This window comes from Citrobacter sp. RHBSTW-00986 (assembly GCF_013783065.1).
In the GTDB taxonomy this organism is placed as follows: Bacteria; Pseudomonadota; Gammaproteobacteria; order Enterobacterales; family Enterobacteriaceae; genus Citrobacter; species Citrobacter braakii.
The window spans coordinates 57,672-519,044 of record NZ_CP056200.1 but is presented as its reverse complement, the minus strand read 5'-3'; the positions used below and the strand labels follow the sequence as shown (position 1 = coordinate 519,044).

Annotated in this window: 448 protein-coding genes, 5 tRNA genes, 4 rRNA genes, 7 pseudogenes and 1 riboswitch (2 of these 465 running past the window's edge); of the genes and pseudogenes, 198 read left to right on the top strand and 266 right to left on the bottom strand. The window is 52.2% G+C overall.

Annotated elements, in window-relative coordinates; all coding sequences use genetic code 11:
• The 11 genes from HV345_RS02560 to npr all read left to right on the top strand — a co-directional run.
• Positions 1-901 carry the 3' portion of a calcium/sodium antiporter gene (locus HV345_RS02560; RefSeq protein WP_016154684.1) on the top strand. The gene continues 77 nt to the left of window position 1, outside the view, so 901 of the gene's 978 nt are visible here — the last part of the coding sequence; its start codon lies off the left edge, out of view; it ends in the stop codon at positions 899-901.
• A 13-nt stretch (positions 902-914) separates the two neighbouring features.
• A complete protein-coding gene (gene kdsD / locus HV345_RS02555; RefSeq protein WP_016154685.1) occupies positions 915-1,901 on the top strand; it encodes an arabinose-5-phosphate isomerase KdsD in 987 nt (328 codons plus the stop codon).
• 20 nt (positions 1,902-1,921) lie between these two features.
• Positions 1,922-2,488, top strand: a complete 567-nt coding sequence (kdsC, locus tag HV345_RS02550; protein ID WP_181626882.1) for a 3-deoxy-manno-octulosonate-8-phosphatase KdsC — start codon at positions 1,922-1,924, stop codon at positions 2,486-2,488.
• Positions 2,485-3,060: an LPS export ABC transporter periplasmic protein LptC gene (lptC, locus tag HV345_RS02545; RefSeq protein WP_016154687.1), complete on the top strand. Its 576-nt coding sequence runs from the start codon at positions 2,485-2,487 to the stop codon at positions 3,058-3,060. Before kdsC ends, lptC begins: the two co-directional genes overlap by 4 nt.
• Complete coding sequence (lptA, locus tag HV345_RS02540) at positions 3,029-3,577, top strand: lipopolysaccharide ABC transporter substrate-binding protein LptA (protein ID WP_016154688.1); 549 nt, start codon at positions 3,029-3,031, stop codon at positions 3,575-3,577. The genes lptC and lptA overlap by 32 nt, the downstream gene beginning before the upstream one ends.
• 6 nt (positions 3,578-3,583) lie before the next feature.
• Positions 3,584-4,309: an LPS export ABC transporter ATP-binding protein gene (lptB, locus tag HV345_RS02535; RefSeq protein ID WP_003025073.1), complete on the top strand. Its 726-nt coding sequence runs from the start codon at positions 3,584-3,586 to the stop codon at positions 4,307-4,309.
• Between the two features lie 46 nt (positions 4,310-4,355).
• A complete protein-coding gene (gene rpoN, locus HV345_RS02530; RefSeq protein ID WP_016154689.1) occupies positions 4,356-5,789 on the top strand; it encodes an RNA polymerase factor sigma-54 in 1,434 nt (477 codons plus the stop codon).
• Between the two features lie 22 nt (positions 5,790-5,811).
• On the top strand, positions 5,812-6,099 hold the full coding sequence (gene hpf / locus HV345_RS02525) for a ribosome hibernation promoting factor (RefSeq protein WP_003025078.1): 288 nt from the start codon (positions 5,812-5,814) through the stop codon (positions 6,097-6,099).
• Between the two features lie 83 nt (positions 6,100-6,182).
• The gene (ptsN, locus tag HV345_RS02520) at positions 6,183-6,674 is read left to right on the top strand and encodes a PTS IIA-like nitrogen regulatory protein PtsN (RefSeq protein WP_016154690.1); all 492 of its coding nucleotides are present in this window, start codon (positions 6,183-6,185) and stop codon (positions 6,672-6,674) included.
• Positions 6,675-6,719: 45 nt separating this feature from the next.
• Entirely contained in the window at positions 6,720-7,574 is an 855-nt protein-coding gene (gene rapZ / locus HV345_RS02515; RefSeq protein ID WP_003025085.1) for an RNase adapter RapZ, read from the top strand.
• On the top strand, positions 7,571-7,843 hold the full coding sequence (gene npr, locus HV345_RS02510) for a PTS phosphocarrier protein NPr (RefSeq protein WP_003828770.1): 273 nt from the start codon (positions 7,571-7,573) through the stop codon (positions 7,841-7,843). Before rapZ ends, npr begins: the two co-directional genes overlap by 4 nt.
• Before the next feature lie 86 nt (positions 7,844-7,929).
• On the opposite strand, the gene mtgA is transcribed toward npr, so the two are convergent.
• The 4 genes from mtgA to HV345_RS02490 form a co-directional block, all read right to left on the bottom strand.
• Positions 7,930-8,649: a monofunctional biosynthetic peptidoglycan transglycosylase gene (mtgA, locus tag HV345_RS02505; RefSeq protein ID WP_016157575.1), complete on the bottom strand. Its 720-nt coding sequence runs from the start codon at positions 8,647-8,649 to the stop codon at positions 7,930-7,932.
• Positions 8,646-9,299, bottom strand: coding sequence for an isoprenoid biosynthesis glyoxalase ElbB (gene elbB, locus HV345_RS02500; protein WP_016154692.1), 654 nt, complete (start codon positions 9,297-9,299; stop codon positions 8,646-8,648). Before elbB ends, mtgA begins: the two co-directional genes overlap by 4 nt.
• Positions 9,300-9,528: 229 nt before the next feature.
• Positions 9,529-11,865, bottom strand: a complete 2,337-nt coding sequence (arcB, locus tag HV345_RS02495) for an aerobic respiration two-component sensor histidine kinase ArcB (protein ID WP_016154693.1) — start codon at positions 11,863-11,865, stop codon at positions 9,529-9,531.
• Between the two features lie 167 nt (positions 11,866-12,032).
• Positions 12,033-12,962 carry a TIGR01212 family radical SAM protein gene (locus tag HV345_RS02490; RefSeq protein WP_049040958.1) on the bottom strand — a complete coding sequence of 310 codons (930 nt, stop codon included), beginning with the start codon at positions 12,960-12,962 and terminating at the stop codon, positions 12,033-12,035.
• A 684-nt stretch (positions 12,963-13,646) separates the two neighbouring features.
• Here HV345_RS02490 and gltB point away from each other — a divergent pair.
• The 4 genes from gltB (at position 13,647) to HV345_RS02470 (ending at position 22,244) form a co-directional block, all read left to right on the top strand.
• Positions 13,647-18,107, top strand: a complete 4,461-nt coding sequence (gene gltB / locus HV345_RS02485) for a glutamate synthase large subunit (RefSeq protein WP_049040924.1) — start codon at positions 13,647-13,649, stop codon at positions 18,105-18,107.
• Between the two features lie 12 nt (positions 18,108-18,119).
• The gene (locus HV345_RS02480) at positions 18,120-19,538 is read left to right on the top strand and encodes a glutamate synthase small subunit (protein ID WP_016154696.1); all 1,419 of its coding nucleotides are present in this window, start codon (positions 18,120-18,122) and stop codon (positions 19,536-19,538) included.
• Between the two features lie 185 nt (positions 19,539-19,723).
• Entirely contained in the window at positions 19,724-20,974 is a 1,251-nt protein-coding gene (gene codB / locus HV345_RS02475) for a cytosine permease (protein ID WP_016154697.1), read from the top strand.
• The gene (locus HV345_RS02470) at positions 20,964-22,244 is read left to right on the top strand and encodes a cytosine deaminase (RefSeq protein ID WP_016157577.1); all 1,281 of its coding nucleotides are present in this window, start codon (positions 20,964-20,966) and stop codon (positions 22,242-22,244) included. The genes codB and HV345_RS02470 overlap by 11 nt, the downstream gene beginning before the upstream one ends.
• Before the next feature lie 60 nt (positions 22,245-22,304).
• Here the strand turns inward: HV345_RS02470 and nanQ are convergent, their stop codons facing one another.
• From nanQ to nanR, 6 genes are all read right to left on the bottom strand, one after another.
• Positions 22,305-22,772 (bottom strand): N-acetylneuraminate anomerase, encoded by a 468-nt coding sequence (gene nanQ / locus HV345_RS02465; RefSeq protein WP_016154699.1) that lies wholly within the window; start codon positions 22,770-22,772, stop codon positions 22,305-22,307.
• A 2-nt stretch (positions 22,773-22,774) separates the two neighbouring features.
• Positions 22,775-23,644, bottom strand: a complete 870-nt coding sequence (gene nanK / locus HV345_RS02460) for an N-acetylmannosamine kinase (RefSeq protein WP_181636213.1) — start codon at positions 23,642-23,644, stop codon at positions 22,775-22,777.
• Positions 23,641-24,330, bottom strand: a complete 690-nt coding sequence (locus tag HV345_RS02455) for an N-acetylmannosamine-6-phosphate 2-epimerase (RefSeq protein WP_019077794.1) — start codon at positions 24,328-24,330, stop codon at positions 23,641-23,643. The genes nanK and HV345_RS02455 overlap by 4 nt, the downstream gene beginning before the upstream one ends.
• 47 nt (positions 24,331-24,377) lie before the next feature.
• Positions 24,378-25,868: a sialic acid transporter NanT gene (gene nanT / locus HV345_RS02450; RefSeq protein ID WP_181636212.1), complete on the bottom strand. Its 1,491-nt coding sequence runs from the start codon at positions 25,866-25,868 to the stop codon at positions 24,378-24,380.
• Positions 25,869-25,984: 116 nt separating this feature from the next.
• Positions 25,985-26,878 (bottom strand): N-acetylneuraminate lyase, encoded by an 894-nt coding sequence (gene nanA, locus HV345_RS02445; protein ID WP_016157581.1) that lies wholly within the window; start codon positions 26,876-26,878, stop codon positions 25,985-25,987.
• A 134-nt stretch (positions 26,879-27,012) separates the two neighbouring features.
• A complete protein-coding gene (nanR, locus tag HV345_RS02440; RefSeq protein WP_016154704.1) occupies positions 27,013-27,804 on the bottom strand; it encodes a transcriptional regulator NanR in 792 nt (263 codons plus the stop codon).
• Between the two features lie 359 nt (positions 27,805-28,163).
• Between nanR and dcuC the strand changes: the two genes are divergently transcribed.
• Positions 28,164-29,531: an anaerobic C4-dicarboxylate transporter DcuC gene (dcuC, locus tag HV345_RS02435; protein ID WP_181636211.1), complete on the top strand. Its 1,368-nt coding sequence runs from the start codon at positions 28,164-28,166 to the stop codon at positions 29,529-29,531.
• Between the two features lie 43 nt (positions 29,532-29,574).
• On the opposite strand, the gene sspB is transcribed toward dcuC, so the two are convergent.
• The 5 genes from sspB to zapE all read right to left on the bottom strand — a co-directional run bounded on the left by sspB (position 29,575) and on the right by zapE (position 33,221).
• Entirely contained in the window at positions 29,575-30,078 is a 504-nt protein-coding gene (sspB, locus tag HV345_RS02430; RefSeq protein ID WP_047358534.1) for a ClpXP protease specificity-enhancing factor, read from the bottom strand.
• A gap of 5 nt (positions 30,079-30,083) precedes the next feature.
• Positions 30,084-30,722 carry a stringent starvation protein SspA gene (gene sspA / locus HV345_RS02425; protein ID WP_003025132.1) on the bottom strand — a complete coding sequence of 213 codons (639 nt, stop codon included), beginning with the start codon at positions 30,720-30,722 and terminating at the stop codon, positions 30,084-30,086.
• Positions 30,723-31,038: 316 nt separating this feature from the next.
• Positions 31,039-31,431, bottom strand: a complete 393-nt coding sequence (gene rpsI / locus HV345_RS02420) for a 30S ribosomal protein S9 (protein ID WP_003025138.1) — start codon at positions 31,429-31,431, stop codon at positions 31,039-31,041.
• A gap of 15 nt (positions 31,432-31,446) precedes the next feature.
• Positions 31,447-31,875, bottom strand: coding sequence for a 50S ribosomal protein L13 (gene rplM, locus HV345_RS02415; RefSeq protein WP_003025141.1), 429 nt, complete (start codon positions 31,873-31,875; stop codon positions 31,447-31,449).
• 218 nt (positions 31,876-32,093) lie between these two features.
• The gene (gene zapE, locus HV345_RS02410) at positions 32,094-33,221 is read right to left on the bottom strand and encodes a cell division protein ZapE (RefSeq protein ID WP_181636210.1); all 1,128 of its coding nucleotides are present in this window, start codon (positions 33,219-33,221) and stop codon (positions 32,094-32,096) included.
• A 192-nt stretch (positions 33,222-33,413) separates the two neighbouring features.
• Here zapE and zapG point away from each other — a divergent pair, with 192 nt between their 5' ends.
• From zapG to degS, 3 genes are all read left to right on the top strand, one after another.
• Positions 33,414-33,812 carry a Z-ring associated protein ZapG gene (gene zapG / locus HV345_RS02405; protein ID WP_003025147.1) on the top strand — a complete coding sequence of 133 codons (399 nt, stop codon included), beginning with the start codon at positions 33,414-33,416 and terminating at the stop codon, positions 33,810-33,812.
• Between the two features lie 168 nt (positions 33,813-33,980).
• On the top strand, positions 33,981-35,348 hold the full coding sequence (degQ, locus tag HV345_RS02400; protein ID WP_047413942.1) for a serine endoprotease DegQ: 1,368 nt from the start codon (positions 33,981-33,983) through the stop codon (positions 35,346-35,348).
• Positions 35,349-35,437: 89 nt separating this feature from the next.
• Positions 35,438-36,505, top strand: a complete 1,068-nt coding sequence (degS, locus tag HV345_RS02395; RefSeq protein WP_003025154.1) for an outer membrane-stress sensor serine endopeptidase DegS — start codon at positions 35,438-35,440, stop codon at positions 36,503-36,505.
• A gap of 120 nt (positions 36,506-36,625) precedes the next feature.
• Here the strand turns inward: degS and mdh are convergent, their stop codons facing one another.
• Positions 36,626-37,561 (bottom strand): malate dehydrogenase, encoded by a 936-nt coding sequence (gene mdh / locus HV345_RS02390; RefSeq protein WP_008785953.1) that lies wholly within the window; start codon positions 37,559-37,561, stop codon positions 36,626-36,628.
• A 436-nt stretch (positions 37,562-37,997) separates the two neighbouring features.
• Here mdh and argR point away from each other — a divergent pair, with 436 nt between their 5' ends.
• A complete protein-coding gene (argR, locus tag HV345_RS02385) occupies positions 37,998-38,468 on the top strand; it encodes a transcriptional regulator ArgR (RefSeq protein ID WP_003025162.1) in 471 nt (156 codons plus the stop codon).
• Between the two features lie 376 nt (positions 38,469-38,844).
• Positions 38,845-39,111 (top strand): peroxide/acid stress response protein YhcN, encoded by a 267-nt coding sequence (gene yhcN / locus HV345_RS02380; protein ID WP_003025165.1) that lies wholly within the window; start codon positions 38,845-38,847, stop codon positions 39,109-39,111.
• A gap of 56 nt (positions 39,112-39,167) precedes the next feature.
• Here yhcN and HV345_RS02375 read toward each other — a convergent pair whose 3' ends face one another.
• From HV345_RS02375 to aaeX, 4 genes are all read right to left on the bottom strand, one after another.
• Complete coding sequence (locus HV345_RS02375) at positions 39,168-39,446, bottom strand: barnase inhibitor (RefSeq protein WP_016154709.1); 279 nt, start codon at positions 39,444-39,446, stop codon at positions 39,168-39,170.
• Between the two features lie 119 nt (positions 39,447-39,565).
• Positions 39,566-41,533: a p-hydroxybenzoic acid efflux pump subunit AaeB gene (gene aaeB / locus HV345_RS02370; RefSeq protein WP_047499757.1), complete on the bottom strand. Its 1,968-nt coding sequence runs from the start codon at positions 41,531-41,533 to the stop codon at positions 39,566-39,568.
• Between the two features lie 5 nt (positions 41,534-41,538).
• Positions 41,539-42,471 (bottom strand): p-hydroxybenzoic acid efflux pump subunit AaeA, encoded by a 933-nt coding sequence (aaeA, locus tag HV345_RS02365; protein ID WP_016154711.1) that lies wholly within the window; start codon positions 42,469-42,471, stop codon positions 41,539-41,541.
• Between the two features lie 7 nt (positions 42,472-42,478).
• Positions 42,479-42,682 carry a p-hydroxybenzoic acid efflux pump operon protein AaeX gene (gene aaeX / locus HV345_RS02360; RefSeq protein ID WP_003025177.1) on the bottom strand — a complete coding sequence of 68 codons (204 nt, stop codon included), beginning with the start codon at positions 42,680-42,682 and terminating at the stop codon, positions 42,479-42,481.
• Between the two features lie 184 nt (positions 42,683-42,866).
• Here aaeX and aaeR point away from each other — a divergent pair, with 184 nt between their 5' ends.
• Positions 42,867-43,796, top strand: coding sequence for an HTH-type transcriptional activator AaeR (aaeR, locus tag HV345_RS02355; protein ID WP_016157586.1), 930 nt, complete (start codon positions 42,867-42,869; stop codon positions 43,794-43,796).
• 94 nt (positions 43,797-43,890) lie between these two features.
• Here aaeR and tldD read toward each other — a convergent pair whose 3' ends face one another.
• The 8 genes from tldD to csrD form a co-directional block, all read right to left on the bottom strand.
• Positions 43,891-45,336, bottom strand: coding sequence for a metalloprotease TldD (gene tldD, locus HV345_RS02350; RefSeq protein WP_016154713.1), 1,446 nt, complete (start codon positions 45,334-45,336; stop codon positions 43,891-43,893).
• A gap of 147 nt (positions 45,337-45,483) precedes the next feature.
• On the bottom strand, positions 45,484-49,284 hold the full coding sequence (yhdP, locus tag HV345_RS02345) for an AsmA2 domain-containing protein YhdP (RefSeq protein WP_181636209.1): 3,801 nt from the start codon (positions 49,282-49,284) through the stop codon (positions 45,484-45,486).
• Between the two features lie 114 nt (positions 49,285-49,398).
• Positions 49,399-50,868, bottom strand: coding sequence for a ribonuclease G (gene rng, locus HV345_RS02340; RefSeq protein ID WP_003828822.1), 1,470 nt, complete (start codon positions 50,866-50,868; stop codon positions 49,399-49,401).
• Complete coding sequence (locus HV345_RS02335; protein ID WP_016157589.1) at positions 50,858-51,451, bottom strand: nucleoside triphosphate pyrophosphatase; 594 nt, start codon at positions 51,449-51,451, stop codon at positions 50,858-50,860. The genes rng and HV345_RS02335 overlap by 11 nt, the downstream gene beginning before the upstream one ends.
• 7 nt (positions 51,452-51,458) lie before the next feature.
• Positions 51,459-51,947, bottom strand: a complete 489-nt coding sequence (mreD, locus tag HV345_RS02330) for a rod shape-determining protein MreD (RefSeq protein WP_047499764.1) — start codon at positions 51,945-51,947, stop codon at positions 51,459-51,461.
• Positions 51,948-52,970, bottom strand: coding sequence for a rod shape-determining protein MreC (mreC, locus tag HV345_RS02325; protein ID WP_047499766.1), 1,023 nt, complete (start codon positions 52,968-52,970; stop codon positions 51,948-51,950). It abuts the gene before it with no gap.
• A 64-nt stretch (positions 52,971-53,034) separates the two neighbouring features.
• Positions 53,035-54,078 (bottom strand): rod shape-determining protein MreB, encoded by a 1,044-nt coding sequence (gene mreB, locus HV345_RS02320; RefSeq protein ID WP_000913396.1) that lies wholly within the window; start codon positions 54,076-54,078, stop codon positions 53,035-53,037.
• A gap of 306 nt (positions 54,079-54,384) precedes the next feature.
• Positions 54,385-56,325: an RNase E specificity factor CsrD gene (gene csrD, locus HV345_RS02315; RefSeq protein WP_016154717.1), complete on the bottom strand. Its 1,941-nt coding sequence runs from the start codon at positions 56,323-56,325 to the stop codon at positions 54,385-54,387.
• 225 nt (positions 56,326-56,550) lie between these two features.
• On the opposite strand from csrD, the gene HV345_RS02310 reads away from it, so the two are divergent.
• The 10 genes from HV345_RS02310 (at position 56,551) to fis (ending at position 65,805) form a co-directional block, all read left to right on the top strand.
• Positions 56,551-57,525, top strand: a complete 975-nt coding sequence (locus HV345_RS02310; RefSeq protein WP_047413938.1) for an MDR family oxidoreductase — start codon at positions 56,551-56,553, stop codon at positions 57,523-57,525.
• A 119-nt stretch (positions 57,526-57,644) separates the two neighbouring features.
• Positions 57,645-58,649 (top strand): protein-methionine-sulfoxide reductase catalytic subunit MsrP, encoded by a 1,005-nt coding sequence (gene msrP, locus HV345_RS02305; protein WP_016157591.1) that lies wholly within the window; start codon positions 57,645-57,647, stop codon positions 58,647-58,649.
• On the top strand, positions 58,650-59,249 hold the full coding sequence (msrQ, locus tag HV345_RS02300) for a protein-methionine-sulfoxide reductase heme-binding subunit MsrQ (RefSeq protein WP_016157592.1): 600 nt from the start codon (positions 58,650-58,652) through the stop codon (positions 59,247-59,249).
• Between the two features lie 392 nt (positions 59,250-59,641).
• A complete protein-coding gene (accB, locus tag HV345_RS02295) occupies positions 59,642-60,112 on the top strand; it encodes an acetyl-CoA carboxylase biotin carboxyl carrier protein (protein ID WP_003025210.1) in 471 nt (156 codons plus the stop codon).
• A gap of 10 nt (positions 60,113-60,122) precedes the next feature.
• Positions 60,123-61,472: an acetyl-CoA carboxylase biotin carboxylase subunit gene (accC, locus tag HV345_RS02290; RefSeq protein ID WP_003828838.1), complete on the top strand. Its 1,350-nt coding sequence runs from the start codon at positions 60,123-60,125 to the stop codon at positions 61,470-61,472.
• 107 nt (positions 61,473-61,579) lie between these two features.
• The gene (locus tag HV345_RS02285; protein ID WP_016154721.1) at positions 61,580-61,822 is read left to right on the top strand and encodes a YhdT family protein; all 243 of its coding nucleotides are present in this window, start codon (positions 61,580-61,582) and stop codon (positions 61,820-61,822) included.
• On the top strand, positions 61,812-63,263 hold the full coding sequence (gene panF, locus HV345_RS02280; RefSeq protein WP_016157593.1) for a sodium/pantothenate symporter: 1,452 nt from the start codon (positions 61,812-61,814) through the stop codon (positions 63,261-63,263). The genes HV345_RS02285 and panF overlap by 11 nt, the downstream gene beginning before the upstream one ends.
• A 12-nt stretch (positions 63,264-63,275) precedes the next feature.
• A complete protein-coding gene (prmA, locus tag HV345_RS02275; RefSeq protein WP_016154723.1) occupies positions 63,276-64,157 on the top strand; it encodes a 50S ribosomal protein L11 methyltransferase in 882 nt (293 codons plus the stop codon).
• Positions 64,158-64,517: 360 nt separating this feature from the next.
• The gene (dusB, locus tag HV345_RS02270) at positions 64,518-65,483 is read left to right on the top strand and encodes a tRNA dihydrouridine synthase DusB (protein ID WP_003025224.1); all 966 of its coding nucleotides are present in this window, start codon (positions 64,518-64,520) and stop codon (positions 65,481-65,483) included.
• A 25-nt stretch (positions 65,484-65,508) separates the two neighbouring features.
• Complete coding sequence (gene fis, locus HV345_RS02265) at positions 65,509-65,805, top strand: DNA-binding transcriptional regulator Fis (protein ID WP_000462905.1); 297 nt, start codon at positions 65,509-65,511, stop codon at positions 65,803-65,805.
• Between the two features lie 157 nt (positions 65,806-65,962).
• Here the strand turns inward: fis and HV345_RS02260 are convergent, their stop codons facing one another.
• The 10 genes from HV345_RS02260 to HV345_RS02215 all read right to left on the bottom strand — a co-directional run bounded on the left by HV345_RS02260 (position 65,963) and on the right by HV345_RS02215 (position 72,782).
• Positions 65,963-66,271: a DUF3892 domain-containing protein gene (locus tag HV345_RS02260; RefSeq protein WP_001547818.1), complete on the bottom strand. Its 309-nt coding sequence runs from the start codon at positions 66,269-66,271 to the stop codon at positions 65,963-65,965.
• Positions 66,272-66,421: 150 nt separating this feature from the next.
• Complete coding sequence (locus HV345_RS02255) at positions 66,422-68,083, bottom strand: terminase large subunit (RefSeq protein ID WP_181636208.1); 1,662 nt, start codon at positions 68,081-68,083, stop codon at positions 66,422-66,424.
• Positions 68,067-68,423: a phage terminase small subunit P27 family gene (locus tag HV345_RS02250; protein WP_000113647.1), complete on the bottom strand. Its 357-nt coding sequence runs from the start codon at positions 68,421-68,423 to the stop codon at positions 68,067-68,069. The genes HV345_RS02255 and HV345_RS02250 overlap by 17 nt, the downstream gene beginning before the upstream one ends.
• Positions 68,381-68,572, bottom strand: coding sequence for a terminase (locus tag HV345_RS02245; RefSeq protein ID WP_119940474.1), 192 nt, complete (start codon positions 68,570-68,572; stop codon positions 68,381-68,383). The genes HV345_RS02250 and HV345_RS02245 overlap by 43 nt, the downstream gene beginning before the upstream one ends.
• A gap of 126 nt (positions 68,573-68,698) precedes the next feature.
• Entirely contained in the window at positions 68,699-69,142 is a 444-nt protein-coding gene (locus HV345_RS02240) for an HNH endonuclease signature motif containing protein (protein WP_071687083.1), read from the bottom strand.
• Positions 69,142-69,435, bottom strand: a complete 294-nt coding sequence (locus HV345_RS02235; protein ID WP_071687082.1) for a head-tail connector protein — start codon at positions 69,433-69,435, stop codon at positions 69,142-69,144. The genes HV345_RS02240 and HV345_RS02235 overlap by 1 nt, the downstream gene beginning before the upstream one ends.
• Positions 69,432-69,770: a phage head closure protein gene (locus HV345_RS02230; protein ID WP_071687081.1), complete on the bottom strand. Its 339-nt coding sequence runs from the start codon at positions 69,768-69,770 to the stop codon at positions 69,432-69,434. Before HV345_RS02230 ends, HV345_RS02235 begins: the two co-directional genes overlap by 4 nt.
• Positions 69,767-71,002, bottom strand: coding sequence for a phage portal protein (locus HV345_RS02225; RefSeq protein WP_142372518.1), 1,236 nt, complete (start codon positions 71,000-71,002; stop codon positions 69,767-69,769). Before HV345_RS02225 ends, HV345_RS02230 begins: the two co-directional genes overlap by 4 nt.
• A gap of 1 nt (position 71,003) precedes the next feature.
• Positions 71,004-71,564, bottom strand: a complete 561-nt coding sequence (locus HV345_RS02220; protein WP_102016086.1) for an HK97 family phage prohead protease — start codon at positions 71,562-71,564, stop codon at positions 71,004-71,006.
• Positions 71,565-71,615: 51 nt separating this feature from the next.
• Positions 71,616-72,782 (bottom strand): phage major capsid protein, encoded by a 1,167-nt coding sequence (locus HV345_RS02215; RefSeq protein WP_102016085.1) that lies wholly within the window; start codon positions 72,780-72,782, stop codon positions 71,616-71,618.
• Positions 72,783-73,044: 262 nt separating this feature from the next.
• Between HV345_RS02215 and HV345_RS02210 the strand changes: the two genes are divergently transcribed.
• Positions 73,045-73,557 (top strand): hypothetical protein, encoded by a 513-nt coding sequence (locus tag HV345_RS02210; protein ID WP_001547828.1) that lies wholly within the window; start codon positions 73,045-73,047, stop codon positions 73,555-73,557.
• A 47-nt stretch (positions 73,558-73,604) separates the two neighbouring features.
• On the opposite strand, the gene HV345_RS02205 is transcribed toward HV345_RS02210, so the two are convergent.
• From HV345_RS02205 to HV345_RS02175, 7 genes are all read right to left on the bottom strand, one after another.
• Positions 73,605-73,940 carry a hypothetical protein gene (locus tag HV345_RS02205; protein WP_023293261.1) on the bottom strand — a complete coding sequence of 112 codons (336 nt, stop codon included), beginning with the start codon at positions 73,938-73,940 and terminating at the stop codon, positions 73,605-73,607.
• 341 nt (positions 73,941-74,281) lie between these two features.
• Positions 74,282-76,417 (bottom strand): DUF927 domain-containing protein, encoded by a 2,136-nt coding sequence (locus tag HV345_RS02200; RefSeq protein WP_046275058.1) that lies wholly within the window; start codon positions 76,415-76,417, stop codon positions 74,282-74,284.
• Positions 76,417-76,782 carry a hypothetical protein gene (locus tag HV345_RS02195; protein WP_001549749.1) on the bottom strand — a complete coding sequence of 122 codons (366 nt, stop codon included), beginning with the start codon at positions 76,780-76,782 and terminating at the stop codon, positions 76,417-76,419. Before HV345_RS02195 ends, HV345_RS02200 begins: the two co-directional genes overlap by 1 nt.
• Positions 76,779-77,147 (bottom strand): hypothetical protein, encoded by a 369-nt coding sequence (locus HV345_RS02190; RefSeq protein ID WP_063159739.1) that lies wholly within the window; start codon positions 77,145-77,147, stop codon positions 76,779-76,781. The genes HV345_RS02195 and HV345_RS02190 overlap by 4 nt, the downstream gene beginning before the upstream one ends.
• Complete coding sequence (locus tag HV345_RS02185) at positions 77,144-77,458, bottom strand: hypothetical protein (RefSeq protein ID WP_181636207.1); 315 nt, start codon at positions 77,456-77,458, stop codon at positions 77,144-77,146. The genes HV345_RS02190 and HV345_RS02185 overlap by 4 nt, the downstream gene beginning before the upstream one ends.
• Positions 77,451-77,633, bottom strand: coding sequence for a hypothetical protein (locus HV345_RS02180; RefSeq protein ID WP_181636206.1), 183 nt, complete (start codon positions 77,631-77,633; stop codon positions 77,451-77,453). Before HV345_RS02180 ends, HV345_RS02185 begins: the two co-directional genes overlap by 8 nt.
• Entirely contained in the window at positions 77,626-77,838 is a 213-nt protein-coding gene (locus tag HV345_RS02175) for a host cell division inhibitor Icd-like protein (RefSeq protein WP_063159742.1), read from the bottom strand. The genes HV345_RS02180 and HV345_RS02175 overlap by 8 nt, the downstream gene beginning before the upstream one ends.
• Positions 77,839-78,028: 190 nt before the next feature.
• Here HV345_RS02175 and HV345_RS26305 point away from each other — a divergent pair, with 190 nt between their 5' ends.
• Positions 78,029-78,214 carry a YlcI/YnfO family protein gene (locus HV345_RS26305; RefSeq protein WP_001547837.1) on the top strand — a complete coding sequence of 62 codons (186 nt, stop codon included), beginning with the start codon at positions 78,029-78,031 and terminating at the stop codon, positions 78,212-78,214.
• A gap of 123 nt (positions 78,215-78,337) precedes the next feature.
• On the opposite strand, the gene HV345_RS02170 is transcribed toward HV345_RS26305, so the two are convergent.
• The 5 genes from HV345_RS02170 to HV345_RS02155 form a co-directional block, all read right to left on the bottom strand.
• The gene (locus HV345_RS02170) at positions 78,338-79,117 is read right to left on the bottom strand and encodes a phage antirepressor KilAC domain-containing protein (protein ID WP_071284456.1); all 780 of its coding nucleotides are present in this window, start codon (positions 79,115-79,117) and stop codon (positions 78,338-78,340) included.
• Between the two features lie 8 nt (positions 79,118-79,125).
• Complete coding sequence (locus HV345_RS02165; protein WP_023293266.1) at positions 79,126-79,410, bottom strand: AlpA family transcriptional regulator; 285 nt, start codon at positions 79,408-79,410, stop codon at positions 79,126-79,128.
• A gap of 181 nt (positions 79,411-79,591) precedes the next feature.
• Positions 79,592-80,533, bottom strand: coding sequence for a hypothetical protein (locus tag HV345_RS02160; protein WP_181636205.1), 942 nt, complete (start codon positions 80,531-80,533; stop codon positions 79,592-79,594).
• Positions 80,534-80,668: 135 nt separating this feature from the next.
• Positions 80,669-80,854, bottom strand: a complete 186-nt coding sequence (locus tag HV345_RS26645; RefSeq protein ID WP_313890120.1) for a hypothetical protein — start codon at positions 80,852-80,854, stop codon at positions 80,669-80,671.
• Positions 80,836-81,816 carry an IS5-like element ISKpn26 family transposase gene (locus tag HV345_RS02155; RefSeq protein ID WP_000019441.1) on the bottom strand — a complete coding sequence of 327 codons (981 nt, stop codon included), beginning with the start codon at positions 81,814-81,816 and terminating at the stop codon, positions 80,836-80,838. The genes HV345_RS26645 and HV345_RS02155 overlap by 19 nt, the downstream gene beginning before the upstream one ends.
• A 403-nt stretch (positions 81,817-82,219) precedes the next feature.
• Between HV345_RS02155 and HV345_RS02150 the strand changes: the two genes are divergently transcribed.
• The 7 genes from HV345_RS02150 to HV345_RS02120 all read left to right on the top strand — a co-directional run bounded on the left by HV345_RS02150 (position 82,220) and on the right by HV345_RS02120 (position 91,618).
• Entirely contained in the window at positions 82,220-83,383 is a 1,164-nt protein-coding gene (locus tag HV345_RS02150; protein WP_181547231.1) for an efflux RND transporter periplasmic adaptor subunit, read from the top strand.
• Between the two features lie 11 nt (positions 83,384-83,394).
• Positions 83,395-86,508 carry an efflux RND transporter permease subunit gene (locus tag HV345_RS02145; protein WP_094169265.1) on the top strand — a complete coding sequence of 1,038 codons (3,114 nt, stop codon included), beginning with the start codon at positions 83,395-83,397 and terminating at the stop codon, positions 86,506-86,508.
• Positions 86,509-86,780: 272 nt separating this feature from the next.
• Positions 86,781-87,002: a lipoprotein gene (locus tag HV345_RS02140; RefSeq protein ID WP_003025292.1), complete on the top strand. Its 222-nt coding sequence runs from the start codon at positions 86,781-86,783 to the stop codon at positions 87,000-87,002.
• Positions 87,003-87,462: 460 nt separating this feature from the next.
• Entirely contained in the window at positions 87,463-88,488 is a 1,026-nt protein-coding gene (locus tag HV345_RS02135) for an amino acid ABC transporter substrate-binding protein (RefSeq protein ID WP_003025295.1), read from the top strand.
• 69 nt (positions 88,489-88,557) lie between these two features.
• A complete protein-coding gene (locus tag HV345_RS02130) occupies positions 88,558-89,739 on the top strand; it encodes an amino acid ABC transporter permease (protein ID WP_103767054.1) in 1,182 nt (393 codons plus the stop codon).
• Between the two features lie 9 nt (positions 89,740-89,748).
• On the top strand, positions 89,749-90,852 hold the full coding sequence (locus tag HV345_RS02125) for an amino acid ABC transporter permease (protein ID WP_141875726.1): 1,104 nt from the start codon (positions 89,749-89,751) through the stop codon (positions 90,850-90,852).
• Positions 90,853-90,859: 7 nt separating this feature from the next.
• Entirely contained in the window at positions 90,860-91,618 is a 759-nt protein-coding gene (locus HV345_RS02120) for an amino acid ABC transporter ATP-binding protein (RefSeq protein WP_181546485.1), read from the top strand.
• A gap of 84 nt (positions 91,619-91,702) precedes the next feature.
• Here the strand turns inward: HV345_RS02120 and rrf (HV345_RS02115) are convergent.
• The 7 genes from rrf (HV345_RS02115) to HV345_RS02085 form a co-directional block, all read right to left on the bottom strand.
• Positions 91,703-91,818: ribosomal RNA gene (gene rrf, locus HV345_RS02115) — 5S ribosomal RNA — on the bottom strand.
• A 38-nt stretch (positions 91,819-91,856) separates the two neighbouring features.
• A tRNA-Thr gene (locus HV345_RS02110) sits at positions 91,857-91,932 on the bottom strand.
• 14 nt (positions 91,933-91,946) lie between these two features.
• Positions 91,947-92,062 (bottom strand): 5S ribosomal RNA (gene rrf, locus HV345_RS02105).
• A gap of 94 nt (positions 92,063-92,156) precedes the next feature.
• Positions 92,157-95,063: ribosomal RNA gene (locus HV345_RS02100) — 23S ribosomal RNA — on the bottom strand.
• A gap of 208 nt (positions 95,064-95,271) precedes the next feature.
• Positions 95,272-95,347, bottom strand: a tRNA-Ala gene (locus tag HV345_RS02095).
• A gap of 108 nt (positions 95,348-95,455) precedes the next feature.
• Positions 95,456-95,532, bottom strand: a tRNA-Ile gene (locus tag HV345_RS02090).
• A gap of 71 nt (positions 95,533-95,603) precedes the next feature.
• A 16S ribosomal RNA gene (locus HV345_RS02085) occupies positions 95,604-97,145 on the bottom strand.
• Together the 16S, 23S and 5S rRNA genes with 3 tRNA genes alongside form the textbook arrangement of a ribosomal RNA operon.
• A 469-nt stretch (positions 97,146-97,614) precedes the next feature.
• Between HV345_RS02085 and HV345_RS02080 the strand changes: the two genes are divergently transcribed.
• Positions 97,615-98,169: a gamma carbonic anhydrase family protein gene (locus tag HV345_RS02080; protein WP_019078186.1), complete on the top strand. Its 555-nt coding sequence runs from the start codon at positions 97,615-97,617 to the stop codon at positions 98,167-98,169.
• Here the strand turns inward: HV345_RS02080 and HV345_RS02075 are convergent.
• The 6 genes from HV345_RS02075 to dprA are packed head-to-tail and all read right to left on the bottom strand — an operon-like array spanning position 98,145 to position 101,937.
• On the bottom strand, positions 98,145-98,402 hold the full coding sequence (locus tag HV345_RS02075; RefSeq protein WP_181598809.1) for a DUF1488 domain-containing protein: 258 nt from the start codon (positions 98,400-98,402) through the stop codon (positions 98,145-98,147). The genes HV345_RS02080 and HV345_RS02075 overlap by 25 nt on opposite strands.
• Entirely contained in the window at positions 98,399-99,220 is an 822-nt protein-coding gene (gene aroE / locus HV345_RS02070; RefSeq protein ID WP_053388934.1) for a shikimate dehydrogenase, read from the bottom strand. Before aroE ends, HV345_RS02075 begins: the two co-directional genes overlap by 4 nt.
• Position 99,221: 1 nt before the next feature.
• Positions 99,222-99,794 (bottom strand): L-threonylcarbamoyladenylate synthase type 1 TsaC, encoded by a 573-nt coding sequence (tsaC, locus tag HV345_RS02065; RefSeq protein WP_019078184.1) that lies wholly within the window; start codon positions 99,792-99,794, stop codon positions 99,222-99,224.
• Between the two features lie 4 nt (positions 99,795-99,798).
• Positions 99,799-100,341 carry a type I DNA topoisomerase gene (locus tag HV345_RS02060; protein ID WP_181598807.1) on the bottom strand — a complete coding sequence of 181 codons (543 nt, stop codon included), beginning with the start codon at positions 100,339-100,341 and terminating at the stop codon, positions 99,799-99,801.
• 26 nt (positions 100,342-100,367) lie between these two features.
• The gene (gene smg / locus HV345_RS02055; protein ID WP_003031162.1) at positions 100,368-100,841 is read right to left on the bottom strand and encodes a DUF494 family protein Smg; all 474 of its coding nucleotides are present in this window, start codon (positions 100,839-100,841) and stop codon (positions 100,368-100,370) included.
• Positions 100,813-101,937, bottom strand: coding sequence for a DNA-protecting protein DprA (gene dprA / locus HV345_RS02050; RefSeq protein WP_047358918.1), 1,125 nt, complete (start codon positions 101,935-101,937; stop codon positions 100,813-100,815). Before dprA ends, smg begins: the two co-directional genes overlap by 29 nt.
• A 129-nt stretch (positions 101,938-102,066) precedes the next feature.
• Between dprA and def the strand changes: the two genes are divergently transcribed.
• The 5 genes from def to mscL all read left to right on the top strand — a co-directional run bounded on the left by def (position 102,067) and on the right by mscL (position 106,832).
• Positions 102,067-102,576 carry a peptide deformylase gene (gene def, locus HV345_RS02045; RefSeq protein WP_003031159.1) on the top strand — a complete coding sequence of 170 codons (510 nt, stop codon included), beginning with the start codon at positions 102,067-102,069 and terminating at the stop codon, positions 102,574-102,576.
• 14 nt (positions 102,577-102,590) lie between these two features.
• Positions 102,591-103,538, top strand: coding sequence for a methionyl-tRNA formyltransferase (gene fmt / locus HV345_RS02040; protein WP_016154740.1), 948 nt, complete (start codon positions 102,591-102,593; stop codon positions 103,536-103,538).
• A 51-nt stretch (positions 103,539-103,589) separates the two neighbouring features.
• On the top strand, positions 103,590-104,879 hold the full coding sequence (gene rsmB / locus HV345_RS02035; protein WP_181636204.1) for a 16S rRNA (cytosine(967)-C(5))-methyltransferase RsmB: 1,290 nt from the start codon (positions 103,590-103,592) through the stop codon (positions 104,877-104,879).
• A gap of 21 nt (positions 104,880-104,900) precedes the next feature.
• Positions 104,901-106,277 (top strand): Trk system potassium transporter TrkA, encoded by a 1,377-nt coding sequence (gene trkA / locus HV345_RS02030; protein ID WP_003031153.1) that lies wholly within the window; start codon positions 104,901-104,903, stop codon positions 106,275-106,277.
• Positions 106,278-106,418: 141 nt separating this feature from the next.
• Positions 106,419-106,832: a large-conductance mechanosensitive channel protein MscL gene (mscL, locus tag HV345_RS02025; protein WP_016154742.1), complete on the top strand. Its 414-nt coding sequence runs from the start codon at positions 106,419-106,421 to the stop codon at positions 106,830-106,832.
• Here mscL and arfA read toward each other — a convergent pair.
• The 33 genes from arfA to HV345_RS01860 all read right to left on the bottom strand — a co-directional run bounded on the left by arfA (position 106,829) and on the right by HV345_RS01860 (position 123,768).
• Positions 106,829-107,047, bottom strand: coding sequence for an alternative ribosome-rescue factor ArfA (arfA, locus tag HV345_RS02020; RefSeq protein WP_016157605.1), 219 nt, complete (start codon positions 107,045-107,047; stop codon positions 106,829-106,831). The genes mscL and arfA overlap by 4 nt on opposite strands.
• Positions 107,048-107,103: 56 nt before the next feature.
• A complete protein-coding gene (zntR, locus tag HV345_RS02015; protein WP_181636203.1) occupies positions 107,104-107,529 on the bottom strand; it encodes a Zn(2+)-responsive transcriptional regulator in 426 nt (141 codons plus the stop codon).
• A 10-nt stretch (positions 107,530-107,539) separates the two neighbouring features.
• The gene (locus HV345_RS02010) at positions 107,540-107,908 is read right to left on the bottom strand and encodes a DUF1992 domain-containing protein (protein ID WP_019078178.1); all 369 of its coding nucleotides are present in this window, start codon (positions 107,906-107,908) and stop codon (positions 107,540-107,542) included.
• A gap of 106 nt (positions 107,909-108,014) precedes the next feature.
• The gene (gene rplQ, locus HV345_RS02005) at positions 108,015-108,398 is read right to left on the bottom strand and encodes a 50S ribosomal protein L17 (RefSeq protein WP_001216370.1); all 384 of its coding nucleotides are present in this window, start codon (positions 108,396-108,398) and stop codon (positions 108,015-108,017) included.
• A gap of 40 nt (positions 108,399-108,438) precedes the next feature.
• Positions 108,439-109,428 carry a DNA-directed RNA polymerase subunit alpha gene (gene rpoA / locus HV345_RS02000; RefSeq protein WP_003031139.1) on the bottom strand — a complete coding sequence of 330 codons (990 nt, stop codon included), beginning with the start codon at positions 109,426-109,428 and terminating at the stop codon, positions 108,439-108,441.
• A gap of 25 nt (positions 109,429-109,453) precedes the next feature.
• Positions 109,454-110,074 carry a 30S ribosomal protein S4 gene (gene rpsD / locus HV345_RS01995; RefSeq protein ID WP_003031138.1) on the bottom strand — a complete coding sequence of 207 codons (621 nt, stop codon included), beginning with the start codon at positions 110,072-110,074 and terminating at the stop codon, positions 109,454-109,456.
• Positions 110,075-110,107: 33 nt separating this feature from the next.
• The gene (rpsK, locus tag HV345_RS01990; protein ID WP_003031137.1) at positions 110,108-110,497 is read right to left on the bottom strand and encodes a 30S ribosomal protein S11; all 390 of its coding nucleotides are present in this window, start codon (positions 110,495-110,497) and stop codon (positions 110,108-110,110) included.
• A gap of 16 nt (positions 110,498-110,513) precedes the next feature.
• The gene (gene rpsM, locus HV345_RS01985; RefSeq protein ID WP_003031135.1) at positions 110,514-110,870 is read right to left on the bottom strand and encodes a 30S ribosomal protein S13; all 357 of its coding nucleotides are present in this window, start codon (positions 110,868-110,870) and stop codon (positions 110,514-110,516) included.
• A gap of 146 nt (positions 110,871-111,016) precedes the next feature.
• Positions 111,017-111,133 carry a 50S ribosomal protein L36 gene (gene rpmJ / locus HV345_RS01980; protein WP_000868187.1) on the bottom strand — a complete coding sequence of 39 codons (117 nt, stop codon included), beginning with the start codon at positions 111,131-111,133 and terminating at the stop codon, positions 111,017-111,019.
• A 30-nt stretch (positions 111,134-111,163) separates the two neighbouring features.
• Positions 111,164-112,495 carry a preprotein translocase subunit SecY gene (gene secY / locus HV345_RS01975; RefSeq protein WP_001118864.1) on the bottom strand — a complete coding sequence of 444 codons (1,332 nt, stop codon included), beginning with the start codon at positions 112,493-112,495 and terminating at the stop codon, positions 111,164-111,166.
• A 7-nt stretch (positions 112,496-112,502) separates the two neighbouring features.
• On the bottom strand, positions 112,503-112,937 hold the full coding sequence (gene rplO / locus HV345_RS01970) for a 50S ribosomal protein L15 (protein ID WP_003031132.1): 435 nt from the start codon (positions 112,935-112,937) through the stop codon (positions 112,503-112,505).
• 3 nt (positions 112,938-112,940) lie between these two features.
• Positions 112,941-113,120, bottom strand: a complete 180-nt coding sequence (gene rpmD / locus HV345_RS01965; RefSeq protein ID WP_001140434.1) for a 50S ribosomal protein L30 — start codon at positions 113,118-113,120, stop codon at positions 112,941-112,943.
• Between the two features lie 3 nt (positions 113,121-113,123).
• A complete protein-coding gene (rpsE, locus tag HV345_RS01960; protein WP_003031131.1) occupies positions 113,124-113,627 on the bottom strand; it encodes a 30S ribosomal protein S5 in 504 nt (167 codons plus the stop codon).
• A 14-nt stretch (positions 113,628-113,641) separates the two neighbouring features.
• Positions 113,642-113,995: a 50S ribosomal protein L18 gene (rplR, locus tag HV345_RS01955; protein ID WP_000358960.1), complete on the bottom strand. Its 354-nt coding sequence runs from the start codon at positions 113,993-113,995 to the stop codon at positions 113,642-113,644.
• Between the two features lie 9 nt (positions 113,996-114,004).
• On the bottom strand, positions 114,005-114,538 hold the full coding sequence (gene rplF / locus HV345_RS01950; RefSeq protein WP_003031129.1) for a 50S ribosomal protein L6: 534 nt from the start codon (positions 114,536-114,538) through the stop codon (positions 114,005-114,007).
• A gap of 12 nt (positions 114,539-114,550) precedes the next feature.
• The gene (gene rpsH, locus HV345_RS01945) at positions 114,551-114,943 is read right to left on the bottom strand and encodes a 30S ribosomal protein S8 (protein ID WP_003031127.1); all 393 of its coding nucleotides are present in this window, start codon (positions 114,941-114,943) and stop codon (positions 114,551-114,553) included.
• A 30-nt stretch (positions 114,944-114,973) separates the two neighbouring features.
• Positions 114,974-115,279, bottom strand: coding sequence for a 30S ribosomal protein S14 (gene rpsN, locus HV345_RS01940; protein ID WP_003031125.1), 306 nt, complete (start codon positions 115,277-115,279; stop codon positions 114,974-114,976).
• Between the two features lie 14 nt (positions 115,280-115,293).
• Positions 115,294-115,833, bottom strand: a complete 540-nt coding sequence (rplE, locus tag HV345_RS01935) for a 50S ribosomal protein L5 (RefSeq protein ID WP_003031123.1) — start codon at positions 115,831-115,833, stop codon at positions 115,294-115,296.
• 14 nt (positions 115,834-115,847) lie between these two features.
• Positions 115,848-116,162, bottom strand: a complete 315-nt coding sequence (rplX, locus tag HV345_RS01930; protein WP_003031122.1) for a 50S ribosomal protein L24 — start codon at positions 116,160-116,162, stop codon at positions 115,848-115,850.
• A 10-nt stretch (positions 116,163-116,172) separates the two neighbouring features.
• Entirely contained in the window at positions 116,173-116,544 is a 372-nt protein-coding gene (gene rplN / locus HV345_RS01925) for a 50S ribosomal protein L14 (protein WP_000613954.1), read from the bottom strand.
• A 163-nt stretch (positions 116,545-116,707) separates the two neighbouring features.
• A complete protein-coding gene (gene rpsQ / locus HV345_RS01920; RefSeq protein WP_003031120.1) occupies positions 116,708-116,962 on the bottom strand; it encodes a 30S ribosomal protein S17 in 255 nt (84 codons plus the stop codon).
• A complete protein-coding gene (gene rpmC / locus HV345_RS01915) occupies positions 116,962-117,153 on the bottom strand; it encodes a 50S ribosomal protein L29 (protein WP_000644742.1) in 192 nt (63 codons plus the stop codon). The genes rpsQ and rpmC overlap by 1 nt, the downstream gene beginning before the upstream one ends.
• Positions 117,153-117,563, bottom strand: coding sequence for a 50S ribosomal protein L16 (gene rplP / locus HV345_RS01910; RefSeq protein WP_000941212.1), 411 nt, complete (start codon positions 117,561-117,563; stop codon positions 117,153-117,155). Before rplP ends, rpmC begins: the two co-directional genes overlap by 1 nt.
• A 12-nt stretch (positions 117,564-117,575) precedes the next feature.
• Positions 117,576-118,277, bottom strand: a complete 702-nt coding sequence (gene rpsC / locus HV345_RS01905) for a 30S ribosomal protein S3 (protein ID WP_000529945.1) — start codon at positions 118,275-118,277, stop codon at positions 117,576-117,578.
• A 17-nt stretch (positions 118,278-118,294) separates the two neighbouring features.
• Complete coding sequence (gene rplV / locus HV345_RS01900; RefSeq protein ID WP_000448832.1) at positions 118,295-118,627, bottom strand: 50S ribosomal protein L22; 333 nt, start codon at positions 118,625-118,627, stop codon at positions 118,295-118,297.
• A 14-nt stretch (positions 118,628-118,641) separates the two neighbouring features.
• A complete protein-coding gene (gene rpsS, locus HV345_RS01895) occupies positions 118,642-118,920 on the bottom strand; it encodes a 30S ribosomal protein S19 (RefSeq protein WP_001138115.1) in 279 nt (92 codons plus the stop codon).
• 16 nt (positions 118,921-118,936) lie between these two features.
• Positions 118,937-119,758, bottom strand: coding sequence for a 50S ribosomal protein L2 (rplB, locus tag HV345_RS01890; RefSeq protein ID WP_016154746.1), 822 nt, complete (start codon positions 119,756-119,758; stop codon positions 118,937-118,939).
• 17 nt (positions 119,759-119,775) lie between these two features.
• Positions 119,776-120,078 (bottom strand): 50S ribosomal protein L23, encoded by a 303-nt coding sequence (gene rplW, locus HV345_RS01885; protein WP_000617546.1) that lies wholly within the window; start codon positions 120,076-120,078, stop codon positions 119,776-119,778.
• The gene (gene rplD / locus HV345_RS01880) at positions 120,075-120,680 is read right to left on the bottom strand and encodes a 50S ribosomal protein L4 (RefSeq protein WP_003031119.1); all 606 of its coding nucleotides are present in this window, start codon (positions 120,678-120,680) and stop codon (positions 120,075-120,077) included. The genes rplW and rplD overlap by 4 nt, the downstream gene beginning before the upstream one ends.
• Positions 120,681-120,690: 10 nt before the next feature.
• Positions 120,691-121,320 carry a 50S ribosomal protein L3 gene (gene rplC, locus HV345_RS01875; RefSeq protein WP_003031117.1) on the bottom strand — a complete coding sequence of 210 codons (630 nt, stop codon included), beginning with the start codon at positions 121,318-121,320 and terminating at the stop codon, positions 120,691-120,693.
• Positions 121,321-121,352: 32 nt separating this feature from the next.
• A complete protein-coding gene (rpsJ, locus tag HV345_RS01870; RefSeq protein ID WP_001181005.1) occupies positions 121,353-121,664 on the bottom strand; it encodes a 30S ribosomal protein S10 in 312 nt (103 codons plus the stop codon).
• 206 nt (positions 121,665-121,870) lie between these two features.
• Entirely contained in the window at positions 121,871-122,254 is a 384-nt protein-coding gene (locus HV345_RS01865; RefSeq protein WP_181636202.1) for a hypothetical protein, read from the bottom strand.
• Complete coding sequence (locus HV345_RS01860; RefSeq protein WP_181636201.1) at positions 122,254-123,768, bottom strand: peptidoglycan-binding protein; 1,515 nt, start codon at positions 123,766-123,768, stop codon at positions 122,254-122,256. The genes HV345_RS01865 and HV345_RS01860 overlap by 1 nt, the downstream gene beginning before the upstream one ends.
• A gap of 166 nt (positions 123,769-123,934) precedes the next feature.
• Between HV345_RS01860 and gspC the strand changes: the two genes are divergently transcribed.
• The 12 genes from gspC to HV345_RS01800 are packed head-to-tail and all read left to right on the top strand — an operon-like array spanning position 123,935 to position 134,702.
• On the top strand, positions 123,935-124,732 hold the full coding sequence (gene gspC / locus HV345_RS01855; RefSeq protein WP_181636200.1) for a type II secretion system protein GspC: 798 nt from the start codon (positions 123,935-123,937) through the stop codon (positions 124,730-124,732).
• A 17-nt stretch (positions 124,733-124,749) separates the two neighbouring features.
• Positions 124,750-126,735, top strand: coding sequence for a type II secretion system secretin GspD (gspD, locus tag HV345_RS01850; protein ID WP_181636199.1), 1,986 nt, complete (start codon positions 124,750-124,752; stop codon positions 126,733-126,735).
• Between the two features lie 6 nt (positions 126,736-126,741).
• The gene (gspE, locus tag HV345_RS01845; protein ID WP_181636198.1) at positions 126,742-128,232 is read left to right on the top strand and encodes a type II secretion system ATPase GspE; all 1,491 of its coding nucleotides are present in this window, start codon (positions 126,742-126,744) and stop codon (positions 128,230-128,232) included.
• A complete protein-coding gene (gene gspF, locus HV345_RS01840; protein WP_181636197.1) occupies positions 128,229-129,440 on the top strand; it encodes a type II secretion system inner membrane protein GspF in 1,212 nt (403 codons plus the stop codon). The genes gspE and gspF overlap by 4 nt, the downstream gene beginning before the upstream one ends.
• 54 nt (positions 129,441-129,494) lie before the next feature.
• Positions 129,495-129,887 (top strand): type II secretion system major pseudopilin GspG, encoded by a 393-nt coding sequence (gspG, locus tag HV345_RS01835; protein ID WP_233628877.1) that lies wholly within the window; start codon positions 129,495-129,497, stop codon positions 129,885-129,887.
• A 5-nt stretch (positions 129,888-129,892) separates the two neighbouring features.
• Complete coding sequence (gspH, locus tag HV345_RS01830; protein ID WP_131405404.1) at positions 129,893-130,384, top strand: type II secretion system minor pseudopilin GspH; 492 nt, start codon at positions 129,893-129,895, stop codon at positions 130,382-130,384.
• Positions 130,381-130,767, top strand: coding sequence for a type II secretion system minor pseudopilin GspI (gspI, locus tag HV345_RS01825; protein ID WP_075849206.1), 387 nt, complete (start codon positions 130,381-130,383; stop codon positions 130,765-130,767). The genes gspH and gspI overlap by 4 nt, the downstream gene beginning before the upstream one ends.
• Complete coding sequence (locus HV345_RS01820; protein ID WP_131405405.1) at positions 130,751-131,323, top strand: type II secretion system protein GspJ; 573 nt, start codon at positions 130,751-130,753, stop codon at positions 131,321-131,323. The genes gspI and HV345_RS01820 overlap by 17 nt, the downstream gene beginning before the upstream one ends.
• On the top strand, positions 131,320-132,306 hold the full coding sequence (gene gspK, locus HV345_RS01815; protein ID WP_131405406.1) for a type II secretion system minor pseudopilin GspK: 987 nt from the start codon (positions 131,320-131,322) through the stop codon (positions 132,304-132,306). Before HV345_RS01820 ends, gspK begins: the two co-directional genes overlap by 4 nt.
• A 10-nt stretch (positions 132,307-132,316) precedes the next feature.
• Positions 132,317-133,462 carry a type II secretion system protein GspL gene (gene gspL, locus HV345_RS01810; protein WP_181636195.1) on the top strand — a complete coding sequence of 382 codons (1,146 nt, stop codon included), beginning with the start codon at positions 132,317-132,319 and terminating at the stop codon, positions 133,460-133,462.
• Positions 133,459-133,926, top strand: a complete 468-nt coding sequence (gene gspM / locus HV345_RS01805) for a type II secretion system protein GspM (RefSeq protein ID WP_053388944.1) — start codon at positions 133,459-133,461, stop codon at positions 133,924-133,926. Before gspL ends, gspM begins: the two co-directional genes overlap by 4 nt.
• Positions 133,923-134,702, top strand: a complete 780-nt coding sequence (locus HV345_RS01800) for an A24 family peptidase (RefSeq protein WP_181636194.1) — start codon at positions 133,923-133,925, stop codon at positions 134,700-134,702. Before gspM ends, HV345_RS01800 begins: the two co-directional genes overlap by 4 nt.
• Positions 134,703-134,739: 37 nt before the next feature.
• On the opposite strand, the gene bfr is transcribed toward HV345_RS01800, so the two are convergent.
• The 11 genes from bfr to fkpA form a co-directional block, all read right to left on the bottom strand.
• Entirely contained in the window at positions 134,740-135,213 is a 474-nt protein-coding gene (gene bfr / locus HV345_RS01795; RefSeq protein ID WP_016154761.1) for a bacterioferritin, read from the bottom strand.
• Positions 135,214-135,284: 71 nt separating this feature from the next.
• Complete coding sequence (bfd, locus tag HV345_RS01790; RefSeq protein WP_003031111.1) at positions 135,285-135,479, bottom strand: bacterioferritin-associated ferredoxin; 195 nt, start codon at positions 135,477-135,479, stop codon at positions 135,285-135,287.
• Positions 135,480-135,664: 185 nt separating this feature from the next.
• The gene (tuf, locus tag HV345_RS01785) at positions 135,665-136,849 is read right to left on the bottom strand and encodes an elongation factor Tu (protein ID WP_016157942.1); all 1,185 of its coding nucleotides are present in this window, start codon (positions 136,847-136,849) and stop codon (positions 135,665-135,667) included.
• 69 nt (positions 136,850-136,918) lie between these two features.
• Positions 136,919-139,033 (bottom strand): elongation factor G, encoded by a 2,115-nt coding sequence (gene fusA / locus HV345_RS01780; protein ID WP_016154762.1) that lies wholly within the window; start codon positions 139,031-139,033, stop codon positions 136,919-136,921.
• A 96-nt stretch (positions 139,034-139,129) separates the two neighbouring features.
• Complete coding sequence (rpsG, locus tag HV345_RS01775) at positions 139,130-139,600, bottom strand: 30S ribosomal protein S7 (protein ID WP_016154763.1); 471 nt, start codon at positions 139,598-139,600, stop codon at positions 139,130-139,132.
• 95 nt (positions 139,601-139,695) lie between these two features.
• Positions 139,696-140,070: a 30S ribosomal protein S12 gene (gene rpsL, locus HV345_RS01770; protein WP_003023654.1), complete on the bottom strand. Its 375-nt coding sequence runs from the start codon at positions 140,068-140,070 to the stop codon at positions 139,696-139,698.
• 125 nt (positions 140,071-140,195) lie between these two features.
• The gene (tusB, locus tag HV345_RS01765) at positions 140,196-140,483 is read right to left on the bottom strand and encodes a sulfurtransferase complex subunit TusB (RefSeq protein WP_016154764.1); all 288 of its coding nucleotides are present in this window, start codon (positions 140,481-140,483) and stop codon (positions 140,196-140,198) included.
• Between the two features lie 7 nt (positions 140,484-140,490).
• The gene (gene tusC, locus HV345_RS01760; RefSeq protein ID WP_016154765.1) at positions 140,491-140,850 is read right to left on the bottom strand and encodes a sulfurtransferase complex subunit TusC; all 360 of its coding nucleotides are present in this window, start codon (positions 140,848-140,850) and stop codon (positions 140,491-140,493) included.
• Positions 140,850-141,236 (bottom strand): sulfurtransferase complex subunit TusD, encoded by a 387-nt coding sequence (gene tusD, locus HV345_RS01755; protein ID WP_047501481.1) that lies wholly within the window; start codon positions 141,234-141,236, stop codon positions 140,850-140,852. Before tusD ends, tusC begins: the two co-directional genes overlap by 1 nt.
• Positions 141,236-141,958: a transcriptional regulator gene (locus HV345_RS01750; RefSeq protein ID WP_003023643.1), complete on the bottom strand. Its 723-nt coding sequence runs from the start codon at positions 141,956-141,958 to the stop codon at positions 141,236-141,238. Before HV345_RS01750 ends, tusD begins: the two co-directional genes overlap by 1 nt.
• Positions 141,959-142,125: 167 nt before the next feature.
• A complete protein-coding gene (gene fkpA / locus HV345_RS01745; RefSeq protein WP_016154767.1) occupies positions 142,126-142,944 on the bottom strand; it encodes an FKBP-type peptidyl-prolyl cis-trans isomerase in 819 nt (272 codons plus the stop codon).
• 232 nt (positions 142,945-143,176) lie between these two features.
• On the opposite strand from fkpA, the gene HV345_RS01740 reads away from it, so the two are divergent.
• A complete protein-coding gene (locus tag HV345_RS01740) occupies positions 143,177-143,395 on the top strand; it encodes a protein SlyX (protein ID WP_003023639.1) in 219 nt (72 codons plus the stop codon).
• Positions 143,396-143,445: 50 nt separating this feature from the next.
• On the opposite strand, the gene slyD is transcribed toward HV345_RS01740, so the two are convergent.
• From slyD to kefG, 4 genes are all read right to left on the bottom strand, one after another.
• Positions 143,446-144,051 carry a peptidylprolyl isomerase gene (gene slyD / locus HV345_RS01735; protein WP_003023634.1) on the bottom strand — a complete coding sequence of 202 codons (606 nt, stop codon included), beginning with the start codon at positions 144,049-144,051 and terminating at the stop codon, positions 143,446-143,448.
• Between the two features lie 94 nt (positions 144,052-144,145).
• A complete protein-coding gene (locus HV345_RS01730) occupies positions 144,146-144,346 on the bottom strand; it encodes a YheV family putative zinc ribbon protein (RefSeq protein WP_016154768.1) in 201 nt (66 codons plus the stop codon).
• An 8-nt stretch (positions 144,347-144,354) separates the two neighbouring features.
• A complete protein-coding gene (gene kefB, locus HV345_RS01725) occupies positions 144,355-146,160 on the bottom strand; it encodes a glutathione-regulated potassium-efflux system protein KefB (protein WP_016154769.1) in 1,806 nt (601 codons plus the stop codon).
• Positions 146,160-146,711, bottom strand: a complete 552-nt coding sequence (gene kefG, locus HV345_RS01720) for a glutathione-regulated potassium-efflux system ancillary protein KefG (RefSeq protein ID WP_003023629.1) — start codon at positions 146,709-146,711, stop codon at positions 146,160-146,162. The genes kefB and kefG overlap by 1 nt, the downstream gene beginning before the upstream one ends.
• Positions 146,712-146,843: 132 nt before the next feature.
• Here kefG and HV345_RS01715 point away from each other — a divergent pair, with 132 nt between their 5' ends.
• The 4 genes and pseudogenes from HV345_RS01715 (at position 146,844) to HV345_RS01700 (ending at position 151,056) form a co-directional block, all read left to right on the top strand.
• On the top strand, positions 146,844-148,745 hold the full coding sequence (locus tag HV345_RS01715; RefSeq protein WP_181636193.1) for an ABC transporter ATP-binding protein: 1,902 nt from the start codon (positions 146,844-146,846) through the stop codon (positions 148,743-148,745).
• A 104-nt stretch (positions 148,746-148,849) separates the two neighbouring features.
• A pseudogene (locus HV345_RS01710) lies at positions 148,850-149,918 on the top strand (hydrolase).
• Positions 149,915-150,133, top strand: a complete 219-nt coding sequence (locus tag HV345_RS01705; protein ID WP_003023615.1) for a YheU family protein — start codon at positions 149,915-149,917, stop codon at positions 150,131-150,133. Before HV345_RS01710 ends, HV345_RS01705 begins: the two are co-directional and overlap by 4 nt.
• A 53-nt stretch (positions 150,134-150,186) precedes the next feature.
• Positions 150,187-151,056, top strand: coding sequence for a phosphoribulokinase (locus tag HV345_RS01700; RefSeq protein WP_003827751.1), 870 nt, complete (start codon positions 150,187-150,189; stop codon positions 151,054-151,056).
• Positions 151,057-151,149: 93 nt separating this feature from the next.
• Here HV345_RS01700 and HV345_RS01695 read toward each other — a convergent pair whose 3' ends face one another.
• On the bottom strand, positions 151,150-151,557 hold the full coding sequence (locus HV345_RS01695; protein ID WP_016154773.1) for an OsmC family protein: 408 nt from the start codon (positions 151,555-151,557) through the stop codon (positions 151,150-151,152).
• A 308-nt stretch (positions 151,558-151,865) separates the two neighbouring features.
• On the opposite strand from HV345_RS01695, the gene crp reads away from it, so the two are divergent.
• Together crp and HV345_RS01685 are read left to right on the top strand one after the other, a co-directional pair.
• Entirely contained in the window at positions 151,866-152,498 is a 633-nt protein-coding gene (gene crp, locus HV345_RS01690; RefSeq protein ID WP_000242758.1) for a cAMP-activated global transcriptional regulator CRP, read from the top strand.
• 51 nt (positions 152,499-152,549) lie between these two features.
• Complete coding sequence (locus tag HV345_RS01685) at positions 152,550-154,637, top strand: YccS/YhfK family putative transporter (protein WP_181636684.1); 2,088 nt, start codon at positions 152,550-152,552, stop codon at positions 154,635-154,637.
• A gap of 42 nt (positions 154,638-154,679) precedes the next feature.
• On the opposite strand, the gene HV345_RS01680 is transcribed toward HV345_RS01685, so the two are convergent.
• From HV345_RS01680 to ppiA, 5 genes are all read right to left on the bottom strand, one after another.
• Positions 154,680-155,897, bottom strand: coding sequence for an aspartate aminotransferase family protein (locus tag HV345_RS01680; RefSeq protein ID WP_181636192.1), 1,218 nt, complete (start codon positions 155,895-155,897; stop codon positions 154,680-154,682).
• A gap of 85 nt (positions 155,898-155,982) precedes the next feature.
• A complete protein-coding gene (gene pabA / locus HV345_RS01675; RefSeq protein ID WP_016154776.1) occupies positions 155,983-156,546 on the bottom strand; it encodes an aminodeoxychorismate synthase component 2 in 564 nt (187 codons plus the stop codon).
• Between the two features lie 31 nt (positions 156,547-156,577).
• Positions 156,578-157,180 (bottom strand): putative adenosine monophosphate-protein transferase Fic, encoded by a 603-nt coding sequence (locus HV345_RS01670; RefSeq protein WP_019078159.1) that lies wholly within the window; start codon positions 157,178-157,180, stop codon positions 156,578-156,580.
• Positions 157,170-157,337 carry a YhfG family protein gene (locus HV345_RS01665; RefSeq protein ID WP_016157626.1) on the bottom strand — a complete coding sequence of 56 codons (168 nt, stop codon included), beginning with the start codon at positions 157,335-157,337 and terminating at the stop codon, positions 157,170-157,172. Before HV345_RS01665 ends, HV345_RS01670 begins: the two co-directional genes overlap by 11 nt.
• A 106-nt stretch (positions 157,338-157,443) precedes the next feature.
• Positions 157,444-158,016 (bottom strand): peptidylprolyl isomerase A, encoded by a 573-nt coding sequence (gene ppiA, locus HV345_RS01660; RefSeq protein ID WP_019078158.1) that lies wholly within the window; start codon positions 158,014-158,016, stop codon positions 157,444-157,446.
• Positions 158,017-158,280: 264 nt separating this feature from the next.
• On the opposite strand from ppiA, the gene tsgA reads away from it, so the two are divergent.
• The 5 genes from tsgA to cysG all read left to right on the top strand — a co-directional run bounded on the left by tsgA (position 158,281) and on the right by cysG (position 165,038).
• Positions 158,281-159,462 (top strand): MFS transporter TsgA, encoded by a 1,182-nt coding sequence (gene tsgA, locus HV345_RS01655; protein ID WP_016154778.1) that lies wholly within the window; start codon positions 158,281-158,283, stop codon positions 159,460-159,462.
• Positions 159,463-159,789: 327 nt separating this feature from the next.
• Complete coding sequence (gene nirB, locus HV345_RS01650; RefSeq protein ID WP_016154779.1) at positions 159,790-162,333, top strand: NADPH-nitrite reductase large subunit; 2,544 nt, start codon at positions 159,790-159,792, stop codon at positions 162,331-162,333.
• Positions 162,330-162,656: a nitrite reductase small subunit NirD gene (nirD, locus tag HV345_RS01645; RefSeq protein ID WP_016154780.1), complete on the top strand. Its 327-nt coding sequence runs from the start codon at positions 162,330-162,332 to the stop codon at positions 162,654-162,656. The genes nirB and nirD overlap by 4 nt, the downstream gene beginning before the upstream one ends.
• 187 nt (positions 162,657-162,843) lie before the next feature.
• The gene (gene nirC / locus HV345_RS01640; RefSeq protein ID WP_181636191.1) at positions 162,844-163,653 is read left to right on the top strand and encodes a nitrite transporter NirC; all 810 of its coding nucleotides are present in this window, start codon (positions 162,844-162,846) and stop codon (positions 163,651-163,653) included.
• An 11-nt stretch (positions 163,654-163,664) separates the two neighbouring features.
• Positions 163,665-165,038, top strand: coding sequence for a siroheme synthase CysG (gene cysG, locus HV345_RS01635; RefSeq protein ID WP_181636190.1), 1,374 nt, complete (start codon positions 163,665-163,667; stop codon positions 165,036-165,038).
• A 97-nt stretch (positions 165,039-165,135) separates the two neighbouring features.
• Here the strand turns inward: cysG and HV345_RS01630 are convergent.
• Positions 165,136-165,833, bottom strand: a protein-coding gene (locus HV345_RS01630) for an IS1-like element IS1A family transposase (RefSeq protein WP_103215986.1) whose coding sequence is annotated in 2 segments (ribosomal slippage) — positions 165,136-165,584 and positions 165,584-165,833 — 699 coding nt in all. Because the reading frame shifts where the segments join, the coding sequence is not laid out codon by codon here.
• A 292-nt stretch (positions 165,834-166,125) separates the two neighbouring features.
• Here HV345_RS01630 and HV345_RS01625 point away from each other — a divergent pair.
• The gene (locus HV345_RS01625) at positions 166,126-166,296 is read left to right on the top strand and encodes a YhfL family protein (RefSeq protein WP_016154783.1); all 171 of its coding nucleotides are present in this window, start codon (positions 166,126-166,128) and stop codon (positions 166,294-166,296) included.
• Positions 166,297-166,373: 77 nt separating this feature from the next.
• On the opposite strand, the pseudogene HV345_RS26300 reads toward HV345_RS01625, so the two are convergent.
• From HV345_RS26300 to HV345_RS01565, 13 genes and pseudogenes are all read right to left on the bottom strand, one after another.
• Positions 166,374-166,451 (bottom strand): annotated as a pseudogene (locus HV345_RS26300) (hypothetical protein); the annotation flags it as partial.
• 158 nt (positions 166,452-166,609) lie between these two features.
• Positions 166,610-167,614: a tryptophan--tRNA ligase gene (trpS, locus tag HV345_RS01620; protein WP_016154784.1), complete on the bottom strand. Its 1,005-nt coding sequence runs from the start codon at positions 167,612-167,614 to the stop codon at positions 166,610-166,612.
• Positions 167,607-168,365 (bottom strand): phosphoglycolate phosphatase, encoded by a 759-nt coding sequence (gph, locus tag HV345_RS01615; RefSeq protein ID WP_016154785.1) that lies wholly within the window; start codon positions 168,363-168,365, stop codon positions 167,607-167,609. The genes trpS and gph overlap by 8 nt, the downstream gene beginning before the upstream one ends.
• Positions 168,358-169,035: a ribulose-phosphate 3-epimerase gene (rpe, locus tag HV345_RS01610; protein WP_003023561.1), complete on the bottom strand. Its 678-nt coding sequence runs from the start codon at positions 169,033-169,035 to the stop codon at positions 168,358-168,360. Before rpe ends, gph begins: the two co-directional genes overlap by 8 nt.
• A 17-nt stretch (positions 169,036-169,052) precedes the next feature.
• Positions 169,053-169,889 carry an adenine-specific DNA-methyltransferase gene (gene dam, locus HV345_RS01605; RefSeq protein ID WP_016154786.1) on the bottom strand — a complete coding sequence of 279 codons (837 nt, stop codon included), beginning with the start codon at positions 169,887-169,889 and terminating at the stop codon, positions 169,053-169,055.
• Between the two features lie 117 nt (positions 169,890-170,006).
• Entirely contained in the window at positions 170,007-171,293 is a 1,287-nt protein-coding gene (gene damX, locus HV345_RS01600; protein WP_181636189.1) for a cell division protein DamX, read from the bottom strand.
• 96 nt (positions 171,294-171,389) lie between these two features.
• Positions 171,390-172,478, bottom strand: coding sequence for a 3-dehydroquinate synthase (gene aroB, locus HV345_RS01595; RefSeq protein ID WP_181636188.1), 1,089 nt, complete (start codon positions 172,476-172,478; stop codon positions 171,390-171,392).
• Between the two features lie 57 nt (positions 172,479-172,535).
• A complete protein-coding gene (aroK, locus tag HV345_RS01590) occupies positions 172,536-173,057 on the bottom strand; it encodes a shikimate kinase AroK (protein ID WP_003023552.1) in 522 nt (173 codons plus the stop codon).
• Between the two features lie 404 nt (positions 173,058-173,461).
• Entirely contained in the window at positions 173,462-174,709 is a 1,248-nt protein-coding gene (gene hofQ, locus HV345_RS01585; protein ID WP_181636187.1) for a DNA uptake porin HofQ, read from the bottom strand.
• Positions 174,612-175,025: a HofP DNA utilization family protein gene (locus HV345_RS01580; RefSeq protein WP_181636186.1), complete on the bottom strand. Its 414-nt coding sequence runs from the start codon at positions 175,023-175,025 to the stop codon at positions 174,612-174,614. Before HV345_RS01580 ends, hofQ begins: the two co-directional genes overlap by 98 nt.
• Complete coding sequence (locus HV345_RS01575) at positions 175,015-175,470, bottom strand: hypothetical protein (RefSeq protein WP_131347061.1); 456 nt, start codon at positions 175,468-175,470, stop codon at positions 175,015-175,017. Before HV345_RS01575 ends, HV345_RS01580 begins: the two co-directional genes overlap by 11 nt.
• Positions 175,454-175,993 carry a PilN domain-containing protein gene (locus HV345_RS01570; protein WP_046274535.1) on the bottom strand — a complete coding sequence of 180 codons (540 nt, stop codon included), beginning with the start codon at positions 175,991-175,993 and terminating at the stop codon, positions 175,454-175,456. Before HV345_RS01570 ends, HV345_RS01575 begins: the two co-directional genes overlap by 17 nt.
• On the bottom strand, positions 175,993-176,772 hold the full coding sequence (locus tag HV345_RS01565) for a hypothetical protein (RefSeq protein WP_016157634.1): 780 nt from the start codon (positions 176,770-176,772) through the stop codon (positions 175,993-175,995). Before HV345_RS01565 ends, HV345_RS01570 begins: the two co-directional genes overlap by 1 nt.
• Positions 176,773-176,892: 120 nt before the next feature.
• On the opposite strand from HV345_RS01565, the gene mrcA reads away from it, so the two are divergent.
• Positions 176,893-179,445 carry a peptidoglycan glycosyltransferase/peptidoglycan DD-transpeptidase MrcA gene (mrcA, locus tag HV345_RS01560; protein ID WP_181636185.1) on the top strand — a complete coding sequence of 851 codons (2,553 nt, stop codon included), beginning with the start codon at positions 176,893-176,895 and terminating at the stop codon, positions 179,443-179,445.
• Between the two features lie 57 nt (positions 179,446-179,502).
• Here mrcA and nudE read toward each other — a convergent pair whose 3' ends face one another.
• Positions 179,503-180,063, bottom strand: coding sequence for an ADP compounds hydrolase NudE (nudE, locus tag HV345_RS01555; protein ID WP_016154795.1), 561 nt, complete (start codon positions 180,061-180,063; stop codon positions 179,503-179,505).
• A gap of 322 nt (positions 180,064-180,385) precedes the next feature.
• Between nudE and igaA the strand changes: the two genes are divergently transcribed.
• The 4 genes from igaA to hslO all read left to right on the top strand — a co-directional run bounded on the left by igaA (position 180,386) and on the right by hslO (position 184,567).
• Complete coding sequence (gene igaA, locus HV345_RS01550) at positions 180,386-182,521, top strand: intracellular growth attenuator protein IgaA (protein WP_019078148.1); 2,136 nt, start codon at positions 180,386-180,388, stop codon at positions 182,519-182,521.
• A gap of 62 nt (positions 182,522-182,583) precedes the next feature.
• Positions 182,584-183,252 carry a GMP/IMP nucleotidase gene (gene yrfG / locus HV345_RS01545; RefSeq protein ID WP_016157638.1) on the top strand — a complete coding sequence of 223 codons (669 nt, stop codon included), beginning with the start codon at positions 182,584-182,586 and terminating at the stop codon, positions 183,250-183,252.
• Positions 183,253-183,262: 10 nt separating this feature from the next.
• Entirely contained in the window at positions 183,263-183,664 is a 402-nt protein-coding gene (hslR, locus tag HV345_RS01540; RefSeq protein WP_016157639.1) for a ribosome-associated heat shock protein Hsp15, read from the top strand.
• Between the two features lie 24 nt (positions 183,665-183,688).
• Positions 183,689-184,567 (top strand): Hsp33 family molecular chaperone HslO, encoded by an 879-nt coding sequence (gene hslO / locus HV345_RS01535; protein WP_053388958.1) that lies wholly within the window; start codon positions 183,689-183,691, stop codon positions 184,565-184,567.
• Between the two features lie 82 nt (positions 184,568-184,649).
• Here hslO and HV345_RS01530 read toward each other — a convergent pair whose 3' ends face one another.
• Complete coding sequence (locus tag HV345_RS01530) at positions 184,650-186,329, bottom strand: DUF4153 domain-containing protein (RefSeq protein ID WP_181636184.1); 1,680 nt, start codon at positions 186,327-186,329, stop codon at positions 184,650-184,652.
• 416 nt (positions 186,330-186,745) lie between these two features.
• On the opposite strand from HV345_RS01530, the gene pckA reads away from it, so the two are divergent.
• Positions 186,746-188,368, top strand: a complete 1,623-nt coding sequence (gene pckA, locus HV345_RS01525) for a phosphoenolpyruvate carboxykinase (ATP) (protein ID WP_016154801.1) — start codon at positions 186,746-186,748, stop codon at positions 188,366-188,368.
• A 74-nt stretch (positions 188,369-188,442) separates the two neighbouring features.
• Here the strand turns inward: pckA and envZ are convergent, their stop codons facing one another.
• Together envZ and ompR are read right to left on the bottom strand one after the other, a co-directional pair.
• Positions 188,443-189,795, bottom strand: a complete 1,353-nt coding sequence (gene envZ / locus HV345_RS01520; RefSeq protein ID WP_006687412.1) for a two-component system sensor histidine kinase EnvZ — start codon at positions 189,793-189,795, stop codon at positions 188,443-188,445.
• On the bottom strand, positions 189,792-190,511 hold the full coding sequence (gene ompR / locus HV345_RS01515; protein WP_001157751.1) for a two-component system response regulator OmpR: 720 nt from the start codon (positions 190,509-190,511) through the stop codon (positions 189,792-189,794). The genes envZ and ompR overlap by 4 nt, the downstream gene beginning before the upstream one ends.
• A 225-nt stretch (positions 190,512-190,736) precedes the next feature.
• Here ompR and greB point away from each other — a divergent pair, with 225 nt between their 5' ends.
• The 6 genes from greB (at position 190,737) to HV345_RS01485 (ending at position 198,073) form a co-directional block, all read left to right on the top strand.
• Positions 190,737-191,210 carry a transcription elongation factor GreB gene (gene greB / locus HV345_RS01510; protein ID WP_016154802.1) on the top strand — a complete coding sequence of 158 codons (474 nt, stop codon included), beginning with the start codon at positions 190,737-190,739 and terminating at the stop codon, positions 191,208-191,210.
• Between the two features lie 98 nt (positions 191,211-191,308).
• Positions 191,309-193,642 (top strand): Tex family protein, encoded by a 2,334-nt coding sequence (locus HV345_RS01505; RefSeq protein WP_016154803.1) that lies wholly within the window; start codon positions 191,309-191,311, stop codon positions 193,640-193,642.
• A 431-nt stretch (positions 193,643-194,073) separates the two neighbouring features.
• A complete protein-coding gene (feoA, locus tag HV345_RS01500; protein WP_003023519.1) occupies positions 194,074-194,301 on the top strand; it encodes a ferrous iron transporter A in 228 nt (75 codons plus the stop codon).
• 18 nt (positions 194,302-194,319) lie between these two features.
• Positions 194,320-196,638, top strand: a complete 2,319-nt coding sequence (gene feoB, locus HV345_RS01495) for a Fe(2+) transporter permease subunit FeoB (protein WP_047415964.1) — start codon at positions 194,320-194,322, stop codon at positions 196,636-196,638.
• A gap of 11 nt (positions 196,639-196,649) precedes the next feature.
• Entirely contained in the window at positions 196,650-196,886 is a 237-nt protein-coding gene (gene feoC, locus HV345_RS01490; RefSeq protein ID WP_047358169.1) for a [Fe-S]-dependent transcriptional repressor FeoC, read from the top strand.
• Between the two features lie 236 nt (positions 196,887-197,122).
• A complete protein-coding gene (locus HV345_RS01485; protein WP_181636183.1) occupies positions 197,123-198,073 on the top strand; it encodes an Rpn family recombination-promoting nuclease/putative transposase in 951 nt (316 codons plus the stop codon).
• A gap of 44 nt (positions 198,074-198,117) precedes the next feature.
• Here HV345_RS01485 and bioH read toward each other — a convergent pair whose 3' ends face one another.
• Positions 198,118-198,888 (bottom strand): pimeloyl-ACP methyl ester esterase BioH, encoded by a 771-nt coding sequence (bioH, locus tag HV345_RS01480; protein ID WP_181636182.1) that lies wholly within the window; start codon positions 198,886-198,888, stop codon positions 198,118-198,120.
• A gap of 37 nt (positions 198,889-198,925) precedes the next feature.
• Between bioH and gntX the strand changes: the two genes are divergently transcribed.
• From gntX to gntT, 3 genes are all read left to right on the top strand, one after another.
• Positions 198,926-199,609 (top strand): DNA utilization protein GntX, encoded by a 684-nt coding sequence (gene gntX, locus HV345_RS01475; RefSeq protein ID WP_016154807.1) that lies wholly within the window; start codon positions 198,926-198,928, stop codon positions 199,607-199,609.
• Between the two features lie 58 nt (positions 199,610-199,667).
• Positions 199,668-200,243 (top strand): Fe-S biogenesis protein NfuA, encoded by a 576-nt coding sequence (gene nfuA / locus HV345_RS01470; RefSeq protein WP_003023509.1) that lies wholly within the window; start codon positions 199,668-199,670, stop codon positions 200,241-200,243.
• 379 nt (positions 200,244-200,622) lie between these two features.
• Entirely contained in the window at positions 200,623-201,939 is a 1,317-nt protein-coding gene (gene gntT / locus HV345_RS01465) for a gluconate transporter (protein WP_003023507.1), read from the top strand.
• 80 nt (positions 201,940-202,019) lie between these two features.
• Here the strand turns inward: gntT and malQ are convergent, their stop codons facing one another.
• Positions 202,020-204,107: a 4-alpha-glucanotransferase gene (malQ, locus tag HV345_RS01460; RefSeq protein WP_181636181.1), complete on the bottom strand. Its 2,088-nt coding sequence runs from the start codon at positions 204,105-204,107 to the stop codon at positions 202,020-202,022.
• 9 nt (positions 204,108-204,116) lie between these two features.
• A complete protein-coding gene (malP, locus tag HV345_RS01455; RefSeq protein WP_181636180.1) occupies positions 204,117-206,510 on the bottom strand; it encodes a maltodextrin phosphorylase in 2,394 nt (797 codons plus the stop codon).
• A gap of 629 nt (positions 206,511-207,139) precedes the next feature.
• Between malP and malT the strand changes: the two genes are divergently transcribed.
• The gene (malT, locus tag HV345_RS01450; protein WP_181636179.1) at positions 207,140-209,845 is read left to right on the top strand and encodes an HTH-type transcriptional regulator MalT; all 2,706 of its coding nucleotides are present in this window, start codon (positions 207,140-207,142) and stop codon (positions 209,843-209,845) included.
• A 41-nt stretch (positions 209,846-209,886) separates the two neighbouring features.
• On the opposite strand, the gene HV345_RS01445 is transcribed toward malT, so the two are convergent.
• The 3 genes from HV345_RS01445 to glpE form a co-directional block, all read right to left on the bottom strand.
• Positions 209,887-210,645: a DeoR/GlpR family transcriptional regulator gene (locus HV345_RS01445; protein WP_003023499.1), complete on the bottom strand. Its 759-nt coding sequence runs from the start codon at positions 210,643-210,645 to the stop codon at positions 209,887-209,889.
• Positions 210,646-210,660: 15 nt separating this feature from the next.
• Positions 210,661-211,491 carry a rhomboid family intramembrane serine protease GlpG gene (gene glpG, locus HV345_RS01440; protein ID WP_131380259.1) on the bottom strand — a complete coding sequence of 277 codons (831 nt, stop codon included), beginning with the start codon at positions 211,489-211,491 and terminating at the stop codon, positions 210,661-210,663.
• Positions 211,492-211,661: 170 nt separating this feature from the next.
• Positions 211,662-211,988, bottom strand: a complete 327-nt coding sequence (gene glpE, locus HV345_RS01435) for a thiosulfate sulfurtransferase GlpE (RefSeq protein ID WP_016157651.1) — start codon at positions 211,986-211,988, stop codon at positions 211,662-211,664.
• Positions 211,989-212,186: 198 nt separating this feature from the next.
• Between glpE and glpD the strand changes: the two genes are divergently transcribed.
• Entirely contained in the window at positions 212,187-213,695 is a 1,509-nt protein-coding gene (glpD, locus tag HV345_RS01430) for a glycerol-3-phosphate dehydrogenase (protein ID WP_016154812.1), read from the top strand.
• A gap of 104 nt (positions 213,696-213,799) precedes the next feature.
• Here glpD and glgP read toward each other — a convergent pair whose 3' ends face one another.
• The 6 genes from glgP to asd form a co-directional block, all read right to left on the bottom strand.
• Positions 213,800-216,247 (bottom strand): glycogen phosphorylase, encoded by a 2,448-nt coding sequence (gene glgP, locus HV345_RS01425; RefSeq protein WP_016154813.1) that lies wholly within the window; start codon positions 216,245-216,247, stop codon positions 213,800-213,802.
• A 19-nt stretch (positions 216,248-216,266) separates the two neighbouring features.
• On the bottom strand, positions 216,267-217,700 hold the full coding sequence (gene glgA / locus HV345_RS01420) for a glycogen synthase GlgA (RefSeq protein WP_016154814.1): 1,434 nt from the start codon (positions 217,698-217,700) through the stop codon (positions 216,267-216,269).
• Positions 217,700-218,995 (bottom strand): glucose-1-phosphate adenylyltransferase, encoded by a 1,296-nt coding sequence (gene glgC, locus HV345_RS01415; protein WP_016154815.1) that lies wholly within the window; start codon positions 218,993-218,995, stop codon positions 217,700-217,702. Before glgC ends, glgA begins: the two co-directional genes overlap by 1 nt.
• 13 nt (positions 218,996-219,008) lie before the next feature.
• Positions 219,009-220,985 carry a glycogen debranching protein GlgX gene (glgX, locus tag HV345_RS01410; protein WP_181636178.1) on the bottom strand — a complete coding sequence of 659 codons (1,977 nt, stop codon included), beginning with the start codon at positions 220,983-220,985 and terminating at the stop codon, positions 219,009-219,011.
• Positions 220,985-223,168: a 1,4-alpha-glucan branching enzyme gene (glgB, locus tag HV345_RS01405; protein WP_181636177.1), complete on the bottom strand. Its 2,184-nt coding sequence runs from the start codon at positions 223,166-223,168 to the stop codon at positions 220,985-220,987. The genes glgX and glgB overlap by 1 nt, the downstream gene beginning before the upstream one ends.
• A 364-nt stretch (positions 223,169-223,532) precedes the next feature.
• Entirely contained in the window at positions 223,533-224,639 is a 1,107-nt protein-coding gene (gene asd, locus HV345_RS01400) for an aspartate-semialdehyde dehydrogenase (protein WP_016154818.1), read from the bottom strand.
• A gap of 191 nt (positions 224,640-224,830) precedes the next feature.
• Between asd and yhgN the strand changes: the two genes are divergently transcribed.
• A complete protein-coding gene (gene yhgN / locus HV345_RS01395) occupies positions 224,831-225,424 on the top strand; it encodes an NAAT family transporter YhgN (RefSeq protein WP_003023480.1) in 594 nt (197 codons plus the stop codon).
• Between the two features lie 313 nt (positions 225,425-225,737).
• On the opposite strand, the gene gntU is transcribed toward yhgN, so the two are convergent.
• The 5 genes from gntU to HV345_RS01370 form a co-directional block, all read right to left on the bottom strand.
• Entirely contained in the window at positions 225,738-227,078 is a 1,341-nt protein-coding gene (gene gntU, locus HV345_RS01390) for a gluconate transporter (RefSeq protein ID WP_016154820.1), read from the bottom strand.
• On the bottom strand, positions 227,078-227,608 hold the full coding sequence (gene gntK, locus HV345_RS01385) for a gluconokinase (RefSeq protein ID WP_003023475.1): 531 nt from the start codon (positions 227,606-227,608) through the stop codon (positions 227,078-227,080). The genes gntU and gntK overlap by 1 nt, the downstream gene beginning before the upstream one ends.
• A gap of 141 nt (positions 227,609-227,749) precedes the next feature.
• The gene (gene gntR / locus HV345_RS01380; protein ID WP_016157654.1) at positions 227,750-228,745 is read right to left on the bottom strand and encodes a gluconate operon transcriptional repressor GntR; all 996 of its coding nucleotides are present in this window, start codon (positions 228,743-228,745) and stop codon (positions 227,750-227,752) included.
• A gap of 223 nt (positions 228,746-228,968) precedes the next feature.
• The gene (gene yhhW / locus HV345_RS01375; RefSeq protein WP_003023472.1) at positions 228,969-229,664 is read right to left on the bottom strand and encodes a quercetin 2,3-dioxygenase; all 696 of its coding nucleotides are present in this window, start codon (positions 229,662-229,664) and stop codon (positions 228,969-228,971) included.
• A gap of 123 nt (positions 229,665-229,787) precedes the next feature.
• The gene (locus HV345_RS01370; RefSeq protein ID WP_046274517.1) at positions 229,788-230,825 is read right to left on the bottom strand and encodes an oxidoreductase; all 1,038 of its coding nucleotides are present in this window, start codon (positions 230,823-230,825) and stop codon (positions 229,788-229,790) included.
• A 456-nt stretch (positions 230,826-231,281) separates the two neighbouring features.
• On the opposite strand from HV345_RS01370, the gene yhhY reads away from it, so the two are divergent.
• From yhhY to HV345_RS26290, 3 genes and pseudogenes are all read left to right on the top strand, one after another.
• The gene (gene yhhY, locus HV345_RS01365; protein WP_101700390.1) at positions 231,282-231,770 is read left to right on the top strand and encodes an N-acetyltransferase; all 489 of its coding nucleotides are present in this window, start codon (positions 231,282-231,284) and stop codon (positions 231,768-231,770) included.
• A 46-nt stretch (positions 231,771-231,816) separates the two neighbouring features.
• Positions 231,817-232,698: pseudogene (locus HV345_RS26640) on the top strand (hypothetical protein); the annotation flags it as partial.
• Positions 232,693-232,804, top strand: a pseudogene (locus HV345_RS26290) (hypothetical protein); the annotation flags it as partial. The pseudogenes HV345_RS26640 and HV345_RS26290, both read left to right, overlap by 6 nt.
• An 82-nt stretch (positions 232,805-232,886) precedes the next feature.
• Here the strand turns inward: HV345_RS26290 and ggt are convergent.
• Positions 232,887-234,632 carry a gamma-glutamyltransferase gene (gene ggt, locus HV345_RS01355; RefSeq protein ID WP_019078128.1) on the bottom strand — a complete coding sequence of 582 codons (1,746 nt, stop codon included), beginning with the start codon at positions 234,630-234,632 and terminating at the stop codon, positions 232,887-232,889.
• A 118-nt stretch (positions 234,633-234,750) separates the two neighbouring features.
• On the opposite strand from ggt, the gene HV345_RS01350 reads away from it, so the two are divergent.
• Positions 234,751-235,191 (top strand): DUF2756 family protein, encoded by a 441-nt coding sequence (locus tag HV345_RS01350; RefSeq protein ID WP_016157658.1) that lies wholly within the window; start codon positions 234,751-234,753, stop codon positions 235,189-235,191.
• Here the strand turns inward: HV345_RS01350 and ugpQ are convergent.
• The 11 genes from ugpQ to livK all read right to left on the bottom strand — a co-directional run bounded on the left by ugpQ (position 235,188) and on the right by livK (position 245,656).
• Positions 235,188-235,931 (bottom strand): glycerophosphodiester phosphodiesterase, encoded by a 744-nt coding sequence (gene ugpQ / locus HV345_RS01345; protein ID WP_181636176.1) that lies wholly within the window; start codon positions 235,929-235,931, stop codon positions 235,188-235,190. The genes HV345_RS01350 and ugpQ overlap by 4 nt on opposite strands.
• A complete protein-coding gene (locus tag HV345_RS01340) occupies positions 235,928-236,998 on the bottom strand; it encodes a sn-glycerol-3-phosphate import ATP-binding protein UgpC (RefSeq protein ID WP_016154829.1) in 1,071 nt (356 codons plus the stop codon). Before HV345_RS01340 ends, ugpQ begins: the two co-directional genes overlap by 4 nt.
• Positions 236,999-237,000: 2 nt before the next feature.
• Positions 237,001-237,846, bottom strand: coding sequence for a sn-glycerol-3-phosphate ABC transporter permease UgpE (gene ugpE / locus HV345_RS01335; RefSeq protein ID WP_003023450.1), 846 nt, complete (start codon positions 237,844-237,846; stop codon positions 237,001-237,003).
• On the bottom strand, positions 237,843-238,730 hold the full coding sequence (ugpA, locus tag HV345_RS01330; protein WP_137352421.1) for a sn-glycerol-3-phosphate ABC transporter permease UgpA: 888 nt from the start codon (positions 238,728-238,730) through the stop codon (positions 237,843-237,845). The genes ugpE and ugpA overlap by 4 nt, the downstream gene beginning before the upstream one ends.
• A 112-nt stretch (positions 238,731-238,842) precedes the next feature.
• Entirely contained in the window at positions 238,843-240,159 is a 1,317-nt protein-coding gene (ugpB, locus tag HV345_RS01325) for a sn-glycerol-3-phosphate ABC transporter substrate-binding protein UgpB (RefSeq protein WP_181636175.1), read from the bottom strand.
• 248 nt (positions 240,160-240,407) lie between these two features.
• Entirely contained in the window at positions 240,408-240,689 is a 282-nt protein-coding gene (locus HV345_RS01320) for a hypothetical protein (protein WP_019078125.1), read from the bottom strand.
• A gap of 101 nt (positions 240,690-240,790) precedes the next feature.
• A complete protein-coding gene (gene livF / locus HV345_RS01315; RefSeq protein ID WP_085951092.1) occupies positions 240,791-241,504 on the bottom strand; it encodes a high-affinity branched-chain amino acid ABC transporter ATP-binding protein LivF in 714 nt (237 codons plus the stop codon).
• Between the two features lie 17 nt (positions 241,505-241,521).
• Positions 241,522-242,289 (bottom strand): high-affinity branched-chain amino acid ABC transporter ATP-binding protein LivG, encoded by a 768-nt coding sequence (gene livG, locus HV345_RS01310; protein ID WP_003023438.1) that lies wholly within the window; start codon positions 242,287-242,289, stop codon positions 241,522-241,524.
• The gene (gene livM / locus HV345_RS01305; RefSeq protein WP_016154835.1) at positions 242,286-243,563 is read right to left on the bottom strand and encodes a branched chain amino acid ABC transporter permease LivM; all 1,278 of its coding nucleotides are present in this window, start codon (positions 243,561-243,563) and stop codon (positions 242,286-242,288) included. The genes livG and livM overlap by 4 nt, the downstream gene beginning before the upstream one ends.
• On the bottom strand, positions 243,560-244,486 hold the full coding sequence (gene livH / locus HV345_RS01300; RefSeq protein WP_003023435.1) for a high-affinity branched-chain amino acid ABC transporter permease LivH: 927 nt from the start codon (positions 244,484-244,486) through the stop codon (positions 243,560-243,562). Before livH ends, livM begins: the two co-directional genes overlap by 4 nt.
• A 60-nt stretch (positions 244,487-244,546) precedes the next feature.
• A complete protein-coding gene (gene livK / locus HV345_RS01295) occupies positions 244,547-245,656 on the bottom strand; it encodes a high-affinity branched-chain amino acid ABC transporter substrate-binding protein LivK (protein ID WP_016154836.1) in 1,110 nt (369 codons plus the stop codon).
• 424 nt (positions 245,657-246,080) lie between these two features.
• Here livK and panM point away from each other — a divergent pair, with 424 nt between their 5' ends.
• Entirely contained in the window at positions 246,081-246,464 is a 384-nt protein-coding gene (panM, locus tag HV345_RS01290; RefSeq protein ID WP_181636683.1) for an aspartate 1-decarboxylase autocleavage activator PanM, read from the top strand.
• A gap of 157 nt (positions 246,465-246,621) precedes the next feature.
• On the opposite strand, the gene livJ is transcribed toward panM, so the two are convergent.
• Positions 246,622-247,725 (bottom strand): branched chain amino acid ABC transporter substrate-binding protein LivJ, encoded by a 1,104-nt coding sequence (gene livJ / locus HV345_RS01285; RefSeq protein WP_181598776.1) that lies wholly within the window; start codon positions 247,723-247,725, stop codon positions 246,622-246,624.
• A 529-nt stretch (positions 247,726-248,254) separates the two neighbouring features.
• Between livJ and HV345_RS01280 the strand changes: the two genes are divergently transcribed.
• Genes HV345_RS01280 through dapA form a run of 6 tightly spaced genes read left to right on the top strand, consistent with a single transcriptional unit; the run spans position 248,255 to position 252,569 of the window.
• On the top strand, positions 248,255-248,656 hold the full coding sequence (locus HV345_RS01280) for a PTS sugar transporter subunit IIA (RefSeq protein ID WP_047501419.1): 402 nt from the start codon (positions 248,255-248,257) through the stop codon (positions 248,654-248,656).
• A gap of 6 nt (positions 248,657-248,662) precedes the next feature.
• Positions 248,663-249,148: a PTS sugar transporter subunit IIB gene (locus HV345_RS01275; RefSeq protein WP_049283116.1), complete on the top strand. Its 486-nt coding sequence runs from the start codon at positions 248,663-248,665 to the stop codon at positions 249,146-249,148.
• A 15-nt stretch (positions 249,149-249,163) separates the two neighbouring features.
• Positions 249,164-249,910: a PTS sugar transporter subunit IIC gene (locus HV345_RS01270; protein ID WP_101700397.1), complete on the top strand. Its 747-nt coding sequence runs from the start codon at positions 249,164-249,166 to the stop codon at positions 249,908-249,910.
• Positions 249,903-250,757 carry a PTS system mannose/fructose/sorbose family transporter subunit IID gene (locus HV345_RS01265; protein ID WP_052138036.1) on the top strand — a complete coding sequence of 285 codons (855 nt, stop codon included), beginning with the start codon at positions 249,903-249,905 and terminating at the stop codon, positions 250,755-250,757. Before HV345_RS01270 ends, HV345_RS01265 begins: the two co-directional genes overlap by 8 nt.
• Before the next feature lies 1 nt (position 250,758).
• Positions 250,759-251,679: a phosphoglycerate dehydrogenase gene (locus tag HV345_RS01260; RefSeq protein WP_181636174.1), complete on the top strand. Its 921-nt coding sequence runs from the start codon at positions 250,759-250,761 to the stop codon at positions 251,677-251,679.
• A complete protein-coding gene (gene dapA / locus HV345_RS01255; protein ID WP_103928714.1) occupies positions 251,679-252,569 on the top strand; it encodes a 4-hydroxy-tetrahydrodipicolinate synthase in 891 nt (296 codons plus the stop codon). Before HV345_RS01260 ends, dapA begins: the two co-directional genes overlap by 1 nt.
• A 237-nt stretch (positions 252,570-252,806) precedes the next feature.
• On the opposite strand, the gene rpoH is transcribed toward dapA, so the two are convergent.
• The 4 genes from rpoH to ftsY all read right to left on the bottom strand — a co-directional run bounded on the left by rpoH (position 252,807) and on the right by ftsY (position 257,174).
• Positions 252,807-253,661, bottom strand: coding sequence for an RNA polymerase sigma factor RpoH (gene rpoH / locus HV345_RS01250; protein ID WP_005121585.1), 855 nt, complete (start codon positions 253,659-253,661; stop codon positions 252,807-252,809).
• A gap of 255 nt (positions 253,662-253,916) precedes the next feature.
• Positions 253,917-254,975: a permease-like cell division protein FtsX gene (ftsX, locus tag HV345_RS01245; RefSeq protein WP_016154839.1), complete on the bottom strand. Its 1,059-nt coding sequence runs from the start codon at positions 254,973-254,975 to the stop codon at positions 253,917-253,919.
• Positions 254,968-255,636 (bottom strand): cell division ATP-binding protein FtsE, encoded by a 669-nt coding sequence (ftsE, locus tag HV345_RS01240; RefSeq protein WP_003023420.1) that lies wholly within the window; start codon positions 255,634-255,636, stop codon positions 254,968-254,970. The genes ftsX and ftsE overlap by 8 nt, the downstream gene beginning before the upstream one ends.
• A 2-nt stretch (positions 255,637-255,638) precedes the next feature.
• On the bottom strand, positions 255,639-257,174 hold the full coding sequence (ftsY, locus tag HV345_RS01235; protein WP_181636173.1) for a signal recognition particle-docking protein FtsY: 1,536 nt from the start codon (positions 257,172-257,174) through the stop codon (positions 255,639-255,641).
• Positions 257,175-257,450: 276 nt separating this feature from the next.
• On the opposite strand from ftsY, the gene rsmD reads away from it, so the two are divergent.
• Both rsmD and HV345_RS01225 read left to right on the top strand, forming a co-directional pair.
• Positions 257,451-258,047, top strand: a complete 597-nt coding sequence (gene rsmD, locus HV345_RS01230; protein ID WP_016157666.1) for a 16S rRNA (guanine(966)-N(2))-methyltransferase — start codon at positions 257,451-257,453, stop codon at positions 258,045-258,047.
• Positions 258,037-258,312, top strand: a complete 276-nt coding sequence (locus HV345_RS01225; protein WP_016154842.1) for a DUF1145 family protein — start codon at positions 258,037-258,039, stop codon at positions 258,310-258,312. The genes rsmD and HV345_RS01225 overlap by 11 nt, the downstream gene beginning before the upstream one ends.
• 84 nt (positions 258,313-258,396) lie before the next feature.
• On the opposite strand, the gene HV345_RS01220 is transcribed toward HV345_RS01225, so the two are convergent.
• A complete protein-coding gene (locus HV345_RS01220) occupies positions 258,397-258,771 on the bottom strand; it encodes a DUF2500 domain-containing protein (RefSeq protein WP_016154843.1) in 375 nt (124 codons plus the stop codon).
• 141 nt (positions 258,772-258,912) lie between these two features.
• Here HV345_RS01220 and HV345_RS01215 point away from each other — a divergent pair, with 141 nt between their 5' ends.
• Positions 258,913-259,539 (top strand): lysoplasmalogenase, encoded by a 627-nt coding sequence (locus tag HV345_RS01215; protein WP_016154844.1) that lies wholly within the window; start codon positions 258,913-258,915, stop codon positions 259,537-259,539.
• 74 nt (positions 259,540-259,613) lie between these two features.
• Positions 259,614-261,812 (top strand): Zn(II)/Cd(II)/Pb(II) translocating P-type ATPase ZntA, encoded by a 2,199-nt coding sequence (gene zntA / locus HV345_RS01210; RefSeq protein WP_181636172.1) that lies wholly within the window; start codon positions 259,614-259,616, stop codon positions 261,810-261,812.
• Between the two features lie 46 nt (positions 261,813-261,858).
• Here zntA and tusA read toward each other — a convergent pair whose 3' ends face one another.
• Positions 261,859-262,104, bottom strand: coding sequence for a sulfurtransferase TusA (gene tusA, locus HV345_RS01205; protein ID WP_003827551.1), 246 nt, complete (start codon positions 262,102-262,104; stop codon positions 261,859-261,861).
• 168 nt (positions 262,105-262,272) lie between these two features.
• Here tusA and HV345_RS01200 point away from each other — a divergent pair, with 168 nt between their 5' ends.
• Positions 262,273-262,938 (top strand): 7-cyano-7-deazaguanine/7-aminomethyl-7-deazaguanine transporter, encoded by a 666-nt coding sequence (locus HV345_RS01200; RefSeq protein WP_019078120.1) that lies wholly within the window; start codon positions 262,273-262,275, stop codon positions 262,936-262,938.
• 72 nt (positions 262,939-263,010) lie between these two features.
• Positions 263,011-263,568, top strand: coding sequence for a DcrB family lipoprotein (locus tag HV345_RS01195; protein WP_016154847.1), 558 nt, complete (start codon positions 263,011-263,013; stop codon positions 263,566-263,568).
• 3 nt (positions 263,569-263,571) lie between these two features.
• On the opposite strand, the gene HV345_RS01190 is transcribed toward HV345_RS01195, so the two are convergent.
• Positions 263,572-264,789, bottom strand: coding sequence for an MFS transporter (locus HV345_RS01190; RefSeq protein ID WP_049283121.1), 1,218 nt, complete (start codon positions 264,787-264,789; stop codon positions 263,572-263,574).
• A gap of 133 nt (positions 264,790-264,922) precedes the next feature.
• Here HV345_RS01190 and HV345_RS01185 point away from each other — a divergent pair, with 133 nt between their 5' ends.
• Entirely contained in the window at positions 264,923-265,972 is a 1,050-nt protein-coding gene (locus HV345_RS01185; protein ID WP_047358185.1) for an AI-2E family transporter, read from the top strand.
• 62 nt (positions 265,973-266,034) lie between these two features.
• Positions 266,035-266,625 carry a 4'-phosphopantetheinyl transferase AcpT gene (gene acpT, locus HV345_RS01180; protein ID WP_181636171.1) on the top strand — a complete coding sequence of 197 codons (591 nt, stop codon included), beginning with the start codon at positions 266,035-266,037 and terminating at the stop codon, positions 266,623-266,625.
• Here the strand turns inward: acpT and HV345_RS01175 are convergent.
• On the bottom strand, positions 266,617-267,123 hold the full coding sequence (locus tag HV345_RS01175) for a phenolic acid decarboxylase (protein WP_016157682.1): 507 nt from the start codon (positions 267,121-267,123) through the stop codon (positions 266,617-266,619). The two genes, acpT and HV345_RS01175, sit on opposite strands and share 9 nt — an antisense overlap.
• Before the next feature lie 99 nt (positions 267,124-267,222).
• Between HV345_RS01175 and HV345_RS01170 the strand changes: the two genes are divergently transcribed.
• On the top strand, positions 267,223-268,083 hold the full coding sequence (locus tag HV345_RS01170) for a LysR family transcriptional regulator (RefSeq protein WP_047415905.1): 861 nt from the start codon (positions 267,223-267,225) through the stop codon (positions 268,081-268,083).
• A gap of 91 nt (positions 268,084-268,174) precedes the next feature.
• Positions 268,175-268,576: a nickel-responsive transcriptional regulator NikR gene (nikR, locus tag HV345_RS01165; RefSeq protein ID WP_005121550.1), complete on the top strand. Its 402-nt coding sequence runs from the start codon at positions 268,175-268,177 to the stop codon at positions 268,574-268,576.
• 79 nt (positions 268,577-268,655) lie between these two features.
• Here the strand turns inward: nikR and HV345_RS01160 are convergent, their stop codons facing one another.
• Genes HV345_RS01160 through HV345_RS01150 form a run of 3 tightly spaced genes read right to left on the bottom strand, consistent with a single transcriptional unit; the run spans position 268,656 to position 273,591 of the window.
• Positions 268,656-269,780, bottom strand: a complete 1,125-nt coding sequence (locus tag HV345_RS01160; RefSeq protein ID WP_016157684.1) for an ABC transporter permease — start codon at positions 269,778-269,780, stop codon at positions 268,656-268,658.
• Positions 269,780-272,527, bottom strand: a complete 2,748-nt coding sequence (rbbA, locus tag HV345_RS01155) for a ribosome-associated ATPase/putative transporter RbbA (protein ID WP_181636170.1) — start codon at positions 272,525-272,527, stop codon at positions 269,780-269,782. Before rbbA ends, HV345_RS01160 begins: the two co-directional genes overlap by 1 nt.
• Positions 272,524-273,591, bottom strand: a complete 1,068-nt coding sequence (locus HV345_RS01150) for an HlyD family secretion protein (protein ID WP_046274495.1) — start codon at positions 273,589-273,591, stop codon at positions 272,524-272,526. The genes rbbA and HV345_RS01150 overlap by 4 nt, the downstream gene beginning before the upstream one ends.
• A 411-nt stretch (positions 273,592-274,002) precedes the next feature.
• A riboswitch (M-box (ykoK) riboswitch) is annotated at positions 274,003-274,186 on the top strand.
• Between the two features lie 55 nt (positions 274,187-274,241).
• Here HV345_RS01150 and HV345_RS01145 point away from each other — a divergent pair.
• Positions 274,242-275,255, top strand: coding sequence for a magnesium transporter (locus HV345_RS01145; RefSeq protein ID WP_046274494.1), 1,014 nt, complete (start codon positions 274,242-274,244; stop codon positions 275,253-275,255).
• Positions 275,256-275,293: 38 nt separating this feature from the next.
• Here the strand turns inward: HV345_RS01145 and HV345_RS01140 are convergent, their stop codons facing one another.
• Complete coding sequence (locus tag HV345_RS01140; RefSeq protein WP_047415901.1) at positions 275,294-276,487, bottom strand: NAD(P)/FAD-dependent oxidoreductase; 1,194 nt, start codon at positions 276,485-276,487, stop codon at positions 275,294-275,296.
• 229 nt (positions 276,488-276,716) lie between these two features.
• Here HV345_RS01140 and pitA point away from each other — a divergent pair, with 229 nt between their 5' ends.
• Positions 276,717-278,216, top strand: a complete 1,500-nt coding sequence (pitA, locus tag HV345_RS01135) for an inorganic phosphate transporter PitA (RefSeq protein ID WP_016154875.1) — start codon at positions 276,717-276,719, stop codon at positions 278,214-278,216.
• A gap of 64 nt (positions 278,217-278,280) precedes the next feature.
• On the opposite strand, the gene uspB is transcribed toward pitA, so the two are convergent.
• Positions 278,281-278,616, bottom strand: a complete 336-nt coding sequence (gene uspB / locus HV345_RS01130) for a universal stress protein UspB (RefSeq protein WP_003023371.1) — start codon at positions 278,614-278,616, stop codon at positions 278,281-278,283.
• A gap of 393 nt (positions 278,617-279,009) precedes the next feature.
• On the opposite strand from uspB, the gene uspA reads away from it, so the two are divergent.
• Together uspA and dtpB are read left to right on the top strand one after the other, a co-directional pair.
• On the top strand, positions 279,010-279,447 hold the full coding sequence (uspA, locus tag HV345_RS01125; protein ID WP_003023368.1) for a universal stress protein UspA: 438 nt from the start codon (positions 279,010-279,012) through the stop codon (positions 279,445-279,447).
• A gap of 281 nt (positions 279,448-279,728) precedes the next feature.
• Positions 279,729-281,201, top strand: coding sequence for a dipeptide/tripeptide permease DtpB (dtpB, locus tag HV345_RS01120; protein WP_019078104.1), 1,473 nt, complete (start codon positions 279,729-279,731; stop codon positions 281,199-281,201).
• 200 nt (positions 281,202-281,401) lie between these two features.
• Here the strand turns inward: dtpB and HV345_RS01115 are convergent, their stop codons facing one another.
• The gene (locus HV345_RS01115; protein WP_016154877.1) at positions 281,402-281,905 is read right to left on the bottom strand and encodes an Rrf2 family transcriptional regulator; all 504 of its coding nucleotides are present in this window, start codon (positions 281,903-281,905) and stop codon (positions 281,402-281,404) included.
• A gap of 232 nt (positions 281,906-282,137) precedes the next feature.
• On the opposite strand from HV345_RS01115, the gene HV345_RS01110 reads away from it, so the two are divergent.
• Positions 282,138-283,337: an NAD(P)/FAD-dependent oxidoreductase gene (locus HV345_RS01110; RefSeq protein WP_181636169.1), complete on the top strand. Its 1,200-nt coding sequence runs from the start codon at positions 282,138-282,140 to the stop codon at positions 283,335-283,337.
• A gap of 44 nt (positions 283,338-283,381) precedes the next feature.
• Here HV345_RS01110 and rsmJ read toward each other — a convergent pair whose 3' ends face one another.
• Both rsmJ and prlC read right to left on the bottom strand, forming a co-directional pair.
• Positions 283,382-284,131, bottom strand: coding sequence for a 16S rRNA (guanine(1516)-N(2))-methyltransferase RsmJ (rsmJ, locus tag HV345_RS01105; protein WP_047358192.1), 750 nt, complete (start codon positions 284,129-284,131; stop codon positions 283,382-283,384).
• Between the two features lie 8 nt (positions 284,132-284,139).
• Positions 284,140-286,182: an oligopeptidase A gene (prlC, locus tag HV345_RS01100; protein WP_181636168.1), complete on the bottom strand. Its 2,043-nt coding sequence runs from the start codon at positions 286,180-286,182 to the stop codon at positions 284,140-284,142.
• Between the two features lie 214 nt (positions 286,183-286,396).
• Here prlC and HV345_RS01095 point away from each other — a divergent pair, with 214 nt between their 5' ends.
• Both HV345_RS01095 and gorA read left to right on the top strand, forming a co-directional pair.
• Positions 286,397-287,239: a 23S rRNA (adenine(2030)-N(6))-methyltransferase RlmJ gene (locus tag HV345_RS01095; protein WP_016154881.1), complete on the top strand. Its 843-nt coding sequence runs from the start codon at positions 286,397-286,399 to the stop codon at positions 287,237-287,239.
• A 104-nt stretch (positions 287,240-287,343) separates the two neighbouring features.
• Positions 287,344-288,696, top strand: coding sequence for a glutathione-disulfide reductase (gorA, locus tag HV345_RS01090; RefSeq protein ID WP_046274489.1), 1,353 nt, complete (start codon positions 287,344-287,346; stop codon positions 288,694-288,696).
• A 66-nt stretch (positions 288,697-288,762) separates the two neighbouring features.
• On the opposite strand, the gene dinQ is transcribed toward gorA, so the two are convergent.
• Together dinQ and HV345_RS01080 are read right to left on the bottom strand one after the other, a co-directional pair.
• Complete coding sequence (gene dinQ, locus HV345_RS01085; protein ID WP_003837776.1) at positions 288,763-288,846, bottom strand: damage-inducible type I toxin DinQ; 84 nt, start codon at positions 288,844-288,846, stop codon at positions 288,763-288,765.
• Positions 288,847-289,227: 381 nt separating this feature from the next.
• Positions 289,228-290,622 (bottom strand): cytochrome-c peroxidase, encoded by a 1,395-nt coding sequence (locus HV345_RS01080; protein ID WP_137352436.1) that lies wholly within the window; start codon positions 290,620-290,622, stop codon positions 289,228-289,230.
• 425 nt (positions 290,623-291,047) lie between these two features.
• Between HV345_RS01080 and HV345_RS01075 the strand changes: the two genes are divergently transcribed.
• On the top strand, positions 291,048-292,697 hold the full coding sequence (locus HV345_RS01075; protein WP_047501376.1) for an alpha,alpha-trehalase: 1,650 nt from the start codon (positions 291,048-291,050) through the stop codon (positions 292,695-292,697).
• A 27-nt stretch (positions 292,698-292,724) separates the two neighbouring features.
• On the opposite strand, the gene HV345_RS01070 is transcribed toward HV345_RS01075, so the two are convergent.
• Positions 292,725-294,314, bottom strand: coding sequence for an STY4199 family HEPN domain-containing protein (locus HV345_RS01070; RefSeq protein WP_181547142.1), 1,590 nt, complete (start codon positions 294,312-294,314; stop codon positions 292,725-292,727).
• Positions 294,315-294,481: 167 nt separating this feature from the next.
• On the opposite strand from HV345_RS01070, the gene HV345_RS01065 reads away from it, so the two are divergent.
• Positions 294,482-295,036, top strand: a complete 555-nt coding sequence (locus HV345_RS01065) for a GNAT family N-acetyltransferase (protein WP_181636167.1) — start codon at positions 294,482-294,484, stop codon at positions 295,034-295,036.
• A 71-nt stretch (positions 295,037-295,107) separates the two neighbouring features.
• Entirely contained in the window at positions 295,108-295,458 is a 351-nt protein-coding gene (locus HV345_RS01060) for a lysozyme (protein WP_049042435.1), read from the top strand.
• An 18-nt stretch (positions 295,459-295,476) separates the two neighbouring features.
• On the opposite strand, the gene HV345_RS01055 is transcribed toward HV345_RS01060, so the two are convergent.
• Both HV345_RS01055 and HV345_RS01050 read right to left on the bottom strand, forming a co-directional pair.
• The gene (locus HV345_RS01055; RefSeq protein WP_016154889.1) at positions 295,477-296,079 is read right to left on the bottom strand and encodes a response regulator transcription factor; all 603 of its coding nucleotides are present in this window, start codon (positions 296,077-296,079) and stop codon (positions 295,477-295,479) included.
• Positions 296,080-296,615: 536 nt separating this feature from the next.
• Positions 296,616-297,374: an SDR family NAD(P)-dependent oxidoreductase gene (locus HV345_RS01050; RefSeq protein ID WP_016157705.1), complete on the bottom strand. Its 759-nt coding sequence runs from the start codon at positions 297,372-297,374 to the stop codon at positions 296,616-296,618.
• 119 nt (positions 297,375-297,493) lie between these two features.
• On the opposite strand from HV345_RS01050, the gene HV345_RS01045 reads away from it, so the two are divergent.
• The 3 genes from HV345_RS01045 (at position 297,494) to HV345_RS01035 (ending at position 301,086) form a co-directional block, all read left to right on the top strand.
• Complete coding sequence (locus HV345_RS01045) at positions 297,494-298,393, top strand: LysR family transcriptional regulator (RefSeq protein WP_016157706.1); 900 nt, start codon at positions 297,494-297,496, stop codon at positions 298,391-298,393.
• Between the two features lie 47 nt (positions 298,394-298,440).
• On the top strand, positions 298,441-299,469 hold the full coding sequence (gene yhjD / locus HV345_RS01040) for an inner membrane protein YhjD (protein WP_016154892.1): 1,029 nt from the start codon (positions 298,441-298,443) through the stop codon (positions 299,467-299,469).
• Positions 299,470-299,763: 294 nt separating this feature from the next.
• Positions 299,764-301,086, top strand: a complete 1,323-nt coding sequence (locus HV345_RS01035) for an MFS transporter (RefSeq protein ID WP_003023312.1) — start codon at positions 299,764-299,766, stop codon at positions 301,084-301,086.
• A gap of 93 nt (positions 301,087-301,179) precedes the next feature.
• Here HV345_RS01035 and HV345_RS01030 read toward each other — a convergent pair whose 3' ends face one another.
• Together HV345_RS01030 and pdeH are read right to left on the bottom strand one after the other, a co-directional pair.
• The gene (locus HV345_RS01030; RefSeq protein WP_181636166.1) at positions 301,180-303,240 is read right to left on the bottom strand and encodes an AsmA family protein; all 2,061 of its coding nucleotides are present in this window, start codon (positions 303,238-303,240) and stop codon (positions 301,180-301,182) included.
• 77 nt (positions 303,241-303,317) lie between these two features.
• A complete protein-coding gene (gene pdeH / locus HV345_RS01025; protein WP_047415877.1) occupies positions 303,318-304,085 on the bottom strand; it encodes a cyclic-guanylate-specific phosphodiesterase in 768 nt (255 codons plus the stop codon).
• A gap of 230 nt (positions 304,086-304,315) precedes the next feature.
• Here pdeH and HV345_RS01020 point away from each other — a divergent pair, with 230 nt between their 5' ends.
• Complete coding sequence (locus HV345_RS01020) at positions 304,316-305,245, top strand: sugar kinase (protein ID WP_016157709.1); 930 nt, start codon at positions 304,316-304,318, stop codon at positions 305,243-305,245.
• 64 nt (positions 305,246-305,309) lie between these two features.
• On the opposite strand, the gene HV345_RS01015 is transcribed toward HV345_RS01020, so the two are convergent.
• The 4 genes from HV345_RS01015 to HV345_RS01000 all read right to left on the bottom strand — a co-directional run bounded on the left by HV345_RS01015 (position 305,310) and on the right by HV345_RS01000 (position 310,810).
• Positions 305,310-306,803 carry a pitrilysin family protein gene (locus HV345_RS01015; protein WP_016154896.1) on the bottom strand — a complete coding sequence of 498 codons (1,494 nt, stop codon included), beginning with the start codon at positions 306,801-306,803 and terminating at the stop codon, positions 305,310-305,312.
• Positions 306,804-307,025: 222 nt separating this feature from the next.
• A complete protein-coding gene (dctA, locus tag HV345_RS01010) occupies positions 307,026-308,312 on the bottom strand; it encodes a C4-dicarboxylate transporter DctC (protein ID WP_003023301.1) in 1,287 nt (428 codons plus the stop codon).
• A gap of 157 nt (positions 308,313-308,469) precedes the next feature.
• Positions 308,470-310,476 (bottom strand): biofilm formation regulator HmsP, encoded by a 2,007-nt coding sequence (gene hmsP, locus HV345_RS01005; RefSeq protein WP_032931922.1) that lies wholly within the window; start codon positions 310,474-310,476, stop codon positions 308,470-308,472.
• 226 nt (positions 310,477-310,702) lie between these two features.
• Positions 310,703-310,810, bottom strand: a complete 108-nt coding sequence (locus tag HV345_RS01000) for a type I toxin-antitoxin system toxin Ldr family protein (RefSeq protein ID WP_016154898.1) — start codon at positions 310,808-310,810, stop codon at positions 310,703-310,705.
• Positions 310,811-311,235: 425 nt separating this feature from the next.
• On the opposite strand from HV345_RS01000, the gene megL reads away from it, so the two are divergent.
• Together megL and HV345_RS00990 are read left to right on the top strand one after the other, a co-directional pair.
• Positions 311,236-312,432 carry a methionine gamma-lyase gene (gene megL, locus HV345_RS00995; protein ID WP_181636165.1) on the top strand — a complete coding sequence of 399 codons (1,197 nt, stop codon included), beginning with the start codon at positions 311,236-311,238 and terminating at the stop codon, positions 312,430-312,432.
• A 117-nt stretch (positions 312,433-312,549) separates the two neighbouring features.
• Entirely contained in the window at positions 312,550-313,848 is a 1,299-nt protein-coding gene (locus HV345_RS00990) for an amino acid permease (protein ID WP_053388696.1), read from the top strand.
• A gap of 33 nt (positions 313,849-313,881) precedes the next feature.
• Here HV345_RS00990 and HV345_RS00985 read toward each other — a convergent pair whose 3' ends face one another.
• From HV345_RS00985 to HV345_RS00935, 11 genes are all read right to left on the bottom strand, one after another.
• Positions 313,882-315,084: a sigma-54-dependent Fis family transcriptional regulator gene (locus tag HV345_RS00985; protein ID WP_181636164.1), complete on the bottom strand. Its 1,203-nt coding sequence runs from the start codon at positions 315,082-315,084 to the stop codon at positions 313,882-313,884.
• A 176-nt stretch (positions 315,085-315,260) separates the two neighbouring features.
• Positions 315,261-316,265 (bottom strand): dipeptide ABC transporter ATP-binding subunit DppF, encoded by a 1,005-nt coding sequence (gene dppF / locus HV345_RS00980; RefSeq protein WP_003827418.1) that lies wholly within the window; start codon positions 316,263-316,265, stop codon positions 315,261-315,263.
• On the bottom strand, positions 316,262-317,245 hold the full coding sequence (dppD, locus tag HV345_RS00975; RefSeq protein ID WP_016154901.1) for a dipeptide ABC transporter ATP-binding protein: 984 nt from the start codon (positions 317,243-317,245) through the stop codon (positions 316,262-316,264). The genes dppF and dppD overlap by 4 nt, the downstream gene beginning before the upstream one ends.
• Before the next feature lie 10 nt (positions 317,246-317,255).
• Positions 317,256-318,158 carry a dipeptide ABC transporter permease DppC gene (gene dppC, locus HV345_RS00970; protein WP_016154902.1) on the bottom strand — a complete coding sequence of 301 codons (903 nt, stop codon included), beginning with the start codon at positions 318,156-318,158 and terminating at the stop codon, positions 317,256-317,258.
• Between the two features lie 9 nt (positions 318,159-318,167).
• Positions 318,168-319,187, bottom strand: a complete 1,020-nt coding sequence (gene dppB / locus HV345_RS00965; protein ID WP_016154903.1) for a dipeptide ABC transporter permease DppB — start codon at positions 319,185-319,187, stop codon at positions 318,168-318,170.
• A 161-nt stretch (positions 319,188-319,348) separates the two neighbouring features.
• Positions 319,349-320,956: a dipeptide ABC transporter periplasmic-binding protein DppA gene (gene dppA, locus HV345_RS00960; RefSeq protein ID WP_016154904.1), complete on the bottom strand. Its 1,608-nt coding sequence runs from the start codon at positions 320,954-320,956 to the stop codon at positions 319,349-319,351.
• Positions 320,871-321,107 carry a hypothetical protein gene (locus HV345_RS00955; RefSeq protein WP_137398959.1) on the bottom strand — a complete coding sequence of 79 codons (237 nt, stop codon included), beginning with the start codon at positions 321,105-321,107 and terminating at the stop codon, positions 320,871-320,873. The genes dppA and HV345_RS00955 overlap by 86 nt, the downstream gene beginning before the upstream one ends.
• A gap of 487 nt (positions 321,108-321,594) precedes the next feature.
• Positions 321,595-321,671: transfer RNA gene (locus tag HV345_RS00950), tRNA-Pro, on the bottom strand.
• A gap of 91 nt (positions 321,672-321,762) precedes the next feature.
• Positions 321,763-323,457, bottom strand: a complete 1,695-nt coding sequence (gene eptB, locus HV345_RS00945) for a kdo(2)-lipid A phosphoethanolamine 7''-transferase (RefSeq protein WP_181598763.1) — start codon at positions 323,455-323,457, stop codon at positions 321,763-321,765.
• A 199-nt stretch (positions 323,458-323,656) separates the two neighbouring features.
• Positions 323,657-324,859: an MFS transporter gene (locus HV345_RS00940; RefSeq protein ID WP_016154906.1), complete on the bottom strand. Its 1,203-nt coding sequence runs from the start codon at positions 324,857-324,859 to the stop codon at positions 323,657-323,659.
• 251 nt (positions 324,860-325,110) lie between these two features.
• Positions 325,111-325,812: an autotransporter outer membrane beta-barrel domain-containing protein gene (locus HV345_RS00935; RefSeq protein WP_016157717.1), complete on the bottom strand. Its 702-nt coding sequence runs from the start codon at positions 325,810-325,812 to the stop codon at positions 325,111-325,113.
• A 159-nt stretch (positions 325,813-325,971) separates the two neighbouring features.
• Between HV345_RS00935 and tag the strand changes: the two genes are divergently transcribed.
• Positions 325,972-326,541, top strand: coding sequence for a DNA-3-methyladenine glycosylase I (gene tag, locus HV345_RS00930; protein ID WP_181636163.1), 570 nt, complete (start codon positions 325,972-325,974; stop codon positions 326,539-326,541).
• Positions 326,531-326,971, top strand: a complete 441-nt coding sequence (locus tag HV345_RS00925) for an N-acetyltransferase (protein ID WP_016157718.1) — start codon at positions 326,531-326,533, stop codon at positions 326,969-326,971. Before tag ends, HV345_RS00925 begins: the two co-directional genes overlap by 11 nt.
• On the opposite strand, the gene HV345_RS00920 is transcribed toward HV345_RS00925, so the two are convergent.
• A complete protein-coding gene (locus HV345_RS00920; RefSeq protein ID WP_181636162.1) occupies positions 326,940-329,273 on the bottom strand; it encodes a molybdopterin guanine dinucleotide-containing S/N-oxide reductase in 2,334 nt (777 codons plus the stop codon). The genes HV345_RS00925 and HV345_RS00920 overlap by 32 nt on opposite strands.
• Before the next feature lie 159 nt (positions 329,274-329,432).
• Here HV345_RS00920 and HV345_RS00915 point away from each other — a divergent pair, with 159 nt between their 5' ends.
• The 6 genes from HV345_RS00915 (at position 329,433) to ghrB (ending at position 335,352) form a co-directional block, all read left to right on the top strand.
• A complete protein-coding gene (locus HV345_RS00915) occupies positions 329,433-330,095 on the top strand; it encodes an OmpA family lipoprotein (RefSeq protein ID WP_016157720.1) in 663 nt (220 codons plus the stop codon).
• A 101-nt stretch (positions 330,096-330,196) separates the two neighbouring features.
• Positions 330,197-331,213, top strand: coding sequence for a LacI family DNA-binding transcriptional regulator (locus HV345_RS00910; protein ID WP_181636161.1), 1,017 nt, complete (start codon positions 330,197-330,199; stop codon positions 331,211-331,213).
• Between the two features lie 99 nt (positions 331,214-331,312).
• Positions 331,313-332,062 carry a sugar phosphate isomerase/epimerase gene (locus HV345_RS00905; protein WP_181626808.1) on the top strand — a complete coding sequence of 250 codons (750 nt, stop codon included), beginning with the start codon at positions 331,313-331,315 and terminating at the stop codon, positions 332,060-332,062.
• Positions 332,063-332,065: 3 nt separating this feature from the next.
• Positions 332,066-333,004, top strand: coding sequence for a sugar kinase (locus HV345_RS00900; RefSeq protein WP_046275780.1), 939 nt, complete (start codon positions 332,066-332,068; stop codon positions 333,002-333,004).
• Positions 333,005-333,074: 70 nt separating this feature from the next.
• Entirely contained in the window at positions 333,075-334,355 is a 1,281-nt protein-coding gene (locus HV345_RS00895; RefSeq protein ID WP_003827389.1) for an MFS transporter, read from the top strand.
• Between the two features lie 22 nt (positions 334,356-334,377).
• Entirely contained in the window at positions 334,378-335,352 is a 975-nt protein-coding gene (ghrB, locus tag HV345_RS00890; RefSeq protein ID WP_016154914.1) for a glyoxylate/hydroxypyruvate reductase GhrB, read from the top strand.
• A 58-nt stretch (positions 335,353-335,410) separates the two neighbouring features.
• Here ghrB and HV345_RS00885 read toward each other — a convergent pair whose 3' ends face one another.
• The gene (locus HV345_RS00885; protein WP_016154915.1) at positions 335,411-336,121 is read right to left on the bottom strand and encodes a DUF3053 domain-containing protein; all 711 of its coding nucleotides are present in this window, start codon (positions 336,119-336,121) and stop codon (positions 335,411-335,413) included.
• A 380-nt stretch (positions 336,122-336,501) separates the two neighbouring features.
• Here HV345_RS00885 and HV345_RS00880 point away from each other — a divergent pair, with 380 nt between their 5' ends.
• The 3 genes from HV345_RS00880 to cueP all read left to right on the top strand — a co-directional run bounded on the left by HV345_RS00880 (position 336,502) and on the right by cueP (position 338,011).
• The gene (locus tag HV345_RS00880) at positions 336,502-336,792 is read left to right on the top strand and encodes an HTH-type transcriptional regulator (protein ID WP_016157726.1); all 291 of its coding nucleotides are present in this window, start codon (positions 336,502-336,504) and stop codon (positions 336,790-336,792) included.
• Between the two features lie 279 nt (positions 336,793-337,071).
• Complete coding sequence (cspA, locus tag HV345_RS00875; protein WP_000014594.1) at positions 337,072-337,284, top strand: RNA chaperone/antiterminator CspA; 213 nt, start codon at positions 337,072-337,074, stop codon at positions 337,282-337,284.
• A 187-nt stretch (positions 337,285-337,471) separates the two neighbouring features.
• On the top strand, positions 337,472-338,011 hold the full coding sequence (gene cueP / locus HV345_RS00870; RefSeq protein WP_181636160.1) for a copper-binding periplasmic metallochaperone CueP: 540 nt from the start codon (positions 337,472-337,474) through the stop codon (positions 338,009-338,011).
• 63 nt (positions 338,012-338,074) lie between these two features.
• Here cueP and glyS read toward each other — a convergent pair whose 3' ends face one another.
• From glyS to HV345_RS00855, 3 genes are all read right to left on the bottom strand, one after another.
• Positions 338,075-340,144: a glycine--tRNA ligase subunit beta gene (gene glyS, locus HV345_RS00865; RefSeq protein WP_016157728.1), complete on the bottom strand. Its 2,070-nt coding sequence runs from the start codon at positions 340,142-340,144 to the stop codon at positions 338,075-338,077.
• A 9-nt stretch (positions 340,145-340,153) separates the two neighbouring features.
• Positions 340,154-341,065 (bottom strand): glycine--tRNA ligase subunit alpha, encoded by a 912-nt coding sequence (glyQ, locus tag HV345_RS00860; protein ID WP_001168551.1) that lies wholly within the window; start codon positions 341,063-341,065, stop codon positions 340,154-340,156.
• 95 nt (positions 341,066-341,160) lie between these two features.
• Positions 341,161-341,469 (bottom strand): YsaB family lipoprotein, encoded by a 309-nt coding sequence (locus HV345_RS00855; RefSeq protein ID WP_016154920.1) that lies wholly within the window; start codon positions 341,467-341,469, stop codon positions 341,161-341,163.
• Positions 341,470-341,642: 173 nt separating this feature from the next.
• Here HV345_RS00855 and HV345_RS00850 point away from each other — a divergent pair, with 173 nt between their 5' ends.
• Positions 341,643-342,638, top strand: coding sequence for an acyltransferase (locus tag HV345_RS00850; RefSeq protein WP_181636159.1), 996 nt, complete (start codon positions 341,643-341,645; stop codon positions 342,636-342,638).
• A 40-nt stretch (positions 342,639-342,678) separates the two neighbouring features.
• On the opposite strand, the pseudogene yiaA reads toward HV345_RS00850, so the two are convergent.
• The 4 genes and pseudogenes from yiaA to xylA all read right to left on the bottom strand — a co-directional run bounded on the left by yiaA (position 342,679) and on the right by xylA (position 346,500).
• Positions 342,679-343,116: pseudogene (gene yiaA, locus HV345_RS00845) on the bottom strand (inner membrane protein YiaA).
• Positions 343,117-343,485 carry an inner membrane protein YiaB gene (yiaB, locus tag HV345_RS00840; protein WP_046275784.1) on the bottom strand — a complete coding sequence of 123 codons (369 nt, stop codon included), beginning with the start codon at positions 343,483-343,485 and terminating at the stop codon, positions 343,117-343,119.
• A 166-nt stretch (positions 343,486-343,651) separates the two neighbouring features.
• On the bottom strand, positions 343,652-345,106 hold the full coding sequence (gene xylB / locus HV345_RS00835; protein WP_016157731.1) for a xylulokinase: 1,455 nt from the start codon (positions 345,104-345,106) through the stop codon (positions 343,652-343,654).
• Between the two features lie 71 nt (positions 345,107-345,177).
• The gene (gene xylA, locus HV345_RS00830) at positions 345,178-346,500 is read right to left on the bottom strand and encodes a xylose isomerase (RefSeq protein WP_016154925.1); all 1,323 of its coding nucleotides are present in this window, start codon (positions 346,498-346,500) and stop codon (positions 345,178-345,180) included.
• A 365-nt stretch (positions 346,501-346,865) separates the two neighbouring features.
• Here xylA and xylF point away from each other — a divergent pair, with 365 nt between their 5' ends.
• The 4 genes from xylF (at position 346,866) to xylR (ending at position 351,927) form a co-directional block, all read left to right on the top strand.
• Positions 346,866-347,858 (top strand): D-xylose ABC transporter substrate-binding protein, encoded by a 993-nt coding sequence (xylF, locus tag HV345_RS00825; RefSeq protein WP_181636158.1) that lies wholly within the window; start codon positions 346,866-346,868, stop codon positions 347,856-347,858.
• A 109-nt stretch (positions 347,859-347,967) separates the two neighbouring features.
• Entirely contained in the window at positions 347,968-349,509 is a 1,542-nt protein-coding gene (locus tag HV345_RS00820) for a xylose ABC transporter ATP-binding protein (RefSeq protein WP_181636157.1), read from the top strand.
• On the top strand, positions 349,487-350,668 hold the full coding sequence (gene xylH / locus HV345_RS00815; protein ID WP_181636156.1) for a xylose ABC transporter permease XylH: 1,182 nt from the start codon (positions 349,487-349,489) through the stop codon (positions 350,666-350,668). Before HV345_RS00820 ends, xylH begins: the two co-directional genes overlap by 23 nt.
• Before the next feature lie 80 nt (positions 350,669-350,748).
• Positions 350,749-351,927 carry a D-xylose utilization transcriptional activator XylR gene (gene xylR / locus HV345_RS00810; protein ID WP_016154929.1) on the top strand — a complete coding sequence of 393 codons (1,179 nt, stop codon included), beginning with the start codon at positions 350,749-350,751 and terminating at the stop codon, positions 351,925-351,927.
• A gap of 41 nt (positions 351,928-351,968) precedes the next feature.
• Here xylR and HV345_RS00805 read toward each other — a convergent pair whose 3' ends face one another.
• Positions 351,969-352,793, bottom strand: coding sequence for a protein bax (locus HV345_RS00805; protein ID WP_016154930.1), 825 nt, complete (start codon positions 352,791-352,793; stop codon positions 351,969-351,971).
• Positions 352,794-353,109: 316 nt separating this feature from the next.
• On the opposite strand from HV345_RS00805, the gene malS reads away from it, so the two are divergent.
• Both malS and avtA read left to right on the top strand, forming a co-directional pair.
• Positions 353,110-355,140: an alpha-amylase gene (malS, locus tag HV345_RS00800; RefSeq protein WP_181636155.1), complete on the top strand. Its 2,031-nt coding sequence runs from the start codon at positions 353,110-353,112 to the stop codon at positions 355,138-355,140.
• A gap of 176 nt (positions 355,141-355,316) precedes the next feature.
• Positions 355,317-356,567, top strand: a complete 1,251-nt coding sequence (gene avtA / locus HV345_RS00795) for a valine--pyruvate transaminase (protein WP_353622554.1) — start codon at positions 355,317-355,319, stop codon at positions 356,565-356,567.
• Positions 356,568-356,601: 34 nt separating this feature from the next.
• Here the strand turns inward: avtA and HV345_RS00790 are convergent, their stop codons facing one another.
• Together HV345_RS00790 and yiaJ are read right to left on the bottom strand one after the other, a co-directional pair.
• A complete protein-coding gene (locus tag HV345_RS00790) occupies positions 356,602-357,075 on the bottom strand; it encodes a 4Fe-4S dicluster domain-containing protein (protein WP_141895702.1) in 474 nt (157 codons plus the stop codon).
• Between the two features lie 117 nt (positions 357,076-357,192).
• Positions 357,193-358,008 (bottom strand): IclR family transcriptional regulator YiaJ, encoded by an 816-nt coding sequence (gene yiaJ / locus HV345_RS00785; protein ID WP_016154934.1) that lies wholly within the window; start codon positions 358,006-358,008, stop codon positions 357,193-357,195.
• Between the two features lie 217 nt (positions 358,009-358,225).
• On the opposite strand from yiaJ, the gene yiaK reads away from it, so the two are divergent.
• The 8 genes from yiaK (at position 358,226) to araD (ending at position 365,802) form a co-directional block, all read left to right on the top strand.
• On the top strand, positions 358,226-359,224 hold the full coding sequence (gene yiaK, locus HV345_RS00780; protein WP_016154935.1) for a 3-dehydro-L-gulonate 2-dehydrogenase: 999 nt from the start codon (positions 358,226-358,228) through the stop codon (positions 359,222-359,224).
• An 11-nt stretch (positions 359,225-359,235) separates the two neighbouring features.
• A complete protein-coding gene (locus HV345_RS00775) occupies positions 359,236-359,700 on the top strand; it encodes a YhcH/YjgK/YiaL family protein (protein ID WP_016154936.1) in 465 nt (154 codons plus the stop codon).
• Positions 359,701-359,713: 13 nt separating this feature from the next.
• Complete coding sequence (locus tag HV345_RS00770; protein WP_047415844.1) at positions 359,714-360,646, top strand: DUF4862 family protein; 933 nt, start codon at positions 359,714-359,716, stop codon at positions 360,644-360,646.
• 31 nt (positions 360,647-360,677) lie between these two features.
• Entirely contained in the window at positions 360,678-361,997 is a 1,320-nt protein-coding gene (locus tag HV345_RS00765; protein WP_181636153.1) for an MFS transporter, read from the top strand.
• 98 nt (positions 361,998-362,095) lie between these two features.
• Entirely contained in the window at positions 362,096-363,598 is a 1,503-nt protein-coding gene (locus HV345_RS00760; RefSeq protein WP_181636152.1) for an FGGY-family carbohydrate kinase, read from the top strand.
• Positions 363,598-364,260 (top strand): 3-keto-L-gulonate-6-phosphate decarboxylase UlaD, encoded by a 663-nt coding sequence (gene ulaD, locus HV345_RS00755; protein WP_047359027.1) that lies wholly within the window; start codon positions 363,598-363,600, stop codon positions 364,258-364,260. Before HV345_RS00760 ends, ulaD begins: the two co-directional genes overlap by 1 nt.
• On the top strand, positions 364,253-365,113 hold the full coding sequence (locus HV345_RS00750; protein ID WP_047415838.1) for an L-ribulose-5-phosphate 3-epimerase: 861 nt from the start codon (positions 364,253-364,255) through the stop codon (positions 365,111-365,113). The genes ulaD and HV345_RS00750 overlap by 8 nt, the downstream gene beginning before the upstream one ends.
• Positions 365,107-365,802: an L-ribulose-5-phosphate 4-epimerase gene (gene araD, locus HV345_RS00745; protein ID WP_016154942.1), complete on the top strand. Its 696-nt coding sequence runs from the start codon at positions 365,107-365,109 to the stop codon at positions 365,800-365,802. The genes HV345_RS00750 and araD overlap by 7 nt, the downstream gene beginning before the upstream one ends.
• Positions 365,803-365,806: 4 nt before the next feature.
• Here araD and HV345_RS00740 read toward each other — a convergent pair.
• Together HV345_RS00740 and HV345_RS00735 are read right to left on the bottom strand one after the other, a co-directional pair.
• Positions 365,807-366,286: pseudogene (locus tag HV345_RS00740) on the bottom strand (helix-turn-helix domain-containing protein); the annotation flags it as partial.
• 108 nt (positions 366,287-366,394) lie between these two features.
• Complete coding sequence (locus HV345_RS00735; RefSeq protein WP_016154944.1) at positions 366,395-367,135, bottom strand: MipA/OmpV family protein; 741 nt, start codon at positions 367,133-367,135, stop codon at positions 366,395-366,397.
• A gap of 121 nt (positions 367,136-367,256) precedes the next feature.
• Between HV345_RS00735 and HV345_RS00730 the strand changes: the two genes are divergently transcribed.
• Entirely contained in the window at positions 367,257-368,210 is a 954-nt protein-coding gene (locus HV345_RS00730) for a LysR family transcriptional regulator (protein WP_181636151.1), read from the top strand.
• A gap of 48 nt (positions 368,211-368,258) precedes the next feature.
• Here HV345_RS00730 and HV345_RS00725 read toward each other — a convergent pair whose 3' ends face one another.
• From HV345_RS00725 to HV345_RS00685, 9 genes are all read right to left on the bottom strand, one after another.
• Entirely contained in the window at positions 368,259-369,395 is a 1,137-nt protein-coding gene (locus HV345_RS00725) for an HlyD family secretion protein (protein WP_016154946.1), read from the bottom strand.
• A 5-nt stretch (positions 369,396-369,400) separates the two neighbouring features.
• Positions 369,401-369,724, bottom strand: coding sequence for a DUF3302 domain-containing protein (locus HV345_RS00720; protein ID WP_016154947.1), 324 nt, complete (start codon positions 369,722-369,724; stop codon positions 369,401-369,403).
• A gap of 184 nt (positions 369,725-369,908) precedes the next feature.
• The gene (gene aldB, locus HV345_RS00715; RefSeq protein ID WP_019078065.1) at positions 369,909-371,447 is read right to left on the bottom strand and encodes an aldehyde dehydrogenase AldB; all 1,539 of its coding nucleotides are present in this window, start codon (positions 371,445-371,447) and stop codon (positions 369,909-369,911) included.
• Positions 371,448-371,539: 92 nt separating this feature from the next.
• Positions 371,540-372,691 (bottom strand): L-threonine dehydrogenase, encoded by a 1,152-nt coding sequence (gene yiaY, locus HV345_RS00710; protein WP_181636150.1) that lies wholly within the window; start codon positions 372,689-372,691, stop codon positions 371,540-371,542.
• 188 nt (positions 372,692-372,879) lie between these two features.
• Positions 372,880-374,724, bottom strand: a complete 1,845-nt coding sequence (selB, locus tag HV345_RS00705; RefSeq protein WP_016157738.1) for a selenocysteine-specific translation elongation factor — start codon at positions 374,722-374,724, stop codon at positions 372,880-372,882.
• Positions 374,721-376,112: an L-seryl-tRNA(Sec) selenium transferase gene (selA, locus tag HV345_RS00700; RefSeq protein WP_181636149.1), complete on the bottom strand. Its 1,392-nt coding sequence runs from the start codon at positions 376,110-376,112 to the stop codon at positions 374,721-374,723. The genes selB and selA overlap by 4 nt, the downstream gene beginning before the upstream one ends.
• 98 nt (positions 376,113-376,210) lie before the next feature.
• Entirely contained in the window at positions 376,211-376,819 is a 609-nt protein-coding gene (locus HV345_RS00695) for a glutathione S-transferase (RefSeq protein ID WP_047501319.1), read from the bottom strand.
• 70 nt (positions 376,820-376,889) lie between these two features.
• The gene (locus HV345_RS00690) at positions 376,890-378,026 is read right to left on the bottom strand and encodes an HlyD family secretion protein (RefSeq protein ID WP_016157740.1); all 1,137 of its coding nucleotides are present in this window, start codon (positions 378,024-378,026) and stop codon (positions 376,890-376,892) included.
• A gap of 2 nt (positions 378,027-378,028) precedes the next feature.
• Positions 378,029-378,391: a DUF3302 domain-containing protein gene (locus HV345_RS00685; RefSeq protein WP_016154955.1), complete on the bottom strand. Its 363-nt coding sequence runs from the start codon at positions 378,389-378,391 to the stop codon at positions 378,029-378,031.
• Between the two features lie 533 nt (positions 378,392-378,924).
• Between HV345_RS00685 and mtlA the strand changes: the two genes are divergently transcribed.
• The 3 genes from mtlA to mtlR all read left to right on the top strand — a co-directional run bounded on the left by mtlA (position 378,925) and on the right by mtlR (position 382,797).
• The gene (mtlA, locus tag HV345_RS00680; protein WP_181626794.1) at positions 378,925-380,841 is read left to right on the top strand and encodes a PTS mannitol transporter subunit IICBA; all 1,917 of its coding nucleotides are present in this window, start codon (positions 378,925-378,927) and stop codon (positions 380,839-380,841) included.
• Positions 380,842-381,061: 220 nt separating this feature from the next.
• Entirely contained in the window at positions 381,062-382,210 is a 1,149-nt protein-coding gene (gene mtlD / locus HV345_RS00675) for a mannitol-1-phosphate 5-dehydrogenase (RefSeq protein WP_016154957.1), read from the top strand.
• The gene (mtlR, locus tag HV345_RS00670) at positions 382,207-382,797 is read left to right on the top strand and encodes a mannitol operon repressor MtlR (protein WP_005120486.1); all 591 of its coding nucleotides are present in this window, start codon (positions 382,207-382,209) and stop codon (positions 382,795-382,797) included. The genes mtlD and mtlR overlap by 4 nt, the downstream gene beginning before the upstream one ends.
• A 12-nt stretch (positions 382,798-382,809) precedes the next feature.
• Here mtlR and HV345_RS00665 read toward each other — a convergent pair whose 3' ends face one another.
• On the bottom strand, positions 382,810-383,016 hold the full coding sequence (locus HV345_RS00665) for a hypothetical protein (RefSeq protein WP_016154958.1): 207 nt from the start codon (positions 383,014-383,016) through the stop codon (positions 382,810-382,812).
• A 292-nt stretch (positions 383,017-383,308) separates the two neighbouring features.
• Here HV345_RS00665 and HV345_RS00660 point away from each other — a divergent pair, with 292 nt between their 5' ends.
• The 6 genes from HV345_RS00660 to trmL all read left to right on the top strand — a co-directional run bounded on the left by HV345_RS00660 (position 383,309) and on the right by trmL (position 389,605).
• Positions 383,309-383,671, top strand: a complete 363-nt coding sequence (locus HV345_RS00660) for a YibL family ribosome-associated protein (protein WP_016154959.1) — start codon at positions 383,309-383,311, stop codon at positions 383,669-383,671.
• Between the two features lie 262 nt (positions 383,672-383,933).
• The gene (gene lldP, locus HV345_RS00655; protein WP_016154960.1) at positions 383,934-385,589 is read left to right on the top strand and encodes an L-lactate permease; all 1,656 of its coding nucleotides are present in this window, start codon (positions 383,934-383,936) and stop codon (positions 385,587-385,589) included.
• Positions 385,586-386,362: a transcriptional regulator LldR gene (gene lldR, locus HV345_RS00650; protein WP_003024170.1), complete on the top strand. Its 777-nt coding sequence runs from the start codon at positions 385,586-385,588 to the stop codon at positions 386,360-386,362. Before lldP ends, lldR begins: the two co-directional genes overlap by 4 nt.
• Positions 386,359-387,549: an FMN-dependent L-lactate dehydrogenase LldD gene (gene lldD, locus HV345_RS00645; protein WP_016154962.1), complete on the top strand. Its 1,191-nt coding sequence runs from the start codon at positions 386,359-386,361 to the stop codon at positions 387,547-387,549. The genes lldR and lldD overlap by 4 nt, the downstream gene beginning before the upstream one ends.
• Positions 387,550-387,744: 195 nt before the next feature.
• Positions 387,745-389,085, top strand: a complete 1,341-nt coding sequence (locus tag HV345_RS00640) for an aromatic acid/H+ symport family MFS transporter (RefSeq protein WP_181636148.1) — start codon at positions 387,745-387,747, stop codon at positions 389,083-389,085.
• Between the two features lie 46 nt (positions 389,086-389,131).
• Complete coding sequence (trmL, locus tag HV345_RS00635; protein ID WP_016157744.1) at positions 389,132-389,605, top strand: tRNA (uridine(34)/cytosine(34)/5-carboxymethylaminomethyluridine(34)-2'-O)-methyltransferase TrmL; 474 nt, start codon at positions 389,132-389,134, stop codon at positions 389,603-389,605.
• A 181-nt stretch (positions 389,606-389,786) separates the two neighbouring features.
• Here trmL and cysE read toward each other — a convergent pair whose 3' ends face one another.
• The 5 genes from cysE to HV345_RS00610 form a co-directional block, all read right to left on the bottom strand.
• Positions 389,787-390,608, bottom strand: coding sequence for a serine O-acetyltransferase (gene cysE, locus HV345_RS00630; protein ID WP_016154965.1), 822 nt, complete (start codon positions 390,606-390,608; stop codon positions 389,787-389,789).
• 77 nt (positions 390,609-390,685) lie between these two features.
• On the bottom strand, positions 390,686-391,705 hold the full coding sequence (gpsA, locus tag HV345_RS00625; protein WP_016154966.1) for an NAD(P)H-dependent glycerol-3-phosphate dehydrogenase: 1,020 nt from the start codon (positions 391,703-391,705) through the stop codon (positions 390,686-390,688).
• A complete protein-coding gene (secB, locus tag HV345_RS00620) occupies positions 391,705-392,172 on the bottom strand; it encodes a protein-export chaperone SecB (RefSeq protein ID WP_003024155.1) in 468 nt (155 codons plus the stop codon). Before secB ends, gpsA begins: the two co-directional genes overlap by 1 nt.
• A 46-nt stretch (positions 392,173-392,218) precedes the next feature.
• Positions 392,219-392,470 (bottom strand): glutaredoxin 3, encoded by a 252-nt coding sequence (gene grxC, locus HV345_RS00615; protein WP_003024152.1) that lies wholly within the window; start codon positions 392,468-392,470, stop codon positions 392,219-392,221.
• A gap of 51 nt (positions 392,471-392,521) precedes the next feature.
• Positions 392,522-392,953 carry a rhodanese-like domain-containing protein gene (locus HV345_RS00610; RefSeq protein WP_005120473.1) on the bottom strand — a complete coding sequence of 144 codons (432 nt, stop codon included), beginning with the start codon at positions 392,951-392,953 and terminating at the stop codon, positions 392,522-392,524.
• A gap of 247 nt (positions 392,954-393,200) precedes the next feature.
• Here HV345_RS00610 and gpmM point away from each other — a divergent pair, with 247 nt between their 5' ends.
• The 3 genes from gpmM to HV345_RS00595 are packed head-to-tail and all read left to right on the top strand — an operon-like array spanning position 393,201 to position 397,013.
• Positions 393,201-394,745, top strand: coding sequence for a 2,3-bisphosphoglycerate-independent phosphoglycerate mutase (gene gpmM, locus HV345_RS00605; protein ID WP_016154967.1), 1,545 nt, complete (start codon positions 393,201-393,203; stop codon positions 394,743-394,745).
• Between the two features lie 33 nt (positions 394,746-394,778).
• Positions 394,779-396,038 carry a murein hydrolase activator EnvC gene (envC, locus tag HV345_RS00600; RefSeq protein ID WP_231390992.1) on the top strand — a complete coding sequence of 420 codons (1,260 nt, stop codon included), beginning with the start codon at positions 394,779-394,781 and terminating at the stop codon, positions 396,036-396,038.
• A 3-nt stretch (positions 396,039-396,041) separates the two neighbouring features.
• Positions 396,042-397,013, top strand: coding sequence for a divergent polysaccharide deacetylase family protein (locus HV345_RS00595; protein ID WP_104651739.1), 972 nt, complete (start codon positions 396,042-396,044; stop codon positions 397,011-397,013).
• Here the strand turns inward: HV345_RS00595 and HV345_RS00590 are convergent.
• Positions 397,000-398,034 carry a glycosyltransferase gene (locus HV345_RS00590; RefSeq protein ID WP_049042810.1) on the bottom strand — a complete coding sequence of 345 codons (1,035 nt, stop codon included), beginning with the start codon at positions 398,032-398,034 and terminating at the stop codon, positions 397,000-397,002. The two genes, HV345_RS00595 and HV345_RS00590, sit on opposite strands and share 14 nt — an antisense overlap.
• Positions 398,035-398,278: 244 nt before the next feature.
• On the opposite strand from HV345_RS00590, the gene rfaY reads away from it, so the two are divergent.
• Positions 398,279-398,965: a lipopolysaccharide core heptose(II) kinase RfaY gene (rfaY, locus tag HV345_RS00585; protein WP_075848011.1), complete on the top strand. Its 687-nt coding sequence runs from the start codon at positions 398,279-398,281 to the stop codon at positions 398,963-398,965.
• A 67-nt stretch (positions 398,966-399,032) separates the two neighbouring features.
• Here rfaY and tdh read toward each other — a convergent pair whose 3' ends face one another.
• The 3 genes from tdh to yibB all read right to left on the bottom strand — a co-directional run bounded on the left by tdh (position 399,033) and on the right by yibB (position 402,399).
• Entirely contained in the window at positions 399,033-400,058 is a 1,026-nt protein-coding gene (gene tdh, locus HV345_RS00580; RefSeq protein WP_016154972.1) for an L-threonine 3-dehydrogenase, read from the bottom strand.
• Between the two features lie 9 nt (positions 400,059-400,067).
• A complete protein-coding gene (gene kbl / locus HV345_RS00575; protein ID WP_181636147.1) occupies positions 400,068-401,264 on the bottom strand; it encodes a glycine C-acetyltransferase in 1,197 nt (398 codons plus the stop codon).
• Between the two features lie 277 nt (positions 401,265-401,541).
• Positions 401,542-402,399: a protein YibB gene (yibB, locus tag HV345_RS00570; protein WP_181636146.1), complete on the bottom strand. Its 858-nt coding sequence runs from the start codon at positions 402,397-402,399 to the stop codon at positions 401,542-401,544.
• Between the two features lie 278 nt (positions 402,400-402,677).
• Here yibB and rfaD point away from each other — a divergent pair, with 278 nt between their 5' ends.
• The 4 genes from rfaD to rfaL are packed head-to-tail and all read left to right on the top strand — an operon-like array spanning position 402,678 to position 406,863.
• The gene (gene rfaD / locus HV345_RS00565) at positions 402,678-403,610 is read left to right on the top strand and encodes an ADP-glyceromanno-heptose 6-epimerase (protein ID WP_181636145.1); all 933 of its coding nucleotides are present in this window, start codon (positions 402,678-402,680) and stop codon (positions 403,608-403,610) included.
• Positions 403,611-403,612: 2 nt separating this feature from the next.
• Entirely contained in the window at positions 403,613-404,659 is a 1,047-nt protein-coding gene (gene rfaF / locus HV345_RS00560; protein ID WP_131347174.1) for an ADP-heptose--LPS heptosyltransferase RfaF, read from the top strand.
• 3 nt (positions 404,660-404,662) lie between these two features.
• A complete protein-coding gene (gene rfaC, locus HV345_RS00555) occupies positions 404,663-405,640 on the top strand; it encodes a lipopolysaccharide heptosyltransferase RfaC (protein ID WP_181598751.1) in 978 nt (325 codons plus the stop codon).
• Positions 405,641-405,654: 14 nt separating this feature from the next.
• Positions 405,655-406,863 (top strand): O-antigen ligase RfaL, encoded by a 1,209-nt coding sequence (gene rfaL / locus HV345_RS00550; protein ID WP_181599264.1) that lies wholly within the window; start codon positions 405,655-405,657, stop codon positions 406,861-406,863.
• A 37-nt stretch (positions 406,864-406,900) separates the two neighbouring features.
• Here the strand turns inward: rfaL and HV345_RS00545 are convergent, their stop codons facing one another.
• The 6 genes from HV345_RS00545 to rfaQ all read right to left on the bottom strand — a co-directional run bounded on the left by HV345_RS00545 (position 406,901) and on the right by rfaQ (position 413,225).
• A complete protein-coding gene (locus tag HV345_RS00545) occupies positions 406,901-408,043 on the bottom strand; it encodes a lipopolysaccharide N-acetylglucosaminyltransferase (RefSeq protein ID WP_181636144.1) in 1,143 nt (380 codons plus the stop codon).
• 11 nt (positions 408,044-408,054) lie between these two features.
• Positions 408,055-409,068, bottom strand: coding sequence for a glycosyltransferase (locus tag HV345_RS00540; protein ID WP_181636143.1), 1,014 nt, complete (start codon positions 409,066-409,068; stop codon positions 408,055-408,057).
• A 90-nt stretch (positions 409,069-409,158) separates the two neighbouring features.
• Positions 409,159-410,169 carry a lipopolysaccharide 3-alpha-galactosyltransferase gene (waaO, locus tag HV345_RS00535; protein WP_181636682.1) on the bottom strand — a complete coding sequence of 337 codons (1,011 nt, stop codon included), beginning with the start codon at positions 410,167-410,169 and terminating at the stop codon, positions 409,159-409,161.
• A gap of 74 nt (positions 410,170-410,243) precedes the next feature.
• A complete protein-coding gene (rfaP, locus tag HV345_RS00530) occupies positions 410,244-411,041 on the bottom strand; it encodes a lipopolysaccharide core heptose(I) kinase RfaP (RefSeq protein WP_019078045.1) in 798 nt (265 codons plus the stop codon).
• Entirely contained in the window at positions 411,034-412,158 is a 1,125-nt protein-coding gene (locus tag HV345_RS00525; RefSeq protein WP_181636142.1) for a glycosyltransferase family 4 protein, read from the bottom strand. Before HV345_RS00525 ends, rfaP begins: the two co-directional genes overlap by 8 nt.
• Positions 412,155-413,225 carry a lipopolysaccharide core heptosyltransferase RfaQ gene (rfaQ, locus tag HV345_RS00520; RefSeq protein WP_181626787.1) on the bottom strand — a complete coding sequence of 357 codons (1,071 nt, stop codon included), beginning with the start codon at positions 413,223-413,225 and terminating at the stop codon, positions 412,155-412,157. Before rfaQ ends, HV345_RS00525 begins: the two co-directional genes overlap by 4 nt.
• A 397-nt stretch (positions 413,226-413,622) precedes the next feature.
• Between rfaQ and waaA the strand changes: the two genes are divergently transcribed.
• A complete protein-coding gene (gene waaA / locus HV345_RS00515) occupies positions 413,623-414,900 on the top strand; it encodes a lipid IV(A) 3-deoxy-D-manno-octulosonic acid transferase (RefSeq protein ID WP_016154983.1) in 1,278 nt (425 codons plus the stop codon).
• Positions 414,901-414,908: 8 nt separating this feature from the next.
• Positions 414,909-415,388 (top strand): pantetheine-phosphate adenylyltransferase, encoded by a 480-nt coding sequence (gene coaD, locus HV345_RS00510; RefSeq protein WP_016154984.1) that lies wholly within the window; start codon positions 414,909-414,911, stop codon positions 415,386-415,388.
• Positions 415,389-415,435: 47 nt separating this feature from the next.
• Here the strand turns inward: coaD and mutM are convergent, their stop codons facing one another.
• From mutM to radC, 4 genes are all read right to left on the bottom strand, one after another.
• Positions 415,436-416,245 carry a bifunctional DNA-formamidopyrimidine glycosylase/DNA-(apurinic or apyrimidinic site) lyase gene (gene mutM / locus HV345_RS00505; protein WP_016154985.1) on the bottom strand — a complete coding sequence of 270 codons (810 nt, stop codon included), beginning with the start codon at positions 416,243-416,245 and terminating at the stop codon, positions 415,436-415,438.
• A gap of 98 nt (positions 416,246-416,343) precedes the next feature.
• A complete protein-coding gene (gene rpmG / locus HV345_RS00500) occupies positions 416,344-416,511 on the bottom strand; it encodes a 50S ribosomal protein L33 (RefSeq protein ID WP_003024094.1) in 168 nt (55 codons plus the stop codon).
• A 20-nt stretch (positions 416,512-416,531) separates the two neighbouring features.
• Positions 416,532-416,768 carry a 50S ribosomal protein L28 gene (gene rpmB, locus HV345_RS00495; protein WP_003024071.1) on the bottom strand — a complete coding sequence of 79 codons (237 nt, stop codon included), beginning with the start codon at positions 416,766-416,768 and terminating at the stop codon, positions 416,532-416,534.
• Positions 416,769-417,044: 276 nt separating this feature from the next.
• Positions 417,045-417,710: a DNA repair protein RadC gene (radC, locus tag HV345_RS00490; RefSeq protein ID WP_016154986.1), complete on the bottom strand. Its 666-nt coding sequence runs from the start codon at positions 417,708-417,710 to the stop codon at positions 417,045-417,047.
• 172 nt (positions 417,711-417,882) lie between these two features.
• Here radC and coaBC point away from each other — a divergent pair, with 172 nt between their 5' ends.
• The 3 genes from coaBC to slmA all read left to right on the top strand — a co-directional run bounded on the left by coaBC (position 417,883) and on the right by slmA (position 420,252).
• Positions 417,883-419,103 carry a bifunctional phosphopantothenoylcysteine decarboxylase/phosphopantothenate--cysteine ligase CoaBC gene (gene coaBC / locus HV345_RS00485; RefSeq protein WP_088583168.1) on the top strand — a complete coding sequence of 407 codons (1,221 nt, stop codon included), beginning with the start codon at positions 417,883-417,885 and terminating at the stop codon, positions 419,101-419,103.
• A complete protein-coding gene (gene dut / locus HV345_RS00480; RefSeq protein WP_016154988.1) occupies positions 419,081-419,539 on the top strand; it encodes a dUTP diphosphatase in 459 nt (152 codons plus the stop codon). The genes coaBC and dut overlap by 23 nt, the downstream gene beginning before the upstream one ends.
• 116 nt (positions 419,540-419,655) lie before the next feature.
• Positions 419,656-420,252, top strand: a complete 597-nt coding sequence (slmA, locus tag HV345_RS00475; RefSeq protein WP_016154989.1) for a nucleoid occlusion factor SlmA — start codon at positions 419,656-419,658, stop codon at positions 420,250-420,252.
• Positions 420,253-420,339: 87 nt separating this feature from the next.
• Here the strand turns inward: slmA and pyrE are convergent, their stop codons facing one another.
• Together pyrE and rph are read right to left on the bottom strand one after the other, a co-directional pair.
• The gene (gene pyrE, locus HV345_RS00470; RefSeq protein WP_016157763.1) at positions 420,340-420,981 is read right to left on the bottom strand and encodes an orotate phosphoribosyltransferase; all 642 of its coding nucleotides are present in this window, start codon (positions 420,979-420,981) and stop codon (positions 420,340-420,342) included.
• Between the two features lie 65 nt (positions 420,982-421,046).
• The gene (rph, locus tag HV345_RS00465; protein WP_016154991.1) at positions 421,047-421,763 is read right to left on the bottom strand and encodes a ribonuclease PH; all 717 of its coding nucleotides are present in this window, start codon (positions 421,761-421,763) and stop codon (positions 421,047-421,049) included.
• 125 nt (positions 421,764-421,888) lie between these two features.
• Here rph and HV345_RS00460 point away from each other — a divergent pair, with 125 nt between their 5' ends.
• The 12 genes from HV345_RS00460 (at position 421,889) to HV345_RS00405 (ending at position 431,629) form a co-directional block, all read left to right on the top strand.
• Positions 421,889-422,752: a YicC/YloC family endoribonuclease gene (locus tag HV345_RS00460; protein ID WP_019078038.1), complete on the top strand. Its 864-nt coding sequence runs from the start codon at positions 421,889-421,891 to the stop codon at positions 422,750-422,752.
• A gap of 176 nt (positions 422,753-422,928) precedes the next feature.
• Complete coding sequence (locus tag HV345_RS00455) at positions 422,929-424,185, top strand: site-specific integrase (protein ID WP_116360358.1); 1,257 nt, start codon at positions 422,929-422,931, stop codon at positions 424,183-424,185.
• A 191-nt stretch (positions 424,186-424,376) separates the two neighbouring features.
• The gene (locus HV345_RS00450) at positions 424,377-425,042 is read left to right on the top strand and encodes a hypothetical protein (protein ID WP_032200669.1); all 666 of its coding nucleotides are present in this window, start codon (positions 424,377-424,379) and stop codon (positions 425,040-425,042) included.
• 79 nt (positions 425,043-425,121) lie between these two features.
• On the top strand, positions 425,122-425,304 hold the full coding sequence (locus HV345_RS00445) for an AlpA family transcriptional regulator (protein WP_096098264.1): 183 nt from the start codon (positions 425,122-425,124) through the stop codon (positions 425,302-425,304).
• Positions 425,294-425,617, top strand: coding sequence for a hypothetical protein (locus tag HV345_RS00440; protein ID WP_032200671.1), 324 nt, complete (start codon positions 425,294-425,296; stop codon positions 425,615-425,617). Before HV345_RS00445 ends, HV345_RS00440 begins: the two co-directional genes overlap by 11 nt.
• Positions 425,618-425,700: 83 nt before the next feature.
• Positions 425,701-426,570 carry a toprim domain-containing protein gene (locus tag HV345_RS00435; protein ID WP_116360357.1) on the top strand — a complete coding sequence of 290 codons (870 nt, stop codon included), beginning with the start codon at positions 425,701-425,703 and terminating at the stop codon, positions 426,568-426,570.
• Positions 426,567-428,273: a DUF927 domain-containing protein gene (locus tag HV345_RS00430; RefSeq protein WP_162873166.1), complete on the top strand. Its 1,707-nt coding sequence runs from the start codon at positions 426,567-426,569 to the stop codon at positions 428,271-428,273. Before HV345_RS00435 ends, HV345_RS00430 begins: the two co-directional genes overlap by 4 nt.
• 337 nt (positions 428,274-428,610) lie before the next feature.
• Positions 428,611-429,225, top strand: a complete 615-nt coding sequence (locus HV345_RS00425) for a hypothetical protein (RefSeq protein WP_116360355.1) — start codon at positions 428,611-428,613, stop codon at positions 429,223-429,225.
• A gap of 433 nt (positions 429,226-429,658) precedes the next feature.
• Complete coding sequence (locus tag HV345_RS00420; RefSeq protein WP_058683188.1) at positions 429,659-430,057, top strand: hypothetical protein; 399 nt, start codon at positions 429,659-429,661, stop codon at positions 430,055-430,057.
• Positions 430,058-430,237, top strand: a complete 180-nt coding sequence (locus HV345_RS00415; protein WP_097491588.1) for a hypothetical protein — start codon at positions 430,058-430,060, stop codon at positions 430,235-430,237. It begins immediately after the preceding gene.
• 117 nt (positions 430,238-430,354) lie between these two features.
• Entirely contained in the window at positions 430,355-430,591 is a 237-nt protein-coding gene (locus tag HV345_RS00410; protein ID WP_116360354.1) for a hypothetical protein, read from the top strand.
• Positions 430,592-431,011: 420 nt separating this feature from the next.
• Positions 431,012-431,629: a trimeric intracellular cation channel family protein gene (locus tag HV345_RS00405; RefSeq protein WP_003024049.1), complete on the top strand. Its 618-nt coding sequence runs from the start codon at positions 431,012-431,014 to the stop codon at positions 431,627-431,629.
• Here the strand turns inward: HV345_RS00405 and ligB are convergent.
• A complete protein-coding gene (ligB, locus tag HV345_RS00400) occupies positions 431,626-433,305 on the bottom strand; it encodes an NAD-dependent DNA ligase LigB (protein ID WP_149382460.1) in 1,680 nt (559 codons plus the stop codon). The two genes, HV345_RS00405 and ligB, sit on opposite strands and share 4 nt — an antisense overlap.
• A gap of 261 nt (positions 433,306-433,566) precedes the next feature.
• Between ligB and gmk the strand changes: the two genes are divergently transcribed.
• From gmk to recG, 5 genes are read left to right on the top strand one after another with little or no spacing between them, the layout of a single operon-like run.
• Complete coding sequence (gene gmk / locus HV345_RS00395) at positions 433,567-434,190, top strand: guanylate kinase (RefSeq protein WP_019078035.1); 624 nt, start codon at positions 433,567-433,569, stop codon at positions 434,188-434,190.
• A 54-nt stretch (positions 434,191-434,244) separates the two neighbouring features.
• Entirely contained in the window at positions 434,245-434,520 is a 276-nt protein-coding gene (gene rpoZ / locus HV345_RS00390) for a DNA-directed RNA polymerase subunit omega (RefSeq protein ID WP_000135058.1), read from the top strand.
• An 18-nt stretch (positions 434,521-434,538) separates the two neighbouring features.
• Positions 434,539-436,653: a bifunctional GTP diphosphokinase/guanosine-3',5'-bis pyrophosphate 3'-pyrophosphohydrolase gene (gene spoT, locus HV345_RS00385; RefSeq protein ID WP_003024038.1), complete on the top strand. Its 2,115-nt coding sequence runs from the start codon at positions 434,539-434,541 to the stop codon at positions 436,651-436,653.
• Between the two features lie 10 nt (positions 436,654-436,663).
• Positions 436,664-437,353: a tRNA (guanosine(18)-2'-O)-methyltransferase TrmH gene (trmH, locus tag HV345_RS00380; RefSeq protein WP_016155007.1), complete on the top strand. Its 690-nt coding sequence runs from the start codon at positions 436,664-436,666 to the stop codon at positions 437,351-437,353.
• A 5-nt stretch (positions 437,354-437,358) separates the two neighbouring features.
• On the top strand, positions 437,359-439,440 hold the full coding sequence (recG, locus tag HV345_RS00375) for an ATP-dependent DNA helicase RecG (protein WP_047358798.1): 2,082 nt from the start codon (positions 437,359-437,361) through the stop codon (positions 439,438-439,440).
• 42 nt (positions 439,441-439,482) lie between these two features.
• On the opposite strand, the gene gltS is transcribed toward recG, so the two are convergent.
• Positions 439,483-440,688: a sodium/glutamate symporter gene (gltS, locus tag HV345_RS00370; RefSeq protein WP_016155009.1), complete on the bottom strand. Its 1,206-nt coding sequence runs from the start codon at positions 440,686-440,688 to the stop codon at positions 439,483-439,485.
• A gap of 225 nt (positions 440,689-440,913) precedes the next feature.
• Between gltS and xanP the strand changes: the two genes are divergently transcribed.
• Positions 440,914-442,305, top strand: a complete 1,392-nt coding sequence (gene xanP / locus HV345_RS00365; protein WP_003024026.1) for a xanthine/proton symporter XanP — start codon at positions 440,914-440,916, stop codon at positions 442,303-442,305.
• Positions 442,306-442,426: 121 nt separating this feature from the next.
• Entirely contained in the window at positions 442,427-444,136 is a 1,710-nt protein-coding gene (locus HV345_RS00360; RefSeq protein WP_181636141.1) for an AsmA family protein, read from the top strand.
• 41 nt (positions 444,137-444,177) lie between these two features.
• Here the strand turns inward: HV345_RS00360 and HV345_RS00355 are convergent, their stop codons facing one another.
• From HV345_RS00355 to HV345_RS00315, 9 genes are all read right to left on the bottom strand, one after another.
• Positions 444,178-444,861, bottom strand: coding sequence for a D-lyxose/D-mannose family sugar isomerase (locus HV345_RS00355; RefSeq protein WP_016155011.1), 684 nt, complete (start codon positions 444,859-444,861; stop codon positions 444,178-444,180).
• A 49-nt stretch (positions 444,862-444,910) separates the two neighbouring features.
• Positions 444,911-445,771, bottom strand: a complete 861-nt coding sequence (locus HV345_RS00350; RefSeq protein WP_016155012.1) for a ketose-bisphosphate aldolase — start codon at positions 445,769-445,771, stop codon at positions 444,911-444,913.
• A gap of 80 nt (positions 445,772-445,851) precedes the next feature.
• Positions 445,852-446,703 (bottom strand): class II fructose-bisphosphate aldolase, encoded by an 852-nt coding sequence (locus tag HV345_RS00345; protein WP_137366934.1) that lies wholly within the window; start codon positions 446,701-446,703, stop codon positions 445,852-445,854.
• A gap of 11 nt (positions 446,704-446,714) precedes the next feature.
• A complete protein-coding gene (locus HV345_RS00340) occupies positions 446,715-447,806 on the bottom strand; it encodes a PTS fructose transporter subunit IIC (RefSeq protein WP_003837581.1) in 1,092 nt (363 codons plus the stop codon).
• A gap of 26 nt (positions 447,807-447,832) precedes the next feature.
• Positions 447,833-448,153 (bottom strand): PTS fructose transporter subunit IIB, encoded by a 321-nt coding sequence (locus tag HV345_RS00335; RefSeq protein ID WP_016155014.1) that lies wholly within the window; start codon positions 448,151-448,153, stop codon positions 447,833-447,835.
• A gap of 19 nt (positions 448,154-448,172) precedes the next feature.
• Entirely contained in the window at positions 448,173-448,643 is a 471-nt protein-coding gene (locus HV345_RS00330; protein WP_003842172.1) for a PTS sugar transporter subunit IIA, read from the bottom strand.
• Between the two features lie 26 nt (positions 448,644-448,669).
• Positions 448,670-450,223 (bottom strand): transcription antiterminator, encoded by a 1,554-nt coding sequence (locus HV345_RS00325; RefSeq protein WP_016155015.1) that lies wholly within the window; start codon positions 450,221-450,223, stop codon positions 448,670-448,672.
• A gap of 446 nt (positions 450,224-450,669) precedes the next feature.
• Positions 450,670-452,988 (bottom strand): alpha-xylosidase, encoded by a 2,319-nt coding sequence (gene yicI / locus HV345_RS00320; RefSeq protein WP_181636140.1) that lies wholly within the window; start codon positions 452,986-452,988, stop codon positions 450,670-450,672.
• A 10-nt stretch (positions 452,989-452,998) separates the two neighbouring features.
• Positions 452,999-454,381, bottom strand: coding sequence for a glycoside-pentoside-hexuronide family transporter (locus HV345_RS00315; protein WP_016155017.1), 1,383 nt, complete (start codon positions 454,379-454,381; stop codon positions 452,999-453,001).
• A 290-nt stretch (positions 454,382-454,671) separates the two neighbouring features.
• Between HV345_RS00315 and HV345_RS00310 the strand changes: the two genes are divergently transcribed.
• From HV345_RS00310 to HV345_RS00305, 3 genes and pseudogenes are all read left to right on the top strand, one after another.
• Positions 454,672-454,766 (top strand) — tRNA-Sec (locus tag HV345_RS00310).
• Positions 454,767-454,840: 74 nt separating this feature from the next.
• Positions 454,841-455,069 (top strand): annotated as a pseudogene (locus tag HV345_RS26280) (hypothetical protein); the annotation flags it as partial.
• Positions 455,070-455,076: 7 nt separating this feature from the next.
• Positions 455,077-455,538 carry an anti-virulence regulator CigR family protein gene (locus HV345_RS00305; protein ID WP_153690725.1) on the top strand — a complete coding sequence of 154 codons (462 nt, stop codon included), beginning with the start codon at positions 455,077-455,079 and terminating at the stop codon, positions 455,536-455,538.
• A 45-nt stretch (positions 455,539-455,583) separates the two neighbouring features.
• Here HV345_RS00305 and HV345_RS00300 read toward each other — a convergent pair whose 3' ends face one another.
• From HV345_RS00300 to HV345_RS00270, 7 genes are all read right to left on the bottom strand, one after another.
• Positions 455,584-456,102 carry a fimbrial protein gene (locus HV345_RS00300; protein ID WP_181636139.1) on the bottom strand — a complete coding sequence of 173 codons (519 nt, stop codon included), beginning with the start codon at positions 456,100-456,102 and terminating at the stop codon, positions 455,584-455,586.
• Positions 456,095-456,613: a fimbrial protein gene (locus HV345_RS00295; protein WP_181636138.1), complete on the bottom strand. Its 519-nt coding sequence runs from the start codon at positions 456,611-456,613 to the stop codon at positions 456,095-456,097. Before HV345_RS00295 ends, HV345_RS00300 begins: the two co-directional genes overlap by 8 nt.
• A gap of 12 nt (positions 456,614-456,625) precedes the next feature.
• Positions 456,626-457,630, bottom strand: coding sequence for a fimbrial protein (locus HV345_RS00290; protein ID WP_181636137.1), 1,005 nt, complete (start codon positions 457,628-457,630; stop codon positions 456,626-456,628).
• A 19-nt stretch (positions 457,631-457,649) separates the two neighbouring features.
• Positions 457,650-458,351, bottom strand: coding sequence for a fimbrial chaperone (locus tag HV345_RS00285; protein ID WP_153689889.1), 702 nt, complete (start codon positions 458,349-458,351; stop codon positions 457,650-457,652).
• Complete coding sequence (gene pefC, locus HV345_RS00280) at positions 458,344-460,701, bottom strand: PefC/AfrB family outer membrane usher protein (RefSeq protein WP_181636136.1); 2,358 nt, start codon at positions 460,699-460,701, stop codon at positions 458,344-458,346. The genes HV345_RS00285 and pefC overlap by 8 nt, the downstream gene beginning before the upstream one ends.
• A gap of 86 nt (positions 460,702-460,787) precedes the next feature.
• Entirely contained in the window at positions 460,788-461,318 is a 531-nt protein-coding gene (locus tag HV345_RS00275) for a fimbrial protein (RefSeq protein WP_181636135.1), read from the bottom strand.
• Between the two features lie 38 nt (positions 461,319-461,356).
• Positions 461,357-461,373: the final stretch of a hypothetical protein gene (locus HV345_RS00270; protein ID WP_181636134.1), read on the bottom strand. The gene runs 181 nt beyond the window's last position; the window shows 17 of its 198 coding nt (coding positions 182-198); the start codon falls outside the window, past its right edge; it ends in the stop codon at positions 461,357-461,359.

Below are 461,373 nucleotides of genomic sequence, written 5' to 3'. Positions count from 1 at the left end.
ATCCATTTTATGTCGAAACTTCGGTATTCCCCCCATTATCATCGGGATGACCGTGGTCAGCATTGGTACATCGTTACCCGAGATAATTGTCTCCGTTGCCGCATCGATGAACGGGCAGCTTGATTTAGCCGTCGGTACCGCCATCGGCTCTAACATTACCAACATACTGCTTATTTTAGGCCTGTCGGCGCTGATTCATCCTTTTACCGTGCATTCTGATGTTCTGCGTCGTGAATTACCGCTAATGTTGCTGGTAAGCATCTTAGCCGCATCGGTCCTGTATGACGGGCAATTGAGTCGCAGCGATGGTTTCTTTCTTCTGCTTCTGGCCGTGCTATGGCTGTTATTCATTGTTAAAATCGCCCGTCTGGCTGAGCGACAAGGTAACGACAGCCTGACCCGCGAGCAGATCGCGGAACTGCCGCGCGAAGGTGGATTACCGGTCGCCTTTTTGTGGTTGGGTATTGCGCTAATTATTATGCCAATGGCAACGCGTATGGTGGTAGATAACGCAACCGTACTGGCGAACTACTTCGCCATGAGCGAACTCACCATCGGGCTGACTGTGGTCGCCATTGGTACCAGCCTGCCGGAGCTGGCAACGGCAATTGCGGGTCTGCGTAAAGGCGAAAACGATATTGCCGTCGGCAACATCATCGGCGCGAACATTTTTAATATTGTTATCGTCCTCGGACTGCCGGCGCTGATTACGCCGGGTGAGGTCAATCCGATGGCCTTCACCCGTGACTATAGCGTCATGCTGCTGGTGAGCGTAATTTTTGCACTACTCTGCTGGCGACGTCCGCGCCAGATTGGTCGCGGCGCGGGTGCGCTGCTGACCGGCGGTTTTATCATATGGCTGGCGATGCTGTATTGGTTATCGCCACTTCTCGTTGGATAACTGGAAACGCATTATGTCGCACTTAGAGTTGCAACCGGGTTTTGACTTTCAGCAAGCAGGCAAGGAAGTCCTGGCAATTGAACGTGAAGGCCTGGCGGAGCTTGATCAGTACATCAACCAAAATTTTACTCTCGCCTGCGAGAAAATATTCAGCTGCCCGGGCAAAGTTGTAGTGATGGGGATGGGGAAATCCGGACATATCGGGCGGAAAATGGCAGCCACATTTGCCAGCACCGGCACCCCCTCATTTTTCGTGCATCCAGGCGAAGCCGCACATGGCGATCTGGGCATGGTCTCGCCGCAGGATGTAGTCATCGCCATCTCTAACTCCGGTGAATCCAATGAGATAGCGGCGTTAATCCCGGTGTTAAAACGTCTTCATGTACCGCTTATCTGCATGACCGGTCGTCCGGAAAGCAGCATGGCGCGTGCGGCAGATGTGCATCTGTGTGTTAAAGTGCCCAAGGAAGCTTGCCCGTTAGGCCTGGCGCCGACCAGCAGCACGACCGCAACGCTGGTGATGGGCGATGCGCTAGCCGTGGCATTATTAAAAGCGCGTGGCTTTACCGCGGAAGATTTTGCGTTATCTCATCCCGGTGGCGCACTAGGCCGTAAGCTTTTACTGCGCGTTAACGATATTATGCATACGGGCGATGAGATCCCGCATGTGACTAAAAGCGCCAGCCTGCGTGACGCCTTACTTGAGATCACGCGTAAAAATCTCGGCATGACCGTCATTTGCGATGATGACATGAAGATTGACGGTATTTTCACCGATGGCGATTTACGTCGCGTCTTCGATATGGGCGTTGATGTTCGCCAGTTAGGCATTGCCGATGTGATGACCCCTGGCGGCATTCGCGTGCGTCCGGGCATTCTTGCCGTCGATGCCCTGAACTTAATGCAGTCCCGCCATATCACCTCGGTAATGGTTGCTGATGGCGACCGGTTACTTGGTGTGTTACATATGCATGATCTGCTGCGTGCAGGTGTAGTGTAAGAAACTCAAGGATAAAGAAAATGAGTAAAGCAGGTGCGTCGCTTGCGACCTGTTATGGACCCGTCAGCACAGACGTTATCACCCGGGCAGAGAACATCCGTTTGCTGATCCTGGATGTGGATGGCGTACTGTCTGATGGTCTGATTTATATGGGCAACAACGGTGAAGAGCTGAAGGCTTTTAACGTCCGCGATGGTTACGGAATTCGCTGTGCGCTCACTTCCGGTATCGAGGTTGCCATTATTACCGGACGAAAGGCTAAACTTGTAGAAGATCGCTGTGCCACATTGGGGATCACGCATTTGTATCAGGGGCAGTCAGACAAACTGGTCGCCTTTAACGATCTCCTTAGCAAACTGGCGATCGCTCCTGAAAATGTTGCGTACGTTGGCGATGATCTGATCGACTGGCCGGTGATGGCAAAAGTGGGATTAAGCGTGGCGGTGGCGGATGCTCATCCTTTGCTGATCCCGCGGGCCGATTATGTCACCCGCATCGATGGGGGACGCGGCGCGGTACGCGAAGTCTGCGATTTATTACTCCTGGCGCAGGGCAAACTGGACGAGGCCAAAGGGCAATCGATATGAGCAAAACCAGACGTTGGGTTATCATTCTACTGTCGCTGGCTGTCCTTGTGATGATTGGTATTAATCTGGCAGACAAAGACGACACCGCTGAGGTCGTCGTAAATAACAACGAGCCAACCTATAAGAGCGAACATACTGATACCGTTGTGTATAGTCCCGAAGGCGCACTGAGCTATCACTTGATCGCGCAAAACGTTGAATATTATTCGGAACAAGCGGTTTCGTGGTTTACTCAACCGGTATTAACCACATTTGATAAGGATAAAGTACCGACCTGGACGATCAAGGCTGATAAAGCCAAATTGACCAACGATCGGATGCTATATCTGTACGGCCATGTTGAGGTCAACGCCCTGGTGCCCGACTCTCAACTACGCAGAATTACGACCGATAACGCACAGATTAACCTGGTGACACAAGACGTCACTTCCGATGATCTCGTCACGTTATATGGCACAACATTTAACTCCAGCGGACTGAAGATGCGCGGCAACTTACGCAGCAAGAACGCCGAGCTGATTGAAAAGGTTAGAACCTCATATGAAATCCAAAACAAACAAACTCAGCCTTAATCTTGTGCTTGCCAGCGCACTTCTGGCCGCCAGCATCCCGGCATTCGCCGTCACCGGCGATACCGAGCAGCCGATTCACATTGAGTCGGACCAGCAGTCCCTTGATATGCAAGGCAACGTGGTGACCTTTACTGGCAACGTGATTGTGACTCAGGGCACCATCAAAATTAACGCCGATAAAGTCGTCGTAACCCGCCCTGGCGGTGAAGACGGTAAAGAAGTCATTGATGGCTACGGTAATCCTGCAACCTTTTACCAGATGCAGGACAACGGTAAACCGGTTAAAGGCCACGCCTCACACATGCATTATGAACTGGCGAAAGACTTCGTCGTTCTCACCGGTAAGGCTTACCTGGAACAGCTCGATAGCAACATCACGGGCGATAAGATCACCTATCTGGTGAAAGAGCAGAAAATGCAGGCCTTCAGCGATAAAGGCAAACGCGTCACCACCGTTCTGGTACCGTCGCAGTTGCAGGACAAAAACAAGGCTCCGGCAGAGAAAAAAGGTAACTGATTCGTTATGGCAACATTAACTGCAAAGAACCTTGCAAAAGCCTATAAGGGCCGCCGTGTGGTGGAAGATGTCAGTCTGACCGTCAACTCCGGGGAGATCGTCGGTCTGCTCGGTCCTAACGGTGCGGGCAAGACAACGACCTTTTACATGGTGGTCGGCATTGTTCCGCGTGATGCGGGCAACATTATCATTGATGACGAAGACATCAGCCTGCTGCCTCTGCATGCGCGCGCGCGTCGCGGCATCGGCTACTTGCCGCAGGAAGCGTCTATTTTCCGTCGCCTGAGCGTGTTTGATAACCTGATGGCGGTGCTGCAAATTCGTGACGATCTTACCAGCGAGCAGCGGGAAGATCGCGCCAACGAGCTGATGGAAGAGTTCCACATCGAACACCTGCGTGACAGCATGGGACAGTCGCTCTCCGGTGGTGAACGACGCCGCGTGGAGATCGCCCGCGCACTGGCCGCGAATCCGAAATTTATCCTGCTGGATGAACCGTTTGCCGGTGTTGACCCGATTTCCGTTATTGATATCAAACGGATCATCGAACACCTGCGCGACAGCGGGCTTGGGGTGCTGATTACCGACCATAACGTTCGCGAAACGCTGGCAGTGTGTGAGCGCGCCTACATCGTGAGTCAGGGCCACCTGATCGCGCATGGCACGCCAACAGAAATACTGCAGGATGAGCACGTTAAACGCGTATACCTTGGGGAAGACTTCAGACTCTGATAGGGTAGAAGACTTCACGTCACCGCAGGAGAGAACAACTCTGAACATGAAGCAAGGTTTGCAACTCAGGCTTAGCCAACAACTGGCGATGACGCCTCAGCTACAACAGGCTATCCGTCTGTTGCAGCTGTCCACGCTGGAACTTCAGCAAGAACTTCAGCAAGCGCTGGAAAGTAATCCACTGCTCGAGCAAACCGATCTTCACGACGAAATTGATACCCAGGAAAAACAGGACAGCGAATCCCTCGACACCGCAGATGCTCTCGAACAAAAAGAGATGCCAGAGGAGCTGCCGCTTGACGCCAGTTGGGATGAAATTTACACCGCCGGTACGCCTTCTGGCACCAGCGGGGATTACATCGACGACGAACTGCCTGTGTATCAGGGTGAGACCACGCAATCGCTGCAGGATTACCTGATGTGGCAAGTGGAGCTGACCCCGTTCTCGGATACCGATCGCGCAATTGCGACATCCATTGTTGATGCGGTAGACGAAACCGGTTATCTCACCGTAACCCTGGACGATATTCTCGAAAGCATGGGCGATGACGACGTCGGTATGGACGAAATCGAAGCCGTGCTTAAACGCATTCAGCGTTTTGATCCCGTGGGCGTGGCGGCCAAAGATCTCCGCGACTGCTTATTGATCCAACTTTCCCAGTTTGATAAAGCCACGCCGTGGCTGGAAGAAGCGCGCCTGATCATCAGCGATCACCTCGATCTGTTAGCCAACCATGACTTCCGCACGCTGATGCGCGTAACCCGGCTGAAAGAAGATGTGCTGAAAGAAGCCGTCAATCTTATTCAGTCCCTGGACCCCAGACCTGGGCAGTCTATCCAGACCGGGGAGCCAGAATACGTTATTCCGGATGTACTGGTGCGTAAGCATAACGATCGCTGGGTGGTCGAACTCAACGGCGACAGCATTCCACGGTTGCAGATTAACCAGCACTACGCCGCCATGTGCAACAGCGCGCGCAACGACGCTGACAGCCAGTTTATTCGTAGCAATCTGCAGGATGCAAAGTGGCTGATTAAAAGCCTGGAAAGTCGCAATGATACGCTGCTGCGCGTCAGTCGCTGTATCGTTGAACAGCAGCAAGCCTTCTTTGATCAAGGCGAAGAGTTTATGAAACCGATGGTGCTGGCGGATATCGCCCAGGCCGTCGAGATGCACGAATCGACCATTTCCCGAGTGACCACGCAAAAGTATCTGCACAGTCCGCGCGGCATTTTTGAATTGAAGTATTTCTTTTCCAGTCACGTTAACACTGAAGGCGGAGGCGAAGCCTCATCCACAGCTATCCGTGCACTGGTGAAGAAATTAATTGCTGCGGAAAACCCCGCGAAACCGCTGAGTGACAGCAAGTTAACCTCTATGCTGTCAGAACAGGGTATCATGGTGGCACGCCGCACTGTTGCGAAGTACCGAGAGTCTTTATCCATTCCGCCGTCGAACCAGCGCAAACAGCTGGTCTGACCCAACCGATAAGGAAGACACTATGCAGCTCAACATCACTGGAAACAACGTCGAAATCACTGAAGCCTTACGCGATTTTGTTAATACAAAATTCGCCAAGCTAGAACAATATTTCGACCGGATTAATCAGGTCTATATTGTGTTGAAAGTGGAGAAGGTGACACATATCTCGGATGCAACACTGCATGTGAACGGTGGCGAAATTCATGCCAGCGCGGAAGGTCAGGATATGTACGCCGCCATTGACGGTTTAATTGATAAACTGGCTCGGCAGTTAACAAAACATAAAGATAAACTGAAACAGCACTAACTTGTCCGGGCAGTTAGCGGGTGCAGGACGGCCTGTTGTGTAGCACAACGGGCCATTTGTACAGTTAGCGCTTAGGTGAAATTATGACAAATAACGATACGACTCTACAACTGAGCAATGTTCTTAACCAGGAATGTACACGCGCTGGCGTTCACTGCCAAAGCAAGAAACGCGCGCTGGAAATCATCAGCGAACTGGCGGCAAAACAGCTCAGCTTGCCCTCTCAGGTGGTATTTGAAGCCATTCTGACGCGTGAAAAAATGGGCAGTACCGGCATCGGTAATGGAATTGCTATCCCGCACGGAAAGCTGGAAGAAGACACGATGCGCGCAGTTGGCGTGTTTGTGCAACTTGAAACGCCAATTGCTTTCGACGCCATTGATAATCAACCCGTCGATCTGCTTTTCGCCCTGCTGGTTCCGGCAGACCAAACCAAGACGCATTTGCATACGTTGTCGCTGGTCGCCAAACGTCTGGCCGATAAAACCATCTGCCGCCGCCTGCGCGCAGCACAGAGTGACCAGGAGTTGTATCAAATCATCACGGACACCGAAGGTGGACTGGATGAAGCATAACAACCCAATGGCATCCTTTTTTGTCGTTGTGAGGAGAAACAGTACATGGTACTGATGATCGTCAGCGGTCGTTCGGGGTCAGGAAAATCTGTCGCCCTGCGAGCGCTGGAAGATATGGGTTTTTACTGCGTGGATAACCTTCCCGTAGTGCTGTTGCCCGATCTGGCTCGTACTCTGGCCGATCGCCAGATTTCTGCGGCCGTCAGCATTGATGTGCGCAACATGCCTGAGTCCCCAGAGATTTTCGAGCAGGCAATGAACAATCTGCCTGAAGGCTTCTCACCACAGTTGCTGTTCCTTGACGCCGATCGTAACACCCTGATTCGCCGCTACAGCGACACGCGTCGCCTGCATCCTCTTTCCAGCAAGAACTTATCTCTGGAGAGCGCTATCGATAAGGAAAGCGATTTGCTGGAGCCTCTGCGCTCTCGTGCTGACCTGATCGTGGATACCTCCGAAATGTCCGTGCACGAACTGGCGGAAATGTTGCGTACCCGCCTGCTGGGCAAGCGTGAACGCGAATTGACGATGGTATTCGAATCCTTTGGTTTCAAACACGGTATCCCAATTGACGCGGATTACGTCTTTGACGTGCGCTTCCTGCCTAACCCGCACTGGGATCCGAAGCTGCGCCCGATGACCGGTCTTGACCGCCCCGTCGCCGCCTTCCTTGACAGGCACACAGAAGTACACAATTTTATCTACCAGACTCGCAGCTATCTTGAGCTATGGTTACCCATGCTGGAGACCAACAACCGCAGCTACCTCACCGTAGCTATCGGCTGTACCGGCGGGAAACACCGTTCGGTGTATATTGCAGAGCAGCTGGCAGACTACTTCCGCTCACGCGGTAAAAACGTACAGTCACGCCATCGTACGCTGGAAAAACGTAAATCATGACCGTGAAGCAAACCGTTGAAATCACGAATAAGCTGGGTATGCATGCTCGCCCAGCCATGAAACTGTTTGAATTGATGCAGGGTTTTGAAGCAGAAGTTTTGCTGCGTAATGATGAAGGAACGGAAGCCGAGGCAAACAGTGTTATCGCTCTGCTGATGCTGGATTCCGCCAAAGGGCGTCAGATAGAAGTTGAAGCCACGGGTCCACAGGAAGTGGAAGCCCTGGCAGCGGTGATTGCCCTGTTTAATTCAGGGTTTGATGAAGATTAGCCGAGTACCTGAAGCGCTGCGCTCATCAGACCTACACGGCAACGTCACTCTCCCGTAGGCCGGATCCGTATCCGGCAATAAACCCATTAATACAGCTTATTTTCCCGCATAAACGACTCACCGCCTAGCTGGCGCATTTGGCGCATAATCCACGCCTGACGGCTACGTACATAACCAGAAGGCGCATTCGCTTTAAAACGCAAAGGATTGGGTAATACCGCCGCCAGCAAGGCCGCTTCAGACAGACTCAGCCGACTGGCTGGCTTATGGAAATAGCGCTGCGCCGCTGCCTCCACGCCGAAAACCCCATCACCAAACTCAGCAATATTCAGGTAAACGGTCAGAATACGCTTCTTGCTCCAGACGGTTTCCATACCCAGCGTTAGCCCGGCTTCGAGACCTTTACGCACCCAGCTACGTCCATCCCACAGAAAGAGGTTTTTTGCCGTCTGTTGCGATAACGTCGACGCCCCGCGAATACGGTTTTCATTACGTTCGTTGTGCGCCAGCGCTTTCTCTATGGCGGAAACATCGAATCCCCAGTGCTCGGGAAACTTCTGGTCCTCCGCGGCGATCACCGCCAGTCCCATCCACGGTGAGATCTCATCCATGCTCACCCAGTCTGAGTGCGCCACATAACCGAAATCACCGGACAGCCATGCGCTCAGTTGCCGCTCGACCATCACGGCAGAGAAAGGGACTGGCATCACGCTGAAAAGTGCGATGCCCCCGCCCCAAAATACGGCGAGGACAACGACCGCCCGCAGAAAGATACGTCGCAGAAAGGCGGTAACTCCTTTTCTCATTCAGCCAGCACCAGCACACGTGATACCAGTTTATCGATACCACTCGCGGCCTGAGCGATGTCCTGCGCCAGCATATAGGCGGGAGTGGTGACGATTTTGTTGTCTTCATCAACGACAATGTCATCAACCGGACAAGGCACATGCTCAGCGCCCATCTCTTCCAGCACCTCTGCCGTATCAATATCAGTACCGATGGTCAGACGCAGCGGAAAGTCAAAAATTTTAGGTAACATGGCAGGCGCAATGCACATAAATCCCAGCGGCTTACCCGCCTGATGCATAGCCACCGCCAGCGCAGCTAAGTCGCTATCAACTCGGCACTCACTGCCCTGGCTGGCAAAATTGCTCAGATTTTTGGCCGCGCCAAACCCGCCTGGCACGATCAACGCATCCAGTTCCGTTGAGACTGCCTGAGCAAGTGGGCGAATATCACCGCGTGTTATACGGGCGGCTTCAATCAGCACATTACGCGTTTCCTGCATCGGCTCGCCGGTCAGATGATTAATCACATCCGCTTGTTGTTTATCCGGTGCGAAACAGACGGCCTGAGCGCCGTTGCGGGCAATCGCCAGAAGCGTGAGAACAGTTTCATGGATCTCTGCGCCGTCATACACGCCGCATCCGCTGAGCACTACACCCACTTTTTTCATCGTGATACTCCTTTCTCAACTGGCTGAAACATATTAGTTATTATGATTTAAATGCTACGCTTCACACATTTAACTGATTCATGTAACAAATTATTTAAGATTTGCTATCTTAACTGCGTGCGGCCTGAAAATTAGGGCTGCGCCCTTGTAAACAATGATAATAATTTACGGCGCAGCCACGATTTCCCTGGTGTTGGCGCAGTATTCGCGCACCCCGGTCAAGCCGGGGTCATTTTTTTTCCACGCTCGCCACCCAGGCCTTCAATACCGCCACGTCGTGCTGCCACTCCTGCTTCATCTCTTCAATCCATTCAGCAACATTATCTTCCCAGGCTGGAAGATCTGGCGACTGGATTTGCTGACCTAACTGTTGCAGGTGGCGCAGCCCCACGGAACCTGCCGCGCCTTTAATTTTATGGCCTTCCTCAACAACGCCTTTTTTATCCCGTGCGGTCAGATTGGACTCCAGCACGCTCAAATATCCCGGCATCATCTTCTCAAACACCGCCAGCCCGTCGGTTATTAACTTCGGTCCCACCAGCTCGAGGTATTGTTCCAACATAGGAATATCTAACAGCGCTTGCGATTTACTGCTCTCTTCAGATGTCACAGTGCTCTCCTCTTTGTTTCGGGTATCCCAGTATTTTTTGATCATGGCGGTTAACGCCGGAACCGACAGCGGCTTACTCAGCACATCGTCCATTCCCGCGTCCAGATACTCTTTTTTATCTTTCAGAACGTTGGCGGTAAGCGCAACCAGCGGCGGCAGGTCCTCACGGGCGTATTTTTGCGTCAGCTCGCGCGAGATATCCAGACCGGTCATATCCGGTAGCTGAATATCCAGCAGCACCAGGTCATATTCGCCCGGCGTGAACATTTCCAGCGCGGCTTTCCCGGTCATGGCGACATCCACGCTGTTGCCCAGTTTTTCCAGCACTGAACGCGCGACAATAACGTTCAGTTCGATATCTTCCACCAGCAGCACATTCAGGGCTGGCAGCGGCATGTCGTCGTCTTCAAAGGCGTCCTCAATCTCTTCCGCTACCGCAGGCGCATGCACGGTCAGCGTAAAGATGGAGCCTTTGCCAGCCTGGCTGGAGACCGTAATATCGCCGCCCATGTTTTTTGCCAGACGCTTCGATACGGCCAGTCCAATCCCGGTTCCCGTTGCCGGTTTGCCGCCATTGCTGTCCTTAACCTGATAATACATGGCGAAGATTTTATCTTGCTCATCCTGCGGAATACCGATCCCGGAATCTTCAACTTCGAAATGCAGTATATTCCCCTGGTCATAGCGCGCCCGCACGGTTACCTGCCCCTGCTGGGTAAACTTCACGGCGTTGCTGATCAGATTCCACAGAATCTGGCGCAAACGCGTGCCGTCGGTAATGACCTTATGCGGCAGTGGTAACGTCGGCTCAAGCACAAAACGCAGCCCTTTTTGCTGCGCCTGCAGGCCAGAGAGGTTTTCCAGATCCGCCATAAAGCTGGTGAAATCGATCGGCTGGTTATCGAGCTGAACTTTACGTCGCTCCATCTTATCCATGTCGATAATATCGTTGAAAATATTCCCCAGCGTCACGGCAGAGACGTGGATTGTTTTCAGGTATTTTTCCTGCTCAGCGGTCAGATCCGTATCCAGCAGAATCCGGCTTAAGCCGACAATGCCGTTAAGCGGGGTGCGCAGTTCGTGGCTGATGGTAGAAATGAAGGTGGTCTTATCGCGGCTGGCGCGCTCTAACGCGTCCTGATAACGCTTACGCTCGGTAATATCGCGCCCAAAACCCATCAGACCATGCCGCTTACCTACGCGGTCATAGTAAGGTACTTTGCGAATTTCAAAGCAGGCTTTGCGCCCGTCCGGATAGTCTAGCCACTGTTCGTAGGTGAGCGAGACGTTATGACGGAACACCTTCTCGTCGGTTTCAATGACCTTTTCTGCCGCCTCAGGGGAGTAAACATCAGCCGGTTTTAAATTCACCAACTGCTTTTCGCTCTTGCCGGTCAGCAGTTCCATGGCACGGTTACAGCCGGAAAATTCTTTATCTTCATTACGATAAAAAACCAGATCCGGCGAGGCATCAAGGAAAGAGCGTAAAAAGGAAGACTGCTGCTCAAGCTGAATCTGCGCTTCTTCGCGCTCTTTGATTTCAACCTTCAACTGCTCGAACGTATCCTGGCGCTCCGCTTCGGCTTTTTCGCGCTCAACAATTTCCTGATTAAGCTGGGCAATATTATCTTTCAACTGCACATTGAGCTTGAGATCGCGCTCGCGCATCTCTTCCAGCTTTTGTACCAGTCGTGACAAGCGTTGCCGGGACTCTTCCAGTTGCTCCACCACCACTGACAGAAAATAGACGGCCCAGGGGGTAATTAACAGACCAAAAAAGATAGAGCGGATAACATCAATGCTTTCTACCTGGCCATGCAGCACCATGGTGACAGCCATCTGCACCACAATCGCCAACACGACCAGCGCCAGCGCCAATAACAGCGAAAAGCGCACCAGACCCAATTTCATCATCAGGTCGACGTAATATTGCGCCAGCATACGGATTTGCTTCATAGAGGGTTCCTTCACGACAACTTGGCACAATAATACTCAATTCTCAGCGTGACGTTGAAGATTGTGCAAGAAATGCGGAGGTTATCGGTGAAATGACCGAGGAGAGATTCAACGTGGGCCTGATAAGCGTAGCGTCATCAGGCAAGCAGGCGCAGATTGCCGGATGGTTAGCTCCCAGGCTGAATCCACGGAGTGCCAAGCGCAGAGCCTTGAACACCATGAGCATTGAGATAGCGATCCAGTTCGACCATCCCGGTCCAGCGGTTTTCACACCATAGCGGAGCCAACAGCATTGGGCGACGCGCGCTGGCAGAGATTCGATGATAAATCACCTCTGGCGGCGTATGGCGGATCATCTCCCCGGCGGTAACCGTGTAGTCGTCCAGTTCAATTCCGTTCAGCCGTCCAGCTTCCCAGGCCTTTGCCATCGTACTGCCTTTCACAATATGCAGCGGATGCAGCTTAATACCGTCAACGCCCGTCTCCACCACACGTTCCATGGTTTGCAGACAGTCTGCCTGTCCTTCTCCCGGCAGGCCAACAATCAGGTGTGAGCACACTTTCAGCCCGCGCTCGCGCGCCAGCCGCGTGGTGTTCTGATAGCAGGCAAAATCATGGCCGCGGTTAATCCGGTGCAGAGTTTTGTCATGCGCGGTTTGCAGACCGAGCTCCAGCCATACCTCATAGCCGAGGTCTTTATACTCACAAAGCAGATCGAGTACCGCATCCGGCACGCAGTCGGGGCGCGTCCCAACGCATAACCCAACGATGTTGGCCTGGCTGACCGCCTGTTGATACATCGAACGCAGCACCTGTACTTCCGCGAAGGTGCTGGTATAAGCCTGGAAATAGGCCAGATAGCGTCTGGCGCGATTGACCAACTGCGCCTGATGCTCAAGCTGCTCGGCAATTGAATGGTGCTGCTGTGCTTCATCGGCAAACGAGGCGACATTACAGAAAGTACATCCGCCGCGTCCGATGGTGCCATCACGGTTTGGACAGCTAAATCCGCCGTGCAGCGTGAGTTTATGAACCTTTTGCCCATAACGGCGAGAAAGATCCCCACCAAACATATTGACTAATTTCTGTAACTGCATAATCTGGTAGACCGCGCCTTGAAAAGAGGCCAAAGCCTGCCATTTTTTGCCCCAGTCGGCGATGACCTGGATCAATCGCCCTGGCAAGCCTTTATTTATTGCATAACAAATCAAAATAATCGAAATTCCATTCACTCAAAATATAATTACTTTTCCTTATATCCAGCTGTTTTTTTTATCTTCTTATACTCTCAGCGTAAAAACAGTATCTTTAAGACGCCAAAACTCTAAAAACCAGCATAAAATGCCAAGTATATCGATAAACAAAGGGAGGACGAGAGATATCCGGCCTCTCTTACAGTGAGACAGATCACACTTCCCAGGGCATCCTCCTCAGGTTATATCAATGTATAAAACCCTTTTATTTCAATATTTTCATAAAGTTAATTGCCCAATAGCACATTTTTGCATAAATAAGATTGCCATTTGACCTGTGTGTGGATTCCCGATAACTTGGAAATCCGCTGGAAGCTTTCTGGATGAGCAGTCTGCTCATCATATTTATGCAGTAATTGAGATTCCCTCTGAAGCAAGTCCTCAAACTTGTTTGACCTGTGCGAAAAGGATAAAGAGGGCGAATGCGAGGTAAGCGTATGACACGCAAACCCCGTCGCCATGCTCTTGGTGTGCCCGTGCGCAACGGTCCAGATGGGAATCCCGCAGAGCCTGGGGAGGTTCACTGATATGTTGTACGATAAATCCCTTGAGAGGGATAACTGTGGTTTCGGCCTGATCGCCCACATAGAAGGCGAACCTAGCCACAAGGTAGTGCGTACCGCCATACACGCACTGGCCCGCATGCAGCACCGTGGCGCAATTCTTGCCGATGGAAAAACCGGCGATGGTTGCGGCCTGCTGTTACAAAAACCTGACCGCTTTTTCCGCATCGTAGCGCAAGAGCGCGGCTGGCGTTTAGCCAAAAACTACGCCGTCGGCATGATCTTTTTAAATAAAGACGCTGAGCTGGCAGCGGCTTCTCGTCGCATTGTAGAAGAAGAATTACAGCAGGAGACCCTGTCGATTGTCGGCTGGCGCGACGTGCCGACTAACGAAGGTGTTCTCGGTGAAATTGCGCTCTCCTCCCTGCCTCGTATCGAGCAAATTTTTGTTAATGCCCCTGCGGGCTGGCGTCCGCGTGATATGGAGCGTCGCCTGTTCATCGCGCGCCGTCGTATCGAAAAACGCCTCCAGGAAGATAAAGACTTCTACGTCTGTAGCTTGTCGAACCTGGTCAATATCTATAAAGGTCTGTGTATGCCGGCGGATCTGCCGCGCTTTTACCTGGACCTGGCGGACCTGCGTCTGGAATCGGCCATCTGCCTGTTCCACCAGCGCTTCTCCACCAACACCGTACCACGCTGGCCGCTGGCGCAACCGTTTCGCTACCTGGCGCACAATGGTGAAATCAACACCATCACCGGCAACCGCCAGTGGGCGCGCGCCCGTACCTATAAATTCCAGACGCCGCTGATCCCTGATCTGCACGACGCCGCACCGTTCGTTAACGAAACCGGCTCCGACTCCAGCTCAATGGATAACATGCTGGAACTGCTGCTGGCTGGCGGGATGGATATCATCCGCGCCATGCGTTTACTGGTGCCGCCGGCCTGGCAGAACAACCCGGATATGGACCCGGAGCTGCGCGCGTTCTTCGACTTTAACTCCATGCACATGGAGCCGTGGGATGGTCCGGCGGGTATCGTTATGTCCGACGGTCGCTTTGCCGCCTGTAACCTTGACCGCAACGGCCTGCGTCCGGCGCGCTACGTCATCACCAAAGACAAGCTGATTACCTGCGCTTCTGAAGTCGGGATCTGGGATTATCAGCCGGATGAAGTGGTTGAGAAAGGTCGCGTCGGCCCTGGGGAGTTGATGGTTATCGATACCCGCAGCGGGCGCATTCTGCATTCGGCTGAAACCGATGACGATCTGAAAAGCCGCCACCCCTACAAAGAGTGGATGGAGAAGAACGTCCGCCGTCTGGTGCCTTTCGAAGACCTGGCTGACGATCAGGTCGGCAGCCGTGAACTGGACGATGACACCCTCGCCAGCTACCAGAAACAGTTTAACTACAGCGCTGAAGAGCTGGATTCCGTTATCCGCGTGCTCGGTGAAAATGGTCAGGAAGCGGTCGGTTCAATGGGTGATGATACCCCGTTTGCCGTGCTCTCCAGCCAGCCGCGCATCATTTATGACTACTTCCGCCAGCAGTTTGCCCAGGTCACCAACCCGCCGATCGACCCGCTGCGTGAAGCGCACGTCATGTCGCTGGCCACCAGCATCGGTCGTGAGATGAACGTCTTCTGCGAAGCCGAAGGTCAGGCGCACCGTCTGAGCTTTAAGTCGCCGATCCTGCTGTACTCCGATTTCACCCAGCTCACCACCATGAAAGAGGAGCATTATCGCGCTGACCGACTGGATATCACCTTCGACGTGACGGAAACCACGCTCGAAGAGACCGTCAAAGCATTGTGCGATAAGGCTGAACAGATGGTGCGTAACGGCACGGTGCTGCTGGTGCTCTCTGACCGTAATATCGCAAAAAACCGCTTGCCGGTTCCGGCACCGATGGCCGTTGGCGCAGTACAAACACGTCTGGTAGAACAAAGCCTGCGTTGCGACGCCAACATCATCGTTGAAACCGCCAGCGCCCGTGACCCGCACCATTTTGCCGTTCTGCTCGGTTTTGGCGCGACGGCCATTTATCCGTATCTGGCGTATGAAACGCTGGGGCGTCTGATCGACACTCAGGCGATTGCCAAAGATTACCGGACTGTGATGCTGAACTACCGTAACGGCATCAACAAGGGTCTGTACAAAATCATGTCCAAAATGGGCATCTCGACCATCGCCTCTTACCGCTGCTCGAAGTTGTTTGAAGCCGTTGGTCTGCACGATGATGTTGTGGCTTTATGCTTCCAGGGCGTGGTCAGTCGCATCAGCGGCGCGGGTTTTACCGACTTCCAGCAGGATCTGCTGAACCTCTCCAAACATGCCTGGCTGGCGCGTAAGCCTATCAGCCAGGGCGGTTTGCTGAAGTACGTCCACGGCGGCGAATACCACGCCTACAACCCGGACGTGGTGCGCACGCTGCAACAGGCAGTACAAAGCGGCGAGTACAGCGACTATCAGGAATATGCAAAGCTGGTCAATGAGCGTCCGGCGGCCACGCTGCGCGATCTGCTGGCGATTACACCTGGCGATGAAGCCGTAAGCATTAGCGAAGTAGAACCCGCAACCGAACTGTTTAAACGCTTTGATACCGCAGCGATGTCTATCGGGGCATTAAGCCCGGAAGCACACGAGGCGCTGGCCGAAGCCATGAACAGCATCGGCGGTAACTCGAACTCCGGTGAAGGCGGCGAAGATCCGGCGCGCTACGGCACTAACAAGGTGTCGCGCATTAAGCAGGTGGCTTCCGGTCGCTTTGGCGTAACCCCGGCGTACCTGGTCAATGCTGATGTCATTCAGATTAAAGTCGCTCAAGGCGCGAAGCCGGGCGAAGGCGGTCAGTTACCGGGTGATAAAGTCACCCCGTACATCGCCAAACTGCGTTATTCGGTGCCGGGCGTGACGCTGATCTCCCCACCGCCGCACCACGATATCTACTCTATCGAGGACTTAGCGCAGCTGATTTTCGACCTGAAACAGGTCAACCCGAAAGCGATGATCTCGGTGAAGCTGGTTTCCGAACCGGGCGTCGGCACTATTGCGACCGGCGTGGCGAAAGCCTATGCGGATCTGATTACCATTGCCGGCTACGATGGCGGTACCGGTGCAAGTCCGCTCTCCTCCGTGAAGTATGCGGGCTGCCCGTGGGAACTCGGTCTGGTGGAAACCCAGCAGGCACTGGTGGCTAACGGTCTGCGTCACAAGATCCGTCTGCAGGTCGATGGCGGTCTGAAAACCGGCGTCGATATCATTAAAGCGGCAATTTTGGGTGCAGAAAGCTTCGGTTTCGGCACCGGCCCCATGGTCGCGCTGGGCTGTAAATACCTGCGTATTTGCCATCTGAACAACTGCGCAACCGGTGTGGCAACTCAGGATGACAAACTGCGTAAGAACCACTATCACGGCCTGCCGTTCAAAGTGACTAACTACTTTGAATTTATCGCCCGCGAAACCCGCGAGCTGATGGCGCAACTGGGCGTGAAACGTCTGGTGGATCTGATTGGTCGTACCGACCTGCTCAAAGAGCTGGAAGGGTTTACCGCCAAGCAGCAGAAGCTGGAGCTGTCTCGTCTGCTGGAAACCGCTGAACCGCATCCAGGTAAAGCGCTGCATTGCACTGAAAACAATCCGCCGTTTGATAACGGCGTGCTGAACGCCCAGCTGTTACAGCAGGCGAAACCGTTTGTCGACGAGCGCCAGAGCAAAACCTTCTGGTTCGATATCCGCAACACCGACCGTTCCGTCGGCGCATCGCTGTCGGGCTATATCGCTCAGACGCATGGCGATCAGGGGCTGGCATCTGACCCGATTAAAGCACACTTCAGCGGTACCGCAGGCCAGAGCTTCGGCGTGTGGAACGCGGGCGGCGTGGAGCTGTATCTGACAGGCGATGCCAACGACTATGTCGGTAAAGGCATGGCGGGCGGCCTGCTGGCAGTGCGCCCTCCGGTTGGCTCTGCTTTCCGTAGCCATGAGGCGAGCATCATTGGTAACACCTGCCTGTATGGTGCTACCGGTGGCCGCCTGTTTGCTGCGGGTCGTGCGGGTGAGCGTTTTGCGGTGCGTAACTCCGGCGCTATTACCGTGGTTGAAGGTATTGGCGACAACGGCTGTGAATATATGACCGGCGGCATCGTGTGTATTCTCGGCAAAACCGGCGTCAACTTCGGTGCGGGCATGACCGGCGGATTCGCCTATGTGCTCGACGAAGACGGTGAATTCCGCAAACGCGTGAACCCGGAACTGGTAGAAGTACTGAGCGTGGACTCGCTGGCTATTCATGAGGAACACCTGCGCGGCCTGATTACCGAGCACGTACAACATACCGGTTCTTCACACGGCGAAGAGATCCTGGCGAACTGGCCAGCATTCTCGGCGAAATTCGCGCTGGTAAAACCGAAATCCAGTGATGTGAAAGCACTGTTGGGTCACCGTAGTCGTAGCGCAGCAGAGCTGCGTGTGCAGGCGCAGTAAGGGGTAGCAGCAATGAGTCAGAACGTATACCAATTTATCGACCTGCAGCGCGTTGATCCACCGAAGAAACCGCTGAAGATCCGTAAGATCGAATTTATCGAGATCTACGAGCCGTTTTCCGAAGGCCAGGCCAAAGCACAGGCAGATCGCTGTCTTTCCTGCGGCAACCCGTACTGCGAGTGGAAGTGCCCGGTACATAACTACATCCCGAACTGGCTTAAGCTGGCGAATGAGGGACGTATTTTTGAAGCGGCAGAACTGTCGCACCAGACTAACACTCTGCCGGAAGTCTGTGGCCGAGTGTGCCCGCAGGATCGTCTTTGTGAAGGATCCTGCACGCTAAACGATGAGTTCGGTGCGGTGACTATCGGCAACATAGAGCGCTATATCAACGATAAAGCGTTCGAGATGGGCTGGCGTCCGGATATGACTGGCGTTCGCCAGACGGACAAGCGCGTGGCGATCATCGGTGCAGGTCCGGCGGGCCTGGCCTGTGCTGATGTGCTGACCCGCAACGGCGTGAAGGCGGTGGTATTTGACCGCCACCCGGAAATCGGCGGTCTGCTGACCTTCGGGATCCCGGCATTCAAGCTGGAGAAAGAGGTCATGACCCGTCGCCGTGAAATCTTCACTGGTATGGGCATTGAGTTCAAACTAAACGTGGAAGTGGGCCGCGACGTGCAGCTTAACGATCTGCTGAAGGATTACGATGCCGTGTTCCTTGGTGTAGGTACCTATCAGTCGATGCGCGGTGGGCTGGAAAACGAAGACGCTTCCGGCGTATTTGATGCCCTGCCGTTCCTGATCGCCAATACCAAACAGTTGATGGGATTTGGCGAAAGCAGTGACGAGCCGTACATCAGCATGGAAGGCAAACGCGTCGTTGTTCTCGGCGGTGGCGATACCGCGATGGACTGCGTGCGGACCTCGGTTCGCCAGAACGCGGCACACGTAATCTGCGCCTATCGCCGCGACGAAGAGAACATGCCGGGTTCCAAACGCGAGGTGAAAAACGCGCGTGAAGAAGGCGTCGAGTTCCAGTTCAACGTCCAGCCTTTAGGCGTGGAAGTGAATGCCAACGGTAAAGTGTGCGGCGTGAAAATGGCGCGCACCGAAATGGGCGAACCGGATGCGAAGGGGCGTCGCCGCGCGGAGATCGTCGCCGGTTCCGAGCACGTTGTTCCAGCTGATGCGGTGGTACTGGCGTTTGGCTTCCGCCCGCACAGCATGGAGTGGCTGAAAGAGCACAGCGTCGAGCTGGATTCTCAGGGCCGTATTATTGCTCCGGAACGCAGCGATAACGCCTTCCAGACCAGCAATCCAAAAATCTTCGCTGGTGGCGACATCGTGCGTGGTTCGGATCTTGTAGTCACCGCGATTGCCGAAGGTCGTAAAGCGGCAGACGGTATCCTGAACTACCTGGAAGTGTAAGTAAGCGTCCTCTGGCATCTCATCTTCAAACGCTGATGAGATGCCAGATTCCTCGCAATACCCCTGCCCCCTCCCCTCTATCAACACCGTGAAAGAGAACTAAAAAAACATACGGAAACGTTTGCTTTATTCTGAGAACTGTATATTATGCGGCGGATTTTTTGGGCAAAATTCATGGAGGCGTTGTGTCGCAGGACAACAATTATAGCCAGGGCCCCGTCCCTCTGGCGGCGCGGAAGGGCGTGATTCCACTAACGTTTGTCATGTTGGGACTCACATTTTTTTCCGCCAGTATGTGGACCGGTGGCACACTCGGCACCGGTCTTTCCTATAATGATTTCTTCCTTGCGGTTCTCTTCGGTAATCTTCTCCTCGGTATTTACACTGCATTTCTCGGTTTTATCGGCGCAAAAACAGGGCTCTCAACCCACCTTCTGGCACGTTACTCATTTGGTTTGAAAGGTTCATGGCTTCCCTCACTGCTCTTAGGCGGTACACAGGTAGGCTGGTTTGGCGTTGGTGTGGCCATGTTTGCTATCCCGGTTGGCAAAGCGACGGGGATTGACGTCAATGTTCTGATTGCGGTTTCCGGTCTGTTGATGACCCTGACTATCTTTTTTGGCATCTCGGCGCTGACCGTTTTATCTATCATCGCCGTACCTGCCATCGTCGTTCTTGGCAGCTACTCCGTCTGGCTGGCGGTGAGCGATGTCGGCGGTTTAGACCATTTAAAAGCGATAGTGCCGCAGACACCGCTGAATTTCTCCACCGCACTGGCGCTGGTGGTCGGCTCATTTATCAGCGCAGGCACGTTAACCGCCGACTTTGTCCGCTTTGGCCGCAACGCCAAAGGTGCGGTACTGATTGCCATGGTGGCATTTTTCCTTGGCAACTCGTTGATGTTTATCTTCGGCGCTGCGGGTGCCGCCGCTGTTGGACAGGCGGACATCTCTGACGTAATGATTGCTCAGGGCCTGCTGCTGCCCGCAATTGTGGTTCTCGGCCTGAATATCTGGACCACCAACGACAATGCGCTCTACGCTTCAGGTTTGGGATTTGCCAATATTACCGGCCTTTCCAGCCGTTCGCTGTCGGTGGCTAACGGTATTATCGGCACACTGTGCGCACTGTGGCTTTACAATAACTTTGTCGGTTGGCTGACATTTTTGTCGGCAGCGATTCCTCCAATTGGTGGAGTGATTATCGCCGACTATCTGCTGAACCATCGCCGATATGCCGACTTCAGCAAAGCACAATTTATTTCCGTAAACTGGATAGCTATCCTGTCCGTTGCACTGGGCATTGCCGCCGGTCACTATATTCCCGGTATCGTGCCCGTCAACGCCGTACTCGGCGGCGTATTCAGCTATATCCTGCTGAATCCACTTTTCAATCGCAGCCTTGCTAAATCACCAGAGGTCAGCCATGCAGAATAATAACATCACCATTCGTCAGGCGCGTTTACAGGGACGCGAAGGATTGTGGCAGCTCACGGTTGAAAACGGACGCTTCAGCCGAATTGAGGCTCAGGACGCAGCTACGTTGCCGCAGGGGGAAGTGCTTGATGCCGAAGGTGGCCTGGCAATCCCACCGTTCGTAGAGCCACATATCCACCTGGATACCACGCAAACCGCGGGGGAGCCGAGCTGGAACCAGTCTGGTACGTTATTTGAAGGCATTGAGCGCTGGGCCGAACGTAAGGCAATGCTCACTCACGATGACGTCAAAGCGCGCGCCATGCAGACTCTTAAGTGGCAGATGGCCAACGGCATCCAGTATGTCCGCACTCACGTTGACGTTTCCGACCCTACGCTGACCGCGCTGAAAGCCATGCTGGAGGTGAAGCAAGAAGTCGCCCCGTGGGTAGAGCTACAGATTGTCGCGTTCCCGCAAGAGGGCATTCTTTCTTATCCCAACGGTGAAGCGTTATTAGAGGAAGCCGTGCGTTTGGGTGCCGACGTCATTGGCGCTATCCCCCACTTTGAATTTACGCGTGAATATGGCGTGGAGTCGTTGCACAAAATTTTCGCCCTCGCGCAAAAATACGACAGACTTATCGACGTGCACTGTGACGAAATTGACGATGAGCAATCACGCTTTGTTGAAACCGTCGCGGCGCTGGCCCATCGCGACAATATGGGCGAGCGCGTGACCGCCAGCCATACTACGGCAATGCACTCCTATAACGGCGCGTATGCTTCCCGTCTTTTCCGCCTGTTGAAAATGTCCGGCATTAACTTTGTCGCGAATCCACTGGTGAATATTCACCTGCAAGGGCGCTTTGACACGTATCCTAAACGCCGCGGCGTTACACGCGTCAAAGAGATGCTGGAGGCAGAGATCAACGTCTGCTTCGGCCATGATGACGTCTTCGATCCGTGGTATCCGCTGGGCACCGCGAATATGCTGCAGGTACTGCACATGGGGTTACATGTGTGTCAGCTGATGGGATACGGACAAATTAACGATGGCCTGAATCTGATCACCACCCACAGCGCGAAAACCCTGCACCTGCAGGACTACGGTCTGAGCGTAGGGAATTCCGCGAACCTGGTGATTTTACCGGCAGAGAATGGGTTTGACGCGGTTCGTCGCCAGACGCCTGCACGTTATTCCATTCGTCACGGGCGAATCATTGCCGAGACTGTGCCGAGCCAAACGACGCTGCATCTGACGCAGCCGGAAGCGGTGACGTTTAAGCGCTAGGTTGTAATATCCGGTGTCGGATGGCGCAAGCCTTGCCATCCGACACCGTCACTCTCATCGTCAGGTGTGTAATAAACTGGCGCGCACCTTGATCACCACCTTTTTGATGTCCATCGGAGCCTGTACCACGCAGCCCGGCTTATGCGGCTCGCCCGGCATAAAAATCACAAATCTTCCCGGCTTCAGTACCATCGCCTGCTCATCGGCAATCTGGCTACACAGCTGATAATCATCCTCAACGTGCATCTCTTCGCACTGACGAGCAGAATCAGTCATCCCGAACAGAATGCGTTCTTCACCGGATAACAGCACCTGAATATCAATGTATTCCCTGTGCAGTTCCGCTTTCTTTTGCTCCGGGCTCTGCGTTGCAAATTGCATAACATTCATAAAAATATTATCGCCCTGCAACTCGTAGCGCCCTGGCGTTTTCTCCTGCGGATTCGCCGCAACAGCCAGCGTTAACGCCTGCTGCAAGACCGGATGTAATCCGGCAGAAGGCAATGAACGCAACTCATCTGACATCATAATCAATCTCCCTGGGCCAACAGCGCGGCCCCCAGTAATCCAGCGTCATGACGGTAATGCGCCGCCCGTAATTCTACGTGGTAAGCCGAAGGCTCTTGTGCCAGATAGTTTTCCACCAGCGCCAGATACCCTTCTGCCAGCCCCACGCTGCCGCCAATCACCACAATCTGGGAATCGATCGTGGCCTTCACATCGGCGACAAGCCTTGCCAAAGTACGTGCCGAACGATGGATCAACCGACTGGCCTGCTCATCACCCTGCCCGGCGCGGCTAAAAATGGTTTTGGCGTCGCATCCAGCAAGCGTACCTTCGGCAGCCGCCGCGATCCCACGACCGGAAGCGATCGCCTCGACACAACCCACACGCCCGCAACCGCACACCGGCCCATGCGGATCAGCCAGCGTATGTCCCAGATGCCCGGCCAGACCGCCAATCCCGGTCATCAGCTTCCCATCACTTACCACCCCGCCGCCTACACCGGTGGAGACGGTGATAAACACCATATCGCGGTACTCGCCGCCAAGCGCATGATACTCAGCCCACGCCGCGGCCTGCGCGTCATTGACTGCCAGCGTCGGCAAAGCGGTGAGATCTTTTAGCGTTTGCACCAGAGGAAAATGCAGCAGCCCGCCGAGGTTGTGCGGGTTCAGCGCCAGTAGAGAACCGTCGCGGATAATCCCCGTTGAGGCGATCGCCACCCGCGTTGCCTGCCCCTGTAGCGGCGCAACCAGTGCTTGTAACACGGCACGCAGAGCATCCGGTGTTTTGCTGGCGGGCGTCGGCAATTCATGACGCTCTTGAATTTGCAGGCTGCTGTCTACCAGCGCGACAGCCAGTTTGGTGCCGCCAATATCAATCGACAGCGTGGTCATAGCACCGCCTTTTTAAGCGCTGTGTTGTACCACTGGCAAATGTGCTCCAGCCGGGTAATGGCTGAGCCGACTGTCACCGCCCATGCGCCATGACGCATCGCCTCAGCGGCCTGCGCTGGCGTGTTGTAACGTCCTTCAGCAATCACCCGACAACCCGCGTCGCTTAAAGACTTCACCAGAGCCAGATCCGGCTCTTCGGGCGTTTCTGGCGTGGTATAACCAGAAAGTGTAGTACCAATGATTTCGGCACCGAGTTTCTGGCAGGCCATGCCATCCGCCATGGACGAACAGTCAGCCATCGCAAGGCGTTGGTGATGATGAATACGTGCCAGTAAGGTTTCTACAGGTACCGGACGTACGCGATCGGTACCGTCGATGGCGATGATGTCAGCGCCTGCCTGCGCCAGCGCATCAACATCCTCCAGATATGCGGTGATGCGAACCGGAGAGTCATCAAGGTCACGTTTGAGAATGCCGATAATCGGCACCGAAACTACCGCCCTGGTCGCTTTCAGGTTTTCCACCCCTTCAATGCGTAACGCCACCGCGCCAGCCTGTTCCGCGGCCAGCGCCATCGCCGCAACAATTTCCGGTTTATCTAACGGGCTGTCAGGAACAGGCTGGCAGGAGACAATCAGCCCGCCGTTCGCGGCAATCTTGATATCCAGTTGTTCAAGTAACGACATGCTTATTCCCTTATGACTATTGCCCGGTGCAGGACCGGGCAAACGGATTAAGTTTTGGATTTCACCATGGTGCTTTTGTCGCCGCCGAACGGCACGGCCCCGCTAAACGGTTTGCCATCAATGGCATCATGCGTACGCAATGCTTCAGGCCGCAGCCAGCGCTGTACGCGAGACGGCATATCGAGACCAATCAGCAGGATCACCACAAATGTCAGGCCGAAAGAGAGCGATCCCAACGCGGTGCCCAGATCCAGTCGTTGGGCAATCAGCGCACCGATGATCGGTGCCAGCGCCCCGCCCAATGCACCCACGTTGTAGGTGAAGCCCAGACCCGCCGCACGCTGGTCGGTATCGAAATAGCCGCCAATCAGTTTTGGTAAGATCCCGGAGATCCCCTGACCGAGCATTTGCTGGAAAAACAGCAGTAAACCCAGTACCCAGACGTTTGAGCCGCCAATCGCAAACACTGGAATAATCAGCAACTGCGAAGCCAGCAGACTGCAGACATAGGCCTTACGCGTGCCCAGCCAGTCGCCAAGAAAACCACCGACGCAACAACCGACCGCCGCGCCAAAGCCGCTAAAGAAGAGCACCCTGGCGACAGTGGAAGGGTCATACAGCAGTTCAGTTTTCAGATAGGTTGGCAGCAGCGCCTGAATCGGCCATGAGTAAAGGAAGGCAAACAGCACAACCACCATCAGCATGACGCCCGTCGGCCAGCGTTTCCCGCTGCTTTGCACCATAAAACTAATGAAGATAAACGCGCATATCAGGCCAAGGACCGCCACGATAGCCGCATTTTGCAGGTTGCCTGCAAAGCAGAACCACAGCGCGGTTGCGGCGGCGAGAGTCATCACAATATTGATAACCCGATGTTCGCCCCGGTAGAGAATGTCCACCATCGTGCGTACCGGCGCTTTGCCTTCGTGTTTCTCTTTCCAGTCTTCCGCTTCCGGAATATTTTTACGCAGCCAGAGGGCGAAGATAATCGGCAAAATGCCGATGAAGAACAGCGCGCGCCATCCCCAGACCGGGACCACCAGGCTGTAGACCTGGGCGGCGATCACTGCGCCTACAGAGAAGCCGGAAATCAGGAAGCCGCTGGCTTTGTTTCGCAGGTGCCTGGGCCAGCTTTCAATAACATAAGTTGCGCTGGAGCCGTACTCACCAGCCATCCCCATACCGATAACCAGGCGGGCGATAAACATGGTGGTGTAGCCCGGCGCGAAGCCGCAGGCCAGCGTCCCCACAGAGAACAGAATGATACTGGTGACCATCGCCAGGCGGCGTCCATAACGGTCGCCCATCGCGCCCAGCATTAACCCGCCAAACCAGCGGGAGATAAAAGCGGCCGAGATCAGACTGGCCGCCTGCACCGTCGTCAGTCCGAATTCGCCTTGTACTTCCGTCAGCACAAGGGCGATTAATACAAAATCAAAACCATCAAGCAAATATCCCAGCCAGGCGGCGGAAAATGCCCGCCATTGCGCCCGATTGAGATGGCGATACCACGGGATGCTCTGGGTAGAAGTACTCATTTTACTCTCCCGACGATCTTTATTTTCGTTGTGGTGCCGGATGGCGGATTCGCCTTATCCGGCCTACGAGTCTTGTTTTTGCAGGCCGGATAAGTATTGTGCTATCCGGCGTCCAATCAGTCGCGTTCCAGCATTAATTGCTGGGCCAGCGCTTTCAGTTCCGGCAGATATTGTTCATCTACCGGGGCAAATGGTTTACGGCACAGCGGAACAGAAACCACGTCCATATAGTGCAATACCGTCTTCAGGCCGCGGAACACGCCAACCTTAATGAGCAGATCGATAACCTTATTGCACTCGGTTTGCAGCTTTTGCGCCGTCCGGATGTCGCCTTCTTTGAGCGCTTTCACAATTCCCTGATAACGCCATCCCATAATGTTGTAAGTGCTACCGATACCGCCATCAGCGCCCGCCAGCAGACCAGAAGCGAAGATCTCGTCATAACCGTTATAAAGCACCAGATCGGGGTGAGCGCGGCGGATCTGTTCCATCTGATAGAGATCGCCTGAGGTTTGCTTCAGCGCGCCAACGCCCGGCAACGTCACCAGCGTGTTGATCTGATCCAGCGTCAGTTTTACGCCGCTCAGCGCCGGGATGTTATAGACCACCATCGGCAAGCCATCAGCGGAATCAATAATTGCGCGGTAGTGATCGCAGTGCTCTTCAAAACTGAACGGATAGTAAAACGGTGTGACGGCTGAAACCGCATCAAAGCCGTAGCGATGCGCGGCACTCGCCAGCTGTTGGCTCTCTTCGGTACTCACTGTGCCAACGTGAGCGATCAGCGTCACCTTGCCTTTCGCTTCTTCGGCAACAATTTCCAGTACCTGCTCTCTCTCAACGCGGTTTTGGACAAATGCCTCACCCGTAGACCCACCGACATACAGCCCGTCGATCCCTTGCCCAATGTTGAAACGCACCAGGCGGCGCAGGCTCTCAATGTCCAGTCGCTGTTGGCTATCGAATGGGGTTAACAACGCTGGCATTACGCCTTTTAAATCTCTTGCCATAGCTACCTCTGATGATGATTAGTGTTATCTGACTGCATACCTTTATACCTGTTATACCAGATCAAATAAGCAGCAATACAATACAGAACGCTTATAGTGCGATCTGCCTCACTAAACGATCGTCAGGATCGCGATTACTTACGCAATTTTTTACTTTTGCTAAAGGCGTGCCAGGTAGCGGAAACGCTGTTGAGATGTTCTTGCAGTGCGCGGTCAGCTTCCTCAGGGTCGCGCTGACGAATCGCGTCCACAATAGCGATATGCTGCTGATAACTCACGTTATTGTGCTCATACAACTCTTGGTCGGCCACGGTCGGACGGGCGGCAATTAGCCAGTCTAACAGCGCAACATGGATAGCCATAAAGATGGGATTGCCCGGGATCTCCGCCAGTATGCGATGAAAATCAACGTCCGAGCGAATGAACAGCGTATTGTCATCGAGCGACTGGCTGTTGATCTCCAGTGCTTTCGCCAGTCTGTCGATTTGCTCATCCGTCGCATGTTCTGCGGCGTATCGTACCAGGCTGGATTCAAAGAACAGTCGCAGCTGTTCGAAGTGGGCAATGCCGCCGGGATGCGCGAGGAAATCTTTCGCCATACCGGACAGCTCGCTGATAATGGTATCAGCTGAAGGACGCGAAACGCGGGCGCGCTCGCCATTGTTGATTTGCACCAGACCTTTGCGTTTTAACGCTGCCAGCGCTTCTCGTACAGAAGGACGGCCCACGTTAAAGAAGGCCATCAGCTCCCGCTCAGACGGCAACTGTTCGCCCTCGCCAAATTCCCGACGACGAATCATCTGCTCCAGTTCTTCTTCAACCATTTCAGACAGCTTTTTACGCGCCAGCGGGCGGTTGCGTAAGCTACGGCCAATGGTGGATGGAGAGTCTTCAGCTTGCGAATCAAATGCGTTCATAGGGCCCATTCAGCTAAGTCGTGGTGACAAATAACAGCGGGTTTATCCTAACACAGGATCGAAAGCAGGGTGAAATGATGGTCAATCAGACTGTCGGGCTTATTGGCGGTCTAACGCATCCAGATATTTTGTTACGCTAAAACATTCAGCTTATATTTAATTGAAAACAATCATATTCGCTTCGTGAAATTTATGAATATGAACGTGATAAATTATCATAACCATCTATTTTATAACGATAAATAATTTAAGCATCGAATTAAAAATAAGATATTCACTCCATAAAAATCGCCCGAAAAAATATAACATCCGTTTGGACAACCGCGTTATTACCGGATTTATCTTCTTCTCTGGCATGGAGTGAAACAATGTTCGGCATCATTATCTCTGTCATCGTTTTATTAACGATGGGTTACCTGATCCTCAAAAACTACAAACCGCAGGTAGTGCTGGCAGCCGCGGGGATCTTCCTGATGATCTGCGGCGTCTGGCTAGGCTACGGCGCGCTGGTCGCTAACGACAAGAGCAGCGGCTATCTACTGGTCGATATTTACAACGAAATTCTGCGTATGCTTTCCAATCGGGCGGCCGGACTAGGGTTATCAATCATGGCGGTAGGTGGTTATGCCCGTTATATGGACAGGATGGGGGCCAGCAGAGCGATGGTTAGCCTGTTAAGCCGCCCGCTTAAGCTAATCCGCTCACCCTATGTTGTTCTTGCCGCCACCTATGTGATTGCTCAGATCATGGCGCAGTTCATCACCAGCGCTTCCGGGTTAGGCATGCTGCTGATGGTGACGCTGTTCCCGACGCTGGTCAGTCTTGGCGTGAGCCGTTTATCGGCGGTGGCGGTCATTGCCACTTCAATGTCAATTGAATGGGGCATTCTGGAAACCAACTCTATTTTTGCCGCGCAGGTGGCGGGCATGAAAATCGCTACCTACTTCTTTCACTATCAGTTACCCGTCGCATCGTGCGTTATCGTCGCCGTCGCTATTGCACATTTTTTCGTTCAGCGGCAGTTTGATAAAAAAGCATTCCCGGAAAGCAACGGATTTGCTGAACAAAAGACGCTGGAAAACGTGCCACCTCTCTATTACGCCATTCTACCCGTCATGCCGTTGCTTCTGATGTTGGGCTCGCTTGCCCTGGCACATATAGGGTTAATGAAAACAGAGCTGAATCTGGTGGTGGTCATGCTGATGAGCATGACGCTGACGATGTTTGTCGAGTTCCTGCATAAACATAATCTGCGCGAAACGATGGATGACGTGCAGGCCTTCTTTGACGGCATGGGAACCCAGTTTGCCAACGTTGTCACGCTGGTGGTCGCCGGTGAGATCTTTGCGAAAGGGTTGACGACTATCGGGACTGTCGACGCTGTAATAAAAGGTGCAGAGCATTCCGGCCTTGGCGGTATCGGCGTGATGATCATCATGGCCGTGGTCATTGCCGCCTGTGCGATTGTCATGGGGTCAGGTAACGCGCCGTTTATGTCTTTTGCCAGCCTGATTCCAGATATTGCCGCCGGACTACATATTCCTGCGGTAGTGATGATTATGCCGATGCATTTTGCTACTACGCTGGCCCGGGCGGTATCCCCCATTACAGCGGTCATTGTGGTGACATCAGGTATTGCGGGCGTATCGCCCTTTGAAGTGGTAAAACGTACGGCCATCCCGATGGCGGTGGGATTTGTGGTCAATATGATAGTCACCATCACGCTGTTTTACTGATCCCGAAGGCAGAAAACAGAACAGGCCCCAAAGGGCCTGTTTTTTATTTCACTACGCGTAGCGCTGGACGCCCACCGCGAGGCGGCGGCGGAGTGTCATCCGGATCGTTGTCGTCGCCATTGTCAGGCTTATCGCCATCAATGACCGACATGACCGTTTCACTTTCAAAACCAGTTGCGTCGTTGTCGTCATCATTTAAGCTGGCGACATCTTCGTCGTAGGCGGCTTCCGGCTCGAACATAGTACCGGCGCCATTTTCACGAGCATAAATTGCCAGAACTGCCGCCAGCGGTACAGAAACCTGACGCGGCACACCACCGAAGCGCGCGTTAAAGCGCACTTCATCGTTAGCCAGTTCCAGGTTACCCACCGCACGTGGTGCGATATTCAGAACAATTTGCCCATCACGCGCATATTCCATAGGAACCTGCACGTCCTGAAGCGTCACATCCACCACCAGGTGCGGCGTAAGCTGGTTGTCTAACAACCACTCATAGAATGCGCGCAGCAGATACGGACGGCGTGGTGTTAGCTGTGGCAAATCCATACAGGTTAACCCCGGCCCAGACGCATTTCACGTTCAGGCTCAGTCAGAGAAGCCAGGAAAGAATCACGTTCAAAGACGCGAGTCATGTACCCTTTCAGTTCTTTCGAACCTGCACCGTTGAATTCAATGCCCAGCTGCGGTAAACGCCACAGCAGCGGCGCCAGGTAGCAGTCTACCAGGCTGAACTCATCGCTCAGGAAGTAAGGTTTCTGGCCAAATACTGGTGCAATTGCCAGCAGTTCTTCGCGCAGACGCTTACGCGCGACTTCGGCTTCAGAAGCAGAACCGTTCACGATGACATTCATCAGCGTGTACCAGTCTTTTTCAATACGCTGCATGTACAGGCGGCTTTCACCACGCGCAACCGGGTAAACCGGCATCAGCGGCGGATGCGGGAAGCGCTCATCCAGGTATTCCATAATGATGCGAGATTCCCACAGGGTCAGCTCACGATCCACCAGTGTCGGTACGCTCTGATTCGGGTTGAGGTCGATCAGATCCTGCGGTGGATTGTCCTTCTCCACATGCTCAATCTCGAAACTAACACCTTTCTCAGCCAGCACAATGCGGACCTGATGGCTATAGATGTCAGTAGGACCAGAAAACAGCGTCATTACCGAACGTTTGTTGGCAGCGACAGCCATGAAAACCTCCAGGTATATTCAGAATTTTTACTGCTACCAGCCACTAAGTGGCCAGCCAGAAGTGATGTCACCCATATTCGGGAAAGCCATTACTGTTCAAAATACAAACAAAAAATGAACGATACCGGACATTTGGGCAGAAAATTGGATGATAGTTTACCAGATTTTGTGACCTTTGTGGTGAGTCGATTCTTGAAATGGGGAAAAAGAGGTGGCAATCAGCGGATTACCGTGGTTATACGGAGAGCAGTAACGATAAAAAAACCCGCCGAAGCGGGTTTTTTCGCAAATTGTTGTCTGCCGAAGCAGAGTACAATTAACGTTTGGAGAACTGAGGACGACGACGTGCTTTACGCAGACCGACTTTCTTACGTTCAACCTGACGAGCATCACGGGTAACGAAGCCAGCTTTACGCAGTTCGCCACGCAGGGATTCGTCGTACTCCATCAGAGCGCGGGTGATACCGTGACGGATCGCACCAGCCTGACCAGAGATACCACCACCTTTAACAGTGATGTACAGATCCAGTTTCTCAACCATGTCGACCAGTTCCAGCGGCTGACGAACTACCATGCGGGCAGTTTCACGACCGAAGTACTGTTCCAGAGAACGTTGGTTGATTACGATTTTACCACTGCCCGGTTTGATGAAAACGCGAGCTGCGGAACTTTTGCGGCGACCAGTGCCGTAGTATTGATTTTCAGCCATTGCCTATAATCCCGATTAGATGTCAAGAACTTGCGGTTGCTGTGCCGCGTGGTTGTGCTCGTTGCCAGCGTAAACTTTCAGTTTACGGAACATAGCACGACCCAGCGGGCCTTTTGGCAGCATGCCTTTAACCGCGATTTCAAGCACACGCTCAGGACGGCGAGCAATCATCTCTTCAAAGGTCGCTTGTTTGATACCGCCGATGTGACCGGTGTGGTGATAGTACACTTTGTCAGTACGCTTGTTGCCAGTTACAGCAACTTTGTCAGCGTTCAGAACGATGATGTAATCACCGGTATCTACGTGCGGAGTATATTCCGCTTTGTGCTTACCGCGCAGGCGCAGAGCCAGTTCGGAAGCCAGACGGCCCAGAGTTTTACCGGTCGCGTCAACAACATACCAGTCGCGTTTTACGGTTTCTGGTTTAGCTGTAAAAGTTTTCATTAAAAGCTTACCCAAATAAATAAGTTACACGTTGGTGAACACCCAAACGTTTTGTCAGTTGAGGTTCACACGACATTGTCCAGCAAACCTACCCCTTCGAATAGCCTATGCCGGCGCATAGAAAGTTTTGGGAAAAAAACTCTCTCGTAACGTGGGGTCGCAAGATTATAGAGAAGTCAGGGTCAAAGATCGACCCCTTTATGTGATTTGCGGCAGGTTTAACCGGCTAAATGTTCCCGCTTCAGATACTCTTCGCTTTGCATCTCCTGCAAACGCGACAAACAACGCTGAAATTCAAACTTCAGACGCTCGCCCTGATAAATTTCATAAAGTGGTGAGGCCGCACTGACCACCAGCTTAACGTGGCGTTCGTAGAACTCATCCACCAGTGCGATAAAACGCCGCGCTTCGCTCTCCATCAGCGTCGTCATGACCGGCACATCAGACAACAGCACCGTATGAAACAGACGCGATAGCGCAATGTAGTCATGCTGACTACGCGCATCGACACAGAGCGTGGTGAACGACACCGCCAGCGTTTGGTTTTCGACGGCCAGCGTCTGCATCGGACGATGATTGATCTCCAGCGTCGGCGCATGTTCACTTTTCGTTCCCGCTAATGCCAGCCAGAGCTTATCCATCTGCTGGCGGGTTTCGTCATTCAGTGGTGTCAACCACAAATGCGCCTGCGTTAAGGTGCGCAGACGATAATCGACGCCAGCATCGACATTCATGATGTCACAATGCTGTTTGATGGCATCAATGGCAGGAAGAAAGCGCGTGCGTTGCAAACCGTTGCGATACAGCTCATCAGGCGGAATATTGGAGGTTGCCACCAGCGTAATACCACGGGCAAACAGCGCCTTCATCAGGCCGCCGAGCAGCATGGCGTCGGTGATGTCAGAAACAAAAAATTCGTCAAAACACAGCACGTCCGTTTCAGCCTTAAAGCGGTCGGCAATGATTTCCAGCGGATCGCTCTGCCCCTGCAGGGCCGTAAGCTCTTCATGGACGCGCAGCATAAAACGGTGAAAGTGCAAACGCTGTTTACGCCCGCCCGGCAGGCTATGGAAGAACAGATCCATCAGCCACGTTTTTCCGCGCCCGACTCCGCCCCACATATACAGACCACGCACCGGCGCGTTGGTCGGTGACTCACGCTTTCCCAGCAATTTGCCAAAACGCGCCATCAGTCCGCTCTCCTGCGGAGCAGGACGTGCTGGCGTCGAAAGCGCCTGGAAAATTGTTTCCAGTCGATTCACTGCTTCTTGTTGTACGTTGTCGGGCTGATGACTGCCGTCTTTGAGGGCTTGCTGGTAACGCGATGTCGGGGAAAGGCTTTGCATGATGTTATTGTTATTCCTTGAGAATCGATGTGCCGTCGCTCACGGTTGACGAAAAAAAGGCCGTTCTACATTACGTGATATAAACACGGGATTCCACTTCTACGGGATTAGCGGTTATAGTGGCATAATCAGGCGCAGGCATGGAGCCTAAAGCCAACACCCTACGGAAACACAAGACAACGGGAGATGTTCATGACCTGGGAATATGCGCTAATTGGGTTAGTCGTCGGTATCATTATTGGTGCTGTAGCCATGCGTTTTGGTAATCGTAAATTACGCCAACAGCAGGCATTGCAGTACGAACTGGAAAAAAATAAAGCTGAGCTGGAAGAGTACCGCGAAGAGCTGGTGAGCCACTTTGCCCGCAGCGCTGAACTGCTGGATAACATGGCGGACGATTATCGTCAGATCTACCAGCATATGGCGAAAAGCTCCAGCAACCTGCTGCCGGGTATGTCACCGGAAAATAATCCGTTCCGTAATCGTCTGGCAGAGTCCGAAGCGGGTAACGATCAGGCGCCGGTTCAGATGCCGCGAGACTATTCTGAAGGCGCATCTGGCCTGCTGCGTAGTGGCGCAAAGCGCGACTAACTGCACATCGTTAAGAAATTTATTGGGCGCAGCAATTGCGCCCTCCGCTTCTCTTCCTGTCCCAGCTATTATTTAGTCGTTAGCCTCATTGTGACCAAACCGAAAATTCAATAACATCAAACTGTTTTGAATCATCTTCCGTTTACTCAAGGTACGAGAGCAGGATCCATGAAAAAACAAACCCAGCTGTTGAGTGCATTAGCGTTAAGTGTCGGGTTAACTCTCTCGGCGCCATTCCCAGCCGTAGCGTCGATTCCCGGCCAGGTTCCCGGTCAGGCTGCGCTCCCCAGCCTCGCACCGATGCTGGAGAAAGTGTTACCTGCCGTGGTGAGCGTAAGGGTCGAAGGCACCGCCGCTCAGGGGCAGAAAGTCCCGGAAGAGTTCAAAAAGTTTTTTGGTGATGAACTTCCCGATCAACCTGCACAACCTTTTGAAGGGCTGGGTTCCGGGGTCATCATTGATGCCGCCAAAGGCTACGTCCTGACCAATAATCACGTCATCAATCAGGCGCAAAAAATCAGCGTTCAGCTTAATGATGGCCGTGAGTTCGACGCTAAGCTTATCGGCAGCGACGACCAGAGCGATATCGCTCTGCTGCAAATTCAACACCCCAGCAACCTGACGCAAATTGCCATTGCCGACTCCGACAAACTCCGCGTCGGTGATTTCGCGGTGGCCGTGGGTAACCCGTTTGGTTTGGGGCAAACGGCCACCTCCGGCATCGTATCGGCTTTGGGTCGCAGCGGGTTGAACCTGGAAGGTCTGGAAAACTTTATTCAGACCGATGCCTCCATCAACCGGGGTAACTCCGGCGGCGCGTTGCTAAACCTCAATGGTGAGCTGATTGGCATTAACACCGCGATTCTGGCGCCCGGCGGCGGTAGCATCGGTATTGGTTTTGCGATCCCGAGCAATATGGCACGCACGCTGGCGCAGCAACTGATGCAGTTTGGTGAAATCAAACGTGGTCTGCTGGGAATTAAAGGCACCGAAATGACCGCCGATATCGCCAAAGCGTTCAAACTGGACGTGCAGCGCGGCGCGTTTGTCAGCGAGGTTCTGCCTAACTCTGGCTCCGCAAAAGCAGGTGTGAAGTCTGGTGACGTCATTACCAGCCTCAACGGCAAACCGCTCAACAGCTTCGCCGAACTGCGTTCACGCATAGCGACAACCGAACCAGGGACCAAAGTCAAATTGGGCCTGCTGCGTAACGGTAAACCGCTGGAGGTTGAAGTAACCCTGGATACCAGTACATCATCGTCCGCCAGCGCGGAGATGATTGCTCCTGCGTTGCAAGGGGCTACGCTCAGTGACGGTCAGCTTAAAGACGGCACCAAAGGCATCAAAATTGATAACGTTGAAAAAAGCAGCCCAGCCGCGCAGGCCGGTCTGCATAAAGATGACGTTATCATTGGCGTTAACCGCGATCGTGTAAATTCGATCGCCGAAATGCGTAAAGTGCTGGAAACGAAACCGTCGATCATTGCTCTGCAAGTAGTGCGCGGTAACGAGAGTATTTACCTGCTCCTGCGTTAACGCATGCAACCGGACATCAGTCCCCCGTGTGATGTCCGGTAAACTCGTGATATGCTGCTGCCGTTCCCTTTATTAATGACGCCGCCATCATGTTTGTGAAGCTTTTACGTTCGGTCGCGATTGGTTTAATCGTCGGCGCTATTCTGCTGGCCGCGATGCCCTCTCTGCGAAAAATAAATACGCTTACCGCGCCACAGTTCGACAGTGCAGATGAAACGCCCGCCAGCTATAACCCGGCGGTTCGCCGTGCAGCGCCTGCCGTCGTTAACGTTTATAACCGTAGTATGAACAGCACAGCACATAACCAGCTTGAGATCCGCACACTCGGCTCAGGCGTTATCATGGATCAGCGCGGCTATATCATTACCAATAAGCACGTCATTAATGATGCCGACCAAATCATCGTCGCGTTGCAGGATGGGCGTGTATTCGAAGCGCTGCTAGTGGGTTCTGATACGTTAACCGATCTTGCGGTGCTGAAAATCAACGCGACTGGCGGACTGCCGACAATTCCAATTAATAACAAACGCGTGCCGCACATCGGCGATGTCGTCCTCGCCATTGGTAACCCGTACAACCTTGGGCAAACGATCACTCAGGGGATTATCAGCGCCACCGGTCGTATTGGCCTGAACCCGACTGGACGGCAAAACTTCCTGCAAACGGATGCCTCCATCAACCACGGCAACTCCGGCGGCGCGTTGGTCAACTCGCTGGGCGAGTTAATGGGTATTAACACGCTGTCATTTGATAAGAGTAACGATGGCGAAACCCCGGAAGGGATCGGCTTTGCTATTCCGTTTCAGTTGGCAACCAAAATCATGGATAAGCTGATTCGTGACGGGCGCGTGATTCGTGGCTACATCGGCATCAGCGGTCGCGAAATTGCGCCACTGCACGCCCAGGGCGGCGGGATGGATCAAATTCAGGGGATAGTGGTTAACGAAGTGGCCCCAGATGGTCCGGCTGCGCAGGCAGGAATTCAGGTTAACGATCTGATTATTTCGGTCAATAACAAACCGGCAGTATCTGCGCTGGAAACCATGGACCAGGTGGCAGAGATTCGCCCAGGTTCGGTTATCTCTGTTGTCGTGATGCGTGATGACAAGCAGTTGACGCTGCAGGTAACGATTCAGGAATACCCGGCTACAAACTAAATCACAAGCGAAATGATGTAAAAAAACCGGAGATAGCTCCGGTTTTTTTATGCGTCAAATTCGCGATATTTGTAGGACGGATAAAGCGTTAAACACCGCCATCCGGCCTACATAAAGGCGTTATTTAACGAACTCTTCACCCAGGGTGATATCTTTCTTCAGCGTATCCAGCATACCTTCCAGCGAGCTCTGCTCAAATGCGCTCAGCTTGCCGATAGACTGGCGTTCTTCTACGCCGTTTTTACCCAACAGCAGCGGCTGAGAGAAGAAGCGAGCATACTGGCCGTCGCCTTCAACGTAAGCACATTCAACCACGCCTTTTTCGCCGCTCAGCGCGCGAACCAGTGACAGGCCGAAACGTGCTGCAGCCTGACCCATAGACAGGGTTGCAGATCCGCCACCGGCTTTAGCTTCCACAACTTCAGTACCTGCATTCTGGATACGTTTGGTCAGGTCAGCCGCTTCTTGCTCAGTGAAGCTCACGCCAGGGATTTGTGACAGCAGCGGGAGAATGGTCACGCCAGAGTGGCCGCCAATAACCGGGACTTCAACGTCACCAGGCTGCTTGCCTTTCAGTTCCGCAACAAAGGTGTTGGAGCGGATGATGTCCAGCGTGGTCACGCCAAACAGTTTGTTCTTATCGTATACGCCTGCTTTTTTCAGCACTTCTGCAGCGATAGCAACGGTCGTGTTCACCGGGTTGGTGATAATACCGATACATGCTTTCGGGCAGGTTTTAGCAACCTGCTGCACCAGGTTCTTCACGATACCGGCGTTAACGTTGAACAGGTCGGAACGATCCATACCCGGTTTACGTGCAACACCCGCAGAGATCAGTACCACATCAGCACCTTCCAGTGCAGGGGTAGCGTCTTCGCCGCTGAAGCCTTTGATTTTCACAGCAGTAGGGATATGGCTCAAATCAACGGCCACGCCAGGCGTTACTGGAGCGATGTCGTACAGGGAGAGTTCTGAACCTGAAGGCAGTTGGGTTTTTAACAGTAATGCTAGCGCCTGACCGATACCACCAGCAGCGCCGAGGACTGCAACTTTCATCCTAAACTCCTTATTATATTGATAAGCAAAGTGTCTATTGCTCCGCGGCGGCGACCTTAATTCACAAATCCAACGAATACAACAACCACGCGTCAAGAATGCGTAGTCACGCAAATTTGGCTTTTATGCATTTAACTTACGTAAAATAAAACCTAAGTTACGTAATTCAAAACCACCCGCACAGTAGAGCAACTTTCCAACAGGTGCTGACAATATACCCTACCCACCTCTCAAAACAACATCAATTTGATAACATTTAATTTACTTTTAACCTTATTTGCGAGCCGTGACACAGGCATGTTTCTTGATAACGAAATTTGATAAAATTCCGCTCTTTCATAACATTATTTCAGCCTTGAACAAGGCAGACTGTTTGCATAAAAATTCATCTGTATGCACAATAATGTTGTTTCTACCGCCATATTACGGGTGACTTATGCGAAGCTCGGCAAAACAAGAAGAATTAGTAAAGGCGTTTAAAGCGCTGCTTAAAGAAGAAAAGTTCAGCTCTCAGGGCGAAATCGTCCTCGCGTTGCAGGATCAGGGCTTTGATAATATCAATCAGTCCAAGGTTTCTCGCATGCTGACCAAGTTCGGCGCCGTGCGTACCCGCAATGCGAAAATGGAAATGGTGTACTGCCTGCCGGCAGAGTTAGGGGTACCTACAACATCCAGTCCACTGAAAAATCTGGTATTGGATATCGATTACAACGATGCAGTTGTGGTTATTCATACCAGCCCTGGCGCTGCTCAGTTGATTGCACGTCTGCTGGACTCATTAGGTAAAGCGGAAGGGATTCTGGGTACAATTGCCGGTGACGATACCATCTTCACCACCCCAGCTAAGGGTTTTACGGTAAAAGATTTGTACGAAGCTATTCTGGAACTGTTCGAACAAGAGCTGTAATACTTCCTCCCCGTCGCCTCGCGGCGGGGGAAAAACCTCTGTATCCACCCTCCTCCCTCTATTATCCACTGTCATTGATTTAACAAATGGTGCGTTTAACCGTCAAAAGTCATTCACATAGCGAATATGAAGAGTTAAAAACGCACATTTTGCAAAAATACATATCTCAATGATTTAATTGAATTTATTATAAAACCGATGTTTAAAACCCTATTTTTAATTCTGTTTGGTTATAAAAAATATTTTTCTTAACACTTAATCCGCACAGAAACAATTAGCGTGGTATTAATTTATCGAGTGATTAGCGTATACTTGATTTTGTGATGAGGGTCACGAAACGCAGACCCCAATAAAAGAATTCGACGAGGTAAATATCATGAAAATCAAAACAACTATTGCAACCTTAAGCCTTCTTTCTGTTCTCTCTTTCGGTGCAAGCGCCGCAGTGACTCAGGTGAACTCACAAGAAGCACAGAACCTGCAATCCATGGGCAGCATCTCCGTATCTCAGATCGGTAGCTCACCAATGGACATGCGTCAGGCTATCGCCGCTAAAGCTGAAAAAGCAGGTGCCAGCAGCTATCGCGTCACCGAACTCCGTGAAGGCGCTCACTGGCACGCGACTGCAGAACTCTACAAATAAACCCTCGTCGTCTAGTCCGACGACTTGCCCCCGCCTGCCGGGGGCTTTTTTATGCCTTACATTGAGTGACGAACGTTAAAGCGCAGCTGTCCTTCCAACTCTTCTTCCGCTTCATCGAACAGTAAAATCAGTGCGCCGTATCGCCTGCGTAGCTTGTCCGGCAAATGAACAAATTCAATCTCCAGCGGCAGCGGTAAAACGTCCCCGATAACCACCTCCCACAGAGAATCTAAATCAACCACCTTTTCCCGGGCGAGACCGAACGCGCGCGTAAACTCACGGTAGAAATCCCCCTGGTCTTCTATCTCGTCAAAATCAAATGTATAGATGTTCATCTATAGCCACCATCCCGACGCCAGTCACTCTACAGACCATCAATATGCAGGAACCTCCTGCATTTTCAGGTAAGTATAGCCATAAAAAAACCGACGCCTTTAGCGTCGGTTTCCAACTCTTAATTACTGGTTAGCGCATGCTGGTATTTGTGCAGCATCCCGCTAAGTCGTTTTACCGGCTCGGTCACCTGCGGCGGCGCTTGCCAGATGATTAATTTCTCCTGATAGATCTCAAGCTCCTCCAGCAACTGGCTAAAGTAGCGTCGGCGCTTGTCGTCGTTTCCTGCGGAAATCACGTGATCCGCAGTGCGACGAAGCTGGCGATGGAACGTGGATAGATCCTCGTTTACCGGTATCGGCGCATCGCGCAAGCGCTGATGCGCAATGATCATCGTCAGCGCCAGGCGAAACTTCGCCAGGTCGCCGGGAAATTTGTTCATCAGCAAAAACAGCTGCTGATAAAGCGCCGGGAGATGGTTTTCTTTACGACGTACCACGTTGGTGGTCATCGCTGAAACCGCCGCCGAGACAAACTGGTTGAGCAACACGCGACCCGTTCTGTCACGAGAGTTATCGCGCACCAACAGAATGACGATAAATGCCAGCACGCAGCCAACAATTTGCCCCAGCGCACTGTCAAGGAACTGGCTAAAGTGGAAGGTCATCGGGTTATCCAGCACGATGATATTAATAGTGCTGGCCAGCGCACCCATTGATCCCAGCCGTCGTTTCTGTACCTCTATACCCAGAAAGAACCCCAGCACCGCCAGGCTCAGGCACAGTAACAACATGCTTTGTTGCGTATTGGGGATAATCACCAGGAAATAGAGCGCCCCGAGCGGTAACGCCGCCAACGTACCGTAAATAAAGTCTATCGCCACCATGCGCGGGTTGGGCAAACGCATTGCCAGCGAAGTGACAACCGCAATCATCACCATTGCGCCGCTGCCGGAGGTCCATCCGGTCCACAGCCAGAATAAAGTTCCCAGGACACAAGAAAGCGTGGTGCGCCAGAAGTTGACCATCGCATGATGGCGCTCGGCAGACTCCACCTTCACTACTGGCTCACCTTGCAGGATCTCTTCTTCCGTGGCGCTAATTTTGGTATTACTCAGTACACCGCGTTTGAGCAACAGGTAGCGCGTCGCGGCGCCTGCCCAACTATATATCGTAATCGGCGTTTCGCGTTCACCGGTCCAGGCAATCACCCGCCGCATCCGCTTCAACTGTTTATGAACATCCTGCACCGTTTCAACCGGCATATTGAACAACTCGCGGAAGGTATCAGTGATCAGTTCGGGTCGAGTGTTCTGAATAAGATAGGTTTCGCAGGACTGCGTGATGAGCGTGAGTGACAGCGTGTTCAATGCTTTGAGCCTGCGGTTAGCCCGCCCCCAGCGTGAGGACTCCATATTCAGGTTACTTCGCATGCCTTCCAGTGCCGCCGTACGCCGGACTAAATCGCCCCAGGCTTTGTCCACTTCTTCACTGTCACCATGCTTAATGCACAACTGCATAAGCTGATACTGCGCCACCAGCAGGCTGTCCAGTTCGACATCAATCTCCTGTTTCACCGAACGGGGCGAAAAGAGCAGATCGGCCACAATAGCACAGACAATCCCCATCACTATTTCACTACAGCGTTCGAGCGCAAATTGCGGCGTCAGCAGCGGTTCAGCCTGGATGGTAATGACGATGATCAGCGCCGTATAGCCCGAAAGTCCCCAGGCATAGGAGTTTTCGATCTTCACAAGCGACGAGATCCAGGTACAAAAACCGGCCCAGATACAACACACCAGGATCATCAATAACGGGGCGCGGATCATGCTGATGATAATGATCAGTGCAGCAATACAGCCAATAAATGTCCCGACAATACGCAGCATGCCGCGATAGCGTATAGCACCAGAATAGGGCTCTCCGCCAGCGGCAAAGGCCGGGCCAGCCGCCACAATGGCGGCGGTCAGCACCGCCCAGCGCGGGGTCTCAAGTTGGAAGTGAAAGCCAACGAACAGCGCCAGTACAATCGCGCACGCCAGTTTTACCGCAAAGCGGATATGCTGGTTGGCAATAGAGAAAATGCCCATCACGATTAGCCAAACTCGCGCAGGCGGTGCGCCATTTTACGAAAGAAGGATTCCCGGCTTGCATCGCGATCCTGCTTGCCGGTAATGACGACGGTAGCCGTAGTCCCCGCAGGCCACAGGGTTCCCTGCTGCTCATCAAGACGAATTCGCACCGGTACACGCTGCGCCAGACGCACCCATTCAAGATTGGAATCAATGGTCGCCATACCCTTTGCGTCCCGCGTGCTGCTGGCATTCGTTACGCCAGCCGCCACGCTATCAACGGTGCCCTTCAGCACATGATTACTGCCCAGCGGGGTGATCTCTGCGCGATATCCAGGGCGGACGCCTTCCAGCTTGGTTTCTTCCATATAGGCCAGCACATAAAAAGAATGCTGTTTGACCAACGCCACCGCCGTAGAGCCGCGAGTAATAAATTCGCCGCTGTAGACGTTCAGGTTAGTCACCCAGCCATCTGCTGGCGCGCGAATGACGGTACGTTCCAGATCTAATTTCGCCAGGTCGCGGGTCGCCTGCGCCTTCGCAAGCTGGTGTAATACGGTTTGCAGGACATTGTTTGACTGGTCGATCTCTTCACGAGACATAGCCTGCACGCCCAGCCGGTTACGACGGCTGGCCTCCTGGCGTTTTTCCTGTGATAACACCTGATAGTAGGCGACGTCTGCTTCCGCTTCTTCGAGTGCTTTTTTATAGCGCGGCTGATCGATGGTAAACAGAACCTGGTCTTTCTTCACCAGTTGATTATCATGAACGTTGACGTTAGTGATAAGCCCGGCGACATCCGGGGCTATTGCCACAACGTCGGCGCTGAAGCGCGCATCACGCGTCCACGGCGACTCGGTGTAGAACACCCATGCGCGGAAAATGGCGATGAAGGCCAGAATGACCAGTACGAGAGTCGTGGCCGTACGGGAGAGTTTTCTTGTTAGTGTTTTCACTTCAACCTCAAACGAACAGGCGCGTTATTAAATAGAACAGGCAGCAATACAGCGCGGTGTTAAACAGAGCCGGGTGCCAGACAAAATCATAGATGCCAGTTGGAACCAGTACCCGGCGCACCAGCCAGAAAATCGCCAGTGACAAAAGTAATTCGAAAAAAATCGGTGGGAAGGACAGACCAAACACCACGATAACGGGAAACAGACTCATGTTGACCTTGGTAGCTTAAGAGAGTGCAGGTGATAGATTTTCTAGCGTATGTCACCGCAGAGAAGGGCAAGGATGAGCCAGGCGAGAGCGACATAGCTGTTATTTGAATAATAATATATTAACGTAACTGTTATGCTGTTATCTATATTATGTGATCTAAATCACTTTTAAGTCAGAGTGAACAATGGAACGATTAAAACGTATGTCGGTGTTTGCCAAAGTTGTCGAACTGGGCTCCTTCACCGCCGCCGCAAGACAGCTACAAATGAGCGTTTCATCGATAAGCCAGACGGTCTCTAAACTGGAAGATGAGCTACAGGTCAAGCTGCTAAACCGCAGCACACGCAGCATTGGGCTAACCGAAGCCGGTAAAATTTATTATCAGGGCTGCCGCCGGATGCTGCACGAAGCACAGGATGTTCACGAGCAGCTTTATGCCTTTAACAACACGCCCATCGGCACCTTGCGCATTGGCTGTTCTTCAACCATGGCACAAAATGTCCTCGCTGGGTTGACCGCAACGATGCTGAAAGAGTATCCAGGATTGACGGTAAATCTGGTAACAGGCATCCCGGCACCGGATTTAATCGCCGACGGTCTGGACGTGGTTATTCGCGTCGGCGCGTTGCAGGACTCCAGCCTGTTTTCACGTCGCCTGGGAACCATGCCGATGGTGGTCTGCGCCGCTAAAAGCTATCTCGCGCAGTTTGGCGTGCCGGAAAAACCCGCCGATCTCAGCAACCACTCGTGGCTGGAATACAGCGTGCGCCCGGATAATGAATTCGAACTTATCGCTCCGGAGGGGATCTCTACCCGCCTGATCCCAGAAGGGCGCTTCGTGACTAACGATCCGATGACGCTGGTGCGCTGGCTGGCCGCAGGCGCGGGTATTGCCTATGTGCCGCTGATGTGGGTGATCAATGAGATCAATCGTGGCGAAGTGGAGATCCTGCTGCCCCGCTACCAGTCGGATCCACGTCCGGTCTATGCACTGTATACCGAAAAAGACAAACTACCGCTCAAGGTCCAGGTGGTGATTAACTATCTGACGGATTATTTTGTCGATGTGGCGCAGCTGTTTCAGGGGATGTACGGCCGGGGAAAAGAGAAATAAAAAAGCCCGGTAGCGCTTTGCTTACCGGGCCTACATTCAGTGCCAGCGCACATTCCAGGCCGGATACGCTGAGCGCTATCCGGCGACCGGGTCGTTACGCGGTGCCACCTACGGTCAAGTTATCCACCTTCAGCGTCGGCTGGCCCACGCCCACCGGCAAGCTCTGTCCTTCTTTACCGCAAACGCCAACCCCGTTATCCAGTTTCAGGTCGTTACCCACCATCGAAATCTGCTGCATCGCTTCGATACCGGAGCCAATCAGCGTTGCGCCTTTCACCGGTTTGGTCACTTTACCGTTTTCAATCAGATACGCTTCGGACGTCGAGAATACAAATTTCCCAGAGGTGATATCCACCTGACCGCCGCCAAAGTTAGGCGCATAAATACCGTATTCAACGGATTCGATGATTTCCTGCGGCGTGGATTTCCCCGGCAGCATATAGGTGTTGGTCATACGCGGCATCGGCAGGTGCGCGTAAGATTCACGGCGACCGTTACCCGTTGGCGCTACGCCCATCAGGCGCGCATTCAGTTTGTCCTGCATGTAGCCTTTCAGAATGCCGTTTTCGATCAGCACGTTGTACTGACCCGGTGTCCCTTCGTCATCGATAGCCACGGAACCACGACGGTCCGCCATTGTGCCATCATCCACAACGGTACACAGTTCTGATGCCACCAGTTCACCCATGTGACCGCTGAATACCGAGGTGCCACGGCGGTTAAAATCACCTTCCAGCCCATGACCGACCGCTTCATGCAGCAGAACGCCAGGCCAACCAGCGCCGAGTACCACCGGCAGCGTACCAGCAGGCGCTGCTACCGCGGACAGATTGACTAACGCCATGCGTACGGCCTCTTTCGCCCACGCGTCGGCACGGACTTCACCATCAAGGTCGCCAAGGAAATAGTCATAGCCAAAACGACCGCCGCCACCGCTGGCGCCGCGCTCACGCTTACCGTCCTCTTCGACCTGTACGCTTACGGACAAACGTACCAGCGGGCGGACGTCAGCGGCCAGCGTACCATCAGTCGCGGCCACCAGGATCAGTTCATAAACACCGGTCAGGCTGGCGGTCACTTCCTGGACGCGTTTGTCGGCGGCACGGGCCACGTTGTCTACGCGGCGCAGGATATCGAGTTTTTCTTCGCGGCTCATGCTCTGCAACGGATCAACCGAGGTGTAAAGCGCCTGATGCTCCACGGCCCCCAGCGTTTTTACTTTGCCGTCACCGTTGTCACGCACGATAGTACGCGCGGCATGAGCGCTTTGTTCCAGCGCCAACAGGCTAATCTGGTCTGCATAGGCAAACCCTGTTTTCTCGCCGCTGATGGCGCGCACGCCAACGCCCTGATCGATATTGTAAGAACCATCTTTAATGATGCGGTCTTCTAAAACCCAGGATTCGTGATAGCTCGACTGAAAATAGAGATCGCCGTAATCAAGACGGCGTTCGGCCAGTTGGCCCAGGATGGCAAACAGATCCTGATGTTTCAGGCCATTTGCCGCTAGCAATTGTTCACTTACCAGGTTCAGACTCATCGTTTTGATTACTCATTTAATTCTGCCGGATAGCGGAAAAAACGCCTTATCCGGCCTACGTTGTTAGGCTGCTGTAGGCCGGATAAGCGCTGCGCCATCCGGCAATACTATGTACTGAGATTGGGGCAATTACTCGCCCCCGTCAAATCATTGCTGGCTTTCTTTGCGCGGCTGACGCAGAACTTCGTTAATTTGCGGCTTATCGACCGGACCGGTGATGCGATAGCGCAGAATCGAGACTTTGCTCCACAGCGGCCCCAGCACCTTACTGGCGGCAAACACCGCCGCACCAACAATCGGGTTGACGGCAAACGCGGCGGCAACGCCTACGGTGGCAGATATTTCTGGTGCAACGATGGCTTCCATGTCCAGATCCCGGCGTACCAGGTTCACTGAACCTTTCATCGCAATATCGGCTTCCAGACCGTCCACCAGCGTGTCGTCGGTATGCATCACACCATCTTTGATCCACGCCGTGCTGCGAATCGAGTCGAAATAGAAGCCTTCGCTGAAGGTGTCGCTAAAATCAAAGCGCAGTTTACGCAGTAACGCATCGAAGCTTAGCAGACGTAACAGTTGCCCCGCATGTCCGGTACTGAGTTCGGTAAGTTCGCCTTTGCCCAGCCGGGTACGCAAAATACCATTCAGCGAGGCTACATCAGGATCCCACGGCGGATTACGCCAATGCAGATCATACTCCACGTTGAATGAAGAATTGCGAATCGGCGTTGATACGCCAAAGAAACCGGCTGCGGAGTCAATTTTATTGCCGCTCAGTTTACCCTTCAGCGACGTTCGCTCCTTGCCCGGCGCATTCACCCACACGCCGTCGGTGGTCAGTCTGGCAAAACCCGTATCCAACAGACCGTTACTCAAGGTCAGCGTGTCGCCTTTAATCGCTACATCGGCGTCAATGCGCCCGTATTTCTGTCCCCACATCCAGCACTCGGCACAGCGCAGTTGAAGGTCCGGCCAGCCACGAAAGCTGACGTTGTCGATGGCTGAGAACGGCGAGGCTGGCGTACTATTTTGTGACGGTTTTGCCGCGCTTGGGTTGTAATAAAGATACTTAATATTGGCCAGCCACGGCGCATTATTGCGCATAGCCAGCGTGGCGTTAATTTCACGGCCCTGCGCCTGCACGGTGGAGCCATTGCTCGCAGGCTCAGAAACGATACTCAAATTATTCCACTGTTGACCGCCCAGGGATAACGATGGCGTACGCACCGTGATGCGCTGCGGGAAGTTAGCGTTGCTGCCCACGTTATCCACAGCGCCTTTCTGGAATAACGCCAGCCATTGCGCGCCATCCATAGGGGGAAGATTAAGCTCTATGCCTTGTTGATCGGGTAACGCTGGCACGGTGCGGCTTTCCGACGCCCAGATTGCGCGGTCAAGCGTCAGTTTCTGATTCAGCAGCCAGCGGCTGTTAAAATGATTTTTACTGCCAGCGTTGCCGGTCAGATCAAAGCTGCGCAGATTGCCGTTGGCCTTAACGTTCACCGGCAACGCCTCACCGGCCGCCTTATTCAGCGGAGAAGGTAAGTGACTACTTACATTCTTGAGGTCGCCCTTTAACTCAACGTTGTAGGTCGGCCCGGCATGATACGGAAGATCGATTCCTACCTTGCCATTCCACGCTATGCTGCCATTCAACGCGTCGTTGACCTGCGTCGGTAAAATCCCCATGCGGCTTGGCTGCCAGTCACCTTGCAGATTCACGGCTACCTGATAGGCTTTCGCCCCTTCGGTCGTGGAAAAGTCGACGTTCAGCGGCTGATTAAACCAGTTCGCGGTCATCGGCTCGCTCTTCAGATCACCGTTGATAAAGCTGAAATTACCATTCAAATTCTTCAGCGTGCTGTCGAGCGGTTTAATAAACAGGCTGTTATTACGCAGGTTGACGTCACCTTTGGCGGTAACCAGCGAGCCGTCTAGCGGAATATCAAGATGTAAGCGAGCATTCACATCGCCGTCAATCTGCAACTGCTCAAGCGTAGCGCCGAGTGAATCCTTCAATGGCGTCTCATCAAAATAAGGTCCAACCGCCTTGCCCGGCCCGTTGATGTCGGCATCAATCAGCAGTTTTTCTTTGGCATAGTCGGGGATGTTAGCCGTCAGATTACTGGCCTTCACACCGCCCAGATTAACGCTATCGGTCTTCATCCACAGACCGTCGTTAATGAAGTTCAGTTCAATATTAAGGTCAGTCAGCGCGGGCCAGTCGGGCTGGAAAGCAAACTTCGCATTGCGAAGCGGCACCAGTACCTGGAACTGCCCTTCATTGTGTAGATACGGGAACAGATGCGGGTCGCCGCCATACACCAACGTGGCGTTATCCGCTTCGCCGCCCTGAATAGCGCCGCTGAGGTAATCAACCAGCTCTTTGCCCATCAGGTTTTCCGGGAAGTAACGCCAAGCCTGAGAGCCATCGTCGGTGCTGATACCTGCCAGAATGCCCAACCATGGCTCATCATTGGCGGGTTGCAGATAGCGAAAACCACCGCGTGCGCGTACCGCTTTCGCTTTAACATCAATGTTGCGCCCATCTAACTGGAAACCTTTATCATTCTTCAGCCAGCTTAGCGTCGCTACGCCGTCCTCTATCTCCAGCGGTGCGCGAAAGACGGTTTCATACGGCATTTTAGCTTGCTTCATGGAAGCAGTGAGCGCCCCGTTTTCAACGCTGCCCGCGAGCGTACCGGAGAAATGTTCTGCCCCTGGCAGCAGCTTCCACTGTTTCCAGGCCAGATTGGTCCACGAGGACTGGAAGCGAGTTTTTTCTGTTGCCTGTAACGGGATATCCAGCGCCAGCACATCTATTTTGCCGCTCGGCTGCGTGGCCCGCCAGATATCACCCAGCGCAGGCGATAACTTGGCCGCCATCGGACGCAGCCCTTCTAACCCGGCCAGCTCCAGATTGCTGGCGCGGATGCGTAGCTCGTCGCTGCGTTTGTTATTCTCGCCGCCGACTTCCTGTTCAGGGATCCAGGCCAGCGCTAACGCCCCGCTTGGCCAGGGTTTATCATCCATCGTGATACGGGTATCGGGAATGGAGAATTGCCAGCCCGACTGCTCGCGGCTGATGTGCGCCGTCAGGTTATCGACGGAGAGCGTGTGCGTACGACTCTCTCCCAGCCAACTTGCCCCACCTTTTTTCAGCCAGACATCGCCGCCGGAAACGACACCTTTTCTGATCGTCATCCATGCTTCCAGGCTAAAACGCGCGGTTTGCAACGCGACATTATCCTGCATCCATTTACCCAGCCACGGCTTGACGTCGATATCGTCGGCCTGCAGCCAGACCCGACCGTTATTCAACAGCCCGTTGTCATCACGCAGATCCATTCGCACCTGCATAACACCGTGCTGCCCGGTCAAACTGGAGAGACTGACCAGGCCTTCAGCGCGATGTCGGTTTTTACCGTTAAGCCAGGTAAGCTGCGGGATCGCCAGTTCTGCACGCTGGCCTGAGAGGGTTAAAAAGCTAATCTGGCTGTCGCGTAGATCGAAATGATCAAACTGACGCAGGAAGAGATCGCTCAGGTGGCCGGCTTCAATTCCATCACCGCTTTCGCTGCGCTGGATGGGGGTATTAGTACGCAGCTGCAGCTGCCAGAAGGTGAGATCGCGAAACTGCCAGCGCATGTGCAGCAAGCTTTGCCAGACATCCAGCGCTAATGTGACGCGCTTTACCGAAAATTCACCGCCATCTTTAAGCTGCGCATGGATATCGCGCGCTTCAAGAGTAGGACCGAAATTTTGCCAGCTAGCGGAAAGTTGGCTGGCGGAGACGGGCAGACCGGTGGCGGATTCAATCTTGCCAAGGATGGCCGGACGCCAGCTATCAAGATGAGGCAGCGCAAGGCGCAGCCCACTGACCAGCAGCGCTGCGATGACAACGAATGCGGCTCCAGTGAGCAGTAATATCCCCGGCAATCGCCTCACGCGCCTCTCCTTGTCTACCAAAAAATGTGACTCACAAAACCGTCTTGCCGGATGGCGGCGTGAACGCCTTCTCCGGCCTGCAAGGTATCGCCATTGGGCGTTTACCAGGCCAGATTACATCATGACAACGTCGAACTGCTCCTGGTTATACAGCGGTTCGACTTGTACTTTAACCTGTTTGCCGACAAAGATTTCCACTTCCGCCAACGCATGTGACTCTTCCCCCTTCAGGGTTTCAGCCACTGCCGGAGATGCATAAACCAGGAAACGATCGGAGTCATATGCATGGTGTACCCGCACGATTTCGCGCATGATTTCATAGCATACAGTTTCCACGGTTTTCACCGTACCGCGCCCATGACAGGTCGGACACTCGTTGCACAGCACATGCTCCACGCTTTCACGCGTGCGTTTGCGCGTCATCTCCACCAGGCCCAACTGTGAAAAACCGTTGATGCTGGTTTTTACGCGATCCTTGCTCAGCGCCTGTTCCAGAGAGTGCAGTACCCGTCGACGGTGATCTTCATTATTCATGTCGATAAAATCGATAATGATAATGCCGCCGAGGTTACGCAGACGCAGCTGACGAGCAATGGCCTGCGTTGCTTCAATATTAGTATTAAAGATAGTGTCGTCGAGATTACGATGCCCAACAAACGCTCCGGTATTGATATCGACGGTGGTCATTGCTTCAGTTTGATCGATGATCAGATAGCCGCCGGATTTCAGTTCAACCTTGCGTTCCAGCGCGCGCTGGATTTCATTCTCAACGTCAAAGAGATCAAAAATGGGCTGGCGCCCGCTGTAATGTTCCAGCTTGCTGGTCATCTCGGGGATATATTCCGCTGTGAACTCCAGCAACGCTTCATAGGTCAGACGAGAGTCAACGCGGATCCGGTCAAGCTGGGCATCCGCAAAATCACGCAACACGCGCTGCGCCAGCGCCAGTTCGCCGTACATCTGGTAGCGCGTTTGCGGGCGCTTTTTACGCTCCATAACTTTAGTCCAGACGCGCTTCAGGTAGGCAGCATCCGAGGCCAGATCCTCCTCGCAGACGCCTTCCGCCGCTGTGCGAATGATGAATCCGCCCTGTTCATCGCAGTAATCCGCCACCACTTTTTTCAGGCGTTCGCGTTCGGTTTCGCTTTCGATACGTTGGGAAACGCCAACGTGCGAAGCACCTGGCATAAAGACGAGGTAACGGGAAGGAAGCGTGATGTCCGTCGTCAGGCGTGCACCCTTAGTACCCAACGGATCTTTTACCACCTGCACCATCAGATCCTGGCCCTGGCGCACCAGTTCAGAAATGTCGCGCACGGTGAACTGTTTTTGTTCTTCACCCGCCACGCATTCGGTGTGCGGCATGATGTCTGAAGCGTGAAGAAATGCGGCTTTATCCAGTCCAATATCTACAAAAGCCGCCTGCATACCCGGAAGTACACGACTTACACGACCTTTGTAGATATTGCCTACGATTCCGCGTCGCGCCTCACGTTCAATATGAATTTCCTGCAGAATACCGCCATCAATGTAAGCCACCCGAGTTTCCGATGGCGTTACGTTTACCAACAATTCAGCCGTCATGTTTATCCCTTTTCTCACGCAGTGCGTTAAAATTGGTCAGCAACTCATACGTTTCTACCAGCGGTAAGCCGACTACAGCGTGATAGCTGCCATTGATCTTCCTGACAAAACAGCCACCCAACCCTTGAATACCGTATGCACCTGCTTTATCCATTGGTTCACCGCTGGCAACATAGCCCGCGATATCCTCATCGGTTAGTGCTCTGAACGTCACTTCCGTCACCACCAGACAGTCCAGACTGTGCCGGCGGTCGGCCAATGCCACGGCGGTCATGACCTGATGCGTTTTGCCCGACAGTTTGCGCAGCATTACTGCGGCATGGGCGGCGTCGTGTGGTTTTTCCAGCACTTCGCCATTAAGGATAACAATGGTATCTGCACCCAATACAGGCAAATCACGCTGCGCCAGCGCCACGCCAGCCTGCGCTTTTTCGCGTGCCAGACGCGAAACATACTGCTGTGCGCTCTCCTGCGGGTGTCGCTGTTCTTCAATCCCAGGCACCAGCCGTTCAAAGGTAACACCAAGCTGAGCGAGCAGCTCCTGACGACGTGGAGAACCTGAAGCAAGATACAGAGTATTCATATCAACCTTATTGCACCGCAAACTGCTGACGGACTTTACGCATCAGTAAGAATAGCCATGGCCAAAGCACACCATTCACTACACTACTCCAGAACACTTCGGGTCTGAAAGAGACATTGATCACTAAAAACTCGGCCCAGAAAACAATAATATCCACGACCAGTGATAACAACATGACCACCAGCGCCTGTTGCCAGAGCGCGAGGTTACGGAATAGCTGGAATTTCAGCGCGACCAGATAAGCAATGATACTCATCGACAATGCGCGCACGCCAAGCGTGGAGCCGCTGATGAGATCCAGTATGGCACCCACCACAAACCCCGTGCCCACATTTACGCGATGCGGCAGCGCCAGGATCCAGTACAACAAGATGAGCAGTACCCAGTTTGGCCGGAAAACCAGAATATCGTCCGGCCAGGGCATGATTTGCAGCAACAGTGCAATAAGGAACGAGAGCCAAATCACCCAACGTCCCTGGCTACGATAGCTTGCCACTTACTGTCCTCCCGGCTTACGCGGAGCAGGTTGTGGCGGCGTGGTGTCCGCAGGCGCTGGAGTCACGCCTGTTGCGGGAGCTGGCACTGGCGCAGGCGGCCCCATGGCATCTGGTGCAGGCAGAACTTGCGGCATCATTTGCATCAGACGTTCATTGGCAACGCGGTGCACTTCTTCTGGCGTCATCGGATTTGCGCCGTTACGATCGGCGCCCCACAACAGCAGCAGATAACGCAGACGCTGCAGACCTGCGGTCGGGCGTGCCTGAATCACGGTATAAGCGCGCTGAGTGTCCAGCTTAACGGAAGAAACAACACCAACTGGATAGCCTTCAGGGAAACGTCCCCCCAGACCCGAGGTAACCAGCACATCGCCAACGCGAATGTCGGTGTTGGCCGGCAGGTGTTCGAGCTGAAGATCGTCGGTGCAGCCGTTACCGGCAGCGATCACGCGGATATCGTTACGCAGTACCTGAATGGGCAGAGCATGCGTCGCATCGCAAATCAGCAGCACGCGGCTGGTCAGTTTAGCCACCGCTACGACCTGACCCACAACGCCTTTGTCGCTAATAACCGGCTGACCTTCGTAGACACCATTAACGCTCCCTTTGTCGATCACCACCTGATCGCTGTAAGGGTCATTAACCGTTGAGATGACCTGCGTCACCATCTTTTGTTCGTCCTGACGCAGCGGCGATCCCAGCAGCTCACGCAAACGCGCGTTCTCCTGTTTATATTGCCCCAGCATCAGCAGCTCGCTGTTTTTCAGCAGCAGTTCCTGACGCAACGCCCGATTTTCAAGTTCGAGTTGGTCACGCGAAGCCAGCGTTTGCGAAACGCCGTCGAGTAATTCACGAGGACCATTTGAGATAAAGTAGAAAGGACTGACGGCGGTATCCATGTACGTTCGGATTTGACTAAACGTACCCAGGCGGCTGTCGGCAATAATAACGCCGAGCGCCACCAGCACCGCCAGAATAAGGCGAATCTGTAGCGACGGGCCACGGCTAAAAATTGGCTTCATAGTCTATGCGTATTCTCGTATCAGAGCGGAAGGGCAACCCGCGGGCTACCCTACCTGCATCCGATTACTCTTCGCTGAACAGGTCGCCGCCGTGCATATCGATCATTTCCAGCGCCTTGCCGCCACCGCGCGCCACGCAGGTCAGCGGATCTTCAGCAACAACAACTGGAATACCGGTTTCTTCCATTAACAGACGGTCAAGGTTACGCAGCAGAGCACCGCCACCGGTCAGTACCATGCCGCGTTCGGAGATGTCAGACGCCAGTTCTGGCGGACACTGTTCCAGTGCAACCATCACCGCGCTCACGATACCAGTCAGCGGTTCCTGCAGGGCTTCCAGAATCTCGTTGGAGTTCAGGGTAAAGCCGCGTGGAACACCTTCTGCCAGGTTACGGCCGCGAACTTCGATCTCGCGCACTTCGTCGCCCGGATAAGCGGAACCGATTTCGTGTTTAATACGTTCTGCGGTGGCTTCACCGATCAGAGAACCGTAGTTACGACGAACATAATTAATGATGGCTTCGTCGAAGCGGTCGCCGCCAATACGTACAGAAGAGGAGTAAACCACGCCGTTCAGGGAGATAACGGCAACTTCAGTTGTACCACCACCGATATCCACAACCATAGAACCGGTTGCTTCAGAAACTGGCAGACCCGCCCCGATCGCAGCCGCCATCGGCTCTTCGATCAGGAATACTTCACGGGCACCTGCGCCCTGGGCGGATTCACGGATCGCGCGGCGTTCAACCTGAGTTGCTCCAACCGGTACACATACCAGTACGCGCGGGCTTGGGCGCATGAAGCTGTTGCTGTGCACTTGTTTGATAAAGTGCTGGAGCATTTTTTCAGTCACGAAGAAGTCAGCGATAACGCCGTCTTTCATTGGGCGAATGGCGGCGATATTGCCCGGTGTACGACCCAGCATCTGCTTCGCGTCATGGCCCACTGCGGCTACGCTTTTTGGCGAGCCGGCACGATCCTGACGAATGGCCACAACAGAAGGCTCATTCAATACGATGCCTTGTCCTTTTACATAAATAAGGGTATTCGCGGTACCCAGGTCAATGGACAGGTCATTGGAAAACATGCCACGAAATTTTTTCAACATACTAAGGGATAATCCTGAAAGCTGGGGCGGAAAACAAAATCCGCTTACTTTACCAACCACACGCAGCAGCGACAAGGCGCAAAAATCATCTGCTACGGTGAAAATTAGTGCAGTTCGTTTCCTTTGTTACAAAATCGGCCTGAGTCCATCAGGGCTGAATAAATCAGCAGCACTCCTCGCTTTTGTTTGCAACCTGTCAAAGGTCATTCACCTGCATGTTTGCTGTTACAACCTGGCGAGCAGACAAGCACACCCCCAGAAGGCACAGCGCGCGTTATTCTACGTGAAAACGAATTAAACGGCAGGTTAAACCGAGTATCTTTGCGAATATTTTTTCACGTTAGTGTCAAGTGGCTGTGATGCGGCAAAAAAATCCCCTTGCCCACCCGCAACTCCGCGTTCCGTCAGCGTATGCCACTCGCTACGCGAACGAACGCCCGTGGCGTAAACCTGCGTTGGTGTTCCAGAACAAGCCTCCACCAGGCTTTGCACCAGGAGCTGGTTTTCGGTTCGCTTATCAATATTCCTCACCAGGCTTGGATGCAGCTTCAATAACTCAACGTTAAGCTCTTTGATCCAACTGGTGCTCACCAGCGTTAAACCCGCCTGCGTAACGGCAATTCGCACCCCCAGCGCATTCATCAATCTGATGACGGGCTGTAACCGGCTGATATGTTGACAGACATCTGCCTCAGCAAGTTCAATAATTATGCGTTTGCGTAATGATTTTTCGCACTGCATCAGCGTATCACGTAGCCAGCGCTGAAAACGTGGGCGAATTAGCGATTCAACCGTTGTCTGCATCGCCAGGTTTTCCTGCGGCCAGTAGCCCAACAGTAAGATCAGACGGCTGATTTGCAGACGGTCATATTCTTCTGCCAAGCCAAACTGCAGGACCATCGGCATATATTCCGCCGAAATAACCTCTTCGCTGCCATCAAAAATACGGCACATCAGCTCCCGGTGGTGCACCCGTCCTTCACGGGTTACCGCAGGCTTTTGATAAATTCTTGGTCCACCCCGGCTGAGCATCTGTTCGATCAGCGTTCGCCAGCGTACGTTACCCCGACCTTTTTCCGGTAGTGAGTCATCATAGACCGACCAACTGTTCCCACCCTGCAATACCGAGTTCCTCGTGGCGGCTTCGGCGTGATCCATCACTTGTTCCGTCGACTGACCGCTGCGGCAAACACAAATGCCAATATGAACCATATCGGCACGGTCGATCATTTTATTAGCCGGAAGCGCATCTACCGCTTTTAATAATTGCCCGGCAATACTTTCCGCCTCTTTCAGCGTGCGGTGTGGCAACAGGATGGCAAAATCGCTACGGTGGTAGCGCGCCAGCAACGCGCCCGGATAGCGCGTCATAAAAGTCGACAACAAATTGATTAACGTTGAAATTTGTTCTTCAGCAAGGGTAATTCCCCAGCTATCGCGCAGCAGCGTAAAGTCCGGCAGGCGTACCATCATCACGACGCCATGCGATCCCACTTTTTCCTGATCTTCCAGCAGCGTTGCCAGTTGGTTATCAAAGAACAGGCGGTTGCTTAGCCCGGTTTTTGTATCCTGCGCCACATAGGAACGAATCAGCGTATCCAGTCGGCTACGTTGCTCGCGGGCACTTTGAATTTCGGTCAGCAGCATATCGAGCGCGCTACTGGTACGCGCAGGCCATTCATAGACAGTCCCCCGCACGTTCGGTCCACGTTCGCCGTTAAGAATGCGCGTTGAACGAATCTCCAGCAACTCTTGACCTGAAAGCTGACGCTGAAGCCAGCGCACAGACAAAAAGAGCATCAGTATAATGAAAGCAATCGCCAACGTGAGCGGCGCGGTAGTCATCAGCGAATGGAAATAGTTGCCCATTGGATCCTGATAAACCAGACGCAGCGACATGCCCGGGTGTTTGACCAACGGGACGGTGACATCACGATACAGATTGTTCGTCCCCGCCGGGCGGTAGCTGCTGGTTCGGGAGTGATCATACACCACGTGTTCGCCCTGAAGCAGTTCGACGCGCACGATATCAACCGAAACCATCAGTTCATCGATTTGCGGGGTTAGCGCAACGACATCGCGGGAGACAAGGTGCGTATCAATCGCCGTCGCCACCGCCTGAACACGGGTGGTGAACTTATATTGAATCGCGTTATAGAAACTCAGCGAGCAGCCGATCAGAGTTACGAAGATCGTTAACCCTGTAAGCAGCGTCACAAAAGCTGAAAATTTCGTCGTTAATCGCATCCTTGTGTTAACTCCGACAGTTATGAAACAGGCATGAAAGTGATAAAGCGGCGCGAAAATGCAAAACTGAACGCAAAATCCGTCCATTTATACAAACAGTGTGGGCATACTACCAAATTAGGTATATCTGGCAATTTATTGCGCGGAATCGGCATCATGTTTTGATTAGCGAGTATAGTCTTCATTAATAATTTTCCAATCCACTATACGAATTGAGGACAGGTTATGCAGGCTTTGATCTTAGAACAGCAGGACGGAAAAACCCTCGCATCCGTTCAACCCCTCGACGAAAATCAGCTACCGGAAGGCGATGTGACGGTGGATGTCCACTGGTCAAGCCTGAACTATAAAGACGCCCTGGCTATCACCGGCAAGGGTAAAATCATTCGCAATTTTCCGATGATTCCTGGTATCGATTTCGCCGGTACCGTGCGCACAAGCGAAGATCCCCGTTTTCATGCCGGTCAGGAAGTTTTACTGACCGGCTGGGGCGTGGGTGAAAATCATTGGGGTGGACTGGCCGAACGCGCACGCGTGAAAGGCGACTGGCTGGTTGCGCTGCCACAAGGGCTGGACGGACGTAAAGCCATGGTCATCGGGACCGCTGGCTTTACCGCCATGCTGTGCGTCATGGCGCTTGAAGATGCAGGTATTCGCCCGCAAGACGGTGAGATTGTCGTCACCGGCGCCAGCGGCGGCGTGGGCAGCACGGCCGTGGCGTTACTGCATAAGCTGGGTTATCAGGTTGCGGCGGTTTCGGGTCGCGAAAGCACTCACGACTACCTGAAGAGCCTGGGCGCTGACCGTATCCTTAGCCGCGATGAATTTGCTGAATCTCGCCCGTTGGAAAAACAGCTGTGGGCTGGTGCGGTTGATACCGTTGGCGACAAAGTTCTGGCAAAAGTCCTGGCACAGATGAACTACGGTGGCTGCGTTGCCGCCTGCGGCCTGGCTGGCGGTTTCGCTCTGCCGACGACGGTGATGCCATTTATTCTGCGTAACGTTCGTTTGCAAGGGGTGGACTCGGTGATGACCCCGCCGGCACGCCGGGCAGAAGCCTGGGCGCGTCTGGTTAAGGATCTGCCGGACTCTTTCTATGCTCAGGCCGCCACGGAGATTACGCTGGCGGATGCGCCGAAGTTTGCCGATGCCATCATCAATAACCAGGTGCAAGGTCGTACGCTGGTGAAGGTGAAGTAACAAGCTCTGGCGCAGAAATTTACACTTAATTAACGAAATTTCGCGGCATATCTACAGACTCCCTGCCATATTAACTACGCGTCCCCTGTCAGTTATGACGCGTAAGCCGGGAGTCTGTTATGAAGAAATTACGTCCATTTACAGAAGCCGACGTCACTGACGAGTCGGCTTTTTTTATGCAACGCCGCCAGGTACTGAAAGCATTAGGAATCAGCGCCGCCGCGTTGTCTTTCCCCCTCTCTGCGCAGGCTGACCTTCTTAGCTGGTTTAAGGGGAATGACCGCCCGCCCGCGCCCGCGGGTAAGCCGCTTGATTTCAGTAAACCCGCCGCCTGGCAAAATTCGCTTCCTTTAACGCCGGCGGATAAAGTTTCTGGCTACAACAACTTCTATGAGTTCGGTCTCGATAAAGCGGATCCGGCAGCCAATGCCGGCAGTCTGAAAACCGATCCGTGGACGTTAAAAATCAGTGGTGAGGTGGCAAAACCACTCACCCTCGATCACGATGCGCTGACCGCCCGTTTCCCACTGGAAGAACGGATTTACCGGATGCGCTGTGTGGAGGCCTGGTCAATGGTCGTGCCGTGGATTGGTTTTCCGTTACATAAACTGCTGGCGCAGGTTGAACCCACCAGCAACGCAAAATATGTCGCCTTCGAAACGATCTACGCGCCGGATGAGATGCCAGGACAAAAAGATCGCTTTATTGGCGGCGGGCTGAAGTATCCCTATGTTGAAGGACTGCGTCTGGATGAAGCTATGCATCCACTCACTCTCCTTACCGTGGGGGTTTATGGAAAAGCTCTTCCCCCACAAAATGGCGCGCCCATTCGCTTAATTGTGCCGTGGAAATACGGATTTAAAGGCATTAAGTCGATCGTGAGTATTAAACTAACCCGCGAACGCCCCCCGACAACCTGGAATCTGGCCGCCCCCAATGAATATGGATTTTATGCCAACGTAAATCCGCATGTCGATCACCCGCGCTGGTCCCAGGCCACTGAGCGTTTTATTGGCGCAGGCGGTATTCTGGACGTTCAGCGCCAACCCACGCTGCTGTTTAACGGTTACGCCGACGAGGTCGCTTCGCTGTACCGTGGTCTTAACCTGCAGGAGAATTTTTGAGTGCGCCTGACTGCAAAGCACATTACCGGACTGAAAGTTTGCCTGCATCTTGCCGGCTTTTTACCGTTTGTCTGGCTATTTTGGGCGGTGAATCACGGTGGTCTGAGCGCAGACCCAGTCAAAGATATCCAGCACTTTACCGGTAGGACAGCTCTGAAATTCTTGCTGGCGACCTTGCTGGTCTCTCCCCTCGCGCGCTACGCTAAACAGCCATTATTGATACGCACACGGCGCCTGTTAGGGCTATGGTGTTTCGCCTGGGCAACGTTACATTTAACCAGCTACGCACTCCTGGAACTGGGCATTCATAATCTGGCGCTGTTAGGACGGGAATTAATCACGCGACCTTATTTGATGCTGGGCATTGCCAGTTGGGGCATATTATTCGCCCTCACGTTAACCTCCACCCAGTCGGCTCAGCGAAAACTGGGCAAAAATTGGCAGTATTTGCACAACTTCGTCTATCTTGTGGCGATCCTGGCACCCATACATTATCTGTGGTCGGTAAAAATTATCTCCCCTCAACCGATTATTTATGCAGCACTCGCTGTGGTGTTGTTAGCCTGCCGTTACAAGAAGTTTCGCCAGTGGTGGCGGTAGTTTCACGTTATGTGCAGTGCGTTACAAAATGTGGACGATCCGATTTTCTTTACATGTTAACGGTTGATTATCTTCCCTGATAAGACCAGTATTTAGCTGCCAATTGCTACGAAATAGTTATAATGTGCGACTTTGCTATCCCCGGTAGCGTTTTTAGAGCGCTGAAAGGGTGACATTCGCATGTTGAAGGTATATTTTGTCTTTTACCCGAAAATGGCAGAAGATAGCCGCACAATGACTAACAAGTCTGGCAATCTCACTTAATGGCAACCGCACCCAGTGCAATGCCTGAGATGCGTGGCATCTTGTCACTCACTGTTATAAAAATGCTATACAGACGGCGGTAAAACGCTTGTCACAATCTCACTAAACAAAGAGTACGGAACCCACTCATGGATATTCGTAAGATTAAAAAACTGATCGAGCTGGTTGAAGAATCAGGCATCTCCGAACTGGAAATTTCTGAAGGCGAAGAGTCTGTACGCATCAGCCGTGCGGCGCCAGCTGCAAGTTTTCCAATGATGCAACAGGCTTATGCTGCACCAGTGATGCAGCAGCCAGCTCTGTCTAACGCTGTCGCACAAACTGCCTCTCCAAGTATGGAAGCTCCGGCAGCAGCGGAAATCAGTGGTCACATCGTACGCTCCCCAATGGTTGGTACGTTCTACCGCACCCCGAGCCCAGATGCGAAAGCGTTCATCGAAATCGGCCAGAAAGTGAATGCGGGCGATACCCTGTGCATCGTTGAAGCCATGAAAATGATGAACCAGATCGAAGCCGACAAATCCGGCGTAGTGAAAGCGATTCTGGTAGAAAGCGGTCAACCGGTAGAATTTGACGAGCCGCTGGTCGTCATCGAATAACGAGGCGAACATGTTGGATAAAATTGTTATCGCCAACCGCGGTGAGATCGCCCTGCGTATTCTGCGTGCCTGTAAAGAGCTGGGCATCAAGACTGTCGCTGTGCATTCAAGCGCGGATCGCGATTTAAAACACGTATTGCTGGCGGATGAGACGGTCTGTATTGGTCCGGCTCCGTCCGTAAAAAGCTATCTGAACATCCCGGCTATCATTAGCGCTGCTGAAATCACCGGCGCAGTGGCAATTCACCCGGGTTATGGCTTCCTCTCTGAGAATGCCAACTTTGCTGAACAGGTAGAACGTTCCGGCTTTATCTTCATCGGCCCGAAAGCCGACACCATCCGCCTGATGGGCGATAAAGTGTCCGCAATTACCGCGATGAAGAAAGCTGGCGTACCGACAGTCCCAGGCTCTGACGGCCCGCTGGGTGACGACATGGACGCTAACCGCGCTCATGCTAAACGCATCGGTTATCCGGTTATTATCAAAGCCTCCGGCGGCGGCGGCGGTCGCGGTATGCGCGTCGTGCGCAGCGATGCCGAACTGGCACAATCCATCTCCATGACCAAAGCGGAAGCGAAAGCGGCTTTCAACAACGACATGGTTTACATGGAGAAGTACCTAGAAAACCCACGCCACATCGAAATTCAGGTGCTGGCAGACGGTCAGGGTAACGCGATTTATCTGGCAGAACGTGACTGCTCCATGCAGCGTCGTCACCAGAAAGTCGTCGAAGAAGCACCAGCACCGGGCATTACTCCGGAACTGCGTCGCTACATCGGCGAGCGTTGCGCCAAAGCGTGCGTTGATATCGGCTATCGCGGGGCAGGTACTTTCGAGTTCCTGTTCGAAAACGGCGAGTTCTACTTCATTGAAATGAACACCCGTATTCAGGTTGAACACCCGGTAACCGAAATGATCACCGGCGTTGACCTGATCAAAGAGCAGCTGCGCATCGCTGCGGGACAACCGCTGTCCATCAAGCAGGATGAAGTTGTGGTTAAAGGCCATGCGGTAGAATGCCGTATCAACGCCGAAGACCCGAACACCTTCCTGCCAAGCCCGGGTAAAATCACGCGTTTCCACGCGCCGGGTGGCTTTGGTGTGCGCTGGGAGTCTCATATTTACGCAGGCTACACCGTACCTCCGTACTATGACTCAATGATCGGTAAGCTGATCTGCTATGGCGAAAACCGCGACGTAGCAATCGCCCGTATGAAAAACGCATTACAGGAACTGATCATCGACGGTATCAAAACCAACGTTGATCTGCAGATCCGCATCATGAATGACGAGCATTTCCAGCACGGTGGAACCAATATCCACTATCTGGAGAAAAAACTCGGACTTCAGGAAAAGTAAGCGTGCGTTAACTGAAAAGGCCGGAAATTCCGGCCTTTTGTTTTTCTCCCCTCCCGCACGTGCCATAAGGTACAATCCCCGCTTTCTTTATCCACAAGGGACAAAAAATGGACGCTCGTTTTGTTCAGGCCCATAAAGAGGCGCGCTGGGCGCTGTGGCTGACCCTTTTATATCTTGCTACATGGTTAGTGGCCGCTTACTTACCAGATTCCACGCTCGGTTTTACCGGCTTACCACACTGGTTCGAAATGGCTTGCCTGCTAACGCCGCTGGTTTTCATCGTGCTGTGCTGGGCGATGGTGAAGTTTATCTATCGCGACATTCCGTTGGAGGATGACGATGCAGCTTGAAGTTATTTTGCCGCTGGTCGCCTATCTGTTGGTGGTCTTCGGTCTTTCCGTTTACGCCATGCGTAAGAGATCGACCGGCACTTTCCTGAATGAATATTTCCTCGGCAGCCGCTCGATGGGCGGGGTCGTATTAGCCATGACGCTAACGGCAACCTACATTAGCGCCAGCTCGTTTATTGGCGGTCCTGGCGCCGCTTACAAATACGGGCTGGGATGGGTGCTGCTGGCGATGATCCAGTTGCCCGCCGTTTGGCTTTCTCTGGGGATTCTTGGTAAGAAATTCGCGATTCTGGCGCGCCGTTATAATGCCGTTACCCTCAACGATATGCTGTTTGCCCGCTACCAGAGTCGCCTGCTTGTGTGGCTGGCAAGCCTTAGCCTGCTGGTCGCGTTTGTCGGAGCAATGACCGTACAGTTTATTGGCGGCGCACGTTTGCTTGAAACCGCTGCAGGTATACCTTACGAAACCGGTTTGCTTATTTTTGGCGTCAGTATCGCATTGTATACGGCGTTCGGCGGTTTTCGCGCCAGCGTACTGAACGACACCATGCAGGGTATGGTGATGCTGATTGGTACTATTGTTCTGCTGGTCGGCGTCGTTCATGCTGCCGGTGGCCTCAGCAATGCGGTGGTAACCCTGCAAACTATCGACCCTAAACTGGTCTCGCCGCAAGGCGCGGATGACATTCTGTCACCCACGTTCATGACCTCATTCTGGGTACTGGTGTGCTTTGGCGTAATTGGGCTGCCGCATACAGCAGTACGCTGCATCTCTTATAAAGACAGCAAAGCTGTACACCGCGGCATTATCATCGGCACCATCGTAGTGGCGATCCTGATGTTTGGTATGCATCTGGCGGGTGCGTTGGGGCGTGCGGTGATCCCTGATCTAACAGTGCCGGATCTGGTTATCCCTACGCTGATGGTCAAAGTGTTGCCGCCGGTAGCTGCTGGGATCTTCCTCGCGGCCCCCATGGCCGCGATCATGTCGACGATCAATGCCCAATTGCTGCAAAGTTCCGCTACGATCATTAAGGATCTGTACCTGAACCTGCGTCCGGAACAGTTGAAAAACGAAACCCGGCTGAAGCGCATGTCGGCAGTGATTACCCTGTTGCTCGGCGCGTTACTGCTACTGGCTGCCTGGAAACCACCAGAAATGATTATCTGGCTTAATCTGCTGGCGTTTGGCGGGCTGGAAGCCGTCTTCCTGTGGCCGCTGGTGCTGGGCCTGTACTGGGAGCGTGCAAACGCGGCGGGCGCTTTGAGCGCGATGATTATCGGCGGCGTTCTTTATGCCGTACTCGCTACATTTAACATTCAGTACCTGGGTTTCCACCCGATTGTGCCCTCGTTACTGATAAGCTTGCTGGCTTTCCTGATCGGCAACCGTTTCGGTTCTGCCGTCCCGCAAGCCGCCATATTGACTACTGATAAATAAAAGAGTTTTGCCATGCCATGGATCCAACTGAAACTGAACACGACCGGTGCCAACGCTGAAGAGTTGAGCGATGCGCTGATGGAAGCGGGCTCCGTTTCCATTACTTTCCAGGACACGCATGATACGCCGGTATTTGAGCCTCTGCCGGGCGAGACTCGCCTGTGGGGAGATACCGACGTTATCGGCTTGTTCGATGCAGAAACCGACATGAAAGAAGTGGTTGCCATCCTGGAGCAGCATCCGCTGCTGGGTGCAGGCTTCGCGCATAAAATCGAACAGCTCGAAGACAAAGACTGGGAACGCGAATGGATGGATAACTTCCACCCGATGCGCTTTGGTGAACGTTTGTGGATTTGCCCAAGCTGGCGCGATGTCCCGGATGAGAATGCCGTCAACGTGATGCTGGACCCGGGTCTGGCGTTTGGTACCGGCACTCACCCCACCACTTCCCTATGCCTGCAATGGCTGGACGGTCTCGATCTAAACGGCAAAACCGTCATCGACTTCGGCTGCGGCTCCGGCATTCTTGCCATTGCGGCACTGAAGCTGGGTGCGGCAAAAGCCATCGGCGTAGACATCGATCCACAAGCAATTCAGGCCAGCCGTGATAACGCCCAGCGTAATGGCGTTTCTGAGCGTCTGGAGCTTTATCTGCCGAAAGACCAGCCAGAGGCGATGAAAGCCGACGTGGTGGTCGCAAACATCCTCGCAGGCCCATTACGTGAACTGGCACCGTTAATCAGCGTACTGCCCGTTGAGGGCGGTTTACTGGGGCTTTCTGGCATTCTTGCCAGCCAGGCGGAAAGCGTCTGTGAGGCCTATGCCGAACTCTTTACGCTCGATCCGGTTATCGAGAAAGAAGAGTGGTGCCGCATTACCGGTCAGAAAAAATAATCCCCTCTCGTTACCGTTGGTAACGCAATAATCGCTCTTTTTTTCGCAAAAGGATTTGCGGAAATGAGAGCGAGATCGCATTACAAAGCCACTATTTGCTCACAAAAACAGCTTTTTATCCTGATAACCTGAGGCTGGTCGTAATAAAAAAAGAGAAGTTTTCGGAATTTATAAACGGATGAAAAATTAGCACAACCACGTATCAAACTGATTATTAAAGATTTTAATTTGAAACTGTGTACTTAACCAGCAATTCATTGATCCACCTCAGTGGATTGGTCAAAGTTTGGCCTTTCATCTCGTGCGAAAAATGCGTAATATACGCCGCCTTGCAGTCACAGTATGGTCATTTCTTAACTCATGCGCATCGGACAATACCAGCTCAGAAATCGCCTGATCGCAGCACCTATGGCTGGCATCACTGACAGACCATTCAGGACGCTGTGCTATGAGATGGGAGCAGGATTGACGGTATCCGAGATGATGTCTTCTAACCCGCAGGTTTGGGAAAGTGACAAGTCTCGTTTACGGATGGTGCACGTTGATGAGCCAGGAATTCGCACGGTGCAAATTGCCGGTAGCGACCCTGTTGAGATGGCCGATGCCGCACGTATTAACGTGGAAAGCGGCGCCCAGATTATTGATATCAATATGGGGTGTCCGGCTAAAAAAGTGAATCGCAAGCTCGCAGGTTCAGCCCTCTTGCAGTACCCGGATCTAGTGAAATCAATACTAACCGAGGTCGTCAATGCAGTGGACGTTCCTGTCACACTCAAGATTCGCACCGGCTGGGCTCCGGAACACCGTAACTGCGTAGAGATTGCCCAACTGGCTGAAGACTGTGGCATTCAGGCTCTGACCATTCATGGACGCACCCGCGCCTGTTTGTTCAATGGAGATGCTGAGTACGACAGTATTCGGGCAGTTAAGCAGAAAGTTTCCATTCCGATTATCGCGAATGGCGACATTACTGACCCGCATAAAGCCAGAGCTGTACTCGACTATACGGGGGCGGATGCCCTGATGATAGGACGTGCAGCTCAGGGAAGACCCTGGATCTTTCGGGAAATCCAGCATTATCTGGACACTGGGGAGCTGCTGCCCCCGCTGCCTCTGGCAGAGGTGAAGCGCTTGCTTTGTGCGCACGTTCGGGAACTGCACGACTTTTATGGTCAGGCAAAAGGGTACCGAATTGCGCGTAAACACGTATCCTGGTATCTCCAGGAACACGCTCCGGATGACCAGTTTCGGCGCACATTCAACGCCATTGAAGATTCCAGCGAACAGCTGGCGGCGTTGGAGGCATACTTCGAAAATTTTGCGTAAACAGAAATAAAGAGCTGACAGAACTATGTTCGAACAACGCGTAAATTCTGACGTACTGACCGTTTCTACCGTTAACTCTCAGGATCAGGTAACTCAAAAGCCCCTGCGTGACTCGGTTAAACAGGCACTGAAGAACTATTTTGCTCAATTGAATGGTCAGGATGTTAACGATCTCTATGAGCTGGTACTGGCTGAAGTAGAACAGCCCCTGTTGGACATGGTGATGCAATACACCCGCGGTAACCAGACCCGTGCTGCCCTGATGATGGGCATCAACCGTGGTACGCTGCGTAAAAAACTGAAAAAATACGGCATGAACTGATACATTTCAGCTATGTTATTGAATAAAAAGGCGCTACTCGGCATGGGGATGCGCCTTTTTTATTATTGTTTATACAGATGTTTATACAGCTTTGGCTGAACAAACAAAAAAGCACCAGAACAATTCTGATGCTTTATGCCTTTAGTAACCAAAGTGTTTAGTACTCAGGAAGGTTTTCTAAGTTATCCTTGGATGTACCATTAGGTCTAGTAGTAATGTAATCAGTACCGTTGACACGGTCCTTAACCACTTTTTGACCTTTCTTCCACTTACCGTCATCACCTTTGAAAATGGTGTAAAAGGTATAGCCGCTATCGATTTTATTCACTACCCACTGCCGTGTTTCTGATGTCCCTTCTCCAACAGTATCGCCATTATCGACATGCACATACACATGGGTAATGTGAGTGTGTTTATCGTTATATCGGACTTTAGAAATAAGGTAATCAGCCCATTTATCAGTCATATTTCACCAGAAGTTTGAACAGGAAAAGCCCTGCAATACATTTATAAACAACAAAACAGACTCTTCCTATTCCACGACAGCAATGTAGTGATCTAGAGCAATTTTATATTCCTGATAACCTCAAGATAATTCTGCCTTTACGCTTTATGCTCAAATCCCATTAAATAAAGCCAGTCGCTCTTTGTGACTGTCGCTCATATCGAATGCAAAATCCTCGTGCTCTGCCTGGAATGTGCCGAACGCCATAAGCGCAGAAACCGCAGGGTCTATCTTGTTAGAGGATTTCTTTTTGTTGGGCTTAATGTTGGCGTTAGCGTCGGACTCCATCACCACGTTTCCAATCGCCCAGGCCAGAACCGGATCGCCGCGATGGCGCACTACCTTACGGTTAACGAACACCTCAAAGGATTTCGCTACCGGACTGAACTTGAGATAGGTTTGCGGGAACGGCTCCACATCAAGCCCCGCCCCCTGTAGCTGGGTGCGCAGGTGCGTGGCGTTCCACGTATCGAATCCCACCAGCCGGATATTGAAGGTTTCAGCGTCGCGCAGGATATCGTCACGGATGCGGTCATAGTCGATACAGTCGCCGGGTGTAGTGCGTATCCAGCCCGCTTTCACCCACTGGCGGTAGATGGCGCGGTTTTTGTTGGCGACGTTAAGCAGTTGCGCTTCTGGCAGATAATGACGGGTCAGCAAGCGGATCTCCCTGTCGAACGGGAAAGCGTAGCTCACGCTGGTAATGTCGCTGGTAGAGGACAGGTCAAACCCGGCGTAGCACTCCATTCCGGCCAGATCGTCTTCGGTATAGTCGAGCGCACAGGCATCCCATGCACCGGCACCCATCCACGGCGTGGAGCCCTGGCACCAGATATTGAAACGCTTGGTCAGCATTTCCACCCATTGCGACGGTATGCCCCGCGCTTTCTGGATGGTGGACTCCAGTTTCGCCGCATCAACGGACACATGCAGGTTGGGGTTAGCCTTGATCCACATTTCCGGATGCTCAACCTCGCTTTCGTCGTCCAGCTCGTAGATCAGGACAAACAGCGAATCGTTGCTCTCTTCCCCGGCCAGAATCTGGCAGCAGTAGTCATAATGCTGTTTACAGGCAGAGACAACGTTACTCCCGGCGGTCGTGATGGCGAACAAAATCGCCTCAGGACGTGCGCCCATACCCAGCTCAAGCGCGGAATAAACGCCGTTATCCGGGTGAAGGTGGTATTCATCGACAATCGCCAGGCTGGGGTTAGTTCCCTCAATGGTGGCCGCTTTCGCCGCCAGCGGCTTTAACAGGCTGTTGCTCTTCGGGAAAATGACCTTATGCGCCTGAATATTGATGCGCTTTTTCAGCGGTTTTGACAGCAGGCACATCTGGCGGGCATCGTCAAACACGATGCGGGCCTGATCCCGGCTCACCGCCGCCGTGTAGATATCCTGCTGGCCCTTCTCCATTACCAGAAACCAGTTAGCCAGCATGGCGGCCACGGTGGATTTGGCATTCTTGCGCGGCACCTCAATAAAAGCGCTGCTGTACTTACGGCGGCCTGTCTCTCTGACTTTAAAGCCCAGCAGGTTAGCAAAGGCGAACTGCTGCCACGGTTCCAGATCAATTGGCTGGCCCCGAAGCGGGCCTTTGACGTGAGGACAGAGCCGCGAGAACGCAATAAACCGCTCTACGGTCGCCGTATCGAACTCATATCGGGGGTCATTCAGGTCTGAAAAGTACCTTTCCACGGCCTGTTTTACGCGCTTACAGGCCGGAATTTCGCCCGTTTTTATCGCATTTGCGTACTCATTCCAGACGGTCAAGCTCGTCCTCCTCTTCCGTTTCTACCGGGTTACGGCGGCGGCTTACCGGATCAAAGCCCAGCAGCGACGACATTTTAATCATGATTTTTTCAGCATCGGCCTTTGCACTCAGTGCAGGATTTCTGCTCTCGCCCCCCTGGCTGTTAACAATGCTGAACCCACGGCTGGCAAGGTCTTCCACTGCTTTGCGGTACATCGAATAGTTGACGCAAAAAAGCTCAAGGTTGTTCCAGTCGGCGGGTGTCAGATCGCCACGCTCGGCCAGTTGCTTCGCTTTCGCTTTCCACTGCTGCGCGGCTAACTCATCAAGGTAAGCTGGCGGTTTTGGTGGTCTTGCCATAAAAATTTCTCGTTTCCATCGCGTTTTATTTTCAAAAAAATCACCGTGCGTAAAAATTTGAGGGGGCGGGCGGTGCCTTGCAGCAGGGGGTTTGTCTTTAAAACCTCCCCCACCCCGCCCATGCCGCCTGTCAGCGGTTGCGGAAGCATTCCATAAGCTCCCGGTCACGTTGGCTCATGCGCTTTGCTACGGGCTTCGTGTGCGCTCTCTGTCTGGCTGGTTGCCATGCCTCGCGCTGCTTTATCAGCCCACTAATCAGCCGCTGCTGTTCCTGCTCAGTCATTGTCAGCCTCATACATCCAGTCATTGCGATGGGCTGCACGATCTTCCTGCTCACGGTACAGCCCTGCTTTGCGCTTCGCTTTGGTGGTTGGGTCTTGCTGTGTGGTCTTCTGGTTATGATGCGCCTGGCATAACGGCTGGTGATTCCACTCAGGCCAGAACAGAACGTCATCACCACCATTGATAGGGATGATGTGATCGACAATCTTTGCAGGGACGTAGAGGCCCAGCTTCTGGCACTCAACGCACAGCGGATAGCACTTAAGGTACTGAGCGCGGTACTTCTCCCATGAGGCTGAGTAACCACGCGCGCGGCGGTGGCCGCGTCTGGCATCCTCTGCCCGCCACGCCTCCCGCTTATGCTCGTCACACTTGCCAGACTTCACCCGTTTATTGCATCCCGGCTCTGTGCACCGGCGTAGTGGTTGCCACGGCATCAGTACACCCCCACATCTCGGTAGACAGACCACAACGCAGAGACAGCCATCGGTATCTCTTTGGCGTCGGTGTCACCGATCATCGTGCGGTACTCGTACAACTGAGAAACGTACATCAGACAGCCGATCTTGATAGCAGGGGTGAACTCCAGACCGTTATCAAATCGCTTGCCGATATGCTTCTGGCAGACCTCCAGCGCCGCATCGATGTACGCCTGTAACAACGTATCTTCGTAATCATCATCAATACGGCAATGCAGCTTTGCTTCATCTAGGGTGATTTCTGCTGTCATTTTTCCGTTCCTGTCTTGCAGAGAATTTCCAGCCGGGTACCTTCCGAATCAGGAATAGGAGGCCCGATAATATTGAGAGTGCTGCCAGCAAACGGGCCAGTAAGCACTTTCAGACGGTTGGCTGCGGTAATATCACGGCGGAAACGCACCCAGACGCGGATCGTCGCTTCGACAACCTCGGCACCTGACGCCATTAATTCCCGGCCACTGATCCCCTTAACCTCAGCCCAAATGGTTTCCCCGTCTTCCCAGACCTGAACAACCTGACCGGACGGCTCCCTGTGGGTAGTGAATACCCGAATAGTGACGCGGCTTCTCAGCCCCGCGGCTCTCATGCGTCACCTTCCTTGCCGTCTTTGCTGATCTTCACTTCCTGCTTCCATGCCTGGCTGAATTCGTCACCACCTTCACGCGGCGGCATCCCCTCACGCTCACGGGCTTCGTTCGGGTTCATGATCCCGTTCTTAATGCCTCGCTCATAAGTGGCGTAACGTTCGGTTGGCGTAGCGCGGAGAAGGTCAGCAGAGTCAAACTCCACCTGATAGCGGGTTCCCGGAACCGGAGAGGCCACCAGCAGCGCAGATTTGATTTGTTGCTCGAAGTTCGCCAGCCACGGGCGCATGGTCATGGTGAGAAATGCGCGGCTCGCTTCGCTAAAGTTGCTGTAGGTGCTATTGCTGTATTCCTGCAGGAAGATAGGCGACACGTTGAACATGCGGGCAATGTCTTCAATGGTGAAGCGACGGGAGGCCAGCCATTCGGCATCCTGATTGCTCATGCCAAGCTGCTTGTAGTCCATGCCACCTTCAAGGATCGGCGTTTTCCCGGCGTTTCTGGCACCTTTGTAGCGCTCCAGTGCGTCCAGAGCCTGTTTGCCCTTCACGCTGTCGAGCCACTCAGCAGTAGTGACCACGCCAGCCGCCATCATGCCATCTTTCATAATGCTGGCACCGTGGCGCTGCTGGGCCAGACCTAACCCCAGCGCCTCACGGCAGACGGTGATAGGCGAACGCCCCAGAAAACCATCATCGGTCGAGTAACGCAGGTGCAGAATCTCTTCCTGCAGGTAGGTGCGCACAGCCCCGGTAAACGGCTCAGTAACGGTGTATTTGTACTTATGCTGGCCGATACGCTCAGGAACAACCGCCCCCGGCGCATACGGGTGCAGGGATTGCGGCTGGCCGTCGAGGCCCCACTGGATCACCGCATAGGCGTTACCATTCAGCAGACAATGGCGCATCATCGTGCGTTTAAACTGGTAAGGTGTCTGGCAGTCGTTCGGCTGCTCGTTCAGCAGAAAATCCACCGGGTGATTGCTCAGCCATTCTCGCGCCTCACGCCCGTTATCGTTGCGCACGCGGTAGAGGTAGCAGGGCATTGTTGCCACCGCCTCACTGATAACTGACACGGCGTTCATGACCGCCGGCAGAGATTCCGCAGTACCCGCAGACACATACTCGCCTGATCCGGTATTTGGAATCCCTGCCATCGCCAGAAACTCATCAATGGTCATGCTGCGCTGCTCAGAGGGTTCAGACTTACGGCCAAACGGCCAGATATTCCACATATCAGAGCCCCGCTAATTCAGCCCAGCGGCGGCGGTTATCGCCAGCCCAGCGCAGTTCAGGATATTGGGAGAAAAGCGAACGGTGCGCGATTTCCACGCCAGACTCAGGATAAGCAGGCATAGAGGTAACGGTAATCTCCCGCAGTTCGGCAGCGGTAACAGTGCGCAGGTATGGAGACTGAGCAATATCCCACGCCTCTTTCAGCGCCCGGAAACCAAAGCTCATGCCGGAGATATCCCCGCGCTCCACCAGCTCCAGCACATCGTTGCCAAGCTGGGTATTCGGCGGGGTCAGCTCGAAGCGCAGCCCGGTATCATCTTCTGACAGCACCAGCGTGCCGGATTTAGTGCGGCCCAGCAGCTGGGTATAGTTATGCTCGTACAGCGCACGCACATCGCTACCGGATGCCAGGCTGTCTTTAAACGCCCCCGGCGCAAACTGCTCGCGGAACTCATCCCAGATCACCTCTGACAGGCTGTTCCAGCGCACGGCATAGCCCACCAGCTTTTTGTTGCTGGCGCTCAGTTCGGAGGTACGGATTTCAAAATCGATTGTTTTCATTGTTGGACTCCACAGAGGGCAAAAAGGGGCCAAAGCCCCTTAAACGTCAGATCAGGAACCGGAACCGGAAAGCTCAAGCACCTTGATGGCGTTGGAGTCCACCACACCACCGCCCAGGTATTTATCGGTGTGCACCTTGTAGAAACCAGGTTCGGTGATGTTGTCGGGGCGGGTACGCACGCCAGTGGTGTGATCCACGATGAAGTAACCGCGCTTAAAGTCGCCGACTGCCAGGAACGCTTCACCCGCAGCCGCATCAGGCATGGTTTCCAGGTATTGAACCGGACGGCCAAGGAGGGTATCGGGAGAGTCAGCGACGAGACGATCACGCCAGATGTAATCCCCGTTGCCGTTTTTCAGCTTTTGCAGCGTAGCGGCAGTGTTGGAGTTCATCACCCATACGGCATTTTTGCGGTATTTGGCTTTCAGCTTATACAGCAGGTCGATAAGACCATCAGAGGAAACGGCAGCAGCCTCCATCTTCTCCAGCGTGCCGAACGGACGGGTTTTATCGCTGGTGGCCGCACGCGGATAGGACAGGAACCCTTTGGATTTTTTATCACCGTCGCCGTTCACAAAGTCGGTTTCTTCGGTAGCAGTGAAGGTGTCGGTAATTTCGGAAGACAGCCAGCCCAGAATATCAACTTCGGAGAAGTCGAGAATTTCCTGAGTGGTTTTCGGGTAGGCGTAGATCGGGTTGAGTTTGATATCAACGCGCTCCATCTTCGGTGTGCTGGTTTCGGTACGCGCTTCGCCTTCGGTGCCGCGCTTAACGGTAGTGCCGCCCACTGACACCAGCTTCTGGTATTCGTTGGTTTTGGTGGTCTTCACCGTGGCGATGGAGCGCATAACGCTGTCATCCTGCAACTGGCGCATGATCTCTTTGTCCAGCTCAGGGATAACGGTATAGCCGCCGTCAGCCTGCACTAACGTGGAGAGAGAGCGGGTATCGCCGGTCATGATGTAGTGGCGCAGCTCATCGTTGCTTACACCTTTACCTTCAACAGAAGTACCAGGCAAATTGCGCTGATCGTCGGCGACGGCCTCAAGGCGGGTAATTTCAACTTCAAGCGCATCAGCCCGGGCGCGGAGTTCGTCGAACTGCTTTCCCTCTTCATCGTTCAGGCTTCGCTTTTCGCTGTCAGCTTTTTCCAGCATGGAACGCATCTGGGTTTTGAGTGCGGTTTTCTGCTGGCGTAATTCAAGTAATTTCTTCATGGAGTGGTTTCCGTAACAATTAATGTTGAGACGTGAAACCTGCGCTTGGAGGGATGTCCACCTGGAAAGGAAACCGTCGCAGAACGGGAAAAAACCAGGTGGACAGTGGCGGCTCACGTCTGAGTGCCACTCTTCAAGATATACATAATAATCAATGAGTAAACAGCTCTATGTTGTCGCAAACAGCAGCGAAAACAGGAGAACAAATAATTTACAAAGTTTGATAATATGAACGGAAAAAAAACCACTTCTGGGGGATTTTATGGACTTCGATTTTGATGATATGGCATACCCGGATATTTTTTTAATTTCCGGCGAGGAGTTTAAAGGAAGCCGGAACACAGGAAAAAATCAGGTAGATATCCCGTTTACTGACGAACCGCAAATTGAATTGGGCGATATTCTGATTCAGAAGATTGGAAGCCGTGAGTTAAGCCTTAAAGTTGTCGATCTTTCAATATCAAAGAATGGAACGCTGAACGTGGGTACAACGCATCCTCACTTACTTACGTTATCCGTAGAGAATCTTTCTTCCAACGCACACAGGACAGCAAAGAGTATGAATACTTTTAATATTGGCTCCGTCAGTGGTGAGCAAGTTCAAATAGGTGAAAGTAATCATATGCTGGTGAATATCAGTATTACTGAACTTGTCGAGAAAGTGGCTAACTCTGGCGATCCACAGGCTAAATCAATGTTGAAACAGTTACTGGAAAATAGCACCGTTGCCAGTATCGTTGGCGCTGGCGCTTCTGCGCTATTAGGTCTGCTTTAAAATATGGCCTGGGAAAAACCAGGCCTTTAGCTTATATGGCTGGATGATTATTCTTTATCCAGCCCCCACTGATAGAAAGCCCAGCTTGCCGTTGATTGTGCGCTATGGATAGCGTTCTCAAGGCCAGAGGTTGGGTACGACAAATCAGCCGCCATCCTCTGTAGAAGATCGAGGTAAGCGCTGGCGTCTTTCGACAACTCTTGCCCCCCTTCTTCCAGCCCAGACTGGTACGATTCCAGATCAAGCTTTTCAGAAGTGACAAACGCACTCAGAGCCAGAAAATCCGTCACTGTAATCTCATCTTTATTTGAAAGCTCATCAACGGCGCTGTAGAGAAACTTAAGATCGCTCATATGCCCGTTATCTTTGCCAATCAGTTTCATTAATGACCTCTTTATTTTTCACGTATATATACAGAACTATGTTGGTTCAGTTAGTTCAGTTGGTTCAATTTGTAAAGATGATTGTTTTATAAGGATTATTTCCCGTTGAGTGAACCAACAAAGCCCCGATTTGAACCAACATTGGGTATTTTCATGTTGGTTCAGTCCATGAGGTTCTAAAATGTTGGTTCAAACTGCCCGTTTGTTGGTTCAAAACTGCTATTTGTTGGTTCAGTGTTGGTTCATTTTTTGACATTAAACCAATATAAAACAGCCACATGAACATAACCCATAGACACTGAACCAACTGAACCAACATTAATAACCCTCACATGTGTAATTTATTCTTCTCCATCTTCCGCAACCTGGTGAAGCACATAAACGTTGATTTGACGCCCATCAATACGCGGGGATTTCTGCTGGTATCCACGCCCGCTGGACGGCTCAGAAAGCAAGCCAGCAGCGGCAAGCACGCGGGCAAACTGCCTGGCGTTAAAGCCCTGAGCTATCTCCTTCTCAAACGTTGCGGGGAACGTATAGAACACCAGCGGCGAATCATCATGGCTGCTTTTGCGCTTTCGATACCCGGCCAGATCGCGAATCGGCATACTGGACGGATCATAGGGCAACGGTGCAAAGCGGCTTAAACCGTAGGCATTCAGGAACGCCTCGCACTGCTCGATGATCTGCTGGTGCTCTTTGTTACCCGTGCCGAACTCTTTCACCCAGGCGTTAAAGCTATGCTGGATAGCGTCACGGCTGGCCTGTTCACTCCATCCGGTGATTGATGCACCAGTTACCAGCGCGGCTTCGAGGATTGCAAAGCGTTCGGCCACGCGGTGTACCTGCTCACCGTAATCCGCCGGGATGAGGCCGCGCCAGCGCGTTTGCGCGTCACGCACCGCCTGTTTAGCCTCCTGCTGGTTAGCCGCCAGCCATTTAACCCACTCACGCCCCGCCGCCCCGTGGTTATCAATCCAGGCTTCTTTCAGTGCGTCAGCATGAGCCTTGCCGTTTGGCAGACCGTTAAAGGCCGTCGATTTCTCCATAGGGATGTTGAGCAAGCGCACCAGTTGGCCCGCTTTCACTTTCAGCCCACCAGCAGCCAGGAAGGTTTCAATATCCATTTCCCCGGTGCTGATCGCCACAGTGCGCCAGCGTTTAAGCTCCCGATTGCCGCCCTCTTTGGCTCCCTGCAACTTTCCGGCACCGTTAAACAGGGTGTAAGCAGACGTGGCAACATCTTTGGCACTGCTGCCCTGTCCTACCTCATCAAGCGGTAACAGGCTGTCGTTATGCGCCTCCGCTTCGTTTGCTATGCCAAGCGCAGTACCGTACCAGGTAAGCCGCAACGCATCAGGCTCACCCCACAGGCTGCTCGCAATATTGGCGGTAGTGGTCTTACCGGCGCTCGACTGCTCGAACAAATGGACGCCGAAACCATCAGCACCCACCAGGCCAATAAGCGGCGCGGATAATGCCGCTGCCACGCCCAGCATCATGGACGGATTGCCCCCGGCCAGACGGGCGACGGAATCCCGCCAGGTGGCAGCAGTACCAGCAATGGCATACCCGGAAGATGCAGCGCTGCGACCGTTAAAGAGAATGGGCGTCTCTGGATCGCCAATCACTTCACCATCAGGCATGATATATGCGCCATGATGCCAGCCAGTGGTATGGGTGATAATCCATTCCCGATCAGTGCCGCTTTGCTGCAACCAGTCGGCCAGAATCGCCCGGAAGGTGCTTTTAGTGGTCACATTCACCCCACCAGCTTTAAGTGAGCGCCAGCCGTCGCGCTCACCGATATCAGCACAGGGGATCGCCCTGGTAATATCTTCGTGGCCACGCGGCGAACGCCAGCGCAAAACAAGATAGCGCTCTGCCCCGTCACTACCGGAACCGACTACCTCAAGAGGCGAGCACAGCCACGTTTCGTTATTGATGATCTCGCCACTATCCTTGTCCACCTTTGGCGTGATCCAGTACAGACCATCGCTGCGGCTTTCCACGCGGGGTTTGAGTTCATCGCCCGGTTCAGGCTTTGGCTCCCGTTTTTTCACAGGCAAGTTCACCACAATACTTTCCCCGCGTTCGGCCTCTTCTTTGAGAAGTGGAAGCCTGCCCGTCCAGTCCTCCTTCGGCTGAGGCTCAAACATGCCATTAAACAGCCGGGCCTCTTTCACATCCGCCAGCGCCAGTTTGGTTGCGATAGTGCTTATCTGCATTTCGGAAAGCTCGCCAGCGCGGATCACACGAACACTGCGACGGCCGTTATCAACGATGTTTAATCGTTCCAGTTCTGCCAGTTGCCTTTTGCCCAGATAAACAGGCGGCACATCATCCCACGCCCTTTTACCTTCGCTCTCGATCCAGTGCTGCACATGTGAATAGGCATCTTCACCCGCAAAGATAATCGCCTCAGTAAATTTATCTTTCGGCAGAAATTTGATATTCGGGGCATTCTTCATCTTCATCAGTGCAACACCTTATTGGACATATCCGCGCCCAGGTCTTCATGCAGGTACTCAAGGTGGCAGCTTTTCACTATCTGCAACCCCATTTCGTTAATATCGCCATCGTCGGTAAAGCAGGTCAGCAGAATATCCCGCAAACGCCTTAACCCCTCATCGCGCCCGAATTCTTCAAAGCAGCCAAAAATCATATATTTCATCAATACGTTTTCAGTTACGCGCGGCTCCAGCGTGAAGCGATAGCGGGCCATATACTTATCGCTTTCCACCAGCAAGGTTGCCGAACCGGTTTCCGCTATCTGGTGAGCAATACATGTTTCGGTCAGTTTGCGGAACAATGGGCCTATCACTTCAAAAATATCGGTCATTGCGGGATACCTCCGCTCATCTGAAATTTGCCAAGTAATGGGTGATACCAGTACGCCGATCCATATTTGCGCTTCGCACTGCGCAGAACCTGCCTCGCCGCTTCTCTGAACTTGCTATCCGGCGCGATAAAGCCACCAGCTTTCATTCTGACCAGCATAACGCCCGTGTTTTTTGCCAATTCCTCAGCCTTTTTCGTTGATATGCCGAACTCAGCCGCCAGCGTGGCGACTGGCGCCATACCGGGAGGAATATCTCCCCCCTGACTTTCAGTTAGTGTGCGAATCTGCTGCTCCAACTCAAGGACACGGTTAACCAGTAAATCAAGACGGTTTTCCAGCTCGTTAAACTTCACGTGACTGATCATGATTTCTCTCCCGTCTTTTTACGTTGCCCGCGCACATATTCAGCAGCATCACCGCTCTGATTAAGAGCCTGTGCCATTCTCGGAAGGTGCCGCAGCGCATGACTTACCAGAACCAAGTCACGTCTGAGATCTTCATCTGAGTAGTCTTCGGCATTGGTAGCGTCGAACGCTAGATTGCCGATCAGTGTAAGCGCACTATTGATGGCAAATGCACCGGAAGCGTATAAGTCGCTAGATTCAGCCAGGGCTTCATCAGTGAAATTTTTAAAGTCAGGAGCGCTCTTCACAAGCTGATGATAGATATCACGCATCGTTGCCCCCTTTCGAACCTTGCTCAATCATGGTTGAGGCCAAATTGTCAGAGACGCGCCTAGCCAGGCTAATAAGGTTTTCCCGCTCATGATCAACGTCGTATTCTTCGACAACCATCAATAAGGCTGCCAGTTCACACGCTATCGACGTGGTTTTATCCATTAACTCACGCATGGCGTACCTCCATAATCTGAAATGCGTGGAACGGCAGGCGGGCAGCGAAAATGAGGGTTACGCCGGGCATGGTGTCGCGGGCTTCCTGCTCACTGGATGCGTTGACGTAGATTACCAACGGCTTTGCGGTAGGGTAGCGCTCAGAGGTGGAGAGAAATCTCCATGTAAATTCAGGGCGAGTTTGGGTAGACTGATTGTCAGCCATAACTGTTACCTCACTTAACGGTTTGTGGTCAGAGGCCCGGTTAGTGTTCCTAGCACTACCGGGCTTCGCACTTGAAAGGTGTATGTCACCTTCAATATTAAAACTAGCCCAAAGTGAAATACACTTCAAGCCTTTTCCTTTTATTTTTTTTGCGTATACTGAAATACACCTAACATAAGGAGTTTCAGTAATGGCAACAGGTGCGAAGAATGCAAAGTCACAAATGACCACAGTTCGAATCCCCCATGATGTGATGGAAGATATCGAGCTTTTTAAACATGAAGGTGAAAGTACCGCAGGGTTTCTTGTCACTGCTGCGAAAGGCGAAATCAAACGCCGCCAGCGCCAAAAGGCAAAAGAAGAGCCAAAATCCTGAATAAAAACAGCGGGCGCAGAATTGCGCTGGCCCATTCTTTGACCACCAGCATTAACCCTGGTATGCTTAATCTGTTTCGGTTTTTCGTAGTGACATTGGCAGCTCTGCAAAGCTGCCTTTGTTTTATTCAGCGTCAGCATTCGGCACCTCCGGCAATACGCCACCAGCGATCAGTTTCTTCGTTAACCACTGCTCACCCTTCCCCGTCAGCATCGTTGTGAATGAGGCTCTTACCTCGCCATTCGTTTCATACGTTCCCTGGCGAACGGCAAAATAACCGCTATCGATATAACGCTGCATAGGCAGGTTGTGGCGCTGGCCGCCGTTGATGAGAATCCCCTGTTGCCTCATCCAGCCGAATAATTTGATGGGGCCAAGCCCTACGGCTTTGGCATAGTTGGGAATGGAAATACCCTTGTTGATCTCCGCCACGCGATCAGCGAAATCAACCTTTGGCGCAGCGGCCACCAGTCGGTTTTCAAGTTCGCTTGCCTTTTCTGCCAGATCAGCAGCAAGGCGCAGGGCTTCCGGTAACGTCTGGGGGATATTAGCGGCGGCTTTTGCCTGGCGTTCGCAGTTGATGAAGTAGCGGCGCACCTCCCGCCCTTTTTCGTTGCGCTCAACCATTGCCAGCTCTTTACCCATGTCGATGGTGATCAGGTAATCATGTGCAATTTGTTGGCGATATTTTGCGCTCCCCGAAACGGGGGCGCTCAAATTTTCAACCACAGTAAAATCCACGCCAGCAGTAAAACCATACTGGCTGATACGCCCTTTAATCCAGGTGGTGAAATCACGCCCAACGCAGAGAAACTCATGGAGTTTTTTTGCACTAACCAGCGATACCGTCACGCCGCCAATATTTCCGGGATTAACCGGAACCAACTCATTTAATTTTTGCATAGCGCCCCCTACGCGGATTTACGGTTGTAAGGGGTGTTGACGTTCTCAACAGCAGGTGGATTGCGAACCCACCAAAGAACATCTGACAAAAGCCATGCGCAACTATTACGGCCAAAGTGGCAGCGTGGCGGGAATTTACCTTCATTCTCCATATACCAGCGGGTGGAACGGGAAAGGCTGGTTATTTCGAAGCATTCACTTTCACGAATACGGCGATCAAACTTAATGCCATATTCTGCGAGAATGGTACGGCGTTGTTCAGGTGTTGGCGGGGTAAAAAGAGTATTTGACATGCTTCCTCCACTTTACGCAATCAGAAGGAGCCTTTCCTGTCTGTTCTTGCGTTGTGGGGGAAGTATTTGTCTAAAGTGAATTAATAAAAATGGCTTCTAAAATTTAAAAAGGTGTGTTTAATTCTATAAAGGGTAATCTAATGATTAGAACACCCTTTCTAACGTTTAGAAGCTACTACAATTAAAACTTAAAGTGCCTACTAATGTATAACGTAATTGTGTCAACGCTCTTGACCGGACATTGTCCGTCAGGGAATAAGTGCACTCTGTCGGAAAGTTCTCTGGCCCATGCTGAGAAATTGTAGCTCCCATCTTTTTTCAAGCATTTTTCATTGAAAATATCAGCACTTGTTTCTTTGAATTTTATTGCAGCACTTAAAATTAACAGTTCATTTCGTGCATGTTTTTCTTTTGCGCTTTCTGAACGTTTATTAATACTATTTTTTGAGTCAGAGTCTAAATCAGGTCGTTCAATAGCATTGAGCATTGGCAGCTTATCGAAATCAAGGCCGCTTTCCATAAGCCGTTTAATATCATAATTAGTAACCCATAAATCATCGTACCCGGCTTCAAACTCATAAGGGTCAAAATTAAACCTCTTGCCATTAGCCTGATCGATAAAAGGCTGGGCTGGCAGAATCTGAATTACTGGAGTTTCACCGCCCGTGAGGCACGGGAAAAATCCGGGGAAAAAATTCTTCACAGGTAAAGATGACTCAAACTGATCGGGCATTACCCGCCACAGACCTAATGCAAAGCCATACCCGACAAGGAATCCTTTACTTTCTTGTTCCGTAAAGATGTCTGAACCAGATAATAGTTTATCCGGTTCAAAATAACGGCCATTAGTAAATTCAATAAAAGAGTGATTCGTTATTGCGCGGGTTTGCCCTGACATAGCATTAAAAGTACGAGGAAAATATAGTGATGAATACCAATCCTTTACATCACTAAAATCTTCACGAAGAAGGATTCGACAGTGAAACCTTTTCAGCATCATGCTTATTTCGATTTTATTTTCAATAGCAAGGTTGATCAAATCTGACGGTTCAACCCCCAGAAATGATGCACCTCTGGACAATCTACAATATGAAAATGGAATTTTTACTTCTTTTTCTGCCATAACGTTACCCTCAACGCCCCTAATTAACTTGCGAGCCAGGCGGGTAGGGTTCCCCGCTTTTCGGTTGGCCGACCTAGACTCGCAAGACCAGTCTAATCTCTATTCGCTACAGGTAACAGAACCACATTTTGATGATTACCCGCAAGAAGTTCTAAGGAAGGTGCGAATAAGCAGGTCATTTCTTCCCAAGCTGACTCGCTGATTAAAATTTCGCGGATCTGGGCCGATTTTTTTCCCGCAAACACATCGAATCAGCCTATTTAGGCTATTTTTTCCACCATTTCTGGCGTTATTTCCGGTTTTTACTGAGATCTCTCCCACTGACGTATCATTTGGTCCACCCGAAACAGGTTGGCCAGGGTGAATAACATCGCCAGTTGGTTATCGTTTTTCAGCAGCCCCTTGTATCTGGCTTTCACGAAGCCGAACTGCCGCTTGATGATGCGAAACGGGTGCTCCACCTTGGCACGGATGCTGGCTTTCATGTATTCGATGTTGATGGCCGTTTTGTTCTTGCGCGGATGCTGCTTCAAGGTTTTTACCTTGCCGGGACGCTCGGCGATCAGCCAGTCCACATCCACCTCGGCCAGCTCCTCGCGCTGTGGCGCTCCTTGGTAGCCGGCATCGGCTGAGACAAATTGCTCCTCTCCATGAAGCAGATTACCCAGCTGATTGAGGTCATGCTCGTTGGCCGCGGTGGTGACTAGGCTGTGGGTCAGGCCACTCTTGGCATCGACACCAATGTGGGCCTTCATGCCAAAGTGCCACTGATTGCCTTTCTTGGTCTGATGCATCTCCGGATCGCGTTGCTGCTCTTTGTTCTTGGTAGAGCTGGGTGCCTCAATGATGGTGGCATCCACCAAAGTGCCTTGGGTCATCATGACGCCTGCTTCGGCCAGCCAGCGATTGATGGTCTTGAACAATTGACGGGCCAGTTGATGCTGCTCGAGCAGGTGGCGGAAATTCATGATGGTGGTGCGATCCGGCAGGGCGCTATCCAGGGATAATCGGGCAAACAGGCGCATGGAGGCGATTTCGTACAGGGCATCTTCCATGGCACCGTCGCTCAGGTTGTACCAATGCTGCATGCAGTGAATACGCAGCATGGTCTCCAGCGGATAGGGCCGTCGGCCATTGCCCGCCTTGGGATAAAACGGCTCGATGACAGCGGTCATATTCTGCCATGGCAGAATCTGCTCCATGCGGGAGAGGAAAATCTCTTTTCGGGTCTGACGGCGCTTAGTGCTGAATTCACTATCGGCGAAGGTGAGTTGATGGCTCATGATGTCCCTCTGGGATGCGCTCCGGATGAATATGATGATCTCATATCAGGAACTTGTTCGCACCTTCCTTAGCGTTTATTTAGACGAGTTCTAAAACAGTTAATTATGGATATTGCACACGAATAAACAAAACAAATAACAACCACCAATATATTCACCAACCAAATACTTATTTCAATATGTGTTTATGCGCATCATTGCATTACTATTAAAACCATAATGAAACAACCGAAGATTAATCCTTTTTTGTTTTTACGTGCCGTGTATCGCGCCCATAAATAAGTATTGCTTACATCGCAAGCTAATAATTTGTAGGATAGCCAACCATTATTTTCACTTGTGCGCGTTATCGCCTCTGCGTTACCCGGTTAATAACGAGCGTTCGGTTTTTTAAGGAATAGAAATGACGAAAAATGCCAGGTTTTCACTCCTGCCCTCATTCATCATCATGTCCGCTGTATTACTCGCCGGTTGTAACGATCAGGGAGAAACACAAGCTCACCCCGCAGAGCCGCAGGTGACTGTCCATGTCGTCGAAAAGGCGCCTTTAGCCGTGACGACCGAATTACCTGGGCGCACAACAGCATTTCGTATTGCTGAAGTCCGTCCTCAGGTCAGCGGGATTGTACTTAAACGGAATTTCACCGAGGGAAGCGATGTTGAAGCCGGTCAGTCGCTTTATCAGATCGATCCCGCGACTTACCAGGCCGACTACGACAGCGCCAAAGGCGAACTGGCAAAGAGTGAAGCGGCAGCAGCTATCGCACATTTAACGGTAAAACGTTATGTCCCGCTGGTTGGCACTAAGTACATCAGCCAGCAAGAGTACGATCAGGCCATTGCTGATGCTCGCCAGGCCGATGCCTCCGTTATCGCGGCAAAAGCGGCGGTCGAAAGCGCTCGTATCAACCTGGCCTACACCAAAGTGACATCGCCCATTAGCGGACGTATCGGTAAATCTAACGTCACCGAAGGCGCATTAGTCACGAATGGCCAGGCAACTGAACTTGCTACCGTGCAACAACTTGATCCTATTTACGTCGACGTAACACAGTCCAGTAATGACTTTATGCGCCTTAAACAGTCCGTTGAGCAAGGGAGCCTGCATAAAGACAGCGCCAGCAGTACCGTCGAACTGGTGATGGAAAATGGTCAGTCGTACCCGCTGAAAGGTGCGTTGCAGTTCTCTGATGTCACCGTTGATGAAAGTACCGGATCCATCACCCTCAGGGCCGTATTCCCTAACCCACAGCACACGCTGCTGCCGGGCATGTTTGTGCGTGCTCGTATTGATGAAGGCGTCCAGCCAAATGCCATTCTCGTTCCCCAACAAGGGGTAACGCGTACGCCACGCGGCGATGCAACGGTGATGGTTGTCAATGACATGAGTCAGGTCGAGGCTCGCACCGTCGTTGCTACACAGGCGATAGGTGATAAGTGGTTAATCAGCGAGGGCTTACAGCCTGGCGATAAGGTTATCGTCAGCGGATTGCAGAAAGCGCGTCCCGGCGTAAAGGTTAAAGCAACCACCGATACCGAAACTCCAGCCGCAAAAACTGCGCAATAAGGTAACCGGACATGGCTAACTTTTTTATCAATCGCCCTATTTTTGCCTGGGTTCTGGCCATCATTCTGATGATGGCAGGGGCTCTGGCAATCATGCAACTGCCCGTTGCACAGTATCCGACCATTGCACCTCCTGCGGTCGCTATTTCTGCCACCTACCCAGGTGCGGATGCGCAGACGGTACAAGACACGGTTACGCAGGTTATCGAACAGAATATGAACGGTATCGATAACCTGATGTATATGTCCTCCACCAGCGATTCCTCCGGGAGCGTCACCATTACTCTGACTTTCGAGTCAGGTACTGACCCGGATATCGCACAGGTCCAGGTGCAAAACAAATTACAGTTAGCGATGCCCTTACTGCCACAGGAAGTACAGCAGCAGGGGATCAGCGTCGAGAAATCCAGTAGCGGTTTCCTGATGGTGGCGGGTTTTGTCTCCGATAATAACAATCTGACGCAGGATGATATTTCCGACTATGTGGCGTCTAACGTTAAAGACGCAATAAGCCGAACAGCAGGTGTCGGCGATGTCCAGATGTTTGGTGCACAGTACGCAATGCGCATCTGGCTCGACAGCAACGCAATGAACAAATATCAGTTGACTCCGCTGGACGTTATCAATCAACTGAGAACGCAAAATAATCAAATTGCCGCAGGCCAACTGGGAGGCGCGCCATCCGTCCAGGGTCAACAACTTAATGCCTCCATTATCGCTCAGACACGCCTGAAAACGCCGGAAGAGTTTGGTCGCATAACGCTGAAGGTGGGCCAGGATGGCTCAATGGTTCACCTCAGAGATGTAGCCCGCATCGAACTCGGCGGCGAAAACTATAACATGGTGACGAAAATTAATGGTCAGCCTGCAACAGGCCTGGGCATTAAGCTGGCGACCGGTGCAAACGCGCTGGATACTGCCGCAGGCGTCAAAGCAAAGCTGGCTGAGTTACAACCTTTCTTCCCGCAAGGTTTGCAAGTGGTTTACCCCTATGACACTACACCATTTGTAAAAATCTCGATTAACGAGGTGGTGAAAACGCTGTTTGAAGCCATCATCCTCGTCTTCCTGGTGATGTACCTGTTCCTGCAAAATCTGCGCGCCACGCTGATTCCAACTATCGCAGTGCCTGTCGTGCTGTTGGGAACATTCGCGATCCTCGCCGCATTCGGATTCTCCATCAACACGCTAACGATGTTCGGAATGGTGCTGGCCATCGGCCTGCTGGTCGATGACGCCATCGTGGTAGTAGAAAACGTCGAACGCGTCATGGCGGAAGAGAAACTGCCGCCCAAAGAGGCGACGCAGAAATCCATGGTCCAGATCCAGGGCGCACTGGTCGGGATCGCGATGGTGCTCTCGGCGGTATTTATCCCCATGGCGTTCTTTGGCGGCTCGACCGGCGCCATTTACCGCCAGTTCTCTCTGACCATTGTTTCAGCGATGGCGCTTTCTGTTCTGGTCGCCCTGATTCTTACGCCAGCGCTTTGCGCAACGCTGCTAAAACCCGTTTCCGCCGGACATGTTGAAAAGAAAGGCGGTTTTTTCGGATGGTTTAACGCCCTGTTCGATAAAAGCGTCGGGCATTACAGCAATAGTATCAGCGGTATTCTGCGCAAAACCGGACGCTACTTGTTGCTATATGTTCTTATCGTCGGCGGAATGGCAGTTCTGTTTTTACGCCTCCCTACCTCCTTCTTGCCCGATGAGGATCAGGGGGTCTTTATGACAATGGTGCAACTTCCTGCCGGTGCGACACAGACGCGCACACAGCAGGTGCTGGATCAGATTCAGAATTACTACCTCAACCAGGAAAAAGCGAACGTAAAATCGGTGTTCACCGTTAATGGCTTCAGCTTTAGCGGCCAGGGACAGAACTCCGGTATCGTCTTTATTAGCCTCAAACCATGGGAAGAGCGTTCGGGCGATGAAAACGGCGTGACGGCTATCGTCGAACGTGCGACCAGGGCGTTCAGCCAGATTAAAGATGGACTGGTGTTCCCGTTCAACATGCCTGCCATTCTTGAACTGGGTACCGCGACCGGCTTTGATTTTCAGTTAATTGATCAGGCTAACCTCGGTCATACAGAACTGACGAAAGCCCGGAACCAGTTGCTGGGTATGGTGAGAGAACATCCGGATTTGCTGGTGCGCGTGCGCCCTAACGGTCTGGAAGATACCCCGCAATTTAAGCTGGATATTGATCAGGAAAAAGCCCAGGCGTTAGGCGTAAGTCTGTCGGATATAAACCAAACGATTTCCACGGCCCTTGGTGGCACCTATGTGAACGATTTTATCGATCATGGCCGAGTGAAAAAGGTATACGTTCAGGCTGACGCGCCGTTCCGTATGTTACCCAACGACATCAACAATCTCTACGTACGTAGTGGGAATGGTGAAATGGTGCCATTCTCTGCGTTCAGTTCGTCGCATTGGATTTATGGTTCACCCCGCCTGGAGCGTTACAACGGTATGCCATCAATGGAAATACTGGGAGAGGCCGCGCCGGGTCGAAGCACCGGTGAAGCCATGGCGCTCATGGAAAACCTGGCAGCACAGCTGCCAACCGGTATCGGCTATGACTGGACGGGAATGTCATATCAGGAACGGCTCTCCGGCAATCAGGCACCTGCGTTATACGCTATTTCGTTAATTGTCGTCTTCCTGTGTCTCGCCGCATTGTATGAGAGCTGGTCTATTCCATTTTCAGTGATGTTGGTTGTACCGCTCGGCGTGGTCGGTGCGCTTCTGGCGGCGTCCATACGCGGTCTGAATAATGATGTTTACTTCCAGGTAGGTCTGCTGACTACCATCGGTCTTTCCGCCAAAAACGCTATCCTTATCGTGGAGTTTGCCAAAGATCTGATGGATAAAGAAGGCAAGGGGTTGATTGAAGCCACACTGGAGGCGTCACGCATGCGTCTTCGTCCAATCCTGATGACATCCCTGGCGTTTATTCTGGGGGTTATGCCTCTGGTTATCAGCCACGGAGCAGGTAGCGGGGCGCAGAATGCGGTCGGTACAGGCGTAATGGGAGGCATGCTGACCGCGACATTGTTGGCAATCTTCTTCGTCCCCGTCTTCTTCGTTGTCGTCAGACGGCGTTTTAGTCGGCGCAACAATTAATTTGTAAAATAAAGGCGTCTTCGGACGCCTTTTTCACCTAAGATGCCCCTCTTTATTTATTAATAAGATAGCCATTTATTTCTAATAAACCCTTCGTGAAAAAATCGCGAATCACCTTTCTTTTTATCCATTATTTTTACAATCCACATGAATTGAGATTATTCCTCATGTCAGTATTTTTTTAAGAAGTGGTAAAATAATCGCCGAGTTCGCAGATGGTTTAGCGTTTGTCTTTGCTCAATTAGCGAAACGCTTATTTTTGAGGTAACACCATGAAAAGATTAATATCCGTTGCATTGCTTACCGCATTCCTGGCCGGCTGTGCACACGATTCTCCTTGCGTACCTGTATACGACGATCAGGGGCGCCTGGTTCATACCAATACCTGTATGAAAGGCACCACGCAGGATAACTGGGAAACAGCCGGTGCCATCGCCGGTGGCGCAGCAGCCGTTGCCGGGCTGACGCTTGGGATAGTCGCCCTGACCAAATAAATCTTCTTAAAAGCGCGGTGGGTACCGCGCTTTTTGCAATAAGAATTAAATCTTCATATAAGACAAAAGGTTGGTATATAGCACTCAACGTATAATAAAATTATTATAGATTTGCCTCACATATCCACGATTTGAAATTAGCATTTTTTCAGTTCTTCGTAACAGCGCGCTTTCTTTTCATTATTCTCACGTCATCAATATTAACGTACGAAATCGTTATCACACGTCCGGTTTGATTTTTAAATTTTTTGCGCCGAAATGTGGCTTACGTTTCAATTTTGCACCACTTCAGGGCGCTGCATTTATTTTTTCCTGTCTACACTCTGGATATTGCGTCGAATAATCGTGCGCAAAAACCTGGCACTACCTTTGCTTAAAAGAGTATGGCCATAGCCACAGACAGGTAAAAGACGTTTTCAGAACGTTTCCATAACAATAATTCCTCCACACAGGATGCTCTATGAAAAAGATGATAATAGCCAGCCTGGCTGCGGCCGGCGTGCTGCTTGCGGTTGCAAATCAGGCACATGCCGGCGCAACACTTGATGCCGTAAAGAAAAAAGGTTTTGTGCAGTGTGGGATCAGTGACGGGTTGCCTGGCTTTTCTTATGCCGATGCAAGCGGTAAGTTCTCAGGTATTGATGTCGACGTATGTCGTGGCGTTGCCTCCGCCGTATTTGGCGATGATAGCAAAGTAAAATATACCCCGCTCACCGCCAAGGAACGCTTTACCGCACTACAATCTGGTGAAGTCGACATGCTCTCTCGTAATACCACCTGGACCTCCTCTCGTGACGCAGGAATGGGAATGTCTTTCACTGGCGTAACGTATTACGACGGCATTGGTTTTCTTACCCACAATAAAGCGGGTCTTAAGAGTGCTAAAGAGCTGGATGGCGCAACAGTTTGTATCCAGGCAGGAACAGATACCGAACTGAACGTGGCTGACTACTTTAAAGCCAACAACATGAAGTACACCCCTGTCACCTTTGACCGCTCGGATGAATCAGCTAAAGCTCTGGAATCTGGACGCTGCGACACGCTGGCTTCCGACCAGTCTCAGTTGTACGCCCTGCGAATCAAGCTGAGTAATCCTGCGGAGTGGATTGTCCTGCCAGAAGTTATTTCTAAAGAACCGCTGGGACCTGTTGTACGTCGTGGAGACGATGAGTGGTTCTCCATTGTTCGCTGGACGCTGTTCGCCATGCTGAATGCGGAAGAAATGGGCGTTAACTCGAAAAACGTCGATGAAAAAGCGGCTAATCCTGCAACGCCGGATATGGCACACCTGTTAGGCAAAGAAGGGGATTATGGCAAGGATCTGAAGCTTGATAACAAATGGGCTTACAACATTATCAAGCAGGTAGGTAACTACTCGGAGATCTTTGAGCGTAACGTGGGATCGGAAAGCCCACTGAAGATCAAACGTGGACAGAACAACCTCTGGAATAACGGTGGCATTCAATATGCGCCACCGGTGCGCTAATGCGTAGTGATGTAACGGGCGCCGCGACTGCGGCGCTCAGTCCAGAGTCATAGTTACCGAGGTTTTCTTATGTTCCATCGCCGCTCAATCGTAAAAGGATCGTTATCCTTTTCTAACCCTGCGGTCCGCGCCTGGTTATTTCAAATACTTGCCGTCATTGCGGTCATCTGCATTGCGGTCTATCTCATCCATAACACGATAAATAACCTGAACAATAGCGGTATTACCTCGGGATTCTCTTTTCTCGATCGCAGCGCCGGATTTGGTATTGTCCAGCATCTGATCGATTACGAGCAAGGCGATACGTATGGCCGTGTCTTTATCGTTGGCCTGCTCAATACGCTATTGGTTTCTGCACTGTGCATTGTTTTTGCATCAATTCTCGGTTTCTTTCTCGGACTGGCACGCCTGTCAGATAACTGGTTATTACGAAAGCTCTCGACGATCTACATCGAAACGTTCCGCAATATACCGCCGCTGCTGCAGATCTTCTTTTGGTATTTCGCCGTATTACGTAACCTGCCCGGCCCACGTCAGGCCGTTAACGCGCTGGACTTGATGTTTCTGAGTAACCGGGGACTCTATATTCCGGCACCGCAAATGGGAGAAGGATTTTTTGCCTTTTGCGGCGCTGTAATTATCACTATCGTCGTCACTATCGGGCTATTTCGCTACAACAGAATGCACCAGACTAAAACCGGTCAGCTACGCCGGACCTGGCCCACGGCTCTGGCGCTGATCGTGCTTTTACCAATGATCTCACAGTGGCTGTTTGGCGCAGCGCTTCACTGGGATATCCCCGCTCTTCGCGGTTTTAACTTCCGTGGCGGAATGGTGCTTATTCCCGAACTGGCTGCCCTGACGCTGGCGCTTTCAGTGTATACCTCGGCGTTTATTGCAGAAATTATTCGAGCGGGAATCCAGGCCGTTCCTTATGGCCAACATGAAGCAGCACGCTCGTTGGGTCTACCAAATCCGGTGACACTGCGCCAGGTGATCATCCCACAGGCGCTGCGCGTCATCATTCCCCCATTAACCAGCCAGTATCTGAATATCGTCAAAAACTCCTCTCTTGCGGCCGCCATTGGCTACCCGGATATGGTTTCACTGTTTGCCGGCACGGTACTCAATCAAACAGGGCAAGCCATTGAAACTATTGCTATCACGATGTCGGTGTACCTGATCATCAGCCTGAGCATTTCTCTGCTGATGAATATTTATAACCGCCGTATTGCACTGATTGAGCGCTAAGGAGCCATGATGACAAAAGCACTGCTGTCTCACCCCTCGCGTCAGAACAGTAACCCGGCAAGCCGCAGTCTACTCTGGATGCGTAAAAACCTGTTCTCCAGTTGGTCAAATAGCCTGCTCACGCTGCTGTGCGTTTGGCTGATTTGGTCATTTCTTCCGCCACTGATGAACTGGGTATTCTTTCAGGCCAATTGGGTCGGTTCAACCCGCGCAGACTGCACCAAAGCAGGGGCTTGCTGGGTGTTCATTCATGAACGCTTTGGGCAATTCATGTATGGACTTTATCCCCACGATCAGCGCTGGCGCGTAAATCTGGCCCTGATCATTGGCCTGGCCTCTATCGTCCCTATGTTCTGGAAATCTATTCCCCACCGTGGCCGCTATATCGCCGTCTGGGCCGTCGTTTATCCCGTGGTGGTCTGGTGGTTGATGTACGGTGGTTTTTTCGGACTTGAGCGCGTAGAAACCCGACAGTGGGGCGGATTAACACTGACGCTTATCATTGCATCCGTGGGGATTGCGGGCGCGCTTCCGTGGGGTATTTTACTGGCGCTTGGACGCCGGTCTCATATGCCAGTCGTGCGGATTTTATCCGTCATTTTCATTGAGTTCTGGCGCGGTGTGCCGTTGATTACCGTCCTTTTTATGTCCTCGGTCATGCTTCCTCTGTTTATGTCCGAAGGGACCAGTATCGACAAACTTATCCGGGCGCTGGTCGGCGTGATTCTTTTCCAGTCGGCGTATGTCGCAGAAGTGGTTCGCGGAGGGTTACAGGCCCTACCAAAAGGTCAGTATGAAGCCGCTGAATCACTGGCGTTAGGGTACTGGAAAACGCAAGGGCTGGTCATTCTTCCGCAAGCCCTCAAGCTGGTTATTCCGGGTCTGGTTAACACGATTATCGCCCTGTTTAAGGATACCAGTCTGGTCATCATCATCGGCCTGTTTGATCTCTTCAGTAGCGTGCAGCAGGCAACTGTGGACCCTGCATGGTTGGGTATGTCGACGGAAGGATATGTTTTCGCTGCACTGATTTACTGGATCTTCTGTTTTAGCATGTCGCGTTACAGCCAACATCTGGAAAAACGTTTTAACACCGGGCGTACACCGCACTGAGGAATTTATGAGCCAATTATTAATGCCGTCTACCGACGCGATGATTACGCTGGAAAACGTCAACAAATGGTACGGACAGTTTCACGTCCTGAAAAACATCAACCTGAAGGTAAAGCAGGGAGAACGCATCGTATTATGCGGACCTTCCGGTTCGGGTAAATCGACAACTATCCGCTGTATCAACCACCTGGAAGAGCATCAGCAAGGACGTATTGTGGTGGATGGGATCGAACTCAATGAAGATATCCGCAATATTGAGCGCATCAGACAAGAAGTTGGCATGGTCTTTCAGCACTTTAATCTCTTTCCTCATTTGACGGTCCTGCAAAACTGCACGCTGGCACCGATCTGGGTGCAAAAGATGCCAAAAAAAGAGGCTGAAGCTCTGGCAATGCACTACCTTGAGCGAGTTCGCATTGCTGAACATGCGCATAAATATCCTGGGCAAATCTCTGGTGGGCAGCAACAGCGCGTGGCCATTGCACGCTCGCTGTGCATGAAACCTAAAATTATGTTATTCGATGAACCCACATCAGCGTTGGATCCTGAAATGGTAAAAGAAGTGCTTGATACCATGATAGGTCTGGCACAATCAGGCATGACCATGCTGTGTGTTACCCATGAAATGGGCTTTGCCCGCACAGTGGCCGACCGGGTGATCTTTATGGATCTTGGCGAGATTGTTGAACAGGCAGCACCGGATGAGTTTTTTGCTCACCCCAAATCTGAACGCACTCGTGCGTTTTTGTCGCAGGTTATCCATTAAAGCCATGCGCCGGATACAACCCGGCGTTTAACAGATAAAACAAAAGGCCCAGTCTTTCGACTAGGCCTTTTGTTTTTATTTGATGTCTGGCAGTTCCCTACTCTCGCATGGGGAGACCCCACTCTACCATCGGCGCTACGGCGTTTCACTTCTGAGTTCGGCATGGGGTCAGGTGGGACCACCGCGCTACAGCCGCCAGACAAATTCTTTTCTAAGTGCCAAACTTTAACCGAAAAACTGGTGCTGATACCCAGAGTCGAACTGGGGACCTCACCCTTACCAAGGGTGCGCTCTACCAACTGAGCCATATCAGCACACTAAATTTGATGCCTGGCAGTTCCCTACTCTCGCATGGGGAGACCCCACACTACCATCGGCGCTACGGCGTTTCACTTCTGAGTTCGGCATGGGGTCAGGTGGGACCACCGCGCTACAGCCGCCAGGCAAATTCTGTTTATCAACACGCTTTTCGCATGTCGATGTAATCTGTAATCAAGCTGAATATCGTGTCTCTTCGCCAAAACACCTTCGGCGTTGTAAGGTTAAGCCTCACGGTTCATTAGTATCGGTTAGCTCAACGTATCGCTACGCTTACACACCCGACCTATCAACGTCGTCGTCTTCAACGTTCCTTCAGGACCCTTAAAGGGTCAGGGAGAACTCATCTCGGGGCAAGTTTCGTGCTTAGATGCTTTCAGCACTTATCTCTTCCGCATTTAGCTACCGGGCAATGCCATTGGCATGACAACCCGAACACCAGTGATGCGTCCACTCCGGTCCTCTCGTACTAGGAGCAGCCCCCCTCAATTCTCCAGCGCCCACGGCAGATAGGGACCGAACTGTCTCACGACGTTCTAAACCCAGCTCGCGTACCACTTTAAATGGCGAACAGCCATACCCTTGGGACCTACTTCAGCCCCAGGATGTGATGAGCCGACATCGAGGTGCCAAACACCGCCGTCGATATGAACTCTTGGGCGGTATCAGCCTGTTATCCCCGGAGTACCTTTTATCCGTTGAGCGATGGCCCTTCCATTCAGAACCACCGGATCACTAAGACCTGCTTTCGCACCTGCTCGAGCCGTCACTCTCGCAGTCAAGCTAGCTTATGCCTTTGCACTAACCTCCTGATGTCCGACCAGGATTAGCTAACCTTCGTGCTCCTCCGTTACTCTTTAGGAGGAGACCGCCCCAGTCAAACTACCCACCAGACACTGTCCGCAACCCGGATCACGGGTCTACGTTAGAACACCAGCCATTAAAGGGTGGTATTTCAAGGTTGGCTCCATGCAGACTGGCGTCCACACTTCAAAGCCTCCCACCTATCCTACACATCAAGGACCAGTGTTCAGTGTCAAGCTATAGTAAAGGTTCACGGGGTCTTTCCGTCTTGCCGCGGGTACACTGCATCTTCACAGCGAGTTCAATTTCACTGAGTCTCGGGTGGAGACAGCCTGGCCATCATTACGCCATTCGTGCAGGTCGGAACTTACCCGACAAGGAATTTCGCTACCTTAGGACCGTTATAGTTACGGCCGCCGTTTACCGGGGCTTCGATCAAGAGCTTCTCCTTACGGATAACCCCATCAATTAACCTTCCGGCACCGGGCAGGCGTCACACCGTATACGTCCACTTTCGTGTTTGCACAGTGCTGTGTTTTTAATAAACAGTTGCAGCCAGCTGGTATCTTCGACTGATTTCAGCTCCATGAGTAAATCACTTCACCTACATATCAGCGTGCCTTCTCCCGAAGTTACGGCACCATTTTGCCTAGTTCCTTCACCCGAGTTCTCTCAAGCGCCTTGGTATTCTCTACCTGACCACCTGTGTCGGTTTGGGGTACGATTTCGTGTTACCTGATGCTTAGAGGCTTTTCCTGGAAGCAGGGCATTTGTTACTTCAGCACCGTAGTGCCTCGTCATCACACCTCAGCGTTAGCAAGACTCCGGATTTACCTGGAATCTCCGCCTACATGCTTAAACCGGGACAACCGTCGCCCGGCTAACATAGCCTTCTCCGTCCCCCCTTCGCAGTAACACCAAGTACAGGAATATTAACCTGTTTCCCATCGACTACGCCTTTCGGCCTCGCCTTAGGGGTCGACTCACCCTGCCCCGATTAACGTTGGACAGGAACCCTTGGTCTTCCGGCGTGCGGGTTTTTCACCCGCATTATCGTTACTTATGTCAGCATTCGCACTTCTGATACCTCCAGCATGCCTCACAGCACACCTTCAACGGCTTACAGAACGCTCCCCTACCCAACAACACATAGTGTCGCTGCCGCAGCTTCGGTGCATGGTTTAGCCCCGTTACATCTTCCGCGCAGGCCGACTCGACCAGTGAGCTATTACGCTTTCTTTAAATGATGGCTGCTTCTAAGCCAACATCCTGGCTGTCTGTGCCTTCCCACATCGTTTCCCACTTAACCATGACTTTGGGACCTTAGCTGGCGGTCTGGGTTGTTTCCCTCTTCACGACGGACGTTAGCACCCGCCGTGTGTCTCCCGTGATAACATTCTTCGGTATTCGCAGTTTGCATCGGGTTGGTAAGTCGGGATGACCCCCTAGCCGAAACAGTGCTCTACCCCCGAAGATGAGTTCACGAGGCGCTACCTAAATAGCTTTCGGGGAGAACCAGCTATCTCCCGGTTTGATTGGCCTTTCACCCCCAGCCACAAGTCATCCGCTAATTTTTCAACATTAGTCGGTTCGGTCCTCCAGTTAGTGTTACCCAACCTTCAACCTGCCCATGGCTAGATCACCGGGTTTCGGGTCTATACCCTGCAACTTAACGCCCAGTTAAGACTCGGTTTCCCTTCGGCTCCCCTATTCGGTTAACCTTGCTACAGAATATAAGTCGCTGACCCATTATACAAAAGGTACGCAGTCACCCCATAAAGAGGCTCCCACTGCTTGTACGTACACGGTTTCAGGTTCTTTTTCACTCCCCTCGCCGGGGTTCTTTTCGCCTTTCCCTCACGGTACTGGTTCACTATCGGTCAGTCAGGAGTATTTAGCCTTGGAGGATGGTCCCCCCATATTCAGACAGGATACCACGTGTCCCGCCCTACTCTTCGAGTTCACAACATATGCACTTTTGTGTACGGGGCTGTCACCCTGTATCGCCGGACTTTCCAGACCGTTCCACTACCACACATGCTGATTCAGACTCTGGGCTGCTCCCCGTTCGCTCGCCGCTACTGGGGGAATCTCGGTTGATTTCTTTTCCTCGGGGTACTTAGATGTTTCAGTTCCCCCGGTTCGCTTCATTACGCTATGTATTCACGTAATGATAGTGTGACGAATCACACTGGGTTTCCCCATTCGGAAATCGCCGGTTATAACGGTTCATATCACCTTACCGACGCTTATCGCAGATTAGCACGTCCTTCATCGCCTCTGACTGCCAGGGCATCCACCGTGTACGCTTAGTCGCTTAACCTCACAACCCGAAGATGTTTCGTAAAACACTTCAGTATTGCGAAAATTTGAGAGACTCGAACACACCGCTTTTCATTTCTTGTTTACGGAGAAATGAAACAGTGTGTCGTTTCAATTTTCAGCTTGATCCAGATTTTTAAAGAGCAAAACTTCGCAGTGAACCTTTTCAGGTACACTCTGAAGTTTTCTTGTTTTTTTGCAGTAAAGGATGGTGGAGCTATGCGGGATCGAACCGCAGACCTCCTGCGTGCAAAGCAGGCGCTCTCCCAGCTGAGCTATAGCCCCATCGTAAATGCTAATCTCTGTACCCTAATTCGTTTCCGGGCAAGGCGCGGTGGTGCGAAGCATACTGAAGTATGCGAGCATCGCCGTAACACAGCACGGAGGCGAATTTGGTAGGCCTGAGTGGACTTGAACCACCGACCTCACCCTTATCAGGGGTGCGCTCTAACCACCTGAGCTACAAGCCTGCAGAGATTTTCTTACTGCTAATTTTCATCAGACAATCTGTGTGAGCACTACAAAGAACGTTTCTTTAAGGTAAGGAGGTGATCCAACCGCAGGTTCCCCTACGGTTACCTTGTTACGACTTCACCCCAGTCATGAATCACAAAGTGGTAAGCGCCCTCCCGAAGGTTAAGCTACCTACTTCTTTTGCAACCCACTCCCATGGTGTGACGGGCGGTGTGTACAAGGCCCGGGAACGTATTCACCGTGGCATTCTGATCCACGATTACTAGCGATTCCGACTTCATGGAGTCGAGTTGCAGACTCCAATCCGGACTACGACATACTTTATGAGGTCCGCTTGCTCTCGCGAGGTCGCTTCTCTTTGTATATGCCATTGTAGCACGTGTGTAGCCCTACTCGTAAGGGCCATGATGACTTGACGTCATCCCCACCTTCCTCCAGTTTATCACTGGCAGTCTCCTTTGAGTTCCCGACCGAATCGCTGGCAACAAAGGATAAGGGTTGCGCTCGTTGCGGGACTTAACCCAACATTTCACAACACGAGCTGACGACAGCCATGCAGCACCTGTCTCAGAGTTCCCGAAGGCACCAAAGCATCTCTGCTAAGTTCTCTGGATGTCAAGAGTAGGTAAGGTTCTTCGCGTTGCATCGAATTAAACCACATGCTCCACCGCTTGTGCGGGCCCCCGTCAATTCATTTGAGTTTTAACCTTGCGGCCGTACTCCCCAGGCGGTCGACTTAACGCGTTAGCTCCGGAAGCCACGCCTCAAGGGCACAACCTCCAAGTCGACATCGTTTACGGCGTGGACTACCAGGGTATCTAATCCTGTTTGCTCCCCACGCTTTCGCACCTGAGCGTCAGTCTTTGTCCAGGGGGCCGCCTTCGCCACCGGTATTCCTCCAGATCTCTACGCATTTCACCGCTACACCTGGAATTCTACCCCCCTCTACAAGACTCTAGCCTGCCAGTTTCGGATGCAGTTCCCAGGTTGAGCCCGGGGATTTCACATCCGACTTGACAGACCGCCTGCGTGCGCTTTACGCCCAGTAATTCCGATTAACGCTTGCACCCTCCGTATTACCGCGGCTGCTGGCACGGAGTTAGCCGGTGCTTCTTCTGCGAGTAACGTCAATTGCTGTAGTTATTAACCACAACACCTTCCTCCTCGCTGAAAGTACTTTACAACCCGAAGGCCTTCTTCATACACGCGGCATGGCTGCATCAGGCTTGCGCCCATTGTGCAATATTCCCCACTGCTGCCTCCCGTAGGAGTCTGGACCGTGTCTCAGTTCCAGTGTGGCTGGTCATCCTCTCAGACCAGCTAGGGATCGTCGCCTAGGTGAGCCGTTACCCCACCTACTAGCTAATCCCATCTGGGCACATCCGATGGCAAGAGGCCCGAAGGTCCCCCTCTTTGGTCTTGCGACGTTATGCGGTATTAGCTACCGTTTCCAGTAGTTATCCCCCTCCATCGGGCAGTTTCCCAGACATTACTCACCCGTCCGCCACTCGTCACCCAAGGAGCAAGCTCCTCTGTGCTACCGTTCGACTTGCATGTGTTAGGCCTGCCGCCAGCGTTCAATCTGAGCCATGATCAAACTCTTCAATTTAAGTTTGATGCTCGTGAATTAAACTTCGTAATGAATTACGTGTTCACTCAGAGACTTGGTATTCATTTTTCGTCTTGCGACGTTAAGAATCCGTATCTTCGAGTGCCCACACAGATTGTCTGATAAATTGTTAAAGAGCAGTTGCGACGCGCTTTAGCGCTCTGTCGCGAGGTGGCGTATATTACGCTTTCCTCTTTCAGAGTCAACCCTCATTTTCAGGTTTTTCTCTTCAACCGAACCGGCTGTTTGCGTGAAGTGATTCACATCCGCCGTGTCGATGGAGGCGCATTATAGGGATCCCATTTTTTAGCACAAGTATTTTTTGGATCTTTTTTGCTGAGTGCTTGTTTTTCACCCCTTTCGCTATATTCCTGCGCAATTTGGCTGATTTTTGATAGCTAAATCACTTGCACAGTCTCAATAATCCAACCAAAGTCTTCATTACTGCTCTATTTTCATTGAGGTAAACATGTCTGATGTATTACGTCCTTATAAGGATCTTTCCCCACAGATCGGAAAACGCGTGATGATCGACACCAGTAGCGTCGTCATTGGTGATACTCGTTTGGCTGATGACGTCGGGATTTGGCCGTTGGTTGCGATTCGTGGCGACGTCAACTATGTACAAATCGGCGCCCGTACAAACATTCAGGACGGCAGCGTTCTACATGTCACACATAAATCCACATCTAATCCGCAAGGTAATCCATTGATCGTGGGTGAGGATGTGACGGTCGGTCATAAAGTCATGCTACACGGCTGCATCGTTGGCAACCGCGTATTGGTCGGTATGGGATCAATTTTACTGGACGGCGTAGTGGTAGAAGACGACGTTATGATTGGGGCAGGAAGCCTGGTGCCGCAAAACAAACGCCTGGAGAGTGGATATCTGTACCTGGGTAGCCCGGTTAAACAGATCCGGCCATTAAGTGACGAAGAGAAAGCAGGCTTAAAATACTCTGCTAACAACTACGTTAAATGGAAAGATGAGTATTTAAATCAGAGTAACCAAACCCAACCCTGAGAGTTTTCCTGCTGGTCCTGGATCAATGCTTCGGCCTCTTCTTCCAGGTCCCAGCGATGCTGTTGAAAGGTTTCCAGCCATTGTTCAGGCGTGCAGCCGCCAAAGCGGGACGCCAACGTCTCCCCTGATATAGCGCATGTTAACTGCATACCATGGACCAACGCAGGGAAAACAACGGCGCTAATATCCGTCAGCCATTCTTCTCGATCGGGAAACTGGATCGCCTGATTCATGCCGACATTTCCTGTTGCATGCTTTTGATGACGGGCTCAATCTGTGGCAATACACCATGCCAGAGTAAAACGGCGTGCGCTGCTTGTCCCACCAGCATCCCCAGACCATCGGCATACTGTTTCGCCCCATGTTCAGCACACCAGGAAAGGAACGGTGTATTCCCTTGCTGATAAAACATGTCATAGCAATAGACAGAGGAGTGAATAAGCGATGTCGGAATGGCTGGTACCTCACCGCTAATTCCGCTAGATGTCGCATTAATAATTAAATCAAAACTGTAATTATCAAGATCGTCCATTCCCACCGCCTGCACGCTGCCGGTATGGGAGAAGATTTGTGCCAGTTCTTCTGCGCGCGAAGCAGTACGGTTAACGATGGTTACCGCACAATCCAGAGAAAGAAGAGGTAATAAAACCCCCCGGGATGCGCCACCGGCACCAATCAACAGAACTCGCGATCCGGGGCGAATGAAAGATAAACGTTCAAGATCGCTTAATAAGCCGATACCATCCGTGTTATCTCCCAGTAAACGCCCATCCTCAAGTCGTTTAAGAGTATTGACCGCTCCAGCAAGCGATGCCCGCTCCGTTAATTCATCGGCACGCGCAAACGCCTCTTCCTTAAAAGGCACAGTGACATTTGCCCCCTTCCCGCCTTCAGCAAAAAAGGCATTCAGCGTATTCACAAAATCATTGATAGGTGCCAGTACACGTCCATAGGAATGATCAATTTTCAACTGCTCTGCAAATTGCTGATGAATAAAGGGCGATTTACTGTGCGCTATCGGATTACCAAAAACAGCATAGGCTTCTTTCATATTACCCCTGTCGAAACTGTTCACCGGTCAGAGCATCACGGATCTCCGAAGGATTCAAACGCCCTCCGGTCTCCCCCTCAACTACGGGAAAGTCTGTACCAAACTGCGCGCGGACTTCCTCTACCGTTCTGCAAGGCGGTAAGCCACTCAAATTAGCACTGGTGGAGACTAACGGTTTGCCATAAGCCTGGCACAATGCAACCACCAGCGGATGATCGGTGACTCGCACGGCCAGCGAGTCAAAACGACCGGTCAACCAACGAGGCGTAGTCGCGGGCGCAGGGAAAACGAAGGTGACAGGACCAGGCCAGCGAGCGAACACAGCCTCACGTTGAGCATCTGAAAGCGTGCTATCGTCAATATAGGGCTTGAGCTGGTCAAAATTTGCCGCAATCAAAATTAAGCCTTTATCGACTGGGCGTTGTTTTAGCGCCAACAGACGGGTAACAGCCGTTTCGCTGTCGGGATCGCAGCCGACACCAAATACAGCTTCTGTTGGATAGGCGATGACTTTTTCTTGTTTCAGAACCGCTATCGCAGCAGCGATAGGGCCTGTGGGCAGGTTATTATTCACTTATTTATTCCGCCGAGAACGGCTTTCCACATTGTTTACTGGCACAGAAATGCTTCACACCCTGCGCGGTTTTCTTTTCGATGAGTAGCGGATAATGGCACTCAGGACACTCTCCGGCTAACGGTTTGAAGTTAATGACAAACTGGCACTCCGGATAGCGATCGCAGGAGTAAAACGTTTTGCCATAACGGGAACGCCGCTGGACCAAGTGGCCAGTCTGGCATTGAGGACAGACTATTGCTGTTTCATCTGGCTTGTCGATAAGTTCGGTGTGTTCACACATTGGATAATCGCTGCATCCAATAAACATCCCGAATCTTCCCTGTCTCAGCACCAGCTCGGCGCCACATGCAGGACAAAGCTTACCCTCCAGAACTTTGACAATATGTCCGTCCGCGGAAGATTTCAGCGGACGGATGTAATCGCATTCTGGATAGTGTGAACAACCGAGAAACGGACCGTGTTTCCCGGAACGAATAACCAGTTCAGCCCCACATTGTGGGCAGGGCTCGTTTTTACGCACCGTAAACAGTGCTGATTTAGCCATAACAACTCATACTGAATGAAGATTGATTAATGCAGCATACCTTCATTCACTTCAAAGAGTAATTCTTCCATTTGCTGATAGGCATTTTCACAACCTGGAATATTGAAAAGCACCATCAGGATCACCCACTTCAGATCTTCCAGATCGAACTCTGCCGTATCCAGCGCGAGTACGCGCTCAATGACCATTTCTCGTGTTTCGAGGTTTAGCACCTGAATCTGTTCCAGGAATAGCAGGAACCCTCTACAGCTTGCATCCAGTCGATCGCACTCTTCTGCGGTATAAATACGTATAGAAAGAGGATCCGATGCCAGCTGCATAGGTTCGGCAAGACCATCCTGATAATCAGCAAGCTTTTCCAGCCAAAGTAACGCGTTGTAGATGTCTTCACGATCAAAACCAGCGTCGGTAAGATCCCGTTCCAGTTTGTCCTGATCCACACGCAGCTCAGCTTCGTTATGGATATATGTCTCAAACAAATACATTAGTACGTCGAACATGGCATGCCCTCCTCAATCGGACATAGCCGCCGGGTACAGCTGCGATCCATCCTGCTAACTCCAGTTCGAGCAGTTGAGCCACTACCTCTGGCACAGGTTGGCCGGCACGTTCAGCGACGACGTCAACAGGTGTTACCTCATCTCCTACGTTAGCCAGGAGCTCCGGAAATGGCAATGCCACCTCTTCGTGATCTGGCGAATAAATTGATTTTTCAGGTTCATCTGGCAACCATTGCAGCCCATATTGCAAATTTTCCAGAATTTCTTCTGGGGCCGTCACAAGCGTGGCTCCCTGCTGAATAAGCCAATGTGGACCTTCACTTCCCGGACTCCCAATCGGTCCAGGCAACGCAAAAACCTCCCGCCCTTGTTCCAGTGCACAACGCGCAGTGACCAGTGACCCGCTACGCTGAGCAGCTTCTACAACCAGGACTCCTTTACTTAGACCACTAATAATGCGATTTCGTCGGGGAAAATTGCGCGGCAAAGGAAGCGTATCTAATGGGAACTCAGACACCAGTGCGCCTCCAGCCTCAATCAGTCGTTTAGCCAGACTGACATGCTGTCGTGGATGAATGGTCTCAAGCCCATTTCCCAGCACCGCAATACTCGTGCCTTCTCGGTTTATCGCAGCATTGTGCGCCACACCATCAATCCCCCGGGCCAGGCCGCTGGTGATCGTCACGCCGCATGCTGCAAGCTTTTCACAAAACAGCCGCCCCCAGCGTTCGCCATACCAGGAGTGCTGTCGGCTACCGACGACGGCAACCTGAAACGAGCTAAGGCATATGGGATTTCCTGCAACAAAAAGCACCCCAGGATAATCCTCAATTGCACGGAGCTGTGCCGGATAATGCTCGCTGTCGGCAACCACAAAATGATGGTTGGGCTGTTCAAGCCAGCGCAGCGTTTTTTCCAGCGTCTGATCTGGAAAGGTTAAAAAGCGCCGGGCCTGGCGGGGAGAGAGTCCAGCATGATGAAGTACCACGTTGTTAATACACGGCTGAGTATTGAGCCAGTGGGCAACGCGCACCATCTCATCACCATACAGTTCATTCACTTGTGCTAAACGTAGCCAAATTTCGATTTTGGTCATCCCTGTTCCCCTGCCACAAGCAGTCCTGGCAATCTTTGCGATTGGTCACTGATGCTGTCAATCAGAGGGGGTTTTGTCTAGAATAGAGGTAATAATCTTTTCAACTCCTGAACACAACTCTGGATAACTATGTCAGTTTTGCAAGTGTTACATATTCCGGACGAGCGCCTTCGCAAAGTCGCAAAACCGGTCGAAGAAGTGAATGCAGAAATTCAGCGTATCGTTGATGATATGTTCGAGACGATGTACGCCGAAGAAGGTATCGGTCTGGCAGCAACTCAGGTCGATATTCATCAGCGCATCATTGTTATTGATGTCTCTGAAAATCGCGACGAGCAGTTGGTACTCATTAACCCAGAGCTGCTGGAAAAAGACGGCGAAACAGGTATTGAAGAAGGCTGCCTGTCTATCCCCGAACAGCGTGCGTTAGTACCGCGCGCAGAGAAAGTAAAAATTCGTGCGCTCGATCGCAACGGCAAATCTTTTGAACTGGAAGCCGATGGCCTGCTGGCTATCTGCATTCAACATGAAATGGATCACCTGGTCGGTAAACTGTTTATCGATTATCTGTCTCCGTTGAAGCAACAACGCATTCGTCAGAAAGTTGAAAAACTCGACCGCCTGAACGCCCGAGCTTAAGGACAAGAATCAACGTGTCAGACTCACTACGTATTATTTTTGCGGGTACACCTGACTTTGCAGCGCGTCATCTCGACGCGCTGTTGTCTTCTGGACATAACGTCGTTGGCGTGTTTACCCAACCGGACCGCCCAGCGGGACGCGGTAAAAAGCTGATGCCCAGCCCGGTAAAAGTGCTGGCGGAAGAAAAAGGGATACCGGTTTTCCAACCAGTCTCTCTTCGTCCTCAGGAAAACCAGCAGCTGGTTGCTGATTTACGCGCAGACGTGATGGTAGTGGTAGCATATGGTCTGATTCTGCCAAAAGCCGTACTGGAAATGCCGCGTCTGGGTTGTATCAACGTTCACGGTTCCCTGCTTCCACGCTGGCGTGGCGCAGCCCCAATCCAGCGCTCACTGTGGGCAGGCGACGCCGAAACTGGTGTGACCATCATGCAGATGGATGTTGGCCTCGACACCGGTGATATGCTGCTTAAGCTATCCTGCCCGATAACTGCAGAAGATACCAGCGGTTCGTTATACGATAAGCTGGCAGATTTAGGACCTCAGGGGCTGATTGAAACGCTAAAACAGCTGGCGACTGGCACCATAAAACCCGTTGTACAAGATGAATCACTGGTTACGCATGCAGAAAAACTCAGCAAAGAAGAGGCCCGTATCGACTGGTCGCTTTCAGCCGCTCAGTTGGAACGCTGCATCCGCGCCTTTAACCCGTGGCCAATGAGTTGGCTTGAAATCGACGGCCAGCCAGTGAAAGTCTGGCAAGCTACGGTTATTACAGCGAACACACAGGCCGCACCAGGCACTATTCTTGAGGCGACAAAACAGGGTATCCAGGTCGCAACGGGCGACGGCATCCTGAATCTCGTCTCTTTGCAACCTGCCGGTAAAAAAGCCATGAGCGCGCAGGATCTGCTTAATTCGCGCCGGGAATGGTTTGTACCCGGTAACCGTCTGGTATGACGGTTCATCTCTTTAAGCCCGGTATCTCCGGGCATTTTTATTTTTGCGCTTATGAAAAAACATCTTAATTTACGCAGTATGGCGGCCCAGGCCGTCGAACAGGTTGTCGAAAAGGGACAATCATTAAGCAACGTGCTGCCCGCCATGCAGCAAAAAGTTGCCGATAAAGACAAAGCACTGTTGCAGGAGCTTTGCTTCGGCGTGTTGCGTACACTCTCCCAACTGGAGTGGATGATCCAGCAGTTGATGGAACGTCCAATGACGGGCAAACAGCGCACCGTTCACTATCTGATCATGGTGGGCTTCTACCAACTGCTGCATACTCGTATTCCACCGCATGCGGCTTTGGCAGAGACCGTAGAAGGCGCGGTCGTTATTAAGCGTCCGCAGCTTAAAGGGCTGATCAACGGCGTGCTGCGCCAGTTTCAGCGCCGCCAGGAAGAGCTACTGGCTGAATTCTCTCAAAGCGATTTACGTTTCTTACACCCCTCCTGGCTGGTGAATCGTATTAAGACCGCTTATCCGCAGCAGTGGGAAGCCATTCTTGAAGCCAATAACCAGCGACCGCCGATGTGGTTACGTGTCAATCGTAACCATCATACGCGCGATGCCTGGCTGGACCTGCTGACCGAAGCGGGATTAACCGGTTTCCCGCATCCAGATTACCCGGATGCAGTGCGTCTGGAAACGCCAGCTCCTGTGCACGCCCTCCCAGGTTTTGATGAAGGCTGGGTAACCGTCCAGGATGCTTCCGCTCAAGGATGCATAAACTATCTGTTGCCGGAGGACGGTGAACAGATCCTCGACCTATGCTGTGCGCCGGGGGGCAAAACCACTCACATTCTGGAAGTTGCTCCGCACGCTAACGTAATGGCTGTCGATGTTGATGAAAAACGCTTATCGCGCGTTTTCGACAATCTAAAACGTCTGGGTATGAAGGCAACCGTAAAACAGGGTGATGGCCGCTATCCGCAGCAGTGGTGCGGTGAACAACAGTTTGACCGTATTTTGCTGGACGCTCCGTGTTCTGCCACCGGAGTGATCCGTCGCCATCCGGATATCAAATGGCTGCGTCGCGACCGGGATATTGCTGAACTTGCCCAGTTGCAGGCTGAAATCCTGTATGCAACCTGGCCACATCTTAAACCTGGCGGCACGCTGGTTTATGCAACCTGCTCTATCCTGCCAGAAGAAAACCAACAGCAAATTGCCGCCTTCCTTGCGCGCACGCCAGATGCGGTATTAAGCGTAACCGGTACGCCGGAAAAACCTGGACGTCAGAATTTACCGAGTGCGGAAGATGGTGATGGCTTCTTTTACGCTAAGCTAATCAAAAAGTGATGAGATAACGGGTCGCGACTGATGAAAATTATCATTCTGGGCGCAGGGCAAGTTGGCGGTACGCTGGCTGAAAACCTGGTCGGAGAGAACAACGATATCACGGTAGTCGATACCAATGGTGAGCGCCTACGTAGCCTACAGGACAAGTTTGATCTCCGTGTCGTGCAAGGGCATGGTTCGCATCCCCGCGTTCTACGTGAAGCCGGTGCCGACGATGCCGATATGCTGGTTGCCGTAACCAGCTCAGATGAAACAAATATGGTTGCCTGCCAGGTAGCTTATTCACTGTTTAACACGCCTAATCGTATCGCTCGTATTCGTTCACCGGATTACGTTCGTGATGCGGACAAGCTATTTCAATCTGATGCGGTGCCTATCGATCACCTGATTGCGCCTGAGCAACTGGTTATCGATAGCATTTATCGCCTGATTGAATATCCGGGCGCATTGCAGGTAGTGAATTTTGCCGAAGGAAAAGTCAGCCTGGCCGTGGTGAAAGCCTATTACGGTGGGCCGCTGATTGGTAATGCGCTGTCGACAATGCGTGAGCATATGCCGCACATCGATACCCGCGTTGCGGCGATTTTCCGTCATGACCGACCGATCCGTCCGCAAGGTTCTACCATTGTTGAAGCGGGTGATGAAGTTTTCTTCATCGCGGCCTCGCAGCATATTCGCGCCGTAATGAGCGAATTACAGCGTCTGGAAAAGCCTTACAAACGCATTATGTTAGTGGGCGGTGGTAATATTGGCGCCGGGCTGGCACGGCGACTAGAAAAAGATTACAGCGTCAAACTGATTGAACGTAATCAACAGCGCGCATCCGAGCTTGCAGAGAAACTGCAAAATACGATCGTCTTTTTTGGTGATGCCTCGGATCAAGAGCTGCTGGCGGAAGAACATATCGATCAGGTTGATCTGTTCATTGCGGTAACCAACGATGATGAAGCGAATATCATGTCGGCGATGCTTGCCAAACGGATGGGCGCCAAGAAAGTGATGGTGTTGATCCAACGCAGAGCATACGTCGATCTGGTGCAAGGCAGCGTGATCGATATTGCGATTTCGCCGCAGCAGGCAACCATCTCTGCGCTGCTCAGTCATGTGCGTAAAGCGGATATTGTTGGTGTATCTTCACTGCGCCGTGGCGTCGCGGAAGCCATTGAAGCCGTTGCACACGGTGATGAAACGACGTCACGGGTTGTGGGTCGCTCAATTGATGAAATTAAACTTCCACCAGGAACCATTATTGGCGCCGTTGTGCGTGGTAACGATGTGATGATTGCCAATGATAACCTGCGTATTGAACAGGGCGATCACGTAATTATGTTCCTGACAGATAAAAAGTTTATTACCGACGTCGAGCGACTATTCCAGCCAAGTCCGTTCTTCCTGTAATAATTTGGGCGCTGAAACTGCGCCTAAATTATTTCCCTTTATTTTTCATGGTTTAATAAATTTCTATTTAGGCAATACATAAATGGAAATTGCCTAAACATTTGTTAAACTTATAAACGTCAGCTGCATAGGGAGAATAAGATGAGCATTATTAAAGAATTTCGCGAATTCGCGATGCGCGGGAATGTTGTTGATTTGGCAGTGGGTGTCATTATTGGTGCGGCATTTGGGAAGATTGTTTCATCACTGGTTGCCGATATCATCATGCCGCCGCTGGGGTTGTTAATTGGTGGAATTGATTTTAAACAGTTTGCTTTAACACTACGTGATGCACAGGGAGATATCCCTGCAGTCGTTATGCATTACGGTGTATTTATTCAGAATATCTTTGATTTCGTTATTGTTGCGTTTGCTATCTTTATGGCAATCAAGCTGATCAACAAACTGAACCGTAAAAAAGCGGAAGAGCCAGCAGCACCGCCGGCGCCATCGAAAGAAGAAGTATTGCTGAGTGAAATTCGTGACCTGCTGAAAGAACAGAATAACCGCTCTTAAGCACTCACTGAAACAAGAAGACCAGTGGTAAAAAAGTGAATGACTTTCTTGCCACTGGCCTCCCAGTTACCCCGATTACCATGTTTACCTTTACGTAGATAACTTCCTTTCCCTTTCTTATTTTTCTCAACGCGCTGCCTGAACAGTGGGTCATGTAGAAGCGCCTCAATGGCGTTATCTTTTATCTGCCCTTTAGTGTGCTGATAACGACTCATAATACCTCCGGTTGTCGTAATTTACGCCGCGAGTGTAGACCTGACCGTTCAATAAATCAACAGCCTGATTGTGATCCACTGGCGCCTTGCTCAAGTGCTTCAAGGATAGAGCAGTACACGCTGCTGTGTGCCTTGCCACAACACGCGTCATTCAATCGCTGCAGCGACCGTTGCATCGCCTGAAGCTCAGCTATTCTCGCTTCCACTTCCTGCAATCTTTCCTGGACGATCCCTTTTGATTCCTGGCAGGTATGGTGTTCGGGATCGATGCGGATCGAAAGCAGTTCGCGGATCGATTCCAGAGTGAAACCAAGCTGACGGGCATAGCGAATAAACTTTAGACGCTGAAGATCGCTTTCCGTATAGAGACGAAACCCGCCTTCTGTACGTATTTCATGTTCCATCATCTGCTGCTTTTCATAGTAGCGGATAGTATCAGGCGTCACGTCAGCCAGTTTCGCTAATTCACCAATACGGTACATGCTATCTCCGCTATTCGTCGTTGATCTTCTGTAGCAGCTTATCTGCGTATTCACCGTGTAAAAACTCGGTGCTGAGTCCAGCTTGCCGAAGTTTCAGTTCCAGTAGTGACAGTCTTCGACTCACTTCCTGATAATGGGGATCATCTTTGCGGATCCCTGCAAGTATTTCAAGCAGTTGTATTGCCTCTCTGCGCTGCTCAAGCTCAGGAGGAAGACATCCCGCATTTTTTAATAAACGGAATCCGGCTCGAAGTTCCGGCGGAATGTGGGAATCATCGTCAAGAACCAACGGTTCTCCTGTACCAGGCAAACCATCAAACTCACCTTTAGACTGCGCATCAGTAATATGGCGCTCTGCCCACTGGTCCAGTAACCACATACAACACTCCAGTGATGAACAAAAAGAGTACAGATATTGTAGGTAAGTGGGGATATGACGGATATAAAAAAACCCGCCGAGGCGGGTTTTTTTACGTTACTACAGATTACTCTGCAGCAGCTTCTGTTTTCTCTGAACGATCAACCAGCTCGATGTATGCCATCGGCGCGTTGTCGCCTGCACGGAAGCCACACTTCAGAATGCGAGTGTAACCACCGGCGCGGCTCGCGAAACGCGGGCCCAGTTCGTTAAACAGTTTTGCCACGATCTCGTTATCACGAGTGCGGGCGAATGCCAGACGACGATTAGCTACGCTATCAGTCTTGGCAAGAGTAATCAGCGGCTCAACTACGCGACGCAGCTCTTTCGCTTTCGGCAGAGTCGTCTTGATGATTTCATGACGAACCAGTGAACCTGCCATATTGCGGAACATAGCCTGGCGATGGCTGCTGTTGCGGTTCAGTTGACGACCACTCTTACGATGGCGCATGACCTTATCCTTCTCAGTAAAACCTTAACCTGTGATCCGGTTACTCGTCAGCGATGCTTGCCGGTGGCCAGTTTTCCAGGCGCATGCCCAGAGACAGTCCACGGGAAGCCAGCACGTCTTTAATCTCAGTAAGAGATTTTTTACCAAGGTTAGGCGTCTTAAGAAGCTCAACCTCAGTACGCTGTACCAGATCACCGATATAGTGGATAGCTTCTGCTTTGAGGCAGTTAGCAGAGCGGACAGTCAATTCCAGATCGTCAACAGGGCGCAGCAGGATCGGATCGAATTCTGGTTTCTCTTCTTTAACTTCCGGCTGACGTACATCACGTAAGTCAACGAAAGCTTCAAGTTGTTCAGCCAGAATGGTTGCCGCACGACGAATCGCCTCTTCAGGATCGATTGTGCCGTTGGTTTCCATTTCGATGACCAGCTTGTCCAGGTCGGTACGCTGTTCTACACGCGCTGCTTCAACATTGTAGGCAATACGCTCTACAGGGCTGTAGCATGCGTCGACCAGCAGACGGCCGATTGGGCGCTCATCTTCTTCCGAATGAATTCGGGTAGAAGCCGGCACATAACCACGACCGCGCTGAACTTTGATACGCATGCTAATAGATGCATTCTCATCGGTCAGGTGGCAGATCACGTGCTGTGGCTTGACGATTTCGACATCACCATCATGGGTAATGTCGGCTGCAGTCACAGGGCCAATGCCAGATTTATTCAAGGTAAGAATAACGTCATCTTTACCCTGAACTCTCACCGCCAGCCCTTTCAGGTTGAGCAGGATTTCCAGGATATCTTCCTGAACGCCTTCTTTGGTGCTGTACTCATGTAGTACACCATCAATCTCAACCTCGGTCACCGCGCAACCCGGCATCGATGAGAGCAGAATACGGCGCAGTGCGTTACCCAAAGTATGGCCAAAGCCACGCTCTAAAGGCTCAAGGGTCACCTTGGCGTGCGTCGAACTCACTTGCTCGATATCTACCAGGCGCGGTTTTAGAAACTCTGTCACAGAACCCTGCATTGTGTCCTCTCTTTGGTACTAAGCTTTACTTGGAGTAAAGCTCGACGATCAGGTGTTCGTTAATGTCCGCAGACAGATCAGAACGCTCCGGCTTACGCTTGAACGTACCTTCCATCTTGCCAGCATCAACTTCCAGCCAGGTTGGCTTTTCACGCTGCTCAGCCAGCTCCAGAGCGGCTTTCACGCGAGACTGCTTCTTCGCTTTCTCACGAATGCTAACAACGTCATTCGGACTAACCTGATAAGAAGCGATGTTAACAACACGACCGTTTACCATAATTGCTTTATGGCTGACCAGCTGACGTGCTTCTGCACGAGTGGCACCGAAGCCCATACGGTATACAACGTTGTCCAGACGACCTTCCAGCAGACCCAACAGGTTTTCACCGGTGTTGCCTTTCAGACGTGCTGCTTCTTTGTAGTAGTTACGGAACTGACGCTCCAGCACACCGTAGATACGGCGAACTTTTTGCTTTTCACGCAACTGCACACCATAGTCAGACAGACGCGGTTTACGCGCACCGTGCTGGCCAGGAGCTTGTTCAATTTTACACTTGGTATCGATCGCGCGAACGCCAGACTTAAGGAATAAGTCAGTGCCCTCACGACGGCTCAGCTTGAGCTTAGGACCCAAATATCTTGCCATTTTCTTTCTCCAACAATCCTAGAAACGACAGCGTTATACGCGACGTTTTTTCGGCGGACGACAACCGTTATGAGGGATCGGAGTCACATCAGTAATATTAGTGATGCGGAAACCAGCGGCGTTCAGAGCACGAACAGTAGATTCGCGACCTGGACCCGGTCCTTTGACCATAACTTCCAGATTCTTGATACCGTATTCTTTTACGGCTTCAGCGCAACGCTCTGCTGCAACCTGAGCTGCAAACGGAGTGGATTTGCGAGAACCACGGAAACCGGAACCACCGGCTGTTGCCCAACCCAGTGCGTTACCCTGACGATCAGTAATGGTAACGATGGTGTTGTTAAAAGAAGCATGGATATGAGCCACGCCGTCAGAGACTTGTTTTCTTACACGTTTACGTGCACGAATTGGTGCCTTTGCCATTATTCAATCACCCCGATTATTTCTTGATCGGTTTGCGCGGACCCTTACGGGTACGTGCGTTGGTCTTGGTACGCTGACCGCGAACCGGGAGACCACGACGATGACGCAAACCGCGATAGCAACCAAGGTCCATAAGGCGCTTGATGCTCATGCTAACTTCACGGCGCAGATCACCTTCAACGACAAATTTGGCAACTTCGTCACGCAGCGTGTCGATTTGTTCTTCAGACAGCTCACTGATCTTAACATCTTCAGCGATACCCGCGGCAGCCAGAATGGCTTTAGAACGGGTCTTGCCGACGCCGTAGATCGAAGTTAATGCGATCACAGCATGTTTCTGATCAGGAATGTTAATGCCTGCTATACGGGCCACTATGCACTCCTACTATTTAATATGTACGCACCATGCTGAAAAGCCCGTTTTCAGGATACTCAAATGGAAACGCACAGACATACAAAAGATTGGCTGGCTAATCTAGCCAGCTCAACCCAACTTTGCAAGAAAAATATGCGAATAAATCAGCCTTGGCGCTGTTTATGCTTCGGCTCGGCACTGCAAATCACACGGATGACACCATCACGCTTAACGATTTTGCAGTTACGGCATAATTTCTTGACGGAAGCACGAACTTTCATTTTTACTCTCCGTAACTTCTCGGGCGACTGTTAACGGCCGTAGCCTTTCAGATTCGCCTTCTTCAATGCAGACTCGTACTGACTTGACATCATCAGAGTTTGCACTTGAGCCATAAAGTCCATAATCACGACAACAACGATAAGCAGTGAGGTCCCACCGAAGTAGAACGGTACTTTCATTGCATCACGCATGAACTCCGGGATCAGGCAGATAAAGGTAATGTAGAGCGCACCAACCAGAGTCAGGCGGGTCATTACTTTATCGATATACTTCGCCGTTTGCTCTCCCGGACGAATTCCTGGTACAAATGCACCGGACTTCTTCAGGTTATCTGCTGTTTCACGCGGGTTGAAAACCAACGCCGTGTAGAAGAAACAGAAGAATATGATTGCAGACGCATAGAGTAACACATAAAGCGGTTGCCCAGGCTGCAAATACAGCGAAATTGTTGTCAGCCAGTTCCAACCAGTCCCGCCCCCGAACCATGACGCGATGGTCGCTGGGAACAGAATAATACTGGAAGCGAAGATTGCCGGGATTACCCCCGCCATATTCACTTTCAGCGGTAAATGTGTGCTCTGTGCAGCATAGACACGACGACCTTGCTGACGTTTCGCGTAGTTTACCACAATGCGGCGTTGACCACGCTCAACAAATACAACAAAGAACGTCACTGCAAATACTAATACTGCAACCAACAGCAACACGAGGAAGTGCAGGTCGCCTTGACGCGCTTGCTCGATAGTATGGGCAATGGCTGGCGGGAGTCCCGCGACAATACCGGCGAAGATAATGATTGAGATACCGTTGCCGATACCACGTTCAGTAATCTGTTCGCCCAACCACATCAGGAACATCGTCCCTGTAACCAGACTTACAACAGCGGTGAAATAGAATGCAAAGCCTGGATTCATTACCAGGCCCTGCATACCAGGCATATTCGGCAGACCGGTAGCAATACCGATCGACTGGAATATTGCCAGCACCAGAGTACCGTAGCGGGTGTACTGGCTGATCTTACGACGACCAGACTCCCCTTCTTTCTTAATTTCTGCCAGCGTTGGATGAACCACCGTCAGCAGCTGGATAATAATCGACGCCGAAATATACGGCATGATCCCCAGAGCAAAGATAGAAGCACGGCTGAGAGCACCACCAGAGAACATGTTAAACATTTCAATGATGGTGCCTCGCTGTTGCTCAAGCAGTTTGGCAAGTACAGCGGCATCAATACCAGGGATCGGAATGAAAGAGCCAATACGGAACACAATCAGCGCGCCGATTACAAACAGCAGTCTGCGTTTCAGCTCGCCTAAGCCACCTTTGGCACTTTGAAAATCTAATCCCGGTTGTTTAGCCATCTGCTACTTATTCCTCGATTTTACCGCCAGCAGCTTCGATAGCAGCACGAGCGCCTTTAGTAACACGCAGGCCACGAACAGTTACCGGAGTAGTGACTTCACCAGCCAGAATCACTTTCGCGAACTCGATCTGGATACCGATAATGTTAGCTGCTTTCAGCGTGTTCAGGTCTACAACACCGCCTTCAACTTTAGCCAGGTCAGACAGACGAACTTCGGCTGTAATCGCTGCTTTACGTGAAGTGAAGCCGAATTTCGGCAGACGACGGTACAGAGGCATCTGACCACCCTCGAAACCGCGACGTACGCCACCGCCAGAACGAGACTTCTGACCTTTGTGACCACGACCACCGGTTTTACCGAGGCCAGAACCGATACCACGACCCAGGCGGCGAGCCGCTTTTTTAGAGCCTTCGGCCGGAGACAGAGTATTTAAACGCATCTCTTACTCCTCAACTTTAACCATGAAGGAAACCGCGTTGACCATACCACGAACAGCAGGAGTATCCTCGCGCTCTACGGTGTGACCAATACGACGCAGACCCAGGCCAAGCAGCGTTGCCTTATGTTTCGGCAGACGACCGATTGCACTGCGGGTTTGAGTAATTTTAATAGTCTTTGCCATGGTTTATTTCCCCAGAATTTCTTCAACGGATTTACCACGCTTGGCAGCGACCATTTCCGGAGATTTCATATTTTCCAGGCCATCGATAGTTGCACGAACCACGTTAATCGGGTTAGTAGAACCATACGCTTTAGCCAGAACGTTACGAACTCCAGCGACTTCCAGAACGGCGCGCATTGCACCACCGGCGATGATACCGGTACCTTCGGAAGCCGGCTGCATGAATACACGAGAACCCGTGTGAGTACCCTTAACCGGGTGCTGCAGGGTGCCGTGGTTCAGCGCGACGTTAATCATATTGCGACGGGCTTTTTCCATCGCTTTCTGGATCGCTGCTGGAACTTCACGCGCTTTACCGTAACCAAAACCAACGCGACCGTTACCATCACCAACTACAGTCAGAGCTGTGAAGGAGAAAATACGACCACCTTTAACGGTTTTAGATACGCGGTTAACCGCGATCAGCTTTTCCTGCAGTTCGCCAGCTTGTTTTTCGATGTGAGCCATCTTACACCTCTACCTTAGAACTGAAGGCCAGCTTCACGGGCAGCATCTGCCAGTGCCTGGACACGACCATGATATTGGAACCCGGAACGGTCAAAAGAAACATCTTTGATGCCTTTTTCCAGAGCGCGTTCAGCAACAGCTTTACCTACAGCTGCAGCAGCGTCTTTGTTACCGGTGTACTTCAATTGTTCAGCGATAGCTTTTTCTACAGTAGAAGCAGCTACCAGAACTTCAGAACCGTTCGGTGCAATTACCTGTGCGTAAATATGACGCGGGGTACGATGTACCACCAGGCGAGTTGCGCCCAGCTCCTGGAGCTTGCGGCGTGCGCGGGTCGCACGACGGATACGAGCAGATTTCTTATCCATAGTGTTACCTTACTTCTTCTTAGCCTCTTTGGTACGCACGACTTCGTCGGCGTAACGAACACCCTTGCCTTTATAAGGCTCAGGACGACGGTAGGCGCGCAGATCTGCTGCAACCTGACCGATCAGCTGTTTATCAGCGCCTTTCAGCACGATTTCAGTCTGAGACGGACATTCTGCAGTAATACCCGCAGGCAGCTGATGGTCAACAGGGTGAGAGAAACCTAAAGCCAGGTTTACTACATTCCCTTTAACCGCTGCACGATAACCTACACCAACCAGCTGTAGCTTCTTAGTGAAGCCTTCGGTAACACCGACAACCATTGCATTCAGCAGGGCACGCGCGGTACCAGCCTGAGCCCATCCATCTGCGTAACCATCACGCGGACCGAAGGTCAGTGCATTATCTGCATGATTTACTGCAACAGCATCGTTGAGAGTACGAGTCAGCTCGCCGTTTTTACCTTTGATCGTAATAACCTGACCGTTGATTTTTACATCAACGCCGGCAGGAATAACGACCGGTGCTTTAGCAACACGAGACATTTTTTCCTCCGATTAGGCTACGTAGCAGATAATTTCGCCACCAAGACCAGCTTGGCGCGCTGCACGATCAGTCATAACACCTTTAGAGGTAGAAACAACTGCGATACCCATGCCAGCCATAACTTTCGGCAGCTCGTCTTTACGCTTATAAATGCGCAGACCTGGGCGACTGACACGCTGAATGCTTTCTACAACAGCTTTACCCTGGAAATACTTAAGAGTAAGTTCCAGTTCCGGCTTGGTGTCGCCTTCAACTTTAAAATCTTCAATAAAACCTTCTTCCTTCAGCACGTTGGCAATTGCCACTTTCAGCTTGGAGGAAGGCATGGTGACCGCAGCTTTATTCGCGGCCTGACCGTTACGGATACGGGTCAGCATATCCGCGATCGGATCTTGCATGCTCATCTGTCTTTACTCCCGTGATTCAATTGGTAATTACCAGCTAGCCTTTTTCAAGCCTGGTACTTCACCGCGCATAGCGGCTTCACGCAGTTTGATACGGCTCAACCCGAACTTGCCCACATAGCCATGCGGACGACCTGTTTGACGGCAGCGGTTACGCTGACGGGACGGGCTGGAATCACGCGGCAGAGACTGCAGCTTGAGAACTGCGTTCCAACGATCTTCGTCGGTCGCGTTCACATCAGAGATAATAGCTTTCAGTTCAGCGCGTTTTGCGAAGTACTTATCAGCTAAAGCTACGCGCTTTACTTCGCGTGCTTTCATTGATTGCTTAGCCATTCAGTAACCCTACCTTACTTGCGGAACGGGAAGTCAAAGGCAGCCAGCAGAGCACGGCCTTCTTCATCAGATTTCGCAGTAGTGGTAATGGTAATATCCAAACCACGCACGCGGTCGACTTTATCGTAGTCGATTTCTGGGAAGATGATCTGCTCACGGACACCCATGCTGTAGTTACCACGACCGTCGAAAGACTTAGCGGACAAGCCACGGAAGTCACGGATACGTGGAACAGCAATAGTGATCAGGCGCTCAAAGAACTCCCACATGCGTTCGCCACGCAGAGTTACTTTACAGCCGATCGGATAGCCCTGACGGATTTTGAAGCCTGCAACTGATTTGCGTGCTTTGGTGATCAGCGGTTTTTGACCGGAGATTGCTGTCAGGTCAGCTGCTGCGTTATCCAGCAGTTTCTTGTCAGCGATCGCTTCACCAACACCCATGTTCAGGGTGATCTTCTCGACCCGAGGGACTTGCATGACAGAATTGTAGTTAAACTCAGTCATGAGTTTAGCGACTACTTCGTCTTTGTAGTAATCATGCAGTTTCGCCATCGTACTACTCCAAATTACTTGATAGTTTCGCTGTTAGATTTAAAGAAACGGACTTTTTTGCCGTCTTCGAATCTAAAGCCTACACGGTCAGCCTTGCCGGTTGCCGCGTTGAAGATAGCAAGGTTAGAGATCTGAATAGCTGCTTCTTTCTCTACAATGCCGCCTGGTTGGTTCAGGGCCGGAACCGGCTTCTGATGTTTCTTAACCAGGTTGATACCTTCAACAATGACCTTGCCGGAAGACAGGACATTCTTAACTTTACCGCGTTTACCTTTATCTTTACCGGTTAACACGATAACTTCGTCATCACGACGGATCTTCGCTGCCATGATTCGCTCCTTAGAGTACTTCTGGTGCCAGAGAGATAATTTTCATGAACTTCTCGTTACGAAGTTCACGAGTTACCGGCCCAAAAATACGCGTACCGATAGGTTGCTCGCTGTTATTGTTTAAAATAACGCATGCATTACCATCGAAGCGAATGACAGAACCGTCCGGGCGACGAACACCCTTCTTGGTGCGCACCACTACCGCCTTCAGCACATCACCTTTTTTGACCTTACCACGCGGAATTGCTTCCTTGATGGTGATCTTGATGATATCGCCGACGCCTGCGTAGCGACGGTGCGAGCCACCCAGAACCTTGATACACATTACGCGACGTGCACCGGAGTTGTCGGCGACGTTCAGCATAGTCTGTTCTTGGATCATTTTAGTGCTCCGCTAATGTCAACTACTACTGAGACCCGAAAATCAGGTCGTTAAAAAAGCCCCATATCGGGGGCGCGGCATTATAACACCGCTTCAACGATATGGGTAGAAAAAATAAACGGCTCATCGCTGAGCCGTTTATTCGTTGAGAATGCCTACTGTATTACAGAACGGCTTTCTCTACAACGCGAACCAGCGTCCAGGACTTAGTCTTGGACAGCGGACGGCATTCGCGGATTTCAACCACGTCACCAGTACCGCATTCGTTGTTCTCGTCATGTACGTGCAGTTTGGTCGTACGCTTAATGAATTTACCGTAGATCGGGTGTTTCACAAAACGTTCGATAGCAACAACGATGGATTTCTCCATTTTATCGCTAACAACGCGACCTTGCAGAGTACGGATTTTATCGGTCATTACGCACCCGCCTTCTCAGTCAGTAAAGTCTTAACGCGTGCGACATCACGACGCACTTGCTTCAACAGGTGAGACTGTTGCAGCTGGCCACTTGCAGCCTGCATACGCAGGTTGAACTGCTCACGCAGCAGATTCAGCAGCTCGGTGTTCAGCTCTTCAACACTCTTCTCACGCAGCTCTTTTGCTTTCATTACATCACCGTCTTAGTTACAAAGGTGGTTTTAATCGGCAGTTTCGCTGCTGCCAGCTTGAATGCTTCACGGGCCAGCTCTTCCGGTACGCCGTCCATTTCATACAGGACTTTACCCGGCTGAATCAAGGCAACCCAATACTCCACGTTACCTTTACCTTTACCCATACGCACTGCCAGCGGCTTTTCAGTGATCGGTTTGTCCGGGAATACACGGATCCAGATCTTACCTTGACGCTTAACTGCACGGGTCATAGCACGACGTGCTGCTTCGATCTGACGGGCAGTCAGACGACCACGGCCAACAGCTTTCAGACCGAAGCTGCCGAAGCTAACATCCGTACCCTGCGCCAGACCGCGGTTACGGCCTTTGTGCATTTTACGGAATTTTGTACGCTTTGGTTGTAACATCAGCGACGCTCCTTATTTACGGCCTTTACGCTGCTGCTTTTTAGGTTGCGCAGCCGGTTTTTCCGGTTGTTCAACAGCAGCCATACCACCCAGGATCTCGCCTTTGAAGATCCACACTTTAACGCCGATTACACCGTAAGTGGTGTGCGCTTCAGAGGTGTTGTAGTCGATGTCAGCACGCAGAGTGTGCAGAGGTACGCGACCTTCGCGGTACCATTCGGTACGTGCGATTTCCGCGCCGCCCAGACGGCCGCTAACTTCAACTTTAATACCTTTAGCGCCCAGACGCATTGCGTTCTGTACAGCACGCTTCATAGCACGACGGAACATAACACGACGTTCCAGCTGAGAAGTGATGCTGTCAGCAACCAATTTTGCATCCAGTTCAGGTTTACGCACTTCGGCGATATTGATCTGAGCAGGAACGCCAGCAATATCCGCTACGACTTTGCGCAGTTTTTCTACGTCTTCACCTTTCTTACCGATAACGATACCCGGGCGAGCGGTGTGAATGGTCACACGGATGCTCTTAGCCGGACGCTCGATAACGATACGAGATACAGACGCTTTAGCCAGTTCCTTAGTCAGGTACTGACGTACTTTAAAATCGCTGTCCAGGTTGTCAGCGAATTCTTTGGTGTTCGCAAACCAGGTTGAGTTCCATGGTTTTACAATACCCAGGCGAATACCATTAGGATGTACTTTCTGACCCATTGCTAGTCTCCAGAGTCTCAGCGATCGGACACAACCACAGTAATGTGGCTGGTGCGCTTCAGGATGCGATCTGCACGACCTTTTGCACGCGGCATAATGCGCTTCATGCTCGGGCCTTCGTCTACGAAAATTTTCGTAACTTTCAGATCGTCAATGTCAGCGCCATCGTTGTGTTCAGCGTTAGCAATGGCAGATTCCAGGACTTTCTTGACCAGTACAGCCGCTTTCTTATTGGTGTAGGTCAGAATATCCAGAGCCTGCGACACTTTCTTACCGCGAATCAGGTCTGCAACAAGGCGAACCTTCTGAGCAGAAGAACGAGCATGGCGATGTTGAGCTAAAGTTTCCATCTCTTCCTCCTACCTTATTTCTTCTTCGCTTTTTTATCAGCAGCATGGCCGCGATAAGTACGAGTCGGTGCGAATTCACCCAGTTTGTGACCGACCATTTCGTCGGAAACAAATACCGGAACGTGCTGACGACCATTATGGACAGCGATGGTCAAACCGATCATGTTAGGAAAGATCGTTGAACGACGGGACCAAGTGCGCAGGGGCTTCTTGTCTCCGCTTTCCACCGCTTTCTCTACCTTCTTCAGCAAGTGCAGGTCAATAAAAGGACCTTTCTTGAGAGAACGTGGCATGGCTTATCCTCTAAAATTATTTGCTACGGCGACGTACGATGAATTTATCAGTACGCTTGTTGCTGCGGGTCTTCTTACCTTTGGTCTGAACGCCCCACGGAGTTACCGGGTGCTTACCAAAGTTACGACCTTCACCACCACCATGTGGGTGGTCGACTGGGTTCATCGCAGTACCGCGAACGGTAGGACGAACACCACGCCAGCGTGCAGCACCTGCTTTACCCAGAACGCGCAGCATATGCTCAGCATTGCCAACTTCGCCCAGAGTTGCACGGCAGTCTGCTTCGACTTTACGCATTTCACCAGAACGCAGACGCAAGGTGACATAAGCACCATCACGAGCAACGATCTGAACGTAAGTACCAGCGGAACGTGCCAGCTGACCGCCTTTACCTGGTTTCATTTCTACGTTATGAACAGTAGAACCAACCGGGATATTGCGCATCGGCAGGGTGTTACCTGCTTTGATTGCAGCATCAACGCCAGATTGAACCTGGTCGCCAGCTTTCAGGCCTTTAGGGGCCAGGATGTAACGGCGTTCACCGTCTTTGTACAGAACCAGCGCGATGTTCGCGGAGCGGTTCGGATCGTACTCAAGACGTTCAACAACTGCCGGGATACCGTCTTTGTTGCGTTTGAAGTCAACAATACGATAAGCCTGCTTGTGACCACCACCGATGTGACGAGTGGTGATGCGGCCATTGTTGTTACGACCACCGGATTTGCTGTTTTTTTCAACCAGCGGAGCAAAAGGTTTGCCCTTGTGCAGCTCTGGGTTGACCACTTTAACAACGTGGCGACGACCCGGAGATGTCGGTTTACATTTAACAACTGCCATTGTATTACTCCTCCGACTTACTCAGCGCCGCCGACGAAGTCCAGATTCTGGCCTTCCTTCAGGGTGACGTAAGCTTTTTTCCAGTCGCTACGACGACCGATACGCTGTCCGTGACGTTTAACTTTCCCTTTAACTACCAGGGTGTTAACGACTTCGACTTCGACTTCAAACAGTTTCTGCACAGCAGCTTTGATTTCTGCTTTGGTCGCGTCTTTAGCAACTTTGAGAACGATGGTGTTAGTTTTTTCCATCGCAGTAGACGCTTTTTCAGAAACGTGCGGTGCGCGCAGCACTTTCAGCAGACGTTCTTCACGAATCATGCCAGCATCTCCTCAACTTGCTTAACAGCATCAGCAGTCATTACGACTTTGTCGAAGGCGATCAGGCTAACCGGGTCGATACCAGTTGCATCGCGTACGTCAACCTTATGCAGGTTGCGCGCAGCCAGGAACAGGTTTTCGTCCAGCTCACCGGTGATGATCAGCACATCTTCCAGAGCCATGTCTTTCAGTTTCTGTGCCAGCAGCTTAGTTTTAGGCGCTTCTACAGAGAATGATTCGACAACGATCAGACGATCCTGACGTACCAGTTCGGACAGAATGCTTTTCAGCGCGCCGCGGTACATCTTTTTGTTAACTTTTTGACTGTGGTCCTGTGGACGAGCAGCGAAGGTCACGCCACCTGAACGCCAGATCGGGCTCTTGATAGAACCTGAACGCGCACGGCCGGTACCTTTCTGGCGCCACGGCTTTTTGCCTGAACCAGTTACTTCAGCACGAGTCTTCTGAGCACGAGTACCCTGACGAGCACCAGCTGCATAAGCAACAACAACCTGGTGAACCAGCGCTTCGTTGAAATCACGACCGAAGGTAGTTTCGGAAACAGTCAGCGCGCTCTGCGCGTCTTTCAATACTAATTCCATTGCTATCCCCTTACGCCTTCACAGCTGGTTTAACGATCAGGTCGCAACCGGTCGCACCCGGAACACCACCTTTAACCAGCAGCAGGTTGCGCTCAGCGTCAACACGTACTACGTCCAGGCTCTGAACGGTTACACGTTCGTTGCCCAGCTGACCTGCCATTTTCTTGCCTTTAAACACTTTGCCCGGAGTCTGGTTCTGACCGATAGAACCCGGAACGCGGTGGGACAAGGAGTTACCGTGAGTAGCGTCCTGGGTACGGAAGTTCCAGCGCTTAACGGTACCAGCGAAACCTTTACCTTTAGAGGTACCGGTTACGTCAACTTTTTTAACGTCAGCAAACAGTTCAACGCTAATGTTCTGACCAACGGTGTATTCTTCACCATCTGCCAGGCGGAACTCCCACAGGCCGCGGCCAGCTTCTACGCCAGCTTTAGCAAAGTGACCAGCTTCCGGCTTAGTTACGCGGTTAGCTTTTTTAGCACCGGTGGTAACCTGAACAGCGCGATAGCCATCGTTAGCCAGATCTTTAACCTGAGTAACGCGGTTTGCTTCAACTTCGATAACGGTTACTGGGATAGATACGCCATCTTCAGTGAAGATGCGGGTCATACCCACTTTTTTACCGACTAAACCAATCATTGTATCAACCTCTCAATCGCTCGATGACCTGATTAACCCAGGCTGATCTGCACGTCTACACCGGCAGCCAGGTCCAGACGCATCAGAGCATCAACGGTTTTTTCAGTTGGCTCAACGATGTCAACCAGACGCTTGTGAGTACGGATCTCGTACTGATCACGCGCGTCTTTGTTGACGTGCGGGGAGATCAGAACGGTGAAACGCTCTTTGCGGGTCGGCAGCGGGATCGGACCACGAACCTGCGCACCAGTGCGCTTGGCAGTCTCGACGATTTCCGCGGTTGATTGATCGATCAGACGATGATCAAACGCTTTCAAACGGATACGGATTCTTTGGTTCTGCATGAGACCAGAGCTCCAATTATTTTATAGACGAAATAGTTACTCCTCAAACCCATTACGATTGATGGGAGAGTGTAACCGTTCTTACGTAGCCCCCTGATTGGGAGCGTTGTTGACGGTAAACCGCCACAGTTCATATCGAACTACCCGTCAGATTTGACAGGCTGGCGTATTATACGTATAGCCGGTACGGATGCAAGTGATTATGGCTATTTGCCATCGATTTCTCTCAGCGCTTGTTGCACACGTGAGCGCAATACTTCGCCATCCGGCGCTTCCTGCCCGGATGCTTCATCATAGGGTATCTCTTCCAACATACTGTCACCCTCTTCGTTTTGGGTGGGTAAATCGATGCGTATCGGCAGAGGTTTCCGCTTAAAAATGTAATGCACATCCGAGAGTCGATACGCCTGAGAATCGGGCACTCCCTGCGTGGTGGTTGTCGGATGGCGCACCAACCAGACATAATGTCCGTAGTAGCCGCACATTAGCATCAGGCTGACCCACAACAGCCAGCAACAGGAATGCAGCGCCTGCCGCCAGCGGCAACTCGACACTGTTTTCGCATCAATGGGTTGATAGATGTGCATCATCACATACGCTCCTTAGATGACACATGTGTGAGCACAGGTGCCGCCTCATTGATTAATAACGGCGCGTCTCCAAGACTCTGACGTAGCCTTATCAGCGTCTCTTTTCCCGGCTTACCATCCACAGGCAAATTCTCCCGCTGCTGGAATGCTTTGACCTTTTCGATTAACCATGGCGTCCATGAGCCCGATTTATCGCCGGGAGCGCCCAGCGCGCGGCTCAGCATCGTATCAAACCAGATGATGGTTTCCGCCGGACTCTTTTCACCGATCTGCATTTTCCTGTCAGGCGTTAAATTGAGCATCAGGGTATAATTTCCCTGCCAGTGCTTCGCCAGCCACTCCTGACTGACGATCCAGGTTTTATTATCAATGATAAGATCCAGCTCGTTTCCTGATACACGCATCACAACACCGTAGACCGGTTGTTTATCGATATTCAAATGCGCGATCCACGGCAACCCGCGCCTGATGAGGTTATCTAAACGTTCCTTACCGCTTTCGCACACCAACTCAGCGCGATCGGCCTGGTCACACCATGCCTCGTCATGCGCTGTGTCGAATCCCCAGACGCTGAATAATTGCTGCATGGCATCGCGTAATCCTCCCCGTGCGTCGCCAATATCCGGCAGGTTTTCCTTTTTTTGCGTCATCGCCACCGTTAACCCGGCGGGCAGAGGAAGTTGAAGGGGAAAAACATCGACCGCCAGCCAGCCGAACGTCAAAGCCAGCGCAGCGTAAAGTCCGGGCAATATTCCCTTGCGCAATACGCAAGAGCGGAGAGTAAATGTTTCCAGCAACAATTTTTCCTGTTGAGCGGTTAACACATCCGCTTGCCTGTCCGTTGCCATTTTTCTCGCCGCCCGGGCGATGCGCCCCAACAACGGCAGGTTTCCCTGCACTGCCCGAACCGCTTTGCGCACAAATTCATGACGCATCCGCACAGGCTCGCCATCCGCCTCACGCAGTTGCTGTTGATGCATAAAATCAAGATATTCATCGTCCGTCGGCGCAGCGATGATCGCCGACAGCGTAATACGCCGTTTAAGTCGTCGGTTACGCCTGAGCGCTTCGCCCCCCACCAGTAGCAAGCTGGCGCCAGCGTCAAATGAAGCCGCCAGATGACGGAAATTATCGACAAATGCCGGAAGATGTCTGGTGAGTGCGTCAGCATTATCAATGACAATTATTATTGGTTGCGTTGCCGGACTAAGGGCAGGCATCAGCGTTGACCAGAAACGGCTAATTCTCACATCTCGCCAGTCTGGCTGGAGTTTTCCGTGCGTACACGCCGTGTGTGTCAATTGACAGAAACCAGATAAACCGGTGGCGGTAAACACCACTACCCTGCCGGGAAAATCCTTACCTAACTGATAAATAAGCGTCGATTTACCACACCCCGGTTTGCCGCATAATACGCCCACATCGCCAGCGCCCAGCTCATGAATAAAGATATTCTTGATAAGGGTATGTTGCGAAAAAGAGTAAATTGCATACGGTAATTCGCGTTCAGTCATCGATAAGTTCCAGTAATTGATGCGGGTATTTAACTTATTATATGCCAGGTAAATATTATCAATTTTTTATATTTGAATTAAACGACATGTTCCGACGATTAAATTGAAAACCTGAAAGTAAGCCTATATCATGCTTCTCCCGAAAAGAACAGGCGTGCTATTAACAATGGATGTTATCGCGAAGCAATTTACCTTTATATTTAAGAGAAAGCGTAACAATGTGCTGTACTGCGTTATGTTTTTTGTCGGTGCCATTGTTATTATTCATTCGTTATATGCCTATAGATTATTTATTGATTTTATCAATACGAAAAACAAAACCAGTCAATCAATAACGTCCGTTGTCCTCAGGCTGCCAATGAATTTACCGAAAAACAGTAGGGAAAATGCGACTGATAATAAAGAAGATGTTTCAATTAAAAATTCGATGCTCAATCTCCAGCTAAATGGCATTATTGCGAGCACGCTAAAAACACGTTCACAGGCTATTATCACCATTAATGAGAAAGCAAAATTTTACAGTACCGGAGATAAACTTGACGATCTCCCTGACGTAAAAATTACGGACATTGATAATAATAGCGTGACGATTGATAACAATGGCTCCCGGCAACGCATCGCTTTTATTGATGAGCCTGATATATTCTCCAGGGCACCGGCACCATCGCTGCCACATGACAGCGCGCCACATTCCCTCAGCGACATCATTATTACTAACTTTATCTATCAGCAGGAAGCGCTACAGGGCGTCAGATTAAACGCCCGTGGTCCGGTTGAACGTTTTATAGCAACCGGACTCAGGCCAGGCGATATTGCGATCAAAATGAACAACCATCTGCTAACTCAGGAAGCGTCAGCAAAAGCGGCACTACAGGAATTTGTAACCTTAAACTCTGCCCAGTTTACCGTGATACGAAACGGTCAGGAAGCGTTGGTGAATGTATCCGTTACTGAGAATGATTAACCTTAAGGACGACAAAATTGCGCAAAGGAATTAAAAAAACGGCTGCATGGATACTGGCGCTACAGTTTTGCTCCTTTCCATTTCAAACCATGTCAGCGCAATATTCGGCAAACTTCCAGGATGCGGATCTCCGGGAGTTTATTACCTCGGTCAGTAAGCAAATGGGCAAAACCATTCTGATCGATCCGTCCGTCCAGGGAAAAATCTCCGTTCGCAGCTTTGACAGTTTCAACGAGGAGGAATACTACCAGTTTTTTCTCAGCGTTCTCGATATCTACGGCTACTCGGTTATCACCCTGGATAACGGCCTGCTGAAGGTTGTTCGCTCCGCAACGCTTAAGACCGCGCCGGGAAAAGTATTGGCACTGTCGCAACCGGCGGTCGGCGATGAATTTATCACCCGCGTCGTGGCGCTGAAAAATGTCCCGGTACGCGATCTGGCTCCGCTATTACGCCAGATGATGGACAGCGGCGGCATCGGCAACGTCGTACATTATGATCCTTCTAATGCGCTGTTGATCACCGGCAAAGCCAATATAGTCAATCGCATCCTTGAGGTTGTGAAACGGGTCGATGTTATCGGTACTCAGGAACGTGAGCTTATCAAACTGCGCTACGCCTCGGCAGTTGATTTATCTGATGTAATTAACAGCCTGATTCGCGAAGAGTCAAAGGAAAACCCAACGCAGATCCTGCTGCCTAAAATTGTCGCCGACAAGCGCACCAACGCCCTTCTTATCAGCGGGCCGGACAATGTGCGCCAGCGGATGAAATCTTTAATCGCTAAACTGGATATCGAACAGACCACGCAGGGCAATACTCGCGTGTTCTATTTGAAATACGCCAAAGCCACTAAAATCGTTGAAGTTCTGACCGGCGTGTCAACCAAACTGACGGAAGACAAGCAGTCGTCTTCGCAGAGCGTGGCTACCCCTTCCCGGGATGTCTCGATTAACGCCGATGAACAAACCAACTCGGTGGTCATTACCGCAGACCAGAGCACCATGCAGGAGCTGGAAAAAGTCATCGCTCGTCTGGATATTCGCCGCGCACAGGTACTGGTTGAAGCCATCATTGTGGAAGTCCAGGATGGCAACGGCCTGAATCTTGGCGTGCAATGGGCCAACAGCAACGTCGGCGGTCAGCAGTTTACTAAAACGGGGCTGCCGATTTTCGACGCCTCAAGAGGCGCGCGCCAGTTTGATAAAAACGGTTCGATGACCAGTGACAACCCTATTGCCAGCGCGTTAAGCAGTTTTAACGGCCTGGCGACGGGCTTCTTTGAGGGGGACTGGAGCATCCTGCTCACCGCGATCTCCTCCGACAACAAAAACGATATCCTCGCCACCCCCAGCATTGTGACGCTGGATAACAAAGAAGCATCGTTTAATGTCGGCCAGGATGTGCCGGTGCTTTCCGGCTCGCAAACGACCTCCGGCGACAACGTCTTTAATACGGTCGAACGTAAAACCGTCGGCACCAAACTGAAGGTCACACCGCAAATCAACGAAGGCGACGCGGTGCTGATGGAGATCGAGCAGGAGGTGTCGAGCGTCGATAACGCTTCAGGTAACGCCAGCGATCTCGGTCCGACGTTCAACACCCGTACTATCCAGAATGCCGTGCTGGTCAAAAGCGGCGAAACCGTGGTGCTGGGTGGCCTGCTGGATGATTCAAGCAAAGAGCAGGTTTCCAAAGTACCGCTGCTGGGCGATATCCCTGTTCTCGGACAGCTATTCCGCTACACCTCAACGGAAAATGCGAAGCGTAATTTGATGGTCTTTATCAGGCCGACCATTATTCGCGACGACGAGGTTTATCGTTCGCTCTCAAAGGATAAGTACACACGATTTCGTGAGTTACAGCAGCAGCGTATTGATAAGCAATCCAGTGGATTGGTCGGCGTGAAGGACGAAGAACGCCCGATGCTTAAAGAGCTGAATTTCGATGTGCCGACCGACGCACCCAACGGCCAGCCATCGCGCAATCCCTTCCGGGAATGATCCAACATGACTGACTTATGGACGCGCATTCCTCCCCAGCATCCTCTGCCGCTTAATTACGCGCAGGGGCAAAAATTTGGTATCGCGGTCGCGGCGGATGAATTGTTCTACCGCACCGACACGCCGCTGGAAAACGTGCTCGAGGCCAGCGTTGCCTGTCAGCGCTTCAGTCGCCTGACGCCAGCGCAATTTGACGACCACCTGGAGCAACTTTTCCAGCACGGCTCCGGAGAGTCCCGGCAGATTGCCCAGGATATCGATCAGGAGATCGACCTGACGGCGCTGAGCGAGGAGTTACCCGACAACGCCGATCTGCTCAGTGATGAAAACGACGCACCGGTTATCCGCCTGATCAACGCGGTTCTTCATGAAGCCGTGAGGGAAGGCGCGTCGGATGTGCATATCGAAACCTTCGAAAAATCGCTGGTGGTGCGTTTTCGTATCGATGGTGTCCTCAAGCCAGTCCTTCAGCCCGCTAAAAAACTGGCGCCGCTGCTGATTTCACGTATCAAAGTCATGGCGCGACTGGATATTGCCGAAAAACGACTGCCGCAGGATGGGCGTATTTCCCTGCGCCTCGGACGCAAAAATATTGACGTCCGCGTTTCGACGTTGCCCTCGCAGTACGGCGAAAGAGCTGTATTGCGTCTGCTGGATAAAAACAGTCTGCGCCTGACGCTGGAGAATATGGGGCTATCGGCGGTGGATAGCCTGCGGCTGAAGGGTTTAGTACAGCAGCCGCACGGCATCATTCTCGTCACCGGCCCGACGGGGTCGGGAAAAAGCACCACGCTGTATGCGATTCTCGCCGAGCTGAATTCCCCCCAGCGTAATATCCTGACCGTCGAAGATCCCATCGAGTACGAGCTGGAAGGCGTCGGACAAACCCAGGTAAACAGCCGGGTGGATATGTCTTTCGCCAGGGGACTGCGCGCCATCCTGCGCCAGGATCCGGACATCGTCATGGTCGGCGAAATTCGTGATGCCGAAACCGCGCAGATAGCGGTTCAGGCATCGCTCACCGGACACCTGGTGCTTTCCACCCTGCACACTAACAGCGCCTGCGGTGCAATTACCCGATTACGGGATATGGGTGTCGAACCGTTCCTGCTCTCATCATCGCTAAGCGGCGTTATCGCCCAACGCCTGGTGCGTCGCCTCTGTCCAGCCTGCCGCGTGCATGCTCCCATTCCTGACTCTCAGAAATCCCTCCTGCACGCGCTCGATCCCACCGCTCAGACAATCTGGCAGGCTTGCGGATGCGGCGAATGTCGGGGAACTGGCTATCAGGGGCGACTGGCGATTCATGAAATTATGCTGGTGGATAAAACTATGCGCAGCATCATCCATCGCGACGCCGATGAACACGCCCTGGAACAGTGCCTGCGCCAGCAAAGCCGGAGCCTGCGGGAGAACGGCCTGCTGCGCGTGCTGGCAGGCGAGACCACGCTTGAGGAAGTCATGCGCGTCACCTCTGCGCAAGAGGATACACGATGAAATATCAGTGGCAGGCAATGGATGACCGCGGCACGACTCACCGTGGAACGCTGGATGCCGCCAGCAGCAAAGAGGCGCGCGAGGCGCTACGCGCCCAGGGCCTGCACCCGCTGGTGTTAAATGAGAAAAAAGTCATCTCGCTGTTCCGGACGGTAAATGAAACGCCTCGTTTACGGCTTAGCGGAAGTGAACTGGCGCTGTTCACCCGCCAGCTCGCCACACTGGCCAACGCTTCGCTACCGCTTGAAGAGGCGCTGTTCGTTATTGGCCGGCAGAACAAAAATAATAAACTGGGGCTGGTGCTACACGACCTGCGCGAACGGATCCTCGCCGGACATACGCTTTCCGAATCGCTGGCCGCCTGGCCGCGGATCTTCGATTCCGTTTACCGCACGCTGGTGAAAGCCGGCGAAAAAAGCGGACAGCTCGGCTGTGTGCTGGAACAGCTGGCTGACTACAATGAGTTACGCCAGGCAACACGCAGTAAACTCATCCAGTCACTGATTTATCCTTCCCTGCTGACCAGCGTGGCGATCGCCGTCGTCGCTATCCTGCTCACCACCGTAGTGCCCAAAATCGTAGAGCAGTTTCTGCATATGAAAGAAGCGCTGCCGATGTCCACGCGCGTGTTGCTGGCAATCAGTGGTGCCATGCGCCACTACGGATTGTGGGTAATCGCATTGCTGCTGATTGCCTGTTTCCTGTTTCGCCACTGGCTCACCCGCCCCGGCAAACGGCATCTGCTTGACCGCTGGCTTCTTGATTTCAAACTCAGTCGCGCCCTGCTGCGCGCTATCCACTGCGCCCGTTATTTGCGCACCCTGAGCATTCTTAATATCAGCGGCGTTCCGCTGCTGGAAGGGATGACGCTGGCAACCGAAGGCATCGGTAACCGAGAAATCAGTCAGCGGCTGGGTCAGGCCGCGGAGCGCGTGCGCCAGGGTTCAGGCTTTCATCTCGCCCTGGAAAAATGCGATCTCTTCCCGCCGATGATGCTCTACATGATTGCCTCCGGGGAAAAAAGCGGCCAACTCAGCGAGCTAATGGCGCGCGCCGCCGACCAGCAGGAAACACTGCTACAAAACCGAATTGCGCTGACGCTGGCGCTGTTTGAACCCGCGCTAATTATTACGATGGCGATGATTGTGCTGTTCATCATCATCTCGGTTCTGCAACCCATTTTGCAACTCAACTCATTGGTAAGTTAAGGATAAAACGTGAATAGTGATGCACATAAGCAGCGAGGATTTACGCTGCTTGAGATGATGGTGGTGCTGGTTATTTTGGGCATCCTCGCAAGCCTGGTCGTCCCCAGCTTAATGGGCAATAAAGACAAAGCCGATCACCAGAAAGCCGTCAGCGACATCGTGGCGCTGGAGAATGCGCTGGATATGTACAAACTGGATAACTATCGCTATCCGCTGACGGCGCAGGGGCTAAAGGCGCTGGTCGAAAAACCGACCGCCAGCCCAATCCCGGAAAATTACAACGCGAAGGGATATATCAAGCGTCTGCCAAAGGATCCCTGGGGTAATGAGTATCTGCTGGTAAGCCCTGGTGAACACGGCGATTACGATATTCTCTCCGCGGGTCAGGACGGTGAACCCGGCACCGCTGACGACATTACTAACTGGGAACTGGGTAAAGCGAAATAATCGGAATGAGGCAGAAGGGATTCACGCTACTGGAAGTCATTCTGGTGCTGACGATTATCGCGCTTGGCGCCTCGCTGGTGATGATGACCTACGGGCGACAAAATGATACCGCGAAAGCTATTACTGCAGCCGAACAGCTGGCGGCACTGACTGAATATGCCGCTGACTGGTCAACCATGGAGGACCGCAGTACCGGCATCGAGATCCGCGAACAAGGCTGGCGCATCGTCACACCGATTGGCGATCGCTGGCAGACGCCAACCCAGTTCTATCGCCTGGCGACCGAGGGCAAGTGGGAAAGTGACTGGCAGGTGGCTCTGTTCCCGGCGTCGCTCGCCAGGCAATCCGTCGGCACGCCGCAAATTCTGATTCACCCGGACGGTGAAATTACGCCGTTTACGCTACACATCCGCAGCCGTAAAAATAACAGGCTGCTGTTCACGCTCGCCAGTACCGGCGGGCTGCCGCTGGTGCTCACCCGAGGCGAAAGCCGATGAGCCAAAGGCAATCAGGAATGACGCTTCTGGAAGTGCTACTGGCGATATTCATTTTCGCCACCTGCTCTCTCGCGCTACTCAACAGCCTGCACGGTCAGGTTAGCGCCACCGCAAAAATGGAAGAACAGGTGCTTGCCGGTTGGGTAGCGGATAATGTGCTCAAAACCTATCAACTGACCGGGCAGATCCCCGCTAAAACAGCGACAGGCAGCAGCATTATGGGTAAACGCCGCTGGGACTGGTCGTTGACAGTCTCACCCGCCGATGCTTCCGGCCTCAGCACCTGGACAGCAGACGTCGCTCTTAAGGACAAACAGCAGATCCGCCTGCAGCGCTTTATCCCCTCGCCGCAAGGAGGACCGCAAAATGTCTCCCGGCCCTGAGAAACAGCGCGGCTTTACCCTGCTGGAAGTTTTACTGGCTATTGCTCTGTTCGCCATGCTCAGCCTGCTGACGGCGCAGATGCTGACGACGACAATTGACAGTAACGAGCAGACCAAAAAGCATCAGCAGCGTTTTTCCGCTATCGTGCGTACCGTCAATTTGCTGGATAAAGATATCCGACAGCGGGTGCCGGTAACCCAATTGCAGGGCGAAAAAGAGACGCTGATGCTGACGACAGCCAGCAGTAACAGTTATCCTGGCGCCTGCTGCGCGCCCGATATCCAGCGAGTTCAGTGGTATCTGCAGGATCATACTTTATACCGCACGCTCTGGCGCTACCCGGAAGATGCAACCGCGGCCATCACTCAGCCGATGCTCAATGGTGTGAACACCTTCACGTTGCGTTATTACAACGGTAAAGAGAAAGCGTGGACGGACACGACGACAACCCCATCTCCTGGCGCGATGGAAGTCACTCTTAAACTTGCTGATTCCGGCACGATAACTCGTCTGACGCTCTTGCCAGAGAACCGCCAGCCAGGAGAACAGCAATGACCCGGCAAAAGGGCGTGGCGCTGCTGGTAGTGCTGATGATCCTGGCAATTATGGCGGCGCTGGCCAGCGAAATGACCGTGCGCTACCAGATCAACCTCAAACGCACCAGCTACACCCGGATGCGGCTACAGCAAAACTGGCTGGCAGAGCTGGCTGAAAGCCAGGCCATGCGTATTCTTGAACAGGACCTGCGGGATAATGAGAAATACCTCACTCACGAGCAGCTCTGGGCGCAGCCGCAGCGTATTCAGCTCGCCAGCGGCGATGTTGTTAGCTGGCAGCTATCTGACGAGCAGGCCTGTTACAACATTAATGCGCTGATTAACGCCCCGACCGATCGAATGAAAGAGCCGCCCGCCAGCGTGAGCGTCTTTCTGGCACTGCTGGAAAACATTGGCGTCACCAATGCCCAAGCTGAGGCGCTGGTTGATGCTATCGCCGACTACATCGATAACGACGATATTCCACGCGCCTCCGGTGCCGAAAATGAGTATTACCAGACAAGTAACGACCCCCACACCATTGGCGGACGACGTATCTGGTCAATCAGTGAGCTCAAACAAATCAAAGGGATGACGCTTTCTCTTTACCAGCAAATCTCCCCGCTACTCTGCGCGCTGCCTGATGATGAGCTAAAAATCAACATCAACACCCTGACGCGCCGGGATGCACCGTTGCTTGCGGCGATGATCAATAATGCTGTCCCGCCACGCGAGATTGAGCGCTTTTTTGATACCCCGCGCAAAGGACGAAAAATCAGCATTGAGACGCTGTTAAAGACATTCGATAAGGATAATCCAGCTCATAAGCTGTCGCAGTCCACATTCAAAAGCATTGCGGTGGCGACCAGTCGTTACTTCCGCCTTGAAACGACTATCGAACAGGGCGATAGCGCCGGGAGCACCATCAGCCAGCTGGAATACGATCCCAAAAGAAAGGCTCTGTTTATTACAGCCCGCAAAAGCGTGGCGCGCGACCATTAAAGGGAACTAAATGACGCCAGACACATTACTGCTACGTCCGCTGCCGGGAAAACTGGAATGGTGCTGCCCCAACGAGGCACAACTTCCGGTTATTGTTGAGCAGGCGGATTACCTCCAGCCAAACGCGCTGGCCGGCCTGCCGGATGCCGGTAACGCCTGCCTTTTCCTGTCGCCTGACTATCTCTGTTTTCGCCGCGTCGAATTACCGACGGAAAACTACAAAATCAGTGAACAAACGCTGGGCTGGCTGGTGGAGGACGCCGTTGTCGGTGATACGGACAGCCTGCACTGGACGGTTCTCGCCAGAGAGGAAAACACGCTCCATCTCGCCGGGATCGCCAGGACCACGCTGAACGATCTATTGACGACTTTCCACACAGCTGGCGTGACGTTGACGTATATCGTTCCGGATGGTTTCTGGCTGCCGTATGTCACGGATAGCTGGAGTCTGCTAAAACAAGATGAGCGATGGTTAATCCGTTACGACACGTGGAAAACAGGCGTGCTGAGTGAGGCACTGCTCATGCATTTACTCGCCAGCCATACAGAGCAGAAAATCATCAGCGCCAGCCCGCTTCCTGTGCCTCACGCTTATGTCGAATACCTTGACTGGCAGCCACCGCTGGCGTGCGCCTGCAATGGTGATAATATTCAGGACATTAACGTATTACACGGCAGCTTCCGCCCTTTACCCCCGACACAACCGACCCCGCGTCTGCTGAAATATGCCGCCATAGCAACATTTGCCCTGGCGATAGCGCTCTTCTCAGGGCTGAAAGGGGTGATGCTCTGGCAGCTTCATCAACAGAAACAGGCGCTCTCAGCGGAAGGTGCCACCCTGTGGAACCGCTATTTCCCAGGTGATAACCGCAACAGCAATTTTAAATATTTCTTCGAATCGTCCGCGAGGGATCGCTATCCGGATGTGCTGACGTTACTGACTCAGCTTCAGACCCGATTAAGCACATTGCCGGGGCTTACCATCCGCGAGGTCAACTACCGGCTCGAACAACGCCTTTTTACCCTGACGCTCAACGTTCGCGATCCGGAACATCTTCGCCGCTTTATGGTGCAGACAAACGACGAATTTATCCTGACTCAACCGCCAGAAGGGACGACAGGTAGCGTCCGGCTAACCCTGAAGGAGCGCAAATGAATATGAATAGCTGGTGGAGCGAAAAAAACGGCAGAGAGCAACGCAGTCTGATATTCCTCGCCGTTTTCTGTCTGCTGGCGGGATTCTGGTACGGCGTGGTTCAGCCCCTGGATAACGCTATTTCACAGCAGAGGCAGGAAAATGATCGTCTCAGGAGTGAGATCCTGTGGGTAAATGAGGCGATTCAGCGTCGCGGATTAGTTGCCAGTAGACCGGGCACAAAGACCGATCCGGCACTGATACAATATAGCGCGCAGCAGGCAGGTCTGAATATCAGCGTTGTGACATCCACTCCCGATCATTTTGCGATCTCGCTTCCCGTTGTCAAAACCGAACCATTATTTGCGTGGCTTAATACCCTACAAAATGAGGGAATACAGGTTTCGCAACTCACGTTTAGCGCCCGCCCGGTCGCCGGGGAGATTGCGGTGGAAGCCCTTGAACTCTATCCGGTGGGGAAATGACGGAACTCATTAACATTGCAGCAATGGCATTTGTCGGGCTGAGAGTCGGCAGCTTTATGAATGTAGTGGTTTATCGACTGCCGATCATGATTGAGCATCGGCACAGCGAAACATGGAATATCGCCTGGCCTCCGTCGCACTGTCCGCACTGCCAGCACAGGCTATCGGTGCGTAACACTATTCCACTATTCAGTTGGCTGTGGCAGCGGGGGCGTTGCCAGGCCTGCGCTAAGCCAATTTCATGGCGTTACCCACTGACTGAACTGGCGTGTTCTTGTGTTTTTGCGCTTATCGCCGCGTTTGTCCCTTCAATGTCTGATGCGATTGCCATCATGACGCTGTTCTGGTTTATTTTCTCACTGGCGCAAATTGATCTCCGGACGTACCTGCTGCCGGATGTGCTGACGCAGCCGCTGCTCTGGCTCGGTCTGATGTATCACAGCGTTTACGACAGAGAGATGTTATCCGACGCGCTGTACGGCGCTGTCGCTGGCTATCTGACGCTATGGCTGGTCTGGTGGGGATGCAAAATAATCGCGGGCAAAGAGGGCATCGGCCTGGGTGACGCTAAGCTACTGGCAGCGATGGGTGCCTGGTGTGGATGGCCAGCGCTACCGCCCATTTTACTCGCTGCATCATTGCTGGGCATTGTCTGGTGGCTGATCCTACGCCTTACCCGAAGGACGTCGATACCGCTTATCGCGTTCGGTCCGTGGCTTGGACTGGCAGGTTGGTTGATTTTCAGCGCGCAAAGTTCAGGTGTTATCGGGTACTGAAAGGAGCGGCAGGTCTGCCGCTCTGCAAAGTTTGCGTCTACGCTTCGCGAATCTGTGCCTGAAGATAGTTCTGGAGTCCCATCTTCTGGAGCAGATCCAGTTCCGTTTCCAGCCAGTCAATGTGACCTTCTTCATCAGCAAGGATTTCGATCATCATATCCCGGCTAACGTAGTCATGGACGCTGTCGGCATAGGCAATAGCTTCACGTAAATCTTTAGCCCCATCGAGTTCGAGTCGAAGATCGGATTGCAGCATCTCTTCAACATCTTCGCCTATACCCAACTTACCAAGATCCTGTAAGTTTGGGAGCCCTTCTAAGAATAAAATACGCTCGATATATTTATCAGCGTGTTTCATCTCATCGATAGATTCATGGTACTCAACATCATTGAGGCGAGTCAGTCCCCAGTTTTTGAACATACGAGCATGGAGAAAATACTGGTTGATTGCGACAAGCTCATTTCCCAATAGTTTATTGAGATAATTTATGATTTTAACATCACCTTTCATTTTATAGTCCCTCCGCTTCCACTCTTAGAGCGTAGATGGGGCTACAGGGATGTCAAAAAAAAGAGTGTGACTTAGGCGATCTCTTTAAATTCTGGCATTTGCGTTAATTCATCCTGCATGACTTCGCGGGCAGCACGAATGCACTTACCACATTGATTTCCAACAGGAATAAATTTACGCAATTGCTGAAAGGACTGAGGATGAAACTGGCGAACAGCCTGACGTATTTTTTTATCACTTATCGCATTACACAAACAAACGTACATGATCGCTCCCGTTCAATTTCTGCGCAAAGTGTAAATGAGAATAGTTATGATTACAATAGCACAACGCTATTTACGCAGCGGGAGAATGAATGAAAAATGCGAATAAATATGACAACTGCTAAATCGCGGACAGCAAAAAGGGCGCCGAAGCGCCCTTTTTAAGCTCAAAGCTAATTAATCAATAATTAGCTCATTACTTTAGCAACAACGCCCGCACCAACAGTACGGCCGCCTTCACGGATTGCGAAACGCAGACCGTCGTCCATCGCGATTGGGTGGATCAGGGTAACAACCATTTTGATGTTGTCGCCCGGCATTACCATCTCAACGCCTTCCGGCAGTTCGATGGTACCAGTCACGTCAGTAGTACGGAAGTAGAACTGCGGACGGTAGCCTTTGAAGAACGGAGTATGACGGCCGCCTTCGTCTTTGGACAGAATGTACACTTCAGATTCGAACTTGGTGTGCGGCTTGATAGAGCCCGGCTTAGCCAGTACCTGACCACGTTCGATTTCTTCACGTTTGATACCACGCAGCAGAACACCAACGTTCTCACCAGCACGGCCTTCGTCCAGCAGTTTGCGGAACATTTCAACGCCAGTACAGGTAGACTTAGCAGTATCCTTGATACCAACGATTTCAACTTCTTCACCAACTTTGATGATACCGCGCTCTACACGACCGGTAACAACGGTACCACGACCGGAGATGGAGAATACGTCTTCGATAGGCAGCAGGAACGGCTTGTCAATCGCACGCTCTGGTTCCGGGATGTAAGAATCCAGGAAGCCAGCCAGTTCGATGATTTTCGCTTCCCACTCTGCTTCGCCTTCCAGCGCTTTCAGAGCAGAACCACGAACGATCGGAGTGTCGTCGCCCGGGAAATCGTACTGAGACAGAAGTTCACGAACTTCCATTTCTACCAGTTCCAGCAGCTCTTCGTCATCAACCATGTCGCATTTGTTCAGGAACACGATGATGTACGGAACGCCTACCTGACGACCCAGCAGGATGTGCTCACGAGTCTGCGGCATCGGGCCGTCAGTCGCAGCAACAACCAGGATCGCGCCGTCCATCTGCGCAGCACCGGTGATCATGTTTTTAACATAGTCGGCGTGGCCCGGGCAGTCTACGTGTGCGTAGTGGCGAGTCGGGGTGTCATATTCAACGTGAGAAGTGTTGATGGTGATACCACGAGCTTTTTCTTCCGGCGCGTTATCGATCTGGTCGAATGCACGAGCAGCACCGCCGTAGGTTTTAGCCAGTACGGTGGTGATTGCAGCGGTCAGGGTAGTTTTACCGTGGTCAACGTGGCCGATGGTGCCGACGTTAACGTGCGGTTTTGTACGTTCAAATTTTTCTTTAGACACGGCTATATTCCTTACTATAGTGCTCTCCCCTGGGGAGAGAGCACGGGACTTAGGTTTTAATCCTGTGGCTTATTTACCACGGGCTTCAATAACGGCCTGAGCAACGTTGTTCGGCGCATCGTCGTACTTCAGGAACTCCATGGAGTAAGAAGCACGGCCTTTGGTCAGAGAACGCAGCTGGGTTGCATATCCGAACATTTCAGACAGCGGAACTTCAGCATGGATAACAACGCCAGTGACGTTGGATTCCTGACCACGAAGCATACCACGACGGCGGCTCAAGTCACCGATTACGTCACCGGTGTTCTCTTCCGGAGTCTCTACTTCAACCTTCATGATAGGCTCAAGCAGAACTGGTTTCGCTTTCTTAAAGCCATCTTTGAAGGCGATAGAAGCGGCCAGTTTAAACGCCAGCTCAGAGGAGTCAACGTCATGGTAAGAACCGAAGTGCAGACGCACGCCCAGATCAACAACCGGGTAACCAGCCAGCGGGCCAGATTTCAGCTGTTCCTGGATGCCTTTATCAACGGCCGGGATGTATTCGCCAGGAATTACACCACCTTTGATGTCGTTGATGAACTCGTAGCCTTTCGGGTTTGAACCCGGCTCCAGCGGGTACATGTCGATAACAACATGACCGTACTGACCGCGACCACCAGACTGCTTAGCGTGTTTACCTTCGATATCGGTAACTTTCGCGCGAATCGCTTCACGGTAAGCAACCTGAGGTTTACCGACGTTCGCTTCAACGTTGAATTCACGCTTCATACGGTCAACGATGATGTCGAGGTGCAGCTCACCCATACCGGCGATAATGGTCTGGTTAGATTCTTCGTCAGTCCAAACGCGGAATGACGGGTCTTCTTTAGCCAGACGGCCCAGAGCCAGACCCATTTTTTCCTGGTCAGCTTTGGTTTTCGGTTCTACCGCGATGGAGATTACCGGCTCAGGGAATTCCATACGCTCCAGAATGATCGGGTGATCCGGGTCACACAGAGTGTCACCAGTGGTCACGTCTTTCAGACCGATAGCAGCAGCGATATCGCCCGCGCGAACTTCTTTGATCTCTTCACGTTTGTTAGCGTGCATCTGTACGATACGGCCAAAACGCTCGCGTGCAGTTTTCACTGAGTTCAGGATGGTGTCACCGGAGTTAACCACACCAGAGTACACGCGGAAGAAGGTCAGGTTACCCACGAACGGGTCGGTAGCGATTTTGAATGCCAGAGCAGCAAACGGCTCTTCATCGCTAGCATGACGCTCAGCCGGAGTATCTTTACCGTCGTCCAGAATACCGTTGATCGCAGGTACGTCGACTGGGGATGGCAGGTAATCAATTACCGCATCCAGCATCGCCTGAACACCTTTGTTCTTGAACGCAGAACCACAGGTTACCAGGATGATTTCGTTGTTCAGAACGCGCTGACGCAGAGCTTTTTTGATCTCTTCTTCAGTCAGTTCTTCACCACCCAGGTATTTCTCCATCAGCTCTTCTGAAGCTTCCGCAGCGGACTCGATCAGGTTCTGGTGCCATTCTTCAGCCAGTTCCTGCATGTCAGCCGGGATATCTTCATAAGTGAAGGTTACGCCTGCATCTTCTTCGTTCCAGTTGATGGCTTTCATTTTCACCAGGTCAACAACACCGGTGAACGCTTCTTCAGCGCCAATCGCCAACTGCAGCGGAACAGGGTTCGCGCCCAGACGGGTTTTGATCTGACCAACAACTTTCAGGAAGTTCGCACCCATACGGTCCATTTTGTTAACGAACGCAATGCGTGGAACTTTATATTTGTTTGCCTGACGCCATACGGTTTCAGACTGAGGCTGAACACCACCAACTGCGCAGTAAACCATTACTGCACCATCAAGCACACGCATGGAACGTTCTACTTCGATAGTGAAGTCAACGTGCCCCGGGGTGTCGATGATGTTAACGCGATGCGGTTCATACTGCTTAGCCATACCAGACCAGAATGCAGTAGTCGCTGCGGAGGTGATAGTAATACCACGCTCCTGCTCCTGCTCCATCCAGTCCATGGTGGCTGCGCCGTCATGAACTTCACCGATTTTATGGTTTACACCGGTGTAGAACAGAATACGTTCGGTAGTAGTGGTTTTACCGGCGTCGATGTGCGCACTGATACCGATGTTACGGTAGCGCGCGATGGGTGTTGTACGAGCCATTTGATTCCTCGTTTATCTTTTAGGCGTTCAATTTAAGTAGCCCAAAGCGGGCTGCTTACTAGAAGCGCCCGCCTGGTGACTAAAACTCCGAAGGGATTACCAACGGTAGTGTGCGAACGCCTTGTTGGCTTCTGCCATACGGTGAACGTCTTCACGTTTCTTAACTGCAGTACCTTTGTTTTCTGCAGCATCAGAAAGTTCGTTCGCCAGGCGCAGAGCCATGGATTTATCACCGCGTTTACGAGCAGCTTCAACGATCCAACGCATTGCCAGGGCATTACGGCGAACCGGACGGACTTCAACTGGAACCTGATAAGTAGAACCACCAACGCGGCGAGACTTAACTTCGACAGTCGGACGCACGTTTTCAAGGGCTACTTCAAAAGCTTCCAAGCCATCTTTACCAGAACGCTGAGCCAGGGTCTCCAGCGCGCTGTATACGATGGTTTCTGCAGTAGATTTTTTACCATCTACCATCAGGATATTTACAAATTTAGCCAGCAGCTCTGATCCGAACTTAGGATCCGGCAGAATTTTACGCTGACCAATGACGCGACGACGTGGCATGGGAATACTCCGTTGTTAATTCAGGATTGTCCAAAACTCTACGAGTTTAGTTTGACATTAATATAAAACGTTTGGCCTTACTTAACGGAGAACCATTAAGCCTTAGGACGTTTCACGCCATACTTGGAGCGTGATTGCTTACGGTCTTTAACGCCGGAGCAGTCAAGCGCACCGCGAACGGTGTGGTAACGAACACCCGGGAGGTCTTTTACACGACCGCCACGGATCAGGATCACGGAGTGCTCCTGCAGGTTGTGACCTTCACCACCGATGTAGGAAGTCACTTCAAAACCGTTAGTCAAACGCACACGGCATACTTTACGCAGTGCGGAGTTTGGTTTTTTAGGAGTGGTAGTATATACACGAGTACATACGCCACGTTTCTGCGGGCATGCTTCCAGTGCAGGCACGTTGCTCTTTGCAACTTTGCGTGCGCGTGGTTTGCGTACCAGCTGGTTAACTGTTGCCATTAAATAGCTCCTGGTTGTAGCTTTCGCTTCGTAAACACGTAATAAAACGACCTCATACAATATGAGGACGCAGAATTTTAGGTCGGTGTCGAAAAGGTGTCAAGAAATATACAACGATCCCACAATTACCAGGACATCTGGCTGGGATGCTTCACCGTAAGTCTGACGAAGTCAGTATAGCTAACCCTGACGACACTGTCTGAAATTTGACCACCTAAGCCGCGAGCTTTAATGTCTTCTTCCAGTACATAGACCTTAATGGAGGCATTTTGCAGACTTTCAAGGAAACGGCTTCCTTCTATTGCCGCGGTCACGCCATCCTGAAGCAATAAAAGTTCATCGTCTTTACCAATCAGGCGAAGAAGAGAGGAGAAATCGGTAAGCCACGCGGAACGATGTAATGTGTGCAGCATGAGTATCTCAAAACCTTAAAATGACGTCATAGTTGCCTAGCTCACGGCGTAAATCTTCCGGTTCCAACGCTGTCGCATCGACCACAAAATTATCCCCCTGTTGGAGGCCTCGCTCGCGTAATGAGGCGGCACAAAGCCAACATTGATCGATATCGTACAACCCTAACAGCTTGAAGGTTGCGATATAGTCGCGAGCCAGCACGACATCCGGTTGTTGTCCCTGGAGGATTTGAAAAACGCCATCGCCGATAAAGAATACGCCGAGGTCTTCCGTTAATGCCGATGTCGCCAGTAAGGCATCTAACCCTTCGCGGCCAGACGAACTGCCATGCGGCACGGTAGAAAAGACAAAAGCAACACGTTTCATTAAAACTGCACCACGCGATCGCAGGTCAGGGATGCCTCAGCCAGCGAACCCAGCCCGCTGAGATTAAAACCTGATTGTAAATTAGCCCCTGCCAGTCCCAGTCGCTTCGCTTCTGTTTCATCAACGACGCCGCGACGCAGCGCCGCAGCTACGCAGATATTCAGCGTCACGCCATGCTGCTGGTTCAGCTGTTGCCAGGCCCGCACCAGATCATATTCATCACTGGCAGGTGAAGTCAGGAAGTTGGCGTTATACACACCTTCACGATAGAAAAAGACGCTGCATAGGTCATGCCCTTCTTTGAGTAACGCATGAGCAAATTGCAACGCGCTGCTCGCCTGCTGCGTGCCATAAGCTGGCCCAGTCACCATAATGGCAAAACGCATTACTTGTCTTGCCCCTGGAAATCGCCGCTTTTGAACTGACGAATATAGAGGTAAACCGTGTGCTTGGAGATGTTCAGCCGATCGGCGACCTGGTTAATGGCATCTTTAATATCGAAAATACCTTTCTCATACAGATTCAGGACAATCTGGCGATTCTTGGCATTGTTGGAAACATTACGATCAGCATTCACTTCTTCAATCGTGAACTCCAACGTTTGGGTAACCAGGTCTTCCACCGAAGAAGCGAAGTTGACGGCAGAACCCACTTCCGGGGTTTCCGGTGGGATAAAGGTATTCATTATCTGCGAGAATGGAACATCAAGGTTCATGTTGATGCACAGCAGACCAATCACGCGATGCTCACGGTTGCGAATGGCAATCGTCACCGACTTCATCAAGACACCGCTTTTCGCACGTGTGAAGTAACACTTCGACACGCTGCTATCCGCACCCGTCATATCATGCAGCATACGCAACGCAAGGTCAGTAATCGGCGAGCCAATTTTGCGGCCCGTGTGTTCACCGTTAGCAATGCGGATGGCCGAGCATTTCAAATCCTGCAAAGAGTGCAATACGATTTCACAATGGGAACCAATGAGCATCGCCAACCCGTCCACAACCGCTTCGTAGGATTTGAGGATATCGAAATCGGTTTGATCGAAAGGACGTTGATCCAGTAAATCTAGCTCACTGGTTTCGTTGGTTAAAAGCGACCTGGACATGAAAAAAAGCACTCCTTTTCAGGAGCCTGTCGTTATGTTGTCAGGGCAGGCTCATCACTATTATAGGGGCATCTAAAGTAATACAGCGCACAAGGCGCTTTCCAGTATTAATTATATCCTGTCGATAATAAAAAACCGCCGCCCTGTGGGCGGCGGTATCTGGTTACTTACTTTTTGCTGCTGTCCGCAGCTTTAGCTGCCGGTGCAGCATCTGGCTGCGCATCGGCTTTCGGTGCCGGTTTGATGTCTAACAGTTCAACATCAAAGACCAGCGTAGAGTTAGCCGGAATGCCCGGTACGCCGGTTTTGCCGTAAGCCAGATCCGGCGGGATAACCAGCTGGATTTTGCCGCCTTTCTTGATGTTTTTCAGGCCTTCGGTCCAGCCTGGGATAACACCGTCAAGACGGAAAGAGAGCGGCTCACCGCGGGTATAAGAGTTATCAAACTCTTTACCATCAATCAGCGTACCTTTGTAGTTGACTACCACGGTATCGCTATCTTTCGGTGCAGCGCCGGTACCTTCTTTCTCTACTTTATAGACCAGGCCAGTAGAAGAGGTTTTAACGCCCTTCTCTTTAGCAAATTTCTCGCGGTAAACTTTACCTTTGGCTTCATTGTCAGCCGCGTCTTTTTCCATTTTCGCCTGAGCGGAGCTCTTCACGCGTGCTTCAAACGCCTGCAGAGTTTGTTCGATTTCCTGGTCAGACAGTTTGCTCTTGTCTGCAAACGCATCCTGAACGCCAGCGATCAGCTGATCTTTATCCAGTTTGATGCCCAGTTTTTCCTGCTCTTTCAGAGAGTTTTCCATATAACGACCCAGGGACGCGCCCAGCGCGTAAGCGGCTTTTTGATCGTCATTCTTGAATGCTGCTTTGCTGTCAGCAGTAGCGGCTGGTTTCGCAGCGTCAGCAGCGAAGGTGATCGGGGCATGCAGAGCAACAGCCATTGTGGTCGCCAGCAGCGTTACTTTAAACAGTGATTTCATCCATATCTCCAGGGCCGGGGCATCTCACCCCAAGGTTAGCTAACATAAAAATGTACTATAAAGCGTTGCAGAACAAATCAACATACGGGCACGCCCTATTATCACCACTTTTCAGACTCTTTTTGTTTAAATTAGTTTCGTGACCGAAGATTGAGTGCTGTGCAAACAGGCAAAGTTAAGTAGAATTCGCCGCAGTCCGCGATCTGCCGGAGAAAAAAGAAAGAGGTGAATCATGCAGGATACAACAATGGAAACTCGCCTGGCTGAACTGGAAAGTCGCCTGGCATTTCAGGAGATAACCATTGAAGAGCTCAACGTGACGGTGACCGCGCATGAACTGGAAATGGCAAAACTCCGCGACCATCTGCGTTTATTGACGGAGAAGCTCAAGGCAACGCAGCCGTCCCACATCGCGTCGCAGTCTGAAGAGACCCCGCCGCCACATTATTGAGACATAAAAAAAGCGGGATATTCCCGCTTTTTTTTTATGCCGTATAACAATTAGTGGCAACCGCAACCGCCGCCGTTACCTTTACCGCCACCGCCGCAGCAGCCTTCGCCACCGTGCTCGTGACCATGGTCGTGACCGTGACCACCGCAGCAACCGTCATGACCGTGGTCATGATCGTGGTCGTGACCGTGCGCACCGTGAACGTGACCGTGAGCCAGCTCTTCTTCGGTCGCTTCGCGGATAGCGACAACTTCTACGTTGAATTTCAGATTCTGGCCAGCCAGCATGTGGTTACCGTCAACCACAACGTGGTCGTCTTCCACTTCGGTAATTTCTACTGGTACTGGACCCTGGTCAGTTTCAGCCAGGAAACGCATGCCAACCTGCAGTTCATCAACGCCCATGAAGACGTCTTTAGGAACGCGCTGCACCAGGTTTTCGTCGTACTGACCGTATGCGTCGTTTGCGCCAACAGCAACATCGAATTTGTCGCCAACTTCATGACCGTCCAGCGCTGTTTCCAGGCCAGAAATCAGGGAACCGTGACCATGCAGGTAGTCCAGCGGTGCACTCACCGGAGACTCATCAACCAACACACCGTCTTCTGTACGTACCTGATAGGCCAGGCTGACCACCAGGTCCTTTGCTACTTTCATGATATCTCCTGAGCATGGAAAGAATAGTGGCGCAGATTGTAGCGGAATTCTGCACCCGTGTACCCTCTAGCTTAAAAAAAGCTGCGCCATATCGCTAGTCCGGATGAAAAATCCCGATCACTTGCTCTTCTTTGCGAACGTGCTCGCGCGCCTCTTTATCGGCTTCCCGCATCTGATGACCGCACTTAACACACTCAACAATATCGATATTATTTTCGCGCCACATCGCCAGCGTATCCTGCGCCTGGCAGGACGGACATTTTGCGCCTGCGATAAAACGTTTACGAATTGCCATGGTTACCTCTACTCAAATTCATCCCAGCCATCCAGCTGACGTCGCTCTTGCTGCATCTCTCGTTGGAAAATCTCCTCAAGCTCGCGCCGGGCTTCCCTGGCTCGGGAGATTTGTACCGTATCCGTGTGCATGGGGATCAGTTCCCGCAACATGCGCATATCCAGCCGCCGAAAATGCAGCTGAGCGCGCTGAGCCTGGTGCGGATGCATCCCTAGCGTAACCAGCGTTTTTCGCCCTAACTCCAGCGCACTGGAAAATGTTTCGCGGGAAAACTGCGTCACACCAGCCTGTAATAACTCATGCGCCTCTACACGTCCGCGCGCACGCGCAAGAATATGCAAATGCGGAAAATACTGTTGGCACAGCTCCACCAGCTTCATAGTGTCTTCAGGTTCATTACAGGTAATAACAATAGACTGTGCGGCTTCTGCACCCGCGGAACGCAACAGATCCACCTGCGTGGCATCACCGTAATAGACCTTATAGCCATATTTGCGCATTAGATTCACTGCGCTGATATCTCTTTCCAGGACGGTAATACGCATTTTATTGGCCATCAACAGACGACCAATAACCTGACCAAAGCGCCCAAAACCCACCACAATCACCTGCGGTTTATCATCTTCCACCCAGGGTTTTTCATCTTCTTCATCCGTGCCGTTAAACTGGCGGGAGAGCCATTTATCAATCAACTTCATCACCAGCGGCGTGGTCATCATCGACAGCGTGACGGTCACCAACAACAGCGCCATTTGGTCACCCTGAAACAGCCGTTGGGAAGAGGCCGTTGAAAACAGCACGAAAGCGAATTCACCGCCCTGGCTTAAAACCCCGGCAAACTGCATCCGTTCTGAGCTTCTCATGCCGTTAAGACGCGCCAGTACATACAGCACCAGCATTTTTACGACCACCAGCACCATCACGCTCGCCGCCACCCACAAAATATGGGTATAGAGCACGCCAAGGTTAAGCGACATACCTACGGAGATAAAAAACAGGCCAAGCAACAGGCCTTTAAACGGATCGATTGCCGTTTCCAACTCATGTCGGTATTCGCTTTCCGCCAGCAGAACGCCCGCGATAAAGGTCCCCAGCGCCATCGACAGACCCAGCGCATCCATAAATAAAGCAGAACCCAGCACTAACAGCAGCGTGGCGGCGGTGAACACTTCCCGCACGCCAGAATCCGCAATAAAGCGGAAAACCGGACGCAGCAAATAACGCCCGCCAATCAGCATGCCGGCAAAGGCCAGCACCTTCATCCCTACTTTGATCCAGTCAAAATGTTCGTCAGCAGATCCCGCCAGCAGCGGAACCAGCGCCAACGCGGGGATCACCGCCAGATCTTGAAACAGCAGCACCGAAAAGCCCAGTTGTCCGGATTCACTGCGGTTCATGCCTTTTTCGCGCATCAACTGTAGCGCCATAGCGGTCGATGACATCGCCAGACCAATGCCGCCAACCACTGCCGCCTGCCAGGAGAACGCTGTAAGCATCAGTAGCCCTGCCAGCACGACCGCACTTAGCATCACCTGCGCGGCGCCGACGCCAAAAATTGAACGCCGCAATTGCCACAGTTTGGCTGGATTAAGTTCCAGCCCAATGATGAACATCAGAAAAACTACGCCCAGTTCGGAAAAGTGTAAGATTTCATCCACGTCGCTGATGAACCCTAATCCCCATGGGCCAATAGCAATCCCCGCCAGCAAGTAACCCAGCACCGGACCGATACCCAGTTTTGAGGCCAGCGGAACGGCAGCCACCGCCGCGAAGAGGAACAACACGCCGGCAGTCAATAAATCAGAACCTTCCATCAGCGGCCTCCCACAGGGATCGGATTCGCCAGCCAGTCACCATACGCTTTCGCATGGCTGTCCAGCTCCTGTTTCGTTTGCCGTCTGGCCCAGTAGACAATGATAGGGCTCATCCAGTGCATGCGGCACATACCGGCCGTTAGCTCAAAAGGGCGCAGTACATCGCTCATTGGATAACGGTTTAGCGCGTCATAGCGGTAGGCGCTTTCCGGCTCTCCGGTAGTGATAACGCTCCGCCAGTACTTTCCCGCCAGTTGATTCCCCCCGGGGCCGCTGGCAAATCCTCGACTCAGTACGCGGTCAAGCCACTCCTTTAACAATGCCGGGCAGCTATAGGTGTAGAGCGGATGCTGAAAAACAATCACATCATGCTCGCGCAGCAGCGCCTGCTCATGCGGAATGTCGATAAAAAAGTCAGGATAGTGCGCGTACAGGTCGTGCACGGTAACATTGCTGAGCTGCATGGCCGGTTTAAGCAGTACCCGGTTCGCGACCGAGTCCTGAGATTCCGGATGGGCATACAGCAGCAAGACTTTCGCTGGCTGGAACATCATCCCCCTCCCGGTTTTGTCTTTTGTCTATTTTCGACGTTTTGGGCTACCATTGCGCCTCGGTGCGGCAAATGGCCCACACATTACATTATCATAATGATAAATTAACATAGTCTGAACATACGGCGCCTTATGATTGTTTTCTCATCGTTACAAATTCGTCGCGGCGTGCGCGTCTTGCTGGAAAATGCCACGGCCACCATTAATCCAGGGCAGAAAGTTGGCCTGGTAGGTAAAAATGGCTGCGGTAAATCTACCCTGCTGGCATTGCTGAAAAATGAACTCAGCGCCGACGCCGGAGGATTTACCTATCCGGGAAACTGGCAGCTCGCGTGGGTTAATCAGGAAACGCCTGCGTTGCCACAGCCGGCGTTGGAGTATGTGATTGACGGCGACCGCGAGTATCGTCAACTGGAAGCACAGTTGAACGATGCCAACGAACGTAACGATGGACACGCCATTGCCACCGTCCATGGCAAGCTGGATGCCATCGACGCCTGGACTGTGCGCTCACGCGCCGCCAGCCTGCTGCATGGCCTCGGCTTCTCCAACGAACAGCTTGAACGTCCCGTCAGCGATTTTTCCGGTGGCTGGCGTATGCGTCTCAACCTGGCTCAGGCGCTGATTTGCCGTTCAGACCTGCTGCTGCTCGATGAACCAACCAACCACCTCGATCTCGACGCGGTGATCTGGCTGGAAAGATGGCTGAAAAGCTATCAGGGCACGCTGATTTTGATCTCCCACGACCGTGACTTCCTCGACCCGGTGGTGGATAAAATTATTCATATCGAACAGCAAACGATGTTCGAGTACACCGGCAACTACAGCGCGTTTGAAATCCAGCGAGCGACCCGCCTCGCACAGCAACAGGCAATGTACGAAAGCCAGCAGGAGCGCGTGGCGCATCTGCAAAGCTATATCGATCGTTTCCGCGCCAAAGCCACCAAAGCAAAGCAGGCGCAGAGCCGTATCAAAATGCTGGAACGCATGGAGCTGATTGCCCCTGCGCACGTGGACAACCCGTTCCACTTCAGCTTCCGCGAGCCGGAAAGCCTGCCGAACCCGCTGTTAAAGATGGAAAAGGTCAGCGCCGGCTACGGCGACCGCGTCATTCTCGATTCGATCAAACTGAATCTGGTGCCGGGGTCTCGCATCGGCCTGCTCGGACGCAACGGCGCGGGTAAATCTACGCTGATTAAGCTGCTGGCCGGCGAACTGGCCCCCATCAGCGGCGAGGTTGGCCTGGCAAAAGGCATCAAGCTGGGTTACTTCGCACAGCACCAGCTGGAGTTTTTACGCGCCGATGAATCACCTATACAGCACCTGGCACGCATGGCGCCGCAGGAGCTGGAGCAGAAACTGCGAGACTACCTCGGCGGATTCGGCTTCCAGGGCGATAAAGTCAGCGAAGAGACTCGCCGCTTCTCCGGTGGAGAAAAAGCGCGTCTGGTGCTGGCATTGATCGTCTGGCAGCGCCCGAACCTGCTGCTGCTTGATGAACCGACCAACCACCTGGATTTGGATATGCGTCAGGCGCTGACCGAAGCGCTGATCGATTTCGAAGGCGCACTGGTTGTGGTCTCGCACGACCGTCACCTGATTCGCTCTACTACCGATGACCTCTATCTGGTGCACGACAAGAAAGTCGAGCCGTTTGATGGCGATCTTGAGGATTATCAGCAGTGGCTGAGCGATGTGCAAAAACAGGAAAACCAGAGCGACGAACCGGTAAAAGAGAGCGTTAACAGCGCCCAGGCACGTAAAGACCAGAAGCGTCGCGAAGCTGAACTACGCACCCTGACGCAACCGCTACGTAAAGAGATTTCCCGCCTGGAAAAAGAGATGGAGAAACTGCACGCACAGCTGGCACAGGCGGAAGAAAAACTCGGCGATAGCGAACTGTACGACCAAAGCCGCAAAGCCGAACTCACGGCATGCTTGCAGCAGCAGGCCAGTGCGAAATCCGGACTGGAAGAGTGCGAGATGGCCTGGCTGGAGGCTCAGGAACAGCTTGAGCAGATGCAGGCCGAGTAATCATGAGTGCCGGATAAGGCGAAGCCGCCATCCGGCACTATAGCCGATGATTGCCTGCTGACTGACTCGCGACAAAATCACATATTGGCTAACCCGCACGCGCTGTGCGCGGTATAGTTATTCTTTCCGATTATTAATTGCTCTGGTGTTATGGTTGAAATCACGTCCACAGAAATAACTCCACCTACCGACGATTCACGAGAATTCCGTCCGATGCGCGGTATCAGTAACCGCCATCTGCAGACGATGCTGCCGCGTTTAATTCGCCGCAAGGTGAAGTTCGACGCCCACTGGCAGCGTCTGGAATTGCCCGACGGTGATTTTGTCGATCTGGCATGGAGTGAAGATCCGCAACAGGCGAAACATAAACCGCGCCTGGTGGTTTTTCACGGTCTGGAAGGCAGTCTGAACAGCCCGTACGCACATGGCCTGATTGAAGCAGCGCAAAAGCGCGGCTGGCTGGGCGTGGTGATGCATTTTCGCGGCTGCAGCGGCGAACCCAATCGTCTGAACCGTATTTATCACTCCGGTGAAACAGAAGATGGCACCTGGTTTTTACACTGGCTGGCACGTGAGTTCGGTCGCGTGCCGACCGCGGCGGTAGGCTATTCGCTCGGTGGAAACATGCTGGCCTGCCTGCTGGCAAAAGAAGGTACTGAGATTCCAATTGATGCCGCGGTTATCGTTTCCGCGCCTTTCGTGCTGGAAGCCTGTAGTTACCATATGGACAAGGGATTCTCCCGGGTCTATCAGCGCTACCTGCTAAACCTGTTGAAAGCCAATGCCTCGCGCAAGCTAGAGGCGTATCCAGGATCGCTGCCGGTGAGTCTGGGCCAGTTGAAATCTCTGCGTCGCATTCGCGATTTTGACGATTTGATCACCGCTAAAATCCATGGTTTCGCCGATGCTATAGACTATTACCGTCAGTGTAGCGCTATGCCGTTGCTCAACCAGATCGCCAAACCCACGCTGATTATCCATGCCAAAGACGATCCGTTTATGGATCATCACGTGATCCCTAAACCGGAAAATCTGCCCTCACAGGTAGAGTATCAACTGACGGAACACGGCGGCCACGTCGGATTCATTGGCGGCACGGTGCGCCGTCCTGAGATGTGGCTGGAATCCAGAATCCCGGACTGGCTGACAACGTATCTGGAGGCATCATCATGATCATCCCCTGGCAAGATATCTCCCCGGACGCGCTGGACAATCTGATTGAAAGCTTTGTCTTGCGCGAAGGCACCGATTATGGTGAACATGAACGCTCGCTCGAACAAAAAGTCGCCGACGTCAAACGCCAACTACAATCTGGTGAAGCCGTGCTGGTATGGTCCGAACTGCATGAAACGGTCAACATTATGCCGAGGAAGCAGATTCACGAGTAATCCGTAGCCGACGGCCGACTATAATAAAAATTCAACCTATTCATGGAGTTGTTATGTCTGCCAAACATCCGGTGATTGCGGTAACAGGGTCCAGCGGCGCGGGGACCACCACCACCAGCCTCGCGTTTCGTAAAATTTTCGCGCAGTTAAATCTGCGCGCCGCCGAGGTGGAAGGTGACAGTTTTCATCGTTATACCCGTCCGGAAATGGACATGGCGATTCGCAAAGCGCGCGATGCCGGGCGGCATATCAGCTATTTCGGCCCCGAAGCTAATGACTTCGGTCTGCTGGAGCAAACCTTCATCGAATACGGCCAAACGGGCAAAGGTCAGTCGCGAAAATATCTGCACACCTACGATGAGGCCGTACCGTGGAATCAGGTTCCGGGTACATTTACGCCCTGGCAGCCGCTGCCTGAACCGACGGATGTACTGTTCTATGAAGGACTACACGGCGGCGTCGTAACCCCACAGCAAAACGTGGCGCGGCATGTCGATCTGCTGGTTGGCGTAGTGCCGATCGTGAACCTGGAATGGATTCAGAAGCTGACCCGCGATACCAGCGAGCGGGGACACTCGCGCGAAGCGGTGATGGACTCAGTGGTGCGCTCAATGGACGATTACATCAATTACATTACGCCGCAGTTTTCCCGTACGCACATTAACTTCCAGCGCGTACCGACCGTTGATACCTCCAACCCCTTTGCCGCCAAAAGTATTCCATCACTGGATGAAAGCTTTGTCGTGATTCATTTTCGGAACCTGGAAGGGATCGACTTCCCGTGGCTACTGGCCATGCTGCAGGGATCATTCATTTCCCATATCAATACGTTGGTTGTTCCGGGCGGGAAAATGGGTCTGGCGATGGAATTGATTATGCTGCCGCTGGTCCAGCGACTGATGGAAGGCAAAAAGATAGAGTAAGGTGTTATTTTGCCGGATCGCGGCTGATGCCTTATCCGGCCTACGCGTTTATATCCTGTAGGCCTGATAAGTGAAACGCCATCAGGCATGACATCACGAAGCAGCAACCACTTCATAGGAGTGGGTAATGTTCACCGCCTTTTCCAGCATCAGCGCCACAGAGCAATATTTTTCCGCAGAGAGATCGACTGCGCGCGAAACGGACGCATCTTTCAGATCGTTACCCGTTACGATGAAATGCAGGTTAATGTGGGTAAACAGGCGCGGCGCTTCATCACGACGCTCTGAGGTCAGTTTCACTTCGCAGTTGGTCACATCCTGACGGCCTTTTTGCAGGATCGAAACCACATCAATTGCGCTGCAACCACCCGCAGCCATTAATACCATTTCCATCGGGCTCGGCGCTTTATCACCGGAGTTACCGTCCATCAAAATTTGGTGGCCAGAGGCGGACTCACCGAGGAAGGTTAACCCCTCAACCCACTTTACACGCGCTTGCATATTTCGTAACTCCAATGTTTCAATTTTCCTGACAGATTACGCGTACATAACAATTCTCGCAACGGAAGGCGACCTGCGTCATGCTGAAGCGAGACACCAGGAGACACACGGCGAAAGCTATGCTAAAACAGTCAGGATGCTACAGTAATACATTGACGTACTGCATGTATGCAGAGGACATCACATTACAGGCTGCAGTTAATTTTTGACAGCCCCTTTCCCAGGTAGCGGGAAGCATATTTTTGCAAACCCAGAGGCAGCGTCGTTTTCTGGCTCTGGAGACAGCTTATAACAGAGGATAACCGCGCATGGTGCTTGGCAAACCGCAAACAGACCCGACTCTCGAATGGTTCTTGTCTCATTGCCATATTCATAAGTACCCATCGAAGAGCACGCTGATTCACCAGGGTGAAAAAGCGGAAACGTTGTATTACATCGTTAAAGGCTCAGTGGCAGTGCTGATCAAAGATGAAGAAGGGAAAGAAATGATCCTTTCTTATCTGAATCAGGGCGATTTTATTGGTGAATTAGGCCTCTTCGAAGAAGGTCAGGAACGTAGCGCCTGGGTACGTGCCAAAACCGCATGTGAAGTCGCTGAAATTTCATACAAAAAATTTCGCCAATTAATCCAGGTCAACCCGGATATTCTGATGCGCCTGTCTTCACAGATGGCACGTCGCCTGCAGGTCACGTCTGAAAAAGTCGGCAACCTTGCCTTCCTCGACGTAACGGGTCGTATCGCGCAGACTCTGCTGAATCTGGCGAAACAGCCTGATGCGATGACCCACCCGGACGGCATGCAGATTAAAATCACCCGTCAGGAAATCGGCCAGATCGTTGGCTGCTCCCGTGAGACCGTTGGTCGTATTCTGAAGATGCTGGAAGATCAAAACCTGATCTCCGCACACGGTAAGACCATCGTCGTCTACGGCACCCGTTAACCCCATCGAAGTGGCGCGTTACTCAGTGATGCGCCACTTTTGTTTACACCGATGTGGCGAAGACTGATATACCACCCAGAGATCAACTACGCACTACGGCAGACGCTGGTGCTATGTTTACCTGTGGCTGTTGGTCTGATCATCGGTCAGCTTCATCTAGGACTCCTCTTCTCCCTGGTCCCTGCCTGCTGCAACATTGCCGGTCTTGATACCCCGCATAAGCGCTTTTTCAAACGTTTAGCTATTGGCGCGTCTTTGTTTGCCGGTTGCAGTCTGATCATGCAGTTGCTGCTGGCACAGGCCATACCGCTGCCGCTTATCCTCACCGGACTGACGCTGATTCTTGGCGTAACCGCCGAGCTCAGCCCTCTGCATGCCCGACTGTTACCGGCCTCACTTATCGCCGCGATTTTCACGCTAAGCCTGGTCGGGAACATGCCCGTCTGGGAACCGTTGCTGATCTATGCGCTGGGCACGTTATGGTACGGCCTGTTCAACTGGTTCTGGTTCTGGATGTGGCGCGAGCAGCCGCTCCGTGAATCGCTCAGCTTGTTGTACCGTGAATTAGCCGATTACTGTGAGGCCAAGTACAGCCTGCTGACCCAGCATGCCGATCCGGAAAAAGCGCTGCCTCCCCTGCTGGTTCGCCAGCAGAAAGCGGTGGATCTGATTACCCAGTGCTACCAGCAAATGCATATGCTGTCGGCGCATCGCAACAACGATTACAAGCGCCTGCTGCGTGCCTTTCAGGAGGCGCTGGATTTGCAGGAGCATATTTCCGTCAGCCTTCACCAGCCGGAAGAGGTGCAAAAGCTGGTCGAACGTAGCCACGCCGAACAGGTGATTCGCTGGAATGCGCGCACCGTCGCCGAACGCCTCCGGGTACTGGCCGATGATATTTTGTATCACCGCTTGCCGACCCGTTTCTCGATGGACAAGCAGATTGGCACGCTGGAGAAAATCGCCAACCAGCATCCGGACAATCCGGTGGGACAATTTTGCTACTGGCACTTCAGCCGTATTGCCCGCGTGCTACGCACCCAGCGACCGCTGTACGCCCGAGATTTAATGGCGGACAAGCAGCGTCGGTTGCCGCTGATCCCGGCCCTGAAAAACTATCTGTCGTTGAAATCACCGGCGCTGCGTAATGCCGGGCGCATCAGCGTCATGCTGAGTATCGCCAGCCTGATGGGCAGCGCTTTACACCTGCCAAAGCCTTACTGGATTTTGATGACGATCCTGTTCGTCACGCAAAATGGCTACGGAGCAACCCGGGTACGTATTTTACACCGTTCAGCAGGAACGCTCGTTGGACTGGTCATTGCCGGAGTCACCCTGCACTTTCATATTCAGGAAGGTTACACGCTGGCAGGCATGCTGCTGATTACCCTGGGTAGCTATCTGATCATGCGCAAAAACTACGGCTGGGCTACCGTCGGCTTTACGGTCACGGCGGTATACACCCTGCAACTGCTGACGCTGAACGGAGAACAGTTTATCGTGCCGCGGTTTGTCGATACGGTTATTGGCTGCTTAATCGCCTTTGGCGGTACACTCTGGCTGTGGCCGCAGTGGCAGAGCGGCCTGCTGCGTAAGAACGCCCATGATGCGTTAGAAGCCGATCAGGAGGCCATTCGCCTGATCCTCAGCAACGATCCGCAGGCCACGCCGCTGGCGTATCAACGCATGCGGGTCAATCAGGCGCATAACACGTTGTTCAACTCACTGAACCAGGCGATGCAGGAGCCAGGATTCAACTCGCACTACCTGGCGGACATGAAACTGTGGGTCACGCACAGCCAGTTCATCGTCGAGCACATCAACGCGATGACCACACTGGCAAGGGAACACACAATGCTGACGCCGGATTTAGCGCAGCGGTATCTGGAATCCTGTGAAATTGCGCTCCAGCGCTGTCAGCAGCGGCTGGAATATGACGGACCGGGAAGCTCAGGCGATGTGAATATTCTCGAAGCGCCAGAGATGCTGTCCCACGGTCCGTTAAGCACCCTTGAGCAGCATCTGCAACGGGTACTGGGGCATCTGAACACCATGCACACCATTTCGTCGGTAGCATGGCGTCAGCGACCGCACCACGGAATCTGGCTGAGCCGCCGTCTGCGGGACATGAAAGGTTAAGATCGACTGCCGGATGCGCTGTGCTTATCCGGCAACAGGTAATCAGGCAACGACTTTCGCTACCGCTTGTGCGAAACGCTGCATCCCTTCATCGATATCCGCCTGCTCAACTACCAGCGACGGCGCGAAACGCATCACGTCCGATCCGGCGTTGAGTACCATCACTCCTTCGTGCGCGGCGGCATACAGGAAATCGCGCGCCCGGCCTTTAAACTGCGGCTTCAGCTCGGCGCCAATCAGCAGCCCCATCCCGCGAATATCGCTAAAAATGTCGAACTGTTGATCAATTTTGTGCAAATGCTGGACAAACGTCTGACGTTTAGCCTGAATACCTTCCAACACTTCCGGCGTGTTGATGATATCAAACGCTGCCCCCGCAACTGCGCAGGCCAGCGGATTGCCACCGTAAGTGGAACCGTGCGAACCCACATGAAATGCGGAGGCAATCTCTTGGGTGGTCAGCACCGCGCTCACCGGGAAGCCGCCGCCGAGAGCCTTTGCGCTGGTGAGGATATCCGGCGTCACGCCGTAGTGCATATAGGCAAACAGATCGCCGGTACGGCCCATCCCGCTCTGCACTTCATCCAATACCAATAGCGCCTGGTGTTGGTCGCAAAGTTCACGCAAACCTTGCAGGAATTCCGGCGTTGCCGCAGTGACGCCACCTTCCCCCTGAATAGGCTCAACCACCACCGCACAGGTGTGATCGTCCATCACCGCTTTGACCGCATGCAGATCGTTAAACGGTACATGGATGATATCCGCTGGTTTTGGTCCAAAACCGTCAGAGTATTTTGGCTGCCCGCCGACGGACACGGTAAACAGCGAACGACCGTGAAACGCATTGTGGAAGGCAATGATTTTGGTTTTGAACGGGCTATGGCGCACGCAGGCATAGTGGCGCGCCAGCTTAAAGGCAGTTTCGTTAGCTTCGGTACCCGAATTCATGAACAGCACGCGCTCGGCGAAGGTCGCATCAATGATTTTACGGCCCAGGCGCAACGCCGGTTCGTTGGTGAAAACGTTGCTGGTATGCCACAGGGTTTCACCCTGGGTTTTTAACGCCTCCACCAGGGCCGGATGGCAATGCCCTAGTGCAGTAACTGCAATGCCGCCCGCGAAATCAACATACTCTTTGCCCTGTTGATCCCAGACTCGACTCCCTTTCCCTTTTACCGGGATAAACTCAGCCGGTGCATAAATCGGCAGAATCACTTCATCGAATGTCGCGCGCGTAATTGCAGTTTGTTCAGTTGCCATGTCATTGCCACCCTGTTAAGCAGAAATGTTAGTGAAATTATAATCACAAAATATGAATAAAAAATCACTGAATAGCAACCACAAATCACCTGTTGAGGAAATTAGCCAGCAGTTGATGCCCCTGCTCGCTGAGAATACTCTCCGGGTGAAACTGCACACCTTCCATATCCCACTCGCGGTGACGAATGCCCATAATCTCCTGCGTTTCACTCCAGGCCGTCACCTCAAAGCAGTCAGGAAGCGTCGCGGGGGCAACCACCAGAGAATGGTAGCGCGTCACCGTTAATGGGTTGGCGAGCCCCTGAAAAACACCCTGCCCGTTATGCGTAATTGGCGAGGTTTTACCGTGCATCACTTTAGCTGCCCGAACCACTGTCGCGCCAAAGGCCTGCGCCATAGCCTGATGTCCCAGACAAACACCCAGCAGGGGTGTCTTGCCCGCGAAATGACGAATAACATCCAATGAGATACCAGCGTCATCCGGCGTGCAGGGGCCTGGGGATATTACGATTTTTTGCGGGCTTAGCGCGTCGATTTGCGCCAGCGTCAGTTCGTCGTTGCGCCTGACAAGGACATCAGCGCCCAGTTCGCAGAAGTATTGGTACAGGTTCCAGGTAAAAGAATCATAGTTATCGATAAGCAGGATCATGGCGGCTCCGGTACATAAGAACCGCGCTATTCTACTCAGTTTCCGGGGCTTCGCTTACCACTTTACGAAATATCGCCCGAAGCGCAGACAGGTCACCCATCGCCCCACTCTGATTAGCCAGGTTCCACTCCTCAACCGGAATGTCATCCCAGCTCAATATATACCCGGCATGAATCGCTAACTGTTCGAAAAAAATTCGCTGTGCCAGACCGCTGCCAATACGAAACGGATGCAGCATGTTGATTTCGCAATAATAGTGCGCAAGACGATCCACAAACTTATCTTCCGGTAACCCCACCAACCAGGACTCGTCTTCCAGGTCCTGCATCAGCGCATTGCCCTCTTTCTCGATATAAGCGAAATGACAAAAGCGGGTATCGCCCTGGTAAATATCCACTTCTCGCAGATGTCCCGCCCAGTCAAAAATATCCCGATACAGTTGGCGATGAATGGCGCACAGATGCGGCAAGCCCCGTTTAAGCGGGCCTAATTCGATAGTGGCCGCACGCAGCGCCGTCAGTTCATACGCCGCCTGCGCCAGGCGCTGCGCCTGATGAATCCCCAGACGGTTACGCATGACATTCAGGCCCGGATACAAATAGGGATCGCGTCCATCACCGAATTTATCGCTCATAGTGCCCCCTCAACTCTTCAAGACGCGCCAGGGCGTCTTCCGTGCTCAGAGTCACCCGTGGAATATCCACGCCTTCCAGCCGCCGACTGGCCTGGAAATTGGCATTTCGCCGTTGTTCCCAGAGTCTGGACTTTTGTTTATCGGTGAGTTTTTTCACGTGACCTCCCTGAATGAGCCGACACTTGCCACAAGTATAAGCGGCAATTTCAGGTTACGCAGAGAAGGGAAAGAACGCGGACAGGAACTGCCCGCGCAAAAGACGTTTACGGCAGGACTTTGGCAGACAGGATAACAATCGGTTTTGACGGGACATTCTGGTAAGGACCAACATCATGGGTCTGCACCTGAGAGATCTTATCCGCGACATCCATACCTTTCACAACTTTACCGAAGACCGCGTACCCAAAGTCGCGCTGGCCGTGATCGAGGAACGCATTGTCTGCAATATTGATAAAGAACTGGCTGGTCGCGCTGTCTTTATCTGCTGTACGCGCCATGGCAATCGTGCCGCGGGTATTACGCAGTCCGTTATCAGCTTCATTCTTGATTGGAGGGTTAGGTTTCTTCTGCTGCATCTGCTCGGTAAAACCGCCGCCCTGCACCATGAAGCCAGGGATCACGCGGTGGAACGTGGTGTTGTTATAGAAACCGCTGTTGACATAATCGACAAAGTTTTTCACTGAAACTGGGGCTTTCTGACTGTTCAGCTCCAGCTCAATGTTACCGGCAGAGGTTGTCAGCAGGACATGCGGGTCACCTTTTGCTGCCAGTGCTGCGGGAGAGAGAGCAGAAAGAGCGAGAACAGCTGCAACAGCCGCCAGAGTCGATTTGAGCATGAGAATTCCTTAACAAGAGCAGAAATGAAGCAAGTGAATTGATTCTAAAGAGCCTTCAAGAACAAGGCCATCCCTTTACTTAATTTTACGTACTTGAAACAAATGTAACCTTATAGCCTCAAGATTCAATGCGATCTAGATCACATAAAAAAATGTAACGTAGCAAGTAATTACCAATAAACATTTAAATGCATCACTAAAGCGCCTAAAATCTGCCCGCTCACGGCGCAGTCAATGCGCCTAACACTTCTATACAGGCCAGTCATGACTAACAGCAATCGCATCAAGCTCACATGGATTAGCTTTCTCTCCTACGCCCTGACAGGCGCGTTGGTAATTGTCACCGGGATGGTGATGGGAAACATCGCAGATTACTTCCATTTGCCCGTTTCCAGTATGAGTAACACCTTCACCTTTCTGAATGCCGGCATTCTGATCTCTATTTTTCTGAATGCATGGCTGATGGAAATTGTGCCACTGAAAACCCAGTTGCGCTTTGGCTTTATCCTGATGGTTCTGGCGGTCGCCGGACTGATGCTCAGCCATAGCCTGGCCTTGTTCTCAGCCGCCATGTTTGTACTGGGTCTGGTGAGCGGTATCACCATGTCGATTGGTACATTCCTGGTGACTCAGATGTACGAAGGTCGCCAGCGCGGTTCCCGCCTGCTGTTTACTGATTCCTTCTTCAGCATGGCCGGCATGATTTTCCCGATGGTGGCAGCATTCCTGTTAGCGCGCAGCATCGAATGGTATTGGGTTTATGCCTGCATCGGCCTGGTATACGTCGCCATTTTCCTGCTGACCTTCGGCTGCGAATTCCCGGCGCTGGGTAAACACGCGCAGCAACCGGACGCGCCAGTGGTAAAAGAAAAATGGGGCATTGGCGTGCTGTTCCTGGCGATCGCCGCGCTGTGCTACATCCTCGGTCAGTTGGGCTTTATCTCTTGGGTGCCGGAATACGCCAAAAGTCTGGGCATGAGCCTGAACGACGCAGGTAAACTGGTCAGCGACTTCTGGATGTCTTACATGGTTGGCATGTGGGCATTTAGCTTTATCCTGCGTTTCTTCGATTTGCAGCGCATCCTGACCGTACTGGCGGGTGTGGCTACCGTCCTGATGTATCTGTTTATCACCGGTACGCCGGAGCATATGCCGTGGTTCATTCTGACGTTGGGCTTCTTCTCCAGCGCGATTTATACCACCATCATTACCCTCGGCTCCCAGCAGACGAAGGTCGCATCACCTAAACTGGTTAACTTCGTTCTGACCTGTGGCACCATCGGTACTATGCTCACTTTCGTGGTCACTGGCCCTATCGTGGCGCACAGCGGTCCGCTGGCGGCATTGCAGACGGCTAACGGCTTGTATGCGGTCGTATTCGTGATGTGCTTTATTCTTGGGTTCGTCACGCGTCATCGCCAGCATAACGCACCCGCAACGCATTAATCTGAGTGCCGGATGGCGATGCTAACGTATCTTATCCGGCCTACAAGACAAGCTGTTCGTAGGCCGGATAAGGCGCAGACGCCCTCCGGCCTATTCCCCCACCCTCTTCTTTCTCTGGTGCTGTAGGCCAATTCTTACAAAAACCCCTTAATTTGTACGCTATTTATACAAACACGAAAAGCCTGTTAATTCCGTAACTTATAAAAATGCAGTTAAATCAGCTATATACCTCTTAAGGAGTATATAAAGGCGAATTTGATTTGCATCAATAAGCGGGGTTGCTGAATCGTTAAGGTAGGCAGTAATAGAAAAGAAATCGAGGCAAAAATGAGCAAAGTCAGACTCGCTATTATCGGTAATGGTATGGTCGGCCATCGCTTTATTGAGGATCTTCTTGATAAATCCGACGCTGCCAATTTTGATATTACCGTCTTCTGTGAAGAACCCCGCAAAGCGTACGACCGCGTCCACCTATCGTCCTACTTCTCCCACCACACCGCCGAAGAACTTTCTCTGGTGCGTGAAGGATTCTACGAGAAGCATGGCGTTAAGGTGTTAGTGGGCGAACGCGCAATCACCATCAACCGCCAGGAGAAGGTGATCCACTCCAGCGCGGGTCGTACGGTCTATTACGATAAGCTGATCATGGCGACAGGCTCTTATCCGTGGATCCCACCGATTAAAGGTTCGGAAACCCAAGACTGCTTCGTTTACCGCACCATCGAAGACCTCAACGCCATTGAATCTTGCGCGCGCCGTAGCAAACGCGGTGCCGTCGTCGGCGGTGGCCTGCTGGGTCTGGAAGCCGCAGGTGCGCTGAAAAGCCTCGGCGTTGAAACCCACGTGATTGAATTTGCCCCGATGCTGATGGCCGAACAGCTGGATCACATGGGTGGCGAGCAGTTACGTCGCAAAATTGAAAGCATGGGCGTGCGTGTGCACACCAGCAAAAACACTAAAGAGATCGTCCAGGAAGGCACCGAAGCGCGCAAAACCATGCGTTTTGCCGACGGTAGCGAACTGGAAGTCGATTTCATCGTCTTTTCTACCGGTATTCGCCCACGCGACAAACTGGCCACCCAATGCGGCCTGGACGTTGCGCCGCGCGGTGGTATTGTGATTAACGATACTTGCCAGACTTCTGATCCGGACATCTATGCCATCGGCGAATGCGCCAGCTGGAACAACCGCGTGTATGGTCTGGTCGCTCCAGGCTACAAAATGGCGCAGGTTGCCGTCGACCATATTCTCGAAACCGAAAACGCCTTTGAAGGCGCGGATCTGAGCGCCAAGCTGAAGCTGCTCGGTGTTGACGTCGGCGGGATTGGCGACGCGCATGCGCGCACGCCGGGCGCCCGTAGCTACGTCTATCTCGACGAAAGCAAAGAAGTCTACAAACGCCTCATCGTTAGCGAAGATAACAAAACCCTGCTCGGGGCGGTTTTAGTCGGTGACACCAGCGATTACGGCAACCTGCTGCAGCTGGTGCTGAACGCCATCGAACTGCCGGAAAACCCAGACTCACTGATTCTGCCAGCTCACGCGGGCAGCGGTAAGCCGTCTATCGGTGTCGATAAACTGCCGGACAGCGCGCAGATTTGCTCCTGCTTCGACGTCACCAAAGGCATGCTGATCGCCGCTATCAACAAAGGCTGCCACACCGTTGCGGCGCTGAAAGCTGAAACCAAAGCTGGTACCGGCTGCGGCGGGTGTATCCCGTTGGTAACGCAGGTCCTGAACGCTGAACTGGCGAAACAGGGGATCGAAGTTAACAACAACCTGTGTGAACACTTCCCGTACTCGCGTCAGGAACTTTTCCATCTGATCCGTGTAGAAGGAATTAAAACCTTCGAAGAGCTGCTGGCAAAACACGGGAAAGGCTACGGCTGTGAAGTGTGTAAACCAACCGTAGGTTCCCTTTTGGCCTCCTGCTGGAATGAGTACATCCTCAAACCACAGCACACGCCGCTGCAGGACACTAACGACAACTTCCTGGCGAACATCCAGAAAGACGGTACCTACTCCGTGATCCCGCGCTCCGCGGGCGGAGAAATAACTCCTGAAGGCCTGGTGGCTGTGGGCCGTATCGCGCGTGAATTTAACCTGTATACCAAAATCACCGGTTCTCAGCGTATCGGCCTGTTCGGCGCGCAAAAAGATGACCTGCCGGAAATCTGGCGTCAGCTGATTGAAGCGGGCTTTGAAACCGGTCACGCATACGCCAAAGCCCTGCGTATGGCGAAAACCTGCGTAGGCAGTACCTGGTGCCGTTATGGCGTCGGCGATAGCGTCGGATTCGGCGTGGAGCTGGAAAACCGCTACAAGGGCATTCGTACCCCGCACAAAATGAAATTCGGCGTCTCCGGCTGTACCCGTGAATGTGCGGAAGCTCAGGGCAAAGACGTGGGTATCATCGCCACTGAGAAAGGCTGGAACTTGTACGTTTGCGGTAACGGCGGGATGAAACCTCGTCATGCAGACCTGCTGGCAGCGGATATCGACCGCGAAACGCTGCTCAAATACCTTGATCGTTTCATGATGTTCTACATCCGTACCGCCGACAAACTGACCCGAACCGCACCATGGTTAGACAACCTGGAAGGCGGTATCGAATATCTGAAATCGGTCATCATCGACGACAAACTGGGGCTGAACCAGCACCTGGAAGAAGAGATGGCCCGTCTGCGTGAAGCGGTGGTCTGCGAGTGGACAGAGACAGTTAACACCCCATCCGCACAGGTTCGCTTCAAACACTTTATCAACAGCGATCAACGCGATCCGAATGTCCAGGTTGTGCCTGAACGTGAACAACATCGTCCGGCCACGCCCTATGAGCGTATCCCGGTGACTCTGGTGGAGGAAAACGCATGAGCCAGTGGAAAAACATCTGCAAAATCGATGACATTCTGCCTGCAACAGGCGTCTGCGCCCTGTTAGGTAGCGAGCAAGTTGCGATTTTCCGCCCGTATCACAGCGACCAGGTGTTTGCGATCAGCAACATCGACCCATTCTTCGAGTCCAGCGTGCTTTCTCGTGGGCTGATTGCTGAACATCAGGGCGAATTGTGGGTCGCCAGCCCGCTGAAAAAACAGCGCTTTCGCTTAAGCGACGGTCTGTGCATGGAAGACGAACAGTTCTCCGTGAAACATTACGAAGCCCGAGTGAAAGACGGCACGGTGCAACTGCGCGGTTAATAAATTTTTGGGAGGCGCAACGCCTCCCCTTTTTTGACGTATTTGTAGGTCTTTTATTTGTAGGCCTGATAAGCGTAGCGCCATCCGGCAATTGCACAAGCACATTGCCGGATGGCGGCATAAATGCCTTATCCGGCCTACGGTTACGATTTCTTTTTATTGTTTGTACTTCAAGGATAATCAACACATGTTCACAGACACTATTAATAAGTGTGCGGCTAACGCTGCGCGCATCGCACGCCTCTCGGCTAATAACCCGCTCGGATTCTGGATCAGTTCGGCAATGGCAGGAGCCTATGTGGGTCTCGGCATCATTCTTATTTTCACCCTCGGTAATCTGCTCGACCCGTCCGTACGTCCTCTGGTAATGGGTGCAACCTTTGGTATTGCCTTAACGCTGGTTATTATCGCCGGTTCTGAACTGTTCACCGGACACACGATGTTCCTGACGCTTGGCGTTAAAGCGGGCACCATCAGTCACGGTCAGATGTGGGCTATTCTGCCGCAAACCTGGCTGGGTAATCTGGTCGGATCCGTGTTTGTCGCTCTGCTTTATAGTTGGGGCGGCGGTAGCCTGCTGCCGGTCGATACCAGCATCGTCCATTCGGTAGCGTTGGCAAAAACTACCGCGCCAGCAACGGTGCTGTTCTTTAAAGGCGCACTGTGTAACTGGTTGGTTTGTCTGGCAATCTGGATGGCAATTCGTACCGAGGGCGCAGCAAAATTCCTCGCTATCTGGTGGTGTCTGCTGGCGTTTATCGCTTCCGGTTACGAGCACTCGGTTGCCAACATGACGCTGTTTGCCCTCTCCTGGTTCGGTCACCACAGCGAAGCCTATACCCTGTCAGGAATTGGTCATAACCTGTTGTGGGTGACACTCGGTAATACTTTGTCCGGTGTCGTATTCATGGGATTGGGTTATTGGTATGCTACGCCAAAATCGGAGCGTCCTGTTCCGGCAAAAATCAACCAGCCAGAGGCTACTGCCAATAATTAAGGGGTAATGTCGTGGATCATTTGCCTATATTTTGTCAACTACGTGACCGCGACTGCTTGATCGTCGGCGGTGGTGATGTCGCAGAACGCAAAGCGCGGTTACTGCTGGAAGCTGGCGCCCGTATAACGGTTAATGCGCTGGCGTTTATTCCGCAGTTCACCGTATGGGCAGATGAAGGCATGCTGACGCTGGTTGAGGGACCGTTCGACGAGTCCCTGCTCGACACCTGCTGGCTGACTATTGCCGCCACCGATGACGATGCCGTCAACCAAAGCGTCAGCACCGCCGCAGAATCACGTCGTATTTTCTGCAACGTGGTCGATGCGCCAAAAGCAGCCAGTTTTATCATGCCCTCCATTATCGACCGCTCGCCGCTGATGGTGGCGGTCTCCTCCGGCGGTACATCGCCGGTGCTTGCCCGTCTGCTACGTGAAAGACTTGAATCTGTGCTGCCTCAGCATCTGGGCCAGGTCGCGCAATATGCAGGCAAGTTACGCGCCCGAGTGAAAGAACAGTTTGCCAGCATGGGTGAACGTCGCCGCTTCTGGGAAAAATTGTTCGTGAATGACCGCCTGGCGCAGTCGCTGGCGAACAGTGACCAGAAAGCCGTCGAGGAAACCACCGAGCAGTTGCTCAGCGAACCGTTGGACCATCGAGGCGAAGTAGTGCTGGTTGGCGCCGGTCCTGGCGATGCCGGGCTGCTGACGCTGAAAGGTCTACAGCAGATCCAGCAAGCGGATGTCGTGGTTTATGACCGTCTGGTATCCGACGACATCATGAACCTTGTACGCCGCGATGCCGACCGGGTGTTCGTCGGTAAACGCGCGGGCTACCACTGTGTACCGCAGGAAGAAATTAACCAGATCCTGCTGCGTGAAGCGCAACAGGGCAAACGCGTCGTGCGCCTGAAAGGTGGCGACCCGTTCATCTTTGGCCGTGGTGGCGAAGAGCTGGAAACCCTGTGCCATGCCGGTATTCCATTCTCCGTTGTGCCAGGTATTACCGCAGCATCCGGTTGTTCCGCCTATTCCGGCATTCCACTGACCCATCGAGATTACGCCCAGAGTGTACGTCTGGTCACCGGGCACCTGAAAACCGGCGGCGAGCTGGACTGGGAAAACCTGGCGGCAGAGAAACAGACGCTGGTGTTCTACATGGGCCTCAATCAGGCGGCTACTATCCAGGAAAAACTGATCGAATTTGGCATGCAACCCGATATGTCTGTCGCGCTGGTAGAAAACGGTACCTCCGTGAAGCAACGCGTTGTTAGCGGGGTGCTTTCGCAACTCGGCGAACTGGCGCAGCAGGTTGAAAGCCCGGCGCTGATTATCGTCGGCCGCGTGGTTGGACTACGCGATAAGCTGAACTGGTTCTCGAACCATTAATTGAACGCTGAAAAATGCCCTGATGTTGGACTGCCCCCATAAAGTTGGACAGTTCATATTCAGGGCATTTATTTATCTTCCGGGTAATGACTCCAACTTATTGATAGTGTTTTATGTTCAGATAATGCCCGATGACTTTGTCATGCAGCTCCACCGATTTTGAGAACGACAGCGACTTCCGTCCCAGCCGTGCCAGGTGCTGCCTCAGATTCAGGTTATGCCGCTCAATTCGCTGCGTATATCGCTTGCTGATTACGTGCAGCTTTCCCTTCAGGCGGGATTCATACAGCGGCCAGCCATCCGTCATCCATATCACCACGTCAAAGGGTGACAGCAGGCTCATAAGACGCCCCAGCGTCGCCATAGTGCGTTCACCGAATACGTGCGCAACAACCGTCTTCCGGAGCCTGTCATACGCGTAAAACAGCCAGCGCTGGCGCGATTTAGCCCCGACATAGCCCCACTGTTCGTCCATTTCCGCGCAGACGATGACGTCACTGCCCGGCTGTATGCGCGAGGTTACCGACTGCGGCCTGAGTTTTTTAAGTGACGTAAAATCGTGTTGAGGCCAACGCCCATAATGCGGGCAGTTGCCCGGCATCCAACGCCATTCATGGCCATATCAATGATTTTCTGGTGCGTACCGGGTTGAGAAGCGGTGTAAGTGAACTGCAGTTGCCATGTTTTACGGCAGTGAGAGCAGAGATAGCGCTGATGTCCGGCGGTGCTTTTGCCGTTACGCACCACCCCGTCAGTAGCTGAACAGGAGGGACAGCTGATAGAAACAGAAGCCACTGGAGCACCTCAAAAACACCATCATACACTAAATCAGTAAGTTGGCAGCATCACCTATCTTCCGATAGAAATAAATCAAAACCGATACACGCTATATACTCGCCTCAGTAGCCCAACCGTTAATCATTAATTAAATGTATTTTTAAAACATTTAAATTCATTGAAAGCATATTTTATATAAAACTTGTTATGTCCTAATCCGGACTACTTTAAGTTTATTTTAGTTGATATCTTAACCGCCGAGAAATGGATTTCATCCATTTAAAAATAGATATCTTACAAGGATTTTAACATGCTGAAATTTGCAAAAATCACTATCGTTGCTGGTGTTCTGGCTACGCTGACCGCGTGTACTGGTCATGTCGATAACAAAAAAGATAACTGCACCTACGATTACTTCCTGCACCCGGCAATTTCTATTTCTAAAATTATTGGTGGCTGTGGCCCGGCTGCAGATCTGTAACAGAAGCGATTGCGCAGATACAAAAAAACCGGGAAATCCCCGGTTTTTATATTTATAGGTTAAATGCTCATTCACACGTTACCGCACTTCTCGCCGAGCAGGTAGCGGGCCAGGGTTGTCAGTCCCTCCTCTCTCTTGATAAATATCCGACGCATTTTATATTCTCAGTAAATTGAATATTTATATCTTCATTAAATTGATTGATATAAGGAAATATGCAAACGGCGAGGCGCTTCATATTTTTTGAGATTCACCAACGAACAGGCGAAAAAAAACCGGGTAGAACCCGGTTTCTTCAGCAACGCAGAGCGCATTACGGCTTGGCGACAAAACCAATCGCTTCGTAAACCGCTTTCAACGTAACAGACGCGCGTGCGCTGGCTTTTTCTGCGCCATCTTTCATCACCTGCTGCAGGAAAGCTTCATCGTTACGGAAACGGTGATAACGCTCCTGAAGCTCGGTCAGCATGCCGGAAACAGCCTCTGCGACTTCACCTTTCAGATGACCATACATCTTGCCTTCAAAGTGTTGTTCCAGCTCCGGAATGCTCTGGCCGGTAACGGCAGAGAGGATATCCAGCAGGTTGGAAACACCCGCTTTATTCTGCACGTCGTAGCGTACAACAGGCGGCTCTTCGGAGTCGGTCATCGCACGTTTGATTTTCTTAACCACGGATTTCGGATCTTCCAGCAGGCCGATCACATTGTTGCGGTTGTCATCCGACTTGGACATTTTCTTCGTCGGCTCCAGCAGCGACATCACGCGCGCACCGGATTTAGGAATGAACGGCTCAGGCACTTTGAAGATGTCGCCATACAGGGCGTTGAAGCGCTGGGCGATATCGCGGCTTAGTTCCAGATGCTGTTTCTGATCTTCGCCAACCGGTACCTGGTTGGTCTGATACAGCAGGATGTCTGCCGCCATCAGCACCGGATAATCAAACAGACCGGCGTTGATGTTCTCCGCATAGCGTGCGGATTTGTCTTTGAACTGGGTCATACGGCTCAGCTCGCCGAAATAGGTGTAGCAGTTCAGCGCCCAACCTAACTGTGCGTGTTCCGGTACATGAGACTGGACGAAAATGGTGCTTTTTTCAGGATCGATACCGCATGCCAGATACAGCGCCAGCGTATCGAGCGTTGCTTTACGCAGCTGCTGAGCATCCTGACGAACGGTGATGGCATGTTGGTCAACGATGCAGTAGATGCAATGGTAGTCATCCTGCATGCTCACCCACTGACGCAGCGCACCCATATAGTTGCCAATGGTCAATTCACCTGAGGGCTGTGCGCCACTAAAAACGATGGGCTTAGTCATTTTTTGATTCCTGATTTTCGCTATGCGGAAGCCCGAGAACGGGCAGTAGTTCATTAATACGGTCGTAAATAACGTCGGGTTGGCTCAGCGCGATCGACTCGCCGTAGTTGTAGCCATAAGTCAGGCCAACGGACGGACAGCCAGCAGCTTTTGCCGCCTGAATATCATTACGTGAATCCCCTACGAAGAGCAATTGCTCCGGCTTGATGCCAAGCTTGCTTGCTACCAGCAGTAGCGGATCCGGATGCGGTTTTTTATTCTGCACGTCGTCACCACCGATGACCACGCTAAAGTATTTGGCGATATCTAACGCCTCAAGCAATGGCGCGACAAACGGGGTCGGTTTGTTGGTCACCAGACCCAGCGGCAATCCTTTCGCATGCATCGCGCCCAGCGTGTCGGCAACATCAGGGAACAGGAATGTCCCCTCTTCTGCGACATCGCCGTAGTATCTGTCGAACAGCTTACGCAAAATACGCACCTGTTCTTCGGCAGGGATATCATCATCAACGGGCGGTTTACCCATTGTCTTACGTAGTGTGGCGCGCTCCTGACGCGACCACGCCAGCGCGCGCTCCATCAGTACATCTGCACCGTTGCCAATCCAGGTGATAACGCGTTCTTCACCGGCAATCGGCAGTTCCAGCGCATACAGCGCCATATCCACCGCTGCGGTTAATCCCGGCGCGCTGTCGACCAGCGTACCGTCGAGGTCAAATGCAACGCCCCGAATATCCTGAAACTTATCCATGACTTACCTTCGCCAGTTCATTGCGCATTTCATCAATGACTTTTTTGTAGTCTGGTTGGTCGAAAATAGCAGAGCCTGCGACAAACATATCTGCACCCGCCGCCGCGATTTCACCAATGTTGTTCACCTTGACGCCGCCGTCCACTTCGAGGCGGATATCGTAGCCAGATTCATCAATACGACGACGCACTTCGCGCAGCTTATCCAGCGTTTGTGGGATGAAGGATTGCCCGCCAAAGCCTGGGTTAACGGACATCAGCAGGATCACATCGAGCTTATCCATGACGTAGTCCAGATAGCTCAGCGGTGTTGCCGGGTTAAACACCAGGCCCGCTTTACAGCCATGCTCTTTGATCAGCTGTAAAGTGCGATCGACATGCTCGGAGGCTTCCGGGTGAAAAGTAATGATGCTCGCGCCGGCGGCGGCGAAGTCCGGGACAATACGATCGACCGGTTTCACCATCAGATGAACGTCAATCGGGGCAGTAATGCCATATTTACGCAGCGATTTCAGTACCATCGGGCCGATGGTCAGGTTTGGTACGTAGTGATTGTCCATGACATCGAAGTGCACGACGTCGGCACCGGCAGTCAGCGCTCTCGCGGTGTCCTCACCCAGGCGGGCAAAATCAGCCGACAGAATTGAGGGGGCGATCAAATACTGTTTCATCCGCTTCTCCTTGAGAATTATTTCTTCGCAGGCGTTACAACTCCTGGTTTATACAGTGCCAGCAGTTCGTTCACCTTTTTACGCGTGCCGCCATTGCTGCTAATGCTGCGCCGCACTTTGACCTGAAAATGTTTCGCCGATCGGTACCATTCGCGGGTATCGGGCGTGTCATGGTTCGAAATTAACACCGGGATCTGCTTACTGACCAGCTTTTCTGCCATCTCGGCCAGATGTGCCTGCTCTTTTGGGCTAAAGCTGTTGGTATGATACGCGGTGAAATTTGCCGTCGCCGAAAGCGGTGCATAAGGCGGGTCACAATAGACCACAGAGTTGCTATCCGCACGGTCCATGCACTCTTCATAGGAGAGACAATGGAACTCCGCATTCTGCGCTTTTTCAGCAAAATGGTACAACTCGGCTTCCGGGAAGTAAGGTTTTTTATAACGACCAAACGGTACATTAAACTCGCCGCGCAGGTTATAACGGCACAATCCGTTGTAACCAAAGCGGTTCAGATACAAGAACAGCACTGCACGGCGGAACGGATCCTGACTGGCATTAAATTCTTCTCTGAACCGATAGTACACCTCAGCCTGATTAGTTTCAGGCATAAACAGCTCACGCGAAGCCTGCACATACTCATCGGTACGTGTCTTCACGATGTTATAGAGACTGATGAGGTCGCTGTTGATATCGGCAAGAATATAACGAGAAAAGTCGGTGTTGAGAAACACCGACCCGGCACCCACGAAAGGTTCAATCAGGCATTCACCCTGAGGTAAATGCCGTTTGATATCATCAAGCAGGGGGTATTTTCCCCCTGCCCATTTCAAAAAAGCGCGATTTTTTTTCATGCTGACTAACTAATTACACCTTCTCCGGCTGTGGAGAAAGCTCCGACAGCATCCTGCGCTTTAGTCTTTGTCCCGCAATTGGGCGAAACAGCAAACCATTGCAGAACATATCCTATCTTACTTCAAATCGGCCTGAACCTGGTGCAGCGGTTTTGCCCACGGATTTTTCGCCTGAATATCGGCGGGTAGCGTAGACACTGCACGTTTCGCATCTTCTTTAGACGCATACACGCCTGTTACCAGAACATACCACGGTTGACCGTTACGCGTCGTCTGATACACCACGTAGTTCTTCAGGTTTTCTTTCTTCGCCCAACCGTTAAGGTTGTCGTAGTTAGAAGAACTGCTGAGCTGCAGCGTGTAATGGCTGGACGGCGCAGATTTTAACGCTCCGACATTTCCTGCACTTTTCGCTCCACCAGCAACAGGTGTTGACGTTGTTGCCGTCGCAGTTGGCGCAGGCGTTGTAGTCGCGGTTGCTTTCGGCTCAACGGTCGCCTTCGGCGTAGCGGTAACCACAGGTGCTTTGGTTGTAGTCGTCGGCGCAGTTGCAGTTGGTTTTGCCTGAGCAACAGGTTTCGGCTCTGTCTGCGTCGCTTTCACCGTAGTTTGCGGTTTGCTCTTCGGCTCAATAACAGCCTGTTTACGTTCCTGGTGTGTCGCAGCAGGGCGTTCAGCCGTTTCCGTTTTCGCAGTCTGGCGCACAGCATTACCATTACGAACTGGCGCAACGGTCGCCGGTTCGGTCGGCAGCGTAGAGTTAACCACTACATTGTTAACCTGCTCCTGGCCTTGCGGTTGCGTCAGAGCGTTGTTCAGATCGCCCTGCACTTCAACACGCTGCTGGCCTTCAGTTGCCGCAGGTGTCTGACCTTGAGTTGGGGTAGAGGAAATCGGCGGTAAGGAAACATCCTGCTGGGTATTGCCAGCGGTCTGCTCAGCGCCTGCTGCAGCCGTAGTCGTGCTCGCTTGATCCGTCGCGTTGTTGCCAGAAAGATCGATGCTCTTCTCGCCAGATCCAGCCTGCTCACTGGGAGATGATGAGGGGGCTTTCAGCGCGGAACCGATACCGATGATCAGCAGCAACAGCACCAGGACACCGACACCCATCATCATATACTGACGAGAGGCAGGCTTGCTGGCGGGTTTCTTACGCTTGCGCGGACGACGTTCTACACGCTCTTCATCCACGTCATCGTCATCAGATTCATACTCTTCTTCAATGTCCCGTTCTTCTTCACGCTCTTTACGTGCGCGCGCAGGACGGCGATCGTCAGCATCCAGATCAACATCATCAAAATTGATTTGCGGCTCATTATCGCGTTCAGACGATTGACGAGAACGACCAGTACGACGATCGCTGGGATCGGGTTTCAGCTCGTCTTCTGGTTTGAATTCATCCATTTAACACCCCACTCAAAGGTTAATGCTTACGACTTTGCACATAACCTGAAGCTAAAAGACCTACGTTTCGCAACGCAAGCCAGACCTTTCTTGTTGTTACGCCGGCTGGCAATCAGCAATAGCGTTAAGAACCACCTCGTGCGACACTCCGCCGCGCACTTCACTCTTCCCTAATGCCAGCGGAAGCACTAAACGAATCTCTCCCGCTAACACTTTTTTATCTCGCAGCATGTGCGGCAGATAAGCCTCGCTGGACATTTCACGCGGTCCATTGACCGGCAAGCCCGCTCGCTGCAGCAGCGTAATGATGCGCTGCGTATCAGCGGAGGTAAACTGTCCAAGACGTTCTGACGTACGAGCAGCCATTACCATACCTGCTGCAACGGCTTCACCATGTAACCAATTGCCATAACCCATTTCAGCTTCGATCGCATGGCCAAACGTGTGTCCCAGATTCAGTAAAGCACGTAAGCCCATTTCACGCTCGTCCGCTGCGACAACTTCTGCTTTCAGCTCACAACAACGACGAATACAGTACGCCATCGCCGGACCATCCAGACGCAATAACGCATCCAGATTTTCTTCCAGCCAACTGAAAAATTCACCGTCAAGGATGATGCCGTATTTGATCACTTCCGCCAGCCCCGATGCCAGCTCACGCGCAGGAAGCGTTTTCAGACAATCGAGATCCACCACCACGGACGCCGGTTGGTAAAACGCGCCAATCATGTTTTTACCGAGGGGATGGTTTACGGCGGTTTTGCCGCCAACGGAGGAGTCGACCTGCGACAACAGGGTTGTCGGGACTTGAATAAAACGAACACCACGCTGATAGCTGGCTGCCGCAAAACCGGTCAGATCGCCTATCACGCCGCCGCCAAGTGCGACTAACGTGGTATCACGACCGTGCGGTTTTTGCAGTAACGCAGTGAAAACCGTATCCAGAACCGTCAGACTTTTATACTGCTCGCCATCGGGAAGGATAACGCTATCAACGTTAACACCCGTCTGTTCAAGTACGCCGCGAACCTTATCGAGATAAAGGGGAGCCAGGGTTTCGTTGGTCACCAACATAACCTGATCGCCCGATTTCAGCGGTAAGAATGAAGCTGGCTCATTAAACAAACCAGCCGCGATGGTGATAGGGTAACTACGTTCCCCGAGAGTGACTGTGATCCTCTCCATTACGCGACATCCACCTTAGTTACTTGTACCCGCAGACGAGTGTGTATTCAGCCAGAATTAGTTGCTTTCCAACATATGAATAATCTGGTTTGCTACGACTTTTGCGCTCTGATCGTCGGTGCGAATGGTCACGTCAGCAATCTCTTCGTACAGAGGATTGCGTTCGTCAGCCAACGCTTCCAGAACTTCACGAGGCGGCGATTCTACCTGCAGCAGCGGGCGTTTCTTGTCACGTTGAGTTCGCGCAAGTTGTTTTTCAATTGTCGTTTCAAGATAGACCACGACGCCACGCGCGGAAAGACGGTTACGTGTTTCACGTGATTTAACAGAGCCACCGCCAGTTGCCAGCACAATACCCTGTTTTTCCGTCAACTCGTTGATGACTTTTTCTTCGCGATCACGGAAGCCGTCTTCACCTTCTACATCGAAGACCCAGCCCACATCAGCTCCGGTTCGTTTCTCAATCTCTTGATCAGAATCGTAAAATTCCATATTGAGTTGTTGAGCTAACTGGCGCCCAATAGTGCTTTTTCCGGCACCCATAGGCCCAACCAGAAAGATATTGCGTTTCTCTGCCATTTTTTCGGTACTACTAAGACTATTCGTTAATGGTAAACCCGCTTCGCAGACACTCAGCGCAGCAGGACATGAACTGAAACCTCATAAGATATTGCGAGAGTCAGACTGAAAATTATCTCAATACTCAAGCGGGTTTGGCAACTGAATAAATCACCAAACCTTACGCATTTCTGGTCGTGGCAGGCATGCTACCCTGCAAACATCAGACCTGGCGACGTATCGCGCAGCCAAATGACACCAAATAAGCCTATGACACACCACCAGAAAGGCAAAGCGTATTTACTGCCGCATAAGTAAAGAAAAGTACCGACACTCAAATCGGTACTCCTTGTATGCTAAATACACCCGCACGTCAAATCTCTGAAACGTGTTCAGTGCAAAAACAACGGCTTTTCATGCATAAGTTATTGCGTTGAAACCAGTCTGGGCGTAATAAAAACCACTAATTCACGCCGTTCGTCTTCTTTACCATCATGACGAAAGAGAGAGCCAAGCCAGGGGATGTCGCCTAACAGCGGCACGCTGTCGGCTGCGGATTTATTCTTATGTGAAAAAATCCCGCCCAGCGCAATCGTCTCGCCGCTTTTTACCTCGACCTGAGTTTCAATCTCCTGCTTATCAATAGCCAGAACTTCGCCATCCGCCTGCTGTAGCACCTGCCCGGGAACATTCTGGCTGATATGCAGTTTCAGTCTGATTCGTCCTTTCTGCAATACGGTGGGCGTGACTTCCATCCCTAATACAGCTTCCTTGAACTCGACGGATGTCGCGCCGCTTTCACCGCTGGAGACCTGATAAGGGATCTCACTACCCTGCTTAATACTGGCAGGTTGCCGGTGAGAAGCCAGTAAGCGTGGACTGGCGATGATGTCCAACTGCTGTTTTTGCTCCAGCGCAGACAGCTCCAGCTCGAGTAAACGACCGTTAATACGGCCAATGTTAAATCCCACACGGGATGTGGCTGTGGATACAGAAAGATCGCTGGCAAGCGTTGTGACGTTCCCCACAGCCCCCGATTGCTGTGCGTCAGCCAGCGACCACTTCACCCCCAGCTCACGCAAGCTTTTTTCATTAATTGTCACGATATGCGCCGCCAGTTCGACTTGTGCAACCGGCAGATCCATTTGCGCCACCCACGTTTCCAGTGCGTTAAGCGCAACGCTATTATCACGCAGCAGTAAGCGGTTGGTGCGTTTATCCACCGTCATGCTTCCTTTGGCGCTGAGCAGCTTTTCTCCGGCCTTTGCCAGCTCGGAGGCATCAGCATATTGCAAAATGATACTGCGATGTTCCAACGGCAGGCTGGCCTGAAGCCGTGCCAGCTCATTGTCCTGACGAGCCGCATTTTCACTCTGCCATTGAACAGAATGCACATGCAGAATGTTGCCTTCCTGGCGTAATACCAGCCCGGCGCTTTTCACCACCGTTTGCAATGCCTGCTTCCAGGGCACATCCGTCAAATGCAGTGACAGCACACCGCTGACATCCGGAGAAACTACCAGGTTTTTCTTTTCCTGTTCGGCCAGCGCCTGCAATACCTGCACCACCGGCACATCATCGACCACCAGCGTCACGTTTTGTGATTTCGCCGCCAGTACGCTCTGAATCCCGACCACCAGTACGAGTACTATCCATGCCATCCATCGCTTCATTTATCGCTCCTTGTCGTTGCCACTGCCACTGCGACGGCTCGCAGTTTTTCCCTGTGTCGAGGGTTACGCTCTGGGCCGTTATCTGCGTAACCGTCCAACCGTTTTTCAGGACATCATTTCGCTCAACCCGCTGCCATTTTTTCTGGCTATCCTGAACAATGCCAATGGGTCGCACGCCCTGGCTCAATATTCCCTGATAGCGCCATGCCGACAGCTCAGCAATTTGGCAACGGTCCTCCGGCGGCAGGAAGGGATTACGCATACCGGTGAGTATCAGTACGCTTACGCACGCCAACAGCCAGCGTTCAACCATCATTCAGGCGCTCCAGTTGTAGTGTTAACAGCAGCTCCGCACCTTCTGCGTAAAGAGAAAACCGGCTGACGTTCATCCCTTGCTCCGCTAATTGGACAAACATCGGCGGGATGGCATCCCAGCCTGGCTTCAGCGTCATTTCTCCTCCCTGTGCGGAGGGTTGCCAGTGGATAAGATGTGCAAGAGGTGTCTGAAACAGCAGTGGGGAGAACGGAATCAGCGTCTCTTCAGGCTCTTCTGGCGATGCCGCCAGCAGATATAAATTTCGCCATTGTGCCTGAATGGCCGCTCGTTGCTGATTTAACGCCTCTTGTTGCATAACCCGTTTCTGCGCGGTGGAGCTGAGGCATAACATGACGACGATGAGCAGTCCCAGCATCCAGCCACCGCCGCAGATGAGCCGAAAGCGCGGCGACTGTGCTAACCAGCTATCACAAAGCGTTTTCATGCGCACCGCTCCGCATCAGTCGATAGTGGAATTGCCAGCGTCCCTGCGCATCCTGCTGCGTTTCGCCAGGGCTACCCAATTTAAACAGCGGCAGCTGGCGTAATTGCGCTTCCAGCGCCTTCAGCGCGGCAAAGCTCAGCGTGTTTCCCGTCAGTTCCAGTGTCTCCTGCTGCCAGGTTATTTTTGTTAACCACGCCTGCTCTGGCAGTAATTCCGCCAGCCCTTGCAAAACCCGCTGCCAGCTTCGGGTCTGCTCACGCTGTTTGTTCCGCGCTTGAACCTGTTGCCATCGTTGCTGGCGCTGCTGCACACGCGACTTTAGCGCCATTAAAGCCTCGGCCCGCGTCTTTTCGGCATCCGCTAACAACAATTCGACCTGGTTTTCTACGCTCAAAACGCTGTAATAGCGCAACAACACGCCGCTACTAAGCAGTAGCGAAGCGCCAAATAAAACACTCCAGAAGCGTAGGCAGGCGCGACGTCGCGTCTGGCGCCAGGGCAGAAGATTGATGGTCGCTATCATCAACATGTGCCTCCCATAGCGAGTCCCAGTGCAATGGTGAAGCGATGGCTTTGCGTTGGAATTGGCGGCTGGCGTACGGACACCACGCTTAAAGGATCGAAGCCGCTGGGATCGCATAGCGCAATGGCTGTCGTGGAAAGCGATAATGTCGCGGCAAGCTCGTCGATACAGCCAATATCGCCCGTTGATTTACGCCCCCATGCCGAACGGGTCGCCCATAGCCACTGGGTGTCATCACGCCATACCAGACACTGATGACGTTCTGGCAGGTAAGGTATAAATCGCTGTAACGCGCTGGCATCCGGCGTAATCGCCGTAACCTGCACCTTCAACGTTTGGATCAGCGTCAGAAGCGCTGAAATCTCTTTGCTTTGCGCGGCAGTGACGTTAAACGCCGGGCTTAACGTGTCTTCGCTATAATCAAAATGCAGCGCATCCGGCGCCATATCCAGCTCACGCGCCATCGAACCGGATAACCATGCGGCTTGCTCCGGCTCGCGCAGCATCATTTCCGGACGAGGGTACTTTTTTTGTAACGTCCTGTTGGCAGGAAAAGAGAGATGAATATGGTGTCGGCGAGGAAGTTCCCGGCTCCACGGCAGTAGCGCTGCGACAAGCTGTTCAGGCTCGCGAATGTGGCCATCGACGATAACCTGAGGCGTCAGCGGTATACGCCACCAGCGCTGGAGAAACCAACCGGATGCGTCGTGAACTACGGCGACAGCCAGCGCTTCATGTTGCTGAATATGCAGACCAATTTTCCAAATATTGAAAGCCATTGCTGATGATCTCCTTATCACCCGTTGCTTTAACGGGTATATCAATGCGTCTGGCTTGCCTTTATACTACCGCGCGTTTGTTTATAAACTGCCCAAATGCCACTAAATGGGAAATCTCCAGTGAAGTTCGTAAAGTATTTATTAATCCTTGCAGTATGTTGCATCCTGCTGGGAGCAGGCTCGATTTATGGCCTCTATCGCTATATTGAGCCGCAATTACCTGACGTCGCGACGCTCAAAGATGTGCGTTTACAGATCCCGATGCAGGTTTACAGTGCTGATGGCGAGCTGATCGCGCAATATGGCGAGAAACGTCGAATCCCGGTCACCCTGGATCAGATGCCGTCGGTAATGGTTAAAGCCTTTATCGCTACCGAAGACAGTCGCTTTTATGAGCACCACGGGGTAGACCCGGTGGGGATCTTCCGTGCTGCCAGCGTCGCGCTGTTCTCCGGCCATGCATCACAAGGGGCCAGCACCATCACCCAACAGTTGGCGAGAAACTTCTTCCTGAGCCCGGAACGTACGCTGATGCGTAAGATCAAAGAAGTGTTCCTGGCGATCCGCATTGAACAACTGCTGAGTAAAGATGAGATCCTCGAACTGTATCTGAACAAGATTTACCTGGGGTATCGCGCTTATGGCGTAGGTGCCGCCGCGCAGGTCTATTTCGGTAAGACGGTTGATCAGCTCAGCTTAAGTGAAATTGCGGTGATTGCCGGTCTGCCAAAAGCGCCGTCAACCTTCAACCCCCTCTATTCGATGGAAAGGGCAACCGCGCGACGTAACGTCGTACTGTCGCGTATGTTGAGCGAAAACTACATCACGCAGGCCCAGTACGATCAGGCGCGCGGCGAAGCCATTGACGCCAACTACCACGCGCCGGAAATTGCCTTCTCCGCGCCGTATCTCTCTGAGATGGTGCGCCAGGAGATGTATAACCGTTATGGTGAGAAAGCCTATGAGGACGGGTATCGCATCACCACCACCATTACGCGCAAAGTACAGCAGGCTGCTCAGCAGGCAGTACGTAACAACGTAATGGATTACGACATGCGCCACGGTTACCGCGGCCCGTCGAACGTGCTGTGGAAAGTGGGCGAAAGCAGTTGGGACAGCAAGAAAATCACCGATACGCTGAAAGCGCTACCGACTTATGGTCCCCTGCTACCGGCGGTTGTTACCAGCGCCAATCCGCAGGAAGCCATTGCCGCGTTGGCGGATGGTACGTCAGTGTCATTACGGATGGAAGGCATGCGCTGGGCGCGTCCTTACCGCTCGGATACCCAGCAAGGCCCGACGCCGCGCAAAGTGACTGATGTGGTGCAAACCGGGCAGCAAATCTGGGTACGCCAGGTTGGCGATGCCTGGTGGCTGGCACAAGTACCGGACGTCAACTCCGCACTGGTCTCCATCAATCCGCAAAACGGCGCGGTGCTGGCGCTGGTCGGTGGTTTTGACTTCAACCAGAGCAAGTTTAACCGTGCAACCCAGGCGTTACGCCAGGTGGGTTCCAACATCAAACCATTCCTGTATACCGCCGCGATGGATAAAGGTCTGACGCTGGCGAGCATGCTTAACGACGTGCCGATCTCCCGCTGGGATGCCGGCGCGGGTTCCGACTGGCAGCCGAAGAACTCACCGCCGCAATACGCCGGTCCTATCCGCTTACGTCAGGGGCTGGGTCAGTCGAAAAACGTGGTGATGGTACGCGCCATGCGCGCGATGGGCGTGGATTACGCGGCAGAGTATCTGCAACGTTTCGGCTTCCCGGCACAGAACATTGTGCACACCGAGTCGCTGGCGCTGGGTTCTGCCTCGTTCACGCCGTTGCAGGTGGCGCGCGGTTATGCAGTGATGTCTAACGGCGGCTTCCTGGTCGATCCGTATTTCATCAGTAAAATCGAAAGCGATATGGGCGGCGTTATCTTCGAGGCGAAGCCGAAAATTGCCTGTCCGGAATGCGATATTCCGGTGATTTATGGTGATACCCAGAAATCTAACGTGCTGGAAAACAGTAACGTCGAAGATGTCGCCGTCTCGCAGGAACAGCAGAATGCCTCCGTGCCTATGCCTCAGCTTGAGCAGGCAAACCAGGCGCTGGTCGCGCAAAGCGGAACGCAGGAGTACGCTCCACATGTGATCAACACGCCGCTGGCCTTCCTGATTAAAAGCGCCCTGAACACCAATATCTTTGGTGAGCCGGGCTGGATGGGAACCGGTTGGCGTGCAGGTCGCGATTTACAGCGCCATGATATCGGCGGGAAAACCGGGACCACCAACAGCTCTAAAGATGCATGGTTCTCCGGCTACGGGCCAGGCGTGGTGACGTCGGTATGGATCGGGTTTGATGACCATCGCCGCAATCTCGGACACACGACGGCTTCTGGGGCGATCAAAGACCAGATCTCCGGCTACGAAGGCGGCGCAAAGAGCGCACAGCCTGCCTGGGATGCCTATATGAAGTCCGTGCTGGAAGGCGTGCCTGAGCAGCCGCTGACGCCGCCGCCGGGTATCGTGACGGTCAATATCGATCGCAGCACCGGTCAACTGGCAAGCGGTGGCAACAGCCGCGCAGAATACTTCATTGAAGGCACTCAGCCGACGCAACAGGCGGTGCATGAGGTGGGGACGACCATTATTGATAATGGTGAGACGCACGAACTGTTCTGATCCCTGACCGATCAAAAAAAGGCGCTTCGGCGCTTTTTTATTATTCGTGAAGAGAAATTAAAGCCGCCCTTGTCCTTTCAGCCATTCGCGCACGAGGAACAGCGCACTCACATTACGCGCTTCGTGAAAATCAGGATCTTCCAGCAGATCCATCAAATGCGCCAGCGGCCAGCGCACCTGCGGTAATGGTTCAGGCTCATCACCTTCCAGCGATTCAGGATATAAGTCCTCCGCCACCACGATGTTCATCTTGCTGGAGAAATAGGACGGCGCCATGCTGAGTTTCTTTAAAAACGTCAGATCTTTTGCGCCAAACCCCACCTCTTCTTTCAGCTCCCGATTCGCCGCTTCGTACACGCTTTCGCCAGGATCGATTAACCCCTTGGAAAAACCCAATTCGTAAGATTCGGTCCCGACCGCGTATTCGCGGATGAGGATCAGGTGGTCGTCCACAATCGGCACAATCATTACCGCTTCACGCGTGGACGGGCGCATACGTTCATAAACGCGGCGTACGCCATTGCTGAACTCAAGGTCCACGCTTTCGACTTTAAACAGCCGGGATTGGGCGACGGTTTCCACTTTCAAAATCGTGGGTTTCTGTAATGATTTGCTCATTGTGAGGATCTTTGCTGTGAAATCTGGGGTTATTGTGCGATATACCGCACGGTTTCGGCAATGTGAATTGCCGTTTATTTACATTTATGTAACGTACTAAAAGTTAATCCCTATTTCAAATTAAAAGTCAATAGGTTGAAATAACTCCAGGAATTTGCTGATATTCCATTTTTAGTGATTTTGCTATGATTCGCATTTACTGGGCTGTACTTAAAGATGCTCAAGTTCGACTCCACACTTGCCGATAGCCAACCACAGAATCACGAATATTGAACAGGGTGCGACTGACCACGCCTGACAGACTAAGTAAGATGGGGAAAGCATGAGCACCATTCTGATTTTTTTAGCTGCTTTGCTGGCCTGCTCATTGCTTGCAGGATGGCTACTCAGAACGAAATCCAGACGGAAAAATTTACCCTTGAGCAACGTCTTCTCAGACGCCTCGAAGCGTAAACTCACGCCTGAAGAGCGCAGTGCAGTCGAAAACTATCTCGAAAGCCTTAGTCAAATTCAGCAGGTACCTGGTCCAACGGGCGCCAGCTCCGCGCCGGTGTCATTAACGCTGAATGCCCAAAGTAATAGCGTCATCGTCCTTACGCACGCGATTACACGTTACGGCATTACTACCGACGATCCTAACAAATGGCGTTACTATCTTGATTCCGTTGAGGTACATCTTCCCCCTTTCTGGGAACAATACATCAATGACGAAAACAGCGTTGAGCTAATCCACACCAATACGATACCGCTGGTTATCTCCCTGAACGGCCATACGCTGCAGGAATATATGCAGGAAGCGCGTGGCTATGCGTTACAGCACACCGCTTCTACCCAGGCGTCCATTCGCGGTGAAGAAAGCGAGCAGATTGAACTGCTGAATATTCGCCAGGAAACCCATGAAGAATATGCGCTTAGCCGCCCATCGGGATTGCGCGAGGCGTTACTGATTGCCGCATCGTTCCTGCTGTTCTTTTTCTGTTTGATAATCCCGGATACGTTTGTTCCGTGGACAGTTGGTGGCGCGGTGCTGCTACTGGCTGCGGGTCTGTGGGGGCTGTTTGCCCCACCGTCTAAAACCGCCCTGCGGGAAATTCATTGTCTGCGCGGTACGCCGCGTCGCTGGGGGCTGTTTGGCGAAAACGACCAGGAGCAAATTAATAATATCTCGCTAGGTATTATTGATCTGATTTATCCACCGCACTGGCAGCCTTACATCGCACAAGATCTTGGCCAGCAAACGGATATTGATATTTATCTCGATCGCCACGTTGTACGCCAGGGGCGCTTTTTATCGCTGCATGACGAAGTCAAAAACTTCCCGTTACAGCACTGGCTGCGCAACGCCGTCATCGCGGGCGGCTCGTTGCTGGTGCTGCTGATGCTGCTGTTTTGGATCCCGCTGGATATGCCGATAAAGCTTACGCTTTCCTGGATGAAGGGCGCACAAACTATCGAAGCCACCAGCGTTAAACAGCTTGAAAACGCGGGCGTTCGCGTGGGTGACACGCTGCATCTGAGCGGTACGGGTATGTGTAACATTCATACCCAGGGGAGCTGGAATGCGCAGCCTTCCGCGCCGTTTATGCCTTTCGATTGCACGCAAATTATCTGGAATGACGCGCGCGCATTACCGTTGCCTGAGTCCGACCTGGTGAATAAAGCCACCGCGCTCACGCAGGCGGTGAACCGCCAACTGCACCCCAAAGCGGATGATGACTCTCGCGTCAGCGCATCGTTACGCTCGGCAATCCAAAAGTCCGGAATGGTGTTACTGGACGATTTTGGCGAGATCGTCCTGAAAACGGCCGATCTGTGCGCGGCCAAAGATGAATGTGTACGTTTAAAAAATGCACTGGTTAACCTTGGTAACAGTAAAGACTGGACGGCACTGGTGAAACGGGCAAACGCAGGCAAACTGGATGGCGTGAACGTGCTGCTGCGTCCAGTAAGCGCGGAGTCGTTGGATAATCTGGTGAATACCTCTACGGCGCCGTTTATTTCACGCGAGACTGCGCGAGCGGCCCAGACGCTGAATAGCCCAGCCCCTGGCGGTTTCCTGATTATCAGCGACGAAGGCAGCGATCTGGTCGATCAGCCGTGGCCGACAACCTCGCTATATGACTATCCCCCACAGGAACAGTGGAACGCCTTCCAGCGCCTGGCGCAGATGCTGATGCAGACGCCGTTTCGCGCGGAGGGGATCGTCACCAATATTTCGACCGACGCCAATGGCACCCAGCACATTGGCCTGCACCGTATCCCGGATCGTTCAGGATTATGGCGTTACCTTGGCACGACGCTGCTGATGTTCTCCATGCTCGGATGCGCTGTCTACAACAGCATACAGGCCTTCAGACGCTACCAGCGTCACCGCTCCCGCATCACGGAAATTCAGAGCTACTACGAAAGTTGCCTGAATCCAACGCTGATTGACAACCCGGAAAGCCTGATTCGATAACACGCTCGCGCGACAGGATATGCTACCCTGTCGCGCATCATGTTTTCTTCTGGGGAGTTTCCATGCAGATCAATATTGCCTGGCAGGATGTCGATACCGTGTTGTTAGATATGGACGGCACGCTGCTCGACCTGGCATTCGATAACTATTTCTGGCAAAAACTGGTGCCGGAAACCTATGGCGCGAAACAGGGTATCTCTCCCCAGGAAGCCCAGGACTATATTCGTCAGCAGTATCATGCCGTGCAGCATACGCTAAACTGGTACTGCCTGGATTACTGGAGCGAATGCCTGGATCTTGATATTTGCGCCATGACAACGGAACAGGGACCGCGCGCCGTTTTGCGTGAAGATACCGTACCGTTTCTTGATGCCTTAAAAGCCAGCGGCAAGCGCCGTATTTTGCTCACCAACGCGCATCCCCATAACCTGGCGGTGAAGCTGGAGCATACCGGTCTGGCCTCACACCTTGATTTATTACTTTCCACCCACACATTTGGTTATCCCAAAGAGGATCAGCGGTTATGGCACGCTGTGGCTGAAGAAACGGGAATGAGTGCAGAGAAGACGCTGTTTATTGACGACAGCGAACCCATTCTCGACGCCGCTGCTCTGTACGGTATTCGTTACTGCCTCGGCGTGACCAATCCCGACTCAGGCATCGCGGAAAAACAGTACGCGCGCCATCCGTCACTGAATGACTACCGCCGACTGATCCCCTCACTGATGTGAAGGAGACGCCATGAAAGAAAAGCCCTCTGCTGAAGTCAGGCTGGATAAATGGCTGTGGGCTGCGCGCTTTTACAAAACGCGTGCGCTAGCCCGCGAAATGGTTGAAGGCGGTAAGGTGCATTACAACGGCCAGCGCAGCAAACCGAGCAAGATTGTCGAGCTGAACGCCACCCTCACCCTGCGCCAGGGAAATGACGAGCGAACGGTCATTATCAAGGCTATTACCGAGCAGCGTCGCCCGGCCACGGAAGCCGTTACGCTGTATGAAGAAACCGCGGAAAGCGTAGAAAAACGCGAAAAAGTGGCGCTGGCGCGTAAACTTAACGCGTTAACCATGCCGCACCCGGACAGGCGACCGGACAAGAAAGAGCGCCGCGACCTGTTACGATTTAAACATGGCGACAGCGAGTGACTGTCACCTGCAAGAGAGATGATTATGCCGCAACATGACCAATTACATCGTTATCTGTTTGAAAACTTTGCCGTGCGCGGCGAGCTGGTGACCGTTTCGGAAACCCTGCAACAGATCCTCGAAAATCATACTTACCCGCAGCCGGTCAAGAACGTGCTGGCTGAACTGCTGGTCGCCACCAGCCTGCTCACCGCCACGCTGAAGTTTGCCGGTGATATCACCGTACAGCTGCAGGGCGATGGTCCGCTGAGCCTGGCCGTCATTAACGGCAACAACAATCAGCAGATGCGCGGCGTGGCCCGTATGCAGGGCGATATCCCTGAAGGCGCTGATCTCAAAACGCTGGTAGGCAACGGCTACCTGGTGATCACCATTACCCCAGAAGAAGGCGAGCGCTATCAGGGCGTGGTTGGTCTGGAAGGCGACACGCTGGCCGCCTGTCTGGAAGATTACTTCATGCGTTCTGAACAGTTGCCGACACGTCTGTTTATCCGTACTGGCGACATCGATGGCAAACCCGCTGCTGGCGGGATGCTTCTGCAGGTAATGCCGGCGCAAAACGCGCAGGCAGATGATTTCGATCACCTGACAGCCCTGACCGAAACCATCAAAACTGAAGAGCTGTTAACGCTCCCGGCCAACGAAGTGCTATGGCGCTTGTACCACGAAGAAGAGGTTACTCTCTACGATCCGCAGGACGTTGAGTTCAAATGCACCTGTTCACGCGAACGCTGCGCTGGCGCACTGAAAACGCTGCCGGACGAAGAAGTGGACAGCATTCTGGCGGAAGAAGGCGAGATCGATATGCACTGCGATTACTGCGGGAGCCACTATCTGTTTAATGCCATGGACATTGCTGAGATCCGCAGCAACGCTTCCCCGGCGGACCCACAGGTACATTAATCACCACTGCCTATCCGGCCCACTATCGTCGACCGGATAGGCGTTCGCACCGCCATCCATCAAAACGCTATCTGCAACACGCTCACTCGTTGTAATAATTCATCGGCAATCGAGTGCCATTAATAGTGATATCACGCCAAACTCTGGGGGCTGAATCCAGTTGATGATTCGCCACCGCCTGCAGCAGTTTATCCTTATTGAATCCTGCAGGTAGCTGACCTGATGCGATGAGTTCCCATTTATCCTCTTTCCTGGCAAAGACCAGACTCTCACCATCGCCAAAAGCATACAGCACCTGCTCAGGCTTACCATCAGCATTGAGGTCCTGATCGACCAGGACGCATGCATCCTGCTCAACGCAGGATATAATGCGGTAGCTCTGCCCTTTGACAAACGCCCAGAAGGTCTCATCGGGTTGCCTGCTACCCGGAGCTATCATCACTTTCGGCGCTAGTTGAGTGATAGTCAGGTTCTGCATGGGATCGCGACGTCCTTGCAGCAGAGAATTTAAGTCGCGCCGACGCTTACTGTCTTGGTTAAACGCCGCATCTTTTTGTAATGCCTCCAACGCCGCACGTCCCGGTTTTCCGCTATTACCCAACATATACAGGCTGACCTGATCCGGCTTAATTTTGCCGCTATGATACCGCCCCATATGGCTGTTGACGCTGATGCGCCAGGCATCAATAACCGGCGACGACAGCAAAATCAACAGCCCTAACGCCAGCAACGACACGCAAAGAATCACCTTCCCCTGAAGCTCAAGCGAATTGCGCCCACGGCGTAAAATACTCGCCAGATAGCCAAACGACCAGAGCAGCAGCACGCAGACCACCAGCACGCCATATAAACGCTCGGGCGTCCAACCGTACTGTTGAATTCGCACCCACAGTGACCAACCGGCAATCAGCATATAGATGGGCGCGACAACCAGGGCGAATTTGATCAGGTAGCGTAACGCGGCTGGATAGGGAAGCGCCTCTTTCTGCGGCTCGCGAACGATAGCCATCAACAGCAGCAGGAGCAGCGCCAGCGTTGACATCAACCCGGCCGCAGACACCCGCTGCGAGATAGCCTCCAGGCCGGTGAAGGGTAAGGTCAGTACAAACATCAGCGCCAGCAGCGCGACCAGGGGTAACAGACCGGTGGCGATCAAAGTCAGTAACTTTTGGACCGCCGCAACCAGACGCGACTGCGTGCGGGTCAGTACCACCGCCAGTGCGGTAACCAGGCCAAAGGCCACGTAGCCAAACCAGTCGATATCAAAGAAAAGCGTGTCGAAGAAGGTAATACCAACGAGCTTAAACATCTCGCTCCATAGCAGGAGCACCATCCAGAACAGACCGTTGGCGACAAAGACAATCATTAACGTCAGCGCATTAAGCCACAAACTCGTATAAAACTGCGCATAGCGCGCCTGCTGGCGGGATGCGTGGAGCGAGTACTGAATCCATGGCAATGCCAGCATCGCCATCAGCAGTAAGCGCCAGCCGTACAAAATAAAAATATCATTTTGCCGCCACTTATCGCTGCCCTCGACTTGCCACTTTAGCCAGACGCTCATCGCCAGCACGACAACAAAGATCAGCGCCATCCAGTACCACAGCACACGTTGTTTGAAAGAGACAACGGTGAGTAAAAGCGCCGAGGAGAGAGCAATTGTCGCGGGCATGCCATAGAACAGCCAGCCGTCATTATGCGGCACCAGATATGTCATCAGCAGGTAGCACAATATCCCCTGTAACAGGCCGATAGATATCATGCCCCAGCGAGTAGTACGTGAAGTTCAACACTATCCATGTCGTCACCCAGAATGAAGAGAAAAGGTAATTATTGCATCAACTTCACAATTTTGAGCATTGATAGGCCGATCCCGGACCACTGCGACGGGAAGTGAATCGATATTGTTTATGTATGAGTTACGTTATTTTCTTACGTGAATGCGATTACACTCACAAGTTTCCCGCCAAAAACACTCTCCATTAACGTTTTAAGAACATTTTCCACAACAAAAAAGGGTTTCCTGCCATAATATCCGCCTCTTTGTGACAGGAGTCGCAGCGCATTCGGTTATCCGTGATTTTCCCGGATGCGTAAATCTATGAGCCTTGTCGCGGTTAGCAATCCCTAAAAAACCTTACTATTCCAGGTAATACATATTGGCTAAGGAGCAGTGAAATGCGTGTGAACAACAGTTTAACCCCGCAAGATCTCAAGGCTTATGGTATCAATGACGTTCAGGATATCGTTTACAATCCAGACTACGACACGCTTTTCCAGGAGGAACTTGATCCAAACCTGGAAGGTTATGAGCGTGGCGTGTTAACAAACCTGGGCGCCGTTGCCGTTGATACCGGTATCTTTACCGGACGTTCGCCAAAGGATAAGTATATTGTCCGTGACGACACCACGCGCGACACGCTCTGGTGGTCCGACAAAGGTAAAGGTAAGAACGACAACAAACCGCTCTCCCCGGAAACCTGGCAGCATCTGAAAGGATTAGTCACCCAGCAGCTTTCCGGCAAGCGTCTGTTTATCATTGATGCATTCTGCGGCGCTAACGCCGATACCCGCCTTTCCGTACGCTTCATTACCGAAGTAGCCTGGCAGGCGCATTTTGTTAAAAACATGTTCATCCGCCCAAGCGACGAAGAGCTGGTTGATTTCAAACCTGATTTCATCGTGATGAACGGCGCTAAATGCACTAACCCGCAGTGGAAAGAGCAGGGTCTGAACTCCGAAAACTTCGTGGCTTTCAATCTGACTGAGCGTATCCAGTTGATTGGTGGCACCTGGTACGGCGGCGAAATGAAGAAAGGTATGTTCTCCGTAATGAACTACCTGCTGCCGCTGAAAGGCATTGCCTCCATGCACTGCTCGGCAAACGTCGGGGAAAAAGGTGATGTGGCAGTCTTCTTTGGCCTGTCCGGTACGGGTAAAACAACGCTGTCCACCGATCCGAAACGCCGCCTGATTGGCGATGACGAACACGGCTGGGATGACGACGGCGTGTTTAACTTTGAAGGCGGTTGCTACGCGAAGACCATCAAACTGTCTAAAGATGCCGAGCCGGAAATCTACAACGCAATCCGTCGTGACGCGCTGCTGGAAAACGTCACCGTGCGCGCAGATGGTTCCATCGACTTCGACGACGGTTCCAAAACCGAAAACACCCGCGTGTCCTACCCGATTTATCACATCGATAACATCGTTAAGCCGGTGTCAAAAGCGGGTCACGCCACCAAAGTGATCTTCCTGACCGCCGACGCGTTTGGCGTGCTGCCGCCGGTCTCTCGCCTGACGGCAGACCAAACCCAGTACCACTTCCTGTCTGGCTTCACCGCCAAACTGGCCGGTACCGAACGTGGCGTCACCGAACCGACCCCAACCTTCTCAGCCTGCTTTGGCGCAGCATTCCTGTCACTGCACCCAACGCAGTACGCAGAAGTACTGGTGAAACGTATGCAGGCGGCAGGTGCGCAGGCATATCTGGTTAACACCGGCTGGAACGGTACCGGCAAGCGTATCTCTATCAAAGATACCCGCGCGATTATCGACGCTATCCTGAACGGTTCGCTGGATGACGCAGAAACGTTCCGTCTGCCGATGTTTGACCTGGCTATCCCAACCGAGCTGCCGGGCGTAGATACTCGCATTCTCGATCCGCGTAATACCTATGCTTCTCCGGAGCAGTGGCAGGAAAAAGCCAACGCACTGGCGAAACTGTTTATCGAGAACTTCGAGAAATACACCGATACCCCTGCGGGTGAAGCGCTGGTTAGCGCCGGACCGAAGCTGTAACGAAGAGTGCCGGATGGCGGTTTCGCCTTATCCGGCCTACAGCAACAAAAAGGGAGGCATTTCGCCTCCCTTTCTTATGCGTCTTTCGTGGTGCCCTGCGCGCGAGTGAAGGGAACCGGAAGCCAGGCGCGGATCGACAACCCTCCTCGTTCACTGGTGCCAATTTCCAGCATACCGTTATGGTTATCGATAATACGCTGCACAATCGCCAGACCCAGGCCCGTGCCGCTGGTACTACGCGCGCTGTCGCCGCGGACAAATGGCTGGAACAGGTGTTTACGCTGCTCCGGCTTGATGCCCGGACCATCATCTTCTACCTGGAACCAGGCGCGATGCGTCTCCGTACCGCTGCTGACCTTAATCCAGCCGTTGCCGTAACGGGCGGCGTTAACCACCATATTGGCAACCGCACGCTTGATCGACAGCGGGTGCATTTTCACCTGAATGCTGCCCGGCAGCAGCGCAGTTTCGATTTCACGTTCATAGCCGCTTTCCGCTGCGACCACTTCGCCTAACACCGAGTTCAGATCCGCCATCTCCATCGGCATCTCCTGACCGGTACGCAGATAATCGATGAACTGCTCGATAATGGCATTACACTCTTCGATGTCCTTATTGATGGATTCCGCGAGATAACCATCCTCTTCGCCCATCATTTCGGTCGCCAGACGAATACGCGTCAGCGGAGTACGTAAATCGTGGCTCACGCCCGCCATTAACAGCGTACGGTCATCGGCCAGTTGCTTCACACCCGCGGCCATATGGTTAAAGGCTCGGGTAACGGAGCGCACCTCTGAAGCGCCATACTCACGCAGCGGCGGCGGAATGATACCTTTCCCCACCTGCAGCGCTGCATGTTCAAGATCCACCAGCGGTCGGTTCTGGATACGGATAAACAGCCACGCGCCACCGATAGCCAACAGCATAATCGCCAGCGTGTAGCGGAACAGCGGTGAGAAATCGCCCTGATGGATCTCCGTCAGCGGCACGCGTACCCAGATATTGGGCGACAGCCAGGTTTTCAGCCATACGACCGGCGAGCTTTTGTTCACCTCAACGCGGACTTCCGTCGGACCGCCCAGCTGCTGCGCCATCTGATGGCTTAAGAATTCATAGTGTTGCGCCCAACGCAGTCCAGCTTCTTCAGCGGCCTCGTTGGAATAGAGGGAAATACCCAGCTCACGATAAATTTCCCGGCGGAATGCGGGCGGCACCACCAGTTGCGTACCGTCCTCCAGTTGCAGTTTATCGGTCATCAGCATACGAACTTCGTAGGCCAGGACCTTATTAAACTGCTGGAGGCTCGGCAGTATCGCGAAGTTCAGCACTACCAGGTAAGTCGTCACCAGGCTGGCAAACAGCAAGGTGACGATGAGCAATAACGTGCGGGCAAACGAACTTCGTGGCGAGAAGCGCATTCGCCTCATGCTTTAGAACCGTCCGGAACAAAGACGTAGCCGAGACCCCACACGGTCTGAATGTAGCGCGGATGCGCCGGGTCCTCTTCCACCATACGGCGCAGACGAGAAATCTGGACATCGATAGAACGCTCCATCGCCGAATATTCACGACCACGGGCCAGGTTCATCAGCTTGTCGCGGGACAGCGGCTCGCGCGGGTGGCTTACCAGCGCTTTCAGTACTGCAAATTCCCCGCTGGTGAGCGGCATTGGCTCATCTTCACGGAACATTTCACGCGTACCGAGGTTCAGTTTAAACTTACCAAAAGCAATGACCGCTTCTTCCTGAGAAGGCGCGCCCGGCAGTTCGTTCGCCTGACGACGCAGTACAGCGCGAATACGCGCCAGCAGTTCTCGCGGGTTAAACGGTTTCGGAATGTAATCGTCAGCGCCAATTTCCAGTCCAACGATACGATCGACTTCTTCACCCTTCGCCGTGACCATAATGATCGGCATCGGGTTGCTTTGACTGCGCAGGCGACGGCAAATAGACAGGCCATCTTCTCCCGGCAGCATTAAATCCAGCACCATCAGGTGAAAGGACTCACGGGTCAGCAGACGATCCATCTGCTCAGCGTTAGCGACGCTTCGAACCTGGAAGCCCTGCTCGGTCAGATAACGCTCCAGAAGCGCACGCAAGCGCATGTCGTCATCGACCACCAGAATCTTATAGTTCTCTTGCATTGTTATTACTCCCAAAGGTTCGCAACAATTAAGTGTATATTCTTAAGAAAGCTAACGTGAGTCACCAGCGAATTCTGGTATGAATTCCAGGCTAAATTGTTACAAAGCATATTAAACAGCAGCTTAAGTATACAATGTTTCTCGCAATACATTATTTATTCTGTTGATATGCTCGCGTAATACTAATTGTGCGCATCATCACAGAGTCGAAGGTAAAACAATAAGATGAAAACGCCCCTGATAACCCGCGAAGGGTATGAAAAACTCAAACAAGAGCTGAATTACCTCTGGCGTGAAGAGCGCCCGGAAGTCACTAAAAAGGTTACCTGGGCCGCAAGTCTGGGTGACCGCAGCGAAAATGCCGACTACCAGTATAATAAAAAGCGTCTGCGTGAGATCGACCGCCGTGTCCGTTATTTGACCAAGTGTATGGAGAATTTGAAAATCGTCGATTACTCCCCGCAGCAAGAGGGCAAAGTCTTCTTTGGCGCGTGGGTCGAGATTGAAAATGACGATGGCGACATCCGTAAATTCCGTATTGTCGGCTACGATGAGATCTTCGGTCGTAAAGATTACATTTCTATCGACTCACCGATGGCGCGGGCGCTGCTGAAAAAAGAGGTCGGCGATCTCGCGATAGTCAACACCCCTGGTGGTGAAGCCAGCTGGTACGTGAACGAAATTGAATACGTTAAGTGAGACCGGAACAATCCGAAGCCCCGGTAGATGACTGGCATTTTTGCCAGTCAATCCGTATAACTATCCCCTGATTTTTTATCCTATAGACGAAGCTATCCATGATGAATGATTCTTTCTGCCGCATTATCGCAGGTGAAATTCAGGCTCGTGCTGAACAGGTAGAAGCTGCCGTTCGCCTGCTTGACGAAGGGAACACCGTGCCGTTTATCGCACGTTATCGTAAGGAAATCACCGGCGGTCTGGACGATACGCAACTGCGTAATCTGGAGACCCGTCTGGGATATCTGCGTGAACTGGAAGACCGCCGTCAGGCAATCCTGAAATCTATCGGCGAGCAAGGCAAACTGACCGACGATTTGGCGAACGCGATCAACGGCACGTTAAGTAAGACCGAACTCGAAGATCTCTATCTGCCGTACAAACCTAAGCGCCGCACCCGTGGGCAGATAGCCATTGAGGCCGGACTGGAGCCGCTGGCAGATCTGCTGTGGAACGAACCGTCCCATGACCCGGAAACCGAAGCTGCAAAATATCTCAACGCCGAAAACGGCGTGGCCGATACCAAAGCCGCCCTCGATGGCGCACGCTACATTCTGATGGAGCGCTTCGCCGAAGACGCTGCGCTGCTGGCAAAAGTGCGTGATTATTTGTGGAAAAACGCCCATCTGGTTGCCGCCGTGGTTAGTGGCAAAGAAGAGGAAGGCGCTAAGTTCCGCGATTACTTCGATCACCACGAACCTATTTCTACCGTTCCATCCCACCGTGCGCTGGCCATGTTCCGTGGTCGTAACGAAGGCGTGTTGCAGCTTTCACTAAATGCCGATCCGCAATTCGATGAGCCGCCAAAAGAGAGCCACGGCGAGCAGATTATCCAGGATCACCTGGGACTGCGCCTGAACAACGCCCCCGCTGACAGCTGGCGTAAAGGCGTTGTTAGCTGGACGTGGCGCATCAAAGTGCTGATGCACCTTGAAACTGAGCTGATGGGTACCGTACGTGAACGTGCGGAAGATGAAGCGATCAACGTCTTTGCCCGTAACCTGCATGACCTACTGATGGCCGCCCCGGCCGGGCTGCGCGCCACAATGGGTCTCGATCCGGGACTGCGTACCGGCGTAAAAGTGGCGGTGGTTGACGGTACCGGCAAGCTGGTCGCGACCGACACTATTTATCCGCATACCGGCCAGGCAGCCAAAGCCGCCGTTGCCGTGGCGGCGTTGTGTGAAAAATACAACGTTGAGCTGGTCGCGATTGGTAACGGCACGGCGTCGCGCGAAACCGAGCGTTTCTTCCTCGACGTGCAGAAACAATTCCCGAAAGTGACCGCGCAGAAAGTGATTGTCAGCGAAGCCGGGGCATCGGTTTACTCTGCTTCCGAGCTGGCGGCGCTGGAGTTCCCGGATCTCGACGTTTCACTGCGTGGCGCGGTGTCTATCGCCCGTCGTTTGCAGGATCCGTTGGCGGAGCTGGTGAAAATCGATCCGAAATCTATCGGCGTGGGCCAGTATCAGCACGATGTAAGCCAGACGCAGCTGGCGCGCAAGCTGGATGCGGTGGTGGAAGACTGCGTGAATGCCGTCGGCGTCGATCTGAATACCGCTTCCGTGCCGCTGCTGACCCGCGTTGCTGGCCTGACGCGCATGATGGCGCAAAACATCGTCGCCTGGCGCGATGAGAACGGTCAGTTTCAGAACCGTCAGCAACTGCTAAAAGTTAGCCGCCTGGGGCCAAAAGCCTTTGAACAGTGCGCGGGCTTCCTGCGTATCAACCATGGCGATAACCCACTGGATGCTTCTACCGTTCACCCGGAAGCTTATCCGATTGTGGAACGCATTCTGGCCGCAACCGAGCAATCGCTGCGTGACCTGATGGGCAACAGCAACGAACTACGCAATCTGAAAGCAGCCGATTTTACCGACGAACGCTTCGGGGTGCCGACCGTCACCGACATCATCAAAGAGCTGGAAAAACCGGGCCGCGACCCGCGTCCTGAATTTAAAACCGCGCAGTTTGCTGATGGCGTAGAAACCATGAACGATCTGCTGCCGGGAATGATTCTGGAAGGGGCAGTCACTAACGTCACGAACTTCGGCGCGTTTGTTGATATTGGCGTTCATCAGGATGGTCTGGTGCATATCTCTTCATTGTCGAATAAGTTCGTCGAAGATCCACACACCGTGGTGAAAGCGGGCGACATTGTGAAGGTGAAAGTGCTGGAAGTTGACCTGCAACGTAAGCGTATCGCACTGACCATGCGTCTGGACGAGCAGCCGGGTGAAACCAATGCGCGTCGCGGCGGCGGGAATAACGATCGCACTCAAAGCAATCGCCCGGCACCAAAAGCCGCGAAACCTCGTGGTCGTGACGCACAGCCTGCGGGTAACAGCGCCATGATGGATGCGCTGGCGGCGGCAATGGGTAAAAAACGCTAGTGTAACTTTTGTGCCGGATGGGGGGGTAACCTCCTTATCCGGCTAACTTGTCGCAATTAATTTGTAAGCCGGATAACACGCGTGAGCGTCGCCATCCGGCATATTTAGTCTATTTCCCGCTTTCTACCGCCATATATTTATCACTTCATTAACAGATGAAACCTTAATTAAACATTAAGATCCTCACTAATTATTTCCGTGAATCATTCGTTCTCAACCAGAATAAATATTGAGGAATATCAAAATTGGCGCAAATTATTATCCAATTGTACATTCCGTCACATTTATTCTATTGATGATAGAAACCATTCTCATTATCATTGATCTGTTGATTATTTACTCTTTCCTTACGTTGGCTAATCATCTGGCCTCATGCCGCCTTGCCGCCCCATGAGGTAATCATCCAGTTAGCGAGATATAAGTAGGTCCCTATGCAATTCACTCCTGACAGTGCGTGGAAAATTACCGGTTTTGCTCGTGAAATCAGCCCGGCTTATCGTCAGAAACTGTTGTCACTTGGCATGCTACCCGGCTCCTCTTTCAACGTGGTACGCGTCGCCCCACTCGGCGATCCTATCCATATCGAAACGCGTCGCGTAAGTCTGGTATTGCGTAAGAAAGATCTGGCGTTATTAGAAGTGGAAGCGGTTTCCTGTTAATACAGTGAGTCTATAAAAATGAAAAAACTAACCATTGGTTTAATTGGCAATCCTAATTCCGGCAAGACTACTTTATTCAACCAGCTTACCGGCGCACGCCAGCGTGTAGGCAACTGGGCTGGCGTTACCGTTGAGCGTAAAGAAGGTCATTTCGCAACGACGGACCACCAGGTCACGCTGGTTGATTTACCCGGCACCTATTCTCTGACGACAATCTCATCCCAGACCTCTCTCGATGAGCAGATCGCCTGTCACTACATTTTAAGCGGCGACGCGGATCTCTTGATCAACGTGGTCGATGCTTCAAACCTTGAACGCAACCTCTACCTGACGTTGCAACTGCTTGAGCTGGGCATCCCCTGCATCGTCGCGTTGAATATGCTGGATATTGCCGAGAAGCAGCAAATCCGTATTGATATCGATGCCCTCTCCGCTCGCCTTGGTTGCCCGGTGGTTCCGCTGGTATCCACCCGCGCCCGCGGCATTGAAGCGCTAAAGCTGGCTATCGATCGCTACAAAGAAAACGACACCGTCGAGCTGGTTCATTATGCCCAGCCGCTGCTGCAGGAAGCGGATTCCCTCGCCGATGCGATGGCCAAAGATATGCCGTTAAAACAGCGTCGCTGGCTAGGCCTGCAGATGCTGGAAGGCGATATCTACAGCCGGGCCTACGCGGGTGATGCCGCGCAAAACCTTGATGCCGCCATTGCACGTCTGAGCGAGACAATGGACGATCCGGCACTGCATATCGCCGATGCGCGCTATCAGTGCATTGCCGCTATCTGCGATACCGTCAGCAACACCCTGACGGCAGAGCCGAGCCGCTTCACCACCGCAGTAGATAAAATCGTCCTCAACCGCTTCCTCGGGCTGCCGATTTTCCTGTTCGTGATGTACCTGATGTTCCTGCTCGCCATCAACATTGGCGGCGCGCTGCAACCGTTGTTTGACGTCGGCTCCGTAGCGCTCTTTATCCATGGTATTCAGTGGATTGGCTACTCGCTGCACTTCCCGGACTGGCTCACGATCTTTTTGGCGCAAGGTCTTGGCGGCGGGATTAACACCGTGCTGCCACTGGTACCGCAAATCGGCATGATGTACCTGTTCCTCTCCTTCCTTGAAGACTCCGGTTACATGGCGCGCGCCGCGTTTGTAATGGACCGTCTGATGCAGGCGCTGGGACTACCGGGCAAATCGTTTGTCCCGCTGATCGTCGGCTTTGGCTGTAACGTACCGTCAGTGATGGGCGCACGTACGCTGGACGCCCCGCGTGAACGTCTGATGACTATCATGATGGCACCGTTTATGTCCTGTGGCGCTCGCCTGGCGATTTTCGCCGTCTTTGCCGCAGCGTTCTTTGGTCAGAACGGTGCGCTGGCGGTCTTCTCACTGTACGTACTGGGTATCGTTATGGCGGTATTGACCGGTCTGATGCTCAAACACACCATCATGCGTGGCGAAGCAACGCCGTTCGTGATGGAGCTACCGGTGTACCACGTGCCGCACATTAAGAGTCTGATTATTCAGACCTGGCAACGCCTGAAAGGCTTCGTTCTGCGTGCGGGTAAAGTCATCATCATCGTCAGCATTTTCCTCAGCGCGTTTAACAGTTTCTCGCTGAGCGGAAAAATCGTCGACAACATCAACGACTCTGCTCTGGCTTCCGTCAGCCGCGTAATCACGCCGGTCTTCAAGCCGATTGGCGTTCACGAAGATAACTGGCAGGCAACCGTAGGTCTGTTCACCGGCGCGATGGCGAAAGAAGTGGTTGTCGGTACGCTGAACACGCTCTATACCGCAGAAAACATTCAGGAAGAAGAGTTCAACCCGGCAGATTTCCACCTCGGTGACGAGCTGCTCGGTGCGGTAGATGAGACCTGGCAAAGCCTGAAAGACACCTTCAGCCTGAGCGTACTGGCTAACCCTATTGAAGCCAGCAAGGGCGACGGTGAAATGGCTACGGGTGCAATGGGCGTGATGGGCGAAAAATTTGGCAGTGCTGCCGCCGCTTACAGCTACCTGATTTTCGTGCTGCTGTATGTGCCGTGTATTTCGGTAATGGGCGCTATTGCACGTGAATCCAGCCGTGGCTGGATGAGCTTCTCGATTCTGTGGGGCCTGAACATCGCCTACTCTCTGTCGACGCTGTTTTATCAGGCGGTCAGCTACAAAGAGCACCCGACCTACAGCCTGGTGTGCATTTTAGCTGTCATCCTGTTTAACATTGTGTTGCTGGGCCTGCTGCGTCGAGCTCGCAGTCGCGTGGATCTCGCACTGCTGGCGACCAACAGGACGGCAAGCTCCTGCTGTTCCAGCACCACTGGCGACTGCCACTAAGGTTATCGACAATGGCATCGCTTATTCAGGTTCGTGATTTATTGGCTTTGCGGGGACGCATGGAGGCAACTCAAATTAGCCACACGCTGCACACCCCGCAGCCCATGATTGACGCCATGCTGAATCAGTTAGAAAAGATGGGTAAAGCGGTGCGGATTCAGGACGATGCCGACGGGTGTCTTTCCGGAAGCTGCAAGAGTTGTCCGGAAGGTAAAGCCTGCCTGCGCGAGTGGTGGGCTTTGCGCTAGTTCGATGCCGGATGGCGCTACGCTTCCGGTCTAAAAATGACTGCAAACGTCCTGGCCGGATAAAGCTTTTATGCTGATATCCGGCTTTTTGCGTAATGGATTCCACAAAGATGTCTCTGTTTCAGCAAAGCAGATCTATCCTCCAGCCTGTCGCGCATCGTTATCAACTCGTGAATGATTACTGGCGACCAGGGAAGTAGAGTCTCGTCATCTTGTTTCTCAGGTGACGGATCGCCATGAATACTGACACGACTGCTACGCCGCATGACGCGATTTTTAAAACGTTCTTAAACCACCCTGCTACCGCACGCGACTTTCTTCGGCTCCATCTTCCAGCCTCTTTGCAAAAACTGTGCGATCTGAACACGCTACAACTGGAATCGGGCAGCTTTATTGAGGACGATTTGCGCGCGTACTATTCCGATGTGCTGTGGTCATTAAAAACCCGCGAAGGCGATGGCTATATTTACACCATCATTGAGCATCAGAGCACTGCCGATGCCCATATGGCATTTCGGCTGATGCGTTATGCCATTGCGGTCATGCATCGTCATTTGGCTGCAGGTCACAAGAAACTTCCGCTGGTGATACCCATGCTTTTTTATCATGGCGCGGCCAGCCCATACCCCTACTCACTCTGCTGGCTGGACGAATTTGACGACCCAAAGGCCGCCAGACAACTTTATACCGCAGCGTTTCCACTGATCGATATCACCGTGGTTCCCGATGACGAGATCATGCAGCATCGCCAGATGGCGCTATTGGAACTCATCCAAAAACATATTCGTAAACGCGATTTGATGGGGCTGGTAGAAAAACTGGCCATCCTGCTTATTAAAGGACACGCTAATGACAGCCAGTTGAAAGCCTTGTTTAATTATCTAATGCAGGTCGGGGACACCGCACATTTTACCGAGTTTCTTCATGAGGTCGCCGAACGTTTACCCCAACATAAGGAAAAGTTGATGACTATCGCCGAAAGATTACGACAAGAAGGGCATCTTAATGGTCTTCAGGAAGGTCATATGAAAGGGTTACAAGAGGGGTTACAAACGGGCTTGCAACAAGGTAAACGAGAGGAAGCTTTACGTATTGCATCAACCCTGCAGGCTGATGGTATCGACCCGCTGACCATCTTCAGAATTACCGGACTGACCGCTGAGGATCTGGCTACGCGTAGCCATTAATCTCAAGCCCGGTAAGCGTGGCTCTACCGGGCAACACAACAGATTTATAAGCGTTTTTTTAACGCCACCAGCGCTGCGCAGAACTCTGCAGGATGCGAGATAAACGGTGCATGCGCCGCTTTAGCAAATATCAACGACTCGCTATGCGGCCACAGGGCATCGAGCATTGGGACCACTTTGCGCGGAACCAGTCCATCGAGATAGCCGTACAACCGCAGAAAAGGCATGTCCACAGCGCACAGAGGCTCACGCAGATCGACCGTTTTCAGGATCTCCAGTCCGCCATTGAGCACCTCGACCTTCGGCATGGGTAACGCCAGCACTGTTTTCTTCAGTGCTCGCGCATCCTGACGCGCAGTGTCCGTGCCCATCGTCTGCAACGCCAGAAAACGTTCCACCGTACGCTGGAAATCTTCGCTCAACTGCTGCTGGAAACCTGCCAGCACTTCTGGCTTGATACCCGGCCACTCGTCGCGCGCGCTAAAGCAAGGGGAAGACGCCACGGTCACCAGCGCCTGAACACGTTCAGGATGGGTTAACGCCACCTGGCTTGCGACCAGCCCGCCCAGACTCCAGCCAAGCCAGATGGCTTTCTCCGGTGCCTGTTTTAATACCCGCTCAGCCATCTCTTCCAGCGACATTGCGCCGACCCCCTGGCTGCGACCAAATCCCGGTAAGTCGACAAGATGCAGCGTGAAATGCGAACTCAATTCCTCGCTTATGCAATGCCACACTTGCGCATTCAGTCCCCATCCGTGCAGCAGCACAAGATGGCAATTTCCCGAACCCTGGGTCTGCCACCAGATGTCATTCATCAGTTATTGTTCTCTTTTAGCCTGAAAGGATGCTTCTATGCTAACAGTACCGGGATTGTGCTGGCTATGCCGAATGCCCCTGACGTTAGGGCATTGGGGGATCTGTTCAGTCTGCACACGGGCAACGCATCAGCACGTCAGCCGGTGTCCTCAATGTGGACTCCCTGCCGCACATACCGTCGTTCCCTGCGGGCGCTGTCTGCAAAAACCACCGCCGTGGCAGCGACTGGTTACCGTCAGCGACTATGCTCCGCCATTGAGCGGGCTTATCCACCAGCTCAAGTTTTCCCGACGTGGCGAAATGGCCCCCGCTCTTTCACGCTTGCTGTTGCTGGAGGTATTACAGGCCCGGCGCGTCAGCGGTCTTCCTCTGCCGGACAGGCTCGTCAGCGTCCCGCTCTGGCAACGTCGGCACTGGCGCAGAGGGTTTAATCAGAGCGACTTACTGTGTCGTCCCCTGGCACGCTGGCTGGGTTGCGACTGGGACAGCCGGGCCATCACGCGGGTTCGGGCAACCGCCACACAGCACCATCTCAGCGCCCGATTACGTAAACGTAACCTGAAAAACGCCTTTCGCCTTGAATTGCCAGTGCAGGGACTCCATATGGTCATTGTGGATGATGTCGTCACTACCGGAAGTACCGTCGCGGAAATCGCGCAGCTGCTTTTACGCAACGGCGCGGCGACTGTCCAGGTATGGTGCCTGTGTCGAACCTTGTAGAGCCTCGATGATGGGCGTATTATAACCAAGTAAAATAGTCAACTATTAGGCCATTACTATGATCCATATTTCCGATGCTGCACAAGCGCACTTTGCCAAACTGCTGGCAAATCAGGAAGAAGGGACACAAATCCGCGTATTTGTGATTAATCCCGGCACGCCTAACGCTGAATGCGGCGTTTCTTATTGTCCGCCGGACGCCGTGGAAGCAACCGACACCGCCATTAAATTTGACCTGCTGACCGCATATGTTGATGAACTGAGCGCACCGTATCTGGAAGATGCAGAAATCGATTTCGTTACCGACCAGTTAGGCTCCCAGCTGACCCTGAAAGCACCAAACGCCAAAATGCGTAAAGTTGCCGATGATGCGCCGCTGATGGAACGCGTGGAGTACATGCTGCAATCGCAGATCAACCCACAGCTGGCAGGTCACGGTGGTCGCGTCTCTCTGATGGAAATCACCGATGAAGGCTACGCTATTCTGCAGTTTGGCGGCGGATGTAACGGCTGTTCAATGGTGGATGTAACGCTGAAAGAAGGTATCGAGAAACAGCTGCTGGCTGAATTCCCTGAACTGAAAGGCGTTCGCGATTTAACCGAACACCAGCGCGGCGAGCACTCTTACTACTAACGCCTCAACCTGTAGAGTTTCCGTAGGCCCGTTAAGACGCATCCGCGCCGCCATCGGGCATTGATGCCGGATGGCAGCGTAATCGCTTTATCCGGCCTACAACCTTGCATTTTTCCGCATATTTCCTGCAACAATCCCCCTCATAATTTGACCAGCCTCTCATAATTTAAATTTTGCCTGCCCAGGTGATTTTCAAGCGCCGCATGTTACCCGTATCATTCGCATCAGCACCTAACACACACATAACAGCCAGCTAAACTGATTAGTTTTGAAGGCAACCAGCATTGGTGCTGAGAATGCTCTGTTCCCGGTCGGGACAATCGGAATTTGTCATTTAAACACTGACGTTACCCATAACAAAGTAAAGGCCAGGTAAATCATGCCATTAGTCATCGTTGCTATCGGTGTAATCTTGTTACTCCTCCTGATGATCCGTTTCAAAATGAACGGTTTCATCGCTCTCGTCCTGGTGGCGCTTGCTGTCGGATTGATGCAAGGGATGCCACTGGATAAAGTCATCGGTTCGATTAAAGCCGGCGTCGGCGGAACCCTTGGCAGCCTCGCCCTGATTATGGGTTTTGGCGCCATGCTGGGCAAAATGCTGGCGGACTGCGGCGGCGCACAGCGCATCGCAACCACCCTGATTGCTAAATTCGGCAAAAAACATATTCAGTGGGCGGTGGTATTAACCGGCTTCACCGTCGGTTTTGCCCTGTTCTACGAAGTCGGCTTCGTGCTGATGCTGCCGCTGGTGTTCACCATCGCCGCTGCTGCCAACATCCCGCTGCTGTATGTTGGCGTGCCGATGGCTGCTGCGCTGTCCGTAACTCACGGCTTCCTGCCGCCGCACCCAGGCCCGACCGCTATTGCCACCATTTTCCATGCAGATATGGGTAAAACCCTGCTGTTTGGTACGATTCTGGCAATCCCGACCGTTATTCTCGCCGGTCCGGTGTACGCTCGCTTCCTGAAAGGCATCGATAAGCCAATCCCGGAAGGTCTGTACAGCGCGAAAACGTTTACCGAAGAAGAGATGCCTGGCTTTGGCGTCAGCGTCTGGACCTCCCTGGTACCGGTTATCCTGATGGCGATGCGCGCCGTAGCGGAGATGATTCTGCCAAAAGGCCACGCTTTCCTGACGGTGGCAGAATTCCTGGGTGACCCGGTCATGGCAACGCTTATCGCGGTGCTGATTGCGATGTTCACTTTTGGTCTGAACCGTGGACGTTCGATGGATCAGATCAACGACACGCTGGTGTCCTCCATCAAAATCATCGCGATGATGCTGTTGATCATTGGTGGTGGCGGTGCCTTCAAACAGGTCCTGGTGGATAGCGGCGTGGACAAGTACATCGCGTCAATGATGCACGGTTCAAACGTTTCTCCGCTGCTGATGGCATGGTCTATCGCTGCGGTACTGCGTATCGCACTGGGCTCCGCAACCGTTGCAGCGATCACCGCTGGTGGGATTGTGGCACCGCTGATTGCAACGACCGGCGTAAGCCCTGAGCTAATGGTTATTGCGGTTGGTTCCGGTTCCGTCATTTTCTCCCACGTGAACGATCCAGGCTTCTGGTTGTTCAAGGAGTACTTCAACTTGACCATCGGTGAAACCATCAAGTCATGGTCAATGCTGGAAACCATTATCTCCGTCTGCGGTCTGGTAGGGTGTCTGCTGCTGGGTATGGTGGTCTGATAAAACTGTGCCGGGTGGCGCTTCGCTTACCCGGCCTACCTGCTATCACCCTAATAAAGCCGGGGAAATCCCCGGCTTTATTACTTCTTCTTCGCGGCCGCTTTTCGGCGCTTATCCAAATCCTTAATCAGCTTGTTCACACCGTCATCAGCAAACATCTGCTCCAGCGTGGCGGTGAGCTTACGCCGCCAGTTTTTGTACTGGTCGCTGGTCCCGGGAATATTGACCGGCTCAGCCATATCCAGCCAGTCTTCCGGTTGCAGGCCCAACAGCGCACTGTTGCTGTCAGCGATGTAGCGTTGCATGCCGCGATTAAGAATCGGCGTCATCGACATCAGTGACGCCTTGTGACCAGCACGTTTTGGCAGGCACCCGTATTTGTGCAGTGCGTCCAGCAGCCCCTGTTTCGCCAGTTCTCTGTCCTGATACAGCCCACGCAGCACGACTTCATCCGGGTACAGACCCAGCGCCTTACCCAGCGTCAGATCGCCGCTATCCCAATAACCTTTAAGCGTAGGAAGGTCATGCGTCGCCGCGACTGCCATTGATTGTTCCGGGTACGCTTTCGGCGCGCGGAAGTTTTTCTCATGGTCATTCTCAAAATAAAGCACTTTGTAGGAGTACACGCCGCTGTCACGCAGCTTGCTGACGATCTCTACCGGCACAGTCCCCAGATCTTCACCAATTACCATGCAGTGATGACGTTTACTTTCCAGCGCCAGAATTGAAAGCAGATCGTCGACCGGATAATGCACGTAGGCGCCGTGATCGGCAGTTTCGCCGTAAGGGATCCACCACAGACGCAGCATCGACATAACATGGTCGATACGCAACGCACCGCAGTTCTGCATATTGGCACGCAGCAGTTCGATAAACGGTTCGTAAGCGCGTGCCGTGATGATATGCGGATCCATCGGCGGCAATCCCCAGTTTTGCCCGAGCGGACCGAGAATATCCGGCGGTGCGCCAACCGAGGCTTTCAGGCAATACAACTCGCGGTCGCACCAGGTTTCCGCCCCGCCTTCGGCCACGCCGACAGCCAGATCGCGATATAATCCAATCGGCATCGCAAAGCCCTGGCTGGTTTTCCAGCAATCAGCAAACTGGGTATACGCCAGCCACTGCAACCACAGGTAGAAATCCACTTCATCACGATTCTCTTCGCAAAAGCGTTTTACCTCTGGCGAATCCACCGACTGGAAAGCTTGCGGCCACACCGGCCAGCCCCAGCGCAGTGCGTCCTCTTTCACCTGATGCGCATGCAGTGCATCAAAGGCCGCCTGCCAGTACAGGCTATCCCCTTCCTGAATCACAAACTGGCGAAATGCCGCCATCTGCTCATCGTCACGTGCAGAGAAGCTTTTCCATGCCATACGCAGCGCTGTCATCTTCAATGCGGTAACGGCAGAATAATCAACCCACTCGGTATCACGCGCGCGTTGCAGAGCTTGCTGAGTCGCGGGTTTCTGCCACCAGGCCTGCGCCTCTTTACTCAGGCGAAAATCGTCTACTGCGTTCACATCTATATAAATAACGTTCAACCAGCGGCGTGACGACGGGCTGTACGGACTGGCACTCTCCGGGTTCGCCGGATACAGCGCGTGAATCGGATTCAGGCCGATAAACGCGCCGCCGCGTTGCGCCACATCCACCAGCATGGCACGGAGATCGCCAAAGTCGCCAATCCCCCAGTTTTTTTCTGAACGCAGGGTATAGAGCTGAACGCATGCGCCCCACAGCTTCTGCCCGGCTAACAGAGCCTGCGGCTCATAGCAGCGTTTCGGCGCGACGATGATGCGGCAATGGGTACGCAACTCCCCCTGGGTGAGGGTAATCGTGTGATACCCTTCCGGCAGCTTCGCCGGAAGGTTGAACGATTTACCGCCGACGGCATGCCCTTTGTGCTGCACGCCCTCTTCGGTGGTCAGCAGCCAGGTAAACTCTCCGCGTCCCTCAACTGCCAGCGGCATTTTCTTACCAGCGGTATAAACCATGACATTCGGCACCGGGGTCACCGCCACCTGAGCGGTGGCGGTGGAGCGATGCATAGCGTCAAGCAAACGCCGCTTGGTTTCGACGCCAATAGACTGCGGTTTACCGTGGGCATTAATGTAATTGGGGCTGATCCCCGCCGCCAACGCGGCATTATCCAGACGTTTGCTTTCCATCGCGATTCCTTAACGTTTCGCCTGCCAGATACGAGTCTGATAATCGCGGATGGAGCGATCCGAACTGAACATGCCGCAACGCGCGGTATTCAGTATCGCCGCCCGGGTCCAGGCTTCCTGGTCACGATACAACACGTCAACCTGCTTCTGGGCTTCAACATAGGCCGCGAAGTCCGCCATTAACAGATACGGGTCACCGCCCTGCTTGCCGATACTGTGCAGCATCTGGTCGAAGGCATGTTTATCGCCGTCGCTGTACTTCCCGCTTTCCAGCTCTTTCAGAACAGCATCCAGCACTTTATCTTTCTTACGCCATTTCACCGGGTCGTACCCTTTGGCCTTGAGCGCCTTCACCTCTTCCACGGTATGACCAAAGATAAAGATATTCTCGTCACCTACCTTCTCGGCGATTTCGACGTTTGCGCCATCCAGCGTACCGACGGTTAACGCACCGTTCAGCGCCAGCTTCATGTTACCGGTGCCGGAAGCCTCTTTCCCTGCGGTGGAGATTTGCTCAGAGATATCCGCCGCTGGGATCAACATTTCCGCCGCCGAGACACAATAATCCGGCAGGAATACGACCTTCAGCTTGTCGCCCACTTGCGGGTCGTTATTGATGGTTTCTGCAACCTTGTTAATGGCGAAGATGATATTTTTCGCCAGGTAGTAACCCGGAGCGGCTTTCGCGCCAAACAGGAATACGCGCGGCACGCGATCGGCCTGCGGGTTCTCACGGATTTCTTTGTATAACGCCAGAATATGCAGCAGGTTGAGGTGCTGACGCTTGTACTCATGCAGGCGTTTAATCTGAATATCAAAGAGAGCGTTTGTCGTTATCTCAATACCGGTACGCGCTTTAATAAACTTCACCAGACGCGCTTTGTTCGCCAGCTTGATGTCACGATACTGCTGACGAAACTTCGCGTCGTCGGCGTATTTTTCCAGGTTAATCAACTGATCGAGGTCGTTGGCCCACTCTTTTTTCAGCGATTTATCCAGCAGCGCGGCAAGTGCCGGGTTGCACTGCTTAATCCAGCGACGCGGAGTAATCCCGTTAGTGACGTTATGGAATTTGTTCGGCCAGAGCTGATGATATTCCGGGAACAGATCCTTCACCACCAAATCGGAGTGCAGCGCCGCCACGCCGTTAACCGCAAAGCCGCTGACCACGCACATGTTGGCCATACGCACCTGTTTGTTGTGCACCACCGCCAGCTTCGCCCAAACTTCAGCGTCACCCGGCCAGGTTTTATCGACCAGCTTCTTAAAGCGGTCATTAATCTCTTTGATGATTTGCATATGGCGCGGCAGTAGTGCTTTCACCAGCTTCTCGTCCCAGCACTCCAGCGCCTCTGGCATCAAAGTGTGGTTGGTATAAGCAAAGGTCTTACTGGTAATAGCCCACGCATCGTCCCAGCTCATCTGGTGCTCATCAATCAGCACACGCAGTAGCTCAGGGATGGCGATGGTCGGGTGAGTATCGTTGAGCTGAATCACCTCAAAATCAGCCAGCTCATGCAGTTTACGCCCTGCCAGATGATGGCGGCGCAGAATGTCAGCTACGGAGCAAGCGCACTGGAAGTATTGCTGCATCAGGCGCAGCTTTTTACCCGCGGTGTGGTTGTCGTTCGGGTACAGCACTTTGGTCAGTTTTTCAGCGTCGATGCCCTGCTGCTCTGCGCGCAGGAAATCGCCGTCATTAAATTTGGTCAGGTTAAACGGATGCGCGTGGCTGGCCTGCCACAGACGCAGCGGTTGCGCCACGCCGTTACGGTAGCCGAGAACCGGTAGATCCCAGGCCTGGCCGGTGATAACAAACCCCGGCTCCCAGTGCCCTTCTTTGGTGACCTTGCCGCCAATCCCTACTTGCACATCCAGTGCCTCGTTGTGACGGAACCACGGATAGCTGCCGCGATGCCAGTCATCCGGGGCTTCCATCTGCTGCCCATCGGCAAATGACTGACGGAACAGGCCGTACTGGTAGTTGAGACCATAGCCCGTCGCAGATTGACCGACTGTCGCCATCGAATCAAGGAAGCAGGCCGCCAGGCGCCCCAATCCACCATTACCCAGCGCCGGGTCGATCTCTTCTTCCAGCAGGTCGGTCAGGTTGACGTCATGCGCTTTCAGCTCATCGCTCACCGCCTGATACCAGCCGAGATTGAGTAAGTTGTTGCCGGTCAGACGGCCAATCAAAAACTCCATCGAGATGTAGTTAACATGGCGCTGATTTTTTGCCGGCTTCGCCGCAGGCTGGGCGCTGAGTAACTCAGCCAACGCCCCACTCACTGCCTGCCACCTCTGGCGCGACGTCATTTCTTGAGCCGACAGTAAACCGAAGCGCTGCCACTGACGCGTCAGGGCAGCCTGAAATTGATCTTTGTTGAAAGTAGGCTGTGACATAGGGGTTCCAGATCCTTAGGTAATAAAACAACGTTATCGCTAGTTTGCCAGGCTCGTTGTTGACCTTCCTCATCCTGGCACGGATTAGGCAGGGAGGAGGAGCGGGGATGAGCATAAAAGTGTGATCGCTGCCACTTAAAGAGGGTGTTATCGCCCGTAAATTCGCGTAAGTCCGGCATAACGTCCCTGTAATGCCCAACGGACGACGCATTAATAACAAGAGATAAATCGACAATATCAAATAGAGGGGTGACGATGGGAAACAATCTGTAAACAGAGAAATAGTTTCTAACCTGAAATATCCAAGGTGGATAAGATAATTCACATAAAACTTTTAAGTCGGCCACAAAATTCGGCTCTTTACATTAAGCAACTGAGTAACCTTATAAAAAGGGAGGTATTTTTCGGCTCAGCCAAAATACCGACGGATCCAGTCGCCACGCCTGTTGTGACTCTTTAAAGCAATTAATGTAATAGATGTTTAGATTTGTGACATAGTGCAAAATCAGACACACAAAAAGTCCGCTTAGCTTGCATAAAACACTAATCTGGCCGACCTTATATCTATTAATTACGAAGCGCAAAAAAAATCATTTTTCCCCATTTTCACACAGTGAAGTGACTAACTTATGTTGATTCCGTCTAAATTAAGTCGTCCGGTTCGACTCGACCATACGGTGGTTCGTGAGCGCCTGTTGGCTAAACTTTCCGGCGCGAACAATTTCAGGCTTGCCCTGATAACAAGTCCTGCTGGTTATGGAAAAACGACGTTGGTTTCACAATGGGCAGCGGGGAAGAACGAATTAGGCTGGTACTCTCTGGATGAAGGCGATAATCAGCAAGAGCGCTTTGCCAGCTATCTGATCGCCGCTATCCAGCAGGCAACCGGTGGACACTGCACCACCAGCGAAGCGATGGTGCAAAAGCGCCAATACGCTAGCCTGACGTCACTGTTTGCGCAGCTATTTATTGAACTGGCCGAGTGGCACCGCCCGCTCTACCTGGTAGTGGATGATTATCATCTCATCTCCAATCCGGCAATTCACGAAGCGATGCGTTTCTTCCTGCGTCATCAGCCTGAGAACCTCACGCTGGTCGTGCTGTCGCGCAACCTGCCGCAGTTGGGTATTGCCAACCTGCGAGTACGCGATCAGTTGCTGGAGATAGGCAGCCAACAGCTGGCGTTTAACCACCAGGAAGCCAAACAATTTTTCGATCGACGTTTGTCCTCGCCTATCGAAGCGGCAGAAAGCAGCCGGATGTGCGATGACGTTGCTGGCTGGGCCACGGCGTTACAGCTGATTGCCCTCTCCGCCCGCCAGAACAACCACTCTGCACACCAGTCCGCACGCCGCCTCGCCGGGATCAACGCCAGCCATCTGTCCGATTATCTGGTTGATGAAGTGCTGGACAGCGTCGACCTCGGCACCCGTCATTTCCTGCTGAAAAGCGCCATTCTGCGCTCAATGAACGACGCACTGATCGTCCGGGTCACCGGGGAAAAAAACGGCCAGATGCGGCTGGAGGAGATTGAGCGCCAGGGATTATTCTTGCAGCGGATGGATGACGTCGGGGAGTGGTTCAGCTATCACCCGCTGTTTGGCAGCTTTTTACGCCAGCGCTGTCAGTGGGAGCTGGCAAGCGAACTGCCCGAAATACACCGCGCCGCCGCTGAAAGCTGGATGGCGCAAGGTTTCCCCAGCGAAGCTATCCACCACGCGCTGGCGGCAGGCGACGCGCATATGCTACGCGATATCCTGCTTAACCATGCGTGGGGACTGTTTAACCACAGCGAACTGACATTACTGGAAGAGTCGCTGAAAGCCCTGCCGTGGGAAAGTCTGCTGGAAAATCCGCGTCTGGTTCTGCTGCAAGCCTGGCTGATGCAAAGCCAGCACCGCTACGGCGAGGTTAATACCCTGCTGGCACGCGCTGAGCAGGAAATGAAAGGCGACATGGAACCGACGCTGCACGCCGAATTTAACGCCCTGCGTGCGCAGGTCGCGATTAACGACGGCAATCCTGACGAAGCCGAGCGCCTGGCAAAGCTGGCGCTGGATGAGTTACCCATCGCCTGGTTCTATAGCCGTATCGTCGCCACCTCGGTACATGGTGAAGTCCTGCACTGTAAGGGCGATCTCACGCGTTCTCTGGCGTTGATGCAGCAAACCGAGCAAATGGCGCGCCACCATGACGTCTGGCATTACGCACTGTGGAGTTTAATCCAGCAAAGCGAAATTTTGTTTGCCCAGGGCTTTTTACAGGCCGCCTGGGAGACTCAGGAAAAAGCGTTTCAGCTGATCAAAGAGCAGCATCTGGAACAGTTGCCGATGCACGAGTTCCTGGTGCGTATTCGCGCGCAGCTGCTGTGGGCATGGGCGCGCCTGGACGAATCGGAAGCGTCTGCCCGCTCGGGTATTGAACTGCTTTCCACATTCCAGCCGCAGCAACAGCTACAGTGCCTGGCGCTGCTGATTCAATGTTCGCTGGCCCGGGGGGATCTGGATAATGCGCGTAGCCTGCTCAACCGCCTGGAAAACCTGCTGGGTAACGGTCACTATCACAGTGACTGGATCTCGAACGCCGATAAGGTACGGGTGATTTACTGGCAAATGGTGGGCGACAAAAACTCGGCCGCCAACTGGCTGCGCCACACGCCGAAACCGGAATTCGCCAATAACCACTTTCTGCAAAGCCAGTGGCGCAACATCGCCCGCGCGCAGATCCTGCTGGGCGAGTTTGAACCGGCTGAGATTGTGCTGGAAGAGTTGAATGAAAATGCGCGCAATCTGCGCCTGATGAGCGATCTGAACCGTAACCTGCTGCTGCTTAATCAGCTCTACTGGCAGGCAGGACGCAAAAATGACGCACAGCGCGTGTTACTCGACGCGCTGCAGCTGGCGAACCGCACCGGATTTATCAGTCACTTTGTCATTGAAGGTGAGGCCATGGCGCAGCAACTGCGTCAGCTGATTCAGCTCAATACCTTACCGGAACTCGATCAGCACCGCGCCCAGCGTATTTTGCGTGAAATTAACCAGCATCACCGCCATAAATTCGCCCACTTCGATGAAGGGTTCGTTGAGCGTCTGCTTACTCACCCGGAAGTACCGGAGCTTATCCGCACCAGCCCGCTGACCCAGCGCGAATGGCAGGTTCTGGGACTGATTTATTCGGGCTACAGCAACGAGCAGATCGCCGGAGAATTAGCCGTCGCGGCAACGACCATCAAGACGCACATCCGCAATTTGTATCAAAAGCTCGGCGTCGCACACCGCCAGGATGCGGTGCAACATGCGCAGAAACTGCTGAAAATGATGGGGTATGGGGTTTAGTTAATGCCTGATACGCTACGCTTATCAGGCCTGGAATTAACTTAGCACAGCTCTAACTGAATATGATGGTCCGCAATAACCTGCATCACGCCAGCTGGCGGCAGCGTGTCGGTATACACCGCATCCACCATGCTGATACTGCCCATATTCACCATCGCGTTACGCCCAAACTTCGAGTGATCCACCACCAGCATCACATGCCGTGAATTCTCAATAATCGCGCGCTTGGTGCGAACTTCGTGATAATCAAACTCCAGCAGGGAGCCATCGCTATCGATACCGCTAATCCCTAAGATGCCGAAGTCCAGGCGGAACTGAGAAATAAAGTCGAGGGTCGCTTCGCCCATAATACCGCCGTCGCGGCTACGCAGTTCGCCACCGGCGAGTATGATGCGAAAATCCTCTTTCGCCATCAGCGTATTCGCCACATTGAGGTTGTTGGTCACAATGCGTAAATTGCTGTGATTGAGCAGCGCGTGAGCCACCGCTTCCGGCGTGGTGCCGATATCAATGAACAACGTAGAACCGTTCGGGATCTGCGTGGCAACTTTGCGGGCAATGCGCTCTTTTTCCGCCGTCTGTGTCGCTTTACGGTCATGCCACGGGGTGTTGACCGAGCTGGAGGGCAGCGCCGCGCCACCGTGATGGCGCAAAATCATGTTCTGATCGGCCAGATCGTTAAGATCGCGGCGAATCGTCTGCGGGCTGACGGAGAAATGCTCCACCAGCTCCTCAGTACTGACGTATCCTTGTTTCTTTACCAGCTCGATGATCGCGTCATGTCGTTGTGTTTGCTTCATTATTGTTCCCTGAAATTACGTTCGTTTTCGTACATTCATAGTATCGGCAAACGCCATTGCCAGACCCACGGCCAGCCCGGCGATATGTGCGCCGTTCGCCATCGACATGCCGAACACATCAAACCAGCCGGCAACAATCCAGATCAAAGCAAAGATAATCAAACCACGCTGCAGGAAAATACCACTTTGTGGATCGCGCTCGCCGCGCAACCACACATAACCCATCAGCGCATATACCACGCCAGACAGCCCACCAAACCACGGGCCGCTAAATTTCTGCTGAACGTAGCCGCTTAGCAGGGCGCTGATCACGGTAATTACAATCAGTTTTCCGCTGCCCAGACGCTTTTCTACCGCACCACCGAGATACCACCACCACAGCAGGTTGAACAGAATATGCATCAGCGAGAAGTGCATAAAAGCGTGGGTGAAATAACGCCAGAATTCAAATTTCAGCGAAGGGTCAAACGGCCATGCCAGCCAGAGCATCACGGTCTGGTCGCCCAGCGTGTTCATCGCGATAAAGATCAGCACACACGCGGCCATCACCACCCAGGTTACCGGGCCTGCGCGTTCGCGCAATGTGGCCAGGAACGGATAACGCTGGTAGCGCAGACCGCTGTCGGTATGACCCGACTGCCAGCTTGCCGCGAGGTAACGCGGATCGCCTGGATTCTCCAGAAACCGCGCCAGCTCAGCATGCACGCGCTCAGCCTGGGACTCATCCGCCAGCCAGACATCCGTTTGCTGATGTTGTTGAATCGTCAGGATAACGCCCTGTGTCGCCATATAATCAACAAATGCCTGCGCCACGCGGGGGTTAGCAAAAGAGGTAATCATCAACATGGTTGCTGTCGCTTATTCCACACAAAAGAGGACAGTATATATACCCTTCTTACTTCGAGCTGCATCTTTGTTGGCTTTCCTCACTCACTCCGGTCACGTACTGTTCGTACGCTCCCGGAGATTCGCTGCGTCGCCGTCGCGATGCAACTCGAATTAATTTGGGTATAGTCTTACGAACCGTATGCCACTTCTGCCGGAAAATGTCGATGCCAGGCGTCGAAGCCGCCGTCAACACTGTAAACCGCGTCATAGCCCTGCTGAAGAAGATATTGCGCCGCGCCTTTACTGCTGTTGCCGTGATAACACATTACTAACACGGCGGTGTCGAAATCATGCTCGCGCATAAATGACCCCAGCGTGTCGTTCGTCAGATGAAACGCCTGTGGAGCGTGACCCATCGCATAGCTTTGCGGGTCGCGGATATCCACTAACACCGCGGTCCCCTGGTGCAGCTTCTGATGCGCTTCTTCGACATTAATACATTCAAACTGATCCATTGCTCTCTCTTCTTTATATTGCAGGTGACGCTTTTCAGACATGTTACTTCTTAGTGTACGTCCCGACGGCAGTTAAACGCCATAATGTTATATGTATCACTGTAAATTGTTTATCCGATGTTACCAATGGCGCGATTCTTTGCTATTATGCTCGATAACGAACATTAATGAGCTATAACGAAAGTGCGAGAGGCCAGCATGGAAACCAAAGATCTGATTGTGATAGGTGGAGGCATCAACGGTGCCGGTATCGCGGCAGATGCCGCTGGACGCGGTTTATCCGTGCTGATGCTGGAAGCGCAGGATTTAGCCTGCGCCACCTCTTCCGCTAGCTCCAAACTCATCCACGGTGGCCTGCGCTACCTGGAACACTACGAATTTCGCCTGGTGAGCGAAGCGCTGGCCGAACGTGAGGTGTTGTTGAAAATGGCACCGCATATCGCCTTCCCGATGCGCTTTCGTCTGCCCCATCGCCCGCACCTGCGTCCAGCGTGGATGATCCGCATTGGTCTGTTTATGTACGATCATCTGGGCAAACGCACCAGTTTGCCGAGTTCGACCGGTTTGCGTTTTGGCGCAGATTCCGTAATGAAACCTGAGATTGTGCGCGGTTTCGAATATTCCGACTGCTGGGTAGACGATGCGCGACTGGTTTTGGCAAACGCCCAAATGGTCGTACGCAAAGGCGGAGAGGTGTTAACCCGCACTCGCGCTACCTCCGCTCGCCGTGAAAACGGTTTGTGGATTGTTGAAGCTGAAGATATCGATACCGGTAAAAAGCACACCTGGCAGGCGCGTGGTCTGGTCAATGCCACCGGCCCATGGGTGAAAGAGTTCTTCGACGACGGCATGCATCTGCCATCGCCGTACGGTATTCGTCTGATTAAAGGCAGCCACATCGTGGTGCCGCGCGTCCATACCCAGAAGCAAGCTTATATTCTGCAAAACGAAGATAAACGTATTGTGTTTGTCATCCCATGGATGGACGAATTCTCGATCATCGGGACGACTGACGTCGAATACAAAGGCGATCCGAAAGCGGTAAAAATTGATGAGAGTGAAATCAATTACCTGCTGAAGGTCTACAACGCGCACTTTAAGAAACAGCTGGGCCGTGACGATATCGTCTGGACCTACTCGGGCGTACGTCCGCTGTGCGATGACGAGTCCGACTCGCCGCAGGCTATCACCCGTGATTACACGCTGGATATCCACGACGAAAACGGCAAAGCGCCGCTGCTGTCGGTCTTTGGTGGTAAGCTGACGACCTATCGTAAGCTGGCCGAACACGCGATGGAAAAACTGGCGTCGTACTATCAGGGAATCGGTCCGGCGTGGACAAAAGAGTGCATTCTGCCAGGCGGTGACATCGGCGGCGATCGTGAAGATTACGCGGCCAAACTGCGCCGTCGCTACCCGTTCCTGACCGAGTCGCTGGCGCGCCATTATTCGCGCACCTACGGCAGTAACACCGAATGGATTATCGGGGAAGCCACCTCGCTTGCTGAGTTAGGTGAAGACTTCGGTCATGAGTTCTATGAGGCCGAGCTGAAATATCTGGTCGATCACGAATGGGTGCGCCGTGCGGAAGATGCGCTGTGGCGTCGCACGAAAGAAGGTATGTGGCTGAACGCTGAACAGCAGTCGCGCATGACCCAGTGGCTGGCGGAGTACATTGAGAAACAGCAGCTGTCGCTGGCGTCTTAAGACACTCGATATAAAACTGTAGGCCCGGTAAGCGTCAGCGCTACCGGGCCTTTTGCCGGATGGCGGCTAACGCCTTACCCGGCCTACAGATAGTCCTGCCCTTGTTACAACCGCACCGAGTCGATATGCCAGATGTTTTCGGCGTACTCTTTGATCGTCCTGTCCGACGAGAAGTAGCCCATGTTGGCGATATTAATCATCGACTTGGTGGTCCACTCTTCCGGGTGGCGATACAGTTCGTCAACCTTATCCTGGCAGTCAACGTAGCTGCGATAATCCGCCAGAACCTGATAGTGGTCGCCAAAGTTGATCAGCGAGTCAACCAGGTCACGATAGCGCCCCGGCTCCTCAGGGCTGAATACACCGCTGCCAATCTGCGTCAGCACCTGGTGCAGCTCTTCGTCTTTCTCGTAATACTCACGCGGCTTGTAGCCCTGGCTGCGTAAGGCTTCGACCTCTTCCGCCGTATTACCAAAGATAAAGATATTTTCTGCGCCCACATGCTCCAGCATCTCGACGTTGGCACCGTCCAGCGTCCCAATGGTCAGCGCGCCGTTGAGGGCAAACTTCATATTACTGGTACCAGAGGCTTCGGTCCCGGCCAGCGAAATCTGCTCAGACAGGTCGGCAGCAGGAATAATCACCTGCGCCAGGCTGACGCTGTAGTTAGGAATAAACACCACTTTCAGCTTGTCACCAATTTGCGGATCGTTGTTGATCACTTTCGCGACATCGTTGATCAGGTGAATGATGTGCTTCGCCATATAATAGGCCGAAGCCGCTTTACCGGCGAAGATATTCACGCGCGGCACCCACTCGGCGTCAGGATCGGCCTTAATGCGGTTGTAGCGGGTGATCACATGCAGCACGTTCATCAACTGGCGTTTGTACTCGTGAATACGCTTGATCTGCACATCAAACAACGATTTCGGGTTCACCACCACGTTAAGCTGCTGGGCAATGAGCGTTGCCAGACGCTTTTTATTCTCCAGCTTCGCACGGCGCACCGCCTGATTTACTAGCGGGTAATCGCAGTGCTGTTCAAGCTCACTTAGCTGGCTGAGATCGGTTCGCCAGGTGCGACCAATGTTCTCATCCAGTACCTCAGAGAGCGATGGGTTAGCCAGCGCCAGCCAGCGGCGCGGCGTCACGCCGTTGGTGACGTTACAGAAGCGAGTCGGGAAAATCTTCGCAAAGTCAGCAAACAGCGACTGTACCATCAGGTTGGAGTGCAGCTCAGAAACGCCGTTAACCTTGTGGCTCACCACCACTGCGAGCCATGCCATACGCACCCGGCGGCCATTGGATTCATCGATAATCGACGTCCGTCCCAGCAGACTGGTATCGTTCGGATACTGTTCCTGCAACGTCTTCAGGAAGTAGTCGTTAATCTCAAAGATGATTTGCAGATGGCGCGGCAGAATTTTGCCCAGCATATCGACAGGCCAGGTCTCCAGCGCTTCGCTCATCAAGGTGTGGTTGGTATACGAGAAGACCTGGCAGCAGACCTCAAACGCATTATCCCAACTGAATTTGTGCTCATCGATCAGTAGACGCATCAGCTCAGGAATCGACAGTACCGGATGGGTGTCGTTGAGGTGAATGGCGATCTTATCTGCCAGGTTGTCGTAGGTTTTGTGCAGCTGATAATGACGGTTCAGGATGTCCTGCACCGTGGAGGAGACCAGGAAATACTCCTGGCGCAAACGCAGCTCGCGTCCGGAATAGGTGGAGTCATCCGGATACAGCACGCGGGAGACGTTCTCGGAGTGGTTTTTATCTTCCACCGCCGCAAAGTAGTCGCCCTGGTTAAATTTACCGAGGTTGATTTCGCTACTGGCCTGGGCATTCCACAAGCGCAGCGTATTGGTGGCGTCTGTGTCATAACCGGGAATAATTTGGTCGTAGGCTACCGCGAGGATCTCTTCAGTTTCTATCCAGCGCGTTTTCTTGCCTTCCTGCTGAATACGCCCGCCAAAACGCACTTTGTAGCGCGTATTGTGGCGTTTGAATTCCCACGGGTTACCGTATTCCAGCCAGTAGTCCGGTGACTCTTTCTGTCGGCCATCAACAATGTTCTGTTTGAACATGCCGTAGTCATAACGAATACCGTAGCCGCGTCCCGGCAGACCCAACGTTGCCAGTGAGTCCAGGAAGCAGGCCGCCAGGCGCCCGAGGCCACCGTTGCCAAGACCAGGGTCGTTTTCTTCATCGATCAGATCTTCAAGATCCAACCCCATACCTTCCAGCGCATTTTTGACATCGTCATAAATACCCAAAGATAACAGTGCATTGGAAAGTGTGCGGCCAATCAGAAACTCCATTGACAGATAATAAACCTGTCGAGTTTCCTGGGATAATTGCGCACGGTTAGAACGCAGCCAGCGCTCCACGAGACGATCGCGCACCGCGAACAACGTGGCGTTCAGCCACTCATGTTTATTGGCAATGACCGGGTCTTTACCAATCGTGAACATCAGCTTGTAGGCGATAGAATGCTTAAGTGCCTCTACGCTGAGTGTGGGCGATGCATAAGTAAATGGAGCATTCATATAGGTGATTCCTGGATATCTATTTCAAACGATAGTAAAGCTCACGGTATGACTTCGCCGCGACTTGCCAGCTAAAATCCATGGTCATGGCCTGACGTTGTACAAACCGCCACAGCGAAGGCCGGGACCACAATACGAAAGCACGCCGGATCGCGCGTAGCAGCGACCAGGCATTACTATCTTCAAATACAAACCCACTGGCGATACCATCCGCCAGGTTTTCCAGCGAACTGTCAGAGACCGTATCAGCCAGCCCACCGGTGCGCCGCACCAGCGGCAGCGTGCCGTACTTCAGTCCATACAACTGCGTTAAGCCACACGGCTCAAAACGGCTGGGGACTAATATAACGTCGGCCCCACCCATGATGCGGTGCGAGAAGGCTTCGTGATAGCCAATCTGTACGCCCACCTGTCCAGGATGTTCCGCCGCCGCGGCGAGGAAACCTTCCTGTAAAACCGGATCGCCCGCACCAAGCAATGCCAGTTGTCCACCCTGCTCTAACAACCCCGGTAGCGCTTCCAGCACCAGATCCAGCCCTTTCTGACTGGTCAGGCGGCTGACTACGGCAAATAACGGCACTTTGTCGTTAACCTTAAGTCCCATCGCGATCTGTAGCTGGCGTTTGTTCTCCGCCTTCTCTTCCAGCGTTTCACGCGTATACCGCGACGCCAGCAGCAGATCGGTTTCCGGGCTCCAGATTTTTTCATCAACGCCGTTCAGCACACCGGAAAGACGTCCTTCACGATGACGCTGCTGCAACAGACCTTCCATGCCGTAGGCAAACTGCGGCTCGGTAATTTCCCGCGCGTAGGTCGGACTGACCGCCGTAATGTGGTCGGCGTAGTACAACCCGGCCTTCAGGAAAGAAATCTGCCCGTTAAACTCCAGTCCGTGCACGTTAAAGAACGACCATGGCAATTGGATGTCATCCATATGCTTTGCATAAAACATGCCTTGATACGCCAGGTTGTGCACGGTGAACACCGATTTCGCCGGATGGCCGCGCGCCGCCAGATACGCCGGGGCCAGACCGGCATGCCAGTCGTGCGCATGCACCACATCCGGGCGCCAGAATGGGTCAAAGCCACAGGCCATTTCACTGCCGACCCAACCCAGCAGCGCAAAACGCAGCACGTTATCGGTATATGCAAACAGGTTAGTGTCGTGATACGGGCTACCGGGACGGTCATAGAGATGCGGCGCGTCAATCAGGTAAATGCCCACACCGTTGAAATGCCCGAACAACAGCGTAATACGTCCGGCGAAGGTATCGCGACGCGTCACTACCTGCGCATCGGGAATGCCGCGACGGATATCAGGAAACGCCGGGAGCAGCACGCGGGCATCCACACCGTCCGCGATTTGCGCTGCGGGTAACGCCCCAATAACATCCGCCAGTCCCCCGGTTTTTAACAAAGGGAACATCTCTGAACAAACGTGTAAAACCTGCATTATCGCTCCTGTTTGATCTGCAGTTTGCGCAGCATTTCACGCGTGACCAGTACAATACCTTCCTCTGAACGGTAGAAACGACGAGCATCCTCTTCCGCGTTTTCACCAATCACCATGCCTTCAGGAATAACGCAGGCGCGGTCGATAATGCAACGACGTAAGCGGCACGAACGTCCCACCCACACTTCAGGTAACAACACTGCCGAATCAATGTTACAGAATGAATTCACCCGCACTCGCGGGAACAGAACGGACTGCACTACCACCGAACCAGAAATAATACAGCCGCCGGAGACCAGCGAGTTCAGCGTCATTCCGTGGCTACCGGAACGGTCCTGAACAAATTTCGCCGGCGGCAGTGATTCCATATGCGTACGGATTGGCCAGTCCTGGTCGTACATATCCAGTTCAGGCGTCACCGAAGCCAGATCGAGGTTTGCTTTCCAGTAGGCTTCCAGCGTTCCCACATCGCGCCAGTACGGCTCGGATTCCGGGTCAGACTGTACGCAGGACAATGGGAATGGATGAGCATATGCCATGCCAGCTTCGGTGATTTTCGGGATGATGTCTTTGCCAAAATCGTGACTGGATTTTTCATCGAGATCATCTTCCGCCAGCAGTTCATACAGATAATCGGCGTCGAAGATGTAGATCCCCATACTGGCAAGCGATTTGGTCGGATCATTAGGCATCGCTGGCGGGTTGGCAGGTTTTTCAACGAACTCGATAATTTTATCGGTGTCGTCCACGTCCATTACGCCAAACGCGCTGGCCTCTTCAATAGGCACTGGCATACAGGCCACCGTGCAACGCGCGCCTTTCTCAACGTGGTCGATCAGCATGCGTGAGTAGTCCTGCTTATAAATATGATCGCCCGCGAGGATCACCACATATTCCGCTTTATAGCGTCGAATGATGTCCAGGTTTTGGGTCACCGCATCCGCCGTACCGCGATACCAGTTTTCACCCTGCATCCTCTGCTGGGCAGGCAGCAGATCGACGAATTCGTTCATCTCTTCGCTAAAGAACGACCAGCCGCGCTGAATATGCTGCACCAGCGTGTGTGACTGGTACTGAGTGATCACGCCGATACGGCGGATCCCGGAATTAAGACAGTTGGATAAGGCAAAATCGATAATGCGGAACTTACCGCCAAAGTGCACGGCAGGCTTGGCACGCTTATTGGTTAAATCTTTCAGGCGAGTACCGCGGCCACCGGCCAGGATCAGGGCAACAGATTTTAATGGCAGCTGGCGCGCCAACATTACACGATCGTTCTTCTCTAAACTTACCATGACTAACTCCTTTTTATCTTCTCTGGAACACACACAGTCCGTGCGCAGGTCCCTGCCAGACCGCCGTAAGCACCGGATTATCCTCTCCGGCAAATGGGGGAATGGCGTGCCATTCCCCTTCAGGTAAAACGATATCTGTCACCTCAAGCGTGGCGTTTATTGCAATCAGGAAACGATCTGAAAGCAGGATTTGCATCTGCCTCGGGCCGTTATGCCACTCATCCGCACTTAAGGGTTGTGCGTACTTATTCAACCAACGAACATTGCCATCGCCCTCTTCCCACCAGCAATCGCCTGTTAATGCAGGTATTTGCCGGCGCAGATGAATCAACGCGGCGGTAAATGTGGTTAGCCCACTGTTTGCCTGCTGCCAGTCCAGCCAGGTTAAGGCGTTATCCTGGCAGTAAGCGTTATTATTACCGTGCTGGCTATGACCATGCTCATCACCCGCCAGCAGCATCGGCGTCCCCTGGGAGAGCAACAGCGTGGTTAACAGCGCATGAATGCTGTCGCGCCGCCGCTCAATCAGGTCCAGCGAGCCACCTAATCCTTCTTTACCATGATTGTCACTGTAGTTATTGCTAGTGCCGTCGCGATTTTCCTCACCATTCGCTTCATTGTGCTTATTTGTGAAGCAAACGCAGTCGCGTAGCGTAAAGCCGTCATGCGCGGTCACCAGATTGACCGTGGCGCTGGGATTGCGGCCCGGGCGTTTAAACACGTCGCTGGATGCGGCAAAACGTCCGGCAAACTCGCCCAACGAGAGATTACGCTGGAGCCAAAAACGTCGCGTCGCATCGCGGAAATGGTCGTTCCACTCGGCAAACGGCGGGGGGAAATTCCCCACCTGATACCCGCCTTCACCAATATCCCACGGTTCCGCAATCAGCTTGGCGCGTGAGAGCAGCGGACAGTTTTGGATCGCGGTAAACAGCGGAGCATCCTGACGAAACTCAGGCGTACGCCCCATGACGGAAGCCAAATCAAAACGAAAACCATCCACATGGCAGGTTTCAACCCAGTAGCGCAGACACTCGCATGCGTATTCCACAACGCCAGGATGGCTCAGATTGATGGTGTTCCCACAACCGGTCCAGTTGTAGTAATCGCCATCATCTCTGATCCAATAATAGCTACGGTTATCAATTCCGCGCAGCGAGAAGACAGGTCCTTCGAGATCCAGCTCGGCGCTGTGGTTTAAAACGATGTCGAGAATGACCTCAATACCCGCTTTATGCAGCGCTTTTACCGCGTCGCGAAACTCATCAAGCGCACTCTCCGGCGAGCTGGCATAGGCCGGATGCAGCGCATACATCGCCACCGGGTTGTAGCCCCAGTAGTTTGACAGGCCCAGTCGCTGAAGCCGCGGTTCGCTGGCGAAATGCGCCACCGGTAACAGCTCCAGTGCGGTAATGCCGAGGCGCTTGAAATAGTCGATCATCACCGGATGACCCAGCGCTTTGTAGGTCCCGCGAATTTCTTCCGGCAGGTCAGGATGCAAATACGTCAGCCCTTTAACATGCGCTTCGTAAATTACGGTATTGCCCCACGGCGTGCGCGGCGGGGCATCATCCTCCCAGTCATAATGGTCGGACACCACCACGCCCTTCAGCGCGATGGCGGCATTATCATGATGATCCGGTTCATTGAGCCCACCGTGCAGCAGTGGGTTATCTTTTAACTCGCCATCCACCCGACGCGCGCAAGGGTCAAGCAGCAGTTTCGCCGGATTAAACCGGTGGCCCTGCTGCGGTTGCCACGGACCATGTACGCGATAGCCATAGCGTAGACCGGGACAGGCGTTGGCCAGATAGCCGTGCCAGACATCGCCGCTACGCCCCGGCAGGTCGTAGCGGAGTTCGCAGCCTTGCTCATCGAATACGCATAATTCAACGCGTTCAGCGTGGGCCGAAAAGAGGGTGAAATTGACGCCATGGCCGTCATACGTTGCACCATGGGGGGTGGCGTTGCCGGTTGCCAGTTGCGTCATTATCCCTCCCGCACCAGCCAGATCGTTGCCAGCGGTGGCAACGTCAGGCTCAGTGAGTGCTGACGACCATGACTGGCGATTTCATCGCTGTGTACCGCGCCGCCGTTACCGGTATTGCTACCGTGATAATGCATCGAATCGGTATTGAGGATCTCGCGCCATTTGCCCGGCTGATTGATACCGAAGCGATAGCCGTGGCGAGGTACTGGCGTAAAGTTGCTGATAACGATGATTTCATTACCGACTTTGTCACGACGAACGAAAGCCAGCACCGAACGTTCTTTGTCATCTACCACCAGCCACTCGAAGCCATAGGCGTCAAAATCAAGCTCGTGCAGCGCTTTGTGATGACGATAGGTAAGGTTCAGATCGCGCACCAAACGCTGTACGGCGTGGTGCCAGTTATCGCCGCCTTCCAGCAGATGCCAGTCGAGGCTGGCGTCATGGTTCCACTCACGCCCCTGAGCAAACTCGTTGCCCATAAACAGCAGTTTCTTGCCCGGGAAGGCCCACATCCAGCCGTAGTAGGCGCGCAGGTTGGCAAACTTCTGCCATGCGTCCCCCGGCATGCGATCGAGAATTGATTTTTTACCGTGTACCACTTCATCGTGCGACAGCGGCAGGACAAAGTTTTCGGTGTAGTTGTACAGCATGCCGAAGGTCAGCTTATCGTGATGGAACTGACGATGAACCGGATCCAATTTCATGTAGTCCAGCGTGTCGTGCATCCAGCCGAGGTTCCACTTATACCAGAACCCTAAACCGCCCATATCCTGTGGCCTTGAAACGCCGGCAAAGTCGGTGGACTCTTCCGCCATGCTCACGGCCCCCGGCACCTGCTCGCCAAGAATACGATTGGTATTGCGTAAAAACTCAATGGCTTCGAGGTTTTCACGACCGCCAAATTCGTTCGGGACCCACTCCCCTTCTTTACGGCTGTAGTCGCGATAAATCATCGACGCCACGGCATCTACGCGCAGCGCATCGATACCAAAACGTTCAATCCAGTACAGGGCATTGCCCACCAGATAGTTACTGACTTCACGGCGACCGTAGTTGTAGATCAGCGTGTTCCAGTCCTGGTGATACCCTTCGCGCGGGTCGCTATGCTCATACAGATTGGTGCCATCAAACTCAGCCAGACCAAAGTCGTCCGACGGGAAATGGCCCGGCACCCAGTCGAGAATGACGTTCAGTCCGGCCTGATGCGCGGCATTCACAAAATAACGGAAATCATCACGCGTCCCGAAACGACGGGTCGGCGCATACATACCGGTAGGTTGGTAGCCCCAGCTACCGTCGAACGGATGCTCATTAATCGGCAACAGTTCGAGATGGGTAAAGCCCATCCACTTGACGTAAGGCACCAGCTGATCCGCCAGTTCGCGGTAGCTCAGCCAGAAGTTGTTATCGGTATGACGACGCCATGAGCCCAGGTGCACTTCATAGATAGAGATCGGCGCATCAAACTGGTTGGCTTTTTTTCGCTCCTCGCTTTGCACCACTTTTTCCGGCAGACCGCAGATAAGCGACGCGGTTTCCGGGCGCATTTGCGCTTCGAAGGCGTAAGGGTCCGCTTTGATTCGCAGCTTACCGTTCGCATCGATCATCTCGTATTTATACAGTTGACCATGCTGCGCGCCGGGGATAAACAGCTCCCAGATACCGCTTTCTTTACGCAGGCGCATCGGGTGGCGACGGCCATCCCAGTAGTTGAACTGCCCAACCACTGACACGCGTTGAGCGTTAGGCGCCCAGACGGAGAAGCGCGTACCGGTTACGCCATCCATGGTATCCGCATGCGCGCCCAGCGTTTCGTAAGGTCGCAGGTGCGTACCTTCAGATAACAGCCAGGCATCCATATCCTGGATCAGCGGGCCAAAACGATAAGGGTCATCAATCAGATTCTCCTGTCCATGCCAGACAACAGCTAACTGATAGCGAAAGAAATTTTTACGGCGGGGAAGTACAGCACAGAAAAAACCGCGAGAGTCGAGGCAGTCCAGCTTGCCGACTTTGCGTCCGGTTTTGGGTTCGATCACCCACACTTCGGTGGCGTCAGGTAATAGGGCGCGGACTTCAAGTCCAGCGTCAGTTTGGTGCATACCGAGTACGGAAAAAGGATCCGCAAAATGGCCTGCAATTAGCGCATTAATCACGTCTCTATCGATACGAACGGACATGGTTGTCATCCTGTTTTATGGTGTCACGCCTTCCAACTGATCTTCGACATCAGGTAGTGACACTTTTTTTGACCTGAACGGCGCAGCACAATTGTGCATCCTCTCTGCGTCGTCCCACCTTCAGGCAACAACTTAATACCTCCGGTACTAAGTCACCCTTAAAGAATAGCCAATGCTTTATCTTACTCCTGGTAAAAAATGAAACATCTGCGCTTACTCCTGTATTACGCAAAAAAATGGGTGACTCAGCACCCATTGTTAAAACACGCAATCACTCTGCCGGAAAGCCGTATTGACTGATCCGGCCAGGTGGTTCGCGTCGTTTGTAGGCCTGATAAACGTGGCGTCATCAGGCCGTCCCACATTACGCCAACTGACGCAGCATACGGCGCAATGGCTCTGCAGCACCCCACAGCAACTGGTCGCCCACGGTAAAGGCTGACAGGAACTCCGGTCCCATATTCAGCTTACGCAGACGGCCTACTGGCGTGGTCAGCGTGCCGGTAACGGCCGCCGGGGTTAACTCACGCATGGTGATATCCCGATCGTTTGGCACGACTTTGGCCCACGGATTGTGCGCTGCCAGCAGTTCTTCCACGGTCGGAATAGACACATCTTTTTTCAGTTTAATGGTGAACGCCTGGCTATGGCAGCGCAGCGCACCGACGCGCACGCACAGACCATCAACCGGGATCACGGAAGAGGTGTTAAGAATTTTGTTGGTTTCAGCCTGTCCCTTCCACTCTTCGCGGCTCTGACCGTTATCAAGTTGTTTGTCGATCCACGGAATCAGGCTACCGGCCAACGGTACGCCAAAGTTATCAACCGGCAGTTCACCGCTGCGGGACAGGGTCGTCACTTTACGTTCGATATCGAGAATAGCAGAGGAAGGGGTTGCCAGTTCATCGGCCACATGGCCATACAGATGACCCATCTGGGACAGCAGTTCGCGCATATGGCGCGCGCCGCCGCCGGAGGCCGCCTGATAGGTCGCCACAGAAACCCAGTCAACCAGGTCATTGGCAAACAGGCCACCGAGGGACATCAGCATCAGGCTAACGGTACAGTTACCGCCGACAAAGGTCTTAATACCTTTGTTCAGGCCGTCAGTGATGACATCCTGGTTAACCGGATCGAGAATGATGATGGCATCGTCTTTCATACGCAGCGAAGAGGCCGCGTCAATCCAGTAACCCTGCCAACCGCTTTCACGAAGCTTTGGATAGATTTCGTTGGTATAATCGCCGCCCTGACAGGTCACGATGATATCGAGCGCCTTCAGCGCATCCAGATCAAAAGCGTCCTGAAGCGTGCCGGTCGTGGTTCCACCGAATGTCGGTGCCGCCTGCCCGAGCTGGGAAGTAGAAAAGAAAACAGGGCGAATGGCGTCGAAGTCACGCTCCTCAACCATGCGTTGCATGAGAACAGAGCCGACCATACCGCGCCAGCCGATAAAACCAACATTTTTCATAGCGTTTTTTTCCTGCAGAGATGTGTGCTGTGTATGCTAACCAGTATCCTACTGGCCTATCCTTCACCATACAAAAAGCAGCCAAAGTCGCAAGTGAAATTAATCAATGATAGCGAAGCCATCAGTAATGCGACTTATCCCGCTGCGCAAGCAAGCAGAAAGTCCGCAGTAATTATCAGGGAATTTGAGTTATGAATGAAATCATTTCAGCGGCAGTTTTATTGATCCTTATTATGGATCCGCTCGGAAATCTGCCCATTTTCATGTCCGTATTGAAACATACCGAACCAAAACGCCGCCGCGCGATTATGATTCGCGAGCTGTTCATTGCGCTGTTGGTGATGCTGATATTCCTGTTTGCTGGCGAGAAAATACTGGCATTTCTTAACCTGCGCGCGGAAACCGTTTCGATCTCCGGGGGCATCATTTTGTTCCTGATCGCCATTAAGATGATTTTCCCCAGCGCCACCGGGAATAGCACCGGGCTTCCGGCAGGCGAAGAGCCGTTTATCGTGCCGCTGGCGATTCCGCTGGTAGCCGGTCCGACAATCCTGGCTTCATTAATGCTGTTATCACATCAGTATCCGAACCAGATGGGGCATCTGGTGATTGCGCTGCTGATCGCCTGGGGTGGTACTTTTGTGATTTTGCTGCAGTCGTCGCTGTTTTTGCGTCTGCTGGGCGAGAAAGGGGTTAACGCACTGGAGCGCCTGATGGGGCTGATTCTGGTGATGATGGCTACCCAGATGTTCCTCGACGGCGTAAGGATGTGGATGAAGGGGTAATCTCCCCTTTTTGGCTCAGATAGCATGTTACCCGGAGAACAGTTCCGTTCACGTTATGCTCATTACTTCTCTGACGTCACCAGTGAACGTGTTAAGGGGGCTACACAGCCCCCTTAACAATCCAGGCTCTCCGGCATGAAAATCGCCGCGTCGCGGTTCCCTCGCCTTATTCCTTCCCGCTTCCGGGGACGGGCGCAGGTAGCGTCCATGCAAACGGCGCCCTCGCCGCGCATCCTTGCGCTTACCCGGCCTACGGTGTGGATGTGTGCTCGTTTCCAGGCCCGGTAAGCGCAAGCGCCACCGGGCAATGCCATCAGCTCAACAGCTGAAAGGCAATCATACCGACAATCGCACCGACCGTGCCGAGAATGGTTTCCATCATCGTCCAGGTCTTCAGCGTTTGCGCTTCGGTCGCACCGGTAAATTTACCGAACAACCAGAAACCGGCGTCGTTAACGTGGCTGACCACGATAGAGCCGCCCGCGATACAGATAGACAGTGCCGCCATCTGGGCACCGGAGTAGTTCAGTTGCTCAATCACCGGCATCACCAGACCGACCGCCGTTAAGCAGGCTACAGTCGCGGAACCCTGAATGATACGCACAGCCGCCGCCAGCACGAAGCAGGTGATGGCAATCGGCAGGCCCATACCGGTTAACGCTTCGCCCAGCGCCGGACCGACGCCAGAATCAACCAGAACCTGTTTGAATACACCGCCCGCACCAATCACCAGCAGAATAATCCCCGCCGGCTGCAGCGCATGACCACAGATCTCCATCACGCGGTCTTTTGGCATGCCCTGGCGCACCGCCAGACCGTAAATCGCCACCAGACAGGCAACCAGAATCGCGGTAAACGGGTGACCGATAAACTCGAACCATTCATAGGTTGTAGAACCGACCGGAACAAAGCGTGCGGCGATAGTTTTCAGCCCCACCAGCACCAGCGGCAGCAGGATAAGCGATAAGCTGAAGCCAAAGGATGGCATTTTGCCTTCGCCCAAATGCGGCTCGGAAATATCTTCCGGTACGTGCAGCTCGACGTAACGGCTGATGAAATTCCCCCACAGCGGCCCGGCGATAATCATGCCCGGAATCGCGGCACACAGGCCAATCAGGATCATCCAGCCAAAGTCGGCGTGCATCTGAGAGGCCAGCAGCATCGGCGCAGGCCCAGGCAGCAGGAATGCCGCAGCAGCCGCTACGCCCGCAAACAGCGGGATCACAAGCTTAACCAGGTTCGTCCCCGTATGGCGCGCCATTGAGAATGCCACGCTAATCAGCAGCACAATCGCCACCTCAAAGAATAGCGGCAGCGCGCAAATCAGACCGGCCAGGCCAATCGCATAATGTGCGCGGCTGTGACCGAAGGATTTCAGCATTTTGACGGCAATCTGATCGACAGCTCCGGTCTCATGCAAAATCTTGCCGAACATCGCCCCCAGCGCCACAACAATCGCCAGGAAACCGAGCGTGCCTCCCATCCCTTTTTCCATGGTCGCCGCGATTTTATCGAGCGGCATACCAGAAAAGAGACCTGCACCAATGGATACCACCATCAAAGCAACGAAGGCGTGCATACGCGCCTTCATCACTAAAAACAGCAGTAATAAAACGGACCCTACTGCTGTTAAAACAAGCGTTAATGTACTCACTACTTACTGCCCTGGTTAATAACCTCAATGGTGCTGGCGACCACACCGTCCAGTGGTTGATCGATATCGACCACCAGTACATCGTTTTCATTCGCACCCGGTTCTTCCAGCGCTTCAAACTGGGTCACCAGCATCTGCGTTTTGAAGAAGTGACCTTTACGCGCTTTCAGGCGGCTTTCGATAACGTCAAAATCCCCTTTCAGATAGATGAAAGAGAGGTTCGGGTTACCGTCGCGTAGCTGGTCGCGATAGACTTTTTTCAGGGCGGAACAGACGATCAGCGAAACCTTGTTGGTACGCTGCATCGCAAAGGCGGCGTCATTCAACGCCTGTAACCACGGTTTGCGGTCGTCATCGTTGAGTGGCTCACCAGAAGCCATTTTCATGATGTTGCTGCGCGGATGGAGAAAATCGCCATCAAGAAACGCGGCCTGCAGTTGATGCGCCACTTCGCTGGCGACAGCAGATTTACCGCTGCCCGATACGCCCATCAGAACGTAAACGTGGTGATCATGATTAGTCGTGCTCAAAGCGTTGCCCCCACTGGTACAAGAATCAGGAAATTGTTACGGGTAACTGTTATCGGTAACATTGTCCAGCCGGATAAATAGAGAAGCAATATCCATTCGTGCTCGAAGTGTATAAGTGTGAGCTACTTCAAACTTGTTGGCTTAAATAGATCCGCCCGGTGACAAGGTGAAACCTAAATCTAACATTTTAGGTGTAACGGCTTCACCGCGGATGCGCGCCAGCAGACGTTCTGCGCCAATGCTGCCCATGCGTTCACGCGGCGTGAGCACGCTCGCCAGACGCGGCTCCATCACCTGCCCGATGTCGTGACCGTGGAATCCGGCAATCGCCATGTCATCAGGGATTTTCAGCCCTAAACGCTGGCATTCGAAGGCCGCCCCTACCGCCAGGTCATCGTTGGTACAAAAGACACCATCAAGCTGCGGGTATTCACGCCGCGCCTGACGGATAAGTTCAATACCGGAGGAGTAGGAAGAGGACTGTTCCACCATCACGCTGTACGGCACCAGGTCGGCATCGCGCATTGCCTGCTCGTAGCCTCTCTGTTTGATGATAGTACGTTCATCAAGGCGTGCGCCAAGATAGGCAACATGACGGTGCCCGCGGGCGATGATAGCGGCTGTCATCTGACGCGCGGCTTCGAAGTTGTCGAAGCCCACGGCAATATCAAGGCATGGGGACTGGCTGTCCATCAGCTCAACCACCGGGATACCGGCAACCTCAATCATTTTCAGCGTACGGGGCGTATGGCTACGTTCGGTGAGGATCAGGCCATCAATATTCCACGACAGCATCGATTCCAGACGCTCTTGTTCCATCTCAGGCTTATAGCCGTAGTGCGCCAGCATGGTTTGATAACCATGAGCGTCAGTGACAGCCTCAATGCCGCGTAGCACTTCAGCAAAAACCTGGTTAGTAAGAGACGGTAACAGCACGCCGATAGCGCGGCTGGTGGCGTTAGAAAGGATATCAGGAGCGCGATTGGGAATATAACCCAGCTCATCAAGTGCAGCGGCAATTTTGCCCCGCAGCGCCACGGAGACCTGCTCCGGGTTACGCAAAAAGCGGCTGACCGTCATTTTGGTCACGCCCACGCGGTCGGCTACATCCTGAAGTACGGGTCTTTTCTTTTTCATCGTCCTGAAGCGTTAAAAAGGGATAGATTCCCCCAGTTTACCACGGACGTGCGTGAACCTTCGCAGAGAAAAAAAGGAGTTTTTTATTGTGAGAAATACACAAAATCATTCGAGTTGCATCAAGGCGGCGACGCAGTAAATCCCCGGGAGCGTACATTAAGTACGCGACCGGGGTGAGCGAGGAAAGCCAACACAGATGCAGCTTTAAGCATGCCGTGTATTTTTATACTGGCGGCAGATCAAACAACAACACTTCGCTGTCGCTGTCGGCATGAATAGAAATGGCCTGCTCATCCCAGATTGCCAGACCATCGCTGGTGGTCGCTTTGGTTCCGTTAATTGTCACGTTACCTTTTACTACCTGGATCCAGACGCGGCGTTCAGCGGCAATCTGATGCACCGACTGCTCATCTTTGACCAGTGCCCAACGGTAAAGCTCCATATCCTGGTACACTTTCAGCGAACCATCACGGGCATCTGGCGACAGCACCAGTTGTTTACCCTGAGCGGCATCAAAACGGCGCTGCTCATAGCGTGGGGTAATACCGTTTTCCTGCGGCATGATCCAAATCTGATACAGATGCAGCTTCTCTGTATTGCTCGGGTTGTACTCCGAGTGACGGATCCCCGTCCCGGCGCTCATTATCTGGAACTCACCGGCCGGAACCTGCTCTTTGTTCCCCATGCTGTCCTGATGTTCCACCGCGCCTTCCAGCACGTAAGTCAGGATTTCCATGTCTTTATGGGGATGAGTACCAAAGCCCTGGCCTGCGTCGATCACGTCATCGTTAATCACGCGCAGTGCCGAGAACCCCATAAAGTTTGGGTCATAGTAGTTGGCAAAAGAGAAGGTATGCCAGGAATCGAGCCAGCCATGATTAGCGTGGCCACGGTCATTAGCTTTGCGTAAGTAGATCATTGTGTTCACCCCCAGATGTTTTCGATGGAGTAAGTGTGGACTCAATCCGCCGGGGATCATAGAGGGTGAAAATTGACTCCTCTGTTCAAAAAAAATGAACAAGCCCAGAGGAGTCTGCGCAGGCTATTTGGCGAGAGTTATCGTCGCCGGAGAAGCCTGTTCAAAGGCGCGTTCGAGGAGTTCCAGGTTGGTAAGAACTTCAGATTCCTTGACGTAATTAGGCGTACCGGCTGTCAGCGTCTGGTAAAGCGCATCATAGACGCGACCATAGTCCCCCACTTCCGGCTGCACCTCTTCTTTTACCGTCAGGCCGTCATCATTGACGTACTCCAGCATCCCAATGGAATCGTCAGCAGCGAAACCTGGCTCACCAGGCATGATATTGGCCTTCAGGCTGGTTTCCTGCTGGTCGATGCCGTACTTCACAAACGAGCCTTTGGTACCGTGAACGATAAACTTCGGATAGTCAATTTTCACCAAGTGACTGGTTTTAACAATGGCTTTCAGAGAGCCGTAGAACAGCTGCGCTTCAAAGGTATCGTCCGGGTTCGCTTTGTTGCGCAGACTGCGAATGTCATAGGCCACGCAATCGGGACGACCGAACAGCGAGATAATCTGATCCATGGTGTGTACGCCCAGACCATAGAATGCGCCGTCCTGCGGCAGTCCCGGCTTGGTTTCCGCCTCGGGGCGGTAGTAATCGAAATGGCTTTCAACCTCAACAATTTCACCGAGCTTGCCGCTCTCAATCGCTTTTTTAGCGGTGAGGAAGCAGGAATCAAAACGACGGTTCTGATATGGCGTAACGGTCAGCCCTTTGCTTTGCGCCAGTTCGAACAGTGCTTTTGCTTGCGCAAGCGTCGGCGTGAAGGGTTTCTCAACCAGCACGTTTTTACCCGCTTCCAGCGCGCGTTTGGCGTATTCAAAATGGCTGTCAGCATGGGTACAGACGATCACCAGCTTCACCTGCGGATCGTTTAAGATCTCGTCAAGGTCACTGGTGAAGTGAATATGTGAATATTGTGGCGCCTGCTCTTCTGGCTTGGCGTGGCGGCGAAAAATGTGCGCGACATGCCAGCTATTTTTGCGGTTGAGGACGTACGGCAAATGGTAGCGAGTGGTGCTTTTACCAAAACCAATAAATGCGCAGTGTAAGGTCATGAGACGATCCTTTCGAAGGTGATTGTCTACACCATAGCGCAAAGCGGCTGGAGACTGAATGTTGGATTCTTTGCCGGATGGCGCTTGAACTGCACCACAGGGCGACAGGATCGGCCGTCGGCGTCGCAGGCAGTTTGTTCACGGCAAGCGCGCAGGGCCCGGAGCGTACTAAATGTACGTGAGGAGCACGAGCACTTCCCGGGGACGAAATGGCAAGTAAGCCAGGCAGACACAAAACCTCAAAAAAAAAGCCAGCAAAAGCTGGCTAAAGTAATACTGGAAGCAATGTGAGCAATGTCGTGCTTTCAGGTTCTCCGTAGGGGTTCCCCTGAACGCAGAGCAATAATAATCATTCTCATTCGCACTTGTCTACTTCTTTTTGCAAAAAAATGCAGTTGACGGAATTTTCTTTCTCAGCGAGTGTAAATACACAATTAACCCTGCTGGAGATAAGGAATGAGTGAGATAGTGATACGCCACGCTGAACCGAAAGATTACGACGCAATTCGTCAGATCCACGCCCAGCCGGAGGTGTACCACAACACGCTACAGGTTCCTCATCCTTCCGTGGAGATGTGGCAGGAGCGGCTAGCCGATCGACCCGGTATAAAACAGCTGGTCGCTTGCATTGATGAAATTGTCGTTGGTCATTTGTGCATCGACGTTGCCCAGCGTCCGCGGCGCAGCCACGTGGCCGATTTTGGTATCTGCGTGGATGCACGGTGGCACAATCGCGGCGTTGCCAGCGCGTTGATTCGCACGATGATCGACATGTGCGACAACTGGCTGCGCGTCGAGCGTATTGAGCTAACGGTATTTGTTGATAATGAGCCGGCCGTGGCGGTGTATAAGAAATACGGCTTTGAAATCGAAGGCACAGGTAAGAAATACGGCCTGCGCAACGGTGAATACGTTGATGCCTACTTTATGGCGCGCGTGAAATAAAATTAAGGGCGAGTTTTATCGCCCTTCTTATTGAAAGGACGCAAGAGTGAAAAAGTACCTTCTCCTGGTGTTGCTGGCAGCACTCTCCCCTGCTTTCGCCACTACCGTACAAAATCTCGATTCCGTGCCCAGCGCCATTCAACACCCGGAAGGTAAACAGATTTTTGCTGAGCAAATGGCGGGAGCAACCCCAGCCAAAGGATTTGGCGAGCTTCCACAGGGATTATCTGAGAACGCGTGGATTGCCTGGGTTGCGCCGAATGAAGATCCTGACAACCTGATCCTCACGGGTGCCAAAGCCTGGGGCAAAGACGGCAAATATATCGGTGTCGCCTGTTTCGCCGACAATCCGGCCGACGCCGGGCAGGCAAAGAAATACGCGGATAACAACTGTCCGGAAAACTACAGCAACGGGCACGCCAATAAATTATATCTCGGCGTTTTTTCCTAGCAGAACCAACAGCTAACGCCGATTGCACGCTCGGAAAAACCATTAAACCAACTCTCTGAGTGGAATAAAACCGCCGAAAAAGAGAGCGATGATGAGTCCGTCAGACCGTTGGCCTATTATACAAAACTGGATCTGGCACCGTACCGGATCGCACCCGATACGCTGGCGTTTGGGGTGCGCGGTGGATACTCTGAGGCGTATTCCGGCGGCGGCGCATTTTATGAAGTGCTGGAGCTCTATGCGATCAAAGACAACAGGATAATCAACGTGTATTCCGACCTTGTTTATCAATATACGGACATCGCCGGAGAGTGGAATAAAGACGGTACAAGACAGCACGACATCAGCGAAAGTAAATATATCCTCAAAATGCGTTCGGCAAAAACGCACGAGTTTTATGATTTAGAGCGCGTAAACCTGCAGGATAAAAGCAGCCAAATATTCCGCTGGTCTGAATCGCTGCAGCGATATGCGCCATTCATCATCGATAAAAGATAGCGGTGAAATCGTTGGTTTAGGCACTGCCTGGCCGCTGGAGAAATATTTACAAGACTACGAAGAGAGCAAAACAACACGAAGCTAAGGTTACCTGGAGACAATGAATTATAATAACTGCCATTGGGCCTTCCAAACCGGCCCTCTTCCAGCGAAGAGGGCCGTTATCCTCAGTAACCCGCCGTTAAATCATCCACGGAACGCGGGTCGGACGCGCCATACAGTGCGCCATCCGGTCCAACCATAATGCTCTGCGTGCTGCCCATCGCTTCTTTCAGCGCCACTTTCTGTCCTTTTTGCTCCAGCAGTTTGATTGTATCCGGGCTGAAGCCCTTCTCAATACGAAGCTCATCCGGCAACCACTGATGATGGAAGCGTGGTGCGTTGGTCGCTTCGGCGACATTCATCCCGAAATCAATGCTGTTGACCACCATTTGCAGCACAGTAGTGATAATTCGACTCCCGCCTGGGCTGCCGGTAACCAGCCAGGTTTTCCCATCTTTTACCACGATAGTCGGCGACATAGATGACAGCGGACGCTTCTTCGGTCCGACCGCGTTGGCATCGCCGCCTACCAGACCGTATACGTTCGGTACGCCCGGCTTGGCAGAGAAGTCGTCCATTTCATTATTGAGCAGAATGCCAGTATTACCCGCCACAATACCGGTCCCGAAGGTGGTATTCAGGGTATAGGTCACCGCCACGGCATTGCCGTCTTTATCCACCACCGAGAAGTGAGTGGTCTGATTGCTTTCATACGGGGCGAGCTTGCCAGGTTTAATCTGGCTGGAAGGCTTAGCCTTGTTGATATCAATCTGATCGGCAAGCGTTTTAGCATAGGTTTTGTTGGTCAATGCCTGCCATGGCACTTTCACAAAATCGGGATCGCCCAGATACTCCGAGCGGTCAGCGTAGGCATATTTCTCCGCTTCAGCCATGACCTGCATGGCGTCGGCGCTGCCAAACCCGTACTTCTTCATATCAAAGTTTTCAAGAATATTGAGGATCTGCACGATGTGAATACCGCCAGAGGACGGCGGCGGCATGGAGAAGACCTGATACCCGCGATAGTCACCGCTAATCGGCGTACGCTCCACGGCTTTATAGCTGGCTAAGTCCTCTTTGGTCATCAGCCCGCCGTTCTTCTGCATTTCCCCGGCGATCTGATCGGCAATAGCGCCTTTATAAAACGCATCCGGGCCGCTTTCGGCAATCATTTCCAGGCTTTTCGCCAGGTTCTTTTGTACCAGCTTATCGCCTTTTTTCAGTGGCTCGCCGTCTTTCCAGAAAATGGCTTTGCTGTTCTCGTGATTAGGGAGCACTTCACTGCCATAGGTTTTCAGATCGTCGGCCAGTGCGTCATTAACCACAAAGCCCTCTTCTGCCAGCTTCATCGCCGGACGTACCACTTTGTTCAGCGGCATCGTGCCGTATTTCTCCAGCGCCAGCGAAAAACCCGCGACGGTACCCGGCGTACCGGATGCCAGATGCGACGTCAGCGACTTTTTCGCATCGGCGTTGCCCTGCTCATCAAGGAACATGTCGCGGGTCGCGCCAGCAGGGGCCATTTCGCGAAAATCAATCGCTGTGGTGTTACCGTCTTTGGTACGCAGCAGCATAAAACCGCCACCGCCCAGATTGCCCGCCTGGGGATGCGTCACCGCCAGCGCGTAGCCAACGGCCACGGCGGCATCGACGGCATTCCCACCCTGTTTAAGAATATCCACCCCCACCTGAGTGGCAAGCGCATCCACGGAGGCCACCATCCCCTGCTGCGCACGCACGGGATGGAACACATCCTCCTCAACACCGTATGATACCGGCGGCGGTGCAGCCGGAGCGGCGGCAACGCTAAAACAACTTCCTGAGAGCAGAGCAGCAATGGCTACCCGGCGTAAAAACGTCGGTTTTATCATCGTTATTCTCCAGATGTATGGGGGTCAGCCCCCACTAAGCCTGGTGCATAACTCTGAAATAATCATCGTAACGGCGAGAAAGGAGTAAACTTAAGAGATCCCCGAGAGGAGAAAAGCGATGAAACGACTCTTACTTTTAGCCATGCTGTTGCCGTTTGCAGGCTTTGCACAGCCCATCAACACCATGAATAACCCGAATCAACCCGGTTATCAGATCCCGAGCCAGCAGCGTATGCAAACCCAAATGCAATCGCAGCAGATTCAGCAGAAAGGGATGCTCAATCAGCAGTTGCAAACACAGACGCGTATGCAACAACAGCATATGGAAAACCAAATCAATTCCAACTCCCAGCGCGTCCTTCAGTCTCAGCCTGGCGAGTTTAATTCCAGCCAGCAGCAAATGCTGCCCAACAGCAACGGTGGGATGTTAAGTGGAACCCGTAACCCGGACAGCTCGCTGAATAAGCAACATATGCTGTCGGAGAAAAAGAACGGCGACATGCTGAAGCCCTCCAGCACGCCGCAGCCTAACGTTCCGTTAAAAACAATTGGGCCTTAACAGGGCTGGAAATCCGGACCAATCATATCAATGGCATCGGTACAGATGCAGTCCACTCCCCAGCGTAGCAGTTCCGCCGCGCGCTGGGGTCGGTTGACGGTATACACCAGAATACGCAGTCCTGCGTCGCGCAGCGCATCCACGCGCGCTTCATCCAGCAGCTTGTGATTAAGGTGAATAGAGACGCAGCCAAGCCGCGTTGTCAGCTCACGCCAGTCCTCGCGCCACTCATCAAGCAGTAAGCCTCTCGGCAGTTCAGGCGTCGCCTGCTGCGCCGCTGCAAGCGCGTCAATTTCAAAGGATGACAACAGCGGTGGTGTCATTCCCGCCCACAGTTCCCGAGCGGCCAGCGCTACGGCTTTGCCGGTTAACGTTCCGGTGCCGGTGGTGGGTTTAATTTCAATATTCGCCATCATACCGTGCTGACGGCAGCGCTCGGCCACTTGCGAGAGCAGCGGTAGCGGTTCGCCTTTAAACTCACCGCTAAACCAGCCGCCGGCGTCCACGCGCAATAAATCCTGCCAGTTCAGCTCGCCTGCCACACCCCAACCATTGCTGGTGCGTTCCAGGTTGTCGTCATGCAGCAAGAAGATCTCACCGTCTTTCGACAATTTAGCGTCAAACTCAATCATGGTATGCCCGTATCGCGCCCCCATGTCGATCGCCGCCAGGGTGTTTTCCGGTGCCAGCTTACCGCCGCCGCGATGGGCGACGATATGGGGGTAAGGCCAGTTACTCATACGCGTTGTCCTGTTTCGCCATCAAAAAGATGCAGATGATTTTCTGGCAGATGCAGCCACAGCGTGCTGCCTGCCGTCGGGCGATGCTGATGCGCCAGTCGCACCACCAGCTTTTGCTCACCCCAACGTCCGTGTGCCAGGTTATCCGCTCCCAGCATTTCCAGCGTGTCGACGACCAACGGCACGCCGCCTTCGGCCTGCGAGCTTAGCGCAATATGCTCCGGGCGGATACCCAACGTCATGTTACGCCCACCAGACTCCCTCGCGCTTCTGCCGAGGGGCAACGTCATGCCGTCATCCAGTTCAAAATGGGTGCCCGAGGCGCTGATGCGCCCGTCCAGCAGATTCATCGCCGGGCTGCCGATAAAACTCGCCACAAAGCGGCTGGCAGGCTTTTCATATACCTCAACCGGCGTGCCGATCTGCTCGGCAATGCCTTTGTTCATCACCATCACCCGCTGGGCGAGGGTCATCGCTTCTACCTGATCGTGCGTCACATAAAGTGAGGTGGTTTTCAGTCGGCGATGCAGATGTTGTAACTCCAGACGCATCTGTACGCGCAGCTTGGCATCGAGGTTAGACAGCGGCTCATCAAACAGGAATACCGCTGGGTCACGGACAATCGCCCGCCCCATCGCCACACGCTGGCGCTGACCTCCAGAAAGCTCGCGCGGACGACGCTTGAGCAGTTCACCCAGCTCGAGAATACGCGCCGCCTCTTTCACCCGTTCGGCAATATGCTCCTTGCCCATCCCGCGGATTTTCAGCCCCCAGGCCATATTTTCTTCCACGCTCATATGTGGGTAGAGCGCGTAGTTCTGAAAGACCATCGCAATGCCGCGATCCTTAGGCTCCATTTCGGTGACGCGTTTATTATCAATCCAGATATCGCCGCCGCTCACCCGTTCAAGCCCGGCTACCATCCGTAGCAGCGTTGACTTACCGCAGCCGGATGGGCCAACCATCACGATAAATTCTCCGTCCGCGACATCCAGTGTCAGCGGTTTAATCACCTGGGTTTTGCCGTCCCAGCTTTTGGTTACTGCCTGTAGTTTTAAACCAGCCATTTTTATTTCTCACTATCGACCAGGCCACGTACGAAGGCACGCTGCATGGCTAACACGATGATTACCGGAGGGATGAGCGTCAGCAGCATGGCTGCCATTACCTGATTCCACTGCGTGGTGCCTTCACCAGTAGCAATCATGCCTTTGATACCTGCCACCGCAGTGCCCAAATTGACATCGGTAATAATTAACAACGGCCACAAATACTGGTTCCAGCCGTAGATAAAGGTGATCACAAACAGCGCCGCCAGATTGGTTTTTGACAGCGGTAGTACAATATCGCGGAAAAAACGCATCGGTGACGCGCCGTCAATACGCGCCGCCTCAACCAGTTCATCCGGCAGGGTCATAAAAAACTGCCGGAACAGGAACGTCGCAGTCGCCGATGCCATTAACGGCAGCGTCAGACCCGCATAGCTGTCGAGCATTTTCAGGTTGGCGATCACTTCCACCGTCGGGAAAATACGCACCTCGACCGGCAGCATCAGCGTGATAAAAATCATCCAGAAGAACAGGTTACGCAGTGGAAAGCGGAACCAGACGATGGCGAATGCGGAGAGCATAGAGACGGTGATTTTCCCTACTGTAATACTGAACGCCATGATGAAACTGTTGAGCATCATCAGCCAGAACGGCGCGCTGTTAACGCCCACGCCGTTGACCCAGATGTATTTCATGTTTTCCAGCAGCTGTGTGCCGGGAACCAGTGTCATTGGCGTTTCAAAGACTGCTTTGTTATCCAGCGTCGCCGCGACAAACGCGACGTACAGCGGAAACAGGATCACCATGATCCCCATAATCAACATGGCATGGCTGAATATTGTCAGCCCACGACGATTCTCAATCATTGGTAACGCACCTTACTTTCCACATAGCGGAACTGCACCACCGTCAAAATAATGACCAGGAACATCAGCACTACCGATTGGGCGGCCGAGGTGGAGAGATCCAGCCCGACAAAGCCTTCGCGATAGATCTTATAAATCAACGTAGTGGTCGCCTGTACCGGCCCACCCGCCGTGGCGGCATCGATCACCGGGAAGGTATCAAAGAAGGCATAAACCAGATTCACCACCAGCAGAAAGAAGCTGACCGGTGCAATCAGCGGCAGCGCCAGCTTAAAGAAGCGGCGAACCGGTCCCGCACCATCAATCGCGGCGGCTTCAATCAGCGACCGCGGAATAGACTGTAGTGCGGCAAAGAAGAACAGGAAGTTGTAACTAATCTGCTTCCAGACCGACGCAAACACCACCAGAAACATCGCCTGACCGCTGTTTTGCGCATGGTTCCAGTCATAGCCAAACTCACCGAGAAAATGGGTAATCAACCCGCGCCCTGGGTTAAACAGGAAGATCCACAATACGGCGGCGACGGCGGGCGCGACGGCGTAAGGCAACAGCATCAGCGTCTGGTAAAAACGGCTGCCGCGCACCACGTAATTCACCAGCGCCGCAAAAAATAACGACACCAGCAAACCGCTTACCGTGACTAACGTACTGAACTTAATGGTGGTCCAGAATGAATCAAGGTAGTACGGGTCATGAAACAGCGCGATAAAGTTTTCCAGTCCGACAAACTGGCTAGAAAGACCAAACGGATCAACGGATTGTAGTGAGTACCACAGCGCTTCACCGGCGGGCCAGATAAAGAAAATAACGGTGATAACCAACTGCGGGGCCACCAGCAAATAGGGAAGCCAGCGCGAGCGGAACACCGGACGGGATGAAGACATGTAGGTTCTTTTCCTGGAAGGTGCCAGATTGCGGTGCAAACACCGTATCCGGCCTACAAACTACACGCATTTGTAGGCCGGATAAGTCGCAGCCGCCACCCGGCATTTCACATTACGATTTAGTCGATTGCTCAAAGCGGCGCAGTAACTGATTGCCACGATCAACGGCAGCATCCAGCGCCTGCTGCGGGGTTTTCTTCCCGGTCCAGACGCTTTCCAGTTCTTCATCTACGATGGTGCGGATCTGCGGCATGTTGCCCAGACGCAACCCTTTGGTGAACGGCAACGGTGGCTTGTTCAGCATCTGGCGGGTGGCGATATCAGCCCCAGGGTTCTTATCATAGAAGCCCTGCTCGCGGGTCAAGTCGTACGCGGCGGTGGTAATAGGCAGGTAGCCGGTCTTCTGGTGCCATTCGGCAGCAATTTCAGGCTTCGCCAGGAAGTTGAGGAACTGCGCCACGCCTTCGTAGGTTGCTTTGTCTTTACCCTGCATCACCCACAGGCTGGCTCCCCCGATAATCGCGTTCTGCGGCGCGCCCTTCACATCGGCATCGTACGGCATCATGCCGACGCCATAGTTGAATTTGGCGTAGTGGCGGATGTCAGCCAGAGAACCGGAAGAGGCGGTGGTAATGGCACAATCCCCGTTATAGAACTTCTCGGTAGACTCGTCTTTACGCCCGAAGTAGCTGAAATCCCCTTTTTTGTTCAACTCTTCCAGCAGGGCGATATGTTTCACCTGTTCCGGTTTATTGAATTCCAGCACCGCGTCAGTACTGTCAAAACCGTTGTTTTTGGTAGCCACCGGCAGACCATTCCAGGCGCTGAAGTTTTCAATCTGAATCCATCCCTGCCAGCCGCTGGCGTAGCCGCACTTCATGCCTGCTGCTTTCAGCTTCGCGGTGTATTCCGCCAGATCCTGCCAGGTTTTTGGCGGCTGCTCAGGGTCTAAACCGGCTTTTTTGAAGGCATCTTTGTTGTAGTACAGCACCGGCGTGGAGCTGTTAAACGGCTGGGAGAGTAAGTGTCCGCTTTTAGAGTCGGTGTAATAACCGGAAACCGTCGGCACGAACTGAGACTCATCGAAGTTAATACCAGCCTCTTTGAATACTTCATAGACCGGTTTAATGGCTTTCGAGGCCATCATCGTTGCCGTGCCCACTTCATAAACCTGCAGTAGCGCAGGTGCGTTTCCGGTACGGAAAGCCGCAATACCTGCGCTCAGGCTCTGCTCGTAGTTGCCTTTGTACTGCGGAACAATTTTGTAGTCGGGATTGGCGGCATTAAAACGTTGCGCCAGTGAATCAACTTCTTTACCCAGTTCACCTTCCATTGAGTGCCAGAACGGGATAGTGGTGACGGCCAGAGCCTGACCTGCAAACGCCAGGCTAAGTGCCAGTCCTAAAGCTGTATGTCGTAACGATATCATCGGTTATCTCTCTTGTTGTGCCGGATGCGCGATATCACGCGTTTTATGCTCGCGGGGGTAACATGACATGCTCGAATGACAGAAAAATAACTTTTTTATTACAAAAAAAAGATAGTAAGGCGACAAACAGATGGCAAGGCGGTGAAAGCGTAGTGACAGGAAAATGCGGGGTGGTGCACAACAAAGCCGGGTAACTCTATGTCTTACCCGGCCAGGATGACGTTATCTGTTGCAGCCAGCAAGGAACATTAATCTTTACGCCAGCGTCGTTCATATTCATTCTGTAAACGCTGCTGTTCCCGCCGCTCACGTTCGCGCTGAATATCCGATTTCTCATCTTCCCAGCCCGGGCAGACAGAGGTGGTGAACACTTCACAGGGCGAGCTGGACTGGGCTAACGAGTTGTCCGGTTTCTCTTCCCAGATTGAAGGGTCGCGCGGGTCGAACGCTGGCGGTGTTAAGGCCAGGGTATTTGATGAAAGCGTCAAAAACAAACCGCCAATCATCATGCAGATACCGGAACGTATCATCCTTTCTCCATGTTCACTTTTATTATTGATAACTATTCTCAATAATAACATAGAGCAATAAAAAGGGGCCATATCAGGCCCCCTTGTCCATTCAGAGAATGTTAACCGCCCAGATACGCGCTGCGCACTGCTTCGTTAGCCAGTAACGCATCACCGGTGTCTTCCAGCACCACATGACCATTTTCCAGCACGTAGCCGCGATCGGCGAGCTTCAGCGCCTGGTTAGCGTTCTGTTCGACGAGGAAGATTGTCATCCCCTGCTCGCGCAGTTGTTCGATGGTGTTGAAGATCTGCTGGATGATAATCGGCGCCAGACCCAGCGACGGCTCATCAAGCAGCAGCAGCCGCGGCTGACTCATCAGCGCACGGCCTATCGCCAGCATCTGCTGTTCACCGCCGGACATCGTGCCCGCACGCTGAATTCGACGTTCATGCAGGCGGGGAAACAGGTCATACACCCACTTGATGCGTTCCTGAAACTGGTCCTTTTCGGCAAAGAAGCCGCCCATCGCCAGGTTCTCTTCCACCGTCATGCGGGAAAACACGCGACGCCCTTCCGGAACAATCGCTACCGCTTCGCGCATGATTTTCGCCGTCTGCCAGTCGGTAATGTCTTTCCCATCAAAGACAATTCGCCCACTTGTCGCACGCGGATCGCCGCACAGCGTACCAAGCAGCGTGGTTTTTCCCGCGCCGTTGGCGCCGATAAGCGTCACGATTTCACCCTGATTGATATACAAGCTGACGTCGTGCAGCGCCTGTATCTTGCCGTAGTGGGCGCTGACTTTGTCAAAGGACAACATGACTTTTTCCATATTATGCGTCACCACCATTATGCTTCACCTAAATAGGCGCGGATCACGTCCGGGTTGTTACGAATCTGTTCCGGCGTCCCGTTCGCCAGCGGCGTGCCCTGATTCACCACGTAAATACGGTCGGAAATACCCATCACCAGCTTCATGTCGTGCTCAATCAACAAAATGGTGGTGTTGTGATGGTTACGCAGTTCAGCAATCAGCTCGTCCAGCTCTTTGGTCTCTTTCGGGTTGAGGCCTGCGGCGGGTTCGTCGAGCATCAGGATTTCCGGCTGGGTCACCATGCAACGTGCAATCTCCAGACGGCGCTGGTCGCCGTAGGCCAGGTTACTGGCCTGACGGTTGGCGTGCTCCAGCAAACCAATACGCTCCAGCCAGGTGGCAGCGCGATCCAACGCTTCACTCTGCGCGCGACGGAACGACGGGGTTTTCAACAGGCCGGAGAAGACGCCGGTTTTCAGCTGCTGATGTTGCGCCACCAGCAGGTTTTCAATCACCGTCATCTCGCGAAACAGACGCACGTGCTGGAAAGTACGCACCACACCCATCCGCGCAATTTGCTGACCCGGCAGCCCTTCCAGATGCTGGTCGCGCAGTTTAATCGTCCCACCCGTCGGCTTATAAAAACCGGTCAGACAGTTAAAGACCGTGGTTTTTCCCGCACCGTTTGGCCCGATTAACGAGACGATCTCCTGTGGTCTCAGCTCCAGTTCAACGTTGTTTACCGCCAGCAGACCGCCGAAGCGCATCATCAGGCCGTTGACGGATAATAATGGCTGACTCATGCCTGCTCTCCTTTTGCTTCCCCGTTTTTCAGCTTCAACTGCGGACGGGTCATCGGCAACAAGCCCTGCGGACGCCAGATCATCATCAGTACCATTAAACCACCCAGCATTAACATGCTGTATTCATTGAAATCACGCATCAGCTCGCGTGACACCACCAGCAGGATGGCCGCGAGGATCACTGCAAACTGTGAGCCCATTCCGCCCAGTACCACAATCGCCAGCACAAAGGCCGACTCGGCAAAGGTGAAGGATTCCGGGCTGACAAAACCCTGACGCGCGGCAAACAACGTACCGGCAAAACCGGCAAACGCGGCGCTGATGGTAAAAGCGGTCAGCTTGATGCGCGTAGGGTTTAAGCCCAACGAGCGACAGGCTATTTCATCTTCGCGCAGTGCTTCCCACGCACGACCCAACGGCATACGCAGCAGACGGTTGATGACAAACAGCGAGAAGACCACCAGCAGCAGCGCCACCAGATAGAGGAAAATAACGCGGTCAGAGGGATCGTACTTCACGTTAAAGAAGTTGCTGAAGGTATCCCAGCCACCTTCACGGGCAGTACGGCTGAACTCCAGACCGAAAAAGGTCGGTTTCGGGATCTGGCTGATACCGTTCGGGCCACCGGTCACTTCGGTGTTGTTGAGCAGCAGGATACGGACGATTTCGCCGAAGCCTAAAGTCACAATCGCCAGATAGTCACCGCGCAGGCGCAGTACCGGGAAGCCGAGCATAAAGCCCGCAGCAGCGGAAACCAGCCCCGCCAGCGGCAGACAGGTCCAGAAGCCGAGTCCGTAATAGTGGTTCAGCAGCGCGAAGGTGTAAGCACCGATGGCATAGAAGCCGCCGTAACCCAGCACCAGCAGACCGGAAAGCCCCACCACCACGTTTAAGCCGAGGCCGAGGATGATATAAATCATCGTCAGCGTGGCAATATCAACCGTACCGCGCGACACCATAAACGGCCACGCCACGGCAATCACCAGCAGCGCCACCAGGAACAGCTTCTGTTTAACGGTGGAGCCATCAATCGCCGGCAGAATAAACTTCGGTCCAGAGACGCTCTTCAGGCCCTTCTGGAAAGCTGGACGCAACAGTTGGAAGAGAAAGACCACGCCAGTGCCGATAAACACCCACTGCCAGCGGATATCCGCGGCGGTATCCACCACCAGTTTGGTACCGTCAAGCTCCAACTGGACGCCCATAAAGACGCCCGCCAGGATGAAGAACATAGCGGCAGAGAGCAGCGCCATTGCAAAATGCATCGGTTTCATACTTTCTCTACCTCCGGGCGACCCAGAATACCGGTCGGCATCACCAGCAGCACCAGAATCAGCAGCGCGAATGAAACCACGTCTTTGTATTCGGTACTCAGATAAGCAGAGGAGAGCGCTTCCGCGACACCCAGAATCAGGCCGCCGATCATCGCCCCAGGAATGCTGCCGATGCCGCCCAGTACCGCCGCGGTAAAGGCTTTCATTCCGGCCATAAAGCCGATATAGGGGTTAATTACGCCGTAGAACTGGCCGAGCAGTACGCCCGCTACCGCCGCCATTGCCGCGCCAATCACAAAGGTCAGCGCAATCACACGATCGGTATTTATGCCGAGCAAGCTGGCCATTTTCAGGTCTTCCGCGCAGGCACGGCAGGCACGGCCCATACGGGAGTAACGGATAAACAGCGTCAGCGCCAGCATCGCCAGGAAGGTTACAATCCAGATAACCAACTGCATGGTGGTGATGGAAGCAGAGAAGTTTTCGCTACTGCCGACAGTCCACTGGCCGTTAAACAGGCTGGGCAGCGCCACATCGCGCGAACCTTCCGTCAGGCTGACGTAGTTTTGCAGGAAGATGGACATCCCGATAGCGGAAATCAGCGCGATCAGGCGCTTAGAGCTGCGTACGGGCCGATACGCTACGCGTTCAATGCTCCAGCCGTAGGCGCTGGCAATCACAATCGCGCCGACAAAGCCCGCCGCGACCAGTAGCCAGCTGGAATCAATACCCATCATCATTAGCGCAGCGATGATCATAAAGGAGACATAGCTGCCGATCATATACACCTCGCCGTGGGCGAAGTTGATCATGCCGATAATGCCGTACACCATCGTGTAACCGATAGCGATCAGCGCGTAGGTGCTTCCCAGCGTGACGCCGTTAAACATCTGCTGCAAGAAATAGAGGAACTGCTCGGACATAAGGTAACCTTTCTTAACCCGCCCGTTTGCACGGGCGGTGGGATAACTCGTCTTCAGCTATTACTTCGCGACGGTCGATGATCCGTCCGCGTGCCACTGGAAGACACCAAACTCAAATCCCTTCAAATCGCCTTTTTCGTCCCATTTCAGCGGCCCAATCACGGTGTCAGCCCCGTGTGCTTTCAGATCTTTCACCAGCTCCAACGGCTCTTTGCTACCGCTGCGATCCATTGCTGTCGCCAGTGACTGGACGGCTGCATAAGTGATCCACACGTACGGCCCGGTTGGATCTTTCTTGTCAGCTTTGAGCGCATCGACGATAGCTTTATTCGCCGGATCCTGGTCATAGCGTTTTGGCATGGTCACCAGCATGCCTTCAGCGGCATCACCGGCAATATTAGACAGCGACGCATTGCCCACGCCCTCAGGTCCCATAAACTGGGTATTCAGCCCGACGGAGCGAGCCTGGCGCAGCATTTGTCCCATTTCCGGGTAGTAGCCGCCGTAATAAACAAAATCGATATTTTCTTTTTTCAGGCGGGCGATCAGCGCAGAAAAATCTTTTTCCCCGGCAGTGATCCCGTCAAAGAAGACGATATTGGCTTTGCCCGCTTTCAGGCTCTCCTGCACTGAACGCGCCAGGCCTTCACCGTATTGCTGTTTATCGTGAATGATGGCGATGCGTTGCGGCTTCACCTTCTCCAGAATGTATTTCGCGGCGGTCGGCCCCTGAGAGGAGTCCAGGCCCGCTGTACGCATAATGTGTGCGTAACCGCGCTGGGTCAGTTCCGGGTTGGTCGCGCCCGGGGAAATCATCAGAATGCCTTCGTCTTCATAGATATCTGATGCGGGCTGCGTGGAAGATGAGCACAGATGACCAATAACGTACTGAATGCCGTCATTGACGATTTTGTTCGCTACCGCAACGGCCTGTTTCGGATCGCAGGCGTCGTCATATTCGACGGCAACGAGTTTGTCGCCTTTGACCCCGCCTTTGGCATTGATATCTTTAATGGCCTGACGTGCGCCATTAAATTCCATATCACCCCACTGCGCGACCGGACCTGACATCGCCCCGACAACAGCGACCTTGATATCCTCCGCCATGACCGCGTGTGACATTGCCAGTGCTATCACCCCTGCGATGATTGTTTTCGCATTCCGTTTCATTTTCCTGAATCCCCATTCGTGATGATGTATATATTTTGTATTTATGTGGTTAAAAAGCAGACTGTGCTTTTTTTGAACTGTACTATTTTTACCAGTCTCGTTAATGGTTTAGCGCAGTTTTTTAAGCAAATTACGGCTAAAATCTCTATTTTTCAGTCGATTAAGAAAAGATAATATTCTGCTTTTCACTATAGATAAACAAAAAAAAGTGCATTTGTCAGCATAAAATAACGGCACAAAGAGCGGAATAAAATGCTGCATTCCAGGGTATTATCCTGCCTGTTTTTCAATCTCTACTGTTTCAATCTGTCATTGTCGTTGTTACAAAACTATTAACCTGGTTAATCGCATTAAAAAGAGAAAGCATCCGGGCGAATTATTTCGGTACACTGATTCCATCTTTTGTGATTTGGACATGCTGTTAATGAAGCTGACCATCGTTCGTTTAGATAACTTTAGCGACCAGGGCCTGATTGATCTGGGCAAAATCTGGCCGGAATATTCCGCCTCATCATTAAGCGTAGATGAAACGCACCGGATCTACGCCGCACGCTTTAACGAGCGTCTGTTAGGTGCCGTGCGGGTAACCCTGAGCGGCACACAAGGCGCACTGGATTCATTGCGCGTGCGCGATATCACCCGCCGTCGCGGCGTCGGGCAGTATTTGATCGAAGAAGTGATCCGGGAAAACCCTGACGTGAGTTCGTGGTGGATGGCCGACGTCGGCGTTGAAGACCGCAGCGTGATGGCCGCATTTATGCAGGTGTTAGGGTTTACGGCCCAGGAGAATGGCTGGGAGAAACGGTAGAAAACCGCCCCCAACCAATTGTATTACGAGTATTTTCCCAAGAATTTTGTGTTGCAGGCAGGCGGCAAGTTATAAAATCCCCGGAGCTTACATAAGTAAGTGACCGGGGTTGAATAACGCAGCCAACACACCTGCGGCACGAAAGGCGCCGGGAAAATCACTTGGCGTCTGTCGCCGTCCCGTTTGCATGCCAGTCAAACACGCCGAATTCGAAGCCTTTCAGGTCGCCCTTCGCATCCCATGACAGCGGCCCCATCACGGTTTCCACCGAGTTTGCTTTCAGATACTTGGCAATTTCAGCCGGATCTTCAGACTGGTTCAGACCGGCCTGCAAAGATTGCAGCGCGGCGTAGGTGGTCCATACGAATGCGCCGCTCGGATCCTGTTTCTTGGCTTTGATAGCATCTACGATGGGTTTGTTCGCCGGAACCTGGTCGTAGTTCTTCGGTTTCGTTACCAGTAAGCCTTCTGCAGATTCACCGGCGATGTTAGACAGCGACACGTTCGCTACACCTTCTGGCCCCATAAACTGGGTTTTCAGACCCGCGGCGCGTGCCTGGCGCAGGATTTGCCCCATTTCCGGGTGGTAACCGCCGTAGTAAACGAAATCGATATTCTCTTTCTTCAAACGCGCTACCAGCGTAGAAAAATCTTTTTCCCCGGCGGTGATCCCGTCAAAGAACACCACGTTGGCGTTACCCTTTTTCAGGCCATCCTGCACCGCGCGGGCCAGACCTTCACCGTACTGCTGCTTATCATGAATAATCGCGATGCGCTGCGGCTTCACTTTTTCAACGATATATTTGGCGGCCGTTGGGCCCTGATCGGAATCCAGACCAGTGGTACGCATTACCAGGCTATAGCCGCGCGCGGTCAGCTCCGGCGCCGTTGCCGCTGGAGTGATCATCAGAATACCTTCGTCTTCATAGATGTCTGACGCAGGCTGAGTGGAAGAAGAGCACAGGTGACCGATTACGTATTTAATCCCGTCGTTGACCACTTTGTTCGCAACCGCTACCGCTTGTTTCGGGTCACAGGCATCGTCATATTTCACCATGACCAGTTTGTCGCCTTTCACGCCGCCCTTGGCGTTGATATCCGCAATTGCCTGCTCTGCGCCGGTAAATTCCTGATCGCCATACTGCGCTACCGGGCCAGACATCGCCCCCACAACAGCAATTTTAATATCTTCTGCTAATGCCATGTTGCTGAATGCGAGTGCAATACATCCTGCCAGTAACGCTTTACCCTTCATTTTCATCCTGAGGTTCCTCATTGTTATGGTTGTTGCATTTGTTGTGATGTTGTTATTTAGCACATTATTCTGATATTGGCGTCACACCAAGTATAAGACATTGATATTTAGGCATGCTGATCGTGCATTTTCAGCATACTCTGCTAAAACATACCCCATTTTTATGGATTTGAAACGTGAATTTTTGCGATGACATAACATATAGGTGACAAAACTATAAATATCAATTTCATCTCCATAATATGACCTTATATCATCGATATAAAATATTATCTTAATTAAGATGCATTGTTGAATATATATAAATGACAATATTAATTATAAAAACCAAATATTATATTATTTTGTTATGCGTTATATGCATCCGCTAGAAATAGCCATATTAGTCAATACATTCAATATGTGATCTTGGTAACGTTTAAAAATCCATAAAACAATATATATTCAAAGAACAGAAACCACTCTCAAGAACGGAATCTGTTACATACAAAATATAAATCAAACATATGGATTATATATATAAGGAAGATAACCATTGAATCTCTATGATATCATCATATTAACACATGGTGACGCAGGTAAAGAGTTATTAAACAGTAGTGAAATGATTGTTGGCAAAACGAAAAATACAACGGCTATTTCTCTGATCATCGGGATGTCACCAGAAACGTTAATGGAGCAAACAAGGAAAATACTCAGACCCAATATTAAAACCGTCATTCTTACCGATATATATGGTGGAACACCATCAAATGTAGCGACGGTTCTCTCCAGAGAATACCCTATTCATTGTATTAGCGGCGTAAACCTTGCCATGCTGCTTGAAGCGAATATGTTACAAGACTCCGATAAAGAAATCACCATCGAAGAATATGTTCAATGTATTCATGATGCCGGTAAAGATATGGTTCAAAGTTATCAATTTAATAAAGGATAATAGAGTATGAGTATAGTACATGCCCGCATTGATTATCGACTAATTCATGGACAGGTTATCACCAAATGGCTGAAAAGGAGCAACGCCGATAAAATAATAGTTATTGATGACGAATTATATAATGATCCTTTTTTAGCCGAAGTTTATAAAATGGCGGCCCCCAGCGGCATCGAAGTAATCATGACATCCATTGAGGAAACGACAACCCGCTGGAATGAGAAAAATTTCTATACTGGCAAACTTTTAATCCTTTTCAAATCTATTGATTCAGCATTAAAGACTATTCAGGGCGGATTAGAACTTGAAGAGTTGCAAGTAGGCGGCATAGAAAACATCCCTGGCAGAAAAATCGTCTTTAATCAGATATCAATAAATAAAGAAGATGCAGAAAAACTACAAGTAATAGAAGACAGGAATATTAAAGTTTATTTCCAGACTATCCCAGAAGAAGAACCAGCCAGTCTGCAAAAAATAAAGAATAAGTTACCTTAAAAAGGAGAGGAACTTATGGGCGTTTCTACAGCAATATTGATTGGTTTAGTTTATTGGATATCACAAGCGAAGGTATGGTATGGCTTTTCAATCATGCGCATGCCGTTATCTATTGCCCCCATTATGGGAATTATCTTTGATGATATGCCGACTGCATTATCAGTCGGCGCGACATTACAGATGATCTATATAGGTAGTATTGCTCCTGGTGGGAACCCGCCAGCAGATGAGGGATTGGCCTCCTGCATCGCTATACCTATTGCTCTTACTGCGGGGATAAAACCTGAAATAGCTATTTCGTTGGCAATCCCAATAGGTTTATTAGGGGTTGTCCTCGAAAACGTTCGTAAAACGGTTAATACCACATTTGTTCATATGGCCGATCGCTATGCCGAAAAAGCAGATATCAAAGGGATTCAGCGGGTAGCAACTATCTATCCTATTCTGTTGGCCTTCCCTATGCGCTTCGTTCCTGTTTTCGTTGCCTGTTTGTATGGCCCAGATGCTATTGCCTCATTTGTCAAACTGTTACCCTCCTGGACCACCAACGGCTTAGCTATCGCTGGTAATATTCTTCCAGCATTAGGTTTTGCTATCACTATCATTGTGATCGGGAAAAAACAATACATCCCGTTATTCATCATTGGTTTCTTCTTGGTCACATATTCAGGGCTAAACACCATAGGGATATCCATTTTTGGTTTATGTGCTGTTCTCTTATACATGCAATCAAAAACTGCGAAAGGAACACAAAATGGCTAATAATATCGACTTAAAGGAAGCCGAAAGCTCACCAATTACGAATAGAGATGTGCAGATTGTCTGGTTAAAATGGCATGCTTTCTCGGAAACATCATTAAATTTTGAACGGTTACAGGCTCTAGCCTTTTGTAATTCAATGACAGGGATTTTAGCTAAGCTATACCCGAATAAGAGGGATCTTTCAAAAGCGTTACAGCGCCATTTGACGATGTTTAACACACAAGCTAACTGGGGCTCAGTGGTAAACGGCATCACTATCGCACTAGAAGAAAAAGCATCCCAGGAACCTGAAGAACAGCGAACAGCCACAACCCAATTAGTGACCAGTTTAAAAACGGGGTTAATGGGTCCAGTCTCAGGTATCGGGGATACGCTAGATTTTGGCACATTGCGACCTATTGTTATTGGGGTATGTATTCCTTTTGTATTGCAAGGGTACGTATTAGCCGCATTACTGCCATTGATCTATCAAGTTGTTTATATGTTCTTCGCTAGCCGATTTGCACTTAATATTGGCTATAAAAAGGGGAAAGAGTCAATTTTAGAGATACTCCACTCTGGCAGTATCCATAAAATTATTGAAGGCGCAGGTATGTTCGGCCTGTTGATGATGGGGGCGCTTTCTGCCACTTATGTAAAGATTAAGACACCACTACATATTACTACTGGTGGGGGGAATACTATTGTCCTGCAGGACATGTTAGACAAAATTGTGCCTAACTTACTCCCCCTGGTTGCGGTTCTCGGTATTTATATATACATCCAGAAGTGTGGACCGCATTTCCTACGAATACTGGTAGCAATCCTCTCTTTAAGTCTTATTTTTTCATTCTTCGGTTTATTGTAATATGAAAAAAATACTTATAACGCCAAGGCCCTTTCTTAGTAAGGGGCAAAAATATCTGGATGAATTACAGGCAGCAGGTTATATCGTCGAATGTAATACGAGCGGCGGACGTTTTAGTAAAGAAGAGTTGATGGTAAAAATTAAAGATGCCGATGCTATTATTACAGGCAACGACCCTTTAGATCAAGACGTTATAGATTGTGCGAAAAAACTAAAAGTAATCTCAAAATATGGTGTTGGTTTAGATAATATAAACGTTGAGTATGCGAACAGCAGAAATATTGTGGTGCATAAAGCACTCAACGCCAATTCTGTATCGGTAGCAGAAATGGCTATTCTAATGATGCTATCCAGTGCCAGAAAGTATGTTGAAATCGAACAACAGGCTAAATGTAGTAATGATGTAAGATTGGTGGGTACTGAGTTACATAAAAAGACATTAGGGCTGATTGGCCTTGGTGCTATTGGCAAACATGTAGCCCACATCGCTAACGCTATGGGTATGGAGATCATTGCATACGACCCTTTTATCAATCAGAGTCAGGTTTTTCCGTATATAAACTTTAAAGAGTTAGATGAGGTGTATCAGCTCAGTGATGTTATCTCGCTTCATTTGCCTTTACTAGATAGCACCAGGCACATGATTGATCAGCACGCATTCGAAAAAATGAAACCTTCCGCAATATTAATAAATACTGCACGAGGCGGTTTGATTGATGAAGATAGTTTATACAATGCTTTAATTACTCACAAAATTTCTTTTGCTAGTGAAGATATTGAACTTAAAGAACGAAAAGAAGCAACAAAACAACTCATAAATTACTCGATCACGCCACATGCGGCTTCGTTTACTCAGGAAGCAGATCTTAACACAATTCAAATCTCGATTAAAAATGTTACCAACGAACTGGAGAAAAGATAATGAAAGAACTTAAGGGAATTATTACTGCGATGGTGACACCATTTGATGAAACGGAAAAAATGGATATCCCGGCAGCAAGAAAGATGGCTCGCTGGTTAGTCAACAATGGTGTTCATGGATTATTTATTTGTGGCACCAACGGTGAATTTCATCTGTTATCAGATGATGAAAAAGTAGAACTCACCAAAGCAGTTGTTGATGAAGTGGGTGATGACGTAACTATTTGCGCCGGTGCCGGTTGCTGTAGCACACAGCAAACTATTGCTCTGACTCAACGACTCGTTGATGCTGGCGCAGATTACATTTCAGTTGTAACCCCCTACTATCTGGTGCCTAATCAGGAAGATTTATATAAACATTACTATGATATTGCGGCCAGCACAGCAGCACCTATTATTCTATACAATCTCCCAGGGCAAACGGGCCTAAGTATTGAATACGAAACAGCGAATCGCCTGGCTGATATCGATAATATCGTGGCAATCAAAGATAGCAGTGGCAAATTTGAAGTACAAAAACAGTACCTTGAGATTTCAAAACACAAAAATTTTAAAGTATTGAACGGTTCAGATTCGCTGATGCTTGATGCATTTAAAGAAGGTTCAGTAGCCAGCGTCGCAGCCACATCAAATGTTTTACCGAAGATTGAAGTGGATTTGTATAACTACTTTATCGCGGGGCAGTTGGATAAAGCACAGGAAGAGCGTAATAAGATCGATGCACTGCGTATGAACATTAAGAAAATGACCGCACCTGCAGTAATGAAAGAGGCTCTTAACTTAATGGGGATCACCGCAGGCATTACCAGAAGACCAATACATATGCCGAATGAAATCATCACTCAGGATATCAAAGAGATGCTGGCAGCCTATAATCTCCTGCCACAATAAGTTTTACCGACAGTATTCGGCTGCATTAAGGTGACATGTTTGCCCAGAAACCGGGCAAACATGTCACCTTGTCAAGCGCAGGGGCATTAATCACTTCGGCCCCCCTCCACAACACCAGAGAGGCAAAAGCAAACCTGGCAGAGGAAAGCGTGATAGCAGTTTGAAGTATCAATGAGACATAAAAAACCCCCGAATGGGCATCCAGGGGTTATAGGGGCAATGCGTTAAACGGCGTGATTACGCTTCGATCGCCGCACGCAGTTTTTTCATGGCGTTCTTTTCAAGCTGACGAACACGTTCAGCAGAGACGCCGTAGCGATCGGCCAGTTCCTGCAACGTCGACTTGTTGTCTTCGTCCAGCCAACGGGCGCGAATGATGTCCTGGCTACGCTCGTCCAGACCCTCCATTGCGTGGGTCAGTTTGTTCGCGGCCTGATCTTCCCAGTTATCTTCTTCAATGCCGTCGGCAAAGTTAGATGATTTATCCTGCAGATACAGAACCGGCGCCATCGGCTGGCTGTCAGACTCGTCGTCTGAAGACATGTCAAACGTCATGTCCTGCGCCGCCATACGGGATTCCATTTCGCGCACGTCTTTGCTGGAAACACCCAGCTCACGAGCAACCATTTCAACTTCGTCCTGATTGAACCAGCCCAGACGCTGCTTGGTTTTACGCAGGTTAAAGAACAGCTTACGCTGCGCTTTGGTGGTCGCGACTTTTACGATACGCCAGTTACGCAGAACGTATTCGTGGATCTCAGCTTTGATCCAGTGCACGGCGAAAGAAACCAGGCGCACACCCACTTCCGGGTTGAAACGGCGCACGGCTTTCATCAGGCCGATATTACCTTCCTGAATCAGATCCGCCTGCGGCAGGCCATAGCCCGCATAATTACGAGCAACATGAACAACAAAGCGCAGGTGAGACAGGATCAGCGTTTTAGCTGCTTCCAGATCGCCCTGGTAATGCAGCTTTTCAGCAAGTAGCCGCTCCTCGTCAGCCGACAACATCGGCCACGCGTTCGCAGCCCGGATGTAAGATTCCAGGTTACCAACAGGGGCTAAAGCTAAATTTTGCATTTCTTTGGTCATTCAAATCCTCTCAATCTTTTCATCTGACGCGTTGGCTAAAACCAATAGCAACAACCATGCCAGAGCTTATGAGCAACGAGAATATCATTCAATCTTTTATCAGACAGTGATTTTATCCACAAGTTCCATGTCGTAATGTGTATAGATTACGCACAAAATGTGACATCACAATGAATACGCCGGGAAGAGATAACAGGGACTCTTTCCCTGCAGAGCGAACTACTCAGTGCAGGGAAAGATTATACCAGAGATTTTTTAATCGGGGGTAAAGTGGCGTAAATGTTGAACCGTGGCAAGCCAGGCTGCCACCCAGCCAATCATCGAGCACACCAGCAGTAATAACAGGCATTCGTCGAATGATAAGCCGTTGATATCAAACTTAGTTCCAAAAACCTGCGCCACCTCAGTAACCGCTGACGACAGGCGCATCACCAAAATTTCTGACAAAATTAGTGAAAGAAATGCGCCGGAAAAACCGAGCAGCGCACCGCCGTAGAGGAACGGACGCAGGATAAACCCATCCGTCGCGCCAATCAGTTTCTGCACGTTAATGGTATCGCGACGCGCAAAAATACTCAGCCGCACACTGTTACCGATGACGAGGAAGACCGCCGCTACCATCAGCACGCCAATCATCGCGGAGACGCGTCCGACAAGGCCCGTCAGCGCCGCCAGACGGGCAAACCAGCTGTCATCCATGCGCACTTCATCAATACCGTTGATTTGTGCGATACGGTCGCGCAGCGTGTTCAGCGACTCCGTGCCCTGGAAGTCCAGTTTCGGGATAACTACCGCCACGGCCGGTAGCGGGTTCTCTTCCAGCATATCCAGCGCGCCGCCAAAGCCGGACCAGTTACGGAATTCGCCCAGCGCGTCATCGCGGGAAAGGTAATTCACTTTCTCCACGCCCTGCTCGGCCTGCAACTGACCAACTACCCGCGCCGCTGCATCATCATCCAGCGTTTTTTGCAGGTAAACGGTGATCTGCGGAGAAGGATAATACTGGCTTGCCGCATGGTCGACGTTCTTATAAACCATGTAGCATACGCTTGGCAGCGTCAGGGAGATGGCAATAACCATCACCGTCAGGAACGTCGCCAGCGGCTTGCTTTTCAGGTCCTGTAACGCGCCCTGGAACGCGTAGCGTACCTGCTCGTTAAAGACATTGGTTTTACGCGAGTTCGGTTTTGGCGCGGCTTTCGCCCGCTTTGGCGCGTTACGACCGCCATCTCCCGGCGCGCCGCCCGATTTACGGAAGCGATCCAGTCGGCCACCGAACTGTTTGATTTGATTAATAGCGTCACGTCTATTCATGGGCCAGGCCTCCATGCAGATGTCCATCGCTCAGAACCATTTGGCGATAGGAGCGACGGGAGATCAGGCCAATATCGTGCGTGGCCATTAATACCGTGACCCCGACGCGGTTAAACTCTTCAAACAGGCGAAGGATCCCTTCCGACAACGCGTCATCCAGGTTCCCTGTTGGTTCATCCGCCAGCAATACCGCAGGTTTGTTCACTACCGCACGGGCGATGCCCACGCGCTGTTGTTCACCGCCGGAGAGCTGAATAGGGAAGTTTTTCGCTTTGTCCAACAGTCCGACCTTATCCAGCGCCGCTGACACGCGACGACGAATATCGTCCCCGCTGGCGCCCGCGATGATCAGCGGGATTGCCACGTTGTCAAACACGGTTCTGTCCATCAACAGGTGGTGATCCTGAAAAATCATGCCAATCTGACGACGCAGAAACGGCACTTCACGGTTTTTCAAACGGCTGATGTCATGCCCGCTGAAGTAGATTTTCCCGGCGCTGGGCCGTTCAATTCCACAAATCAGCTTCAGCAGGGTACTTTTCCCCGCGCCGGAGTGGCCGGTCAGAAATGCCATCTCGCCAGGCTGCATATGGAAGGTAACTCCCTGCAGCGCTTGTCTCCCACCGAGATAGGCCTTGCTGACATGTTCAAAGCGAATCATTGTTAATCCTCTCGGGCAAAAAGTGCCTCTATAAAATCGTCCGCTTTAAACGGACGTAAATCCTCGATACGTTCGCCCACACCGATATAGCGGATAGGGATGCCAAACTGATCGGCAACCGAAAAGATGACCCCGCCCTTCGCTGTACCGTCCAGCTTAGTCAGGGTGATACCGGTTAAGCCCACCGCTTCATGGAACAGTTTGGCCTGGCTTATCGCATTCTGCCCGGTGCTGGCGTCGATAGTCAGCATAACTTCATGCGGCGCATCTTCGTCGAGTTTCTTCATGACGCGAACGATTTTTTTCAATTCTTCCATCAGGTGCGATTTGTTCTGCAAACGCCCTGCGGTATCAGCGATCAGCACATCTACATTACGCGCCTTCGCCGCCTGGATGGCATCAAAGATGACGGACGCGGAATCCGCGCCGGTATGCTGAGCAATCACCGGGATGTTGTTACGCTGACCCCAGACCTGCAGCTGCTCTACCGCCGCCGCACGGAAGGTATCGCCCGCCGCCAGCATCACCGATTTACCCTGCTGCTCAAACTGACGCGCCAGCTTTCCGATAGTGGTGGTTTTACCCACGCCGTTGACGCCAACCATTAAGATAACAAACGGCGTCTTGCCATCAACATTCAGCGGTTCTTCCACCTTCGCCAGAATCTCGCCCATCTCTTCTTTCAGCAGGCCGTACAGCGCTTCCGCGTCTTTGAGCTGCTTACGGCTGGCACCTTCCGTCAGATTCGCAATAATCTTGCGGGTCGTTTCTACGCCCACGTCGGCGATCAGCAGTTGCTCTTCCAGCTCTTCAAACAGATCATCGTCGATCTTTTTACCACGGAACAGACTGATAAATCCGGAACCAAGGTTTTCTTTTGTTTTCAGGAGGCTGCGTTTCAGACGCGCAAAGAAACCTTCTTTCGTTGGTTTTTCCTGCTCCTGGACTCCCTCTTCTTCTGTCGGTGCTTCTACGGCAGGTTCTTCTACCGGCACCACCATCACGGCTTCTTCAGCTGCCTCAGCAGCCTCAGCAGCCAGCGCCTGCGCTTCCAGCTCTTCATCAGTCAGGTGCGGTTCGTTTTCGGCTTCCTCTTCAACCGCTTCAACGATTTCAACGGTTTCCGCTTCGGCCTGCCACTCTTCGGCAGAAACCTCTTCGGTTTTCACCTCTTCCGGCAGCGGCAATTCTTCGCGTTCGATAACCGTCGCCGCTGGCGTTTCCACAACGGGTTCAGCTGCAGGTTCAGCAACCCGCTCAATCTCCGGCTGCGGTTGTTCGGCAACAGGTTCTGCTTCCGACTGCAGTTTTTCGATTTCCGCAACCTGTTCAGTCACTTCAACAACTTCAGTTGCAAAAGCTTCCGTTTCCGCCTCGCTACGGGTTTCCTCGGCGCGCGGCTGTTCGTCAACGACGGTAGTTTCTTCAGCAACCGGTTGTTGTTCTTCGTTTTTTAATTCTGTCTCGTTTTCCGGTGCCTGCTCTTTTTGACCAAAGCCCAGCCAGGAAAAAAAGCCACGTTTTTTCTCTTTCGCCATTTGCGACTACACTCCCCCGCTGTTGCTTCATGGCACAGCGTCAACGCTATGTACATAGCAGCTAAAAAAATGATGAAATAGTCTATCACTTATACCCAATGAATTTCGAGTTACGTCAAGGCGGCAAGCGCACGAATCCCGATGAGCTTACTTTTAGTAAGTGATTCGGGTGAGTAAGTGCAGCCAACGAAGAGGTAACTTGAAAGGCGACGGGTTAACTTAACTCACATCACCGCCTGGAATGACACGTCAGCAGCGGATTGAGCAATAATTGAAATGAAAAAACCGAATCACTCTGGTAGCGGCCAGATCCGCATTATTGGTGGTCAATGGCGTGGCCGTAAACTCCCGGTTCCGGATAGTCCCGGTCTGCGCCCAACCACCGACCGCGTACGCGAAACCTTATTTAACTGGCTGGCCCCGGTAATGGTCGATGCTCACTGCCTGGACTGCTTCGCCGGCAGCGGCGCGCTGGGGCTGGAAGCCCTCTCTCGCTATGCAGCAAATGCGACGCTTCTGGAAATGGATCGCGCGGTATCACAGCAGCTACAAAACAATCTCGCCACGCTGAAAGCCCCCCATGCCCGGGTCGTCAACACCAATACCCTGACATTTTTGGCCCAGACGGGTACGCCGCATAACGTGGTGTTTGTTGACCCGCCGTTTCGCAAAGGATTACTGGAAGAAACATTAACTCTTCTGGAAACTCATGGCTGGCTGGCAAATGAAGCGTATATTTACGTTGAAAGCGAAGTAGAAAACGGTTTGCCGCCGGTTCCGGTGAACTGGTCGCTGTACCGTGAAAAAGTCGCCGGACAGGTCGCCTATCGCCTTTACCAACGTGAAGCACGAGGAGAACACGATGCTGATTAACCTGGGACGCCTGCTGATGTTGTGCGTCTGGGCATTTTTACTACTCAATATTTTCCAACCCTTTCCACGCCCGCTTAACATCTTCGTTAACGTCGCACTGATTTTTATGGTGCTGATGCACGGCATGCAACTGGCGCTGTTAAAAAGCACCATGCCTAAAGATGGCCCGCAGATGACCCGCGGAGAGAAAATCCGTATTTTTCTGTTCGGCGTCTTTGAGTTACTGGTTTGGCAGAAGAAGATTAAAGATCAGTTGAAGAAGTAACTGTGATCTTTTCGCCCGGCGGCGCTTAGCAGGCCGGAGCGACAAAATCTCCTGGCCGGACAAAGCGTAAGCCGCCATCCGGCATCAGTCAGATGAAACCTTAGCGTTCACTGTAAAATCAACAAAACGCGAACCTTTGTAACTCAGCGTTCCCTTATCCCCGACCGTTAACGCATGGTACTGCTGGGCATCCAGACGAAACGTCTGCTCGAAGCCGCCACTTTGTGGCTTAAAACTGACTTCATAGCGCATGCTGGTCCCTGCCGGGCTCACTTCCTGCTGGCGGGATCGCCGATCGTTAAGCGGTTTTTCCCGTTTGTTACTCACCACCACCTGCTTTTGCACTAACGGCGCAGTATCATTATCGGCTTTTTCACGCCGCTGCTGAACGAAGCGAAACGACGCAGCAACAACGATTAACACAATGATAACAATGAAAAAAAGTGGTGGTTTGCTCATATTATTAACCCATCAGAAAATGCGGAAATAAGCATACATTGCCTGTTATGGTGTTGTCATCTGGCAGTGTCGACCTCTACACTGAACAGTAGAGCCGTGAGCACCCCGCTTACGAAAAAATAACGAATTCAAGGAACTAAGATGCTTTGGTCGTTTATCGCTGTCTGCCTTTCCGCATGGTTGTTCGTGGATGCTTCCTATCGTGGGCCCGCCTGGCAACGCTGGGTCTTTAAACCCCTAACGTTACTCCTGCTGGCGCTGCTGGCCTGGCAGGCGCCAATGTTTAATGCTGTCAGCTATCTGGTGTTGGCTGGCCTGCTTGCCTCGCTGCTGGGCGATGCGCTGACGCTGTTACCGCGCCAACGCCTTTTGTATGCCGTGGGGGCATTCTTCCTGTCGCATCTGCTGTATACCATTTACTTCGCCAGCCAAATGACGCTGTCGTTCTTCTGGCCTTTGCCGTTGGTGCTGGTGGTGCTGGGGGCGTTGCTGATTGCCGTGATCTGGACGCGTCTGGAAGAGCTACGCATCGCTATCTGTACCTTTATTGGTATCACGCTGATGATGGTCTGGATGGCTGGTGAGCTGTGGTTCTTCCGCCCGACCGCTCCGGCGCTGTCGGCTTTTATGGGCGCATCACTCCTGTTCATCGGCAACATTGTCTGGCTGGGTAGCCATTACCGTCGCCGCTTCCGCGCCGATAACGCAATTGCTGCCGCCTGCTACTTCGCCGGACATTTCCTGATTGTTCGTTCGTTGTATCTTTAAAACGCTTGACTCTGGAGTCGACTCCAGAGTGTATCCTCCGGTTAATATGAAATGATTATCAACCGGAGGATGCCATGTCGACACCCGATTCCAGTGGCAAAAAAGCCCCACAATTTTCTTCTTTCAAGCTAGCGCCTGCGCCACAAAAGGCTGACGACTGCTGCTGCGAAGGAAGTTGCTCCACCCCACCACCCGTATCCGGTACCGTAATGGGTACCCGCTACTCCTGGAAAGTGGCAGGCATGGACTGTGCAGCCTGCGCCCGAAAAGTGGAGAATGCGGTCCGCCAGGTCAACGGCGTCAACCAGGTCCAGGTTCTGTTCGCCACCGAAAAACTGGTAGTCGATGCGGGTTCCGATATCCGCCTGCAAGTTGAAAGCGCAGTGCAAAAGGCAGGCTATACCCTGCGCGATGAGCAAGCGCCAGACGCCGCCCCCGAGTCGCGGTTTAAAGAGAACCTGCCGCTGATTTCGCTGATTATCATGATGGCGATTAGCTGGGGGCTGGAGCAGTTCAATCACCCCTTTGGCCAGATAGCATTTATCGCCACCACGCTGGTAGGTCTGTATCCCATTGCCCGTCAGGCCCTGCGTCTGATGAAAACCGGCAGCTACTTTGCCATTGAAACGTTGATGAGCGTGGCCGCCATTGGCGCACTGTTTATCGGCGCGACGGCAGAAGCCGCCATGGTGCTGCTGCTGTTTTTAATTGGCGAACGCCTGGAAGGATGGGCCGCCAGCCGCGCCCGTAAAGGGGTTAGCGCACTGATGGCGCTCAAGCCGGAAACCGCCACGCGCCTGCGTAACGGCGAGCGCGAAGAGGTTGCTATCAATACTCTCCAGCCAGGCGATGTTATCGAGGTTGCCGCGGGTGGGCGTTTACCTGCCGACGGCAAGCTGGTCTCCGGGTTTGCCAGCTTTGATGAAAGCGCCCTGACCGGCGAATCGATACCGGTTGAGCGCGCCACCGGCGAGAAAGTCCCGGCGGGCGCCACCAGCGTGGACCGTCTGGTAACGCTGGAAGTACTCTCCGAACCGGGTGCCAGCGCCATTGACCGTATTCTGAAATTGATTGAAGAAGCGGAAGAACGCCGCGCCCCCATTGAGCGCTTTATTGACCGTTTCAGCCGGATTTACACCCCAGCCATTATGGCGGTTGCGTTGTTGGTCACCCTTGTACCACCGCTGCTGTTTGCCGCATCCTGGCAGGAGTGGATTTATAAAGGGCTGACGCTGCTGCTGATTGGCTGCCCATGTGCGCTGGTGATTTCCACACCCGCCGCCATTACCTCTGGCCTTGCCGCCGCAGCGCGTCGTGGCGCGTTAATCAAAGGCGGGGCCGCGCTGGAGCAGTTGGGTAGGATAACGCAGGTCGCGTTTGATAAAACCGGCACCCTGACCGTCGGTAAACCGCGCGTCACGGCGATTCACCCGGCAAGCGGTATTGGCGAGGCAGAACTGCTGGCGCTGGCGGCAGCAGTAGAGCAAGGCGCGACGCACCCGCTGGCGCAGGCGATTGTTCGGGAAGCCCAAACGCGCGAACTGACTATCCCTGTCGCAAAAGATCAGCGGGCGCTGGTTGGCTCTGGCATTGAAGCACTGGTCAACGGCGAACGCGTGCTGATTTGCGCCGCCGGTAAGCAGCCTGCCGATGCTTTTGCCGGGCAGATAAGCGAGCTGGAAAGCGCGGGTCAAACGGTGGTACTGGTGCTGCGTAACGATGCCGTTCTCGGCGTGCTGGCCCTACAGGACACGCTGCGCGACGACGCCCGTAGCGCCATCAGCGAGCTTAATCACATTGGCGTGAAAGGGGTGATTCTGACGGGCGATAACCCGCGAGCGGCAGCAGCTATTGCCAGTGAATTGGGTCTCGAATTCAAAGCGGGTCTATTACCGGAAGATAAAGTACAGGCCGTTACTCATCTTAACCAACAGTCGCCGCTGGCGATGGTCGGCGACGGCATCAACGACGCTCCGGCAATGAAAGCAGCCACCATTGGCATTGCGATGGGAAGCGGGACCGATGTCGCCCTGGAAACCGCCGATGCCGCCCTGACCCACAACCGCCTGCGTGGTCTGGTGCAAATGATTCAGTTAGCCCGCGCCACCCACGCCAATATTCGCCAGAACATTGCGATTGCGCTAGGCCTGAAGGGGATTTTTCTCGTCACCACGCTGCTCGGAATAACCGGACTGTGGCTGGCGGTGCTGGCAGATACGGGGGCGACGGTACTGGTGACCGCTAACGCGCTGCGGTTACTACGTAAAGGATAATGAGTCTGTGCCGGACGGCAGTTGCATTAGCGCCATCCGGCTAAGATTACTGGCCTTTGCGCACCAGATAGCGGTACGGCAGAGAGTCGGTCTCTTTTGCCACCAACTCATGCTCCATAAAGGTACAGAAGCCGGGAATGTCACGGGTTGTCGCCGGATCGTCGGCGACAATCAGCAGCGTTTCACCCGCCTGCATGCCGCGCACGGTTTTACGCACCATCATTACGGGTTCCGGGCAGCGCAGCCCCTGGGCATCAAGAGTATGGTCGGGAGAGGTAAACAGATCGCTCATCGTAGTCTCGTTCATTCAAAAACGGCGTTATTTTACGCTCTGTTGTGGCGTAAGCCAATCAGGTTAACGATTGCGTGAAAAACAACCATTGCAATGTGCTCTTAAAGCAGTATCATGCGACGGTTTTTTATTGGGTTCCCTCACCCCATCCAACAAAAAGGTCACAATATGACTCCGTTTACACAATCTCAACGCGTAAAAGCGTTGTTTTGGCTATCGCTATTTCATCTGCTGGTGATCACCTCCAGCAACTATCTGGTGCAGCTACCGATCTCCATTTTTGGTTTCCATACCACATGGGGCGCTTTCAGCTTTCCGTTTATTTTCCTCGCGACCGATCTGACCGTGCGTATTTTTGGCGCTCCGTTGGCACGACGTATCATCTTTGCGGTAATGATCCCCGCGCTGCTGATCTCCTATGTCGTTTCATCACTGTTCTATATGGGATCGTGGCAGGGATTCGGCGCACTGCTGCACTTTAATCTGTTTGTCGCCCGTATCGCCGCCGCCAGCTTTATGGCTTACGCGCTGGGTCAAATTCTGGATGTGCATGTCTTTAACCGCCTGCGTCAGAACCGTCGCTGGTGGCTGGCGCCAACGGCTTCCACGCTGTTTGGCAACATCAGCGATACGTTAGCCTTCTTCTTTATCGCTTTCTGGCGCAGCCCGGATGCCTTTATGGCCGAGCACTGGATGGAAATCGCGCTGGTCGACTACTGCTTCAAAGTGCTGATCAGCATTATTTTCTTCCTGCCGATGTACGGCGTGCTGCTGAATATGTTACTGAAAAGGCTGGCAGATAAATCCGAAATCTCTGCATTGCAGACGAGTTAAAGGTTCATTTTCCGAGTTGTGATAAGATGGACGAATGAGCCGTTATGGCCGTTTATCGAAAGGAAGAAGTCAATGCGCAATCTGGTTAAATATGTCGGTATTGGCCTGCTGGTTATGGGGCTTGCGGCCTGTGATAATAGCGATACAAAAGCGCCAGCAGAGGGTGCTGCCGCAGAAAGTAGCGCCACTGGACAACCGGTCAGCTTGCTGGACGGTAAACTCAGTTTTTCCCTGCCAGCGGATATGACCGATCAGAGCGGCAAACTGGGCACCCAGGCGAACAATATGCACGTTTATTCTGACGCAACCGGCCAGAAAGCGGTGATTGTGATTGTTGGCGACAATACCAACGAAGACCTGGCTGTGCTGGCAAAACGCCTGGAAGATCAGCAGCGTAGCCGCGACCCGCAGTTGCAGGTCGTCACCAATAAATCTATTGAGCTGAAAGGCCACACGCTGCAGCAGTTAGACAGCATCATCTCGGCCAAAGGCCAGACCGCTTACTCTTCCGTGGTGTTGGGTAAAGTCGATAACCAACTGCTGACTCTGCAAATCACGCTGCCTGCTGACGATCAGCAAAAAGCGCAGACTACCGCAGAAAACATCATTAACACGCTGGTTATCCAGTAACGGTTAAGACGATGACTCGGCCTCCGGTGACACCACCTGAGGCCGTTTTTTTAATCGCCAGGTCAGCAATAACGCCACCGCCACCAGCCCTGCCGCCGCCAGATAGATAACCGGCACGCCCGCCCACGTCATGACCAGCCCGGCCAGCGGCCCCGTAACTCCCAGTGATAAATCCATAAACACCGTATACGTCGCCAGCGCAGCGCCCTGATTTTGCTGCGGGACGGCTTTTACCGCCACCACGCCCAGCGCCGGGAACACCAGCGAGAACCCTGCACCGGCCAGCAGGACGCCGCTTTTCGCCATCCACGGCATGGAAGCCATCCCGACCAGCAGCAGCCCAACAATCTCGACGCTAAAGCAGATCATCGCCACATTTAGTCCACCTAAACGGTTGATACCATTTGGGAATAACAGGCGGGTCCCCACAAACGTGCAGCTAAAAAGCGTCAGCGCGAAAGCGGCGCCGTCCCAGCCTTTGGCATCATAAAACAGGGTAATGAAAGTGGCGATCACGCCAAATCCGGCTGAGGCCAGGGCCAGCGCCATGCCGTACAACCAGACACGCCCAAGCACCGCGCGAAACGGCAACGGTTTGCCTTTGCTGGCCTTCACCGCCGGACGAGGGAGCGCCAGCAGTATTGCCAACAGCGCCACGCCCATCACGGTCATCGCCAATCCCTGTAAGCCACCCCAGGCATAAAACAGAACGCCCAGCGGAGCGCCTATCGCCATCGCGCCATAGGTCACGATGCCGTTCCACGAAATCACCCGTCCGATATGCATTGAACCAACGACCCCAACCCCCCACAGCGTAGAGCCAGTCCCGGCAAAGCTTTGCCCGATCCCAAGAATCACGCGCCCCAGGCATAACAGCAGCAGGCTGGCCAGCGGCCAGCCATTCGTGAAGCCCGCCAGGAAGTAGCCCAGACCACTTAAAAAACAGCCACACAGTCCGAATACCACAATCTTCTTTGGCCCCAGCAGGTCGGCATAGCGACCTGCATGTGGACGGCTCAGCAGCGTAGCGAAATATTGCAGGCTGATGACCAGCCCTGCCCAAAAAGCGCTAAATCCCATCACATCATGGACATAGCCTGGCAATACAGCAAGCGGCAGACCAATGGTCAGGTAGCTGGCGAAGTTAAACATCACCACAGAGACAATACGCAGATTAAGGCGTAAACCGCTAAGCGTCGGTTCAGCGACGGGTTCGGGCATGGAGGATCACCACGTTTTCACAACAGTGTTTCATTTCTACCATGTTGCCGGGCAGAAATCAGTAGTCAGTTTAGGAATATCAGTCGCAAGCCAGCCGCTACACTTAATGCAAAAACGCAAACAGGAAGACGACATGACAACCGCCCAGCCCGATAAAACGGGTTTGCACATTCTGCTCAAACTGGCCGCTCTGGTGGTGATCCTCGCGGGTATTCATGCCGCGGCGGATATCATCGTACAGCTTCTGCTGGCCCTTTTTTTTGCCATTGTATTGAATCCGCTGGTCACCTGGTTTATTCGCCGGGGTGTACGTCGGCCGGTCGCGATAACGTTAGTCGTGGTGGTGATGCTGATCGTTCTTACGGCGTTAATCGGTGTTCTGGCGTCATCCATTACTGAATTCATGGCCATGCTGCCAAAATACAACAAGGAGCTGACGCGCAAGGTTCTGTATCTGCAAGAGATGGTGCCTTTTCTGAATCTGCATATGTCCCCGGAGCGCATGCTGCAACGTATGGACTCCGACAAGCTGATGACCTTCACAACCACGCTGATGACAAGTCTTTCCGGTGCCATGGCCAGCGTCGTTCTGCTGGTGATGACGGTGGTCTTTATGTTGTTTGAGGTGCGTCATGTCCCCTATAAGCTGCGCTTTGCGCTGAACAACCCCCAAATCCATATTGCGGGGCTGCATCGGGCGCTGAAAGGTGTTTCTCACTATCTGGCGCTGAAAACGTTGCTCAGCTTATGGACCGGTGCCATCGTCTGGCTGGGGCTGGCGCTAATGGGGATTCAGTTTGCTCTGATGTGGGGTGTGCTGGCATTCCTGCTAAACTACGTGCCCAACATTGGCTCGGTCATTTCCGCCGTTCCACCCATGATCCAGGCGCTGCTGTTCAACGGCGTTTACGAATGTGTGCTGGTTGGGGCGCTGTTTCTGGTGGTGCATATGGTAATTGGCAACATCCTCGAGCCCCGCATGATGGGGCACCGGCTGGGATTATCGACGCTAATCGTCTTTCTCTCTCTGTTGGTGTGGGGATGGCTGCTTGGTCCGGTAGGTATGCTGCTCTCCGTGCCGTTAACCAGCGTGTGTAAAATCTGGATGGAAACCACCACTGGCGGTAGCAAACTGGCAATTTTGCTGGGACCCGGCAGGCCCAAAACCCGATTACCTGGATAAACTTGCAAACAGCATGTATAGAATGGTAAACAACCCCATTATTACTAAAGGTTAGCCCTGATATGTACCGGATCGTTCTTGGGAAAGTTTCTGTTTTAAGCGCTGGCACACTGCCTGCCGCATTGCATGATCAGGCCCCGCAAGGCGCTCGTCGTGCGCGCTGGCTGGCAGGTCGCGTGCTGCTTTCCCATACTCTTTCGCCATTACCGGACATCGTCTACAGCGAGCAAGGAAAACCGGCCTTTTCCGCTGACACACCGCTGTGGTTCAATCTCAGCCACAGCGGTGATGATATTGCCCTGCTGCTCAGCGACGAAGGGGAAGTCGGCTGTGATATTGAAGTCGTTCGCCCGCGCGATAACTGGCAGACGCTGGCAAATACGGTGTTCAGTCTCAGGGAACATGCCGAAGTTGAGGCCGAACGCCCGGAGCAACAGCTGGCGGCGTTCTGGCGCATCTGGACGCGTAAAGAAGCTATCGTGAAACAGCGTGGCGGCAGCGCCTGGCAAATTGTCAGTGTCGACAGCACCGCGCTAACCTCCTCACTCTCAGTCAGCCAGTGCCAGCTCGATACCCTGAGCCTGGCGGTGTGTACCCCCACGCCGTTTACCCTGACCGCAGACGCCGTGCAGCGTCTGGAAGCCTTAGCGTAAATTTTCCGGGAAGTTTTCCGGCAATTCGCTCGCCGCACAGGCAATAACGCTGTCATTATTCGCCCCACAGTCACGCACGAAGGTGATGGTCGCAAACTCGTCAATCACCTCAGTTGGATATGCCGGACCCGCATCGCGATATGACATCATCAGCGGAATATGGTCATTCTGGAAACAGACCGTTTTTTGCGGATTGTTAATCACCCAGCGTGGGAAAAAGATGGTGCCGTGAAAGAGTTTGTCGCCCAGATTTACGATCAGGCTGACGTCGGTCCCGGTCGGTTCGGTCCATGAAATTTTATAAACACTCTCGCCAACCCGCACAATGTACGCCCGCTGATCCTTCACCCAACGATTCCCCACAATGCCGCTGTGAATACGGTAATCCAGAGTGGTGTCGTTTTTCACGTAGATCTCGTAATTCCAGCCATTATCGTAGGTATAGACCAGATGTTTGCCGACAAAGCCGCTCAAATCATGTTTATCAAAAGTGCTCATATTCGTTCTCCTCTTACTTGATGCGAGGATCTTACCGCTTCAAAAATTGGATGAATAACGCTATGTTTACATCATATTCATTCAATTTTTAGATGAGTTATGCACAAGACAACGCTGGAGCAATGGGCCTTACTGGAGAAAGTCGTGGAGCTGGGCAGCTTTGCGAAAGCTGCGGAAGAGACCAACCGTAGCCAGTCTTCGGTGAGCTACAACCTGGCGCTACTGCAGGAGCGGCTTGGCGTGACGCTGCTGACGCCGGAAGGTCGCAGGGCGGTATTAACCCCTGCGGGAGAGCTACTGTTGGGCCAGGTCAAACCGTTACTGAAGGCCTTTTTATGGGTGGAAACCCGGGCAGCAACGTTGCAAAACGGCACGCGAACGCGGCTGGATTTCATGGTAGATAGCATCTTCCCACGCAAACGCCTGTTCGCGATCCTCAAGCAGTTTCAGCAGGCGTGGCCGCAGACACAGGTACGTTTGACCGAAGTACTGGAGAATGCTGACGATCGACTGGCAGCGCATGCCGATGCGGACGTGATGGTCCTGACCCGACGCCAGGATATCACCGGACGCGGCGAATGGCTGATGAATATTGACTTCGTGGCCGTTGCCCACCGCGATCACCCGCTCTGCATGCTGGATGCGCCGCTGGATGAAGACGCGTTACGCGCGTGGCCGCTGATTCGCATTGCCGATCGCGACAACCCGCAGCAAGCGGTGCGCGATGCCTGGACCTTCTCGACCATTGATGCCGCGATTGAGGCGGTGATGTATCAGGTCGGTTATGGCTGGTTGCCTGAGGAGCGAATTCAGCAGCAGCTTGAGCAGGGGCTATTACGCCCGCTGCCGTTAAGCCATGGCGCTCGCCGTGCCACCCCGCTGCATCTGATTGTCAAAGACACGCTCGCGCCGCTGGATGAACAGGTAACAACCCTGCTGCGTTTATTGCGAGAGCATTAACCTTTTCCCCGGATGCCGGACGTGTGTTACAAAATACGCTATTCCCCTTACTCCCTGTGCGCCCACGCGCCACATGAAAGGTTAATTGCAGATGCAACGAGTCACCATTACCCTCGATGACGATTTACTGGAAACGCTCGACAGCCTGAGCCAGCGCCGTGGCTATAACAACCGTTCCGAAGCGATCCGCGATATTCTGCGCGGCGCACTGGCGCAGGAAACTACCCAGGAGCACGGCACTCAGGGATTCGCAGTGCTCTCGTATGTTTATGAGCATGAGAAGCGTGACCTGGCGAGCCGTATTGTTTCCACCCAACATCACCACCACGATTTATCAGTCGCCACGCTGCACGTGCACATCAACCATGACGACTGTCTGGAAATCGCTGTGCTAAAAGGTGACATGGGCGATGTGCAGCATTTTGCCGATGACGTGATTTCCCAGCGCGGCGTGCGCCACGGTCATCTGCAGTGCCTGCCGAAAGAAGAGTAATTGCCTGTTATGTTGCCCGGCCTACATTCATTCCCGTTTGTAGGCCGGATAAGGCGCAGCCGCCATCCGGCAATAGTATTTACGCCATCGTGCCAATCGTCTTTCTGAAACGCAGCAGCGCTATCACGAAGAACGTACTGCCAATCGCCAGCAGCGTCAGGAACTGCGGCCAGACAATGTTAAACCCTGCGCCGCGGTAAAGAATCGCCTGCGCAAGGCTAACAAAATGGGTAGTCGGCATCGTCAGCATAATGTCCTGCACCGCCTGTGGCATGCTTTCACGCGGTGTAGAGCCGCCGGAGAGCATCTGTAACGGCAGCAGTACCAGAATCATCAGCAATCCCAGTTGTGGCATGGAGCGCGCCAGCGTGCCCATAAAAATGCCGATTGACGTGGTGGCGAACAGGCTCAGCGCCACTCCCAGCATAAACAGCGGTATCGAGCCTTCAATCGGTACGCCAAGCACCCCTTTTACCATCAGCATCAGCGACAGACCGGAAACCACCAGCACCACCAGACCCATCGACCAGATTTTTGCCATCATGATTTCAAACGGCGTCACCGGCATCACCAGCAGGTGCTCAATGGTCCCATGTTCACGCTCGCGAATCAGCGCCGACCCGGTAAGCACAATCGCCAGCATGGTGATGTTGTTGATAATCGCCATCACCGCGCCAAAGCGGGCGGGTTCCAGATTAGGGTTAAAGCGCATACGCATTTCCAGCGCCACCGGCAGCTCGCTGTTATCGCGGTAACGCGACACAAAGCTGTTCACCTCGCCACTGATGATATTCTGGATATAGCTGTTGCCGGTAAAGGCCTGGCTCATCCGCGTGGCATCGACGTTAACCTGAATATCCGGCTGCCGCCCGGCCAGTACATCGCGCTGAAAATCAGGCGGAATGTTCACAGCGAAGGTATAGCGCCCGGCATCCAGCCCGGCATCCATCTCATCGGCGGTAATCATCTCCGGCGGTAAAAACCACGGACGATAAAAACTGTTCACAATGCGATTCGACAACTGCGACTGGTCCATATCGGCAATGGCAATCGGCGCCAGGTGCAGCGACCCTGGCAGAACGGTCGCAGAAGAGTAAACCGAGACCGTGAAGGCGAAGACGATCAGCGTCAGCATCGCTTTGTCACCCAGCAGGCTGCGTAACTCTTTGATGCCGAGGTTATAAATATTCCGTAATCGGCGCATCACCCCTCCTGTTTTTTCAGCAGTAATACGCTCAGACCAATGACCACTGGAATGGCTACCGCCAGTGGAATAAACAGCGGCCAGAGATCGGTCAGATCCAGCGCTTTAGAGAACGTCCCGCGCGCGATGGTCAGAAAATGGCTGGTCGGGTAAATTTCGCCAATCCACCGTCCCGGCCCTTCCAGCGAGGCGACCGGGTCGATCATCCCGGAAAACTGCGTCGCCGGGATCAGCGTAATAATCGCCGTACCAAAAATGGCGGCGATCTGACTTTTCATAAACGTGGAAATTAACAATCCCAGCCCGGTGGCAATGGTGACGTACAGCAGCGCGGCCAGCGTCAGGGTCACAAAACTCCCCTTATGCGGGACGCCGAATACAAACACCGACAGCGCGCACAGCAGCAGGAAGTTCAGCATGCCCAGCACGATGTAAGGCAACTGTTTGCCGAGTAAAAACTCGCTGCGGGTAGTGGGCGTCACGTACAGGTTGATAATCGACCCCAGCTCTTTCTCACGCACCACGCTCAGAGCGCTGAGCATGGAGGGGATCATCATCAACAGCAGCGGGATCACCGCCGGAACAATCGCTGGCAGGCTTTTCACATCCGGGTTGTAACGATAGCGAGTTTCAATGGTCATCAGTCCGTTTTGCCCGCTGGTATTTGGCTGACGCGCCATCACATCCTGCAGCCAGGTCTGGTGCATCGCCTGCACGTAACCTCTGACCGTTTCCGCACGGCTCGGCATTGCGCCATCGACCCAGACGCCAATCTTCACCGGCGTTCCACGCGCGATATCGCGGCCAAAATTTGGCGGGATCTCTATGGCTACCGCGACTTCGCCCGAGCGCATCCGTTTGTCCAGCTCGTCATAACTGGTGAGCGGCGGCTGCTCGATAAAATAGCGCGATCCCGCCAGATTCAGCGTCCACGCCTGGCTGCTGACTGTCTGGTCACGATCGAGCACCGAAAAACGCAGGTTTTCCACATCCATGCTGATGCCGTAGCCCATGATCAGCATCAGGATCACCGTGCCCATCAGCGCCAGCGTTGAACGTACCGGGTCACGTCGCAGCTCCAGCGCTTCGCGGCGGCTGTAGCTGAACAAGCGCCGCAGGCTAAATCCCTGGTGCGGCGGCTGACTGTTTTCATGCACTGCCGGGACATTGGCTGGCGGTAACTGAGCCTCCGGCGCCGGACCTGCCGCTTCCTGTAACCAGGAGATAAACGCTTCTTCCAGACTGGCGGCACCACGCTGTTTCACCAGCTCCTGCGGCGTACCGCTGGCCAGGACTTTTCCGGCGTGCATCAGCGACATGCGGTCGCAGCGCTCCGCTTCGTTCATAAAATGGGTGGAGATAAAAATGGTCACTTTATCCTGACGCGACAGATCGACCATCAGTTGCCAGAACATGTCTCTCGCCACCGGATCGACCCCGGAGGTTGGTTCATCGAGAATGAGCATCTCCGGGCGATGGATCACCGCCACCGCCAGCGACAGGCGTTGACGGATCCCCAACGGCAGCGCGCCAGGCAACGCTTCTTCGACATCGGTCAGCGAAAAGCGCTCACTCATTTCTTGTACCCGCCCCGGGATTTCTGCTTCGGGGATATGGAACAACCGCGCGTGTAGCTCGAGGTTTTGCCGTACGGTCAGCTCGCTGTAGAGCGAAAACGCCTGCGACATATAGCCTACCCGGCGACGGGTATCGATATTCTTCGGGTCAACCGCTTGCCCAAACAGCCACGCCTCACCTTCACTTGCGGGTAGCAGCCCGGTGAGCATTTTCATGGTGGTGGATTTACCGCAGCCGTTGGAGCCGAGAAAACCGAAGATTTCCCCGCGCGGAATACGAAAGTTAACGTGGTCAACGGCCACGAACTTGCCGAAGCGCATGGTCAGATCTTTCGCCTCGATGGCAATCTCTTCCTGCTCAGCGTGATACGGCGGGATCACCACTGGCTTATGCGCCTGACGCTGGGCTTCGGGTAACAGCGCGATAAACGCCTGCTCCAGCGTGTCGGTGTTGGTTTTTTCGCGTAGCTGCTGCGCGCTCCCGGTGGCCAGCACCTCCCCGGCGTTCATCGCCACCAGCCAGTCAAAGCGCTCGGCTTCTTCCATGTAGGCGGTCGCAACCAGCACGCTCATGTTGGTCTGCCGCTGGCGAATGCTGTTAATCAGATCCCAGAACTGGGCGCGGGACAGCGGGTCTACCCCGGTGGTAGGTTCATCGAGAATTAACAGTTCCGGGTCATGGATTAACGCGCAGCACAGCCCCAGCTTTTGCTTCATCCCACCCGAGAGTTTCCCGGCCGGACGATCGCGAAACGGCGCCAGTCCGGTGCTGTTCAGCAGCTCGGTAATCCGCGCTTCGCGCTCCGCTTTGTCATGGCCAAACAGCCGGGCAAAGAAATCGACGTTCTCATACACCGACAGCGTGTGGTACAGGTTTTTCCCCAGCCCCTGCGGCATCCAGGCAATGCGCGGGCAGACATCCCGGCGATGTTTAGGGTCGCGCATATCGCCGCCCAGCACCATCACGTTACCGTGTTCAATGACACGCGCGCCGGAGATGAGCGACAGCAGGCTCGATTTTCCGACGCCATCCGGGCCAATCAGCCCCACCATACAGCGGGCGGGGATATCCAGCGTGATATTGTTCAGCGCTACCGTTTTCCCGTAATGCTGACTCACGCCGTCAAGGTGCGCCACGGGAGGAACGGGAACCAGCGCCAGATGCGTCATTGCGGCAACCTCACCATCAGGTCGTCAGGCCAGGCTCGATTTTCATCGATACGCACCCACGCCATGCCCGGCAGACCGGTTTTCACGTACTCAAGATGCTGCTGCAACAGCTCTGGCGGGATACGCGCTTTAACGCGGAACATCAGCTTCAGCCGCTCATCGCTGGTTTCGACCGTTTTCGGTGTGAACTGCGCGACGCTTGCCACAAAGCTGATGGTCGCCGGAACACGCAGATCCGGTGCGGCATCCAGCACCAGGCGCGCTTCGCCGCCAATCTTCAGTAAGCCAGCCTGTTCAGTAGGCAAGAAGAACGTCATGTAGACATCGCTGAGATCGACCATATTCAGGACGCGCCCACCCGCAGAAAGCACCTCACCCGGTTCAGCAACGCGGTACTGCACGCGACCATCGCGCGGGGCTTTCAGCTCACTGTCATCAATATCAGCCGCAATACGACGTTCGGTGGCCTGCGCGGCTTCTACGCGGGTTTGCGCCTGAATGATGCTGGTGCGAGCGGCTTCAATTGCGGCTTTTGCCGCTGAGACCTGCGCCTTTGCGGATTCCAGCGCGGCGCGTGCGCTTTCTGCCGCGGCCCGATCGTCATCCAGTTGTTGCTCAGACACGGCCCCACGCTGGGATAGCGAACGGGAACGCACGTGGCGTTTAGAAACCGACTGCAGCTCCGCCTCGCGCTGTTTTACTACCGACTGCGCGGCGCGCATTTCACTTTGCCGCTGTTCCAGCAGCGCTCGCGCCGCCGCCACCGCGCTTTCGGCCTCTTTGATTTGCGCGATCGCTTCCAGCCGCTGCTCCTGCAGCACGCGAGTATCCATTTTCGCCAACACCTCGCCCTGACGAACGAACTGCCCTTCCGACACAAGGATCGTGTCAATTCGCCCGGCAATCTTGGTAGCAATATCCACTTCGGTGGCTTCAATTCTACCGTTGCTGGCTGCGAACCCCTCCGGTATTCCGGCAGGGCGGAGCATCCACCATGCTATCGCAGCCACCACGACCAGGGTGCCCGCCCCCCACCACATCACATGACGCTTAAACTTATCCATATTCGACCCGCCGTAATCCCTGTTATCAAACGATGCGTGTCACAAAGCCCACTGAATAGCTATTCAGCGGGAGATTCCATCCGGGATGAGAAGGAATAAGAAACTATGGCCAGAGAGCGGACAGGCGCTAAGGCAACCTGCGCCGCGCAGGAAGTGAATGACGAAAATGCTGTGAAATCGGGTAGTAATGTTGTCATCATCAGCGTTCCTGGCCGGAAATGAAACACGCATACTCATAACTGCTATCTATTGAATACTAACACCTGGATTCAATATGTCTATTCGGTTGTAATTTCCACTTCAGCCCTATCGCGCTCTGGCACAGGGAATATTTCGTATATCAACGATTGATAAACATTCAAAACTATAAACATAATCAATAATTAGACATCGCTATAATAGTGGCTCATTTACCGATCTCGTTATGGCGAGGCTCCTGTACAAATACAAGTTACCGCCCTGCTGGTATCGAGAGAGGCCACTCAGGGAAATACAGGCATCCATCGAATCAAGGTGTTGCCAAGGTAACTTCTGACGATTTCACCATCGGGCAGATACGTTGTTCAGTGCTAAAACCAGGACGTAGGGATCCGCCTGCGCTAACCCTGTCTTGTTCGCCCCTATGAGAGATTTTTATAGGGAATTACACCATGTCATCTATGCCACTCTGCGCCGCCCATCATCCTATGCCGGATTTCAATGGCGATGCTATCGCGCAATATATGCGCACCGATTTTATTACCCTGCCGGATCATCTCAGCGTGAACGGTGCTCGTGAATACTTTGTCTCCCAGCTCACAACGGATGATATTCCAGGCCAGGTCTTTGTTGTAGCTGGAAAAGCGCTGCGCGGGGTGTTATCCATCAAGCGCTTATTGCAGGAAAAAGATACATCGTTGAGCATCAACCATCTTACGGACAGTTGTTTGTTTCATGTAAAGCCTGATGATGAACGGGCACAGGTCGTTGCCGAGTTAGCCGAACGCGAACTCGATCTGGTGGCTGTCGTTGAGAAAGGTGAGCTGGTCGGTTGTCTGATGGAAAAAGAGATCGCTCATCTACAGGAAGATGATGTTACCGAAGATGTTCAGCTTCAGGGGGCAACGTTGCCGCTGGAAAAACCCTACCTGGAGATTAGCCCGTGGACATTGTGGAAAAAACGTTCTGTCTGGCTCCTGCTACTTTTTGTCGCAGAAGCCTATACCAGCAGCGTTCTTCAACATTTTGAAGAGGCGCTGGAATCTGCTATTGCACTGGCCTTTTTTATTCCACTATTAATTGGTACTGGCGGCAACAGCGGTACGCAGATCACCTCAACGCTGGTACGTTCAATGGCGCTGGGAGAAGTACGGCTGCGCGATATGGGTCGGGTGATCCGCAAAGAAGTTTCAACTTCGCTGCTGATCGCCCTGACGCTGGGTCTGGCTGGCTGCTTGCGCGCGTGGATGATGGGTATCGGAGTGGAAATCACGCTAATCGTCAGCCTGACGCTGGTTTGCATTACGTTGTGGAGCGCCGTGGTGTCATCAGTGATCCCCATGGTGCTCAAGCGTATCGGCATTGATCCCGCCGTGGTTTCGGCCCCGTTTATCGCCACGCTTATCGACGGTACCGGGTTGATTATCTACTTTAAAATCGCCCAGTATTTTCTTGGTCTGAACTAATGATAACGCCCGGCAGCCCAGGTTGTCGGGCACCACGGTCAGGCAGGCGCCAAATCCTGCGCGCATGCCCAGGCGCTCGACCACGCCCACTGGAAGTTATAGCCGCCCAGCCAGCCGGTGACGTCCATGACTTCGCCGATAAAGTAGAGTCCCGGCACTTTGCGCGCTTCCATCGTGCGCGATGACAGCTCGTTGGTATCGACGCCGCCCAACGTGACTTCAGCGGTACGATACCCTTCCGTACCGTTCGGCTGCACCCGCCACTCGGTCAGCGTCTCAACCAGCGTTTGCTGATCGCGCACATTAAGCTGCTTCAGCGAGACATCCGGGATTTGCCCTAACTGCTGTAAACATTCCACCAGACGCTTTGGCAACTGCATTGCCAGGGTGTTCTTTAAGCTTTGATTAGGGTGTGCGCTACGTTGGTCATCGAGGAAGCTTGCGAGGTCAACATCCGGCAACAAATTAATGCTGACAAATTCACCTGGCTGCCAAAAACTGGAAATTTGCAGCACGGCCGGACCAGAAAGCCCGCGGTGCGTAAAGAGCAGGTTTTCACGAAATACGGTGCCGTCCTCGGCGGTGATAACGGAAGAAACGGATACGCCAGAGAGCACCTGAAGCTGCTCCAGTAGCGGCTTATGTAAGGTGAAAGGCACCAGACCTGCGCGCGTAGGCAAAACGTTCAGGCCGAACTGTTCCGCAATTTTATAACCAAACGGCGTCGCGCCCAGACCCGGCATAGAGAGACCACCGGAGGCAATAACCAGCTTTTTCGTGCCGACACTCATCCCATTCAATTCCAGGATAAAATCGTCACCATCTCGCTCAACGCTCAGGATTTCGCTACGTAACCGCATAGTTACGTTACCTTTTTCACACTCATCCACCAGCATATCGACAATTTGCTGGGCGGAATCATCGCAGAAAAGCTGGCCTAGCGTTTTTTCATGCCAGGCAATACCGTGCTTACCCACCAGATCGATAAAATCCCACTGTGTATAACGCGCCAGCGCCGATTTGCAAAAATGCGGGTTTTGGCTCAAATACGCAGCCGGCTCGACATAAAGGTTGGTAAAGTTGCAGCGGCCCCCGCCAGACATGAGAATCTTGCGCCCGGGCTTTTTACCATTATCAATTAGCAGTACGCGACTACCTGCCTGTCCTGCCTGCGCGGCACAAAACATACCCGCTGCGCCAGCGCCTATAATAACGGTATCAAACCTTTCCACGTTGCGATCCTCTCTAAAAAGCGGGAGTGAATTGTAAAGATTCCTCAGTGGTCGCACCAGCACCAAACTACCGATAAAGGGTATTTATCTGAAATATATAGGATAATTCTTTAGTGGTGTAAAACAAAGCAGGAGACAAATCAAAAAAACTCTATATTTCACTTTGCCCGCGCCGCCAAAGTCACTGATAATGCGCCGCGTTCATGTCCTCAAAATGGCGTAACGTCCTATGCTACATTTGTTTGCTGGCCTGGATTTACATACCGGGCTTTTACTATTGCTTGCTCTGGCTTTCGTGCTGTTCTACGAAGCAATTAATGGCTTCCATGATACAGCCAATGCTGTCGCAACTGTGATCTATACCCGTGCAATGCGTTCGCAATTGGCGGTGGTCATGGCTGCGGTGTTCAACTTCTTTGGTGTTTTGCTGGGTGGTCTCAGCGTGGCGTATGCCATCGTGCATATGTTACCAACAGATCTGCTGCTTAATATGGGATCGTCACATGGCCTCGCCATGGTGTTCTCCATGTTGCTGGCGGCAATTATCTGGAACCTGGGTACCTGGTACTTTGGTCTGCCTGCATCCAGCTCCCACACGCTGATTGGCGCCATTATCGGTATTGGTTTAACCAATGCGCTGATGAATGGCACCTCGGTGGTGGATGCACTTAACATCCCGAAAGTTATCGGTATTTTTGCCTCGCTTATCATCTCACCTATTGTCGGTCTGGTGGTTGCAGGTGGTCTTATTTTCATTCTGCGTCGCTACTGGAGCGGTACGAAAAAACGTGCCCGTATCCACCTGACGCCGGCAGAACGTGAAAAGAAAGACGGAAAGAAAAAGCCGCCGTTCTGGACGCGTATTGCACTGATCCTCTCCGCTATCGGCGTGGCGTTCTCTCACGGCGCGAACGATGGTCAAAAAGGCATTGGTCTGGTGATGCTAGTGCTGATTGGCGTAGCGCCAGCAGGTTTCGTGGTGAATATGAATGCTTCCGGTTACGAAATTACCCGTACCCGCGATGCAATCAATAACGTCGAAGTCTTCTTCCAGCAGCGCCCTGACCTGCTTAAACAGGCCACAGGCGTAGACCAGCTGATTCCGTCCCCGACGGACGCGGCACCAGCGACGCCGACCGAGTTCCATTGCCACCCGGCGAATACCATCAACGCGCTGGAACGTGCGAAAGGTATGCTGGCGAATCTGGAAACCTACGACAAGTTAAGCGTCGAACAGCGTGGTCAGTTGCGCCGTATTATGCTGTGCATCTCTGATACCACCGATAAAGTGGTTAAGCTGCCTGGCGTAAGCGCTGACGATCAGCGTCTGCTGAAGAAACTGAAATCTGACATGCTGAGCACCATTGAGTACGCGCCTATCTGGATCATTATGGCCGTCGCACTGGCGCTGGGTATTGGTACGATGATTGGCTGGCGTCGCGTGGCAACCACTATCGGTGAGAAAATCGGTAAAAAAGGCATGACCTATGCCCAGGGGATGTCGGCGCAGATGACCGCCGCAGTCTCTATCGGTCTTGCCAGCTACACCGGTATGCCCGTTTCCACCACACACGTTCTCTCCTCTTCCGTTGCGGGAACAATGGTTGTTGATGGCGGCGGTTTGCAACGTAAAACGGTGACCAGCATTCTGATGGCCTGGGTCTTCACCCTGCCAGCAGCAATTCTTCTTTCCGGCGGGCTGTACTGGCTCTCCCTGAAGCTTATCTAAGCGAATGCGCGGTAAAAAAGCGGGTCAGGAAACTGGCCCGCTTTTTTTGTATCTGTCGTTGGAATCAGTGCCAGATAATCAGCGCAACCATGCTGATTAGCACCAGGCCGCATAGCGCGCTGGTGAGAATGAACTGACCGCGAACCCGCTCACAGCGGCGAATAAATTCATCATCATGATGATCGCGGTAACGCTGAGCGTAGATATACCACACCAGACGCATCTGCTTGTTCGGTTGCCCATGCGAGGTAAAAAAGCCCCCTCCATCTACATACTGGTAAAGCAATGGATCGCAACCACGAAGTACTACTAGCAGTGCGCGTAGCGAAGAAAAATAGCGCGCCATATTAACAATGCAAACGACACATAAAGCCCAGAACAATGCAATGGTGCTTATCATACCCCCTCCCCGGCGACCCGCCCACGGAACTCCTTTCCGGGACTACCGCTCCCCGATACCCTGCCAAACCATTCAGTGAAGAGTACTGAAGAAACCGTTCGTATTAGTATCACGCATTCGAACGCCCCTCTAGATAGTGTAGGAGATTAGTTAATTTTTTTGCCAGAAGGTTAATCGCTATCAATGCAATTAACTAAAAAATTTGTTTAACTGCTTGGCAAGCAAGGCGGATTGACGGATTATTCTGGTCGCTATAATGTAAGGATAGTCCTTATATGGTACGTTTTTACGACTGGGCTAGCCCCGCGCACAAGGTTCGCAGGACGCGGATGACGCGGCGGCAGAGAAACGCCAGCAGGCTAGTCATCGACAACTTATGGAAGGAGTAACACTATGGCTTATAAACACATTCTTATCGCGGTTGATCTTTCTCCGGAAAGCAAAGTTCTGGTTGAAAAAGCGGTCTCTATGGCGCGGCCTTACAATGCTAAAGTTTCCCTTATCCACGTTGACGTAAACTATTCCGACCTGTACACCGGCCTTATCGACGTGAATCTGGGCGACATGCAGAAACGCATTTCTGAAGAAACCCACCACGCGTTAACCGAGCTGTCCACCAACGCAGGCTACCCTATCACCGAAACCCTGAGCGGTAGCGGCGACCTGGGTCAGGTTCTGGTTGATGCCATCAAAAAATACGACATGGATCTGGTCGTTTGTGGTCACCACCAGGATTTCTGGAGCAAACTGATGTCCTCCGCGCGCCAACTGATCAACACCGTCCACGTCGACATGTTGATTGTTCCGCTGCGTGACGACGAAGAAGCATAAAATGCTTGCCGCCGGGAAATAGCCCGGCCTGCTGCAAGTAGTTAAGCCTGTAAACGCCCGCCTGTGCGGGCGTTTTTGTTTTTATCATTCGGACACAATTAGTACATCAATCCAACAAACAAATCATAATTAGTGTGATCAACTAATTGGATCGAAAACCATCTCTATAATACTCTACTCTCGCGGCCAATAGCCGCAGTCTATAACAAAATAAGACTTTTTCGGCGCGTTTAAGCATACGCGTTCATACTTTTCGGGATGGCTTTGAAAGGCGATGGAATATGAATAAAACTGCACCTACGGGCTTGCTGCAGCAACCTCGTCCGTTCTTCATGATCTTCTTTGTAGAATTATGGGAACGATTTGGCTATTACGGCGTTCAGGGCATCCTGGCGGTATTCTTTGTTAAGCAGCTAGGATTTTCACAGGAACAGGCATTTGTCACCTTTGGTGCCTTTGCTGCGCTGGTCTACGGCCTGATCTCGATCGGCGGCTACGTCGGCGACCACCTGTTAGGCACCAAGCGCACGCTGGTTCTCGGTGCCATTGTGCTGGCAATCGGCTACTTCATGACCGGGATGTCGCTGCTCAAGCCCGATCTGATCTTTATTGCTTTGGGTACCATTGCCGTCGGTAACGGGCTGTTTAAAGCCAACCCGGCAAGCCTGTTGTCAAAATGCTATCCACCAAAAGACGCCCGTCTGGACGGTGCTTTCACCCTGTTTTATATGTCGATTAACATCGGTTCGTTGCTGTCACTGTCGCTGGCGCCGGTGATTGCCGATAAGTTTGGCTACGCGGTGACCTACAACCTGTGCGGGGCCGGGCTTATCGTCGCGCTGCTGGTCTACTTTGCCTGCCGTGGGATGGTAAAAAATATCGGTTCTGAGCCAGACCATAAGCCGCTGAATTTCCGTAACCTACTTTACGTGCTGGCCGGTACGGTAGTGATGGTATTTATCTGCGCCTGGCTGATGCACAACGTGCAGATTGCCAACCTGGTGCTGATCGTCCTGTCGATTGCCGTGACTATCATCTTCTTCCGTCAGGCATTCAAACTGGATAAAACCGGGCGCAACAAGATGTTCGTGGCCTTCATCCTGATGCTGGAAGCGGTTGTGTTCTACGTGCTGTACGCGCAGATGCCGACATCGCTGAACTTCTTTGCTATCAATAACGTGCACCATGAAATTCTCGGTTTCGCCATTAACCCAGTGAGCTTCCAGGCGCTGAACCCGTTCTGGGTTGTGTTGGCAAGTCCGGTACTGGCCGCAATCTATACCCGTCTGGGAAACAAAGGCAAAGACCTGACTATGCCGATGAAATTTACGCTCGGTATGTTCCTGTGCTCGTTGGGCTTCCTGACGGCAGCCGCTGCCGGGATGTGGTTTGCGGATGCGCAGGGGCTGACGTCGCCGTGGTTTATCGTGCTGGTATATCTGTTCCAGAGCCTGGGTGAACTGCTGATTAGTGCCCTGGGACTGGCGATGGTCGCCGCTCTCGTGCCGCAGCACCTGATGGGCTTTATTCTCGGGATGTGGTTCCTGACACAAGCCGCCGCCTTCCTGATGGGCGGGTATGTCGCCACGTTCACTGCCGTACCGGAGAACATCACCGACCCGCTGCAAACGCTGCCTATCTACACCAACGTCTTCAGTAAGATAGGCCTGGTCACCCTGGCTGTCACGGTGGTGATGGCGATTATGGTGCCTTGGCTGAACCGAATGATTAATACGCCAGATAGCAGTAAATAAGCTTTTTTTAACATTAACCGCGAGTCACATCGCGGTTTTTTTTGCCTTTTAAGTCCTGCATTGTAAGAGCGTAGTTTATACAAACAGGTGATCATGAATGGGCATGAGCATGAACGATATTGCGTTGATTAAGACTTCGGTCTTATCACGCCAGCGGAAAGCGCTTCTCACCGAGGATGAGCACCGGGCATTTTCAATCGCTACCCTTTGCGCGCGTTAATCCACTCCTGAACTTCGACCACAAAAGTGTCCGGCGCTTTGCGGTACATTTTGCGCGCCAAATCCAGAATCGTATGCTGACCGAGCGCTTCTTCCATTCGCTGCTGAGCCATATCCATTACCGAGCGCACACCACAAATGCCTTCACAGGCCCACTCCGGCGGATGCTCCTCAAATACCGCCAGCCGCTGGCGAATTTCACGACACTCAAAGATGCGCTTATCGCCATCAATGGCATTCACCACGTCCAGCACCGTAATGTGTTCAGCAGGTTTAGCCAACTGGAAACCGCCTCCCTTTCCCTCAATGCTGCGCACCAGGCCCGCTTTCGACAAACGGGTGAAAATTTTCGCCAGGTAGTCATACGGCACGCTTTGCAGCTCGGCAATTTCCCGCACGCTCATATCCCGCGCGTCGCCCTTGCTGTCGACCATACACATCAGGCTATGAATGCCGTACTCAACCCCGGAACTGTAAAATGCCATTCTCTTATCTCAGCCAAAATGAATCTGAGTTAATTGTAGCTTTTTCGTCTCATTCATTCCAGACAGCAGCACAAACCATATTTATATAAAAAATTTAATCATATATTTATCAAATAGATAATCAAACATCCTACGTTGTCAGGACAAAAAGGATCCTGATCGCATTGCAATTCTTAACTACGACAAATAAAATCCGAGTAAATTATTCGTAGTCACCAGAGAGAACCCCCCAATGCGTAAACGAATTCTGATCGTGGGCGCCGGCTTTGCCGGTATGTGGGCAGCATTAAGCGCCGCACGACTGGCGGATAAACATCAGCAGGCCATTGATATTACAGTAATTGCACCACAGCCAGAGCTGCGTGTCCGCCCACGCTTTTATGAACGCGCCGTACAAACCCTGGTCGCCCCGCTGCAACCCTTGTTTGACGTTACCGGCATCAACTTCCTGCAAGGTCACGTCGAGCAGATCATCCCGGACTCTAAAGAGGTGAGCTGGAAAGATGCCAACGGAGAAATTCATCTGCGCCGCTACGACCGCCTGGTACTCGCCAGCGGGAGTCACGTTAACCGCGACGCCGTTGTCGGTGCAGCCGAACATGCGTTTGACCTCGACCAGCTCGAGAGCGCCGCCGCACTGGAGCAGCACATAACAGACCTGGCATTACAGCCGGAAAGTGAGGCTCGCAATACGGTGGTGATCTGTGGCGGCGGCTTTACCGGGATTGAGATGGCGCTGGAATTGCCTGGTCGTCTGCGTGAGATTCTGGGTGCCGATGCTAAGACCAGAGTGGTCGTAGTTGAACGCGGTGCTCAGCCTGCCGGGCGCTGGAGCCAGGAATTACGCGACGTGATAATCGAAGCCTCCGCTGAACTGGGCATCGAATGGTTGGTAAATGCAGAAATAGAAAGCGTGGATGCCGGCGGCGTAACGCTGAAAGATGGGCAGGTTATTGCCTCTCAGACAGTTATCTGGACCGTCGGCGTGCAGGCCAATAACCTGACAGCACAGATTAACGCCCCGCGCGATCGACAGGGCCGCCTGCATGTGAATGCCAATCTGCAGGTCGTGGGTCATGATGATATCTACGCCACTGGCGATGTGGCCTACGCCGCCACCGATGACAAAGGCAACCATGCGTTAATGACCTGCCAGCACGCTATTTTGTTGGGTAAATTTGCCGGTAATAACGCCGTTGCAAGCCTGCTAGGAGTAGAACCTTCACCGTACCGTCAGGAGATGTACGTCACCTGTCTGGATCTCGGCGCGTGGGGCGCGGTGTATACCGAAGGATGGGATCAGCAGGTCAAACTCACTCGCGCAGAAGCGAAGAAACTGAAAGTATCGATTGTCAGTGAACTGATTTACCCGCCGAAAGCGGAAAGAGCCGTCGCATTTGAGATGGCTGACCCATACGCACCGTTTGTTTAAGCAGTAATGCCGGATAGCGGCTAACGCCTTATCCGGCCTACAAACTACGCAGTCCCCGCGTAAATATCAAACCGATGCCCTTTCGTGACTACCGCGTTCGGCGTGGCGACATCCGCCAGCGGCGGCGCGTAATCCGGGCGCTTCACTACTACACGTTTAGTGGCTAGCTGACGCGCAGGCTCCAGCAGCCCATCCGCATCCAGGTCCGGCCCCACCAACGACTGAAACACGCGCATCTCTTTTTTCACCAGCGCGCTTTTCTGCTTATGCGGGAACATCGGGTCGAGGTACACCACCTGCGGACGCGGGGTGATATCGGTTAACGCCGTCAGGCTTGAGGCGTGGATCAGTTGTAAACGTTCCTGCAGCCACGGACCGATTTCCGGGTCAGCATACCCTCGCGCCAGGCCATCATCCAACAGCGCCGCCACGACCGGGTTACGTTCCAGCATTCGCACGCGGCAGCCTACTGAGGCCAGCACAAACGCATCGCGCCCCAGCCCTGCAGTCGCATCAACCACATCCGGCAGGTAATCGCCTTTAATGCCAACCGCCTTCGCCACCGCTTCGCCGCGACCACCGCCAAATTTGCGCCGATGGGCCATCGCACCGCCAACAAAATCCACGAAGATACCGCCGAGTTTGGGCTCATCACGTTTACGCAGTTCCAGATGTTCCGGTGTCATCACCAGCGCCATCAGGTTATCTTCATCGTGCGTAAGATTCCAGCGGGCGGCAAGAACAGATAAGGCGCCGTCTCCGGCGCCTGTTTCATCTACTAAGCAGATTTTCACGTGAATAATCAGCCTTTAATCCCGTAATGCTCCAGCATTGCATCCAGTTGCGGCTCACGGCCACGGAAGCGCTTGAACAGTTCCATCGGCTCTTCAGAACCACCACGGGTGAGAATGTTATCGAGGAACGATTGTCCGGTTTGACGGTTGAAAATCCCTTCATCTTCAAAGCGAGAGAATGCATCCGCCGCCAGCACGTCGGCCCACAGGTAGCTGTAGTAACCCGCCGCATAGCCACCAGCAAAAATGTGGCTGAAGGCATGCGGGAAGCGGCCCCACGTTGGGCCCGGCACCACGGCGACCTGCTTTTTAATTTCCGCCAGCGTTTCGAGGATTTTCGCCCCTTGCTGTGGGTTAAACTCCGCGTGCAGACGGAAATCAAACAGGCCAAACTCCAGTTGACGCAGAATAAACAGTGCCGCCTGGTAATTTTTCGCCGCCAGCATTTTATCCAGCAGCTCCTTGGGCAGCGGCTCACCGGTCTCAAAGTGACCAGAGATAAATGCCAGCGCTTCGGGCTCCCAGCACCAGTTTTCCATAAACTGGCTCGGCAGTTCGACCGCATCCCACGGCACGCCGTTGATACCTGAAACACCGGCAGTTTCGATACGGGTCAGCATATGGTGCAGACCGTGGCCGAACTCGTGGAACAGGGTGATCACTTCATCGTGGGTAAACAGCGCGGGTTTGCCGTTCACCGGGCGGTTAAAGTTACAGGTCAGGTAGGCAACAGGCTTTTGCAGCGTACCGTCGGCTTTACGCATCTGGCCGACGCAGTCGTCCATCCACGCCCCGCCACGTTTATGTTCACGGGCATACAGGTCAAGATAGAAACTGCCGCGCAGTTCGTTGTTTTCGTCATACAGTTCGAAGAAACGTACTTCCGGGTGCCAGACGTCAACATCAGTGCGCTCTTTAGCGGTAATGCCGTAAATACGTTTAACCACTTCAAACAGGCCGTTAACGGCTTTGTTTTCCGGGAAGTATGGACGCAGCTGCTCGTCGCTGATGCTATAGAGGTGCTGTTTTTGTTTCTCGCTGTAGTAAGCGATATCCCACGGCTGCAGCTCATCGACACCAAATTCCGCTTTCGCGAAGGCGCGCAGTTGAGCCAGCTCTTTCTCGCCCTGAGGACGGGCACGTTTCGCCAGGTCCGTCAGGAAGTCGAGTACCTGCTGCGGGTTTTCCGCCATTTTGGTGGACAGAGATTTAAAAGCGTAGCTTTCAAAGCCCAGCAGCTGTGCCAGCTCGTGGCGCAGCGCGAGGATCTCTTCCATTATCGGGCTGTTGTCCCATTTACCAGCGTTTGGCCCCTGGTCAGACGCGCGAGTGGAGTAAGCGCGATACATCTCCTCACGCAGCCCCTGGTTATCACAGTAGGTCATCACCGGCAGGTAGCTTGGGATATCCAGCGTTAACAGGTAGCCTTCCTGCTGTTTAGCATCAGCCTGGGCTTTTGCAGCCGCCAGCGCGCTTTCCGGCATGCCGGAGAGTTCCGCTTCATCAGTCACCAGCTTAGTCCAGCCCATCGTGGCATCGAGGACGTTATTGCTGTAGAGATTGCCCAGCTCAGACAGGCGGGTGGCAATCTCACCATAGCGCAGCTGTTTTTCCTTCGGCAGACCAATACCAGAAAGCTCAAAATCGCGCAGCGCGTTATCGACCGCTTTTTTCTGTGCGGTGTTCAGGGTAGCGTAATGATCGCCGTCACGCAGGTCGCGGTACGCTTTGTACAGACCTTCATGTTGCCCAACCCAGGTGCTGTATTCAGACAGCAGCGGCAGCGTTTGTTCGTAGGCTTCGCGCAATTCCGGGCTGTTTTTCACCGAGTTCAGGTGGCTAACCGGAGAGAAAATACGCCCCAGCACATCGTCAACTTCCGCCAACGGCTGGCAAAGATTTTCCCAGGTGTACGGCGCGCCCTGCGCAACCACTCGCTCAACGTTTTCGTGGCAATCGTTCAGCGCCTTAGTAACGGCAGGCACAACGTGCTCAGGCTGAATTTTAGAAAACGGCGGCAGTTCGAAGGGGGTCAGCAATGGATTGGTCATTAGCGCGGTCCTGTTGAAAAGAGTGAATGAAGCGCGTATCCGGCGCTGTGCATATTAATTTGTACAATGGGGTTAAGTGTAGAGGATTTCAATGCCAGGCGTTGCGCTTTCGCGGCAGTGACGACTTTTCTGTATACTGTGGCGATACGCTTTATTTTCGCCCGATATTGCGCTGTTTTCGGGCCTACGTTTATAACCTGGAACACGTTTACCCATGCTGAGTTATCGCCACAGTTATCACGCTGGCAACCACGCCGACGTCCTTAAACACACCGTCCAGAGCCTGATCATCGAATCGCTTAAAGAGAAAGAAAAACCGTTTCTCTATTTGGATACCCATGCTGGCGCAGGCCGTTATCAGCTGAGCAGTGAGCATGCCGAACGTACCGGTGAATATCTGGAAGGGATCGCCCGTATCTGGCAGCAGGACGATTTGCCTGCCGAACTGGAACCCTACATTGGCGTGGTGAAGCACTTCAACCGTAGCGGCCAACTGCGCTACTACCCCGGCTCTCCATTAATTGCTCGCCAGCTGCTGCGAGAACAGGATAGCCTGCAATTAACGGAACTGCACCCGAGCGACTTTCCTTTGCTGCGCGGCGAATTCCAGAAAGATGAGCGCGCACGCGTGGCCAAAGCCGATGGTTATCAGCAGCTAAAAGCAAAATTACCGCCGGTTTCCCGTCGCGGGCTGATCCTTATCGATCCCCCCTACGAAATCAAAAGCGACTACCAGGCGGTGGTGACCGGTATTAACGAAGGCTATAAGCGTTTCGCAACCGGCACCTATGCGCTGTGGTATCCGGTAGTTCTGCGCCAGCAAATCAAACGCATGATCCACGACCTGGAAGACACCGGTATCCGCAAAATTCTGCAGATTGAGCTGGCGGTGCGTCCGGACAGCGATCAGCGCGGCATGACGGCGTCCGGTATGATTGTAATAAACCCGCCGTGGAAGCTGGAGCAGCAGATGAACAGTGTCCTGCCGTGGTTGCACAGCAAACTGGTTCCGGCAGGAACCGGTCATACGTCGGTAAGCTGGATCGTGCCGGAGTAATCGCAGTCATCGGTGGAACCTTTTAATTTCAGGTATACAATCGCGAATATTTTGGCGGATGGCGTAACGCTTCTCCGCCCTACAATGAACATGAAGGAGCGGTCATGACCAAGCACTATGATTACATCGCTATTGGCGGCGGCAGCGGCGGTATTGCCTCCATTAACCGTGCAGCAATGTACGGCCAGAAATGCGCGCTGATTGAAGCCAAAGAGCTAGGCGGCACCTGCGTTAACGTTGGCTGCGTACCGAAAAAAGTGATGTGGCATGCCGCACAGGTCCGTGAAGCAATCCACATGTACGGGCCGGATTACGGTTTCGACACCACCATCAATAAGTTCGATTGGGATAAACTGATCGCCACGCGTACCGCTTATATTGATCGCATTCATACCTCGTACGACAACGTGCTGGGCAAAAATAATGTCGATGTGATTAAAGGCTTTGCCCGCTTTGTGGATGCCAAAACCATTGAAGTGAACGGTGAAACCATTACTGCCGATCATATTTTGATTGCTACCGGTGGTCGCCCGAGCCATCCAAGCATTCCGGGTGTGGAATACGGTATCGACTCCGACGGTTTCTTTGAGCTGCCCGCGCTGCCAAAACGCGTGGCCGTTGTTGGCGCAGGCTACATCGCCGTTGAACTGGCGGGCGTAATTAACGGTCTGGGCGCACAAACGCATCTGTTCGTTCGTAAACACGCGCCGCTGCGCAGCTTCGACCCGATGATCGTCGACACGCTCGTTGAGGTGATGAACGCCGAAGGCCCGACTCTGCATACTCACGCGATTCCAAAAGCGGTCGTTAAAAACGCTGATGGTAGCCTGACCCTGCAACTGGAAGATGGTCGTAGCGAAACGGTAGATTGCCTGATTTGGGCGATCGGTCGTGAACCTGCCACCGACAACTTCAACTTGGCGGTTACTGGCGTGAAAACCAACGAAAAAGGCTACATCGTCGTTGATAAATTCCAGAACACCAGCGTGCCGGGTATTTATGCCGTCGGCGATAACACCGGGGCCGTTGAGCTGACGCCGGTTGCCGTTGCCGCGGGCCGTCGTCTGTCCGAGCGTCTGTTTAACAATAAGCCGGACGAACATCTGGACTACAGCAACATCCCGACCGTGGTCTTCAGCCATCCGCCTATTGGTACCGTGGGCCTGACCGAGCAGCAGGCTCGCGAACAGCACGGCGATGATCAGGTGAAAGTGTATAAATCATCGTTTACCGCGATGTATACCGCTGTCACCACCCACCGTCAGCCGTGCCGCATGAAGCTGGTTTGCGTCGGCCCGGAAGAGAAGATTGTCGGTATTCACGGCATTGGTTTTGGGATGGATGAAATGCTGCAAGGCTTCGCGGTCGCTCTGAAAATGGGCGCAACCAAGAAAGACTTTGATAACACCGTTGCCATTCACCCAACGGCATCTGAAGAGTTCGTGACCATGCGTTAATCGCGCTTCAGGAATGTTAAAGGGCAAAGAGGGGTTAGCTCTTTGCCCTTAGTTACGTTTCCGCTATCAGTTCAGCAGTTGCAGCAGATAGCGGATCAGCTCCAGCAACGCGATTAACGCTCCCAGAACGATGATTGCTTTATCAATCACCCGTTTTCTCCATCAGATGGAGTGAGAATGCATCCGCTTACTCATCCATTGCCTGTCACGGCGCATGTCCCAGTGTTAGATGATGGAACTCTCACTCCGGCCAGAGCATCGGCCAACGGCACCACCCGTACAGCCGATCAGGACTTAGAAAGCGTTTAGCGCGCGTCCGGAATGAAAATGCTTCAGAGCTAACTGGATAAGTATACAGTTATTTTAATCAAAACAACCAGCGTATTCTTGCAATACTACCGGTAAGGTAATACGATTGAAGCGTTAGATGATGGAACTCTCACTTCGGCCAGAACCACCAACTCGGGCTGAAGCGTAAAAAAACCGACGCGAAGTCGGTTTTTTTACGTCCGAATCTGGACCAGAGAGTAATTATTTACCCTGCATATACGGTGTATATACCCCATTAAGGCTTTCGAGGAATGCCACGATATCGTCGATATCTTCCTGAGGCAGTTCTTTACCCACCTGATAACGCAGCATCAGTTTTACCGCGCCGTCGAGCGTAGGCACATCACCGCGATGGAAATAAGGCGCAGTCAGCGCAACGTTACGCAATCCAGGGACTTTCTGACGCAGCTTGTCACGTAATTCATTGGTGACGTTCATGCGGCCAATATCTGCAGCAGTGACCTCGCCGAAATTAAAGTCCTTTTTCAGCCCCAATGGCTCAAATGAACGTCCGCCTAAAATAATACCGCCATGACAGGTCGCGCACTTATTATCTTTAAACAACTGATAGCCATGTTTTTGCTGAGCGGTTAAGGCCGCTTCATCACCACGCAGCCATTTATCAAACGGCGAATTTGGCGTAATCAGCGTTTTCTCAAACTCAGCAATCGCATCGGTAATATTATCCCCACTGAATCCCTGCGGATAAACGGCAATGAACTCTTGCTTAAGTTGCGGATCCTTATCCAGTTTCTGGATAATTTCATCCCAGGATTTAGACGCCATTTCGATAGGGTTCAATGGTGGACCACCGGCCTGCGCCTGCAATGTTGGCGCACGGCCATCCCAGAATTGCTCAACGTTAAAGACCGAGTTAAATACCGTTGGCGCATTGATAGGGCCAACCGCGCCGCCGACACCGATTGACGTTTTCCGGCCATCCACGCCGCCCGCATTCAGGGCGTGACAGTGCGCGCAAGAAATCGTGCTGTCGCCGGAAATACGCGGGTCATGGTAAAGGGTAAAACCAAGCGCTACTTTGCGGGCATCGGTCGGGATGCTTTCCGGTATCGGCTGTACAGGTTCATTACGATGCTGCGTGGCAGTATCGTTACTGGCGTAGTACTGCTCACGCTGTTTCGCAATCCAGCCCAGGATCTCTGCTCGCTCCGCATCGCTTACCTTGCCAGCCCAGTGCAATGCGGTATAACGCGTCGGCGGCATGGTCTCGTACTGCATCACCCACTCAATTTTATTCAGATCGCTTTGCGAAACGGGTTTATCCGCGACCAGCGCCGCACGAACGGCCTCCAGATTGAATGATTTGTATCCCAGTTGAATATCGTAATTCATCAACTGCTTAGCGACGGGAAAAGAAGAATAGAAAGGTAATTCAGCCGAAGGAGTGTGACAATAATCGCATCCTTTTTCACGTAAGAACCCTAGTACTTTATTATTTTCTTCCAGCGTAGAGGCCTGAACATCAGCCTGTTTACTCCGTTGATTATCGTGATACCACACATAACCGGATAATCCAAAATAACAAATCGCGACGCCAGCTATGGCAATCACGGTAAGACGGGTAATGATTTTCATTATTTTACCCTCACCGTTGTGAGTTATTGTGACCCAGAAAATTAGAATAATTAATAGACAGTCTTTGTCAGACCTGACCATCATAGGAAATGAGGGGATTACTATTTTGATAAGTATCAAGCAATTACATGGAGGAGAACTATCGATAGAATAGCCTGTGCCTATTATAGAGTTAAACGTTACCAGGTTGTGTTCACACCTCGTTGCAATCGAATGTTCTGAAAATGGAATATCCTCGGGTTGTGCAGAATTCGGAATTATTCATTATTTTCATTGGGATAGATTTATTTTTTGGATATTGCGCAGCACTAAAATGTGATCGACCGCACGCTTTACTCACCAGATACCGAAGCGAATGTCTACGCTTAATTGACGAGCGGGCAATAGCCTTAATCTTTCAACGTCCATCGGAGGTCTTTCGCATTATGCTCAACCAGAAACTACCCCACGCCCCTTCTGAAGAAATGACGATCGACATCGATCTGCTTTATGAAATGGATCCGTGCGAGTTAAAGCTGGATGAAATGATTGAGGCGGAGCCTGAACCAGAGATGATTGAAGGGTTACCCGCCTCAGATGCGTTAACTCCCGCCGATCGTTACCTCGAGCTGTTCGAACACGTTCAGTCGTCGAAACTGTTTGCCGATAGCAAAACCTTCCCCGACTGTGCGCCGAAAATGGATCCGCTGGATATTTTGATCCGCTATCGCAAGGTTAAACGCCACCGCGACTTTGATCTGCGACGCTTCGTCGAGAACCACTTCTGGCTCCCGGAAACGCCCTCCAGTGAATATGTTTCTGACCCGGAAAATTCGCTGAAAGAGCATATCGATCAACTGTGGCCGGTGCTGACGCGCGAACCACAGGACCACATTCCCTGGTCCTCGCTGCTGGCGTTACCGCAGTCATATATTGTGCCCGGCGGACGTTTTAGTGAAACCTACTACTGGGATTCCTACTTCACCATGCTGGGTCTGGCGGAGAGCGGTCGCGAAGATCTGCTGAAATGTATGGCGGATAACTTTGCCTGGATGATTGAAAACTATGGTCATATCCCGAACGGTAACCGTACTTACTACCTGAGTCGCTCGCAGCCGCCGGTCTTTGCGCTGATGGTCGAACTGTTTGAAGAGGATGGCGTACGCGGCGCGCGTCGTTACCTTGATCATCTAAAAATGGAGTACGCGTTCTGGATGGATGGCGCAGATTCCCTGGTACTCAACCAGGCCTACCGTCACGTGATCAGAATGTCGGACGGCTCCCTGCTCAACCGCTATTGGGACGATCGTGATACGCCGCGCGATGAGTCGTGGCTTGAAGACGTCGAGACCGCCAAGCATTCGGGTCGCCCACCCAATGAAGTGTATCGGGATTTGCGCGCGGGCGCGGCCTCCGGCTGGGATTACTCCTCGCGCTGGCTACGCGATGCAGGCCGTCTTGCCAGCATACGCACCACTCAGTTCATCCCTATTGACCTGAACGCGTTCCTCTACAAGCTGGAGAGCACTATCGCCAATATTTCCGCACTGAAAGGCGACAAAGACACTGAAGCGCAGTTTCGCCAGAAAGCCAATGACCGCCGCGATGCGGTGAATCGCTATCTCTGGGACGACGAAAACGGCTGCTATCGCGATTACGACTGGCGGCGCGAACAAATGGCCCTGTTCTCTGCCGCCAGTATTGTGCCGCTGTATGTCGGCATGGCAACGCATGAACAAGCCGACCGACTTGCCAATGCGGTCCGCAGTCGCCTGCTAACCCCCGGAGGGATTTTAGCCACAGAGCATGAAACGGGTGAGCAATGGGATAAACCCAACGGCTGGGCGCCGCTGCAGTGGATGGCGATCCAAGGTTTCAAACTTTACGGCGACGACCATCTAGGGGATGAAATCGCCCGTAACTGGTTGAAAACGGTGAATCTCTTTTATCAGGAACACCACAAGCTTATCGAAAAATACCACATCGCCGACGCCGCGCCGCGCGAAGGCGGCGGCGGAGAATATCCGTTGCAGGACGGCTTTGGCTGGACCAATGGCGTGGTGCGCCGACTCATCGGTCTGTATGGCGAACCCTAGCAGCTGACGGTCTGAATTATCAGACCGTCAGTTAATCGCATCGTACAGTTCGGCGTGAATTTTTTGCCATTTCTTGTTCTCTGGGCTTGGCTGCGCGCGAACGCGTAGCTCGGCCTGTTCAAGGTCATACTGCTGACGCGCGACAACCGCCGGCACCGAGCAAAAACTTTGCAGATAGCTTTTATGCAGCGATGTGAGTGACGCCCCATTCGCCATCGCATGGCTGACCGTGGTCATAAACTGCCGACATGGCTTACTCTCACTCATCTGCGAAGGGTAACGCAGCAGCAGCCTCAACACCTCGGTATTGCCTGCCGAGAATGCCTGCTCCGTCCACGCCAGCTTCCAGTCCATCCCGCCCTGTAGGAAAAGTGACGTCACACGGGTGTCGTTGCGCTCGATAGCCGCGCGCATGTTAAAGGCATCCCAGGTGATGCCCATTCGGGTCACCGACTCCCGCGCACCAGGGGCATCACGCCGTGGCTCCTCCTGCACGATTTCAACGGATTGCCCGGAAGACGCTTGTGGCGCTGGCGAAGTGAATAACCAGAACGCGCCCAGCGAAATCACCAGCACCATCACGCCGACCGCTACCCACAACATGCCGGAAATCAGCTGTTCACGTTCTTCCGCCGTGCGCCTGGCCCGTTTCTCCGGCGGATCGATACTGTCTGCGATTTCCTGTTTATCGCCCCCTGCCTGCTCGTCTTTTTGCTTTGCGTTTTCCCAAAACTGGCGAACCGTCGCCTCATCGGACTCCATATACGACGCAGGATTAATGCGCGTACGCCGTTCTTCAAATGCCCGCTGCACAGGGTGAGTAATCTGTCGGTACTGACAATCCAGCAACAGCAGTTGTACTGAGGTTAGCGGCTGCTGCGCGATAACGCAGTTACGGGCCAGGCGGCAGTCATCCAGGAACATCCTCAGCGTGATACGTGGCTCAACAAACGACATGAGTACCGAGGTATCGTTAAAAATCTCGCTAAAATGCCGAACGAATAACTTCTTATCGACAACCATCAGCGCCAGTTCGCTAAACATCATGCCGTCCAGCGCATCCCGACTTTCCCCCAGCTTTAACCAGCGACGCAGACGTTCACCGCCAAAGTGCTGTTTCAGGAAGCTGTTGAGCGGATGTTGATCCGGCCATACCCGCGCAATCAGCGATTTGAGGGTTAATTCTATTGCGCGAAGCTGACGCTGCGCCCGCATCTGCGCATCCGGCTCTGCACGTTCAATCTCGGTTGGATACTTCAGGAGGGGCTGTTGCTGGCGCAACTGTTCCAGAGAAGCGACAAAGCGCAGCGCAGAAATCAGCTGGTTTTCACTGACGTCCTGGCCATTTTCATATTGCGGCACGCTCTGCTGAAGATGGCGTAGCCGCAACGTGAACTGACTCAATTGCGCGTCATTCATCTGCAACCGCCTGGCGACAACGCCCCAACCTCCCAGATTCAATCGCGCCTGGTCAAGCTGCTCGAGAAACCAGCGTGGATCTTTACCCTCTGCGACGCGCACGCCAAGCATCAGTAAAATTTCTACTGAGGCCTGCCGGATTATCCCCAAACAATGTTCGAATGGTGTACATGTCGCCTGTAACGCGCTATTGGTCATTATCTTCCCTAAAAGGACCCAAAAAGTGCGGCCTCACAATGGTGTGTAGTTATCTTTTTTAAATGCAGCGCTGTGCCGCCACAGACTAAAACACATTCATATAGCAAATAAATATGTTTTACAGTGACTTCCACACAATCATTGAAAATTATTCTGGAGATAAGCCTGTGCCTGTACTGAAAACCTCGCGTTTGATCTGCCGCCCGCTCACACATGACGACTGGGCGTTTTTCTTAACGTTACAGCAGAACGCAGATGTGATGCGCTTTGTCGCTGACTCGCGTACCGAAGAGGAGATACGGACAGTCTTTGACTCCCGCTTGCCTGAATGGTCTCCCGGCAGTCCACACTGGCTGTGCCTGGTCCTGTGCGATAAGGCATCGGGCGTACCGCTTGGGGTAACCGGATATATTCAGGATAAAAATGAATGTGCCGAGGTCGGCTTTCTGCTCACTCCCGAGGCGCAGGGCAAAGGTTATGGCGCTGAATCCCTGCATGCCGTTTGCGATTATGCGTTTACCGCCGGAGGACTACGCCGACTGACGGCCTGCGTCACCGCAGGAAACGATGCCTCACGGCGTCTACTGGAAAAGGTCGGGTTCATTCTCGAAGGCACGCTGCGAGAAAGCTACTGGCTACATCAAACCTGGTATGATGACTGGATTTTCGGCCTGTTAAAACATGAATATCAGCCGCCCGCGCCATCAGGCGTTTTGCTGTAAAAAATGGCTGGATGGCGGCTGGCGTAACGGGGTGTGTTTCTTAAAATAGGTCTTTTTGTACAGAGATTATTATGCCGCTACATTCGACGCAGTTCACGCCCGCCTGTATCGCATTTATTAAGCAATGGCAGGGCCTGTCGCTAGAAAAGTATCAGGACAAAAAGGGGATCTGGGTCATTGGCTACGGGCACGAAATCACCGCAGATGAATCCTTTGATGCCCCAATTATGCTGATGCAGGCCGAAACATTGCTGCTCGCGGATATAAATATCTGCGAGGCATTCATCCATAAGGAAATGCCGCAAATACAAGATCGGTTTCAACAGGAAGCGTTAATTGCATGGATGCTCAGCGTGGGGATTAGCCGGTTTTGCAGTGCTGAATTCTGGCCGGGGGCTATTTCACAGCCAGAAACAGTCTGACTGTGAAATATTTTCCCATTATAGGGTGTCGTTTAGCATCATTGCCGCCTGCGTACGGTTTTTTACCTCCAGGCGCTGATACAGCGATTCAAGATGGGCTTTTACCGTTCCAGTGCTGATATTTAATAATCGACCAATTTGTTTATTAGATTCTCCGGCGGCCAGCATCGTCAGAATCTCCCGCTGACGCGCGCTGAGCAATCTGATATTTTGCCCGCCACATTCGGTCGCTGTGATGCAATCTCTGGGGATAAACATCATACCTATCGCGACGCTATTGAGTGCCAGCGTGAAGGTTTCCGCATCAGAATCGCGCGGAACAATGGCCAGCACGTTTAATTGCGTGACTTCCTGTAGCCATTTTTTACGGCAGTCCGTTGCGGTTACCAGCACTTTTACCTTCGCAAAGCGCTCTGCTATCTGTTGCAGCAAGCTACGGCAGAATTCAGCGTCAAAATCTCCATCCAGCATTACCAGTGCATCAGGATTGTCTTCCAGCGTCCGCCAAAGATCATCTGCCTGACTGACACCCTGAACATTCACTCCTGGAATACGCTCTTGCAAAATTACATTCATTCCATGAATAAATATTGACTGCCTGTCAAACATTATTAACTGCATTATTTATCTCCGTCTGAATAAGATATTAGCCTTAACACGCGGAAGGGTATTATCCGAGGGGCAAAATATGAAGTCACCATTTGGCGGAGGCCATTTTACCGATAGACGGAGAAGAAAGAAGTAGACGTTATAAATAGTTACAGCTGAAACCAAAGAATCACACAAAGGATCAAAATCGGGGTCAAATTTTCAGAAAATCCTTAATATTTGACGTTCAAAACTGGATTACTAATATTAATAACCCGGAGTTTATATTCTTAGCTAAAAATAAGGAATTCACGATAACAGACAAATATGTTACAAAACAAAATATCGCATTAAATGATCATTCGGGCATGAGAATGGGGAGGTGATCATAGTTTCTGATACAACAAATCCACTCCCGAAGAAGAATGAACTCTTCAGAACGTTTATCCCCGATCTCTTTCCGCGGTATCAGATTCCAAATAATACCGGCTAACGCCACCAGTTATATTTTGACTTCTGATGGCGCGCCGGTTTTCGATTGCTCAAAAGGCTAAGTAAGAGGCGGTCGATTACAGGAACATCCCGCCAGAGACTTCGATACGCTGTGCCGTCATCCAGGCCAGCTCATCGCTGAGCAACGCAGCAATGGCGTCGCCAATATCGTCCGGTAACCCAACACGCCCCAGCGCCGTCTGCGATGCAATGTAGGCATTCAATTGCGCATTATCCCGCACGTTTCCGCCGCTAAAATCCGTCTCGATTGCCCCAGGCGCAATAATATTCGCCGTAATGCCGCGCTCTCCCAGCTCCTTCGCCTGGTAACGGGTTAACACCTCCATCGCCCCTTTCATGGCAGCGTAAGCGCTGTAACCCGGTAGCGCAAAGCGCGACAATCCGGTCGAGACATTAAGAATGCGTCCGCCGTTGTTGATCAACGCCAGCAAGTTCTGTGTCAGGAAAAAAGGTCCTTTAAAATGGATGTCCAAAAGCTGGTCAAATTGCGCTTCAGTGAACGCCGGATACGGTGCGTTAATGCCAACTCCGGCATTGTTCAATAAATAATCAAAGGTGTCGCTTTGCCAGTGCGTTTGTAGGGTTTCCTGCACCTGTTTGACAAACTGAGGGAAAGTGGAAATATTTCCGACGTTCAACGGTAATGCTGCAGCTTTACCGCCAGATTGGCGAATTTCATCCACAACCTGCTGCGCTTCTTTTTCATTGCTGTTCCACGTCAGGATGACACCAATGCCTTTACTCGCCAGCTTTAGCGCCGCGTTTTTACCGAGTCCACGGCCGCCGCCGGTCACCAATGCGATACGTTGCGTCATAAGAAACCTCATTTCAGGTGTTGTGAATATTGAGACAAAGCTTATTAGGTGGTAGAAAAACAATAAATACCGCTTACTGCGCATTACTGTTTCATTTAGAACAACAATAGGGCATGAGAATGGATAAAATTCACGCAATGCAGTTGTTCATCCGCGTCGCAGAACTGGAGAGCTTTTCGCGCGCGGCAGACACCCTCGGACTTCCTAAAGGTAGCGTATCGCGTCAAATCCAGGCCCTGGAAAATCATCTGGGCACTCAGTTGTTGCACCGCACAACCCGCCGCGTTCAGCTCACGCAAGACGGCATGATCTATTACGAACGAGCGAAAGATTTGTTGAGCAATCTCGATGAACTGGATGGGCTATTCCATCACGACCCGGCCAGCATCAGCGGCAAGCTGCGCGTCGATATGCCGGTTGGTGTGGCGAGAAATCTGGTGATGCCCCGCTTACCGGCCTTCTTGCATCAGTATCCGGGGCTTGAGCTCGAACTTAGCAGCAGCGACCGCCTGGTGGACTTGATCCGCGAAGGCTTCGACTGTGTGGTACGCGTGGGGACGCTGAAAGATTCAGGGCTGATTGCGCGCCCGCTCGGGAAACTCACGCAGATTAACTGCGCCAGCCCGCAATACCTCGCCCGCTTTGGTTATCCGGAAAGCCTGGAGGATTTAGCCTCGCATGCGGTGGTGCACTACTCAGTCAATTTGGGAACTCGTGCGCAAGGCTTTGAAGTGGCGACAGACAACGGTGCTAAATGGGTTAAAACCGGCGGCATGCTGACGGTGAACAGTACCGAAACGTATCATGCGGCATGTCTTGCCGGTCTGGGCATTATTCAGGTACCGCGCGTGGGCGTGCGTGATGCCCTGCGCGCCGGTACGCTGATTGAAGTATTGCCGCAATATCGCGCCGAACCATTACCGGTTTCATTGCTCTATCCGCATCGCCGTAACCTCTCCCGCCGCGTACATCTGTTTATGGAATGGCTGACCGGCGTGATGAAAGACTATGTGGACTGACAAGCTATACTGTCCTGAGAATGAACAGAACAAGGATTACTGCCCTGATGACGCAGGAAAAAGAGATTAAACGCCCCATTCAGGAACTTGAGCACGCACCAATCCCAAAAATTGAGACCCTGGAGCGTAAAAATACAGAAACCAACGGTAAGACCAACCAGGCGCTGAAAACCGCCCTGACCTTCGCCGATAAAATTCAACGCCAGCCCATGATTGCCCATCTGATTCGCGCCGCGGAGAGATTTAACGATCGTATGGGAAATCAGTTTGGCGCCGCCATTACCTACTTCTCGTTTCTGTCGATGATCCCTATCCTGATGGTGTCGTTTGCCGCCGCGGGTTTTATTCTCGCTTCGCACCCTACGCTGTTGCAGGATATCTTCAGCAAAATCCTGCTCAACGTCAGCGATCCGACGCTCGCCTCCACGCTGAAAAACACCATCAATACCGCCGTTCAGCAACGAACCACCGTCGGTCTGGTGGGTCTTGCCATCGCGCTCTATTCCGGAATTAACTGGATGGGAAACCTGCGCGAAGCTATTCGTGCCCAGTCGCGGGATGTCTGGGAGCGGACCCCACAGGATCAGGAAAAAATTTGGGTCAAATATCTGCGTGATTTTGTCTCATTGATTGGCTTACTGATTGCGCTGATTGTTACGCTGTCCATTACCTCCATCGCCGGTTCCGCCCAGCAGATGATTATCTCTGCGCTGTATCTCGACGGCATCGAATGGCTGAAGCCCGCCTGGCGGCTGATCGGCCTGACCATCTCTATTTTCGCCAACTACTTGCTGTTCTTCTGGATTTTCTGGCGGCTACCGCGTCACCGACCGCGCAAAAAAGCGCTCATTCGCGGCACGTTTATCGCAGCATTGGGGTTTGAAGTCATCAAAATGATCATGACGTACACGCTGCCATCACTGGTGCAATCGCCATCAGGCGCGGCGTTTGGTTCCGTACTTGGCTTGATGGCGTTCTTCTACTTCTTCGCCCGTCTGACTCTGTTTTGCGCTGCCTGGATTGCCACAGCAGAGTACAAAGACGACCCGCGAATGCCGGGGAAAACCCACCGCTAATCTTTGTTAACTGCCGGATAACGCTGCGCTTATCCGGCCAACCCAATGCTTACGTCGAAATTCTGCGCATTATCAGAATTAAAATCCAGCCCGTAACTTTTGTTTAACCAAAAACCAGTTTTATCATCCAAGTTTTAAATTATGTGAAGCATTTCATGGAAGTGAAATCTCCAGCCTAAAAATTATCCCCTTTTTGCTCTGTTTTTGACCAATCGCAAGGTTTGTTACAGATTGAAATGTCTCTTTTGCTGTGCGTAATATGACCTTTCGTTCGACCAAAAATAAGAAAATATTATGCAAGCAACAGCCACAACGCTCGACAACGAACAGGAACACACCCCGGTCAACTCGCGCAATAAAGTCGTCGTCGCCTCACTCATTGGCACTGCCATTGAGTTCTTCGACTTCTATATCTACGCCACCGCCGCGGTGATCGTGTTCCCCCATATCTTCTTCCCGCAGGGGGATCCGACCGCGGCAACGCTGCAGTCCCTTGCCACCTTTGCTATCGCCTTTGTGGCACGGCCTATCGGTTCTGCTGTGTTCGGGCATTTTGGCGATCGCGTAGGGCGTAAAGTCACGCTGGTTGCCTCACTGCTCACTATGGGGATCTCGACGGTTGTCATTGGCCTGCTGCCGGGCTATGAAACTATCGGTATTTTCGCCCCGCTGCTGCTGGCGCTGGCGCGTTTTGGTCAGGGTTTAGGACTGGGCGGTGAATGGGGCGGCGCGGCGTTACTGGCGACGGAAAACGCACCGCCGCGTAAACGCGCGCTGTACGGATCATTCCCGCAGTTGGGCGCACCTATCGGCTTCTTCTTCGCCAACGGCACTTTCCTGCTGCTCTCCTGGCTGCTGACCGACGAGCAGTTTATGAGCTGGGGCTGGCGCGTACCGTTCATCTTCTCTGCGGTGCTGGTGATTATCGGTCTGTACGTTCGCGTTTCGCTGCATGAATCCCCGGTCTTTGCCAAAGTAGCTGCGGCGAAAAAACAGGTGAAAATCCCGCTGGGTACCCTGCTGACAAAACATGTCCGCGTGACGATCCTCGGCACGTTCATCATGCTGGCGACCTATACGCTGTTCTATATCATGACCGTCTATTCCATGACGTTCAGCACCGCCGCGGCGCCTGTAGGGCTTGGCCTGCCGCGTAATGAAGTGTTGTGGATGCTGATGATGGCGGTTATTGGCTTTGGCGTCATGGTGCCGGTGGCGGGCCTGCTGGCCGATGCGTTTGGTCGTCGCAAGAGCATGCTCATCATCACCACGCTTATTATTCTGTTTGCGCTGTTTGCCTTTAAACCGCTGCTCGGCTCTGGCAATCCGGTGCTGGTGTTCGCCTTCCTGTTGCTTGGTTTGAGCCTGATGGGTTTGACATTTGGTCCGATGGGCGCGCTATTGCCGGAGCTGTTCCCGACCGAAGTGCGCTACACGGGGGCGTCGTTCTCGTACAACGTTTCATCGATTCTTGGTGCTTCCGTTGCCCCTTACATTGCCGCATGGCTGCAGGCGAATTACGGCCTGGCGGCGGTCGGTACGTATCTGGCATCAATGGCGGCGTTAACGCTGATTGCGCTGCTGTTAACCCACGAAACCCGCCATCAGTCATTGTGATTCTTTGGCTGTAACCACCGTCTGCGGCCTACGTTGAGCATGAAATGTAGGCCGCAGAAGCGAAGCGTTAGCGCCATCTGACAACGGCAAAAATCACTTCTTCATTTGCGACAAAATGGTCCGGCATTGATTAGCGTCTCCTTCAGAAGGTGAAATCAGCGCCAGCAAGGCCGCCGCGGGCGTCACCAACGTTGCCAGCGCGGCAGCAACCGCGCCGCGCGCAATCAGCGGCCCGGCCTTCACGCCGGCCTGCGGATTCTTAAAGGTGCCGCGAACATACAGCGGCGAACGCAGGGTAATAATACGAATGCCTTTGCTCTCCGGATCGATGGTTAAATCCAGTTGCTCCGACGCAAAACTCGCCGTACCAGTGACATTAATGACCGCGTTTTCCGTGTCGAAGGCAAAAATCTGCGGGCGGGCTACGCCGTTAACAATATCCAGATTCGCCGCCGCGCAGTTTACCCGCACCTCGTCATCACCAAATATCTGTCCAACAAGATAGTTGCCCAGATTCAAGCCAACAATTTCCATCAGATTCCGGCTGATCAAACCGTCGTTCATCAGCAGCTTCAGGTTGCCATTGCTGTTACCAAGCAGCGCCGCTACCGAGTTTCCGCTCCCGCTAAACCTGGCGTCACCGTTCATTTCACCGAGCGTTTTCTGCATCAGCTCCACATCCGGCATCAGCGCTTTTAACTTCAGGCGGCGAGCCTGGATATCCGCCTGCCCCCGCATCGGCTTTTTATCCCCTTCCAGATGGATGCTGGAGACAATGCTGCCTCCCGCGAGGCCAAATTTCAGCGGCTGCAGGCGCAGGTCGGCATTTTTCAGGATGATATGGGTGGAGAGATCGCTGATCGGCAGGCTACTGCCGTGCTCAATACGCCGTCCTTTGAAACGTACGTCAGCGTCCATCACGTTCCATTTGTCGGTTTCAAAACGGTCATACGGCAAGACCTTGTCCGCGGGCTGGACGCTCTTCTCACCTTTGCGCTGTTCAGATTGTTTGGCCCGCTCGGCCCCTTTGCCTGAATCCACACCGATCAGCGGCCCCAAATCAGCCAGCCTCAGTTGGCGTGACTCAACATCCCCTTTCAGCATTGGGCGCGGCTTACCGGTGGTATAGGCCAGCGTTCCGTGAATATCGCTGTCGCCAATTCGGCCATTAAAATCGCGGTAATCAAAAACAGAGGATTTTTCCGGGTCAATTTTCGCGACCAGATGTCCGTCGGTTTCAAACGGCGGCGTATCCGGGAGCAGCACGCCGGTCAAATCGTACAAATCCCCTAGCGAATCTCCCGAGAATTTAAGCCGCAGATCCGCCCCGCCCATATTCATCGGATCGTTTATCGTACCCATAAACGCCACACGCGTATTACCCGAACGGAAATCAGCCTGAATCGGGAAAGGAGTTCCTTCACCGCGCAGTGCCAGCATTCCGCCTATCTTCCCGCTACCGCTTAGCGGTTCCCCGTTATATCGGCCTTGCGCTTTCAGGCCAAACACGTAGTCCTCAATGTGGGCGTTGCTCTCTTTACTTTTTGCGCCAGTCACTTCGCTAAAGGGCAACGGCTTACCCAGCGGATCGACCAGGATCTCAATCTCTGACTTCGTCACCTTATCGTTAATGGCGATGCGACCTTGGTCGAACAGAATGTTATCCAGCCGGAAAGACCAGGCTGATGGCGGCGCATTGGGATCGCGGTTTTCATCCCCTGCCAGGTTAAAGGTCCAGTTATTGTTTTTCTCCGACAGGCGGATAAGCCGTGCATCGGGTTTTACCAGCTTGATCCACGGGAGCCAGACGGTTTTTGTCAGCAACGCCAGTGGGGCGAGCGTGGCTTCAACGCGCGGGAGATGCACCATGGTGACCTCAGGAATGTCCGGCGGGTTGCCGAGGATGATATCCTCAGCATGGACATGCGGCCACGGAACCCAGCTACGCCAGCCGGTTTCCTGTTTTTGGCGTTCCCAAACCACGCCCAGGTCACCCCGTATGGCGAAGGGACGGTTGAGTTCTGTAGAGACTTTCTGGTTGATGGTCGGTTTGAGCCGGTTCCAGTCAAATGTCGCAATCACGATGATGAGTACGACGATCAACAACAAGAAAACCCCTATTACTGAAGTGGTTATTTTGCCTGTTCTCGTCATGTTTAACCTCCTTACTTTCTTCCTTGCCTGTCCTAAAGATAGTCCAGCAGAGGAAAAGGAGGCGTTCTACATCCTTATCAAAGCGACAGAATTACGTCTTCAAGGGTATCCAGAGGCACTGGACGAGAGAGAAAATAGCCTTGCGCAGCGAAAGCCGGCGAGTTTTGCACATCACGCCACTCTTCCAGCGTTTCAACGCCTTCGACAATCACACCGCGGCAATAGCGGTTCATCAGCTGTAACAGCAGCGTAAAGAGATTGCGGCCCTCCGGCGTCTGGCGCAGCATGACAAACAGATCCCGCGCCACTTTGATATAGTCGTAACTCACTTCGCTCAGAGCCGAGAAGTTTGCCATTCCGGTACCAAAATCATCCAGCCAGAGCGGGCCAAACTCGCACATTGAGGCGAACGACGATCCCTTCGGCAAACGGATATGCTCCACCAGTTCAAAGCGCAGCCACGGCAGACATTCGATGATTTTCAGGATTTCGGGATCCTGGCGCATTGCAATCAGCGTTGGCCCGTCGACATTCACGGATGCCAGCAGATCGTTGGCTTTGAAAAACGCCCCTTTTTGTTCAAGCTGTACAAGCTGCTCTTTCACCACATCTACACGATGTCGTACGGCCACTTCGGCGAAATAGCGGTCCGGTGCGATACGTTGGGAGGGGTTTTCAGGATGGCTCACGACGGTCAGCAGCTCAACGGCCATCAGCCGCCCGTTGGTCTGATAAATCGGTTGGTAGGTGTAAGCACGCTCGCACTGCAGCCAATAGCGTCTCTCCTGCAAGTTTTCAATACTCGCATCGAGCGTAATTAGCTGCTGGGTAACCTGCTTTATCATCTGAGATGTCCTGTAAATAAGAGTGTGACTGACCGGACTCGTCAAAGGTTATCGGCGCTCAGGCGAAGAACTTTACGTTCAGCCCTACGCAAAATAGAAACTAAGCGGCAAAAAACGACGCAGAACACGTGCTGGCTCAAAAAAATAATGGAACGATGTTTTAATATAGTTGACCACTTAACACCCACAGCGCACACTAACGCTAATTTTTTTCAGAGCAGGTTACGACTATGTCCAGAAAGATTGCCGTGATTGGCGAATGCATGATTGAGCTGTCACAGAAAGGCGCTGACGTTCAGCGCGGATTCGGTGGCGACACGTTGAATACATCCGTTTATATCGCCCGTCAGGTCGATGCTGCGGCACTTTCCGTACACTATGTGACTGCGCTGGGTACCGACAGTTTTAGCCAACAAATGCTGGAATCCTGGCAGAGCGAAAATGTGGATACCTCATTAACCCAACGCATGGAAAACCGCCTGCCGGGCCTCTATTACATTGAAACCGATAGCACCGGCGAGCGCACCTTCTATTACTGGCGTAATGAAGCCGCCGCAAAATTCTGGCTTGAGAGCGAACAGTCCGCCGCTATTTGCGAAGAACTGGCGACATTTGACTATCTGTATCTGAGCGGAATCAGCCTGGCTATTTTAAGTCCGGCAAGTCGTGACAAGCTGCTGTCGCTGCTGCAAGAATGCCGCGCCAACGGTGGAAAGGTCATTTTTGACAATAACTACCGCCCACGTCTGTGGAGCAGTAAAGAAGAGACCCAGCAGGTGTATCAGCAAATGCTGGAATGCACCGATATCGCGTTTCTGACGCTGGATGATGAAGACGCGCTGTGGGGTGAAAAACCGGTTGCCGAGGTGATTGCCCGTACTCACGCGGCTGGCGTACAGGAAGTGGTTGTGAAACGCGGTGCAGACTCTTGCCTGGTTTCCATCGCAGGCGAAGAACTCATCGACGTCCCGGCCGTAAAACTACCGAAAGAGAAGGTTATCGATACGACCGCTGCGGGAGACTCCTTCAGCGCCGGGTATCTGGCGGTACGTCTGACCGGTGGCGATGCCGCTGATGCCGCAAAACGCGGCCACCTGACGGCAAGCACCGTTATTCAGCATCGCGGGGCGATTATTCCTCGCGACGCCATGCCGCAATAATCTGGCGTTCTGGCAGGCCGGATTAGACGTTAACGTCGCGTCCGGCCTGCAGGTCACGATTCCCTTATTGCACCGGCGGGATGTCCGTCACTTCAGGATGTGATTCATCCGTTTCTACCGACGTTGCCGCGGCGGTAACCGGCACCATAATGCTATCCCACGTCGCCTGCAGATCCTTCATATTGAATTCAGGTTCACCCTTCGGCTGCAACAGAATTAACGCCATATCTTGCGACAGTTGCTGACGCAGGTCCTGATTCAGCATCTCAACACTCAGGTTGTTCAGGAAGCTCTGACGTAAACGCTGATACTGTTCAGGCGCAATATCTACGACCTGGTTTTGCAGCGAGCGCAAACGCTGGCTGATCAAAATATCGGTATCGGTGCGACCATAGGTGGCAAACAGCTTCTGCAGTTCCAGATTCTTTTGCGCCACCAGCGCATTAAACTCTTCTTCCGGCAGCCCCTTATCGCGCACTTTGGCCAGCTCACGCGCAACCGTGCTGAGGTTCGCGTTCAGCTTACCGTTCGGTGATTCAACGTTAATGGCACATTGCGCGCGCAGGAACAACACCCGACAGTCAAAGCCAAGGCCAATGTCTTTGGCATTGTTTTTGGTGAGCTCCTGCTGAATGTGCCAGAACAACGCTTCACGGGCTAAATCAGCGCGCCAGTAACGTAACAGCGCGGCAGATTCACGGATCGGCTGCCACGGCGTATCCCACATAATAGACAGGCGATCCTGACGTACCGCATCGGTCATTATGCTTACGGCCTCTGCACGCAGCGGAGAGAGCGTGGGTACCGGCGCAGGCGTTTCGCGTTTACCTTTTAATTCGCCGAAGGTTTTATTGATTTGATCAGCCACGCTGCGCGCATCTACGTTACCGACGATAATCAGCGTCATCGCATCCGGGGTATACCATTTCTGGTAGAAGGACTGGATTTTCGTCGCATCAACAGGCGTTTTCAGCGGATCGGCAGGATCGTGACCCAGTAGCGTCGATCCCTTCAGACGATAGCGCCACCATCCCTCTTTAGTATCTGACGGCCAGGTTGCAACCATATCTTCGCTACTCAGCGCATGATTGACCGATTCAGGGGTGATGCTCAGATTACCGGAAATATTCGCCAGATAAGAAAGTGACTCTTTCAGCAGATCGTTGCGGCTGTTAGGCAGACTGAGGTTATACAGCGTGGAATCATAGGAAACGATAACGGGCGGCATGGGACGACTGGGATCGAACCCCTGCTGCCACAGAGAACGGGCTTGCGTAGCATCGAGGCCACCGCTTTGCGTCAGCGCGATACGCGGGATCGCATGGCTGAAACCACTCTGTTGTGTACTTTCGGTGAGTGAACCGGTATTGACCAGCAGGCGAACCTCAATACGGTCGCTGGGGCGCTGGGGAGTGGCTAAAACTTGCCACTGTAACCCATTTGCCAGCGTGCCCTGTTGCCACGCCGGGTCAGGCTGGAGCGCATCTGCCTGCACATAGCCGGCAGTGGCCATCATCAGCAAGCCGCCCGCTAAAAGTCGAATTTTTGTGCCCTGCATGTGAACCCCTGATCAACTATCCTGGAAATAAAAAGACAGCCCGCGAGAGGACTCTCTGAATATGACGTTAAAAACACTTCGTGTTAGACCGCAAGAACATAAAAATGTCACGGAGGAAGTGAAAAAATCCCGACGCCGCCGAATCGGCGGTTTCAGGCACAGGGGTTAATTATGCGCAAACGCCCGCAGTCCTGGAAGGGACTACGGGCATAAGTGGAGAGATTAAGAGGATATTTCGTGCGTTTTGCCATCCGGCGCACGATTATTCAGCACATCATCCAGCTTTTTATGGTCCAGTTCTTTCACCCATTTCGCTACTACAACAGTTGCCACACCGTTACCGACCAGGTTAGTCAGCGCACGGGCTTCAGACATAAAGCGGTCAATACCGAGAATCAGCGCCAGACCAGCAACCGGTAAATGGCCCACAGCGGAGATAGTCGCGGCCAGAACAATGAAGCCACTCCCGGTCACACCCGCAGCACCTTTTGAAGAGAGCAGGAGCACCACCAGCAGGGTTATCTGATGGAAAATATCCATATGGCTGTTGGTGGCCTGAGCGATAAATACTGCCGCCATCGTCAGATAGATTGATGTCCCATCAAGGTTAAACGAGTAGCCCGTGGGTATAACCAACCCGACAACCGACTTGCGACAGCCCAGTTTTTCCATCTTATCGAGCATACGCGGCAGCGCGGACTCGGAAGAAGAGGTGCCCAGAACGATCAGCAGTTCTTCACGGATATAGCGGATGAATTTGAAAATGCTGAAGCCGGTTGCGCGCGCAATCGAGCCCAACACCACAACCACAAACAGAATACAGGTAATGTAGAAACAGATGATCAACTGACCCAACTGCACCAGCGTCCCGACGCCATATTTACCGATAGTAAAGGCCATGGCACCGAAAGCACCGATCGGCGCAAGGCGCATGATCATGTTGATGATGCCAAAAATAACCTGCGAGAAGCTTTCAATCACGTTGAAAATCATCTGGCCTTTGCTACCCAAACGATGCAGCGCAAAACCAAACATAACCGCAAACAGCAATACCTGCAGGATGTTGCCACTGGCGAACGCGCCAATGACGCTACCCGGGATAATATCCATCAGGAAGCCTACGATCCCCTGGTCTTTTGCCTGTTCGGCGTAAATCGCAACCGCTTTGGCATCCAGCGTCGCCGGATCGACGTTCATACCGGCACCGGGTTGCACCACGTTGACGATGATAAGGCCGATGATCAGCGCAATCGTACTGACAATTTCAAAATAAAGCAGTGCAACCGCACCGGTGCGGCCTACGGCTTTCATACTTTCCATGCCTGCAATGCCGGTCACGACAGTACAGAAGATGACAGGTGCGATGACCATTTTGATGAGCTTCACGAAAGCATCACCAAGTGGCTTCATTTGGGCGCCTAATTCAGGGTAGTAATGGCCAAGGAGGATACCTATGGCAATTGCTGTCAGGACCTGAAAGTAAAGGCTTTTGAATATAGAGGTTTTCATAGGGTGTCCTTAAAGTAAAAACCACAGGTCTTGTAAGGTTTTGTTTAACCTGCGGCCTTAAAGTAACACCCACACAACATGACAGAAATGCGCCTGGATCATAATTGATACAGAAATGTTAAAAATTTTGAGCTGGCTCGCACAAGCGAGACCTTTTTTAACTTTTGTAATCAGCGTTTTTCGGCGTCAGATAACGTTCTTCGAAGATATTCGCCGGAACCGGCCGGGCAAACAGGAACCCTTGTGCCACTTCTACCCCCGCTTGTGATAACCATTCGCGTTGCGCTTCGGTTTCGACGCCCTCAGCGATCATCTGCAAATTGAGGCTATGTGCTAACTGGATGATGGCGGAGATCATGCTGCAATCTTCAGGGACGCCATCGACAAACATCTTATCGATTTTGAGTACATCCACCGGGAGCGACTTCATGTGCTGCAGCTGCCGCAGGCCCGCATACCCCATACCAAAATCGTCCAGCGCGATACGCACGCCCGCGTTGCGCAGCGGGCGTAAAATAGCCACAGCGGCATTAGGATCATCAATGTGCCGGCTTTCGGTCACTTCCAGAATCAACGTCCCAGGCTTGATGCGATAGCGGTTTAGCAATTCCAGCAGATCCGACACCATACTCGGATGCATCAGCTGTAGCGCAGACAGGTTCACCGAGAGCGGCAGCATCAGGCCGCGTTCCTGCCAGGCTGACAGCTGGCGGCATGTCTCCTCCAGCACCCAGTAACCGACCGTCACCATCAGGCCACAGGACTCAATCCTGTCGATTAACCCTTCTGGCAACTCCCAGCTTCCGTCTGGCTGCTGCATTCGCAATAATGCTTCTGCGCTCAATACCTTACCGCTGGACATCTCCACCTGCGGCTGCATCCAGAGCGCAAACTGATGGTTATCCAGCGCGGTAAGAATATCGTTCTCTTCCGTCAAACGCTGTTGCGCCTCTTCCATCTGCAACGGGTCAAAGAACTGAATCCGGTTTTTACCCTTGTGACGCGACGTTAACACGGCTGAGAGTGCGCGGTGGTAAAGCTGTTCTGCGGTCAAATCGCCATTAAACATCGCCACCCCAATGTTACAGGTTGGACGGAGTTGAATGCCCTGAATCGGTAATCGCTCGTTAACGATAGTGAGCACTTGCTGACCTAGCGTAATAGCGTGCCAGGGTTCTTTCACACCATGTGCGATGATGGCAAAGTCATAGCCGCTCACCTGGGTAAGCACCATTCTGGGGGCCAATACTGACTTCAGCTTTTCAACCAGCGTAAGCAGCAGGATTTCCCGCTGGGTCTCGGATAACACACCCGCGGTATCACGCAGGGTTTCGCAGGTGACAATCATCAACGCCGTTGTCTGCTGGCGGTTCACAACCTGCTCCAGCAGCGCCATCAGAAACGACTTGTTGGGCAGCTCAGAAACCGGGAATCGCATTGAATGGTCGCTTTGCTCTTCACTGCGGCGCTGAATCAGTTGCTGATTGAGGTTATAGCTACGCACCAGCAGGCCAATCTCGTCGTCCTGATGCAGACGCGGCAATGCCAGCTGATAGCCAATCAGATCCTGCTGGGGAATGTCGTTCAGCTCACGCGCTATTTTACGTAATGGATGCAAAATCAATCTGTTAATACACCATGAGATAGCTACCGTGAGTATTAACGAGAGAAGTAAGTAAATGGTCACTAACGTTGAGAGCGTACTCATCACGAACTTGTACATACGGTACGAATCCGCCTGCAGCACCAGATACGCCAGCGGTTGCGGATTCGCTGAACGCTCAAGAGAATAGACCGGCAGCGAAATTTGTACCGGAAGTTCAAACAGGCGAGTCACCGTAACCGGAACCGGGCGTTCAGGAATAAAGCTCATCCGCAGCGCCTGAAACTGATTGGGAAGCACCACATCGGCGCGGCTGACCACGCCTGCTGGTCGAATACTTCTTAAAATAGCTTCTGCTTCGGGAATATCCCCTTTCAGGATCGTGCCCGACAGAGGCTCACGGACGGAGCGAGCGATACTTTCCAGTTGCGTAGCCGTGTTGTAGCGATTCTGCTGGACCAGATGGAACAACAAAACGGTGCAAAAAATAAACACAAACACCATGACAACGGCCGCAACCATTGCCATCTGCTTAATTGTTAACGAGCGACTGACACGCAAACTGACTCTCCACGGATAGACGAAACTGCCGTCAGAGTATACCCGATCGTAGCGGTATTAAGAGAGGCGGTATCTGAAAACTTCCCAGCATGCATTATCCCGACAGGATAGGCACCTGGCGACGAGATTTATCCGCATTTAAGCCGAAAAAGGCCGCAAGGTTTCCCCCTGCGGCCTGGTTCGGGCGCATGTTGCCATCACGGCAGACAGACGCCCGCAAGGTGCATTACTTCCTGTTACGCAGCCAGCTCACAATCAGGCTGGCAATAATGCCAGCGATGATCGGAGCCGCTAAATCGTGCCAGAAGGCCACGCCTAACTGTGCGAGCGTCATATAGCCGCCTGTGTTGCAATGGCAACTGTTCACGGCTATTCTTGAGTTGTTCAGGTTCAAGTTAGCCCCCGTTTTGTTGCCAGGTTTATACCGAACAACGTGCGGGGGTTTTCTCTTTCCAGCAACCGATGCCGCCGGGGATCAAGCCCCCGCAACATTGCGCCTCACCGGGAATTCCCGGCTTGCCGCTGATTCTACGGTAGCCTACTTGCCATATCACTGCGCAATATACGGCTCTGCGTAGCGCCTCGCACTTCACCTGTTTTCTCACCATTGCGCTGGAAAGATTCTTGCCAGTTGGCAACATTCCTGCCTCTCTTCAATACAGAAAAAGACATATCTCATTGATATCTATACCTTCATTTTCTGGCACAGCGATTGCTATTTGACTGTGAGCTGTTCTGTTCCGAATCAAAGGAGATATCATGTCTGACTGTCGTACTTACGGATTCAACACCCAGATCGTTCACGCGGGGCAACAACCCGACCCTTCTACTGGCGCGCTCAGTACGCCTATTTTCCAGACTTCAACGTTTGTTTTTGACAGCGCCGAACAAGGTGCCGCCCGCTTTGCGCTCGAGGAGTCCGGGTACATTTACACCCGTTTGGGTAACCCCACCACCGATGCGCTGGAGAAAAAGCTGGCGGTACTGGAAAGAGGTGAAGCCGGGCTGGCAACCGCATCCGGTATTTCTGCCATCACCACCACGCTGCTGACGTTGTGCCAGCAGGGCGACCATATCGTTTCCGCCAGCGCGATTTACGGCTGCACCCACGCGTTTTTGTCGCACAGCATGCCGAAGTTTGGGATTAACGTCAGCTTCGTCGATGCGGCAAAGCCTGAAGAAATCCGCGCCGCCATGCGCCCGGAAACCAAAGTAGTGTATATCGAAACGCCCGCTAACCCGACGCTGTCGCTGGTCGACATTGAAACAGTAGCCGGTATCGCCCATCAACAAGGCGCATTGCTGGTGGTGGATAACACCTTTATGTCACCGTACTGCCAGCAGCCTTTACAGCTAGGCGCGGATATTGTGGTACACAGCGTCACTAAATATATCAACGGTCACGGAGACGTGATTGGCGGCATCATTGTTGGTAAGCAGGAGTTTATTGACCAGGCGCGGTTTGTTGGTCTGAAAGATATCACCGGCGGCTGCATGAGTCCTTTCAACGCGTGGTTGACGCTACGCGGCGTTAAAACACTGGGGATTCGTATGGAACGCCACTGTGAAAACGCATTGAAAATCGCCCGCTTCCTCGAAGGGCATCCGTCCATTACCCGCGTTTATTATCCTGGCTTGTCTTCACACCCGCAGTATGAGCTGGGCCAGCGACAGATGAGCATGCCTGGAGGAATTATCAGCTTCGAAATCGCCGGCGGCCTCGAGGCTGGCAGACGGATGATCAATTCTGTAGAATTGTGCCTCCTCGCGGTCAGTCTCGGTGATACCGAAACCCTCATTCAGCACCCAGCGTCTATGACACATTCGCCCGTTGCGCCAGAGGAACGGCTTAAAGCAGGTATTACCGACGGGCTTATCCGTCTTTCTGTGGGTCTTGAAGATCCAGAAGATATTATTAACGACCTTGAACACGCCATCAGAAAGGCAACATTCTGACCATTATGACCTGAACCGACGCCGATCGGTTCAGGTTGTTGAGAATCAAGGCACAACAGTCTGGTAATACGCGCAATCCTGTTTCGGGGAGTGCGCGTATTTTGGGCAGGGGGTTCTATGCAGGACGACACATTACAACTAAGCAACAATACAGCAACCACCGTACCATTCTCAAAGAAAATACCGTTTACGAAATACGACTTTGGCTGGGTATTACTGTGTATCGGTATGGCAATTGGTGCCGGAACGGTACTGATGCCGGTACAAATAGGCTTAACAGGCATTTGGGTATTTATCGTCGCCTTTATTATTGCCTATCCAGCAACCTATATTGTGCAGGATATTTATTTAAAAACATTATCAGAAAGTGAAACTTGTAATGACTATACCGATATTATCAGTCATTACCTGGGAAAAAACTGGGGTGTATTTCTTGGCGTCATCTATTTTTTGATGATTATTCACGGCATATTTATCTATTCCTTATCCGTGGTTTTTGACAGTGCCTCATATATCAAAACCTTCGGCTTAACCGATGCCGATCTTTCACAATCGATAATCTATAAAGTGGCCATTTTTGCCGTGCTGGTGGCCATTGCTTCCGGGGGAGAAAAGCTGCTGTTTAAAATCTCCGGCCCGATGGTGGTAGTCAAAGTGGGGATCATCATCGTGTTTGGGTTTGCGATGGTTCCGCACTGGAACTTCTCTAATATCAGCGCATTCCCTGAAGCATCGGTCTTCTTTCGCGACGTGCTGCTGACCATCCCATTCTGCTTCTTCTCGGCGGTGTTTATTCAGGTATTGAACCCAATGAACATCGCCTACCGCAAACGGGTAGCGGACCGGGTTCTGGCCACCCGCATGGCAATACGCACACATCGTATCAGTTACATTACGCTGATTGCGGTCATTCTGTTTTTCTCATTCTCTTTTACCTTTTCTATTAGTCATGAAGAGGCCGTTTCGGCCTTCGAACAAAATATTTCCGCACTGGCGCTGGCAGCGCAAGTCATTCCTGGGCAAATTATTCATATCACCTCAACGGTGCTAAATATCTTCGCCGTATTAACCGCATTCTTTGGTATTTATCTGGGATTCCACGAGGCGATTAAGGGTATTATTCTTAATGTTCTGAGCCGTATTATTGATGTGGAGAAAATTAATCCCCTGGTGCTTACGCTGGGTATTTGCACCTTTATTGTTATCACCCTGGTGATCTGGGTGTCATTTCGTGTATCGGTACTGGTGTTCTTCCAGTTAGGTAGCCCACTTTACGGGATTGTGTCGTGTATTATTCCGTTTTTCCTGATCTATAAAGTAACGCAACTGGAAAAACTACGCGGGCTGAAAACCTGGCTAATCCTGTTGTACGGGATCCTGCTGTGCCTGTCGCCATTATTGAAGCTGATTGACTAATCCGTTTACAGCGCCGTCAGTGACTGATGGCGCTTAATTCACACTCTCCAGTTGATAGCTGCGAATTTTATTCAGTACCGTGGTATGTGACACCCCCAGCGCTTTAGCGATATGCCGCGACGACACATTCTCTTCCACCATCTGTTCAATAAGCTGGCGTTCAGCACACAAAACCTGTTCTTTAAAAGGACGCTCTGTCGGCGTCAGCTCAACAGCAGGCAAATTCACCATCCCTAATTCTTCCCGCGTAATGACATCGGATTCCGCCATCAGCATCAGGCGAATGATGGTATTTTCCAGTTCGCGAACGTTTCCCGGCCAGCTGTGATGATGCAGGGCATCAAAGCAGGCCTTATCCAGAATGATCCGTCGCTGGAATTCCTTCGCGTATTTCTGCACAAAGTGGCGAATCAATAGGCTGATATCCTGCGGGCGCTCCCGCAGGGGCGGAATGGTCAGTGAAAGTACATTGATGCGGTAATAGAGATCGGCGCGCAGCAGACGTTGTTCCACCATCTCTTCCAGATTGGCGTTGGTTGCCACAATAATGCGCACATTGACCGGAATAATTTGCGCCCCGCCAACGCGACGGATCCCGCCATCCTGAAGCACGCGCAGTAATTTAGCCTGTAAGCTCAGCGACATTTCACCAAATTCATCGAGAAAAAGGGTGCCTTTATCGGCCATTTCAAACAGCCCTTTTTTGCCTTTACAATCCGCACCGCTAAAAGCCCCTTTCTCATAGCCAAAGAATTCACTCTCCATCAACGACTCAGGTAGCGCAGAGCAGTTGACCGGAATAAACGGATAAAAACGTCGCTGCCCGGAATTATGGATAGCCCGGGCCAGAAGTTCTTTGCCAGTACCCGTATCGCCGCGGATCAAAACGGTATATTTGCTGTCGGCAATTTTTATCGCCTTTTCGATAAGCGAGTGCATGCTCTGGCTGCTACAAATAATGTCAGAGAAATAGCGCGGGCGTTCTGGCTCAGGCGTCGACAGTTCGCTTATCTCTTCACACAGGTAAGCGACGTTAATAATATCAGCGCGCCGGCCTAAACAGGATTGCACGCAGGAAATATCCTGTAACTGCCGGCACCAGGATTTAATCAGGATCCGTCCAGGCGTGACTTTCATGGAGATGATATTGATATCGCAGCAGGAAAATTCCTTCAGGACATCCTCAACCATCGACAGACGATCAATTGTTTTAATATCCCAGCGTATCGTGACCACATTTGCTCCTGACAGTTAGCAACTGCGAAATAGATATTTCTGTGACGAGAGGAAATCTGACTACATTTTAGACGCTGTGGAATAATGTTCTGCCAGAGGACTCACATTGTGGACGTAAAAACAAAATATAAAAAAACCGGAGCACAAGGCTCCGGTTATCAGGTCATAACCCAAGTTTATTGCTGTGGATTTTCATCCTGGTCAACAGCGAAACAGGCCACGAGTTGTCCACCGTAATCCTTCAGCTGCGGCTGAAGCTGGGTACACGGACCAAAACGCCGACGGCAGCGGGCATTGAACGCACAGCCCGGCGGTGGATTCAGCGGGCTTGGCAGCTCACCGGTCAGCTTGATACGCTCGCGGCGATCGTCCGGGTTCAGGCGTGGCGTCGCGGATAGCAGCGCCTGCGTATACGGATGACGCGGATTATTGAAGATCTGGTCCTTCGTTCCTTTTTCCACGCAACGGCCTAAATACATCACCATCACCTCATCGGCAATGTGCTCTACCACCGACAGGTCGTGCGAGATAAAGACGTATGACAGCCCCAGTTCCTGCTGCAAATCCATCATCAGGTTCAGCACCTGCGCACGAACAGAAACGTCCAGCGCCGAGACCGGTTCGTCGGCAATCACCACGTCTGGATCAAGCATCAGCCCGCGAGCGATGGCAATACGCTGACGCTGACCGCCGGAGAACATATGCGGATAGCGGTCGTAGTGCTCGGTTTTCAGCCCCACTTTCGCCATCATCGCCAGCGCTTTTTCACGACGCTCCTCTTTACTTAGCGTGGAGTTGATCAGCAGCGGCTCTTCCAGAATCTGCCCTACTTTCTTGCGCGGGTTCAGGGAACCGTAAGGGTTCTGGAACACAATCTGGATTTTCTGCCGGCGCAGCTTCTGCGCCTGCGGGTCATGCTTAAGCAGATCCTGCCCCTGGTAATACAGCTCGCCGCCGGTCGGGACTTCAATCATCGTCAGCAGGCGACCAAGGGTGGATTTCCCACAGCCCGACTCGCCTACCACCGCCAGGGTTTTGCCGCGTTCCAGGGTAAAGGAGACGCCGTCCAGCGCTTTCACCAGGCGTTCCGGGGCGAACATCCCCTTCTTCACCGGGTAGTGTTTTTTCAGGTCAATTGCCTGCAACAGCGGCTGTGGCAAAGCGGCCTTTTGCGTACTCATAGCCCAGGCCTCCCGGCATCATCAAGTGGGTAGTGGCATTTCGACTGACGACCGCCTTCCAGCAGGTTCAGTTCAGGTTCTTCAGCGCGGCATTTGTCAGTCGCATAGGGGCAGCGCGGGTTCAGTAAACAACCGGTCGGGCGGTCATATTTACCTGGCACCACGCCCGGCAACGAAGCCAGACGCGCTTTATCCTGAGCGAACTCCGGCAACGCGCGCAGCAACGCCTGGGTATACGGATGACGCGGCGCGCGGAAAATATCCTGCGCGGCCCCGGCTTCCACTACCTGCCCGGCGTACATCACAATGATCTTGTGCGCCGCTTCGGCCACCAGCGCCAGGTCGTGCGTGATTAAGACCAGCGCCATGTTCTCTTTTTGCTGCAATTCCAGCAGTAGCTCGATGATCTGCGCCTGAATGGTCACATCCAGCGCCGTTGTCGGTTCGTCGGCAATCAACAGCTTTGGACGACAGGCAATCGCCATCGCGATCATCACGCGCTGGCTCATCCCACCAGACAACTGGTGCGGATAGACATCCAGACGCGAGGCCGGATCGGGGATCCCCACCAGCGTCAACAGGTCAATCGCCCGCTGAATACGCGTTTTTTTGTTGCCGCCCTGGTGCACCTTAATGGCTTCCATAATTTGGTAGCCGACGGTGTAGCACGGGTTAAGGCTGGTCATCGGGTCCTGGAAGATCATCGCCACTTCCGCGCCCACTAACTGGCGACGCTCTTTCTCAGAGATGCGCTTCAGGTCACGACCATTAAACTCCAGATTTTCGGCCATAACGCGGCCTGGGTAGTCAATCAATCCCATGATCGCCAGCGAGCTGACGGACTTACCAGAGCCGGACTCCCCTACAATGCCAACCACTTCACCCTGGTTCACGCTGTAACTAATGCGGTCTACGGCACGGAATTCGGACCCCACATCGCCGAAGTGCACCGATAATTTATCTACATTTAATAACGCCATCTCGAACCTCTTACTGCTTCAGTTTGGGATCGAGCGCGTCACGCAGACCGTCACCCATCAGGTTAAATGCCAGCACCGTCAGCAGGATTGCCAGCCCCGGGAAGGTCACGACCCACCAGGCGCTTTGGGCAAATTGCAACACGTCAGAGAGCATGGTGCCCCATTCCGGCGTAGGCGGCTGTGCGCCCATCCCCAGGAAGCCGAGGGCAGCCATATCGAGAATGGCGTTAGAGAAGCCAAGCGACGCCTGAACAATCAGCGGCGCAAGACAGTTAGGAAGAATATTGACGAACATCTGGCGCATCGCACCGGCTCCGGCCACGCGGGATGCGGTAACGTAGTCGCGGTTAACCTCCACCAGGACGGCGGCGCGCGTCAGACGCACATAGTGCGGCAATGCCACGAACGTCAGCGCCAGCGCGGCGTTGCCAATCGAGGGCCCAAATACCGCCACCAGCACCAGCGCCAGTAACAGGCTCGGCAGTGCCAGCATGATGTCGACCACACGCATGATGACGTTATCGACAATCCCGCCAAAGTAACCGGCAATCAGCCCGAGAATCACGCCCATCAGCAGGGAGAGCACCACCACCAGACAGCCGACCAACAGAGACAGACGCGCACCGTACATCAGGCGGGACAGCACATCGCGGCCCACATCATCAGTACCAAACAGATGCGCCATGGTACCGCCTTCCTGCCACGCAGGAGGAGCCAGCAGCGTATCGCGGAACTGCTCTGCCGGGTTGTACGGCGCGAGGACGTTGGCAAAGACCGCAATCAGGATCATCACGACAACGTACACCAGCCCAACAACCGCACCTTTGTTGCGTTTAAAATAGTGCCAGAACTCCTGCAGCGGGGTCATGGGCACCGGTGCAGCAATAACTTTATTTTCAGTAACCTGTGACATGATGGCCCCTTACTTCCTATGCCGAATACGCGGGTTCACCACGCCGTACAGCAGGTCTACCAGCAGGTTGACGAGGATAATCATCGTCGCGACCAGCAGTACCCCGCCCTGTACCACTGGATAATCACGGCGTTGTAGCGCATCGATCAACCAGCGTCCCAGTCCCGGCCACGAGAAAATAGTCTCGGTCAGGATCGCCCCAGCCAATAACGTACCGACCTGCAGGCCGATAACGGTCACAACGGGCAGCATCGCGTTACGCAGAGCGTGAATGATGATGACGCGCATACGGGTCAGGCCTTTGGCGCGTGCGGTACGAATGTAATCTTCACCCAGTACTTCCAGCATCGATGAACGAGTCATACGCACAATTACCGCCAGAGGAATGGTGCCAAGCACCATTGCTGGCAGGATCATATGCGCCAGCGCATCGATAAAGTTGCCCTCTTCACCCCAAATGGCGGTGTCAATCAGCATAAAACCGGTCAGGGGATTGGAATCATCAAGGAACACCATGTCGCTCACCCGACCGGAAACCGGCGTCAGGTTCCACTGCACGGAAACCAGCATGATCAGCATCATGCCCCACCAGAAAATCGGCATGGAGTAACCCGTCAGCGCCAGGCCAACGGCAGTGTGATCGAAAATGGAGCCGCGCTTAACGGCAGCAAGTACACCCACCGGAATACCCACCGCAACGGCGAAAATCATCGCGCAGACGCCAAGTTCCAGCGTTGCTTTAAAGCGAGGAACGAACTCTTCCCACACCGGTAATCGGCTTTTCAGCGAGATACCTAAATCACCATGCATAACCCCCCAGATGTAATGGAGGTACTGCTGCCACATCGGTTTATCCAGACCGAGTTCAGCCAACAGTTGAGCATGACGCTCAGGGGAAATTCCACGCTCACCCGCCATGATCATTACCGGATCGCCGGGGATCATATGAACGAAAGCAAAGGTGAGAAGAGTGATACCGATAAACGTGGGAATGACAAGTCCCAAACGTCGGAGAATGAACTGCAACATAACCCGGATTCTCTCTAATGACGCACGGCCTGGAACCGTGAATCTGTATTGCTCACAAATCTTATCTCCCCCTCCAGCGAGAGGGAGATAAAGCATTACTGTCAGGTGGCGCTACGGTGACCCGACTTAACGGTCCGTAGCGCTGCCTGGCTTGCTTTTAATTATTCGACAGAGACGTTTTCGAAGTGATGTTTGCCTAATGGATCAACCACATAGCCTTTCACTTCTTTACGCACTGGTTCATACACGGTGGAGTGAGCAACAATCAGAGCCGGGGCCTGATCGTGCATAACAACCTGAGCTTGCTTGTACAGTTCAATACGTTTGTTGTGATCGTCGGTCGCACGCGCCGGCTGGATCAGATCTTCAAACGGCTTGTAGCACCAGCGAGAGTAGTTGGAACCGTCTTTCGCTGCCGCACAGCTGAACAGGGTGGCGAAGAAGTTGTCCGGATCCCCGTTGTCACCGGTCCAACCCATCATCACCGCCTGATGCTCACCCGCTTTGGCGCGTTTCAGATATTCGCCCCACTCGTAGGTCACAATCTTGGCCTGAACGCCAATTTTCGCCCAGTCAGCCTGAACCATTTCCGCCATACGGCGGGCGTTCGGGTTGTAAGGACGCTGTACCGGCATGGCCCACAGCTCAACGGTGAAGCCTTTATCCTGACCCGCTTCCTTCAGCAGCGCTTTAGCCTTTTCAGGATCGTAGGTGTAGTCTTTAACGTCGTCGTTATAGCCCCACATGGTCGGTGGGATCAGGTTTTTCGCGGCAACGCCAGCGCCCTGATATACCGCTTTAATGATGGCTTCTTTGTTCACCGCGTAGGTCAGCGCCTGACGGACTTTCACGTCATCAAACGGTTTCTTCTCGGTGTTGAAAGAGAGGTAGCCAACGTTCAGACCGGCCTGCTCCATCAGGTTAATGTTTTTATCCTGCTTCATACGCGCGATATCTGCCGGATTCGGGTACGGCATCACCTGGCACTCGTTCTTCTGCAGTTTGGCGTAACGCACGGAAGCGTCAGGCGTAATGGAGAAGACCAGACGGTCAATCTGTGGCTTGGTGCCCCAGTAACCTTCGAATGCTTTATACAGAATACGGGAGTCTTTCTGGTACTGCTGCAGCTGGAACGGACCGGTCCCAATTGGGTTCAGATCCACTTTCTCCGGGGAGCCGGCTTTCAGCATGTTGTCTGCATATTCTTTGGAAAGAATAGAAGCGAAGTCCATCGCCAGGTCAGCCAGGAAAGGCGCTTCCGGGCGAGTCAGCACGAACTGAACGGTTTTATCGTCCACTTTTTTCACTTCGGAGATCAGATCTGGCAGACCCATCCCTTCGAAGTATTCATAGCTACCGCCAGAGACTTTGTGGTACGGGTTCTGGGCATTTTTCTGACGATCGAAAGAGAACACCACGTCATCGGCGTTTAAATCGCGCGTCGGTTTGAAATCTTTGTTGTCCTGCCACTTCACGCCCTGGCGCAGGTGGAAGGTATAGGTTTTACCGTCTTCGCTGATTTCCCACTTCTCAGCAAGGCCCGGGATCACTTCAGTTGTACCGGTTTTGAACTCGACCAGGCGGTTATAGATCGGCACGGAGCTGGCATCATAGGTCGTGCCAGAGGTGAAAAGCTGTGGGTTAAAGCCTTCAGGAGATCCTTCTGAACAATAAACCAGAGTTTTAGCCTGTACGCTTGCGGCGCAGGTCATAGCCACCAGGCTCAGACCAAGCTTCAGCATCCCTGACTTCTTCAAGGAAATACTCATTCTTCTGCTCCAAATGTGATGTTTGTTGTTTTACCCTTTGCAGTGGGTTTGCACCGCCTGGCCTTTTTTGTTTTTTACCCGGCCGGGTCGGCGTTAAGAGGATAGGGATTCCGTTCACATAAGCGACTGAGTTGCAGTGCGGATTCTCCATGAAATGCCCCTCATGCCCTACAATCTGTCAACAGAATGTGAAAACGTCAATACAGGTAACCGTGATTTACACCAACGGTGAGAATTCGCAAACAAAGATTAAAAAAAGTGCAGAAGGACATTTTCAGCAGGGAAATTTGTGCTACGCGCACTATGCCAGAATAAACATCTTCATATTTCGCAACATTTGGTGATTAACATTTATGCAAATTATTAAAACTTTCTAAATTAATGCTGCATATCTGAGCGATTAATGCCATGAACGCTAAAGCGCACAGCGGAAAATGCCAGGTTCAGCCATAAGTAGCGCAAAAAAAGTTTCAAGCAAATATAAAAAAAGGCAATGGAATATGTCACAGAATCGTTAACAGTCAGTGGGAAGTGGTGCACAATTTTTGCAGATAAAAGGAAGGTCAATTTTGGTCGGAGAGAGAGGATTACTCGCCACTAATGCAAAAAACCCTGCTCGTTGAGCAGGGTTTTGAATTTGGTCGGTGATAGAGGATTCGAACCTCCGACCCCTTCGTCCCGAACGAAGTGCGCTACCAGGCTGCGCCAATCACCGAATGCGGGGCGCATCTTACTGCTCAGCCGCGCCCCCGTCAATCCCTTAGTATCAAAATGCCATTTGATCGGCGAGAAAGTCAGCAGCCCAATTACTGAGCCGTAACCTTCTTCGCGTCCGGGATACGGCACCAGTTATTATTCTCGTTAATACCGCCATTTGGCGAGGTATAACCGAGGCAACCCAAAATAGTGTCGTACAGTTCCACATGACGACGCGGCACCTTCATATCAGCTTCTTGCTTCAGGTGTGCAAACGCCTTCGCATGGTCTGGGTCTTCCAGATATTTATCTGACATCCACACCAGCATAGGAACGCGGAACTGCTCTGGCGGAGCCATTTTACGCGGCGTACCGTGCAGGTGCTCACGCTCGTTAATCGACTCACCGTGATCGGCGGCGTAGAACACTATCGCTTTCTTATCCCGCAGTTGATCAAACACTTTGGTTATAAAGTGATCAACATAGGTTACCGAGTTATCAAAAGAGTTAATCATCTCGGCTTTCGAGCAACCGCTATCCACATTGACACACTCCGGCTTCCACTGCGCATAGTCGCGGGTGTAGCGCTGCGTGTAGTTAAAATGCGAACCTTTGGTATGCAGAATAATCAGACGTTTGCCATCATCGTCATTCGGTTGCAGAGACTGCTGCATTTCGGTAATCAACAGCATATCGTCAACGTTCTTGCCACGGTTACGCGGCTCTGCGCCAATCTGCTCTCGGTAAGCGATGTTCTCCGCCATAGTATTGCTGTAGAACCACATCTCGCTTTGCATCGCGTAGAGGTCTGTCTTGAACCCTAACTGACCGAGCACGGAAAAGACGTTTTGTTCTTTCAGGGTACGCTGCGGGTTTTCTTCCGCCCCACCTTCACGCACAAACATACAGCGCAGCGAAAGCTTGGTCGCCGTGTCACAGGAATATCCACGGAACGCGGCCAGGTTTTTCTCCTGGGCGAGCCTTGGCGTGGTATTTCGCTCATAGCCAAAAATCCCCATATGGTCCCAGCGGGTGGTTTCGCCGATAATAAAAACCACATAGGTGTCGTCGAGGTTCTTAGGCTCAACATAGGTAAATTTCTTCGCCGGGTTCATCAGCGATTTGTTGTCTGAGGATTCATCCACCTGTGCCCAGGCGTACAAACCCAGCGCAGAGAGCCAGTTTGACGGCAAGTAAGAGTTCGCCACAACCCCGCCATAGCTGGGTAAATCGATACCTGTTTCTCGCTCTACGCTTCTCTGTTGCATGCTCAGCAGGCGAATCGGCGCCCATACCATCAGGCCGGCCAGTAAAACTACCGCTACGCTACGCCACCTCATGCCCGGCGTACGAATTTGTCTCATCAACGTGTAGCGGCAGCGGTTACTCCAAATCAGCACCAAGGGAATAATACTGACCGACACCAGCCACACGATGAAATGCCAGCCGACGACTTCTTTCGATAAATCAATATCCGTGGTCATTACGGAGGCGATAATACCGTAACCAATTACCACGTTCAGAAAGGTCATATAATAACTGGCGCCTGCAGAACACAGCACCAAACAGGTTGCCAGGACACGCCAGGCGCGGCGGCCAAACAAAGAGAGAAGGCGTAGTAAAAAGAAAGTCACCAGCACAGTGCCGGCCAATTCAACAACCGCGGAGAGTCCTTTCCAGACGGTAAAATCGTGCGCATATCCGCTAAAGCGACGGAAAAATACAGCACAGTTCATAAACAAACCGATATAGATTGCCAGCAAGAAACTGAGTTTCTGCTGCGTCATCGACTTAATGTATCTCATGCAAACAAACCCTGGAAATCGGGATAAAAAACCCTGAGCAGCGATCAATCAGACCTGACAGAGGAAAAATGCGACAACAGCAGAGGTGAAATATCTACGGGCGCGGGTAAGTAGACCACAGGAGGGAGCAAAAGTGCTTATAGAGAATGAAAATGGCGCATAAATTTTTGTAAATATATGCGCCAGGTTACTAATAGATTTAGGCGTGCGCCTCGGTATAGACGCTACGTTGTGGCTGACGAATAGTGGTAGAAAGCGCCAGCGAAATGATTAACAGCGCAAAGATGACGCAGAAGGTCACATAGAACCCGCCAAACAGCGAGGCGATAATGGAACCGCAAATGCTACCGATACCGAAGCCCAGGTAAATAACACCGTAGTTTTTAGCCAGGTTATTCAGACCGAAGAACTCGCTGACCAGTGACGGGAATACGGTGATGGTGCCGCCAAAGTTAAATGCGACACAGGCAATTGCCATAAAGAAGGTTACGTCATTCAGCGGCGCGAACAACAGTGCAGCCATACCGACCAGCGAAACGACCTGACCAATGGTGATCACGCGAATACGGGAGATTTTATCGGACAGAATCCCCAGCACCAGACGACCCGACAGGTTCGCGATAGAAATGACGGTAACCGCATTCGCCGCCGTCGCCACATCCATATGCGCCAGGCTTTGTGCGATATCTTTCGCCACGCCAATGACGTACAGACCGCTCATACACGCTGTCAGGAACATGACTGCCAGCATCCAGTACTGCGGTTTGCGCATGGACTGCGCCAGGGTGTAGTCGTTCTCAACCACGCCATTCTTCGCTTTCACTTCCTGATTCGGCGCATCTTTCATCAGCGTGGAGCCAAAGACGATCATCACCAGTACGATCGCACCCCAAATCATGAAGGTTTTTTCCAAGCCCACGGTGCTCAGCAGTTGGCTGTCGATAAATTTAAAACCGAGGCTGCCAAGGCCATAAGAACCGATGGCAAAGGCGGAAATCAGCCCTTTACGCTCAGGGAACCATTTTACGCAGTTGGAAAGCGTTAACAGGTAACCTGCGCCATCCGCCAGACCAACCAGCACACCAGCGCTCAGCCACAGCATAATCAGGCTGTTGGAATGGGCGGTTAAGAAGAAACCGACGCCGAGTAAAATACCGGAGGCCATGGTGACGCGTTTCACGCCAAAACGTTCCTGCAGCTTGCCGGCAACGGAAGAGGAAATCGCCAGCCCGAGGCTCAGCAGGCCAAAGGAAAATGCCACCTGACTTACCGGCGCATCGAGCTTAGAAGAGAGCGCGCCATTAAACAGGCTCCAGGTATAAACAGAACCTAAAGCAAATTGGGTAATAATCGTGCCGATCAGTGTTAGCCAGCGAGTACGCTGATAATCAGAAGTTTTCATGGCAGTCTTCCTGCATAAGCAAAATGGGAAATTCTCTGCCAACAACCATACCGAAGCGCTTTTATGGCCAGGAGAAAACGGCATGAAATGCCGCCAGGACGGAATGAAATGCCTGGAATGCGGAATGAATGACGAGACAAAAAGTCGGGTTACTGAATTTTATCGTAAGAGTTAGTACACGCTATCGCTGAGGGGCGTGTGATTGTTGATCTTAATATGTAACAGAGATGTTTAGCTGATGATTTTTTTCGTTAAAATTTAGCACTCACTCCCATGGTGTACATATAGTCGCTGTTATTGGCGCTATTTTCCGCCTGCGAAAGCGCCGCGTAAGCCGCCATGTGCCGGTTCAACAGCATATCTGCGCCAACGGTAACATCCAGCCAGTTACCGTCTTGACCCGCCGCCGTCATGCGACTGAGGCCCGACTGCGCTTTCCAGATATTCTCGCCAAACTGCTGGTTATAGCTGATTTGCGCCCACGGTCGCACATCACCGAACTGAGAATTGACTCGCCAGCCTAACGTGCTGACGCTGGCATGCCACAGCGGATCGTTCTGCGTTACCGACGTCACGCTATCGCCAAATTCGTTGTAAGTAGACGTGGTCGAACCGTCATAATGCAGCGCGGCCACCGGACCGGTCATCACCTGCCTTGAAAGCGGAAAGTTCCAGCCCATACTCATGCCGCTGGTCGCATCCATAGGCGTTTCATCCGCCAGATTCACCACGGGACCCGCCACGTTTTGAGTGGAGCGAATACGTTCTTCCAGGATGTCGTTATAACGTGGTTGGTGATCGCTGTCCCATGTATAACGTTCAGCCGTATGCCCTGACATCGCATCAACGATATATTCTTGTTGCCAGCCATATGCTGTATTGATGAACAGCGCACAAACTACGACGCTCGCCAGAGTTAACCTTTGGCGACCACTACTGTTTCTTATAATCATCAACGCGACTCCAGAAAAGAGCCGAATTCGGCGATATTATTGTCATTGTGTGAAGGATATCGGGCCCATCAGGCCCTGTATTAAATATTGTCTTTTTAGCTGGCGCGTCAAGGCGGGCCGAATGAAATTTTTACGCCAGTAAAAACAGCGAGGAAGAATATGCAGCGTTGCGGATGGGTCAGCCAGGACCCACTTTACATTGCCTACCACGACAAGGAATGGGGCGTCCCCGAAACAGATGGCAACAAGCTGTTCGAAATGATCTGTCTGGAAGGCCAACAGGCCGGTTTATCGTGGATTACCGTGCTTAAGAAACGGGAAAATTATCGCCACGCCTTCCACTATTTTGACCCGGAAAAAGTGGCGGCCATGACCGAAGAAGATGTGGAAAGACTGGTACTGGATGCCGGCATTATTCGCCATCGAGGAAAAATTCAGGCCATTATCGGCAACGCTCGCGCCTTTCTGACCATGGCGCAAAACGGAGAATCGTTTAGCGAGTTCGTCTGGTCATTTGTTGATAACCAACCGCAAGTGACCCGCGCCGCCAACCTGAGCGATATCCCCACCTCTACACCGGCGTCAGATGCTCTGTCTAAAGCGTTAAAAAAACGCGGATTTAAGTTTGTCGGCACCACCATCTGTTACTCCTTTATGCAGGCATGCGGCCTGGTCAATGACCATGTCACCAGCTGTATCTGTTACCCGAGAGAACAACATGATTCGTGAATCAAAGGCTGACGATCTACCGTCGATTCTGGCGCTGTGGATGGAAAGCACGATCCATGCCCATCCGTTTATCGAAGAACGCTACTGGCGCGAAAGTGAATCCATCGTGCGGGATGTTTACCTGCCAGCCGCACAAACCTGGGTATGGGAAGAAGAAGGGGTGCTCAAAGGCTTTGCCAGCGTCATTGACGACCGCTTTCTCGGCGCGCTGTTCGTCGCGCCTGCCGCCATCAGAAGCGGGATCGGCAAAGCGCTGGTGCAGCATGTACAGCAGCGCTTTTCGTTACTCAGCCTCGAGGTCTACCAGAAGAATCAATCAGCGGTGAACTTCTACCATGCGCTGGGTTTTCGCATTGAAGATGGCGCATGGCAGGAAGAGACTCACCATCCCACGTGGATTATGGGTTGGCAGGCGGATCAAACGCCGTAAGCGTCAACGTTGGTCCGCTGTATTTTTCGAGCCACGCCAGCGCAGTGTTGCCCGCACAGCCATTCCCCAGCTTCGAGCTGGGGAGATCTTTGGTCAGCACGTTGACGGCGCCATTTTTACAAATACCGTTGGCGGCGAGATCCAAATCAGGCCAGGCGCCCTCATGAATACAGATGACACCGGGTTTAATTCCCGTCGTCACGACCGCTCCCGCCAGAACGTGCCCACGCTGGTTCCACACCCTGACCGTGTCGCCATCCGCAATACCGCGCGCTTTGGCATCCTGCGGATGAATCGTGACGGGCTCACGATCCGCTACCGCATATTGTTCGCGCAACGCGCTGTAATTTAGCTGACTGTGCAAACGGTGCGCCGGATGGGCGGAAAGCAGCTGTAACTGGCCCGGCTCGGCGTTACCGAACCACTCATCCGGCTCCAGCCACATCGGATGCCCAGCACAGTCCGCGTAACCGTAACCGGCAATCCTCGCGGAGTAGATTTCAATTTTACCGCTGTCCGTTTTCAGCGGATGCGCCTGTGGGTTACGGCGAAAATCTGCGAAACGGATAAACTGCGCGCTGGCGGCGTTTTCTGGCATTTCGATCAGCGCATTCCGCTGCCAAAACTCGGTGAATGGCGGCAACGTCACCTGCTGGCTAGCCCCACGCTGCCCGGCAATGTTGTAAAAAGTCTCCAGCCATTCCAGCTCGCTTTTGCCTTCGGTAAATCGCTCATACCCGCCCTTCTCCCAGCGTTCACTCAGCTCGGCAAAGACATCAAAATCATTTCGCGCTTCATCCTGCGGCGATACAACCTGCTTCATCGGCACCAGATGCTGGTTGCTGTAATCGCCGGTCATGGTCAAATCATTACGCTCAAAAGACGTCGTCGCCGGCAGCACGATATCGGCATGCTTCGCTGCGGCTGTCCAGAAACACTCCGAGATAACCACCAGCTCCGGTTTTTGCCAGGCGCGAATCAGACGGTTGGTGTCCTGATGATGGGTGAAGTTGGCGCCGCCCGCCCACCACAGCATACGGATGTCCGGGAAATGGCGGTCCATACCGTTGTGCTGATAAAAACCACCGGGGTTCTCCAGCGCTTCAACAATTCGCGCCACCGGGATTTTATCTACCGCGTCGGTACCGTTTTTAACGCTGCCCTGCATTGAAGCCAGCACCGCAGCGCGGCGCGTTGGGTTGCCGCCGTTAGCAAAATGGTACGACAGCCCAAAGCCGCCGCCAGGTGTCCCGATTTGCCCGAGCATGGCGGCCAGCGTGACAATCATCCAGTGTTTCTGCTCGCCATACTGCTGGCGTTGCATACCCCATCCCGCCATTAGCATGGTGGTATTTTGGTGAAATATCGCCGCAAGTTCACGTATTTTCGCCGCCGGAACACCACAAATTTCAGCGGCCCATTCTGCCGTTTTTGCAACATCGTCAGATTTGCCCAGCAGATAGTCGGCAAAACGGTCATATCCGGTCGTACACCGGGCGAGAAAGTCCGCGTCGTGCCAGCCGTTTTCCACCAGCGTATGCGCGATACCCAGCATCAGCGCCACGTCGGTCCCCATATGCGGAGCGATCCATTCCATCTTCTCGCCAAAGAAATCGACGCTTTCCGATCGCATCGGATCGATACAGATCAACCGCTTCCCGCTGCCACGCAGTGCCTCAAAGTAAGCGAGGCCCTGCTCGTCGGAGGCGTTCCAGGCAATTTTCAGGGTATTCAGCGGATTGGCGCTCCATAACACCACCACTTCGCTGTTCTCCAGCACCACCGGCCAACTGGTCTGCTGCTGGTAAACTTCGTTACCGCCCACCACGTACGGCATGATGGCCTGCGCAGCACCCGTCGAGTAATCCCCCAGATGCCCGGTATAACCGCCCGCCAGCGCCATATAACGCTGTAGCAGGGTTGCGGCTTTGTGTAACACGCCGTTGGAACGCCAGCCGTAGGAACCGGCAAAAATCGAGGCCGGGCCGTAGCTGTCACGGATGCGTTTATGCTGCGTATGGATAAGATTCAGCGCGTCGTCCCAACTGACACGAACAAATTCATCCTGCCCGCGCCCCCCCTGCGAATTCTCCGGCGAGGCGAGAAAGCCTTTACGCACCATGGGAAAACGTACCCGCGTTTTACTGTGTACCTGGTCGCGCACCACGGTTTGCAAAGAGTTGGGATGGGCGGTGGGCAGCGCGCCGCGAGAGGAGAAAACCGTCTCGCCATCGGTTTCGACGAGAATAGGTCCCCAGTGGGCGGCGGTTAACACCGAGTAATGTGCGGGTGAATTAGCCAAGATGGCGCTCCTGAATGCGATGTGACGGCTTATTTATTATGCCGTTCAATGTTACTTACAAATTTCAGAGTCTTCCCTGGAATTTTCTTCATGTTCACACGTCATAATCAACCGCCACGGTCGCTGTGGCAAAGAAGAAAAAGTCATTAAGGAATTAAGATGAAGAAACGTGTTTTTGTTATTGCTGCCATCGTGAGCGGCGCCCTGGCGGTTTCTGGCTGCACAACAAACCCTTACACCGGAGAACGCGAAGCGGGTAAATCCGGCATTGGCGCGGGTATTGGCTCTCTGGTCGGCGCGGGTATTGGCGCACTCTCTTCTTCGAAGAAAGATCGCGGCAAAGGCGCGCTGATTGGTGCGGCGGCTGGCGCGGCCGTTGGCGGCGGTGTCGGCTATTACATGGACGTACAGGAAGCAAAACTGCGCGACAAAATGCAGGGAACGGGCGTCAGCGTGACGCGCAGTGGCGATAACATCATCCTGAATATGCCAAATAACGTCACCTTCGACAGCAACAGCAGCAACCTGAAACCTGCGGGTGCCAACACCCTGACCGGCGTGGCAATGGTACTGAAAGAGTACAATAAAACCGCCGTCAACGTGCTCGGCTTCACCGACAGCACCGGCAGTCAGGATCTGAATATGCGTCTGTCGCAGCAGCGCGCGGACTCCGTGGCCAGCGCCTTAATCACTCAAGGCGTCGCCGCTAACCGTATCCGCACTCAGGGTATGGGCCCGGCAAACCCGATCGCCAGTAACAGCACGGCGGAAGGTAAAGCGCAAAACCGCCGCGTAGAGATCACTTTAAGCCCGCTCCAGTAACGTTTTGTGCCGGATAATGGCAGCGTCTTATCCGGCATGAAGCACTTGCCATCGTTGATTTTCGCGTTAAGGTGTTGTCACCAAATTTAGGGAAATCAGCGATGAGCAAATCAACACGGGCAACCATCAGCGATGTGGCGAAAGCCGCAAAAACCGGCAAGACCAGCATTTCACGCTACCTCAACGGTGAAAAGCACCTGCTTTCCGACGCGCTACTGGCCCGCATTGAACAAGCCATTGCCGATCTCGACTACCGCCCCAGCCTGATGGCAAGAGGTCTGAAACACGGTCGTACCCGTCTGATTGGTCTGATCATCGCCGATATTACTAATCCCTACTCCGTCAACGTGTTAAGCGGTATTGAAGCCGCCTGTCGCGATAAGGGCTTTACCCCGCTGGTGTGTAACACCAACAACGAAGTGGATCAGGAGCTGCATTATCTCGACCTGCTGCGCAGCTACCAGGTCGAAGGGATTGTGGTCAACGCCGTTGGAATGCGCGAAGAGGGGCTGAACCGCCTGCAACAGTCTGCGCTGCCGATGGTTCTGATTGACCGTAAAATTCCCGATTTTGCCTGTGATATGGTCGGGCTGGATAACACCCAGGCGGCAACGGTTGCCACTGAACATCTGGTCGAGCAAGGTTTTGAAGCCATCCTGTTCCTCAGCGAACCGCTGGGCATGGTGAATACCCGCCGCGAACGCCTGAGCGCTTTTCGCGCCACGCTCGCACAGTACCCCGGCGTTATCGCGCAAAATGCCGAAGTCCCGCTAACGAACAATACGCAACTGGATGACACGCTGCGCCAGTTTCACCAGCAGCATCGGGGGATGCGCAAAGCCGTTATCTCTGCCAACGGCGCTCTCACGCTGCAGGTTGCCCGCGCCCTGAAGCGCATTGGCCTTAACTGGGGCAGCGATATCGGCCTGCTCGGTTTTGACGAACTGGAATGGGCGGAGCTGGCGGGCGTCGGTATCACCACGTTGAAACAACCCACATGGCAGATTGGCTACACCGCCGTTGAGCAGGTTGTACGCCGAATTGATGGCGGCTCTGCTGCCATTCAGGAACAGGTATTCTCCGGCGAGCTGATCGTGCGCGGCTCAACCGCCCGTTAAATTTCCTTCGTGATGGTGATCATAAATTCGACATCATGAGCTTTTCTTTGGAACCGGTTCCATCTAGCGTTATAACAAGAATGCTAGTCTGGAGTTTCCATGAAAAGAAAAATTATGGTGGTTACCGCCGCCTACGGCTACGACCAGGTGCAGGCCGCAGGCGGGCAAACGGCAATGTTGCCCATCATTGCCGAAGCCGGTGCTGACGGCGTCGAAATCCGCCGCGAGTTATTAACCGACGCCGAGCTGAAAACGCTGTCCACAATGGCCTCTGCAATCGAACTCTTCGGCCTGCTGGCCTGTTATTCAGCGCCTGAACCGTTATTCCTTGAGGATGGGAACCTGAATCCCCGACTTCCGCAGCTCCTCGAAGAAGCGCAGGCCCTACAGGCACTGTGGTTAAAAGTCTCTCTCGGTCATTTTTCCCATACCGAACAGTTCGACGATTTACGTGAATGGCTGGACAACAGCGGTATGGAGCTGGTTGTGGAAAACGATCAGACCGCCTGCGGACGCCTGCAGCCGATGCAACGTTTCAATGAAGCCTGTCAGACGCAAAACCTGCCGATATCTCTGACTTTCGATATGGGCAACTGGCTGTGGGTTGGCGACTCCCCGGAACAGGCCGCGCAGAACCTGGCGCCAACCGTCGGATATATCCATGTCAAAGCCGCAGTTACGCATCGCAATAGCTACCGTGCCGTACCGCCTGATGAAGCAGATTCACGCTGGCTGGCGCTGTTAAAAACGCTGCCCAACGATGTTCCACGCGGTATTGAGTTCCCCCTGGAAGGGCAGGATTTGACGGCGGTTACCCGCCACTACGTCGAGCTGTTACGCAAGGAGTAACACATGAAAAATTCACTGGATGCGGTCACTATTGGTGAAGCGATGGCGATGTTTGTCGCCACGCAAACCGGCGAGCTGACGGATGTAGAGCAGTTTATCAAGCGCGTTGCAGGCGCTGAACTCAACGTGGCGACCGGTCTTGCTCGTCTGGGCCTGAAGGTCGGCTGGGTGAGCCGCGTAGGCAACGACAGTTTTGGTCGTTTTATCGTTAAGTCGCTGGAAAAAGAAGGGATAGATGCGCAGGGAGTTACCCAGGACGGGCGTTACGCTACCGGCTTTCAGCTTAAATCTAAGGTCGAAAATGGAACCGATCCCATTGTGGAGTATTTCCGCAAAGGGTCCGCCGCCAGCCACCTCAGCGTTGAGGATTATCACGAGGACTATTTCGCCAGCGCGCGTCACTTGCACCTGAGCGGCGTGGCGGCTGCGCTTTCTGCCAGCTCCTATGAACTACTGGCGCACACCGCCCGCACGCTGAAAGCCCAAGGGAAGACCATCTCGTTCGACCCAAATTTGCGTCCGGTGCTGTGGAAAAGCGAAGCCGAAATGGTGGAAAAACTGAACCGGCTGGCATTCCAGGCTGACTGGGTTTTACCTGGATTAAAAGAGGGGATGATTTTAACCGGCCAACAGACGCCTGAAGCCATCGCCGACTTTTATCTGCGTCACGGAGTGAAGGCCGTGATCATCAAAACCGGGGCTGATGGTGCCTGGTACAAAACAGCCAGCGGTGAACAAGGTTGCGTTGCACCGGTAAAAGTCGACAACGTGGTCGATACGGTCGGCGCAGGCGATGGCTTTGCCGTGGGCGTTATCAGCGCCCTGCTGGAAGGCCGTTCGCTGCATCAGGCGGTGACCCGCGGCAATAAAATCGGCGCACTGGCCATTCAGGTTCAGGGCGACAGCGAAGGATTACCCACACGTGAACAATTAGGGGAATAAACTCCCGGCCAACTCTGTCTCTGTACCCTACATACAGAGGCGGCGTATCAGCATAACCAGAGGGCAGTCTATGAATAGCTCAACTAATGCAGCAAAACGCTGGTGGTACATTATGCCAATCGTGTTTATCACGTATAGCCTGGCGTACCTTGACCGTGCGAACTTCAGCTTCGCTTCCGCCGCCGGTATCAACGAGGACCTCGGCATTACCAAAGGGATCTCTTCCCTGCTGGGCGCTCTGTTTTTCCTCGGCTATTTCTTCTTTCAGATCCCAGGCGCGATTTACGCAGAACGGCGCAGCGTACGAAAACTGATTTTTGTCTGTCTGATCCTCTGGGGCGCATGCGCGTCGTTAACCGGTATGGTCAGCAATATTCCAATGCTTGCCGCCATCCGCTTTATTCTTGGCGTCGTTGAAGCCGCGGTGATGCCCGCAATGCTGATTTATATCAGCAACTGGTTTACGAAATCCGAGCGCTCGCGCGCTAACACTTTCCTGATCCTCGGTAACCCGGTTACCGTCCTGTGGATGTCTGTGGTTTCCGGTTATCTGATCCAGGCGCTGGGCTGGCGGGAAATGTTTATCATCGAGGGCTTCCCGGCCATCATCTGGGCGTTCTGCTGGTGGGTATTGGTAAAAGACAAACCGTCTCAGGTCGGCTGGCTGTCAGAATCTGAAAAAGCCGCCCTTCAGGCGCAACTGGAAAAAGAGCAGCAAGGCATCAAAGCCGTGCGTAACTATAGCGAGGCCTTCCGCTCACGTAACGTCATCCTGCTGTGCATGCAGTATTTCGCCTGGAGTATTGGCGTCTATGGTTTTGTCCTGTGGCTACCGTCGATTATCCGCAACGGCGGCGCAAATCTGGGCATGGTAGAGGTTGGCTGGCTGTCATCCGTACCTTATCTGGCGGCGACGGCGGCGATGATCCTCGTCTCCTGGGCCTCCGATAAGCTGCAAAACCGTAAACTGTTTGTCTGGCCGCTGTTATTGATAGCCGCTTTCGCTTTTATCGGCTCCTGGGCCGTGGGTGCAGACCACTTCTGGATTTCTTACACGCTGTTAGTTATTGCGGGTGCGGCAATGTACGCCCCATATGGCCCCTTCTTCGCCATCATCCCGGAAATGCTGCCGCGCAACGTCGCCGGGGGTGCAATGGCGCTGATTAACAGCATGGGCGCGCTAGGCTCATTCTTTGGTTCATGGTTTGTCGGCTACCTCAATGGCGCAACCGGCAGCCCATCCGCCTCGTACATTTTTATGGGGGTAGCGCTTTTTGTCTCAGTATGGCTAACTTTAATTGTTAAGCCTGCTAATAATCAGCAATTACCTATTGGCGCACGCCACGCTTAAATTTTAACTTACGGAGATTCGCATGAAGCCGTCCATTATTCTCTATAAAGCGTTACCTGACGATTTACTGCATCGCCTGGAAGAGCATTTTACTGTGACTCATGTGCCTAACCTGCGCCCGGAAACGGTCGCACAGCACGCCGAGGCTTTTGCCAACGCGGAAGGTCTGCTGGGTTCCAGTGAAGCCGTCAATACCGCCCTACTGGAGAGAATGCCCAGGCTACGTGCGACATCCACGATTTCCGTAGGCTATGACAACTTCGACGTCGATGCCCTCAACGCGCGCAAGGTGCTGTTGATGCACACGCCAACCGTGCTGACGGAAACTGTCGCCGATACGGTAATGGCGCTGGTGTTAAGCACCGCTCGCCGCGTGGTAGAAGTTGCTGAACGGGTGAAAATTGGCGAATGGACCAAAAGTATCGGGCCGGACTGGTTTGGTACGGATGTACACCACAAAACGCTGGGGATTGTCGGCATGGGCCGTATTGGTCTGGCGCTGGCGCAACGCGCGCATTTTGGTTTTAGCATGCCGATTCTTTATAACGCGCGCCGTCATCACCAGGAGGCGGAAGAACGCTTCAACGCGCGTTACTGCGACCTCGATACGCTGTTGCAGGAGTCCGATTTTGTCTGCCTGATCCTGCCGTTAACCGCAGAAACGCATCATCTGTTTAGTACCGAACAGTTTGCCAAAATGAAGTCCTCCGCCATTTTCATTAACGCCGGGCGTGGGCCAGTGGTCGATGAAAAAGCGCTGATTGCCGCCCTGCAAAGCGGGGAAATTCATGCCGCAGGCCTGGATGTGTTTGAGCAGGAGCCATTACCAGCAGACTCACCGTTATTGGCGCTGCCAAACGTGGTAGCCGTGCCGCACATAGGTTCAGCGACGCATGAAACGCGCTATAACATGGCGGCCTGTGCGGTGGATAACTTAATCGATGCGCTGCAAGGACGCGTTGAGAAGAATTGCGTGAACCCGCAGGTCGCGCCATAAACAAAAGGCCGGGTAGCGCTTACGCTTACCCGGCCTTTTATGTATTACAGCGCCTTCATTACTGAGCGGCATTCACCGCAGCAGTCCAGGCCTGATTAAATGCCTGATGCTGAGAGGCCAACGGGCCAATCAGCGTGTTGTACTGACTTGCCTGCTGTGAAGTTGGGAACTGGATACCGTTAGCGACAAAGCTCACCTGCGTATCCTGCTGTGCCACAAAATCACCGACCTGTACTAACTGCTGCGTGAAGATTTGCGCGGCAGGGATCAGCGGCTGTAGCGCCTCTGAAGGTACAGTGACGACTTTATTGTAGACCTGGTCAAAGACCGGCTTCAGATCCTCGCCCTGCTTCAGCGCGCCATGCGCAGCATCTGCCTGCAGTTTCGCATTCTGCAACTGTTGCCCTAATACGCCCAACGCACCATTTGCCTGACGCAGCGGTTCACGCTGAGTCACATAATCCTGAGGAACACGAATCGCATTTACGCTATCAACCACCGGGCGCAGACCGGAGTCCATTGCCTGATTAACCTGCTGCGAATAGCCATACAGAATCGCGTAATCGGACACAAACGGGCCAAACTGTTTTTTCTGATCGGCGGTCAGCGTTGGTAAACGCTCTCCGCTACGCATTGCAGTATTCTGCAGAAAATCGATAAACGCTTTGCGTTGATCGCCTTCTTTATCAAAACACCCACTCAGGCCAACTACCATTAAGAGCGCCAAAACAGGCGCAAACCAGCGAGAGCAGGACTTACCTGTCGCCATTTTAATACTCCTTTCACCCAAAAATGCGCACAACGACACCCGCGTGCCTGACGTTGACAAGGATAGTCCAGGTCAGCCCCGCAAGATACCCTTTCCGCGTAATCTTGTGGGGGAAAATAACCGCTCCCGCCACCCACCGTTTTGCTAAACAATGCGCCATTTACCACACAACGTCATATTTTAGTCATCTTTACAATCGGGATCGATCGTTCGCAGATCACGACCTTTATCAGTTCGTTAGCCTGCAAAAGATTGTCGACCCCGATCCGCTGAAACGAATCCATCACGCAAACCTAAAATCCGGCTTCATTTTTTCCGACTACTCTTAATGAGCTTCGATGAAATTCACGATCCCGCTGTGTGATTTGTAGGAGTTCTCAATGGAATACAAAGATCCTATGTTTGAACTGCTGAGCAGTCTGGAGCAGATTGTTTTTAAAGATGTATCGCAGACGGTTACTCTGACGCAAAAAACCAACCCTTTCACCGAATTTGAACAGCTACGACGAGGGACAGGTTTAAAAACAGATGATTTTGCCCGAGTGATGGGCGTGACGGTCGCGACGGTTCATGAATGGGAGTCTAAACGCGTAAAGCCTTCCAATACCGAATTGAAGTTAATGCGCCTGATTCAGGCAGACCCAAGATTAAGTAAGCAACTGATGGATTGAACTATTTTTCAATTTTACTTATGAACGGTCCTGTAAAAGGGCCGTTCCCTTAAGGGGGTTATCCACAAAAAAGAAAATAGTAGTTGCATCCACATGCGTAAAATGAGTTAATGCCCTCAACGGTTTGACGTACAGACCATTACAGCAGTTAGTAAGGCAAGTCCCTTCAAGAGTTATCGTTGATACCCTTCGTAGTGAGCATTTCCTTTACTGTTAAAAAATCTGTAAAGCACGCCATATCGCCGAAAGGCACACTTATTTTTTAAAAGGTAATACACTATGTCCGGTAAAATGACTGGTATCGTAAAATGGTTCAACGCTGACAAAGGTTTCGGCTTCATCACTCCTGACGATGGCTCTAAAGACGTGTTCGTACACTTCTCTGCTATCCAGAACGATGGCTACAAATCTCTGGACGAAGGTCAGAAAGTTTCCTTCACCATCGAAAGCGGCGCTAAAGGCCCGGCAGCTGGCAACGTAACCAGCCTGTAAGCTTAAAAAGCTCAAAATTCTGAATCCCTGCCAAACGGCGGGGATTTTTTTTATCTGTACTTCGCAAGACTCCCCGCCCAAACGCTTCTTTGCATTACTTTACCCGTCCTCCCTTTGACCTTTCCCTAAGGGCAAGCTTTATAGTGAGCCAGTCTGTATTCCACAACATTCACAAGGAATTGAAGTTATGTCGAAATCCTCACTGCTGCTGGTTTTAGGTTTGCTCACAACCGGTAGCGCGTTCGCAGCAACTCCGGAAGCTGCTTTTCTGGCGGAACACGGGCTCAGCGGTAAATCCGTCGAGCAAATCGTCGAGACCATTGACCAGTCGCCACAGAACCGCCCGCTGCCGTACTCAGCATCTATCACCAGTACCGAACTGAAGCTCTCTTCGGGCGATCAGATTTATACCCTACCGCTCGGTGACAAGTTCTATCTGTCATTTGCCCCCTATGAATGGCAAACACATCCTTGCTTCAACCACAGCCTTTCTGGCTGCCAGGGCGAAATGCCGGAGAAGGCATTCAATGTCAAAGTGACGGATAACAAGGGTGAGGTGATGGTACAAAAAGTGATGAAGAGTGGTCGAAATGGCTTCGTCGGGGTATGGCTACCGCGCAATATGGCAGGCACAATCGCGGTAAGTTACAACGGTAAAACGGCAGAGTATCCCATCAAGACGATGGAAAACAGCCAGACCTGTCTGACAAAATTACAGCTGCGCTAACAACATACAAAAAAGCCGGATGGCACAATGCTTATCCGGCTTTTCTAAGTCAGCTCAGGAGCGTTACTGCAGCAGAGAAATATCCGCTACGCGCAGGAACAGTTCGCGCAGTTTTGCGAGCATAGACAGTCGGTTAATACGCAGATCTTTATCTTCCACGTTGACCATCACTTTCTCGAAGAACGCATCAACCGGTTCACGCAGTTCCGCCAACTCAACCAGCGCTTCCTGGTAACGACCAGCTGCAAAGACAGGCTCCAGCTTATCGCGCAGCACCACAACCTGCAGCGCCAGCGCAATTTCTTCCGGCTCTTTCAGCGTTGCCGAATTTACACGGTCATTCAGCGTCTCTTCAGACTTCGCCAGGATGTTCGATACACGCTTGTTCGCTGCAGCCAGCGCGGACGCGGCTTCCAGCGTACGGAAGTGCGAAACCGCCTTCATACGTGCGTCGAAATCAGCCGGACGAGTCGGACGACGCGCCAGTACTGCCTGAATGGTATCGACGGTGTAACCTTCATCCTGATACCAGGCGCGGAAGCGACCGAGCATAAAGTCGATCACATCATCCACCACGTTGGCGTTAGTCAGCTTGTCGCCATACAGACGAACCGCTTCTTCGGTCAACGTTTGTAGATCCAGATTCAGGTTCTTCTCAACGATGATACGCAGTACGCCCAGCGCGGCACGACGCAGCGCAAACGGGTCTTTGTCGCCTTTTGGATGCTGACCGATACCGAAGATACCCGCCAGGGTGTCCATCTTATCGGCAATCGCCACGGCACAGGCAACCGGGTTAGACGGCAGGTCATCACCGGCAAAACGCGGCTGATACTGCTCGTTCAGCGCCACAGCGACATCTTCCGCTTCACCATCGTGACGCGCGTAGTGCATGCCCATCACGCCCTGAGTATCAGTGAACTCGAAGACCATGTTGGTCATCAGGTCACACTTGGACAGCAGGCCAGCACGCGTTGCGTGGTTAACGTCAGCGCCAATCTGACCAGCAATCCAGCCCGCCAGCGCCTGGATACGGTCAGTTTTGTCGCGCAGCGTACCCAGTTGCTGTTGGAACAGCACGGTTTGCAGACGTGGCAGATGGTCTTCCAGACGTTTTTTACGGTCAGTATTGAAGAAGAATTCGGCATCCGCCAGACGCGGACGAACCACCTTCTCGTTACCAGAGATGATTTGCTGCGGGTCTTTGGATTCGATGTTGGCAACGAAGATAAAATTCGGCAGCAGTTTGCCGTCGTTCGCGTATACCGGGAAGTACTTCTGGTCACCTTTCATGGTGTGTACCAGCGCTTCGGACGGAACAGCGAGGAATTTTTCTTCGAACTTCGCGGTCAGCACGACCGGCCATTCCACCAGCGAGGTGACTTCTTCCAGCAGGCTTTCACTCAGATCGGCGTTGCCGCCAATTTTACGCGCCGCGTCTTCGGCATCGGCTTTGATTTTGGCTTTACGCTCAGCGTAATCCGCAATCACTTTGCCGCGCTCACGCAGAATTTCAGGGTACTGATCGGCATTATCGATGGTGAACTCCGGCTCACCCATAAAGCGATGCCCGCGGATCACGCGATCGGACTGAATACCCAGAATAGTTGCCGGAATAACTTTATCGCCCAACAGCAACGTCACGGTGTGAACCGGACGCACGAAGTGAACGTCAGACGCGCCCCAGCGCATCAGTTTCGGGATCGGCAGCTTCGCCAGTGAGGTGGCGATCATGTTCGGCAGCAACGCTTCAGCGCTTTCGCCTTTCACATGCGCGCGATACAGCAGCCACTCGCCTTTGTCGGTGGTCAGACGCTCAGCCTGATCAACCGTGATGCCACAGCCACGCGCCCAACCTTCGGCCGCTTTGCTCGGTTTACCTTCGGCGTCAAACGCCTGGGCGATAGCCGGGCCGCGTTTTTCTACTTCACGGTCGGGTTGTGCTTCAGCCAGGGCAGCGACTTTCAACGCCAGACGACGCGGCGCGGCGAACCACTCCACGTTGCCGTGCGCGATGCCAGCATTATCCAGCTCCGCGGTAAAGTTCGCAGCAAAGGACTCAGCCAGGCTGCGCAGTGCTTTTGGTGGCAGCTCTTCAGTGCCGATTTCCACCAGAAAAGTTTTCTCAGACATGGCCGCCTCTTATTTGTCTTTGTTGCACATCGGGAAGCCAAGGGCTTCACGGGAAGCGTAGTAAGCTTCTGCCACTGCTTTGGTCAGGGTGCGAATACGCAGGATATAGCGCTGACGCTCGGTGACGGAGATGGCTTTACGCGCATCCAGCAGGTTGAAGCTATGGGCGGCTTTCAGAATACGTTCATACGCAGGCAGCGGCAGCGGATTTTCCAGCGCCAGCAACTGCTGCGCTTCTTTCTCGTACTGCTCGAAGCAGGTGAACAGGAAGTCCACGTCGGCGTATTCGAAGTTGTAGGTGGATTGCTCCACTTCGTTCTGATGGAACACGTCGCCGTAAGTGGTTTTACCCAGCGGGCCGTCGCTCCAGACCAGGTCGTAAACGCTGTCTACGCCCTGAATGTACATGGCCAGACGTTCCAGACCGTAGGTAATTTCCCCGGTCACTGGTTTACATTCCAGACCACCAACTTGCTGGAAGTAGGTGAACTGCGTGACTTCCATACCGTTCAGCCACACTTCCCAACCCAGACCCCAGGCACCCAGCGTTGGGTTTTCCCAGTTATCTTCTACGAAACGGATATCGTGAATGGTCGGGTCCATACCCAGCTCTTTCAGAGAACCCAGGTACAGCTCCTGAATGTTGTCCGGAGACGGCTTAATCACTACCTGGAACTGATAGTAGTGCTGTAAGCGGTTCGGGTTTTCGCCATAGCGGCCGTCGGTCGGACGACGAGAAGGCTGCACATAAGCAGTCGCCATCGGTTCCGGCCCCAGCGCCCGCAGGCAGGTCATTGGGTGAGATGTCCCCGCGCCGACTTCCATGTCCAATGGTTGAACGATGGTGCAGCCCTGGCGAGCCCAGTAATCCTGTAAGGTCAGGATCAAGCCCTGGAAGGTCCTGGTATCAAACTTTTGCATATTATTTCGTGCTGGATACGTGTGGATTTAAAGGAAGCGGTCAGTATACCCGCTGGCTGCAAGATATACAGTACGAAACGGGAAAAAGGGGGAACTTAGCGCATGGAAAGGTGTAAAAACTGCCCGTCTGCATCAAAAGAGCAGACAAAACTCTCTTTACGGAAGGTAGAACCACGCATCTCATAGCTGCCCTGAAATTGTTCCAGACCGGAGATATCAATTTTCTGCACACCAGTGTTGTAGATTTGTGCCGCCTCATTTTTACACAGTGACTCCATATCCAGCGAACGTGTTGCACTGACTTTGATCTTTTGCGCCTTCTGCGCGGGTGCAGGCGGCTGGGTGTCGGCGCACGCAACCAGTAAAAGGGTAACGATCGCGGAAAAGAAATACTTCATCATCATTTTATTACCGCCTGGTTTGCTGGTCAGTCTTATTATTAAGTGTCTGGAAACGGATGCTATTTTGAGAATCTCATCAGACCATCTCAAGCTTTAGCGTAAGAACTCGGATTTTTCCAGTGAGCTACGCTCGCAAATTTTCGGTCAGACTTTTTTTAATGGATACAGAGGAACTGATGCAGCCCAAAATATTCTGGATTGATAACCTGCGCGGGATAGCCTGTCTCATGGTTGTGATGATCCACACCACGACCTGGTACATCACCAATGCGCAAAGCGTCAGCCCATTGAATTGGGATCTGGCCAATGTGCTCAATTCAGCTTCTCGCGTCAGCGTCCCGTTGTTCTTTATGATTTCGGGCTATCTGTTTTTTGGCGAGCGCAGCGCCAAACCGCGCCATTTCATGCGCATTGCGCTCTGCATCCTGTTTTACAGCAGCGTGGCGCTGGCCTACATCCTGCTGTTTACCTCGATCAACGCTGAGCTGTCGCTGAAAAACCTGCTGCAAAAGCCGGTGTTCTATCACCTGTGGTTTTTCTTCGCGATCGCCGTAATCTACCTGGTTTCCCCGCTGATACAGGTAAAAAATATCAGCGGCAAGATGCTGCTGGCGCTTATGGTGGTGATTGGGGTGATTGCCAATCCCAATACCGTCTCACAAAAAATTGGCGGTTTTGAGTGGCTTCCCATCAACCTGTACATCAGTGGCGACACGTTCTACTACATCGTGTACGGTATGCTAGGCCGAGCGATTGGTATGATGGATACGCACAAACGCGCACTTACCTGGCTCTGTGCGGCGTTGTTTATCACCGCAGTGTTTATTATTTCTCGAGGCACGTTGCATGAACTGCGTTGGCGAGGCAATTTTGCCGATACCTGGTATCTCTATTACGGCCCGGCGGTGTTTATTTGTGCTGCCTCCCTCCTGACGCTGGTCAAAAATACGCTCAGTACGCGCACTCTGCCGGTACTGGGCCTTATTTCCCGCCACTCCCTGGGTATTTATGGCTTTCATGCGCTGATCATTCACGCGCTACGCACCAACGGTGTAGAACTCAAAAACTGGCCGCCGCTGGATATGCTGTGGATTTTTAGCGCCACGCTGGCGGGAAGTTTACTGTTGTCTGTATTGTTGCAGCGCATCGATACGCGCAGACTGGTGAGCTAACAATAAAAGCCCTCGATCGGTAACCATCGAGGGCATACGATCACTCCGTAAAATCGTCTGCGACTGCCAGCGTTTCTTTTGGATGCTCAAAGCCACTATCACGGATATTTTTCTGCACCGCAACGGTACCAAACAGGCTTAAAAAGAAGGCCAGGCCGTAAAACCCTTTCTCGTTTAGCAGCAGCGTGGCATTCCACAAACCGATAACCAACAATGCAACCGCAATAATAAACGCGGCAAGACAGGTTATGTAGTAAATCGGCGTAGTCGGGATCCCCTCATATTTATCCCGTACCGTCTTTTGATACGACGCAGCAGAAAACAAACCAAGCACCAAAACAGCAAAGTAATACCCCTTTTCGTTCAACTGCATATCGGCATTCCACAACCCCAGCAGATAAACCACAATGCCGCCGAGAAGCGCGACCTATGACACAATACTAAATGCCGGTGAATAAGTTGATGTCCTGTTTTCCATTTAGAGTTCCGGTCCTTTAGATAAATATTCTGCTGAACGCATGAGTAAAACTTGCCCCAGTAAACATACGATGAATGCCAGCGGGAACAGCCCCTTTTCGAGGGGTGATAATGGGACATTCAATACGCCCACCAACAGCACCCCTACCGTGATGAGCGCCACCATCTGACATACAGAGGCGAAGTGTTCATCGTTCTGATTGAGATTATCTGCACGCTGATAAACGTACGTCACAAACATTCCCGTCATCAGCACGGCGAAAAAATAGCCTTTGCTACTCAATAACGGGCATGCCCGCCATAAGCCAATAACGTAAATCAATGCGCCAGAGAAGAATAATATCCATGGCAACAGCCTTGTCGTCTTCATTGGGACCTCCTTATCCATCATGGATACAATATGAATAACCCGCTAAAGACAACACAGAAAAGGTCACTACGCCGGACTTTCAGAATAAATTCATGCGCGCTAATTATTAATTAGATTGAAATATATATTTGATAAATCCCCGCTGTTTACCAGAGGGGATTTAGGGTCAGGACATCAGCGGGTGTAATTGCTGATAGATTCGGCGGAAGGTTTCCCGACGCTGTTGGTAAAGGGCATGGCGCTCGGCATCAGGATAATGCGCCTGCTCCAGCGTAAGCTGAGGTAGAAGGTCTGATAATGGCTGCTGCGGATTAATGGCAATTTGCGCCAGACGCGCCGCACCGAGAGCAGGACCAACATCGCCGCCGGTACGGTAATCCAACTGCAATCCGCTGATGTCAGACAGCATCTGACGCCAGTATTCGCTGCGCGCCCCGCCGCCAATCAGCGTAATACTGGAGGGCTGCACGCCGCAGGCGTGTACCACGTCCATACCCTCAGCCAATGCAAAACCAACGCCTTCCAGCACCGCCTGTGCCAGCTCCGCCGGACCATGCTGATGCGTCAGACCGAAAAATACGCCCTTTGCCTGCGGGTTGTTGTGCGGCGTACGTTCACCGGACAGATAGGGTAAAAACCAGACCGGCTCAGCGTGTTCATCCGCCTGTTGCGCTGCGGCAATCAACGCAGGAACGCTCGCCAGTCCGGTTAATTTTGCCGCCCAGTCCAGGCAGGATGCCGCACTTAACATCACGGACATCAGGTGCCATCGTTCAGGCAATGCATGGCAAAAGCTATGGACCGCGCTTTCCGGTTTGCTGAGAAAGCCGTCGCTGACCGCAAAATAGACCCCGGAAGTACCCAGTGATAGCATCGCCTGACCGGCATTCATCATGCCCACGCCAACCGCCCCCGCTGCGTTATCCCCGCCTCCGGCGACCACCGCAACCTCCTGCATTCCCCAGGCCCTGGCGACTGCTGGCAACAATGTTCCGGTAATCTCACTGCCTTCATAGAGCGCAGGCATATGCGCACGAGTCAGCTTACAGGCTTCCAGCATGACATCACTCCAGTCACGCTTCGCAACATCCAGCCACAGGGTACCAGCCGCATCAGACATATCGCTGGCGAAATCGCCGGTCATACGCAGGCGCAGATAATCTTTCGGCAGCAGGACTTTATCAACCCGGCTAAAAATCTCCGGTTCGTGGCGCTGTACCCACAGCAGCTTTGGCGCGGTAAAGCCAGGCATCATCAGGTTGCCGGTGATGGCACGAGACTGCGGAACCAGGCTCTCCAACATGACGCACTCTTCGGCGCAGCGACCATCGTTCCACAGGATAGCAGGGCGCAATACCTTCTGTTGTTCATCCAGTAGCGTCGCGCCGTGCATCTGTCCGGCAATTCCCAACGCTTTCACCTCGCGAAGTGAATGCTGCCGACCCAGAGCTTTCACAGCGCGATCCGTTGCCAGCCACCACTGCTCTGGGTCTTGTTCTGACCATAACGGGTGCGGGCGCGAAACGGTGAGTTTCTCTGTTTGCGAAGCGACCACATCGCCCTGCTCATTGAGCAGAATGGCCTTTACGCCTGATGTGCCAAGATCTATCCCGATATACATAGGGCATCGTTCCTTAAAGAAAGGCCCGGTCGCGCGAGCTGGCCGGGCTTACGGACATGCTCAGAGACCCGTTATTTGTCGAACAAATAATGGTTCACCAGATTTTCCAGCAATTCCTGATGACCGCTCTGGTGCACTGGCGCCAGGTTGTGTTGTTCAGCGTACTGCGCAATTTCCGTCAGCGTCATCTGCCCTTTCAGAATTTGCTGGCCCAGCTCACCATTCCAACCGGCATAACGTTTAGCCACGCGCTGATCCAGACCACCGTCTTCAATCATACGCGCCGCAATTTTCAGCGACAGCGCCATGGTATCCATCGCACCAATATGACCATAGAACAGATCGTATTTATCGGTACTCTGACGACGAACCTTGGCATCGAAGTTCAGGCCACCGGTGGTGAAGCCGCCGGCTTTCAGGATTTCGTACATCACCAACGCATTCTCTTCTACGCTGTTCGGGAACTGGTCAGTATCCCAGCCCAGTTGCGCGTCCCCACGGTTGGCATCGACAGAGCCAAACAGACCCAGCGCGATAGCGGTGGCGATTTCGTGATGGAACGAGTGACCCGCCAGCGTGGCGTGGTTGGCTTCGATATTCAGTTTGATCTCTTTTTCCAGACCGAACTGCTTGAGGAATCCGTATACGGTCGCCGCATCGTAATCGTACTGGTGCTTGGTCGGTTCCTGCGGCTTCGGCTCGATAAGCAAAGTGCCCTGGAAACCGGTTTTGTGTTTGTGTTCCACGACCAGTTGCATGAAGCGACCAATTTGCTCACGTTCCTGACGCAGATCGGTATTCAGCAGCGTTTCATAGCCTTCACGACCGCCCCACAGAACGTAGTTTTCACCGCCTAATTTATGCGTGGCATCCATAGCCGTAACCACCTGCGTGGCGGCCCAGCTGAACACTTCCGGATCCGGGTTCGTGGCCGCGCCCGCGCCGTAACGTGGGTTGGTGAAGCAGTTTGCCGTTCCCCACAGCAGCTTCACGCCGCTCTGCTCCTGTTTTGCCGCCAGTACATCAACCATCTGCGCAAAATTGTTTTTGTACTCTTTCAGCGACGCACCTTCCGGCGAGACATCCACGTCATGGAAGCAGTAGTAGGGCACGTTCAGTTTGTGGAAAAACTCGAACGCCACGTCCGCCTTGCGCTTCGCTAATTCCAGCGCTTCACCGGGCTGCTGCCACGGGCGATTAAATGCACCAACACCAAACATATCTGCACCATTCCAGCAGAAAGTGTGCCAGTAGCAGGCAGCAAACCGCAGGTGATCTTCCATACGCTTGCCTAACACTAACTCATCAGAGTTGTAGTGGCGAAATGCTAATGGATTAGTTGATTTGGTGCCTTCATAACGAACGCGCTCAAGCTGGTCAAAATAGGCTGGCATAATGAACTCCATAATCAGGTAATGCGGCGGTTGATGGATAATGTCGTAATATTGGGCACTCCCCACCTATTGCTCAATTATGTTATTTCATACTGCCATTGAGATAATTCACAAGTGTGCGCTACTTCTCAAAATAAAATCTGACCAATTTAAAAATTGTTACTTATCAAACTTAAATGCAACCCAGGTAACGAATCATTTAAAATACGATCCCGGTCATAAATCAAGAAATAAACCCAAAAACGTAATTGGAAGATAAAAATCTATAATTGCCTTCCCGCCGTTACCTGTTAAAACTCTGCTACGTCTTATGCTGTGATTGTTACTTTTACTGCTATTTCTCCCCTACAAAAGGCATCACGATTATGAAGATGAAGAACATTTTACTTGCTGTTTGCACATCCCTTTTACTCACCAGTGTCGCAGGTCATGCCAAAGAAGTAAAAATCGGTATGGCGATTGATGATCTCCGCCTGGAACGCTGGCAGAAAGATCGCGATATTTTCGTCAACAAAGCTGAATCGCTTGGTGCGAAAGTATTTGTACAATCGGCGAATGGTAATGAAGAAACCCAAATGTCGCAGATTGAAAACATGATAAACCGGGGCGTGGATGTCCTTGTGATAATCCCTTACAACGGCCAGGTATTAAGCAATGTTATCAAAGAAGCAAAACAAGAAGGGATCAAGTTGCTGGCTTACGATCGCATGATCAATGATGCTGACATCGATTTTTATATCTCTTTCGATAATGAAAAAGTAGGTGAATTACAGGCTCAATCATTAGTCAATATTGTTCCCGAAGGGAATTATTTCCTGATGGGTGGCTCACCCGTTGATAACAACGCGAAGCTGTTCCGCGCTGGACAAATGAAAGTATTAAAACCTTATATCGACAGCGGAAAAATTAAGGTAGTGGGCGATCAATGGGTTGACGGCTGGTTACCGGAGAATGCGTTGAAGATTATGGAAAATGCGCTAACCGCCAACAATAACAAAATTGACGCAGTAGTTGCCTCAAATGACGCCACAGCTGGCGGTGCGATTCAGGCGCTGAGTGCGCAAGGATTATCAGGAAAAGTCGCTATTTCCGGACAAGATGCAGACCTTGCAGGCATCAAGCGCATTGTCGCCGGGACTCAAACCATGACGGTTTATAAACCTATTACATTGCTCGCAAATACCGCTGCGGAAATCGCCGTCGAACTGGGAAATGATCAACAGCCTAAAGCAGATACTTCGCTGAATAATGGCCTGAAAGATGTCCCTTCCCGACTACTCACACCTATTGATGTTAACAAAGACAATATTAACGAGACCGTCATTAAAGACGGATTCCACAAGAAAAGCGATCTGTAAGCCATGTGCCCTCTGCAAATCAGAGGGCAATAAAACGTGGTGTCAAATTCGCCACGGATATACGTGAATGTCCACGCAGGGTTCTCTTATTGGCTTATGTGGAGCAGTTATGCCATATCTTCTTGAAATGAAAAACATTACCAAGACATTCGGCGTAGTGAAGGCGGTTGATAACGTTAGCCTTAGGATCAATGCTGGCGAAATCATTTCATTATGCGGTGAAAATGGTTCGGGTAAATCGACGCTAATGAAAGTTCTGTGCGGAATTTACCAGCATGGAACCTACGAAGGCGAGATCATTTTTGCTGGCGAAGCCATCCGTGCCAGCCATATTCGTGATACCGAACGTAAGGGTATTGCGATCATCCACCAGGAATTAGCCCTGGTGAAAGAGTTAACAATACTGGAAAATATTTTCCTCGGTAACGAAATGACCCGTAACGGCGTTCTTGATTACGAGATGATGACGTTACGCTGTCAAAAATTACTCGATCAGGTCAGTTTGTCTATTTCGCCAGATACGCGCGTGGGCGATTTAGGATTAGGGCAACAACAGCTGGTAGAAATTGCAAAAGCGCTGAATAAGCAGGTCCGCTTACTTATTCTGGATGAACCAACGGCCTCCCTCACCGAGCAGGAAACTGCAATACTGCTGAATATTATACGTGACCTACAACAGCATGATATCGCCTGCATTTATATTTCACACAAATTGAATGAAGTTAAGGCCATCTCGAATACCATTTGCGTTATTCGCGACGGTAAACACATCGGCACACGCGATGCGACCAACATGACTGAAGACGATATTATCACCATGATGGTTGGTCGTGAGCTCACCGCACTTTACCCCAGCGAGCCTCATACCACGGGAGAAGAGATTTTACGGGTTGAGAATCTGACAGCCTGGCATCCCGTCAATCGCCATATAAAACGCGTCAACGACATTTCTTTCTCACTCAAGCAGGGCGAAATTCTCGGTATTGCCGGACTCGTCGGTGCAGGACGTACCGAAGCCGTACAGTGTCTGTTTGGCGTCTGGTCTGGTCGTTGGGAGGGAAAGATTTTTATTGAAGGCACTCAGGTGCATATCCATAACTGCCAGCAAGCTATTGCTCATGGCATCGCCATGGTGCCTGAAGACAGAAAAAAAGATGGCATTGTTCCGGTGATGGCTGTGGGGAAAAATATCACGCTGGCTGCACTCGATAAATTTACCGGGGGCATGAGCCATCTTGATGATGCCGCTGAACAAAAATGCATTCTGGAATCGCTTCAACAGCTCAAAGTAAAAACATCGTCCCCCGACCTTGCGATCGGGCGTCTGAGCGGAGGGAATCAGCAAAAAGCGATTCTCGCGCGTTGCCTCCTGTTAAATCCCCGGATTCTCATTCTTGATGAACCCACCAGGGGTATTGATATCGGCGCCAAATATGAAATCTACAAACTCATCAACCAGCTCGTCCAGGAAGGCATTGCCGTGATTGTCATCTCCTCTGAATTACCTGAAGTGCTCGGACTAAGCGATCGCATCCTCGTGATGCATGAAGGAAAACTGAAAGCTAACCTGGTAAATCATAACCTGACTCAGGAGCAGGTGATGGAAGCCGCATTAAGGAGCGAACATCATGTCGAAAAACAATCCGTCTGAAGCGAAACTTTCTCCCTCTATCACAGGTGGTTTCCCAGCAATAAAATCGCTTAACTTGCAAGTCTTCGTCATGATTGCGGCGATTATCGTGATTATGCTGTTTTTCACGTGGACCACTGATGGCGCATACCTGAGCGCACGTAATGTCTCGAACCTGCTTCGACAGACTGCGATTACCGGTATTCTTGCCGTGGGTATGGTGTTTGTGATCATTTCCGCTGAAATCGATCTCTCTGTCGGTTCCATGATGGGATTGTTGGGCGGCGTAGCGGCGATCTGTGATGTTTGGCTAGGCTGGCCTTTACCGCTGACGGTGATCGTAACCCTGACTCTGGGATTGCTCCTCGGGGCATGGAATGGATGGTGGGTTGCTTACCGCAAGGTTCCGTCGTTTATCGTCACCCTTGCGGGAATGCTGGCTTTCCGCGGTATTCTGATTGGCATCACCAACGGCACCACCGTATCCCCCACCAGCGCAGCAATGTCTCAGATTGGTCAGAGCTACTTGTCTGATGGCACAGGCTTTGTCATCGGTGCTCTCGGCTTAATGGCGTTTGTTGGCTGGCAATGGCGAGGCCGTATGCGTCGCCAGGCGTTAGGCCTTGCCACTCCCGCATCAACGTCGGCTGTGGGTCACCAGGCATTCACAGCCATTGTCGTCTTAGGGGCAATCTGGCTATTAAACGATTATCGTGGTGTTCCAACGCCCGTCCTGCTGCTGACGCTGCTGCTGCTCGGTGGGATGTTTATGGCCACGCGCACTGCATTCGGTCGGAGAATTTACGCCATTGGCGGGAACCTGGAAGCCGCCCGCCTTTCAGGTATCAACGTTGAACGCACCAAACTTGCCGTCTTCGCTATTAATGGTTTGATGGTCGCCATTGCCGGGCTCATTCTTAGCTCCCGGCTTGGCGCAGGTTCCCCTTCCGCAGGGAACATTGCAGAACTGGATGCCATTGCCGCATGTGTCATCGGGGGAACCAGCCTGGCGGGAGGGGTCGGGAGTGTTGCCGGCGCCGTCATGGGCGCATTCATTATGGCTTCTCTCGATAATGGAATGAGTATGATGGACGTCCCCACCTTCTGGCAATACATAGTGAAAGGGGCGATATTGTTGTTGGCGGTATGGATGGACTCAGCAACCAAACGTCGTTCCTGAATTTAAGAAGTGGGTGTATCTCAATGCCGGTTAATGCAACCGGCATTGTCTTATCTACATGATTCAGCAGGAAAAGAACCATGTTTTATAAACGTCATCGTATTACGTTGTTATTTAATGCCAATAAAGCCTACGACCGTCAGGTGGTTGAAGGGGTTGGCGAGTATCTGCAAGCGTCGCAATCGGAGTGGGATATCTTCATAGAAGAAGATTTTCGTGCTCGCATTGATAACATTAAAGAGTGGTTAGGCGACGGCGTTATTGCCGATTATGACGATGATGATATTGCGCAATTACTTGTCGATGTGGATGTTCCGATCATTGGCGTTGGGGGTTCCTACCATCTGCAGCAAGATTATCCACCAGTACATTACATTGCCACCGACAACCACGCGCTGGTAGAAAGCGCCTTCCTGCATCTGAAAGAGAAAGGGATTAACCGGTTTGCATTTTATGGTCTTCCGGCTTCAAGCGGTAAACGCTGGGCCGCAGAACGTGAATATGCGTTTTGCCAGTTGGTTGCCAAAGAGAAGTACCGCGGCGTCGTCTATCAGGGGCTGGAAACCGCGCCGGAGAACTGGCAGCACGCGCAAAATAGGCTGGCGGACTGGCTGCAAACCTTACCTCCACAAACCGGGATTATCGCCGTCACCGACGCACGTGCGCGGCACGTTCTGCAGGCCTGTGAACATCTGCATATTCCGGTACCGGAAAAACTGTGCGTCATTGGTATCGATAACGAAGAGCTGACCCGTTACCTGTCACGAGTCGCCTTGTCCTCCGTCGCTCAGGGGGCAAGACAGATGGGATATCAGGCAGCCAAACTACTCCACCGCCTGCTGGCTCACGAAGAGATACCCTTACAGCGCATTCTGGTTCCTCCTGTACGCGTTGTTGCGCGTCAGTCTACAGATTATCGTTCACTTACCGATCCTGCCGTTATTCAGGCGATGCATTACATTCGCAACCATGCCTGCAAAGGTATCAAGGTTGATCAAGTGTTGGACTCAGTAGGGATTTCACGTTCGAATCTGGAGAAACGCTTTAAAGAAGAGGTCGGAGAGACCATTCACGCCGTGATTCATGCCGAAAAGCTGGAAAAGGCGCGCAGCCTGTTGATTTCTACCACGCTTTCAATCAACGAAATTTCACAGATGTGCGGCTATCCGTCTCTGCAGTATTTCTATTCGGTATTCAAGAAAGAGTACGACACGACGCCAAAAGAGTATCGCGATGTGAACAGTGAAGTGTTGCTATAGGATGATAGCCGGATGGCGAAGTTGCCATCCGGCATTCGAAACTACATATGCGCGGCGATTAAACGCTGGTTGTCCTGATACATTGCGAACAGATAGTTGTTATAACTCTGTCCCTTAGTGGAATAACCCTTCAGCTTATGGATCATCGCGGTGGCGGTAACTTCCTGATCGGCTTTACGCAACTGCGCACGTGACTTACGGAAGGAAGAGTAGGCCGGATGCGTATTCAAATTAATGACGTAAGCATTCACCGACTCTTTCACTGATTCAAATTGTGAGTAGCCTTTGACCTTACCCGGTGCATTGTTACAACGACCCTTGCCGCATTTCATGCCAAACAGGTTGTTGTTGCTACGCGCCAGCTTCGACGTACCCCAGCCGCTTTCTGCCGCAGCCATGGTTGCCACCATACTGGTCGGGATAATGTCTACACGCTCAAGCAGCGTATTCCACGGAATTTTACGCGTGTTACCAGACCAGTTCACCTTGTAGCGCTTCGCGATGTCTTTCATACGCGTACGCTCAGTCGGTGACCAGCGGTTCTGGTACTGTTTTGAAATCAGCCAGTTACGGTCCGCCGTAATGGCAGCATTTTGACTGGTAATATAAGGCATAACCGTCCGGAGAAACGCTTTTTTCCTTGGTGTTCCGGAAGGGTATTTTCGCAAATCAGGAAGTGAACTACTCTTTGCACTATTGCGAGAATACTCTTGTTTACTGCTAACCTGTTTATTACTTGCCTTGGTTATCTGGGGCTTGTGACTCGTTGTCGCCGTGTGTGTCTTTGCCAGCACCTCACCCGAAAATGCAACGGTGAGTAACATAAGAATCATTGCCCCATATCGTCGAATGGGAGTCAATATCATTAGGTCTCCTGGTCGGATTTATACATTCCAACACCTTATATTTTTCACAAAAATGAGAGATGAATCCCAAATCATATCAAAAATAGCCGTCAAGATCACCCACAGGAATAGTCCAATTCTGAAACTATGTCACGTATTAACAGTTCTGGGTGCCATTAATTCGAAGAAAATGTGGAGGTTATCGCAAAATAAGTTCATTTTTTGCGCGCGATCGCTCACCCTCACTTCTCCTCCTGGCGGAATCAACTCAAAGGAGGAGTTTCCGGCCTGATTTCACTGGCAAACTGGCGAAAATCGCAGCATCAAGGACAGCACTATGAAACTTGCCGCCGTTGCGCTGGCGCTAATGCCCAGCATTGCCATCGCCTCATCATGGACGTCTCAAGGACTTCCCACCTTCGAAGCGGAAGGTACGGGTAAATTCGTCAGCCATGCAGCGTTGACGAAGGGTACCCGTCCTTTAACCCTGAATTTTGACCAACAGTGCTGGCAGCCTGCTGATGCGATAAAACTCAACCAGATGCTGTCGCTAAAACCTTGTGAAGGCACGCCGCCACAGTGGCGTTTATTCAAAGACGGCGATTACACGCTGGAAATCGATACCCGCTCCGGTACGCCAACGCTGATGCTGTTGGTAAAAAGTGCTAAGGACACCGTCACCACCCAGATTCGCCAATGCCCGAAATGGGACGGTCCACCATTAACGCTGGACGTGAGCCAGACCTTCCCGGAAGGTGCCGTGGTGCGTGATTTCTACAGCCAGCAAACGGCAACGGTAAAAAACGGGTCGATTACCCTACAGCCCGCCGCAACCAGTAACGGGCTGTTGCTACTGGAACGGGCGGAAACCGATGCCCCCGCAGCTTTCGACTGGCATAACGCCACGGTGTATTTCGTCCTGACGGACCGCTTTGTGAATGGCGATCCGAGTAACGACCACAGCTATGGGCGTCGCAACGACGGCATGCAGGAAATTGGCACGTTCCACGGTGGCGATTTGCGCGGGCTCGCCAGCAAACTCGACTACCTGCAACAGTTAGGCGTCAACGCCCTGTGGATCAGCGCGCCGTTTGAGCAAATCCACGGCTGGGTCGGCGGTGGCGCCAAAGGGGACTTCCCCCACTACGCTTACCACGGCTACTACACCCAGGACTGGACCACGCTTGACGCCAATATGGGAAACGAAGCGGACCTGCGTGCGCTGGTTGATGGCGCACACCAGCGCGGCATCCGTGTCTTGTTTGATGTGGTGATGAACCATACCGGCTACGCCACGCTGGCGGATATGCAGGAGTATCAGTTTGGGGCACTGTACCTATCGGGCGATGAGCTGAAAAAAACGCTCGGGGAACGCTGGACGGACTGGCAGCCATCCGCCGGGCAAAGCTGGCACAGTTTCAATGATTACATCAACTTTAGCGATAAAGCTGGCTGGGAAAAATGGTGGGGAAAAAACTGGATCCGCACCGATATTGGCGATTACGACAATCCTGGCTTTGACGACCTGACGATGTCGCTGGCTTTCCTGCCCGATCTGAAAACCGAATCCACCACGCCTTCCGGGCTGCCAAACTTTTATCAGCACAAGCCGGATACGCACGCCAAAGCCATCGCCGGCTACACACCCCGGGATTATCTGACGCACTGGCTCAGTCAGTGGGTGCGTGATTATGGGATTGACGGCTTTCGGGTCGACACCGCTAAACACGTCGAGCTTCCCGCCTGGCAGCAGCTAAAAACACAAGCCAGCGCGGCGCTGCTCGAATGGAAGAAAGCCAATCCGGAAAAAGCGCTGGATGATAATCCCTTCTGGATGACTGGCGAGGCCTGGGGTCACGGTGTGATGCAAAGCGACTATTACCGTCACGGCTTCGATGCGATGATCAATTTCGACTACCAGGAGCAGGCGGCAAAGGCCGTTGATTGTCTGGCAAATATGGACCCCACCTGGCAGCAGATGGCGGATAAATTGCAGGACTTCAACGTCCTGAGCTATCTCTCCTCGCACGATACACGTCTGTTCCGCGAAGGTGGAGACAAAGCCGCCGAGCTATTGCTGCTGGCACCTGGCGCGGTTCAACTCTTTTATGGCGACGAGTCGGCCCGCCCCTTTGGCCCAACCGGCTCAGACCCATTACAGGGTACGCGCTCAGAAATGAACTGGCAGGATGTGACCGGGAAATCTGCCGCCAGCGTCGCCCACTGGCAGCGAATCAGTCAGTTCAGGGCCAGACATCCCGCCATTGGCGCCGGTAAACAAATCACGCTGCCGCTGACGCAGGGATACGGATTTATTCGTGAGCATGGCGACGATAAGGTGATGGTGGTGTGGGCCGGTCAGCCCTGATCCCGGCAGGCTTCTCGCTGTCCACGCAGCGGGAAGCCTTACTCAACATTAAAAACCAGCCAAATAAAAATCAGTAGCACAAAATCTCAATCCGGCCTGATACCCCTGATTTGCACCCTGCCATGGGTAGCGCTATGGTTAGCCACTTTACTACTCAGTTCGACAGACCACCTGCTATGACATTCTCACTTTTTGGCGACAAATTTACCCGCCATTCAGGCATCACACGCCTGATGGAGGACCTTAACGACGGTTTACGCACTCCAGGCGCCATCATGCTCGGTGGCGGCAATCCGGCGCAAATTCCAGAGATGCAAAATTACTTTCAATCTCTGCTGGCAGATATGCTGGAAAACGGCAAAGCCACTGATGCGCTTTGCAATTACGATGGTCCACAAGGTAAAACCGAGCTGCTGACTGAGCTGGCGAAACTGCTACGTGAGAAGCAGGGTTGGGATATCGAGCCACAAAATATTGCACTGACAAATGGCAGTCAGAGTGCATTTTTCTACTTATTCAATCTGTTCGCCGGACGCCGCGCCGACGGAACAACGCAAAAAGTGTTGTTCCCATTAGCCCCGGAGTACATTGGCTATGCCGATTCCGGGCTGGAAGAGGATCTTTTTGTCTCCGCGCGTCCAAACATCGAACTGTTACCAGAAGGTCAGTTTAAGTATCACGTTGATTTTGAACACCTGCACATCGGTGAAGAGACGGGCATGATCTGCGTGTCACGTCCGACAAACCCGACAGGCAACGTGATCACCGATGAAGAGCTGATGAAGCTGGACCGGCTGGCCAACCAGAATGGGATCCCGCTGGTGATTGATAACGCCTATGGCGTACCGTTCCCCGGCATCATCTTTAGCGAAGCGCGCCCGCTGTGGAACCCCAACATTGTGCTGTGCATGAGCCTTTCCAAGCTGGGTCTGCCAGGCTCCCGCTGCGGCATCATTATCGCGAATGAAAAAATCATCACCGCCATCACCAACATGAACGGCATTATCAGTCTCGCGCCTGGCGGAATGGGTCCGGCAATCATGTGCGAAATGATTAAGCGCAACGACCTTCTGCGCCTGTCCGAGACGGTTATTAAGCCGTTTTATTATCAGCGCGTTCAGGAGACGATTGCGATCATTCGCCGCTATTTATCTGAAGATCGCTGCATTATTCATAAACCGGAGGGCGCGATTTTCCTGTGGTTATGGTTCAAAGATTTGCCTATCACTACCGAACTGTTGTATCAGCGTCTGAAAGCGCGCGGCGTGCTGATGGTTCCCGGTGACTACTTCTTCCCGGGTCTGGATAAACCCTGGCCGCATACGCACCAGTGCATGCGGATGAACTACGTGCCAGAACCGGAGAAAATCGAAGCTGGAGTGAAGATTCTGGCTGAAGAGATCGAACGCGCCTGGCTGGAAGGCTAACGCAAACCCGACCCCAGAGCGGGTCGGGCTCACTTCACAGCGGCTGTGAACACAGGCGCTGGCGCTGAATACTGACGGCATCAATACACTGCAACGCGCTGGTCGGGCAGGCTTCGACACACGCGGGCCCCGCATCACGGTGCCAGCATAAATCGCATTTTATCGCCTGCACCCGTGACGAGCGGGCGACGACATTCATTGCCCCAAACGGGCAGGCCAGCATACAACTTTTACAACCAATACAACGCGTCTGTTCAACGAAGATATGCCCATGTTCACGACGAATTGCGTGCGTCGGGCAGACATTTGCACAGGGAGCGTCCTCGCATTGATGGCAGGCGACTGCCGTCGTAAAGGCGTCGTCTTTGATCACGCGGATGCGCGGGGTAAACGCAGTAGGAGAGACCGACGCGCAGTCCTGGTTTTGCTGGTGCGCGACGACGCAGGCAACTTCACAGGTACGACACCCAATACATTTTGCCGCATCCGCCATAATAAACTCGTTCATTGCTCCCTCCGTCTGCGTGAAAACCACAGAGTGCCAGAGAGACGGCCCCTGTCGCTTTGATCGGACAGGGGAAACGGTTAAATATTGTCAGGTGCCTGAACAACTATGGCGATCCGCCTAATCGCGAACGGTAAAGCCCAGCTCATTGGAAATCGCCTGCGCGGTTTCCCGTAGCGGCTTGAGTAGATTTTTTTCCCCTATCTGCTTAAGTCGCGAAGTAGAGAGTGAAATTGACACCGCGTACGGCACCCGACCATGAATATCAAACACCGGTACGGCAATACAGGAAACGCCCAGTTCGTTCTCTTCCCGATCCATCGCCATACTGCTTTCGCGGATCTGCGCCAATTCGTCGTACATCGCCGGCAAACCGGTAATGGTATTGCGGGTCAGCGGTTGAATAAGATCCTGATGGCTCTCCCAATAAGATTCCACATAATCCGCATGTCCAAACGCCATGTAAATTTTACCCATCGCGGAGCAATACAGCGGCATATGTTGACCGATATAAGCGCGGGTACGCAGCATGCCCGTCGTCGGTTCCAGCTTATAAATCAGAATCGCGTGGTCATCTTCACGGCTTGAGAAGTTGATTGTTTCACCCGTGGCAATATTCAACGCTTCGAGGTGCGGTGCGGCAACATGGATGATATTCAGTGAAGATAGTGCCTTCTGACCCACGGCGATAAATTTAGTGGTTAACCTATAGCTACCCGCAGCAGGTGCAGGCGTGACATATCCGCAGGACTGCAGCCCTTGCAGGAGTCGATGCACAGTACTTTTGTTCAGCCCGGCCAGCTCAGACAGATGGGCCAGTGGGCACCCATTCGGATAGTTACTCAGAATCTCAATCAACATTAAACCACGGAACAGGCTCTGACTTCCGGCTGGCCTCTCTTTGTCTTGCGTCATTTCACTCTCTTTTGTGCCCATCGCTTCCGCTCCCCTTTTCGTCGCGCTCTGATGGTAGCGCAAAGTGTGTTTCAGTTCACGATCTGAACCGAAAAAACACAACCATTTGATTTTGATGATTTTAAAAAATAGACCACCCCGTTGATCTGTCAAAATTTGATCGCTATATTTGAAATCAGATTTCGCATAGTGAAATTTAGAGATAAAAAAGCGATCAAATTTAAACAAGGAAACAGGAATGAAAGTCACTTTTGAGCAGTTGAAAGATGCGTTCAAGCGGGTACTGCTGGCACGCGGTATTGCCGTTGAAACCGCCGATGCCTGTGCCGAAATGTTTGCGCGCACCACCGAGTCCGGCGTTTATTCGCACGGTGTGAATCGTTTTCCTCGTTTTATTCAGCAATTGGATAACGGCGACATCATTCCTGAGGCCAAACCGCAACGCATTACCAGCCTGGGGGCGATTGAACAATGGGATGCCCAGCGTTCGATCGGCAACCTGACGGCGAAAAAGATGATGGACAGAGCCATTGAGCTGGCCTCCGATCACGGTATTGGCCTGGTCGCACTGCGTAACGCCAACCACTGGATGCGCGGCGGTAGCTATGGCTGGCAGGCGGCGGAGAAAGGTTACATCGGTATCTGCTGGACTAACTCGATTGCCGTCATGCCACCGTGGGGTTCGAAAGAGTGCCGCATTGGAACTAACCCGCTGATCGTCGCGATCCCCTCATCACCAATCACCATGGTTGATATGTCGATGTCGATGTTCTCCTACGGCATGCTGGAAGTGAATCGCCTGGCCGGTCGCCAACTGCCGGTAGATGGTGGCTTTGATGATGAAGGCAATCTCACCAAAGAGCCGGGTGTTATCGAAAAAAACCGCCGCATTTTGCCAATGGGCTACTGGAAAGGTTCAGGTCTGTCGATTGTGCTGGATATGATTGCCACCCTGCTTTCTGATGGCTCCTCCGTTGCGGAAGTCACCCAGGATAACAGCGATGAATATGGCGTTTCACAGATTTTTATCGCCATTGAAGTGGATAAGCTGATCGACGGCGCCACCCGCGATGCCAAGCTACAGCGGATTATGGATTTCATCACCACCGCCGAACGCGCAGATGAAAACACGCCTGTCCGTCTGCCGGGCCACGAGTTTACAAAGCTACTGGAAGAAAATCGCCGGAACGGTATCACCGTTGACGACAGCGTCTGGGCAAAAATTCAGGCCCTGTAAGGAGCAACACCATGATCTTCGGACATATTGCTCAACCTAACCCATGCCGTTTGCCCGCTGCGATTGAAAGGGCGCTCGACTTTCTGCGCACCACAGATTTTCAAAAACTGGAGCCGGGCGTGGTGGAGATCGACGGTAAAAATATCTTCGCGCAAATTATCGATTTAACCACCCGTGACGTTGCCGAAAATCGTCCTGAGGTGCATCGCCGCTATCTGGATATTCAGTTTCTGGCCTGGGGTGAAGAGAAAATCGGGATCGCCATTGATACCGGGAATAACCAAATCAGTGAATCGTTATTAGAACAGCGCGATATTATTTTTTATCACGCCAGCGAACATGAATCTTTCATTGAAATGATTCCGGGAAGTTATGCCATATTTTTCCCGCAGGATGTTCACCGCCCTGCATGTCATAAAACTGTCACCACGCCGATCCGTAAAATAGTTGTGAAGGTCGCTATTTCAGTTTTATAAAAAGGAGCACAACATGAGCGTTAATAATGCCGGTTATATTATCGGTGCGTACCCCTGTGCACCCTCATTTCACCAAAAGAGTGAAGAGGAAGAGAAGGATTTCTGGCGACAACTCGCCGATACCCCGGATATTCGCGGTTTGGAGCAGCCCTGCCTTGAACATCTTCACCCGTTAGGCGACGAATGGTTATTACGTCATACACCGGGCGACTGGCAAATCGTGGTCACAGCTATAATGGAAACCATGCGCCGTCGTGGCGCAAACAGCGCTTTTGGGCTGGCTTCCAGCGACGAAGAACAACGTAAAGCCTGCGTGGCGTATTACCGCCATCTGCAGCAGAAAATCAACCATATCAATGCAGCCAACGGCGGAAAAGTAATCGCGCTGGAGCTGCATGCCGCACCCTGTGCCAGCAATCCAGATGTTGCGCAGGCCACCGACGCATTCGCCCGTTCGCTTAAAGAGATAGCCAATTGGGACTGGTCCTGCGATCTGGTGCTGGAACATTGTGATGCCATGACCGGTATTGCGCCGCGCAAAGGTTTTCTGCCGTTGGACAACGTGCTGGAGGTCATTGCCGGGTATGACATCAGCGTGTGCATTAACTGGGCGCGCTCGGCCATTGAAGGACGGAACCTCACCCTACCGCTGACCCACACGCAGCAGGCCCAACGGGCTGGAAAACTGGGCGCACTGATGTTTTCCGGTACCACGCTTGCGGGGGAATACGGCGAGTGGCAGGACTTACACGCACCGTTTGCCCCTTTCTGTCCAGAAGGTCTGATGGCCACCGACCATGCCCGCGAATTATTCGCCTGCGCAGGAGCAGACCCATTGCAATTTTCTGGCATTAAATTGCTGGAAATAAATGCCAGTGCAGATGTGAACCATCGTGTAGCGATATTGCGCGACGGTATCGCCGCATTAAATAAAGCAAAACTATAAAAATAAAATACTACTCTACGAGAATATTAATATGAACATGACCTCTCGCCCTACACTTCAAGACATACCCCGTCAGCGCTGGCTACGGATTATTCCACCTATTCTCATCGCCTGTATTATTTCTTATATGGACCGCGTCAATATCGCATTCGCGATGCCCGGCGGAATGGATGAGGAATTAGGTATTTCCGCCACCATGGCCGGTCTGGCCGGTGGTATTTTCTTTATCGGCTATCTGTTTTTACAGGTTCCCGGCGGAAAAATTGCCGTACACGGCAGCGGCAAGAAATTTATCGGCTGGTCGTTGGTTGCCTGGGCGGTCATTTCCGTTTTGACGGGGTTGATCACGAATCAGTATCAACTGCTGGTTTTGCGCTTCTTACTCGGCGTTGCCGAAGGCGGCATGCTGCCGGTCGTGCTGACGATGATCAGTAATTGGTTCCCCGATGCCGAACGCGGTCGCGCCAATGCGATTGTGATTATGTTTGTGCCGATTGCCGGGATCATTACCGCCCCGCTCTCGGGTTGGATCATCACCGTGCTCGACTGGCGCTGGCTGTTTATCATTGAAGGTTTACTGTCTGTCGTCGTCCTGGTGCTGTGGGCCTATACCGTTTACGACCGTCCGCAGGAAGCGCGCTGGATCTCTGACGCCGAGAAAAATTACCTGGTGGAAATGCTGGCCGCCGAGCAAAAAGCCATTGCCGGAACCGAAGTCAAAAATGCCTCTCTGGGCGCAGTACTTTCCGATAAAACCATGTGGCAGCTAATCGCGCTGAACTTCTTCTATCAGACCGGGATTTACGGTTACACCCTGTGGCTGCCGACCATTCTCAAAGAGTTGACTCACAGCAGCATGGGGCAGGTCGGCATGCTCGCCATTCTGCCTTACGTCGGCGCAATTGCCGGGATGTTCCTGTTCTCTTCTCTCTCTGACCGCACCGGTAAACGCAAGCTGTTCGTCTGCCTGCCGCTGATTGGCTTTGCCCTGTGCATGTTCCTCTCTGTGGCGCTGAAAAATAACGTCTGGCTGGCTTATGCCGCGCTGGTCGGCTGCGGATTCTTCCTGCAATCGGCTGCGGGCGTGTTCTGGACTATTCCGGCGCGTTTGTTCAGCGCGGAAATGGCCGGTGGCGCACGTGGGGTCATCAACGCTCTCGGCAACCTCGGTGGCTTTTGCGGTCCTTACGCGGTCGGCGTACTCATCACCCTGTACAGCAAAGATGCGGGCGTTTACTGCCTGGCAATTTCACTGGCTCTGGCCGCGCTGATGGCCCTGCTGCTGCCAGCGAAATGCGATGCCGGCGCCGCGCCGCTAAAGACGCTGAATCCACATAAACGTACAGCTTAAAACAATGCCCGGTGGCGCTTCGCTTACCGGGCCTACAGGTAGCAACCGTCGTAGGCCGGATAAGCGCAGCGCCATCCGGCAAAAATGAGATAACAAAGATGAGTGAGAAAGCGACCTTCTGGCTGGGTATTGATTGCGGCGGGACCTATCTGAAAGCAGGTTTGTATGATGCCAAAGGTCATGAGCAGGGAATTAACCGGCAATCGCTGCAGACAATATCGCCATTACCCGGGTACGCCGAACGCGATATGCATCAACTGTGGCAACAGTGCGTCGCGACCATTGCCGGGCTGTTAAAGCGTACAGGTGTCTGCGGCGAGCAAATCAAAGGTGTCGGTATATCCGCTCAGGGCAAAGGCCTGTTCCTACTTGATAAGCAAGATAAGCCGCTAGGTAATGCCATTCTCTCTTCTGACCGACGTGCGATGGACATCGTACAGCGCTGGCAGCAGGATGGGATCCCTGAGCAGCTCTACCCGGTCACCCGCCAGACATTGTGGACCGGGCATCCGGCATCGCTCCTGCGCTGGGTGAAAGAGAACACCCCTCAGCGCTACGCGCAAATTGGTAGCATCATGATGGGTCATGACTACCTGCGCTGGTGCTTAACCGGCGTCAAAGGCTGCGAAGAGAGCAATATCTCCGAGTCGAACCTCTACAACATGACCACGGGTCAGTACGACCCGAGGCTGACTCAGTGGCTGGGTATCAGTGAAATCGACCATGCCCTGCCCCCCATCGTGGGGTCAGCAGAAATATGCGGGGAAATCACCGCTCAGACAGCCGTCATCACCGGTCTGGCGGCGGGTACGCCCGTCGTCGGCGGTCTGTTTGATGTGGTTTCCACCGCACTCTGCGCCGGTATCGAAGATGAGCACACCCTTAACGCGGTGATGGGAACGTGGGCTGTCACCAGCGGGATCGCTCACAGGCTGCGCGACCACGAGCCTCATCCCTATGTTTATGGCCGCTATGTGAATGACGGGCAGTACATCGTTCATGAAGCCAGTCCGACCTCCTCCGGCAATCTGGAATGGTTTACCGCTCAGTGGGGTGAGCTCTCTTTTGATGAAATTAATCAGGCCGTTGCTAGCTTACCGAAAGCCGGTAGCGCGCTTTTCTTCCTGCCATTTTTGTACGGCAGTAACGCCGGGCTGGAGATGACCAGCGGCTTTTATGGCATGCAGGCTATACACACTCGCGCCCACTTATTACAGGCCATCTACGAAGGCGTGGTTTTCAGCCACATGACCCACCTGAACCGCATGCGTGAACGTTTTACGCAGGCACATACCCTGCGCGTCACCGGAGGTCCGGCGCACTCCGACATCTGGATGCAAATGCTGGCAGACGTCAGCGGCTTACGTATCGAGCTGCCACAGATTGAAGAGACCGGCTGCTTTGGTGCAGCGCTCGCCGCCCGCGTAGGCACCGGCGTTTATCACAATTTCAGCGACGCGCAGCGCAGCTTACAGCACCCAGTGCGCACACTGCTGCCAGACGCCGCCGCGCATGCGAGCTACCAGCGCAAATACCGCCAATACCAGAATTTAATTACCGCACTACAGGGCTATCACGCCCGCATTAAGGAGCATGAATGATGAGTCGACCATTACTGCAACTGGCGCTCGACCACACCAACCTGCAGGCAGCCCAGCGCGATGTCGCACTGCTACAAGAAAGTGTCGATATCGTTGAAGCGGGAACGATTCTCTGCTTAACCGAAGGCCTTAGCGCCGTCAAAGCGCTGCGCGCCCAGTGCCCAAATAAAATCATCGTCGCCGACTGGAAGGTAGCCGATGCGGGCGAAACCCTTGCACAGCAAGCGTTTGGCGCTGGCGCTAACTGGATGACCATCATCTGCGCTGCGCCGCTGGCGACGGTAGAGAAAGGCCATGGCGTCGCGCAGTCCTGCGGCGGCGAAATTCAGATGGAACTGTTCGGCAACTGGACGCTGGATGACGCCCGTGACTGGTATCACGTTGGGGTTCGCCAGGCGATTTACCATCGGGGGCGCGATGCCCAGGCCAGCGGGCAACAGTGGGGAGAAGCGGATCTGGCGCGCATGAAAGCGCTTTCCGATATCGGTCTGGAGTTGTCAATTACCGGCGGGATTACGCCCGCCGACCTGCCGCTGTTTCGCGATATCAACGTCAAAGCCTTTATCGCCGGACGCGCGCTGGCTGGGGCGCAAAACCCAACGCAGGTTGCCGCTGAATTCCATGCGCAAATCGACGCCATCTGGGGAGCACAGTATGCGTAATCATCCGTTAGGTATCTATGAAAAAGCGCTGGCGAAAGACCTCTCCTGGCCGGAGCGTTTGGTGCTGGCGAAAAGCTGCGGTTTTGATTTCGTCGAGATGTCGGTGGATGAAACCGATGAACGTCTGTCGCGTCTCGACTGGAGCCCCGCTCAGCGCGCATCGCTGGTGAGCGCGATGCTGGAAACCGGCGTGGCAATCCCCTCAATGTGCCTGTCCGCCCACCGCCGTTTTCCCTTTGGCAGCCGCGATGAATCAGTCCGCGTTCGGGCGCGCGACATCATGACCAAAGCTATTCGTCTGGCGCGCGATCTCGGTATTCGCACCATTCAACTGGCAGGTTACGACGTCTATTACGAGGAACATGACGAAGGTACGCAGCAGCGCTTTGCCGAAGGGCTGGCATGGGCAGTCGAGCAAGCCGCCGCCGCGCAGGTCATGCTGGCGGTAGAAATTATGGATACCGCTTTTATGAACTCGATTAGCAAGTGGAAAAAGTGGGACGAAATGCTGTCATCGCCGTGGTTCACCGTCTATCCGGACGTAGGCAATCTCAGCGCCTGGGGAAATGACGTCACTGCCGAATTGACGCTGGGCATCGACCGTATCGCCGCTATCCACCTGAAAGACACGCTACCGGTAACCGAAACCCATCCGGGCCAGTTTCGCGATGTGCCTTTTGGCGAAGGGTGCGTGGACTTTGTCGGTATCTTTAAAACGCTGCATGAGCTGAACTATCGCGGATCGTTTCTGATTGAAATGTGGACTGAAAAAGCGAATGAGCCGGTACTGGAAATTATCCAGGCGCGACGCTGGATAGAAGCACGTATGCAGGAAGGAGGATTTCCATGTTAGAACAACTGAAGGCCGAGGTGCTGGCGGCCAATCTGGCGCTTCCGGCTCATGGTTTAGTCACCTTTACCTGGGGTAACGTCAGCGCGGTGGATGAAACGCGTAAGCTGATGGTGATTAAGCCGTCCGGCGTGGAATATAACGTGATGGCCGCCGACGATATGGTGGTGGTGGATATTGCCAGCGGCAATGTGGTTGAAGGCAGTAAAAAACCCTCCTCAGACACGCCAACCCATCTGGCGCTGTACCGTCGCTACCCTGAAATCGGTGGGATCGTCCACACCCATTCACGCCACGCGACGATCTGGTCACAGGCGGGTCTTGATCTCCCGGCATGGGGCACCACACATGCCGATTATTTCTATGGTTCTATTCCGTGTACTCGTCTGATGACCGTTGAGGAGATTAACGGCGAATATGAATATCAAACCGGTGAGGTCATTATTCAGACCTTTGAGCAACGCGATCTTAATCCGCTGCAGGTTCCGGCGGTATTAGTGCATTCACACGGTCCGTTCGCCTGGGGTAAAGATGCCGCAGACGCCGTACATAACGCGGTGGTGCTCGAAGAGTGCGCCTACATGGGGCTGTTCTCGCGCCAGTTAGCCCCTCAGTTGCCGGATATGCAGTCGGAGTTGCTGGATAAACACTATCTGCGCAAACACGGCGTGAATGCGTATTACGGGCAGTAACGGGTCAGGCGCTATTAATATGCTCTTTGCAATAGCGCCGTTTCCACGCCGCGGGTGTCAGGCTGGTATGCTTGCGAAAGATTTTGCGAAAGTAACCCACATCATTAAATCCACATTTTATCGCCACTTCGGTAAGCGACAGCGAGCCACTGATCAACAGTTTTTCTGCCGCCCTTACCCGCTGGCGATGCAATGCTTCAGTTAGCGTCAGCCTGAAAGCGCTACGGAATACACGCCCCAGATAATCCGCATTGCAATACAGTTCTTTCGCCAGAGTTGAAGCACTAATCGGCAGGTGGAACTGGGTGTGGATTATTTGTTGCGCTTTCCATGCCAGCGCATTACCGGGGCTATCTGCGGGTTGCTCGCTAGCCGCCGCGGAGATTTGCTGCAAAATCAGCAGTAGGATCAGTTCCAACGCAACGCTGCGATGAATATTTTCCTGCTCGCGTAAGAACTGGCGAAACAGCGAAATGCGTATCTGGGTAAACGAGTAGTAACTGAAGGCATGCCGGATGACGATGCTTCGGGTCTTATCCGGTCTACCGCATTGAAAAGATTGCCCTCCTCCCTGAGGACAAACGGGTGAGAATCAGAAACGCCAGGTCAGACCGGACATAAAGGTAAAGCTGTCATCACGGTCAACCATCGGGCTATTTTTAATATCATCTGGCAGCGCACTATAGTTGGCGCTGGCCAGCAGCGTCAGATTGCTGGTCAATGCGTATTTAGCGGACAGGCCAACATACGGTGTCCAGCTATCGCCAGGGGAGTAGCTTGATAACCCACTACGGCGGGATTCATTGCCAGAGATGCCGTAGTAATATTCGTTGAAGTTTTCGTCATAGTAGAGCACGCCAATCGCCGGCGTCAGCGTCAGCTTGCCCATCGGCATTTGGCGAAACAGAGACATTTCCCCAACCCAACCGTTGCTGTTGTCCAGCACATCCGCTGCTGCGGAGACTTTCACGCTGCCCCATTTCTCATGGTGATACCATGCAGCACCCGCCATCGCGGTTGCGTCACGCTTGTTCAGTTGCTTCATCGCTTGATCGTCGTTATCACCCGGATCAAACTCAAGCGGCATGTACGAGGCAGTAATGCTAAATTCATTACTTTCATTTTTTGAAAGAATATAACCTAACGTTGTTTGCCTAAAATAAAATGATTCACTTTCATAACTGACAAGCGGTACTGCGTGAACGTTATCATTATATCCACGATAAGGAGATTCGTTATATACAGCGCCGCCGCCAATAGAAAATTCTGCGGCAGTTGCGCTCGCCATAAATGAAAAGGCGAATAGCGCCACAATATTGCGTTTAATTAACATGCCCACATTCCATTTTAAAATAAGATACAAAACGCGTGCATAATAATGCTTACAATTTCATCGGTGCAAGATTCATATTTATATAGTAATATATACAAAATTATATATATTGGGTTTGGCGATGAACAAATTACAACTCAAACACCAGGAACTGAAGATTATTTCAGTAATTGCTGCCAGTGAAAACATCAGTCATGCCGCTACGGTTCTCGGCATCGCGCAAGCCAACGTTAGTAAGTACCTTGCTGATTTTGAATCAAAAGTTGGACTAAAGGTATTTGATCGCACCACCCGACAGCTCACCCTCACACCGTTTGGTACAGCGCTGCTTCCTTACATCAATGACATGTTGGACAGAAACGATCAGCTCAATAATTTCATTGCTGATTATAAGCACGAAAAACGTGGCCGGGTAACCGTATATGCTCCGACGGGCATAATTGCTTATTTATCGCAACATGTGATCGCAAAAATTCAGGATATCGGTGGAATTAGCCTCTCACTTAAAACATGTAACCTGGAACGAAAGGCATTTTTTGAAGGTGTCGACTTCCCTGAAGATTGTGATATTTTAATCACCTATGCACATCCTAAAGATGAATCTCTGGTTGCCAGTTTCATTACTAAATATGCGGTGACGGCTTTTGCCAGCCCTGAGTATATCAAAGCACATCCTATTAGTAGCCCTGATGAACTGGAAGAACATTCCTGTATCCTGATTGATTCCATGATGATAGATGAGGCTAATATCTGGCGTTTCACTTCAGCCGGAGGCAAGGAGATGCACGATTATCGGGTGACCGGAAATTATGTCTGCGACAATACACAGTCTGCACTGGCGCTGGCACGTAACCATCTGGGCATTGTTTTTGCGCCAAATGCGAGTATCCAAAAAGATATTGAATCCGGGTCGCTGGTTCCATGTTTCTCAGAACAACATGAATGGTGGCTGGATTTGGTGGTGATTTTCCGCAAACGTGAATATCAGCCATGGCGGGTACAGTTTATTCTTGATGAGATGTTGGCAGAGATCCGCCAGCAACTTACTCAGGCGCTGGAACAGCAGCCTGAGTAAGCGAAATTAGGGTACCAGGTTCAAAATGGTAAGCAAAATAGCCTGCGCCTAGTGATCGAGATACAGATAATGCACCCAACTGGTCATACGCAGCAGAACCTTACGCATCACTGACACATGGGTGAAGTGATCAGAATAAACCGCGACCTGCGCATAAATCCCATCAGGCAGAGCGTTCACATCCACATTATCATTCAGCTCAATCGTGGCGATCACCCCTTCCGATCCAGGCGTAGAATTTAAGGATTGCAGCGCCCCATTCGACTGGTATGTCCCCCCCGGTACGGCCGGACTGATGGCAGCCAGTTTGCCGCTGAAAACCTTACCCGGCAGGGCGTTAAACACCACTTCAGCTTCATCGCCTGGCTCCAATCGCAGCAACGAGTTTTGCCGGAACTGGGCGATAATTTGCCGTTTTTGATCCGGGATAAACACCATCACCGGACGCATAGGCAGCGCGGCGGCATAGGTTCCCGGTCGCATCAGCACCTGCGTAACGTAACCATCGCTGGGCGCGCGAACCACTGTCTGGTCCAGGTTGAACTCCGCTTCGGCTAACTGCGCTTTCAGGCTGGCAATTTGCGAATTCTCACCCTGCACCAGGCTGTCTAACTGACTCTGGATTTGCTGTTGTTCCGCAACGGAGGATTTCACCGCTGCTTCCTGCGCCAGATAGTTTTGCCGCGCCGCATCGATATCGCGTTCAGAAAAAGGATTGACCTTCGCCTGACTCCCCTGCGCATAGCGCTGGTAATCTTTAGCTAGCTTGTCACGCGTAGCCTTTGCCCGCTGCGTGTTGGCTTGCATTTCGTCTAACTGCGCCACCAGCACCTGCTCTTTATGTTGTGCGGTGACAATATCAGCTTTCAGGCGATCAACTCGTGCCTGATAACGTCCCGGATTAAGTTTAAACAGTACCTCACCTTTTTTGATCAGCGTATTCTTCTTATCCGTCACTTCCGTTACGACCCCCGTGACCTGCGGTACTACGGGAATAGAAATTACCGCCTTTTGCGCCTTAAATGTATACGGATGGTTATAATTCATCAGTAATATAAGTCCGCAAACAATGAATATACCGCCCAATGCTGCAGTGGGTACTGTCCATTTATTGGCAGGAATTTTAAAAATCTTAAATATTGACCATGCGCACGCCACATAGGTCAGAACGATCAATAAATCCATCGATATTACTCCGCCGGAGAGGTCTTCGCCTCACCCAGTTTCTTTTCCAGATCGGCAACCCTGGCCTGCAACTGGATCAGGGAAGAATCCGCGCTTTGCATGCCCCACCCGCGTTCCGGGCGATAAAGCGTTGCCCAGATCCATAAAAAGGGCCACATGACATGTAAGGTAAACAAACTCACCCAGCCCGCGACATGTATTGCGTCAGCATGAGGATGGTTACGTTTCTTTGCAATGAGATAGGGAATATCATGCAGAATAATAATCCCGTAAAAAATGACCAGGAATACAAAAATAAGCACTCCTAATGCAAAATAATTAAGGAACATATTTGCCTCAGGGATTTAAATTGAAAACTCGGCTGCAATTTGATTTACACAATAGAGTTGATAATAGTAGTGGAATGACCAGATTGGATGCAATCGTCTTATTTATATAACGATATATGGGTTTATATATAACTGCAGAATAAAGATATGCCCGGCGCAAAACCGGGCAATAAGTGATGAGAAATTAAAATAGTCCCAGCGGTTTATCTGAGTAGCTCACCAGCAGACATTTGGTTTGCTGATAATGCTCGAGCATCATCTTATGCGTCTCGCGCCCGATACCCGACTGCTTATAGCCACCGAATGCCGCATGGGCCGGGTAAGCATGGTAACAGTTGGTCCAAACACGCCCCGCCTGAATCCCACGGCCCATCTTGTACGCCAGATTTCCGTTACGGCTCCAGACACCAGCGCCAAGCCCATATTGGGTGTCATTGGCGATTTCCAGCGCCTCTTCCATAGTTTTAAAGGTCGTGACGGCCAGCACGGGCCCGAAGATCTCTTCCTGGAAAACCCGCATGTTGTTCTTGCCAAACAGAATGGTTGGTTCGAGGTAATAACCTTCTTTTAAGTCGCCATCCAGTTGCTTGCGCCGCCCGCCGGTGAGAACATCAGCCCCTTCTTTCTTACCAATATCGATGTAATTCAAAATGGTTTCCAGTTGACCATGCGAGACCTGCGCACCCATTTGCGTCACGCTGTCTAACGGGTTGCCGCTGCGAATACTCTCCACCCGGCGGATAGCTCTTTCCATAAAACGTTCGTAAATAGATTCCTGTACTAATGCACGGCTCGGACAGGTACACACTTCACCCTGATTGAAGGCAAACAGCGCGAAACCTTCCAGCGCTTTGTCAAAAAACGCATCCTCTTCATCCATCACATCAGCGAAGAAGATATTGGGCGATTTCCCACCCAGCTCCAGCGTGACGGGAATAATGTTCTGCGTGGCGTATTGCATGATCTGCTGCCCAACTTCCGTTGAGCCGGTAAACGCCACTTTCGCAATGCGCTTAGACGTCGCCAGATACTCACCGATTTCCCCACCCGCACCGTTTACCACGTTTACCACGCCTGGCGGGAGCAGATCGCCGATGACTTCCATCAGCAACAGCACGGACAGCGGCGTGAGGCGCGCGGGTTTAAGCACGACGCAGTTACCCGCCGCCAGCGCGGGCGCCATCTTCCAGCTGGCCATCAGCAGCGGGAAGTTCCACGGGATAATTTGTCCTACCACGCCAAGAGGTTCATGGAAGTGATAAGCCACGGTCTCGCTATCAACCTCGCTTATTCCCCCTTCCTGCGCACGAATACAGGAAGCGAAGTAGCGGAAATGGTCAATCGCCAGCGGAACATCTGCCGCGCTGGTTTCGCGGATGGGCTTACCGTTATCCCAGGTTTCTGCCGTCGCCAGCAGTTCCAGGTTTTGCTCCATACGATCGGCGATTTTGAACAGTATCGCCGCCCTGTCCTGCACGGATGTCTGCGCCCACTTGTCTTTTACTTTGTGCGCGGCATCCAGTGCCAGATCGATATCCTTTTTGCCGGAAGAGGCCACTTCGCACAGTAATTGCCCGGTTACCGGCGTCAGGTTTTGGTAATACTCGCCGTCCACCGGGGCAACCCAGTCACCGCCGATAAAGTTATCGTATCGGGCTTTTAACTTCAGAGGGTAACCATACTCGCCGGGATAAATACGCGTTGAAGGGGGGTTATTGGTCATGACCGTCTCCTTGCTGTAGGGGTACTACAAGGGTAGACGGGGCTGGCGAATTATTCGCCAGCCATTTACTGCTTTACGACAGGTATCACGAATTACATAGCAGCGCGATAAATCGCCATGATTTCTTCATGAGTCGCCTGAATCGGGTTAGTGAAACCGCAGGCATCTTTCAGGGCATTGGTCGCCAGTACGGCAATATCCTCTTCCTTCACGTTCAACTCACGCAGACCGGCCGGGATATTCACTTTCTGCGCCAGTTCGCGGATCGCCGCGATGCAGGCTTCCGCCCCTTGCTCTGCGCTCAAGCCAGCAACGTCCACGCCCATTGCCGCAGCGCAATCACGCAGGCGAGCGGCAGCCACTTTGCTATTGAAGACCTGCACATGCGGCAGCAGCACTGCGTTACATACACCGTGCGGCAGATCGTAGAAGCCGCCCAACTGGTGCGCCATTGCGTGCACATAACCAAGAGAAGCGTTGTTAAAGGCCATTCCCGCGAGGAACTGCGCGTAAGCCATGGCTTCGCGCGCCTGAGCATTGCTGCCATCTGCAACGGCGACCGGCAGGTTTTCCGCAATCATGGTGACCGCTTTCAACGCGCACGCATCGGTAATCGGCGTTGCAGCAATAGACACGTAGGCTTCAATGGCGTGGGTCAGCGCATCCATACCGGTTGCCGCTGTCAGGGACTTCGGCATGCCGAGCATCAGCGAGGAGTCATTAACGGACAGCAGCGGCGTAACGTGCTTATCCACAATCGCCATTTTAATGTGGCGTACTTCATCGGTAATGATGCAGAAACGGGTCATTTCAGATGCCGTGCCCGCGGTGGTGTTAATGGCGATCATCGGCAGCTGTGGTTTTGCAGAACGGTCCACACCTTCGTAATCGCGAATATCGCCGCCGTTAGCCGCCACCAGCGCAATGCCCTTCGCACAATCGTGCGGAGAACCGCCGCCGAGGGAAATAACGCTATCACATTCATTTTCTTTCAGTATGTGCAGGCCAGCAGCGACGTTACTGGTCGTGGGATTAGGATGCGTACCGTCGAAAATTACGCTGAAAATATCACGTTCCTGTAATGTTTTTTGAATCTCGCCAGCCATACCTAATTTTGTCAGCATGGCATCCGTGACAATCAGCGTACGACGAAAACCATATTCCGCCATTGTATTCATTGCGTCTTTTAATGAATCAGCGCCGATTACATTCACGGAAGGAATAAAAAATGTTGAAGCAGCCATTGTACGATCCTTAATTACTCTAAAGAGTCAGGAAGCATACGAGTGAAATATCCAACAAAATATGATCGTGGTTGTTATTTTAATAACACCCACAATTAAAAAGCACATTAGGTTCATAATCTAATGTGCTTATTTCAATCAATATCTATTTTGTATTAATTCATTTAATTCCTGAATTAATTGTTTCATTATTTTTCGGGAAACAACAAAGCATCGCGTAATAAATGATCATTTCCCCGGCGACGCGTAAAACCAATGCGGTCAAAATATTCCAGAATCTGGATAGCCAATTTGCGTCCAACGTTAAGCCTGTCGCGGAAATCGGCAGCACAGGTCGATCCTTTCTCCTGATCCAGTTCGCGGATCATATTGGCAAAGGCCACAATCCGATCGTTACGGTAATAGCGATCTTTGACGATCGCGGTGATGATGCCTTGCTGCGCTGCTTGTCGTAACGCCACACGCATCATCTGCTCATCTGTGCCCGTCTGTTTTGCCAAATCGCGCACCCACCACGGCTCATCGCCAAAAAGCGGTTCTGCTTTTTGCCAGATAGCCTGCTGCTCTTCGCTGAAACCGGCCTTATGATCCGGCAAATGCAGCCAGCCATGATGGCTATGGATGGCGCCGCTCTCACGCATCTTTTCAATCAGCAGCAGGACCAGCGCTTCATCTTCCATCGGCAAAGCCATACGGCGCAGGCGTTCTCGCCCAGGTCCTGGTTCATCACGGTGCTGCTCGTGGTACGTTGCCAGCGTATCAAGGACTTTCCGCTGCCAGCGCGCTGCAACGGCAGCATTCAACAGACTGTATCCCGCCTGAATAAAGCCATGCAGCTCAATCAACGGACGCATACCGTTGCCGTTGAGCTGACGCGCCCAGGCGAAGTCAGGAATATTCACCGCCCCGCGCGTCAGATGTAGCGCCAGAGCTTCGCCGTCACTCTGCACCTTCTCCAGCGCTGCCAGCCATTGCAAATATTCCGGCTTACGCTTCCCGCGACGTGGCGGATTGAGCGTTACCACGCGCGCGCCAGCCAGCGTCGTGCGGGCCGAAATATCGCGTAGCACCAGACGGTCGTTATCGGCGAGCCAGAGCGGTGTATCAAACACCAGTTCCGCCAGCGTCCCTTCAAGCAGCGAGATTCTCCCGGTGACATGGCTGGCCGCGTGGTGAATATGCAGCGGTTGCCACTGCATCAGCGGCGCGGCATGCTCTAAAGAGACAATCACGCGGGTAAACGCCTCTGGCGGTGCATCGGACAGCAGCCAGTCGCCGCGGTTAAGCTCTTCTTTTTGTGCATCACCGGCAATATTCAGCGCAATACGTTGCCCCGCCTGCGCGCGATCGGTGGCCTGATTTTGCGCATGCAAGCTACGTACGCGCATCGGTTTGTTGACGCCCGTGAGCCACAGCGTGTCACCAACAGTCACTTCACCGCTAAGCGCCGTCCCGGTCACCACCAAACCCGCGCCTTTGACCGTAAAGGCACGGTCAATCGCCAGGCGAAAGCTGCAATCGCGGGCATGCTCGCGCGACGTTAATTGCTGTAAATGATCGCGCAGTTCTTCGATTCCACGACCTTCACTGGCCGCCGTCACGAACAGAACCGCATCGGCGAATCCATAGTTTTCAAGCGCAGTATGCACCTCAGTACGTACCGCGTTGATGCGATCGTCATCCACGCGATCGGCTTTCGTGAGCGCCACGGTGATCTGCGGATTGCCCGTCAGTTGCAGAATTTGCAAATGCTCACGCGTTTGCGCCATCACGCCGTCATCACACGCCACCACCAGCAGCGCATGGTCGATCCCGCCGACACCCGCCAGCATGTTGGACAAAAACTTTTCGTGTCCGGGAACATCGATAAATCCCAGAATCCTTCCGTCCGGCTGCGGCCAGTAGGCATAACCGAGATCGATGGTCATGCCGCGCTTTTTTTCTTCCGGCAAACGGTCGGCATTCACGCCGGTAATCGCCTGTAATAACGTTGTTTTTCCGTGGTCAACGTGTCCGGCGGTTGCAATAATCATTTCAGCATCATCTCCATAAACCGGGTCTCGTCCTCAAGGCAGCGCAGATCCAGCCATAAGCGACCATCATAAATTCGCCCAATGATCGGCACGGGCAGCGCACGCCAACGGGCGGCCAGTGCTTCGAGGCGGCTACCGCGCCCGTCATGTGGCGTAAAGGTTAATGCCGCGCTGGGCAGCCTATCAACAGGTAGCGAACCGCTGCCTATCTGCGATAAACAAGGCATAACGTTCAGGGCGAATTCGTCGCCGTAATGATCAGCAAGTCGTGCCTGTAATTGTTGTGCCTGCGCGTGGACAGCCTCCTGCGAGCGGGTGAGCTGGCGTAACGTCGGCAACTTCGCTGCCAGCGCTTCCGGGTGCAGGTAGAGCCGCAGCGTCGCTTCCAGCGCAGCCAGCGTCATTTTATCAGCCCGTAATGCACGTTTCAGCGGATGGCTCTGTAAGCGCGCGATCATCTCTTTTTTACCGACAATAATCCCTGCCTGCGGCCCTCCCAGTAATTTATCGCCAGAGAAGCTCACCAGGCTAACGCCAGCTGCAATCAGCTGTTGCGGCATCGGCTCCTGCGGTAATCCATACTGGCTGAGATCAACCAGCGAGCCGCTGCCGAGATCCGCCACTACCGGAATATCCAGCTCCTTGCCAATAGTGGCCAGCTCTGACTCATCCACCGACTTCGTAAAGCCTTCGATGCTGTAATTACTGGTATGTACTTTCATCAGCAGACCGGTGTTTTCATTTACCGCCTGACGATAATCTTTCGTGTGGGTCCGGTTGGTGGTACCCACTTCGCGCAGAATACATCCGGCCTGACACATCACGTCCGGAATACGAAATGCGCCGCCAATTTCTACCAGTTCTCCGCGTGAAACGACCACCTCTTTGCCGTTAGCTGTGGCCGCCAGCATCAGCAAAACCGCTGCCGCGTTGTTATTGACGATACAGGCGTCTTCCGCCCCCGTCAGACGGCAGAGTAAATCCGCCAGGGCCCGATCCCGATGTCCACGCCCGGCATCATCCAGGCTGTATTCCAGCGTCACCGGCGTGCGCATCGCCTGCACCACCGCCTCGATCGCTTCTTCGGCCTGCGATGCGCGCCCAAGATTGGTATGCAGCACCGTTCCGGTAAGGTTAATTACCGGACGCAGCGCACTTTGCAATTCTCGTTCCAGCCGGGCGCAGGCCTCTTGCGCCCAGTCCTCACACCATGCCGGGAGCGCGTGCGTGTCGCGAATAGCTTCTCTGGCTTCGTCGAGCATGTGACGCAGCAGGTCAACCACCCGGGTATGACCGTGAGACTCACGTAAAGCTGGGAAGGCGCTATCGCGCAATAAACGATCGATAGCAGGAAGCTGGCTGTAGAGTGAACGCATGTCGGTTGTCATGAAAGGGCCTGGCTGTTGGTGGCCCTCTCCACCGTGGAGAGGGATATCGATATAGGAAGGATTGTACCGTGACTTTGCTTAGGCGAGTATAATGTGTATCAAGCCTTTGGCGGTTCCGTACGGGCAAAACTTTCGCGTTGAAAGAGCGTTTCCACCAGTTTGACCAGACGCGGGCGATCAACACACCAGCCGGGCGCAACCCGACGGAAATTGAGATAACCGACGGCACAGGCAATCGCAATGGTTGCCAGGTTAACCGTATCCGTTTTCAGCGTACCCTCCGCCAGATAACCTTCCAGCATATCCAGACTACGGGTAATCTTCTCTCGCTGGCGTAACAGTTCGGTTTCTGACTGCTGCGCGGCGGGGCGAGCCTGTTCGCGTACTGAGACTAAACCGGCATCCATAATGCCATCGGCCAGCGCTTCCAACTGGCGTACCTTCAGCGCCGCCAGTGGTTCACGCGGCAGCATCGCTGGCGCAATATCCAGCAGTTCTATGTATTCCGCGATGATCGGAGAGTCAAACCAGTACTCGCCCTCATCGGTAACCAACGCGGGCACTTTTCCTAACGGGTTATAGCGTGCCACGCCGTTATCTGCGTTATAGGGGAGTTCATTCACAAATTCGAAGGTGATGCCCTTTTCCAGTAACAGAATAGAAATTTTACGCACAAAAGGGCTGGTATAGCTGCCAATGAGTTTCATGCCGGGTCCTTTTTGCCAACAAAAATATCAGTATGGCTCAGGTCAGTGCAAATGGCAGGTGATGACGGTCTCAATGATCCAAATAAAGGTAATGCATCCAACTGGTCATGCGCAGCAGCACTTTACGCATCACTGAAACGTGAGCGAAATGGTCGGAATAGACCGCCACCTGGGCATAGATACCGTCCGGCAGCGCATCCACATCGGCGTTGGGAGCCAGCTCAATCGTGGCCAGCACGCCATCGGTACCCGGCACCACCGTTAAGGACTGTAATGCTCCCTGCGCCTGATAAGAACCGCCCGGAACAACCGGCAGAATGCTGGTAAGCTTGCCGGAGAATACCTGGCCTGGCAGCGCGTTGAAGACCACTTCCGCTTCATCACCCGGTTTAAGGCGCAGCAACGAATTCTGGCGGAATTGCGCCACGATTTGCCTTTTTTGTTCCGGAATAAATACCATCACCGGGCGCAGAGGCAGCGCGGCGGCATAGGTCCCGGGCCGGATAAGCACCTGTGTTACATAACCGTTGCTGGGCGCACGTACGATAGTCTGCTCAAGATTGTATTTGGCTTCAGCGAGCTGGGCGCGCAGAGACGCAACCTGAGATTGCTCTCCATTGACCATACTGTCTAACTGGCTCTGAATCTGCGTCTGTTCAGCAACGGAGCCTTTGACCAGCGCATCCTGCGCCAGATAGTTTTGCCGGGCGTTGTCGATGTCGCTTTCAGAGAATGGATTAACCTTCGCCTGGCTGCCCTTCAAATAGCGTTGATAATCTTTATACAGGCGATCTCGTTCAGCGGAAACGCGGGTGGTATTGGCTACGGCTTCAGACAGCTGCGCTTTCATATTGTCGATGTTGTGCGTAGCGGTCACCAGGTCGGCCTGCAGCCTGTCGACCCGCGCCTGATAACGAACGGGATCGAGTTTAAATAACACCTCGCCTTTTTTAATCAGCTGATTATTTTTATCTGTCACTTCACTAACAATTCCGGTGACCTGTGGGGTAACAGGAATTGAAATAACCGCCTTTTGCGCCGTAAAGGTATACGGGTGGTTATAGTTCATTAATAAAATCAGTCCCGCCACAATAAACACCCCACCTAACGCGGCGGTAGCAAGCGTCCATTGATTTACCGGAATACGGAATATTTTAAAAATGGCCCAGGCGAATGCCACATAGGTCAGGACAATCAACAAGTCCATGATCAAATCTCCGGAAAGGTGGAGTTATCGTTTTTTTTCTCCCCATCCAGTCTATTTTCCAACTGGGTGATGCGCGCGGCCAGCGCGGCAATTTCAGGGTCAGGTTCCTTCCCGGACGGCGTGATGTGTGACTGCATTCCCCAGCCTCGTTCTGGCTGATAGAGCGTGGCCCAGATCCACAGGAAGGGCCAAATAACATGCAGCGTAAATAAGCTCACCCAACCCGCCGTATGGATGGCATCGGCATGGGGATGGTTGCGCTTCTTAGCCATGTTATAGGGAATATCATGGATGGCGATGATTCCGTAAAACAGAACCAGAAAAACGAAGATCAGCACACCTAACGCGAAATAGTTTAGAAACATACCCGCCTCGTATTCACGCTAATCAGAGCTTTCAATTGCAGGCAGCCGAAAGGAGTCATGGCTGGTAATTTGAACATAATTGCAGTTAGCCATTTCCGCCATACCACCAGGGTATAAATTTTCAGGTTGATGGCTTGCGGGGTAGTTGCAAGAAATAGGTGATGAAACAGAATCCGCTCCAGATCACACCAGGAGAAATCCAGACAAATATTTATTGCGAAGTAGATCACAAATATCCAACAAACAGCCAAAGCAAAAACGTGAATAACTTCACACTTAACGCCCATTTTTAGCCAATTCTTGACCTGTGATGTTTTTTTGTACCGATATTTTGTGATGAAAATCACATTAACTAACGCCATACACCCTATATTTACGTGACAAACGTCACATAAAAAGTCGTCGACTGGACAGTTGAACGATTCAGTGCCAGATTTCGCAGTATCTACAGGGTCCGGCTACCTCCTGCCGCTACATTAACAAACCTCGGGCTTTTAGCCTGCGCGACAGCAAACATAAGAAGGGGTGTTTTTATGTCATCCGATATTAAGATCAAAGTGCAAAGCTTTGGTCGATTCCTCAGTAACATGGTGATGCCAAATATCGGCGCGTTTATCGCGTGGGGTATTATCACCGCATTATTCATTCCGACAGGGTGGTTGCCGAACGAAACGCTGGCGAAGCTTGTCGGCCCAATGATTACCTATCTGCTGCCGCTGCTGATCGGTTATACCGGTGGTAAGCTGGTTGGCGGCGAGCGTGGCGGCGTGGTGGGTGCTATCACCACCATGGGCGTTATCGTCGGTGCCGATATGCCAATGTTCCTCGGCGCGATGATCGCAGGTCCGCTGGGCGGCTGGGCTATCAAACATTTCGACAACTGGGTAGACGGTAAGATCAAGTCCGGTTTTGAGATGCTGGTGAATAACTTCTCCGCAGGCATCATCGGGATGATCCTCGCCATTCTGGCATTCCTTGGCATTGGCCCATTGGTTGAAGCACTGTCCAAAATCCTGGCGGCAGGCGTTAACTTCATGGTTGTCCATGACATGCTGCCACTGGCGTCTATCTTCGTTGAACCGGCGAAAATCCTGTTCCTCAACAACGCCATCAACCACGGTATTTTCTCACCGCTGGGTATTCAGCAGTCCCATGAGATGGGCAAATCCATCTTCTTCCTGATTGAAGCTAACCCGGGTCCGGGTATGGGCGTTCTGCTGGCATACATGTTCTTCGGTCGCGGCAGCGCTAAGCAGTCTGCAGGCGGCGCGGCTATCATCCACTTCCTGGGTGGTATCCACGAAATTTACTTCCCGTACGTGCTGATGAACCCGCGTCTGATCCTGGCCGTTATCCTCGGCGGTATGACTGGCGTATTTACCCTGACTATCCTGAACGGCGGCCTGGTTTCTCCGGCTTCTCCGGGTTCTATCCTGGCCGTGCTGGCAATGACGCCGAAGGGTGCTTACTTCGCGAACATCGCTGCTATCTGTGCCGCAATGGCTGTCTCCTTTGTCGTCTCAGCCATTCTGCTGAAAACCAGCAAAGTGAAAGAAGATGATGACATTGATGCCGCAACTCGTCGTATGCACGACATGAAAGCGGAATCCAAAGGTGCATCTCCGCTGGCGGCTGGCGACGTGACTAACGACCTGAGCCATGTGCGTAAAATCATCGTTGCCTGCGATGCGGGTATGGGCTCCAGCGCCATGGGGGCGGGCGTACTGCGCAAGAAAGTGCAGGATGCCGGTCTGTCTCACATTTCCGTCACCAACAGCGCGATTAACAATCTGCCGCCGGATGTCGATCTGGTCATTACTCACCGTGACCTGACCGAACGAGCGATGCGCCAGGTGCCTCAGGCGCAGCACATTTCGCTGACCAACTTCCTCGACAGCGGCCTGTACGCCAGCCTGACCGAACGTCTGGTTGCTGCACAGCGCCACAACGTGAACGAAGAGAAAGTCCGCGATCACCTGAAAGACAGCTTTGAAGAGGGTGATACCCACCTGTTCAAACTGGGTGCGGAGAATATCTTCCTCGGCCGTAAAGCCACTAACAAAGAAGAAGCGATTCGCTTTGCCGGTGAGCAACTGGTGAAAGGCGGCTACGTTGAGCCAGAATACGTCGAGGCGATGCTGGACCGCGAAAAACTGACCCCGACTTACCTCGGTGAGTCCATCGCAGTGCCGCACGGTACGGTTGAAGCCAAAGACCGCGTGCTGAAAACCGGCGTGGTGTTCTGCCAGTACCCGGAAGGCGTGCGCTTCGGTGAAGAAGAAGACGATATTGCCCGCCTGGTCATTGGTATCGCCGCACGTAACAATGAACATATCCAGGTGATCACCAGCCTGACCAACGCTCTGGATGACGAATCCGTGATCGAACGTCTGGCCCATACCACCAGCGTGGATGAAGTTCTGGAACTGCTGGCTGGTAAAAAAGCTTAACCATTAAGTATCTCCAAAATAGTTCGAGCTGCAGAAAGGCGGCAACGCAGCGAATCCCCAGGAGCGTACATAAGTACGTGACTGGGGTGAGCGAGGAGAGCCAACGCATCTGCAGTTCGAAATATGAAGGCGATATCCTCTCCCTTGTGGAGAGGGTTAGGTTGAGGGAAACGCCTCACCCCAGCCCTCTTGGGTAAAAACATTAATGAAGGTTAATACTATGAAAGCATTACATTTTGGCGCAGGTAATATCGGTCGTGGCTTTATCGGCAAACTGCTGGCGGACGCGGGGATACAACTGACGTTCGCGGATGTAAACCAGGTCGTGCTCGATGCCCTGAATGCCCGTCATAGCTATCAGGTTCATGTGGTGGGTGAAAACGAGCAGGTTGATACCGTTTCCGGCGTCAACGCCGTAAGCAGCATCGGCGATGATGTTGTCGACCTGATTGCCCACGTAGATTTAGTCACTACCGCCGTCGGTCCGGTTGTGCTTGAGCGTATCGCTCCGGCCATCGCCAAAGGGCTGGTTAAACGCAAAGCGCAGGGCATCGCCACTCCGCTGAATATTATCGCCTGTGAAAACATGGTGCGCGGAACCACCCAGTTGAAAGGCCACGTTATGAACGCGCTGGCAGATGAAGACAAATCCTGGGTTGAAGAACATGTTGGCTTCGTCGATTCCGCCGTGGACCGCATTGTTCCCCCTTCGGCTTCTGCGACCAACGATCCGCTGGAAGTCACCGTCGAAACCTTCAGTGAGTGGATTGTCGACAAAACACAGTTCAAAGGCGAACTGCCTGACATCCCGGGAATGGAATTAACTGATAACCTGATGGCATTTGTCGAACGTAAACTCTTCACGCTGAACACCGGGCATGCTATAACCGCGTACCTCGGAAAATTGACCGGTCATCAGACCATCCGGGACGCGATTCTCGACGAGAAAATCCGTGCAGTGGTAAAAGGTGCGATGGAAGAGAGCGGCGCGGTACTGATCAAACGCTATGGCTTTGATGCAGCAAAACATGCGGCATACATTCAGAAAATCCTCGGTCGCTTTGAAAACCCGTATCTGAAAGATGACGTTGAGCGCGTGGGTCGTCAGCCGCTGCGTAAACTGAGCGCGGGCGACCGTCTGATTAAACCGCTGCTGGGCACGCTGGAGTATGGCCTGCCGCACGCGAATCTGGTCACCGGTATTGCTGCAGCGATGCACTATCGCAGTGAAGAAGATCCGCAGGCCCAGGAACTGGCCGCGCTGATTGACGAAAAAGGTCCACAGGCCGCGCTGGCACAGGTTTCCGGTCTGGATGCCAACAGTGATGTGGTGGCGGAGGCGGTTAACGCATATAACGCAACCAAATGATAGAGAATGTGGCGCAGGTCAGCCTGCGCCCAAATGACAGATTGTCAGATATGCAGGCAATAATGGAACAAACGCAGGCCTTTGAAAATCGTGTGCTTGAGCGTCTGAATGCTGGCAAAACCGTACGCAGCTTCCTCATCACCGCCGTAGAACTGCTCACCGAAGCGGTGAATATCCTTGTGCTTCAGGTATTTCGCAAAGATGACTATGCGGTAAAATATGCCGTAGAACCCCTGCTCGACGGCGACGGTCCGCTGGGCGATCTTTCCGTTCGTCTGAAGCTAATTTACGGTCTGGGCGTACTCAGCCGGCCGGAGTATGAAGATGCGGAGCTTCTGATGGCGCTGCGGGAAGAGTTAAACCATGACGGTAATGAATACGCGTTCACCGACGACGAAATTCTTGGCCCGTTTGGCGAACTCCACTGCGTGACGGCACTCCCGCCGCCACCGCAGTTTGATACCTCAGACTCAGGTTTGCACGCAATGCAGATTCAGCGCTACCAGCAGATGGTACGCTCCACGATGGTACTTTCCCTGACCGAGCTGATTTCTAAAATCAGCTTAAAAAAAGCCTTTCAAAAATAAGACCCTGCAGGCTTACTTCTCTTCCTGCTGCGGTCGATACAGCTGCCGATAATACGCCAGACGTTGCAGATACAGCTGCGCATTCTCCTGCGGTATTTCAGTAGGGACAACGTTGCGCGGTGGTGTTTTATTCAGATATTCGCGAAAAGCCTGGCTTGAAGCCATAAAATCGACCGTCTTATCAATAAGGGCCGAAACGTTCTCACCTATTTTCGCCATAATCTTCCCTCCTCCATGTATTAACCGCGCTCAGCCTGCGCGGTTGCTCATTTAAGTTTAGGATCGGTTGGGCGATTATATTGAGGAAAACGTGCTTCACTATGAACCCGTCAATAAAAAGCACCACGGCCGACCTTATCACTTAAAATTCCTTATTAATCAAAATAGTAGTATTTTCATTAGCTGAATAATACTTGCAACATTTGATTATTTATCTGCGATTAGTTGTGAATAATCCCGCTCTGCGCGCATACTATAGGATATTCATCCTATTTTTATCAGAAGCTATCCTATGAAAGAAGTCGAAAAAAACGAAATTAAACGCCTGAGCGATCGTCTGGACGCTATCCGCCACCAGCAGGCAGACCTGTCCCTGGTTGAAGCCGCCGACAAATATGCCGAGCTGGAGCAAGAGAAAGAAACGCTGGAAACCGAGATCGCGCGTCTGCGTGACGTCCACGGCCAGAAGCTGAGCAAAGAAGCGCAAAAGCTGGCGAAACTTCCTTTCCGTCGTGCTATCACCAAAAAAGAACAGGCCGACATGGGCAAGCTGAAGAAGAGCGTGCGCGGCCTGATCGTCGTTCACCCGATGACCGAGCTTGGCCGTGAAATGGGCCTGAAAGAGATGACGGGCTTCGCGAAGAGCGAGTTCTGATCTCCCACCGGGCAACATTCGCTTGCCCGGTCCTTCCCTTCTCCTCGCAATTGGCCCTACCAATTTCAGCCAGATCCTACCAGCACCTCACATTTCATTAAAATGTGCGTACAATACCGTTGCCAATAAATAACATTTGATTAACCATTCATTGTCATTACCCCTACACAACAATATTGGCAGGGCCACTTTTACACATAATGTGACCAGGAGATGAGCACAGACTCATTCCATTATGTCGGCGGCCCCCAGGAGACCTGCAATGAATCTCTGGCAACAGAACTACGACCCGGCCGGTAACATCTGGCTTTCCAGTCTGATCGCATCGCTCCCTATCCTGTTCTTTTTCTTCGCCCTGATTAAGCTCAAGCTGAAAGGCTATGTTGCGGCGTCATGGACGGTGGTGATCGCTCTGACGGTCGCCCTGCTGTTTTACAAAATGCCGGTCGATCACGCTCTGGCTTCCGTGGTATACGGCTTCTTCTATGGTTTGTGGCCAATTGCCTGGATCATTATCGCCGCGGTATTCGTCTATAAAATCTCGGTGAAAACCGGGCAGTTCGACATCATCCGCTCCTCGATACTCTCGATTACCCCGGACCAACGTTTGCAAATGCTGATTGTCGGTTTCTCCTTTGGGGCATTCCTCGAAGGGGCGGCAGGATTTGGCGCTCCGGTAGCGATTACCGCCGCACTGCTGGTTGGTCTGGGCTTTAATCCTCTGTACGCGGCAGGTTTGTGCCTGATCGTAAACACCGCTCCGGTCGCTTTTGGCGCAATGGGCATTCCGATTCTGGTTGCCGGTCAGGTTACCGGGCTGGATAGCTTCGAGATTGGTCAGATGGTGGGCCGTCAGTTACCGTTCCTGACCATTATCGTGTTGTTCTGGATTATGGCGATTATGGATGGCTGGCGCGGCGTAAAAGAGACCTGGCCTGCGGTGATGGTCGCTGGCGGCTCGTTTGCTATCGCGCAGTACCTCAGCTCTAACTTTATCGGGCCGGAACTGCCAGACATTATCTCGTCTCTGGTTTCGCTGGTCTGCCTGACGCTGTTCCTGAAACGCTGGCAGCCGGTACGCATCTTCCGCTTTGGCGATATGGGCGCTTCACAGGTCGATCAGACGCTGGCCCGCACCCACTATACCGCTGGACAGGTGGTCCGCGCCTGGTCTCCGTTCCTGTTCCTGACCGCCACCGTCACGCTGTGGAGCGTACCGCCGTTTAAAGCGCTGTTTGCGCCAGGCGGCGCGATGTACCACTGGGTGGTCAATATTCCGGTTCCGTACCTCGATAAGCTGGTTGCCCGTATGCCGCCGGTCGTACACGAAGCCACAGCCTACGCGGCGGTGTATAAATTTGACTGGTTCTCCGCAACCGGTACCGCGATTTTGTTTGCCGCCCTGCTGTCTATCGTCTGGTTGAAGATGAAGCCGTCCGCAGCGCTGCAGACTTTTGGCAGCACACTGAAAGATCTGGCATTACCTATTTACTCCATCGGAATGGTGCTGGCATTCGCGTTTATCTCAAACTACTCCGGGCTTTCATCAACCCTGGCGTTGGCCCTGGCACACACCGGCAGCGCGTTTACCTTCTTCTCACCGTTCCTCGGCTGGCTGGGGGTATTTCTGACCGGGTCCGACACCTCATCAAACGCACTGTTTGCCGCCCTGCAGGCTACGGCTGCTCAGCAAATCGGCGTTTCGGATGTGCTGATGGTGGCGGCAAATACCACCGGCGGCGTGACCGGCAAGATGATCTCGCCGCAATCTATCGCTATCGCCTGTGCGGCAGTGGGATTAGTGGGGAAAGAGTCTGACCTGTTCCGCTTTACCGTGAAACACAGCCTGATTTTCACCTGCATGGTGGGTGTGATTACCACGCTGCAGGCCTATGTCTTAACCTGGATGATTCCATGATAGTGATGCCCAGACGCCTGTCAGACGAAGTCGCATCTCGTGTGCGGGCGCTGATTGAAGAACAACAGCTGGAGGCGGGCATGAAGTTGCCCGCTGAGCGCCAACTGGCCGTACAGCTCGGCGTATCGCGTAACTCGCTGCGCGAGGCGTTAGCAAAACTGGTCAGTGAAGGCGTACTGATTAGCCGTCGTGGCGGCGGGACGTTTATCCGCTGGCAGCATGAGGCCTGGTCTGAACAAAACATCGTTCAGCCGCTGAAAACCCTGCTGGCGGACGATCCTGATTACAGTTTCGATATTCTGGAGGCCCGCCACGCCATCGAAGCCAGTACCGCCTGGCACGCAGCCATGCGGGCCACCGCCGCGGATAAAGAGAAAATCAGGCTCTGTTTCGAGGCCACGCAAAGCGAAGATCCGGATCTCGCCTCGCAGGCTGACGTTCGCTTTCATCTCGCCATTGCGGAAGCCTCACACAACGTGGTGCTGTTGCAGACCATGCGCGGTTTCTTCGACGTCCTGCAGTCTTCGGTAAAACAGAGCCGCCAACGTATGTACCTGGTACCGCCGGTATTTTCTCAACTGACGGCGCAGCATCAGGCCGTGCTGGACGCCATTGTTGCCGGGGATGCCGACGGGGCGCGTAAGGCCATGATGGCGCACCTCAGTTTTGTCCACACCACAATTAAACGATTTGATGAAGATCAGGCCCGGCAGGCGCGTATTACTCGCCTGCCCGGTGATCCTGGTGAGAATAGCAGGGAGAACAACACATGATTATTTCAGCAGCCAGCGACTATCGCGCCGCAGCCCAGCGCATCCTGCCCCCCTTCTTGTTCCACTATATTGACGGCGGGGCGTATGCCGAGCACACCTTGCGCCGTAACGTGGCAGACCTGTCAGAGGTGGCGCTGCGCCAGCGCGTACTGAAGAATATGTCTGACCTGAGCCTGGAAACCAAGCTGTTCAACGAAACACTCTCCATGCCGGTAGCCCTCGCGCCTGTCGGTTTGTGCGGCATGTACGCACGCCGGGGCGAGGTTCAGGCCGCCGCCGCCGCTGATGCCAAAGGCATTCCGTTTACGCTTTCCACAGTGTCCGTATGTCCGATTGAAGAAGTCGCCCCGACCATCAAGCGTCCGATGTGGTTCCAGCTGTATGTTCTGCGCGATCGCGGTTTTATGCGTAACGCACTGGAGCGCGCCAAAGCGGCGGGTTGCTCCACGCTGGTCTTTACCGTCGATATGCCAACGCCTGGCGCACGCTACCGTGATGCCCATTCCGGTATGAGCGGCCCAAATGCGGCACTGCGCCGCTACTGGCAAGCAGTCACTCATCCACAGTGGGCATGGGACGTTGGTCTGAACGGTCGCCCGCATGATTTAGGCAATATTTCGACTTATCTGGGCAAACCCACCGGCCTTGAAGATTACATCGGCTGGCTGGCGAATAACTTCGATCCGTCGATTTCCTGGAAAGACCTCGAGTGGATCCGTGAATTCTGGGATGGTCCGATGGTGATCAAAGGGATCCTCGACCCTGAAGATGCCCGCGACGCCGTACGCTTTGGCGCGGATGGTATCGTTGTCTCTAACCACGGTGGCCGTCAGTTAGATGGCGTGCTGTCTTCAGCTCGTGCGCTGCCCGCCATTGCCGATGCGGTGAAAGGCGATATTACCATTCTGGCTGATAGCGGGATCCGCAATGGTCTGGACGTTGTACGCATGATAGCGCTGGGCGCGGATAGCGTGCTGCTGGGGCGTGCTTATCTGTACGCGCTGGCGACCCACGGCCAGGCCGGTGTGGCGAATCTGCTGAACCTGATCGAGAAAGAGATGAAGGTGGCGATGACCCTGACCGGTGCGAAGTCGATTAGCGAAATCAGCCGTGATTCGCTGGTACAGGAACTGGGTAAGAGCCTGCCTGCCGCGCTGGCACCTCTGGTCCAGGGTAGCGCAGCGTAACAACATCCCCGTAAACCCCATTTTCTGAATGGTCGGTCTGTTTTCAGCCCGACCATTTTTTATCCAAAAATAACGACTAGTTAACATTTACAACCAATATATTTGACAACTTTTTATCCACCTGCCAAATGTATAGACAAGCTAATACAACAGCATTTTATACATATAACAACCATCATAACGGGCGAGGGTGACATGGCTTATTCCGGAAAAGTGAATATCCAGCAGGCGATAGATGACAGTGCTTTTTCGCGCTTCCACTGGGTCATTATTGTCCTGGGTTTTCTGGTTTTAGCCATTGACGGCTTCGATACGGCGGCGATGGGCTATATTGCCCCCACGCTTTCAGCCGACTGGGGGATCAAGAAACAAGATCTTGGACCGGTGTTAAGCGCCGCGCTATTGGGCCTCTCATTTGGTGCCCTGCTGGCCGGACCGATTTCCGATCGTATGGGTCGTAAGCGCGTCCTGGTCTTTTCCTGTCTGTTCTTTGGCCTCGCCAGTCTGGGAACCGCCTATGCCCAGACGCTGAATATGCTCACGTTTTGGCGCTTTCTCACCGGGCTTGGGCTTGGCGCGGCAATGCCCAATGCCATCACCCTGGTGTCAGAATTCGCCCCGAAACGCTGTCGTTCAATGGCGATTAACACCATGTACTGTGGCTTTCCGTTAGGGGCTGCGGGCGGCGGCGTGATCTCCTCCTGGCTGATCCCCAACTACGGCTGGCACAGTGTTCTGCTTGCTGGTGCGATCGCCCCGCTGGTCCTCACCGCACTGTTGGTGCTGTTCCTGCCAGAGTCGGTTAAGTATCTGGTTCACCGCGGTAAAGGGGTTGCACAGATTAAACGCATTGCTCAACGCTTTATGTCGGGAAGTCTGGAACAGGTTACCCAGTATTATCTGGATGAAGACCGTATCACGGTCAAAAAAAGCAGCGTGGCACAGTTATTTAGTATGCCCTGGCTGCCGGGTACGCTGATGATCTGGATGACCTACTTTATGGGGCTGGTTATCTATTACGTGCTGCTGAGCTGGATGCCAACGCTGATGCTGGGAATGGGCTATCCGCTGGCCGAATCCGCCTGGCTGACATCGCTGTTTACCTTTGGCGGTACGGCAGGGATCCTGCTGGCCGGTTGGTTAATGGACCGCTGGGAAGCCCATAAAGTGGTGTCACTTGGCTTTATTCTGACGATGCTGTTTGCCCTCGCTCTCGGGTTTGAACATAACCACATCATCTTGTTCGGCGCACTGATCTTCCTGATGGGGATTACCATGAACGGCGCGCAGTCCGGGCTGCAGACGCTGGCCGCCACGTTTTATCCAACCCACTGCCGTGCGACGGGCATTGCCTGGATGCAGGGCGTGGGCCGCTTCGGCGGCGTAGCCGGAACGATGATGAGCGCCCAGTTGCTTTCCCTGCAATGGCAGGCAGACAGTATCTTAATGTTCCTCAGCCTTCCGGCCCTGGTCGCTGCTGCCGCGACAATTTACAAGCTGCAACGCTATAAACCGCACGCGCTGACCGTCGCATAGTACCCGCTCTTTCTGCTATTCTGCCCCCCGTTATCAAGGGGGCAGTATGCTTAACATCGTTTTATTCGAACCAGAAATCCCGCCAAATACCGGCAATATTATCCGTCTTTGCGCCAACACCGGCTTTCGTCTGCATATTATAGAGCCAATGGGCTTTACCTGGGACGACAAGCGCCTGCGTCGCGCGGGGCTGGATTACCATGAATTTACCGCCGTGCTGCGCCACCCTGATTACGCCGCCTTCGTCGCCGCAGAACATCCGCAGCGCCTGTTTGCTCTGACCACCAAAGGTACGCCAGCGCATAGCGCGGTATGCTATCAGGACGGGGATTATCTGATGTTTGGTCCGGAAACACGCGGTCTGCCAGCCAGCATCCTTGACGCGCTGCCGGCCGAACAAAAAATTCGTATTCCGATGATGCCAGACAGTCGCAGCATGAACCTGTCAAATGCGGTGTCGGTGGTGGTGTATGAGGCCTGGCGCCAGCTAGGGTATCCGGGCGCGGTACTGCGTAGCTGATGATTGTTGGATAGCGGCTAGCGCCTGATCCGACCTACATTAATTTGATGAAATTCATTTCGAGCGTTATCGGCGCAGACAGATTGAACACGGACTGCGCACAGTCACCGGAGCGTACACGCAGTCCGTGAGGATGACGAGCACAGCTCAGGTTCAATCTGCCAGGTAAGATAGCTCGAAATCAGATACCATCTCCATACTCAAAAGTATGATGTATCCCGTTGAAATGCTGATCCATATCCATGGACGGCTTATCGCTGTCTGGCTTACCGACGATGCGTGCCGGAACGCCTGCTGCAGTGGTATGCGGGGGTACCGGCTGTAAAACGACGGAACCTGCGCCAATCTTCGCGCCGCGCCCGACTTCAATGTTACCGAGAATTTTTGCTCCCGCGCCAATCATCACGCCTTCACGAATTTTCGGATGACGGTCACCGCCGGCTTTACCGGTCCCGCCCAGCGTGACGGATTGCAAAATAGAGACGTCGTTTTCAATCACGGCAGTTTCACCGACCACAATACCAGTGGCGTGATCGAGCATAATCCCACGGCCAATTTTTGCCGCCGGGTGAATGTCTACCTGGAAGCTAACGGACACCTGATTTTGCAGGAAGATCGCCAGCGCCTGACGTCCCTGATGCCACAGCCAGTGACCGATACGGTAGGCCTGAAGCGCATGAAAGCCCTTCAGATACAGAAGTGGGGTGGAATATTTATCGACAGCCGGATCACGCGTGCGTACCGCCTGAATATCACAGGCCGCTGAGGCAATCATTTCAGGATCGGCCGCGTAGGCCTCTTCCACGACTTCGCGAATGGCAATGGCGGGCATGATCGGAGAAGCGAGTTTATTCGCCAGCATATAGCTCAGCGCACTACCGAGGTTTTCATGCTTGAGCAACGTTGCGTGATAAAAACTGGCCAGCATTGGCTCACATTCCGCCAGTGCCCGGGCTTCCGCTTTAATGTTTTTCCAGACGATATCCAGTTCTTCACACGGCATTGCGTACTCCAGAAGGTAGCAAAACGACCGACCCGTTCTTCGCGGGTCGGGTCGTTATATTCAACAGTTCCTTACAGCTAGTGGCGACTCAGCTCGTCCCTGCGTGCACGGCCTAATAACGTCAATGCTGCCTCGCGCGCGTTTTTTCCGCAATACAATACTTGATAAATTTCCTCGGTTATTGGCATCTCAACACCAAAACGGTGCGCCAATTCACGAACTTCTTTCGTATTGCGGTAGCCTTCAACCACTTGACCAATCTTGTCCTGCGCCCCCTGCACGTCCATCCCTTGGCCGAGCATCATGCCAAAACGACGGTTACGCGACTGGTTGTCGGTACAGGTCAGCACCAGATCGCCTAAACCCGCCATCCCCATAAAGGTGGCAGGATCGGCACCCAACGCCGCGCCAAGGCGAGACATTTCGGTCAGTCCACGGGTGATCAATGCGGTTCGCGCATTCGCGCCGAAACCGATGCCGTCAGACATCCCCGCGCCAATCGCAATAACGTTTTTCACCGCGCCGCCAAGCTGCACGCCAATGAAATCCGGATTGCTGTAAACGCGGAAGCTCTTGCCACAGTGCAGCAACTGCTGGAGATCGTCAGCAAAGGTGTCGTCCGTCGAGGCCAGAGAAATCGCCGTCGGCATGCCCGCCGCCAGCTCTTTGGCGAACGTCGGACCGGAGATAACCGCCAGTGGAATAGAATTCCCCAGCGCTTCACGCGCGACGTCCTGCAGCAGGCGTCCCGTTTCCGCTTCCAGACCCTTTGTCGCCCAGACCAGACGCGCGTCAGGACGCATCAGCGGTTTGATGTTGCGCAGCACTTCGCCAAAGACGTGGCTCGGCACCACCACCAGAATATTACGACTGGCGGCCAGTGCAGTGGCTAAATCACTTTCCAGGCGCAGCGTTTCGGGAAAAGGCACATCAGGGAGGAACGCGACGTTGCAGCGATCGTGCTCGAGGGTCGCGATATGTTTAGGATCATGGCCCCACAGGACAACCTGATGGCCATTTCTTGCCAGGGTGATGGCAAGAGCGGTGCCGTACGAGCCGGCACCAATCACAGTCATTGAAGCATTACTTTGGTTCATCAGGCATCCTGATGTTCTTCAGTACCTTCACCAGCCTGCTGCTGTAAATAGTTCATGAACAGCGCATCAAAGTTGACCGGCGCAAGGTTCAGTTGCGGGAATGTACCGCGGGAAACCAGGCTGGTGATGCATTCGCGGGCATACGGGAACAGAATGTTCGGGCAGTATGCACCAAGGCAATGCGCCATCTGAGTCCCTTCAATACCACTGATGGAGAAAATACCGCCCTGCTGAACTTCACACAGGAACGCAGTTTCTTCACCCAGAGAAGCCGTTACGGTGACACGCAGCACTACTTCATACACATCATCTGCCAGTTGGGTAGATGCGGTATCAAGATCCAGTTTAACCTCTGGCTGCCAATCTTTCTGGAAAACATGTGGTGCATTTGGCGCTTCGAAAGACACATCCTTGGTATAAATACGTTGGATCTGGAAAGCCATTTCAGTGTTATTTTGTTCTGACATGTTGAGAAAACCCTTTAGTGTTGTCCTTTAAATACTTCGGTACGCCTTAACGCAGCAGTGGATCCAGTCCACCACGTGCATCCAACGCATACAAGTCGTCACAACCACCAATGTGCTGTGCATCAATAAAAATCTGCGGAACCGTTGTACGGCCACTGCGCTTGATCATCTCTTCACGCTTCACGGCATCGCCGTCAATCGGAAGTTCCTGGAAACTCACACCCTTGCTGTTCAACAGCGCCTTTGCGCGATGGCAAAACGGGCAGGTCGCTTTGGTATAGATCTCAATATTGGCCATGACTTATCTCCAGTGTTCTTTTACCCTGCGGCATGAAAGAAGACGGGTAAATTACTTGCCGCGAACCAGTGGCAGATTCTCGCCACTCCAGCCCGCTACGCCGTCTTTCAGTACAGATACCTGCTCAAAACCGGCTTTAATCAGCGCAGTTGCTGAATCCTGGCACTGCATACCAGAGCCATCAACCACAATAACAGGTTTGTTTTTGTGTTTTTCCAGCTCGCCAAAATTGTTGGCTTTGATTTCGCTCGGCAGCAGGTTAGTGGAGCCCGCGATATGGCCTTTGCGGAAGTCGTCGCGCTGACGTAAATCCACAATCACCGCATCTTCTTTGTTGATAAGACGAGTGGCTTCTCCGCGCGTAATTACCTTCACTTTCGAAGTCAGGCTCTTAAACGTGGTAAATAATACAGCCGCCAGTAACGCAATCCAGGCGATACTCAATACAGGGTGGCGACTAACAAATTGCATAATTTCTTGCATGGGGGGTAACAACTCCCGACTTAGTGATTAAAAAACCAGGAAAGGAGTATACCTGCGCGTTGGCGCAAATACAGCCAGAGCGTTCATTGGATTGCATTTTTGCGGGGCGCTACGGAAAAAAAAACGTAAATCCGCGCCCTCTGCGACACGCTCTGGTCGATTATTTGATCTTCTGGGGCTATTTTATCGATTCAGCTGTAGTAAAATTACGCAATTATTTTTGTCTATTGAGTGTGAGGTTGTCGCAATGTCGGTTTCTAAAAAACCTATGGTACTGGTGATTCTGGATGGCTATGGCTATCGTGAAGACAGCCAGGATAACGCCATCTTTAATGCCAAAACCCCGGTAATGGATGCTCTGTGGGCAAAACGTCCGCATACCCTGATTGATGCCTCTGGCCTGGAAGTCGGCCTGCCCGATCGCCAGATGGGCAACTCCGAAGTGGGTCACGTCAACCTGGGCGCGGGCCGCATCGTGTATCAGGACCTGACCCGTCTGGATGTTGAAATTAAAGAACGGACTTTCTTCGCTAACCCAGTGCTGACCGATGCGGTCGACCAGGCAAAAAATAGCGGCAAAGCGGTTCATATCATGGGCCTGCTCTCTGCTGGCGGCGTTCACAGCCACGAAGATCACATCATGGCGATGGTCGAAATGGCAGCTGAACGCGGTGCTGAGAAAATCTATCTGCACGCTTTCCTTGATGGCCGTGATACCCCGCCGCGCAGCGCTGAACATTCGCTGCAGAAATTCGAAGAGAAATTTGCCGCGCTGGGCAAAGGCCGCGTAGCGTCCATCATCGGTCGTTACTACGCCATGGACCGCGACAACCGTTGGGATCGCGTTGAACAGGCTTATGACCTGATGACGCTGGCAAAAGGCGAGTTCCAGTTCGCTACGGCTGTTGAAGGCCTGCAGGCTGCTTATGCCCGCGACGAAAACGACGAATTCGTGAAAGCGACCGTGATCCGTGCTGAAGGCCAGGCTGAAGCCGCCATGGAAGACGGCGATACGCTGATTTTCATGAACTTCCGTGCTGACCGTGCGCGTGAAATCACCCGTGCGTTTGTTAACGCTGACTTCGACGGCTTCGCCCGTAAGAAAGTCGTTAACCTCAACTTTGTGATGCTGACCGAATACGCAGCCGACATCAAAACGGCTGTTGCTTACCCACCAGCGTCTCTGGCCAACACCCTTGGCGAGTGGATGGCGAAGAATGACAAAACGCAGCTGCGTATTTCCGAAACTGAAAAATATGCCCACGTGACCTTCTTCTTTAACGGCGGCGTAGAAGAGCCGTTCAAAGGCGAAGATCGCATCCTGATCAACTCGCCGAAAGTCGCGACCTACGATCTGCAGCCGGAAATGAGCTCTGCTGAGCTGACCGAGAAGCTGGTTGCTGCGATTCAGAGCGGAAAATACGACACCATCATTTGTAACTACCCGAACGGCGACATGGTTGGTCACACCGGGGTGATGGAAGCTGCGGTTAAAGCGGTTGAAGCGCTGGATCACTGCGTTGAGCAGGTGACTAAAGCGGTTGAATCCGTTGGCGGCCAACTGCTGATCACCGCCGACCACGGTAACGCAGAGCAAATGCGCGATCCGTCCACCGGTCAGGCGCATACAGCACACACCAACCTGCCCGTTCCGCTGATTTATGTCGGTGGTAAAAACGTCAAAGCAGTTGAAGGCGGCAAACTTTCTGATATCGCCCCGACGATGCTGACGCTGATGGGTATGGAAATCCCGCAAGAGATGACTGGTAAGCCGCTGTTCATCGTGGAATAATCCCTCCCCATGAGGGGAAAGGCGATTAATACCATCACTTGGGCCGTGAAACTGCGAAAGCTTTCAGTCAGGCCCTTGTTCTACGCCAGCGCGCTTAGCGCTGGCGTATTGCTGTGCGCCTTTTCCGCCCACGCGGACGAGCGCGATCAGCTCAAATCTATTCAGGCTGATATCGCGGCAAAAGAACGCGCGGTACGCCAACAACAACAACAACGCTCCACTCTCCTCGCTCAACTTAAAGCTCAGGAACAGGCCATCGCCGTTGCCGCCAGGCAACTACGCGAAACGCAAAACTCGCTGGCGCAGCTGAATGCACAAATCACAGAGATGAATGCCGCCCTCGCGAAGCTGGAAAAACAGCGGGCTGCGCAAGAGCGTAGCCTGGCAGCGCAACTTGACGCAGCGTTTCGCCAGGGCGAACACACTGGTATTCAGCTCATTCTGAGCGGGGAAGAGAGCCAGCGCGGGCAACGCCTGCAGGCCTATTTCGGCTATCTGAACCAGGCGCGGCAGGAAACCATCGCGCAGTTGAAACAAACCCGCGAAGAGGTCGACTCGCAAAAAGCCGAGCTGGAAGATAAGCAGAGCGAACAGCAGACGTTGCTGTACGAACAGCGCGCTCAGCAGGCTAAGCTGGAGCAGGCGCGTAATGAACGCAAGAAGACGCTCTCGGGTCTGGAGTCATCGATTCAGCAGGGTCAGCAGCAACTGGGCGAAATGCGCGCCAACGAATCACGCCTGCGCAACAGCATTGCTCGCGCCGAAGCCGCAGCCAAAGCACGCGCGGAACGTGAAGCACGCGAGGCGCAGGCCGTACGTGACAAACAGAAGGATGCGTCACGGAAAGGCTCAACCTACAAGCCAACCGAAAGCGAAAAATCACTGATGTCCCGTACCGGCGGTTTAGGTTCCCCACGCGGCCAGGCATTCTGGCCCGTTCGTGGCCCAACGCTACATCGTTATGGCGAACAGTTGCAAGGTGAGCTACGTTGGAAGGGGATGGTTATTGGCGCATCCGAAGGCACCGAAGTTAAAGCCATTGCCGATGGTCGCGTCATTCTGGCGGACTGGTTGCAGGGCTACGGCCTGGTGGTCGTCGTTGAGCACGGTAAAGGCGATATGAGCCTGTACGGTTATAACCAGAGCGCGCTGGTCAGCGTCGGTACGCAGGTTCGCGCCGGGCAGCCTATTGCACTTGTGGGTAGCAGCGGCGGACAGGGCAGGCCGGCACTCTATTTCGAAATTCGTCGCCAGGGTCAGGCGGTCAATCCACAGCCGTGGTTGGGAAGATAAGTTTTGCCTCAATTTCGTCGTCTATTATTCTCTCTCGCCAGCGTGCTGGCCTTCGCAACACCTGTTTTTGCTGGCAAACTTGCCATCGTTATTGATGATTTCGGCTATCGTCCACACACCGAAAATCAGGTTCTGGCGATGCCTTCCACCCTCTCCGTTGCCGTTCTGCCTAATGCCCCACACGCGCGTGAAATGGCGATTAAAGCGCATAACAGCGGGCATGAAGTGTTAATCCATCTACCGATGGCGCCGCTGAGCAAACAGCCGTTAGAGAAAGATACTTTGCGCCCGGAAATGAGCAGCGAAGAGATTGAGCGGATTATTCGCGACGCGGTAAGCAAAGTACCGAATGCGGTCGGGCTGAACAACCATATGGGCAGCGCGATGACCTCCAGCCTGTTCGGCATGCAGAAGGTGATGCAGGCGCTGGAACGCTACGATCTCTACTTCCTGGACAGTATGACCATCGGCAACAGTCAGGCAATGCGCGCAGCATCAGGAACCGGCGTGAAGGTTATCAAACGCAAAGTCTTCCTGGATGACACGCAAAACGAAGCCGATATTCGCCGTCAGTTTAATCGGGCCGTTGAGCTTGCGCGCCGCAACGGTTCAGCAATTGCCATTGGGCATCCTCACCCTTCGACGGTTCGCGTCCTGCAGCAGATGCTTTATAACCTGCCTGCGGACATTACGCTGGTTCGCCCAAGCAGCCTGCTCAATGAACCACAGGTAGACACCTCCAGACCAAACCTTACACCGCCGAAGAATGGTAAACCTGATGCGCCACGTAATCCTTTCCGCGGGGTGAGATTATGCAAACCGAAGCAGCCGTTAGAGCCGGTTTACGCCAGCCGCTTCTTCAGCGTGCTCGGTGAAAGCATCACCCAAAGCACGCTGGTGCAGTACATACGCCTGCAATGGCAGGGCTGGGGGAATACATCCTCACCCAGCGCTATGAACGCTAACGTAAATTAAGCGTTTTACGGGCAATACGAGAAGGCGAGGATGTTTTATCGCGCCATTTCCAGAGACGGAATGACCATAGCAGCGCCTGGTACAAAACTTTGGCGCTGCGTACGTTAGTAATCATGCGTTTATACATACCAGAGACAAAAATCTCTGCAATCATGCGTTGACGAATATGGACATCCGGCTCTTTGCGTACTGCGTGGCAAACGCGTAATGCTTCATAGGTTATTTGCTGATGAAATTCCGGATAAATAGTAATCCGACCCGCATATTCACGATTCAACTTATCCAATAACCGTGTAATTTTAATATAGTGGCGTTGGTAATTGAGATTTTTTAAGCCTTGTCTTTTAAGACGGCTAACTGATTGATCGTGTAAGAAGTATTTATACAATGATTGCTCGGTATATCGCACACGTTTGGCGTTAAACATAAACTCCGTCGTCCATACAATATCCTGATGATGCAACCCTGGAATAAACGCTATCTTGTTTTTCTCGATAACATCTCTGCGATAAACCCCCATCCAGACCACATGCGTCCAACGGCGTGAAGCCAATGCCATACGTAACCAGTCGGGGCCGGTCAATACACCCGTAGACCGCAGACGGTCCGTCGGTATTGATTGCCAGGTGTCCCCCGTTTCGAAAATGCACCAATCAGAATTGCACTGTGCCAGATCGAGGTCATCCTGAAGCGCCATGGTCATCAGGGTTTCATACATATTGGGATAAACCAGGTCATCGGCATCGACAAATGCGACATAATCCCCTTTGGCCACTGCCAGACCACGATTACGCGCGACAGATGCCCCGGCGTTAGCCTGATGTAACAACCGGACATGGGAATAGTTATCAGCATAATGTCTTGCAATATCAACAGAGTTATCCGTTGAACCGTCATCCACAATAATGATCTCTATCGCAGCCCATGTCTGTGCGATCAAAGATTCCATGCAATCCCGAAAACTATCACCCGCGTTATACAACGGAATAATAACACTCAACATATTTGTGCGGTTTCTCATCAGATAACCCAAGTTTGTCAGTACACTGATGACTTTTACTACAGTTTCATTAAGGAATTATTAAGGTTAGAACGTTTAATTTTCAGAAGAGGCGCAGCGAAAGCAACCAGTATGGGAAAATGCCATGCGGCGCCTGAGTTCAGCGGCCTGTGATAGCTCAGATCGTCTACATATTGAGGGACACAACCTGTATACTATACCCCTGTAAATTAACGCGCGATGTACACTGATATTGAGGAAAGTGATGGCCATCAGTAAGACACATGAAAAAGGTTATACGGTCTATTGCAAAGAGACCAAAACAGACCTTAAGTCACTGATGAATAAGTATATAAACAAAGAAATCAGTGGCAAACCGTTGAGCAGTGGTAACGCCATGCGCAGTGTAGAACTGGTCGAGTACAACTCACAAAAATTTATCATCAAAAACGACCGTGAAGTTGATCCTCGATTTGAGAAAAAAATGCAGAATTTTATCTCCGGCCCCTTTTATTCCAGGCTCATCAAGAAACTGGACACACTCTCCCCGGAAATGCGCGCCTGTACAGCGGATCTCTACTATGCCGCTGAAAAAGTACGCCTTCGTCAGTGTCATGATGTTTATATTATTCATGAATATGTTGAAGGCACTCCTTTAAAAGAAATTAACCATAAGAATGCCGATGAAGTGAAACAGTGCGTTCTGCGCCTTCACAAAGCCGGGTTGGCGTCTAATGATATCCACCCTGGAAATTTCATTCGTACGCCAGGCGGTGAATTAAGAATAATTGACTTATCCTGTAAGGGAAATATGAAGATTTGCCAGGCTAATGATATTTTAGCTTTGCAGCGAAAATATCATATTCACATCAAAGGAAAAGGGTTAATCTATAAGCTCATCTGGCTCAAAGAAGCGATAAGATCTTTATCCAGAAAGCTTCGTGGCAAATAGTATTTATTATTTATACGGCCAGAATAAAGAATCTGGCCGTTGGTAGCATTTAATACAAGTCGAGCATTCAATCCCAGCTCAGGATCACTTTCCCTGACTGGCCCGAACGCATCGCGTCAAAGCCCTGTTGGAATTCATCGATGGAGAATCGATGGGTGATGATCGGCGACAAATCCAGACCAGACTGAATCAATGCGGCCATCTTGTACCAGGTCTCAAACATCTCACGACCATAGATACCTTTAATAAACAATCCCTTAAAGATAACTTTAGTCCAGTCGATGGACATGTCTGATGGTGGAATACCCAGCATAGCAATACGGCCACCGTGGTTCATGGTGTCCAGCATGGCGCGAAACGCTGGCGGCGCGCCGGACATCTCCAGACCGACATCAAACCCTTCGGTCATGCCCAGTTCAGCCATCACGTCGGTCAGACTCTCTTTCGACACGTTGACCGCGCGAGTGATGCCCATTTTACGCGCCAGTTCAAGGCGATACTCATTAACATCGGTAATCACCACGTGGCGTGCGCCAACGTGCCTGGCAACCGCTGCCGCCATAATACCGATTGGACCCGCGCCGGAAACCAGCACATCTTCCCCAACCAGATCGAACGACAGCGCCGTATGCACCGCATTACCGAACGGATCGAAGATAGACGCCAGGTCGTCAGAGATGTTGTCCGGAATTTTAAACGCGTTAAATGCCGGGATCACCAGGTATTCTGCAAAGCAGCCAGGACGGTTTACGCCAACACCGGTCGTATTGCGGCACAGGTGAGTACGTCCACCGCGGCAGTTACGGCAATGCCCGCAGGTGATATGACCTTCGCCTGAAACGCGATCGCCGATTTTAAAGCCTTTAACTTCCTGGCCGATGCCAACAACTTCGCCGACATATTCATGTCCAACGACCATCGGTACCGGGATGGTTTTTTGCGACCATTCATCCCAGTTATAAATGTGAACGTCAGTCCCGCAGATGGCTGTTTTACGGATTTTAATCAGCAAATCGTTATGGCCGACTTCCGGTTCAGGAACGTCGGTCATCCAAATGCCCTCTTCCGCTTTCAGTTTGGATAACGCTTTCATTTCACATCCTCAGGCAATAACGCCCAGTTGTTTACCAATGCGTGTGAACGCCTCAACAGCACGCGTAATCTGCTCAGGGGTATGCGCCGCAGACATCTGGGTACGAATACGCGCCTGACCTTTTGGAACCACCGGATAGAAGAATCCAGTAACGTAAATCCCCTCTTTTTGCAGCTCGCGAGCGAACTCTTGCGCCACTACCGCATCCCCCAACATGACCGGGATAATTGCGTGATCCGCTCCCGCTAACGTAAAGCCTGCGGCAGACATTTGCTCGCGGAACTGACGTGCGTTCGCCCACAGGCGATCGCGCAGCTCGCTTCCTGCTTCGACCATCTCCAGCACTTTAATGGAGGCAGAAACAATTGCAGGAGCCAATGAGTTGGAGAACAGATACGGACGGGAACGCTGACGCAGCCACTCAACAACCTCTTTGCGCGCTGCGGTATAACCGCCAGAAGCGCCGCCGAGCGCTTTACCCAGCGTACCAGTGATGATGTCCACACGCCCCATAACGTCACAGTATTCATGTGAGCCACGACCATTTTCGCCGACAAAGCCGACAGCATGGGAATCATCAACCATGACCAGCGCGTCGTATTTATCCGCCAGGTCACAAACGCCTTTCAGGTTAGCTATCACACCATCCATAGAGAACACGCCATCGGTGGCGATCAGGATATGACGGACTCCCGCTTCACGCGCTTCTTTCAAACGAGCTTCCAGTTCGACCATGTCGTTGTTGGCGTAACGGAAACGCTTTGCTTTACACAAGCGAACACCGTCAATGATAGAAGCGTGGTTGAGCGCATCTGAGATAATCGCATCTTCTGCGCCCAGCAGCGTTTCAAACAGGCCGCCGTTGGCGTCAAAGCAGGAAGAGTAAAGGATGGCATCTTCCATACCGAGGAATGCCGCCAGTTTTTGCTCCAGTTGCTTATGGCTGTCCTGGGTACCGCAAATAAAGCGGACCGAAGCCATACCAAATCCGTGAGAATCCATACCTGCTTTTGCAGCTGCAATCAGTTCCGGGTGGTTAGCCAGCCCCAGATAGTTGTTCGCACAAAAGTTAATAACGTGGCTTCCGTCCGCCACGGTGATATCCGCCTGCTGGGCAGACGTAATAATGCGCTCTTCTTTAAACAATCCTTCCGCACGTGCGGTTTCGAGATCGTTCGTTAACTGTTTGTAAAAATCCCCACGCATTTCAATTCTCCAGACTGGGCAAATTTCAGCACATATTACCCAAAGCTATACGCTGATACGAGATGACGCATCATCACTTCTTCAAAATGAAGCATAAATCACGTATACCCACATGGCTAATCAGTGATGCCGTCGTATGGATTCATTGGACGCACTGAATCGCAACCAATTGAATTGGATGGATTTTATAAGAAATCATAAAAAAAACAGCAATAGCAGAAGAATGCCTTTGCAGCATTCTATCTGGTTAGGTAACCCTTCAATCTCATTCAAGCCACTACTTTCGAGTGAGCAAAATTCGCAATGCCTGGAGTTTTGCACCTAAAGCGGTTCGCCGATAAACACGGAACAGATCGAACCATTTGCCCCGACCAAGGTAATTAAGCATTAATAGATCAGGGCGCTTGTAATAACACATGACAAAAATACCCTGATCATCATCAACAATATTATTTCTGAGAGTCTCTTTTTGACACTCAGTAACTAATGAGTAAAACTCTTTCCATTTCTCTGGTGAACCAACAATAGCGCCGCCGATAATATAAGTATGATTTCCGATCATAAAATCAAAAACCTGTTTTCTGGATGATATAACCAGACCCTTTTTAATCGTGAAGAGATGCATTTTATTACGGTCAAAAGGGAAGTCCCATACTTTTAATCCGCGAGTAACCTGCGGTTTACGGCAATATCCGAAGTCTACCCAGGCAACCATCGGAGTATTAACTAAGCCTGCATTTATGGCCTTCACTACAAAATATGCTTTTAAATTATTGATCAACACATATTCTGGAGACCAGTACTCAGGGTTACCTAGCTGTCGCGTCTCTAATTTACTCTTAAAAGTATCATCCTGCTGGATTTGTCTTATTTTATTATTAATATGCTTAAATTTTTTACCTAAATCTATGGTTATAATTTTTGTGGGCTTACCTTTGCGTATTTCCGCAACTCTGTCCTCAAACTCAGACGAAGTAAAAATAACCATATCATTTTCTAAAGCGGCTAACCGTTTGAAGTAGTCAAAATAGACATCAGAAGATCGGGAAAGTTTTTCACGGAAGCCTTTATTAACAGTCCACTCCCCCCTACCGATATCAAAATATGCTGTCACAATAGTGGTAGACGATTTCATAACCATTTTCAAACCATTAATAAAAAAAATATTATATCACATAGTTTTTGTTTTTGTACATATAATATACATAGATGGATATAAAAAAACTAAGTACATTTAAGATTAATTTAATAGACTTAATAACCATTAAATAAGCATTCTTATACTGGTGTTTATAGGCCTTCTACCGACCCACCATCTTACTTAAGAGGCTGAAGGGATGCCGATGTGATGGTATGATTACAGACATTAGTGTCTGAGATTGTCTCTGACTCCAAAATTCGAAGGTTACATTTATGATCATCGTTACCGGCGGCGCGGGCTTTATCGGCAGCAACATCGTCAAGTCATTGAATGATAAAGGCATCACCGACATCCTGGTGGTGGACAACCTGAAAGATGGCACCAAGTTTGTTAACCTGGTGGATCTGAATATTGCTGACTACATGGACAAGGAAGACTTCCTGATCCAGATTATGGCCGGAGAAGATTTCGGCGATATCGAAGCGATTTTCCACGAAGGCGCATGCTCCTCCACTACCGAGTGGGACGGCAAGTATATGATGGATAACAACTATCAATACTCCAAAGAGCTGTTGCACTACTGCCTGGAGCGTGAAATTCCGTTCCTGTATGCGTCCTCTGCCGCCACCTACGGCGGTCGTACTTCTGATTTCATCGAATCCCGTGAATATGAGAAACCGCTGAACGTTTACGGCTACTCAAAATTCCTGTTCGACGAGTACGTTCGTCAGATCCTGCCAGAAGCCAATTCTCAGATTGTTGGCTTCCGCTATTTCAACGTCTACGGACCGCGTGAAGACCATAAAGGCAGCATGGCGAGCGTCGCTTTCCACCTCAACACCCAGCTCAACAATGGCGAAACACCAAAACTGTTCGAAGGCAGTGAAAACTTCAAGCGTGATTTCGTTTACGTAGGCGATGTGGCTGCGGTGAACCTGTGGTTCCTGGAAAACGGGGTTTCCGGCATCTTTAACCTTGGTACCGGTCGTGCGGAATCTTTCCAGGCCGTTGCCGATGCAACGCTTGCGTACCACAAAAAAGGCAGCATTGAGTACATCCCATTCCCGGAAAAACTGAAAGGTCGCTATCAGGCGTTTACCCAGGCCGATCTGACTAATCTGCGTGCTGCGGGCTATGACAAGCCGTTTAAAACCGTTGCTGAAGGTGTAACGGAATATATGGCCTGGCTGAACCGCGACGCGTAAGTATGAAAATTTTGGTGGTAGGCCCGTCCTGGGTGGGCGACATGATGATGTCGCAAAGTCTCTATCGCACGCTTAAGGCGCGCTATCCCCAGGCGATAATCGACGTGATGGCACCTGCATGGTGCCGTCCGTTATTGTCGCGCATGCCTGAAGTTAACGAAGCTATCGCCATGCCGCTGGGACACGGCGCGCTGGAGATCGGCGAGCGGCGTAAACTCGGTCATAGCCTGCGTGAAAAACGCTATGACCGCGCCTATGTGCTGCCTAACTCGTTTAAATCCGCGCTGGTACCGTTTTTTGCTGGCATTCCCCATCGTACCGGATGGCGTGGTGAAATGCGCTACGGCCTGCTAAACGATGCGCGCGTGCTGGATAAAGATGCCTGGCCGCTGATGGTCGAACGCTATGTAGCCCTGGCCTATGATAAAGGCGTAATGCTGTCAGCTAAAGATTTACCGCAGCCTCTGCTATGGCCGCAGTTGCAAGTAAGCGAAGGTGAAAAGTCCCTGACCTGTCGCCAGTTTTCCCTTTCTGCCGAACGCCCCATCATCGGCTTTTGCCCTGGAGCGGAATTTGGTCCAGCGAAACGCTGGCCACATTACCACTACGCAGACCTGGCGAAGCAACTGATCGATGAAGGCCATCAGATTGTGCTTTTTGGCTCTGCAAAAGACCATGAAGCCGGAAATGAGATCCTGGCGACGCTGAACGTTGATCAGCAGGCCTGGTGCCGTAATCTGGCAGGCGAAACACAGCTGGAGCAGGCCGTCATTCTGCTCGCCGCCTGCAAAGCGGTGGTCACCAACGACTCTGGATTAATGCACGTTGCCGCAGCGTTGAATCGACCTCTGGTAGCGTTATATGGCCCCAGCAGCCCGGATTTTACTCCGCCGCTTTCACACAAGGCTCGCGTAATTCGCTTGATTACGGGCTATCACAAAGTACGCAAGGGAGATGCAGCAGAAGGCTATCATCAGAGCCTGATTGACATCACACCCCAGCGCGTGCTGGAAGAACTCAACGACCTGTTGTTACAAGAGGAAGCCTGACGGATGCGGGTACTGATCGTTAAAACATCGTCTATGGGCGATGTACTGCATACGTTACCGGCATTAACCGATGCGCAGCAGGTCATGCCGGATATTCAATTTGATTGGGTAGTGGAAGAAGGCTTCGCGCAGATCCCATCCTGGCATGCAGCCGTTGACCGGGTTATTCCAGTGGCGATCCGCCGCTGGCGTAAAGCCTGGTTTTCAGCGCCGATTAAAGCCGAGCGTAAAGCCTTTCGCGATGCGGTGCGTTTACATCAGTATGACGCGATAATTGATGCGCAGGGTCTGGTAAAAAGCGCGGCGTTGGTTACGCGTCTGGCACGTGGCATCAAGCATGGTATGGACTGGAGCACGGCGCGCGAACCATTGGCGAGCCTGTTTTATAATCGCAAACATCACATTGCCAAACAGCAGCACGCGGTAGAACGTACGCGTGAATTGTTCGCCAAAAGTCTGGGATATTCCAGGCCCCAGTCGCAGGGTGATTACGCTATCGCTCAGCATTTTCTGAAAGAACGTAATGCTGATGCGGGCCAGTATGCCGTATTTCTGCATGCCACAACGCGTGATGATAAGCATTGGCCAGAAGCCAACTGGCGGGAGCTAATTGGCCTGTTAAATAACGCTGGCATACGTATTAAACTGCCATGGGGTGCTCCTCATGAAGAAGCACGAGCCCGTAGGCTGGCAAATGGTTTTTCTTATGTTGATGTTCTTCCACGGATGACTTTGGGAGAGGTCGCTCGCGTACTGGCGGGGGCAAAATTTGTGGTGTCGGTTGATACAGGCCTGAGTCATTTAACCGCTGCGCTGGATCGCCCAAATATTACGTTGTACGGTCCAACGGACCCAGGATTGATTGGTGGGTATGGCAAGAATCAAGTGGCATGTCGCTCAGGAAGTGAAAATCTTTCAGACTTGCGTTCTTCGACCGTATTAGAATCAATTAATTGCAATTTTTTAAATAATTGTCTGTAAGTGTCGGAGAAATGATGGCTTTAACAAAGTTTTTTTTAGATGAGAAAAAAAACTGGAAGATAAACTGGAATAGAGGACTTATATTTCTGTTTGTCGCCACCTATTTCTTAGGTGGTATTACGCGTTATAAACATTTGATTGTCATCCTGATGACTATCACAACGATAGTTTATTTATGTAAGAATCCTCGACATTATATTCCTATTTTTAAAACATTTGTTTTTGCAAGTATATCATTTCTTGTAATCGCTACCTTCGTCTCTTTAGTGTTCACTCCTGAACTAAAAGCTAGCCTGAAAGAGATAAACAACTCCGTTATTGAAAATGTCTTATTATGCACTATTGCGATCCCTGTATTACTAAGAGAAGAAAACAAAGAAACCATTTCAAAGTTGATATTCTTCTCGTTCCTTACAGCTCTTAGTTTGCGATGCCTTTCAGAACTTGTCCTTTATTATCAGGACTATCAGCAAGGAATCATGCCTTTTACTAATTACCAACATCGCGGAATTTCAGATGCAATGGTGTTTTTATTCCCAGTGCTTCTGAATCTATGGCTCGTTAAATCAGCGAAATACCGTATATTATTCCTGTTGCTAGGGGCGATATACACCTTTTTAATTCTTGGAACATTGTCCCGTGGCGCATGGTTATCTGTATTTATTATTGCTCTTACATGGATAATCATGTACAAACAATGGCGATTGCTTACTGTAGGAATCCTCGTAGCCATTGTTGCTCTGACAGCTATATTTTCACACAAAGATATGTCAGAAAAACTGACCTTTAAATTGCAGCAAACTGACAGTTCATATCGCTATACTAACGGTACGCAAGGAAGTGCATTTGATCTAATCTTAGAAAACCCAGTTATTGGTTATGGTTTTGGTAATAACGCTTATAAAACTGTATACAACAAGCGTGTTGTTGATTATCCAAACTGGACATTCCGCGAGTCAATTGGACCACACAACCTTATTCTTTTTGTATGGTTTGGTACAGGATTACTTGGACTTGTGGGTTTAATACTGGTGTACACTAGCATAGTGAGAGAATGTGTTACGCATGCATTTAGGGAGAACTACTATTCCCCATACAATGCTTATATAATAATTTTACTTTCATTTTTCGGTTATTTTATTATACGTGGCAACGTTGAGCAGATTGAGTTAGATCTGTTGGGTATTTTTGCAGGTTTTCTGTTAGCGCTGAAGAATAAATAAAATAGTAAAAAAAAGGCTACTTTATGTAGCCTTTTTATCACTCGAACCAGTTACAAATAACCTCTTCAAACCGTTGTGTAACCGCAGACCAACTATAGTTTCCAAAGACATATTGCTGACCTCGTTGGGCGGTATCCGCTAAACTACTTTCCGCCATTACCCTGGTAATATCCTGAGCAATAGTTTCTGCAGTCATCGGCTCTGTAAGGTGATAGCCTGTAATTTTATCTTTAACAAACTCAACCATGCCGCCTCGAGTACTGACTAATACAGGTCTTCCTGCGCCCATAGCCTCAATAGCCACCATACAAAATGGCTCCTGAAATTGAGAAGGAATCACAACTATATCTGCCAGTGGATAGTAATAGTGCATTTTCTCGGGTGAGATACTACCTAACATAATACAATGTGGTTTGAGGCGCTCAGCTATTTCCCGAACTTCACGCTGATAATCACCTTTATCGTTCTTACTTACTTCCATGTGATCACCAACAACCACAAGCTTCAGATTTTTGTTCTCATGCAGCAACTTTTCAAAAGCCTGAAGAAGTAAGAGAACGCCTTTATCAGGGACTATACGTCCAGCAAAAAATACCACCTTGCTTTCAGGGGGAATATTTAATTTATTTTTTGATATTGATTCATATGACGATTGATAGATATCCAGGTCAATACCATTAGGCACAATAACAATATCAGCTTCAGGAAGATAAGATTGATAATAGTTCTTCAAAAACAAACTTGGTACGATCATCTTAACTTTTTTATCAAGCAACTTAGGTTCAAACGCATTATGCATATGAATCACAACTTTAGCCTGAGGAGCTTGCGAACGAATTTGTCGATATAGCTTCATACTGTTATGGACAACAATCACACTTTGATCGGTTATCTCAAACTTTTCGGCAACTTTCAGTATGCGCTTTGAATAAGGTAACGGATCCAGCCGAGTCCACTTTTGGAAAATACGCTTATATACCGAGCTAAATCCAATACGATGAATACTACATCTTTCGTTTACGTAAGAATAATCAGAATATCCTTCATTCTTTATACAGACAATACGATTAGGGAATTTGGTTCTTTGGGCAACCTGATACATCCAGGTCTCAACTGCTGCGGCACCACGTGGTGGAATAGAATAAATAGGTGTTACAGTAAATATGATTTTATCAATCATAAAGATCACCATTACATTGTTTTATATTTAATTGCTGCGATCAGGCCTGGAATTATTTTATTTTGATAAAGAAGGTGTTTATATTCTTCTCTATATTCGTGCTTTTGTTTTGCAACTTGATAAGGCTGATTCTTCCATGGTGACTTCTCATATACTGTGCGGAAAAATTGTGCTGAGGAATAGTCAGCCCACTCGTGCCATGGTTTTGTTACACCAGTATAATGAATAAATACTGTCTCTCCATTAATTACTGATTTATAGTAATTTTTATTTTTAATCTCAAACTCAGACTTCAATGAATAAATTGAGTTATATTTCCTCGGTAGTAATACCGCATGATGCAAAAACATGATATTTAAAATATCTTGGTCAGGATATTTTACTCTGGAAACTATACTTTCATCTGACAATAGTTCGAAGAATTTTTTCGTTAAATTAGAGTTAAGCCATTGCTGCAAGTTTATATACATGACACCCGAGTTAAAGTAGTTGCCTTTAAACTCAGGATTATGTAGACGCTCTGCACTTTTATCCTGCATTGAATCAACATCTACTACAACCGCACCATATTCCCCATCAAATTTCAGTGCGGCAAGATCCTCTAAAGAGCCTTTACACGTAATATCAGCATCAAGATATAGCAGTCGATCTAATCGTTCAGAAAAATAATCAAATGAAAGCAAGCGATAGTATATTGACACTGGCCATATATTTGTTTTAGGTAGTGACACCAACGGTTCAGAATCAATATGATATAGCTTAATAACTGTTTTATACTGTTCTGCTAATTGTGTCAAAAGTACAATATATTCTTGATCTAAATAATCAGCAATAATATGAAAAGTAAAATTAATATTACTCTGTTTATTATTTTCAAGGATTGAGGCAATAGAAATTGCCGCACCAGTTTGGTAATTTTTATCGATTCCCCATGAGATATTAAAAGTGTCACGATCATCACATGGTGTAACACGTCTGTCTAACTCAATAATATCTTTGAAGTTAGTTAATCTTTTGAAGTCCAATTTAATTACCTTTAATTATTTCAGCTATATTTTCCAGCGGCTAAGATATGCATTGCTGTTGATTATTTTAACAATGTACTTAGCCAGCAGTTAACCTTTCAACTTAGTCAGATAATAATTAAAGTAGTTACACAGTCCCTGAACGTATAACCCTTGTTTAAATTTATGCTTTGCACAATATCTGAATTGATTGCTATTGGTCGGTTTGAGAAGCGCTACTGAATGCCAGGGCGAGGCCTCTTTCGCAACTAAAAAACTCTTCGATACCGGATAGTTGGACCACTCATGCCAGGGTTTTGTCGGTCCCACATAATGAATGAAGACAGTTTCATGATTCACAGGATTGACTACTTTATCTTTCAGTTCATAATTAATGCTAAAGCGTGTATTGTATTTACCATTGATAAAAGTTACTTTTCCGGCTAACAACACATTAAGGACATCTTGATCAAGATGAGTTATTCTTTCCACCCATTCTGGAACTCGCAACATTTCAATGGCTCGGGAAGAGATATTATTACTGTGCCATGCATTGATGTTGATAAGTAAGAATCCAGCATTAAAGTATCCGGTGATTAATTCTGGAGTGGCCAGCGTTACAGAACGATTATGCCACCATTCGGAATCTCTTTCCGTTACAACGACAGCGATCTCATCTGAGGAAAACTTATAATCGACCAGTTCTCGTACACTACCCTGGCAAGCAATATCGGCATCCAGGTATAATAACTTATCTATTTTATTATAGAAATAATCTGCAATAACAAAACGGAAGTATGTTGCATAAGTCCAGTTTTTTGTACTAGGTAAGTCTTTTAATTTATTGCAATCAATTAGGTAAACTTTGATACAGGATTGATATTGTTTAGCAAGATCGGCGAATCTGGCTTTATCACTCTCATCGAAATAATCAGTAAATATATGAAATGTGAAATCGATTTTTTTATTCGACAATAATACAGAGGCTATTGATACACCGCAGCCAAATAAAAAATTCCTGTCAATACCATAACCGATATTAAAACAGTCTGCAGAAGCATTTTCCCGAAAATCGTACTCAAAAACAGAAAGGATAACTTCTTTATCGCTAAATTGAGACATTTGACTCTTACCAATTTTTGAGAAATAGACCATGTTCTCACATGATGCATTTCAAATAGTTCAGGATAAATTAATCACAGAGATTTACGGATTGTTCTTTCGCGTATTTTATTAGCTTTAACCTGAGCTTCCTTGAACAAATCAGCCTCCTGACTTAGGATGCTTTTCAACGGCAACTCGCAATAGATGCGTAGAAATCTATAAATATCACGCTGGGTTAATCCAATGTTCATGGACGAAAAATAGAGACCGATTAAGTCCTTATCGCGCCAGCGTCGGGGAACAGTCGACCGAATCTGAGCACGGTGCAAATCAATCACTGAAATCTTGAGATCGTCCTCATGCCCTGAAAAAGGCAGATGTAATAAAAAGTGGCAAATATAGCAATCGCGATGATTGATACCACCAGCATGCATCTTACGCACCATGGTGGCAACACGATCAATAATTATACGCTTCACTTTCACATCGGGAGAATTTGTGGCCCAATCAGCACAGTAATCTTCTAAGCTGATAGTTGGTGTGAGATCCTCAGTAATAATAAACGAGGTTTTAGTCAGTGGATTCAACCCTTTCTCACCAAATCCCACGCCTGTCATTGTATCCACACCTAACTGACTCAGGCGATGAATGGCATTCCATTCTCTATCAGCACCTAATACTGGCATGCGTAATGAAAGTAGGTTTTTAACAATCTCTTTCAGAGAAGTGCCTCTGTGCCATTTTAAAAAATAGCTTTTACCCGTTAGTTCAAATCGTAGAGTACGGCGAGTCTCCAGTTCTCTGAATACTTCACCTTGTAAATTTTTAACTTCTTCAAATGCATCTTTCCCGCGCCATAGTGTGGCTAACGGTTCTTTTAATTCAACCATCTAAACCACCCGTAATCATATCCGCTGCTTTCTCCGGTAGGCTGTATAAATCTTGCGTATCCGCATAGTGTCGTGCATTTGCCCTCCATTCCGAACGCAATGAAGGCTCTACCAGCGCTTTACGTAAGGCTTCATTCAGCGTTTCTTGCCGGAATGGTTCTGTAATTGCCATACCACAATTAGCATCAACAATATAATGCGCGTAACCGCATACGGCTGTGGTCAACACCGGCAGCCCGGCAGTGATTGCTTCTAGTAAAACAATACCTGCCGCCTCCTGATAAGCTGGATGCATCAATATATCAGCCGCAGCCATTAATTCTGCAACATCATTACGGCCAGAGTAGAAATGGACATTACTGCGTACGCCAAGTTTTTCCGCCAGCGCCTCAAATTTTCTCGGTCTGTCTTGTCCAACAACATACAGTAGCGTATTAGTTCGAAGCGTTTCTGGTAACGAGGCCAGTGCACGTATTGAACGATCCACACCTTTACGAGTGAAATCAGAGCCTACCTGCAATAATAGATTTTGTTGCTCTGTTATACCGTTTTTCTGGCGATAAACTTCACGGCTATTCGGAATCTGCTGGCTATACTTCCTGTCTGGATAAATCCCTGGAGGAAGAATATGAAATCGTTGAGCTTCTGTCTGATAGTGTTTCTGAAAATCAGCAATCTGCTTATCAGTTAGCATCAATAGTTGCGTCGGTTTACCCTGCTCAAACGTCGCGCGTTCAAACGCTGCATAGTGCCGATATCGTGAAGTTAACCGATAGAGGAAACCTTTTTCTTGTGCCACTTTCTCGGCATAGCAAACGTCAGCAGCATAGTAGAGATCCAGCCCTGGCATTTTATTAAAACCAACTACCCGATCGACAGGGTGCTGAAGTAAATGTGCCTGGACCCAGGAATAATACTCCGCATTGCGACCATGGTTTGTCCGGGACTTGACCGGTACAAGAACCAATTCAAAAACGTCAGGACACTCACCTTCCCAGGACTGCGTATAGACACGAACATGGTGACCACGTGCCGCTACAGTTTGCGCAATGCGCATAAAATCACGCTGTAACCCACCGAATGGGAAGTATTTATACAAACAGAAAGCAACAATCATACGGGACTCCCCGCTTGTGGCGGCACAAGTCTACCCGGTAATAATTTATCGATAGCAGCAATAACATCGTCAGCGGGTATCACCGAAAGATACATTTCATTGCGATCGCGCTGCTCGCGTGGAGGCATCGGACGATAATCACCAGCCCAAAATTGAATCATCTGCTTTGACCATGGTCGCCAAAAATTATGATCCGTTGCGCCAAACAGGCATATCAATGGTGTATCAACCGCAGCAGCAATGTGTCCCGGAGCAGAATCCACCCCAATAAACAACTGCGCATGATCGATGACCGCTCCTAGCTCGGGGAAGCTCATCTTTCCCGCCAGAGCAGTAACGGGCTTTTCTTTGCAACCTTGTGCAATTTCATTCACGCAAGCCAGATCGTCTTCGCCTGGGCCTGAGGTCATAACTACCTCCAAACCACGCTGGTGTAAGGCGTCAATTACCTGTGAAAACTTTTCGTTATTCCAGCACTTGAAGCGTTGGCGTGCCGTTGGTTGAATTACAACGTATTCATCACCAACTCCAGCCCGATTTAATTCTGTGCGCATACGTTCCCAGCTATCCGGAGGATAGCTCATTGTTGTATGCGTAACAGTCGATTTAAGTTTCAACGGGGCCAGCACAGACAGATTGCTTTCCACCACATTTTCACCGCTAAGCGGAGCCAGACATGTAAAACTATTTTTCCAAAAAGAAGATTGCCGATGTGCATAATCTTGAGAGATTTTGATTGGCGCGTTCAGTAGCCGCATCAGTATCGCAACCATCCACTGATCGGTAAGGTTTACAACTAAATCATACCCGTTTGCGCGCAACGTTCCGATCAGGTGCAGAAAATTAGTAATTTTATCAGTTACTTTTGCCTTTTTATTTTTAATACCATAAAGGGCATTAATTTCTGGGTTTTCCGACAAAATTGGGATGGTATCCTGATAGAGAAGCACGTCGATTTTCGCATCAGGATAGTTCTGCTTTAGCGTACTAATGACCGGAGTTGTTAACAACATATCTCCGTGAAAACGCATTTTTATGACCAGAATTCTATTAATTGGCTTATCCACAAGCGGCTCTTTTATCGTGAGTGTCCGGTAAAGTTAAGCAGAAAAAAGCACGCTACCGCCCCAGGCTCAACAGCTACCTGATTACTGATATCGCACTGATTTTTTACGCGCTAGTGTATCACTTCTTTCGCCATGTTCCGACTCGAATAATTCTTGCACAGCCAATGATTTTAAAACATATATATCAATGAATTAAGATGTTCAGGCCTTTTGATTTTTAGCCCTCTATCTCGACTAAACCGGAAAATATCAACAGAAAACGTAAAGATGCAAAAGATGTTGGTACCCTGGACATCCCCCGCGAGGGACGCTATTTAATTTAAAAATAGGAAAAGTATTGGTAAAGCCACAGCTAAATACATAGAATCCCCAGCACATTCATAAGTCAGCTACCATTATGCTCGAATTGCTTTACACCGCCCTTTTCTACCTTATTCAGCCTTTGATCTGGGTACGGCTTTGGGTGCGCGGACGTAAGGCTCCGGCCTACCGTAAACGCTGGGGTGAACGCTACGGCTTTTACCGCCGTCCGCTAAAACCAGGCGGTATCATGCTTCATTCGGTTTCCGTAGGCGAAACGCTGGCAGCTATCCCATTAGTCCGCGCTCTGCGACATCGTTACCCCGACTTGCCGATCACGGTTACCACCATGACGCCAACCGGTTCCGAGCGCGTACAATCCGCTTTTGGCCCTGACGTTCAGCATATTTATCTGCCATACGATTTACCGGATGCCCTAAACCGTTTCCTGAATAAAGTTGACCCCAAGCTGGTGTTAATTATGGAAACCGAGCTGTGGCCGAATCTGATCGCGGCACTGCATAAGCGCCATATTCCGCTGGTCATTGCCAATGCACGTCTTTCCGCTCGTTCAGCTGCTGGCTACGCTAAATTAGGTAAATTTGTTGGCAGGCTACTGCGCCGAATTACGTTGATTGCCGCCCAGAACGAAGAAGATGGCGCTCGTTTTATCACGCTTGGTGCCAGAAGCAATCAGGTCACCGTTACCGGTAGCCTGAAGTTTGATATTTCCGTCACGCCGCAGCTGGCCGCGAAAGCGATTACATTGCGTCGTCAATGGGCACCTCACCGCCCGGTATGGATTGCAACCAGCACGCACGACGGCGAAGAAAGCATTATCATTGCCGCCCATCAGGCGTTATTAAACCAGTTCCCTAATCTTTTACTGATTCTGGTACCCAGACATCCTGAACGGTTCCCGGATGCCATTAACCTCGTACGCCAAGCTGGGCTAAGCTATACGACACGTTCTTCGGGCGAAGTTCCGTCATCAGGAACCCAGGTCGTAATCGGCGACACCATGGGCGAGTTGATGTTGCTGTATGGCATTGCTGACCTTGCATTTGTTGGCGGTTCGCTGGTTGAACGCGGTGGACACAACCCACTGGAAGCCGCGGCGCACGCCATTCCGGTACTGATGGGGCCACATACTTTTAATTTTAAAGATATTTGCGCCCGCCTCGAACAGGCAAGCGGATTGATCACCGTCACCGACGCAACTACTCTGGTGAAAGAGGTCTCTTCTTTACTGACCGATGCAGATTATCGTAATTTTTATGGCCGTCACGCAGTTGAAGTTCTGTATCAAAATCAGGGCGCGCTTCAGCGTCTGCTGCAGCTGCTGGAACCTTATCTGCCACCCAAAACGCATTGAGGCAAGTCATGCAAAAACGGGCGATTTATCCAGGAACCTTTGATCCCATTACTAACGGCCACCTCGATATCGTGACACGAGCGACAAGCATGTTCGATCACGTAATCCTGGCAATTGCCGCAAGTCCCAGTAAAAAACCGATGTTTACTCTGGAAGAACGCGTTGAGCTGGCACAACAGGCAACGGCGCATCTCGGTAATGTGGAGGTTCTGGGATTCAGCGATCTGATGGCAAACTTTGCCCGCGATAATCAGGCTAACATTCTGATCCGTGGCCTGCGTGCGGTAGCCGATTTTGAGTATGAAATGCAGCTGGCCCATATGAACCGTCATCTGATGCCACAACTGGAAAGCGTCTTTCTGATGCCGTCTAAAGAGTGGTCATTTATCTCATCGTCACTGGTGAAAGAAGTTGCCCGCCACCAGGGTGACGTAGCGCACTTTCTGCCGGAAAACGTTCATCAGGCATTATTGAGTAAACTGAAGTAATGCGTCTGGCCGGATGAGGCATTCGCTACGCCCGGCCGATAATGGTGTTATTTCTGACAGCGACGGCAATAAAACGTTGTGCGCTGAGCGTGTTTTGTCGCAATGATTGGCGCGCCGCATACGCGACAGGGTTCACCTTCTCTCCCATAGACCTGCAACTCCTGGGCAAAATAGCCCGGCTTACCGTCACTTTGCAGAAAGTCCTTCAGCGTGGTCCCGCCCTGCTCGATAGAACGCAGCAAAACCGCCTTGATAACGCGCACCAGCAGTTCGCACTCATCCTGCGACAAAGATGACGCCAGACGGTCAGGATGGATACCAGCCGCAAACAGCGACTCGCTGGCATAGATGTTTCCCACCCCCACGACCAGCTTGTTATCCATCAGCCAGGGTTTAATCGCAGTTTTCTTCTTCGCACATTTCTGCTGCAGATAACCAGCATTGAAATCGTCGCTCAGAGGCTCAGGGCCAAGATGGGCGAGGACATTATGCCCATCCAGCTCTTTAGTCCACAGCCAGGCGCCAAAACGACGCGGATCGGTATAGCGCAGGACTTTGCCGTTACTCATCACTAAGTCGACGTGGTCATGTTTTTCTGCCGGAAGCTCTTCAGGAAGGATACGCAAACTACCCGACATCCCCAAGTGAATGATTACCCAGCCATCTGATAGCTCCAGCAGCAGGTATTTCGCGCGCCGCTGTACGCTCAGGACAGGTTTATCACTCAGACGATAGATTTCCTCTGATACAGGCCAACGCAAACGACCGTTACGCACAGTCGCGTGCATAATCGTTGCCCCCACCAGATGCGGCTCAATACCGCGGCGGCTGGTTTCGACTTCAGGTAATTCAGGCATAGTATCTCCGGCGGTGTATCAGGTCTCATTAATATGGGGACGGCCAGAAAACAAAAAACCCCGCCGAGGCAGGGTTTTTCTTTACATCAAAGCGGAAATTATTTGATTTTCGCTTCTTTGTATAAAACGTGCTGACGAACAACTGGATCGAACTTTTTCAGCTCCAGTTTTTCCGGCTTAGTACGTTTGTTCTTCGTGGTGGTATAGAAGTGACCAGTACCAGCAGAAGAAACCAGCTTGATTTTCTCACGAATACCTTTAGCCATGATTTATTTCCTCTTAGTACTTAGTACTTTTCGCCACGGGCACGCAGTTCAGACAGAACTGTTTCGATGCCTTTCTTATCAATAACACGCATACCTTTAGCAGATACACGCAGGGTGACAAAACGCTTCTCGCTCTCAACCCAAAAACGGTGAGAGTGCAGGTTAGGCAGGAAACGGCGTTTAGTCGCGTTCAGTGCGTGGGAACGGTTGTTACCGGTCACCGGACGCTTGCCAGTAACTTGGCAGACTCGGGACATGTCTATTCTCCAAAAATCAAATTAGCTCGAGCTTCGTATGGGGTATTGGCGCCTCGTCAGGCTTCTCAGCCCGGTTATCGCAGTTCAATACACTAAATCTTTCATTGTTGCCTCGTCATTGGACGCAACAAGAATTATTTTGCGTATTTGCGAACTCTCGATTGCCAGGCCCAAATGCCAAACCCGAGATTCTCAAAGGTGGCGTAGTATACGCTGAGTCAGCGATGTGCTCAAGTCCCGAACAGACAAAGATCCCGATGGATCGCGTAAAGTGCGTTAAATCCAACCGCGTTCCGCAAAAGAAACGTACTCTCCGCGCCCAATGACCAGATGATCAAGCACCCGGATATCCATGAACTGACAGCATTTCACAACACGCTCGGTGATGAGTTTATCTGCTTTGCTCGGCTCTGCACACCCCGAAGGGTGATTATGTGCAAGGATCACCGCAGAAGCATTCATTTTTATCGCTTCGCGGACAATTTCTCGCGGATGCACTTCAACGTGGCTTAGCGTTCCGGAAAAAAGTTTACGGTGTTTAATCACGCGATGTTGAGAATCCATAAAGATCACATAGAAGATCTCGCGTTCCTCTTGCGAAAGCTGGCTTTGCAGAAATTCACGCGCCATTTCCGGGCTAAGTATCGCACGTTCCTCTATCACCTGTACGTTGTAGTAGCGCCTTGCCAGCTCCACTATTCCCTTCAACTGTGCGTACTTCGCGATACCGATGCCCTGAACATAGCTGAAATCCATGTAATCAGCAGACAACAGGCCATACAACGAATCAAAATGCTGAAGCATCTCTTTCGCCAGCGTAAGCACATCTTTACCCAGTATTCCGGTGCGTAGAAAAAGAGCCAGTAGCTCTACGTCGGTCAGCGAACTGGCCCCCTGCGCCAACAGCTTTTCCCGAGGCATTATACGTCCTGTATTTTCCATGCTTTTCCCCTCCTTTCGCCTCCGCATAGTGGCATAACGCCAGCGGCGAATCGACGCTCTGTTTTCACTTCTTCGTAGAGCCTCGCAAACTGGAGCGCGGGCAAAAGCACGACACATTGCGGATTGTGATAAAATATCCGCCTTCTGGTGAAACCCAACAGGAAAGATCATGATGAGCCTGGCCGGTAAAAAAATCGTACTTGGCGTCAGTGGCGGGATTGCTGCGTACAAAACCCCTGAGCTGGTGCGTCGTTTACGGGAACGCGGCGCAGACGTCCGCGTGGCGATGACCGAAGCAGCAAAAGCGTTTATTACTCCTCTGAGCTTACAGGCGGTTTCGGGCTATCCCGTTTCCGACAGCCTGCTTGACCCCGCAGCCGAAGCCGCGATGGGCCATATTGAACTGGGGAAATGGGCCGATTTGGTTATACTGGCCCCTGCGACGGCAGACCTGATTGCCCGCGTTGCCGCAGGTATGGCCAACGATCTGGTGTCTACGATCTGTCTGGCAACGCCAGCGCCTGTTGCCGTGCTGCCGGCTATGAACCAGCAGATGTACCGCGCTGCCGCAACCCAACACAATCTGGGCATTCTTGCCTCGCGCGGTTTGCTCATTTGGGGTCCTGACAGCGGTAGTCAGGCATGTGGTGATGTCGGTCCTGGACGTATGCTGGATCCGTTAACAATTGTGGATATGGCGGCAGAACATTTTTCACCTGTCAAAGATCTGCAACATCTCAACATCATGATTACAGCAGGCCCGACGCGTGAACCGCTTGATCCCGTGCGTTATATTTCCAACCACAGCTCCGGGAAAATGGGATTTGCTATCGCGGCCGCTGCCGCAAAACGCGGGGCAAATGTCACGCTGGTATCAGGTCCGGTTTCGTTACCCACACCGCCTTTTGTCCAGCGCATTGATGTGATGACCGCGCTGGAAATGGAAGCCGCCGTGCAATCTGCGGTGCAACAACAGCATATTTTTATCGGCTGCGCCGCAGTCGCTGATTATCGCGCTGAAACTGTCGCCAGTGAAAAAATCAAAAAACAGGCAACGCAGGGTGATGAATTAACAGTAAAAATGGTCAAAAACCCGGACATCATCGCTGGTGTTGCCGCACTGGATGCTAACCGTCCTTTTGTCGTTGGGTTTGCCGCCGAAACAAATAATGTGGAAGAATATGCCCGGCAAAAACGCATCCGCAAAAACCTTGATGTGATCTGTGCGAACGACGTTTCGCTGTCTACTCAAGGATTTAACAGTGACAGCAACGCATTACACCTTTTTTGGCAGGATGGAGATAAAGTCTTACCGCTTGAGCGCAAAGAACTCCTGGGCCAATTATTACTCGACGAGATCGTGACCCGTTATGATGAAAAAAATCGACGTTAAGATTCTGGACCCGCGCGTAGGGCAACAATTTCCGCTCCCGACGTACGCCACTTCTGGTTCTGCCGGACTTGACCTGCGTGCCTGTCTTGATGACGCCGTAGAACTGGCGCCTGGCGCAACAACGCTGGTGCCAACCGGGTTAGCTATCCACATTGCCGATCCTTCTCTTGCGGCGGTGATGCTCCCGCGCTCCGGGCTGGGCCATAAGCACGGGATCGTACTGGGCAATCTGGTCGGTTTGATTGATTCCGACTACCAGGGCCAGCTGATGGTTTCAATCTGGAACCGTGGTCAGGACAACTTTACTATTGAACCGGGCGAACGTATCGCGCAGATGGTATTTGTACCGGTCGTCCAGGCTGAATTTAATTTGGTGGAAGAGTTTGAAGCCACCGATCGTGGCGAAGGTGGCTTCGGCCATTCCGGGCGCAAGTAACCCGCAGAAAAGTATCTCACAGCGTAATAACGCAATAACACACCGCAAACACCAGTTTGCGGTCGCTGTGTGGATGCCTGCCTGGCAAGAGCTTATTTTCAGGGGTATTTTGTAACATGGTAGAAAAGCAAACTGCGAAAAGGAATCGTCGCGAAGAAATACTTCAGTCTCTGGCACTGATGCTTGAGTCCAGCGATGGTAGCCAACGCATCACGACAGCTAAACTGGCGGCCTCTGTGGGCGTTTCCGAAGCGGCCTTGTATCGCCATTTTCCCAGCAAGACCCGCATGTTCGATAGCCTGATTGAGTTTATCGAAGATAGTCTGATTACCCGTATCAATCTGATTTTGAAAGATGAAAAGGACACTAACGCGCGATTGCGTCTGATCGTACTGCTGATTTTAGGGTTCGGTGAACGTAATCCTGGCCTGACGCGAATTCTGACCGGACACGCGTTGATGTTCGAGCAAGACCGTCTGCAAGGCCGTATTAACCAGCTTTTTGAGCGAATTGAGGCGCAGTTACGCCAGGTTCTGCGAGAAAAAAGAATGCGTGAAGGTGAAGGCTACACCGTGGATGAAACGCTGCTGGCCAGCCAGCTACTGGCTTTCTGCGAAGGTATGCTGTCCCGGTTTGTACGTAGCGAATTTAAATACCGCCCAACGGATGATTTCGACATCCGCTGGCCGTTGGTTGCCGCTCAATTGCAGTAACACCGTTGTTGGATGGCGACCTCGCCTATTTTGCCTACGAACCCTGCGGTGCGTAGGCTGGATAAGCGCAGCGCCATCCGGCAGTTCTTATACGCCGTACGCTTCGCGATACGCCCGTACTGCGGCCAGATGTTCTGCCATTTCTGGTTTTTCTTCCAGATACGCAATCAGATCTTTCAGGGTAATGATAGAAATCACCTTGCAGCCATAATCGCGTTCCACTTCCTGAATCGCTGAAATCTCGCCGCGACCGCGTTCCTGACGATCGAGAGAAATCAGTACCCCCGCCAGCGTAGCGCCGTTAGCCTGAATAATTTCCATCGACTCACGAATAGCCGTACCTGCAGTGATAACATCATCCACCAGCATTACACGCCCCTCAAGTGCGCTACCTACCAGATTACCGCCTTCACCGTGGGTCTTCGCCTCTTTACGGTTAAAGCAGTACGGCAAATCTTTATCGTGGTGTTCCGCCAGCGCAACAGCCGTGGTGGTCGCAATCGGGATACCTTTGTAGGCCGGACCAAACAGCAAATCGAACTCAATACCGGAATCCATCAGCGCTTCGGCATAAAAACGGCCTAACAGTGCCAGGCAGCGCCCGGTATTAAACAGCCCGGCGTTGAAGAAATAGGGGCTTTTACGCCCGGATTTCAGCGTAAACTCGCCAAACTTTAGTACCTGCTTGCTAAGCGCAAACTCAATAAACTGGCGCTGATACGGTTTCATGGATTCGCTCCTCATCTCACTTTATTACAGACAAAAAAAAGGCGACTCATCAGTCGCCTTTAAAATCAATTTTCTAACGCCGCCTTCTGCGTCGTTACAATGGATTCGATTCCCCCTCGGGCTAACGCCAGTAGGGTGAGAAGTTCTTCATGGCTGAACGGCTCGCCTTCTGCCGTACCCTGCACCTCTATAATGCGTCCGTCTTCAGTCATCACCACGTTCATGTCGGTTTCTGCGGCAGAGTCCTCAACGTATTCGAGGTCACAGAGCGCTTCACCGTTCACAATGCCCACGGAAACCGCGGCGACCATCCCTTTCATCGGGTTAGTTTTCAGTTTACCGCTCGCAACCAGCTTGTTCAGCGCATCAGCCAACGCCACACATGCGCCGGTAATTGATGCAGTGCGCGTACCGCCATCTGCCTGAATAACATCGCAGTCCAGCGTAATAGTGAATTCACCGAGCGTCTTCAGATCAACGGCGGCGCGCAGCGCACGAGCGATCAGACGCTGGATTTCCATGGTACGACCGCCCTGCTTACCTTTCGCCGCTTCACGGGCGTTACGGGTGTGCGTGGCGCGTGGCAGCATACCATATTCTGCGGTGATCCAGCCCTGGCCCTGACCTTTCAGAAAACGCGGTACGCCTTCATCAATAGAGGCGGTACACAGCACTTTGGTATCACCAAATTCGACCAGCACGGAGCCTTCAGCGTGTTTTGTATAATTACGGGTCAGGGTGACGGGACGCACCTGGTTGGCACTACGACCTGCTGGACGCATGATAAAATCTCCGGCTTGAAACGAATGTGGCTGCGCATTATACGGACTTCCGACTGTTATTCCTATCCTGACAAGACGTGGATGGCTATAATCCTCCCATCTCATCTTTAAAAACAGGAACGTCTATGATCCGCAGCATGACCGCTTACGCCCGGCGTGAAATCAAGGGTGAATGGGGTAGCGCTACCTGGGAAATGCGCTCGGTAAACCAGCGTTATCTGGAAACTTATTTTCGCCTGCCGGAACAGTTCCGTAGTCTTGAACCCGTTGTTCGCGAACGCATACGCACGCGTCTGACGCGCGGTAAAGTCGAGTGTACGCTGCGTTTTGAACCTGATGCCAGCGCCCAGGGCGAGCTGATTCTAAATGAAAAGCTCGCTAAACAGCTCGTTAGCGCTGCTAACTGGGTCAAAATGCAGAGTGATGAAGGTGAAATTAACCCAGTTGATATCCTGCGCTGGCCAGGCGTAATGGCTGCCCAGGAGCAAGATCTGGACGCCATTGCCGCTGAAATCCTCGCCGCGCTAGACGGTACGCTGGATGACTTCATCGTCGCGCGTGAAACCGAAGGTCAGGCGCTGAAAGCGCTGATCGAGCAGCGTCTGGAAGGCGTCAGCACTGAAGTCGCTAAAGTGCGTGCACATATGCCGGAAATTCTGCAATGGCAGCGTGAGCGTCTGGTAGCCAAACTGGAAGACGCCCAGGTGCAACTGGAGAATAACCGCCTTGAGCAAGAACTGGTGCTGATGGCGCAGCGCATAGATGTAGCAGAAGAGTTAGATCGTCTGGAAGCCCACGTCAAAGAAACCTACAACATTCTGAAGAAAAAAGAGGCTGTTGGCCGTCGTCTGGACTTCATGATGCAGGAATTCAACCGTGAGTCGAACACTCTTGCATCCAAGTCTATCAATGCCGAGGTGACTAATTCCGCAATTGAACTGAAGGTATTGATCGAGCAAATGCGCGAGCAGATTCAGAACATCGAGTAACATATCACCTGATATCAGGTAGAATCAAAACCCCACCAAAGCCCGCTAACCACGGGCTTTTTTCATATCACAAAGTTGCAGTTAGTATCATAAAAGCGCATATTTTCCGTGTACCCAGCAGTGTACAAATCCGTATATAGCTAAATCAAAATCGGGTACACAAGCACAGGTGAGATATGGGCAAGCTGACAGACACTCAGATCAAAGCATGGATAAGAGCCAATGAGCGGTTCGAGGGCAAATCGGACGGTAACGGCTTATATCTGCGCTTCAGAAATAACGACACAAAACCATCATGGCGGTTTCGCTACCGTCTGGCTGGTAAACCCCGCGTAATGACCATTGGCACCTATGGCCTGATGTCACTGGCTGAAGCGCGTCAGGAGACTAAAAGACTTGCTGCGCTTGTTACTGGCGGCCATGACGTTGCCGGAGAAAAGCAGGAAAGAAAGGCTGAAGCAAAAGCCAAAATTGAAGCGGAGCGGAACGACAAAACCGTTGCTGAGGTTGCCGAAGACTATTTCAGAAAGAAAGTGTTAGGCAAATGGAAACACCCCGACATTCTGCGCCGCCGTCTTGAGAAAGATATCAACCCGCGCATGGGGAAAAAGAAGGTCAAAGAGATAAAACCTAAGGATATCGACGCCCTAATTCAGGCAATCGTAAAGCGTGGTGCGCCATCCGTTGCCAATGACGTTTTACGTTGGGTGCGCCGCATCTTTGACCATGCTATCAAGCTGGGGATGATTGAAGTTAATCCCGCTGCTGCGTTTGATTCCAGTGACGCAGGCGGCAAAGAAAAGTCACGCGACCGCGCACTGTCCAGACAGGAACTGGTTCAGTTTTTCGAGGCCATGCGCATGGCTAAAGGCTTTAGCCGTGAGAATGAATTGACCATGAAACTTCTTCTGGTTACCTGCGTGCGCAAAATGGAGCTATGCGCTGCCCGCTGGAGTGAGTTCGATTTAACCAATGGCATTTGGTATCTGCCGGGCGAGCGCACAAAGACTGGTGACGGTATTGATATTCCCCTGCCTAAACAGGCCGTCGAATGGTTGGAGGAACTGCGCCTACTGTCCTGTAACAGCAAATGGGTATTACCAGCCCGCAAGCAACAACACAGGATGATCCCCCATATTCAAGAAAGCACCCTGCCCGTCGCACTGGCAAAGGTTAAGCATGAAATGCCAGGTGTGCCCAACTTCACCGTTCACGACATGCGACGCACAGCGCGTACACATCTGGCTGAATTGGGAGTTGACCCCATCGTTGCCGAACGGTGCCTCAATCACCGCATCAAAGGTGTCGAGGGCATTTACAACCGCCACCAATATTTTGAGGAGCGCCGGGAGGCTTTAGCGATGCTGGGCAACCTGATGGAAACGTTGGAACGTGGTGAAGATTACAACGTTCAACCGCTGCGGAAAGCATGAGGATTCCCCAGATAAAACTTCAATATCGTTTTTTCGCTTGTCCCGTTTGTCCCGTTTGTCCCATAAGAAAAAAGTGAATGTATTTCAGTTTGTTAGACAAAAAACAATGGGACAAGGGACGGGACAGACCGGGACAGGATTTTGTCCCACAAACCACAATCAGAACAAATAACAACCAAATTGGATGAGATATGAGCATTTTTGATGTTTTCGCCAAACAGACTGAACTGTACAACCGCTGGCTGGAAGCACTCCCCGAAAAAGATCGAGAGAATTGGGAGCGGGATGCGAGCGTTTTAGATGTTTTCAGAAAGAAGGATGAACTGTGTAACCGTTGGGTGGCATTACTCACCGGAAAAGAGAAGGAGGATTGGGAGCGAGATAGGAAAGAGGATTCGCGCCAAGCGAGTGACTGGTACGCAGGGAGAGCGCCGCGCATTGATAAATTCGTCGAGGACTTATGTAACGCCCCCATTAACACGCCCGTAGTGGACATTCCCGGCTTACTGGATGGAATGGACACTACGGAGATGATCAAGGGAGTGAAACGATTTTTAAACGCCCTGAATCGGAATAAGACAGAGGGAAAGACACCGGTAAAGGACTGCTATGCCGAAGCGTACAGCGCCGTCATGGCGGAAAATGGCGGGAAAAAGCCAAAGCAGAAAGCGGTTTTATGCAAACTTGCAGAATTGGCTGATAACGCAGACCGGGCGGGAGACTTTAGCTACCCACTCGAGGCTGCGGATGTTGACCCGGCAGGCAATGAAATCAACGCGGATGGAGTCCGTCACTTCGGGACATCGGCCATTGGGAAATGGCACACAGAACTAAATAAAAAAAATTTTCCTACCTGACCCGTCGTAGGATTTTCATATTGCTATCGTTCGTTTGCGGGGATATCCCGTGACACTAACAAGCAATCAGAGGTGCTACATGATTAAGCAAAGTTACATCCGACCAAAAAATCTGGCTGAGGAATTGGGTATCTCAATGCCTTCTTTATGGCGCTGGGTTAAGGCGGGGAAGATGCCGCGACCAGTGAAACTATCCCCACGAGTAGCGGCTTTTTCAACTGAGGAGATCAATCAATGGCTGGAGGGGAAAAATGCTAATTGATGAGAAACGCTGTGAGGGCATTGGCCTGCCAAAACCGGAAAGTTTCGATACTGAGAGGACTTATGTGATCAAGGTGATGCTGGCCGGGAAATCAATCAACACGAGACAAGCCCGATATATCGGCATTGGCAACTTGCATAGTGTCGTTTCAAGCCTAGTAAACAGAAACAGAGTTAGCCTAACCAGAGTTCGTGGTGTCGTTAAAGACCCAGCCACGGGACAGCGGCCAGCCAATACGGTACTTACTGTGTACATGACACCAGAGCAGATCGAGGAGTACAAAGCAAAACGGCACCCCGAAGGATGCCGCTGATGATGCCAAATAACTCTTAATTCTTTCGCTGGCGGTGAAGTTTGCGACCGATCCGCCAGCCTCACTAACAGGTAAAATTATATATGAACAGTTGTCAGACACAACCCCTGATTGACACCATGCGCGATGCGGGTGTGATGCCATGCGCTATGCCGGAACTGACCCCCGGCGACGTGTCCCGATTCCGTATCGAGGGCGATAAATCCGGTTCCCTTAATGGCTGGATTTACCCCTTCCCCGATGGCGCTGGCTGCGTTTTCGGAAGCTGGAAGACTGGCGTTAGCGCATTTCACTTTGCTGATGGGATTCAGGTCAATAGCATTGAGCGTAAGCGCGTCATGATGGAAGCACGTCAGGCTATGGGGGAAGCACAGCGCAAAGCTGAGGTAGCTGCCGCCATTGAATGCCGCGCAAAGCTGAGCAGCGCAACGCCTGCCAGCAATAACCATCCATATCTGGTGCGCAAGAGCGTTAAAGCCCACGGCATTTATCAATCTGGTGACTGGCTATTAATTCCAATCCACGACCAGTACGGCGGTACACAATCCCTTCAATTCATCATGCCCGACGGTACAAAACGCTTTAAATCTGGCGGGCTTCTCAAAGGCGGACGCTATTGGTTGGGCGGTCACCTCATTAATGATGGCACCGTATTCATTGCTGAGGGGTATGCCACAGCCGCAACGGTTCGGGAGGTCACAGGCTGCCCGGTGTGTGTCGCCTTTACTGCCGGAAACCTGCGTGAAGTCACCGAAAGCGTGCGCTGCGAGTTCCCACGGAGCCGTATCATTATTGCCGCTGATAACGATGCCAATACCGACGGCAATCCCGGTCTGTCCAAAGCACTGGACGCGGCGCGGAGGTATCGCGCGGAAATACTCATTCCATCGACCAACGGCGACTGGAACGACCATAAAGACGAGCTGGCGGAGCAATGGAAGGTGATGGCATGAGTACGAACAACGTAATTGAGATGGCAGCGCACAAAGACAACCCGCCGGGCGATAAACTTCCGCCATTCTACTGGGTACACCGTGAATACGACCGGGAGCGCGGGGACGCTGGCGTTTACCTCTACAAAGCGCCAACGGAGAAGAACCCAAACCCTGCGCCAGTTTGCATATCTGACGTTATTGAGGTCACTGCCGAAACCAGAGATAACGATAATGAATCATGGGGAAAACTTTTAGCATGGTGCGACCGGGATGGGATACCAAAGCAATGGGCAATGCCAGCGACAGCCCTTTATGCTAATGGCGGTTCGGAAGCCATTAATATTCTGGTTGGTGGCGGTCTGCGTGTGTGGGATGAAAAAAGGTTTATCCACTACCTGAAAGGGCAGTCACACAATAGCCGACTGACATGCGTAACCCAGTGCGGATGGTTCAAACCATCGATTTACGTCACCCCAACGCGCACATTCAACGCCGTTGATAAGAATATGGTTGTCTATCAGATGAATGAGCGTGTGAAGCCTGAGCCACACAGCGGCACCGTAGAGACATGGCGTGATGAGGTGGCCTCTTTATGTGCTGGCAACAGCCGGTTGATGCTGGCGGTATCTATGCCGTTTCTGGCACCGATGCTAACCATGTTGGACGTTGACGGCTTCTGCTTCCATTACGTGGGCGCATCATCGTCCGGGAAGTCTCGCGCAATGAAGGTGGCCGCATCTGCAATTTCCGACCCACAGGCATATATCCGATCATGGAGGGCGACAGATAACGGTCTGGAGGGCATTGCCACGCGCCACAATGACGGCTTGCTGTGTCTGGATGAAATCGCACAGGTAGACGCAAGCAAAGTCGGGGAAATCGCGTACATGCTGCCGAACGGCATAGGGAAGCAGCGAAGCGCCAAAAGCGGGGCAGCCAAAGAGATTCAGCAATGGCGGCTGGCATTGTTATCCAATGGTGAAATTGACCTGAAATCGCACGCAGGCACAGCGCGTAAAAGCACATATGCCGGGCAGGAAATGCGACTGATTAACATCCCTGCTGATAACTGCGAATTTGCCTGTTTTGAGTCACTCCATGGCGAGGCCAACGGCGCACTATTCGCTGACCGCATCGACAGAGCAGTGTCAGAGAACCACGGGACAGCTTTCAACGCATGGCTTGAGTATCTGACTATCAACTATGACACCATTAAGAATGGCTGGCGTGAGTTCAAAGCAGACTTCCTCGCTCATGTATCTGACGACCCTACCGGACAAGTCGGGCGCGTGGCGGAGAAATTCGCTATTGCTGCCTACGCTGGGGAGCTATCGCGTGAGCTGACTGGCTGGAGTGAAGGAGCGGCCACCAAAGCGGCTAAGGTCTGTTTTGATTCATGGATTGAACGCCGGGGCGGAACTGAAAACCATGAAGATACGGAAATCATGGAGCGCATCACCCAAACGATTATTCGTGACGGCGCACGTTTTCAGGATGCCAATAAGCCGGACGAGGTGCCAGCTTCACGTATCGGCTTCATTAAAGACGATGAATACATGATTCCGGTGAGTGCCTGGAAATCGGTATTTGCCGGGCTTGACCATGCGAGAGCGGCGCGGCTACTTCAGGACAAGGAGATCGTCAGAAAGGAGCGGCGTTACTTGCCGGGATTAGACCGCATGTGGTGCTACATTATCCATAAAGATAGTCTGTCAGACTGATAACCGATACCCGCCAGCGTGCGGGTATTTTTTCGCCTCAACCCTGAGAAATTGGATATATTTCACCCAAATTAATCGAGTGGGACAAAATCCTGTCCCGGTCTGTCCCGTCCCTTGCCCCGGTATTTAAACGCTTAACCGGCTGAAATTAATGATATTTTTTCTCGTGGGACAAACGGGACAAACGGGACAAGCGAAAAAACGATATTGAAGTTTTATCCGATTATAAAATTAGTTACGAATAACAAGGATGAAGAATGTTAACTCGACCATATCAATCTACCCTTTTTTAAATATATAATCACTTTACTTTTCTGGTCTCTCAATGGTGTTATTTATGGCTAAATTAATATGTAAGAAGTGCGATCATGAATATGATAAAAATGATAAAACCTGCCCTAATTGTATGGCTGTAATTGACGACGCACAAGAAGAGCAGTTAACAGAGCATAGACAAAATCATAATAAATCCTCAGATATAAGCACTAATAAAATTTCGTTTTCTGAATTCAAGAAATTAAACAAGGAAGAAAAGAAAACATTTTTCAATCAAGGAGGAAAAATAACATATTCAAAAAAAGACAAAATAATCATCGCGCTTGGAGTGACATTTTTTTGTTTGTTTGCTTTAGGAGTTCTAAGTGTTATAAATGCTCCAGAGAAGCCTAAAACAGCGGAGCAGATCGCATCCGAAGCCGCTGAAAATGCTGAACGAAAACTCACTAGCGAACTTGAGGCTACATGTGTAAACAACGTAATAGCAAGACTCAAACTACCAGATACCATTGAAATTGACTATGGTAGCTTAAAAACAAACATGAAGAATGATTTAAACGGATATGCTGTTTATTTTAAATTTACCGCTGAGAATAAATATAGTATGACAGTACACAATGAAGCCCTTTGTACTTTCAAAGCGAATAAGAAAATCATTAAAGTTGTAATAAGATAACATTTTCGAGATTTTTGTACGGATTATTTATATTAATACTTTTCATCTTAAAGAAGTACACCTACCAGTCAGGCCGATATTTCGGCCTGACATTAATCACTCCTCGTATTCATTTATTTTTTGCCTGTAGTTTACCATTAGGCACCCTGATTTTACCCCTACCTATGGCTTACATTTGCTGACCCTTTACATGTGGTTAGCCGGAAAATAGTTAGCAATAGTTATCAATTTTGGTTGCTACTGACCTCAGATAAATCATGTATACCCACCAGAAACAGAAAAGCCCCGCATTGCTGCGAGGCTGTTCCGGTTCACTACGCTTCTTTTGATGCCGGATGGATGAGCCGACGCATTTATTTTAACCTTTCATGTACTACCGAGCTAGTACATTTGGTATAATTAATCATCAATTACTGCGCTATGGTGAACCCGAATGAATGAAGTAACTTCAATCCTCCTTGAGCAACGTCGAACCGCAGAACAACAACGCAAAACTGCCGAATCCGCACGCCACGCATCTGGTTTATATGCTGCCGGAAACGGCTGGTTTTCTCGTGCGATTGAGTTCGAGCATGTTTCCCCGCTGGGCTTGAGTGCCACCAAACTGGTTAGCCCGGAGCAGGTATGCGAGCGATATCAGCGCCAGTATGGGAAAGCACTGACCGTAGACCAGTTAAAGGCATGGGCAAATGCTGGCAATTTCCCACTGCCCCGTTCAGTTAATGGTGTGATCGGCTGGACTGCTGAATCATTAACGCCTGCGCTGAATGCCCTGAGCCGTAGCGGAGCCGGGCGCGGGTTTACTTCCATCTCACGAGCGGGAAGCCTGTAAATGAGTAAATCATCTGTAATGGCTGCGCTCAAAAAAGCACGTCTGGCGCGTGAAGGTGAAAGCACTGCGATGGGTGGAACCGGGCAACATGACTTCAATGCGAAATTCTACGGCAAGTCTGACACTGCCCCGATGAGCCAGAAGGTTTTTAACGCCAATTTCTATGCGGGGAAAGCATGACGGAAGCCTATGCGCTCTGCTTAATGACGTACTGCTATCTCATGGTGTATCGCCCCTGAATCCCCATCCCTGCTAAGCGCCGCCGAAAGGCGGTTTCTTTTATCTGGAGTGCGCCCAATGCTGAACGTGAACCGGCTGCCTAACAGTACCCGTCTGGAAATTGCCTCCGCTATCGCTGAGGAGGTTTTCGGGCTGGAACTGGATGACGAAGCGTTAATCCATGAACTGAGGCGCTACGGCTTCACACAGGCGTACGCTGAGGCGATGACTTACAGATTTGTGTCAGTCATGAATATTGATGAGGTGCCACAAAATCCACCAAAGCAGAAAAAGCCAATCAATGTGGCCGCATAACTCATGGCTTACAATTCTTTACCAAAGAATAAAAACGCACAGCATTTGGGAAGCACCTTCAAAAAACGTGTACCCATACATGTACCCAATGAAATATTCAAATTAAGAAAACCCAACAATAACAAGACTTACAGGCACATAGTCAACTAACAGATTCAATCGAGTAAACTCCATTCCACGTAGCCCCCATAAACGAGGGGCTACGTGTTTTTCCCAACACTTCGGTTGTGATCCATCCAGTTCGAATTATATTTTCTCATCATTTATTGTCACCATTCATAAAGTAAAGCGCATGCCATAACGCATTTACAGAAAACTCACATTAGCTGTAGTTATTAAAATCACTTCACCTTAGAAAATCTCAATCGTGACAATGCGCACAAATCGTTAACCTTAGCCCCAGCAAATCAGGGGGAATACATGCTGTTACACGTTTTATATTTAATTGGTATTACTGCCGAAGCCATGACCGGTGCGCTTGCGGCTGGGCGTCGCCGTATGGATACATTTGGCGTCATTATCATTGCCACCGCGACGGCCATTGGCGGCGGCTCGGTACGCGACATTCTTCTCGGCCACTATCCGCTCGGCTGGGTAAAGCACCCTGAATACGTCATTATCGTGGCGACCGCTGCGGTACTCACCACCATTATTGCCCCCGTCATGCCCTATCTGCGTAAAATATTCCTCGTCCTGGATGCGCTGGGCCTGGTGGTCTTTTCTATTATTGGCGCCCAGGTGGCGCTGGATATGGGTCATGGACCGATTATTGCCGTGGTCGCGGCGGTCACTACCGGAGTCTTTGGTGGTGTATTACGTGACATGTTCTGCAAACGCATCCCGTTAGTATTCCAGAAAGAACTGTATGCCGGCGTTTCATTTGCCGCTGCTGTGCTGTATATCGTGCTGCAACATTATGTCTCCAGCCACGATGTGGTGGTGATCTCTACCCTGCTCTTCGGCTTTACCGCCCGACTACTGGCCCTGCGCCTGAAGTTGGGGCTGCCGGTATTTTACTATCGCCATGAAGGCCATTAAGGCATAAAGCCCGTGATCCGCTGAGCAGCTAACCAGTTGCTCAGCGCTGTGATCTCTTTATCCTCCAGCCACTGAATAACCTGTCGTGCCCGTCGCTCCCCCATGAAAGGAAGTTGCCGCCAGCTTTGTTCACTGCGTTCCCGTAACTGCTGCCACGATCCATCCCGACTGGCATTCAACGTTGCCTGTGTTAACGGTATTCCCATGGCAATCACCCAGCGCGTAAATGGAAGATGGCGTGACAGATTGAACTGATGCCACAGCTTCCCCCCTTTGTTCACGCCAAATGTGGACTGTAGCTGCTCCTGCGTTAATCCAAGCCAGGAAAAGATATGTTCAAAGCGATACGTCTGATGTAGCTCCCGCCATCCCGCCTCGCCCATACCCTCCAGCCCTAACACATCTTTGGCCCCCAGCCAGACGAGCCTGGCAACAAACTGTTCCTGACACTCCGCTGTGGCATAAAAACAAGTTAGTGAATTGAAGCGCCCCTCAGGTGGTGCTGGCTTATTACGCTGGGTGCTGCGCCAGACCACCTCATCTATACGGGGAATCCCCTGTCCGGCCAGACTTATCAGAATCTGATCGCCAGGCGCAATATCCCATTCATTCCAGCGCCGTACTGAGCCAATATTGACGCGCTGCACCCGCTTATCATCCAGCATGACGGGGACCAGCAATGCAACCACCGCAATTTTCCCGCTTTTGCCAACGGAAAACTGAATACCCGTCACCTCAGATACCCTGGCCACGGGAGGATATTTCCACGCTGCCAGCCAGTCTCCCTGTCCGGGTAGCCAGTATTGCGCCCGCGGTTCTTTTCCCGTTCGCACCACCACACCATCCGTCACAAAAGGTAACGCTGAAGTCCACCACCTGGCGCGCACCTTCTCGACGTCATCCGCACTCTTCACGGCCTGAGTATATCGTTGCGTGAAACTGAACCCGGCAGCAGTGAGTTGCTCAAGTCTTTCCGACATGGCAACTGGACCATCAGGCCAGGCCCAGATAAAAATAGCCAGCGAGCGTAACATTTCCGGGTTGCTCTGGCGCATCATCATTCCAGCAACCTTTGAGCGGGCGTTCATTCCCCCTCTCTGCTGCTGAATATGCCCTTGTTGCTGCAAAAATATCTCCCCCTGCAACGTACTGTTAGAAAGCAGCCCGCTGGTAGTACGTGGAACGGAAGGGATCTGAAGAACCTTTTGCGTCCAGTCTTCGCCTTTCAGACCGTTACCACGGCTAATCGCCCGTATCAGATTTCCATTGCGATAAACCAGCGTGACCGCCACGCCATCCACCTTCGGCTGCACCCAGAGATCGCTACGAGCATGCATCCATTGCTGTAGCGCTTGCTTATCGGCAAGTTTTCGAACTCCCGTGTGGGGAACGGTGTGCGAGACGGTTCCACTTATTGGGGGCGCAGATAGATCTGGTGGGGCTTCATCGCCAAAACAGCGCTGCCACTGGATGAGCTGCGCATTGAGCTGGTCATAAACGGCGTCGTCTACGACACTTTCCCCTTGTTTCCAGTAACTGTCATTCCACTGTGTTATCTGCTGCTGTAGTCGTGAAATTTCCTCTTGTGCCCTGGCAGGCGACCAGACGGGGCATACCGCCCATGAGGGTAGATACCACATTAGCAAAACCAGCCCTATGCATTTCCATAATCCCATGCTATCTCCGCTGAACAGTACGTTTCCCGGCAGATATAACGCGAATTGAAATGGAAACAGAGCGGCAAAAAATCATCCTGCGAGCAACGTTCCTGACATTTGCACGAATTGCTGCAAATCGCGGATAAAACAGGAAACTGGTACGCAAAACGCAATAAACATGCGCAAAAAGTGTGACAAGGGCTACGTCACATAGCGGCTACGTGTATAATAAGCCCGTATGTAGGCTCTCTTTCGACAATCACATACATTAAGATACTCATGGCTCAAGGCACGCTTTATATTGTTTCTGCCCCCAGTGGCGCGGGTAAATCCAGCCTGATTCAGGCTTTATTAAAGACCCAACCGTTGTATGACACCCAGGTTTCTGTTTCGCACACCACGCGCGCACCGCGCCCGGGGGAAGTGCACGGTGAACACTATTTTTTTGTGAACCATGACGAATTCAGAACCATGATTGGCAGAGACGCGTTCCTGGAACACGCTGAGGTTTTCGGTAATTACTACGGCACCTCGCGTGAGACCATTGAGCAAGTATTAGCATCCGGCGTAGACGTCTTTTTAGATATCGACTGGCAAGGTGCGCAGCAAATTCGTCAAAAAATGCCGCATGCGCGCAGTATTTTTATTTTGCCGCCATCTAAGATTGAGCTGGATCGCCGTCTTCGTGGCCGCGGTCAGGATAGCGAAGACGTGATCGCAAAACGTATGGCGCAAGCTGTTGCAGAAATGAGCCATTACGCCGAATATGATTATCTTATTGTGAATGATGATTTCGATACCGCCCTGGGCGATTTGAAAACTATCATTCGCGCCGAACGTCTGCGCATGAGCCGCCAAAAGCAGCGTCATGACGCTTTAATCAGCAAACTGTTGGCAGACTGAACCCACATTCAGTATCATGCCCAGTCATTTCTTCACCTGTGGAGCATTTTAAGTATGGCACGCGTAACTGTTCAGGACGCTGTAGAGAAAATTGGTAACCGTTTTGACCTGGTACTGGTCGCCGCGCGTCGCGCTCGTCAGATGCAGGTAGGCGGAAAGGATCCGCTCGTACCGGAAGAAAACGATAAAACTACCGTTATCGCGCTGCGCGAAATCGAAGAAGGTCTGATCAACAACCAGATCCTCGACGTGCGTGAGCGCCAGGAACAGCAAGAGCAGGAAGCCGCTGAATTACAAGCCGTTACCGCTATTGCTGAAGGTCGTCGTTAATCACAAAGCGGGTCGCCCTTGTATCTGTTTGAAAGCCTGAATCAACTGATTCAAAACTACCTGCCGGAAGACCAGATTAAGCGTCTTCGGCAGGCGTATCTCGTTGCACGTGACGCTCACGAGGGCCAGACACGTTCAAGCGGTGAACCCTATATCACGCACCCGGTAGCGGTAGCCTGCATTCTGGCCGAGATGAAACTCGACTATGAAACGCTGATGGCTGCGCTGCTGCATGACGTGATTGAAGATACCCCTGCCACCTACCAGGACATGGAACAGCTTTTTGGTAAAAGCGTTGCTGAACTGGTAGAAGGGGTGTCGAAACTTGATAAGCTTAAGTTTCGCGATAAGAAAGAGGCGCAAGCCGAAAACTTTCGCAAGATGATTATGGCGATGGTGCAGGATATCCGCGTCATTCTCATCAAACTCGCTGACCGTACCCACAACATGCGCACGCTGGGCTCATTACGCCCGGACAAGCGTCGCCGCATCGCCCGTGAAACCCTCGAAATCTATAGTCCGCTGGCACACCGTTTAGGTATTCATCACATTAAAACCGAGCTGGAAGAGCTGGGTTTTGAAGCGCTGTACCCGAACCGCTATCGCGTGATTAAAGAAGTGGTTAAAGCCGCTCGTGGCAACCGCAAAGAGATGATCCAAAAAATCCTCTCGGAAATCGAAGGGCGTTTACAGGAGGCAGGCATTCCGTGTCGCGTAAGTGGCCGCGAGAAGCACCTGTACTCTATTTACTGCAAAATGGTGCTCAAAGAGCAGCGTTTTCACTCCATCATGGATATCTACGCTTTTCGCGTTATCGTTCATGATTCCGATACCTGTTATCGCGTACTCGGCCAGATGCACAGCCTGTACAAACCTCGTCCTGGTCGCGTGAAAGACTATATCGCCATTCCGAAAGCGAACGGATATCAGTCTTTGCACACCTCAATGATCGGCCCTCACGGCGTCCCGGTTGAAGTACAGATTCGTACCGAAGACATGGACCAGATGGCAGAAATGGGTGTAGCAGCGCACTGGGCTTACAAAGAGCACGGCGGCGAAAGCAGCACCACCGCACAAATCCGCGCTCAACGCTGGATGCAAAGCCTGCTGGAACTGCAGCAGAGCGCCGGTAGCTCGTTTGAATTTATTGAAAGCGTCAAATCTGATCTCTTCCCGGATGAGATTTATGTTTTCACACCGGAAGGGCGCATTGTCGAACTGCCTGCCGGTGCAACGCCTGTCGACTTCGCCTACGCCGTGCATACCGATATCGGTCACGCCTGCGTCGGCGCACGCGTCGACAGACAACCTTACCCGCTTTCGCAGCCGCTCTTTAGCGGCCAGACCGTTGAGATTATTACCGCTCCGGGCGCCCGTCCGAATGCAGCGTGGCTCAACTTCGTCGTCAGTTCGAAAGCGCGCGCCAAAATTCGCCAACTGCTGAAAAACCTCAAGCGCGATGATTCCGTCAGTCTGGGTCGTCGACTGCTCAACCATGCCTTAGGCGGTAGCCGTAAACTGGCTGAGATCCCGCCAGAGAGCATCCAGCGTGAGCTTGAACGCATGAAGCTCGCCACCCTTGACGATCTGCTCGCGGAAATCGGTCTGGGTAACGCCATGAGCGTGGTGGTAGCGAAAAACCTCCAGCAGGGCGAAGCAACGGCAAACGTGCCAGCGCAATCTGGTCACGGTCATCTGCCGATCAAAGGCGCAGATGGCGTGCTGATCACCTTCGCGAAATGCTGTCGTCCGATTCCTGGCGATCCAATCATTGCCCACGTCAGCCCGGGTAAAGGTCTGGTGATTCACCATGAATCCTGCCGTAACATTCGTGGCTATCAAAAAGAGCCAGAGAAGTTTATGGCGGTGGAATGGGATAAAGAGACAGAGCAGGAGTTCATCACCGAGATTAAGGTGGATATGTTTAACCACCAGGGTGCTCTGGCAAACCTGACGGCGGCAATCAACACGACCACCTCCAACATTCAAAGTCTGAATACGGAAGAGAAAGATGGCCGCGTCTATAGCGCCTTTATTCGCCTGACCGCTCGAGATCGCGTGCACCTGGCGAATATCATGCGCAAAATCCGCGTCATGCCGGACGTGATAAAAGTCACCCGTAACCGTAACTAGAACACGTTTTATGAATACTCAACGTTATGCACGTATTTGCGAGATGCTCGCACGTCGTCAGCCCGATCTGACCGTCTGCATGGAGCAGGTCCACAAACCTCATAACGTTTCTGCAATCATTCGTACTGCAGACGCGGTCGGCGTGCATGAAGTCCACGCCGTCTGGCCTGGTAGCCGTATGCGCACCATGGCCTCTTCTGCCGCAGGCAGCAACAGTTGGGTACAGGTGAAGACTCACCGCACTATTGGCGATGCGGTCACACATTTAAAAAGCCAGGGTATGCAGGTTCTGGCAACACATCTGTCAGATAAAGCCGTGGATTTTCGCGAGATTGATTACACGCGCCCCACCTGCATCCTGATGGGCCAGGAGAAAACCGGCATCACTCAGGAAGCGTTGGATCTGGCGGATCAGGACATCATCATTCCCATGACTGGCATGGTGCAATCGCTGAACGTTTCGGTCGCCTCCGCGCTGATTCTGTACGAAGCACAGCGCCAGCGGCAAAACGCCGGCATGTACCGACGAGAAAACAGCATGCTGGCGCAAGATGAGCAGCAGCGTTTGCTGTTTGAAGGCGGTTATCCGGTGCTGGCGAATGTCGCTAAGCGCAAAGGTCTTCCCTACCCCCACGTAAACACGCAGGGCGAAATTGAAGCCGATGCAACGTGGTGGGCCACTATGCAATCTGCGAGATAAACGCGATGAAAGGCCGTTTACTGGATGCCATCCCACTCAATTCTCTGACCGGCGTTGGCGCAGCGCAAAGCAGTAAACTGGCGAAAATTGGCCTGCACACCGTGCAGGACCTTCTGCTCCACCTCCCTCTGCGTTACGAAGACCGCACGCACCTGTACCCGATTGGCGAACTGCTGCCGGGCGTTTACGCCACCGTAGAAGGCGAAGTGCTGAACTGCAATATCACCTTCGGCGGACGCCGGATGATGACCTGTCAGATCAGTGATGGCTCCGGCATTCTCACCATGCGCTTTTTCAACTTCAGCGCCGCAATGAAAAATAGTCTCGCCACCGGTCGCCGGGTGCTGGCCTATGGCGAAGCCAAACGCGGAAAATACGGCGCAGAGATGATCCACCCGGAGTATCGCGTGCAGGGCGATCTCAGCACGCCGGAATTGCAGGAAACGCTCACACCGGTGTATCCAACCACCGAAGGCGTGAAGCAGGCCACGCTGCGCAAACTGACCGATCAAGCGCTGGACCTGCTCGATACCTGCGCCATTGCCGAACTGCTGCCGCCAGAGTTGTTGCAAGGTATGATGAGCCTGCCAGAAGCTCTGCGCACATTGCACCGTCCACCGCCGTCACTGCAGTTGAGCGATCTGGAAACCGGTCAGCATCCAGCACAGCGACGTCTGATTCTGGAAGAATTGCTGGCGCATAACCTCAGCATGCTGGCACTACGCGCCGGGGCGCAACGTTTCCACGCCCAGCCGCTGCTCGCAAACAACGCGCTGAAAGATAAGCTGCTGGCGGCTCTACCGTTTAAACCCACCGGCGCCCAGGCCCGCGTTACCGCTGAGATCGAACGCGATATGGCACTGGATGTCCCCATGATGCGTCTGGTGCAGGGCGATGTCGGCTCAGGTAAAACGCTGGTTGCGGCGCTGGCCGCCCTACGTGCCATCGCACATGGTAAGCAAGTTGCGCTGATGGCCCCCACCGAACTGCTGGCTGAACAGCACGCCAATAACTTCCGCAACTGGTTCGCGCCACTGGGTATTGAAGTAGGCTGGCTGGCAGGTAAACAGAAAGGCAAAGCGCGCCAGGCACAGCAGGAAGCTATCGCCAGCGGTGAGGTGCAGATGATTGTCGGCACGCACGCAATTTTCCAGGAACAGGTGCAGTTCAACGGACTGGCACTGGTTATCATCGACGAACAGCACCGTTTTGGCGTACATCAGCGCCTGGCGCTGTGGGAGAAAGGTCAGCAGCAGGGTTTCCATCCACACCAGCTAATCATGACCGCCACCCCAATCCCGCGCACGCTGGCAATGACCGCCTATGCCGATCTCGACACGTCGGTCATTGACGAACTCCCTCCGGGGCGTACGCCGGTCACCACGGTGGCGATTCCGGATACCCGCCGCAGCGATATTATTGACCGCGTGCGCAACGCTTGTACCCATGAAGGGCGCCAGGCGTACTGGGTCTGTACGCTGATTGAGGAGTCTGATTTGTTAGAAGCTCAGGCGGCTGAAGCCACGTGGGAAGAGCTTAAACTGGTGCTGCCAGAGCTGAATATTGGCCTGGTACACGGCCGTATGAAGCCCGCAGAGAAGCAGTCGGTAATGGCGGCCTTTAAGCAGGGCGAATTGCAGCTGCTGGTTGCCACCACGGTGATTGAAGTGGGCGTAGACGTACCTAACGCCAGCCTGATGATTATTGAAAACCCGGAGCGCTTGGGCCTGGCGCAGTTGCACCAGCTACGTGGTCGCGTAGGTCGTGGCGCGGTGGCCTCCCACTGCGTCCTGCTCTACAAATCGCCGTTGTCAAAAACCGCGCAAAAACGTCTGCAGGTTCTGCGCGACAGCAACGACGGATTCGTGATCGCGCAAAAAGATTTAGAGATCCGCGGGCCCGGCGAGCTATTGGGTACGCGCCAGACCGGAACGGCAGAATTCAAAGTCGCAGATTTACTGCGCGATCAGGCGATTATCCCGGAAGTTCAGCGCATTGCCCGTCATATTCACGAACGTTATCCGCAACAAGCTGTGGCGCTGATTGAACGCTGGATGCCGGAAACCGAGCGCTACTCCAACGCATAGTCGATTCATAGCGGCGGCGGATGTGACTCCGCCGCACAGACATTATTGCGCAAAAATCGGCAGCAGCAGATACAGCTTAATCACCAGCGCATTGACGATATCGATAAAGAACGCCCCCACCATCGGCACCACCAGAAACGCCATATGGGATGGTCCAAAACGTTCTGTAATTGCCTGCATGTTGGCAATCGCCGTGGGTGTCGCACCGAGGCCAAAACCGCAGTGTCCGGCTGCCAGCACGGCGGCATCGTAGTTCTTACCCATCATGCGCCAGGTGACGAATATCGCATACAGCGCCATGAAAATGGTCTGCACAACCAGGATTGCCAGCATCGGCAGGGCCAGAGAAGCCAGCTCCCACAGCTTCAGACTCATTAGCGCCATCGCCAGGAACAGCGACAGGCTAACGTTACCCAACACCGAAACCGCGCGCTCGAACACCCGATAAAAACCCATTAACGCCAGGCCGTTACTGAGGATCACCCCAACAAACAGCACGCAGACGAAAGTCGGCAGTTCCAGCACCGTTCCGACCAGCATTTGTGCAACGATTTTACCCACCGTCAGACAGATAGCGATCAGCGCAATGGTTTCAATCAGCACCAGCGAAGTGATTATGCGTCCGACATCCGGCTTTTCAAATGCGGTAGGCACAGCCTGATCGTCCGGCATGCCGTCTGGCGTGGTAGAGTGTTTGACCAGATAGCGGGCCACCGGGCCGCCAATCAATCCGCCCAGCACCAGGCCAAACGTTGCGCAAGCCATCGCCACTTCCGTCGCATTAGCGAAACCATAGCGCTCAATAAACAGTTTGCTCCATGCGGCCCCGGTTCCATGCCCGCCAGAGAGGGTTATCGAACCGGCGATCAGACCCATCAGCGGATCCAGACCCAGCAGAGTCGCCATACCAATACCGATGGCGTTTTGCATCAGCAGCAGGCCAACAACCACAATCAGAAAGATACCCACCACGCGGCCACCCGCGCGCAGGCTGGCGATATTGGCGTTCAGGCCGATAGTGGCGAAGAATGCCAGCATCAGCGGATCGCGCAGGGTCATATCGAAGTTCACTTCCCAACCCATGCTTTTTTTCAGCACCAGCAGCGCAATCGCCACCAGCAATCCGCCAGCTACAGGTTCGGGAATGGTGTATTTTTTCAGGAAGGAAACAGACTGGACGAGCTTACGTCCCAGCAGCAACACAAGGGTTGCCGCAACCAGCGTTGATAACGTATCGAGATAAAACATTTACAACTCCATTAGTGCGTTTAGCACAATCACGCACGATGCATTCCAGACCGATTTTTAGCTCTTATTGAGTTTTCGGTGTGGATTTTAAGCAGAAAATCATGAAAAGTTATATAAAAATGTTTGTTTATCCGTTTTAAATATTAAGAACACCTGGTAGCAAACGTTTGCATTTCCGCCATGGTCAGATAAAATCACCGCTTTTCCACCATGGGATTGCCTCTGATGTCCGTTAACGCCGTAGAGTCAACAAATGCGCAACCGGTTGCGCAGACTCACAACAGTGAACTGATTTACCGTCTTGAAGATCGCCCCCCGCTAGCCCAGACCCTGTTTGCCGCCTGTCAGCACCTGCTGGCCATGTTCGTCGCGGTAATCACCCCAGCGCTGTTAATTTGCCAGGCGCTCGGTTTACCGGCTCAGGATACTCAACACATAATCAGTATGTCGCTGTTCGCTTCCGGCGTGGCTTCTATCATTCAGATCAAAGCCTGGGGGCCGGTCGGCTCAGGGCTATTATCCATTCAGGGCACCAGCTTTAACTTTGTTGCGCCACTGATTATGGGCGGTACAGCGCTAAAAACCGGTGGTGCAGATGTCCCAACCATGATGGCGGCGCTGTTCGGTACACTGATGCTGGCAAGCTGCACTGAGATGGTTATCTCACGTGTACTGCATCTGGCGCGTCGTATCATTACCCCGCTGGTCTCAGGCGTGGTGGTGATGATTATCGGCCTGTCGCTGATTCAGGTGGGTCTGACGTCGATTGGCGGCGGCTATGCGGCAATGAGCGACAACACCTTTGGCGCGCCAAAGAATTTACTGCTGGCAGGCGTCGTGCTGGCGCTGATTATCCTGCTTAACCGCCAGCGCAACCCGTACCTGCGCGTTGCGTCACTGGTTATTGCGATGGCGGCAGGTTACCTGTTGGCGTGGTTTATGGATATGCTACCGCAAAATACCGCGCCGGTAAGTCAGGACCTGCTGATGGTGCCAACGCCGTTGTATTATGGCCTGGGTATCGACTGGAGCTTACTGCTGCCGCTAATGCTGGTGTTTATGATTACCTCGCTGGAAACCATCGGTGATATTACGGCCACCTCCGATGTCTCCGAGCAGCCCGTTTCTGGTCCGCTGTATATGAAACGCCTGAAAGGCGGCGTACTGGCGAACGGTCTGAACTCGTTTGTTTCAGCCGTATTCAACACCTTCCCGAACTCCTGTTTTGGACAAAACAACGGGGTTATTCAGTTAACGGGCGTTGCCAGCCGCTACGTTGGTTTTGTGGTTGCGCTGATGCTGATCGCGTTGGGCCTATTCCCGGCGGTCAGCGGTTTTGTACAGCATATTCCTGAGCCGGTACTCGGCGGTGCTACGCTGGTGATGTTCGGTACTATCGCGGCATCCGGCGTGCGTATCGTATCCCGCGAACCGCTGAACCGCCGCGCAATTCTGATTATCGCGCTGTCGCTGGCCGTCGGCCTCGGCGTTTCCCAGCAGCCGCTGATCCTGCAGTTCGCTCCGGACTGGGTGAAAAACCTGCTCTCTTCCGGCATTGCCGCAGGCGGTATTACCGCTATCGTTCTGAATCTGGTGTTCCCACCAGAGAAGCAATAAGCAAAATGCGGCGTTGATTCTGAATCAACGCCGCTGTAACGCTCTTTCACCATTCCCGCCTTGAGCATTGCGCCTAAATCGTGCATAACTTGACTATGTGCACTTCGCGGGATGGAAGACCATGAAATTTATTGGAAAGCTGCTTCTTTACGTGCTGATCGCCCTTGCAGTGGCGATCCTCGGCTTATATTTTCTACTGCAAACCCGCTGGGGCGCAGAGCACGTCAGCGCCTGGGTTTCGCAGAACAGCAGCTACCATCTGGCATTTGATGCCATCGATCACCGGTTTTCTTCTCCTTCCCATATTCTGCTGGAAAACGTCACCTTTGGCCGGGATGGTCAGCCCGCAACGCTGGTCGCCAAAACGGTCGATATTGGACTGAGCAGCCGCCAAATCACCGACCCGCTGCACGTAGACACCATTCTTTTGCAAAACGGCACGCTGAATCTTTCCCAGCAAACTGCGCCGCTGCCGTTCCAGGCCGATCGCCTGCAATTGCAAGATATGGCGCTTAACAGTCCCGGTAGCGAGTGGACCCTGAGCGCGCAGCGCGTTAACGGCGGAGTCATTCCCTGGAGTCCTGAGGCGGGTAAAATTCTCGGGAGTAAAGCGCAAATTCAGCTCAGCGCCAGTTCGTTGACGCTGAACGACGTCCCCACGACCAACGTATTGATTGAAGGCAGTATTGACCATGACCGTGTGATGCTGAGCAATATTGGCGCAGACGTGGCGCGTGGCGCATTAACCGGCGTGGCGCAACGCAATGCCGACGGTAGTTGGGTAGTAGAGAATCTGCGCCTGAACGATATTCGGCTGCAAAGCGACAAATCTCTGGCCGAGTTTTTTGCTCCGTTAAGCACTATTCCTTCCCTGCAAATTGGTCGTCTGGAAGTAACAGATGCCCGTCTGCAAGGCCCTGACTGGGCGGTGACGGATCTCGATCTGAGCTTGCGCAACATGACCTTCAGCAAGGACGACTGGCAAACTCAGGAAGGAAAACTGTCGATGAACGCCAGCGAGTTTATCTACGGCTCTCTGCACTTTTTCGATCCGATTATGAACGCCGAGTTCTCGCCGCAGGGCATTGCGCTGCGCCAGTTCACCACCCGCTGGGAAGGGGGAATGGTCAGAACATCCGGAAACTGGCAGCGCAACAACAAAGCGCTGGTCCTCGATGATGCTGCCATTGCCGGTCTGGAGTACACGCTGCCGGAAAACTGGAAACAGCTGTGGATGAAACCTCTACCAGGCTGGCTAGCCAGCCTGACGCTGAAGAAATTCAGCGCCAGCCGTAATCTGGTGATTGATATCGACCCGAGCTTCCCATGGCAGCTCACCGCGCTGGACGGCTACGGTGCTAACCTCGGGCTGGTGCAGAACAATCAGTGGGGGATCTGGAGCGGGAGCGCTAACCTCAACGCCGCTGCCGGCACCTTTAACCGCACCGACGTGCGTCGTCCTTCGCTGGCGCTGACGGCGAACAGCAGCACCATCAATATCAGCGAACTAAGCGCCTATACGGAAAAAGGGTTGCTGGAGGCCACTGCCAGTATTTCACAGTTGCCTCAGCGTCAAACTCAGGTCAGCCTGAACGGGCGCGGCGTGCCAATGACGATTCTGCAGCAGTGGGGATGGCCCGCACTGCCGCTTTCCGGCGACGGTAACATCCAGCTTACCGCCAGCGGCAATATTCAAGCCGATGCGCCACTCAAGCCAACGGTCAGCGGCCAGTTGCATGCGGTGAACGTGGAGAAACAGCAGGTAACGCAAACCATGCAGGCGGGCGTGGTATCCGGTAGTGAAGTTACCGCCCCACCCGCTGCGCAGTAAAATCTGACGGCCCGGCGGCGATTTGCCGACCGGGTCGCCGTTTATCGCTGTAAGCGCGCATATTCACTGCACAACAGCCACTTCACCGGCTCATCCTCTTCTATCGCCGGGAAGCGACCGCCTGGCTCAAGGAAGTGATTGTCATGCAGGTCGTCATTGACCATCGAGATCTCCCAGCCCAGCACGAACGCTTTCTCCGCCCAAAAGCGATGATACAACCGCGGCGGCAGGCATACCCCCTGCCCCGGTTTCAATACCAGCGTCTCGCCAGCGTCAACGGAACGCCGCTGACCATCGACGCTAACCTCAACAATGCGCCGAGCATCATACCCGTCATCGGGCGTAGCCCACGCCAACTGCATACATAAATCACCGCCGCCGCGGTTAACGATATCTTCCATTTTATGGCGATGAAAATGCCATGGCGTCTGCTGATCCTGCTGAATCTGCAGCATCTTTTCGGCGTACGGTTTGGGGTAGCTGGCTGACCCTAACTGACCATTGCGCAACGTCAGTAACGTCAGCCCCGTTTGCGCAAAATCTCCGCGCCCAAAGTCGGTTATATCCCAGCCCAGTTGGAGATCGAGCACTTCACGCCACAGAGTATGATCCTGTTGCCGCCAGGCATCAGCCGTAAAATACGCAAAGTCAGGCAGGCAAACCCGAAAAGTCTCGGCGATGGCATGCGCTTTATCGACGGCATAATTAATGTGTGAACGCTTCATTCCACTTTTCCTTGTTGCGAAAAAGGCGGGTCACCCCGCCTGTATGCGGTTAGTAAAGTGACGCTTTGCCGGTTGAGCCGAACAGTTTCATTTTGTGGCGGATCACATCCCGCGCGGCGCTAATGGCTTCCGGGTAAATAACGTTCGGGTCCCACCAGGTTTCTTTTGCCAGGATTTCGCGGACTTTCTGGAAGTAAGCGTATTTCATATCGCTGGAAATGTTGATTTTGCCAACGCCCAGCGTAACGGATTCGGCAATTTCCGCATCCGGGTTCGCGGAACCTCCGTGCAGCACCAGCGGAATGTCCACTCGCCCGGCAATCTCGCGCAGGATGTGCATTTGCAGCTCTGGCTGCATCCCTTTCGGGTAGATGCCGTGTGCGGTTCCAATCGCCACCGCCAGCGTATCCGCGCCGGTACGGGCGATAAAATCCTGTGCCTGATCAGGATCGGTATAAGTGACCTTCGATACGCCACCTTCCACTGACGTCCCGGTTTGACCAATCGTACCCAGTTCCCCTTCCACCGAAACGCCTACCGCATGCGCCAGCTTGACCACTTCGCGGGTCAGCGCCACGTTCTCTTCATACGGCAACAGCGAGCCATCAATCATCACCGAGGTAAACCCACACTGAATCGCCCGCAGGACATGCTCGACCGAAGCGCCGTGGTCCAGATGCAGAGTAAAAGGAACCGGGCTGCGCAGAGTGATATCACGGACGTAGCTAAAAAACGCATCGCCTACAAAATCATGTTCGCTGGGGTGAATGGAGATAATCGCCGGGGTATTGGTTGCTTCCGCTTCTTCCACTACTGCACGTACAAAGCAGCTGTCCGCCACGTTGAATGCGCCGATGGCAAAACCGTGCTGACGGGTAGGTTGCAGTAATTCTTTCATCGAAACTAACATGTTAATTCTCCAGTTTCAGGGTGTAGAAAGCCCTGCCAGTGCGTCGTCGCAGAGGCATAGAAGGCGTTACAGAAAATGAATCAGGCTTTGTCGATAGCGCCGCTGGCCTGCAGGTACGGAATAATGGCTTCCTCGCAGGCCTGCTCCATCAGGGCCAGGGCATCAACGAGTTCACCGGATGTGTCGCGACACAGGGTATGCAGTAGTGCAGCCTTTCCGGCTTCGAAAACCGCCGCGCCAACGTTTATCTTGGCGACGCCAAACGTCGGGCAGCGCTGTAGCTGGTCAAACGGCGTCCCGCTGCCGCCATGCAGCGCCAGCGGCACCGTTGATAAACGGGCAATTTCCTCCAGTCGCTGGAAATCAATGGCGGGTATGACACCGGGCGCGTACATGCCATGTGCCGTGCCGACCGAGACCGCCAGTAAATCGATCCCGGTCTGTTGGATAAAGGGCTCCACATCGGCGGCCTGGGTCATCAAATCAGCGTTAGCTGCGTGATCATAGCGCGGGGCGTCGGCCAGATGCCCCAGCTCACCTTCCACGCACAGAGAAACGCTGGCCGCGAGCTCAACCACCGCCCGGGTCTGGCGAATGTTCTCCTCCAGCGCAAAGGCGGAGGCGTCGATCATTAACCCGCTGAATCCGGCGCGAAAAGCCTGGCGAATGCGTACTGGGTCCTTTCCATGATCCAGCGCCAGCGCGACCGGTATCGACGCTTCCTCTGCCAGCGTTTTGACGACCGCCACCGCTATCGGTGCAGGAAAATGGCCCAGATGCCCCTGATACAGATTCAGAATGATGGGCGCACGGTGTTTCTCAGCCACCCGCACCGCCGTACGGGCGCTTTCCAGGTTCATACAGTTGATGGCCAGCAGCGCGTACTGCTCGCGCCAGGCTTTCGTCACCATGCTTTTCATATCGGCAAACATACGGCCTCCGGTTATTCCAGGGTGAAGGTGATCTCTTCGTCTTTCAGCTTTTGATCGCTAAGTTCATCAAACTCTTCGTCACGTTCGGTCACCGGTTTCTTCCACAACGACAGCATGACGCCGCAAATCACCGTGCCGATCCCCAGCGCCAGGCAAAAAAGCAGCGGATGCGTAAAGAGCGGGACCACGAACATGCCGCCGTGCGGTACCGGGCTTTCGACGCCCCACACCATAATCAGACCGCCCGCTATCGCCGAGGCCACCACGCAGGACCCCACCACGCGCAGCAGGTCGCGCGCCGCAATGGGAATGACCCCTTCGGTAATCATGCAGATCCCCATCGGGAATGCCGCTTTCAGCGCCTCACGCTCCGCGCGGGTGTACTTGTGACGCGTCAGCAAAAAGGAGAGCGTAATGCCGAACGGAGGGATCATCGAACCGACAAACTTCACCGCTTCCGGACCGTACACGCCGCTGACCAACATGCCGTCAGCAAAGAGCGACATGGTTTTATTCACCGGTCCGCCAAAGTCGAATGTCGCCATTGCGCCAAGGATGGCCCCCATTAAAAAGCGTGACCCGCCCTGCATGGACTCCAGCAGATGAATCAACGCGTCCTGCAGCCAGGCTATCGGTTTGCCAATGAGCGTCATCATCAACAGGCCGCCAATGACGGTACTCAGTACCGGCAACACCATGATGGGCATCAACCCCTGCATCGACTGCGGCAAACGGATATAGCGCTTGAGCAGCAGGACGGTATAACCGACCAGAAAACCGCCCAGCATCCCGCCGATAAAACCGGTATGAATTTCACCGCAGACAAAGCCGACAATCAGACCCGGCGCGAATCCGGGGCGGTCAGCAATGGAGTACGCAATCGCCGCACTAATCAGCGGTACGATTAACCCCATCCCCCAACCGCCAATCTGGTTGAGCATCCAGGGGATGGTTCCTGTTTTTTCACCCACGTTAGTGCCGCCAAGTATTTGCCCGAGAGCAATACAGATCCCGGCGGCAACAATTAACGGGATCATCCACGAAATCCCCGTTAATAAATGTCTTTTTATTTCCTGAGATAGCGGAATTTTATTTTCACTCATGTGAAATCCCTCCAGAATGGGGATCGCTACTGGTTATTATTAACTAATGATTTTTCGACCTTTTCAAGAAACTGAATGGGCGACTTTATGACAATTTCAGTTTTCACTCGCACAATACGTTTATTTAAAAATCGTTCCTCCCCTTTTATTTTTACATCCACAGCGAGAATCACGACATCAGCAGCAGAAATGTCCTCTGTCAGCAGTTCGTTTTCCGTGCCGATAGTCCCCTGGGTTTCTACTCTTATATTATGACCAAGCGCTTTAGCACCTTTAATTAACTTCTCACGGGCAATATAGGTGTGCGCAATACCCGCCGTACAGGCGGCAACACAAACAATATTCATAACATGCTCCACGTATTATTTAGCAGACATTGGATTCAGCATATTGGCTAAAAAGCTCAATAATTTTCTGTGGACTGCTTTCGACTAACAGTTGTTCAATAATGTCGTCATCCGCCAACGCGCCAGCAACCTGCGAAAGCAGACGAATATGGGTAGTGTTTTGATCTTCAAGGCGTACGGCAAACAGAATGATGCAGCGCACGTTGCTGCCGTCCAGGGTTTCCCAGGGAATATCCTGGCGGGTACGCCCAATCGCCAGCGTGGTATTGACCACCGCCGAGGATTTCCCGTGCGGAATCGCAATATGATTTTCGAAGCCGGTCGAGCCTTCTGATTCACGCTGCCAGACATCCTGAATAAACGTTTCCCGGCAGCTAATTGCCCCATCTTTTTGCAGAATATCCGTCAGTTCCTCAATAACCTCCGTTTTGTTTGTGGCCTTCATGTCCAAAATAACGCGATTTGTATTGAGTATTTTCGTGATGTCCATAAATCATACCTCATGGAGTTCAGACATTAATTTTCAACGACCAGCGACGTCGCCCGATGTAATTTTTCCGTAATAACCGTTTCTGTTACCCGCTTAATATCCGCATCATTGAAGAAGGCGGTGACATACACGACCGGCATGGCAACGGCAGGTAAATTGATCGTCGATACCACCAGTTCAATATCGTCCGTCAGGACGGAGGGCAAGCTGCCTGCCGACACCACGCCGACGATGGTCCAGTCCGGAAAGGCGCGCAGAATGCGGCTTTTGAGTAAGTGAGAGGTGCCGATACCGGTTGAGCAAACCAGCAGCACACGTTTACGCGCTATCTGACGCTCCATCGCGGCCTGAAAATGCACGGTTAAATATCCCACCTCATCATCCGACACGGCCCGCTCGCCCCAGCCGCTAAACACCCGATTCACCGCGCACTGAGTCAGACGCCAGACGTCCTGCAACTCGCCTTTAATGTCCTCCAGCAGCGGATTACGAATGCGGATCTGGTAGTTGAGGCGGTTAATCAGCGGCTTAATATGGATCAGCAATCCGTCATACAGCGCAGTGTCCTGGCTAAGATCGCAGTCAACCATTTCGGCGAAGGTGGCAATCAGCCGATGGGTAATCAAGCGTGCTTCGTCGCTGGAGTGCATATGGCCAATTACGCTCACATCGTTATGCTCTTCAATCACCATACCGGAGGAGATAATATATTGATAAATAAACCAGACTTCGTCTTCCGGCAGCGGGTGGGCAATGCGTTTTTCGATATGCTGAATCATGCGACTGGCAATGGAAAAAATGTTCTCATCACATGACGTGATGCTTTCTTCTTTTCTCGGCAGCGCATTGCCCCGCGTAATGCGGTACATCATGATCAGAATATGAGTAAAGATATTGACGTAATAAGGCTCGCCCAGCGACCAGCACAGATCGTTCTCCATTTCCTGCAACAGCGTCTGGACAAATAAAACGTCTTCTTCGCCAAAGTAATGCACTAACGCTTTATAACTGCCCGGATCAAGTCGTGAATAAATCACGCTTCCAGGTTCATTATGGTTAATCACACCGTTAATCAGCGACGCCATCGCCTGGCGCACCCCGCTCTCGCTGCCTTCAATGTGTGTACCACTCTGGCTGCGAATCAGCGACAGGCCCAGCGGGGTAATCCACGATTCAATCACTTTCAGATCGTTAACAATCGATGCACTACTAATAAAATAACGTTCGGATAATTTATTGATCGATGTTTCATGCGGCGTTTCACTTAATAATTGCGAGGCTATCTTAACCCGCCGTGAATTATTCATCATGCCGTCAGCATCATCACCCTCCGACCCTAATAACTGATCCAGATATAAAAGGTCCGTAATGTTATCGGCACTTAATATCACGCCCGCACCGGCACGTTTATCGATAGATATTTTCCATTCCGATAACCATTGTTCCAGTAACCGCAGATCGCGCTGGACGGTCTTCTCTGAAACAGATAAATACTCGGCAATTTTTAGCAGCGTAACATATTCCTTACGGGACAGAAGAAACTTTAATAATCTGTTTTGTCGCGAGGTAATCATTTGCATTATTTACCCTTATTACATACCAGATTAAATATCTATACCCGTCATACTTCAAGCTGCATGTGCGTTGGCTTTCCTCGCTCCCCCCTGTCACGTACTTATGTACGCTCAGGGGATTCGCTGCGTCGCCGCCTTCCTGCAACTCGAATTATTTAGGTAATAAAGAAGCATTTATGCTCCACGTGTAATCCGTGATGATAAATATAAGAGGACTACGATGCGCCAACAATACTAAATCGTGTCCTGTATTCCGGACAGAAATAAGACAAAAAGAGGAAATAGTGAGATATTTACGGCGCAGATCACATTTTTCGCGGGAATTAGAGTGATAGCGCTCGCAAATATGGTGAGGTAAAAATTTAAGTCGGGATGTTTTTGATTTTCAGATCTGGAACGCTGCTCGCGGCGTGGGCCGGATAAGACGCATCCGGCACCACGTCGACACATGCTTACAAGGTAATCGTCAGCTCACTGCCCTGTGGAGTAATAACTACACCCAGCTCGCTGCCCATATGCGACCCGCATTTAATGCCGCCAATTTTCTGAATATTTCGCAGGCACAACGTCCAGTTACGTGCCTCACCATTCCCTTTCACAGTGATGGTATTACCTACACGCGTCGCCTTCAGCGTGAAGATAACCGAGCCGTCAGCAGCCGGAACTTCACAGAGCGCTTCCCGCCCCTCCTGCAGATGGAACAGCTGGAACGCTGTCCCTTCGTGCCAGGCGTAGTCCGGCTTCTGGTTATTGCTACCCAACGCCAGCAGGGTATTGTCACGCACATAAACCGGCAGACTCAGGAAGTCATGCTGCTGCTTATGCCAGCGGCTGCCGGCCACCTCATCATTACGCCACAGATGCGTCCAGCGTCCTTCCGGCAGGTAGAACTGCACATCGCCCGCCTCGCTAAACACCGGCGCGACCATCACGCTATCGCCTAGCATGTACTGGCGGTCGAGATAATCACACGCCGGATCGTCCGGGAACTCCAGCATCATCGCGCGCATCATCGGGGTGCCCTGCGCATTAGCGCGCGCTGCTTCACGATACAGGTACGGCATCATGCGGCATTTCTGTTCGGTGAAGTAGCGCACCACATCGCAGGATTCGTCATCGTACGCCCATGGCACACGGTAGGATTTACTGCCATGCAGGCGGCTGTGGCTGGAGAGCAGCCCAAACGCACACCAGCGCTTGTAGACGTGCGCCGGAGCGGTATTCTCAAAGCCGCCGATATCGTGGCTCCAGAAGCCAAAGCCGGACAGGCCAATAGACAAGCCACCGCGCAGGCTTTCCGCCATCGATTCATAGTTGGCGTAGCAGTCACCGCCCCAGTGCACCGGAAACTTCTGCGCGCCCACCGAAGCTGAACGAGCAAACAGGACAGCCTCTTCTTCACCGACGGTTTCTTTCAGCACGTTCCACACCTGTTCGTTGTAGATGTACGCATAATGGTTGTGCATCTTCTGCGGATCGGCACCGTCAAACCACTGAACGTCAGTAGGAATGCGTTCACCAAAGTCGGTTTTGAAGCAGTCTACGCCGATATCCACCAGACCTTTCAGCTTGTTGGCATACCACTCGCAGGCTTGTGGATTAGTGAAGTCATAAATCGCCAGGCCCGGCTGCCATTTATCCCATTGCCACAGGGAACCGTCCGGCCGCTTGAGCAGATACCCTTTCGCTTTCAGTTCATTGAACAGCGGGGATTTCTGACCGATGTAGGGGTTTATCCATACGCACACCTTCAGCCCTTTCTCTTTCAGGCGGCGGATCATACCTTCCGGATCCGGGAAGGTCACCGGGTCCCACTCAAAGTCGCACCACTGGAAGGCCTTCATCCAGAAACAGTCGAAGTGAAAGACGTGCAGCGGCAGATTGCGCTCGGCCATGCCGTCGATAAAGCTGTTCACCGTCGCTTCGTCGTAATTGGTGGTGAATGACGTGGTCAGCCACAGACCGAACGACCAGGCTGGCGGCAACGCCGGACGGCCGGTAAAGCGGGTATAGCGATCCAGCACCGCCTTCGGCGTTGGGCCGTCGATGACGAAATATTCCAGATACTCGCTTTCAACGCTGAACTGCACTTTCGACACTTTCTCAGAGCCGATTTCAAACGACACGCACTGCGGATGGTTCACCAGCACGCCGTAGCCGCGGTTGGTGAGATAAAACGGGATGTTCTTGTAAGACTGCTCGGTACTGGTGCCCCCATCGCGGTTCCAGGTTTCCACCGTCTGGCCGTTACGTACCAACGCGGTAAAACGCTCGCCCAGCCCGTACACCGTTTCCCCCACGCCCAAATCCAGACGCTCAAACATATAATTACGCCCGCTGTGGGTATCCTGCACGTAACCGCTATTCTTTAGCTGACTGCCGGTAATACGTTCACCATTACGCAGGAAATCCAGCGACCAGAACTCACCTTTGGTCACCCGAACGCTCAGATTGCCGCTCTTCAGTTCGGCAAATTCAGCGGTGTTTCGCATCTCAACATTGACGTCCTGCAACACGTTCAGCGGGTAATGCGGGCCGGTATCCAGCGCGCCCTGGAAGTGCTCCATACGTACGCCCACCACCCCTTCCTGCGGCGAGAAAAAGCGTAAGGTGAAGAGTGGGGTATCCAGTTGCCAGGTACGTTCACGCACGTCGCGCGGCGCAACGTAGACAATCATCTCATTACCCTGCTGTTCAACGTCGAACACCTGAATTGGGTGTATTAAATTCAGGCCAGGTTGGGTCAGCCAGTTACCATCGCTAATTTTCATCGTCAGTTCCTTAGTTCTGTAATTCTTTCGTCGTGAAATCCTGCTGGTTGCGGCGCGCGCCCTGAGCCAACTGACTCATAATTTCCGTCAGATACGGCGTTTTCAGGGTATAGAAGCGTTTGGCAATCACGGCACTCAGCAGGTAACAAATCGCCGGGACAATGGTGAACAGGGCGATGATGATGCTAATGGTGGCGCTGTTCTGGGTTTTCGCTGCGGCGTCGTAGCCACCGCCCGCCAGCATCCAGCCGATCAGCGCCCCACCGAGCGCCAGACCCAGCTTGAGCACGAACAACGTGCCCGCAAAGCTGATCCCCGTCAGGCGTTTACCGTTGCACCATTCGCCGTAATCAACGGTGTCGGACATCATTACCCACTGGATTGGCGTAACGAGCTGGTGCAGTACACCAATGACAAAAATAAAGATAAACATGGTGATGCTGGCGTGCATCGGCACAAAGAACATCGCCAGGCTCGCTACCGCCAGCGCAGCGTTGGTCCACCAGAAGACGCTGACTTTGCATTTCCAGTCGGTCAGCGGTTTTGCCAGCGCAGAGCCGATCAGGTTGCCGACGCAATAGGCGGTGAGAAAGGCGACAAACACCTCCGGCTTACCCAAAATCCAGGTGACGTAATACATCATCGCGCCGCCACGAACGCAGACGGCCAGAATATTGAGGATGGTCAGCAGGCCGACGATGCGCCATTGGTCGTTTTGCCAGATGTCGCGCAGGTCTTCACGCATAGAGGTGGTGCTCGGCGGCGCTTCCACGCGTTCTTTGGTAGTGAAGAAGCAGAACGCCAGCATCAGGAACGCCACCACGGAGAGCACCGCAATCCCACCTTGAAAACCAAACGCTTTATCCTCGCCACCAATCAGATTCACCAGCGGCATCATCAGCACGGTGGAGAGCATGCCGCCCGCCGTCGCCAGCACAAAGCGCCATGATTGCAGAGAGATACGCTGCGTTGGGTCATTAGTGATCACGCCGCCCAGCGCGCAGTAGGGAATATTGACCACGGTATAAAGCAGGGTCAGCAGCGTGTAGGTGATTGCGGCATAAATCATTTTGCCGTTCAGGCTGAGATCCGGCGTGCTGTAGGCCAGCACGCAAACCAGACCAAACGGCAGTGCGCCGAACAACACCCACGGACGGAATTTCCCCCAGCGCGAACGGGTACGGTCGGCCAGCAGCCCCATGCAAGGGTCTGAGATGGCATCCAGCGCGCGGGCCAGTAAGAACATGGTGCCGACAAATCCGGCTGGGATACCAAAAATATCGGTATAGAAGAACATCATATATAACATGACGTTATCGAAGATAATGTGGCTAGCCGCATCGCCCATTCCGTAGCCAATCTTCTCTTTAACAGACAGAATTTCACTTTTCATTACGCATCCTTGTTAGCACTTTCACACGCCCTGATACCGGTTACAGTTCTTGTAAACCATCCCTGTGAGCGCGGGTATTCCGATATCTCGTTATCAAATTACGATTCTTGTTTTCTGTGATCAGCGTAGCGTCTAAAAATGTGTCTAAGTGTAAGTAATGGATTTTGCGGGGATTTATTTGAAACTGGTCATGGTATAGAGAAACGGAAGTTAAAAAAGTGAGTGAGGGGGTGTGGAAACGTTTGGAAGTAGCTATAATGCGCCCCGCCTCCATGTAGCAATCGAGGCGCGGAAGATCGTCATCTCCGGTGAGGTGGCTGGACTTCAAATCCAGTTGGGGACGCCAGCGTTCCCGGGCAGGTTCGACTCCTGTGATCTTCCGCCAAAATGCCTCTCCTGAGCTCCCTCGAAGTCAACAAAACCCCTGTAATACCTGATAAAAAAAGAGAAATAACCCTAGTATCTGCGTCGGTAGAGGATGTACGTAACGGTGATAATAGTCTGATTTGCAAAGGCGCAGTGGAAGAGATGCTGATGGTGACAAGGTGGTCGCGCTGAATGAAACCGTCGTGAGTTACTGCTGGCGAAAACGAAAGATTACAACGCGCAAGGATTCCGGGTGTTGCTGGTGGCGACCCGCAAACTGGATGATTCAGCGCTGCACCTGCCACTCAGCACGGGTGATGAACAGGGGCATAGGTACACGGCATGGTTTAAAAGTTGTACTGGCAACCCTCATTTCTCTTTCGCTCTTTGCCACCCCGGCACTGGCGAATCCAGGCAATGGGAACGGCAATGGTAATAGTGGCAACCATGGCAATAATAGTGATAATCACGGAAATAAAGGGAATGCGCAGAAAGGCAATGCGGGTCAGAAAAATAACGCATCATCCGATCACCGTAAAAAATATGGCAAACCGGATCATGTCGATTCTGATATCAGTTTTTCGGCTGCCCGACATTTGGCGGTGAATTATGGCCTGACGGGGTGTGGCTCCTTACCACCAGGCATTGCGAAAAAAACGGTTCCGGCATCGATGTTGGGGCAACGGCCTTATTATCCTGGCTATGAATGGAAAATAGTAAGGAATGATTTCGTTCTTATTGCACTGAGCACCTCAGTAGTGACCGCAATTATCAATGGCGTGTTTGATTAATTGATTAACAAGCCGGGGAATTTCCCCAGCTTTTGTTATGCTATCTCAATAATAAGTAAACGTCACCGGTAAACTGGCTGTGTAATTACCTGCCGGTATGGTCCCTGTATGTGGAGACACTCTGGCCAATAAGGAGCCATCAAATTGCTTTTGGCTCACAAGAAACGGTGCTTTACTCAGCTCGACCGGCTTCCCGAATTCTACGGATCCTCCACCTTTCTTCCATGACAAGGTGATATCAACCTTATTATTTGACGTGCTGAGTTTCGAATTACTGCCCCCTGCCAGGGTAACTTCAAATTTGGTGATATCACTGGCACAGTCAATCACAATGGGAACTTCAACGTTACTATCACCTAATAAGGCACCTGAAGTTGTGATCAGCGGAAGTTGCACGGTTTCAGGCAGGCCAAGCCCTTTATTGATTTGGCACTGAGGATTAGTGACCTGCATTGCAATGGGGAGACTTACGCTTGCCTTTTGTGCGGCCTGGTTATTAAACGCCGTTAATGAGCTTAACAGTCCCGCCAGCAATGGGAAAAAAAGACATCTCCTGTCAATCATAGGTCACCTCGACAGTCAGACTGGTGGAAATATTCCCTGCCTGGAGCGTTTCACCCGGAATTTGTTTAGGCAACAGTTGAAACTGACCAAGCGTTTCATTTTTGTTACTTGATGCAGTTGGGAGCGCAAAAGGCTTATTTAATTCTAGCGACTTAAAATCTGTGCCGGCTGGATCTTTCCATGACAACGCAAGCCCAACACCGGATAACCCCGTATTCATCAGGTTAGTGCTGCTCTTGGAAACGCCAGCAGCAGGCGAGAATTTTAGTGAGATCCCGGTTGCTGGCCAACTGCAAGCAATATTCAAATCAACTGTCTGTGGTGTTGTTGCGTTGTTTTCAAACTGGCTAAAGCTGATTTGTTGAAAGTTCAGGTTTGCCGGAGAGAGTGACAATGCGCACGTGTTTAAGGCTAACTCGGCGTTTATCGTCACTCTCCTCTGCACTGATTTCGACGCAGATGCGTTGTGAAATGGAAAAATTATCAAAAAAAAGATTAACCATTTGTGCATAATTAATCCAGCCTATCGGTATATTAGCGAAACATTCAGGTAGGTAGAAACCTTACCGGCGGGAAATGGGGTTGAAGGCTTGACGTAGATTCTGAATGTCGCAGTAGCATCAAGATCTTTTTTGGACGGCTCATAAATTTTATAATTCGCATTAAGGGGGACGGTATGAAAATCTCCATACACCCTGGTCATTTGGAAGTTCAGCTTCCGTCCCTCACTATCACTGGCACTAAACATACCATTTGCCGCATCAACTACATTCTCCGGGTCGAATCGAACATATAATCCATTTATCAGTGCTTTATTTTTACACGAATAATAGACTTTTAACTCTTTATATAAAGAGTTACTATTGACATTACTTGGTGTTAATTTACCAAAATCTAAATTTTCTGTAGAAAGTGACATTGCGCAGGTCGCAGTATCTTTAAAAATAAAAGGAATCGGTCCCCCTAATTTAGAACTTACATTAACCGCCGTGCTGTATACTAGTGTATTTCCTTGCGAAAGCGGCTGGATATTAACCGTATATTGCCCGGTTTGATTATTTTGTATCCAATATTGATCATTTACGACAATACTGGCTTTCCCCAAGACAGTGCCTGAGGGCCAGTTGTATCTATTATTATCCCCCCATGGCTTAGATTGAACATTGTTGGAGATAATGTTATTGCCTTCACAGCGCATCCCCTCCAGTTTCCATTCAATACCTGGATAGGGTGTCGTTATGGTGGTAGAGTTTTTACAAGTTCCACTGGTTAGATTCATGCGCATTTCATTCACCGAGCGTCCAGCACCATCAGTATAATCCGGATCACAAGTCATTTTACCTTGTAGGATTACTCGCATTATTAACAATGGATCATCATTTGCTGATGTATAACCATACCTCCAGTAACTTTTATCACTGGGATCTGTATCAAAAAGTATGGAACCTCCACTACAGTTAGCTGCTTTGGAAGGTAAGGAAGATAGTGATAATAAAGCGATAAAAAGAGTAAATATGAATTTACACATAATAAAAACCTTACACGAATCAGGATTTGTTTAATTTATACTCTTTGTCAACGCCATAATCATCAAATGCTACAATACTGAGGCTGTTACTGGAAATTAACTTACCCAGCGACACTTTTTCACCTGGAGCAAAAACAGACAGTTTATCTTTAATATCATCGCTAACTTTAATGGGCGTTCCGTTTTGTTTAACACTGATGATGGCAAAATAATAAGGGGTGTCGTTCCAGAGAACGGTATTTCCCTCACTGCTTATCATTTTAATATTCTGTTCGGCGTTTTCCCTTTTCTCTTTCAGGGCATCAGGCCGATAAAACATTTTGACCTGAGTATGTAGCGCAATGGATAATGCATTCACGCCGTCTTTTGGTGCTTTGGGTATCTCCTGGATGTTGATCCAGAAAAGCGATTCTTTATCTTTTGGTAGCGCATCATTAATTTTCAGGATACGCAGGATCTGTTTGTGCTGATCGGCCACTTTAAAGAACGTGGGGCTGGGTACAAAATAGACGTTCTTGTCGTTTTGGTCCTGGTTTTCAATCCATATCTGTCCGCCATATTCCTGAGTAGACTGGTTATCAACCTGTACAGAGATATTCTCTCTTTTTTCATCAAACACATAACGTGTGCTGTTAAGGACAAACGCCGCATGACTTGATGCTGTAAATAACAACAGTGATGCAGAAATGAAAAACTTTCTCAGTGTATTGTTCTTAGCCACACTTAATCTCCTGTACTTTACCCATATCTTTCTGCAGCGATCGTGAATCGAATTTGCAATCACCAACCGAAATGATCCCTTCATCTTTATCTTCAAGATTCATTAACAGAATCCCGCCGTTGTTGACGTAACCAATTTCCTGATTTTCTGCATTTTTAGCGATGCTTCCCATTGGAATAACAAAACCATTACTGCTGATGACTTTTACGATATACGTGTTAATTTTTCTGTATTTCACTTTCTTATAGATAATCGCGTTTTCCGTCGGCGTCACATTGATTGCGTTTTCTGTTAACTCAACGCTCTGTGGCAAGTTATCCGCATTGACGGTGATGGTATTATTGTTATACGCGGTTAACGGTATGACAGCGCGCCCTTTTTTATCGCCAGGCATGGAACCATTAAATCTGACGCCTGGAACATCTTCCATTTGTACAACGGCAATTTCATCATTTTTCACTGGCGTAAAAAGAATACCTGCATCTGGCAGTCCGATAATACTTCCGCCAACCTGGAAGGAAGAGCTGGACGTGCTCCCCATTTGCGAATAGCTGGCCGAGGTTTGAACCTCATCAAACAGATAAGAAGCTGAAATCGCGCTTCCCGTGGTGTTGCGTGACTGACTGATGGATGCGTTATAACTCAGGCGAGAATTAATGCTTCCCGAAACACCGGTATTGAAATTCGTACCATTACGGCGATCGTAATTTATGCCAGAGAAGCTATAGTGCGATTTATCAAATACGCTAAAGGGCACGCTCAGTGAAATACCGGTGTTATAATCGTTTTCCATCCCCTGCAATCGGGAATACCCGGCATTCAGAGAGACAGAAATATTATTAAAGCTCTTACTGAGATTCAGGTTTGCGCCTACCTCACTGGAACTGTCCCAATAGTCTTCCTTCCAGGCCGACATGTTGAAGAACACATTCATTTCCGGAAGCTGATAGGTGATAATCGATTCGTATCGCTGTTTAGGCCTGTTGTTTAACAGGCTGTAATAGCGATAGTTAAAATCCGTGTAATCAATATAGTTTTCTGAGTTAAAACGATAACCAATCAACTGTAAATTTGCGTTTTCCCCTAAGGCGCGGGCATATTTCACCGATGCGCTAAAGCCGTTCATGGCTTTACCATTATGGTATTTTGCCTGTGACAGGTTGCCACTCATTGCCACGGCGCCAAACCAGCCGAAAGAGCGGATAAGACCCAGACCAATGTTGTTATAGTTTTTATCGACCAGTGCAGAGGTATTGAGCGTAAAGGGCTCAAAACCGTAATCATAAGTGATTTGCGCGAATAAGCTGTCATCATCACGCTTGTTACTGTATTGGTCAACTTTACTCCCCACCGCGATATTGTAATTATAATTTCCGGGTTTCAATAAATTTGGCAGCACGGCGACGGGGAATCGCTGTTCTTTTACCGAACCATCCTCTTCATAAATTTTTAAGATAATGTCGCCAGAATATACGCCGGTCAGATCGTTAATCACAAAAGGACCCGGTGGAACCACGAACGACTTTAATGTGTATCCGCCTTGTTCGACAGTGACACGGGCATGTGTTCTGGCAATACCATTAATGACCGGAGCATAAGACTGCGAGTCCCAGGGATACATATCCTGATTAGACTTTAACTGCGCGCCATAAAAGGTAAAACCATCGTTCAGGGTATTGTAGGACTGGGTTTTACCGATAAGAATATCTGATTTAATCGATTTTATCGCATGTGTTAACAGCAGGTTATTGCTCTCAAACTTTTCTCCCTGATATGCATATCCCCTACCCAACAGGACCCATTCGCCGATATTGATCTGGCCTTCGATGTTACCGTATGTTGTCCGATCCTGGTCAGTAGATTTTGACGTATTAAGATCATAGGCGAGTTTGAAACCGGTACTGCCATAATCCCAAGTGCCGCCTTCCTTTTTTGAATCTATAAAGCCAGCCTGAGGCATATCGATTGATAACTCCTGCAAGGAAGGATCCAGTTTCACTTGGCTATTTTTTTCTTTTCCAATATAATAGCACTCTTGGCTAGCATTAAAAAAAGTCTTATAAAATTCTTTGTTAATGTTAATTCCTGAATTTTCTAGCCATTCTTCTGACAGGCAAATATATTCAGAATCTTTTTCATTAATATTTAACTCAACGGAAGTAGCAATTTTTGATTTATTAAATATTATATCGACGAAATATTTACCAGAGGCGTTCTTATCGATGTTATTGAGTATCTCAGGTATCTGTTTGCTTCCACCATGAATGAAACTGTAATTAAACCCCTCGGCAAGAGCATATTTTGGAACTAAATGAAAAATAATTGCAAACAAAATCATCTCTTTTTTCATTTATTCTTGCCACCAGTCATAAAATTTAAAAAGTAATAGGGAGCAGGCAAGAAAGCACGATGCTCCCTTCTTAGAGTTAACAGCGATTATTTATAAGCAATTGAGTAAGTAGCAGCTGCGCTGAAGGCACCCGCAGTAAATGCTGTGCTTGCATTGGGTTTAGCAAGTGCAGCAGCATAATCAAATGACTTGATACCACCCGTTACGTTATAATCAAAAGTGGTATTCCCTTGTTTAACAGATTTATCTCTAGCATTAGAATTTGAAGCCGTCAGAATCATAACCGCATTAGTACCATTAGCTACGCTATTGCTCATACCCATTGCATTCAAAGTTGGTGAACTCCAAGACATAGTCGCAGCAGCCTTAGTGAGGCAATCTTGTTCTTTAGGGATCAGTTTGAAGTTTACGACTGTTCCGGCAGTAGCATTTGTTGCAATTGTCCCTAAATCAACTGTTGAAATATCGCTACCAGTAGAATCTTTAAGATCAATATTACAAGTCGCGCTCGAAACACTACCCGTAAAGTTTACAGTACCGGTGTTTGGCGCAGCCATAGCATTAGACGCTACACCCAGAACTGCCACAATTGCCGAACCTAAAATCAGCTTTTTCATTTTATACTCCATTAATAGGCTTAATTCTTAAGTCAAGCTCATAACAATCTTAATG

Bases quoted from the DNA above. Each gene is read 5' to 3' on its own strand.
- gmk (WP_019078035.1), top strand. From the start codon at position 433,567: ATGGCTCAAGGCACGCTTTATATTGTTTCTGCCCCCAGTGGCGCGGGT.
- rfaF (WP_131347174.1), top strand. From the start codon at position 403,613: ATGAAAATTTTGGTGGTAGGCCCGTCCTGGGTGGGCGACATGATGATG.
- HV345_RS01370 (WP_046274517.1), bottom strand. From the start codon at position 230,825: ATGACCTTACACTGCGCATTTATTGGTTTTGGTAAAAGCACCACTCGC.
- HV345_RS02080 (WP_019078186.1), top strand. From the start codon at position 97,615: ATGTCTGATGTATTACGTCCTTATAAGGATCTTTCCCCACAGATCGGA.
- HV345_RS01055 (WP_016154889.1), bottom strand. From the start codon at position 296,079: ATGCAGTTAATAATGTTTGACAGGCAGTCAATATTTATTCATGGAATG.
- mtlR (WP_005120486.1), top strand. From the start codon at position 382,207: ATGATAGAGAATGTGGCGCAGGTCAGCCTGCGCCCAAATGACAGATTG.
- HV345_RS01200 (WP_019078120.1), top strand. From the start codon at position 262,273: ATGACTCCGTTTACACAATCTCAACGCGTAAAAGCGTTGTTTTGGCTA.
- hofQ (WP_181636187.1), bottom strand. From the start codon at position 174,709: ATGAAGCGATGGATGGCATGGATAGTACTCGTACTGGTGGTCGGGATT.
- pefC (WP_181636136.1), bottom strand. From the start codon at position 460,701: ATGAAAAAAGAGATGATTTTGTTTGCAATTATTTTTCATTTAGTTCCA.
- gspE (WP_181636198.1), top strand. From the start codon at position 126,742: ATGACTGACTTATGGACGCGCATTCCTCCCCAGCATCCTCTGCCGCTT.
- rpsE (WP_003031131.1), bottom strand. From the start codon at position 113,627: ATGGCTCACATCGAAAAACAAGCTGGCGAACTGCAGGAAAAGCTGATC.
- rpsJ (WP_001181005.1), bottom strand. From the start codon at position 121,664: ATGCAGAACCAAAGAATCCGTATCCGTTTGAAAGCGTTTGATCATCGT.
- HV345_RS01225 (WP_016154842.1), top strand. From the start codon at position 258,037: ATGCTGATTAACCTGGGACGCCTGCTGATGTTGTGCGTCTGGGCATTT.
- HV345_RS01695 (WP_016154773.1), bottom strand. From the start codon at position 151,557: ATGCAAGCGCGTGTAAAGTGGGTTGAGGGGTTAACCTTCCTCGGTGAG.
- HV345_RS02285 (WP_016154721.1), top strand. From the start codon at position 61,580: ATGGACGCTCGTTTTGTTCAGGCCCATAAAGAGGCGCGCTGGGCGCTG.
- npr (WP_003828770.1), top strand. From the start codon at position 7,571: ATGACCGTGAAGCAAACCGTTGAAATCACGAATAAGCTGGGTATGCAT.
- HV345_RS00770 (WP_047415844.1), top strand. From the start codon at position 359,714: ATGAGCGTTAATAATGCCGGTTATATTATCGGTGCGTACCCCTGTGCA.
- HV345_RS02490 (WP_049040958.1), bottom strand. From the start codon at position 12,962: ATGCAGTTACAGAAATTAGTCAATATGTTTGGTGGGGATCTTTCTCGC.
- mutM (WP_016154985.1), bottom strand. From the start codon at position 416,245: ATGCCTGAATTACCTGAAGTCGAAACCAGCCGCCGCGGTATTGAGCCG.
- dusB (WP_003025224.1), top strand. From the start codon at position 64,518: ATGCGCATCGGACAATACCAGCTCAGAAATCGCCTGATCGCAGCACCT.
- rplP (WP_000941212.1), bottom strand. From the start codon at position 117,563: ATGTTACAACCAAAGCGTACAAAATTCCGTAAAATGCACAAAGGCCGT.
- HV345_RS00420 (WP_058683188.1), top strand. From the start codon at position 429,659: ATGAATGAAGTAACTTCAATCCTCCTTGAGCAACGTCGAACCGCAGAA.
- HV345_RS02170 (WP_071284456.1), bottom strand. From the start codon at position 79,117: ATGCAAAAATTAAATGAGTTGGTTCCGGTTAATCCCGGAAATATTGGC.
- glpD (WP_016154812.1), top strand. From the start codon at position 212,187: ATGGAAACCAAAGATCTGATTGTGATAGGTGGAGGCATCAACGGTGCC.
- HV345_RS01170 (WP_047415905.1), top strand. From the start codon at position 267,223: ATGCACAAGACAACGCTGGAGCAATGGGCCTTACTGGAGAAAGTCGTG.
- rpsL (WP_003023654.1), bottom strand. From the start codon at position 140,070: ATGGCAACAGTTAACCAGCTGGTACGCAAACCACGCGCACGCAAAGTT.
- gpsA (WP_016154966.1), bottom strand. From the start codon at position 391,705: ATGAACCAAAGTAATGCTTCAATGACTGTGATTGGTGCCGGCTCGTAC.
- kefB (WP_016154769.1), bottom strand. From the start codon at position 146,160: ATGGAAGGTTCTGATTTATTGACTGCCGGCGTGTTGTTCCTCTTCGCG.
- dapA (WP_103928714.1), top strand. From the start codon at position 251,679: ATGAAAGAACTTAAGGGAATTATTACTGCGATGGTGACACCATTTGAT.
- HV345_RS01035 (WP_003023312.1), top strand. From the start codon at position 299,764: ATGCAAGCAACAGCCACAACGCTCGACAACGAACAGGAACACACCCCG.
- accC (WP_003828838.1), top strand. From the start codon at position 60,123: ATGTTGGATAAAATTGTTATCGCCAACCGCGGTGAGATCGCCCTGCGT.
- HV345_RS01565 (WP_016157634.1), bottom strand. From the start codon at position 176,772: ATGGCTTTCAATATTTGGAAAATTGGTCTGCATATTCAGCAACATGAA.
- dam (WP_016154786.1), bottom strand. From the start codon at position 169,889: ATGAAAAAAAATCGCGCTTTTTTGAAATGGGCAGGGGGAAAATACCCC.
- rpmG (WP_003024094.1), bottom strand. From the start codon at position 416,511: ATGGCTAAAGGTATTCGTGAGAAAATCAAGCTGGTTTCTTCTGCTGGT.
- HV345_RS00720 (WP_016154947.1), bottom strand. From the start codon at position 369,724: ATGTTCCTTAATTATTTTGCATTAGGAGTGCTTATTTTTGTATTCCTG.
- HV345_RS01195 (WP_016154847.1), top strand. From the start codon at position 263,011: ATGCGCAATCTGGTTAAATATGTCGGTATTGGCCTGCTGGTTATGGGG.
- panM (WP_181636683.1), top strand. From the start codon at position 246,081: ATGAAGCTGACCATCGTTCGTTTAGATAACTTTAGCGACCAGGGCCTG.
- HV345_RS00295 (WP_181636138.1), bottom strand. From the start codon at position 456,613: ATGCACAAATGGTTAATCTTTTTTTTGATAATTTTTCCATTTCACAAC.
- HV345_RS01350 (WP_016157658.1), top strand. From the start codon at position 234,751: ATGAAACGACTCTTACTTTTAGCCATGCTGTTGCCGTTTGCAGGCTTT.
- rpsC (WP_000529945.1), bottom strand. From the start codon at position 118,277: ATGGGTCAGAAAGTACATCCTAATGGTATTCGCCTGGGTATTGTAAAA.
- feoA (WP_003023519.1), top strand. From the start codon at position 194,074: ATGCAATTCACTCCTGACAGTGCGTGGAAAATTACCGGTTTTGCTCGT.
- gspK (WP_131405406.1), top strand. From the start codon at position 131,320: ATGACCCGGCAAAAGGGCGTGGCGCTGCTGGTAGTGCTGATGATCCTG.
- rplO (WP_003031132.1), bottom strand. From the start codon at position 112,937: ATGCGTTTAAATACTCTGTCTCCGGCCGAAGGCTCTAAAAAAGCGGCT.
- eptB (WP_181598763.1), bottom strand. From the start codon at position 323,457: ATGAGATACATTAAGTCGATGACGCAGCAGAAACTCAGTTTCTTGCTG.
- nudE (WP_016154795.1), bottom strand. From the start codon at position 180,063: ATGAGCAAATCATTACAGAAACCCACGATTTTGAAAGTGGAAACCGTC.
- prlC (WP_181636168.1), bottom strand. From the start codon at position 286,182: ATGACCAATCCATTGCTGACCCCCTTCGAACTGCCGCCGTTTTCTAAA.
- pitA (WP_016154875.1), top strand. From the start codon at position 276,717: ATGCTACATTTGTTTGCTGGCCTGGATTTACATACCGGGCTTTTACTA.
- HV345_RS01260 (WP_181636174.1), top strand. From the start codon at position 250,759: ATGAAAAAAATACTTATAACGCCAAGGCCCTTTCTTAGTAAGGGGCAA.
- tusD (WP_047501481.1), bottom strand. From the start codon at position 141,236: ATGCGTTTTGCCATTATGGTGACTGGGCCAGCTTATGGCACGCAGCAG.
- lptC (WP_016154687.1), top strand. From the start codon at position 2,485: ATGAGCAAAACCAGACGTTGGGTTATCATTCTACTGTCGCTGGCTGTC.
- rfaY (WP_075848011.1), top strand. From the start codon at position 398,279: ATGGCCATCAGTAAGACACATGAAAAAGGTTATACGGTCTATTGCAAA.
- HV345_RS01275 (WP_049283116.1), top strand. From the start codon at position 248,663: ATGAGTATAGTACATGCCCGCATTGATTATCGACTAATTCATGGACAG.
- mtlA (WP_181626794.1), top strand. From the start codon at position 378,925: ATGTCATCCGATATTAAGATCAAAGTGCAAAGCTTTGGTCGATTCCTC.
- HV345_RS00805 (WP_016154930.1), bottom strand. From the start codon at position 352,793: ATGATATTGACTCCCATTCGACGATATGGGGCAATGATTCTTATGTTA.
- HV345_RS01270 (WP_101700397.1), top strand. From the start codon at position 249,164: ATGGGCGTTTCTACAGCAATATTGATTGGTTTAGTTTATTGGATATCA.
- HV345_RS02200 (WP_046275058.1), bottom strand. From the start codon at position 76,417: ATGAAGATGAAGAATGCCCCGAATATCAAATTTCTGCCGAAAGATAAA.
- glpG (WP_131380259.1), bottom strand. From the start codon at position 211,491: ATGTTGATGATTACCTCTTTTGCTAACCCCCGCGTGGCGCAGGCATTT.
- HV345_RS02215 (WP_102016085.1), bottom strand. From the start codon at position 72,782: ATGAAGAAATTACTTGAATTACGCCAGCAGAAAACCGCACTCAAAACC.
- elbB (WP_016154692.1), bottom strand. From the start codon at position 9,299: ATGAAAAAAGTGGGTGTAGTGCTCAGCGGATGCGGCGTGTATGACGGC.
- HV345_RS01340 (WP_016154829.1), bottom strand. From the start codon at position 236,998: ATGGCTGGTTTAAAACTACAGGCAGTAACCAAAAGCTGGGACGGCAAA.
- kdsD (WP_016154685.1), top strand. From the start codon at position 915: ATGTCGCACTTAGAGTTGCAACCGGGTTTTGACTTTCAGCAAGCAGGC.
- rng (WP_003828822.1), bottom strand. From the start codon at position 50,868: ATGACGGCTGAATTGTTGGTAAACGTAACGCCATCGGAAACTCGGGTG.
- ftsE (WP_003023420.1), bottom strand. From the start codon at position 255,636: ATGATTCGCTTTGAACATGTCAGCAAGGCCTATCTCGGTGGGAGACAA.
- ftsX (WP_016154839.1), bottom strand. From the start codon at position 254,975: ATGAATAGACGTGACGCTATTAATCAAATCAAACAGTTCGGTGGCCGA.
- msrP (WP_016157591.1), top strand. From the start codon at position 57,645: ATGAAGAAATTACGTCCATTTACAGAAGCCGACGTCACTGACGAGTCG.
- mreB (WP_000913396.1), bottom strand. From the start codon at position 54,078: ATGTTGAAAAAATTTCGTGGCATGTTTTCCAATGACCTGTCCATTGAC.
- pdeH (WP_047415877.1), bottom strand. From the start codon at position 304,085: ATGATAAAGCAGGTTACCCAGCAGCTAATTACGCTCGATGCGAGTATT.
- HV345_RS01045 (WP_016157706.1), top strand. From the start codon at position 297,494: ATGGATAAAATTCACGCAATGCAGTTGTTCATCCGCGTCGCAGAACTG.
- HV345_RS01505 (WP_016154803.1), top strand. From the start codon at position 191,309: ATGATGAATGATTCTTTCTGCCGCATTATCGCAGGTGAAATTCAGGCT.
- HV345_RS00405 (WP_003024049.1), top strand. From the start codon at position 431,012: ATGCTGTTACACGTTTTATATTTAATTGGTATTACTGCCGAAGCCATG.
- HV345_RS01215 (WP_016154844.1), top strand. From the start codon at position 258,913: ATGCTTTGGTCGTTTATCGCTGTCTGCCTTTCCGCATGGTTGTTCGTG.
- rpoN (WP_016154689.1), top strand. From the start codon at position 4,356: ATGAAGCAAGGTTTGCAACTCAGGCTTAGCCAACAACTGGCGATGACG.
- smg (WP_003031162.1), bottom strand. From the start codon at position 100,841: ATGTTCGACGTACTAATGTATTTGTTTGAGACATATATCCATAACGAA.
- avtA (WP_353622554.1), top strand. From the start codon at position 355,317: ATGACATTCTCACTTTTTGGCGACAAATTTACCCGCCATTCAGGCATC.
- HV345_RS02120 (WP_181546485.1), top strand. From the start codon at position 90,860: ATGAGCCAATTATTAATGCCGTCTACCGACGCGATGATTACGCTGGAA.
- glyQ (WP_001168551.1), bottom strand. From the start codon at position 341,065: ATGCAAAAGTTTGATACCAGGACCTTCCAGGGCTTGATCCTGACCTTA.
- HV345_RS01265 (WP_052138036.1), top strand. From the start codon at position 249,903: ATGGCTAATAATATCGACTTAAAGGAAGCCGAAAGCTCACCAATTACG.
- HV345_RS01080 (WP_137352436.1), bottom strand. From the start codon at position 290,622: ATGAAAATCATTACCCGTCTTACCGTGATTGCCATAGCTGGCGTCGCG.
- HV345_RS00685 (WP_016154955.1), bottom strand. From the start codon at position 378,391: ATGTTTCTAAACTATTTCGCGTTAGGTGTGCTGATCTTCGTTTTTCTG.
- HV345_RS00350 (WP_016155012.1), bottom strand. From the start codon at position 445,771: ATGTTAGTTTCGATGAAAGAATTACTGCAACCTACCCGTCAGCACGGT.
- dppF (WP_003827418.1), bottom strand. From the start codon at position 316,265: ATGAGTACGCAAAAGGCCGCTTTGCCACAGCCGCTGTTGCAGGCAATT.
- HV345_RS01700 (WP_003827751.1), top strand. From the start codon at position 150,187: ATGTCTGCCAAACATCCGGTGATTGCGGTAACAGGGTCCAGCGGCGCG.
- rsmD (WP_016157666.1), top strand. From the start codon at position 257,451: ATGAAAAAACCGAATCACTCTGGTAGCGGCCAGATCCGCATTATTGGT.
- hslR (WP_016157639.1), top strand. From the start codon at position 183,263: ATGAAAGAAAAGCCCTCTGCTGAAGTCAGGCTGGATAAATGGCTGTGG.
- aldB (WP_019078065.1), bottom strand. From the start codon at position 371,447: ATGACCAATAACCCCCCTTCAACGCGTATTTATCCCGGCGAGTATGGT.
- rfaC (WP_181598751.1), top strand. From the start codon at position 404,663: ATGCGGGTACTGATCGTTAAAACATCGTCTATGGGCGATGTACTGCAT.
- HV345_RS00880 (WP_016157726.1), top strand. From the start codon at position 336,502: ATGGAATACAAAGATCCTATGTTTGAACTGCTGAGCAGTCTGGAGCAG.
- arcB (WP_016154693.1), bottom strand. From the start codon at position 11,865: ATGAAGCAAATCCGTATGCTGGCGCAATATTACGTCGACCTGATGATG.
- fkpA (WP_016154767.1), bottom strand. From the start codon at position 142,944: ATGAAATCACTGTTTAAAGTAACGCTGCTGGCGACCACAATGGCTGTT.
- HV345_RS01190 (WP_049283121.1), bottom strand. From the start codon at position 264,789: ATGCCCGAACCCGTCGCTGAACCGACGCTTAGCGGTTTACGCCTTAAT.
- aaeB (WP_047499757.1), bottom strand. From the start codon at position 41,533: ATGGGCATTTTCTCTATTGCCAACCAGCATATCCGCTTTGCGGTAAAA.
- HV345_RS01820 (WP_131405405.1), top strand. From the start codon at position 130,751: ATGTCTCCCGGCCCTGAGAAACAGCGCGGCTTTACCCTGCTGGAAGTT.
- yhhW (WP_003023472.1), bottom strand. From the start codon at position 229,664: ATGATCTACTTACGCAAAGCTAATGACCGTGGCCACGCTAATCATGGC.
- gspI (WP_075849206.1), top strand. From the start codon at position 130,381: ATGAGCCAAAGGCAATCAGGAATGACGCTTCTGGAAGTGCTACTGGCG.
- HV345_RS02195 (WP_001549749.1), bottom strand. From the start codon at position 76,782: ATGACCGATATTTTTGAAGTGATAGGCCCATTGTTCCGCAAACTGACC.
- HV345_RS01060 (WP_049042435.1), top strand. From the start codon at position 295,108: ATGCCGCTACATTCGACGCAGTTCACGCCCGCCTGTATCGCATTTATT.
- yiaB (WP_046275784.1), bottom strand. From the start codon at position 343,485: ATGAAGACGACAAGGCTGTTGCCATGGATATTATTCTTCTCTGGCGCA.
- HV345_RS00275 (WP_181636135.1), bottom strand. From the start codon at position 461,318: ATGAAAAAGCTGATTTTAGGTTCGGCAATTGTGGCAGTTCTGGGTGTA.
- lldD (WP_016154962.1), top strand. From the start codon at position 386,359: ATGATTATTTCAGCAGCCAGCGACTATCGCGCCGCAGCCCAGCGCATC.
- HV345_RS02155 (WP_000019441.1), bottom strand. From the start codon at position 81,816: ATGAGCCATCAACTCACCTTCGCCGATAGTGAATTCAGCACTAAGCGC.
- rsmB (WP_181636204.1), top strand. From the start codon at position 103,590: ATGAAAAAACATCTTAATTTACGCAGTATGGCGGCCCAGGCCGTCGAA.
- HV345_RS00300 (WP_181636139.1), bottom strand. From the start codon at position 456,102: ATGATTGACAGGAGATGTCTTTTTTTCCCATTGCTGGCGGGACTGTTA.
- xylF (WP_181636158.1), top strand. From the start codon at position 346,866: ATGAAGATGAAGAACATTTTACTTGCTGTTTGCACATCCCTTTTACTC.
- rpoZ (WP_000135058.1), top strand. From the start codon at position 434,245: ATGGCACGCGTAACTGTTCAGGACGCTGTAGAGAAAATTGGTAACCGT.
- dtpB (WP_019078104.1), top strand. From the start codon at position 279,729: ATGAATAAAACTGCACCTACGGGCTTGCTGCAGCAACCTCGTCCGTTC.
- HV345_RS02220 (WP_102016086.1), bottom strand. From the start codon at position 71,564: ATGAAAACAATCGATTTTGAAATCCGTACCTCCGAACTGAGCGCCAGC.
- HV345_RS00440 (WP_032200671.1), top strand. From the start codon at position 425,294: ATGCTAATTGATGAGAAACGCTGTGAGGGCATTGGCCTGCCAAAACCG.
- rpoA (WP_003031139.1), bottom strand. From the start codon at position 109,428: ATGCAGGGTTCTGTGACAGAGTTTCTAAAACCGCGCCTGGTAGATATC.
- xylH (WP_181636156.1), top strand. From the start codon at position 349,487: ATGTCGAAAAACAATCCGTCTGAAGCGAAACTTTCTCCCTCTATCACA.
- HV345_RS00345 (WP_137366934.1), bottom strand. From the start codon at position 446,703: ATGTTTGCCGATATGAAAAGCATGGTGACGAAAGCCTGGCGCGAGCAG.
- mdh (WP_008785953.1), bottom strand. From the start codon at position 37,561: ATGAAAGTTGCAGTCCTCGGCGCTGCTGGTGGTATCGGTCAGGCGCTA.
- rplR (WP_000358960.1), bottom strand. From the start codon at position 113,995: ATGGATAAGAAATCTGCTCGTATCCGTCGTGCGACCCGCGCACGCCGC.
- trmH (WP_016155007.1), top strand. From the start codon at position 436,664: ATGAATACTCAACGTTATGCACGTATTTGCGAGATGCTCGCACGTCGT.
- HV345_RS02190 (WP_063159739.1), bottom strand. From the start codon at position 77,147: ATGATCAGTCACGTGAAGTTTAACGAGCTGGAAAACCGTCTTGATTTA.
- rplF (WP_003031129.1), bottom strand. From the start codon at position 114,538: ATGTCTCGTGTTGCTAAAGCACCGGTCGTTATTCCTGCCGGCGTTGAT.
- HV345_RS02075 (WP_181598809.1), bottom strand. From the start codon at position 98,402: ATGAATCAGGCGATCCAGTTTCCCGATCGAGAAGAATGGCTGACGGAT.
- yhcN (WP_003025165.1), top strand. From the start codon at position 38,845: ATGAAAATCAAAACAACTATTGCAACCTTAAGCCTTCTTTCTGTTCTC.
- HV345_RS00360 (WP_181636141.1), top strand. From the start codon at position 442,427: ATGAAATTTATTGGAAAGCTGCTTCTTTACGTGCTGATCGCCCTTGCA.
- rfaP (WP_019078045.1), bottom strand. From the start codon at position 411,041: ATGGTTGAATTAAAAGAACCGTTAGCCACACTATGGCGCGGGAAAGAT.
- ompR (WP_001157751.1), bottom strand. From the start codon at position 190,511: ATGCAAGAGAACTATAAGATTCTGGTGGTCGATGACGACATGCGCTTG.
- HV345_RS00905 (WP_181626808.1), top strand. From the start codon at position 331,313: ATGAAAAGAAAAATTATGGTGGTTACCGCCGCCTACGGCTACGACCAG.
- yibB (WP_181636146.1), bottom strand. From the start codon at position 402,399: ATGAAATCGTCTACCACTATTGTGACAGCATATTTTGATATCGGTAGG.
- rplD (WP_003031119.1), bottom strand. From the start codon at position 120,680: ATGGAATTAGTATTGAAAGACGCGCAGAGCGCGCTGACTGTTTCCGAA.
- gph (WP_016154785.1), bottom strand. From the start codon at position 168,365: ATGGATAAGTTTCAGGATATTCGGGGCGTTGCATTTGACCTCGACGGT.
- ggt (WP_019078128.1), bottom strand. From the start codon at position 234,632: ATGATAAAACCGACGTTTTTACGCCGGGTAGCCATTGCTGCTCTGCTC.
- HV345_RS02125 (WP_141875726.1), top strand. From the start codon at position 89,749: ATGACAAAAGCACTGCTGTCTCACCCCTCGCGTCAGAACAGTAACCCG.
- rbbA (WP_181636170.1), bottom strand. From the start codon at position 272,527: ATGACGCATCTGGCGCTGGTTCCCGTTCCTCCCGTGGCGCACCTTGAC.
- HV345_RS01150 (WP_046274495.1), bottom strand. From the start codon at position 273,591: ATGGATAAGTTTAAGCGTCATGTGATGTGGTGGGGGGCGGGCACCCTG.
- sspA (WP_003025132.1), bottom strand. From the start codon at position 30,722: ATGGCTGTCGCTGCCAACAAACGTTCGGTAATGACGCTGTTTTCTGGT.
- HV345_RS01220 (WP_016154843.1), bottom strand. From the start codon at position 258,771: ATGAGCAAACCACCACTTTTTTTCATTGTTATCATTGTGTTAATCGTT.
- HV345_RS00660 (WP_016154959.1), top strand. From the start codon at position 383,309: ATGAAAGAAGTCGAAAAAAACGAAATTAAACGCCTGAGCGATCGTCTG.
- rpsS (WP_001138115.1), bottom strand. From the start codon at position 118,920: ATGCCACGTTCTCTCAAGAAAGGTCCTTTTATTGACCTGCACTTGCTG.
- xylR (WP_016154929.1), top strand. From the start codon at position 350,749: ATGTTTTATAAACGTCATCGTATTACGTTGTTATTTAATGCCAATAAA.
- HV345_RS00750 (WP_047415838.1), top strand. From the start codon at position 364,253: ATGCGTAATCATCCGTTAGGTATCTATGAAAAAGCGCTGGCGAAAGAC.
- megL (WP_181636165.1), top strand. From the start codon at position 311,236: ATGTCTGACTGTCGTACTTACGGATTCAACACCCAGATCGTTCACGCG.
- tdh (WP_016154972.1), bottom strand. From the start codon at position 400,058: ATGAAAGCGTTATCCAAACTGAAAGCGGAAGAGGGCATTTGGATGACC.
- HV345_RS00910 (WP_181636161.1), top strand. From the start codon at position 330,197: ATGAGCAAATCAACACGGGCAACCATCAGCGATGTGGCGAAAGCCGCA.
- lldR (WP_003024170.1), top strand. From the start codon at position 385,586: ATGATAGTGATGCCCAGACGCCTGTCAGACGAAGTCGCATCTCGTGTG.
- HV345_RS00725 (WP_016154946.1), bottom strand. From the start codon at position 369,395: ATGGATTTATTGATCGTTCTGACCTATGTGGCGTGCGCATGGTCAATA.
- gpmM (WP_016154967.1), top strand. From the start codon at position 393,201: ATGTCGGTTTCTAAAAAACCTATGGTACTGGTGATTCTGGATGGCTAT.
- livF (WP_085951092.1), bottom strand. From the start codon at position 241,504: ATGGAAAAAGTCATGTTGTCCTTTGACAAAGTCAGCGCCCACTACGGC.
- HV345_RS01685 (WP_181636684.1), top strand. From the start codon at position 152,550: ATGTGGCGAAGACTGATATACCACCCAGAGATCAACTACGCACTACGG.
- trpS (WP_016154784.1), bottom strand. From the start codon at position 167,614: ATGACTAAGCCCATCGTTTTTAGTGGCGCACAGCCCTCAGGTGAATTG.
- feoC (WP_047358169.1), top strand. From the start codon at position 196,650: ATGGCATCGCTTATTCAGGTTCGTGATTTATTGGCTTTGCGGGGACGC.
- trmL (WP_016157744.1), top strand. From the start codon at position 389,132: ATGCTTAACATCGTTTTATTCGAACCAGAAATCCCGCCAAATACCGGC.
- HV345_RS02310 (WP_047413938.1), top strand. From the start codon at position 56,551: ATGCAGGCTTTGATCTTAGAACAGCAGGACGGAAAAACCCTCGCATCC.
- aaeX (WP_003025177.1), bottom strand. From the start codon at position 42,682: ATGAGTCTGTTTCCCGTTATCGTGGTGTTTGGTCTGTCCTTCCCACCG.
- HV345_RS02235 (WP_071687082.1), bottom strand. From the start codon at position 69,435: ATGACAGCAGAAATCACCCTAGATGAAGCAAAGCTGCATTGCCGTATT.
- HV345_RS02230 (WP_071687081.1), bottom strand. From the start codon at position 69,770: ATGAGAGCCGCGGGGCTGAGAAGCCGCGTCACTATTCGGGTATTCACT.
- HV345_RS01175 (WP_016157682.1), bottom strand. From the start codon at position 267,123: ATGAGCACTTTTGATAAACATGATTTGAGCGGCTTTGTCGGCAAACAT.
- waaA (WP_016154983.1), top strand. From the start codon at position 413,623: ATGCTCGAATTGCTTTACACCGCCCTTTTCTACCTTATTCAGCCTTTG.
- HV345_RS01445 (WP_003023499.1), bottom strand. From the start codon at position 210,645: ATGAAGCAAACACAACGACATGACGCGATCATCGAGCTGGTAAAGAAA.
- fis (WP_000462905.1), top strand. From the start codon at position 65,509: ATGTTCGAACAACGCGTAAATTCTGACGTACTGACCGTTTCTACCGTT.
- accB (WP_003025210.1), top strand. From the start codon at position 59,642: ATGGATATTCGTAAGATTAAAAAACTGATCGAGCTGGTTGAAGAATCA.
- gspL (WP_181636195.1), top strand. From the start codon at position 132,317: ATGACGCCAGACACATTACTGCTACGTCCGCTGCCGGGAAAACTGGAA.
- araD (WP_016154942.1), top strand. From the start codon at position 365,107: ATGTTAGAACAACTGAAGGCCGAGGTGCTGGCGGCCAATCTGGCGCTT.
- damX (WP_181636189.1), bottom strand. From the start codon at position 171,293: ATGGATGAATTCAAACCAGAAGACGAGCTGAAACCCGATCCCAGCGAT.
- gntX (WP_016154807.1), top strand. From the start codon at position 198,926: ATGCTAACAGTACCGGGATTGTGCTGGCTATGCCGAATGCCCCTGACG.
- HV345_RS00435 (WP_116360357.1), top strand. From the start codon at position 425,701: ATGAACAGTTGTCAGACACAACCCCTGATTGACACCATGCGCGATGCG.
- bioH (WP_181636182.1), bottom strand. From the start codon at position 198,888: ATGAATGACATCTGGTGGCAGACCCAGGGTTCGGGAAATTGCCATCTT.
- rfaL (WP_181599264.1), top strand. From the start codon at position 405,655: ATGGCTTTAACAAAGTTTTTTTTAGATGAGAAAAAAAACTGGAAGATA.
- recG (WP_047358798.1), top strand. From the start codon at position 437,359: ATGAAAGGCCGTTTACTGGATGCCATCCCACTCAATTCTCTGACCGGC.
- dppC (WP_016154902.1), bottom strand. From the start codon at position 318,158: ATGTCACAGGTTACTGAAAATAAAGTTATTGCTGCACCGGTGCCCATG.
- bfd (WP_003031111.1), bottom strand. From the start codon at position 135,479: ATGTACGTTTGTTTGTGTAATGCGATAAGTGATAAAAAAATACGTCAG.
- ugpE (WP_003023450.1), bottom strand. From the start codon at position 237,846: ATGATTGAGAATCGTCGTGGGCTGACAATATTCAGCCATGCCATGTTG.
- aaeR (WP_016157586.1), top strand. From the start codon at position 42,867: ATGGAACGATTAAAACGTATGTCGGTGTTTGCCAAAGTTGTCGAACTG.
- asd (WP_016154818.1), bottom strand. From the start codon at position 224,639: ATGAAAAATGTTGGTTTTATCGGCTGGCGCGGTATGGTCGGCTCTGTT.
- HV345_RS02060 (WP_181598807.1), bottom strand. From the start codon at position 100,341: ATGGCTAAATCAGCACTGTTTACGGTGCGTAAAAACGAGCCCTGCCCA.
- HV345_RS00335 (WP_016155014.1), bottom strand. From the start codon at position 448,153: ATGAATATTGTTTGTGTTGCCGCCTGTACGGCGGGTATTGCGCACACC.
- dprA (WP_047358918.1), bottom strand. From the start codon at position 101,937: ATGACCAAAATCGAAATTTGGCTACGTTTAGCACAAGTGAATGAACTG.
- HV345_RS00290 (WP_181636137.1), bottom strand. From the start codon at position 457,630: ATGTGTAAATTCATATTTACTCTTTTTATCGCTTTATTATCACTATCT.
- ugpB (WP_181636175.1), bottom strand. From the start codon at position 240,159: ATGATATCGTTACGACATACAGCTTTAGGACTGGCACTTAGCCTGGCG.
- tldD (WP_016154713.1), bottom strand. From the start codon at position 45,336: ATGAGTCTGAACCTGGTAAGTGAACAATTGCTAGCGGCAAATGGCCTG.
- tsgA (WP_016154778.1), top strand. From the start codon at position 158,281: ATGACTAACAGCAATCGCATCAAGCTCACATGGATTAGCTTTCTCTCC.
- greB (WP_016154802.1), top strand. From the start codon at position 190,737: ATGAAAACGCCCCTGATAACCCGCGAAGGGTATGAAAAACTCAAACAA.
- ugpA (WP_137352421.1), bottom strand. From the start codon at position 238,730: ATGTCTTCATCCCGTCCGGTGTTCCGCTCGCGCTGGCTTCCCTATTTG.
- lptA (WP_016154688.1), top strand. From the start codon at position 3,029: ATGAAATCCAAAACAAACAAACTCAGCCTTAATCTTGTGCTTGCCAGC.
- HV345_RS00665 (WP_016154958.1), bottom strand. From the start codon at position 383,016: ATGGCGAAAATAGGTGAGAACGTTTCGGCCCTTATTGATAAGACGGTC.
- rplX (WP_003031122.1), bottom strand. From the start codon at position 116,162: ATGGCAGCGAAGATCCGTCGTGATGACGAAGTTATCGTGTTAACCGGT.
- HV345_RS00990 (WP_053388696.1), top strand. From the start codon at position 312,550: ATGCAGGACGACACATTACAACTAAGCAACAATACAGCAACCACCGTA.
- HV345_RS02260 (WP_001547818.1), bottom strand. From the start codon at position 66,271: ATGACTGATAAATGGGCTGATTACCTTATTTCTAAAGTCCGATATAAC.
- HV345_RS00425 (WP_116360355.1), top strand. From the start codon at position 428,611: ATGGCTAAATTAATATGTAAGAAGTGCGATCATGAATATGATAAAAAT.
- cysE (WP_016154965.1), bottom strand. From the start codon at position 390,608: ATGCCGTGTGAAGAACTGGATATCGTCTGGAAAAACATTAAAGCGGAA.
- HV345_RS02160 (WP_181636205.1), bottom strand. From the start codon at position 80,533: ATGGCAGAAAAAGAAGTAAAAATTCCATTTTCATATTGTAGATTGTCC.
- HV345_RS01110 (WP_181636169.1), top strand. From the start codon at position 282,138: ATGCGTAAACGAATTCTGATCGTGGGCGCCGGCTTTGCCGGTATGTGG.
- nfuA (WP_003023509.1), top strand. From the start codon at position 199,668: ATGATCCATATTTCCGATGCTGCACAAGCGCACTTTGCCAAACTGCTG.
- dppA (WP_016154904.1), bottom strand. From the start codon at position 320,956: ATGAGTATTTCCTTGAAGAAGTCAGGGATGCTGAAGCTTGGTCTGAGC.
- lptB (WP_003025073.1), top strand. From the start codon at position 3,584: ATGGCAACATTAACTGCAAAGAACCTTGCAAAAGCCTATAAGGGCCGC.
- HV345_RS01075 (WP_047501376.1), top strand. From the start codon at position 291,048: ATGCTCAACCAGAAACTACCCCACGCCCCTTCTGAAGAAATGACGATC.
- HV345_RS00545 (WP_181636144.1), bottom strand. From the start codon at position 408,043: ATGATTGATAAAATCATATTTACTGTAACACCTATTTATTCTATTCCA.
- ligB (WP_149382460.1), bottom strand. From the start codon at position 433,305: ATGGGATTATGGAAATGCATAGGGCTGGTTTTGCTAATGTGGTATCTA.
- ghrB (WP_016154914.1), top strand. From the start codon at position 334,378: ATGAAGCCGTCCATTATTCTCTATAAAGCGTTACCTGACGATTTACTG.
- HV345_RS01865 (WP_181636202.1), bottom strand. From the start codon at position 122,254: ATGATGCACATCTATCAACCCATTGATGCGAAAACAGTGTCGAGTTGC.
- tusB (WP_016154764.1), bottom strand. From the start codon at position 140,483: ATGCTGCACACATTACATCGTTCCGCGTGGCTTACCGATTTCTCCTCT.
- uspB (WP_003023371.1), bottom strand. From the start codon at position 278,616: ATGATAAGCACCATTGCATTGTTCTGGGCTTTATGTGTCGTTTGCATT.
- HV345_RS00940 (WP_016154906.1), bottom strand. From the start codon at position 324,859: ATGAAAACTTCTGATTATCAGCGTACTCGCTGGCTAACACTGATCGGC.
- zntR (WP_181636203.1), bottom strand. From the start codon at position 107,529: ATGTACCGTATTGGTGAATTAGCGAAACTGGCTGACGTGACGCCTGAT.
- HV345_RS00690 (WP_016157740.1), bottom strand. From the start codon at position 378,026: ATGGACTTGTTGATTGTCCTGACCTATGTGGCATTCGCCTGGGCCATT.
- gorA (WP_046274489.1), top strand. From the start codon at position 287,344: ATGACCAAGCACTATGATTACATCGCTATTGGCGGCGGCAGCGGCGGT.
- rpsK (WP_003031137.1), bottom strand. From the start codon at position 110,497: ATGGCAAAGGCACCAATTCGTGCACGTAAACGTGTAAGAAAACAAGTC.
- degQ (WP_047413942.1), top strand. From the start codon at position 33,981: ATGAAAAAACAAACCCAGCTGTTGAGTGCATTAGCGTTAAGTGTCGGG.
- selB (WP_016157738.1), bottom strand. From the start codon at position 374,724: ATGATTATTGCAACCGCCGGACACGTTGACCACGGAAAAACAACGTTA.
- secB (WP_003024155.1), bottom strand. From the start codon at position 392,172: ATGTCAGAACAAAATAACACTGAAATGGCTTTCCAGATCCAACGTATT.
- rplC (WP_003031117.1), bottom strand. From the start codon at position 121,320: ATGATTGGTTTAGTCGGTAAAAAAGTGGGTATGACCCGCATCTTCACT.
- HV345_RS02210 (WP_001547828.1), top strand. From the start codon at position 73,045: ATGGACTTCGATTTTGATGATATGGCATACCCGGATATTTTTTTAATT.
- HV345_RS01320 (WP_019078125.1), bottom strand. From the start codon at position 240,689: ATGATACGTTCCGGTATCTGCATGATGATTGGCGGTTTGTTTTTGACG.
- uspA (WP_003023368.1), top strand. From the start codon at position 279,010: ATGGCTTATAAACACATTCTTATCGCGGTTGATCTTTCTCCGGAAAGC.
- HV345_RS00415 (WP_097491588.1), top strand. From the start codon at position 430,058: ATGAGTAAATCATCTGTAATGGCTGCGCTCAAAAAAGCACGTCTGGCG.
- rpoH (WP_005121585.1), bottom strand. From the start codon at position 253,661: ATGACCAAAGAAATGCAAAATTTAGCTTTAGCCCCTGTTGGTAACCTG.
- lldP (WP_016154960.1), top strand. From the start codon at position 383,934: ATGAATCTCTGGCAACAGAACTACGACCCGGCCGGTAACATCTGGCTT.
- gspH (WP_131405404.1), top strand. From the start codon at position 129,893: ATGAGGCAGAAGGGATTCACGCTACTGGAAGTCATTCTGGTGCTGACG.
- yhjD (WP_016154892.1), top strand. From the start codon at position 298,441: ATGACGCAGGAAAAAGAGATTAAACGCCCCATTCAGGAACTTGAGCAC.
- panF (WP_016157593.1), top strand. From the start codon at position 61,812: ATGCAGCTTGAAGTTATTTTGCCGCTGGTCGCCTATCTGTTGGTGGTC.
- mscL (WP_016154742.1), top strand. From the start codon at position 106,419: ATGAGCATTATTAAAGAATTTCGCGAATTCGCGATGCGCGGGAATGTT.
- nirB (WP_016154779.1), top strand. From the start codon at position 159,790: ATGAGCAAAGTCAGACTCGCTATTATCGGTAATGGTATGGTCGGCCAT.
- HV345_RS00450 (WP_032200669.1), top strand. From the start codon at position 424,377: ATGAGCATTTTTGATGTTTTCGCCAAACAGACTGAACTGTACAACCGC.
- HV345_RS02130 (WP_103767054.1), top strand. From the start codon at position 88,558: ATGTTCCATCGCCGCTCAATCGTAAAAGGATCGTTATCCTTTTCTAAC.
- HV345_RS00885 (WP_016154915.1), bottom strand. From the start codon at position 336,121: ATGGCGACAGGTAAGTCCTGCTCTCGCTGGTTTGCGCCTGTTTTGGCG.
- aroK (WP_003023552.1), bottom strand. From the start codon at position 173,057: ATGGCAGAGAAACGCAATATCTTTCTGGTTGGGCCTATGGGTGCCGGA.
- HV345_RS00760 (WP_181636152.1), top strand. From the start codon at position 362,096: ATGAGTGAGAAAGCGACCTTCTGGCTGGGTATTGATTGCGGCGGGACC.
- HV345_RS01485 (WP_181636183.1), top strand. From the start codon at position 197,123: ATGAATACTGACACGACTGCTACGCCGCATGACGCGATTTTTAAAACG.
- aroE (WP_053388934.1), bottom strand. From the start codon at position 99,220: ATGAAAGAAGCCTATGCTGTTTTTGGTAATCCGATAGCGCACAGTAAA.
- zntA (WP_181636172.1), top strand. From the start codon at position 259,614: ATGTCGACACCCGATTCCAGTGGCAAAAAAGCCCCACAATTTTCTTCT.
- dppB (WP_016154903.1), bottom strand. From the start codon at position 319,187: ATGTTGCAGTTCATTCTCCGACGTTTGGGACTTGTCATTCCCACGTTT.
- nanQ (WP_016154699.1), bottom strand. From the start codon at position 22,772: ATGATGTCAGATGAGTTGCGTTCATTGCCTTCTGCCGGATTACATCCG.
- HV345_RS01530 (WP_181636184.1), bottom strand. From the start codon at position 186,329: ATGATATCTATCGGCCTGTTACAGGGGATATTGTGCTACCTGCTGATG.
- HV345_RS00355 (WP_016155011.1), bottom strand. From the start codon at position 444,861: ATGAAGCGTTCACACATTAATTATGCCGTCGATAAAGCGCATGCCATC.
- HV345_RS00330 (WP_003842172.1), bottom strand. From the start codon at position 448,643: ATGGACATCACGAAAATACTCAATACAAATCGCGTTATTTTGGACATG.
- kefG (WP_003023629.1), bottom strand. From the start codon at position 146,711: ATGTTCCAGCCAGCGAAAGTCTTGCTGCTGTATGCCCATCCGGAATCT.
- malQ (WP_181636181.1), bottom strand. From the start codon at position 204,107: ATGGAAAGCAAACGTCTGGATAATGCCGCGTTGGCGGCGGGGATCAGC.
- rplB (WP_016154746.1), bottom strand. From the start codon at position 119,758: ATGGCAGTTGTTAAATGTAAACCGACATCTCCGGGTCGTCGCCACGTT.
- HV345_RS26305 (WP_001547837.1), top strand. From the start codon at position 78,029: ATGGCAACAGGTGCGAAGAATGCAAAGTCACAAATGACCACAGTTCGA.
- kbl (WP_181636147.1), bottom strand. From the start codon at position 401,264: ATGCGTGGGGATTTTTACAAACAGTTAACGAACGATCTCGAAACCGCA.
- HV345_RS00525 (WP_181636142.1), bottom strand. From the start codon at position 412,158: ATGATTGTTGCTTTCTGTTTGTATAAATACTTCCCATTCGGTGGGTTA.
- nanR (WP_016154704.1), bottom strand. From the start codon at position 27,804: ATGGGCCCTATGAACGCATTTGATTCGCAAGCTGAAGACTCTCCATCC.
- glgX (WP_181636178.1), bottom strand. From the start codon at position 220,985: ATGACGCAACTGGCAACCGGCAACGCCACCCCCCATGGTGCAACGTAT.
- HV345_RS01115 (WP_016154877.1), bottom strand. From the start codon at position 281,905: ATGGCATTTTACAGTTCCGGGGTTGAGTACGGCATTCATAGCCTGATG.
- HV345_RS00640 (WP_181636148.1), top strand. From the start codon at position 387,745: ATGGCTTATTCCGGAAAAGTGAATATCCAGCAGGCGATAGATGACAGT.
- dctA (WP_003023301.1), bottom strand. From the start codon at position 308,312: ATGAAAACCTCTATATTCAAAAGCCTTTACTTTCAGGTCCTGACAGCA.
- HV345_RS00325 (WP_016155015.1), bottom strand. From the start codon at position 450,223: ATGCAAATGATTACCTCGCGACAAAACAGATTATTAAAGTTTCTTCTG.
- HV345_RS01000 (WP_016154898.1), bottom strand. From the start codon at position 310,810: ATGACGCTCGCACAGTTAGGCGTGGCCTTCTGGCACGATTTAGCGGCT.
- HV345_RS00820 (WP_181636157.1), top strand. From the start codon at position 347,968: ATGCCATATCTTCTTGAAATGAAAAACATTACCAAGACATTCGGCGTA.
- def (WP_003031159.1), top strand. From the start codon at position 102,067: ATGTCAGTTTTGCAAGTGTTACATATTCCGGACGAGCGCCTTCGCAAA.
- HV345_RS00915 (WP_016157720.1), top strand. From the start codon at position 329,433: ATGAAGAAACGTGTTTTTGTTATTGCTGCCATCGTGAGCGGCGCCCTG.
- rpe (WP_003023561.1), bottom strand. From the start codon at position 169,035: ATGAAACAGTATTTGATCGCCCCCTCAATTCTGTCGGCTGATTTTGCC.
- cueP (WP_181636160.1), top strand. From the start codon at position 337,472: ATGTCGAAATCCTCACTGCTGCTGGTTTTAGGTTTGCTCACAACCGGT.
- igaA (WP_019078148.1), top strand. From the start codon at position 180,386: ATGAGCACCATTCTGATTTTTTTAGCTGCTTTGCTGGCCTGCTCATTG.
- HV345_RS00460 (WP_019078038.1), top strand. From the start codon at position 421,889: ATGATCCGCAGCATGACCGCTTACGCCCGGCGTGAAATCAAGGGTGAA.
- HV345_RS02010 (WP_019078178.1), bottom strand. From the start codon at position 107,908: ATGTGGTTACTGGACCAGTGGGCAGAGCGCCATATTACTGATGCGCAG.
- HV345_RS02375 (WP_016154709.1), bottom strand. From the start codon at position 39,446: ATGAACATCTATACATTTGATTTTGACGAGATAGAAGACCAGGGGGAT.
- rplE (WP_003031123.1), bottom strand. From the start codon at position 115,833: ATGGCGAAACTGCATGATTACTACAAAGACGAAGTAGTCGCTAAACTC.
- HV345_RS01680 (WP_181636192.1), bottom strand. From the start codon at position 155,897: ATGGCAACTGAACAAACTGCAATTACGCGCGCGACATTCGATGAAGTG.
- HV345_RS01570 (WP_046274535.1), bottom strand. From the start codon at position 175,993: ATGATAGCGACCATCAATCTTCTGCCCTGGCGCCAGACGCGACGTCGC.
- bfr (WP_016154761.1), bottom strand. From the start codon at position 135,213: ATGAAAGGTGATGTTAAAATCATAAATTATCTCAATAAACTATTGGGA.
- rpsH (WP_003031127.1), bottom strand. From the start codon at position 114,943: ATGAGCATGCAAGATCCGATCGCGGATATGCTGACCCGTATCCGTAAC.
- HV345_RS01145 (WP_046274494.1), top strand. From the start codon at position 274,242: ATGTCATCTATGCCACTCTGCGCCGCCCATCATCCTATGCCGGATTTC.
- slyD (WP_003023634.1), bottom strand. From the start codon at position 144,051: ATGAAAGTAGCAAAGGACCTGGTGGTCAGCCTGGCCTATCAGGTACGT.
- pabA (WP_016154776.1), bottom strand. From the start codon at position 156,546: ATGATCCTGCTTATCGATAACTATGATTCTTTTACCTGGAACCTGTAC.
- yiaJ (WP_016154934.1), bottom strand. From the start codon at position 358,008: ATGGGCACAAAAGAGAGTGAAATGACGCAAGACAAAGAGAGGCCAGCC.
- glgC (WP_016154815.1), bottom strand. From the start codon at position 218,995: ATGGTAAGTTTAGAGAAGAACGATCGTGTAATGTTGGCGCGCCAGCTG.
- HV345_RS02185 (WP_181636207.1), bottom strand. From the start codon at position 77,458: ATGCGTGATATCTATCATCAGCTTGTGAAGAGCGCTCCTGACTTTAAA.
- gntT (WP_003023507.1), top strand. From the start codon at position 200,623: ATGCCATTAGTCATCGTTGCTATCGGTGTAATCTTGTTACTCCTCCTG.
- gspM (WP_053388944.1), top strand. From the start codon at position 133,459: ATGAATATGAATAGCTGGTGGAGCGAAAAAAACGGCAGAGAGCAACGC.
- nirD (WP_016154780.1), top strand. From the start codon at position 162,330: ATGAGCCAGTGGAAAAACATCTGCAAAATCGATGACATTCTGCCTGCA.
- glpE (WP_016157651.1), bottom strand. From the start codon at position 211,988: ATGGATCAGTTTGAATGTATTAATGTCGAAGAAGCGCATCAGAAGCTG.
- HV345_RS00895 (WP_003827389.1), top strand. From the start codon at position 333,075: ATGAATAGCTCAACTAATGCAGCAAAACGCTGGTGGTACATTATGCCA.
- HV345_RS00315 (WP_016155017.1), bottom strand. From the start codon at position 454,381: ATGAAAAGTGAAATTCTGTCTGTTAAAGAGAAGATTGGCTACGGAATG.
- livJ (WP_181598776.1), bottom strand. From the start codon at position 247,725: ATGAAAATGAAGGGTAAAGCGTTACTGGCAGGATGTATTGCACTCGCA.
- HV345_RS01015 (WP_016154896.1), bottom strand. From the start codon at position 306,803: ATGCAGGGCACAAAAATTCGACTTTTAGCGGGCGGCTTGCTGATGATG.
- xylB (WP_016157731.1), bottom strand. From the start codon at position 345,106: ATGTATATCGGGATAGATCTTGGCACATCAGGCGTAAAGGCCATTCTG.
- livH (WP_003023435.1), bottom strand. From the start codon at position 244,486: ATGTCCGAGCAGTTCCTCTATTTCTTGCAGCAGATGTTTAACGGCGTC.
- yhhY (WP_101700390.1), top strand. From the start codon at position 231,282: ATGAGTGAGATAGTGATACGCCACGCTGAACCGAAAGATTACGACGCA.
- dppD (WP_016154901.1), bottom strand. From the start codon at position 317,245: ATGGCGTTATTAAATGTAGATAAATTATCGGTGCACTTCGGCGATGTG.
- gspF (WP_181636197.1), top strand. From the start codon at position 128,229: ATGAAATATCAGTGGCAGGCAATGGATGACCGCGGCACGACTCACCGT.
- ugpQ (WP_181636176.1), bottom strand. From the start codon at position 235,931: ATGAGTAACTGGCCTTACCCCCATATCGTCGCCCATCGCGGCGGCGGT.
- fusA (WP_016154762.1), bottom strand. From the start codon at position 139,033: ATGGCTCGTACAACACCCATCGCGCGCTACCGTAACATCGGTATCAGT.
- rpmD (WP_001140434.1), bottom strand. From the start codon at position 113,120: ATGGCAAAGACTATTAAAATTACTCAAACCCGCAGTGCAATCGGTCGT.
- zapE (WP_181636210.1), bottom strand. From the start codon at position 33,221: ATGCAAAGCCTTTCCCCGACATCGCGTTACCAGCAAGCCCTCAAAGAC.
- gntR (WP_016157654.1), bottom strand. From the start codon at position 228,745: ATGAAAAAGAAAAGACCCGTACTTCAGGATGTAGCCGACCGCGTGGGC.
- HV345_RS02165 (WP_023293266.1), bottom strand. From the start codon at position 79,410: ATGTCAAATACTCTTTTTACCCCGCCAACACCTGAACAACGCCGTACC.
- HV345_RS00340 (WP_003837581.1), bottom strand. From the start codon at position 447,806: ATGAGTGAAAATAAAATTCCGCTATCTCAGGAAATAAAAAGACATTTA.
- rpsG (WP_016154763.1), bottom strand. From the start codon at position 139,600: ATGCCACGTCGTCGCGTCATTGGTCAGCGTAAAATTCTGCCGGATCCT.
- HV345_RS00695 (WP_047501319.1), bottom strand. From the start codon at position 376,819: ATGAAACTCATTGGCAGCTATACCAGCCCTTTTGTGCGTAAAATTTCT.
- HV345_RS02335 (WP_016157589.1), bottom strand. From the start codon at position 51,451: ATGAATACTCTGTATCTTGCTTCAGGTTCTCCACGTCGTCAGGAGCTG.
- HV345_RS00955 (WP_137398959.1), bottom strand. From the start codon at position 321,107: ATGGAGAATCCGCACTGCAACTCAGTCGCTTATGTGAACGGAATCCCT.
- HV345_RS00765 (WP_181636153.1), top strand. From the start codon at position 360,678: ATGAACATGACCTCTCGCCCTACACTTCAAGACATACCCCGTCAGCGC.
- HV345_RS01625 (WP_016154783.1), top strand. From the start codon at position 166,126: ATGCTGAAATTTGCAAAAATCACTATCGTTGCTGGTGTTCTGGCTACG.
- rplW (WP_000617546.1), bottom strand. From the start codon at position 120,078: ATGATTCGTGAAGAACGTCTGCTGAAAGTGCTGCGCGCACCGCACGTT.
- kdsC (WP_181626882.1), top strand. From the start codon at position 1,922: ATGAGTAAAGCAGGTGCGTCGCTTGCGACCTGTTATGGACCCGTCAGC.
- zapG (WP_003025147.1), top strand. From the start codon at position 33,414: ATGACCTGGGAATATGCGCTAATTGGGTTAGTCGTCGGTATCATTATT.
- HV345_RS00935 (WP_016157717.1), bottom strand. From the start codon at position 325,812: ATGATTATAAGAAACAGTAGTGGTCGCCAAAGGTTAACTCTGGCGAGC.
- ftsY (WP_181636173.1), bottom strand. From the start codon at position 257,174: ATGGCGAAAGAGAAAAAACGTGGCTTTTTTTCCTGGCTGGGCTTTGGT.
- coaD (WP_016154984.1), top strand. From the start codon at position 414,909: ATGCAAAAACGGGCGATTTATCCAGGAACCTTTGATCCCATTACTAAC.
- coaBC (WP_088583168.1), top strand. From the start codon at position 417,883: ATGAGCCTGGCCGGTAAAAAAATCGTACTTGGCGTCAGTGGCGGGATT.
- yiaY (WP_181636150.1), bottom strand. From the start codon at position 372,691: ATGGCTGCTTCAACATTTTTTATTCCTTCCGTGAATGTAATCGGCGCT.
- cspA (WP_000014594.1), top strand. From the start codon at position 337,072: ATGTCCGGTAAAATGACTGGTATCGTAAAATGGTTCAACGCTGACAAA.
- HV345_RS00610 (WP_005120473.1), bottom strand. From the start codon at position 392,953: ATGCAAGAAATTATGCAATTTGTTAGTCGCCACCCTGTATTGAGTATC.
- HV345_RS01800 (WP_181636194.1), top strand. From the start codon at position 133,923: ATGACGGAACTCATTAACATTGCAGCAATGGCATTTGTCGGGCTGAGA.
- rpsD (WP_003031138.1), bottom strand. From the start codon at position 110,074: ATGGCAAGATATTTGGGTCCTAAGCTCAAGCTGAGCCGTCGTGAGGGC.
- rplQ (WP_001216370.1), bottom strand. From the start codon at position 108,398: ATGCGCCATCGTAAGAGTGGTCGTCAACTGAACCGCAACAGCAGCCAT.
- ptsN (WP_016154690.1), top strand. From the start codon at position 6,183: ATGACAAATAACGATACGACTCTACAACTGAGCAATGTTCTTAACCAG.
- HV345_RS02480 (WP_016154696.1), top strand. From the start codon at position 18,120: ATGAGTCAGAACGTATACCAATTTATCGACCTGCAGCGCGTTGATCCA.
- prmA (WP_016154723.1), top strand. From the start codon at position 63,276: ATGCCATGGATCCAACTGAAACTGAACACGACCGGTGCCAACGCTGAA.
- xanP (WP_003024026.1), top strand. From the start codon at position 440,914: ATGTCCGTTAACGCCGTAGAGTCAACAAATGCGCAACCGGTTGCGCAG.
- rplV (WP_000448832.1), bottom strand. From the start codon at position 118,627: ATGGAAACTTTAGCTCAACATCGCCATGCTCGTTCTTCTGCTCAGAAG.
- HV345_RS00735 (WP_016154944.1), bottom strand. From the start codon at position 367,135: ATGTTAATTAAACGCAATATTGTGGCGCTATTCGCCTTTTCATTTATG.
- HV345_RS02150 (WP_181547231.1), top strand. From the start codon at position 82,220: ATGACGAAAAATGCCAGGTTTTCACTCCTGCCCTCATTCATCATCATG.
- tag (WP_181636163.1), top strand. From the start codon at position 325,972: ATGCAGCGTTGCGGATGGGTCAGCCAGGACCCACTTTACATTGCCTAC.
- HV345_RS01860 (WP_181636201.1), bottom strand. From the start codon at position 123,768: ATGACTGAACGCGAATTACCGTATGCAATTTACTCTTTTTCGCAACAT.
- malS (WP_181636155.1), top strand. From the start codon at position 353,110: ATGAAACTTGCCGCCGTTGCGCTGGCGCTAATGCCCAGCATTGCCATC.
- livG (WP_003023438.1), bottom strand. From the start codon at position 242,289: ATGAGTCAGCCATTATTATCCGTCAACGGCCTGATGATGCGCTTCGGC.
- livM (WP_016154835.1), bottom strand. From the start codon at position 243,563: ATGAAACCGATGCATTTTGCAATGGCGCTGCTCTCTGCCGCTATGTTC.
- mtlD (WP_016154957.1), top strand. From the start codon at position 381,062: ATGAAAGCATTACATTTTGGCGCAGGTAATATCGGTCGTGGCTTTATC.
- nanK (WP_181636213.1), bottom strand. From the start codon at position 23,644: ATGACCACGCTGTCGATTGATATTGGCGGCACCAAACTGGCTGTCGCG.
- HV345_RS02245 (WP_119940474.1), bottom strand. From the start codon at position 68,572: ATGCTTCCGCAACCGCTGACAGGCGGCATGGGCGGGGTGGGGGAGGTT.
- HV345_RS00855 (WP_016154920.1), bottom strand. From the start codon at position 341,469: ATGATGATGAAGTATTTCTTTTCCGCGATCGTTACCCTTTTACTGGTT.
- pckA (WP_016154801.1), top strand. From the start codon at position 186,746: ATGCGTGTGAACAACAGTTTAACCCCGCAAGATCTCAAGGCTTATGGT.
- waaO (WP_181636682.1), bottom strand. From the start codon at position 410,169: ATGTCTCAATTTAGCGATAAAGAAGTTATCCTTTCTGTTTTTGAGTAC.
- dcuC (WP_181636211.1), top strand. From the start codon at position 28,164: ATGTTCGGCATCATTATCTCTGTCATCGTTTTATTAACGATGGGTTAC.
- HV345_RS01050 (WP_016157705.1), bottom strand. From the start codon at position 297,374: ATGACGCAACGTATCGCATTGGTGACCGGCGGCGGCCGTGGACTCGGT.
- HV345_RS01575 (WP_131347061.1), bottom strand. From the start codon at position 175,470: ATGAAAACGCTTTGTGATAGCTGGTTAGCACAGTCGCCGCGCTTTCGG.
- HV345_RS01070 (WP_181547142.1), bottom strand. From the start codon at position 294,314: ATGACCAATAGCGCGTTACAGGCGACATGTACACCATTCGAACATTGT.
- grxC (WP_003024152.1), bottom strand. From the start codon at position 392,470: ATGGCCAATATTGAGATCTATACCAAAGCGACCTGCCCGTTTTGCCAT.
- rph (WP_016154991.1), bottom strand. From the start codon at position 421,763: ATGCGTCCAGCAGGTCGTAGTGCCAACCAGGTGCGTCCCGTCACCCTG.
- HV345_RS00925 (WP_016157718.1), top strand. From the start codon at position 326,531: ATGATTCGTGAATCAAAGGCTGACGATCTACCGTCGATTCTGGCGCTG.
- glgA (WP_016154814.1), bottom strand. From the start codon at position 217,700: ATGCAGGTTTTACACGTTTGTTCAGAGATGTTCCCTTTGTTAAAAACC.
- yiaK (WP_016154935.1), top strand. From the start codon at position 358,226: ATGAAAGTCACTTTTGAGCAGTTGAAAGATGCGTTCAAGCGGGTACTG.
- yhgN (WP_003023480.1), top strand. From the start codon at position 224,831: ATGAATGAAATCATTTCAGCGGCAGTTTTATTGATCCTTATTATGGAT.
- nikR (WP_005121550.1), top strand. From the start codon at position 268,175: ATGCAACGAGTCACCATTACCCTCGATGACGATTTACTGGAAACGCTC.
- trkA (WP_003031153.1), top strand. From the start codon at position 104,901: ATGAAAATTATCATTCTGGGCGCAGGGCAAGTTGGCGGTACGCTGGCT.
- secY (WP_001118864.1), bottom strand. From the start codon at position 112,495: ATGGCTAAACAACCGGGATTAGATTTTCAAAGTGCCAAAGGTGGCTTA.
- slmA (WP_016154989.1), top strand. From the start codon at position 419,656: ATGGTAGAAAAGCAAACTGCGAAAAGGAATCGTCGCGAAGAAATACTT.
- livK (WP_016154836.1), bottom strand. From the start codon at position 245,656: ATGAAACGGAATGCGAAAACAATCATCGCAGGGGTGATAGCACTGGCA.
- HV345_RS00850 (WP_181636159.1), top strand. From the start codon at position 341,643: ATGCAGCCCAAAATATTCTGGATTGATAACCTGCGCGGGATAGCCTGT.
- HV345_RS00590 (WP_049042810.1), bottom strand. From the start codon at position 398,034: ATGAGAAACCGCACAAATATGTTGAGTGTTATTATTCCGTTGTATAAC.
- ulaD (WP_047359027.1), top strand. From the start codon at position 363,598: ATGAGTCGACCATTACTGCAACTGGCGCTCGACCACACCAACCTGCAG.
- crp (WP_000242758.1), top strand. From the start codon at position 151,866: ATGGTGCTTGGCAAACCGCAAACAGACCCGACTCTCGAATGGTTCTTG.
- rpmC (WP_000644742.1), bottom strand. From the start codon at position 117,153: ATGAAAGCAAAAGAGCTGCGTGAGAAGAGTGTTGAAGAGCTGAACACC.
- gspG (WP_233628877.1), top strand. From the start codon at position 129,495: ATGATGGTGGTGCTGGTTATTTTGGGCATCCTCGCAAGCCTGGTCGTC.
- tusC (WP_016154765.1), bottom strand. From the start codon at position 140,850: ATGAAACGTGTTGCTTTTGTCTTTTCTACCGTGCCGCATGGCAGTTCG.
- envZ (WP_006687412.1), bottom strand. From the start codon at position 189,795: ATGAGGCGAATGCGCTTCTCGCCACGAAGTTCGTTTGCCCGCACGTTA.
- yicI (WP_181636140.1), bottom strand. From the start codon at position 452,988: ATGAAAATTAGCGATGGTAACTGGCTGACCCAACCTGGCCTGAATTTA.
- HV345_RS02250 (WP_000113647.1), bottom strand. From the start codon at position 68,423: ATGGCAAGACCACCAAAACCGCCAGCTTACCTTGATGAGTTAGCCGCG.
- rpsI (WP_003025138.1), bottom strand. From the start codon at position 31,431: ATGGCTGAAAATCAATACTACGGCACTGGTCGCCGCAAAAGTTCCGCA.
- HV345_RS02180 (WP_181636206.1), bottom strand. From the start codon at position 77,633: ATGCGTGAGTTAATGGATAAAACCACGTCGATAGCGTGTGAACTGGCA.
- HV345_RS01715 (WP_181636193.1), top strand. From the start codon at position 146,844: ATGATTGTTTTCTCATCGTTACAAATTCGTCGCGGCGTGCGCGTCTTG.
- hpf (WP_003025078.1), top strand. From the start codon at position 5,812: ATGCAGCTCAACATCACTGGAAACAACGTCGAAATCACTGAAGCCTTA.
- HV345_RS01185 (WP_047358185.1), top strand. From the start codon at position 264,923: ATGACAACCGCCCAGCCCGATAAAACGGGTTTGCACATTCTGCTCAAA.
- HV345_RS00445 (WP_096098264.1), top strand. From the start codon at position 425,122: ATGATTAAGCAAAGTTACATCCGACCAAAAAATCTGGCTGAGGAATTG.
- rplN (WP_000613954.1), bottom strand. From the start codon at position 116,544: ATGATCCAAGAACAGACTATGCTGAACGTCGCCGACAACTCCGGTGCA.
- HV345_RS02135 (WP_003025295.1), top strand. From the start codon at position 87,463: ATGAAAAAGATGATAATAGCCAGCCTGGCTGCGGCCGGCGTGCTGCTT.
- HV345_RS01730 (WP_016154768.1), bottom strand. From the start codon at position 144,346: ATGGCAATTCGTAAACGTTTTATCGCAGGCGCAAAATGTCCGTCCTGC.
- selA (WP_181636149.1), bottom strand. From the start codon at position 376,112: ATGACAACCGACATGCGTTCACTCTACAGCCAGCTTCCTGCTATCGAT.
- HV345_RS02225 (WP_142372518.1), bottom strand. From the start codon at position 71,002: ATGTGGAATATCTGGCCGTTTGGCCGTAAGTCTGAACCCTCTGAGCAG.
- pyrE (WP_016157763.1), bottom strand. From the start codon at position 420,981: ATGAAACCGTATCAGCGCCAGTTTATTGAGTTTGCGCTTAGCAAGCAG.
- glgP (WP_016154813.1), bottom strand. From the start codon at position 216,247: ATGAATGCTCCATTTACTTATGCATCGCCCACACTCAGCGTAGAGGCA.
- mtgA (WP_016157575.1), bottom strand. From the start codon at position 8,649: ATGAGAAAAGGAGTTACCGCCTTTCTGCGACGTATCTTTCTGCGGGCG.
- HV345_RS00430 (WP_162873166.1), top strand. From the start codon at position 426,567: ATGAGTACGAACAACGTAATTGAGATGGCAGCGCACAAAGACAACCCG.
- HV345_RS00900 (WP_046275780.1), top strand. From the start codon at position 332,066: ATGAAAAATTCACTGGATGCGGTCACTATTGGTGAAGCGATGGCGATG.
- HV345_RS00730 (WP_181636151.1), top strand. From the start codon at position 367,257: ATGAACAAATTACAACTCAAACACCAGGAACTGAAGATTATTTCAGTA.
- csrD (WP_016154717.1), bottom strand. From the start codon at position 56,325: ATGCGATTAACGACGAAATTTTCAGCTTTTGTGACGCTGCTTACAGGG.
- yrfG (WP_016157638.1), top strand. From the start codon at position 182,584: ATGCAGATCAATATTGCCTGGCAGGATGTCGATACCGTGTTGTTAGAT.
- degS (WP_003025154.1), top strand. From the start codon at position 35,438: ATGTTTGTGAAGCTTTTACGTTCGGTCGCGATTGGTTTAATCGTCGGC.
- HV345_RS02470 (WP_016157577.1), top strand. From the start codon at position 20,964: ATGCAGAATAATAACATCACCATTCGTCAGGCGCGTTTACAGGGACGC.
- HV345_RS02175 (WP_063159742.1), bottom strand. From the start codon at position 77,838: ATGGCTGACAATCAGTCTACCCAAACTCGCCCTGAATTTACATGGAGA.
- glyS (WP_016157728.1), bottom strand. From the start codon at position 340,144: ATGTCTGAGAAAACTTTTCTGGTGGAAATCGGCACTGAAGAGCTGCCA.
- HV345_RS01740 (WP_003023639.1), top strand. From the start codon at position 143,177: ATGCAGGATACAACAATGGAAACTCGCCTGGCTGAACTGGAAAGTCGC.
- HV345_RS02205 (WP_023293261.1), bottom strand. From the start codon at position 73,940: ATGAAACTGATTGGCAAAGATAACGGGCATATGAGCGATCTTAAGTTT.
- arfA (WP_016157605.1), bottom strand. From the start codon at position 107,047: ATGAGTCGTTATCAGCACACTAAAGGGCAGATAAAAGATAACGCCATT.
- HV345_RS02455 (WP_019077794.1), bottom strand. From the start codon at position 24,330: ATGTCGTTACTTGAACAACTGGATATCAAGATTGCCGCGAACGGCGGG.
- gspC (WP_181636200.1), top strand. From the start codon at position 123,935: ATGGATGTTATCGCGAAGCAATTTACCTTTATATTTAAGAGAAAGCGT.
- nanT (WP_181636212.1), bottom strand. From the start codon at position 25,868: ATGAGTACTTCTACCCAGAGCATCCCGTGGTATCGCCATCTCAATCGG.
- glgB (WP_181636177.1), bottom strand. From the start codon at position 223,168: ATGTCCGTTCGTATCGATAGAGACGTGATTAATGCGCTAATTGCAGGC.
- HV345_RS01160 (WP_016157684.1), bottom strand. From the start codon at position 269,780: ATGCGCCGATTACGGAATATTTATAACCTCGGCATCAAAGAGTTACGC.
- HV345_RS01580 (WP_181636186.1), bottom strand. From the start codon at position 175,025: ATGATGGTTGAACGCTGGCTGTTGGCGTGCGTAAGCGTACTGATACTC.
- argR (WP_003025162.1), top strand. From the start codon at position 37,998: ATGCGAAGCTCGGCAAAACAAGAAGAATTAGTAAAGGCGTTTAAAGCG.
- xylA (WP_016154925.1), bottom strand. From the start codon at position 346,500: ATGCCAGCCTATTTTGACCAGCTTGAGCGCGTTCGTTATGAAGGCACC.
- HV345_RS00790 (WP_141895702.1), bottom strand. From the start codon at position 357,075: ATGAACGAGTTTATTATGGCGGATGCGGCAAAATGTATTGGGTGTCGT.
- tusA (WP_003827551.1), bottom strand. From the start codon at position 262,104: ATGAGCGATCTGTTTACCTCTCCCGACCATACTCTTGATGCCCAGGGG.
- rpsQ (WP_003031120.1), bottom strand. From the start codon at position 116,962: ATGACCGATAAAATCCGTACTCTGCAAGGTCGCGTTGTTAGCGATAAA.
- HV345_RS01095 (WP_016154881.1), top strand. From the start codon at position 286,397: ATGCTGAGTTATCGCCACAGTTATCACGCTGGCAACCACGCCGACGTC.
- aroB (WP_181636188.1), bottom strand. From the start codon at position 172,478: ATGGAGAGGATCACAGTCACTCTCGGGGAACGTAGTTACCCTATCACC.
- HV345_RS01670 (WP_019078159.1), bottom strand. From the start codon at position 157,180: ATGAGCGATAAATTCGGTGATGGACGCGATCCCTATTTGTATCCGGGC.
- dut (WP_016154988.1), top strand. From the start codon at position 419,081: ATGATGAAAAAAATCGACGTTAAGATTCTGGACCCGCGCGTAGGGCAA.
- mreC (WP_047499766.1), bottom strand. From the start codon at position 52,970: ATGAAGCCAATTTTTAGCCGTGGCCCGTCGCTACAGATTCGCCTTATT.
- HV345_RS01750 (WP_003023643.1), bottom strand. From the start codon at position 141,958: ATGTCCAGGTCGCTTTTAACCAACGAAACCAGTGAGCTAGATTTACTG.
- rpmJ (WP_000868187.1), bottom strand. From the start codon at position 111,133: ATGAAAGTTCGTGCTTCCGTCAAGAAATTATGCCGTAACTGCAAAATC.
- HV345_RS00775 (WP_016154936.1), top strand. From the start codon at position 359,236: ATGATCTTCGGACATATTGCTCAACCTAACCCATGCCGTTTGCCCGCT.
- hslO (WP_053388958.1), top strand. From the start codon at position 183,689: ATGCCGCAACATGACCAATTACATCGTTATCTGTTTGAAAACTTTGCC.
- rapZ (WP_003025085.1), top strand. From the start codon at position 6,720: ATGGTACTGATGATCGTCAGCGGTCGTTCGGGGTCAGGAAAATCTGTC.
- rfaD (WP_181636145.1), top strand. From the start codon at position 402,678: ATGATCATCGTTACCGGCGGCGCGGGCTTTATCGGCAGCAACATCGTC.
- HV345_RS01020 (WP_016157709.1), top strand. From the start codon at position 304,316: ATGTCCAGAAAGATTGCCGTGATTGGCGAATGCATGATTGAGCTGTCA.
- sspB (WP_047358534.1), bottom strand. From the start codon at position 30,078: ATGGATTTGCCACAGCTAACACCACGCCGTCCGTATCTGCTGCGCGCA.
- gltB (WP_049040924.1), top strand. From the start codon at position 13,647: ATGTTGTACGATAAATCCCTTGAGAGGGATAACTGTGGTTTCGGCCTG.
- HV345_RS00410 (WP_116360354.1), top strand. From the start codon at position 430,355: ATGCTGAACGTGAACCGGCTGCCTAACAGTACCCGTCTGGAAATTGCC.
- HV345_RS00455 (WP_116360358.1), top strand. From the start codon at position 422,929: ATGGGCAAGCTGACAGACACTCAGATCAAAGCATGGATAAGAGCCAAT.
- nirC (WP_181636191.1), top strand. From the start codon at position 162,844: ATGTTCACAGACACTATTAATAAGTGTGCGGCTAACGCTGCGCGCATC.
- malT (WP_181636179.1), top strand. From the start codon at position 207,140: ATGTTGATTCCGTCTAAATTAAGTCGTCCGGTTCGACTCGACCATACG.
- radC (WP_016154986.1), bottom strand. From the start codon at position 417,710: ATGGAAAATACAGGACGTATAATGCCTCGGGAAAAGCTGTTGGCGCAG.
- nanA (WP_016157581.1), bottom strand. From the start codon at position 26,878: ATGGCAAGAGATTTAAAAGGCGTAATGCCAGCGTTGTTAACCCCATTC.
- HV345_RS01705 (WP_003023615.1), top strand. From the start codon at position 149,915: ATGATCATCCCCTGGCAAGATATCTCCCCGGACGCGCTGGACAATCTG.
- ppiA (WP_019078158.1), bottom strand. From the start codon at position 158,016: ATGCTCAAATCGACTCTGGCGGCTGTTGCAGCTGTTCTCGCTCTTTCT.
- gltS (WP_016155009.1), bottom strand. From the start codon at position 440,688: ATGTTTTATCTCGATACGTTATCAACGCTGGTTGCGGCAACCCTTGTG.
- HV345_RS02145 (WP_094169265.1), top strand. From the start codon at position 83,395: ATGGCTAACTTTTTTATCAATCGCCCTATTTTTGCCTGGGTTCTGGCC.
- HV345_RS02140 (WP_003025292.1), top strand. From the start codon at position 86,781: ATGAAAAGATTAATATCCGTTGCATTGCTTACCGCATTCCTGGCCGGC.
- acpT (WP_181636171.1), top strand. From the start codon at position 266,035: ATGTACCGGATCGTTCTTGGGAAAGTTTCTGTTTTAAGCGCTGGCACA.
- malP (WP_181636180.1), bottom strand. From the start codon at position 206,510: ATGTCACAGCCTACTTTCAACAAAGATCAATTTCAGGCTGCCCTGACG.
- HV345_RS01030 (WP_181636166.1), bottom strand. From the start codon at position 303,240: ATGACGAGAACAGGCAAAATAACCACTTCAGTAATAGGGGTTTTCTTG.
- rpmB (WP_003024071.1), bottom strand. From the start codon at position 416,768: ATGTCCCGAGTCTGCCAAGTTACTGGCAAGCGTCCGGTGACCGGTAAC.
- feoB (WP_047415964.1), top strand. From the start codon at position 194,320: ATGAAAAAACTAACCATTGGTTTAATTGGCAATCCTAATTCCGGCAAG.
- rplM (WP_003025141.1), bottom strand. From the start codon at position 31,875: ATGAAAACTTTTACAGCTAAACCAGAAACCGTAAAACGCGACTGGTAT.
- rpsN (WP_003031125.1), bottom strand. From the start codon at position 115,279: ATGGCTAAGCAATCAATGAAAGCACGCGAAGTAAAGCGCGTAGCTTTA.
- HV345_RS02240 (WP_071687083.1), bottom strand. From the start codon at position 69,142: ATGCCGTGGCAACCACTACGCCGGTGCACAGAGCCGGGATGCAATAAA.